General features: G+C 60.7%; 357 protein-coding genes, 7 tRNA genes, 2 pseudogenes and 1 riboswitch. Of the genes and pseudogenes, 179 read left to right on the forward strand and 187 right to left on the reverse strand.

Features of this window, described 5'->3' with window-relative positions; genetic code table 11:
• Positions 1 to 395 precede the first annotated feature (395 nt).
• Together rhtA and PQT43_RS05510 are read left to right on the forward strand one after the other, a co-directional pair.
• Positions 396 to 1,283: a threonine/homoserine exporter RhtA gene (rhtA, locus tag PQT43_RS05505; protein WP_253085274.1), complete on the forward strand. Its 888-nt coding sequence runs from the start codon at positions 396 to 398 to the stop codon at positions 1,281 to 1,283.
• 158 nt (positions 1,284 to 1,441) lie between these two features.
• Positions 1,442 to 1,723, forward strand: a complete 282-nt coding sequence (locus PQT43_RS05510) for a hypothetical protein (protein ID WP_102880366.1) — start codon at positions 1,442 to 1,444, stop codon at positions 1,721 to 1,723.
• Positions 1,724 to 1,732: 9 nt separating this feature from the next.
• Here PQT43_RS05510 and PQT43_RS05515 read toward each other — a convergent pair whose 3' ends face one another.
• Positions 1,733 to 2,302, reverse strand: coding sequence for a TetR/AcrR family transcriptional regulator (locus PQT43_RS05515; protein WP_272753590.1), 570 nt, complete (start codon positions 2,300 to 2,302; stop codon positions 1,733 to 1,735).
• A 92-nt stretch (positions 2,303 to 2,394) separates the two neighbouring features.
• Between PQT43_RS05515 and PQT43_RS05520 the strand changes: the two genes are divergently transcribed.
• The gene (locus PQT43_RS05520; RefSeq protein WP_102860983.1) at positions 2,395 to 3,135 is read left to right on the forward strand and encodes an SDR family oxidoreductase; all 741 of its coding nucleotides are present in this window, start codon (positions 2,395 to 2,397) and stop codon (positions 3,133 to 3,135) included.
• A 35-nt stretch (positions 3,136 to 3,170) separates the two neighbouring features.
• Positions 3,171 to 3,764, forward strand: a complete 594-nt coding sequence (locus PQT43_RS05525; RefSeq protein WP_102860982.1) for a 2-hydroxychromene-2-carboxylate isomerase — start codon at positions 3,171 to 3,173, stop codon at positions 3,762 to 3,764.
• 71 nt (positions 3,765 to 3,835) lie between these two features.
• Here PQT43_RS05525 and PQT43_RS05530 read toward each other — a convergent pair whose 3' ends face one another.
• The 4 genes from PQT43_RS05530 to PQT43_RS05545 all read right to left on the reverse strand — a co-directional run bounded on the left by PQT43_RS05530 (position 3,836) and on the right by PQT43_RS05545 (position 8,058).
• A complete protein-coding gene (locus PQT43_RS05530) occupies positions 3,836 to 5,644 on the reverse strand; it encodes an aminopeptidase P family protein (RefSeq protein WP_267268673.1) in 1,809 nt (602 codons plus the stop codon).
• A 55-nt stretch (positions 5,645 to 5,699) separates the two neighbouring features.
• The gene (locus tag PQT43_RS05535; protein ID WP_272753592.1) at positions 5,700 to 6,869 is read right to left on the reverse strand and encodes a cysteine desulfurase family protein; all 1,170 of its coding nucleotides are present in this window, start codon (positions 6,867 to 6,869) and stop codon (positions 5,700 to 5,702) included.
• Between the two features lie 210 nt (positions 6,870 to 7,079).
• Positions 7,080 to 7,694, reverse strand: a complete 615-nt coding sequence (locus PQT43_RS05540) for a LysE family translocator (protein ID WP_110597229.1) — start codon at positions 7,692 to 7,694, stop codon at positions 7,080 to 7,082.
• A gap of 103 nt (positions 7,695 to 7,797) precedes the next feature.
• Positions 7,798 to 8,058, reverse strand: a complete 261-nt coding sequence (locus tag PQT43_RS05545) for a hypothetical protein (protein ID WP_102880371.1) — start codon at positions 8,056 to 8,058, stop codon at positions 7,798 to 7,800.
• 399 nt (positions 8,059 to 8,457) lie between these two features.
• Here PQT43_RS05545 and msuE point away from each other — a divergent pair, with 399 nt between their 5' ends.
• The 4 genes from msuE to PQT43_RS05565 all read left to right on the forward strand — a co-directional run bounded on the left by msuE (position 8,458) and on the right by PQT43_RS05565 (position 12,617).
• Complete coding sequence (gene msuE, locus PQT43_RS05550; protein WP_102860977.1) at positions 8,458 to 9,021, forward strand: FMN reductase; 564 nt, start codon at positions 8,458 to 8,460, stop codon at positions 9,019 to 9,021.
• Positions 9,022 to 9,030: 9 nt separating this feature from the next.
• Complete coding sequence (ssuD, locus tag PQT43_RS05555; protein WP_272753593.1) at positions 9,031 to 10,170, forward strand: FMNH2-dependent alkanesulfonate monooxygenase; 1,140 nt, start codon at positions 9,031 to 9,033, stop codon at positions 10,168 to 10,170.
• 134 nt (positions 10,171 to 10,304) lie between these two features.
• Positions 10,305 to 11,492, forward strand: a complete 1,188-nt coding sequence (locus PQT43_RS05560) for an acyl-CoA dehydrogenase family protein (protein ID WP_110597227.1) — start codon at positions 10,305 to 10,307, stop codon at positions 11,490 to 11,492.
• A 24-nt stretch (positions 11,493 to 11,516) separates the two neighbouring features.
• Positions 11,517 to 12,617 carry a sigma-54 interaction domain-containing protein gene (locus PQT43_RS05565; protein WP_102880375.1) on the forward strand — a complete coding sequence of 367 codons (1,101 nt, stop codon included), beginning with the start codon at positions 11,517 to 11,519 and terminating at the stop codon, positions 12,615 to 12,617.
• Here the strand turns inward: PQT43_RS05565 and PQT43_RS05570 are convergent.
• Complete coding sequence (locus PQT43_RS05570) at positions 12,614 to 12,976, reverse strand: antibiotic biosynthesis monooxygenase (protein ID WP_265073529.1); 363 nt, start codon at positions 12,974 to 12,976, stop codon at positions 12,614 to 12,616. The genes PQT43_RS05565 and PQT43_RS05570 overlap by 4 nt on opposite strands.
• Positions 12,977 to 13,084: 108 nt before the next feature.
• Here PQT43_RS05570 and soxR point away from each other — a divergent pair, with 108 nt between their 5' ends.
• From soxR to PQT43_RS05620, 10 genes are all read left to right on the forward strand, one after another.
• A complete protein-coding gene (soxR, locus tag PQT43_RS05575) occupies positions 13,085 to 13,552 on the forward strand; it encodes a redox-sensitive transcriptional activator SoxR (protein WP_102880377.1) in 468 nt (155 codons plus the stop codon).
• Positions 13,553 to 13,860: 308 nt separating this feature from the next.
• Complete coding sequence (locus tag PQT43_RS05580; RefSeq protein ID WP_102880383.1) at positions 13,861 to 15,084, forward strand: PepSY-associated TM helix domain-containing protein; 1,224 nt, start codon at positions 13,861 to 13,863, stop codon at positions 15,082 to 15,084.
• A complete protein-coding gene (locus PQT43_RS05585; RefSeq protein WP_102880384.1) occupies positions 15,081 to 15,620 on the forward strand; it encodes a thiamine pyrophosphate-binding protein in 540 nt (179 codons plus the stop codon). The genes PQT43_RS05580 and PQT43_RS05585 overlap by 4 nt, the downstream gene beginning before the upstream one ends.
• Positions 15,620 to 15,958: a hypothetical protein gene (locus PQT43_RS05590; protein WP_102860965.1), complete on the forward strand. Its 339-nt coding sequence runs from the start codon at positions 15,620 to 15,622 to the stop codon at positions 15,956 to 15,958. The genes PQT43_RS05585 and PQT43_RS05590 overlap by 1 nt, the downstream gene beginning before the upstream one ends.
• On the forward strand, positions 15,955 to 16,527 hold the full coding sequence (locus tag PQT43_RS05595) for a DUF6162 family protein (RefSeq protein ID WP_102880386.1): 573 nt from the start codon (positions 15,955 to 15,957) through the stop codon (positions 16,525 to 16,527). Before PQT43_RS05590 ends, PQT43_RS05595 begins: the two co-directional genes overlap by 4 nt.
• Before the next feature lie 35 nt (positions 16,528 to 16,562).
• Positions 16,563 to 17,492: a metal ABC transporter substrate-binding protein gene (locus PQT43_RS05600; RefSeq protein ID WP_102880387.1), complete on the forward strand. Its 930-nt coding sequence runs from the start codon at positions 16,563 to 16,565 to the stop codon at positions 17,490 to 17,492.
• A complete protein-coding gene (locus PQT43_RS05605) occupies positions 17,489 to 18,232 on the forward strand; it encodes a metal ABC transporter ATP-binding protein (protein ID WP_170002709.1) in 744 nt (247 codons plus the stop codon). Before PQT43_RS05600 ends, PQT43_RS05605 begins: the two co-directional genes overlap by 4 nt.
• A complete protein-coding gene (locus PQT43_RS05610) occupies positions 18,232 to 19,131 on the forward strand; it encodes a metal ABC transporter permease (protein ID WP_011062450.1) in 900 nt (299 codons plus the stop codon). The genes PQT43_RS05605 and PQT43_RS05610 overlap by 1 nt, the downstream gene beginning before the upstream one ends.
• Complete coding sequence (locus tag PQT43_RS05615; protein ID WP_272753594.1) at positions 19,132 to 20,115, forward strand: metal ABC transporter solute-binding protein, Zn/Mn family; 984 nt, start codon at positions 19,132 to 19,134, stop codon at positions 20,113 to 20,115.
• Positions 20,116 to 20,503: 388 nt separating this feature from the next.
• Positions 20,504 to 21,331, forward strand: coding sequence for a class I SAM-dependent methyltransferase (locus PQT43_RS05620; RefSeq protein WP_272753595.1), 828 nt, complete (start codon positions 20,504 to 20,506; stop codon positions 21,329 to 21,331).
• A 156-nt stretch (positions 21,332 to 21,487) separates the two neighbouring features.
• Here PQT43_RS05620 and PQT43_RS05625 read toward each other — a convergent pair whose 3' ends face one another.
• The 4 genes from PQT43_RS05625 to PQT43_RS05640 form a co-directional block, all read right to left on the reverse strand.
• Positions 21,488 to 21,712: an MbtH family protein gene (locus tag PQT43_RS05625; RefSeq protein ID WP_016965112.1), complete on the reverse strand. Its 225-nt coding sequence runs from the start codon at positions 21,710 to 21,712 to the stop codon at positions 21,488 to 21,490.
• 82 nt (positions 21,713 to 21,794) lie between these two features.
• Complete coding sequence (locus tag PQT43_RS05630) at positions 21,795 to 23,207, reverse strand: aspartate aminotransferase family protein (protein WP_102880391.1); 1,413 nt, start codon at positions 23,205 to 23,207, stop codon at positions 21,795 to 21,797.
• 327 nt (positions 23,208 to 23,534) lie between these two features.
• Positions 23,535 to 24,860 carry an ATP-binding protein gene (locus PQT43_RS05635; protein WP_102880392.1) on the reverse strand — a complete coding sequence of 442 codons (1,326 nt, stop codon included), beginning with the start codon at positions 24,858 to 24,860 and terminating at the stop codon, positions 23,535 to 23,537.
• Complete coding sequence (locus tag PQT43_RS05640; protein ID WP_102880393.1) at positions 24,861 to 25,538, reverse strand: response regulator; 678 nt, start codon at positions 25,536 to 25,538, stop codon at positions 24,861 to 24,863.
• A gap of 154 nt (positions 25,539 to 25,692) precedes the next feature.
• Here PQT43_RS05640 and dsbD point away from each other — a divergent pair, with 154 nt between their 5' ends.
• The 3 genes from dsbD to dsbG are packed head-to-tail and all read left to right on the forward strand — an operon-like array spanning position 25,693 to position 29,050.
• Positions 25,693 to 27,444: a protein-disulfide reductase DsbD gene (gene dsbD, locus PQT43_RS05645; RefSeq protein ID WP_272753596.1), complete on the forward strand. Its 1,752-nt coding sequence runs from the start codon at positions 25,693 to 25,695 to the stop codon at positions 27,442 to 27,444.
• Positions 27,444 to 28,307 (forward strand): TlpA disulfide reductase family protein, encoded by an 864-nt coding sequence (locus PQT43_RS05650; RefSeq protein ID WP_102880395.1) that lies wholly within the window; start codon positions 27,444 to 27,446, stop codon positions 28,305 to 28,307. The genes dsbD and PQT43_RS05650 overlap by 1 nt, the downstream gene beginning before the upstream one ends.
• Positions 28,283 to 29,050 carry a thiol:disulfide interchange protein DsbG gene (dsbG, locus tag PQT43_RS05655; RefSeq protein ID WP_253085267.1) on the forward strand — a complete coding sequence of 256 codons (768 nt, stop codon included), beginning with the start codon at positions 28,283 to 28,285 and terminating at the stop codon, positions 29,048 to 29,050. Before PQT43_RS05650 ends, dsbG begins: the two co-directional genes overlap by 25 nt.
• Positions 29,051 to 29,258: 208 nt before the next feature.
• On the opposite strand, the gene PQT43_RS05660 is transcribed toward dsbG, so the two are convergent.
• The 8 genes from PQT43_RS05660 to PQT43_RS05695 all read right to left on the reverse strand — a co-directional run bounded on the left by PQT43_RS05660 (position 29,259) and on the right by PQT43_RS05695 (position 50,409).
• Positions 29,259 to 30,071, reverse strand: a complete 813-nt coding sequence (locus PQT43_RS05660; RefSeq protein WP_253085266.1) for an alpha/beta fold hydrolase — start codon at positions 30,069 to 30,071, stop codon at positions 29,259 to 29,261.
• Between the two features lie 108 nt (positions 30,072 to 30,179).
• A complete protein-coding gene (locus tag PQT43_RS05665) occupies positions 30,180 to 30,536 on the reverse strand; it encodes a DUF6124 family protein (protein ID WP_253085265.1) in 357 nt (118 codons plus the stop codon).
• 405 nt (positions 30,537 to 30,941) lie between these two features.
• The gene (locus PQT43_RS05670) at positions 30,942 to 33,383 is read right to left on the reverse strand and encodes a TonB-dependent siderophore receptor (RefSeq protein ID WP_253085264.1); all 2,442 of its coding nucleotides are present in this window, start codon (positions 33,381 to 33,383) and stop codon (positions 30,942 to 30,944) included.
• A gap of 87 nt (positions 33,384 to 33,470) precedes the next feature.
• Positions 33,471 to 34,430 carry a FecR family protein gene (locus PQT43_RS05675; protein WP_102880399.1) on the reverse strand — a complete coding sequence of 320 codons (960 nt, stop codon included), beginning with the start codon at positions 34,428 to 34,430 and terminating at the stop codon, positions 33,471 to 33,473.
• Complete coding sequence (locus PQT43_RS05680; protein WP_267268683.1) at positions 34,427 to 34,933, reverse strand: sigma-70 family RNA polymerase sigma factor; 507 nt, start codon at positions 34,931 to 34,933, stop codon at positions 34,427 to 34,429. The genes PQT43_RS05675 and PQT43_RS05680 overlap by 4 nt, the downstream gene beginning before the upstream one ends.
• Positions 34,934 to 35,044: 111 nt before the next feature.
• Complete coding sequence (locus tag PQT43_RS05685; protein WP_102880400.1) at positions 35,045 to 36,094, reverse strand: hypothetical protein; 1,050 nt, start codon at positions 36,092 to 36,094, stop codon at positions 35,045 to 35,047.
• A 119-nt stretch (positions 36,095 to 36,213) separates the two neighbouring features.
• Positions 36,214 to 37,251, reverse strand: a complete 1,038-nt coding sequence (locus PQT43_RS05690; RefSeq protein ID WP_272753597.1) for a hypothetical protein — start codon at positions 37,249 to 37,251, stop codon at positions 36,214 to 36,216.
• A 141-nt stretch (positions 37,252 to 37,392) separates the two neighbouring features.
• Entirely contained in the window at positions 37,393 to 50,409 is a 13,017-nt protein-coding gene (locus PQT43_RS05695) for a non-ribosomal peptide synthetase (protein WP_272753598.1), read from the reverse strand.
• 374 nt (positions 50,410 to 50,783) lie between these two features.
• Here PQT43_RS05695 and PQT43_RS05700 point away from each other — a divergent pair, with 374 nt between their 5' ends.
• Entirely contained in the window at positions 50,784 to 51,332 is a 549-nt protein-coding gene (locus PQT43_RS05700) for an RNA polymerase factor sigma-70 (RefSeq protein WP_011062465.1), read from the forward strand.
• Positions 51,333 to 51,372: 40 nt separating this feature from the next.
• Here the strand turns inward: PQT43_RS05700 and PQT43_RS05705 are convergent, their stop codons facing one another.
• The 3 genes from PQT43_RS05705 to PQT43_RS05715 form a co-directional block, all read right to left on the reverse strand.
• Positions 51,373 to 51,726 carry a hypothetical protein gene (locus PQT43_RS05705; RefSeq protein WP_253085259.1) on the reverse strand — a complete coding sequence of 118 codons (354 nt, stop codon included), beginning with the start codon at positions 51,724 to 51,726 and terminating at the stop codon, positions 51,373 to 51,375.
• Positions 51,727 to 51,821: 95 nt separating this feature from the next.
• The gene (locus PQT43_RS05710) at positions 51,822 to 52,616 is read right to left on the reverse strand and encodes a substrate-binding periplasmic protein (RefSeq protein ID WP_123394207.1); all 795 of its coding nucleotides are present in this window, start codon (positions 52,614 to 52,616) and stop codon (positions 51,822 to 51,824) included.
• A gap of 96 nt (positions 52,617 to 52,712) precedes the next feature.
• The gene (locus PQT43_RS05715) at positions 52,713 to 53,336 is read right to left on the reverse strand and encodes a TetR/AcrR family transcriptional regulator (RefSeq protein ID WP_102880406.1); all 624 of its coding nucleotides are present in this window, start codon (positions 53,334 to 53,336) and stop codon (positions 52,713 to 52,715) included.
• A gap of 178 nt (positions 53,337 to 53,514) precedes the next feature.
• On the opposite strand from PQT43_RS05715, the gene PQT43_RS05720 reads away from it, so the two are divergent.
• The 8 genes from PQT43_RS05720 (at position 53,515) to ppnP (ending at position 62,802) form a co-directional block, all read left to right on the forward strand.
• Positions 53,515 to 55,305: an acyclic terpene utilization AtuA family protein gene (locus PQT43_RS05720; RefSeq protein ID WP_272753599.1), complete on the forward strand. Its 1,791-nt coding sequence runs from the start codon at positions 53,515 to 53,517 to the stop codon at positions 55,303 to 55,305.
• 10 nt (positions 55,306 to 55,315) lie between these two features.
• Positions 55,316 to 56,185: an SDR family oxidoreductase gene (locus tag PQT43_RS05725; protein ID WP_272753736.1), complete on the forward strand. Its 870-nt coding sequence runs from the start codon at positions 55,316 to 55,318 to the stop codon at positions 56,183 to 56,185.
• A gap of 3 nt (positions 56,186 to 56,188) precedes the next feature.
• Positions 56,189 to 57,805: a geranyl-CoA carboxylase subunit beta gene (atuC, locus tag PQT43_RS05730; RefSeq protein WP_253085256.1), complete on the forward strand. Its 1,617-nt coding sequence runs from the start codon at positions 56,189 to 56,191 to the stop codon at positions 57,803 to 57,805.
• Between the two features lie 41 nt (positions 57,806 to 57,846).
• Positions 57,847 to 59,004 (forward strand): citronellyl-CoA dehydrogenase, encoded by a 1,158-nt coding sequence (gene atuD / locus PQT43_RS05735; protein WP_110594536.1) that lies wholly within the window; start codon positions 57,847 to 57,849, stop codon positions 59,002 to 59,004.
• Complete coding sequence (locus PQT43_RS05740) at positions 59,001 to 59,798, forward strand: enoyl-CoA hydratase/isomerase family protein (RefSeq protein WP_272753600.1); 798 nt, start codon at positions 59,001 to 59,003, stop codon at positions 59,796 to 59,798. Before atuD ends, PQT43_RS05740 begins: the two co-directional genes overlap by 4 nt.
• A 57-nt stretch (positions 59,799 to 59,855) precedes the next feature.
• Entirely contained in the window at positions 59,856 to 61,841 is a 1,986-nt protein-coding gene (locus tag PQT43_RS05745; RefSeq protein ID WP_272753601.1) for an acetyl/propionyl/methylcrotonyl-CoA carboxylase subunit alpha, read from the forward strand.
• A 62-nt stretch (positions 61,842 to 61,903) separates the two neighbouring features.
• Positions 61,904 to 62,443, forward strand: coding sequence for an exonuclease domain-containing protein (locus PQT43_RS05750; RefSeq protein WP_102860940.1), 540 nt, complete (start codon positions 61,904 to 61,906; stop codon positions 62,441 to 62,443).
• Between the two features lie 74 nt (positions 62,444 to 62,517).
• Complete coding sequence (ppnP, locus tag PQT43_RS05755) at positions 62,518 to 62,802, forward strand: pyrimidine/purine nucleoside phosphorylase (RefSeq protein WP_102860939.1); 285 nt, start codon at positions 62,518 to 62,520, stop codon at positions 62,800 to 62,802.
• A gap of 81 nt (positions 62,803 to 62,883) precedes the next feature.
• Here ppnP and PQT43_RS05760 read toward each other — a convergent pair whose 3' ends face one another.
• A complete protein-coding gene (locus PQT43_RS05760) occupies positions 62,884 to 63,687 on the reverse strand; it encodes an MOSC domain-containing protein (protein WP_102880413.1) in 804 nt (267 codons plus the stop codon).
• A gap of 94 nt (positions 63,688 to 63,781) precedes the next feature.
• Positions 63,782 to 64,717, reverse strand: a complete 936-nt coding sequence (locus tag PQT43_RS05765) for a chemotaxis protein CheV (RefSeq protein WP_102860937.1) — start codon at positions 64,715 to 64,717, stop codon at positions 63,782 to 63,784.
• Between the two features lie 563 nt (positions 64,718 to 65,280).
• Here PQT43_RS05765 and PQT43_RS05770 point away from each other — a divergent pair.
• The 3 genes from PQT43_RS05770 to PQT43_RS05780 all read left to right on the forward strand — a co-directional run bounded on the left by PQT43_RS05770 (position 65,281) and on the right by PQT43_RS05780 (position 67,802).
• Positions 65,281 to 65,718 (forward strand): hypothetical protein, encoded by a 438-nt coding sequence (locus PQT43_RS05770; protein ID WP_102860936.1) that lies wholly within the window; start codon positions 65,281 to 65,283, stop codon positions 65,716 to 65,718.
• 534 nt (positions 65,719 to 66,252) lie between these two features.
• Positions 66,253 to 67,146, forward strand: coding sequence for a sensor histidine kinase (locus PQT43_RS05775; protein ID WP_102880414.1), 894 nt, complete (start codon positions 66,253 to 66,255; stop codon positions 67,144 to 67,146).
• Complete coding sequence (locus PQT43_RS05780) at positions 67,143 to 67,802, forward strand: response regulator (protein WP_102880415.1); 660 nt, start codon at positions 67,143 to 67,145, stop codon at positions 67,800 to 67,802. Before PQT43_RS05775 ends, PQT43_RS05780 begins: the two co-directional genes overlap by 4 nt.
• Position 67,803: 1 nt before the next feature.
• On the opposite strand, the gene yegS is transcribed toward PQT43_RS05780, so the two are convergent.
• Positions 67,804 to 68,703, reverse strand: coding sequence for a lipid kinase YegS (yegS, locus tag PQT43_RS05785; RefSeq protein WP_253085251.1), 900 nt, complete (start codon positions 68,701 to 68,703; stop codon positions 67,804 to 67,806).
• A 207-nt stretch (positions 68,704 to 68,910) separates the two neighbouring features.
• Here yegS and PQT43_RS05790 point away from each other — a divergent pair, with 207 nt between their 5' ends.
• The 3 genes from PQT43_RS05790 (at position 68,911) to PQT43_RS05800 (ending at position 71,053) form a co-directional block, all read left to right on the forward strand.
• Positions 68,911 to 69,096 carry a sugar transferase gene (locus PQT43_RS05790; RefSeq protein ID WP_410897066.1) on the forward strand — a complete coding sequence of 62 codons (186 nt, stop codon included), beginning with the start codon at positions 68,911 to 68,913 and terminating at the stop codon, positions 69,094 to 69,096.
• A complete protein-coding gene (locus PQT43_RS05795) occupies positions 69,097 to 70,554 on the forward strand; it encodes a mannose-1-phosphate guanylyltransferase/mannose-6-phosphate isomerase (RefSeq protein WP_253085250.1) in 1,458 nt (485 codons plus the stop codon). It begins immediately after the preceding gene.
• Between the two features lie 244 nt (positions 70,555 to 70,798).
• Entirely contained in the window at positions 70,799 to 71,053 is a 255-nt protein-coding gene (locus PQT43_RS05800) for a hypothetical protein (protein ID WP_102880416.1), read from the forward strand.
• A gap of 54 nt (positions 71,054 to 71,107) precedes the next feature.
• Here PQT43_RS05800 and PQT43_RS05805 read toward each other — a convergent pair whose 3' ends face one another.
• Together PQT43_RS05805 and moaB are read right to left on the reverse strand one after the other, a co-directional pair.
• Positions 71,108 to 72,334, reverse strand: coding sequence for a molybdopterin molybdotransferase MoeA (locus PQT43_RS05805; protein ID WP_253085249.1), 1,227 nt, complete (start codon positions 72,332 to 72,334; stop codon positions 71,108 to 71,110).
• Positions 72,318 to 72,857 carry a molybdenum cofactor biosynthesis protein B gene (gene moaB, locus PQT43_RS05810; RefSeq protein ID WP_213665756.1) on the reverse strand — a complete coding sequence of 180 codons (540 nt, stop codon included), beginning with the start codon at positions 72,855 to 72,857 and terminating at the stop codon, positions 72,318 to 72,320. Before moaB ends, PQT43_RS05805 begins: the two co-directional genes overlap by 17 nt.
• A 284-nt stretch (positions 72,858 to 73,141) precedes the next feature.
• On the opposite strand from moaB, the gene PQT43_RS05815 reads away from it, so the two are divergent.
• The gene (locus tag PQT43_RS05815) at positions 73,142 to 73,363 is read left to right on the forward strand and encodes a YgdI/YgdR family lipoprotein (RefSeq protein WP_102880419.1); all 222 of its coding nucleotides are present in this window, start codon (positions 73,142 to 73,144) and stop codon (positions 73,361 to 73,363) included.
• A gap of 72 nt (positions 73,364 to 73,435) precedes the next feature.
• Here the strand turns inward: PQT43_RS05815 and PQT43_RS05820 are convergent, their stop codons facing one another.
• The 4 genes from PQT43_RS05820 to PQT43_RS05835 all read right to left on the reverse strand — a co-directional run bounded on the left by PQT43_RS05820 (position 73,436) and on the right by PQT43_RS05835 (position 75,560).
• Positions 73,436 to 74,326, reverse strand: coding sequence for a pseudouridine synthase (locus PQT43_RS05820; protein ID WP_253085248.1), 891 nt, complete (start codon positions 74,324 to 74,326; stop codon positions 73,436 to 73,438).
• A 78-nt stretch (positions 74,327 to 74,404) separates the two neighbouring features.
• Positions 74,405 to 74,725, reverse strand: coding sequence for a transcriptional regulator (locus PQT43_RS05825; RefSeq protein ID WP_102860926.1), 321 nt, complete (start codon positions 74,723 to 74,725; stop codon positions 74,405 to 74,407).
• 40 nt (positions 74,726 to 74,765) lie between these two features.
• Complete coding sequence (locus tag PQT43_RS05830; protein WP_253085247.1) at positions 74,766 to 75,212, reverse strand: S24 family peptidase; 447 nt, start codon at positions 75,210 to 75,212, stop codon at positions 74,766 to 74,768.
• Between the two features lie 111 nt (positions 75,213 to 75,323).
• Positions 75,324 to 75,560, reverse strand: a complete 237-nt coding sequence (locus PQT43_RS05835; protein WP_102860924.1) for a glutaredoxin family protein — start codon at positions 75,558 to 75,560, stop codon at positions 75,324 to 75,326.
• Between the two features lie 300 nt (positions 75,561 to 75,860).
• On the opposite strand from PQT43_RS05835, the gene PQT43_RS05840 reads away from it, so the two are divergent.
• Positions 75,861 to 77,816 carry a monovalent cation:proton antiporter family protein gene (locus tag PQT43_RS05840; RefSeq protein WP_253085246.1) on the forward strand — a complete coding sequence of 652 codons (1,956 nt, stop codon included), beginning with the start codon at positions 75,861 to 75,863 and terminating at the stop codon, positions 77,814 to 77,816.
• Positions 77,817 to 77,866: 50 nt separating this feature from the next.
• Here the strand turns inward: PQT43_RS05840 and PQT43_RS05845 are convergent, their stop codons facing one another.
• Complete coding sequence (locus tag PQT43_RS05845; protein ID WP_102880985.1) at positions 77,867 to 79,075, reverse strand: ammonium transporter; 1,209 nt, start codon at positions 79,073 to 79,075, stop codon at positions 77,867 to 77,869.
• Positions 79,076 to 79,408: 333 nt separating this feature from the next.
• On the opposite strand from PQT43_RS05845, the gene PQT43_RS05850 reads away from it, so the two are divergent.
• The 10 genes from PQT43_RS05850 (at position 79,409) to PQT43_RS05895 (ending at position 96,735) form a co-directional block, all read left to right on the forward strand.
• On the forward strand, positions 79,409 to 79,723 hold the full coding sequence (locus tag PQT43_RS05850) for a DUF883 family protein (RefSeq protein WP_011062506.1): 315 nt from the start codon (positions 79,409 to 79,411) through the stop codon (positions 79,721 to 79,723).
• Position 79,724: 1 nt separating this feature from the next.
• A complete protein-coding gene (locus PQT43_RS05855; protein WP_102860922.1) occupies positions 79,725 to 80,114 on the forward strand; it encodes a phage holin family protein in 390 nt (129 codons plus the stop codon).
• The gene (locus PQT43_RS05860) at positions 80,111 to 80,452 is read left to right on the forward strand and encodes a hypothetical protein (RefSeq protein ID WP_102860921.1); all 342 of its coding nucleotides are present in this window, start codon (positions 80,111 to 80,113) and stop codon (positions 80,450 to 80,452) included. The genes PQT43_RS05855 and PQT43_RS05860 overlap by 4 nt, the downstream gene beginning before the upstream one ends.
• A 211-nt stretch (positions 80,453 to 80,663) precedes the next feature.
• Positions 80,664 to 81,827 (forward strand): EAL domain-containing protein, encoded by a 1,164-nt coding sequence (locus tag PQT43_RS05865; protein ID WP_102880423.1) that lies wholly within the window; start codon positions 80,664 to 80,666, stop codon positions 81,825 to 81,827.
• A gap of 247 nt (positions 81,828 to 82,074) precedes the next feature.
• A complete protein-coding gene (locus PQT43_RS05870) occupies positions 82,075 to 83,406 on the forward strand; it encodes a deoxyguanosinetriphosphate triphosphohydrolase (protein WP_102860919.1) in 1,332 nt (443 codons plus the stop codon).
• Positions 83,407 to 84,171: 765 nt separating this feature from the next.
• Positions 84,172 to 85,896, forward strand: coding sequence for a ShlB/FhaC/HecB family hemolysin secretion/activation protein (locus PQT43_RS05875; RefSeq protein WP_442962464.1), 1,725 nt, complete (start codon positions 84,172 to 84,174; stop codon positions 85,894 to 85,896).
• A 101-nt stretch (positions 85,897 to 85,997) separates the two neighbouring features.
• Positions 85,998 to 90,956 carry a hemagglutinin repeat-containing protein gene (locus PQT43_RS05880; RefSeq protein ID WP_272753602.1) on the forward strand — a complete coding sequence of 1,653 codons (4,959 nt, stop codon included), beginning with the start codon at positions 85,998 to 86,000 and terminating at the stop codon, positions 90,954 to 90,956.
• 250 nt (positions 90,957 to 91,206) lie between these two features.
• The gene (locus PQT43_RS05885) at positions 91,207 to 91,833 is read left to right on the forward strand and encodes a response regulator transcription factor (protein ID WP_102860916.1); all 627 of its coding nucleotides are present in this window, start codon (positions 91,207 to 91,209) and stop codon (positions 91,831 to 91,833) included.
• Positions 91,834 to 91,876: 43 nt separating this feature from the next.
• Positions 91,877 to 93,601 (forward strand): response regulator, encoded by a 1,725-nt coding sequence (locus tag PQT43_RS05890; protein ID WP_272753603.1) that lies wholly within the window; start codon positions 91,877 to 91,879, stop codon positions 93,599 to 93,601.
• A 185-nt stretch (positions 93,602 to 93,786) separates the two neighbouring features.
• Positions 93,787 to 96,735, forward strand: a complete 2,949-nt coding sequence (locus PQT43_RS05895; protein WP_272753604.1) for an HD domain-containing phosphohydrolase — start codon at positions 93,787 to 93,789, stop codon at positions 96,733 to 96,735.
• A 6-nt stretch (positions 96,736 to 96,741) separates the two neighbouring features.
• Here the strand turns inward: PQT43_RS05895 and PQT43_RS05900 are convergent, their stop codons facing one another.
• Positions 96,742 to 97,224: a GAF domain-containing protein gene (locus tag PQT43_RS05900; RefSeq protein ID WP_272753605.1), complete on the reverse strand. Its 483-nt coding sequence runs from the start codon at positions 97,222 to 97,224 to the stop codon at positions 96,742 to 96,744.
• Complete coding sequence (locus tag PQT43_RS05905) at positions 97,221 to 98,111, reverse strand: ATP-binding protein (RefSeq protein WP_213665763.1); 891 nt, start codon at positions 98,109 to 98,111, stop codon at positions 97,221 to 97,223. Before PQT43_RS05905 ends, PQT43_RS05900 begins: the two co-directional genes overlap by 4 nt.
• A gap of 165 nt (positions 98,112 to 98,276) precedes the next feature.
• On the opposite strand from PQT43_RS05905, the gene PQT43_RS05910 reads away from it, so the two are divergent.
• Positions 98,277 to 100,598, forward strand: a complete 2,322-nt coding sequence (locus PQT43_RS05910; RefSeq protein ID WP_272753606.1) for a hybrid sensor histidine kinase/response regulator — start codon at positions 98,277 to 98,279, stop codon at positions 100,596 to 100,598.
• On the opposite strand, the gene PQT43_RS05915 is transcribed toward PQT43_RS05910, so the two are convergent.
• The 3 genes from PQT43_RS05915 to msrB all read right to left on the reverse strand — a co-directional run bounded on the left by PQT43_RS05915 (position 100,582) and on the right by msrB (position 102,021).
• Entirely contained in the window at positions 100,582 to 101,043 is a 462-nt protein-coding gene (locus PQT43_RS05915; RefSeq protein WP_102860911.1) for a MarR family winged helix-turn-helix transcriptional regulator, read from the reverse strand. The genes PQT43_RS05910 and PQT43_RS05915 overlap by 17 nt on opposite strands.
• Entirely contained in the window at positions 101,040 to 101,525 is a 486-nt protein-coding gene (locus tag PQT43_RS05920) for a glutathione peroxidase (protein ID WP_272753607.1), read from the reverse strand. The genes PQT43_RS05915 and PQT43_RS05920 overlap by 4 nt, the downstream gene beginning before the upstream one ends.
• 103 nt (positions 101,526 to 101,628) lie before the next feature.
• On the reverse strand, positions 101,629 to 102,021 hold the full coding sequence (msrB, locus tag PQT43_RS05925) for a peptide-methionine (R)-S-oxide reductase MsrB (protein WP_102880431.1): 393 nt from the start codon (positions 102,019 to 102,021) through the stop codon (positions 101,629 to 101,631).
• Between the two features lie 223 nt (positions 102,022 to 102,244).
• Here msrB and PQT43_RS05930 point away from each other — a divergent pair, with 223 nt between their 5' ends.
• On the forward strand, positions 102,245 to 103,456 hold the full coding sequence (locus tag PQT43_RS05930) for a pyridoxal phosphate-dependent aminotransferase (protein WP_016965070.1): 1,212 nt from the start codon (positions 102,245 to 102,247) through the stop codon (positions 103,454 to 103,456).
• Between the two features lie 304 nt (positions 103,457 to 103,760).
• Entirely contained in the window at positions 103,761 to 104,648 is an 888-nt protein-coding gene (gene htpX / locus PQT43_RS05935; protein WP_102880432.1) for a protease HtpX, read from the forward strand.
• Positions 104,649 to 104,716: 68 nt separating this feature from the next.
• Here htpX and PQT43_RS05940 read toward each other — a convergent pair whose 3' ends face one another.
• A complete protein-coding gene (locus PQT43_RS05940; protein WP_170002748.1) occupies positions 104,717 to 105,382 on the reverse strand; it encodes a thiopurine S-methyltransferase in 666 nt (221 codons plus the stop codon).
• Between the two features lie 101 nt (positions 105,383 to 105,483).
• Between PQT43_RS05940 and PQT43_RS05945 the strand changes: the two genes are divergently transcribed.
• Positions 105,484 to 106,251 carry a DODA-type extradiol aromatic ring-opening family dioxygenase gene (locus tag PQT43_RS05945; RefSeq protein WP_253085240.1) on the forward strand — a complete coding sequence of 256 codons (768 nt, stop codon included), beginning with the start codon at positions 105,484 to 105,486 and terminating at the stop codon, positions 106,249 to 106,251.
• A 138-nt stretch (positions 106,252 to 106,389) separates the two neighbouring features.
• Here PQT43_RS05945 and PQT43_RS05950 read toward each other — a convergent pair.
• Positions 106,390 to 108,097, reverse strand: a pseudogene (locus tag PQT43_RS05950) (DEAD/DEAH box helicase).
• A gap of 76 nt (positions 108,098 to 108,173) precedes the next feature.
• Here PQT43_RS05950 and PQT43_RS05955 point away from each other — a divergent pair.
• Positions 108,174 to 108,389 carry a hypothetical protein gene (locus PQT43_RS05955; RefSeq protein WP_162884077.1) on the forward strand — a complete coding sequence of 72 codons (216 nt, stop codon included), beginning with the start codon at positions 108,174 to 108,176 and terminating at the stop codon, positions 108,387 to 108,389.
• A gap of 96 nt (positions 108,390 to 108,485) precedes the next feature.
• Positions 108,486 to 109,277: a crotonase/enoyl-CoA hydratase family protein gene (locus PQT43_RS05960; RefSeq protein ID WP_267268694.1), complete on the forward strand. Its 792-nt coding sequence runs from the start codon at positions 108,486 to 108,488 to the stop codon at positions 109,275 to 109,277.
• Positions 109,278 to 109,329: 52 nt separating this feature from the next.
• Here PQT43_RS05960 and PQT43_RS05965 read toward each other — a convergent pair whose 3' ends face one another.
• Positions 109,330 to 110,085 (reverse strand): spermidine synthase, encoded by a 756-nt coding sequence (locus tag PQT43_RS05965; RefSeq protein WP_102860905.1) that lies wholly within the window; start codon positions 110,083 to 110,085, stop codon positions 109,330 to 109,332.
• A gap of 160 nt (positions 110,086 to 110,245) precedes the next feature.
• Between PQT43_RS05965 and PQT43_RS05970 the strand changes: the two genes are divergently transcribed.
• Complete coding sequence (locus tag PQT43_RS05970; RefSeq protein WP_102860904.1) at positions 110,246 to 111,592, forward strand: class II 3-deoxy-7-phosphoheptulonate synthase; 1,347 nt, start codon at positions 110,246 to 110,248, stop codon at positions 111,590 to 111,592.
• Positions 111,593 to 111,659: 67 nt separating this feature from the next.
• On the opposite strand, the gene PQT43_RS05975 is transcribed toward PQT43_RS05970, so the two are convergent.
• Together PQT43_RS05975 and PQT43_RS05980 are read right to left on the reverse strand one after the other, a co-directional pair.
• Positions 111,660 to 112,874, reverse strand: coding sequence for a winged helix-turn-helix domain-containing protein (locus PQT43_RS05975; protein ID WP_253085238.1), 1,215 nt, complete (start codon positions 112,872 to 112,874; stop codon positions 111,660 to 111,662).
• 65 nt (positions 112,875 to 112,939) lie between these two features.
• Positions 112,940 to 113,161: a DUF1127 domain-containing protein gene (locus tag PQT43_RS05980; protein ID WP_102861006.1), complete on the reverse strand. Its 222-nt coding sequence runs from the start codon at positions 113,159 to 113,161 to the stop codon at positions 112,940 to 112,942.
• Between the two features lie 97 nt (positions 113,162 to 113,258).
• Here PQT43_RS05980 and PQT43_RS05985 point away from each other — a divergent pair, with 97 nt between their 5' ends.
• Positions 113,259 to 114,113 (forward strand): LysR substrate-binding domain-containing protein, encoded by an 855-nt coding sequence (locus PQT43_RS05985; RefSeq protein WP_267268695.1) that lies wholly within the window; start codon positions 113,259 to 113,261, stop codon positions 114,111 to 114,113.
• Here PQT43_RS05985 and PQT43_RS05990 read toward each other — a convergent pair.
• Positions 114,103 to 114,852, reverse strand: a complete 750-nt coding sequence (locus tag PQT43_RS05990) for a sulfite exporter TauE/SafE family protein (protein WP_170002752.1) — start codon at positions 114,850 to 114,852, stop codon at positions 114,103 to 114,105. The genes PQT43_RS05985 and PQT43_RS05990 overlap by 11 nt on opposite strands.
• Before the next feature lie 105 nt (positions 114,853 to 114,957).
• Between PQT43_RS05990 and PQT43_RS05995 the strand changes: the two genes are divergently transcribed.
• The 3 genes from PQT43_RS05995 to PQT43_RS06005 all read left to right on the forward strand — a co-directional run bounded on the left by PQT43_RS05995 (position 114,958) and on the right by PQT43_RS06005 (position 117,085).
• Positions 114,958 to 115,908, forward strand: a complete 951-nt coding sequence (locus tag PQT43_RS05995; RefSeq protein ID WP_213665767.1) for a LysR family transcriptional regulator — start codon at positions 114,958 to 114,960, stop codon at positions 115,906 to 115,908.
• A 75-nt stretch (positions 115,909 to 115,983) separates the two neighbouring features.
• Positions 115,984 to 116,445: a MarR family winged helix-turn-helix transcriptional regulator gene (locus tag PQT43_RS06000; protein WP_110594570.1), complete on the forward strand. Its 462-nt coding sequence runs from the start codon at positions 115,984 to 115,986 to the stop codon at positions 116,443 to 116,445.
• Between the two features lie 220 nt (positions 116,446 to 116,665).
• On the forward strand, positions 116,666 to 117,085 hold the full coding sequence (locus tag PQT43_RS06005; RefSeq protein WP_253085236.1) for an organic hydroperoxide resistance protein: 420 nt from the start codon (positions 116,666 to 116,668) through the stop codon (positions 117,083 to 117,085).
• Between the two features lie 71 nt (positions 117,086 to 117,156).
• Here the strand turns inward: PQT43_RS06005 and PQT43_RS06010 are convergent, their stop codons facing one another.
• Together PQT43_RS06010 and earP are read right to left on the reverse strand one after the other, a co-directional pair.
• Positions 117,157 to 117,729 (reverse strand): elongation factor P, encoded by a 573-nt coding sequence (locus PQT43_RS06010; RefSeq protein ID WP_007931398.1) that lies wholly within the window; start codon positions 117,727 to 117,729, stop codon positions 117,157 to 117,159.
• Between the two features lie 48 nt (positions 117,730 to 117,777).
• Positions 117,778 to 118,911, reverse strand: a complete 1,134-nt coding sequence (gene earP, locus PQT43_RS06015; protein ID WP_272753608.1) for an elongation factor P maturation arginine rhamnosyltransferase EarP — start codon at positions 118,909 to 118,911, stop codon at positions 117,778 to 117,780.
• Between the two features lie 124 nt (positions 118,912 to 119,035).
• Between earP and PQT43_RS06020 the strand changes: the two genes are divergently transcribed.
• Positions 119,036 to 119,431: a hypothetical protein gene (locus tag PQT43_RS06020; RefSeq protein WP_272753609.1), complete on the forward strand. Its 396-nt coding sequence runs from the start codon at positions 119,036 to 119,038 to the stop codon at positions 119,429 to 119,431.
• Between the two features lie 2 nt (positions 119,432 to 119,433).
• Positions 119,434 to 119,916 carry a GreA/GreB family elongation factor gene (locus PQT43_RS06025; protein ID WP_102860895.1) on the forward strand — a complete coding sequence of 161 codons (483 nt, stop codon included), beginning with the start codon at positions 119,434 to 119,436 and terminating at the stop codon, positions 119,914 to 119,916.
• Positions 119,917 to 119,922: 6 nt separating this feature from the next.
• Here the strand turns inward: PQT43_RS06025 and cysB are convergent, their stop codons facing one another.
• The 5 genes from cysB to PQT43_RS06050 all read right to left on the reverse strand — a co-directional run bounded on the left by cysB (position 119,923) and on the right by PQT43_RS06050 (position 123,878).
• Positions 119,923 to 120,897, reverse strand: coding sequence for an HTH-type transcriptional regulator CysB (gene cysB / locus PQT43_RS06030; RefSeq protein WP_102860894.1), 975 nt, complete (start codon positions 120,895 to 120,897; stop codon positions 119,923 to 119,925).
• A gap of 111 nt (positions 120,898 to 121,008) precedes the next feature.
• On the reverse strand, positions 121,009 to 121,509 hold the full coding sequence (locus tag PQT43_RS06035) for a universal stress protein (protein WP_267268698.1): 501 nt from the start codon (positions 121,507 to 121,509) through the stop codon (positions 121,009 to 121,011).
• Between the two features lie 95 nt (positions 121,510 to 121,604).
• Entirely contained in the window at positions 121,605 to 122,510 is a 906-nt protein-coding gene (locus tag PQT43_RS06040) for a 5'-nucleotidase (protein ID WP_102860892.1), read from the reverse strand.
• Between the two features lie 25 nt (positions 122,511 to 122,535).
• A complete protein-coding gene (locus tag PQT43_RS06045) occupies positions 122,536 to 123,492 on the reverse strand; it encodes a putative 2-dehydropantoate 2-reductase (RefSeq protein ID WP_253085233.1) in 957 nt (318 codons plus the stop codon).
• Positions 123,492 to 123,878, reverse strand: a complete 387-nt coding sequence (locus PQT43_RS06050) for a thioredoxin (RefSeq protein WP_102880446.1) — start codon at positions 123,876 to 123,878, stop codon at positions 123,492 to 123,494. The genes PQT43_RS06045 and PQT43_RS06050 overlap by 1 nt, the downstream gene beginning before the upstream one ends.
• Between PQT43_RS06050 and PQT43_RS06055 the strand changes: the two genes are divergently transcribed.
• Both PQT43_RS06055 and PQT43_RS06060 read left to right on the forward strand, forming a co-directional pair.
• Positions 123,877 to 124,311, forward strand: coding sequence for a PilZ domain-containing protein (locus PQT43_RS06055; protein ID WP_102860889.1), 435 nt, complete (start codon positions 123,877 to 123,879; stop codon positions 124,309 to 124,311). The genes PQT43_RS06050 and PQT43_RS06055 overlap by 2 nt on opposite strands.
• Positions 124,312 to 124,451: 140 nt before the next feature.
• Positions 124,452 to 125,528 carry a 3-deoxy-7-phosphoheptulonate synthase gene (locus PQT43_RS06060; protein ID WP_016967428.1) on the forward strand — a complete coding sequence of 359 codons (1,077 nt, stop codon included), beginning with the start codon at positions 124,452 to 124,454 and terminating at the stop codon, positions 125,526 to 125,528.
• A gap of 60 nt (positions 125,529 to 125,588) precedes the next feature.
• Here PQT43_RS06060 and PQT43_RS06065 read toward each other — a convergent pair whose 3' ends face one another.
• Positions 125,589 to 125,870: a GNAT family N-acetyltransferase gene (locus tag PQT43_RS06065; protein ID WP_011062548.1), complete on the reverse strand. Its 282-nt coding sequence runs from the start codon at positions 125,868 to 125,870 to the stop codon at positions 125,589 to 125,591.
• A gap of 634 nt (positions 125,871 to 126,504) precedes the next feature.
• Between PQT43_RS06065 and oprI the strand changes: the two genes are divergently transcribed.
• Complete coding sequence (gene oprI, locus PQT43_RS06070) at positions 126,505 to 126,756, forward strand: outer membrane lipoprotei OprI (RefSeq protein WP_003448337.1); 252 nt, start codon at positions 126,505 to 126,507, stop codon at positions 126,754 to 126,756.
• A gap of 127 nt (positions 126,757 to 126,883) precedes the next feature.
• Here oprI and PQT43_RS06075 read toward each other — a convergent pair whose 3' ends face one another.
• The 3 genes from PQT43_RS06075 to PQT43_RS06085 form a co-directional block, all read right to left on the reverse strand.
• On the reverse strand, positions 126,884 to 127,858 hold the full coding sequence (locus PQT43_RS06075; RefSeq protein ID WP_253085232.1) for a L,D-transpeptidase family protein: 975 nt from the start codon (positions 127,856 to 127,858) through the stop codon (positions 126,884 to 126,886).
• 134 nt (positions 127,859 to 127,992) lie between these two features.
• A complete protein-coding gene (locus PQT43_RS06080; RefSeq protein WP_007931378.1) occupies positions 127,993 to 128,286 on the reverse strand; it encodes a hypothetical protein in 294 nt (97 codons plus the stop codon).
• 56 nt (positions 128,287 to 128,342) lie between these two features.
• Positions 128,343 to 128,948, reverse strand: a complete 606-nt coding sequence (locus PQT43_RS06085; protein ID WP_102860887.1) for an arylesterase — start codon at positions 128,946 to 128,948, stop codon at positions 128,343 to 128,345.
• 10 nt (positions 128,949 to 128,958) lie between these two features.
• Between PQT43_RS06085 and PQT43_RS06090 the strand changes: the two genes are divergently transcribed.
• On the forward strand, positions 128,959 to 129,642 hold the full coding sequence (locus PQT43_RS06090) for an ABC transporter ATP-binding protein (protein WP_102860886.1): 684 nt from the start codon (positions 128,959 to 128,961) through the stop codon (positions 129,640 to 129,642).
• On the forward strand, positions 129,642 to 132,146 hold the full coding sequence (locus tag PQT43_RS06095; RefSeq protein ID WP_253085231.1) for an ABC transporter permease: 2,505 nt from the start codon (positions 129,642 to 129,644) through the stop codon (positions 132,144 to 132,146). Before PQT43_RS06090 ends, PQT43_RS06095 begins: the two co-directional genes overlap by 1 nt.
• 33 nt (positions 132,147 to 132,179) lie before the next feature.
• Here the strand turns inward: PQT43_RS06095 and greB are convergent, their stop codons facing one another.
• Positions 132,180 to 132,653, reverse strand: coding sequence for a transcription elongation factor GreB (greB, locus tag PQT43_RS06100; protein ID WP_102860884.1), 474 nt, complete (start codon positions 132,651 to 132,653; stop codon positions 132,180 to 132,182).
• 301 nt (positions 132,654 to 132,954) lie between these two features.
• On the opposite strand from greB, the gene PQT43_RS06105 reads away from it, so the two are divergent.
• The gene (locus tag PQT43_RS06105; protein WP_102860883.1) at positions 132,955 to 133,584 is read left to right on the forward strand and encodes a response regulator transcription factor; all 630 of its coding nucleotides are present in this window, start codon (positions 132,955 to 132,957) and stop codon (positions 133,582 to 133,584) included.
• 144 nt (positions 133,585 to 133,728) lie between these two features.
• Here the strand turns inward: PQT43_RS06105 and PQT43_RS06110 are convergent, their stop codons facing one another.
• The 3 genes from PQT43_RS06110 to PQT43_RS06120 form a co-directional block, all read right to left on the reverse strand.
• On the reverse strand, positions 133,729 to 134,037 hold the full coding sequence (locus PQT43_RS06110; protein ID WP_102860882.1) for a hypothetical protein: 309 nt from the start codon (positions 134,035 to 134,037) through the stop codon (positions 133,729 to 133,731).
• 298 nt (positions 134,038 to 134,335) lie between these two features.
• Entirely contained in the window at positions 134,336 to 134,770 is a 435-nt protein-coding gene (locus PQT43_RS06115) for a DoxX family protein (RefSeq protein WP_102860881.1), read from the reverse strand.
• A 102-nt stretch (positions 134,771 to 134,872) separates the two neighbouring features.
• Positions 134,873 to 136,294, reverse strand: coding sequence for a transglycosylase SLT domain-containing protein (locus tag PQT43_RS06120; RefSeq protein ID WP_123394190.1), 1,422 nt, complete (start codon positions 136,292 to 136,294; stop codon positions 134,873 to 134,875).
• 235 nt (positions 136,295 to 136,529) lie between these two features.
• On the opposite strand from PQT43_RS06120, the gene PQT43_RS06125 reads away from it, so the two are divergent.
• The 3 genes from PQT43_RS06125 to PQT43_RS06135 all read left to right on the forward strand — a co-directional run bounded on the left by PQT43_RS06125 (position 136,530) and on the right by PQT43_RS06135 (position 139,410).
• Positions 136,530 to 137,336, forward strand: coding sequence for a TatD family hydrolase (locus PQT43_RS06125; protein ID WP_253085230.1), 807 nt, complete (start codon positions 136,530 to 136,532; stop codon positions 137,334 to 137,336).
• A gap of 85 nt (positions 137,337 to 137,421) precedes the next feature.
• Complete coding sequence (locus PQT43_RS06130; RefSeq protein WP_102880451.1) at positions 137,422 to 138,903, forward strand: methyl-accepting chemotaxis protein; 1,482 nt, start codon at positions 137,422 to 137,424, stop codon at positions 138,901 to 138,903.
• Positions 138,904 to 139,047: 144 nt separating this feature from the next.
• Positions 139,048 to 139,410: a terminase gene (locus PQT43_RS06135; protein ID WP_102861005.1), complete on the forward strand. Its 363-nt coding sequence runs from the start codon at positions 139,048 to 139,050 to the stop codon at positions 139,408 to 139,410.
• Between the two features lie 4 nt (positions 139,411 to 139,414).
• Here PQT43_RS06135 and PQT43_RS06140 read toward each other — a convergent pair whose 3' ends face one another.
• From PQT43_RS06140 to PQT43_RS06150, 3 genes are all read right to left on the reverse strand, one after another.
• Positions 139,415 to 140,212 (reverse strand): acyl-CoA thioesterase, encoded by a 798-nt coding sequence (locus tag PQT43_RS06140; RefSeq protein ID WP_110653122.1) that lies wholly within the window; start codon positions 140,210 to 140,212, stop codon positions 139,415 to 139,417.
• 109 nt (positions 140,213 to 140,321) lie between these two features.
• On the reverse strand, positions 140,322 to 141,089 hold the full coding sequence (locus PQT43_RS06145) for a CHAD domain-containing protein (RefSeq protein WP_253085228.1): 768 nt from the start codon (positions 141,087 to 141,089) through the stop codon (positions 140,322 to 140,324).
• A gap of 143 nt (positions 141,090 to 141,232) precedes the next feature.
• Complete coding sequence (locus PQT43_RS06150) at positions 141,233 to 141,511, reverse strand: hypothetical protein (RefSeq protein ID WP_102860875.1); 279 nt, start codon at positions 141,509 to 141,511, stop codon at positions 141,233 to 141,235.
• A 221-nt stretch (positions 141,512 to 141,732) separates the two neighbouring features.
• On the opposite strand from PQT43_RS06150, the gene PQT43_RS06155 reads away from it, so the two are divergent.
• Positions 141,733 to 142,767, forward strand: a complete 1,035-nt coding sequence (locus tag PQT43_RS06155; protein WP_102880454.1) for a patatin-like phospholipase family protein — start codon at positions 141,733 to 141,735, stop codon at positions 142,765 to 142,767.
• 29 nt (positions 142,768 to 142,796) lie between these two features.
• Here the strand turns inward: PQT43_RS06155 and PQT43_RS06160 are convergent, their stop codons facing one another.
• The 6 genes from PQT43_RS06160 to kdpF form a co-directional block, all read right to left on the reverse strand.
• The gene (locus PQT43_RS06160) at positions 142,797 to 143,492 is read right to left on the reverse strand and encodes a response regulator (RefSeq protein ID WP_102860873.1); all 696 of its coding nucleotides are present in this window, start codon (positions 143,490 to 143,492) and stop codon (positions 142,797 to 142,799) included.
• A 103-nt stretch (positions 143,493 to 143,595) separates the two neighbouring features.
• A complete protein-coding gene (locus tag PQT43_RS06165) occupies positions 143,596 to 146,247 on the reverse strand; it encodes a sensor histidine kinase (RefSeq protein ID WP_102880455.1) in 2,652 nt (883 codons plus the stop codon).
• A 74-nt stretch (positions 146,248 to 146,321) separates the two neighbouring features.
• Complete coding sequence (kdpC, locus tag PQT43_RS06170) at positions 146,322 to 146,867, reverse strand: potassium-transporting ATPase subunit KdpC (protein ID WP_102880456.1); 546 nt, start codon at positions 146,865 to 146,867, stop codon at positions 146,322 to 146,324.
• A gap of 36 nt (positions 146,868 to 146,903) precedes the next feature.
• Positions 146,904 to 148,988: a potassium-transporting ATPase subunit KdpB gene (kdpB, locus tag PQT43_RS06175; RefSeq protein WP_272753610.1), complete on the reverse strand. Its 2,085-nt coding sequence runs from the start codon at positions 148,986 to 148,988 to the stop codon at positions 146,904 to 146,906.
• 10 nt (positions 148,989 to 148,998) lie between these two features.
• Positions 148,999 to 150,693 carry a potassium-transporting ATPase subunit KdpA gene (gene kdpA / locus PQT43_RS06180; protein WP_102880458.1) on the reverse strand — a complete coding sequence of 565 codons (1,695 nt, stop codon included), beginning with the start codon at positions 150,691 to 150,693 and terminating at the stop codon, positions 148,999 to 149,001.
• Between the two features lie 11 nt (positions 150,694 to 150,704).
• Positions 150,705 to 150,794 carry a K(+)-transporting ATPase subunit F gene (gene kdpF, locus PQT43_RS06185; RefSeq protein ID WP_016964080.1) on the reverse strand — a complete coding sequence of 30 codons (90 nt, stop codon included), beginning with the start codon at positions 150,792 to 150,794 and terminating at the stop codon, positions 150,705 to 150,707.
• A gap of 343 nt (positions 150,795 to 151,137) precedes the next feature.
• Between kdpF and eat the strand changes: the two genes are divergently transcribed.
• Both eat and PQT43_RS06195 read left to right on the forward strand, forming a co-directional pair.
• Positions 151,138 to 152,502: an ethanolamine permease gene (eat, locus tag PQT43_RS06190; protein WP_102880459.1), complete on the forward strand. Its 1,365-nt coding sequence runs from the start codon at positions 151,138 to 151,140 to the stop codon at positions 152,500 to 152,502.
• A 132-nt stretch (positions 152,503 to 152,634) separates the two neighbouring features.
• Positions 152,635 to 152,802, forward strand: a complete 168-nt coding sequence (locus PQT43_RS06195) for a DUF2897 family protein (RefSeq protein ID WP_110594593.1) — start codon at positions 152,635 to 152,637, stop codon at positions 152,800 to 152,802.
• Positions 152,803 to 152,847: 45 nt separating this feature from the next.
• Here the strand turns inward: PQT43_RS06195 and PQT43_RS06200 are convergent, their stop codons facing one another.
• Positions 152,848 to 153,699, reverse strand: a complete 852-nt coding sequence (locus PQT43_RS06200) for an urea carboxylase-associated family protein (RefSeq protein ID WP_102880460.1) — start codon at positions 153,697 to 153,699, stop codon at positions 152,848 to 152,850.
• Positions 153,700 to 153,714: 15 nt separating this feature from the next.
• Entirely contained in the window at positions 153,715 to 154,368 is a 654-nt protein-coding gene (locus PQT43_RS06205; RefSeq protein ID WP_265073560.1) for a GntR family transcriptional regulator, read from the reverse strand.
• A 192-nt stretch (positions 154,369 to 154,560) separates the two neighbouring features.
• Between PQT43_RS06205 and PQT43_RS06210 the strand changes: the two genes are divergently transcribed.
• Entirely contained in the window at positions 154,561 to 155,121 is a 561-nt protein-coding gene (locus tag PQT43_RS06210) for a TetR/AcrR family transcriptional regulator (protein WP_102880462.1), read from the forward strand.
• Between the two features lie 23 nt (positions 155,122 to 155,144).
• Here the strand turns inward: PQT43_RS06210 and PQT43_RS06215 are convergent.
• The 15 genes and pseudogenes from PQT43_RS06215 to mtnA form a co-directional block, all read right to left on the reverse strand.
• A pseudogene (locus tag PQT43_RS06215) lies at positions 155,145 to 155,585 on the reverse strand (SDR family NAD(P)-dependent oxidoreductase); the annotation flags it as partial.
• 172 nt (positions 155,586 to 155,757) lie between these two features.
• Positions 155,758 to 156,087, reverse strand: coding sequence for a ComEA family DNA-binding protein (locus PQT43_RS06220; RefSeq protein WP_102860865.1), 330 nt, complete (start codon positions 156,085 to 156,087; stop codon positions 155,758 to 155,760).
• A 111-nt stretch (positions 156,088 to 156,198) separates the two neighbouring features.
• Entirely contained in the window at positions 156,199 to 158,193 is a 1,995-nt protein-coding gene (locus tag PQT43_RS06225) for a polysaccharide biosynthesis protein (protein ID WP_110653116.1), read from the reverse strand.
• A 91-nt stretch (positions 158,194 to 158,284) separates the two neighbouring features.
• A complete protein-coding gene (locus PQT43_RS06230; protein WP_110594600.1) occupies positions 158,285 to 159,304 on the reverse strand; it encodes an MraY family glycosyltransferase in 1,020 nt (339 codons plus the stop codon).
• Positions 159,305 to 159,408: 104 nt separating this feature from the next.
• The gene (locus tag PQT43_RS06235) at positions 159,409 to 160,371 is read right to left on the reverse strand and encodes a UDP-glucose 4-epimerase family protein (protein WP_253085219.1); all 963 of its coding nucleotides are present in this window, start codon (positions 160,369 to 160,371) and stop codon (positions 159,409 to 159,411) included.
• 333 nt (positions 160,372 to 160,704) lie between these two features.
• On the reverse strand, positions 160,705 to 161,001 hold the full coding sequence (ihfB, locus tag PQT43_RS06240) for an integration host factor subunit beta (RefSeq protein WP_072442827.1): 297 nt from the start codon (positions 160,999 to 161,001) through the stop codon (positions 160,705 to 160,707).
• A gap of 146 nt (positions 161,002 to 161,147) precedes the next feature.
• Positions 161,148 to 161,429 (reverse strand): hypothetical protein, encoded by a 282-nt coding sequence (locus tag PQT43_RS06245; protein WP_253085218.1) that lies wholly within the window; start codon positions 161,427 to 161,429, stop codon positions 161,148 to 161,150.
• Between the two features lie 198 nt (positions 161,430 to 161,627).
• Positions 161,628 to 163,322 carry a 30S ribosomal protein S1 gene (gene rpsA, locus PQT43_RS06250; RefSeq protein ID WP_007931318.1) on the reverse strand — a complete coding sequence of 565 codons (1,695 nt, stop codon included), beginning with the start codon at positions 163,320 to 163,322 and terminating at the stop codon, positions 161,628 to 161,630.
• A gap of 121 nt (positions 163,323 to 163,443) precedes the next feature.
• A complete protein-coding gene (gene cmk, locus PQT43_RS06255; protein ID WP_011062580.1) occupies positions 163,444 to 164,133 on the reverse strand; it encodes a (d)CMP kinase in 690 nt (229 codons plus the stop codon).
• Positions 164,130 to 166,337 (reverse strand): bifunctional prephenate dehydrogenase/3-phosphoshikimate 1-carboxyvinyltransferase, encoded by a 2,208-nt coding sequence (locus PQT43_RS06260; RefSeq protein ID WP_102880475.1) that lies wholly within the window; start codon positions 166,335 to 166,337, stop codon positions 164,130 to 164,132. The genes cmk and PQT43_RS06260 overlap by 4 nt, the downstream gene beginning before the upstream one ends.
• Before the next feature lie 28 nt (positions 166,338 to 166,365).
• Positions 166,366 to 167,478, reverse strand: coding sequence for a histidinol-phosphate transaminase (gene hisC, locus PQT43_RS06265; protein ID WP_253085217.1), 1,113 nt, complete (start codon positions 167,476 to 167,478; stop codon positions 166,366 to 166,368).
• A gap of 10 nt (positions 167,479 to 167,488) precedes the next feature.
• Complete coding sequence (gene pheA / locus PQT43_RS06270) at positions 167,489 to 168,583, reverse strand: prephenate dehydratase (protein ID WP_016964092.1); 1,095 nt, start codon at positions 168,581 to 168,583, stop codon at positions 167,489 to 167,491.
• A complete protein-coding gene (serC, locus tag PQT43_RS06275; protein WP_267268702.1) occupies positions 168,583 to 169,668 on the reverse strand; it encodes a 3-phosphoserine/phosphohydroxythreonine transaminase in 1,086 nt (361 codons plus the stop codon). The genes pheA and serC overlap by 1 nt, the downstream gene beginning before the upstream one ends.
• A 64-nt stretch (positions 169,669 to 169,732) precedes the next feature.
• Entirely contained in the window at positions 169,733 to 172,402 is a 2,670-nt protein-coding gene (gyrA, locus tag PQT43_RS06280) for a DNA gyrase subunit A (RefSeq protein WP_102860848.1), read from the reverse strand.
• A gap of 353 nt (positions 172,403 to 172,755) precedes the next feature.
• Positions 172,756 to 173,832 (reverse strand): S-methyl-5-thioribose-1-phosphate isomerase, encoded by a 1,077-nt coding sequence (gene mtnA, locus PQT43_RS06285; protein ID WP_272753611.1) that lies wholly within the window; start codon positions 173,830 to 173,832, stop codon positions 172,756 to 172,758.
• 108 nt (positions 173,833 to 173,940) lie between these two features.
• On the opposite strand from mtnA, the gene PQT43_RS06290 reads away from it, so the two are divergent.
• The 5 genes from PQT43_RS06290 to PQT43_RS06310 all read left to right on the forward strand — a co-directional run bounded on the left by PQT43_RS06290 (position 173,941) and on the right by PQT43_RS06310 (position 178,801).
• The gene (locus tag PQT43_RS06290) at positions 173,941 to 175,272 is read left to right on the forward strand and encodes a TRZ/ATZ family hydrolase (protein ID WP_110594609.1); all 1,332 of its coding nucleotides are present in this window, start codon (positions 173,941 to 173,943) and stop codon (positions 175,270 to 175,272) included.
• Between the two features lie 62 nt (positions 175,273 to 175,334).
• Positions 175,335 to 176,033 carry a bifunctional 2-polyprenyl-6-hydroxyphenol methylase/3-demethylubiquinol 3-O-methyltransferase UbiG gene (gene ubiG / locus PQT43_RS06295; protein ID WP_016964097.1) on the forward strand — a complete coding sequence of 233 codons (699 nt, stop codon included), beginning with the start codon at positions 175,335 to 175,337 and terminating at the stop codon, positions 176,031 to 176,033.
• Positions 176,034 to 176,036: 3 nt separating this feature from the next.
• Positions 176,037 to 176,708 (forward strand): N-acetylmuramic acid 6-phosphate phosphatase MupP, encoded by a 672-nt coding sequence (gene mupP / locus PQT43_RS06300; protein ID WP_102880479.1) that lies wholly within the window; start codon positions 176,037 to 176,039, stop codon positions 176,706 to 176,708.
• A 57-nt stretch (positions 176,709 to 176,765) separates the two neighbouring features.
• Positions 176,766 to 177,506: a YciK family oxidoreductase gene (locus PQT43_RS06305; RefSeq protein WP_102880480.1), complete on the forward strand. Its 741-nt coding sequence runs from the start codon at positions 176,766 to 176,768 to the stop codon at positions 177,504 to 177,506.
• Between the two features lie 368 nt (positions 177,507 to 177,874).
• Positions 177,875 to 178,801: a GGDEF domain-containing protein gene (locus PQT43_RS06310; RefSeq protein WP_102860843.1), complete on the forward strand. Its 927-nt coding sequence runs from the start codon at positions 177,875 to 177,877 to the stop codon at positions 178,799 to 178,801.
• 100 nt (positions 178,802 to 178,901) lie between these two features.
• Here the strand turns inward: PQT43_RS06310 and PQT43_RS06315 are convergent, their stop codons facing one another.
• The 7 genes from PQT43_RS06315 to PQT43_RS06345 all read right to left on the reverse strand — a co-directional run bounded on the left by PQT43_RS06315 (position 178,902) and on the right by PQT43_RS06345 (position 186,724).
• The gene (locus tag PQT43_RS06315) at positions 178,902 to 179,654 is read right to left on the reverse strand and encodes a TenA family transcriptional regulator (protein WP_222933806.1); all 753 of its coding nucleotides are present in this window, start codon (positions 179,652 to 179,654) and stop codon (positions 178,902 to 178,904) included.
• Between the two features lie 77 nt (positions 179,655 to 179,731).
• The gene (locus PQT43_RS06320; RefSeq protein ID WP_102860841.1) at positions 179,732 to 182,191 is read right to left on the reverse strand and encodes an EAL domain-containing protein; all 2,460 of its coding nucleotides are present in this window, start codon (positions 182,189 to 182,191) and stop codon (positions 179,732 to 179,734) included.
• Between the two features lie 207 nt (positions 182,192 to 182,398).
• The gene (locus PQT43_RS06325) at positions 182,399 to 184,219 is read right to left on the reverse strand and encodes an ABC transporter ATP-binding protein (RefSeq protein WP_110594611.1); all 1,821 of its coding nucleotides are present in this window, start codon (positions 184,217 to 184,219) and stop codon (positions 182,399 to 182,401) included.
• Positions 184,212 to 184,814, reverse strand: coding sequence for a DsbA family protein (locus PQT43_RS06330; protein WP_267270063.1), 603 nt, complete (start codon positions 184,812 to 184,814; stop codon positions 184,212 to 184,214). The genes PQT43_RS06325 and PQT43_RS06330 overlap by 8 nt, the downstream gene beginning before the upstream one ends.
• A gap of 36 nt (positions 184,815 to 184,850) precedes the next feature.
• Complete coding sequence (gene trhO, locus PQT43_RS06335; RefSeq protein WP_102880484.1) at positions 184,851 to 185,792, reverse strand: oxygen-dependent tRNA uridine(34) hydroxylase TrhO; 942 nt, start codon at positions 185,790 to 185,792, stop codon at positions 184,851 to 184,853.
• A 104-nt stretch (positions 185,793 to 185,896) separates the two neighbouring features.
• Positions 185,897 to 186,196 carry a BolA family protein gene (locus PQT43_RS06340; RefSeq protein WP_102860837.1) on the reverse strand — a complete coding sequence of 100 codons (300 nt, stop codon included), beginning with the start codon at positions 186,194 to 186,196 and terminating at the stop codon, positions 185,897 to 185,899.
• A gap of 12 nt (positions 186,197 to 186,208) precedes the next feature.
• Complete coding sequence (locus PQT43_RS06345; protein ID WP_102860836.1) at positions 186,209 to 186,724, reverse strand: DUF2059 domain-containing protein; 516 nt, start codon at positions 186,722 to 186,724, stop codon at positions 186,209 to 186,211.
• Between the two features lie 193 nt (positions 186,725 to 186,917).
• Between PQT43_RS06345 and PQT43_RS06350 the strand changes: the two genes are divergently transcribed.
• Entirely contained in the window at positions 186,918 to 188,312 is a 1,395-nt protein-coding gene (locus PQT43_RS06350; RefSeq protein ID WP_102860835.1) for a class II fumarate hydratase, read from the forward strand.
• 72 nt (positions 188,313 to 188,384) lie between these two features.
• Here the strand turns inward: PQT43_RS06350 and PQT43_RS06355 are convergent, their stop codons facing one another.
• The 3 genes from PQT43_RS06355 to pap form a co-directional block, all read right to left on the reverse strand.
• The gene (locus PQT43_RS06355) at positions 188,385 to 189,344 is read right to left on the reverse strand and encodes a DMT family transporter (protein WP_102860834.1); all 960 of its coding nucleotides are present in this window, start codon (positions 189,342 to 189,344) and stop codon (positions 188,385 to 188,387) included.
• A 162-nt stretch (positions 189,345 to 189,506) separates the two neighbouring features.
• Positions 189,507 to 190,691: a thiolase family protein gene (locus PQT43_RS06360; RefSeq protein ID WP_102860833.1), complete on the reverse strand. Its 1,185-nt coding sequence runs from the start codon at positions 190,689 to 190,691 to the stop codon at positions 189,507 to 189,509.
• 103 nt (positions 190,692 to 190,794) lie between these two features.
• Positions 190,795 to 192,318, reverse strand: coding sequence for a polyphosphate:AMP phosphotransferase (pap, locus tag PQT43_RS06365; RefSeq protein WP_102880486.1), 1,524 nt, complete (start codon positions 192,316 to 192,318; stop codon positions 190,795 to 190,797).
• Between the two features lie 148 nt (positions 192,319 to 192,466).
• On the opposite strand from pap, the gene mnmC reads away from it, so the two are divergent.
• The 5 genes from mnmC to PQT43_RS06390 all read left to right on the forward strand — a co-directional run bounded on the left by mnmC (position 192,467) and on the right by PQT43_RS06390 (position 199,791).
• Positions 192,467 to 194,443: a bifunctional tRNA (5-methylaminomethyl-2-thiouridine)(34)-methyltransferase MnmD/FAD-dependent 5-carboxymethylaminomethyl-2-thiouridine(34) oxidoreductase MnmC gene (gene mnmC, locus PQT43_RS06370; protein ID WP_267268704.1), complete on the forward strand. Its 1,977-nt coding sequence runs from the start codon at positions 192,467 to 192,469 to the stop codon at positions 194,441 to 194,443.
• Positions 194,444 to 194,646: 203 nt separating this feature from the next.
• Positions 194,647 to 196,419: an N-acetylglutaminylglutamine amidotransferase gene (locus PQT43_RS06375; protein WP_267268705.1), complete on the forward strand. Its 1,773-nt coding sequence runs from the start codon at positions 194,647 to 194,649 to the stop codon at positions 196,417 to 196,419.
• A gap of 3 nt (positions 196,420 to 196,422) precedes the next feature.
• The gene (ngg, locus tag PQT43_RS06380) at positions 196,423 to 198,168 is read left to right on the forward strand and encodes an N-acetylglutaminylglutamine synthetase (protein WP_267268706.1); all 1,746 of its coding nucleotides are present in this window, start codon (positions 196,423 to 196,425) and stop codon (positions 198,166 to 198,168) included.
• Positions 198,169 to 198,292: 124 nt separating this feature from the next.
• The gene (locus PQT43_RS06385; RefSeq protein ID WP_253085209.1) at positions 198,293 to 199,477 is read left to right on the forward strand and encodes an osmoprotectant NAGGN system M42 family peptidase; all 1,185 of its coding nucleotides are present in this window, start codon (positions 198,293 to 198,295) and stop codon (positions 199,475 to 199,477) included.
• An 86-nt stretch (positions 199,478 to 199,563) separates the two neighbouring features.
• Entirely contained in the window at positions 199,564 to 199,791 is a 228-nt protein-coding gene (locus tag PQT43_RS06390) for a YheU family protein (RefSeq protein WP_025127101.1), read from the forward strand.
• 35 nt (positions 199,792 to 199,826) lie between these two features.
• Here the strand turns inward: PQT43_RS06390 and PQT43_RS06395 are convergent, their stop codons facing one another.
• The gene (locus PQT43_RS06395) at positions 199,827 to 200,159 is read right to left on the reverse strand and encodes a YnfA family protein (protein WP_016964115.1); all 333 of its coding nucleotides are present in this window, start codon (positions 200,157 to 200,159) and stop codon (positions 199,827 to 199,829) included.
• 64 nt (positions 200,160 to 200,223) lie between these two features.
• Positions 200,224 to 201,039, reverse strand: coding sequence for an SDR family oxidoreductase (locus PQT43_RS06400; protein WP_102880491.1), 816 nt, complete (start codon positions 201,037 to 201,039; stop codon positions 200,224 to 200,226).
• Between the two features lie 307 nt (positions 201,040 to 201,346).
• Here PQT43_RS06400 and PQT43_RS06405 point away from each other — a divergent pair, with 307 nt between their 5' ends.
• A complete protein-coding gene (locus tag PQT43_RS06405) occupies positions 201,347 to 201,499 on the forward strand; it encodes a DUF3309 family protein (RefSeq protein WP_007945780.1) in 153 nt (50 codons plus the stop codon).
• Positions 201,500 to 201,585: 86 nt separating this feature from the next.
• Here the strand turns inward: PQT43_RS06405 and PQT43_RS06410 are convergent, their stop codons facing one another.
• The 9 genes from PQT43_RS06410 to PQT43_RS06450 all read right to left on the reverse strand — a co-directional run bounded on the left by PQT43_RS06410 (position 201,586) and on the right by PQT43_RS06450 (position 212,755).
• On the reverse strand, positions 201,586 to 202,545 hold the full coding sequence (locus PQT43_RS06410; RefSeq protein WP_272753612.1) for a fimbrial protein: 960 nt from the start codon (positions 202,543 to 202,545) through the stop codon (positions 201,586 to 201,588).
• Positions 202,546 to 202,552: 7 nt separating this feature from the next.
• Positions 202,553 to 205,045, reverse strand: coding sequence for a fimbria/pilus outer membrane usher protein (locus PQT43_RS06415; protein WP_253085207.1), 2,493 nt, complete (start codon positions 205,043 to 205,045; stop codon positions 202,553 to 202,555).
• Between the two features lie 233 nt (positions 205,046 to 205,278).
• Positions 205,279 to 206,016 carry a fimbria/pilus periplasmic chaperone gene (locus tag PQT43_RS06420; RefSeq protein WP_272753613.1) on the reverse strand — a complete coding sequence of 246 codons (738 nt, stop codon included), beginning with the start codon at positions 206,014 to 206,016 and terminating at the stop codon, positions 205,279 to 205,281.
• Between the two features lie 55 nt (positions 206,017 to 206,071).
• Positions 206,072 to 206,596, reverse strand: coding sequence for a fimbrial protein (locus PQT43_RS06425; RefSeq protein ID WP_272753614.1), 525 nt, complete (start codon positions 206,594 to 206,596; stop codon positions 206,072 to 206,074).
• A gap of 355 nt (positions 206,597 to 206,951) precedes the next feature.
• Positions 206,952 to 209,039: an LTA synthase family protein gene (locus tag PQT43_RS06430; RefSeq protein ID WP_267268711.1), complete on the reverse strand. Its 2,088-nt coding sequence runs from the start codon at positions 209,037 to 209,039 to the stop codon at positions 206,952 to 206,954.
• A gap of 339 nt (positions 209,040 to 209,378) precedes the next feature.
• On the reverse strand, positions 209,379 to 209,570 hold the full coding sequence (locus PQT43_RS06435) for a PLDc N-terminal domain-containing protein (protein WP_102860821.1): 192 nt from the start codon (positions 209,568 to 209,570) through the stop codon (positions 209,379 to 209,381).
• An 84-nt stretch (positions 209,571 to 209,654) separates the two neighbouring features.
• The gene (locus PQT43_RS06440; protein WP_102860820.1) at positions 209,655 to 210,185 is read right to left on the reverse strand and encodes a hypothetical protein; all 531 of its coding nucleotides are present in this window, start codon (positions 210,183 to 210,185) and stop codon (positions 209,655 to 209,657) included.
• A 115-nt stretch (positions 210,186 to 210,300) separates the two neighbouring features.
• Entirely contained in the window at positions 210,301 to 210,819 is a 519-nt protein-coding gene (locus PQT43_RS06445) for an ankyrin repeat domain-containing protein (RefSeq protein WP_102880496.1), read from the reverse strand.
• 97 nt (positions 210,820 to 210,916) lie between these two features.
• The gene (locus tag PQT43_RS06450; protein WP_267268712.1) at positions 210,917 to 212,755 is read right to left on the reverse strand and encodes a long-chain-acyl-CoA synthetase; all 1,839 of its coding nucleotides are present in this window, start codon (positions 212,753 to 212,755) and stop codon (positions 210,917 to 210,919) included.
• 678 nt (positions 212,756 to 213,433) lie between these two features.
• On the opposite strand from PQT43_RS06450, the gene PQT43_RS31210 reads away from it, so the two are divergent.
• The gene (locus PQT43_RS31210) at positions 213,434 to 213,712 is read left to right on the forward strand and encodes a DUF3509 domain-containing protein (protein WP_019093389.1); all 279 of its coding nucleotides are present in this window, start codon (positions 213,434 to 213,436) and stop codon (positions 213,710 to 213,712) included.
• Positions 213,713 to 213,783: 71 nt separating this feature from the next.
• On the opposite strand, the gene PQT43_RS06460 is transcribed toward PQT43_RS31210, so the two are convergent.
• The 3 genes from PQT43_RS06460 to aroC are packed head-to-tail and all read right to left on the reverse strand — an operon-like array spanning position 213,784 to position 216,603.
• Entirely contained in the window at positions 213,784 to 214,329 is a 546-nt protein-coding gene (locus PQT43_RS06460) for a 1,2-dihydroxy-3-keto-5-methylthiopentene dioxygenase (RefSeq protein WP_170001881.1), read from the reverse strand.
• Complete coding sequence (locus PQT43_RS06465; RefSeq protein WP_162884078.1) at positions 214,326 to 215,483, reverse strand: MFS transporter; 1,158 nt, start codon at positions 215,481 to 215,483, stop codon at positions 214,326 to 214,328. Before PQT43_RS06465 ends, PQT43_RS06460 begins: the two co-directional genes overlap by 4 nt.
• A 28-nt stretch (positions 215,484 to 215,511) precedes the next feature.
• Complete coding sequence (gene aroC, locus PQT43_RS06470) at positions 215,512 to 216,603, reverse strand: chorismate synthase (RefSeq protein ID WP_102880499.1); 1,092 nt, start codon at positions 216,601 to 216,603, stop codon at positions 215,512 to 215,514.
• A 142-nt stretch (positions 216,604 to 216,745) separates the two neighbouring features.
• Here aroC and PQT43_RS06475 point away from each other — a divergent pair, with 142 nt between their 5' ends.
• Positions 216,746 to 217,699, forward strand: coding sequence for an alpha/beta hydrolase (locus tag PQT43_RS06475; protein ID WP_102860815.1), 954 nt, complete (start codon positions 216,746 to 216,748; stop codon positions 217,697 to 217,699).
• Positions 217,700 to 217,797: 98 nt separating this feature from the next.
• A complete protein-coding gene (locus PQT43_RS06480) occupies positions 217,798 to 218,589 on the forward strand; it encodes a hypothetical protein (protein ID WP_170001885.1) in 792 nt (263 codons plus the stop codon).
• Between the two features lie 52 nt (positions 218,590 to 218,641).
• On the opposite strand, the gene prmB is transcribed toward PQT43_RS06480, so the two are convergent.
• A complete protein-coding gene (gene prmB / locus PQT43_RS06485) occupies positions 218,642 to 219,550 on the reverse strand; it encodes a 50S ribosomal protein L3 N(5)-glutamine methyltransferase (RefSeq protein WP_102860813.1) in 909 nt (302 codons plus the stop codon).
• A 240-nt stretch (positions 219,551 to 219,790) separates the two neighbouring features.
• Between prmB and PQT43_RS06490 the strand changes: the two genes are divergently transcribed.
• The 5 genes from PQT43_RS06490 (at position 219,791) to PQT43_RS06510 (ending at position 222,559) form a co-directional block, all read left to right on the forward strand.
• Positions 219,791 to 220,381, forward strand: coding sequence for a cysteine hydrolase family protein (locus PQT43_RS06490; RefSeq protein WP_016962781.1), 591 nt, complete (start codon positions 219,791 to 219,793; stop codon positions 220,379 to 220,381).
• A 129-nt stretch (positions 220,382 to 220,510) separates the two neighbouring features.
• Positions 220,511 to 220,831 (forward strand): hypothetical protein, encoded by a 321-nt coding sequence (locus PQT43_RS06495; RefSeq protein ID WP_102860812.1) that lies wholly within the window; start codon positions 220,511 to 220,513, stop codon positions 220,829 to 220,831.
• A 74-nt stretch (positions 220,832 to 220,905) separates the two neighbouring features.
• Entirely contained in the window at positions 220,906 to 221,463 is a 558-nt protein-coding gene (locus PQT43_RS06500; RefSeq protein ID WP_060840489.1) for a Smr/MutS family protein, read from the forward strand.
• A gap of 77 nt (positions 221,464 to 221,540) precedes the next feature.
• A complete protein-coding gene (gene folE, locus PQT43_RS06505; RefSeq protein WP_011062625.1) occupies positions 221,541 to 222,086 on the forward strand; it encodes a GTP cyclohydrolase I FolE in 546 nt (181 codons plus the stop codon).
• A gap of 101 nt (positions 222,087 to 222,187) precedes the next feature.
• Complete coding sequence (locus PQT43_RS06510; RefSeq protein WP_102860811.1) at positions 222,188 to 222,559, forward strand: glutathione S-transferase N-terminal domain-containing protein; 372 nt, start codon at positions 222,188 to 222,190, stop codon at positions 222,557 to 222,559.
• A 55-nt stretch (positions 222,560 to 222,614) separates the two neighbouring features.
• On the opposite strand, the gene PQT43_RS06515 is transcribed toward PQT43_RS06510, so the two are convergent.
• Positions 222,615 to 223,217, reverse strand: a complete 603-nt coding sequence (locus tag PQT43_RS06515) for a glutathione S-transferase family protein (RefSeq protein ID WP_102860810.1) — start codon at positions 223,215 to 223,217, stop codon at positions 222,615 to 222,617.
• A gap of 10 nt (positions 223,218 to 223,227) precedes the next feature.
• Positions 223,228 to 224,394, reverse strand: coding sequence for an aminotransferase-like domain-containing protein (locus tag PQT43_RS06520; protein WP_253084726.1), 1,167 nt, complete (start codon positions 224,392 to 224,394; stop codon positions 223,228 to 223,230).
• A gap of 82 nt (positions 224,395 to 224,476) precedes the next feature.
• Here PQT43_RS06520 and PQT43_RS06525 point away from each other — a divergent pair, with 82 nt between their 5' ends.
• The 3 genes from PQT43_RS06525 (at position 224,477) to PQT43_RS06535 (ending at position 227,252) form a co-directional block, all read left to right on the forward strand.
• Positions 224,477 to 224,920, forward strand: a complete 444-nt coding sequence (locus PQT43_RS06525; protein WP_102860808.1) for a MarR family transcriptional regulator — start codon at positions 224,477 to 224,479, stop codon at positions 224,918 to 224,920.
• A gap of 292 nt (positions 224,921 to 225,212) precedes the next feature.
• Positions 225,213 to 226,562, forward strand: a complete 1,350-nt coding sequence (locus PQT43_RS06530; RefSeq protein ID WP_253084725.1) for an NCS2 family permease — start codon at positions 225,213 to 225,215, stop codon at positions 226,560 to 226,562.
• Positions 226,563 to 226,625: 63 nt separating this feature from the next.
• Positions 226,626 to 227,252 (forward strand): LysE family translocator, encoded by a 627-nt coding sequence (locus PQT43_RS06535; protein WP_123394162.1) that lies wholly within the window; start codon positions 226,626 to 226,628, stop codon positions 227,250 to 227,252.
• Between the two features lie 146 nt (positions 227,253 to 227,398).
• On the opposite strand, the gene uraH is transcribed toward PQT43_RS06535, so the two are convergent.
• Positions 227,399 to 227,752, reverse strand: coding sequence for a hydroxyisourate hydrolase (gene uraH, locus PQT43_RS06540; RefSeq protein WP_110594648.1), 354 nt, complete (start codon positions 227,750 to 227,752; stop codon positions 227,399 to 227,401).
• Positions 227,753 to 228,177: 425 nt separating this feature from the next.
• On the opposite strand from uraH, the gene puuE reads away from it, so the two are divergent.
• The 7 genes from puuE to PQT43_RS06575 all read left to right on the forward strand — a co-directional run bounded on the left by puuE (position 228,178) and on the right by PQT43_RS06575 (position 235,630).
• Positions 228,178 to 229,104, forward strand: a complete 927-nt coding sequence (gene puuE, locus PQT43_RS06545; protein ID WP_272753615.1) for an allantoinase PuuE — start codon at positions 228,178 to 228,180, stop codon at positions 229,102 to 229,104.
• Complete coding sequence (gene uraD, locus PQT43_RS06550) at positions 229,101 to 229,616, forward strand: 2-oxo-4-hydroxy-4-carboxy-5-ureidoimidazoline decarboxylase (protein ID WP_102860803.1); 516 nt, start codon at positions 229,101 to 229,103, stop codon at positions 229,614 to 229,616. Before puuE ends, uraD begins: the two co-directional genes overlap by 4 nt.
• A gap of 100 nt (positions 229,617 to 229,716) precedes the next feature.
• Positions 229,717 to 230,712 (forward strand): allantoicase, encoded by a 996-nt coding sequence (gene alc, locus PQT43_RS06555; RefSeq protein WP_102880510.1) that lies wholly within the window; start codon positions 229,717 to 229,719, stop codon positions 230,710 to 230,712.
• 97 nt (positions 230,713 to 230,809) lie between these two features.
• The gene (locus PQT43_RS06560) at positions 230,810 to 231,313 is read left to right on the forward strand and encodes an ureidoglycolate lyase (protein WP_102880511.1); all 504 of its coding nucleotides are present in this window, start codon (positions 230,810 to 230,812) and stop codon (positions 231,311 to 231,313) included.
• 51 nt (positions 231,314 to 231,364) lie between these two features.
• Positions 231,365 to 232,678 carry a urate hydroxylase PuuD gene (locus PQT43_RS06565; protein WP_170001889.1) on the forward strand — a complete coding sequence of 438 codons (1,314 nt, stop codon included), beginning with the start codon at positions 231,365 to 231,367 and terminating at the stop codon, positions 232,676 to 232,678.
• A gap of 172 nt (positions 232,679 to 232,850) precedes the next feature.
• Complete coding sequence (locus tag PQT43_RS06570) at positions 232,851 to 234,209, forward strand: nucleobase:cation symporter-2 family protein (RefSeq protein ID WP_102860799.1); 1,359 nt, start codon at positions 232,851 to 232,853, stop codon at positions 234,207 to 234,209.
• A gap of 635 nt (positions 234,210 to 234,844) precedes the next feature.
• Positions 234,845 to 235,630 (forward strand): outer membrane protein OmpK, encoded by a 786-nt coding sequence (locus tag PQT43_RS06575; RefSeq protein WP_102880513.1) that lies wholly within the window; start codon positions 234,845 to 234,847, stop codon positions 235,628 to 235,630.
• A gap of 78 nt (positions 235,631 to 235,708) precedes the next feature.
• On the opposite strand, the gene PQT43_RS06580 is transcribed toward PQT43_RS06575, so the two are convergent.
• Positions 235,709 to 236,488, reverse strand: coding sequence for a FadR/GntR family transcriptional regulator (locus tag PQT43_RS06580; protein WP_272753616.1), 780 nt, complete (start codon positions 236,486 to 236,488; stop codon positions 235,709 to 235,711).
• Positions 236,489 to 236,655: 167 nt separating this feature from the next.
• Here PQT43_RS06580 and PQT43_RS06585 point away from each other — a divergent pair, with 167 nt between their 5' ends.
• Both PQT43_RS06585 and denD read left to right on the forward strand, forming a co-directional pair.
• On the forward strand, positions 236,656 to 237,966 hold the full coding sequence (locus PQT43_RS06585) for an MFS transporter (protein ID WP_102860797.1): 1,311 nt from the start codon (positions 236,656 to 236,658) through the stop codon (positions 237,964 to 237,966).
• A gap of 16 nt (positions 237,967 to 237,982) precedes the next feature.
• Positions 237,983 to 238,957: a D-erythronate dehydrogenase gene (gene denD, locus PQT43_RS06590; protein ID WP_272753617.1), complete on the forward strand. Its 975-nt coding sequence runs from the start codon at positions 237,983 to 237,985 to the stop codon at positions 238,955 to 238,957.
• A 44-nt stretch (positions 238,958 to 239,001) separates the two neighbouring features.
• Here denD and PQT43_RS06595 read toward each other — a convergent pair whose 3' ends face one another.
• Together PQT43_RS06595 and PQT43_RS06600 are read right to left on the reverse strand one after the other, a co-directional pair.
• Positions 239,002 to 240,159, reverse strand: coding sequence for a patatin-like phospholipase family protein (locus PQT43_RS06595; RefSeq protein WP_102880515.1), 1,158 nt, complete (start codon positions 240,157 to 240,159; stop codon positions 239,002 to 239,004).
• A 50-nt stretch (positions 240,160 to 240,209) separates the two neighbouring features.
• Positions 240,210 to 241,142: a lipid A biosynthesis lauroyl acyltransferase gene (locus PQT43_RS06600; RefSeq protein WP_102880516.1), complete on the reverse strand. Its 933-nt coding sequence runs from the start codon at positions 241,140 to 241,142 to the stop codon at positions 240,210 to 240,212.
• Positions 241,143 to 241,264: 122 nt separating this feature from the next.
• Between PQT43_RS06600 and minC the strand changes: the two genes are divergently transcribed.
• The 7 genes from minC to PQT43_RS06635 all read left to right on the forward strand — a co-directional run bounded on the left by minC (position 241,265) and on the right by PQT43_RS06635 (position 247,953).
• Positions 241,265 to 242,002: a septum site-determining protein MinC gene (gene minC, locus PQT43_RS06605; protein ID WP_102860793.1), complete on the forward strand. Its 738-nt coding sequence runs from the start codon at positions 241,265 to 241,267 to the stop codon at positions 242,000 to 242,002.
• A 200-nt stretch (positions 242,003 to 242,202) separates the two neighbouring features.
• Positions 242,203 to 243,015, forward strand: coding sequence for a septum site-determining protein MinD (gene minD, locus PQT43_RS06610; protein ID WP_011062650.1), 813 nt, complete (start codon positions 242,203 to 242,205; stop codon positions 243,013 to 243,015).
• A complete protein-coding gene (gene minE / locus PQT43_RS06615) occupies positions 243,015 to 243,269 on the forward strand; it encodes a cell division topological specificity factor MinE (RefSeq protein ID WP_007898843.1) in 255 nt (84 codons plus the stop codon). Before minD ends, minE begins: the two co-directional genes overlap by 1 nt.
• Positions 243,270 to 243,361: 92 nt before the next feature.
• The gene (locus tag PQT43_RS06620; RefSeq protein ID WP_272753618.1) at positions 243,362 to 243,997 is read left to right on the forward strand and encodes an RluA family pseudouridine synthase; all 636 of its coding nucleotides are present in this window, start codon (positions 243,362 to 243,364) and stop codon (positions 243,995 to 243,997) included.
• Positions 243,998 to 244,137: 140 nt separating this feature from the next.
• Entirely contained in the window at positions 244,138 to 245,427 is a 1,290-nt protein-coding gene (locus PQT43_RS06625; RefSeq protein ID WP_272753619.1) for a M18 family aminopeptidase, read from the forward strand.
• 83 nt (positions 245,428 to 245,510) lie between these two features.
• A complete protein-coding gene (locus PQT43_RS06630; RefSeq protein WP_253084743.1) occupies positions 245,511 to 245,717 on the forward strand; it encodes a hypothetical protein in 207 nt (68 codons plus the stop codon).
• Between the two features lie 79 nt (positions 245,718 to 245,796).
• Positions 245,797 to 247,953 (forward strand): mechanosensitive ion channel family protein, encoded by a 2,157-nt coding sequence (locus PQT43_RS06635; protein WP_253084720.1) that lies wholly within the window; start codon positions 245,797 to 245,799, stop codon positions 247,951 to 247,953.
• 39 nt (positions 247,954 to 247,992) lie between these two features.
• On the opposite strand, the gene PQT43_RS06640 is transcribed toward PQT43_RS06635, so the two are convergent.
• Positions 247,993 to 248,706 (reverse strand): UTRA domain-containing protein, encoded by a 714-nt coding sequence (locus PQT43_RS06640; RefSeq protein ID WP_102860788.1) that lies wholly within the window; start codon positions 248,704 to 248,706, stop codon positions 247,993 to 247,995.
• A 363-nt stretch (positions 248,707 to 249,069) separates the two neighbouring features.
• Between PQT43_RS06640 and PQT43_RS06645 the strand changes: the two genes are divergently transcribed.
• The 6 genes from PQT43_RS06645 (at position 249,070) to PQT43_RS06670 (ending at position 254,389) form a co-directional block, all read left to right on the forward strand.
• Positions 249,070 to 250,137, forward strand: a complete 1,068-nt coding sequence (locus tag PQT43_RS06645) for an ABC transporter substrate-binding protein (protein WP_265073575.1) — start codon at positions 249,070 to 249,072, stop codon at positions 250,135 to 250,137.
• 136 nt (positions 250,138 to 250,273) lie between these two features.
• Complete coding sequence (locus tag PQT43_RS06650) at positions 250,274 to 251,080, forward strand: alkaline phosphatase family protein (protein ID WP_272753620.1); 807 nt, start codon at positions 250,274 to 250,276, stop codon at positions 251,078 to 251,080.
• On the forward strand, positions 251,077 to 251,922 hold the full coding sequence (locus PQT43_RS06655; RefSeq protein WP_110594666.1) for an ABC transporter permease: 846 nt from the start codon (positions 251,077 to 251,079) through the stop codon (positions 251,920 to 251,922). Before PQT43_RS06650 ends, PQT43_RS06655 begins: the two co-directional genes overlap by 4 nt.
• On the forward strand, positions 251,909 to 252,709 hold the full coding sequence (locus PQT43_RS06660; protein WP_102880522.1) for an ABC transporter permease: 801 nt from the start codon (positions 251,909 to 251,911) through the stop codon (positions 252,707 to 252,709). The genes PQT43_RS06655 and PQT43_RS06660 overlap by 14 nt, the downstream gene beginning before the upstream one ends.
• Entirely contained in the window at positions 252,706 to 253,695 is a 990-nt protein-coding gene (locus PQT43_RS06665; RefSeq protein WP_272753621.1) for an ABC transporter ATP-binding protein, read from the forward strand. Before PQT43_RS06660 ends, PQT43_RS06665 begins: the two co-directional genes overlap by 4 nt.
• 40 nt (positions 253,696 to 253,735) lie before the next feature.
• Positions 253,736 to 254,389: an HAD family hydrolase gene (locus tag PQT43_RS06670; protein ID WP_253084718.1), complete on the forward strand. Its 654-nt coding sequence runs from the start codon at positions 253,736 to 253,738 to the stop codon at positions 254,387 to 254,389.
• Between the two features lie 65 nt (positions 254,390 to 254,454).
• On the opposite strand, the gene PQT43_RS06675 is transcribed toward PQT43_RS06670, so the two are convergent.
• Complete coding sequence (locus tag PQT43_RS06675) at positions 254,455 to 255,417, reverse strand: zinc-binding dehydrogenase (RefSeq protein WP_267268717.1); 963 nt, start codon at positions 255,415 to 255,417, stop codon at positions 254,455 to 254,457.
• A 138-nt stretch (positions 255,418 to 255,555) separates the two neighbouring features.
• Here PQT43_RS06675 and PQT43_RS06680 point away from each other — a divergent pair, with 138 nt between their 5' ends.
• Both PQT43_RS06680 and PQT43_RS06685 read left to right on the forward strand, forming a co-directional pair.
• A complete protein-coding gene (locus PQT43_RS06680; protein ID WP_267268718.1) occupies positions 255,556 to 257,640 on the forward strand; it encodes a carboxy terminal-processing peptidase in 2,085 nt (694 codons plus the stop codon).
• A 135-nt stretch (positions 257,641 to 257,775) separates the two neighbouring features.
• Positions 257,776 to 259,608, forward strand: coding sequence for a bifunctional diguanylate cyclase/phosphodiesterase (locus tag PQT43_RS06685; protein ID WP_267268719.1), 1,833 nt, complete (start codon positions 257,776 to 257,778; stop codon positions 259,606 to 259,608).
• Here PQT43_RS06685 and PQT43_RS06690 read toward each other — a convergent pair.
• From PQT43_RS06690 to PQT43_RS06710, 5 genes are all read right to left on the reverse strand, one after another.
• Complete coding sequence (locus tag PQT43_RS06690; RefSeq protein WP_213665803.1) at positions 259,553 to 259,975, reverse strand: sel1 repeat family protein; 423 nt, start codon at positions 259,973 to 259,975, stop codon at positions 259,553 to 259,555. The genes PQT43_RS06685 and PQT43_RS06690 overlap by 56 nt on opposite strands.
• Positions 259,976 to 260,347 carry a hypothetical protein gene (locus PQT43_RS06695; protein WP_003179080.1) on the reverse strand — a complete coding sequence of 124 codons (372 nt, stop codon included), beginning with the start codon at positions 260,345 to 260,347 and terminating at the stop codon, positions 259,976 to 259,978.
• Positions 260,344 to 260,685 (reverse strand): helix-turn-helix domain-containing protein, encoded by a 342-nt coding sequence (locus tag PQT43_RS06700; RefSeq protein ID WP_102860777.1) that lies wholly within the window; start codon positions 260,683 to 260,685, stop codon positions 260,344 to 260,346. The genes PQT43_RS06695 and PQT43_RS06700 overlap by 4 nt, the downstream gene beginning before the upstream one ends.
• Positions 260,686 to 260,799: 114 nt before the next feature.
• Positions 260,800 to 261,255, reverse strand: coding sequence for a YkvA family protein (locus PQT43_RS06705; protein WP_102880528.1), 456 nt, complete (start codon positions 261,253 to 261,255; stop codon positions 260,800 to 260,802).
• Positions 261,256 to 261,546: 291 nt separating this feature from the next.
• Positions 261,547 to 262,260, reverse strand: coding sequence for an FKBP-type peptidyl-prolyl cis-trans isomerase (locus tag PQT43_RS06710; RefSeq protein WP_102860775.1), 714 nt, complete (start codon positions 262,258 to 262,260; stop codon positions 261,547 to 261,549).
• A gap of 267 nt (positions 262,261 to 262,527) precedes the next feature.
• On the opposite strand from PQT43_RS06710, the gene PQT43_RS06715 reads away from it, so the two are divergent.
• Positions 262,528 to 264,336 carry a di-heme-cytochrome C peroxidase gene (locus tag PQT43_RS06715; protein WP_272753623.1) on the forward strand — a complete coding sequence of 603 codons (1,809 nt, stop codon included), beginning with the start codon at positions 262,528 to 262,530 and terminating at the stop codon, positions 264,334 to 264,336.
• Positions 264,333 to 265,502, forward strand: a complete 1,170-nt coding sequence (locus tag PQT43_RS06720) for a catalase family protein (RefSeq protein ID WP_253084714.1) — start codon at positions 264,333 to 264,335, stop codon at positions 265,500 to 265,502. The genes PQT43_RS06715 and PQT43_RS06720 overlap by 4 nt, the downstream gene beginning before the upstream one ends.
• Positions 265,503 to 265,642: 140 nt before the next feature.
• Here PQT43_RS06720 and PQT43_RS06725 read toward each other — a convergent pair.
• The 4 genes from PQT43_RS06725 to PQT43_RS06740 all read right to left on the reverse strand — a co-directional run bounded on the left by PQT43_RS06725 (position 265,643) and on the right by PQT43_RS06740 (position 266,173).
• A tRNA-Asp gene (locus tag PQT43_RS06725) sits at positions 265,643 to 265,719 on the reverse strand.
• 19 nt (positions 265,720 to 265,738) lie between these two features.
• Positions 265,739 to 265,814, reverse strand: a tRNA-Val gene (locus PQT43_RS06730).
• A 187-nt stretch (positions 265,815 to 266,001) separates the two neighbouring features.
• Positions 266,002 to 266,078, reverse strand: a tRNA-Asp gene (locus PQT43_RS06735).
• Positions 266,079 to 266,097: 19 nt separating this feature from the next.
• Positions 266,098 to 266,173, reverse strand: a tRNA-Val gene (locus tag PQT43_RS06740).
• Between the two features lie 160 nt (positions 266,174 to 266,333).
• On the opposite strand from PQT43_RS06740, the gene rdgC reads away from it, so the two are divergent.
• The 3 genes from rdgC (at position 266,334) to sugE (ending at position 268,731) form a co-directional block, all read left to right on the forward strand.
• Positions 266,334 to 267,254 (forward strand): recombination-associated protein RdgC, encoded by a 921-nt coding sequence (gene rdgC, locus PQT43_RS06745; protein ID WP_016967448.1) that lies wholly within the window; start codon positions 266,334 to 266,336, stop codon positions 267,252 to 267,254.
• 75 nt (positions 267,255 to 267,329) lie between these two features.
• Positions 267,330 to 268,307 carry a bile acid:sodium symporter family protein gene (locus tag PQT43_RS06750; RefSeq protein ID WP_110651486.1) on the forward strand — a complete coding sequence of 326 codons (978 nt, stop codon included), beginning with the start codon at positions 267,330 to 267,332 and terminating at the stop codon, positions 268,305 to 268,307.
• A 106-nt stretch (positions 268,308 to 268,413) separates the two neighbouring features.
• The gene (sugE, locus tag PQT43_RS06755; protein ID WP_016967450.1) at positions 268,414 to 268,731 is read left to right on the forward strand and encodes a quaternary ammonium compound efflux SMR transporter SugE; all 318 of its coding nucleotides are present in this window, start codon (positions 268,414 to 268,416) and stop codon (positions 268,729 to 268,731) included.
• Positions 268,732 to 268,794: 63 nt separating this feature from the next.
• Here sugE and PQT43_RS06760 read toward each other — a convergent pair whose 3' ends face one another.
• From PQT43_RS06760 to PQT43_RS06770, 3 genes are all read right to left on the reverse strand, one after another.
• Positions 268,795 to 270,669, reverse strand: a complete 1,875-nt coding sequence (locus PQT43_RS06760; protein ID WP_253084713.1) for an MFS transporter — start codon at positions 270,667 to 270,669, stop codon at positions 268,795 to 268,797.
• Between the two features lie 83 nt (positions 270,670 to 270,752).
• Complete coding sequence (locus tag PQT43_RS06765; protein WP_253084712.1) at positions 270,753 to 271,904, reverse strand: TDT family transporter; 1,152 nt, start codon at positions 271,902 to 271,904, stop codon at positions 270,753 to 270,755.
• Between the two features lie 174 nt (positions 271,905 to 272,078).
• Complete coding sequence (locus tag PQT43_RS06770; RefSeq protein ID WP_272753624.1) at positions 272,079 to 273,284, reverse strand: MFS transporter; 1,206 nt, start codon at positions 273,282 to 273,284, stop codon at positions 272,079 to 272,081.
• 91 nt (positions 273,285 to 273,375) lie between these two features.
• Between PQT43_RS06770 and PQT43_RS06775 the strand changes: the two genes are divergently transcribed.
• A complete protein-coding gene (locus tag PQT43_RS06775) occupies positions 273,376 to 273,921 on the forward strand; it encodes a TetR/AcrR family transcriptional regulator (protein ID WP_253084710.1) in 546 nt (181 codons plus the stop codon).
• Between the two features lie 133 nt (positions 273,922 to 274,054).
• The gene (locus PQT43_RS06780) at positions 274,055 to 277,528 is read left to right on the forward strand and encodes a hybrid sensor histidine kinase/response regulator (RefSeq protein ID WP_267268721.1); all 3,474 of its coding nucleotides are present in this window, start codon (positions 274,055 to 274,057) and stop codon (positions 277,526 to 277,528) included.
• A 12-nt stretch (positions 277,529 to 277,540) separates the two neighbouring features.
• Here the strand turns inward: PQT43_RS06780 and rmuC are convergent, their stop codons facing one another.
• Together rmuC and PQT43_RS06790 are read right to left on the reverse strand one after the other, a co-directional pair.
• Complete coding sequence (gene rmuC, locus PQT43_RS06785) at positions 277,541 to 278,908, reverse strand: DNA recombination protein RmuC (protein ID WP_170001972.1); 1,368 nt, start codon at positions 278,906 to 278,908, stop codon at positions 277,541 to 277,543.
• A gap of 176 nt (positions 278,909 to 279,084) precedes the next feature.
• Positions 279,085 to 279,408, reverse strand: coding sequence for a sel1 repeat family protein (locus tag PQT43_RS06790; RefSeq protein WP_102880537.1), 324 nt, complete (start codon positions 279,406 to 279,408; stop codon positions 279,085 to 279,087).
• Between the two features lie 880 nt (positions 279,409 to 280,288).
• Here PQT43_RS06790 and PQT43_RS06795 point away from each other — a divergent pair.
• From PQT43_RS06795 to PQT43_RS06805, 3 genes are all read left to right on the forward strand, one after another.
• Positions 280,289 to 280,513 (forward strand): hypothetical protein, encoded by a 225-nt coding sequence (locus PQT43_RS06795; protein ID WP_025127035.1) that lies wholly within the window; start codon positions 280,289 to 280,291, stop codon positions 280,511 to 280,513.
• A gap of 270 nt (positions 280,514 to 280,783) precedes the next feature.
• On the forward strand, positions 280,784 to 281,266 hold the full coding sequence (locus tag PQT43_RS06800; RefSeq protein WP_102860764.1) for a hypothetical protein: 483 nt from the start codon (positions 280,784 to 280,786) through the stop codon (positions 281,264 to 281,266).
• Positions 281,267 to 281,410: 144 nt separating this feature from the next.
• Positions 281,411 to 282,697, forward strand: a complete 1,287-nt coding sequence (locus PQT43_RS06805; protein ID WP_102880539.1) for an OmpP1/FadL family transporter — start codon at positions 281,411 to 281,413, stop codon at positions 282,695 to 282,697.
• 88 nt (positions 282,698 to 282,785) lie between these two features.
• Here PQT43_RS06805 and PQT43_RS06810 read toward each other — a convergent pair whose 3' ends face one another.
• The 14 genes from PQT43_RS06810 to cobO all read right to left on the reverse strand — a co-directional run bounded on the left by PQT43_RS06810 (position 282,786) and on the right by cobO (position 294,081).
• Positions 282,786 to 283,337 carry a glutathione peroxidase gene (locus PQT43_RS06810; RefSeq protein ID WP_267268722.1) on the reverse strand — a complete coding sequence of 184 codons (552 nt, stop codon included), beginning with the start codon at positions 283,335 to 283,337 and terminating at the stop codon, positions 282,786 to 282,788.
• 55 nt (positions 283,338 to 283,392) lie between these two features.
• Positions 283,393 to 283,515: a hypothetical protein gene (locus PQT43_RS06815; protein ID WP_267268723.1), complete on the reverse strand. Its 123-nt coding sequence runs from the start codon at positions 283,513 to 283,515 to the stop codon at positions 283,393 to 283,395.
• Positions 283,512 to 284,714, reverse strand: a complete 1,203-nt coding sequence (locus PQT43_RS06820) for an MFS transporter (RefSeq protein ID WP_110594684.1) — start codon at positions 284,712 to 284,714, stop codon at positions 283,512 to 283,514. Before PQT43_RS06820 ends, PQT43_RS06815 begins: the two co-directional genes overlap by 4 nt.
• Positions 284,715 to 284,766: 52 nt before the next feature.
• Positions 284,767 to 285,171 carry a MarR family winged helix-turn-helix transcriptional regulator gene (locus PQT43_RS06825; protein ID WP_267268724.1) on the reverse strand — a complete coding sequence of 135 codons (405 nt, stop codon included), beginning with the start codon at positions 285,169 to 285,171 and terminating at the stop codon, positions 284,767 to 284,769.
• A 70-nt stretch (positions 285,172 to 285,241) separates the two neighbouring features.
• Positions 285,242 to 285,973, reverse strand: coding sequence for an adenosylcobinamide-GDP ribazoletransferase (locus tag PQT43_RS06830; protein WP_102880543.1), 732 nt, complete (start codon positions 285,971 to 285,973; stop codon positions 285,242 to 285,244).
• 1 nt (position 285,974) lies between these two features.
• Positions 285,975 to 286,550 carry a histidine phosphatase family protein gene (locus PQT43_RS06835; RefSeq protein WP_267268725.1) on the reverse strand — a complete coding sequence of 192 codons (576 nt, stop codon included), beginning with the start codon at positions 286,548 to 286,550 and terminating at the stop codon, positions 285,975 to 285,977.
• Positions 286,547 to 287,602 carry a nicotinate-nucleotide--dimethylbenzimidazole phosphoribosyltransferase gene (gene cobT / locus PQT43_RS06840; RefSeq protein ID WP_267268726.1) on the reverse strand — a complete coding sequence of 352 codons (1,056 nt, stop codon included), beginning with the start codon at positions 287,600 to 287,602 and terminating at the stop codon, positions 286,547 to 286,549. The genes PQT43_RS06835 and cobT overlap by 4 nt, the downstream gene beginning before the upstream one ends.
• Positions 287,599 to 288,120 (reverse strand): bifunctional adenosylcobinamide kinase/adenosylcobinamide-phosphate guanylyltransferase, encoded by a 522-nt coding sequence (gene cobU, locus PQT43_RS06845; RefSeq protein ID WP_102880546.1) that lies wholly within the window; start codon positions 288,118 to 288,120, stop codon positions 287,599 to 287,601. The genes cobT and cobU overlap by 4 nt, the downstream gene beginning before the upstream one ends.
• Before the next feature lie 35 nt (positions 288,121 to 288,155).
• The gene (locus PQT43_RS06850; protein WP_267268727.1) at positions 288,156 to 289,607 is read right to left on the reverse strand and encodes a cobyric acid synthase; all 1,452 of its coding nucleotides are present in this window, start codon (positions 289,605 to 289,607) and stop codon (positions 288,156 to 288,158) included.
• Positions 289,604 to 290,596 carry a threonine-phosphate decarboxylase CobD gene (gene cobD, locus PQT43_RS06855; RefSeq protein ID WP_102880548.1) on the reverse strand — a complete coding sequence of 331 codons (993 nt, stop codon included), beginning with the start codon at positions 290,594 to 290,596 and terminating at the stop codon, positions 289,604 to 289,606. The genes PQT43_RS06850 and cobD overlap by 4 nt, the downstream gene beginning before the upstream one ends.
• On the reverse strand, positions 290,589 to 291,497 hold the full coding sequence (gene cbiB, locus PQT43_RS06860) for an adenosylcobinamide-phosphate synthase CbiB (protein WP_123394146.1): 909 nt from the start codon (positions 291,495 to 291,497) through the stop codon (positions 290,589 to 290,591). The genes cobD and cbiB overlap by 8 nt, the downstream gene beginning before the upstream one ends.
• Positions 291,494 to 292,144, reverse strand: a complete 651-nt coding sequence (bluB, locus tag PQT43_RS06865) for a 5,6-dimethylbenzimidazole synthase (RefSeq protein WP_102880550.1) — start codon at positions 292,142 to 292,144, stop codon at positions 291,494 to 291,496. The genes cbiB and bluB overlap by 4 nt, the downstream gene beginning before the upstream one ends.
• On the reverse strand, positions 292,137 to 293,459 hold the full coding sequence (locus PQT43_RS06870) for a cobyrinate a,c-diamide synthase (RefSeq protein ID WP_267268728.1): 1,323 nt from the start codon (positions 293,457 to 293,459) through the stop codon (positions 292,137 to 292,139). The genes bluB and PQT43_RS06870 overlap by 8 nt, the downstream gene beginning before the upstream one ends.
• 10 nt (positions 293,460 to 293,469) lie before the next feature.
• On the reverse strand, positions 293,470 to 294,081 hold the full coding sequence (cobO, locus tag PQT43_RS06875) for a cob(I)yrinic acid a,c-diamide adenosyltransferase (RefSeq protein WP_102860750.1): 612 nt from the start codon (positions 294,079 to 294,081) through the stop codon (positions 293,470 to 293,472).
• 80 nt (positions 294,082 to 294,161) lie between these two features.
• Positions 294,162 to 294,394: riboswitch (cobalamin riboswitch) on the reverse strand.
• A gap of 170 nt (positions 294,395 to 294,564) precedes the next feature.
• Between cobO and PQT43_RS06880 the strand changes: the two genes are divergently transcribed.
• A complete protein-coding gene (locus tag PQT43_RS06880; RefSeq protein WP_102880553.1) occupies positions 294,565 to 295,146 on the forward strand; it encodes a hypothetical protein in 582 nt (193 codons plus the stop codon).
• A 70-nt stretch (positions 295,147 to 295,216) separates the two neighbouring features.
• A complete protein-coding gene (locus tag PQT43_RS06885) occupies positions 295,217 to 296,536 on the forward strand; it encodes a PQQ-dependent sugar dehydrogenase (protein ID WP_272753625.1) in 1,320 nt (439 codons plus the stop codon).
• A gap of 2 nt (positions 296,537 to 296,538) precedes the next feature.
• On the opposite strand, the gene PQT43_RS06890 is transcribed toward PQT43_RS06885, so the two are convergent.
• The 6 genes from PQT43_RS06890 to PQT43_RS06915 all read right to left on the reverse strand — a co-directional run bounded on the left by PQT43_RS06890 (position 296,539) and on the right by PQT43_RS06915 (position 301,861).
• Positions 296,539 to 297,201: a class I SAM-dependent methyltransferase gene (locus PQT43_RS06890; RefSeq protein ID WP_110594701.1), complete on the reverse strand. Its 663-nt coding sequence runs from the start codon at positions 297,199 to 297,201 to the stop codon at positions 296,539 to 296,541.
• A 22-nt stretch (positions 297,202 to 297,223) separates the two neighbouring features.
• On the reverse strand, positions 297,224 to 297,757 hold the full coding sequence (locus PQT43_RS06895; protein WP_092311761.1) for a C40 family peptidase: 534 nt from the start codon (positions 297,755 to 297,757) through the stop codon (positions 297,224 to 297,226).
• Positions 297,758 to 297,921: 164 nt separating this feature from the next.
• A complete protein-coding gene (locus PQT43_RS06900; RefSeq protein ID WP_102860746.1) occupies positions 297,922 to 298,542 on the reverse strand; it encodes a C40 family peptidase in 621 nt (206 codons plus the stop codon).
• 224 nt (positions 298,543 to 298,766) lie between these two features.
• Positions 298,767 to 299,471, reverse strand: a complete 705-nt coding sequence (hda, locus tag PQT43_RS06905; RefSeq protein ID WP_007898944.1) for a DnaA regulatory inactivator Hda — start codon at positions 299,469 to 299,471, stop codon at positions 298,767 to 298,769.
• A gap of 228 nt (positions 299,472 to 299,699) precedes the next feature.
• Positions 299,700 to 300,773 carry an AI-2E family transporter gene (locus PQT43_RS06910; protein WP_102860745.1) on the reverse strand — a complete coding sequence of 358 codons (1,074 nt, stop codon included), beginning with the start codon at positions 300,771 to 300,773 and terminating at the stop codon, positions 299,700 to 299,702.
• A 38-nt stretch (positions 300,774 to 300,811) separates the two neighbouring features.
• Positions 300,812 to 301,861, reverse strand: coding sequence for a DUF2066 domain-containing protein (locus PQT43_RS06915; RefSeq protein ID WP_110594703.1), 1,050 nt, complete (start codon positions 301,859 to 301,861; stop codon positions 300,812 to 300,814).
• Between the two features lie 371 nt (positions 301,862 to 302,232).
• Here PQT43_RS06915 and purM point away from each other — a divergent pair, with 371 nt between their 5' ends.
• From purM to PQT43_RS06935, 4 genes are all read left to right on the forward strand, one after another.
• Positions 302,233 to 303,291, forward strand: coding sequence for a phosphoribosylformylglycinamidine cyclo-ligase (gene purM / locus PQT43_RS06920; RefSeq protein WP_102860743.1), 1,059 nt, complete (start codon positions 302,233 to 302,235; stop codon positions 303,289 to 303,291).
• An 11-nt stretch (positions 303,292 to 303,302) separates the two neighbouring features.
• Positions 303,303 to 303,953: a phosphoribosylglycinamide formyltransferase gene (gene purN, locus PQT43_RS06925; protein ID WP_272753738.1), complete on the forward strand. Its 651-nt coding sequence runs from the start codon at positions 303,303 to 303,305 to the stop codon at positions 303,951 to 303,953.
• A gap of 8 nt (positions 303,954 to 303,961) precedes the next feature.
• Positions 303,962 to 304,675 (forward strand): DUF3108 domain-containing protein, encoded by a 714-nt coding sequence (locus tag PQT43_RS06930; RefSeq protein ID WP_102860742.1) that lies wholly within the window; start codon positions 303,962 to 303,964, stop codon positions 304,673 to 304,675.
• Positions 304,676 to 304,959: 284 nt separating this feature from the next.
• On the forward strand, positions 304,960 to 305,148 hold the full coding sequence (locus tag PQT43_RS06935; RefSeq protein ID WP_011062706.1) for a hypothetical protein: 189 nt from the start codon (positions 304,960 to 304,962) through the stop codon (positions 305,146 to 305,148).
• 104 nt (positions 305,149 to 305,252) lie between these two features.
• Here PQT43_RS06935 and PQT43_RS06940 read toward each other — a convergent pair whose 3' ends face one another.
• The 7 genes from PQT43_RS06940 to PQT43_RS06970 form a co-directional block, all read right to left on the reverse strand.
• Positions 305,253 to 305,792, reverse strand: coding sequence for a DUF2058 domain-containing protein (locus PQT43_RS06940; RefSeq protein ID WP_060840548.1), 540 nt, complete (start codon positions 305,790 to 305,792; stop codon positions 305,253 to 305,255).
• A 26-nt stretch (positions 305,793 to 305,818) separates the two neighbouring features.
• A complete protein-coding gene (gene mazG / locus PQT43_RS06945; RefSeq protein WP_102880990.1) occupies positions 305,819 to 306,652 on the reverse strand; it encodes a nucleoside triphosphate pyrophosphohydrolase in 834 nt (277 codons plus the stop codon).
• Between the two features lie 24 nt (positions 306,653 to 306,676).
• Positions 306,677 to 308,920, reverse strand: coding sequence for a GTP diphosphokinase (gene relA, locus PQT43_RS06950; RefSeq protein ID WP_102880557.1), 2,244 nt, complete (start codon positions 308,918 to 308,920; stop codon positions 306,677 to 306,679).
• A 122-nt stretch (positions 308,921 to 309,042) separates the two neighbouring features.
• Positions 309,043 to 310,395 carry a 23S rRNA (uracil(1939)-C(5))-methyltransferase RlmD gene (gene rlmD / locus PQT43_RS06955; protein ID WP_272753626.1) on the reverse strand — a complete coding sequence of 451 codons (1,353 nt, stop codon included), beginning with the start codon at positions 310,393 to 310,395 and terminating at the stop codon, positions 309,043 to 309,045.
• The gene (gene cysM / locus PQT43_RS06960) at positions 310,395 to 311,297 is read right to left on the reverse strand and encodes a cysteine synthase CysM (protein ID WP_102880559.1); all 903 of its coding nucleotides are present in this window, start codon (positions 311,295 to 311,297) and stop codon (positions 310,395 to 310,397) included. The genes rlmD and cysM overlap by 1 nt, the downstream gene beginning before the upstream one ends.
• Before the next feature lie 116 nt (positions 311,298 to 311,413).
• Positions 311,414 to 312,769, reverse strand: a complete 1,356-nt coding sequence (locus PQT43_RS06965) for a sensor histidine kinase (protein ID WP_272753627.1) — start codon at positions 312,767 to 312,769, stop codon at positions 311,414 to 311,416.
• Positions 312,756 to 313,478, reverse strand: a complete 723-nt coding sequence (locus tag PQT43_RS06970; protein ID WP_102880561.1) for a response regulator transcription factor — start codon at positions 313,476 to 313,478, stop codon at positions 312,756 to 312,758. Before PQT43_RS06970 ends, PQT43_RS06965 begins: the two co-directional genes overlap by 14 nt.
• 218 nt (positions 313,479 to 313,696) lie before the next feature.
• Between PQT43_RS06970 and PQT43_RS06975 the strand changes: the two genes are divergently transcribed.
• From PQT43_RS06975 to PQT43_RS06990, 4 genes are all read left to right on the forward strand, one after another.
• Positions 313,697 to 316,450, forward strand: a complete 2,754-nt coding sequence (locus tag PQT43_RS06975; protein WP_272753628.1) for a response regulator — start codon at positions 313,697 to 313,699, stop codon at positions 316,448 to 316,450.
• A 63-nt stretch (positions 316,451 to 316,513) separates the two neighbouring features.
• Positions 316,514 to 317,503, forward strand: a complete 990-nt coding sequence (locus PQT43_RS06980; protein WP_272753629.1) for a 2-hydroxyacid dehydrogenase — start codon at positions 316,514 to 316,516, stop codon at positions 317,501 to 317,503.
• A gap of 90 nt (positions 317,504 to 317,593) precedes the next feature.
• The gene (locus PQT43_RS06985; RefSeq protein WP_102860734.1) at positions 317,594 to 318,031 is read left to right on the forward strand and encodes a hypothetical protein; all 438 of its coding nucleotides are present in this window, start codon (positions 317,594 to 317,596) and stop codon (positions 318,029 to 318,031) included.
• Complete coding sequence (locus PQT43_RS06990) at positions 318,028 to 318,432, forward strand: META domain-containing protein (RefSeq protein WP_272753630.1); 405 nt, start codon at positions 318,028 to 318,030, stop codon at positions 318,430 to 318,432. The genes PQT43_RS06985 and PQT43_RS06990 overlap by 4 nt, the downstream gene beginning before the upstream one ends.
• A gap of 72 nt (positions 318,433 to 318,504) precedes the next feature.
• Here the strand turns inward: PQT43_RS06990 and PQT43_RS06995 are convergent, their stop codons facing one another.
• Positions 318,505 to 318,969: a TlpA disulfide reductase family protein gene (locus tag PQT43_RS06995; RefSeq protein WP_102880564.1), complete on the reverse strand. Its 465-nt coding sequence runs from the start codon at positions 318,967 to 318,969 to the stop codon at positions 318,505 to 318,507.
• A gap of 139 nt (positions 318,970 to 319,108) precedes the next feature.
• Between PQT43_RS06995 and arsC the strand changes: the two genes are divergently transcribed.
• The 7 genes from arsC (at position 319,109) to PQT43_RS07030 (ending at position 326,008) form a co-directional block, all read left to right on the forward strand.
• Complete coding sequence (gene arsC, locus PQT43_RS07000) at positions 319,109 to 319,462, forward strand: arsenate reductase (glutaredoxin) (RefSeq protein ID WP_102880565.1); 354 nt, start codon at positions 319,109 to 319,111, stop codon at positions 319,460 to 319,462.
• A complete protein-coding gene (wrbA, locus tag PQT43_RS07005) occupies positions 319,459 to 320,064 on the forward strand; it encodes an NAD(P)H:quinone oxidoreductase (protein ID WP_102860730.1) in 606 nt (201 codons plus the stop codon). Before arsC ends, wrbA begins: the two co-directional genes overlap by 4 nt.
• Positions 320,057 to 320,479 carry a DUF2069 domain-containing protein gene (locus tag PQT43_RS07010; protein ID WP_110594719.1) on the forward strand — a complete coding sequence of 141 codons (423 nt, stop codon included), beginning with the start codon at positions 320,057 to 320,059 and terminating at the stop codon, positions 320,477 to 320,479. Before wrbA ends, PQT43_RS07010 begins: the two co-directional genes overlap by 8 nt.
• A gap of 125 nt (positions 320,480 to 320,604) precedes the next feature.
• The gene (locus PQT43_RS07015; protein WP_102880567.1) at positions 320,605 to 321,276 is read left to right on the forward strand and encodes a DNA-3-methyladenine glycosylase I; all 672 of its coding nucleotides are present in this window, start codon (positions 320,605 to 320,607) and stop codon (positions 321,274 to 321,276) included.
• A 433-nt stretch (positions 321,277 to 321,709) separates the two neighbouring features.
• Entirely contained in the window at positions 321,710 to 322,375 is a 666-nt protein-coding gene (locus PQT43_RS07020) for a histidine phosphatase family protein (protein WP_272753631.1), read from the forward strand.
• Positions 322,376 to 322,617: 242 nt separating this feature from the next.
• Positions 322,618 to 324,369, forward strand: a complete 1,752-nt coding sequence (gene arnT, locus PQT43_RS07025) for a lipid IV(A) 4-amino-4-deoxy-L-arabinosyltransferase (RefSeq protein WP_272753632.1) — start codon at positions 322,618 to 322,620, stop codon at positions 324,367 to 324,369.
• A gap of 103 nt (positions 324,370 to 324,472) precedes the next feature.
• The gene (locus tag PQT43_RS07030; protein ID WP_272753633.1) at positions 324,473 to 326,008 is read left to right on the forward strand and encodes an ArnT family glycosyltransferase; all 1,536 of its coding nucleotides are present in this window, start codon (positions 324,473 to 324,475) and stop codon (positions 326,006 to 326,008) included.
• Positions 326,009 to 326,067: 59 nt separating this feature from the next.
• Here the strand turns inward: PQT43_RS07030 and ttcA are convergent, their stop codons facing one another.
• Entirely contained in the window at positions 326,068 to 326,892 is an 825-nt protein-coding gene (ttcA, locus tag PQT43_RS07035) for a tRNA 2-thiocytidine(32) synthetase TtcA (RefSeq protein ID WP_102880571.1), read from the reverse strand.
• A 293-nt stretch (positions 326,893 to 327,185) separates the two neighbouring features.
• On the opposite strand from ttcA, the gene PQT43_RS07040 reads away from it, so the two are divergent.
• Entirely contained in the window at positions 327,186 to 327,788 is a 603-nt protein-coding gene (locus tag PQT43_RS07040; protein WP_267268736.1) for a Yip1 family protein, read from the forward strand.
• A gap of 149 nt (positions 327,789 to 327,937) precedes the next feature.
• A complete protein-coding gene (locus tag PQT43_RS07045) occupies positions 327,938 to 328,432 on the forward strand; it encodes a SprT family zinc-dependent metalloprotease (RefSeq protein ID WP_267268737.1) in 495 nt (164 codons plus the stop codon).
• Between the two features lie 33 nt (positions 328,433 to 328,465).
• Here PQT43_RS07045 and PQT43_RS07050 read toward each other — a convergent pair whose 3' ends face one another.
• Together PQT43_RS07050 and PQT43_RS07055 are read right to left on the reverse strand one after the other, a co-directional pair.
• On the reverse strand, positions 328,466 to 329,647 hold the full coding sequence (locus PQT43_RS07050) for a CaiB/BaiF CoA transferase family protein (protein ID WP_213665817.1): 1,182 nt from the start codon (positions 329,645 to 329,647) through the stop codon (positions 328,466 to 328,468).
• 147 nt (positions 329,648 to 329,794) lie between these two features.
• A complete protein-coding gene (locus tag PQT43_RS07055; RefSeq protein ID WP_102880574.1) occupies positions 329,795 to 331,126 on the reverse strand; it encodes a dicarboxylate/amino acid:cation symporter in 1,332 nt (443 codons plus the stop codon).
• Positions 331,127 to 331,459: 333 nt separating this feature from the next.
• Between PQT43_RS07055 and PQT43_RS07060 the strand changes: the two genes are divergently transcribed.
• The gene (locus PQT43_RS07060; RefSeq protein WP_272753634.1) at positions 331,460 to 332,458 is read left to right on the forward strand and encodes an AraC family transcriptional regulator; all 999 of its coding nucleotides are present in this window, start codon (positions 331,460 to 331,462) and stop codon (positions 332,456 to 332,458) included.
• Positions 332,459 to 332,470: 12 nt separating this feature from the next.
• Here the strand turns inward: PQT43_RS07060 and PQT43_RS07065 are convergent, their stop codons facing one another.
• From PQT43_RS07065 to PQT43_RS07075, 3 genes are all read right to left on the reverse strand, one after another.
• A complete protein-coding gene (locus tag PQT43_RS07065; protein ID WP_102880576.1) occupies positions 332,471 to 333,817 on the reverse strand; it encodes an ATP-binding protein in 1,347 nt (448 codons plus the stop codon).
• Complete coding sequence (locus PQT43_RS07070; protein ID WP_102880577.1) at positions 333,814 to 334,491, reverse strand: response regulator; 678 nt, start codon at positions 334,489 to 334,491, stop codon at positions 333,814 to 333,816. The genes PQT43_RS07065 and PQT43_RS07070 overlap by 4 nt, the downstream gene beginning before the upstream one ends.
• A 119-nt stretch (positions 334,492 to 334,610) precedes the next feature.
• Positions 334,611 to 335,213, reverse strand: coding sequence for a hypothetical protein (locus PQT43_RS07075; protein ID WP_102860716.1), 603 nt, complete (start codon positions 335,211 to 335,213; stop codon positions 334,611 to 334,613).
• Positions 335,214 to 335,434: 221 nt separating this feature from the next.
• Here PQT43_RS07075 and PQT43_RS07080 point away from each other — a divergent pair, with 221 nt between their 5' ends.
• Positions 335,435 to 336,205 (forward strand): 4'-phosphopantetheinyl transferase family protein, encoded by a 771-nt coding sequence (locus tag PQT43_RS07080; protein WP_272753635.1) that lies wholly within the window; start codon positions 335,435 to 335,437, stop codon positions 336,203 to 336,205.
• On the opposite strand, the gene PQT43_RS07085 is transcribed toward PQT43_RS07080, so the two are convergent.
• Together PQT43_RS07085 and PQT43_RS07090 are read right to left on the reverse strand one after the other, a co-directional pair.
• The gene (locus PQT43_RS07085) at positions 336,174 to 337,784 is read right to left on the reverse strand and encodes an ATP-binding protein (RefSeq protein WP_102880579.1); all 1,611 of its coding nucleotides are present in this window, start codon (positions 337,782 to 337,784) and stop codon (positions 336,174 to 336,176) included. The genes PQT43_RS07080 and PQT43_RS07085 overlap by 32 nt on opposite strands.
• On the reverse strand, positions 337,781 to 338,503 hold the full coding sequence (locus tag PQT43_RS07090; protein WP_102880580.1) for a response regulator: 723 nt from the start codon (positions 338,501 to 338,503) through the stop codon (positions 337,781 to 337,783). Before PQT43_RS07090 ends, PQT43_RS07085 begins: the two co-directional genes overlap by 4 nt.
• 757 nt (positions 338,504 to 339,260) lie before the next feature.
• Between PQT43_RS07090 and PQT43_RS07095 the strand changes: the two genes are divergently transcribed.
• Entirely contained in the window at positions 339,261 to 342,155 is a 2,895-nt protein-coding gene (locus tag PQT43_RS07095; RefSeq protein ID WP_102860712.1) for a ribonucleoside-diphosphate reductase subunit alpha, read from the forward strand.
• 336 nt (positions 342,156 to 342,491) lie between these two features.
• On the opposite strand, the gene flgE is transcribed toward PQT43_RS07095, so the two are convergent.
• The 6 genes from flgE to PQT43_RS07125 form a co-directional block, all read right to left on the reverse strand.
• On the reverse strand, positions 342,492 to 343,835 hold the full coding sequence (gene flgE, locus PQT43_RS07100; protein WP_253084691.1) for a flagellar hook protein FlgE: 1,344 nt from the start codon (positions 343,833 to 343,835) through the stop codon (positions 342,492 to 342,494).
• Positions 343,836 to 343,864: 29 nt separating this feature from the next.
• Positions 343,865 to 344,596 (reverse strand): flagellar hook assembly protein FlgD, encoded by a 732-nt coding sequence (gene flgD / locus PQT43_RS07105; protein ID WP_102860710.1) that lies wholly within the window; start codon positions 344,594 to 344,596, stop codon positions 343,865 to 343,867.
• Between the two features lie 15 nt (positions 344,597 to 344,611).
• Positions 344,612 to 345,055, reverse strand: coding sequence for a flagellar basal body rod protein FlgC (gene flgC, locus PQT43_RS07110; RefSeq protein ID WP_102860709.1), 444 nt, complete (start codon positions 345,053 to 345,055; stop codon positions 344,612 to 344,614).
• A 3-nt stretch (positions 345,056 to 345,058) separates the two neighbouring features.
• The gene (gene flgB / locus PQT43_RS07115; protein WP_102860708.1) at positions 345,059 to 345,466 is read right to left on the reverse strand and encodes a flagellar basal body rod protein FlgB; all 408 of its coding nucleotides are present in this window, start codon (positions 345,464 to 345,466) and stop codon (positions 345,059 to 345,061) included.
• 253 nt (positions 345,467 to 345,719) lie between these two features.
• Positions 345,720 to 346,547: a protein-glutamate O-methyltransferase CheR gene (cheR, locus tag PQT43_RS07120; protein ID WP_011062744.1), complete on the reverse strand. Its 828-nt coding sequence runs from the start codon at positions 346,545 to 346,547 to the stop codon at positions 345,720 to 345,722.
• 44 nt (positions 346,548 to 346,591) lie between these two features.
• Positions 346,592 to 347,524, reverse strand: a complete 933-nt coding sequence (locus PQT43_RS07125) for a chemotaxis protein CheV (protein WP_102860707.1) — start codon at positions 347,522 to 347,524, stop codon at positions 346,592 to 346,594.
• 75 nt (positions 347,525 to 347,599) lie between these two features.
• Between PQT43_RS07125 and flgA the strand changes: the two genes are divergently transcribed.
• The 4 genes from flgA (at position 347,600) to PQT43_RS07145 (ending at position 350,189) form a co-directional block, all read left to right on the forward strand.
• Positions 347,600 to 348,361, forward strand: coding sequence for a flagellar basal body P-ring formation chaperone FlgA (gene flgA, locus PQT43_RS07130; protein ID WP_110651462.1), 762 nt, complete (start codon positions 347,600 to 347,602; stop codon positions 348,359 to 348,361).
• A 151-nt stretch (positions 348,362 to 348,512) separates the two neighbouring features.
• A complete protein-coding gene (gene flgM / locus PQT43_RS07135) occupies positions 348,513 to 348,830 on the forward strand; it encodes a flagellar biosynthesis anti-sigma factor FlgM (RefSeq protein WP_102880583.1) in 318 nt (105 codons plus the stop codon).
• Between the two features lie 48 nt (positions 348,831 to 348,878).
• A complete protein-coding gene (locus PQT43_RS07140) occupies positions 348,879 to 349,346 on the forward strand; it encodes a flagella synthesis protein FlgN (RefSeq protein ID WP_102860704.1) in 468 nt (155 codons plus the stop codon).
• A 96-nt stretch (positions 349,347 to 349,442) separates the two neighbouring features.
• Positions 349,443 to 350,189 carry a flagellar brake protein gene (locus PQT43_RS07145; protein WP_102860703.1) on the forward strand — a complete coding sequence of 249 codons (747 nt, stop codon included), beginning with the start codon at positions 349,443 to 349,445 and terminating at the stop codon, positions 350,187 to 350,189.
• Between the two features lie 57 nt (positions 350,190 to 350,246).
• Here PQT43_RS07145 and PQT43_RS07150 read toward each other — a convergent pair whose 3' ends face one another.
• The 4 genes from PQT43_RS07150 to PQT43_RS07165 form a co-directional block, all read right to left on the reverse strand.
• Positions 350,247 to 351,617, reverse strand: coding sequence for an MFS transporter (locus tag PQT43_RS07150; RefSeq protein ID WP_110594742.1), 1,371 nt, complete (start codon positions 351,615 to 351,617; stop codon positions 350,247 to 350,249).
• Positions 351,618 to 351,690: 73 nt separating this feature from the next.
• Positions 351,691 to 352,932 (reverse strand): glutamine synthetase family protein, encoded by a 1,242-nt coding sequence (locus PQT43_RS07155; RefSeq protein ID WP_180988437.1) that lies wholly within the window; start codon positions 352,930 to 352,932, stop codon positions 351,691 to 351,693.
• 344 nt (positions 352,933 to 353,276) lie between these two features.
• Positions 353,277 to 353,966, reverse strand: coding sequence for a sensor histidine kinase (locus tag PQT43_RS07160; protein WP_267268739.1), 690 nt, complete (start codon positions 353,964 to 353,966; stop codon positions 353,277 to 353,279).
• Positions 353,963 to 355,567, reverse strand: coding sequence for a tetratricopeptide repeat-containing response regulator (locus tag PQT43_RS07165; protein ID WP_102860699.1), 1,605 nt, complete (start codon positions 355,565 to 355,567; stop codon positions 353,963 to 353,965). The genes PQT43_RS07160 and PQT43_RS07165 overlap by 4 nt, the downstream gene beginning before the upstream one ends.
• 527 nt (positions 355,568 to 356,094) lie before the next feature.
• Between PQT43_RS07165 and PQT43_RS07170 the strand changes: the two genes are divergently transcribed.
• From PQT43_RS07170 to PQT43_RS07185, 4 genes are all read left to right on the forward strand, one after another.
• Complete coding sequence (locus PQT43_RS07170; RefSeq protein ID WP_272753636.1) at positions 356,095 to 358,422, forward strand: hypothetical protein; 2,328 nt, start codon at positions 356,095 to 356,097, stop codon at positions 358,420 to 358,422.
• Positions 358,413 to 359,654 (forward strand): hypothetical protein, encoded by a 1,242-nt coding sequence (locus PQT43_RS07175; protein WP_267268740.1) that lies wholly within the window; start codon positions 358,413 to 358,415, stop codon positions 359,652 to 359,654. The genes PQT43_RS07170 and PQT43_RS07175 overlap by 10 nt, the downstream gene beginning before the upstream one ends.
• 7 nt (positions 359,655 to 359,661) lie before the next feature.
• Positions 359,662 to 360,321 carry a DUF1266 domain-containing protein gene (locus PQT43_RS07180; RefSeq protein WP_110594752.1) on the forward strand — a complete coding sequence of 220 codons (660 nt, stop codon included), beginning with the start codon at positions 359,662 to 359,664 and terminating at the stop codon, positions 360,319 to 360,321.
• A gap of 182 nt (positions 360,322 to 360,503) precedes the next feature.
• Positions 360,504 to 361,715: a site-specific integrase gene (locus PQT43_RS07185; protein ID WP_272753637.1), complete on the forward strand. Its 1,212-nt coding sequence runs from the start codon at positions 360,504 to 360,506 to the stop codon at positions 361,713 to 361,715.
• Here the strand turns inward: PQT43_RS07185 and PQT43_RS07190 are convergent.
• Complete coding sequence (locus PQT43_RS07190) at positions 361,712 to 362,197, reverse strand: hypothetical protein (protein WP_272753638.1); 486 nt, start codon at positions 362,195 to 362,197, stop codon at positions 361,712 to 361,714. The genes PQT43_RS07185 and PQT43_RS07190 overlap by 4 nt on opposite strands.
• A 187-nt stretch (positions 362,198 to 362,384) precedes the next feature.
• Here PQT43_RS07190 and PQT43_RS07195 point away from each other — a divergent pair, with 187 nt between their 5' ends.
• The 3 genes from PQT43_RS07195 to PQT43_RS07205 all read left to right on the forward strand — a co-directional run bounded on the left by PQT43_RS07195 (position 362,385) and on the right by PQT43_RS07205 (position 363,844).
• The gene (locus PQT43_RS07195) at positions 362,385 to 362,588 is read left to right on the forward strand and encodes a helix-turn-helix domain-containing protein (RefSeq protein WP_272753639.1); all 204 of its coding nucleotides are present in this window, start codon (positions 362,385 to 362,387) and stop codon (positions 362,586 to 362,588) included.
• 118 nt (positions 362,589 to 362,706) lie between these two features.
• Positions 362,707 to 362,943, forward strand: coding sequence for a helix-turn-helix domain-containing protein (locus tag PQT43_RS07200; RefSeq protein ID WP_272753640.1), 237 nt, complete (start codon positions 362,707 to 362,709; stop codon positions 362,941 to 362,943).
• Between the two features lie 100 nt (positions 362,944 to 363,043).
• A complete protein-coding gene (locus PQT43_RS07205) occupies positions 363,044 to 363,844 on the forward strand; it encodes a hypothetical protein (protein WP_272753641.1) in 801 nt (266 codons plus the stop codon).
• A gap of 98 nt (positions 363,845 to 363,942) precedes the next feature.
• Here PQT43_RS07205 and PQT43_RS07210 read toward each other — a convergent pair whose 3' ends face one another.
• The 4 genes from PQT43_RS07210 to PQT43_RS07225 form a co-directional block, all read right to left on the reverse strand.
• Entirely contained in the window at positions 363,943 to 364,269 is a 327-nt protein-coding gene (locus PQT43_RS07210) for a hypothetical protein (protein ID WP_272753642.1), read from the reverse strand.
• Positions 364,266 to 364,514, reverse strand: coding sequence for a hypothetical protein (locus PQT43_RS07215; RefSeq protein ID WP_272753643.1), 249 nt, complete (start codon positions 364,512 to 364,514; stop codon positions 364,266 to 364,268). Before PQT43_RS07215 ends, PQT43_RS07210 begins: the two co-directional genes overlap by 4 nt.
• Positions 364,511 to 364,738 carry a hypothetical protein gene (locus PQT43_RS07220; RefSeq protein WP_272753644.1) on the reverse strand — a complete coding sequence of 76 codons (228 nt, stop codon included), beginning with the start codon at positions 364,736 to 364,738 and terminating at the stop codon, positions 364,511 to 364,513. Before PQT43_RS07220 ends, PQT43_RS07215 begins: the two co-directional genes overlap by 4 nt.
• Before the next feature lie 93 nt (positions 364,739 to 364,831).
• A complete protein-coding gene (locus tag PQT43_RS07225) occupies positions 364,832 to 365,059 on the reverse strand; it encodes a hypothetical protein (RefSeq protein WP_272753645.1) in 228 nt (75 codons plus the stop codon).
• A 299-nt stretch (positions 365,060 to 365,358) separates the two neighbouring features.
• Between PQT43_RS07225 and PQT43_RS07230 the strand changes: the two genes are divergently transcribed.
• The 10 genes from PQT43_RS07230 (at position 365,359) to PQT43_RS07275 (ending at position 373,592) form a co-directional block, all read left to right on the forward strand.
• The gene (locus PQT43_RS07230) at positions 365,359 to 367,263 is read left to right on the forward strand and encodes a DUF3696 domain-containing protein (RefSeq protein ID WP_272753646.1); all 1,905 of its coding nucleotides are present in this window, start codon (positions 365,359 to 365,361) and stop codon (positions 367,261 to 367,263) included.
• Positions 367,263 to 368,276, forward strand: a complete 1,014-nt coding sequence (locus PQT43_RS07235) for a hypothetical protein (protein ID WP_272753647.1) — start codon at positions 367,263 to 367,265, stop codon at positions 368,274 to 368,276. Before PQT43_RS07230 ends, PQT43_RS07235 begins: the two co-directional genes overlap by 1 nt.
• Before the next feature lie 703 nt (positions 368,277 to 368,979).
• Positions 368,980 to 369,900: a hypothetical protein gene (locus tag PQT43_RS07240; protein WP_272753648.1), complete on the forward strand. Its 921-nt coding sequence runs from the start codon at positions 368,980 to 368,982 to the stop codon at positions 369,898 to 369,900.
• A gap of 595 nt (positions 369,901 to 370,495) precedes the next feature.
• Positions 370,496 to 370,681 (forward strand): hypothetical protein, encoded by a 186-nt coding sequence (locus PQT43_RS07245; protein ID WP_108545388.1) that lies wholly within the window; start codon positions 370,496 to 370,498, stop codon positions 370,679 to 370,681.
• Positions 370,665 to 371,102 (forward strand): DUF5681 domain-containing protein, encoded by a 438-nt coding sequence (locus tag PQT43_RS07250; protein ID WP_219737507.1) that lies wholly within the window; start codon positions 370,665 to 370,667, stop codon positions 371,100 to 371,102. The genes PQT43_RS07245 and PQT43_RS07250 overlap by 17 nt, the downstream gene beginning before the upstream one ends.
• Positions 371,099 to 371,530 (forward strand): hypothetical protein, encoded by a 432-nt coding sequence (locus tag PQT43_RS07255; RefSeq protein WP_207239714.1) that lies wholly within the window; start codon positions 371,099 to 371,101, stop codon positions 371,528 to 371,530. Before PQT43_RS07250 ends, PQT43_RS07255 begins: the two co-directional genes overlap by 4 nt.
• A complete protein-coding gene (locus tag PQT43_RS07260) occupies positions 371,517 to 371,735 on the forward strand; it encodes a hypothetical protein (RefSeq protein WP_108545385.1) in 219 nt (72 codons plus the stop codon). Before PQT43_RS07255 ends, PQT43_RS07260 begins: the two co-directional genes overlap by 14 nt.
• Positions 371,732 to 372,619, forward strand: a complete 888-nt coding sequence (locus PQT43_RS07265; RefSeq protein ID WP_272753649.1) for a hypothetical protein — start codon at positions 371,732 to 371,734, stop codon at positions 372,617 to 372,619. Before PQT43_RS07260 ends, PQT43_RS07265 begins: the two co-directional genes overlap by 4 nt.
• An 80-nt stretch (positions 372,620 to 372,699) precedes the next feature.
• A complete protein-coding gene (locus tag PQT43_RS07270) occupies positions 372,700 to 373,020 on the forward strand; it encodes a hypothetical protein (protein ID WP_207239712.1) in 321 nt (106 codons plus the stop codon).
• Positions 373,017 to 373,592 carry a tail assembly protein gene (locus PQT43_RS07275; RefSeq protein ID WP_272753650.1) on the forward strand — a complete coding sequence of 192 codons (576 nt, stop codon included), beginning with the start codon at positions 373,017 to 373,019 and terminating at the stop codon, positions 373,590 to 373,592. Before PQT43_RS07270 ends, PQT43_RS07275 begins: the two co-directional genes overlap by 4 nt.
• Before the next feature lie 330 nt (positions 373,593 to 373,922).
• On the opposite strand, the gene PQT43_RS07280 is transcribed toward PQT43_RS07275, so the two are convergent.
• Positions 373,923 to 375,128: a hypothetical protein gene (locus tag PQT43_RS07280; RefSeq protein ID WP_272753651.1), complete on the reverse strand. Its 1,206-nt coding sequence runs from the start codon at positions 375,126 to 375,128 to the stop codon at positions 373,923 to 373,925.
• Positions 375,129 to 375,328: 200 nt separating this feature from the next.
• On the opposite strand from PQT43_RS07280, the gene PQT43_RS07285 reads away from it, so the two are divergent.
• Complete coding sequence (locus PQT43_RS07285; protein WP_272753652.1) at positions 375,329 to 375,952, forward strand: recombinase family protein; 624 nt, start codon at positions 375,329 to 375,331, stop codon at positions 375,950 to 375,952.
• A gap of 60 nt (positions 375,953 to 376,012) precedes the next feature.
• The gene (locus tag PQT43_RS07290; protein ID WP_235759763.1) at positions 376,013 to 376,681 is read left to right on the forward strand and encodes a hypothetical protein; all 669 of its coding nucleotides are present in this window, start codon (positions 376,013 to 376,015) and stop codon (positions 376,679 to 376,681) included.
• A 107-nt stretch (positions 376,682 to 376,788) separates the two neighbouring features.
• Here the strand turns inward: PQT43_RS07290 and PQT43_RS07295 are convergent.
• A tRNA-Arg gene (locus tag PQT43_RS07295) sits at positions 376,789 to 376,865 on the reverse strand.
• 295 nt (positions 376,866 to 377,160) lie between these two features.
• Here PQT43_RS07295 and PQT43_RS07300 point away from each other — a divergent pair.
• Both PQT43_RS07300 and PQT43_RS07305 read left to right on the forward strand, forming a co-directional pair.
• Positions 377,161 to 377,400 (forward strand): hypothetical protein, encoded by a 240-nt coding sequence (locus PQT43_RS07300; protein ID WP_110651456.1) that lies wholly within the window; start codon positions 377,161 to 377,163, stop codon positions 377,398 to 377,400.
• Between the two features lie 23 nt (positions 377,401 to 377,423).
• Positions 377,424 to 377,603, forward strand: coding sequence for a PA3371 family protein (locus tag PQT43_RS07305; RefSeq protein ID WP_102860694.1), 180 nt, complete (start codon positions 377,424 to 377,426; stop codon positions 377,601 to 377,603).
• Here the strand turns inward: PQT43_RS07305 and phnN are convergent.
• Positions 377,578 to 378,159 carry a phosphonate metabolism protein/1,5-bisphosphokinase (PRPP-forming) PhnN gene (gene phnN / locus PQT43_RS07310; RefSeq protein ID WP_267268754.1) on the reverse strand — a complete coding sequence of 194 codons (582 nt, stop codon included), beginning with the start codon at positions 378,157 to 378,159 and terminating at the stop codon, positions 377,578 to 377,580. The genes PQT43_RS07305 and phnN overlap by 26 nt on opposite strands.
• 378 nt (positions 378,160 to 378,537) lie before the next feature.
• On the opposite strand from phnN, the gene PQT43_RS07315 reads away from it, so the two are divergent.
• Positions 378,538 to 378,864: an Arc family DNA-binding protein gene (locus PQT43_RS07315; RefSeq protein WP_016968184.1), complete on the forward strand. Its 327-nt coding sequence runs from the start codon at positions 378,538 to 378,540 to the stop codon at positions 378,862 to 378,864.
• Between the two features lie 111 nt (positions 378,865 to 378,975).
• Here the strand turns inward: PQT43_RS07315 and mgtE are convergent, their stop codons facing one another.
• The 3 genes from mgtE to PQT43_RS07330 all read right to left on the reverse strand — a co-directional run bounded on the left by mgtE (position 378,976) and on the right by PQT43_RS07330 (position 381,050).
• Complete coding sequence (mgtE, locus tag PQT43_RS07320) at positions 378,976 to 380,418, reverse strand: magnesium transporter (RefSeq protein ID WP_102860692.1); 1,443 nt, start codon at positions 380,416 to 380,418, stop codon at positions 378,976 to 378,978.
• Between the two features lie 406 nt (positions 380,419 to 380,824).
• Positions 380,825 to 380,901 (reverse strand) — tRNA-Arg (locus PQT43_RS07325).
• Between the two features lie 72 nt (positions 380,902 to 380,973).
• Positions 380,974 to 381,050 (reverse strand) — tRNA-Arg (locus PQT43_RS07330).
• Between the last annotated feature and the right edge of the window lie 2 nt (positions 381,051 to 381,052).

Below are 381,052 nucleotides of genomic sequence, written 5' to 3' on the forward strand. Positions count from 1 at the left end.
GGCGAATTCTACAGCGTTACACGCTGCTGTCAACACCTCTTTTTAACCGCTTTCGACCGAGAGGATCGAATCGTTAATAAGGCGAAAACACACTGCCTTACCAACTGCTTCTGGCTTCGATGAACTGAAGCGTAACCGCTGCCGAAAACCGCGTAACTCGTTGAATCTCAAGGAGTTTTCCGTTTCGACTGCGCCGGAAGTGGGGCGAATTATAGACCTGTAGAATCTGCCGTCAACACTTAATTTGCATTTTCTATGATTCAACGCAAAAAGCCCTACCGACAGCGTCTATATAGAGGCGCAAAAAAGACTTTGCGCACTATATTGCTCATCGAGCATTAGTTAAGCATCATGACCCACGTGCTCCTCCCCTCAGACTCTGGATGACTCCCCGCATGAACGACCAACCGCGCAGCCTTGCCTCGACCTTGTTTCCGGTGGGGTTACTGCTCATTGCCATGGCCTCGATTCAATCAGGCGCCTCCCTGGCCAAGAGCATGTTCCCCGTCGTTGGCGCCCAAGGCACGACCACCCTGCGCCTGATCTTCGCCAGCATCATCATGCTGCTTCTATTAAGACCCTGGCGCGCCAAGTTCACCGCCAATACCCTGCGCACCGTGATTGTCTACGGCATGGCCCTGGGCGGGATGAACTTCCTCTTCTATATGTCCCTGAGAAGCGTGCCCCTGGGAATCGCTGTCGCTCTGGAGTTCACCGGCCCATTGGCGGTGGCCATCTACGCCTCACGCAAGGCTATCGACTTCCTGTGGATCGCCCTGGCCATCGTCGGACTGCTACTGCTGATTCCCACTGGAGCTACCGAAACCGCCATCGACCTAGTGGGCGCAGGCTACGCACTCGGGGCTGGAGTCTGCTGGGCACTGTACATCCTGTTCGGGCAAAAGGCCGGGGCCGAAAACGGTATCCAAACCGCAGCCCTGGGAGTCATGATCGCAGCACTCTTCGTCGCCCCTATTGGCATCGTCCACGCCGGCGCCGCACTACTCACACCTTCCTTGATCCCCGTAGCCCTGGGCGTGGCCATCTTGTCTACCGCGCTTCCCTATAGTCTGGAGATGGTCGCCCTGACTCGCATGCCCGCGCGCACCTTTGGCACCCTGATGAGTATCGAACCCGCTTTCGGTGCACTTTCCGGCCTGCTGTTCCTGCACGAATACCTTTCCCTCGCGCAATGGATGGCCATCGCCTGCATCATCCTTGCTTCCGTAGGGGCAACCCTGACCATGCGCCGCGAATCCAAACCATTAGTTGCGGCTGATTGAGATTCAACTCTGGTAATTGCCGTTCAATTAGGCCATGTTTAGTCGGCTACTCAACGTCAGCCATGGAGTTGTCAGACAGGGATATCGCAAACGCAAAAGACCATAGCTAATGCAGTCACACTCGGGCGTTAGATCCGGGGCTAGCGATAAGGACGGGGATGAAACGATTTTTGATAATGTTGGCCGTACTTGCCATTGCAGGCTGCGCTGCGACCGCGAAAACTGAAGTCAAACGGGGTAAGAAAGGACTCCACATCAACTGCTCGGGTTTGTCTTCTTCCTGGGACAAGTGCTACACCAAGGCCACCCAGTCCTGCGGCCCCAAAGGCTACAAGGTGATCGCCAAATCTGGTGATGCCGTGGAGGACCCGGGGGATTACCCCTTCGGCCTGAACCCAGCCGGTTACACCAGCCGCAGCATGATCATCATCTGCAAATAGTGGCACCGTTCAATCTTCGGGCAGCCCTTCCAGCTGCCCAATGATCTGTTCATGGCTCGACGCCAGCACCTGCTGCTGGATACTCGGGCTCACCAGCATTCGCGCCACCACCAACGCGCCGACACACTGCGACAGAATCGACCAGGCCAGGCTTTCGCTACCTAAAGTCTGCGCCCAAGCCTGATGCAAACGGCAGATCCAGTCTTGCGCCTCCTGTCGGACTTCGACACTGCCCCGAGCAATCTCCGCACCCAACGCTGGCAACGCACAGCCCGCTCCCGGCTGCTGCAGATGCGCCACACTCAAATACTGCTTCAGACAGCGCCGCAGCTTTGCCTGATTCTGCCGCCCCTCCCCGCCCAGGCGCTCCAGGCTCTGGCTCAACTCGCGCTCGACAATGGAACCGAACAACTCGTCCTTGGACGTGAAGTGCGTATAAAAAGCCCCGCCACTGAGGCCGATGGCCTTCATCAACGCATCCACACCGACAGTAGAAAAACCGTTGTTCTTGGCCTGGGTGGCACTGCTCTGCAGCAGGCGTTCACGGGTTTCCTGCTTATGGCCGACTGGATAACGCATTCCTGATGGACTCCCCTGCTCGCTTGACGACAGAAAAATCATAGCATAACGTTCGTTTAGTTAACGATCGTTTACCCAATAGCGAGCCTCCCATGACTACAGCCTCGAACAAGAACAAAGTCGTACTGGTGGTCGGTGCCGGTGATGCCACCGGTGGTGCCATTGCCAAGCGTTTCGCCGCAGAAGGCTTTACTGCCTGCGTGACCCGACGCAGCGCGGACAAACTGCAGCCGCTGGTGGAGGCCATCCAGCAAACCGGTAGCCAAGCCCATGGCTTTGCCTGCGATGCGCGCAAAGAAGAAGACGTGGTGGCACTGATCGAACAGATCGAAACCCAGATCGGTCCGATCGAAGCCTTCGTCTTCAACATCGGCGCCAACGTGCCCTGCAGCATCCTTGAGGAAACCGCACGCAAATACTTCAAGATCTGGGAGATGGCCTGTTTTTCGGGCTTCCTCAATGCCCGCGAGGTGGCCAAGCGCATGGTTACCCGCAAGCGCGGCACCATCCTGTTCACCGGCGCTACCGCCGGGGTCCGCGGCGCCGCAGGCTTTGCCGCCTTTGCCGGCGCCAAGCACGGTATCCGCGCCCTGGCCCAGAGCATGGCCCGGGAGCTGGGGCCCTTGAACATCCATGTCGGCCACATCATCGTCGACGGCGCCATCGACACCGACTTCATCCGCACCAGCTTTCCCGAGAAATATGCCCTCAAGGATCAGGACGGCATCCTCAACCCCGAGCATATCGCCGAGAACTACTGGTACCTGCACAGCCAGCCCCGTGATGCCTGGACCTTCGAACTGGACCTGCGCCCCTGGAACGAACGCTGGTAATCCCCTTCCATAACAACAATCAGGGAATCTGCATCATGAATAAAAAGGTGGAGTTCTTCTTCGACCTGGGCAGCCCGACTTCATACCTGGCTTACACCCAACTGCCGAAGATCTGTGCCCAGACCGGCAGTCAACTGGTCTACCAACCCATGCTGCTGGGCGGCGTCTTCAAGACCACCGGCAACGCGTCCCCCATCAGCGTCCCCGCCAAAGGCCGCTACATGCTGCAGGACTTGGCGCGCTTCGCCCAGCGCTACCAGGTGGAGCTCAATTTCAACCCGCACTTCCCCATCAACACCCTGCTGCTGATGCGCGCCACGACCGGAGTGCAGATGCATTTGCCGGAACGCTTCATCGATTTCATCGACTGCCTGTTCCGCGCACTCTGGGTCGACAAACGCAACCTCAACGACGCCGCCAGCGTCGCCCAGGTCCTGGAACAAGGCGGTTTCGACCCACAGCAGATCCTCGATTTGAGCAATGCCGAGGACGTCAAGACCGCTCTCAGGAACAACACCGAACAGGCGTTGCAGCGGGGAGTATTCGGTGCTCCCAGCATGTTCGTGGGTGAGGAATTGTTTTTCGGTCAGGATCGGCTCGACTTCGTCCGGGAAGCCTTGAGCAAGTGACCACCAGCATCTGCGGCGACGCTTGAGTCGCCGCAGCCACCTCACCCGCGTTGCGCGGGTGAGGCCTTGCGTCAGATCGCTGCGGTGCGCGCCTGCAACCACTCCAGCGCCGCCCCTTCCAACAGTGGACTAAGGCGCCGGCGAACATCACCGTGATAAGCGTTGAGCCACTCGCGCTCATCCTGAGTCAGCAACGACGGTTCCAGGCAACGGCTGTCGATCGGGCACAACGTCAGGGTTTCAAACTTCAGGAACTCACCAAACTCGCTCGTACCTGCCTCACGGTTCAACACCAGATTCTCGATCCGCACCCCCCAACGCCCGGGACGATAGGTCCCCGGTTCGATGGAGGTAATCATCCCCGGCTGCATCGCGGTTTGCGGCGCTGGTGCGGCCTGATAGGCAATCACCTGCGGCCCCTCATGCACATTCAGGAAGTAGCCGACACCATGCCCGGTGCCATGTCCGTAATCCACGCCTTCGGCCCAGATCGGCGCACGGGCGATGGCATCCAGCAGCGGCGAAAGAATGCCCCGAGGGAACTGCGCCCGGGACAAGGCGATAACGCCCTTGAGCACTCGGGTGCAATCGCGCTTCTGCTCGGCACTTGGTGTACCGATCGGCACCATGCGGGTGATATCGGTGGTGCCGCCCAGGTACTGGCCGCCGGAGTCGATCAGCAACAGGCCATCGCCCTCGATCACCGCGTGCTCTTCAGGCGTGGCGTGGTAATGAGGCATCGCCCCATTGGCATTGAATGCGGCAATGGTATTGAAGCTCAGGGAGACATAACCCGGACGCCGCTCACGGGCGGCGGTCAGGTGTTCATCAATGGTCAGCTCGGTAACTCGTTCACGTCCCAGGGCACTCTCCAACCAGGCGAAGAATTCACAGAGGGCCGCGCCGTCTTGCTCCATGGCCTGACGAATGTGCTCGGCGTCCGCCAGGCTCTTGCGCGACTTGGCCAAGGTAGTGGGATTGAGCCCTTCCAGCAGCTTCACCCCAGGAAGCAGATTGTCCAGCAGGCCGCTGGTGACCCGTGCCGGATCAATCTGCAAGGTCGCGTCTTCAGGCACTGCGCGCAGCGCCGCCGCCACTTCCGAATAGTCCCGCAGGCTCACGCCATCCGCCTCCAGCACCCCACGCAGGTGGTCATCGACCTTGCTCAAGGCCACGAACAAAGTGGCCTGCTGCTGGCTGATCAGGGCGAAGGACACAAACACCGGGTTGAACGAAACGTCCGCCCCCCGCAGGTTGAACAGCCAGGCGATATCGTCGAGGGTGGCGATGAAATGCCAATCCGCGCCACGCTCCTTGAGGGTTTCCCGCAGCTTGCCGAGCTTCTCCACCCGGCTCTGCGTCGCCTGTGGCGGCAAGTGTTGATAGACCGGCTGATCCGGCAACGCGGGACGATCACTCCACACTTCCTGGAGCAGATCGATGTCGGTCCGCAGACGGGCTCCGCGCTCCTGCAACTTGGCGCTCAAGGTGCGGGCCGAGGCCACAGCCATCACCGCGCCATCTACCGCCACCACCGCCCCTTGCGGAGTCTGCTCCGCCAGCCAGTCCAGGGGGCCAGGCTGGCCCGGCTGCAACTTCACCAGTTCGATACCACTGCCCTTGAGCTCCTTGCTGGCCTGTTCCCAGTAACGGCTGTCAGCCCAGACTCCGGCAAAATCCGCGGTCACGATCAGCGTGCCCACCGAGCCATGGAAGCCCGACAGCCACTGGCGCCCCTGCCAGTAACCCGGCAGGTATTCCGACAGATGCGGGTCGGCCGACGGCACCAACAAGGCATGAATGCCCTCGCGGCTCATCAACTGACGGACGTGCGCCAAGCGCTGGGGGACCACTCCCTGGGTCGAAGGCTGGGTACTCATTGTGTCTCCTTAACCGGCTTATTCATTGTTATGGAAGATCGAGATCACTCGACCCTCAAGACTGGGCTCCGGCCCAGAACGCCGGAGCAGTGGCGCATGACGCCTTGATCAATTGTGCGGCGCGATCCACATCCTCCTCGGTGGTAAAACGCCCGAGGCTCAAGCGAATGGTACGACTGGCCTGCAGTGCATCGTGCCCCAGGGCCAGCAGCACATGGGAAGGCGCATTGCTCGCCGAATTGCAGGCCGAGGTCGCGGAAAACGCCAGGGACGCACTCAGAGCTGCCGAGTCGAAGCCCCCCTCGCTGAAAGTCAGGCTCAAGGTATGGGGAATGCGCTGGCTGACACTGCCATTCAAGCGCAGGCCGGCAATGCCCGCCAGTTGCTCCAGCAGTCGCTGGCGCAAGCGGACGATGGCCGCGGTTTCTTCCTCGAACAGCTCACCCGCCAGGGCAAAGGCCGCGCCCATGGCGGCGATCTGATGGGTGGCCAGGGTCCCGGAACGCAATCCGCCTTCATGACCGCCACCATGAATCTGTGCCAGCAGCCGCTGCTGCGCCCGCGGCCCGACATACAGCGCGCCGATGCCCTTGGGGCCATACAATTTGTGCGCGGAAAACGACATCAGGTCCACCGGCCAGTGCCCAAGATCAATCGCCACCTTGCCGGCACCCTGGGCCGCATCCACATGCAGCAGCGCACCTCGCTCACGCACCACCCGGCCAATCGCCGGGATGTCGTTGAGGGTGCCCAGTTCGTTGTTGACCAGCATCAACGACACCAGAAAAGTGTCGTCGCACAAGGCTTCACTGACCGCCTGGGCGGTGATCAACCCGTCGGCGTCCGGCACCAGATAGGTCACCGCCACGCCGGCTTCCTGCAACTGGCGGGCGGTGTCGAGCACCGCCTTGTGTTCGATCTGGCTGGTGATGATGTGCCCACCGCTCAGGCCCCGAGCCTGCATCACGCCCTTGAGCGCCAGGTTGTTGGATTCGGTGGCGCCGGAAGTCCAGACGATCTGCTCAGGCTGCGCGCCCACGCACTGTGCGACTTGCTGCCGGGCGCGCTCGACACTGCGCCGCGCCTCCTGGCCAAAAGCATGGGAACTGGACGCCGGGTTGCCGAAATTGGCGTTGAAACCCAGACATTCCAGCATGACCTGGATGACCCGCTCATCCACCGGCGTGGTGGCGGCGTAGTCGAAATAAAGAGGACGTTTGTTCATGACTGAAGACCCGCAGAGCTTGTTCCAGGATCGGCATTGGCTCAGAGAAGATGATGCACAAGCGCGCCGTACAAGAACGGCGCGTCAACAGCGGGCACTGAGCAATACGCGATCGGATGCGTTTAAAGAAGAACACCTTCGTTTAAAAGTGCGTAGGAACGCTCCTGGGACGCAGCTTAACAGGCTCGGGGCAACGCGTTGAAGCGCCGCTTAACTGATGTTCTCCAGCAACAAGGGCGCCAGGGAAATCACCAGCAATCCGGCCATTCCCAGATTGAACAGGCGCAGCCAGCGAGGGTTGCGCAGCACATTGCGCAACAGGCTGCCGCACGCGGCCCAGAGGCTGACCGTAGGGGCGTTGATCAAAGCGAACACCGCCGCGATCACCAGCACATTGGTGAAATAACCCTGTAACGGGGTGTAAGTGCTGATGGCCCCCACCGCCATCACCCAGGCCTTGGGATTGACCCACTGAAACGCCGCAGCCCCCCAATACCCCAAAGGTTGCCCCTGGCCCTGTTGCTCCTCGGACATGGGCCCGGAACGGGCGATCTTCCAAGCCAGGTACAGCAGGTACGCCGCTCCGACATATCGCAGCACGCTGTACAGCAACGGATAAGCCTCGAACACCGCCCCCAGACCCAGGCCAACCGCCAGCACCAGAACGAAAAAACCGCAGCTGATGCCCAGGATATGAGGAATGGAACGGTTGAAGCCGAAGTTCACCCCCGAGGCCAGCAACAGGGTGTTGTTAGGGCCGGGCGTGATGGAAGTGACCAGGGCAAACAGGGCGAACGCCAACAGCAGGTCAACGGAAAGGGTCATGAATGCAAGGTCCTGGGCAAGGGCGATCAGGCCTCGACCCTAACTCAGGGCCTGCCTGAAACCCACGGACAGTTACGCAAAACTTCGACCCGTACAGTTCTCTTCAACTGGCCGGATGGTGTCGACTGATATTGCGCTGGGCGCTCATCTCGCCCTGGCGGTCGAACGCCGCAGGACGGCCAAGCAACTCGGCCTTTTTCTGCTGGTACTCATCGAATGACAAGCCGCGGCGATTCAAGGCTTCCAGCGCCAGTTCGCGGGTTTCCTCGGCCGTGTAGGGACGCAGCTCAGGAGTGCCCGGGCTGGCACAGCCGGCCAGCACACTAAAAACCAACATCGACAGAACAACGGAGGAAGCCTTCATGGCGAGCACCTGGAGCGGGTTGCGAACATTGAACAAAGGCTACTCGCGCACCGGCACTGGCAAAAATCATCCCGCTCGATAGTCGCTATTGACCGTTCCAAGGCCTTGGCAGTCGCTCCTTATATTCCATAAAGACCTATAAATATGGAAACAAGCTCTTTTGAGGAATAACAGCAAGCCTTTATAACAGTTGCATTGCGTTGCCCAACTGTTGCCCTGGCAACTGTTCGTCCGGCAACAGTCGATCAACAAAACAGTGCCTGCGCAACAGCAGCCAATACGCACCGGATCGCCGGAAAGCCCCGTAATACAAGGCTTTAACGGGTTGGTACAGCTCTTGCTCCCGATCCAGGACACCTGCCATTGCTCGTAGAGCCACTGTTTAAAAAGGAACCGATCATGTCCCGTCCCTTGAACGTCGTTGCCCTCTCCGGTGGAACCTGGCGCCCGTCCCGGACCCTGGTGCTGACCCAGGCCCTGCTGGACGAACTGTCCGGGCACCTGCCGATCAACAGCCACCTCATCGAACTGGGCGATATTGCCCGTCCGCTAGGCGCAGCACTGTCGCGCCAGGAACTGCCGGCCGAGGTCGAGGCCGAGCTCCAGGCCATCGAAAACGCCGACCTGTTGATCGTTGCCGCCCCGGTCTATCGCGGCTCCTACCCCGGCCTGCTCAAGCACCTGTTCGACCTCATCGACCTGAACGCCCTGATTGATACCCCGGTGCTGCTGGCCGCCACCGGAGGCAGCGAACGCCACGCCCTGGTGCTGGATCACCAGTTGCGTCCGCTGTTCAGTTTCTTCCAGGCCCTGACCCTGCCGATTGGCGTGTACGCCACCGAAGCCGACTTCAGCCACTACCAGATCACCAGCGAACTGTTGAAAGCCCGCATCCAGCTGGCCGCCGAACGGGCCGCGCCGCTGTTTGGCGCTCACCCGAAAAACCTGCTGAAAATCGCTTAAGGACCTGTCATGGATGTGTTCTGGTTTCTTCCGACCCACGGCGACGGCCACTTCCTGGGCACTGCCCAGGGCGCCCGCCCGGTCACCCTCAACTACCTCAAGCAAGTCGCCCAGGCTGCAGACAGCCTGGGCTACCACGGCGTGCTGATTCCCACCGGACGCTCCTGCGAAGACTCCTGGGTCATCGCCTCGGCCCTGGTGCCGCTGACCGAGCGCCTGCGCTATCTGGTGGCGATTCGCCCGGGGATCATCTCCCCCACTGTTTCCGCGCGCATGGCCGCCAGCCTGGACCGGCTGTCCAACGGCCGCCTGCTGATCAATGTGGTCACCGGTGGCGACCCGGACGAAAACCGTGGCGACGGCAGCTTCCTCAGCCACAGCGAACGCTACGAAGTGACTGACGAATTCCTGCAGATCTGGCGCCGGGTGCTGCAAGGCGAAGCCGTGGACTTCGAGGGCAAGCACCTGCATGTGCAGAACGCCAAGGCCCTGTATCCACCGGTGCAGAAACCCTACCCCCCGCTGTACTTCGGCGGTTCCTCCGAGGCCGCCCACGAATTGGCCGCCGATCAGGTGGATGTCTACCTGACCTGGGGCGAGCCTCCGGCGGCGGTGGCCCAAAAGCTGGCCGACGTGCGCGAACGCGCCGCGCGCAAGGGCCGCACGGTGAAGTTCGGCATTCGCCTGCACGTGATCGTCCGCGAAACCGAGGACGAAGCCTGGAAAGCCGCGGACAAACTGATCGAACACATCAGTGACGACACCATCGCCGCCGCCCAGCAATCCTTCGCGCGCTTCGACTCCGAAGGTCAGCGGCGCATGGCCGCCTTGCACGGCGGTCGCCGCGATCAGTTGCAGATTGCGCCCAACCTCTGGGCCGGGGTCGGCCTGGTGCGTGGTGGCGCCGGCACCGCCCTGGTGGGCAACCCGCAACAAGTGGTCGAGCGCATCAAGGAATACGCCGACCTGGGGATCGAGAGCTTCATCTTCTCTGGCTACCCGCATCTGGAAGAGGCCTACCGCTTCGCCGAACTGGTGTTCCCACTGCTGCCGGAACCCTATGCCAGCCTGGCCGGCCGCGGTGTGACCAACCTCACCGGGCCGTTCGGCGAAATGATCGCCAATGACGTGTTGCCCAACAGCCGCTGAAATCCCCAAAGCTGTTGTAGGAGCCGGCTTGCCGGCGAAGGCGATCTTCCGGCCCTCTTCGCTGGCAAGCCAGCTCCTACAGCTCGCAGCACCTTTTCCCGGCCGCCGCAACGGCCACGAACGAGGAACACCGCGTGACTGCCAAACCGCAAAGCGCCCTGTTGTCCCCCTTGCAGACCGCCCGCCAACTGGCCGCCGAGTTTGCCCTCACCGCCGTCGAACGCGATGAACGTGGCGGCACCCCCAAAGCCGAGCGTGATGCCCTGCGCCACAGTGGCCTGCTGGCCCTGAGCATCCCCACCCAGTTCGGCGGGCTCGGCGCGCCCTGGAGCGAAACCCTGAACATCGTCCGCGAGTTCGCTCGGGTCGACAGCTCCATCGCCCACGTCTTCGGCTTCCATCACCTGATGCTGGCCACCGTGCGCCTGTTCGCCAAGCCCGAACAATGGCAACCCTGGTTCGAACAGACCGCGCGCAAGAACTGGTTCTGGGGCAACGCCCTCAACCCGTTGGACACCCGCACCCTGGTCAAGAACCTCGGCGGCTGGCGCGAGTTCTCCGGCAAGAAGAGCTTCTGCTCCGGGGCCAGCGATTCGGAAATGCTCATCGCCTCGGCGGTGGATGAGAGCAACGGCGGCAAATTGCTGATCGCCGCCATCCCCAGTGGTCGCAGCGGCATCACCCTGCACAACGACTGGAACAACATGGGCCAGCGCCAGACCGACAGCGGCAGCGCCACCTTTGAACGGGTCAGGGTGGAAGAGTCGGAACTGCTGCTGGACCCGGGCCCGCTGAGCACCCCGTTCGCCTGCCTGCGCCCGCTGATCGCCCAGCTGACCTTTACCCACATGTTCCTCGGCATTGCCGAAGGCGCCTTTGAGGAAGCCCGGCAATACACCCTGAGCGAAACCCGGGTCTGGCATAAGTCCAGCGCCCAGGATGTGCGCCAGGACCCTTACATCCTCAGCCACTACGGCGAATTCTGGGTGGCCCTGGAAGGCATCCGCCTGCTGGTGGAACGGGCCGCCGGGCTGCTGGACCAGGCCTGGGCCAAAGGCCCGAACCTCAGTGCCGAGGAGCGCGGGCACCTGGCCACGGCGATCGCCACCGCCAAGGTTGCCGCCAGCCGCCAGGGCCTGGACCTGTGCAGCCGGCTGTTCGAAGTCACCGGCGCACGCTCGACCCACGCCTCCCTGCGCCTGGACCGCCATTGGCGCAACCTGCGCACCCAGACCCTGCACGACCCGCTGGATTACAAGCTCCACGAACTGGGTGACTGGGCACTGAACCAGTCCCTGCCGACCCCGACTTTCTACTCCTAGCCTTATTGTTCACGGAGAGTGCCGATGCAGCTGCTGACCCTACCCCCTTCGCCTGCCCTGGCGACCTCGATCCGCGCCACCGCCCAGGTGTTCGAGGACCCGAAATCCCAGGCCCTGCTGGCGCACCTGCAACAGGTGGCACCCAGTGAAGCCAGCGTGCTGATCATCGGTGAAACCGGGACCGGCAAGGAACTGGTGGCACGCCATATCCACAACCTCAGCGCCCGGCGCAACCGGCCGTTCGTGGCGGTGAACTGCGGCGCCTTCTCCGAATCCCTGGTGGAGGCCGAACTGTTCGGCCATGAAAAAGGCGCTTTCACCGGCGCCCTCAGCGCCAAGGCCGGCTGGTTCGAAGAGGCCGACGGCGGCACCCTGTTCCTCGACGAGATCGGCGATTTGCCCATGGCCATCCAGGTCAAGCTGCTGCGGGTGCTGCAGGAGCGCGAAGTGGTGCGCCTGGGCTCGCGCAAAAGCATTCCCATCGATGTGCGGGTCCTGGCCGCCACCAACGTCCAGCTGGAAAAGGCCATCAATGCCGGGCACTTTCGCGAGGACCTGTATTACCGCCTGGACGTGGTCAGCCTGGAACTGAGCCCGCTGCGCGAACGCCCCGGCGACATCCTGCCCCTGACCCGGCACTTCATCGAGGCCTACAGCCAGCGCCTGGGCTACGGCAGCATCAGCATCAGCAAAGAGGCCGAACACAAACTCAAGAGCTACAGCTGGCCGGGCAACATCCGCGAACTGGAAAACGTCATCCACCACACCCTGTTGATCTGCCGCAACGGCGTAATCGAGCGCGATGACCTGCGCCTGTCGAACATGCGCATCGAGCGTGCCGACGACAGCCATCCCAGCCACGACGACTCCGCCGAAGCGCTGCTGGACCGGGCCTTCCAGAAACTCTTCGCCGAGCAGGCCGGCGCCTTGCATGAAAAGGTCGAGGACGCCCTGCTGCGGGCGGCCTATCGCTTCAGCCACTACAACCAGGTGCACACCGCCAACCTGTTGGGCCTGAGCCGCAACGTCACCCGCACCCGGCTGATCAAGATCGGCGAACTGGCGGTCAACAAGCGGCGCCCGGTGGACGCCCACAGCGAACGCACCCTGCAGCTGTCGATCTAGAGCAGGTTGCAGTGCAAGGCATTGTCCTGGCTGCGGGCAATACTGCTCAGCACCTGGAACGAACCGAAGGTCACGGTCTTGGCCTGATGGGTCAGGATCAACTGCCAGAAATCCTGCTCGCCGCTCTCGAAACGCTCGAAGGCCGCCTCGCCGGCTTCCCGGGATTGCCATTGCAGGTAATTGAGCACCCGCCGACCGTCGTCGCTGGCCTGCACACTGGCACTGAGAAAGCCGCCATAGCCTTGGGCCAGGCGCTCGGTCTGCGCGGACAAGGCCGACACCAGAGCCTCCTGCTGGTGCGGTTCGATCTCGAACTCGATCAACTGGGTGAAACTGCGGTTTCTCTCAAATGCGGTCATGAACGGCTCCTTACAGCGGTCGGACAGAATCTTGCGATTGAATGCGCTGCAGGGTAAAACCTCTAGTTAAGTCAAGGTCAAGCCTGTTTTTCATCCTGGTGCCCTTTAATGATCGAACCCGACGCCCTCCACAAAGAACTGACGGTGGGCCAGCTCTCGGCCCGCAGCGGCGTGGCCGTGACCGCGCTGCACTTCTACGAAAGCAAAGGACTGATCAAGAGCAACCGCAACGCCGGCAACCAACGGCGCTATCCGCGCTCGGTGCTGCGTCGCGTGTCCTTGATCAAAGTGGCCCAGCGCCTGGGCATTCCCCTGGCGGAGATTGGCCAGGCCCTGGCGACCCTGCCCGCCGACCGCGCGCCCACTGCCGCGGACTGGCAGCGCCTGTCGGAACAGTGGAGCCGCGAACTGGACGAACGCATCCGCCAACTGAGCCTGCTGCGCGAGCGGCTGAACCAGTGCATTGGTTGCGGCTGCCTGTCCATGGAAGGGTGTCCGTTGCGCAACCATGGGGATGCCCTGGGAGACGCCGGCCCGGGCGCCCGCCTGCTGGAGCCCGACGCCACCACCCCGTAGCCGGCTTCCCTCGTAGGAGCCGGCTTGCCGGCGAAGGCGATCTCACGGTCCCCTTCGCTGGCAAGCCAGCTCCTACACCGGTCAGCCGCCCCTGATGCACAAATCGAACGACCAGGAATCCCCGTTTCACGGGGCTTTCCTGGCTTCGTAACATTTACTTTCATATCGCCTTTCAGGATTTACGATTCTCATTCGTCTTAATTAGATGCAGCAGGCCGCGTTGGCCAAGGCTATGCCCGGCACCTTTGCGCCGAGCTCGGCCCAGGGTTCCAGTGCCGCTCCATTCCTCGAATCAAGACGCCCACTCCATGTCGAAGAAGTCCCGTTCAAAAATCTGGTTTCTGGTGCACAGCTGGCTGGCCCTACCCATCTGGTTCTTCGTGCTGATCGTCTGTGTCACCGGCACCCTGGCGGTGGTCAGCCAGGAGATCGTATGGCTGGCCAATCCGGATATCCGAGCCAGTAAACCCAGCGATGATGCCCAGCCGCTCAATTACGACCAGATCGTGGCGGCCATCAAGCAGGCCGACCCCAGCACCCGCATCGATACCATCGTGACCCCGGACGAAAGCCATTTCGCCCTGAGTGTCAGCGTCAGCTACCCGGACGGCCGTTCCCCAACGCTGTACGTCAACCCCTACACCGGGGCGATCCAGGGCACCAGCCCAGTGTTCGACTTCCAGGGCTTCACCCGGGCCCTGCATGGCTGGTGGCTGGTGCCCTTCACCAACGGCTACAGCTGGGGTTGGTACCTGGTGTCGTTCCTCGGCCTGCCGCTGCTGATTTCGTTGATCACCGGACTGGTGGTCTACAAGAAGTTCTGGAAGGGCTTTCTCAAGCCGACCCTGCGCCTGCGCCATGGGGCACGGATCTTCTGGGGCGACTTCCACCGCCTGAGCGGCATCTGGTCCATCTGGTTTATCACGGTGATCTCGATCACCGGTATCTGGTTCCTGATCGAGGCCGTGCTCGCCGACAACCACATCAGCATTTCCAGCCAACCCATTGTTCCGGTCATCGCCCGGGAGCAGGTGCCGACCACCACCGACGGCAGCCCCGCGCCGATGATCGGCCTGGACCAGGCCATCGGCATCGCCACCCAGAAGATCCCCGGTTTCGACATCAGCTTCGTCAGCCTGCCAAGCAATGCCTACAGCCACCTGTACGTAGGCGGTCGTGGCTGGTACCCGCTGATGTACCAGACCGCCAACATCAACCCCTACACCGGCTCCCTGGACACCTCTCACCTGCTGGGGGACCGCAGCACCCTGGAGTTCGTCACCGAGTCCATGCGCCCGCTGCACACCGGTGATTTTGGCGGGATCTGGGTCAAGCTGATCTGGTTCTTCTTCGGTCTGGTGCTGAGCATGATGGTCCTCAGCGGGCTGTTGATCTGGACCAAGCGCACCGCCCTGGCCACCGCCAACGCCCTCAAGCGTGAGGAGAAGGCCGCCCGGGCGCGTCCCGCGAGCAAACCCGTGCCGACGCCCACCCCGGCCATGAGCATCGAAACTTCGGAGAGCCACTCGTGAGCCAGACCCACAGCGCAACCGCGCCTTCGCAGCTGAGCCGGCTTTGGCATAAATGGCGCTTTCACCTGAACATCCTGCTGTTGCTGATCCCCCTGGGCTTCATGCCCAAGTACCTCGCCGATGCCTCGTTGTTTCGCGGCGACAGCGGCCTGGGGGAACGGGAGATCGGTGAAATCCAGGTCGGCCCCTGGAGCCTGCGCCTGGCCGAGATGCGCAACGAAGCGCCCCGCAGCGATGGCCCCGCCGGCTACCTGAAAAGCTTCAACGCCGCCCTGTGCCAGGCCTGCATCGAACCGGTCAAGGCGACCTACCTGCGCATCGGCAAACCCCGCAGCCTGCGGGCCGCCGGGGTGATCTTCTTCGGCAGCCCGTACCGCATGGGGGCCAGCCTGCCGATTCCGCAAAAGACCAAAGCCGACGCTGAGCTGTGGATCACCCTGGAAGGCTGGGACGGCAGCATGCACCAGGCATCCATTCCCCTGAGCCAGGCGTCCCCCGCCACCGTGGCCTGGCTCGAAAAACAAGGAGGCAAATGATGATTCGCGCAGTATCTACCCGGCGCCTCGGCGCCGCTGCCCTGTTGCTGCTGGGTGCCGCCTTCAGCCACAGCGCCCTGGCCCACAACCCGATGTGCGAGTGCAAGGCCATCGACGCCGAGCAGATCCGCTGCACCGGCGGTTTTTCCGATGGCAGCGGCGCTCCGGGGGTGACCCTGGACGTGATCGGCTACGACGAAACCATCCTCGTACCGGGCAAGCTCGGCAGCGATTCGACCCTGACCTTCAAGAAACCCTCCAGCGAGTTCTACGTGCTGTTCGATGCCGGCCCCGGTCACGTGGTCGAGATCGACCAAGCGGATATCGAGACCCCATGACTCCTGCCACCACCCAGGTCGTGCGCCCCGCCGGCGCCGGTCACGAAACCCTCTACGTCCTGTTGCTGTGCCTGCTGATTCTGTGTGTCGCCGGCAGCGTGGTGCTGTGGCGCGGCGAAACAGTCGAAACCGCCAGCGTCGCCAGCCACCAGCTCGACGCCCGCCGCGATCTGAGCGCCGGCGAACAAGGCATCTACGCCGACCTGCGAGTGACCCTCGACGAGATCCATCTGCTGCAGGCCGAAAGCCAGACGCTGCCGAGCCCGGAGCAACTGGCCGAGGAAGGCTTCGCCCCCTTTGCCCAGGACGCCAGCTCGGTGAGCCGTGGTGGCCATGCCTGGCAATTGCAGGACCAGGCCTACCTGGGCCTGAGCCAGAACCCGCAAGTGGCCGGCTCCTTCCTGATGCGCCTGGACACCGAAGATCAGGCCAAGGTGGACATCTGGCTCAACCGCGCCCCGTCCGTCGCCGTGCCGGTCGATCTCAGCGACGCGACGCTGGCCGCCGCCGGCTGGCAACAGGTGGTCGCGCAATTCGATGCCGGGGTGACTCGCCAGCATCGTCACTGATCTTTTTGCATTCACCCGAGAGAAGAACGCTAGCCATGCCCATTTCATCGCAACGCCGCCCATTCCTGCGGGTGCTGCTGGTCAGCCTGCTGGCCCTGGTGCTCAGCCCCCTGGTCAGCGCCGACCCGGCCAAGCGCCTGCGCATCGGTATCACCCTGCACCCTTATTACAGCTACGTGGCGAACATTGTCGGCGACAAGGCCGAGGTGGTGCCGCTGATTCCCGCCGGCTTCAACCCCCACGCCTACGAGCCCCGGGCCGAAGACATCAAGCGCATCGGCAGCCTGGACGTGATCGTGCTCAACGGCGTGGGCCACGATGACTTCGCCGACCGCATGATCGCCGCCAGCGAGCGCCCGGACATCCCGGTGATCGAAGCCAACGAGAACGTGCCGCTGCTGGCCGCCACCGGCGTCGCCGCCCGGGGCGCCGGCAAAGTGGTCAACCCGCACACCTTCCTATCCATCAGCGCCTCCATCGCCCAGGTCAACAACATCGCCCGGGAGCTGGGCAAGATGGACCCGACCAACGCCAAGACCTACACCCAGAACGCCCGGGCCTACGGCAAGCGCCTGCGGCAGATGCGCGCCGACGCCCTGGCCAAGCTGACCCAGGCGCCCAACGCCGACCTGCGGGTGGCCACGGTACACGCGGCCTACGACTACCTGCTGCGCGAGTTCGGCCTGCAAGTCACCGCGGTGGTGGAACCGGCCCACGGCATCGAGCCCAGCCCCAGCCAGTTGAAGAAGACCATCGACCAACTGCGAGAACTGGACGTCAAGGTGATCTTCTCGGAGATGGACTTCCCCTCCACCTACGTCGAGACCATCCAGCGCGAATCCGGGGTCAAGCTCTACCCGCTGTCGCACATCTCCTACGGCGACTACAGCGCCGAGAAATACGAGAAGGAAATGAAAGGCAACCTCGACACCGTGGTCCGGGCCATCCAGGAGGCCGGGGCATGACCGCCATCGAGACCCTGCTGCGGGGCCCGGCCATCGAGTTCGACCAGGTCAGCCTGACCCTGGGCCGCACCACCATCCTCGACCGCGTGACCTTCCAGGTGCAGCCCGGCAGCGTGCACGCACTGGTGGGGCCCAACGGTGGCGGCAAGAGTTCGCTGATCAAGACCCTGCTGGGGCAGATGCCGCACCAGGGCCAACTGCGCCTGCAATGGCCCGGCGCGGCCGGCACCATCGGCTACGTGCCCCAGGCCCTGGAGTTCGACCGTGGCCTGCCGATGACCGTGGACGATTTCATGGCTGCCATGTGCCAGCGCCGCCCGGCCTTCCTTGGCCTGAGCCGGCATTACGCCCAGGCGATTGGCGAGGCCCTGGAACGGGTCGGCATGCAAGACAAGCGCAAACGGCGCATGGGCGCCCTGTCCGGGGGCGAACGCCAGCGCGTGCTGCTGGCCCAGGGCCTGATCCCGGCCCCGCAACTGCTGGTGCTGGACGAACCGATGTCGGCCCTGGACGAAGCCGGGATCCAGGTCTTCGAACGCCTGCTCCACGATTGGCGCCAGAGCGGCATCACCCTGCTGTGGATCGAGCACGACCTTGAGGCGGTGGGCCGCCTGGCGGACCGGGTCACCGGCCTCAACCGCCGGGTGCTGTTCGACGGTCCGGCGCAACAAACCCTGACTCCGGAGCGCCTGCTCAGTCTGTTCTCCACCCATCCACGAACCGCCGGGAGCGCTGCATGATGACCTATGAAGCATTTCGCCTGATGGTCCAGGGTTGGGCCTCGGCCGGCTACCTGCCCGAAGCCCTGGCCTATGGCTTTGTGGTCAATGCGTTGCTGGCCGGCCTGCTGATCGGACCGGTCCTGGGCGGCCTGGGCACACTTGTCGTAGTCAAGCGCTTCGCCTTCTTCTCCGAAGCCGTGGGCCATGCGGCGCTGACCGGTGTGGCCATCGGCATTCTCTTGGGCGAGCCCTACACCGGTCCCTACGGCAGCCTGTTCGGCTATTGCCTGCTGTTCGGCATCCTCCTCAACTACCTGCGCAACCGCACCGGCCTGGCTCCGGACACCCTGATCGGGGTGTTCCTCTCGGTGTCTCTGGCCCTGGGCGCCAGCCTGCTGCTGATCCTGGCCGGCAAGATCAACGTGCACATCCTGGAAAACGTGCTGTTCGGCTCGGTGCTCACGGTCAACGGCAACGATCTGCTGGTGCTGTTGATCGTCGGCGCCCTGGTGCTGGGCCTGAGCCTGCCGCTGTACAACCGCATCATGCTGGCCAGCTTCAACCCGCAGCTGGCGGCCGTGCGCGGAGTGGCGGTGAAGACCCTGGACTACCTGTTCGTGATCCTGGTGACCCTGATCACCGTGGCCGCGGTGAAGGTCATCGGCGCGATCCTGGTGGGCGCGCTGCTGGTGATTCCGGCCGCAGCGGCCCGCCTGCTCAGCCAGTCGCTCAAGGGCTTTTTCTGGATCTCGGTGAGCATCGCCACCGTCAGCACCCTGTGCGGCATCCTGCTGCCCATCGTCTTCGACCTGCCGGTGCCTTCCGGCGCGGCCATCATCCTGGTAGCCGGCGTGGCCTTCGCCCTGGCCGCCATCGCCCGCGGCACCGTCCCCAGCCTGAAAGGGAATATCGGATAAATGCACAGTTCACTGCGTCACTTGTCATTGCCTCAACTGAGCCTGGCCCTGATCCTCGGCGGCCTGATCAGCAGCCCGGCCCTGGCCGAGCGCGACCACTTCGAACCGATGCGCGTGGTCGCCAGCCACGGCATGGGCAATACCGCGCTGCACAGCGCCACCGCGCAGAAACCGCTGACGGTGCTGGCCTCGCTGCCGGTGACCTTCGGCCTGGGGCAGGTCCTGCTGCAGGGCACCCACGTCAAGCTGGAACGGGCGGCCCCGGCCAACCTGCCGGGCTCGCGGCAGACCGCCTATTTCACCGGGCGCGGCGCTGCGGCCCTGAGCAAGCTGGCGCTGGATGCCGACGCGGTGATCGGCCTGCGCTCGATCTGGCCGGACGACCCGCTGTACCCCAATGCCCGGCGCAGCAATATTCGTATCGTCGAGATCGATGCCGCGCGCCCGGTGGATGGCGCCCTGGCCGGGGTGGCCCTGCAACCGGGCCAGAGCGACGGGCTCAATGCCCAGCCCTGGCTGTCCAGCAACAACCTGGGACGCATGGCCGACGTGCTCGCGGCCGACCTGGTACGCCTGGCGCCCGAAGCCAAGCCGCAGATCGAGCGCAACCTGGCGGGAATCAAGCAACGCCTGCTCAAACTCAGCGCCGACAGCGAAGCGCGCCTGGCCGAGGCCGACAACCTCAGCGTGCTGAGCCTCTCCGAGCACTTTGGCTATCTGGTCAGTGGCCTGAACCTGGAACTGGTGGGAGTCGACGCCCGCGCCGACAACGAATGGACGCCCGAAGCGCTGCAGAAGCTGCAAGCCCGGCTCAAGGACAACGACGTGGCCCTGGTCCTGCACCACCGCCAGCCGTCCGAGGCACTGAAAGCCGCCATCAGCGCCGGTGGCAGCCAGTTGCTGGTCCTTGAAACTGACGGCGCCGACCCGCTCAGCGAACTGGAAGGCAACCTGCAAAAAGTCACCCAGGCCCTGGCCCTGTAGCCGCTGCCGCAGGCTGCGAACGGCCTGGGCGGCACTCCGGCGCAGAGACGCGGCGCTCGACAGACAATCGCCAGGCAAGGTCCTGCGGACCTTTGCGCAGCTTCGCCATGGCTCAGCAGCGGCTACAGCACCCATCTCGATCCGGGCTTTTGTAGCCGCTGCCGCAGGCTGCGAACGGTCTGGGCGGTGCTCCGGCGCAGGAACGCGGTGCTCGACAGACAATCGCCAGGCAAGGTCCTGCGGACCTTTGCGCAGCTTCGCCATGGCTCAGCAGCGGCTACAGTCGGGGTCAGGGGACCGGGGCCGCTTACATATTTGCTCAAGATCGCGGTCATTTCCCGGTGCTAGTCTGCGCGTCGCAACAATGCCCAGACAGGAAGACCAGGCCATGAGCGAATACCTGACACTCAACAAGACCAATTGGGACGAACGCGCGCCCTTGCACACGGCCTCGGCGGATTACGCGGTGCAGCGCTTTGTCGACGACCCGCAGTTTCTCTCCAACGTGGTGCAGTTCGACCGCCCTCTGCTGGGCGACATCCAGGGCCTGCGCGGCGTGCATCTGCAATGCCATATCGGCACCGACACCTTGTCCCTGGCGCGCCTGGGCGCGCGGATGAGCGGGTTGGATTTTTCCTCGGCCTCCCTGGCTGAAGCCCGGACCCTGGCCCAACGCTGCAATACGCCTATCGACTACCACGAGTCGGACGTGTTCGCGGCCACCGACGTACTGCCCCGCGGCGAATTCGATCTGGTCTACACCGGCATCGGCGCGCTGTGCTGGCTGCCGAGCATCGAGCGCTGGGCACAGACCGTCGGCGCCCTGCTCAAGCCCGGTGGCCGGCTGTTTATCCGCGAGGGGCATCCAATGCTCTGGGCCCTGGATGAAGAACAGCGCGATTCGCTGCAAGTGGCGTTTCCCTACTTCGAACGCAGCGAGCCGCTGGTCTGGGACGAGGACACCACCTACGTGGAAACCGAGAGCAGCCTCAAGGCCACGGTGACCCACGAGTGGAATCACGGCCTGGGGGAAATCATCAGCGCCTTGCTGGCCCAAGGCCTGGAAATCACCGGACTGGTGGAACACCAGAGCATTCCCTGGGAGGCCCTGCCCGGGCAAATGGTGGTGGATGAACGCGGCGAATGGCGACTCAAGGAAGCGCCATGGCGCCTGCCGCTGAGCTACACCCTGCAAGCCGTCAAGCGCCTGGCCTGATCGCCGGGCATGAAAAACCCGCCAAGCTCAAGACGCCAGCGCCTTTGTAGCCGCTGCCGCAGGCTGCGAACGACTCCGCAGGAGGCGCTGCTCTTGAGAACGCTGAAGGGCCTGCGGCCCTTTGCGCAGCCTCGCAGGCTCGGCAGCGGCTACAGATCAGCCGGCCACGGCCTGCTGGTCCATCTTCTGGCGCAGGCTCAGGGGCCGCATGTCGGTCCAGACTTCTTCGATGTAGGCCAGGCACTCTTTCTTGAAGCCGCTCTTGCCCACGGTGCGCCAGCCCTGGGGCACGGCCTTGTAGTCGGGCCAGATCGAGTATTGCTCTTCGTGGTTGACCACCACCTGGAACAGGATGTCCTCACGGTCGAATACTGAAGTCATTGCTTGTCTCCGTCGTTAATAAGGTGTGCCGCGCCCCAGGCGTGGCAGTTGTGTAGAAGGAACGAACCAGGGCCGCGAAAAATTAGAGGCTGGCCACCGCGGCGGCCACTGCCTTGCTGAAGATGTCCGCCACCTGATCAATCTGCGCCGCGCTGATGATCAGCGGCGGCAGGAAGCGCACCACGCTGCCATGGCGCCCGCCCAGTTCGAGGATCAGGCCGCGCTTGAGGCATTCACGCTGCACCAGCGGCGCCAGGCGCAAATGTTGCGGCGGATGGCCCTGGGCATCCGGGGCGCCGGCAGGGTCCACCAGCTCGACGCCAAGCATCAGGCCACGGCCACGGACATCCCCCAGTTGCGGGAAGTCCCGCTGCAGGATCAGCAGGTGCTCGCGCAAGCGCTCGCCCATCGCCGCCGCATGCTCGGGCAGCCGGTGCTGCTTGAGGTAGCGCATCACCGCGGAACCGGTGGCCATGGCCATTTGATTGCCACGGAAGGTCCCGGCGTGTGCCCCCGGCTGCCAGGTGTCGAGCCAGTCGCGATAGACCATCACCGCCAGCGGCAGGCTGCCGCCGATGGCCTTGGACATCACCACCACATCGGGAATGATCCCGGCGTGCTCGAAGGCGAACATCTTGCCGGTGCGACCGAAGCCGCTCTGGATTTCATCGACGATCAGCGCCACCCCGGCCTGCTCGGTGATGCGCCGCAACCCTCGCAGCCAGTCCAGGTCCGCCGGAATCACCCCGCCCTCGCCCTGCACCGCCTCGACGATGACCGCCGCCGGCAGGGCCACGCCCGCTTCAGGATCGCTCAGCAGGTTTTCCAGGTAATGCAGGTTGACCTTGACCCCCTCGGCGCCCCCCAGCCCGAACGGGCAGCGGTAGTCATAGGGAAAGGGCAGGAACTGCACACCATTGTTCAAGAGTCCCGCCAACGCACGCTTGGGCCCCAGGCTGCCCATCAGGCTCAGGGCGCCCTGGCTCATGCCGTGGTAACCGCCCTGGAACGACAGCACGGTGCTGCGTCCAGTGGCGGTACGTACCAGCTTCAGCGCGGCTTCCACAGCATCAGTGCCGGTGGGGCCGCAGAACTGGATCTTGGCTTCGGCGGCCAGGGCCTCGGGCAACAGGCCGAACAGGTCCTGGACGAACTGATCCTTGACCGGGGTGGTCAGGTCCAGGGTCAACAGCGGCAGTTCATCGGCCAGCACCTGCTGGATCGCGGCGATCACCACCGGGTGGTTGTGGCCCAGGGCCAGGGTCCCGGCCCCGGCCAGGCAATCGATGAAACGCCGGCCTTCGACATCCTCGACATGAATGCCACTGGCCCGCTTCAGGGCCAGGGGAATGCGCCGCGGATAGCTGCGGGCATTGGATTCCTGACGGCTCTGACGGGCCAGCAGGGGCGACTCCTCGAACTGGTAAAGCGCCTCGGCCGGGGCGGGAGCAAGGCCCACCGGCTGATCGTCCATAAGGCTGGTAACGGCTGACATGTCTCGAACCCTCGCGCTGCAATTTGAGCAAAACGACCACCGGCCGGATGCGCAGCCCAAGCGCGGGTGCGCACTGACAGGTTTTCCTGTTCTAAAAACGCATCAGCGCGGTCGGGATTTACACCCCAGGACGAGGAAATTGCACATACCGCCCCGTAGGAGCCAACTTGCTGACGAAGGCGATCTCAAGAGCCTCTTCGCTGGAAAGCCAGCTCCTGCGGCGGGCAGGCGGAACGTACAAGAGCCCGTAGGAGCCAGCTTGCTGGCGAAGGCGGCCTCAAGGGCCTCTTCGCTGGCAAGCCAGCGCCTACAGGGGACGGTGATGGGTCAGGCGCGGTGGGCAGGCAGGGTCAGCTCGACCCGTAGGCCATCAGGAAGGCTGTCGAAGTGCAGCTCGCAAGCGCAACGCTGGACAATGGCCTGGACAATCGCCAGGCCCAGACCGCACCCGGTGCTCTGGCTGTTGCGCCAGAAACGCTGGGTCAGGTGTTGCAGGTCTTCCTGGGCAATCCCCGGGCCATGGTCACGCACCTGGAAACGCAGGCGACCGGCCACCAGTTCCAGGTTCAACTCCACCGGGCAGTCTTGCGGGGTATGGCGCAGGGCGTTGTCCAGCAGGTTGCGCAAGGCGGCAATCGCCAGGGTCGAGGGCATGGCCACCGGGGCCTCGGCGGTGTGCTCTCCCAGGTGCACCTTGACCCGCTGCCGGGCGCCCACGGCGGCATCCTGGATTGCCAGGCGAACCACTTGCTCGGCATTGCAGTGCACGCCGTCATCAAACGACAGGCTGCCCTCGACCCGAGCCAGCAACAGCAGTTGCTCCAGGGTCCGGTGCAGGCGGTCGGCGCCCTCCTCCGCCCGGGCCAGGGATTGATCCCGGGCCGCACCGTCGGTCATGCGCGCCACCTGCAGGTGGGTCTTGATCGCAGTCAGCGGGCTGCGCAATTCATGGGCGGCATCGCCAGTCAGGCGACGTTCGCGTTCGATGGTCTTGGCGATGCGCTGGAACAGCTGGTTCTGGGTGTCCACCAGCGGCCGCAATTCGCTGGGCATGGGCCGGATCTGCAACGGCTCCAGGGAGTCGGCGCTGCGGCGCATCAGCGCGTCGCGAATCCGGTTCAGCGGCGCCAGGCTCTGGCCGATGCCCAGCCACAACAGCCACAGACAGCCCAGCAAGGCCACCCCCACCGGCACCGAGGCAGCCAGCAGAACCGACATGTTCAGCGCCTCGCGTTCCACCTGGCGGTCAGCGGTGGTGATGCGCAGATCACCGCGCACCAGGGTGAAGGTGCGCCAGGGCGCGCCGTCGATCATCTGGTCATGAAAGCCCAGTTTCTCGGCTTCCAGGGTGTGTTCCGGGGTGCTGTGGCTGCGGGCCAGGACCTGCCCGCGCAGGGAACTGACCTGACAGGCCATGCCCCCGGGAATGGTCAAGGCCGCGCTGGCAATCGGATGGGCATGGGTGTCGGAGGGCAGCGCCGGCATCTGTTCCAGTAGACCGGCCACCATGCGCGCCGAAGCCACCAGCCGCTGATCCAGGGAAAACATCATCTGATTGCGCAGATCGCTGAGCATCCAGGCCGCGGCCAGGGTCCAGATCAGAATGAAGGCGGCGCCCAGGGTCACGCTCAGGCGCAGGCGCAGGCTCCTCACTTAGGACTGCTCCTGGCCATCGGCCGGCCCCAGGCGATAACCCAGGCCGCGCACCGTCTCGACGATGCCGTTGCCCAGTTTGCGCCGCAGGTGGTGGATGTGCACGTTGAGGGCGTTGCTTTCCAGTTCGTCGTTGAACCCATAGACGCTGTCCTTGAGCTGTTCGCTGGACAGCACCCGGCCGCGGTTGTGCAGCAGGGCCTGAAGCAGCGCCTGCTCGCGCCGGGACAGATCCACCGGCTCGCCGCCCAGGCGGGTTTCCCGGGTGCTGGGGTCGTAGGTCAGGCGTCCGTGCTCGATCAGGTTGACGCTGCGCCCCGCCACCCGGCGCAACAGGGTATGCAGACGCGCCGCCAACTCCCGCAGGTCGAACGGCTTGAGCAGGTAATCGTCGGCCCCGGCCTGCAGGCCGTCGACCCGATCGGTCACCGAATCGCGGGCGGTGAGGATCAGCACCGGAATCTCCAGGCCCTGCTGGCGCTGTTGCTTGAGCAACTTCAAACCATCTTCATCCGGCAGGCCCAAGTCCAGTACCATCACGTCGAAATCGGCCACGCCGAGCATGGCCCGCGCCGCCGAGGCGGAGGCCACATGCTCGACCGTCAGGCCCTGGGCCGTGAGGCCGGCGACTATTCCGCTGGCAATCAGCTCATCATCTTCACAGACAAGTACGTGCATGGTCGGTCCTGTAACAAAGGCGTTGATTAGACAGGCGGCGGATTAAGCGGACATTATGCCCGCCACCGCCGTGCAACAACCCAAGTATGGTTAATCATCGGTTAATCAGGACCCGCCATTGTGCATCCCACTTGCACCGGTTTAAGGCTTGACCATGCGTCGATTGCTCATTTTGCTGTTTATGCTGTTCACCACCCTGGCAGAAGCCAGCAACAATCCGTTCGAGGTCAAGCCCGACTTCCTGCCGGTGGACAAGGCTTTCACCTTCACCTCCGAGCGCCTGCCTTCCGGAGAAACCCAGCTGTTCTGGCAGATTGCCGACGGCTACTACCTGTACCAGAAACGCCTGAAGTTCGATGGCCTGGCCCAGGAGCATCAGCCGACGCTGCCGGACGGCGAACACCACAGCGACGAATTCTTCGGCGAGCAGACCGTGTATCGCCAGGGCCTGGAAGTGAAGCTGCCGCCCGCAGCCAGCGGCAAGGTCAAGCTGGGCTGGCAGGGCTGCGCCGACGCCGGCCTGTGCTACCCGCCGCAAACCCTGGAACTCGACCTGGGTGGTGCGCCCGCCGTCGCCGCCAGCAGCCCGGTCGCCGCCGGCCCTGGCACGGCCCAGGACCAACTGCTGGCCAACGATCTGCAACAAAAATCCTGGGGCCTGGGCCTGCTGGCCTTCTTCGGTTTCGGCCTGCTGCTGGCCTTCGCCCCTTGCTCACTGCCGATGCTGCCGATCCTCGCGGGGATCGTTGTCGGCAGCGGCGCCAGCCCGCGCCGGGGCTTGGCCCTGGCCTCCAGCTACGTGCTGTGCATGGCCCTGGTGTATGCCGGCATGGGGGTGATCGCCGCCCTGCTGGGCAGCAACCTGCAGGCCTGGTTGCAACAGCCCTGGGTGCTGGGCAGCTTTGCCGCGTTGTTCGTGCTGCTGGCGCTGCCGATGTTCGGCTTCTTTGAATTGCAAATGCCCGCGTTTCTGCGCGACCGCCTGGAAGGCGCCAGCCGCCAGCGCCAGGGCGGCAGCCTGATCGGCTGTGGCGCTCTCGGCGCGCTGTCGGCGCTGTTGGTAGGTCCGTGCATGACCGCGCCCCTGGCCGGTGGCCTGCTGTACATCGCCCAGACCGGCAATGCCCTGTTTGGCGGCCTGGCGCTGTTCGCCCTGGGCCTGGGCATTGGCCTGCCGCTGCTGTTGCTGGTGACCGTGGGCAACCGCTTCCTGCCCAAGCCGGGGCCGTGGATGAACCTGCTCAAGGGCGTGTTCGGCTTCCTGTTCCTGGGCACCGCCGTCTATATGTTGCGCCCGGTGCTCGACACCAGCCTGTGGATCGGTCTGTGGGGCGCCCTGGCCCTGGTACTGGCCTATTGCGCCTGGCAGCAACGCGCCATCGCCGGGCGCCTGCTGCACCTGTTTGGCGCCGCAGCCGTGCTGTTTGGCCTGTGGGGCAGCGTGCTGCTGGTGGGCGCCGCTGGTGGCAGCGATGACCTGTGGCGACCGCTGAAGGTCTACAGCGGTGGCAGCGTGGCCAGCAGCGCCACGGCCCACGATGCCTTCACCACCGTCAAGTCGCCCGCGGAACTGCAACGTGCCCTGGACAGCGCCCAGGCCCAGGGCCAATGGGTGCTGCTGGACTACTACGCCGACTGGTGCGTGTCCTGCAAGATCATGGAGAAAACCGTGTTCGGCCAGCCGCAAGTCCTCGACGCCCTGAAGGACGTGCGCCTGCTGCGCCTGGACGTCACCCATGACAACGCCGACAGCCGCGAACTGCTCAGCCGCTACAAAGTGCCCGGCCCACCCAGCTTCCTGTGGATCGGCCCGGACGGCAGCGAACGTCGCGGCCAGCGCATCACCGGTGAAGTCGATGCCACGGCCTTCCTGCAACGCTGGACTCAGACCCGGGAAGCCCGTTGATGCTGACTTTTACCATCGGCACCTTCGCCATCGCCCTCAACCACCTGCTGCTGATCAGTGCCCTGGCCCTGGCCACCCTGGTGGGCTGGCGGGTGGCCAAGCGCGGCGGCGACAACCCGGAATCGGTGCTGTTCATGCTGTTCCTGCTGGGCATGCTCGCGGCGCGGATCTGCTTCGTCATCGCTTACTGGAAGCACTACCAGCACAACCTGTGGCTGATCATCGACCTGCGCGACGGCGGCTTCCTGGCCTGGCCGGGGGTCATCATCATGCTTCTGGCAGCCCTGGCCTGGGGCTGGAAACGCCCACCGCTGCGCCGCCCGCTGGGCGCCGGTATCGCCAGCGGCCTGGCCTTCTGGCTGCTGGCCAGCCTGTCCCTGACGCTCTACGACCAGGGCACCCGCCTGCCGGAAATGCCCCTGCGCAATGCCACCGGCGACACCGTGCAGCTCACCGACTATCAGGGTGGGCCACTGGTGATCAACCTCTGGGCCACCTGGTGCCCGCCGTGCCGGCGAGAAATGCCGGTCCTGGAGCGCGCCCAGCAGCAACGTCCGGACCTGACCTTCCTGTTCGTCAACCAGGGCGAAAGCATGCAAAGCGTGGCCACCTTCCTCGCCACCCAGGAACTGAACCTGAACAACGTGCTGTTCGACAGCGGCGGCCGCCTGGGCCAGGCCGTGGGCTCCATGGCCCTGCCCACTACACTGTTCTACAGCGCCGACGGCCGTCTGCTGAGCAGTCACCTGGGTGAACTCTCGGAAGCCAGCCTGGCCCGTGCCCTGGAAAACTTCGACGACGCCCATCCGACCCCGGTCGCCCCTGCAAGGAAACTGCCATGCCCTTCATCCGCCACCTGCTGAGCCTGTCCTTGGGCGCAGCCCTGCTCAGCGCGCCGCTGCTGCACGCCGAAGAACTGCCCGCACCGATCCGCAAGATCGAAGAAAAAGGCGCCAAGATCCTCGGCAGCTTCGATGCCCCGGATGGCCTCAAGGGCTACGCCGCGCAGTACCAGAACCGAGGCATGGCCCTGTACCTGACCCCGGACGGCAAGCACGTGCTGCTGGGCAACCTGTACGACGCCGACGGCAAGGACCTCAGCGCCGAGCCGCTGCAGAAACTGGTCTACGCACCGATGGCCAAGGAAGTCTGGAACAACCTGGACAAGAGCAACTGGATCGCCGACGGCAAGGCCGATGCGCCACGCATCGTCTACCTGTTCAGCGACCCCAACTGCCCCTACTGCAACATGTTCTGGCAACAGGCGCGGCCCTGGGTGAACGCCGGCAAGGTGCAACTGCGGCACATCATGGTGGGCATCATCCGCGAAGACAGCCCGGGCAAATCCGCCGCCCTGCTGGCCGCCAAGGACCCGCAACAGGCCCTGCAGGACCACGAGAAAGCCGGCAAGACCAGCGCCCTGAAACCCCTGGCGAGCATTCCAGCGGCGGTGCAGGCCAAGCTCGACGCCAACATGAAACTGATGGAAGAGCTGGAGCTGTCGGCGACCCCGGCGATCTTCTACCTCGACGACAAGGGCGAACTGCAACAACAGCAAGGCGCCCCGGCCCCGGGCAAGCTGACGCAGATTCTCGGCCCGAAATAACCCCGCCCCCGTAGGAGCCGGCTTGCCGGCGAAAGCGTCTGTCAGGTTGGCGCCCGGCTTGCGGGTCTCTTCGCTGGCAAGCCAGCTCCTACAACGCGTATCCCCACCCGTAGAAGCCAGCTTGCCGGCGAAAGCGTCCGTCAGGCTGGCGTCCGGCTTGCGGGTCTCTTCGCTGGCAAGCCAGCTCCTGCAACGGAAGAATCGGGCTTCAACCGTGGCGCTGTAAAAACGCCAACAAGGCCCGGGTCACGAACGCCGGGTTCTCACGGCTGGAGATATGCCCGGCCTCGGGCACCAGCTGATAAGGGCAGCCGATGCGCTCGGCCATCTCGATGGTTTCCGCAGGCGGCCGCGGCTGGTCCTGATCACCACACAGCAGCAAGGTATTGCGCCCATCCAGGCGTTCCAGCTGATCCAGCACATCCGCCCGACTGAAGGTGATGCGCCCAATGGGGATCACGCTCGCGCGCAGGCGCTCGGTCGGCAGCGCCGCGAGGCTGGAACGAAAGTCCTGGAACAGCGCCGACTGCCGGTCGATGCCCGGACGGAAGAAGATCGGCACCACGATGTCCAGCAGCGGCTCGGCGATCAGGCCGCTGTCCTCGATCTGCTGGAACAGCGAGAAATAGTACTGCCGGGTCGGCTCAGGCTCGGCGCCCAGGTAAGTGTCCATCAGCACCAGACCGTCGATGCGCTGCGGCGCCGCCAGGGCCATACGGGCGCCCCACATGCCGCCCACCGACAAGCCCACCAACGTCACCCGCTCAATCTGCAAATGGTCGAGCAAGGCCAGCATCTGCCGCGCCACATCGTCCAGCGACGCGGTGCCTTGCGGCAACGGCCCGGACTGGCCATGGCCCCACAGGTCCACCGCAATCACCCGGTACTGCGCCGACAACGCCTCGATCTGCGGCGCCCACATGCTGGTGTCCCACAAATAACTGCCGGCCAGGAACACCACCGGCCCCTGGCCATGGTCAAGGTAGTGCAACGGTTGTCCATCGAGGGTGGCGAATGCCATCGGCTAGCTCCTGTAGGGAATGACGAAAAAGGTCCGACAGACTGTGCCGTGAAAAAGGCTCAGTCAATCGGACCGGGGCGACAAAAACGTATCAGCAGATGCCCGGATTCAGGGCTCGCGCTGGCCGTCGAGCAAGGCCTCCACCACCGCGCGAGCCATCTCCACCGAATGCACCATGGACCAGATCAGCCCGCGCTCCAGGCCGCTGCCCTGCTGGGTGATTTCATCGCAGACCTCTTCGGCGCATTTGAGCAGCAGCGCCACATGCACTAGGGCTTCTTCGGCGCTAACGCCTTCGCGCACGCTGAACAGCGAGTCGGGGGAAACGGGGTTGGCTTGGGTCGTGAGCTGGAACAGCGCGGGGTCCAGCGGTTGCCGGGCCAGGGCCACGCGTAGGGTGGCGTTGGCTTCCTTGAGGGCGGGATCGCGATAGGACGTGGGGGGATCGGGGACGAGCTTTTTCATGGTCAAACTCCTGGTAATGACAAGGAGCTGACACCGTTCGCTTGCACACGAATAAGGTGGCAGCCGTACGCGGGTGTGCAAGACCGAGTTACCAGAACCCCGGCAGATCCGAAGATCTCCCGCGCACGGCCGCCATAACACGGCGAACATGAAATCGCTCAGGCATGACTGAGCGCTTATGCGTCTGGTAACAGTCGGACTTGCACATCCGAGCCATCGATTGGGCGATGGCTCCGGAACCCTAGCCCGCCCACCAGGCGCATTCAAGCGGCCCGCAGTTTCTCGGATTTGCCTTACAAAAGAAAGCGAACCGCCTGACTATCAGACGTTGTTCCTCGACATTCGGAGCCACTGCGTTCCAGGGCAGCAGGCGCGTTCACGGCCACCTGCTCCCCTGGCCCTGCGTTACCAGTCGTAGCTCATTTCCACCGAAGCCACCCGCTCCTGGCCGTAGTAGCAGCCGAAGTTGTAGTTGCAGTCGGAGACGTATTCCCGGTCAAACAGGTTCTGCACGTTGAGGCTGCTTTTCAGCCCGCGCAGGCTCGGGTCGAGCTTGCCCAGGTCATAGCTGATGGTGGTGTCGTACACCACATAGGCTGGTGTGCTGAAGGTGCTGCCCGAGTCCCCCGGCTTCCTGCCGGTGTAGCGCGCGCCCACGCCAAAGGTCAGGCCGTTGAGCGCCGCCTGGGTGAAGTGGTAGTCGACCCAGGCACTGGCCGAGACCGGCGCCTGGGCTTCATTACGGTTGCCCTTGGTGGAGTCATTGGCCTTGGTATAGAAGGAATCGATGTAGGTGGCGGCAGCCATCACATCGATGTTGTCCAGGCTGGACTTGATTTCCAGCTCGATGCCCCGGGAACGAATCTCGCCCTGCTGCGCGTTGTATTCGGGGTAGTCGATGTCGTTGGTCAGGGCGTTCTTCTGCTTCACCTGAAACACCGACGCGGTCATCAGCGTCTTGTCCAGGGGCTGGTACTTCACCCCCACTTCATACTGCTCGCCCTCGGTCGGTTTGAAAGCCTTGGCACCGCGCTCCGGGGCGCTGGTGCCCACGGTCGGCAGGAAGGACTGGGAGTAACTGACATAGGGCGCCAGACCGAAATCGGTCACGTAGGTCAGGCCCACCCGACCGGTGAATTTGTGGTCCCGCTGTTCAACAATGCTGCGGGCCAGCAGGTCCTTGTTTTCCACTTCGGCCCAGTCCTGGCGGCCGCCGAGGGTCAGTATCCATTGGTCAAGCTTGATCTGGTCCTGGACGTAGACGCCGGTCTGGCTGACGGTGTTGTCCCAGCGCGTGGTCAGTTCGGGGGTGACGCTGCTGGTGTCGTAGTTGTTCTTGCCGTACAGGTCTACCGGCAAGACCCCGTAGGCGTTGTAGCCGGTGTACTTGCGATTGAAATGGCGATAGTCCACGCCCGCCAGGGTGGTGTGCTCCAGGGCGCCGGTGTTGAAGCGGTACTCCAGGTTGTTGTCCAGGGTGTAGGCCGTGTTGTGCTGCTGCCAGTCGAGCTTGGTGCGGGTGGCCCGAGTGTAGTCGGTCACACCGCCGGCATCGGTGACGAAGCCACGCAGGAAGAAGCCCTTATAGCGGTCGCGCACGTCGATGTAGCGCGCGGTGGAACGGAATGTCAGGTCGTCGTTGAGGGCCTGGCTCAACTCGTAGCCAAGGATGTACTGGTCGCGCTTGTAGTCGTTGTAGCGCGAATCGCCATTGAAGAAATCGCGGTCGATCTTGCGCCCATCGGGGCCGCGTTCGAGGGTGCCGATTTTCGGCAACGCCTGGTAGTCGGCCAGCCCGTCGTCGCGCTGGATCTGCGCAAACAGCGTCAGGCGCGTGGCGTCGCTTGGGCTCCAGGTCAGGCTCGGCGCCAGCAGGGTGCGCTGGCTGTTGGTGTGGGCCACCTGTTCGTTGCCCTTTTTCGCCACGCCGATCAGGCGATAGGAGAACTCTCCCTGATCATCCAGCGGGCCGCTGCTGTCCAGGGCGCCATTGACCCGGTTGTAGCTGCCCAGGCCGAACTTGACCTGATGTTGCGGCGTACTGCTGGGGCGTTTGGACACTAGATTGACCAGGCCACCGGGCTGGTTCTGCCCATAGAGCACAGACGACGGCCCCTTGAGTACCTCGACGCGCTCCAGGGTGTAGGGATCGATTTGCGGCGCCCCGCCCAGGCTGCCGGCATAAGGCAGGTAGGCGCCGTCCAGGTACAGCGGGGTCGGGGCGAAACCGCGGCTGGTGATCTCGTCGGCAATGGTGTTGCGGTCGGTGTAGCCGTTGACGCTCAGTCCCGGCGTGTAGCGCAGGACCTGGGTCAGGTTGCGCGCGCCCTGGGTCTGCACCTGATCGGCAGTGACCACGTTGATGGTCTGAGGAATTTCCAGGATCGGCGTATCGGTCTTGGTCGCGGTGGCGCTGCGAGTAGCCACGTAGCCATCCACGGGCCCCCAGGCCTGCTCCTGATCCTGGCCCTGAATATGGGTCGGCTGCAGTTGCAACGCCGACCCCGTGGGCAACAGGTACAGGCTCCAGGTGCCGCTGGGGGTGGTGGTCAGGCCCAGGCCGCTGCCCACCAGGGCCTGCTGCACGGCCTGCTCGGGAGTCAGTTGGCCACTGACCCGACTGGCGCGCTTGCCGCTGAGCAACTGCGGGGCCACCGACAGCACCCGGCCGCTGTCCCTGGCGATGCGGCTCAAGGTCTCACCCAGGTCACCGGCGGGCAGATCGAACGCTCGGGTGGCCTGGGCCTGCTGCGGCTCGGTCGCGGCATGGGCGACAGTGGGCAGAGCGGCGTAACTCAGAACGACAGCCATCGCCAGCAAGCTGGGACGGAAAATAATCTGGGACATGGAAAGGGCTCGTTATTAGGTTGGCTTTCCATAACCAGGACACGGGAAAAACCGAACCCCCTCACTGTTCCTGGCTTTTTTTAACAATCAGCGCAGCTCGATACGGGTCAGCCAGAAGCCATAGCGGGTCACCTGGATCGGCAGGGTTTCGCCGAGGGAGCGCAGCACCTGATCGCTGTCATCCAAGGGGAACACCCCATAGACCCGGACCCGCGCCGCTTCCGGGCTGATGCGCAACAGGCCGCTGCGGTAGGGCCGCAGCAGTTCGATCAGTTCGCCCAGGGGCTCGTTGCGCACATCGATGCGGCCGTCGAGCCAGTCCACCCGGGTACGCAACGACGGTGCCTGACGCTCGATGCCTTGAGCGCCGAAAGCAAAGGCTTCACCGGCCTCGACCCGCTGCTGGCGACCCTGGGCGGTGGTCAGCAGCACGCTGTGTTGCTGCACGGAAACCAGACTGCCGAGATCGTTGCGGCTGACCATGAAACGGGTGCCCAGGGCCTGCACCCGCCCCTCGCGGCTTTCGACGATAAACGGCCGCGCCGGGTCGGCAGCGACATCGATTTGCACCGTGCCTTCACGCAGGACAATGCGCCGCTGTCCGGCATCGAAGCGGATATCCACGGCGCTGCGGGCGTTCAGGTGGAGCCGACTGCCATCGGCCAGGGTCATGGACTGGCGCTGGCCGGTGGCGGTATCCAGGTCGGCCAGCACCTGACCCAAGGGCAACACGCGGTTAACCAGCCCGGCAGCACCGCCTCCCAGCACCAGCAACGCCAGCCCGCCTCCCAGCACTTTGCGCCGCGCTGGCGAAGGCAGCGATCGCAAGGCCCGGCTGGCCGCCTGCAGTTGCTCGCTGCTCTGCAGTTGCTGCAAGGGCTGGCTGAGCACGGCGTTGACCCGCTGCCAGGCAGCGGCGTGTTCGCCGCTCTGCGCCAGCCAGTGGGCAAAGGCTTGCTGCACGGCATCTCCCTGGCTGCTGGATTCCAGCTTCAGCAACCAGTCCACGGCAGCGCGATTGGCCTGGTCGCTGGCGGTACGGCTCATGCGGCGCGCTCGCTGAGGCAATGCAGGAAGGCTCGCCGCAGGTCGCGCTCGACGGTCGCCAGGGAAACCCCCAGGCGCTCGGCGATCTGCGGCTGCGCCAGGCCTTCAAGGCGATGCAGGATAAAAGCATGGCGCACCCGTTGCGGCAGACCTTCGAGCAGCCGGTCGATCAGTTCCAGCGCTTCGCGCACCAGCGCCAGCTCCTCTTCGCAGGGGCTGAAGGCCTGCGGCATCCGGGCCAGTTCCAGCAGGTACTGCTGCTCCAGGGCACGGCGCCGGAACAGGTTGCTCAACAAGCGCCTGGCCACCGTGGCGAGAAAGGCCCGCGGTTCGTTGAGATCGGCCAGTTGGCCGGCGGTCAGCGTGCGCACGAAGGTGTCCTGAGTCAGATCCGCGGCATCCTGCGGGCACTGCAATCGGCGATACAGCCAGGCACGCAACCAGCGGTAATTCTCGCTATAGAGGTTGGCAACTATGGCTTTGGTGTCTACGGGACTGTGCATCGAGACCGGCACGCTAATGGTAATTGTTATCATTATCCAGTTTGCCGGTCATGAAAATCAATGTTCGTCGTTGCAAATCCCCCAGTGCCGCGGCAAATCCGGGGGTGGCGGTCAGCGGTATTCTTCCGGCGCCTCGCGTTCGAGGATTTCCTCCAGGTCGCTCAGGTCACCGCGCTCCTTGAGAATGCCGCTGACCTGATCGATCCACACCTGCTCTGAAGCAATCCCCGCCCAGGACTGGCTGCCAAAGCCGTGATACGGCCGGTCGTCGAAGGTGCTGATCAGCAACTGGTTGAAGCGCCCGGTGTCCAGTTTTTTGCGCTGGATTTGCACTTGCAGCGCCCCCAGCACCTTCTGCTGCTCTTGCGGGTTGGGGCGATAGCGGTAGAGCCGCGGCGAGCTGAGCACCAGAAACTCCGGCGGCAGGTTTTCATCGATGGCCGCCTGCAGGCGGTAATGGCCATCGAGAATCAGATAGCAGCTCAGACCGGTGACGTACCACAGCAGGATCGGCGGCAAACTGCCTTCGCGGGCTTTTTTGCGCCACCACTTCAAGCGCCCGGAATGCGGGTCCACGGCATGCAGGCCGACTACTGCGCCACCGTACTCCCCCAACCCGACCCAGCGCGCCGTACCGGCCTGTTGGTTGTCGAGGATGTTGCGGCCATAGATCGCCCACTGCGGCATATGGCTCAGGGCATCTTCACCGCCCTTGAAGTACCAGGCTTCGGTGCCACTGAGCAGCGGCCGCAGCGGCTTCTGCGATGCCGGGCGCAGGGCCCGCACCAGCCAGTAGCCGGGGTAGAAGAAGTCCGGCTGGTGCTGCATCAGTTGCTCGACGAAGAAGCGGCTCCAAGCCTTGAGGCGCAGCGCCGGGTCGAGGCGCGCCTGTTGTTCCACCTGAGGCGAGTCGATGGGGCCCACCAGGGTTTGCGGCAGTTGCTCCGGCAGGTGATTGCGCACCAGCCATACGCCATACAGGCAGCGGGACATGGTGCCCCAGAGCAGGGTCTGGTCGCCCAGCACCAACTGCATACGGCAGTTGTTGCCACTGAGCAGGCACAGGTTGGGCTTGCCGTTGGCCGGGCGTTTGACGTCCACGCCGAGGCCGTTCCAGTGGCCGGCCAAATCCTCGATGTCACGCCAGAAAATCTGTTCCACGATTGTCCCTAATCCTTGATCAATGACCGGCCCAGCGGCAGGCGGGCGCGACTATAGCAGAGGGCTGGAGGGCGCATTCGCCTGTAGGAGCTGGCTTGCCAGCGAAGGCGGCCGGCGCTTTACCCATGGCGCGCAATGACCGCGTCCACTTCGTCTGCCAACCCTTGCCCGCCCAGGCACTGACGCACCTCGTCGCACCACTGCGACTCCGGTTCATTGCCGGCCCAGGCCGGGGTAGCGCTGCGGTACTGCGGCCGGTCATCGAACGCCTGGATCAGCACCCGGTTGAGGTTGTCGGTGCTCAGGGCCGGGTTGCGCGGCACCGCGTCGCCGCGCTTGCGCAGTGAATCCATGACCCGTTGCTGATGCTCCAGGCTCGGTGCGAAGCCGCGCTCGCGGGTGGCGCTGAGGACGATGAATGATGGCGCGAGGTTTTCCGCGATGGCCGCCTGCAAACGGTAATGGCCGTCGATCACCACATAGGACGCCAGCCCGCCGACATACCACAGCAGCACCGGCGGCAGGCTGCCTTCGCGGGCCTTCTTACGCCACCACTTCAAGCGCCCAGCCTCGGGGTCGACACGGTGCAGGCCGATGAGCTTGCCGCCGCCGTGCCACCAGTCGATCCATTCCAGGGTCTGGGGTTGCAGGTTGTCGAGAAAATCCTCGCCGTACAGCCGCCAGTTGGGCACGTGGGTCAGGGCATCTTCGCGGGAGCTGAAGCGCCAGTTGTCCAGGCCGCGCGCGGTGCTGGAGGGCTCCGGCAGCAGGCCCTGGGCCAGCCAGAAACCGGGGGTGAGAAAGTGCCGGGCGCTTTCACTGAGATGGCTGACGAAATAGCGGCTCCAGGCCTTGATCCGCCGCTCGGGCGCCAGCGCCGCGTGCTGCTCCACCGTGGGTGAGTCGATGGGTGCCAGCAACCGGCATTCGGCGCCGTCCGCCAGCGGGTTGCGCACCAGCCAGACGCCGCCGTGGTCGCGGGCCAGGGTGGCCCAGAACAACGGCATGTCGTGGTGCATCAGCTTGATCCGGGCATTGGCGCCGGTGCGCAGGTACAGCGGCGGTTTGTCCGTGGCACCCGGCTGCACTTCGACACCCAGGCCACTCCAGTTGCCCAACGTATCTTCGATGTCGTGCCAGTAAAGCGGCTCTGCCATGGTTCCGGTCCTTGAATGAAAACGCCCGGCACAGGTGCTTGGACCTGGGCCGGGCGCGATCATAACAGAGGGTCCAAGGGCCTATGTACCGTCAACCCGACTCCTGTAGGAGCTGGCTTGCCAGCGAAGCTGACACCTGGGTTACAAGCCCTCCAACTCGGCCATCAGATCACTCAGCCGGTCGACCTTCTCCTCGCTGATCTCGCTCCCGGCCAAGCCGTCGATGTACGCGGCCAACTCCTGCACCGTGCTGCATTCGAACATGGCCCGCAGCGGTACGTTGCGTTGCAGGGTTTTCTGCACCCGCGAGGCAATCTGCGTGGCCAGCAAGGAATGCCCGCCCAATTCGAAGAAGTTGTCGCGCACGCCCACCCGTTCGACCTTGAGCACCTCGGCCCAGATATCGGCCAGGGTTTGCTCCAGCTCACTGCTCGGGGCTTGATAGTCCTGGCTCTGCAACTGGCCGATCTCCAGGGCCGGCAGGGCCTTGCGATCAAGCTTGCCGTTGGCATTGAGGGGCAAGCGCTGCAGCCACAGCCAGTGCAGCGGCACCATGTATTCCGGCAGCTCGGCGCGCAGGCGCGGTTTGATCCGCTCCAGGCATTCGCTCGGGCTCAGGCTTGAGTCACTGGCCACCAGATAGCCCACCAGATGCTTGCCGTTGACCCCTTCCTGCACCCCCACGGCGGCATCGCGCAGTTCCGGCTGTTCGTGCAGGCGCGCTTCGATCTCGCCCAGTTCGATACGGTAGCCACGGATCTTCACCTGATGGTCGATCCGGCCGACGTATTCCAGTACGCCGTCGCTGCGCCGGCGTGCCAGGTCGCCGGTGCGGTACAGGCGTTCGCCCGCCGCACCGAACGGATGGGGCACGAAGGCCAGCGCGGTACGCAACGGGTCGCTGACGTAGCCACGGCCGACCCCGGTGCCGGCCACGCACAGCTCGCCGACGGCGCCCAGGGGCACCAGCTCCAGGGCTTCGTCCATCAGGTACAGCTGGTTGTTGTCGGTGGGCGTACCGATGGGCAGGTAGGCGCCCCGGGTCGAAGCCAGGTCCACCCGGAAGAAGGCCACGTCATCGGAACATTCCGCCGGACCGTAGGCGTTGACCAAACCGATCTGTGGATAACGCAGCAGCCATTGGTGCGCCAACTCCGGTGGCATGGCCTCGCCGGTGGGCAGCATCCAGCGCAGGCCATCCAGGGCAATAGCGTCCTGGGCGAGCATGCCCTGGATCAGCGACGGCACGCTCTCCAGCACGGTGATGCCCTGCTCCTGGACGTGAGCCAACAGGCCCTGGGGATCGTGGGCGATGGCGTTGGGCACGATGTCGACCCGGGCGCCGAACAGCGGTGCGGCAAGGAACTGCCAGACCGAAATGTCGAAGCTCTGGGACGCGGTCTGGGCGATCACGTCGGATTCGCTTAAGTGCAGGTACGGCACCTTGCTCAACTGGTTGTTGAGCATGCCGCGCTGCTCCACCATCACGCCCTTGGGCAGGCCGGTGGAACCGGAGGTGTAGATCACGTAGGCCAGGTTGTCCGGCGCGCTGTAGCGGCCCGGATTGTGCTCGGCATGCCCGGCGCCTTGCAGCTCTTCCCAGACCAGCAACCGTGGCCGCCCGGCACAGGCGAACTCGTCCAGCAGGGCCTGGGCCTGTTCGCGGCACGCCGCGGTGCAGACCAGGATCGGCGTGCGGCTGAGCTCGATAATGCGCCCCAGGCGCTGGCTTGGCAGGCCCGGGTCCAGGGGCAGGTAGCCAGCCCCGGCCTTGAAGCTGCCGATGATCATGCCCAAGAGTTCCAGACCGCGCTCGGCCAGCAGCGCCACCGGTTGGTCAAAGCCCACGCCGTTGGCAATCAAGGCATGGCCCAGGCGGTTGCTGCAGCGGTTCAACTCGGCATAGCTGTAGCGCTGGTCCAGGCAACTGGCGGCCACGCGCTGCGGGTGCGCCGCCACCTGGGCCTCGAACAGCTCCACGTAGCTGCGCTGCAGCGGGTACTCATGCTGGCTCTGGTTGCAGCCGGCCAGCAGGAAGTCCTGCTCCTCTTCACCCAGCAGCGGCAGTTCGGCCATGTCACCGTGGAACCCCTGCATCAGGGCCAGCAGCAGGCGCTTGAACTCGCCGAGCAGGCGCTCGATGGTCGCCTGTTCGAAGTAGCGCTGGTCGTAGGACAGGTGCAGGCCCAGGTCATCCCCCGGGTAGCACACGGCGGTGATCGGGAAGTTGGTGTGGGTACGGCCGGAATCCGAACTGGCGTTCAAACTCTGGGCGCGGTCCAGCACCGAGACTTCCACCGGGGCGTTTTCGAACACGAACAGGCTGTCGAACAGCGGTTGGCCCTTGGGCAGCTCGCTGCACTCCTGAATCGCCACCAGCGGCAGGTACTCGTATTCACGCAGCTGCATGTTGCTGTCGAGCAAGCCGCTGAGCCACTGGCGCACGCTGCAGCGCTCCCCCTCCTCGGGCAGCTTGACCCGCAGGGCGATGCTGTTAATGAACAGGCCGACGGTGCGTTGCATCTCCGGCATTTCCACCGGGCGCCCGGCCACGGTGACGCCGAACAATACATCGCGATCGCCGCTCATGCGCCGCAGCACCAGGGCCCAGGCCGCCTGGGCGAAGGTGTTGACGGTCAGCTGATGCTGCTGCGCCAGCTCGCGCAGTTGCGCGCCGTCCCGAGCATCCAGGCGGGTGTAGCAGTCGCCGACGATCATGCCGCCGCTGTCACCGGCGTGTTCGCGCAGGAACGGCCGGTCGCTGGGGATCGGCGTGGTGCGTTCGAAGCCTTCAAGGTTCTGCCGCCACCACTGCCGCGCTTCGGACAGGCTCTGGTGTTGCAACCAGCCGATGTAGTCGCGGTAACGCGGTGGCACCGCCAGCTGTGCCTCGCGGCCTTCACCGAGGGCGGTGTAGATCTCGAAGAAGTCGTTCATCAGCAGCGAGCGGCACCAGGCATCGATGAGGATGTGGTGGTTGCTCATCATGAACCAGTAACGGGCCGCGCCGACGCGGATCAGCCGCAGATGGAACGGCGCCTGATTGAGCAGATCGAAACCGGCCTCGCGCTCCTGTTTATGCAGGGCTTGCAGCTTGGGTTCCTGCTCGGCCTCGGGCACCGCGCTCCAGTCGAGAAACTCGATCGGGGTGCGGCCCGGCTTGTGGATAACCTGCAGCATGTCTTCGCCGACGTTCCAGCAGAAAGACGCGCGCAAGGCTTCGTGGCGCGCCACCACCGCCTGCCAGGCCTGAGCGAAACGCTCGGGGTCCAGCTCGCTGTTGATGCGGTAGCGATCCTGCATGTAATACAAGCCGGTGCCCGGCTCCAGCAGGGTGTGCAGCAGCATGCCTTCCTGCATCGGGGTCAGCGGGTAGACGTCTTCGATCTGCACAGCCGCCACCGGCAGGCCATCGAGCTGGGCCTGGGTCAGGCGCGCCAGGGGGAAGTCCGACGGCGTCAGGCCACCGGCATCGTCGCGCAGGCAATGGGCAATCAGACTCTGCAGCTCGCCCAGGTAGGCGTCCGCCAGTTCGCCGATCAGCTCGGCGTCGAAACGTTCGCCGCTGTAAGTCCAGCGCAGCACCAGCTCGCCGCCATAGACCTGGCTGTCGATGCTCAGCTCGTTGGGCAACGGTGCTTCAGGTGCATGGGTCGAACCGACGGATTCATCCAGCGGACGCAGCAATGCGTCGACGCCGAAGCTCTGGTCGAACTGACCCAGGTAGTTGAAGGTCACCGGCGCCAGCGGCAGCGCCGCCAAAGCCTCGCGGCAGGCGTCATCGGCCAGGTAGCGCAGCACGCCATAACCCAGGCCCTTATGCGGCACCGCTCGCAGTTGTTCCTTGATGGCCTTGATCGAGGCGCCCTGCCCGGCCGCTTCTTCCACTTGCAACGGGGTCAGGCGCAGCGGATAGGCGCTGGTGAACCAGCCGACGCTGCGGGTCAGGTCGATTTCGTCGAACAGCGCCTCGCGGCCGTGGCCTTCCAGTTGCACCAGGGCCGAAGGCTGCCCGCTCCAGCGGCACAGCACCCGAGCCAGGGCGGTCAGCAGCAGGTCGTTGACCTGGGTGCGGTAGGCCGCCGGGGCCTGTTGCAGCAGCTGGCGGGTGCGTTCGGCATCCAGGGTCACACTGTGGCTGCGGGCCTGCTGATGCTGCTGGCGGCCAGTGGCGTTGAGCCCCGGCAGTTGCGCCGCTGGGCCGGCCAATTGCTGTTGCCACCAGCCGAGTTCTTCACGCAGGGATTCGCTGCCGGCATAGGCCTGCAGGCGACTCGACCAGTCCCGCAGGGCGCTGGTCTTGGCCGGCAGGTTCAGAGCCTGCCCGGCTTCCAGCTGACGATAGGCGTTCTGCAGATCCTCCAGCAGCACACGCCAGGACACACCGTCCACCACCAGGTGGTGGATGGCCAACAACAAGCGTTGCTCGCCTTCCGGCCCGTCCACCAACACCGCCCGCAGCAGCGGCCCGTGTTCTAAGTCGAGGCTGCGTTGAGCGTCGGCGAACAGCGCCTCGCAGGTGGCCATGGACGGCACCCGCACTTGCCACAGCACAGGCGCGTCGGACAGCGGCAGGTACTCGGCGCGCCACTGCCCGTCCGCTTGAGAGAAACGCAGGCGCAGGGCGTCGTGCTGCTCCAGCACCGCCAGCAGCGCTTGCTCCAGCAGCTGTGCATCGAGCACGCCCAGCGGCTCCAGCAGCAGCGCCTGGTTCCAGTGCTGCGGCTGGGGAATGCGGCTGTCGAAGAACCAGTGCTGGATCGGCGTCAGCGGCGCTTCGCCACTGAGCTGGCCCTGCTCGGCGCTGACGCGCTGAGTGTGGCTGGCGACCCGGGCCAGGGTCTGCACGGTCTGGTGCTGGAACAGGTCCCGCGGGGTGAAGTGAATCCCCAACTGGCGGGCACGGCTGACCACCTGGATCGACAGGATCGAGTCGCCCCCCAGTTCGAAGAAATTGTCGTTGAGGCCCACGCGCTGCACGTTCAGCACTTCGCCCCAGACCCTGGCCAAGGTCTGCTCCAGATCATTGCTCGGCGCCACGTACTGCTGGCGATTGAGCTCTGGGTCCGGCATCGGCAAGGCCCGGCGGTCGAGCTTGCCGTTGGCGGTCAAGGGCATGCTCTCCAGCAGGATCAGGTGGGTCGGCACCATGTAGTCCGGCAGCTGGGTTTTCAGCTGCTGCTTGAGGGCTTCACGCAGGTTGGCCTGCTGCACCTCGTTGTGCTCGGCAACTTCGCTGACCAAATAGCCGGCCAGCTGTTTGCCGGCCGGAGTGTCCAGGGCCAGCACCACCGCTTCACGCACCGCCGGATGATCCAGCAGACGGGTTTCGATCTCTCCCAGCTCGATGCGGAAACCGCGAATCTTCACCTGATGGTCGACCCGGCCGATGTACTCCAACTGGCCATCGGCGCACTGGCGCACCAGATCGCCGGTGCGGTACAGGCGCCCGCCATCGCCGGAGAACGGATCGGCCACGAAACGCTCGGCGCTCATCCCCGGACGACGGTGATAACCCTGGGCCAGACCGGCGCCGCCGACATACAGCTCACCGGTGGCTCCGGGCGGCACCAGCGCCAGATCGGCATCGAGAATGTAAGCCACCCGCGCCCCGACAATGCGGCCGATGGGCACACTGGCCACGCCTTCGGCCAAGTGTTCCGGCGCCAGGCTGGCCAAAGGCATGACCACGGTTTCGGTAGGGCCGTAGGCGTTGAAGAACAGGCTCGGCTGGAACGCCGCGCGAATGCGCTGCAGGTGTTCGCCGGTCAGGGCCTCGCCGCCAGTGATGCACATGCGCACCGGTAGAGTCTGCTGCTGGGTGGCCAGATGCTGGGCCAACTGGCTGCCGTAGCTCGGGGTGAAACCGAGGATGCTGATGCGATGCTGACGGATCAGTTGGCAGATTTCCTCGGCGTCCCACTGGCCCTGGGCCCGCAGTACCACCTGGGCGCCGCTGAGCAGCGGCACCAGCAGGCGCTCGGTGGCAGCGTCGAAGTTGATGGAATAGAAGTGCAGCTCGCAATCGTCCGCGCGCATGCCGAAACGACGGATCACCGCCTGGCAGTGCATGGCGATTTCCCCGTGGGACACCACCACGCCCTTGGGCTGGCCGGTGGAGCCGGAGGTGTAGATCAGGTACGCCTGATGCTGGGGCAGGCTGATCAAGGGCAGCTCGCTGGCCGGGTAGTCGGCCAGCAACGCGCCGTCCTCCTCCAGGCACCAACGACCGACACTCGCCGGCAACTCACCCAGGGCGGCGAACATCCGCGCATCGCTGAGCAGCAGGCCGAGGCCGCTGTCTTCGATCATGTAGTGCAGGCGGTCCAAGGGGTATTCCGGGTCCAGGGGCACGTAGGCGCCACCGGCCTTGAGGATCGCCAGCAGGCCGACGACCATGTCCAGGGAACGCTCCAGGGCCAGGCCGACCCGCACTTGCGGGCCTACGCCACGCTCGCGCAGCATCCAGGCCAGACGGTTGGCGCGGCTGTCCAGTTCGCTGTAGCTCAGGGTCTGCCCGGCGAAGGTCAGGGCCGGGGCGTCGCGACGGGCCAGGGCCTGCTCGCTGAACAGGTGGTGGATGCACTGGTCCAGACGGTGCTCACCGGGCTCGACGCTCAGGCTGTCCAGCAGTTGCTGCTGTTCCTCGGCGTGCAGCAGCGGCAGTTCGCACAAGCGTCGTTGCGGATCGTCAATCAGGGCCTGCAGCAGGTTGCGCCAATGGGCGGCCATGCGCGCAATGCGCGGTTCATCGAACAGGTCGGTGCTGTAGGTCAGGCAGCAACCCAGACGCTGATCCAGGTCGGTGACTTCCAGGTTGAGGTCGAACTTGGTGGCCCGGGCATCGTTGACCAGGTAGTCCACGGTCATGCCCGCCAGTTGCCGGCTTTGCTGGAACTCCCAGCGCTGGACGTTGCACATCACCTGGAACAGCGGGTTGTAGGCGGTGCTGCGCGGCGGTTGCAAGGCTTCCACCAGCTGGTCGAAGGGCAGGTCCTGGTGGGACTGGCCCTCGATCACGGTGTGGCGCACCTGCTCCAGCAACTGGCCGACGCTCATCTGCCCGTCGAGCTGGCAACGCAGCACCTGGGTGTTGAGGAAGGCGCCGATCAGCCCTTCGCTTTCCGGGCGGATGCGGTTGGCCACCGGCGCGCCGATGCGCAGGTCGGTCTGGCCGCTGTAGCGATAGAGCAGCAGCGACAACGCGGCGGTCATGGTCATGAACAGGGTCAGGCCGTGCTCGGCATTGAAAGCCCGCACCCGGGCCGCCAGTTCGTCGCTCAAATCGAAGCGGTAGAGCTCGCCCTGGTGGCTTTGCACCGCCGGCCGTGGCCGGTCGCTGGGCAGCTCCAGCAGCGGGTGTTCGCGGCCCAGTTGCCCGGTCCAGTAGTCCAGCTGGCGCTGGCGCTCGCCGGATTCCAGCCACTGGCGCTGCCACACGCTGTAGTCCAGGTACTGCACCGGCAGCGGTTCCAGGGGAGATTCGCGGTCGTCGAGGAAGGCTTCGTACAGCGCGCCCAGCTCGCGGGCGAAGATGTCCATGGCCCAGCCTTCGGTGACGATGTGGTGCAGGGTCAGGACGAAGTAGTGCTCCTGCTCGCCGGCCTTGACCAGGCAGGCGCGCAGCAAGGGGCCGGTCTCCAGGTCGAAGGGCTGGTGCGCTTCGCTGTCCGCCAGTTGTTGCAGGCGTTGTTGCCGGGCATCCGGAGCCAGGGCCGAGAAGTCCTTCCAGGCCATGCGCAGGCCGGTGTCGGCATGCACCTGCTGGTGGGCCACGCCATTAACGCTGGGGAAGGTGGTGCGCAGGGTTTCGTGGCGCAGGATCAACGCCTGCAACGCGGCCTCGAAGCGGCCCACGTCCAGCACCCCGGACAGCCGCGCCATGCCGCCGACGTTGTAGGCCGGGCTGTCGGGCTCCATCTGCCAGAGGAACCACATGCGCTGCTGGGAATAGGACAGCGGCACCGGCTGGCTGCGGTCGACCCGGGCAATCGGCGGCTGCTGGTTGCGCGCGCCGGACTGCTGGATCAGCAGCACCTGTTCGGCAAAGTCTCCCAGCTCGCTGGCTTCGAACAGCGCCCGCAGCGGCAGCTCGACATCACAGGCCTGGCGGGTGCGGGAAATGATCTGGGTGGCCAGCAGGGAATGCCCGCCCAGGGCGAAGAAGTCGTCCTTGAGGCCGATCCGTGGCTGACCCAGCACTTCGCGCCAGATCTGGGCGATCTGCCGTTCCAGATCGGTGCTCGGTTCAACGTGTTCGCGTACCTGCCATTGCGGTTCCGGCAGGGCCCGGCGATCCAGCTTGCCGCTGGGGCTCAGGGGCATGGCCTCCAGGCGCAGCAGTTGCGCCGGCACCATGTACTCCGGCAGTTCGGCGGCCAGGGCGGTGGTCAGCCGAGCGCGTTGCTCGGTTTCATCTTCGTCGCTGGCCTGGGCGGTGTAGTAGCCGATCAACTGCGGGCCGGCGACGGTGTCGCGCACCAGCACCGCGGCCTGGGCCACGCCATCCTGGGCCAGCAGCCGCGCTTCGATTTCCTGCGGCTCGACCCGAAAGCCCCGCAGCTTGACCTGCTGATCGAGACGGCCGAGGTATTCCAGCACGCCGTCGGCGCACCAGCGCACCCGATCGCCGGTGCGGTACAGGCGCGCGCCCTCCCCACTCAGTGGGTCGACCACAAAGCGTTCGGCGGTCAGCGCCGGGCGTCCCAGGTAACCCCGGGCCAGGCCCTGGCCGCTGATGCACAGCTCGCCGGGCACCCCGGCGGGCAGCAGGTTGAGCTCGGCATCCAGCACCCGGCACAGCACATTGCCCAGCGGCCGGCCAATGGGCGAGCGCTCGCCGTCATCCACCGAACACTGCCAGTGGGTGACGTTGATCGCGGTTTCGGTAGGGCCGTAGCGGTTGTGCAGTTGCGCGTTCGGCAACTGCTCCAACAGCCGGTTGCGCAGTTCAGCGGGCAAGGCTTCGCCACCGGAGAACACCCGGCGCAGGCTCTGGCATTCGGCGCTCAGCGGCTCATCGACAAACAACTGCAACAGCGGCGGCACGAAGTGCAGCGTGGTCACGCCGTACTCCTGAACCAGCTGGGCGATGCGATGCGGGTCGCGGTGCTCGCCAGGGGCGGCGAGCAGCAGGCGGCAACCGCTGATCAGCGGCCAGAAGCACTCCCACACCGACACGTCGAAGCTGATGGGAGCCTTCTGCATCAGCACATCGTCGGCCTGCAATTGATAGCTGTCCTGCATCCATTGCAGGCGCTCCATCAAGGCGCGATGGGTGTTGCCCACGCCCTTGGGCTGGCCGGTGGAGCCGGAGGTGTAGATCACATAGGCCAGGTGCTCGCCGTCCAAGTGCAGGCCCGGGGCCTGGCTCGGCCAGCTGTCGAGCTTGAGGCTGTCCATGGCGATGGTGCTGACGCCTGGGGCCTCGGGCATCTGGCCGAGCAAATGGGTTTGGGTCAGCAGCAATTGCACGCCGCTGTCTTCGAGCATGTAGGCCAGGCGCTCGGCGGGGTAATCCGGGTCCAGGGGCACGTAGGCGCCGCCGGCCTTGATGATCGCCAACAGGCCGATCAGCAGTTGCGGCGAACGCTCGGCAGCGATGGCCACGCACACGTCCGGGCCGACGCCCTTGTCCCGCAGGTAATGGGCCAGGCGGTTGGCCTGGGCATGGAGTTCGGCAAAGCTCAGTTGGCCGCCGTTCCAGATCAGCGCGGTGCGCTCCGGGGTCTGCTGCAGTTGTTCATGCAGGCGTTCCGGCAGCCAGCGTTCGGCGCTCGCGCAAGGCGCCACGCTCCATTGTTGCAGTTGCGCCGCTTCGACCTTGCCGAGCAACGGCAAGTCGCCCAGGGCGCTGTCCGGCTGCTGGCAGGCATGCTCCAGCAGGCTGATGAAGTGCCCGGCCAGACGCTCGATGGTCGTCGCGTCGAACAGCTCGTCGGCGTAGTCGAAGGCCAGGCTCAGGCGGCCGTTGCGGTCTTCCTCGGTGTGCAGTTGCAGGTCGAACTTGGCTTCGCGGCTGTGCCACGGCAGCTCTTCGGCCAGCAACCCCGGCAGGCGGCGCAAGGCGCTGAGGTCGCGCTGCTGATGGTTGAACATGACCTGGAACAGGCCTTGCTCGCGGGCGTCGGGGAAGGCTTCGAGCAACTGTTCGAAGGGCAGGTCCTGATGCGCCTGGGCTTCAAGGGCGATGCGGCGGGTCTGTTGCAGCAGCTCGGCGAAGGTCTGGCGCGCATCCAGCTGGCCGCGCAGTACCTGGGTGTTGATGAAGAAGCCCAGCAGGCCCTGGGTTTCCAGGCGTGGACGGTTGGCGTTGGGCACGCCGATGCGGATGTCGGTCTGCCCGCTGTAGCGGTGCAGCAGGGTCTGGAAGGTGGCCAGCAACAGCATGAACGGCGTCACTTGCTGGGCCTGGGCAGTCTGGCGGATCGCCTCACTGAGGGTCACGCTCAAGCGCTGGCTGTGGCGCGCGGCGCTGTGGCGGACCTGGGCCGAACGCGGGTGGTCGGTGGCCAGGCTGAGCACCGGGGCTTCGTCGGCCAGTTGCTGCTTCCAGTAGTCCAGCTGGCGCTGGCCTTCGCCCTGGGCCAGCCATTGGCGCTGCCAGCTGCCGTAGTCGGCGTACTGCAAGCTCAGGGGCGCCAGCTCCAGGCTCTGGCCCTGGGCCGCCGCGGCGTAGAGCCGGGAGAACTCGTCGATCAGCACATTCAGCGACCAGCCGTCGGCGATGATGTGGTGCAGGGTCAGCAGCAACTGGTGCTCTTCATCATCCAGGCGGATCAGGGTCGCCCAGTACAGCGGGCCTTGCTCCAGGTCGAACTGGGTGCGGGCTTCATCCTCACGGATCTGCTGCGCCCGGGCTTCGCGCTCGGCCACAGGCAGATCGCTGATGTCGATCACCTGCAGGTTGAATTCACCGGCGGCGTCCACCTGTTGCAGGGCCTGGCCGTCGCGCTCGAAGAACCGCGTGCGCAGCGCTTCGTGACGCTGGAGCAGGTGCTGGAAGCTGGTGCGCAGGGCGTCTTCGTCCAGTTCGCCACGCAGGCGCAGGCCGCCAGGAATGTTGTAGGCGCTGCTGTGCGGGTCCAGTTGCCAGGTGATCCATAGGCGGTTCTGCGCCAGGGATTGGGGCAGCGGCTGCTGGCGCGACAGGGCCTGGATGCTGCCCTGGGCCACGCCGCCATCCTGTTGCAGGCGCGCCACGGCGGCACTGAACTCACCCAGGGTCGGCGCTTCGAACAACAGGCGCAGGCTCAACTCCAGGCCCAGTTCCTGCCCCAGACGGGCCATGACCTGGGTGGCCGCGATGGAGTTGCCCCCCAGGAGGAAGAAGTGATCGTCGGCGGCCACTGCCGCGCATTGCAGTTGCTCCTGCCAGATTCGCCCGATCAGTTTTTGCAGTTCATCGTCAGAACCTTCACCGACGCGGGCGGGTTCGCTGCCGGCCTGCGGGAACAGCGCGTAGTAATCCAGGCTGCCATCGGCCAACCGTGTGCGACAGGCGGAGCGCTGCAACTTGCCGCTGGAGGTTTTCGGCAGGGCCCCGGGGTTGAGCAATACCACCACGCTGGGCGCTTCCTGACAGGCTTCGGCCACGGCCTGGCGGATGGCCTTGATCAGCGCTTCGGGGGGCAGGATCTTCTGCACGCTGCGGCTGATTTCCGCAGCGATGCCGATGCCTTCCTGGCCCTGGTCGCTGACCGCAAACGCCGCCACCCGCCCCTTGCGCACCACTTCCACTTCGCGCTCGATGGTTTTTTCGATGTCCTGGGGGTACAGGTTGTGCCCGCGTACGATCAGCAGGTCTTTCAGGCGCCCGGTGATGAACAGCTCGCCGTCACGCATAAAACCCAGGTCGCCGGTGCGCAGCCAAGTGCGGCCGGCATGCTGGACGAAGATCTTGGCGCTGGCTTCGGGATTGCGCCAGTAGCCGTGGGCAATGCTCGGCCCGGCGGCCCAGACTTCGCCGATGCGGTTGTCAGGCAGTTCGCTGAGCTGTTGCGGGTCCATCACCAGCACGGCGTGCTCCGGCTGGCTGAAGCCGCAACTCATCATGGCGCTGCCCTGCCCCGGCTCGGCACGGTTCTGCGCCAGGGCCTGGTCGTCCAGACGCAAGGCCGGGATGCCGCGGCCGCGCACGCCGCCGGCGACGAACAGGGTGGCTTCGGCCAGGCCGTAGGAAGCCAGGAAGCTGTCGCGACAAAAACCGCTGGCGCTGAACTTTTCGGCAAAGCCTTCCAGGGTGTCGAGGCGGATCGGCTCGGAACCGGAATAGGCCACGCGCCAGCGGCTGAGGTCGAGGCGCTCCAGGGCCGATTCACTGACTCGCTCGCTGCACAGGCGGTAGGCGAAATCCGGGCCGCCGCTGATGGTGCCGCCGTATTCGCTGATCGCTTCCAGCCAGCGTACGGGGCGGGCCAGGAAGTAGGCCGGCGACATCAGCACACAGGGCACGCCGCTGAAAATCGGTTGCAGCAGGCCACCGATCAGGCCCATGTCGTGGTACAGCGGCAGCCAGCTGACGATCACGTCGTCCGGGTTGAGATCGATACCAAAGCCGCGCCGGATCAACAGCTCGTTGGCCACCAGGTTGCCGTGGCTGACCTGCACGCCCTTGGGCAGCGCGGTGGAACCGGAGGTGTATTGCAGGAAGGCGATGTCGTGGTCCTCAAGCTCAACCGCCTGCCAGTCTTCGGCCAGCCCGGCGTCCAGGGTGTCCACGCACAGCAGTTGCGGCGCGCCGGCGGCCTTGAGTTCGTCCATCTGCAACAGCGCATCGCGCAGCCCGGCGCTGGTCAGCAGCAGCCGTGGCTCGGCGTCGGCGAGGATCGAGATCAGGCGCTCCTGGTGATGACGACGGGTCGATTCCGGCGGGTAGGCCGGCACCGCGATCACCCCGGCATACAGGCAACCGAAAAATGCCGCGACGTAGTCCGGACCACTGGGGAACAGCAGGACCGCCCGATCCCCCTGCCGGGCATTGGCTTGCAGGGCGGCCGCAATGGTCCGCGCGCGAAGGTCCAGATCCCGATAACTGAGGACCACGCTCTGCGCCTGCTCTTCGGCGAGGAAACGCAACGCCACTTGATCAGGTGCCAGGACTGCCCGGCGTTGAAGGGCTTGGGCCAGGGTACTGGGGAGTTCGAACGCGTCCGTCATGGGGTTTCCTGCCAGGATTATGCTTGCAATGGAGATCGGGCCCTGCTCTGCCATAACCTAAAAAACTATCTATAAATCAAATAGTTATAAGTAAATCATGGGCATCCGGAAGGCGCCGTGGCCGGGCTTGCTGCCCGGAATCTTTCTCCAATGAGAACGGATGACGTCTTGAAATAATTAGTCTGCATGCTGCCCCTCAAGGCCCTGATCCACCCCATGAACGAGCAGCCGTTCTCAATCTTCACCGGCAGAGAGCATTAGTTCTTTTTCTCAATTGACAATCATTATCATTCAGCCTAATTTGTCGCTCGATGTGTAGGACAGGTCGGATTTTTCTGACGTCCCACTTACCTCTTTGCAACAAGGTGATTTCCATGACGGAACAAGTATCCACAAGCAGGTGCGATTCACCGTTACTCCAGGCTTTTGTCGACAACCGTCTGATCCTGGTCAAGATCGCAGCCCGTATTACCGGCTGCCGATCCCGGGCTGAAGATGTGGTCCAGGATGCCTTTTTCCGCCTGCAGTCGGCGCCGCAAATCACCTCCTCGTTCAAGGCCCAGCTCAGCTACCTGTTCCAGATCGTGCGCAACCTGGCCATCGATCACTACCGCAAGCAGGCCTTGGAGCAGAAGTATTCAGGCACTGAAGAGGAAGGCTTGAATGTGGTCATTCATGGCGCTTCACCTGAAACCTCCCACATGAACTTTTCCACCCTGGAAAACATCGCCGAAGCCCTGACCGAACTGCCCAGCCGCACGCGCTACGCCTTCGAGATGTACCGCCTGCATGGCGTTCCGCAAAAGGACATCGCCAAGGAACTGGGGGTCTCGCCGACCCTGGTGAACTTCATGATTCGCGATGCCCTGGTGCATTGCCGCAAAGTCTCGGGCAACCGACCCGACACCTTCGCCCGCCGCTGACCTGCGACCGGCACCCTGCAGCACCTGGCTTGAACCGTGTTCACACCTCAAGCAGGCCACTCTGGCCAAGCACCAGCAATGCCGCACGTTTGTGCAACAGATCGAACTCCTGCTGGCAGTACCGACAACGGTTATGCCCGGCACAGGCGGGGGCGTGGGCGAATGCCGGGGGCGCTTGCGTGCCCGGCGGGTCCAGGTACAACGCGTGCACCTGTGCCGACAGCCAGAATGCCAGCCGGTCCTGCCGGGCCGCTTCGACGGACTGGGCATCGGTGGGCGCCGCCCCTCGGGCACAGATCCATTCGAACAGCCGCTGCCGGCCGGCAACCTCATCGATCACCGGCACCCTGCCTGCGGACACAGCCTCGACACTCAGCGGATTCACAAGGGACATGGCAAGGCTCACCGTCAATGGGCATTCAACCAAGTGACGTGGGCCGCCGGGAGAAATTTAGCCGCGCGCCCCGCAGAAGCGGGAAAATCCGGGCCTCAGGCGTGGGGCACGGGCATCACGACGATGCGGTAGGGATCGAAGATTTTGCGCATCTGGCCGTTGTCCCGCAGTTTTTGCAGGAACCCGGCAAAGTCTTCGGCGCTGATGGGCGCCTTGGGTCGGATCAGGGTGTAGTGGTGGTAGATCTGATCGATGCGCTGGGACACCAGCAACTGGCCGTCGCTCTGGGCATTGCGGGCCAGGAAGTCGCTGAGGTAGGAGCGGGTCACCAGGGCGATGTCCGCCCTGCCCCGCAGCACCATCAGCAGGTTGCTGTCATGGGAATAGGTGAGCGTGGCGTTGTAGTTGTCGGTCAGGTACTTGGGGTCGGCATTGAACTGGGCGAAGGCGTAGTGATAGCCGCTGAACAGCGCCAGGCGCTTGCCCTTGAGCTCGGCAAAATACTCCTGGCCGCGACCCGGCTCGCGCTGAGCAACGAAAATCTCCGCATCTTCCAGGCCCATGTCGACACTGGTATGGGCAATGTTCTGCCAGTCCCAGGCCGGATTCTCGAAGATCGCCAGGTCCACTCGACCTTGTTCGAAGTCTCGGAAGCGCCGGGGAATCGACGTGGGCACCAGGACGAACTGGTAGTCGTTCTGGGACTGGTTGAGCGCTTCTACCAACTGCGGCAGCAAACCGGTATCGGCACCGGTTTCAGGACGGACGGTATAGGGCGGAAAATGCGCCGCCGCGACCCGCACCAGCTGCGCCGAGAAGGCCGGACAGACCCAAAGTGTTGCCAGCGCCAGCAAGAGCATTCGCAAGGCTGACCGCAGCGGCAAGGACATCAAGGCAACACACCTCGGAGAAAAGAAAAGGAATGCCGTAAAGCTAGGCGTTTTCAGGCGCTTCGACAATCTCGCGGCAGAGAATAAATCAGCGCCTCAATGATCCTTGAGCACCAACAGCAAGGCTTCCTGGGCCAATTGCTCCAGCGTCATGCTGCCCTGGGCGCGGAACCAGGTAGTGGTCCAGGACAAGGCGCCGGTGAGGAAGCGCCGGGTAATGAACACATCGCCCTTGATGAATCCGGCGTCCTTGGCCTCGCCCAGCACCTGCAGCCAGATCTGTTCGTAGATGTCCCGCAATGCCAGGACCGCGGCCTGACCTTCCGGGGACAGCGAACGCCACTCATAGACCAGCACCGCCATGGCTTCGCCGCTGCCGCCCATGATCGATTGCAGTTCGCAGCGGATCAGCGCCAGCACTCGCTCGCGCACGCTGCCGGCCTCGGCCAGTTCGGCGCGCATCAAGGCGGTGTTGTAGTGAATGGTTTCCTGCATCACCGCGCGCAGGATGTCGTCCTTGCTCTTGAAGTGGTGGAAGATGCTGCCGGATTGAATGCCCACCGCGCCGGCCAGATCGCGCACCGTGGTGCGTTCGTAACCCTTGTTGCGAAACAGGTGCGCGGCAGTCTGCAACAGCTTGCCCCGGGCGCTCTCGGGATCGGTCACTTGTCCGCTGGCGATCAGCTCGCGCACTACCTGCAAGGCTTTTTGCTCATCCACCGGTGTTCTCCTACCGTCACTTCGTCAAAAGCTCAGCCGGAAACCGGCTGTAGCGCGCGCAATTTAAGCCCCTCACTGCTACCAAGCAAGCGCTTGGGTCGAAGAATCCACTCGCCCATTTACAAACCAAGCGCTTGCTTGGTAGCCTCCTCGCAGTTCTTTTCTCGAGAGCCCTGCCATGACCAAGACCGTACGAATCGGCTGCGCCAGCGCCTTCTGGGGCGATACCAGCAGCGCCGCCGCGCAACTGGTGGAAGGTGGACGCCTGGATTACCTGGTGTTCGATTACCTGGCGGAGATCACCCTGTCGATCATGGCCGGGGCCCGCATGAAAGACCCGGACACGGGTTACGCCACGGATTTTGTCGAGGTGCTCAAGCCGCTGCTGGCGTCGATCCACGAACAGCAGATCCGCGTGATCAGCAATGCCGGCGGGGTCAATCCCCACGCCTGCGCCAGTGCCTTGCGCAGCGCCTGCGAGCAGGCCGGGGTGCCACTGAAGATCGCCGTGCTGCTGGGGGACGACCTGCAACCGCAGTTCAAGCAACTGGCCGGCGCCGGAATCAAGGAAATGTTCAGTGACGCCCCCTTGCCACCGATGTGCGTCTCCACCAATGCCTACCTCGGCGCCCCGGGCATCGTCGAGGCCCTGCGCCTGGGAGCGGATATCGTGATCACCGGTCGCGGCGTCGACAGCGCGGTGGTCAGCGGCGCCCTGGTCCACGAATTCGCCTGGTCCTGGCGGGACTACGACCGCCTGGCCCAGGCGGCCCTCGCCGGACACATCATCGAGTGTGGCGCCCAGTGCAGTGGCGGCAACTTCACCGATTGGCGCGAGGTGCCGGACTACGAGCACATCGGCTTTCCCATCGTCGAGGTCGACGCCGACGGCGGGTTCGTGGTCAGCAAGGCTCCGGGTACCGGTGGGCTCATCAGTCCGCTGACAGTCGGCGAGCAGTTGCTGTACGAAATCGGCAATCCACGGGCTTATCTGCTTCCCGATGTGGTGTGCGATTTCTCCCAGGTGCAGGTGCAGCAGTCGGCACCGAATGAAGTCCGGGTCCAGGGTGCCAAGGGGCTGCCCCCGAGCCACCAGTACAAGGTCAGCGCCACCTACCCGGACGGCTTCCGTTGCACCGCCAGTTGCCTGATGGCCGGGATCGACGCGGTGGCCAAGGCACGCCGGGTCAGCCAGGCGATCATCGACAAGACCCGCGAAATGTTCAGCCAGCGCGGCTGGCCGGACTACAGCGAAGTCAACATCGAACTGTTGGGCAGCGAAGCCACCTACGGCCCCCATGGCCGTCGCCAGGACAGCCGCGAAGTGGTGATCAAGCTGGCGGTGCGCCATCCGCAAAAGGCAGCGCTGGTGCTGTTCTCCAGGGAGATTGCCCAGGCCGCCACCGGCATGGCTCCAGGGCTGACCGGCATCGTCGGTGGACGACCCACGGTGTATCCGGTGATCCGGCTGTTTTCTTTCCTGCTGGACAAGAACGCCTGCCACCTGGAAATCGACCTCGCCGGCCAGCGTCATCCTTGCGCCCTGCCCGAAGTCGACCGCCTGGACGCCAGCACCCTGCCCGCCCCGCATTCACTGCCCAAGCCCCAAGGTCGTCCCGATGCCAGCGTACCCCTGGTCAAGTTGGCGGTGGCGCGCTCAGGCGACAAGGGCAACCACAGCAACATCGGTGTGCTGGCGCGCCATCCCGACTACCTACCATGGATCGCCGAAGCCCTGACCCCCGAAGTGCTGGTGGACTGGATGGGGCATGTGCTGGACCCGGTCCACGGCCGAGTCCAGCGCTGGTACCTGCCGGGCATTCATGGCCTCAACTTCCTGCTGGAAAACGCCCTGGGCGGCGGCGGTGTCGCCAGCCTGCGCATCGACCCGCAAGGCAAGGCCTTCGCCCAGCAGTTGCTGGAAATCCAGATCCCGGTGCCGCAGAGCATTGCCGATGCCGTCAATTAAAGGAGCTGCCGTGGTGTACGACTCGATTTTCAAAGCGCAACTGTTTGCCGGCCAGACCATCATCGTCACCGGCGGTGGCAGCGGCATTGGTCGTTGCACGGCCCATGAGTTGGCGGCCCTGGGGGCCCGGGTGCTGCTGGTGGGGCGCAAGGCGGAGAAACTGCAGAAGGTTGCCGGGGAGATTGCCGAGGACGGCGGCCAGGCCCACTGGCAGGCCTGCGACATTCGCGACGAAGAAGCAGTCAAGGCCCTGGTAGGGCAGTTGGTCGAGCGCTTTGGTCCGATCCACGGCCTGGTCAACAATGCCGGCGGCCAATATCCGGCGCCCCTGGCTTCGATCAACCAGAAAGGTTTCGAAACCGTGCTGCGCACCAATCTGGTGGGCGGCTTCCTGATGGCCCGGGAAGTGTTCAACCAATCCATGAGCCGCCACGGCGGCAGCATCGTCAACATGCTCGCCGACATGTGGGGCGGCATGCCCGGCATGGGCCACTCCGGCGCGGCCCGCTCGGGGATGGACAACTTCACCAAGACCGCCGCCTACGAATGGGGCCACGCCGGGGTCCGGGTCAACGCCGTGGCACCGGGCTGGATCGCCTCCAGTGGCATGGACACCTACGAAGGCGCGTTCAAGGCAATCATTCCCACCCTGCGCGAGCACGTGCCGCTCAAACGCATCGGTACGGAATCGGAAGTCAGCGCGGCCATCGTCTTTCTGCTCAGCCCCGGTGCGGCCTTTGTCAGCGGCAGCACCTTGCGCATCGACGGCGCCGCCAGCCTCGGCAGCCGCGCCTGGCCGTTGGCCAAGGCGCGCAACAGTGAGTCGTACAACGGTTTTCATCGGGCCTACCTGCCCGATGTGCTCAAAGGCGAGGACTGAGCCATGCCGGTGATCCAATCCCAGCTCGATCCCCACAGCCCGCAGTTCGCGCAGAACCGCGAGGCGATGCTGGCGGGCCTGCAACAGTTGCAGGCCCTGCAGCAAAACCTGCTGAACAAAGCGGCCGAGGCCAAGGCCAAATTCGACCAGCGCGGCCAGCTGCTGCCCCGGGAACGCCTCAACCTGCTGCTGGACCCCGGCGCGCCCTTTCTTGAACTGGCCAGCCTCGCCGGCTACAAGCTGCACGATGACAAGGACGGCAGCCAGGCCGGCGGCGGCCTGATCGCCGGCATTGGCTATGTGTGCGGGGTGCGCATGCTGGTGGTGGCCAACAACAGCGCGATCAAGGGCGGGACCATTTCCCCCAGCGGCCTGAAGAAGTCCTTGCGCCTGCAACAGATCGCCATGGAGAACAAACTGCCGGTGGTGACCCTGGCGGAAAGCGGAGGCGCCAACCTCAACTACGCGGCGGAGATCTTCGTCGAGGGCGCGCGCAGTTTCGCCAATCAGGCGCGGATGTCGGCCATGGGCCTGCCACAGATCACCGTGGTCCACGGCTCGGCCACCGCCGGTGGCGCCTACCAGCCCGGGCTCTCGGATTACGTGGTGGTGGTACGCGGCAAGGCCAAGCTGTTTCTCGCCGGGCCACCACTGCTCAAGGCCGCCACCGGCGAGGTGTCCACCGATGAACAACTGGGCGGCGCTGAGATGCACGCCCAGGTCGCCGGTACCGCCGAGTACCTGGCGCAGAACGACGCCGATGGCATCCGCATCGTCCGCGAGATCGTCAGCCTGTTGCCGTGGAACGCTCAACTGCCGGTACAGCCCGCCAGAACCTGGAGCGAGCCGCTGTATCCCATCGACGAACTGCTCGGACTGATTCCCTCTGATCCGAAAAAGCCCTATGACGCCCGGGAAATCATCGCCCGCCTGGCGGACGGCTCGCAGTTCCTGGAATTCAAGGGCGAGTTCGATGCCCAGACCCTGTGCGGCCACCTGCAGATCCAGGGCCGGCCCTGCGGTTTTATCGGCAACAACGGCCCGATCACGCCCCAGGGCGCGAGCAAGGCGGCGCAGTTTATCCAGCTCTGCGATCAGAGCCGCACGCCGCTGCTGTTTTTCCACAACACCACCGGCTTCATGGTGGGCACCGAATCTGAGCAGCAAGGGGTGATCAAGCATGGGGCGAAGATGATCCAGGCGGTGGCCAATGCCCGGGTGCCGAAGCTGACCATCGTCGTCGGCGGTTCCTACGGCGCCGGCAACTATGCGATGTGTGGCCGTGGCCTGGACCCGCGCTTCATCTTCGCCTGGCCCAACAGCCGTACCGCGGTGATGGGCGGCGCCCAGGCCGGCAAGGTGCTGCGCATCGTCACCGAGGCCAAGCATGCGAAGAACGGCCAGGAAGCCGACCCGAAGATGCTCGACATGCTGGAGCAGGTCACCGCGCAGAAGCTCGACAGCCAGTCCACGGCCTTGTACGGCAGCGCCAACCTGTGGGACGACGGCCTGATCGACCCCCGGGATACCCGCACGCTGCTGGGCTACCTGCTGGACATCTGCCATGAGGCCGAGGCCCGGGTGTTGCAGCCCAACAGTTTCGGTGTGGCACGGTTTTGATAGGGCATTTCGCGGTCTGACCCCACTTGAGGAGAACAACAATGATCTTCACCCAGGAACACGAAGAACTGCGGCGCACGGTGCGCCAATTTGTCGACCGCGAAATCAACCCCCATGTGGAGGAATGGGAGAAGGCCGGGCGCTTTCCCATCCACGAGATTTTCCGCAAGGCCGGCGAGCTGGGGCTGCTGGGCATCTCCAAACCGGAAAAATTCGGCGGCATGGGCCTGGACTACAGCTATTCCATCGTCGCCGCCGAAGAGTTCGGCACCATCCATTGCGGCGGTATTCCCATGTCCATCGGCGTACAGACCGACATGTGCACCCCGGCCCTGGCGCGCTTCGGTTCCGATGAGCTGCGCGACGAGTTTCTGCGCCCGGCCATCACGGGCGAGCAGGTGGGCTGCATCGGCGTCTCCGAAGTCGGCGCCGGTTCCGATGTGGCCGGGCTCAAGACCCACGCCCGCAAGGACGGCGACGACTACGTGATCAACGGCAGCAAGATGTGGATCACCAACTCCCCCAGCGCCGACTTCATCTGTCTGCTGGCCAATACCTCGGACGACAAGCCACACATCAACAAGTCGCTGATCATGGTGCCGATGAACACCCCGGGCATCAGCCTCAGTTCGCATCTGGACAAGCTCGGCATGCGCAGTTCGGAAACCGCCCAGGTGTTCTTCGACGATGTGCGGGTGCCCCAGCGCAATCGAATCGGTCATGAAGGCGCCGGTTTCATGATGCAGATGCTGCAGTTCCAGGAAGAGCGGCTGTTCGGCGCAGCGAACATGATCAAGGGCCTGGAGTACTGCGTCGACAGCACCATCGAGTACTGCAAGGAACGCCGCACCTTCGGCAGCCCGCTGATCGACAATCAGGTGATCCACTTCCGCCTGGCCGAACTGTCCACCGAGATCGAGTGCCTGCGGGCCCTGGTCTACCAGGCCACCGAGCAGTATGTGCGCGGCCAGGACGTGACTCGCCTGGCCTCCATGGCCAAGCTCAAGGCCGGGCGCCTGGGTCGCGAAGTCAGCGACAGCTGCCTGCAGTACTGGGGCGGCATGGGCTTCATGTGGGACAACCCGGTGGCCCGCGCCTATCGCGATGTGCGCCTGGTTTCCATTGGCGGCGGCGCCGACGAGATCATGCTGGGGATCATCTGCAAACTCATGGGCATCCTGCCGGGGAAAAAGAAATGAGCCCGCTCCCGACCTGCCAGACCCTGCTGCTGGAACCGCGCAATGGTGTGCTGTTCATCACCCTCAACCGCCCCGAGAGCCGCAACGCCATGAGCCTGCAGATGGTGGCGGAACTGCGCACCGTGCTCGCCGCCGTGCGAGATCGGCGGAGCATCCGCGCCTTGGTCCTGCGCGGCGCCGGTGGCCATTTCTGTGCCGGTGGCGACCTCAAGGACATGGCCGGCGCCCGCACACGAGGCAGCGCTGCCTACCGTGAACTGAACCGGGCCTTCGGTGCGCTGCTGGAAGAAGCCCAGCAGACGCCCCAGGTGCTGGTCTGCGTGCTGCAAGGAGCGGTGCTGGGCGGCGGATTCGGCCTGGCGTGTGTCAGCGATATCGCCATCGCCGAACACAGTGCGCAGTTCGGCATGCCGGAAACCGGCCTCGGCCTGCTGCCGGCGCAGATCGCCCCTTTCGTGGTGCAGCGCATCGGCCTGACCCAGGCCCGACGCCTGACCCTGACCGCCGCCCGCTTCGACGGCGCCGAGGCCCTGCACCTGGGCCTGGTGCATTTTGTCGAGGCTGATCCCCGGGCCCTGGAAGAACGCCTTGAACAGCAGTTGTCGCAGGTCCTGCGCTGCGCGCCCGGGGCCAACGCTGCGACCAAGGCCCTGCTCCTGGCCAGCGTCGAACAGCCTCTGGGGCCCCTGCTGGATCAGGCCGCCGAAGACTTCGCCCAGGCTGTCACCGGAGCGGAAGGCCTCGAAGGCACCCTGGCCTTTGTGCAGAAACGCAAACCGACCTGGGCCAGCTGAGCCCTTGTAGGAGCCGGCTTGCCGGCGAACGCCCCCCACCGATTCCCGGGAGCCTGTATGCCCACCTTCAACAAGATCCTGATCGCCAACCGTGGCGAAATCGCCTGCCGCATCCAGCGCACCGCCCAGGCCCTGGGCTATCGCACCGTGGCCGTGTTCAGCGACGCCGACGCCGACGCCCTGCATGTGCACATGGCCGACGAAGCCATCCACATCGGCCCGTCCCCGGTGCAGCAGTCCTACCTCAACAGCGAGGCGATCCTCGACGCTGCCCGGCGCAGCGGTGCCGACGCCATTCATCCGGGCTACGGCTTCCTCTCGGAAAACCCCGAGTTCGCCGCGGCCTGTGCCGCCGCCGGTATCACCTTCATCGGCCCCAGTGCCGCCGCCATCGAACTGATGGGCAGCAAGCGCCGCTCGAAGATCGCCATACTCGAAGCCGGCGTGCCTTGTATCCAGGGCTACCAGGGCGAGGAGCAGGATGACGCCACCTTGCAGCGCGAGGCCCAGCGCATCGGCTATCCGCTGATGATCAAGGCCAGCGCCGGCGGTGGCGGACGCGGCATGCGCCTGGTGCAGCAGCACGAAGACCTGCTGGAGCAGATCCGTACCGCGCGCTCGGAAGCCCTGCATGCCTTCGGCAGCGACGAGCTGATTCTGGAGCAGGCGCTGATCGAGCCCCGGCACGTGGAAATGCAGGTCTTCGGCGACCAGCACGGTCACTTGATCTATCTGGGTGAACGGGACTGCTCGATTCAGCGCCGCCATCAGAAGGTCATTGAGGAGGCGCCCTGCCCGGTGATGACCGAGGAACTGCGTCGGGCCATGGGCGAAGCGGCGCTCAAGGCCGGGCGCGCGGTGAACTATGTCGGCGCCGGCACTGTGGAGTTCCTGTTGGACGCCCGCGGTCAGTTCTACTTCCTGGAAATGAACACCCGTCTGCAGGTGGAGCATCCCGTCACGGAACTGGTCACCGGCCTGGATCTGGTGGCCCTGCAATTGCAAGTCGCTGCCGGCGAGCCCCTGCCGTTGACCCAGGAGCAGGTGCAGCTCAACGGCCATGCCATCGAAGTTCGCCTGTACGCCGAGGACCCGGCGCAGAACTTTCTGCCCCAGACCGGCCAGGTCCTGCGTTGGCAGCCGGCGCCGGGGATACGCACCGACCACGGCTTGCAGGAAGGCCAATGGGTCAGCCCCTTCTACGACCCGATGCTGGGCAAGCTGATCGCCCACGGTGCCACCCGCGAGGAAGCCCGGCGCAAGCTGTTGCGCGGGGTCGAGGACTGTGTGCTGCTGGGGCTTGAAAGCAATCGCCGGCTGCTGGCCGGTCTGCTCAGGCACCCGGTATTTGCCAGTGGTCGGTTCAGCACCGCGTTCATCGCCGAACATTTTGCCGAGGACCTAAGCCTGCAACCGCAGTGCCCCAGCCTTGAGGAACTAGCCATCGCCGCTGCGCTCTTCTATCACCACAGCGCCAGCGCACACCGCTCAAACCTGAGTGCCTGGCGCAATAACGCCAGTGTGCCCCTGGGCTACCGCATCGGTCTGGATGACCGTCAATGGTCGCTGGAGCTGAGCCCTTCGGCATCGGGCCTGTTGCACGTACAGCAGGGGGATGACGTGTGGGCAATCAAGGTGATGGCCGCCGATGGCCGTCGGGCCACGCTGGAGGTCGCTGGCATTCGCCGGCACTACGCCTATCAGTTGCAAGACGGCGAACTCTGGCTGAGCAGCCGCCAGGGCAGCCTGCATCTGCAAGACCGCACCCATGCGCCGCTACAGAGTCAACTGAGCACCGATTCCGGCACCCTCAAGGCGCCCATGGACGGGGCCATAGTCGACGTACTGGTCAGCGAGGGCATGAGTGTCAGCAAGGGCCAACTGCTGCTGGTGCTGGAGGCAATGAAGATGGAGCACCCGCTCAAGGCCGGGATCGACGGAGTGATCACCCGGGTCCAGGTCAACCTCGGGGACCAGGTGAAGAACCGGCAGATTCTGCTGGAGGTGGAACAAGTCGGCCCCGCCGCGGAAATGGAGCACTAGGCGGATGCCTCAGCTTTGGCTACGCTCAAGCCTCATCAGGAGCTTGAAGGCTGGAATTAGCGATGCCCCACTGGCTGGTAATAGATCTGGAAGCCACAACGGATGAAGGGGGCTGGCCGGTAAGCGAGATGGAAATCATCGAAATCGGAGCCACCCTGGTCAACCGCCAGGGTCGGGAACAGGACCATTTCCAGCGTTTCGTCCGCCCCTTGCGACGCCCTCGGCTGACGCCGTTCTGTCGCGAACTGACCCATATCACCCAGGCCAATATCGACAGCGCCGCACCGTTGGGCGAAGTCTGGACCCTGTTCGAACGCTGGCTGGGCCAGCATCAGTCGCGCCTGGAGGGCTGGGCCAGTTGGGGCGACTATGACCGCAAGCAACTGCAACTGGAGTGGCACAACCAGCAACTGCACAGCCTGTTGAATGACGTCCCCCACATGAACCTCAAGCAGCGCTTTGCCAAGGCCCGGCGTCTGGAGCGCCCCCTGGGCCTGAATGCAGCCTTGCAGCTGGCCGGCATGCAGTTCAACGGCCAGCAGCATCGAGCCCTGGAAGATGCACGCAATACAGCGCGCTTATTGCCGCTGATTCTTCCATGATGGCGGCAGGTGACGGCCTTTGAGGCCTTGTGCATACTGGCCGACCTTTTTGACCCTTTCTTGAGGAATCGCCCATGTTTAAAGTCAACGAGTACTTCGACGGCACCGTCAAGTCGATTGCCTTCGGCACGGCCGAAGGTCCAGCCACCATTGGCGTCATGGCCCCGGGCGAATACGAGTTCGGTACGGCGCAACGGGAAATCATGCACGTGGTGTCCGGCGCCCTGACCGTGCGCCTGCCCGACAGCGCCGACTGGGAAACCTTTCCTGCCGGCAGCCAGTTCAACGTACCGGCCAACAGCAAGTTCCAACTGAAAGTCGCTGTGGAAACCGCCTACCTGTGCGAATACCGCGGTTGATTCACCTGTCACGGCTGTCGCGCTGACAAAAAAATGCCCGTCTCCTAAAGAGACGGGCATTTTTCATGGAGCCAAGAAACGCTATTCGAGGACGGTCACTGGCATCCCCACCTGCAAGCGACCATTGCCGTCGTTGACCAGATTCTGCCCGAACATCGCCCCGTCAGCCTGGGCGCGATATTTCTGCAAAGTGGCCAGGGGTTCGCGGTCGGCGCTGCGTTCGCCAGTCTGTGGGTCAATGGTGGTCAGGATGCAGCGCGAGCACGGCTTGACCACACGAAACTCGACATCGCCAATCCGTATGCGCCGCCACTGGTCCTCGGCAAAGGGCTCGCTGCCTTCGATCACCAGGTTGGGTCGAAAACGCAGCATCTCCAGAGGCCGCCCGACGCGACCGGCCAGGTCCTCCAGGGACGCCTGGCCAATCAACAAGAGTGGAAAACCATCGGCGAACGCCACTTGATCATCGTCCCTGCCATAACCGGCGGCGGTGCTTCGCGCCCGTTCCGCGGGCACCTGCACCAGGCGGGTGGGCTTGCCGATGAACTCACTGACCCAGGCGCCCGCTTCGTCACCGGCATCAGGCACCCGCAGGCTGTCATGCCAGATGGTCACGCCGCGCAGTGCAGCATCGGCCGCTGGCAGGGGCACATCAAGGGTGGAAAACCCGGGAGCGCTGAGGGTCAGGCCACCCTGGTCATTGCACAGCGCCGAGAGCTGACTCATGCGGCCCACGGCACGCTGGGTGAGGAAGCGCCCGCTGGCCTCGTCCACCAGCATCCAGCGGCGATCCCCCTCCAGGCCGAGCTTGTCCAGGCCGATCTGTTGCAGGGTTTCGCCCTTTGCGGATTTCAACGGGTATCGATAAAGCGCGCTAAGACGCATGTCCAGCTCCCTGTGTGGGCAAAAAGCCTCACCCTATACCAGCGCCTCGACGAAACAAAGGTGCAAGGGAAAAGCAGCCGGACATCCTCATGAATCAGACGCTGACTTCATCCAGCATCAAACGCTGACGGACCACGTCCACCAGTTTGTCCGGCTGAAACTTGGAGAGGAAGTTGTCGCAACCGACCTTCTTCACCATCGATTCGTTGAAACTGCCGGACAAGGATGTGTGCAGGACCACATAGAGCCCACGCAGGCGCGGGTCGTTGCGGATCTCGGTAGTCAGGCGATAGCCGTCCATCTCAGGCATTTCCGCATCGGTGAATACCATCAACAACTTGTCGGTCATGTCGACCCCGGTGTCGGCCCAGGCCTTGAGCATGTTCAGAGCCTTGAGGCCATCGCTGGCGATGTGCATCTTCACCCCCAACTGGCCGAGGGTGTCGCGCAGTTGCGAAAGCGCCACGTTGGAGTCATCCACCAGCAGCACTTCACGGCCGCGAGCACGTTCGAGCACAGGATCTTCCAGCTTGTCCCGGGAAACCTTGGCGTTGTAGGGCACGATTTCCGCCAGGACCTTCTCGACGTCGATGATTTCCACCAGTTGCTCGTCAACCTTGCTGATGGCCGTCAGGTAATGCTGGCGCCCGGCACTGGTGGGCGGCGGCATGATGGCTTCCCAGTTCATGTTGACGATGCGGTCCACGCCGCCCACCAGGAACGCCTGCACCGAACGGTTGTACTCGGTGACGATGATGGTGCTGTTGGGCCCCGGAACCAGCGGGCGCATGCCGATGGCCTGGGACAGGTCGATGACCGGCAAGGTCTGGCCACGCAGGTTGACCACACCGCAAACGAACGGGTGGCGCTGCGGCATCAGGGTCAGCTTGGGCAGTTGCAGGACTTCCTGGACCTTGAAGACGTTGATCGCGAACAGCTGCCGACCGGCCAGGCGGAACATGAGGATTTCCAGGCGATTCTCACCCACCAGCTGCGTGCGTTGATCTACCGTGTCGAGAATGCCGGCCATTAATGACTCCTGGGCTTGTTCTGATGAATTCACTAAAGACAGATATCGGCGGGATCCGCCGGATCTTGACTCGCATGCAAATTGCCACATGAAAGCCATTGATGTCACATTAACATCATGCTTTACTGAGCCGGTCAATTCATCAGCACGACTCTGCGACGGCGCGACCCTCTTCGCGACGTGAAGTTCCCGCGCCTAAGGGTTTCCCTTAGCAACAATCAGGACCATCCTGATATTCGCAATATCCAATAGCCATTAATGTGACGCCATTCTCATTGCATGAACGGAGTCAGGCTTTTGTTTGTGATCGCAGAAAGGTGGCCCAGCACCCTTTCAAGCCTCAGCACCCACGCCCATCAAGCCCCAGCGCAAGTGCGCCGCATTGCTGTGGCCGGCATTCGGGCTGCTTGCAAAAGCGACGAACAACCACTCTCACAGCCGCTCGCGCCACCTGAAAAAAAATCAGATTTATCTGATATACAAACGCAAAAAACACGCCATACCTTAAAACCGTTCAGCCAAGGCCCTATCCCGCCATCGGACTCGAAGTCATGGAGATAAGCATGCTAAAGGACGGCCATGAGTGCGCTCCCCCCCTGCCTGAGTTCCTGCTCGAAGCTCAGGCTCTACTGGCTAAATCGGAAGATTGCCTGAGCCATCTGCACTTGATCAGAAATGACGAAGAAGCGATCAACTGCCTGCTCGCCAGCCTGCTGTGCCTGGCCCAGACGGCAGCACGCCATTCCATCAGCCCGCTGGCCGAATTCGCCTTGCACATTCATGGCGTGTTGAAACGTACAGCACATCCAGTGGACCTCAACGATCCGATCCTCGACGCCTTGAAAAGCTGCCTGACCCTGATGGCCTGGCAACTGGAATTGATCGACCCGCACAACGGCCAACTCAATCTGGATGACAGCGAACAGGCCCTGCTGATCAACGAACTGACCGATCAAGTGGCGCAAAACTGTACCTGCGCTTATCCATCCTGCACCCATTGAAGTTGCACTTGTGCCGCTGGCTGGCAGATAAAACCCGCAGTTACAATAGCCAACCCGAAATATCAGTAGAACTTCAGGCTCAGGGTCAACTATCTGGTCGTTATTGAGTATTTCATACCCAAGAGCGACATTATCGATTCAACAACTCCAACTAGCGCCAGCCCCGGGACTTACTGTTCAGAGCCCTGTATGGGCCCGCAACATCGCCCACATCCCGCGCTTTCATTACCCCTCCCGAAGTCCATGGAGGAAATGGAACAAACGTGCAGCAGATCCATATTCCTGACTTTCAGGACATATATAACTGTGCGTATAAACGCGACCAACGGTATCTTCGGTGGTATTATGTCGCCCATAAACGGACACAGTAATGGCACTTTGATTCCAATGTCGGCAGTCACTACTCGGCTTGTACAAGACAAACAGACAACGTTGATTGAAACCCAGTATTCAAATAACACCGTTTCTCAAACAAGCCTCGTCATCCACTTCTGACAAGGCTCTCGCAGCGAACATTCATTGGCTCCATCCGCTATGTACGCCAGCCTCAAGTCACTCTTCTCTTGGCCCCTCTCTCTAGATCATCTGCGCTGGCTCAGCCTGTTGCTGTGTTCCTGCTCGACCTTGGGCAACGCACTGATCTATTGCCTGGACCGGCCCTTGCCGCTGATCTTGCTGCTGCTCAATATCGCGGCCCTGACCTGTATCTGGGTGCAATACGGCTATTCGCGAAAGTCCATCCGTTTCCAGCCCCAGGAGCTCGCCGAACGCCTGCTAGAGGTCAAGGAAAATGAGCGACACCGCCTCAGCCGTGAACTGCACGATGACATCGGCCAGTTGCTGACAGCGGCAAAACTGCAGACCGATTGGCTCAAGCGTCGCCTGCCGGACGACCTGCAGGACTCCTGCGCGGTGCTCGGCACCACTCTGGAAGAGACCCTGGCCAAAGTGCGTGACGTGTCCGCAATCCTCAATCCCCGGCAGTTGGCCAGCCTGGGACTGGAGGCCAGCCTGCGCGCCCACCTGCTCAAGACCCTGGAAAACACCTCGGTGCACTGGAGCCTGGAATGCCGCCAGCGCCTGTCGGGAATCCCGGAAGAGATGGCCGTCGCAGCGTTCCGCATCACCCAGGAAGCGGTCACCAACATGCTGCGCCACGCCCAGGCGAAAAACCTGTTGGTACGAATACAGCGACTGCCGGAAGGTCTTTCGCTGTTCATCAGCGATGATGGCCAGGGGTTCGCCCCGGCCAGCGATCCCGGCGCCCTGGGCCAGCGCGGCATGGCCGGGATGCAGGAACGAATCAGCCAGTTGGGTGGCCTGTTGCAGGTCACCAGCGAGCTCGACCAAGGCACCCAGATCGAAGCACTCTTTCCCTGGGCCCCTCGCACCCTGGAGCGGGCCAGCACGAATAAGGTTTCACATTGACCTGTAATTTACTCTTGGTGGATGACCACTCGCTTATCAGGGCTGGCGTGCGTGCCCTGGTCATGGACATTCCCGGATACGCGGTGATCGGTGAAGCCGATGACGGCGCGCAACTGCTGGAAATGGTCGAGAAACTGCATCCGGACATCGTCCTGCTGGACCTGTCGATGAAACGCATCGGCGGCCTGGACGCCCTGCGCCGGCTCAAGGCAATGCGGCCCCAGAGCAAAGTCCTGATTCTGTCGATGCATACCGATCCCTCCCTGATCATGCAGGCCCTGGAATCCGGCGCCCACGGCTATTTGCTCAAGGACACCACCGCCACCGAACTCGAACACGCCCTGGAAGCGTTGCGCAACAACGAACGCTACCTGAGTCCGGCCATTGCTCACACCGTGATCAACCAGGCGCTGACCCGAGCCCAGAAGCACCAGCCCCAGCCTGCGGAAAACCACAACCTGACGGCTCGCCAGCTGGAAATACTGCGGCTGATCGTGCGGGGCAAGTCCACCCGGGAGATCGCTCTGGGCCTGGGTTTGAGCATCAAGACCGTGGAAACCCATCGCTCGCAGATCATGAAACGCCTGCAGATCTTCGACGTCGCCGGGCTGGTGCTGTTCGCCGTACGCGAGCGCATCATCAGCCTCGACGACTGACTCAGCGAGCGGCGCCGAGCAACGGCGAATCCGCCGGCAAATGCACCTGCAAGGCCGCAGGACGGGCGGTAAACCGCAAAGTGTCGCCCTGCAGCGGTTCGCCATCAAGATTGATGTCCAGGCCTCTTGAGGCCTTGATCTCGACCCAGGGCAGACGCGCGCGGACAAACATATTGTCGATCCCCAGGCCACCGGCCAGCAGACTCTTCAGAGTGCCCACCAGCTCCTGAGGCGCCGGCAGAATGCTGATATCCAGCAAGCCGTCGTCGGCCATGGCTCCCGGGCAAAGCTCGTGCCCGCCTCCCGCCTGCCGGCCGTTGCCGATGCCCAGGGCCAGCAACTCACCACGCCAATGGAAATCCGGCCCCTGCAATTCGCCGTAGGCCGCACTCAACTCGGCAAAGCGCGACAGCCCGGTGAACAGATAAGCGGCACCGCCAAGGACTTTCTTCAAGTCTTCAGAGGTGTTGGCAGTGACCTGGCTGCCAAAGCCGCCGGTGGCCATATTGAGGAAAATCTGCCCGCCAACCTCCCCCAGGTCGATCGTCCGGGCCGGGACGTCCAGCAGCTCCAGGGCCGCCGCCGGGTCAAGGGGAACACCGGCAGCCCGGGCAAAGTCATTGGCCGTGCCCAATGGCAGCAGCGCCAGACTGGCCTGGGTCGACGCGTTGGCCAGGGTCTCGGCGATATCGCGCAGCGTACCGTCGCCGCCTCCGGCGATCAGCCGGGTATGCCCGGCGTCCAGGGCCTCGCTCACCAGACGCTGGGCATCTCCCGCCTCCCAGGTCAGACGCACCGAAACCTCCCAGCCGGCAGCACGCTTGGCCTCAACCGCAGCGCGCACCTCATCGTTGAGGGCCTGCTTGCCATGCAGTATCAAAAGTGCCTTGCGCTCATTCATCAACCATGACTCCGGTTATGGGTTCCTTGAGGGATGTTGACCTCGGGCACAGCGAAATAAGTCTGTCCCATCGATTATTTTTTTGCCCAAGCCAGCCTAGCTCGTACCTCCCACTCATGACCCAGATTAGCCGCCAACGAGGAAAATCTTTCATAGCTAGTACGCCGAATCGCTCTTCGACAACCGGCTGCGCTTGCAACTGATCCTGTGCAATCTGCCGCTGCCGGGCTGGCGCCGGTCAATAACTACCGTGACGAGCCTCCTACCCTGGAAAAAATCGAAAAACGTGTCGAATTCGACCTGGAATACATCGAAAATTGGTCAGCCTGGCTTGAACTGCACATCCTGCTCCGCACCATTGCGTCCGTCATCATGATCCACGAGGCCTTCTAAATGAGCCCGCTCATTCCCTGCATCATTGCTGGCGGCGCCGGCACCCGCCTGTGGCCGGTGTCCCGCGAGGCGATGCCCAAACCCTTCATGCGCCTGCCGGACGGCGAGAGCCTGCTGCAGAAGACCTTCGTGCGCGCCACGACCCTGAAAGACGTCGGCCGGTTGCTGACGGTGACCAACCGTGAAGTGCTCTTTCGCACCCTGGATGACTACCGCCCGCTGAACAAGACTCAGCTTGAGCTGGATTTCATCCTCGAACCCTTCGGCCGCAATACCGCGCCGGCCATTGCCGCCGCCGCGCTGCACGTCAACCAGCACTACGGCGCTGACGCACAACTGCTGGTGCTGCCCGCCGACCATCTGATCAATGACCTCCACGCATTCGCCGCCGCGGTGGCGCGCGCCCGGCAGTTGGCCGAGCAAGGCTGGCTGGTGACCTTCGGTATCGAGCCAAGCCATGCCGAAACCGGTTTCGGCTATATCGAGAAAGGCCTGGGCTTGCACGGTGAAAGCTTCCAGGTCAGCCGTTTCGTCGAAAAGCCCGATGCTGCCACTGCCCAGTGTTACGTCGACGGCGGCCAACACCTGTGGAACGCCGGCATGTTCTGCATGCGCGCTGATGTGATCCTCCGTGAGTTGCGCAAATTCGCGCCGCAGGTGGTCACTGCCGTCGAGCGCTGCCTGGAACAGAGCCACCACAGGCAAGGCCAACGCGAAGTGCAAGTGGAGCTGGACCGCGACAGCTTCGCCCTGGCGCCGGACATCTCCATCGACTACGCGGTGATGGAGCGCTCGAAGGAGGTCGCCGTGGTGCCCTGCCAGCTCGGCTGGAGTGATATCGGCTCCTGGCAGGCAGTGCGCGAGCTGAGCCCGGCGGACGTACACGGCAACCAGTGCAACGGCGAGACCGTGCTGCATGATGTTCGCAACTGCTACATCGATTCACGCCAGCGCCTGGTGGGCGGTATCGGCCTGGACAACCTGATCATCATCGACACCCCGGACGCCCTGCTGATCGCCGACGGCAAGCGCAGCCAGGAGGTCAAACTGATCGCCCAGGAGCTCAAGCGCCTGGGCCACGACGCCTACCGCCTGCACCGCACCGTGAACCGCCCCTGGGGCACCTATACCGTGCTTGAGGAAGGACCACGCTTCAAGATCAAGCGTATCGAGGTCAAACCCGGCGCCTCGCTGTCGCTGCAAAGGCACCACCACCGCAGTGAGCACTGGATCGTGGTCAGCGGCATGGCCCGGGTGACCAACGGAGAAGACGAGTTTCTGCTCGACACCAATGAGTCGACCTTTATCAAGCCCGGTCGCCCTCATCGACTGTGCAATCCCGGGGTGATCGACCTGGTAATAATCGAAGTGCAAAGCGGGGAATACCTGGGCGAAGACGACATCGTGCGCTTCAACGACATTTATGGCCGAGCTCCCGCCACCCCCGGTAACACCTGAAACAGCGTTGGCCCCTGAATCTGCCACAACGGCAAGTGACGACGCTGCTCGTCAGGCAACTCGCCCGATAAATAAACCCAGGCCCGCGGGGCGAGCAGCCTCAGTGCAGGCGCCTGAAAAGAGACGTAGGACTCAAAGTGAATTTTCTGACCGAAGAATGAGATTTGCCTGAATTGACCCTGCGGAGCCAATCAGTGACTGTGCATGCCAGGCGCTGACGCCTCATACAAGGAAGTGCACCGTCATGAACGACAAGGGGTTTTATCCACAAGGGCATTCAACGCTCAATCGCATCAACGACAGCTCCTGGCTGGCGGCTCCTCCACTTCGGGAGTTCGATCTGCCACTCTCGTCCGAAGCACATCCGCCTCATTCCAGGCCGCTATCGATAATCAAGCGCCTGGCCTGGTTGACATTTGCGGCCTCGATAATGGCAGGGCTGGTGACCTGGGGTTTCCACAGCCGTTTCGGACTGCTGCTGTTATTGCTGCTGCGCTGAAGCAAGGCACGGACCCGGCGCCGAACCGGGCCCGTGGCCGATCAATCCAGCACTTCACTCCAGCACTTCACTCAAAGGAATGAAATTGACCACGTCACCTTCCTCCAGGGTCCGACCTTCCAGCACCTCTACCAGACCTTCCGCCCAGGCAGCGCTGCGCAGTACGCCAGAGCTCTGATTGCGATAGATGATCGCTCGCCCATTCTCCAGGCGGCCGCGCAAGTATTCGCGACGATTGCCGGGCCGGGGCCAGACAAAGCCCGCCGGCACCTGGAAGCTCAATGGTTGCACCTGCTGCACGCCCTGGCGCCGCAGTAGATAAGGCCGCGCCAGCAGGGCGAAAGTCACCAGGGTCGATGCCGGATTGCCCGGCAGGCCAATCACCGGTACCCCACGAAAATGTCCGAAGGTCAGGGGTTTGCCAGGCTTGATCGCCAGTTTCCACAGGGCCAGCTCACCGGCTTCCCGCAGGGCGATGCCGAGAAAGTCCGCCTCCCCCACCGAGACACCACCGGTGGAAAGAATCAGGTCCACATCCCCCAGCGCCGCCAGGCGCTGACGGGTCGCGGGAAGATCGTCGGGAAGGATTCCCGCATCCAGCACCTCACAACCCAGGCGCTTCAACCAACTGCACAGCAGCACTCGATTGCTGTTGTAGATCTGCCCCGGACCAAGAGGCCGACCAGGCTCCACCAGTTCGTCGCCGGTGGACAACAACGCCACACGGACTCGACGCAGCACCTCAAGCTCGGCACATCCCAAGGACGCTGCTAGGCCCTGCTCGATGGGCCCCAAGCGCGTACCGGCAGCCAAGACCTGCTCGCCTATGGTGGTTTCCTGACCCTGGGGACGGATGTTCTGGCCGACCTTCAATGGATCGGTAAAACGTACGCGCTGATCATCCTGAACCTGGGTGTTTTCCTGCATCTCGACGCAATCCGCACCCGCCGGCACCGGAGCGCCAGTGAAGATCCGCGCACAGGTTCCCGGCTGCAAGGGCTCGGGGGACTGCCCGGCGAAAATCCGCTGGCTGACCGGCAAGGGCTCGCCCTTCCAGTCCTCCACGCGCAAGGCGTATCCATCCATGGCGCTGTTGGGCCAAGGCGGCAGATCCAGGCTGGATACCAGCGCCTCAGCCAGGACCCGGCCCTCAGTGGCTGCCAATGGCAGCCGTTCACGCTCGACAATGGGCGCTGCCTCGGCCATGGCCAACAGGCGCGCCAATGCCTGCTCCACCGGCATCAAGGCCCCCTGCTTGCCCGGCTTACCCACGGGATTCACAAGGTGCCGCCTGTTTCAGGTGAGGGACGAAGTTGCACGGCCGATGCCGCGAATCCAACTGCTCGGCCAGTATTGCGTCCCAGCCGGTACGTACCGCATTGGTGGAGCCCGGCAGGCAGCACACCAGGGTGCCATTGGCCAGCCCGGCCAAGGCACGGGACTGCACAGTGGAAGTACCTATATCCGCCACCGATATCTGCCGGAACAGCTCGCCAAAACCATCGACCTGCTTGTCCAGCAGGCAGGCCACAGCTTCCGGAGTACTGTCGCGACCAGTAAAACCGGTGCCGCCGGTGATCAACACCACCTGCACCACGTCATCGGCGATCCAGGTAGCGACCTGGGCGCGGATCTTGTACAGATCGTCCTTGAGCAACACCCGCGCTGCCAGACGATGGCCCGCGGCGCCCAGGCGCTCGACGAAGACCTGGCCGGAGGTATCGGTTTCCAGGGTGCGGGTGTCACTGACGGTCAGCACCGCAATATTCAGGGGAGAAAAAGGTACATCAGCCTTGGCTTTCATAGGCTCGATCCAGAGGTAGGAGACACAGCCCGGTGTTATATCACAGCGCTTTGATCCGGCGCCGCTGCGGGGCCGGCCTTCACCTTGCCCCGGACTGCCAGCACAAGCAGTCCAGCCGTCGAGAAAGCCAGACCGCGGACAAACAGGCGCTGTGAGCTAAGCTGCAGCCGCCAACGCCTGCGATCCGCCCGGCAACGTGACAGAATGTCCCTGGCCAAGGAACTTGCAGACGTTGTATACGTCTGAAGACCAGCACTCAAAAGTACTCATTTCGGAGACACACAATGACTCAACGGACCCTCGCCACTCTCATGCTCGCACTGGGCCTGGCCACTCTCGCCGGTTGCGCTTCGCCGACAGTGATCACCCTGAATGACGGTCGCGAAATCCAGGCCGTCGATACCCCTGAATACGACAAGGATTCCGGCTTCTACGAGTTTGAACAGCTGGACGGCAAACAGACTCGCATCAACAAGGATCAGGTTCGTACCGTCAAGGAGCTGTAAGTCCGACGGTGGTTGCTCTGATGTAATAAAACCCGCCTGTTGCGGGTTTTATTGTTTCTGCGAGACGGTTTTTCACCACTGCAGGCTGATACGGCTTTCGAACTCGCGCTCCTGCCCAGTCAGCGGATCGATGAAGCGCAGGCCCTGAGCCAGCAGCTTCAGTGGATTGTCATAGTCATCCTCGGCGTCCTTGAGCACCTCGGGGTAGAACGGGTCATTGCAGATCGCGGCTCCAAGGGCACTCATGTGTACCCGCAACTGATGCTTCTTGCCGGTCACCGGGTACAAGGCATAGCGCCACAGATCGCAGTGCCTTTCCCTGACGTCGATGGCGGTTTCGGTATTGCTCGCCCCCTCGCCTTCCTGCATGCGGAAGAAGGGCTCCCCGTCCACCAATCGGCTTTTGTGCACCAGGGGAAAATTCAGGTGTGGCAAGGCACCGGCAATGGCTTCATAGCGTTTCTCGATCTGCCGGGTAGGGAACAACGCTTGATAGGCCGAGCGGCTGCCGGGATTGGCAGAAAACAGCACCAGCCCTGCCGTATGCCGGTCAATGCGATGCAGGGGCACCAGATTCGGGTTGTCCAGGCGGCGGATAAGGCGACGCAGCAAAGTCTGCTCGACGTACTCGCCCGCAGGGGTGACCGGCAGAAAATGCGGTTTGTCCGCCACCACCAGATGCTCGTCGGCATAGAGGATGGTCTCCTGCACCGGGATCAGCTTCTCATCCGGCACCTCACGAAAATAATGAATCCGCAAGCCTTCGCGATAGGCCATGTCCAGACTGATGGGCTGGCCCTGCCCGTCCAGCACTCGGCCGCGGGCGATACGATCCAGCCATTGTTCACGACTGATGGCCTTGAAGTGATCACACAGGCAATCCAGCACCGTCGGCCAGGAGCCAGGGGGCAGATACAAGGTACTGGCCTGATGCTGTGCAGCGGAAAAGCTCGCGGTGGACATACAAAAGCTCGAAAGATCAATGCAAGGCGGCATTATCCAACAGCGCCCCTCAGGAACCTAGAAGCAGTTTGCCCGACCTCAGGCACACGAGTGCTTGGCCTGGGCCGCTGCCTCGGTGAACTCCTTGAGCCAGCGCAGCACATCCACAGCCTCCCAGCGACCCGGATCATAGAGGGCATAGAGCAGCCCTTGATAACCCACCACATCCAGCTGCCGGTGGTAACCCGCTCGCTGGAACAGGGCTTCGATCTCGGCAAAGCAGGTATTGAAGTGCAGCTTGTTGAAGGGTGTCTTGCCCTCGGTGACCAACCCATCCAGGCGTAACTCAAGCACCGCCTCACGGAGCACATCGGTGGACATGCTGTTCACGCTGTTTTTCAGTTGTTCGACATTGACCATCATTTATTCCTTTAACCGTTTGAAGCGTCCGCCATATCCATCAGGGCTGCTTGCGTCCCACATAACTAACCACCCACAACACCACGCCCCAGATCTCGATCAAGCCCAGGTCATCCAGCACCAAGGAAGGGATTGAAGGGCGCGCCGCCTTGAGCAAAAGACCGCCACGAGGATCGGGAGCCAGCAGGCGCAGCGAGTATTCATGGGCGCCTTGGGGACGTACCACTAGGTACTGATCCACCACCGGATTGGCTGAGCGATCGACGATCAGCCGGTCCCCGGGGTAGATGCCGAACCCCAGCAGGTTGTCGTCGTCCACCAACAGGCCGTGGATCTGGGGAGACCCCAGACCCAGGGTCCGATCCAGGGAAAAGCCGCTACCGGTGGGCTCATTGGCAACGGCAGCGCAGCCGCTGTCACCCAGTTCCAGAAAACAGGTTGGCAACGGCTGTGAGCGTTCGGTACCGGTCAGGAAAGTGAGAGACATGGCGAGATTCCTTGATAGCTGTATATGCATACAGTAAACCAATCGACAGATCTCGCCAATGAATTCCGACCATGGGCGACAGGCGGAAGCTCGGATGTTGCAAGCCAAGTGTCAGCGCAGGAACGCCACCACCTGCTCGGCGTCGAAGGGCCAGCCGAGCTCGGCGCCATTGTCCACCCGGCGCAACACCGGGATACGCAGGCCATAGCTTTCGAACAGTTCCTGACTTTCGGCGATGTCCACCAGCTCGACCATCAGGCCGTGCTCCACTAGCGGCATCAACTCGGCCTCGGCCAGTTCGCACAGGTGGCAACCAAGGGTGCCGAACAATTGGCATTCAGGGGGCATGACAGGGCAACCGTGTGAAGAACGGGTGCTTATTTTAGGCCCGAGCGCGAAAGCCGTCGACCCGCGCCTGTCCAGATATGCCGAGGCCCCATGCCCCTCTGCGGCCCTGCAAAGAGAATGCTCCGACAGGCGTACAGCACCTCGATAGACACCTTCTGAGCCTGGCCAAAGCTTGCGAATATGCGAAATTCTCAACAAAAAATGACGTGAGTCAGAATTATTAACCGCCAACCGGGCGATCCTCGCGGCCTTTTTGCCTCTAGGCTTTGCCCTGCCCGCCCCCTTGTCCGGAGATGCCCGTTGTTTGCCAATCTGCTGATCATTCTCGCTTCATCACTGGTGGTCATTGCGCTGTTCCGCCGCCTGAGCCTGCCACCGGTCCTGGGTTATCTGTCGGTGGGGCTGATGGTCGGGCCCACCGCCCTGGACTGGGTCAATGACAGCGAGGACCTGCCGGACCTGGCGGAACTGGGGGTGGTCTTCCTGCTGTTTTCCCTGGGCCTGGAATTCTCCCTGTCGAAAATGCTCGCCCTGCGCCGCGTGGTGTTTGGCCTGGGCAGTCTGCAAGTGCTGTGCAGTGGCCTGATCCTCGGCGGGCTCCTGGCCTTGTTCGGCATGCCCCTGACCTCGGCGCTGATGCTCGGCACCGGCCTGGCCCTGTCGTCCACCGCCATCGTCAGCAAGGAGCTGACCAGCCTCGGCGAGATCTTCAGCAGCCACGGACAGAATGCCATCGGCGTGCTGCTGTTCCAGGACGTGGTGGCAGTGCTGTTGCTGACCCTGGTGCCGGTCTTCGCCGGCAACAGCGACCAGGCCTGGTACTGGGCCCTGCCTGTCACCCTGGGCAAGACCCTGGTGCTGTTCTTCGGCCTGCTGCTGGCCAGCCGCTGGCTGCTGCCCCGGCTGTTCCACGAAGTCGCCGCCTCCCACTCTGCCGAGCTGTTCGTACTGCTGGCCCTGGTGATTGTGCTGCTGACCGCCTGGCTCACCCACTTGCTGGGCCTGTCGCCGGCCCTGGGGGCCTTCCTTGCCGGCATGCTGCTGGGAGAAAGCCACTACCGGCACCAGATCGAAGCCGATATCCGTCCGTTCCGCGACATTCTCCTGGGGCTGTTCTTCGTCAGCATCGGCATGCTCATCGACCTGCAACTGTTCATCGACCACAGCCTGTTGATCCTCGGCCTGACCCTGGCCCTGCTACTGATCAAGGGCAGCGTGGTGGCGATCCTGCTCAAGCTGCGCGGCAGCGACGGCGAGACGGCCTGGCGCAGCGGCCTGGCCCTGGCCCAGGGCGGCGAGTTCTGCTTCGCCCTGATGGCGCAGATGCAACTGACCCAGATGATCCCGTCACACTTGAGTGGCCTGCTGCTGGCCGCCACCTTCAGCTCCATGCTGCTGACCCCACTGTTGCTGCGCGCCGCGCCGGTGATCACCGCGCGTCTGCACCGCAAGCCCAACCAAACCGCGCAATTGGAGGAAATCAGCGCGCAGAACGCCGAACTGCAGGACCATGTGGTGATCTGCGGCTATGGCCGGGTCGGCCAGTCCATCGGCCGCTTCCTGCGTCACGAGCAACTGCGATTCATCGCCCTGGACGATGATCCGGTGCGGGTCCAGGAGGCCTCGGCGGCAGAGAGCTGCGTGCATTACGGCGATTGCCGCCGTGGCGACCTGCTGGCCGCCGTGGGCCTGGAGCGGGCCCGCCTGCTGGTGATTGCCGTGGACAAGACCGACATTGCCCTGACGGTGCTCAAGGCCGCGCGGCGCCTGGATCGCAACGTGCCGATCCTGGTGCGGACCCGGGACGACAGCCAGCTGGCCGAACTCAAGGCCGCCGGTGCCAACGAAGTGGTACCCGAACTGCTGGAGTCGAGCCTGATGCTGGCTTCCCACGCCCTGATCATGCTTGGCCTGCCGGAGCAACGGGTACAACGCACCGTGGACGAGGTGCGTCACAGCCGCTATCGCCTGCTGCACGGCTTCTACCATGGGGCGCAAAGCAGCACCCAGGACAATCACGAGCCACCCGCGGTGCAGATGCACGCGGTCAACCTCGACGCCGACGCCCACGCCTGCAACCGACTGCTGCAAGAGCTGGGACTGGAAGCACTGGGCGTGGATGTGCAAGGCGTGCAACGCAATGGCAGCGAGCTGCCGCTCAATCCGGCCCCGCGCCTGCGAGCCGGAGACCGGATACTGGTGTCCGGCTCGCAGGCCGCGATCGAGGCCTGCGAAGCACGCCTGCAGGGCGGTTGAGGCCGTCCCGCCCCGGCCCTGAGCAGTTCGCTGCCTGGGCCGGTGGCCCCTCAGTCCTGACTCACCGCACCGATCTTGTGCAGCGACAGGTCGGCGCCGTAATACTCCTGCTCCTGGGTCAGGCGCAGCCCGCAGACGGCCTTGATCACGCCATACACGGCGAATCCGCCCAGCAGCGCCACCAGTACCCCAAGGCCGGTGCCAATCAACTGGCTGGCCAGGCTGACACCGCCCAACCCACCCAATGCACTCTGGCCGAAGATCCCGCAGGCAATCCCGCCCCACACACCGCACAGGCCATGCAGCGGCCAGACTCCGAGCACATCGTCGATCTTCCAGCGGCTCTGGGCGGCCATGAAGCACCAGACGAACAAGGCCCCGGCCATCGCCCCGGTGACCAAGGCGCCCACCGGATGCATCAGGTCGGAGCCGGCGCAGATCGCCACCAACCCGGCCAGCGGCCCGTTGTGCAGGAAGCCCGGGTCGTTGCGCCCGACGATCAACGCCGCCACGGTGCCGCCGACCATGGCCATCAGCGAGTTCACCGCCACCAGCCCGCTCACCCCTTGCAGGGTCTGGGCGCTCATCACGTTGAAGCCGAACCAGCCGACAATCAGGATCCACGAGCCCAACGCCAGGAAGGGAATGCTCGACGGCGCGAACGCCACCAGCTTGCCGTCGCGGTAACGGCCGTTGCGCGGCCCCAGCAACAGCACCGCCGCCAGCGCCAGCCAGCCGCCCATGGCATGCACCACCACCGACCCGGCAAAATCATGGAAGCCGGCGCCAAAACGCTGCTGCAACCAGGCTTGCACCCCAAAGTTGCCGTTCCACACCAGCCCCTCGAAGAACGGATAGACAAACGCCACGATCAGCACCGTGGCGCACAATTGCGGTACAAAACGCGCACGCTCGGCGATGCCGCCGGAGATAATCGCCGGAATCGCTGCGGCGAAGGTCAGCAGGAAAAAGAACTTCACCAGACCGTAGCCGTGGTCGGCACTGATCACTGCCGCCGGTTGCAGGAAGCTCACGCCATAGGAGATCCAATAGCCTATAAAGAAATAGGCCAGGGTCGAGACGGCGAAGTCGCTGAGGATTTTCGACAGGGCATTGACCTGATTCTTCTGCCGGACTGTGCCCACTTCGAGGAAGGCAAAACCGGCGTGCATGGCCAGGACCATGACCGCCCCGATCAGAATGAACAGGGTGTTGGAACCGTGGACCAGGGTGTCCACAGCGCTTTGCAGATTTTCCATGGAGTAGACAGATCCGAAATCGGCCATCATCTCCCCGGCTTCACGGCCGGCCTTGCACCAAATTGGCTCCGGGACACGCCATCACGCGTAATCGGTGAACCGTTTTGGCGCGCCAGGGGCCGCACGCGAAACCACGGGAAGGAGATTGACCTGAGGTTGTGATTTTTTTGGCCAGGGTTTACGCGGGCTGCAGCGCCACCCTTGCTCGTTTTCGGCGCAAGCCTCACGCCTTGCGCACCAGGACAAAGCAAAAGCTGTACCAGACAATTACAGTGAACCTTCACTCGGGGCTCACACTCATAGCTCACACACGCAATCAACGGAGAAACAACCATGGCCAGCAAAACGGCGAAGACGGCTCAAGAAGTACTGATGGCGGATTTTCAGGCACTGGTCAGTGACACAGAGCGTCTGCTGGAACACACCGCGACCCTGGCCGGCGACCAGGCCGATGAACTGCGCGAGCAGATCCACGACAGCCTGCTCAAGGCCCGGGAAACCCTGCAACTGACCGAGGACTCCCTGCGCCAGCGTGGCCAGGCTGCAGTCACGGCTGCTGAAGACTATGTACAGAGCAACCCTTGGCAGTCCGTCGGGATTGCTGCCGGCGTCGGCTTTCTCATCGGCCTGCTGGCGACGCGGCGCTGATATGGCTATCGGCGAATCCACTTCGTCCGGCAGCGGTCCAAGCGCGTCCTCGCGGCGCCTGGGAGCCGCTGTCCTGGGCCTGTTGCACAGCCACGTCGAATTGTTCGGCATCGAGTTACAGGAACAGAAAGCGCGCACCGTCAGCCTGCTGTTGTTCGCCGGCCTGGCCCTGGTGTTTGCCCTGCTGTTGCTGGTGGGGTTGTCGGCGCTGGTGCTGATCCTGCTGTGGGACAGCTATCGCCTGGCCGGGATCATCGGCCTGTGCGTGTTCTATACCCTGGCGGCAGTGTTCTGCGGCCTGCGCCTGAAGTCGGCGATCTTTGATGAATCTTCGCCCTTCCACGCCACGCTCGAAGAGCTGGCCAATGATCGGGAGCGCCTGCTGCCATGAAGTTGCCGGACATTCCGCAGAACACCTCACGCCGGGAAATGCGCAAGGTACTGATCCGCCTGCGCATGGAAATGCACCGCCAGGAAATCCGTCACGAGTCCCAGCAATTGCTACAACCCCTGCAACGGGTTCGCGGCCTTGGGCAAAGCTGGCAGGAAGGCTTTGGCATCAAGCACGCCCCACTCTGGGGCGTGGCGGCGGTGACCCTGCTGGGGTTCATCACCGGCAAGGGTGCCAAGAGCGGCGGCACCAGCAGCCTCACCCGCCTGATACGCCTGGGCACCAGCCTGTTGCCACTGATCAGACTGGCGCTGCAAGGCGCCTCGCGCAAACCCTGAGCGAGCATCGGCAAGCGCCTGCAACAGGCAACGGCTGATCTGGCTGCATTCTTGCTAAGCAACCCGGATCGGCCCCTTTACCAAGGGGTCGACCCAGGGTGGGTGAAAACGCCGTATTGCTGAACGCGGCAATGTTCACCCAGCCTGGACGCCTGTCTGTCTACCCGACAGCCACAGCCCCCCTACCAACAAGACTCTATAAGGAGGCCCTGTGATCGACGGGCAACCGCTCGCCTGCTTCCAGCCATTCATCGATACCGCTACCGGGCGCATTGCCGGAGTCGAAGCTCTGGGCCGCCTGCGCCAGGGCAATGGGCAACTGGCGTCGGTGGGGCCGCTGTTCGCCGATCCCCGCACCCCTTCCAGCGCCTTGCGGCGTCTTGATCGCCTGGTCCGCGACGATGCCTTGCGCCGCCTGCACGAAGCCCCGGCGGACTGGTTCCTGAGCCTGAACATTTCCCCACGCTGGATCAGTCGATTGCGGCCAGGACAGCCGCTGCCCAGCCTCAAGCAGTTGCAGCAAAACGAGGTCGATCCGCGGCGCATCGTCTTCGAGATCACCGAGCTGGGGGGCAACAGCCAGCGCCTGACCGAGGTGGTGGCGCGCTATCGCCAGGCGGGGGCGCGAATCGCCATCGACGATTTCGGCGCCGGCTACTCGCAACTGGACCGGGTGCTGGCGCTGCAACCGGACATCCTCAAGCTCGACATGCGCCTGTTCCAGGCCGCAGCCCGGGGCGGGCCCAGCAGCGATGTGGTCAAGGCCCTGGCACAAATGGCGGAAAAAACCGGCTGTTGGATCATCGCCGAAGGGGTGGAAACCGAGGCCGAACTGGATTTCGCCCTGGAGTGCGGCTCGCGTTACGTACAGGGCTTCCTGTTTGCCCGGGCCGAGGAACAGCTGTTCGCCAGCGATGCCTTCGTCCAGCCCTTCGCCCGCCTGCGCGAGCGCTATGTGCGGCACAAGCTGGCCGAACGCAACCGCCTGATGCGCATGCGCCTGCAACTGGCAGAGCTGATGAACCTGTTGCAGGCCTGGGCCCAGGCTCAGGCTCCCATCAGCCAGCTGCCCGCCGTGGAGGCCTTTCCCTGGCTGCTGCGTTTCTACCAGTGCGACCGCCACGGCACCCAACTGACGCCCAATCTGGAATGGCGCCATAACCGCTGGCAGGCCGACAGCAGCTATGTGGGCCACAACTGGTCCTGGCGCCCGTACTTCTATCACCTGCTGGCCGAAGGCTGGGAGGAGCGCCGCCTGACCCTGTCCAACACCTACCGCGACGCCACCAGCAACCAGTACTGCCTGACTGCCGGCCAGTTCTTCGACAACGGCCAGCGCCTGCTGCTGATCGATATCGACGCCGCCGGCCTGTAGCCCCGTCCCGTTTGCCGGCGAGCGCAGCGAGCGCGGCGACACGATGGGTGCACGGGCTGCGGGCCCTTTCGCCGGCAAGCCGGCTCCTACAGGTGGGGCGCAGGCCACGCCATTTCCGCGTAGGAGCTGGCTTGCCAGCGAAGGCGTCGGCCCCATAGATGCACCAGCACAGGCCATGCGCCTCTTGCGGCCACGCCCAGGAACCCGGAAGCTCTGCCCTTCAGTTTTTTTTCGGAGAGACCCCGCCTTGGATTGGCAGACCCTGCTCAACCGCGAACGCCTCGGAAAGCCAGTGCACAGCCCGGAAGAACTCGGCCGTAGCCCTTTCCATAAAGACCATGACCGCATCATCTTCTCCGGCGCCTTCCGCCGCCTGGGGCGCAAGACCCAGGTGCACCCGGTGTCCAGCAACGACCATATCCACACTCGCCTGACCCACTCCCTGGAAGTCAGTTGCGTCGGTCGCTCCCTGGGCATGCGCGTTGGCGAGACCCTGCGCGGCGCCCTGCCCGACTGGTGCGACCCCAGCGACCTGGGGATGATCGTGCAGTCGGCCTGCCTGGCTCACGACATCGGCAACCCGCCCTTCGGCCATTCTGGCGAAGACGCCATCCGCCACTGGTTCCAGCAGGCCGCCGGGCGTGGCTGGCTGGACGCGATGAGCGAGGCCGAACGCCAGGACTTCCTCAATTTCGAAGGCAATGCCCAGGGTTTCCGGGTCCTGACCCAGCTTGAATATCACCAGTTCGATGGCGGCACCCGGCTGACCTACGCCACACTCGGCACCTACCTCAAGTACCCCTGGACCGCGCGCCACGCCGATTCCCTGGGCTACAAGAAGCACAAGTTCGGCTGCTACCAGAGCGAATTGCCGCTGCTGGAACAGATCGCCCACAAGCTGGGCCTGCCGCAGTTGGAGGAACAGCGCTGGGCCCGGCATCCGCTGGTGTATCTGATGGAAGCGGCGGACGACATCTGCTACGCCCTGATCGACCTGGAAGACGGCCTGGAGATGGACCTTTTGGAGTACGCCGAAGTCGAGTCCCTGCTGTTGGGGCTGGTGGGCGACGACCTGCCGGAAACCTATCGCCAGCTGGGCCCGGGGGATTCGCGCCGGCGCCGCCTGGCGATCCTGCGGGGCAAGGCCATTGAGCACCTGACCAACGCCGCCGCCCGGGCCTTTGTCGAACAGCAGGACGCACTGCTGGCCGGCACCCTGCACGGCGATCTGGTGGAGCACATGCATGGCCCGGCCAAGCGTTGCGTGCTCAATGCCAAGGACGTGGCGCGGCGCAAGATCTTCCAGGACAAGCGCAAGACCCTGCACGAGATCGGCGCCTACACCACCCTGGAAATTCTCCTGAACTCGTTTTGCGGCGCGGCATTGGAGCAGCACGGCGGCAAGACCCCGTCGTTCAAGAACCGGCGGATTCTCGATCTGCTGGGCAATAACGCGCCGGACCCGAACTGGCCGCTGCATACCTCGTTCCTGCGCATGATCGATTTCATCGCCGGCATGACCGACAGCTACGCCAGTGAAATGGCCCGGGAAATGACCGGACGCTCAAGTCCGCAATGACCCTCGCTCATCAAGTGCCTGGCCGCTGCGCCAGGCACTTGATATGACCTGCAACATCCAATCGACAACTAAGGGATTCCCCTAGCCCGGCCGCCGCAACAGCAGCCGACAAACTCCGGATATACGCCAGTACAAGGGGAAAAATACTCGGCGCTACGGGCATTTCATTCAAGAGTCCGACTCTAAGGCATTCCCCGACCAACATGAATTCAATTAACGAACAACACGACTAGAGCAACTACTCAGGTAGAAAGAGCAACTAGCCGTAAACACTCGGTGTGCGGGGCGCAGATATTGCGCTGCTTTCACAAATTCGAACACCTGTTCTTGATTCAACCAAACATCCTACCTTTGCAGATTCTCACGAATTCCCTGAACCCCTTGCCAATCAAGGCCGCCAGGAATTTTTGTTAGCCTTCTATGCATTTACAATTTACGTACAAATCGAGTTTTTAGTTTCGGATAGTCTCGATTTCAACAAGATATTTCCCCGCTGACCGCCCTCGGAAAAATTAATTTCACACTGCGCTGTAACGTTTGCACTGCAACTCACTCAACCCTTTTGTCATACCTGATTTTAGATTGAAGCACCCGGCTCTCACTCAGGAATTGTCACTCGCGAGCACTTGAACATAGGCCCCCGATATAGCAATCGACGGCACCTCATATTCACCGTGCAGAACTTAAAGCGACGTCACTAGTTGAGCCTCAACGATCGGCTTTTCTGTTGTTCGTCACTTGGTCTTTTTACAGTAAGGATGCCAAGTGCCCTATTCATCACGCACCGACCGCTCCCTTCTTGCCCACTCCGGCAGCTGGTGCCTGGGACTGGTACTGGGTCTGAGTTGCCTGGCCCCGGCCTTGGCCGACGATCTGCAACCGGGTCAGGAAGCCCTGCGCCTGCAGCAGCAACAGCAACGGGACCTGCTCCAGTTGCAACTGGAGCAGCGCCAGCGGCAGATGCAGCGCGGCAGCTTCAGCAGCACCCCGGCCACGCCCAACCTGCCGGAGCAGACCGCCAGCGACAGCCGCTGCTGGCCCTTAAGCGGCACCCGCATCGGCGGCGTCAGCCTGTTCAGCAAGACCCGGCTCAATGACGCCATCAAGCCGTACGTGGCTCCGTGCATGGGGGTCAACCAGATCAACCAGCTGCTGGCCGCCATCACCCGTCTCTACGTCGAGGCCGGCTACATTGCCAGCCGCCCCTACCTGGCCAGCACCCCGGCAGCCGGCCACAGCCTGGATATCCTGGTGGAAGAAGGCTACGTCGAAGCCATCGAATTGGCCGACCAGAGCCTGCCAGTGTCCTTGGGCGGTGCTTTCCCGGGCATGCTCGGCAAGCCCCTGAACCTGCGGGACCTGGAGCAGGGCCTGGATCAACTGAACCGCCTGCGCTCCCTGGACCTGACCGCCGATATCGCCCCGGGCAGTCAGCCCGGGGCCTCGCGGATCATCCTGCGTTCGCGCAGCAGCGCCGCGCGCTGGGGCCTCGGCCTGGGTGTGGATAACCTCGGCAGCGCCGGCACCGGCCGCGACCGGCAGTCGATCAACCTCAATCTGGACAGCCCGTTGCAGATCAACGACGCGCTGAACCTGAACTACAGCGACACCCTCAACCACGGCCCGCGCTACAGCCGCAGCAGCAGCCTGTTCTACTCGGTGCCCTACGGTTACTGGACCTACAGCCTGTTCGCCAGCCACGCCGAATACCGCGCCCCGCTCAAGCTGGCCCGCACCACCCTGTACAACAGCGGCCGCACCGACATGGTCAGCGGCCGCGCCGACCGGGTGCTGTGGCGCGATCAGAGCCACCAGCTCAGCGCCAACCTGCAACTGGCCTACAAGGACGTGGACAGCTACCTGCAAAAAGCCCACCTGCAGATCCAGAGCCCGACCCTGACCGTGGCCGAGGCAGGACTCAACCTGTTCTGGCTCAACAGCGCGGTATGGAACCTGGATGTCAATTACGCCCAGGGCCTGACCTGGTTCGGCGCCGACCGTGACTCGCAGCAGGTGCAACGCAACCTGCCCCAGGCGCAGTTCCGCAAGTACCGCGCCGGCCTCAGCCAGTGGCGCAACGGCCAGTGGGGCAACCAGCGCTGGCAGTGGCAGAGCCAACTCTCGGCCCAATACAGCCCGGACCCGCTGCCGGCCATCGAACAACTGCTGGGCACCGATGACTCGGCGGTACGCGGCTACCGCGTCAACAGTGCCTCCGGCGCCATCGGCGCGGTGTGGCGCAACACGCTGCGTCTGCCGCTCAACAGCGACCTGCCGGTCAAGATCACCCCACGCCTGGGCCTGGACAACGGCTGGATCAAGGCCGAGCACGGCGCCCAGAGCCGCCATCTCGGCGGTGCCAGCCTGGGCCTCAACCTGGCCTGGAAAAACCTCCAGGTCGACCTGGATTACCAACGCAGCCTCAGCAACCCAGAGGGCTTTCGCACGGAACCGGAAGTCTGGCTGGCCAGGTTCAGCCTGCAGATTTGATCAACCGCCGATTAGCCTGAAACACCCGATGAACCTGAGCACAACGCGCCGTTGCACCCAAGAAAGCAACGCCCGGCTCACCCACTCAGCACGAGGTTCTCATGCCTGACAACACTCATAGATTCAACCTTTCACCCCAGGGCACATTGCGCTGGACCATCGCCGGCCTGCTGCTGGTGTCCCATCTACCCCTGGCCCTGGCCGGCGGAATCACCGTGGTCGAAGGCCCCGGCGGCACCCCGCAACTGCAAAACCAGGGCGGCGTGCCCATCGTCAACATCGTCGCGCCCAATGCCGGTGGCCTGTCCCATAACCAGTTCCTGGACTACAACGTCGGGCAACAAGGCGTGGTCTTGAACAACGCCCTGCAGGCCGGGCAATCGCAACTGGCCGGGCAACTGGCAGCCAACGCGCAGCTCCAGGGCCAGGCGGCCAGCGTGATCCTCAACGAAGTGATCAGTCGCAACGCCTCGCAACTCAATGGCGCCCAGGAAATCTTCGGCCGCGCCGCCGATTTCGTGCTGGCCAACCCCAATGGCATCTCGGTCAATGGCGGCAGCTTCATCAACACCCCCAACGCCAGCCTGGTGGTGGGTCGCCCGGAACTCCAGGACGGCAAGCTGCAGGGGCTCAACACCCAGGACGCTCGGGGCCAGTTGGATATCCACGGCGGCGGTCTGCGCAATGCCGAAGGCTCGATCAACCTGATCGCCCCACGCATCGACAGCAAAGGCAGCCTCGCCGCCCGGGACCAGTTGAACGTGACCGTGGGCCGCAATCAGCTCGACTACCCCAGCGGCAAGGTGCTGAAGGTCGACCCGACCAGCCACACCCAGGACCAGCGCATCGATGCCAGCCTGTTCGGCGCCATGCAGGCCGGGCGGATCAACATCGTCAGCACCGCTGAAGGTGCCGGAGTCCGGGTGGGCGCCGTCCAGGTGGATGGCCGCGACGGAGTCAAGCTGAGCTCCGCCGGTGATCTGGACATCCGCGGCGAGGCCGTGGCCAACAGCCTCGACGCCACGCGCGCCGGTGTTCGCAGCCAGGGTGATATCGAACTCCACGGTGCCAAGGACCTGACCCTGGCCGCCACCGACGTCAGCGGCCGCAACGTCAAGCTCGATGCCGGGCGCAACCTGACCCTGAGCAGTATCGAAAGCCGCAAGCTCCAGGAAAAACGCCAGCAGTGGGACAAGAGCACCATCGGCATCACCTGGGAGACCTACGACGCTACCCAGACCGATAGCGAAACACGCCAGCACGGTAACAAGGTGCTGGCCCAGCATGACGCCGAGCTGAAATCCGGCGCCAATACCCAGATCCAGGGCAGCAGCGTCGAAGCCGGCAATCGCCTGAGTGCCCGCAGCGGCGGCGACCTGCAACTGACTGCCGCCACCGAAACCCAGACCCAGCGCGACCAGGGCAAGCACCGCAAGCACCTGTGGAAGGAAAACTGGGACAACGCCAGCAGCCAGCAGCGCAGCGTCACCAGCCAGCTCAAGAGCGGCAAGCAACTGCAACTCGACAGCCAGCAGAATCTGCGCCTTGAGGGCGCCGAACTACGCAGCCAGGGCGACATCCAACTGGCTGCCAAGGACGTCGACATCAACAGCGCCAGCCGCCGGCAAAGCCAGAGCAACCAGCATTACTCCGGTGACCTGGTGGGCGGTGGTTTCTTCGGCAAGAACGCCGACGGCGACCAGGGCAAGACCGAGAACCAGGGCAGTAAGGTCATCGCCGACGGCAAGCTGATCGTGCGCGCCGACAGCGTACGCATCAGCGGCAGCCAGGCCCGGGGCGGCACCCAGGCCAGCGTTATCAGCGACAAGGGTTCATTGACCATCGACGGCGTGCAGGACACCTCCCACCGCAACAGCCACAGCAAGGACAGCAAGTTCTTCGGCATCACCAAGGATGAGAGCCGTCAGCAGCACAAGGACAGCACCACCGTCAGCAGCCAGGTGCGCTCGGACAGCAACCTCAAGTTGCAAAGTGCCGAGGACCTGACCATCAGCGGTTCCCAGGTGGCCGCTGCGGGAGCACTGGACGCCAGCGCCAAGGGCACCGTTAAGGTCGCGGCCGCCGCAAACACCCAGCACGACAGCAGCAGCACCCAGAAGCGCGGCTTCGACGCCTACGCCAAGGAAAACGCCCCGGGCACCGGCCAGTACCGGGCTGGAGTGCGCTACCAGGATGAGCAGCGCAACGACAGCAGCGACAGCACCCGGCAACAGGCCTCCAGCCTCACTGGCGGCACCCTGGCGGTCACTGCCGGCGAGGACCTCAAGGTGCAAGGCAGCGACCTTGCGGCCACGGCCGGCGATGCCAGCCTGAGCGGCAAGAATGTGCAGTTGCTGGCTGCGGACAACCAAACCCAGAAGCACAGCGACAGCACCACCACCGGTGGCGGCTTCTACTACACCGGTGGCCTGGACCGCGCCGGCAATGGCCTGGAAGTGGCCCACACCAGCAGCCAGGACAGCAGCAGCAAGAGCACTGCCCAGACCAGCAACATCGCTGCCAGCGGCAACCTGACCATCAATGCCGGCAACCGCCTCACCACCGAAGGCGCCCAGGTCAAGGCCGGCGGTGCATTGCAGGTCAATGCAGCCGAGATCGACAACCAGGCCGCGCACAACCGCGAAAGCAGCAGCCACAAGGAGAACAACTGGGCGGTGGATGTCGGCGCCAACGTCGAATACAAGGGCGTCACCCGCCCCATCGAAAAAGCCATCCAGGGCGTGGCCCAGCGCAAGTTCCACCAGCCTGGGGTACTCGATGCCCTGGAACAGCCCAATGTCGGGCTCGATGTGGATGTCAGCCACCAGAACCGCCAACGCAGCGAAAACGCCAGCACCGCCGTGGTCAGCCAGCTGAGCGGCGCCCAGGTCGCGGTCAAGGCCGATGGGCAACTCAAGGACCAGGGCACCCAGTACCGCGCCACCGACGGCGCCGTGCAGATCAGCGCCGGCAGCCTGGTGGCCAGTGCCGCCAGCGATACCCACAGCAGCAGCGAACAGGCCGTGGACGCCAAGGCCGGCGTACGGGTCTACACCAACACCGGTGAAGACCTGAACATCCGTGGCAGCGGTGCCGGTGGCAGCAGCAACGTCACCAGCAGCTCCGAGAAGGCCCAGGTCGGCAGCTACGCCGGCAGCCAGGGCGTGGACATCAAGGTCGGTGGCGATGCCAGCTTCGAAGGCAGCCAGTTCAATGGCGGCCTGGGCGGCGTCAACATCAAGACCGACGGCAAGCTGGCACTCAATCAGGCCAATGATCGCCAGAGCAGCAGCAACTCCAGCCTGCGTGGCGATGCCTCCCTGACCCTGGGCACCACTCCGGGTAGCAGCGGCACCAACCTCAACGTCGGCGCCGGATTGCAACTGGATCACAAGAGCCTCGAGCAGCAGGACAGCCAGGCGCGGGTTGCCAGCATCCAGGGCCAGGGGCCGGTCAACCTCAAGAGTGCAAGCGACCTGACGCTGCAAGGCACACAGATCGGCAACGCCGCGCGGCCGGCCGGCGATATCACCCTGGACGCCGGCGGCAAGCTCGACCTGCAAGCAGCGGTGGACACCCACCACAGCCAGGGCAGCAACCTCGGTGGCGGCCTCACGGCCGGTGGCAGCAAGACCAGCAGCGAGCAAAGCAGCGGCAAGAGCGTCAACCTCAGCGCCAACTTCAACATCGGCCGGGTCAATGAAAACGACCAGAGCCAGCGCGGCGCCCAGCTCTACAGCCAGGGCCAGGTGCGACTGGGCAGCGCAGCCGAGGGCGACAGCGCCATTCACCTGCAGGGCACGCGCATCGACGCCGCCAAGGTGGTGCTGGATGCGGCCCAGGGCGGCATCTACCAGGAGTCGGCGCAATCCACCCAGGCCCACAACAACTGGGGCCTGACTCTGGGCGCCGGTGGCAGCATGGGCAAGACCACCCTGGCCGACGCCAGTGAGCACGACACGCCGAAAGTCGATCGCGGGATCAATGCCCGGGTCAAGATCGACGTCGATCAGCGCCAGAACACGACTCAGCACAACAGCCTGATCAAGGCCGATCAGGTGACCCTCAACAGTGCCGGTAACGTGCATCTGGCCGGCGCCAACATCGACGCGCAACGGCTCGACGGGGCCATAGGTGGCGACCTCAACATCGAAAGCCGTCAGGACCGGCTGCGTAACACCCAGGTCAATATCGACGCCAAGCTGGAAGTGGCGAAGAACCAGCCAGGGCTGGTGGACAAGCTGGCCAAGCCGGCCGGTCCGCTCAAGGACGACCTGAAGGCCAAGGCCGAGAAAGGTTTCGACAAACACCGCGAGAAGCTGGAAAACGCCGTCGACAAAGGGGTGGAAAAGGTCAGCTCGGCCAAGGACAGCGTGGTCGCCAAGGCCAGCGAAGCCAAGGAACGCCTGGGGGAGAAACTCAGCCGCAGCGGCAGCTACGACGTCAACCCTGAACCACGCGGCGCCATTGGCAACGGCGTGGACAAGGCCAAGAACTACCTGGCCGACAAGGCCGACGCCGTGGGCAATCGTCTCTCCAGCCTGAAAGAGCGCTTCTGGCCAAAAACCAGCGACAGCTATTCGGTCAGCGAGAAGAACACCGCCGGCAGCAAAGTGGCCAATACCGCTGAAGGCGTGCTGTTTGGCGACAAGAGCGGTAAGACCTCCTATACCCCGACCTTGAACCTGAACGTCAGCCACGAGAGCAAGAACCGCGTGGAACAGGCCTCGGGGATCAGTACCCAGCAGGGCGTCAACCTGCGGGTCGGCGGTGAAACCAATCTTACCGGTGCGCGCATCAGGGCCAGCGAGGGCCGCGTCGAGCTGGGTGGATCCAAGGTCAACAGAACCGACCTGGCCGGCTCGGAACTGCGCGTGGACGTCGGCGCCAACCTGTCCAAGTCACCGGTCAACATTGCCACCGGCAGCGTGGCCGAATTGACCCGCAAACAGGATGACGCCACCCAGAAGGACCAGTTGTTCAACCTCGGCCCGCTGCGTGTCGGCGCCCACAGTGACAGCCAGCTGCTGCAAGCCGGTATCGATAAGAAAACACCATGAGGCTCAGGCCGCCCTCCTCCCGGGGGGCGGCCTGCGATGGCATTCGCCAGCCGACTTTTTACCGCTGTACCCGGCAGCCCGATGCAGGTCAATCCCGCTTTAACTTCCCTTCTATGCCAACTGGCTGTAATACCTCCCCTTATTCGCTGTAGGACCCGTCTTAGATTGGGTTTTTCCACACTTTCACAGCTACTTCCATTCCATCAGCTGGGCTACTGTTCGAACTTCCACTTATCGGTAGGAGACCAGTATGGGCACAGTACTTATCGTTGATGACCACCCTGTCATACGCATGGCCATTCGTATTCTGCTGGAACACGAGGGTTATAGAGTCTTCGGGGAAACCGATAATGGAGTCGATGCCTTGCAAATGGTTCGTGAAGGCGAACCGGACCTGGTCATACTCGATATCTGCATCCCAAAACTCGACGGACTGGAGCTGCTGGAGCGCTTGAGCAACATGCCCAGGCCCTTGCGAATCCTGGTCCTCACCGCCCAGTCGGCGGCCTTGTTCGCCAATCGCTGCATGCGCGCCGGGGCCAGCGGCTATGTCTGCAAACAGGAAGACCTGAGTGAATTGCTCAGCGCCATCAAGGCCATCTGCAGTGGCTACAACTACTTTCCCAGCCAGGCGCTGCAAGTTGATCGAAGTGCGCTTGGTGAAACTTTGGAGTTGGCGCAATTCAACTCGCTGAATGATCGGGAGTTAATGGTTCTGAAGCTTTTTGCAATGGGCCAAACCAATAAGGAAATTGCCACGGGCATGTTTCTCAGCAACAAGACTGTCAGTACTTACAAGAAGCGCATCATGCAAAAACTCGCCACCACCTCCATGAATGAACTGGTGGACATGGCCAAGCGCAATGAACTGATATGAAGCGCCAGCTCCTCATGCCCTGGCCCCGTCGAGCGCCGCGGCGATGATCGAGGCCCTGCTCTCGCCATCCGGCGTTATCACGCTGCTGGTCCTGCTGCTGGCGTCATGGCTGAACCAGGCCCGACTCTACCGACAACGGCACAGTCTTCGGCAGCAATCCGGGAGGCTGGAACAGTCAGTGGCAGCACTGGAAACCGGCAAGCGCCAAGCCGAAGAAGCCAACCGGTGCAAAATCCAGTTCCTGGGCTGCATGAGCCATGAAATCCGTACTCCGCTGAACGCCTTCATCGGCCTGCTGGAACTGATCCTGCAACGAACCAGGGACCATCCACAAAACCACGCCTCCCTGGAACTGGCCCTGGGCGCCGCCAGGGATTTGCGCGAGTTGCTCGGAGACCTGCTGGACATCAGCCGGCTTGAATCCGGCCACCTGCAACTGAACCCGACTTGGAGCAGCCTGCGGGGCAGCGTCGATGGGGTGATGGGGGTGTTCCAGGCGTTGGCCCGGCAGAAGAACCTGGACCTCAGCCTTGAGTTCAAGGCCCCTGAGCCAGAGCCCCTGGTGCTGATCGACACCCTGCGTTTCAAGCAGGTGCTGGCAAATCTGCTGAGCAATGCAATCAAGTTCACCCACCAGGGTGCGGTCCTGGTCAGATTGCAACTGCAACTTACGATGCATAAGGGGCACTACAAGCTGCTACTGCAGGTGCTGGACACCGGCATAGGCATTCCCCGGGAGGAGCGGCAACGGCTGCTGCAACCCTTTGCCCAGGTTGACCCGCACAGCCAGTCGCCACGGGACAGTACCGGGCTCGGGCTGCCCATCAGCCATCAGCTGTGCCAGCAGATGGGGGGCAAGCTGAGCCTGCACGGGCGCCGCGGCCCCGGCAGCGAAGTCCGGGTGGAGTTGCCACTGGCCGGGCGGGAGGGGGCAGCCCGGGCCAGTCCGGCCCCTGTACCCCAGGCCAACCGCCTGCCTCTGGACATCCTGCTGGCGGACGACCACCACGCCAGCCTGACACTGCTGCAGGAACAACTGGAGTACCTCGGGCACCGGGTCACCTGCGTGGGGGATGGAGTGCAGGCCTACGAGCAATGGCAAGAAGGCGATTTCGACTTGCTGATCGTCGATTGCAACATGCCCTTGATGAACGGCTATCAACTGGCCGAGACCATCCGCCGACATGAAGCGCTGCAGCAACGGCCGCCGGTGACACTCCTCGGTTGCAGCGCCAGCGACGATACCCAGACGATCCAGCGCTGCATGAATGCCGGCATGCACGACTGCCTGCTCAAACCCCTGGATCTGAACCTGCTGAGCCAGACACTGGAGACACTCAAGGCGCTGCCCAGGGCGGACAGTTTCAGCATATCGACCCTGCGCACCCTGACCCGCAACCAGCCACTGCTTGCCCTGCGCATGCTCAAGGCGCTCCTGCAGTGCTGTCGCGAGGACCGCCTCGCCCTGGGACTGATTCCGGCCGGCGACTCCCAAGCGTTGGCAGCCTTGGCACACAAGATCAAGGGCTCGGCGAAAATGCTCGGCGCTACCTCTTTGCTGGCCTGTTGCGAAGCCCTGGAGCGGGTCTGCCAGGACAATGCCGGGATCGAGGCCTGTAGCGCCGCAAGCAACGCCCTGGACCGGGCCCTGCTGCGCTTTACCCAATCCCTGCTGCAGCATCTGGACCAGCACCGGCAACGGACGCCGGCTGCCACCTGCCCCGCCGTGGCCCCGGAGGCTTCTTGGAACCTTGCTGATCACCGATGATCAAGCCTCTTGCCAGGCATATATCAAAAGGCCAGTATTTCAGCGCAGTAGTCCAACTCTATGGGGTCCGCGCCCATGGACTTCCCGACATCCTCAATCCCCAGGCAAAGCCAAGGCAGAAAATACCGGCCTTAACTATGCTTAGTTCCTGAGCTATGCCTGATGTGCCCTTGGAGAGAATTGGAATGCCGAGCACGCCACAACCTACACAACGCCGCTTTCCTCTCCATATCCATATCAGCGTGATGTTCACCCTGCTGCTGCTCCTGACTGGCGTGGTGCTGGGCATCTACAACTACCAACAGACCACCCGCATCATCCTGGGCAGCAGTGAAAAACTCTTCCAGCGCATCGAACAGGATGTGCGCAGCGACCTGAAATCCACCTATGACCCCATACGCCACCTGCTCAGCCTGCTGGCGGACAACCCGGCGGCCCAGGCTTCAAACCTGGAACAGCGTCTGGCGCTGCTCAAGCCGTTCAGCCAGTCGTTGCAGGACAACCCGAACCTGGCCTCGCTGTACCTGGGATATGCCAATGGCGACTTCTTCATGGTGCGTCCGCTGCGCAACGCCGAGATCAAGGACAAGCGCCATGCCCCGCCGGACAGCGCCTACGAAATCTGGAGCATCGAGCGCAATGCCAGCAGCGGCCAGGTTCACTCACAGTCGCTGTTCTATGACGCCGGGTTGTCCCTGATCGAGCGTCGGCACAACGCCGACGAGCGCTACGACCCGAGAACCCGTGACTGGTTCTCCAGCGCCCGGGGCGATGCCGACCAGATCACCACCAGGCCCTATGTGTTTTATTCCACCCTCAACGTCGGCACCACCCTGGCCCGGCGCAGCGGCAGAATGGCAGTGATCGGTGCCGATCTGACCCTCGAACAACTGTCATCGACCCTGGCCAAGAACCGGGTCACACCGGCCACCGAGGTGGCGCTGCTGGATGACCAGGGCAATGTCGTGGCCTACCCCGACAGCCACAAGCTGCTCCTGGAACAGCGCAGCGCGCGCCTGATCAAGGGCAATGACCTGAACCCGATGCTCGACGCCCTGTTGCAGGGGCAGACCGTTGACGGTCATTTGCAGGCCCTGGGACGCGACTGGATAGTCGCCAGCAGCCATATCGCCGAAGGCGGGCCCGGCGGACTGCGACTGGCATTGCTGGTGCCCGAGGACGAACTGCTGGTCGATGCCTACCGCCTGCGCTGGCAAGGGGCCTTGATCACGCTGACCACCCTGCTGCTGTGTCTGCCCCTGGGCTGGCTGATCTCGCGCATTCTGGTGCGGCCACTGCACGCTCTGGTGCAGGAAGCGGACGCCATCCGCAGCTTCAATTTCGACTACCCGGTGTCGCGGCGCTCACCTGTGCTGGAGGTGGACCAACTGAGCCTGTCCATGGCCCGGATGAAAGATACCTTGGCCAGTTTTTTCGAGATCAACGCCAGTCTGTCCGCCGAAACCCGCTTCGATCCCCTGCTGCAACGGGTGCTGTTCGAGACCGTGAAGATCGCCCAGGCCCAGGCCGGGCTGATCTACCTCACGGAAAGCAAGGGTTCGCGCCTGCAACCCTATGGCCTGATCATCGATGGACAACTCCAGGACCTGCAGCGCTTCGATATCGCCACCAAAGACCTGACGGACCCGAGGCTCCCGGACTGGCTGCATCAATTGACCGACAACGACAACGTGGTCACTACCCTGGGCTTCGAACAGGCCGGCAGCCTGCAAAGCGTGCTGCTGGCCCTGGACAGTCCCAGCTCCCATCTGGTGGGCATCCGCTTGCGCAATCGGCACAACGAAACGGTGGGCATGCTCCTACTGTTTCTGGTGGACAGCGGCACCGAGGCAGACCTGGAAAAACTCAGCCCGGACCGTATCGCCTTTATCCAGGCGGTGTCCGCCACCGCCGCGCTGTGCATCGAGAGCCAGCGCCTGCAGAACAAGCAAAAGCATCTGCTGGACGCCTTTATCCAGTTGCTGGCCGGGGCCATCGATGCCAAGAGTCCCTACACCGGCGGCCACTGCCAGCGCGTGCCGGCCCTGACCCTGATGCTGGCCGAAGCCGCTGCCGCCAGCCAGGACCCGAGGTTCGCCGCCTATCAACCCAGCGACGACGAGTGGGAAGCTTTGCATATTGCCGCCTGGCTGCATGACTGCGGTAAGGTCACGACCCCGGAATACGTGGTGGACAAAGCCACCAAGCTGGAAACCCTGAATGACCGGATTCATGAAATCCGCACCCGCTTCGAAGTGCTCAAGCGCGATGCCTGGATCGACTACTGGCGGGCCGTGGCCGAAGGGGCCGAGGCCACCGCCCAGGCCGCCGAGCGCGACGAGCGCCTGCGGGCCCTGGACGAGGATTTCGCTTTTGTCGCGCACTGCAATCTGGGGGCCGAGTTCATGGCCGAGGCCGACCAGCAGCGCCTGCAGATCATCGCCCAGCGCACCTGGAGCCGGACCCTGGACGATCGCCTGGGGGTTTCCTGGGAAGAGCTGCAGCGTCAGAACCGCACCCCGGCGCCCAGCCTGCCGGTACAGGAGCATCTGCTGGCGGACAAGCCGGAACACCTGCTGGAACGCAGCGCCGTGGAGATCATGACCGCGGACAATCCCTGGGGCTTCAAGCTCCAGGTGCCAGCCCACAAGTACAACCGTGGCGAGCTGTACAACCTGAGCATCCCCCGAGGCACGCTGACCGCCGAGGAGCGCTATGTGATCAATCACCACATCGTGCAGACCATCATCATGCTCAACCACCTGCCCTTTCCCAGCCACTTGCAGAACGTGGCGGAGATCGCCGGCGGCCATCACGAGAAAATGGACGGCAGCGGCTACCCCAAACAGCTCAAGCGTGAACAGATGAGCCTGCCGGCGCGGATGATGGCGATTGCCGATATCTTCGAGGCACTGACCGCGGCAGACCGCCCCTACAAGAAGGGCAAGACCCTCAGCGAAGCGCTGAACATCATGGCCATGATGTGCCGCGACGCCCACATCGATCCCGAATTGTTCGAGCTGTTTCTTCAGGAGCAGATCTATCAGCGCTACGCCGAGCGCTTCCTGGTGCCACAGCAGATCGATGCCGTGGATCGTGACGCTCTGTTGAAAAAGGCAGGGTTGACCGCCTGATGGCGGTCAGCAGTCACTCAGGCGCAGGAAGATCGCCGCCAGTTGTTCGATCCCGGCCTGGTCCGCCGGGCTGAAGCGGGCCAGTTTCGGGCTGTCCAGGTCGAGCACGCCGATCAACCGGCCGTCCTTGACCAGAGGCACCACCAGCTCGCTGTTGGACGCGCTGTCACAGGCGATGTGTCCGGCAAAGGCATGCACATCCTCTACCCGTTGAGTCAGCAGGGTGGCCGCGGCAGTGCCGCAAACGCCACGACCGAAGGGTATCCGCACGCAGGCGATCTGGCCCTGGAACGGGCCGAGCACCAATTCCTGGTTGCGATTGAGGTAGAAGCCGGCCCAGTTCAGGTCATCGAGCTGGCTGAACAGGAACGCCGAGAACTGCGCGGCGTTGGCGATGAAGTCACGCTCATCGGCCAACAGCGACTCCAGCTGGGCACACAGCAGCCCGTAGCCATCCAGGCCTTGGCCGGCACTTTGTAAATCGATCATGCTTTTTGCTCCAACAACTGCAAGCCCACCCAATAGCGGGCAAATTGATAGGCACATCGGCCGTTGCGGTTGCCCCGGCCCGTGGCCCAGCGTACCGCCAGAATGTCCAGCTCTTCAGTGCGCTGCCAGCTCAAGCCGGCCTTGCGCGCCAGTTCGCCGATCCAGTGTTCCACCACATTGAGAAAGTGTTCCTGAGTGAAGGGATAGAACGAGAGCCACAGGCCGAAGCGGTCCGACAGGGCGATCTTGTCTTCCACCGCTTCGCTGGGGTGCAGTTCGCCGTCGACGCGCTTCCAGTTCTCGTTGTCACTTTCCTTTTCCGGCACCAGGTGCCGGCGGTTCGAGGTGGCGTACAACAGCACGTTTTCCGGAGCCTGCTCCAGGGAACCGTCGAGTACGCTCTTGAGCACCCGGTAGTCGCCCTCGCCGGCCTCGAACGACAGGTCGTCGCAGAACAGCACGAAACGCTGGGGCAGCTTGACCAGTTGCTCCACCACCCGTGGCAGGTCCGCCAGGTGATCACGCTCGATCTCGATCAACCGCAGGCCGCCCTTGGCGTGCTCGGCCAACAAGGCTCGCACCAGGGAGGATTTACCGGTGCCACGCGAGCCCCAGAGCAAGGCATGGTTGGCCGGCAGGCCGTCAAGAAACTGCTGGGTATTGCGCGCCAACTGCTCGCGCTGTTTGTCGACCCCGATCAGATCGCTCAGGCGCATATCCAGGCTGACTTCCAGGGGCAGCAGGAAGCCACTGCGGCCTTCACGCTGCCAGCGGGCTGCCAGGCAGTGATTCCAGTCAATGCTCTGACGCAAGGCAGGTAGCAGCGGTTCGATTCGGGCCAGAACGGCATCGGCACGTTCAAGAAATGCATTCAATCGGGCATCCACGACTTTTCCTCAGGCACGTTCAAGGTAATGATGCGTCACACAGACCAAACGCCGTCCTGATCAAAGGGTCTATTGCCTTATCAGCTGCTGCCAGGCCAGGCCGGCAACCAAAGATGATCAGCTATGCTTACGCAGCGAAGGGAAACGAAAGTGGTTCAGCCCCCCATGGATATCAAGTTCACCAATCGCCTGTCCTATAAACAGGCCCGGCTCACCGTGCTGGTGGGTTTCATTCTGGGGACCGCGCTCAGTCTGCTGCAAATCGGCATCGATTATGCCAGCGAAGATGCCTCCATCAATCGTGAAATTCAGTCACTGCTGGAAATCAGTCACAACCCGGCCTCACGCATTGCCTACAACATCGACTCCGAACTGGCCCAGGAACTGACCCTGGGTCTGCTGCGTTCCCCGGCGATCATTCGTGCGCAGCTCATCGACAACAACAATACCTTGCTGGCCAACGTCGAACGGCCCGCGCAACAGAGCCCCTACCGGGCCCTCAGCGACTTCCTGTTCGGTGCCGACCGGCAGTTCGAAAATCGCCTGTACCTCAGCCACCTGCCCGAGGAGTCCCTCGGCACCCTGCATCTGGACGTCGACACCTATGCCTTCGGCAGCCGCTTCCTGCGCCGCGCCGAGGTCACCCTGATCAACGGCTTCGCCCGTAGCCTGATCCTCACCGGGATTCTCCTGGCACTGTTCTACGTCATGCTGACCAAGCCTCTGGTGGGGGTGATCCGCGAGCTCAGCAGCCGTGACCCGCGCAGCCCGCAACAGACCAAACTGGAGTTTCCCCACGGCCACGAGAACGATGAAGTCGGGGTATTGGTCAAGGTGGCCAACCAGCAATTCGAGATCATGGCCACCGAGATCCAGCAACGACGCAATGCCGAGAACCGCCTGACCGAATACCTCGGGCAGCTGGAAAACATGGTCTCGGCACGCACCACCGAGCTCAAGGCCAGCAACGCCCGGCTCAGCCAGTCCAACGAGGAGCTGGAGATCGCCCGGCGCACTGCCCTGGACATGGCCCAGGCCCGCGCCGCATTCCTGGCCAACATGAGCCACGAGATCCGCACCCCGCTCAACGGCCTGCTGGGGATGATCGCCCTGTCCCTGGACAGCCCGCTGACCCCCGAACAGCGCCAGCAACTGTCTATCGCCCACGACTCCGGCAAAGTCCTGGTGGAGCTGCTCAACGATATTCTCGACATGTCCAAGTTCGACGCCGGGCAGTTGGAGCTGGAGCGCATCCCCTTCGACCTCGGGGTGCTGGTGGAAGACACCGCCAACCTGTTGTCGCAGAACGCGGCAGCCAGCGTGGAACTGGCCTGCCTGATCGCCCCGGACTTTCCGGCCCTGGTGCTGGGGGACCCGATGCGGGTACGACAGATCGTCAGCAACCTGCTGTCCAATGCCCTCAAGTTCACCCGCTTCGGCCGCGTCGATGTACGCCTGAGCACCCAGGGCGACGGGGTGCGTATCGAAATCTGCGACACCGGGATCGGCATCGCCCAGGAAGCCCAGGTGCGGATCTTCCAGCCCTACACCCAGGCGGGCGCCGGTATCACCCGCCAATACGGCGGCACGGGGCTGGGCCTAGCCCTGACCTACAACCTCTGCGAGGCCATGAACGGGCGCTTGAGCATCAGCTCGGAAGTGGGCTTCGGCAGTCAGTTCTGCGCCGATCTGCCGCTGCCCTGCCACACCCCGGCCATTGCGCCGCCGGCGCTGTCCGGCAAGATCATCGCCATCACCGACGCCGGCAGCGGCCTGGCTGAACTGCTGGGTTCCCTGCTGCCGACCTGGGGGCTCGACTACCAGCGTTACGACATCGAGGACTCGCTGGCCGGGCGTGACCCCGACCTGCTGATCACGGATTGCCCGGAATGCCTGTTCGGCCTGCGCCCGGCCATTGCCGCGCCGATCCTGCTGGTGACCGCCTATGGCAGCTTCCTGCCCAGCGAAGAGGCCAGCGCCCTGGCGCCGCTGCAGCAACAGGCTCGCCCCTTGGCGCGCAATGCCTTGTATCAGACCCTGCGCCGCTCGTTGCTGGCGGAAACCATTACCCTCAATGACGCCCAGCTGGAAATGCCGGCGCAGATCCGCCGGGCAGACATTCTGCTGGTGGAAGACAACCCGGTGAATCAACTGGTGGCCAAAGGCATGCTCAGCAAGCTCGGGTGTGCCGTGACCGTGGCCGTCCATGGCGCCGAGGCCCTCAACCAGCTGGAGCACAACCGCTTCGACCTGGTGCTGATGGACTGCAACATGCCGGTCATGGACGGTTATGAAGCCAGCCGACAGATCCGCCGCAGCGGGCGCTGGCCGGACTTGCCGATCATTGCCCTGACCGCCAACGCCATGCCCGAGGAGCGCGAACGCTGCCGAGCGGCGGGCATGAGTGACTACCTGGCCAAGCCATTTCGCCGCGAGGAACTGATCGCCCTGCTGGATCTGTGGGTGCCCACTACGACAAGGCTCTGATCTGCTGCAGCAGGTGATCGAGGCCGTCGCGCAACTGGTCCAGGCTGTTGAGGTCAACGCCGCTCTCGCACAATAGCGCCGCCTTGAGTGGCGGCACCTGATCGCGCAGCGCCAGACCCGTTTCACTCAAGCTCAGGTGCACTTCCCGCTCATCACGTCCTGAGCGTTGGCGCTGCACCAGTTGCAGTTGTTCAAGACGCTTGAGCAATGGGGTCAGGGTGCCGGAATCCAGGGATAGACGCTCCCCCAGCGCCTTCACCGTCGGCTGCGGCACAGGCACCGCCTGCCACTCCCACAGCACCAGCATCACCAGGTACTGCGGATAGGTCAGGCCCAGGCGGTCGAGCATCGGCTTGTAGCCACGAACCACCGCCCGCGAGGCAGCGTACAGCTTGAAACACAGCTGGGAATCGAGTTTCAGTGAATCCGCCGACAGGTCGTTCATTTGAGCAGGGCTTCAATCTCGCGGCCGAGATACTGGGGCTTGGTCGTCGGCGCGAAACGCTTGACCAGCTTGCCGTCCTGACCAATCAGGAACTTGGTGAAATTCCATTTGATGCCCTGGGAACCCAGGACCCCAGGCGCACGCTTCTTCAACTGGACGAACAGCGGGTGAGCGGCGGCGCCATTGACTTCGATCTTCTTGAACAGCGGGAAGCTGACACCGTAGTTCAGCTCGCAGAACTCGGAAATCGCCCCTTCGTCACCCGGTTCCTGCTGGCCGAACTGGTTGCACGGAAACCCCAGTACCACCAGGCCCTGGTCCTTGTAGGTCTGCCACAACTCCTCCAGTCCCTTGTACTGGGGCGTGAAGCCACATTTGCTGGCGGTGTTGACCACCAGCACAGCCTTGCCGGAGAAGTCCGCCAGGGTCTTCTGTTCACCCTTGATGGTGGTGCAGGGAATAGTCAGCAGCGAATCGGTCATGGCAGCAATTCCATTCAAGATAAGAGGCAGTAAAAATAGCGATCAATTAAATTGCACGCAATTTAATTAACCGAAAGGCGACTCCGAAGAATCGCCCTGCTATTCAACGCGGAACCAGATCCAGGCAAACCGAATTGATGCAATAACGCAAGCCGGTGGGCGGCGGACCGTCCGGGAAAACATGGCCCAAGTGGGCATCGCATTTGGCACAGACCACTTCGGTCCGGATCATGCCGTGGCTCACGTCACGAATCTCGACCATGGCACTGTCGGCGATGGGTTCAAAGAAACTCGGCCAACCGCACCCCGAGTCGAATTTGGCCTTGGAGTCGAACAACGGTTCATTGCAGCAGATGCAATGATAGACCCCATCGGTCTTGGTGCCGTTGTACTTGCCCGAGAAGGGCCGTTCGGTGCCTTTGAGCCGGCAGACGTTGTACTGCTCCGGATCGAGCATCGCCCGCCACTCTTCCAGGGTTTTTTCCAGCTTTTCCATGGTCCTTCCTCTGCAACGGAAAAAGCCCGATCTGTGTCTTTTCCACGGATCGGGCGGCACGTATGATTGCGCCTCGTCAGACGCCAGTCTGGCAGCCGCGTTACACCCATTCAAACGGATTTTGCCGCGCCGGTGCGGGCTACAGGCCGGTGTGACACGGCAGGATTCCCAGTACGGTAGTTCATCCTCCGCCTGGATCGTTCATTTTCGGGAACACATCGCCATGCAGGTCAGCAAATCGAACAAGCTCGCCAACGTCTGTTATGACATTCGCGGCCCAGTGCTCAAGCACGCCAAGCGTCTGGAAGAGGAAGGCCATCGCATCCTCAAGCTGAACATCGGCAACCCGGCGCCCTTTGGTTTCGAGGCGCCGGACGAGATTCTCCAGGACGTGATCCGCAACCTGCCCACCGCCCAGGGCTACAGCGATTCCAAGGGCCTGTTCAGTGCGCGCAAGGCGGTGATGCAGTACTACCAGCAGAAGCAGGTGGAAGGCATCGGCATTGAAGACATCTACCTGGGCAACGGTGTTTCCGAACTGATCGTGATGGCCATGCAGGCCCTGCTCAACAATGGCGACGAAGTGCTGGTACCGGCGCCGGACTACCCGCTGTGGACCGCCGCGGTGAGCCTGGCCGGCGGCAACCCGGTGCACTACCTGTGCGACGAGCAGGCCAACTGGTGGCCGGACCTGGCCGACATCAAGGCCAAGATCACCCCGAATACCAAGGCTCTGGTGATCATCAACCCGAACAACCCCACCGGCGCCGTGTACCCCAAGGAGGTGCTGCTGGGCATGCTGGAACTGGCCCGCCAGCACAACCTGGTGGTGTTCTCGGACGAGATCTACGACAAGATCCTCTACGATGACGCCGTGCACATCTGCACCGCTTCCCTGGCGCCGGACCTGCTGTGCCTGACCTTCAACGGCCTGTCCAAGTCCTATCGGGTGGCGGGCTTCCGTTCCGGCTGGGTAGCCATTTCCGGTCCCAAGCAGCATGCCCTGAGCTATATCGAAGGCATCGACATGCTGGCCAACATGCGCCTGTGCGCCAACGTGCCCAGCCAGCACGCGATCCAGACCGCCCTGGGCGGCTACCAGAGCATCAATGACCTGGTGCTGCCGCCCGGCCGCCTGCTGGAACAGCGCAACCGTACCTGGGAGCTGCTCAACGACATTCCCGGGGTCAGCTGCGTGAAACCCATGGGCGCGCTGTATGCCTTCCCCCGGATCGACCCGAAAGTCTGCCCGATCCATAACGATGAGAAGTTCGTTCTCGACCTGCTGCTTTCGGAAAAACTCCTAGTGGTCCAGGGCACCGCCTTCAACTGGCCTTGGCCGGATCACTTCCGCGTGGTCACCCTGCCGCGGGTCGATGACCTGGAACAGGCCATTGGGCGGATCGGAAGTTTCCTCAAGTCCTACCGCCAGTAATCCGAATCACGCAGTGCGATCCTTACCCGGTCGCACTGCGATTAATTCAGCAACACATCTTCGCTGCCCTGCACCACGCCCCTTCTATAAGCTTGCACTTTCCGTCCGGCCCATTGTCACAAATCCTGCACCGCAGCCGGTTGATTGCCCCATCCGACAATTGCCCGCGCCGCGTCCATGCAAGCGTCTAACCCCGGGGCTAGACGACACAGTTTGAAATAGAAGCCGTATTGAATAGGCCGTTGCCGCACCTTATATACCCCGCAGTACGCTACATCTTTAGCTTGAGGAGATTTCTACAACCATGATGCGAATCCTGCTGTTTTTGGCCACTAACCTTGCGGTCGTGCTGATTGCCAGCATCACCCTGAGCCTTTTCGGCTTCAACGGGTTCATGGCGGCCAATGGGGTTGATCTCAACCTCAATCAGCTGCTGATTTTCTGTGCCGTCTTTGGTTTTGCCGGTTCGCTGTTCTCGCTGTTCATCTCCAAGTGGATGGCGAAGATGAGCACCAGCACGCAGATCATCACTCAACCGCGCACCCGCCATGAGCAATGGTTGTTGCAAACCGTTGAGCAACTGTCCCGCGAAGCCGGGATCAAGATGCCCGAAGTGGGTATTTTCCCGGCCTACGAGGCCAACGCCTTCGCCACCGGCTGGAACAAGAACGACGCTCTGGTGGCGGTCAGCCAGGGCCTGCTGGAGCGCTTCTCGCCCGATGAAGTGAAAGCCGTACTGGCCCACGAGATCGGTCACGTTGCCAACGGCGACATGGTAACCCTGGCGCTGATCCAGGGCGTGGTGAACACCTTCGTGATGTTCTTCGCGCGGATCATCGGCAACTTCGTCGACAAGGTGATCTTCAAGAACGAAGAAGGCCAGGGCGTTGCCTACTACGTGGCGACCATCTTCGCCGAGCTGGTCCTGGGCTTTCTCGCCAGCGCCATCGTCATGTGGTTCTCGCGCAAGCGTGAATACCGTGCCGACGAAGCCGGTGCCCGCCTGGCCGGCACCAACGCCATGATCGGTGCGCTGCAGCGCCTGCGTTCGGAACAGGGCCTGCCGGTGCATATGCCCGACACCCTGAACGCCTTCGGCATCAATGGCGGCATCAAACAGGGTCTGGCTCGCATGTTCATGAGCCACCCGCCGCTGGAAGAGCGTATCGACGCCCTGCGTCGTCGCGGCTGATCAGCCAACCGGAAACACCCAAAAGGGCGACGCAAGTCGCCCTTTTGCATGCTGCGGGAAAACACCTGTCAGCGTCCGCCCTGCTTTTCCAGACGATAGACTCGCTCCACCAGCCGCGTGACTCCATTCTGGAGAAACTTCCAGCTCTCCCCCAGAATGTCACGCTCAACCTCTACCTCCAGCTGCCAGGCACTCCCCAGTCGCTCACGGACTTCATCGTCGAGCACCGCAAATGGCGGACCGTCCAGCTGAGACTGATCGTAATCCATGGCAATCAACAGTCCCTTACTGCCCGCGGGCAACAGACTATTGAGGTGCGCGGCGTAGCGCTGACGCATTTCGGGGGGCAAGGCGATCATCGCGGCACGGTCGTACAGTGCAGTACAACCCGCAACGTCCTCGACAGTCAGGGCAAAGAAGTCACCGCACCAGAGCTGGATCGGACCATGGGCATAGACCTTGAAGCCACCTCGCTGGCTGAGCTGCGGTTCTAGATTGTGCTCGCGAAAGAAGTCTTCAACGGCCTTCTCCGCCAACTCGATGCCCAGAACCTGAAAACCCTGGTTGGCAAGCCAGATCAAGTCCAGGCTCTTGCCGCACAGAGGCACTAGCACCCGCGCGTCCGTGGGCAAGCCCAAACCCGGCCAGTACCGTTGCAGGTAGGGGTTGACCTCTGCCAGGTGAAAACCGATCTGATCCTGCTCCCAGCGTTTTTGCCAAAAGTCCGCGTGCATGAGAAGTCCTTAAAATTCGATCAAATAGCCCTAAAACTTATATTAGATTTAGATCAATGATCTGATTGAAGATGGCGCATCTTAACCTTCAGGACCTTCTCATGCTCCCCAGCCTGTTTATCTCCCACGGTTCTCCCATGCTGGCCCTGGAGCCCGGTGCCAGCGGTCCTGCCCTGGCCAACCTGGCGGCACAGCTGCCACGCCCCAAGGCGATCCTGGTGGTTTCAGCCCATTGGGAAAGCCAGGATCTGCGGGTCAGCTCCCACCCTCATCCGGAAACCTGGCATGACTTCGGCGGCTTTCCTGCCGCACTGTTTGCCGTGCAATACCCGGCTCCCGGCGATCCTGAACTGGCAGCGCAAGTGATGGAGTTGCTCAAGGCCGACGGCCTGCCGGCGCAGTTGGACAACCAGCGGCCTTTCGACCACGGCGCCTGGGTGCCACTGTCGCTGATGTATCCACAAGCAGACATTCCGGTGATCCAGTTGTCACTGCCCAGTCGCCAGGGCCCCGCCCTGCAGACCCGCATCGGTCATGCCTTGGCGAACCTGAGGAAACAAGGCGTGCTGCTGATCGGTTCCGGCAGCATTACCCACAACCTGCGGGAACTGGACTGGCACGCCGGGCCGGAAAGCGTCGAGCCCTGGGCCAAGGCCTTTCGTGACTGGATGATCGAAAAACTGGCGACCGACGACGAAGCAGCCCTACATGACTATCGGCAGCAAGCACCGAATGCCGTGCGCAGCCATCCCAGCGATGAACACCTGCTACCGCTGTACTTCGCCCGAGGCGCCGGTGGCGAATTCAGCGTGGCCCACCAGGGCTTCACCCTGGGCGCCCTGGGCATGGACATCTACCGCTTTGGCTGACGCCTCAACGGCAAGACTGCTACACAACCCCGCAGGAACCGGCTTGCCGGCGAACAGTCCCGACCCAAACTCCAGGCAAAAAAAATCCCCGAACCAGTCGGGGATTTTTTATGCCTGATCAATCAGCCCGAGGGCGGATCAATCTTCGCGGTAGCGACGCAGCTTCAGCTGCTTGCCGGCAACGCGAGTGTCCTTGAGCTTGGTCAGCAGACGGTCGAGACCGTCTTCCGGCAGCTCGACCAGACTGAAGCTGTCACGCACCTGGATGCGACCGATGGCTTCACGGGCCAGGCCGCCTTCGTTGAGGATCGCGCCCAAGAGGTTCTTGGCAGCGATACCGTCACGGGCACCCAGCGCGGTACGGCAGCGAGCACGGCCTTCGCCCAGAGGCATTGGCGCGCGACGCTCACGGTCACCACGATCAGGACGATCGCCGGAACGCTCAGGACGATCACCACGTGGCGCGCTGTTGGGCACCAGTGGACGCTCTTTCTCGATGGCTGCCAGGTTCAGCGCTTGACCGTTGGTGGCCTTGCGCAGCAGGGCCGCGGCCAGGGCGCGCGGGCTGCAACCGATATCGGCAGTCAGGCGATCCAGCAGCTCACCGTGGGTGGCTTCAGCATCAGCTACCAGCGGCGACAGGCTGTTGGTCAGTTTCTTGATGCGCGCATCAAGAACAGCTTGGGCGTCCGGCAGGCGAACTTCGGCAACTTTCTGACCGGTCACACGCTCGATCACTTGCAGCATGCGGCGCTCACGCGGAGTCACCAGCAGCAGCGCGCGGCCTTCGCGACCGGCACGGCCGGTACGGCCGATACGGTGCACGTAGGATTCCGGATCGTACGGCATGTCCACGTTGAATACGTGGGTGATACGCGGTACGTCCAGACCACGAGCGGCGACGTCGGTGGCCACAACGATGTCCAGACGGCCATCCTTGAGGGAGTCGATCACGCGCTCACGCTGGTTCTGGGCGATGTCACCGTTCAGCGCAGCGGCTTTGTAGCCTTTGGCTTCCAGGGCACTGGCCAGGTCCAGGGTCGCTTGCTTGGTGCGCACGAACATGATCAGGGCGTCGAAATCTTCAACTTCCAGCAGGCTCAGAACAGCAGAGGTCTTCTGGTCAGCGTGAACCAGCAGGTGAGCCTGCTCGATCGCGGTGACGGTCTGGGTCTTGCTCTGGATCTTGACGTGTTTCGGGTCCTTCAGGTGGCGCTCGGCAATGGCCCGGATCGACTGCGGCAGGGTAGCCGAGAACAGCACGGTCTGGCGGGACTCAGGCATGGCCTTGAAGATGACTTCCAGGTCATCCATGAAGCCCAGCTTGAGCATTTCGTCGGCTTCGTCGAGAACCAGGTGGTTCACGGTGGCCAACACTTTTTCGTCGCGACGCAGGTGGTCGCACAGACGGCCCGGAGTGGCGACAACGATCTGTGCGCCATTACGGATTGCTTTCAGTTGTGGGCCCATCGGCGCACCGCCGTAGACGGCCACAACAGTCACGCCCGGCATTTGCTTGGCGTAGGTTTCGAAAGCGGTTGCAACTTGCAGCGCCAACTCACGGGTTGGGGCCAGGATCAGAGCTTGCGGCTCGCGCTTGGACGGATCAATGCGGTGCAGGATAGGCAGGGCAAAGGCAGCGGTTTTACCGGTACCGGTTTGCGCCTGACCAATCATATCGTGACCGGCAAGGATGATCGGGATCGACTGCTGCTGAATAGCCGAAGGCTCTTCATAGCCGGTAGCGACTACTGCAGCGACAATATTGGGATGAAGTTCAAGAGCGGCGAAGCCGCCGATTTCCTGGGTCATGGGTCTGCCTCTAAGTGCATCCGCAAAGACCCATGCTCCAAAGCTGCGCATGCCGTGTAAGACTCAAGAGTCACCCTGGCAGCTTTGTCGGCGGGGATTTGCGAAAACGATTGGATGAATGGATCGTCAAGGATAGTCCGCGCAGCGGACAAGCAGCCGAAGCTGACTTCGGGGAATTGCATTACCTAAACGTGGCCCGGCTAAAGGCCGGCGCGCACTATACCGGAATTACTCAAAAAAGGGAGTTTTTTTTATCGGAAAAATCCGCTGAACGCCCGATGGTCACGGGCTTTGCGCAGACTCGAAGGGCGCGCTATTTTGCTTGAGCCCGCCGTTGTTGGTCGCCACCGCTAAAACGATTCACCCTGGTGCTTGAAAGCCGTCTTGCCCATTCCCTCTTCCCCCCCTTGAGGATCGCGCCCATGAATCAGCCCAGTGCCAGCCGTGTCAGCCGCGAACTGCGCGATCATCTATTCCTGATCGGCCTGGACCGGGTCGCCAAGCGCAATGCCTTCGATCTGGAGCTGCTCAACCAGCTGAGCCTGGCCTATGGCGAGTTCGAAGCCAGCAGCCAAGCGCGGATCGCCGTGGTGTTCGGCCACGGCGAACACTTTACCGCAGGGCTGGACCTGGCCAATGTCGGCGCTGCCCTGGCTCAGGGCTGGCAGGCACCGCCCGGCGGCTGCGACCCCTGGGGCGTGTTCGCCGGACCACGGGTAAGCAAGCCCGTGATAGTCGCTGTACAGGGTTACTGCCTGACCATCGGCATCGAGTTGATGCTGGCGGCGGACATCAACCTCTGCGCCAGCAATACGCGCTTTGCCCAGATGGAAGTGCAGCGCGGCATCTTTCCCTTCGGCGGCGCAACCCTGCGCTTGCATCAACTGGCCGGCTGGGGCAATGCCATGCGCTGGTTACTGACCGGTGACGAGTTCGATGCCCATGAAGCCCTGCGCCTGGGGCTGGTCCAGGAAGTGATGGCCAGTGAGGACCTGCTGCCCCGGGCCATTGAACTGGCCGAGCGGATTGCCCGACAGGCGCCGCTGGGGGTGCAGGCGACGCTGATGTCGGCGCGCCAGGCCAGGCTAGAAGGCGAGACGCTGGCCGCTCAGGGCTTGCCACCGCTGATACACAAACTGATGAACAGTGAGGACGCCAAGGAAGGCGTGCGGGCGATGATCGAGAGGCGACCGGGGGTGTTCAAGGGTTGCTGATCCAGGAGGCCGGCAGATCGTCCTCGCCGATAAACCGGCTCCTGCGCAAGTATCAGGTGGCGGGACGAATGGCCTTGATCAGCGACTGCAGGGAATAGCCCAGGCGCGGGGCCAGGGCTTCAGCCCGGGCGGTCAGGCTCGGCAGATCCAGGTCCTGCTCCAGGTCGGATGGCACGATCAGAATCACATTGCCCTCCTTCACCGGCAGCTCCCAGTAGTGGCGGTGATAAAGGCCACGCAACAAGGCTGCGCCCAGAGGCTTGCCGTCATCGGTAGCCCACTGGTTGATCACCAGCCAACCTCCGGGATTGAGGCGCTTCTGGCAGTTTTCCAGGAAGCCCCAGGCCAGATGACCGACGCCCGGGCCGACATCGGTGTACAGGTCGACGAAGATCAGGTCAGCGGATTCGGCACTGTCCAGCAACTCCAGGGCGTCACCCACTCTTATATAAAGACGCGGATCATCGTCCAGGCCCAGGTACTCGATGGCCAGGCGTGGAACATCCGGGCGCAGTTCGATGGCTTCGACGTCTTCCAGGGGCAGGAACTTCAGGCAGGCCTGGGTCAGGGTCCCGGCGCCCAGGCCGAGAAACAGTGCGCTCTCCGGCGCCTCATGACACAGGGCACCGATCAGCATGGCCCGGGTGTAGTCGTACTCCAGCCAGCTGGGGTCGGCGGTGAACACGCAGCTTTGCTCGATGGCGTCGCCAAATTCGAGGAAGCGGTAGTCCGCCACTTCCAATACCCGAATCATGCCGAACTGGTCATGAACCTCGGCGAGCACACGCTCGACGCGCTCCTCAGTCATTTCATCTCCTAGTCGCGGGGCTCGCAATCGGGCCGGCGCGATAAACCAACCGCTCGGCAGCGAGCGGGAAAGGCGCGATTGTCGGCCAAGCGAGAGGAGCAGGTCACGCACTAATTTGCTGCTAACATGCCCCTCCCACCGTAACGCACTCGAGTCCGCGATGAGCCAACCCTGGAGCCCCGACAGCTGGCGCGCCTTGCCGATCCAGCAACAACCCCAGTACCCCGACGCTGCGCATCTGCTGCAGGTCGAGCAAACCCTGGCCAGTTATCCACCGCTGGTGTTTGCCGGTGAAGCCCGGGAGTTGCGCCGCCAGTTTGCCGAAGTGACCCAGGGCCGCGCCTTCCTGCTGCAGGGCGGCGACTGTGCCGAAAGCTTCGCTGAGTTCTCCGCCGCGAAGATCCGCGACACCTTCAAGGTGCTGCTGCAGATGGCCATTGTCATGACTTTTGCCGCCGGCTGCCCGGTGGTCAAGGTCGGACGCATGGCCGGTCAGTTCGCCAAGCCGCGCTCGGCCAACGACGAAACCATCAATGGCGTGACCTTGCCGGCCTATCGCGGCGACATCGTCAACGGCATCGGCTTTGATGCAAAAAGCCGGATACCGGACCCGGACCGCCTGCTGCAGTCCTACCACCAGGCCACAGCCACCCTGAACCTGTTGCGGGCCTTCGCCCAGGGCGGCTTTGCCGACCTGCACCAGGTGCACAAGTGGAACCTGGACTTCATCGCCAACTCGGCTCTGGCCGAGAAATACAGCCAGCTCGCGGACCGCATCGATGAAACCCTGGCCTTCATGCGTGCCTGCGGCATGGACAGCTCGCCGCAACTGCGCGAGACCAGCTTCTTCACCGCCCACGAAGCGCTGCTGCTCAATTACGAAGAGGCCTTTGTCCGCCGCGACAGCCTGACCAACGACTATTACGATTGCTCGGCGCACATGCTGTGGATCGGCGACCGCACTCGCCAACTCGACGGTGCCCACGTGGAGTTCCTGCGGGGCGTGAACAACCCGATCGGGGTCAAGGTCGGCCCGAGCATGAACACCGAGGAACTGATCCGCTTGATCGACATCCTCAACCCGGACAACGATCCCGGGCGCCTCAACCTGATCGTGCGCATGGGCGCCCACAAGGTCGGCGACCATCTGCCGCAACTGATCCGTGCGGTAGAAAGCGAAGGCAAGCAGGTGCTCTGGAGTTCGGACCCGATGCACGGCAACACCATCAAGGCCAGCAGCGGCTACAAGACTCGGGATTTCGCGCAGATCCTCACCGAGGTCAAGGAGTTCTTCCAGGTGCACCAGGCCGAAGGCAGCTATGCCGGCGGCATTCATATCGAGATGACCGGTCAGAACGTCACCGAGTGCATCGGCGGCGCACGGCCCATTACCGAAGACGGCCTATCGGATCGCTATCACACCCATTGCGATCCACGAATGAATGCCGATCAGTCGCTGGAACTGGCCTTCCTGATTGCCGAGACCTTGAAGCAGGTCAAACGCTAAAAGCGCTGTCGCGGACAAACCCGCTCCTGCAAGGCCACTGTAGGAACGGGCTTGCCCGCGAAGCGCTTCACTCCAGCACCTCACGCAGATGTCGCGCAGCATCACGCTGGCAATTGAGCTGAATCTGCTCCAATCCCAGCCAATCGGCCATCTTGCGCAATTGCACGGCCAATGCCCGGATGCCCTCTTCGTCCAGACCGGGCTGCTCTTCATGCACCCCATGCACCGCCAAACGCCCCTGAGCTCGCTCCGCCCGCAAATCGACCCGAGCGACGATCCGCTCGTTGTGCAAGAACGGCAGCACGTAATAGCCATAGACCCGCTTGTGCCGGGGCGTATAGATCTCCAGCCGATAGCGGAAATCGAACAGTCGCTCAGTGCGGCTGCGCTCCCAGATCAGTGAATCGAACGGTGACAACAGCGCACTGGCCTCGACCTTGCGCGGCACCTTGACCTGCGGCAGGCAATAGGCCGGCTGACGCCAACCCTGAACCTCGCAGGCCAGCAACTCGCCGGACTCCACCAGCTCGGCGAGTCGTGCACGGCTGTCGCCTGGATCGAGACGAAAATAATCCCGAAGGTCCTTTTCCGTGGCCACACCCAGAGCGGTTGCGCCATGCAGCATCAGGCGACGCTGGGCCTGAGCCTCATCCAGCAGCGGTTGCCGAAGGATCTGCGGCGCGATCACCCGCTCCGGCAAATCGTACAGGCGCTCGAAGCCGCGGCGCCCCGCCACCGTTACCTCACCGGCCGCGAACAGCCATTCCAACGCATGCTTTTCTTCGCTCCAATCCCACCAGGGCCCGGCACGCTCCTCACGGGTGGACAGGCTGCCGGCGCCTAGCGCGCCCTGCTCTTCAACTGCGGCCATTACCCGACGGACAGTGGCCTGGCGCTCCTGACCAAAGCGCGTCAACTGGGAGTAGATACCCTGCCCTTGTTTTGCCCGCTGCATCCGCCAGCGCATCAGCGGGTACATGGACATGGGTAGCAACGACGCCTCATGCCCCCAGTATTCAAACAACGTGCGTTGCCGGCCCTGACTCCAGGCGGCCTGATCGAGCAACGCCTGTGGATAACTGCCCAGGCGGGAAAACAGCGGCAGGTAATGGGCCCGCACCAAGGCGTTGACCGAATCGATCTGCAACAGGCCCAGGCGTTCTATCTGCTGATTGAGGCGTGCGGCCTTGATCGTTGCCGACGGCTGGCGCCCGCCGAAACCCTGGGCGGCCAGCGCCAGACGTCGAGCCTGCTTGAGAGAGAAAGAGCATTGTGCGGGCATGGGAGTTCTCCTTGTCTGCCCGCACGCTAGCGCACCGGGAAGCGGCTTGTGTAGCACTCTTGCCGCTATTTATGCATCGGGTCGTCCCAGAACGGGCGGACCCGCTCATGCTCGACATCGGCCCGCGTCAGGCCCAGGTCCTTCAACGCCTCATCGCTCAGCCCGGCGAGCATCCGGCGCTCACGCCCAAGCTCATACCAGCGCATGACCCTGCGCCATAAGCCGCTCAATGACAGCGCCTGAAACGACAGCTTGTGGACCAGCACATAACCCTTTTGACCTTTCATCATCTTGCCCTCCAGTGGGGATGACGCCAGTCTCTGCTTAGGATTAAGATCAATCCAACGAATGTTTCTTATGCCATTCATCTCAGGATTTGATGGAATGTCCCAGTTCCCCAGCATCGACACCGAAGTCCTGCGCACCTTTGTCGCCATCGCCGATGAAGGCGGTTTTACCCGGGCCGGCGAACGGGTCAATCGCACCCAGTCGGCGGTGAGCATGCAGATGAAACGCCTGGAAGAAGATGTGCTGCAACGCCAGTTGTTCCAGCGCGACGGGCGCCAGGTCAAGCTCACCGCCGAAGGCCAGGTGCTGCTGGGCTACGCCCGACGCATCCTGAAACTGCACAGTGAAGTGTTCAATACCTTGCGCGAACCGCACATGGTGGGCCTGGTTCGCATCGGCACTCCGGATGATTATGTGATGCGCTTTCTACCGGGAATCCTGTCGCGCTTTGCCCAAAGCTACCCGCTGATCCAGATCGAGGTGCATTGCGAATCCAGCAAACAGTTGCTGCAACGCCAGGATCTGGATCTGTCCATCGTCACCCGCGAGCCGGGCAGCGAGATCGGCCAACTGCTGCGCAAGGAGCGCTTCGTCTGGGCCGTGGCCCAGGGCTTCAATCCCCACGAGCAATCGCCATTGCCCCTGGCGATGTTCAACAGCGACTGCTTTTGCAGACTCTGGGCCTGCAACGCCCTGGACGCCGCCGGACTCGACTACCGGATTGCCTACAACAGCTCGAGCCTGGCGGCGTTGATGGCCGTGGTCAGTGCCGGGCTGGCAATCACCGCGCAACTGGAAAGCCTGATCACACCGGACCTGCGCATTCTCGGCGAGGCTGAGGGGCTGCCCCAATTGCCGGAGGCGAGCATCATGCTGCTGCGCAACCTCAATACGCCCTCGCCCATCACCGAGTGCCTGGCGGAGCACATTGTCGAAGGCTTCAAACTTTAAAGGCCAGCATCACCGCGCACACCACCAGGAAACCGCAGAACAGCGCCCGCAGCAGGCGCTCGGGCAAAGCATGAGCCACCTTCACTCCCCAGCTGATGCTCAACAGGCCGCCGACCGCCAACGGCAGACCGATCATCCAGTCCACTTGATGATGGACACCGTAGGTCACCAGGGTCACGCCGGTGCTCGGCAACGCCAGGGCCAGGGACAGCCCTTGTGCCACCACCTGGGTGGTACCAAAGACGCTGGTCAATACTGGCGTGGCCACTACCGCTCCGCCTACGCCGAACAACCCGCCCATGGCCCCGGAAGCGGCGCCCAGAACCCCCAGCCAAGGCCAGGAATAACGCATCCGCGTGCTGGCCGGCGCGCTGCTCATGAACATGCGCAGCAGGTTATAGGCCGACAGCACCAGGAGAAAGACGACAAAGCCGATACGCATCTTCTGCGCGTCGATGCCCACCGCCCAGATCGAGCCGAGCCAGGCGAAACTAAAGCCCATCACTGCCAGGGGCAAGGCATGGCGCAATTCAATCCGGTTGCGCTGGTGATAGCGCCACAGCGCCAGCATCACATTGGGCACCACCATCACCAGTGCAGTGCCCTGGGCAATCTGCTGATCCAGGCCGAACAACACCCCCAGCACGGGAATCGCGATCAAGCCGCCGCCGATACCGAACAAACCACCCACAGTGCCCAGGGCCGCGCCCAACAGCAGATACATCACTAACTCGATCACAGCCGCTCTCCTCACCTGAGAGCTGCATGCTACGCAGTCGGCCCTGGCACGGAAACGCACAGCAACGCACAATGGCTGTGCCGTTTTCGCATAAGCGCTCTGACCATGAATCCCAATACCCTCACCGAACAACTGGGGCTGTTTCTCGATGTGCTGGAAGCCGGCAGCTTTTCCGCCGCGGCTCGCCGCTATCCACTGACGCCCTCTGCCGTGGCCCGGCGTATCGACAGCCTGGAAAGTGCCGTGGGCACCACGTTGTTCATGCGCACCACCCATGCCGTGGTTGCCACAGCCGCTGGCCTGGCCTTCGCCGAACGGGCCCGGCGCATTGTCGCTGAACTGCAACTGGCCCGGGCCGAGGCGGTGTCCCTGAGCCATGCGCCGGAAGGCCTGATCCGCATCGATGCCCCGGCCGCCTTCGGCCGCCGTCATCTGGCACCGGCGATCGCCGACTTCCTGGTGCTCTATCCCGGCCTGGATGTACAACTGCACCTGATCGACAGCTTCGTCGACATGCAGGGCTCGCACCTGGGCAAAGTGGACCTGGTACTGCGGGCCGGGCAACAGGTGGATACCCGGATGGTGGCCACCTCCCTGGCCAGCATCGTACGCATTGCCTGCGCCAGTCCGTCCTACCTGAAGAGCCGTGGCACCCCGACTCAACCCGCTGAGCTCAGCCAGCACGACGGCCTCGACTGGGATGGCCTGGCACCCTTGTTCGCCTGGCGCTTTGAACGGGACGGACAGCTGCACAGTCATCGCCCACAACGCATCCGCCTCAGTGCCAACAATGCCGAAGCCCTGCTTTCGGGAGCCTTGGCTGGGCTGGGAATTGCTCACTTGCCCACCTGGCTGGTGAGTGAGTACCTGTTGCGCGGAGAACTGGTGCCGTTGTTCTGTGATAACGGTCTGCCCAAGCCGGAAACCGCCGGTATCTATGCCTTGCGCATGGAGCAGCATCCCAATGCCCGTAGCCGCCTGCTGTTGGAGTACCTGAAAAGTCGCTTCAGTCCGGTTCCGCCATGGGACCTGGCACTGCAGAGTGCAATGAACTGACGTCGAAGAAATTTATCTGGTGCATTAAAGACTCGCCCGCTAGATTCAGGACCATTAACGACCAAGGCCCCCGAGATGACCACCGACCGCTCTACCCCGGATACCTGCGAACAGCTGCTGCTGGACAACCAAGTGTGTTTCGCACTGCACTCCACATCGCTGCTACTGACCAAGGTCTATAAACCGTTGCTGCAGCAACTGGGGCTGACCTATCCGCAGTACCTGGCAATGCTGGTGCTCTGGGAGCGGGATGGCCTGACCGTCGGCGAAATCAGCCAGCGCCTGCTGACCGACCCCGGCTCGCTGACTCCCTTGCTCAAGCGCCTGGAAGCCGAGGGTCTGCTGAGCCGCACTCGCAGCCGGGAAGATGAGCGAGTGGTCATTGTCGAGCTGACGGAACAGGGCCGAGCGATGCGCGAACAAGCCCGGAACATCCCACAGTGCATCCTCGGCGCCAGCGGTCGGACAGTGGAGCAGTTGCGGCAGCTGCAGGAAGATTTGCAGGTGCTGCGGGGGCATTTGCAGGACAGTCTCTAAGGCTTCGCCGACAAGCCAGCGCCTATGGCTGGGGCTAGGGCTGGTTTTGAGAAAAAAATATATTGTTAAAAAACAATGAGTTGAGCCAGAAAAAGGGCTTCGGGCAATAGTTTGCATAAAATTTATCTTGTGCACTAAATATTTGAGCGATACATTTATTTCGAACTTACTTAGCGCGCAAATAATTAGCGCAAAAACAACCCAGCACGAGGCTTTCACCATGCAAACTCTCTACACCGCAGTTGCAACCGCCACCGGTGGCCGTGATGGCCGCGCTGTTTCCAGTGACAACATCCTCGACGTCAAACTGGCCACCCCCAAGGAACTCGGCGGGGCCGGTGGGCAGGCGACCAACCCGGAACAGCTGTTCGCCGCCGGCTATTCGGCCTGCTTTATCGGTGCCCTGAAGTTCGTTGCCAGCCAGAGCAAGCGCAAGATCCCGGACAACGCCTCGATCACCGCCCATGTCGGTATCGGTCAGATCCCTGGCGGCTTTGGCTTGGATATCGATCTGCATGTGAGCCTGCCCGGCCTGGCTCAGGTAGAGGCGCAAAGCCTGGTGGATGCCGCACATCAGGTCTGCCCCTACTCCAACGCCACCCGTGGCAATGTTGATGTACGCCTGCACGTGAACGTCTGAAACAGTAAACGCCAGGCATAAAAAAGCCCGACTCAAGGTCGGGCTTTTTCATCGACAAGATCGAACCAGGATTAAACCTTGGCGCGGCCCTTGTAGGAACCGCCTTCGCGGGTATCGATCTCGATCATGTCGCCGATTTCGATGAAGTCCGCAACGCTCAGCTCGGTACCGTTTTTCAGTTTGGCAGGCTTCATCACCTTGCCCGAAGTGTCGCCGCGAGCGGAACCTTCGGTGTAGTCAACCTGACGCACGATGGTGGTCGGCAGGTCAACGGAAACCAGACGGTCTTCGAAGAACACGGCTTCGCAAACGTCGGTCATGCCTTCTTCGATGAACGGCAGAACGGCCTCGATGTCTTCGGCGTTCAGCTCGTACATGGTGTAGTCGGTGGTGTCCATGAAGGTGTAGGTGTCACCGCTGATGAACGACAGAGTCGCTTCTTTGCGATCCAGGATCACGTCGTCCAGTTTGTCGTCCGCACCGTAAACGGTTTCGGTCTTGTAACCGGTCAGCAGGTTCTTCAGCTTGGTCTTCATGATCGCGCTGTTACGACCGGACTTGGTGAATTCAGCTTTCTGAACCAGCCAAGGATCGTTGTCGATACGGATCACGGTACCGGGTTTGAGTTCTTTACCAGTTTTCATTGCGAATATCCGAATTTGGATGGGATTTACAAAAATCTAGGCCGCGTATCATATCCAATTTAGGTAAAACTGCACCAGCGCCGCAGCAAGATCGGCTTGCAAGCCTTGTTCCAGACACCATTGTTCGGCGTGCGCGGCAACTTCGGGCCAGTGTTGCAGCAGGTTTTTCCAGGCGTCGGTCATCGCCGCCTCGGTATTCCAGGCCTGCCACAGGGCCCGCACCGCCGCTTGGGCGTCAGGTGAAAGAGCCCGGGTGTACAAGGCGAGAAAGGCCTCGAGCTTGTCCAGGTGAATGTCTTCGTCCTGACGGTAGATATGCCAGAGCATCGGCCGACCGGCCCATTGCGCCCGAACAAAGGAGTCCTCTCCACGCACCGCGTTGAAATCGCAGCACCACAACAGACGGTCGTAATCTTCCTGGCGAACAAAAGGCAGGACCTGGACCGTCAGGGACTGGCGGATCTGCAGGCTGCCCACACTCAACGACGCGTCTCCCAGCCAGCGCTGCACATCTCCCAGGATGCGCCCTTCGGGCACCAGCAAATGGGTCTGTTGCGTATCGAGGGCCAAGGCATCCAGCCAACCACCAAGACTGGCGTTCTCATAGGCAAACAGTGACATCAAGCGGCTACCGGCGGCGGGAGTGACTCCCAGTCCTTGAAGAAACTCCAGCTGGACCTGGCGATCAGCCTGAAATTGCCGGCGGCGCTCGAGCAATCCGGCTTCGCGCAGCAAGCCGCCCGTGCCAGCCTGGAATCCGGGGAAGAAAAAGTACTTCTGTACGCCGCGAAACTTCACTGATGGCAGGCCGTGGCAGCCGCTGACCCAGTCCTCGGCGCTCAGGTAATCCAGATTCAGCCACAAGGGTGCACGCTGGCGCTCGGCCATGGCCTCCATATAGGCATGGGGCAATTGACAGGCAAACGCAGCGATCACCACATCGGCTGCAGCTTCAGGTTGCCACTGGGCCGGCCAGTGGCGCACCTCGACCCCATCCTGATACTGGCTGAGTCGCTGGAAGTCGATCTCTGGACAGATCTTTTCAAAGGCCCGCAGATCATCGACCCACAAACGCACCGTGCATTGATGCTCGGCCACCAACTGTCGGGCCAGGCGCCAGGTCACGCCGATGTCGCCGTAGTTGTCGACCACGCTGCAAAAAATATCCCAGGAGGCTTTCATTCCAGTCCCCGATTGGCAAAGGCGCCGATTGTCCGCATAAATGCTCCTGCGCAGAAGAGCCAACCTCGATTAATCTTCATGCGACAATCAGCCCTCGCCCACTATCGCCCGCCAGGAGGCAACCATGTCTTATCGCCCGCCCGCTCGTCGCTCCTTGCGCATCAGCTTCAGTGCCCTGGCGCTCAGCAGCAGCATTGCCCTGGGCCTGTGGCTGGGTTTTCTGGCGATTGCCCTGACCTGCTGGCTAGCCTCGCACTTTCTCTTCAGCCAGCAACTGGCTCCTGTAGCGCAAGCCGTGCAGCAATTGGCGAAGCCGCCGGTGGTTGCACCGGAGCCACCCAATCGGCTGTTCGAGCAGTATCAGGAAAACCTGCGCAAGAACGAAGAGTTGCAATCCCTGGATAACGCCCGCACCGACCCGCGCAACCTGTCCAATCCCAAATGCCAGTTCTGGTTGCAACAAGACCAGACAGCGCCCAGCGAAAAGAGCCGGGCCAACGTCCTGCAGTTCTGTAATTGATCATGAATAAACAGTCTGTCTGCCAACTGATTCTGCAACAGCTCCGAGAGGATCTGGAAGTCGCGGTGCGCGCTGCGCAAACCGCCTACGAAACCGCCACTCACGAAGAGAATATCGCCGAGAACAAGTACGACACCCTGGGGCTGGAAGCCTCCTACCTGGCGGCCGGCCAGGCTCGGCGGGTCGAGGAAATCCGTCAGGCATTGAGTCTCTGGCAGAACCTGAGTTTGCGATCCTACGACCCACAGGCCGGAATCCAGGTCGGTGCGTTGCTGGGGCTGGAGGATGAAAACGGCCACGAACAATGGCTGTTTCTTGGCCCCGACGGGGCAGGCTTGAAGGTTTATGTGGTGGGGCAACTGGTGACCGTCATCACCCCGCGGTCACCGCTGGGCAAGAGCCTGATGGGCAAGTTCGAGGACGACGAGGTGGAGATCGTGGTGGCGGGGACCCGGCAACAGTTCACTGTCACCGAGGTCCGCTAGCTGAAATCAGTGAACCGGCAGTTCGACGCCGTCGAACAGTTCTTCCAGTTCCTGCTTGTTATGGCATTGAATCGCCTTGGCCATGACTTCGCGCGTCAGGTGCGGGGCGAACTTCTCGATGAAGTCGCACATGAAGCCGCGCAGGAATGTACCGCGACGGAAACCGATCTTGGTGATGCTCGACTCGAACAGCTCGCTGGCGTCCAGTACCACCAGGTCATTGTCGAGCTTGGTGTCGACCGCCATCTTGGCGACGATACCCACTCCCAACCCCAGGCGCACATAGGTCTTGATCACGTCGGCATCAGCCGCAGTGAACACCACTTTTGGCGTCAGGCCACGATGGCTGAAGGCTTCATCGAGCTTGGAACGGCCAGTGAAACCAAACACGTAGGTAACGATGGGGTATTCGGCCAGGGTTTCCAGGGTCAGCTTCGGCAGCTTGGTCAGCGGGTGGCCCTGAGGCACAACCACGCAACGGTTCCAGCGATAGCACGGCATCATCACCAGATCACCGAACAGCTCCAGCGCCTCGGTGGCGATGGCGAAATCCACAGTGCCGTCAGCGGCCATCTCAGCGATCTGCATCGGCGAGCCCTGGTGCATGTGCAGGGCCACATCGGGGTACTGCTTGATGAAGCTACTGATCACCGGTGGCAGGGCGTAGCGTGCCTGGGTATGGGTGGTGGCGATGGACAGGGTGCCCTTCTTCTCGTTGGAGAACTCCTGGGCGATCTGCTTGATGCTTTCGACCTTGCGCAGGATCTCACCGGCGGTGGTGATGATTCGCTCACCGGCCGGGGTCACACGGGTCAGATGCTTGCCGCTGCGAGCGAAGACCTCGACCCCAAGCTCGTCTTCGAGCAGACGGATCTGCTTGCTGATACCCGGTTGTGAGGTGTAAAGGCTTTGGGCGGTAGCGGAGACGTTGAGGTCGTGGTGCGCCACTTCCCAGATGTAGCGCAATTGTTGAAGCTTCATATCAATCCCTCAAAGCAGGTAGACGCCACGGGTATCAGCGACGGTATATAACTATATTAATGGTCAGGAGAATAAATCTAGAACTTTTATTCAGAATTTTCCATTCCGCCCTCAGACATCCCCCTGACGCCGACGCTGCACCAGAGGCACCAGATAAACCGGCACTTTGGCCAGCTGTAAAACCCGTGCGGCCGTACGCCCCAAAGGGGTTTGTGCACCGCCCCCGTGGCTGTGACTTCCTACGATCAGCAAATCCACCGAGAGTTTCGCCGCCTGATCCAGAATCACCTGGGATGGGTCCCCTTGAAGCACCCGCACCGACTGGATCAAGGTCAGGTCCTGCATGCCCGCACCCAACTCCTCGCGAAAACTGTCCAGCACCCGCTGCTCGATATTGGCCATTACCGTGCTCAAGCCCTGGCGGTGAAACTCGTTCAAGGATTGCTCATCCAGATAGCTCTGCAATACCGATTCGGCAAATAGCCCCATGGGTTCCACTGCGTGCACTACATGTAAGTCGGCATTGAACGTTCGAGCCAGCTCCAAGGCATGCTGCATGACAAAGGGCGCATACAGACCGAGGTCGGTGGCATACAGCATCGAACGAATCATATGACCTCCTCAACTGCCAAGATGGCGGAGATTGATTCAGCTTAGCAGTGCCTGGAACTGTGGGAGGTTCGACGCCAAGCCTGGGATTTTAGGGCTCAATCCCTGGCTTCGTTGCTGATGCCATGGGGCACGTGGCCGGTGGCGACCACCTCGCGGGCCAACTCGCAGTGACCGGCCTGATCATCAAAAAAAACATCGGCGGCGAAGGCTTCAAGAAAGGCGGCTTTCTCCAGGCCGCCCAGAAACAAGGACTCGTCCAGACGAATGTCCCACTCGCGCAAGGTGCGGATCACCCGTTCATGGGCCGGCGCCGAACGGGCCGTGACCAAGGCCGTGCGAATCGGGCAGGCATCGTTGGGAAACTCGCCCTGAAGCAGATTGAGTGCCGCCAGAAAGCCCTTGAACGGTCCGCCCGGCAATGGCTCCCGGGCCGACTGCTGCTCACTGGCCTGAAAGGCCTCCAGGCCACCGGTTTGATAGACCCGTTCCGAGTCATCGGAAAACAGCACGGCGTCCCCGTCGAAGGCGATGCGCAACTCGCCATTGGCGGCGCGCCGGGCGCCGCCGGAAAGGATGGTCGCGGCGGCAAACCCGGCCTCCAGAGCACTGCGCACATCGTCGGCATGGGTAGAGAGAAACAGATCGCTGCCAAAGGCCGCCAGATAGGGATAGGGACTGCGACCGCCGACGAAGGCCGCACGGGAAATACCCAGGCCGTAATGCTGGATCGAGTTGAACACCCGCAGGCCAGTGTCGGCACTGTTGCGTGAAACCAGCACCACCTCGACCCGCGCACGCCCCAGGCTGGCATTGAGACTGAGCAGTTTCTTCACCAATGGGAAGGCATCGCCCGGTTCGAGGATCTCCTCTTCGTGTTCGATCTGATACTGCCTATAAGCCTCGACACCCTGGGCCAGATAGACCTTATGGCTGTCGCTCAGATCGAATAACGCCCGCGACGAAATCGCCACCACCAGCTTGCCATCCAGGCCATTTGCCATGTTCCGTCCCCTTCAGGTAATCAGCTCAAGCGTGATGCCGGTCGATGAAACTCAAAGCCTGGTAAAGCGCCTGGATTTTCGGCAGCTCACAGCCAGCGGCCCTGGCTGCCGCCAAAGGTGCGGCATAGATGGCTGCCAACTCCAGAGGACGCTGATGCAGGAAATCATGGTACATGCTCGGCCAATAGTCGGGCATGTGCTCGGTGGACTTGAACAGTTGCTGTGCGTAGGCATCTGGAATGACATGACCACAAGCCGCGGCCCCCAGAAGCACCTCCTGCATGAGGTTCTGAATCAACTCGCGGCTGTACGGATCGGCCATCAACGGCGTGGTGCTGGCCTTGAGCAGCACCGACAGACCGTTGTAAGGCACATTCCACACCAGCTTCTGCCAACGCGCCTGCTGCAGGTTGCCCATGACCTTGGAATCAAGCCCGGCCTCACGAAACAACGCCGCCCCTTCTTCGACAATAGCCTGGCTCAACACCGGATCAGCGCTTGCCGGACCGCTGTGGTAACCCAGATTGACTGCACCAAGAGCCTGGTGCTCGATCTGGCCGGGACCCGCACGATGGACACAGATAAAGCACAAGCCACCCAATAGGTGCAGCGACTCAGGAAGCACGGCGCGCAGGCCATCTTCAACGTCCAGGCCGTTCTGCAGCAACAGAACCTTGGCATCAGGCGCCGCCGCCTGAATGATCGCCGGCGCCAACTGGAGGTTGCTGGTGGTCTTGGCTCCCACCAGCAGCCAGTCACAAAGCGGCATCTCCTCAGCGCTGGCGTATGCCTGCACCGGTTTCAGGCTCAACGCCCCGTACTGAGCGCTGTTGACCTGCAGCCCCTGCTCCACCACCGTCGAGAACTCGCTACGCAATAGAAAGTGCACGTCGAAACCGGCGCGCGCCAGCATCACCCCGTAAAAACCTCCGATCGCTCCGGTCCCGATAATGCCCACACGCGGTTTACGACCTGCATCCATCAAGGCAACTCCTCTGGAATTCGATTGAGCGCCTGACGCAAGCCCTCAGTGAGCTCCTTGTACGTCAGCCGCGACTGCAACGCCCCATAAAACTCACCGTCGCTCACCACAAACAGGGCCGGCAAGTGAAACACCTGATAGCGCTCCACGGCGCCTCCGTTGTCAGCGGCATCGACCCAGCACAACCGCTCGACCGGCAAGCCCAGCCCCGGCAGTTGCGCCCGCGCCCAACGGCAACTGGAACAGCCAACGCTGGTGAAAACCACCAGGGAAACACCATCCAGGCCCAGCAATTGCTGGTCGATATCGAAGTCTGTCAGTTCCAATTCGACCACTATACTGGGGGAAACAATGTCAAATGGACGACACTCGGAGTCTGCGGTCATGGGACGTTTTTTGCCTCATCCTGATGATGTTCCGGTTGAACTGACCCTGCGTAAATACGCCTGCATTTCGCGTCAGCGGTTGCACACTATCAGCCTCGGTGGCATGGCGTGCAATTACCACCGCGCCTGGCGCCACGGCACCGCACTAGAGGTGTATATGCCGACGCTGGGGGAAAATGCGCGCTACAACGGCTATGTCGCCTGGTGCCTGAAACGCAAGCGCGGCTACCTGGTGGGGATCGCTTTCGTCGATGAACAAACGCTGTTCGGCGCCCGCATGGGCGAACAGGTGTGTCAGATCGCCCGATACTGCCGCCTGCATGAACCTCAGAGCGAACAACAATGCATCGAGGCCCTGGCCCTGAATTGGGTCGAGCAGCACGCAGAGGACTATTCCGAGGACCGCGTACACCAGGCTTTTGTGCAGCCTTAGCCCAATAAAACCGCCGCCTGCCCATTGTAGAGTCACCGGGTAACGCGCTAAGGTTCCGCTCCCCGACGCGCTCAAATCCGCTGTGCTCCGCCGCGCGGGGATCGCTGGCGGCCGGCACCCGTGACCTGACGAGTAACACGATGGCTGATTTACCGATCAACGACCTTAACGTCGCCTCCAACGAGACCCTGATCACCCCTGATCAACTCAAGCGAGACATCCCCCTTAGCGACACCGCCTTGCGCACCGTGACCAAAGGTCGCGAAGTGATCCGCAACATCCTCGACGGCACTGATCACCGTCTGTTTATCGTCATTGGGCCCTGCTCGATCCACGACATCAAGGCAGCGCACGAGTACGCTGAACGTCTCAAGGCACTGGCGGCGGAAGTCTCTGACACTCTCTATCTGGTAATGCGGGTGTACTTCGAGAAACCCCGTACTACCGTTGGCTGGAAAGGCCTGATCAACGACCCTTACCTGGATGACTCGTTCAAGATTCAGGACGGTTTGCATATCGGGCGGCAGTTGTTGCTGGACCTGGCTGAAATGGGCCTGCCTACCGCCACTGAAGCCCTTGACCCGATCTCCCCGCAATATCTGCAGGACCTGATCAGTTGGTCGGCCATCGGTGCACGCACCACTGAATCCCAGACCCATCGGGAAATGGCTTCCGGCCTGTCGTCGGCCGTGGGCTTCAAGAATGGCACCGACGGTGGCCTCACCGTGGCGATCAATGCGCTGCAATCGGTATCCAGCCCGCATCGCTTCCTGGGGATCAACCCACAAGGTGGCGTATCGATCGTAACCACCAAAGGCAACGCCTACGGCCACGTGGTGCTGCGTGGCGGCAACGGTAAGCCGAACTACGACTCGGTGAGCGTCGCTGTCTGCGAACAAGCCCTGAGCAAGGCCAAGATCAAGCCGAACATCATGATCGACTGCAGCCATGCCAACTCCAACAAGGATCCGGCGCTGCAACCTCTAGTCATGGAAAACGTTGCCAACCAAATCCTGGAAGGCAACCAGTCGATCATCGGTCTGATGGTGGAAAGTCATCTGAACTGGGGTTGCCAGGCGATTCCGAAGGACCTGTCAGACCTGCAGTACGGCGTATCGATTACCGACGCCTGCATCGACTGGGAAAGCACCGAGAAAACCCTGCGCAGCATGCACGCCAAGCTCAAGGACGTATTGCCGAAACGTGATCGCAGCTGATCCTTTTCGCCAGACACAAAAACGCCGGGCCAAGCCCGGCGTTTTTTATGGTCGCCCCGATCAGAGCTTTGCTGCGTGACGCTGATGGCGTTCCATATAGCGTTCTACATAAGAACAGGATGGAATCACTGTGTAACCCATACGCTCGGCGTACTCCAGCGCCTGCTCGGTCAACGCCGCGGCAATGCCGCGCCCACGTAATGCGTTGGGCACGAAGGTGCGGTAGATATCCAGAGTCTGCTTACCCAGGTCCATATAGGTCAGGTAGGCACGATGACCGTCCACATTGGTCTCGAACTGATGACCAGCCTGGTCATGGTGGATGGACAACGCCTCGCTCATCACTACTCCTTGCGGGTCTGGAATGCTGACCCATACCTTACCGATGTTTTTCCGGCGAAGGAACAACTTACGCCACCTCGTGCCTGTCGGACACCACCGTAGAAGGCATCCCCCTTACATCGCGAGCACGTTACAAAATAGTAGGCGCCCTGGGCATAAATGCTCAAGCCACACTCGTCACAGATCAACGTAAAACGCCCTCAGCAAGCCTTGCAGAAAGCACCGTCAGGCCCAGTGTAAAAATGCGTTGAGGCTATACATCGCCGGATGCTGAAACTTAAGACGAGCACCGTTTCTTAAAGTCACCGGCAAGATGGATAAAGATAGGCCAAGGCTGGGCAGATTCTGAAGAAAAGTGCCATCGACAGAATATAGGCCCACTTTAGCCTAGACTCTGAAACAGCGCCTGGAGAATGCTGGCAAACAACCAGCACCCTCTGACAGAGCCTTGCCGCTGAATGTTTTTTATACAATCGCTTAAAAAGTTGCTCGAAAAAGAATCACCGCCTAGAATTTTTTTTGCTTCTTGCGCTACGTCAGTTTACTTACTACAAGTAATGGGTAGTATGTACGCCGGCTATTTCCTCACTCTGAGGTGATAGCTACTAATAGAAAGTCCTTGAAGGGGAACACGATGAACAACGTTCTGAAATTCTCTGCTCTGGCTCTGGCCGCAGTTCTGGCTACCGGTTGCAGCAGCGTATCCAAAGAAACCGAAGCTCGTCTGACTGCTACTGAAGATGCAGCAGCTCGTGCTCAGGCTCGTGCAGACGAAGCCTATCGTAAAGCTGATGAAGCTCTGGCTGCTGCTCAAAAAGCACAACAGACTGCTGACGAAGCTAACGAGCGCGCTCTGCGTATGCTGGAAAAAGCTAGCCGCAAGTAATAGTCCCTCGGGATTGTTATCAAGCCGATCCATTTTTTGGATCGGCTTTTTTATTGCCTGGGATTTTCCACTGACAATAAAAAACCCGTCGACACCGGCAGGTCTCGACGGGTTGTTGTTCTAACCCTTACTGCTGCAGATCGAACGGAGCACTGGACAACGATGTTGCAGGCGCCGTGGTCGGTATTGCGATCTCCACTGGCAAGCCATCTTCGGCCGCCACTACATCCCTGACCACATCCCAGTTCATGCGCAGGTTGTTGGCCAGATCTTCGCGCTTGAGCAAAGCATTGATCACCGCAGTGTGCTTGTCGACCACTGAAGGATTACCCTTGTCATCCAAAGGTGTATGCGCTTCCAGATAGACTTTGCCACCGCTGATACCGAACTTGTACGGCTCGTTGATGATACGCACGGAAGTTCCTACCGGAACCATCCCGGCCATTTCCAGCACGTTATTGTTGAGCATACGGAAACAGCCATGGCTAGTACGCATGCCGATGCCGAACTTTTTGTTCGAACCGTGGATCAGGTAACCAGGCGTGCCCAAGGTGAACTTGAACGGCCCCAGCGGGTTATTCGGACCTGCCGGCACCACGCTCGGCAGCGGATCACCATCGGCAGCATGTTCGGCCCGGATCGACGCCGGTGGAGTCCAGGTTGGATTCGGGGTTTTCGCAGTAATGCTGGTATGAGCGATCGGCGAACCCCAACCCTCGCGTCCAATGCCCAGCGGGAAGGTGTAAACCACATTCCGCCCCTTGGGGAAGTAGTAAAGACGATACTCCGCCAGGTTAATCACGATGCCCTCACGGGGCCCGGGAGGCAGGATGAAACGGGTGGGCAAGATGACCTCGGCCCCCGCCCCCGGCAACCAGGGGTCGACTCCCGGATTGGCCGCCACCATCTCCAGATACCCCAGGTCATGAGCAGTGCCCAGGTCGGCGAAGGTGTCTTCGTACTTGGCCTTGATCACCTGCACCTGACCGACAATATCTTCACCGGGCGGCGGTAGAGGCAATTCCAATGCTGCAACGGGACCGGCCACACACAATGCGGCAAGTGTCAGGCAGCGGGTGACGACGGGGAGACGCGGCAACATCCGGATAATCCTTCGCATGAAAAACGAGTGATAGAAACGCGATTGTACACCCCGCCCCCTGGCTGCGGGAGCCAAGCGGGAGACACAAGCGCAGGCACATGAAATCCCTGTCGAAACGGTTCGCTATCGACCGCCTACAGCTCGAAGCGCAACTCCGGCCAGATCGGCGGGGTGCCGCGCTTTTGCGACTCCAGGATTGCCCGGCACAAAGGGCAGAGTCGTTGATCCTGGAAAATCGTCCGATCCACACTCGACCAGCGCGGCTGCGCGGGCAACAAAGTGCCACACAAGGTCCGATCGGCAGAACCACCCAACTCCAGCTGACGCGTCACCAGATGCACTCGAACTTCCTGGCAGGCGAACAGGTCAAGCTGTTCATCAGGCTCGATCAGTTGATAGGCAAACAGGGACCAGGCGGGACGCGGCATCGGGGGCTCCAAATCGGGGGCGCCACATTAGCCGAAACACTGCCACTAGAAAAGCGTCAAAGCAGCGGTTTTAGCGTCGGCCAGACATTTTCCAGCAACTTGTCCTGAGCCGCTGCTGCAGGGTGCAGACCGTCTGCCTGCATCAGTTCGGGATGACCACCGACCCCATCAAGAAAAAACGGTACCAGCGCCACCTTTTTGTCACTGGCCAACTGGCCATAAACCTGAGCGAACGCCTGGGTGTAGCGCACACCATAGTTGGGCGGCAACTGCATGCCCAACAGCAGCACCTTGGCACCACTGGCCTGGGCACTGTCGATCATCGACGCAAGATTTTGTTGCAATTGCTGAGGCGGCTGGCCGCGCAGGCCATCGTTGCCGCCCAACTCGAGGATCACCACCTCAGGCTTATGCTCTGCAAGCAGCGGCGGCAGCCGCGCCAGGCCACCGGCACTGGTGTCGCCACTGACCGAGGCGTTGATCACTTTGTCGGTGAAACCCTGGTCCTTGAGCCGCTTCTCCAACAGAGCCACCCACCCCTCACGGGTATCCAGGCCGAAAGCCGCACTGATACTATCGCCCACGATCAGGACCGTACCCGCCGCTGCGTTCTGGGCCATGCACATCAAGGCCAGGCCGGCACTCAAAAACCATACACGCATCGGATTCTCCATGGGCGCAAGCATTCTCACTGCGCGGAACCTTAGCAAAGTGGTTCCCAGCGCGGAAGGTGAACTGACCATCCTTCATGAACTCAGCCTGGAGCTGAACCAGGGCGACAGCCTGGCCATAGTCGGCGCCTCGGGTTCCGGAAAATCCACACTGCTCGGTTTGCTGGCAGGACTCGACCTGCCCAGCAGCGGTGAGGTCACCCTCGCCGGCCAGGCCTTGAGTCGCCTGGATGAAGATCAGCGAGCACGGGTCAGGGCCGAGCACGTTGGGTTCGTGTTTCAATCCTTCCAGTTGCTCGACAGCCTCAACGCCCTGGAAAACGTCATGCTGCCCCTGGAGCTGGATGGCCGCCGCGACGCCCGTGAGCGCGCCACCGAGCTGCTGCGACGGGTCGGCCTCGGCCAGCGCCTGAGCCACTCGCCTCGCCAGCTTTCCGGCGGTGAGCAACAACGAGTAGCCATCGCCCGGGCCTTTGCCGCCGAACCCGACGTACTGTTTGCCGACGAACCTACCGGCAACCTCGACAGCCACACCGGTGAACGCATCAGCGACCTGCTGTTCGAACTCAACAAGGAGAGCGGCACGACTCTGGTGCTGGTGACCCATGATGAACGCCTGGCCCATCGTTGCCGGCGCCTGATCCGTCTTGAAGCGGGCTTGCTGGTCGCCCCTCTGGAGCCTTGATGGCACGTCTGCCGCTGTTGCGTCTGCTCAGCCTCGCCCTGCGCCAGCTGTTGCGCGATGCCCGCGCCGGGGAGTTACGGGTGCTGTTCTTTGCCTTGCTGGTGGCTGTGGCGGCGAGCACCGCCATTGGTTATTTCGGCGCCCGCCTGAACGGCGCCATGCTGCTGCGGGCCACCGAGTTTCTCGGGGCTGATCTGCTTCTGGAGGGCAGCTCACCGGCACGCCCGGAGCAGGTCGACAGCGGGCAGGCACTGGGACTCGATCATGCGCGCATAGTCGAATTCTCCAGCGTTATCGCCACCGACACTGGCATCCAGCTGTCGAGTATCAAGGCAGTGGACAATGCCTACCCACTACGCGGCCAACTCAAGAGCGCGGCAGCGCCCTACGGCGTTGAAGAGCCCGGTGGCGGTCCAAAGGCCGGTGAAGCCTGGGTCGAATCACGCCTGCTGACCGCGCTGAATCTGAAGATCGGCGACAGCATCGATGTCGGCACGCAACCCCTGCGGCTGGCTCGGGTCCTGACCTATGAGCCCGACCGAGCCGGCAACTTCTATAGCCTGACGCCTCGAGTGCTGATCAGCCTGGACGACCTGAAAGCCACCGGCGTCGTCCAGCCGGGCAGCCGGGTCAGCTACAAGGAGCTCTGGCGCGGCACGGCCCCGGCCCTAGAGAGCTATCGCCAACTGATCAAGCCGGGGCTGGCGCCCAACCAGCGACTGCAGGATGCCCGCGATGGCAACCAGCAGATTGGCGGCGCCCTGGGCAAGGCCGAGCGTTACCTGAACATGGCCAGTCTGGTAGCCGTGTTGCTATCCGGGGTCGCCGTCGCCTTATCGGCCAATCGTTTCGCAACCCGGCGCTTCGATGCCAGCGCCTTGCTACGCTGCCTCGGTCTGTCGCGACGGGAAACCATGTTGCTGTTCAGCGTGCAATTGGGACTTCTGGGGCTCCTGGCCAGCATCAGCGGCGCACTGCTGGGGTGGTTGGCCCAACTTGGCCTGTTCTATCTGCTGCATGACCTGCTGCCCAGCGATGTGCCTCCAGGTGGCCTGCTCCCGGCCATTGCCGGTATTGGCACCGGGTTGGTGGCCCTGGCAGGGTTTGCCCTACCGCCCCTGGCTGCCTTGGGGCGGGTCCCGCCACTTCGCGTGTTACGTCGTGACCTGCTGCCAATTCCTTCCAGTACCTGGATGATCTACGGCGCTGCCCTGTTTGCCCTGGGCCTGATCATGTGGCGCCTGAGTCTGGATCTGATCCTGACCTTTGCACTGCTCGGCGGTGGGCTGATAGCGGCACTGGTACTGGGTGGGTTACTGCTTCTGGTACTGCAAAGCCTGCGTCGTCTGCTGGCCCGCTCCTCCCTGCCCTGGCGCCTGGGACTGGGCCAGTTGCTGCGGCATCCCCTGGCGGCAGCCGGACAGTCCCTGGCCTTTGGTCTGATTCTGCTGTCCATGGCACTGATCGCCCTGCTGCGGGGCGAACTGCTCGATACCTGGCAGAACCAGTTGCCGAAAAATGCCCCCAATTACTTTGCACTGAATATCCTACCCGCCGAAAAACAGGCTTTTAGCGAACGCCTGGTACAACTTTCGGCCCCTTCGGCGCCGCTGTATCCAGTGGTTCCCGGACGCCTGGTGAGCATCAACGGCGAGCCTGTAAGGGAGATAGTCAGCAAGGACTCCAGTGGCGACCGCGCGGTACAGCGCGACCTGAGCCTGACCTGGGCCGCCGACCTGCCGGCCGGCAACCGCATCACCGAAGGCAACTGGTGGTCAGCGCAGCCCGCCGACGCTGTGCCCGGCGTATCGGTGGAGGCCAAGGTTGCACAAAGCTTGAAACTGAAACTGGGCGACCAACTGACCTTCACGGTCGCGGGCGTTAATCGGGAAGCCCGGGTTACCAGCCTGCGCAGCATCAACTGGGACAACTTCCAACCGAACTTCTTCATGATCTTCCAGCCAGGCACCCTGAAAGATCTGCCTGCCACCTACCTGACCAGCTTTTATCTGAGCCCGGGACACGACCAGCAGGTCATCGAGCTATCCAGGGCCTTTCCAGCGGTGACTATTCTTCAAGTGGAGGCCTTGCTGGAGCAACTGCGCAGCATCCTGGCCCAGGTCACTCTGGCAGTGGAGTATGTATTGCTGTTTGTCCTGGCGGCGGGAATGGCAGTGCTGTTTTCCGGCCTGCAGGCCACGTTGGACGAGCGCATTCGCCAAGGCGCCCTATTACGCGCGCTCGGTGCCGAGAGGCGGTTGCTGGTCAAGGCTCGGCGGATCGAGTTCGGTCTTCTCGGCGCCGTCAGCGGCCTGCTGGCGGCCCTGGGTAGCGAACTGGTCAGCCTGGTGCTTTACCAGTTCGCCTTCGACCTACCCTGGCACCCACATCCCTGGCTGTTGCTGCTGCCGCTGATAGGCGCCCTGTTGGTGGGTGGGGCCGGGGTTTTCGGCACCCGCCGGGCATTGAACGCCAGCCCGTTGAGCGTCCTGCGCGAAGGGTGAAGAGCAACAGCTCGCCAGCACAGGCTGGTGAGCCTACTTCTCATAGTCGATCTGATTGATCCACCAGCAGGTTTCGCCAGCCGGCGTATGAACAATGGCCTCGTCGCCCACTTCCTTCTTCAGCAGCGCCCTGGCCATGGGCGAGTCGATGGAAATGTAGTCCTTGCGCAGATAGATCTCGTCGTATCCAACGATACGAAAGCGCTTGATCTCGGCAGCCTCGTTTTCCACTTCTACCCAGGCGCCAAAGAACACTCGCCCTTCCTGCTCTGGTGCGTAGGAAACCACCTTCATGTCTTCCAGACGCTTGCGTATGTAACGCACCCGGCGATCAATTTCCCGCAAGAGTTTTTTGTTGTACTGATAGTCCGCGTTCTCACTGCGGTCACCCAATGACGCGGCCCAAGTGACCTTCTGGGTAATATCCGGGCGCTTCTCCCGCCACAGATAATCCAACTCCTGCTTCAGAGCGTCGTAACCATCCTGTGTGATGAGCTTAGTACTCAATTGGCTTGTCACCTTCCAGCCTTGTACATGCTGTTCTGTTGTTTGAATGAGCTGATGCACTCGGCCCGTCATGGGAGGGTTGTTGCTCCCCCTCACCCAGCCAGGCAGCACTATCAGATTTGTCCGATTTAGATTTCAGAGAGGTCAGCCAATCATAGAGCCAAACAGCTGAGGCTTACGGCACAAGACACACCTTAAGTAACAGTGTTTTCACCCAGCCTGAGGCACAACTTGAAACCTACTTATCCAAAGCACCCGCCAATACTGACCAACACCTCTAAAAACAAAGGGAACGCACTAAATGGGCAACATCATTATCGTCGATGACCATCCTCTGATTCGACTGGCCATTAGGTCGGTGCTGGAACCCCACCATCACACCATCGTTGCCGAAGCCGACAACGGTGCGGACGCGGTGCAACTGGTGCGAAAGCACATGCCGGACCTGTTGATCCTCGACCTGGGTATTCCCAACCTGGACGGTTTTTCGGTCATCGCCCATATCAAGTCTGCGGACCTGCTTGTAAAAACCCTAGTCCTGACTTCCAGTGACTCGAAGAACTTCGCTCTACGATGCCTGCAAGCGGGAGCCGCGGGATTTCTGTGCAAGACTGAAAACCTTCACGAACTGGCCAATGCGGTTAAAGCCATTCTGTCCGGGTACAGCTACTTCCCGGAAGACACCATCAATATCCTGCAGCAAAACACCAATGCCGCCAGTCAGGAGAGCGTGTTGATCTCGCGCCTGACCGATCGCGAGATCACGGTGCTGAAGCTCCTGGCAAGCGGCCTCAACAACCAGCAGATTGCCGACGCTCTGTTGATCAGCCACAAGACCGTCAGTACCTACAAGGTTCGCTTACTCAAGCGCTTCAACATTTCCAACCTCGTGGCGCTGGCCGATCTGGCAAAACGTAACGCCGTAGTTTGAACATTAACCCGTTGTCGCTTCACTCATGACCAGCAGTAACTGCAACCGGGACTATCCCAATCAGTGCTTGTTAGGTGGGGTCACAATCTGAATACGGCGCAGTTCAGCAACAAACTGTACAGCGCCGCCGAAACCTCTATGCAACTAGCGGCGAATGATCAGGCCTTGGCGAGCGACGCGGGTCAGTTGCTTGATGACTTCAGCAGCATCCGCTGCACTGGGGGCCGGAATGACCGCCAGATCAAAGCTATCGCTGGCAAAACGTGCCAGAGACTCGCCCTCTTCAACAAACTGAATCAAAAAGGCAGCCGGGCCCGGGGAACGCCGTGGCCAGCCGTCGAGGTAACGCAACAAGGTGGGTTGATGTTTGCCGCCAAGAAGGATTTTCGGGTTGCGCTGGGAAAGACTCGCCGTGATCGGCGCAAGACGTACAAGGGGGCGTGGTGCATTCATCGTATTGTGTCTCTGCCTCAAGTTTCTGCCGGGCAGGTGAGAGGCAACACCGAACCAGCGCTTTAGCGGTATTTCGAAGCCAGAATATAGCTTCTAACAGTGATCTTTCGACTCACTTGGCGCCCCGCAAGTAGCTGTTTAAATCGGCGCATGAGCAGCATCCTAGAGAAGCCAACAGGTCAGTGTCAAGATTTCCCAACAACGAAAAAGGCCTGCATTGGCAGGCCTTGGAAATTTTCCTGGCAGTTGATCCAGAGCCGCCGAAGACCAACTTGACGGATGAATCGAGCTCGTCAAATCACTTGGTTATTGCTGCATCCACAGACAACTTGCCAGCACCTTCGAACAGGACCGCGACAGTACCGCCCAGCAGAGCCAGGGCGAACTCATAGCCGTTATTGGCCATGAACAAACCATTGCCGATATGCACCGAGAAGATCGCCACCAACAAGGTAAAGGACAAGCCCAGAGCTGCCGGACGCGCCAGCAAGCCGATGACCAGCGCCAAACCAGCGAAGAACTCGGTACCACCTGCCAACAATGCCATCAGATACCCAGGAGCCAGACCAATGCTCTCCATCCACTGAGCCGTTCCCGCCAAACCGCCTCCCCCGAACCACCCGAAGAGTTTCTGCGAACCGTGGGCCGCAAAGATGATGCCGACGAAGATCCGCAAAACGCTCAAGCCGTAACCGGCGCGAGTACTCAGTAGGTTTTTGATCAATGTGCTCATGCTCTGTAGTCCTGTGTATGGTGGGGAAGTTGGTCGCCATATTAATCAATTTTTATCATGCTAAAAGCGCAAAAAACCCAAGATAAAAATCAGTTTTTTCGATTATTTGCGAGACGCAACTTTTCGCTCCTGAGGCTCCAGAGAGCCTCGCTCGCGGTCAAAGGCCAGATAGTATTTATTGACGCTATTAACATAGCTGACCGCACCCATGCCCACCTGCTCCATGGCAATACGCTCAACCTGGAAAAACCATTGATTGGGATTCAGTCCACGGCGCCGGGCCTCGCTGCGCATTCCTTGTACCCGTTCCGGGCCCATGTTGTAGGCCGCCAGGACGAACGCCATGCGCTCGCGTTCGTTAAGCTTGGGGCTGGAGAAGAACTTGCGGCGGATCATCGCCAGGTACTTGGCACCGGCCTGAACATTGCTGTCCAGAGACTGGATATTGTTGACCCCGACCCTTTGCGCCGCCGAAGGCGTGATCTGCATCAGCCCGGTTGGACCGCTGCCGCTCCTGGCGCTGGGCTGCAAGGCCGACTCCTTGAAAGCCAGGGCCGCCAGATTCAGCCAGTCCATACCCTGCTCCCCCGCATGCTTCTGCAACACCGGCCGCAGTTTTTCCAGGCGCTGACGATCGGCCCTAGCCAGGGGGTAATGCACCTGGTACTGGCGACGATAGATGCGCAAGAAGGCTACATCCTGGTCCGCCGGAGTCTTATAGGTCTTGAGGAAACGATCGATACTTGCCCGCAACATCGAGGCATCGCGCCGGACAAACCAGTGCTCCTCTCCCGGCTCACTGATCTTCAATTGCCTGTCAAAACGCAACTTGGGCAGGATCTTGCTCCAACGCTCGGCAATCGGCTGCTCGACAATGGTCAGGTGGAAGATCCCGCCCTGGACCATTTCCAGCACATCTTCCACCGCCAGACTGGGGTCCACCCACTCGACCTTGATCGGCGCCAGCTTGTGCAACGCAAGTTTCTGATTGATCTGACTCACCGCATCCCCTGCGGCGCTACCGGTGGTCAGGGTCAGGGTCTTGCCGGACAGCTGTTCGATACGCGTATAACGACGCTCGCCCTTGATCCCCACCAGCAGTAAGGGAACATTGCTGACGATCGGATCGCTGGAGCTGACCGCATGCCCTGGCTGAGCCTCCAACAACTCACCGGGAGCCACCAGATCCCCTTCTCCTCGCTGCAAGGCGCCAAGCAGTTGATCCTTGGCTTTGGGAATGATCTTGAGGCTGATTTCCTGACCGTCACGGGCATGGCCGTTGAGATACTGCTCGAACGAGCGCAAACGATGGTACTCGACGCCAATGGCCTGGCCCTGGACTTCACCGGAACTATTGCGGCTCTGGTTGACCAGTACCCGCAGAACCCGACTGCTGCGGATCTCCGCCAGGTCGCGGACCTTTCCCGCAGCCTGGGTTTCCGACGGCCCCGCCAAGCGCGCCATGGCCGGCAATGGCAGTAGCAACGTCAGGCACAGCGCGAGCAATATCGAGGGTCGGGTCATCCGTTCTCCGCAAAGAATACTGTTTAACCCTTCGTCGTTTTTTGAAGAATTGATCGACAGAAACAGAGCGCCATGAGCACTGGCAAGGTGCGAAAGACAAGCGCAATGACAGTAACAAGCCTGAGCATTACGTTCTTCCGTCAGCAAAAGACAGCGTTAACTCGTTGTAGTTCTTGGTTTTTCTTATAAATCTACAGCTCTGATATGCTTTCCGGCCGCAGGCGGAGATAGCACCATGCAACTCATCGATATCGGCGTCAACCTGACCAATCCCTGTTTTGCCGAAAAACACCAAGCCGTTCTCGATCGTGCTTATGAGGCCGGGATCTGCCAATTGGTCCTGACCGGAACCAGCGTCGAAGGTAGCGAACAGGCCCTGGAACTGTGCCAGCAACTGGACAGCAACGGGCAGCGACTGTTCGCCACCGCGGGCCTGCACCCTCACGCTGCCAGTGACTGGAATGCCGACAGCTCGCGGCGTCTGCGTGCACTGCTCAGCGAGCCACGGGTACGTGCAGTGGGCGAATGCGGACTGGACTTCAATCGCGACTTCTCCCCCCGCCCACAACAGGAAAAAGTCCTGGAAGAACACTTGGCCCTGGCGGCCGAGCTGCAACTGCCGGTGTTCCTCCACGAGCGCGACGCCAATCAGCGTCTGCTGGATATCCTGCGGGACTTTCGTGACCGTTTGCCAGCAGCCGTCGTGCATTGCTTCACCGGTGAACAACAGGCGCTGTTCAGTTACCTTGATCTTGACCTGCACATCGGCATTACCGGCTGGATCTGCGACGAACGCCGGGGCACCCACCTGCACCCACTGGTACGCAACATTCCCCGCGGGCGTCTGATGCTGGAAAGCGATGCTCCCTATCTGCTGCCGCGCAGTCTGCGACCAAAACCGAAGAACGGCCGTAACGAACCGGCCTATCTGACCGAGGTCTTGAGGGAAGTGGCACTGCACCGGGAAGAGACCCCGAAAGACCTGGCCAACCACAGCACCGCCTGCTCCAGAGCTTTCTTCCGCTTGCCAGAGATTGCTTGACTCATATCAAGATTTTTCCGAGATCATGACGGCACAATAATGGCACCTTGCCAATACTGTTCCGCTCAATCAGAGAAAACCTTCTATGGGTGCCTGGCTTAGCAATATCTCGTTGAAATACAAATTCTGGGCGGTCAATGCGGTCGCCTTTGTCACCACCTTGCTATTGGTGCTGTACGCCGTGCAACTGGAGCAGCAGGCACGTAGCCAGACCGCCCAGGCCGCCGCCCATAGCCAGGCCCTGCTGCTCAATGCCTGGCCTGCAGGACAGCCCCTGCCCACCGATGAACACCTACTGACTTTCTCCCAGGGACAGACGCCCAGTTTCAACGACCAGGCGTTGCCCGAGCTGAACGGCGCCAACGGCTGGATCGAGATCAACCACATGCCGCTGTTCGGTACCAACCCGTTGCTGGGCGCCGAAGTCGTCCATCGCGCCGACGGCCAGCAGGTCGCAGTCCTGGCCCACGCTCCAAGCCTGGCCCAGGTCTTCAGTGACCGCTTCACCAACTATGCGGCGGCCGTATTCATCCTGATGTTCGCCATGCTCTGCGCCTCGCAGTTGCTGATTCGCTTTCTCCTCAGCCAACTCAATACCCTCAAGGACGTCATGCTGCATGTTGAGAAGACCGGCGATCTGTCTGCCCGCGTACCGCTCTCCTGTAAGGACGAGGTGGGCCAGATGGCCAGCGCGTTCAACGCCATGCAGGCCGGCTACCAACGGGTGGTGAATACCGTGGCCAATACCGCTCGCCAATTGGATCAGGGCGCCGCGCGCCTAGCTTCAAGCATGAATGATGTACGCCACGGCATGCTCGGCCAGCAGAGCGAAACCGATCAGGCCGCCACCGCCATCAACGAAATGTCCGCCACCGTCTACCACATTGCCCAGCATGCAGGTGCCACTCGTGACCTGTCGCAAACTGCCGACACCCTGGCCGGCACTGGCCATGAAGTGGTCGGCCGAGTGCAGAAATCCATCGCTGGGCTGTCCAGTGGCGTGCAACAAACTGCCGAGATGATTCAGAAACTCGCCGAGGACAGCCAGAAAATCAACGGCGTGGTCAACGTCATCCACAGCATCGCCGAGCAAACCAATCTGCTGGCGCTCAACGCCGCCATTGAGGCCGCACGGGCCGGCGAAATGGGTCGCGGCTTTGCCGTGGTGGCAGATGAAGTACGCAACCTGGCCAAACGCGTACAGGCCTCGACCGACGAAATCACCGGCATGGTGTCCGCCCTGCAAGCCGGTACCCGCGATGCGGTGGACTTCATGCAGGAAAGCTCGTTCAAAGCCGACGACTGCGTGCAACAGGCACAGGAAGCCGGGGCGGCACTGGCGGAAATCACCGGCGCAGTGGCACAGATGCGCGAAAGCAACACTCAGATCGCCGTCGCCGCGGAACAGCAGAGCCAGGTGGCCGAAGAAATGAATAGAGCGGTGGTCAGCATTCGCGATGTTACCGAAAACACCGTGCAGCAGACCGTTGCTTCCGCCACGACCAGCAGTGAACTGGCGACCCTGGCCGGCGAATTGAGCAAGGCCATCGGCCAGTTGAAGCTCTGATCCGCCAGCATGAGCCGCTGCCCCATAGCAACCACCTGCCCTCACCCCACTGGCTATCGAACCGATAGCCAGCCTTGATTCGCCGCCAAACCGACTGCGCCCTATTCTTGGTCCATGAGTTTTCAAGCACTAAGGATGATCATCATGGGCAAACGTCACCCCAACCTCCCCGCCTGGCAATGGCGCGTCTACCCGCACAGCCACCAACATCCGACCAACCTGGTTTTGCACCTGATCGCCGTCCCGCTGTTCATTGTCGGTTTTCTGCTGATTGCTTCGGGAGTGTTCTCCCTGAGTTTCCTGAGCCTGGCCATTGGCGTGCTCGGAGTGCTGGCTGCCCTCGGTTTGCAGCGTCACGGCCATAGCCTGGAGGCACAAGCCGGCGAACCATTCAGCGATCGCAAAGATGCAGTGCAACGCCTGCTAATGGAGCAGTTCGTGACCTTTCCACGCTTTGTCCTCAGCGGTGCCTGGTGGCGTGCCTGGCGGCAACGCCACCGTCACTGACGGATCAGGCGAAGATGGTTACCGTCTGCCGACTCAGGGCAATCAGTTGCCCCTCAGGACTCCACAACGCGGCGGCAGCGTGCCCGTAGCCATCGCGGGCATGCTCGATTTCCACCCGGTACTTGCACCAGTCCAGGGTGCTGATTGACAACAACGGCTGGACGAATTCGATGGTCCAGGTCAGGGTGCTGCCCGCCGCAGGCTTGTTCAAATGCGGCAACAGGGCCGGCGGCCAGGCATCCACCAGCGCCAGGATATGCGCCTCGGTCACAGGCTCCTCTTTGACATCCCCGCGCAGGCGCACCCAGCCCCCCATGTCCCGGGAACGGTTGCCAGTGAAGGGCATGCCGCCGATGCTCCAACGCATTGCCAAATGACGCATGAATTCCGGAGTCACGCCCTTGATGTAGGGCAGTTCCTGGCACTCCTCCCAATGCTTCATCTCAGGGGCCGGAAGGGCGCCGACACTGACCACAGACTCGCGGGAAGCGCCAAAGCTGCCCTGCACCAGGGTCACCACTTGGCCGTCCTGCATGACGCGTCCCAGCACCTGGCTGACAGCCTTGCCTTCGCGCAGCACATCCACTTCAAAGCTGACAGGCACATCCGGTGACACTGGGCCGACAAAGGTGACCGCCAAGGAACGTACCGGCCGGTCCAGCGGGACCTTGGCCCGCATCGCTTCGTACTGCAAGGCAACCACCAGGCCACCAAAACTGGCACGCCCCTGAGCCCACTCGGCCGGAATGGTCAACGCCTGGGGCTGGCCGCGTACGGCCTCAAGCAAATCGTAAAAACGCATGAAAACCTCAAGGGGCAAAAAATAGACTCAAGGATCTTAACCAGCGTCGCAGAGCCGCACAGCCACTATTCCGGCCAAAGCAGCGGACAGATAAGCCGCACAACGGTAGTCAGTTCCTGAAGCAATCGCCATGAAGCTTGTCCAGTACTTGGTCGGCATGTGCCTGGGACTTGTGCATGGTTTTACGCCAGGTGGCGACACAGGGCAGCAAGTCCATCTGCTGTTCGGCCTGGGCCAGCCATTGCCAGCAATCATGCCAATCCCCCAATGCCCCTTGGGCTGCCTTGAGGCGTTTCATGGCTTGGGGTGGCAAACGATCCAGTTCGGGGTATGCATCGGCGGCGTAGCGCACACGCTTGATCAACAGTCGCAGGCGATGCCGGTCGTGGGCTGGATCACGCAACGCCTCACCCAGGGCTTTCCACTGCTTGGACAAGCGTTTTTCAATCTTTCCTCGTAAACCACGCAGCAGCCCCTGACGCTCGGAGGCCCGGAGAAACCGCGGAAACGCATCCAGTACCAGAAACAACTGCGCCAACGGCGGCCCGGCGGCGATCGCCGAATACTCCCCTTGCAACTGAGCGGTACGACGCTCGGCGGCAGCGTGCAGGCCATGCTGATACAGATAAGCGGCCAACACTTCGCGGTCACGAATCGGCGTCGTCAGCTGTCCGACCTCACTGGCTGCAGCCTCCAACTGCTCGACACCAGGCAAACCGCGCAATGGACGCAACAAGCTGCGCAAGCGGCGCACAGTGATACGCAAGTCATGCAGTGCCTCGGCATCAGTGGCGGCAGCCAGTCGCGCCTGACAAGCCAGCAAGCTCACTTCCAGGCTCAGGATCTGAACCACCAATCGATCAACCAAGGCAGACATCAGGCTTTCCCCAATACGGCTCACAAGCCCTACATGGGCTTATCCGACTCAAGAATGACACCCCAGGCCCAAGAACGGCGTTGCGCCATATCATTGGGGTCCAGGGTGGAGATTCACCGCTTCAGCGTAGCGGCTGGCGCGGCTCAGCGCCCGGCGCGGGACTCACGAATATAGAAGCGCGCCTTCTCGGCTTTCTTGGTGCACCCTTCAAAGGCTTCGAATTGCTGCTGAGTCTTGGCCCCGGTCAGCAACGACAAGGCCTTGGAATAACTCACAGTGCCGGCGAAACCTTCAGCCTTGGCCAGGTCCAGCTCGCGCCAGGCGGCGTCCAGCTGAGTGCCACAGCTGTCGCGGTAGGCGGTCTTGCCTGCGCAACCGGTCAGTACCAATGCCATCAGGGGCAAGCAGATCCAGGCTTTCATCAATGACACCTCAAGAAAAGAAAACAGTCGTACAGGTTAAGACGATGGCAGCGTAAAAAAGTGCCTGACGCAACCCTTGGAAAATATAGCCGCAGGAGCATAGCCGCGCGGCCCGAGCCCCCCAAGGAAAAAACACCGGACAGGTCCGGCCTTACATCAGCAATTGAACCCCAGGCCGCTATGGGTGCATTGTTGCAACCTGTTTGGCGAAGGGACGAATCATGAACAAACGTGTCGCATTGGTCCTCGGCTCGGGAGGCGCTCGCGGGTACGCCCATATCGGGGTCATCGAGGAGATCGAAAGACGCGGGTATGACATCGCCTGCATCGCCGGTTGCTCCATGGGCGCCGTGGTGGGCGGCATCTATGCCGCAGGCAAGCTCGCCGAGTATCGGGAGTGGATCGAAAGCCTGGATTACCTTGATGTACTGCGCCTGGTGGACGTGAGTTTCCGCCTGGGGGCGATTCGCGGCGAGAAAGTCTTCGGCCAGATCCGCAAGATCGTCGGTGAAGTGAATATCGAAGAGCTGCGCATTCCCTACACCGCGGTAGCCACTGACCTGACCAATCAACAGGAAATCTGGTTCCAGGAAGGCTGCCTGCATCAAGCCATGCGCGCTTCCGCAGCCATCCCCAGCCTGTTCACCCCGGTGATGCAGGGTAACCGCATGCTGGTGGACGGCGGTCTGCTCAACCCACTGCCGATCGTGCCAGTGGTCTCCAGCCATTGCGACCTGATCATCGCGGTCAACCTCAACTCCACCAACCAGCGCCATTATCAGTTACCGGTGATCCAGCGCCCCCCGGCGTTCAAAAGCCGCTTTGACAGCCTGATCAACTCTCTGGGCTCGCACCTGCCGTTCCGGCGTAAACAGGCCGAACAACTATTGCTGCTGGAACAAGAGGCCTTCAAGAGCCAAGCCGCCGAGATCAATCCCTGGGTCGAAGGTGCCGAACCGGAATCCCAGCAACCGGCTGCTGCGCCAGAAACCGACGGCGCGCCCAAGTCCGCCAGCGGTTCGTTCATCATCGACAACGTCGGTCCGGCCTCGCTACTGGACCTGGTGAACCAGAGCTTCGAGGTCATGCAGACGTCCCTGGCCCAATACAAGATCGCCGGCTATCCACCGGACATATTGATCAACGTGCCCAAGCGCGTGTGCCGGTTCTTCGAGTTCTACAAGGCCCCGGAACTGATCGCCCTGGGTCGTGAAATCGCCAGCGATACCCTGGACCGCTACGAACAGGAACAATAGCAAGCCCCGACATTCCAGCCCTCTAAGGCTCAGGGCTCGCTCCCCAAGAGACGGTAGCCAACCCCCGCCTCGGTGACGATGAACCGTGGTTGGGTCGGATCATCCGCCAGTTTCTGGCGTAAATGCCCGACCACGATCCGCAGGTAATGACTGTCCTCGGTGTGGGTCGGCCCCCAGATGTCCTTGAGCAGCTGCTGCTGGGTGATCACCCGACCGGGGTGTCGTGCCAGTTGCGCCAGCACAGCGTACTCCTTGCGCGTCAGGGCCACTTCCTGGCCATCGAGCAGTACCCGACGGTAGGCCAGGTCCACCGTCAGCGGCCCAACTTGCAACGCCGCTTCCTGCACCTCCCCCACCGGCGCCTGGCGCAACAGGGCGCGGATGCGTGCCAGGAACTCCTGGATGCCGAAAGGCTTGGTCACGTAATCGTTGGCGCCACCGTCCAGGGCTTCGACCTTCTGCACCTCGCTGGCACGCACCGAAAGCACCAGCACGGGCACCGTCGACCACTCACGAAACTCGCGCAGTACCTGCTGGCCATCCATGTCCGGCAGCCCCAGGTCGAGCACCAGCAGATCCGGCTTGTTCAGTGCCGCCTGGGCCAGGCCCTCGGTACCGGTACCGGCTTCAATCACTTTGTATCCTTGGGACGCCAAGCTGATGCGCAGGAACTTGCGGATCTGCGGTTCGTCGTCGATGACCAGGATGGTCGCGGTCTGGCTCATGGGTTCAATTCAAGACAAATAAGAGGCAAAAGAGTAGCGCAAGGCTGCTCGGGTAATCCCGGTAGCGCTTGCGTTGCGAGGTATGACTGCGTTCTACAGGTATTCACAGATCCTGCTCAAGCTCCGGCTGGGTTTGCAATGGCAAGTGCAAGGTGATGCAGGTGCCATGGCCGTCAATGCCATCGGCGACACTGATATGCCCGCCGTGGGCACCAACCATGCCCTGGCAAATCGCCAGGCCCAGCCCCGTTCCCTGCCCTCCCCGATCGCCACGGGCAGCGGTATAGAACATGTCGAAGATCTTCGCCCGCTCCTCTTCGGGAATCCCCGGGCCCTCATCGCTGACGGCAAAGCTCAATTCATGCTCATCGGCACTGACCTTGAGTTGCAGGCGACCCTGGTTTGGCGAAAAGCGTGCGGCGTTCTCCAGGACATTGACCAGTGCCTGCTCGATCAGGGCGGCATGCACATGGAGCAACGGCAGGTCCGCTGGCAATTCGGTGCTCACCTGCAGCGGCGCCAGCACCGCACGCAGGCGGTTCAGGGCGCTGCCGACTATGTCCCCCGGCGCGACCCAGTCGCGAGCCAGTTTCAACGCACCATGGCCGAGCCGGGTCATGTCCAAGAGGTTCTGGATGTAGCGATCCAGGCGCTCGGCCTCATCCCGCGTGCCTTCCAGGAGTTCACGCCGGTCTTCCAGGGGAATCGCCTCCCCCAGCGCCAACAGGCTGTCGATGCTGCCGCGCATCGAGGTCAGCGGTGTGCGCAGATCGTGGGACACCGAGGCCAGTAAGGCACTGCGTAACTGTTCGGTTTCACCGCGCAGTCGCGCCGCCTCCAAATCCTCCGCCAGACGCGCCCGAGCCAGCGCCTGGGCCAGGGGCTGGCTGAGGGCGGTGAGCAGGCGGCGACGCTGGCCACTGAACTCTTCGCCTTCCCTGGGACAGACACCCAACAAACCCAAGGGGCCGTCATCCACCGACAATGGCCACCACCACCAGCGCCCGAAGGGCAAGGTCCCGGTCCCCAGCCCCGCAGGCTGATCGTGCTGCCAGGCCCAATCGGCCGCCGCACGCTCAGCCTCGGAGAACTGCGGCGAGCCACCGGTTTCGACTTTCCAGCCCCCCTGCCCGTCGCGATTGAGCAGGCAGATACGCAACTCATCACGCCCATGCAGGTGCTGGGCTGCGGCACTGATCACCGCTTGCCGGTCAGTGGCAGCGGTGAGCTTGCGCGACAGGTCCAACAGTTCACCGGTTTCCTCCTGGGTCTCGCGCAGGGCCTGCAACTGCCGCCGCTGGCGCGCCGCCAGGTTGCCGGTGAGCGCAGCCATGAGCAGGAAAAACAGCAGAGTCAGCACATCCTCTTCACGCTGGATGGCAAAAGAGAAACTCGGCGGGATAAACAGAAAGTCATAGCTCAAGAACGACAGCGCCGCGCAGGCCAGGGCCGGCCCCAGGCTGCTGCGCACGGCCACCAGCAACACTGCGGCAAGAAACACCAGGGAAATGTTCGGCAACGGCAGCACACTGGCCACCCCCCAGGCCAGGGCACTGGCCAACACGGTCGCCAACAGCGCCAGGGCATAGTCGAACCACAACAGCGAATGCTTGGCTCGCAAACCCGGCTGATGGGGTTGTGGCTCGCTGTCCAGGACGTTGATTTCCAGGCCGTCGGCATTACGCAGGAGGCGCGCCGCCAGGCCACCACCAAACCAGCGCCGACGCCAGCGGCGGCTGGATTGCCCCACCAGCAACAGACTGGCGCGGCGTTCGCTGGCGTGCTGGATCAGGGTCTTGGCCACCTCGCCAGCCCGCAGCAGGACCACCTCCCCGCCCAGGCGCTCAGCCAATTGCTGCGCCGCCTGCAAGCGCAGGCGCGACTGCTCGTCCCGCAGCCGGCCGTTGTCCACATGCACCAGGCTCCAGGGCAAATGCCGACGCTGGGCCACACGACTGGCATGGCGTACCAGACGCTCGGCCTGGGCATCGCCATCAATGCCCACCAGCAAACGCCCACGCACCGCCGGAGCCGCCTGCCCCAACTGGCGATAGCCCAGGGCCAGGTCGTTATCCACCTGGGCCGCAGCAGTCTGCATCGCCAACTCCCGCAGCGCGGTGAGGTTGGTCTGGGTGAAAAAGGCATCGATGGCCGCCCGCGCCTGCTCCGGTACATAGACCTTGCCGTCCCGCAGGCGCTCCAGGAGCTCCCGCGGCGGCAGGTCCACCAGCAGCAATTCATAGGCCTCCTGCAGCACCCAGTCGGGCAGCGTCTCGCGGACCTGGACCCCAGTGATGCCGCGCACCTGATCGTTGAGGCTCTCCAGGTGCTGGACGTTGACCGTGGTGAACACGTCGATACCCGCCGCCAGCAGTTCCTGGATATCCTGCCAACGCTTGGCATGCCGGCTGCCCGGCGCATTGCTGTGGGCCAGTTCGTCCACCAGCACCAGCTTGGGCCGGGCCTTCAACAGGCCATCCAGATCCATCTCTTCGAGCACCACCCCACGGTATTCCGAGCGCACCAGGGGCTGCTGCGGCAAGCCGCTCAGCAGCGCTTCGGTCTCGGCACGACCGTGGGTTTCCACTACCCCGGCAAGCACCTTGACCCCTTGGCGCATTTGCGTGTGGGCGGCCTGAAGCATGGCGTAGGTCTTGCCGACGCCGGGAGCGGCGCCAAGAAAGACCTTGAGCCGGCCGCGGCCATCCCGGGGCAGATCAGCTAGCAGCGCGTCGGCGCGGCCGGAATCACTCATGGGTTATCTCTCTGCAACAAAACAATCAGTTCAATCCGCACTCTAGACGCTGTCACCCGCACGAACGGCAGCGGTTACAGATTCTCCAGGGCCTGGTTCAGGGCCAGTACATTGACCACCGGCGGCCCCACCAGCGGCCGCTCGATATGTGCCTGTACTAGCGCCTGTAGCTTAGCCGCCGGCAGATTGCGCGCCGCCGCGACCCGCGCTAGTTGATAGTCAATCGCCTCGGGTGGCAAGTGCGGATCAAGGCCGCTGCCGGAGGTGGTGAGCAAGGCCAGCGGCACCGGCCCTTGACCTGGCACCTGGAGCTTTTGGGCATCGTCGATCACCCGCGTGGCCAGGGCCGGGTTGCTCGGCGCCAAGTTGCTGGCACCACTGGACACCGTGGCAAAGGCTCCTGCCGATGGGCGTGGATGAAACCAGGCATCACCGACAAAATCCTGGGCAATCAGGGCCGAACCACGCACCTTGCCCTGGGCATCACGCACCAAGCTGCCATTGGCCTGATCCGGGAACGCCACCTGGGCCACACCGGTCACCACCAATGGATAGGCCACGCCAGTAATCAGACTCATCAACACAATCAGGCTCAAGGCCGGACGCAATACGCTAGTCATTTCTCAATCCTCGATTCAGTCAATGCCGCAGGCGAGTTACACCAGGCGCAAGGCGGTCAGCAGCATGTCGATCAGCTTGATCCCGACAAAGGGCACCACGATCCCACCCACACCGTAGATCAGCAGGTTGCGCCGCAGCAGGTGGGCGGCACTGGCGGCCTGGACCCTGACCCCGCGCAACGCCAGAGGGATCAGCACCACGATGATCAGGGCGTTGAATACGATTGCCGAGAGAATCGCGCTCTGCGGGCTGGTCAGGTGCATGATGTTGAGCACGCCCAGCTGTGGATAAATCGCTGCGAACAGCGCCGGCAGAATGGCGAAGTACTTGGCGACATCGTTGGCGATGGAAAAGGTGGTCAGGGCGCCCCGGGTCACCAGCAGCTCCTTGCCGATCTGCACCACGTCCAGCAGCTTGGTCGGATCACTGTCCAGGTCGACCATGTTGGCCGCCTCGCGGGCCGCCTGAGTGCCGTCGTTCATCGCCATGCCGACATCGGCTTGGGCCAGTGCCGGGGCGTCGTTGGCACCGTCGCCGCACATCGCCACCAGGCGTCCGTCGTTCTGCTCGTGACGGATGCGCGCCAGTTTCTTCTCCGGCGTGGCTTCGGCCAGTACGTCGTCGACCCCGGCTTCAGCGGCGATGGCGGCAGCGGTCAGCGGGTTGTCGCCGGTCACCATGACAGTGCGAATCCCCAGCTTGCGCAACTCGGCGAAACGCTCGCGGATACCCGGCTTGACCACATCCTTGAGGTGAATGGCCCCGAGCATCCGGCCTTCGCCGCACACCAGCAGTGGAGTACCACCGCTCTGGGCGATCTTGTCGATTTCCCGGGACAGAGCCGGCGCCAGGTCGCTGCGCTTGAGGCCGACAAAGTTCAGCACCGAATCCACCGCCCCCTTGCGATAGATCCGGCCCTGGTAATCGACGCCGGACAGGCGGGTTTCCGCACTGAATGGCACGGCGGTCAAGACTTCAGGAGCCGGTTCAGGTTGTGGATAAAGCTCCCGCAAGTACTCGACGATGGATTTGCCTTCGGCAGTGTCATCCGCCAGTGAAGCCAGCAATGCTGCTTCGGCCAGCTCACGAGCGTTCACGCCGGGAGCCGGATGAATGGCGCTGCAACGACGGTTGCCGAAGGTGATGGTGCCGGTCTTGTCCAGCAACAACACGTGCACATCCCCCGCGGCCTCCACCGCACGCCCGGATTTGGCGATCACATTGAGGCGTACCAGACGATCCATCCCGGCAATGCCGATGGCCGACAGCAGGCCGCCGATGGTGGTGGGAATCAGGGTGACCAATAACGCCACCAGGAACACCAGCGGCAGGCTGCCATTGGCAAAGTGGGCGAAGGGCTGCAGGGTCACCACCACCAGCAGGAAGATCAGGGTCAGGCCGATCAGCAGGATATCCAGGGCCACTTCGTTGGGCGTCTTCTGCCGCTTGGCACCTTCCACCAGGGCGATCATGCGATCCAGGGTCGACTCGCCGGGATTGCTGGTGATGCGCACCAGCAGCCAGTCGGAAACCAGCCGGGTGTTGCCGGTCACCGCTGAGCGATCGCCACCGGACTCGCGGATCACTGGCGCCGACTCACCGGTAATCGCCGCCTCGTTGACCGCGGCAATGCCCTCGATCACCTCGCCGTCCCCCGGGATCATTTCCCCGGCTTCAACCCGCACCACATCGCCTTTGCGCAGGTTGATCGCCGGCACCACCTGATAGGTGCCCTCGCTGGTGCGACGGCGAGCACTCAAGCCTTCGCTGCCGGCCTTGAGGCTGTCGGCCCGGGCCTTGCCACGGCCCTCTGCCAGGGCTTCGGCAAAGTTGGCGAAAAGCACGGTGAACCACAGCCAGAGGGCTATCTGTGCCGCGACGAACGTCGATACCGAGGTATCCGGCACGAAACACAGCACAGTGGTCAGGATTGCCGTCAACTCCACCACCAACATCACCGGCGAACGTTGCAACTGGCGAGGGTCGAGCTTGACGAAGGCCTGAATCAGCGCCGGGCGCCACAGAGCAGAGATCGCGGTGCTCGAAGATTCGGCCTGGGTACGCTTGGCCTTGGCGGCCGAGTCAACAGCCTTGTTCGAGGCAGGAACATGCATATTCATCATCAGGTCCTCAGAAGCCCATGCTCAAGTGTTCAGCGATTGGGCCCAACGCCAGGGTCGGCAGGAAAGTCAGGCCGCCCACCAGCAAAATGGTCACGGTCAACAAGGCCACGAACAACGGGCCGTGAGTGGGAAAGCTGTTCTGGCCGATGGGGGCGGGCTTCTTCAGCCCCAGGCTGCCAGCCAGGGCCAGCACCGGCAGGATGTAGCCGAAACGTCCAATCAGCATGCCCAGGCCCAGCATCAGGTTATGGAAGGGGGTGTTGGCACTGAAGCCACCAAAGGCCGAGCCGTTGTTGGCGCTGGCTGAGGTGTAGGCATACAGCAACTGGCTGAAACCGTGAGGCCCTGGATTGCTGATGGCTCCGGCCGGGCCAGGCAGGCTGGCGGCCAGGGCACCGAGGACGAGGACGCCAATGGGCATGACCATCAGGGTCACTACCAGCAATTGCACTTCCTTGGCCTGAAGCTTCTTGCCCAGGTATTCCGGGGTGCGACCGATCATCAACCCGGCAAGAAATACCGCGATCAGTACGTTCAACAGCATGCCGTAGAGACCCGCGCCGACACCGCCGAAGATCACTTCCCCCACCATCATGTTGATCAGCGCCACCATGCCGCTCAGAGGATTCAGGCTGTCATGCATGCCGTTCACCGAGCCATTGGACGCGGCCGTGGTGGTCACCGACCAGAGCACCGTGGCAGTGGTGCCGAAGCGCGCTTCCTTGCCTTCCAGAGGTGCCGCCTGCTCCACCGCAGCATTCTGCAACGCCGGATTGGGCTGGTACTCCGCCCACAACGAGGTGGCGCCGCCAATCAGGAACAGGGCAAACATGCAGGCAATGATCGCGCGGCTCTGGCGCAGATCCTTGACGTAGTGGCCGAAAGTGAATACCAGGGCCACGGGAATCAGGATGATCGACACCAACTCGAACAGGTTGCTCCAGGCACTGGGATTCTCGAACGGGTGAGCCGAGTTGACACCGAAGAAGCCACCACCATTGGTGCCCAACTGTTTGATGGCGATCTGGCTCGCCGCCGGGCCCAGGGGAATCACCTGGTCGTTACCTTGCAAGGTAAGGGCATCCACGTAGTGGGCAAAGGTCTGGGGCACGCCCTGCCAGACCAGGAACAACGCCAGCAACAGACTCAGCGGCAGCAAGCCATAGAGAGTCGCGCGGGTCATGTCGACCCAGAAGTTGCCCAGGGTGCGCACCGAACGCCGGCCAATGCCGCGGCACAAGGCAACCAGCACCGTCAGCCCGGTAGCAGCGCTGACGAAGTTCTGCACGGTCAGGCCGACCATCTGGCTGAGGTAGCTCAGGGAGGCCTCACCACTGTAGGACTGCCAGTTGGTATTGGTCATGAAACTGACGGCGGTGTTGAACGCCTGGGTCCATTCCTGTCCCGGAAGATTCTGCGGGTTGAGTGGCAGATACCCCTGGAACAGCAGGATGGCAAACAGCAGGACAAAACCCGCCAGGTTGAAGGCCAGCAAGGCCAGGGTGTATTTCTGCCAACTCTGCTCGTCTTGTGGATCGACCCCGGAAATCCGGTAGCACGCACGCTCCACCGGCCCCAGCACCGGGGTCAGCCAGGTGCGCTGGCCTTCCATGACCTTGTAGTAGAAACGTCCCAGCCAGGGCGCGGGCAGCAGCACCAGGGCAAAGAAGGCGAGGAGCAGCCAATAGTCATAACTGTGCATAACCGCAGCTCCTAGTTCCGATCCGCGCGCAGCAGCGCAACCAGTAGATAAACGAACAGGCCCACTGCCAGTAGCAATGACACCGCGTCCAGAATGTTCATGGAATGTCTCCGAGGTACGGCGATTGCCGCGAATGCAGCCATTGTCCGCAGGGTGCCTGTAAAGGAACGAGATCGACGGGGTGGGAGGCCCATAAAGAAAGCGTAAAGACTGGCTTTATGCGGCGTTTATCTGGGCAGTTGGAAGACGACAGCGGCAGCCCCCATGCTCCTCTGCCCCAATCGAAGGCACCGGGATGCACCAGACTGATATCGATCGACGATAAAAACCTGGAAAACATCCTCGATACGACCGCTTTCCTGGCTTTACGACGGTCGCCACGAGACTGGCATGGGCGCTGCACAGGCCAGTCCCGAGCACTTCCAACCGTTCAGGGAGCAACTGATGAACACACAACTCAAGCCCACTCTGGGCACGCTGCATTTATGGGGTATCGCGGTCGGTCTGGTGATTTCCGGGGAATACTTCGGCTGGAGCTATGGCTGGGGCGTGGCCGGAACCCTTGGTTTCCTCGTGACCTCTTTACTGGTCGCCACCATGTATACCTGCTTTATATTCAGTTTCACCGAGCTGACCACGGCCATTCCCCATGCAGGAGGCCCCTTTGCCTACAGCCGGCGCGCCTTTGGTGAGAAAGGCGGCTTGATTGCCGGGTTGGCCACTTTGATCGAATTCGTCTTTGCGCCACCGGCGATTGCCCTGGCCATTGGCGCCTACCTGAATGTGCAGTTTCCGGCGTTGGACCCCAAGCATGCCGCCGTGGGGGCCTACCTCGTCTTCATGGGCCTGAACATCCTCGGGGTAAAACTGGCGGCTACCTTCGAACTGGTGGTGTGCGTACTGGCGGTGGCAGAGCTACTGGTATTCATGGGCGTGGTAGCACCGGCCTTCAGCTTCAGCAATTTCGCCCTCAATGGCTGGGCCGGAGCCGACACCTTCGGTGCCCCGGCAATTGCCGGAATGTTCGCCGCCATCCCCTTCGCCATCTGGTTCTTCCTAGCCATCGAGGGTGCGGCCATGGCCGCCGAAGAAGCCAAGGACCCCAAACGCACCATTCCCAAGGCCTACATCAGCGGCATTCTGACCCTGGTACTGCTGGCCATGGGGGTGATGTTCTTCGCTGGCGGAGTGGGTGACTGGCGCACCCTGGCCAATATCAACGACCCGTTGCCCCAGGCGATGAAAGCCGTGGTGGGCGACAGTTCCGGCTGGCTGCACATGCTGGTGTGGATCGGCCTGTTTGGCCTCGTGGCCAGCTTCCACGGGATCATCCTCGGCTATTCGCGGCAGTTCTTTGCCCTCGCCCGTGCCGGCTATCTGCCAGCATCCCTGGCCAGGCTGTCACGTTTCCAGACGCCACACCGGGCGATCATCGCCGGCGGCCTGATCGGTATCGCCGCGATCTACAGCGATGGCCTGATCAACCTGGGCGGCATGACCCTGACCGCCGCAATGATCACCATGGCGGTATTCGGCGCCATCGTGATGTACATCATGAGCATGCTCAGCCTGTTCAAACTGCGCCGGACCGAACCGGACCTGCCACGCAGCTTCCGCGCCCCGGGCTACCCGCTGGTACCCGCCATCGCACTGGTACTGGCGCTGGTGTGCCTGGTGGCCATGGCCTGGTTCAACGCGCTGATTGGCCTGATCTTCCTCGGCTTCATGGTGCTGGGTTTCATTTACTTTCAGCTCACCGCACAACTGCGGGCCGATGCCCCGGCGGATGCCATGCTCACCGGTTTGTAAGCATCGGGCACTACTGGCCAGAACAATCAGGCATACAATGGAACCAGTGCGAAACGCTTTAACTCAAAGCATTACAGGCAGTCCAGAGGGCGAACCTTCGTCCTCGGGAAACTGCCGTTCAAGGAGAGCCCTATGCCCTGGTATGCCTGGTTGATTCTGGTGGTTGCTATCGGTTCGATCGTCGGCGGCTTAATGATGCTGCGCGACACCGCCCACAAGGTGGAACTGACTGATGAGCAACGTAAACGCATAGCCGAACGCAACGCGGAAATGGATGCCAAAGAAGCGCAGGATCGTTAATCCCGTCAGCCCCTTCGTCCTGCATTGAAGGGACTGCTCAAGGCCCTACTTTTCCCATTCGGCCTTGGCGATGTGCAAACCGTGCAGACCTTTGTAGGCCGCCCGCTCCGGCTGGCTCCAGCCTTCAAGCAGTGACTCTTCGAGACGATAGATCTCCACTCCCAGTGGCCGGCAAACACTCAAGGGGTCCTGAGCCTCGGGGCCCCACATCGGCAAGGACAGATCGCCCCCCGGGCAGGTCGACAGTGCACACAGCAGGTCGATTTCGGCAAAAAACTCCAGATAGTCGCCCTTTTGCGCCGGACAGGCCTTCATGAAATACATGTCGTCATGATTAAGGCCAGTGCACTGAAAGATATTCAATACGTCATGCACGTCGAATTCGGTGAGGCCATGGGGCAGAACCGCCCGTGTCAGATTGGAGTGACAGTGATGATGAAAATCCTCGCCTGTGAGCATTCGGTTCACATAGGGATCGCACCGGGTACCCAATAAATCGTGCAGGCGCCCGCCATGCTCGTCGATACCATAATTCGCCAGGCTGTCATCGGTGATCGTGACCAGCGGCCGCAAAAAAGGCAGGTTCGACCAGAGCCGGTCATGGGTGCTGACATGGGCTCCCTGCAACTGCCGGGTACGTGCGGCCCATAGGCGTTCTCGCGGGTCATTGGCATTCCAGACGTTGAAGTCCCCCACTTGCGGGCCTACCGGCGTGGTCACTCGAAACACATGACCGGCAGGCACCTTCCAGGCCCGGCCCGTACGAATCGGCACCTCGAACTGCTCGATCAGCGTACGTTGTGCCCGGTTATCACGGATACGTTCATAAAAGGTTGTATCCACCTGCAGCGCCGAGCCTTTACTGACCTGATAAGCCGCTGGATAGTCTTTGTACATGGGTATCGCCCTCACTCAGTGACGCAAGGATTGGCTGAACATGTTCAGCAGCAGGCGCTCGGAGTCGTCCAGGTATGCCTCCATTGCCTCGCCGGCGCGGGCTTTGTCACCCTCCACCAGCCATTGGTGAATCTGCCGGTCACGAACCAGCCAGGGCGCCTGGAACAACGCTTCATCCGGCGCGGCGCAAAACACCAGACGCAATTGCGCCACTACATTGGTGAAAAATTCATCGAACAAGGGGGAATCCAGTAGCCTTACCACCTGCTGATGAAAGCGCAAACCATGGGTCCCGACAGCACGCCAGTCCTCGCGATCTCGGGCCAATTGGGCCGCCTCGATGGCGTCGAGCATACGATCAGCCTGGCACTCGCTCAGCGGCCTTGCACTGGCGATCGCCTGCAACTCCAGAGTCCGACGTACTCGGAACAGATCCTTTACCTCATCGCTGCTCAGGCGTCTGACCACCACGCCTTTATAACGGACATAGTGGGTCAACCCCTCCTGGCCCAAGCCGTGCAACGCTTCACGTATGGTGTTGCGCGAAGCGTTGTAGGTGTTGACCAGATCGCTCTCTACCAACGGCATGCCAGGCAAAAGGCGACCACCGATAATGTCGGCACGCAGTTCCACCCTAATCTGGTCCGCAAGGGATAAACCGTTGCTCATGGCAACACCTCGAGATTGTTCAACAATTCATGATCAAACTTTAATCACTTATCGTGCCAATTCCTGAGCGCCCAGCAAACACTCGCCCTACCTGTCGGAACGCTGTAAATACGCAAAACACCCACTGATAAGTAGGGGCGTGATCTGATGATCCTTGGTTAAAATAACGCTCTAGTTGTGGAGGTTTCTCAAATGCGTTATTCAGCAGACCATAAAGCCCAGACACATCAACGCATTATCAAAGAAGCTTCGGAACGTTTTCGTCGTGATGGAATAGGGGGAACGGGATTACAACCACTGATGAAGGCACTGGGCCTGACCCATGGCGGTTTCTACTCCCACTTCAAGTCCAAGGATGAGCTGGTAGAAGAAGCCCTTTGCGCAGCTGCGCAAGACCTGGATGCCCACTGCGCAACCCTGTTCACACAAGAACAGCCCTTGCAGGCATTTATCGACAACTACCTTTCCGAGTGGCATCGCAGCTCACCCCATCAAGGTTGCCCACTACCAACAATGAGTTCGGAACTCGGCCAGCGCGGCCAACCCAGCCCCACCACCGATGCAGTGCTCAATGCCAGACTTGCCCAAGTGGAAGCGACTCTGGAAGGTGAAAATAAGGCGCAACGCAGCCTGATGATCATGTCGACCCTGGTGGGAGCGTTGATGCTCTCGCGCAGCGTGGAAAGTCCTGAACTGGCGGTACAGATACTGGAAGTCGTCAGTGAGGGCCTGAAGAAACAGGAGCAGGAATAATACAACCCGCTCCATGGGCCGCCTTACTTGGAACGCGCGGCGGCACTGTTCCTGGAAAGATTGGCCCCCAAGGCCAGGCGTGCGGCGACCAGTGCCTGCAAGTCCGCCGGAGCGGGAAACGAAGGCAGCGTGATCAACTCTCTCTGGTCGAAACCACTCAATGCCGCGTCCACCATCTCAGTCGCCTCCATCACCATTTCTAGGGAGATGGCCTTAGCCTCCAAGCCTGAACGCCCCCAGATCTCGGTACAAGTAACGTCAGGCAAGCTCCCCTGAGCCTGAACGTCATTGCCTTTCAACTCAGCCTGCAGTGACTGAGTCAGGCTTAGCACGTAAGCCTTGGCGGCACTGTAAGTCGCATTGAAACGCTCCGGGATTAACGCAACCACCGAGACAATATTGATGATGGCCCTGCGCCCGGCCGCGAAAAAACTCGTCGCGGCTGCTCCTGACAATCTTGAAAGTAATGGACGCCTCCGATTGGAACATCCGGAGAGCGAAAAATATTACATACACAATACTCTTGCAGCACCATGAAAAAAATGCCCGTTGATAGAGATTCATGGCTAGGCACCAAATCCGCCCGAAATACAGAAGGCCGGTCACTGACCGACCTTCGATTGCTACTTGATCAAGTCAGTTGACGACGAGCTTGTCTCGATTGCGCTCCAGGATAGTCTTGCCGATACCCTTGACCTCAAGCAGTTCATCCACCGAAGCAAAGGGACCATTCTCTTCACGATAAGCGACAATCGCCTTGGCCTTGGCCTCGCCAATTCCAAATAGCTCGCGCTGCAGGACAGCCATATCGGCGGTATTGAGGTTGATTTTGCTGACTTGAGGCGTTGCCTGCTCCACTGCCTCAGGAGCAACAGTCTGCGCCTTGACAGCAGGCGCTGCTTGAGCTGCAAGCGAAAGGCTGGCTAGAACGGCAAAGATCAGCGAGGAAAGATAAGAGTTACGCATAGTGACGCTCCATGACATCGAGTAAGGAAAGCAGCTTTTCCGAAGCTGCCTTCCAAACCTAGGTGATGCCGCAGGCAAGTCAAAAGCAGGAGGGTTACCGGTTGTGTAGATTCAAGGTTTGAGACGCCGCTGTTGATAAACCCAGTCGACGATTTCACCGTCCGGGGTATAACCACTCACCGTCTCACGAAGCAGTTGTCGAACTCTTGCATAATCATCTAACTCAAGCGCTGCAAGGAGTTCGCTGAGCTTGGCCTTAAGCAAATCCCAAGACAGATGATCCTCATTGGCGCTCATGATCATTGGGTGTTGAGTCGCCACTACGTTGTCGCCAATCAGCAACTCTTCGTAAAGCTTTTCACCAGGACGAAGGCCGGTAAACTCGATAGCGATATCGCCATGAGGATTTTTTTCCGAGCGGATGCTCAGCCCGGAGAGATGAATCATCTTTTCCGCCAACTCGACGATTTTCACCGGCTCACCCATATCCAGCACAAAAACATCACCGCCCTGCCCCATCGATCCAGCCTGGATAACCAGCTGAGCAGCTTCCGGAATAGTCATGAAATAGCGCGTAATCTTCGGATGAGTGACCGTCAGCGGACCACCTGATTTGATCTGTTTGTGAAACAGTGGAATGACCGAGCCTGAAGAGCCCAATACATTACCGAAACGCACCATGGTGAAACGGGTTTTATTTACCCTCGAAATATTTGAAGAGTCATTGAACAACACTGGCGCCACTTCTTTGCTCAACGCCTGCAGAGTAAGTTCCGCTAAACGCTTCGTGCTGCCCATTACGTTAGTTGGGCGAACAGCCTTATCAGTAGAAATCAGTACAAAATTAGCCACACCGGATTGCAAAGCGGCCTGCGCCGTGTTGAGCGTACCCATCACATTATTAAGTACACCTTCAGCAATATTATGCTCTACCATCGGTACATGCTTATAAGCAGCAGCATGATAAACCGTCTCGACACTCCAGGTTTTCATGACAGACAACAGCTTTTCGTAGTTACGCACAGAGCCTAGTATAGGGAGCAATTTTACAATACGAGCCTCTCGCGCCACACGCTGTTCAAGCTCAGACAAAATACTGTAGAGATTGAACTCGCTATGATCGAGCAGAATCAGAGCGGTGGGGCCCAAGGACAAAATCTGTCGACAAAGCTCAGATCCAATAGATCCGCCGGCACCTGTCACCAGAATAGTTTTCCCTTTTATACAGTGCGCCAACAAATCGCCTTGAGCAGGCACAGAGTCACGCCCAAGCAAGTCCGCAATGTCTACTTCTTGAATGTCATCAACCTTCACTCGCCCACTGGCCAAATCCATAAAGCCAGGAACACTTCGAACATGAAGGGGAAAACCTTCCAGATAACCCAGAATCTCTCTTCGGCGACTACGAGTGGACGAAGGGATAGCAAGAAGTATCTCTTCTGCATCTGTTTCGTCAATCATCTGTTGTAAATGCTTGGGTTTGTATACTTGTAGTCCGGCGATCATCCGGTCAGCGATACTGCTGTCATCATCAATAAATGCCACCGGCCGCATCAGTCGCCCCAATCGCAACGCTGCAACCAGTTGATTACCTGCCGCCCCCGCGCCATAAATGGCTACCTTGGGTAAACCATCATCCCTATTGGTGAAGGGCACATGCTGGGCTGCAGTGAACCAATCCCCCAGAAAGTACTGGCGCATAGCGAGCCTGAGCCCACCGATCATCACCATACTCAACCACCAATAGTTGAACACAATTGAGCGTGGCACTACTGTTTGATGATTGCTATACAGATAAACGACCAAGGCAAGAACCAAGGCAGACAAAGTCACAGCCTTAACTATTGCTATGAGGGCATCGTTACCAAAATAGCGCATGACTGCACGATACATCCCGAACCGTACAAACAAAGGTATGGCAACGATGGGTGCGCTAGCAAAGAGCCAGAAATGCACGACAAAGGGATTGTTTAGGTCATCAAAACCCAGCCTGACGACAAACGCCATCCACAACGCAGCCCACACTAACAAAATATCGGTGATGACTTGCAGGACTCGCTTCTGTCGGCGTGGAAGCTTTAACAGACATGTTCGTATTGTATCCATAATCGCTTTTTCGAATCCCGGCCCCTAGCCTCGATCTATCTTACACACTAATGTGGAGCATTCATTTGCCTACTCCTAACATCAAGCCCTGTCAGCCGGCTTTCTCCAGCTCTCCCGCATGAAACCTTATAGCAAGGAGCACCAAAGGCACATAAGCCAATACCATGCCCATACTACCATCCAAGTCGAATAGCCCCACGCACATAGCAATTGGCAGCAGCCAAAATACGTTAATCACCATAACCGCCAGAGTCACCGGCAGATGTCGACCAAATTGGCGGGAGGCAAATTGATAAGCATGGCTGCGATGAGCTTCATAAACTTTATCTCCACGTAACAATCTACGAGCCAGAGTAAAAGTCGAATCGACAATGAATACTCCAAGAAGAATCAACCAAACCCAAAGAAAGCGTGAAGAGGTCCAAGCAGCCTGTAATGAAAACAAACCCAAAATAAGCCCGAGAAAACCACTGCCCGCATCACCCATAAAAATTCGTGCTGGGGGGAAATTCCAATAAAGAAACCCAAGTACTGCCACAGCTAATAGTAGCGGCATCCAGATCAAAGATACGTCTCCGGACAACCAATAGATAACGCATGCACCAAGACATGCGCTCACTGCCTGCACACTGGCTATTCCATCAATACCATCCATGAAGTTATATAGATTAAGCATCCAGACCAAATAGAAAACAGCGAAAAAATGTCCAATCCATGAAAGGTTGAAGTCCACTCCTAGCAATTTTACAGGGGGCAAGCCACCCAGCCACGCTAACGCCCAAATCGAGGCAGAAAAATGAGCAAGTAGCCTCCAACGTGCAGCTATATGTCCGTGATCATCCAGAAAGCCAATAACCGCAATAAGCGCACCAGCTCCCCATAGAGCCCAAATATACGGCCAAGGCACATCAACAAAAAAAGTCAGAAAAGGGCTGGCCACAAGAAAGCTCAAAACAATTGCAACGCCCCCCCCTCTTGGGGTAGGTACCGAGTGAGAACTACGGTTATTGGGAATATCCATCAGGCTGCGGGCAAGCGCATAACGACGTAGCACCCAAGTTAACAAAAGCGAAATGCCGAGCACCGCCAACATCAACCACCAGATTGCCATGTATATTTTTCCCTAATTCCAAACTAGAGAGCAAGCACAACTAGAACTGCTCAACCTAAAAAATGAAAGCCTCTTGAAAAAACACTCCTGATAAGCATGAGGATTCAGGAATGACTATCAATAAAATGCTTGGCAGTAAGACCAATCGCGACATCTACAGTTATAGGCGGACTCCACCCCAGTAACTCGCGATTCTTCTCTATATCAACTTGAAGCGAGCCGCACAATCGTTGAGACAACGATTTTTTTCCCAACATAGCAGCACCAAACTTCAAAACGCCACTCGGCACAGGTAACAAGCGAGCACTTTTCCCCAATGCTGCGCCCATTTTCTCGAGCAATACAGTTGTTGATAGATCATCACCATCGCTAACCAGAAATGTTTGATTTGCGGCTTTGGGATGATCAATACAAGTAACAATCAAATCTACCAAGTTACCCAACGCAACTAAACTGCGGCGATTGTATATAGCACCAAAAGGCAAAGGAATTCCTTTATACAACCATTGCATCATACTCAAGAAATTCGCCTTAACCCCGGGGCCATAAACAAGCGTAGGCCGAATGATCACAACCTCCATTCCAGTTTGTGATGCTATGGTCATAAGCCCCTTTTCCGCTTCCATCTTGGAAATTCCGTAGGGATCCACCGGAGCCGGCTCAATATCTGCAGTGTAGGGTTCATCAAGTGACGTTTCCTCACCGTTGACTTTTATGGAACTAATGAATATGAACCGATGCACCCCTCTTTGCGCAGCTTGTCGCGCAAGATTCAGCGTTCCGTCAACATTAACTTTTCGAAACTCAGCGAGTGGATCAAGGGAGGAATCATGCATTACATGGACACGAGCAGCCGCGTGTATTACGACATCACAATCCAACAGGGCCTGAGCCCAGTCCGTAAAGCCATCAATCTGATCAATCTGAGCAGTGATCGTAGAGGATATCAACCCTTGCACTGGCTTACGTATTGCCAAGGTTAGCTTCTGAGTTGAGATTTTAGACAGGCATTCATGAACAGCTCCTCCCACAAAACCGGATGCTCCTGTCAAAAGGATCCTGTTCATTTCCTACTGTACCTTCTTGAACTGGCGCTACAGGGTAGTATCTGAAGCACTCGAAAAACGACATTATGCACTTATAGAGCCCTGATGAACCATAATCCAATATCAAAAAAGCCCGCAATTTATAATTGCTAATGCCACAACCTCACAAAAATACAAGCCCAAAAAAACCACCAACTATAAAACTCATAAAAAACAATCTAGCAACACAAAAAAACACTTTATAAACACTAAAAACTATATAAAAATTTTTCGCCAACAAGTGCTCAGCAAGATAAACCAAAGAAACTCTTCTTTAGTAAAATTAGAAAAACGGTGAATCCTTAGTTTACAGGCTTAGAGCCCATCTCCTTCCTCTTCATTTACCCGATCGCGAAGCTCCTTACCCGGTTTAAAATGGGGCACAAACTTTCCATCCAGGCTAACTGACTGACCAGTTTTTGGGTTACGACCTACCCGAGGAGCACGATAGTGAAGCGAGAAGCTGCCAAATCCTCGAATTTCAATCCGATCCCCAGTAGCCAGACACTGAGACATTTGCTCAAGCATAGTCTTGATAGCCAACTCGACATCCTTGGATGACAGCAGCCCTTGATGGGTGACAATTCGTTCGATCAACTCCGACTTCGTCATATTTTTCCCTTCTTTTTCAAGCAGCTAGGTCAGTGCTCAAAAGGTTTTAGCATGCTCTGAAGGTTTTGAACAGCCCAAGAACTGCGTAGCTAGCACAAACTCCTTTTGCCAGTGATAGAGACGCAGAGATGTAAACTCAGGCCTTTCTATCGACACATCACGAGCATCGTACGCGTGAGGTACCCCGCCGGATTCCAGCCGAAGGGATAATCTCCCTCCTCGTCCCTGGCGTCACTCGACTTAGTGATGATTTTGTAACCACTAGCCTTACATTCGCTCGCAGCGCGCCTGTAGCACTGCCCCCAATCAGCTCCCAAACCTGAACAATCGATTTCAATACCACTGACCCCACGAACAGCATGAGTCTTTACATTGGTCGCACAACCAACCAACAAAAGAACCAAAACAATCATAACCAGCCTGCTCATGCTCTTCCTTATAGCAGCCCCTGCTGCTCGAATGATGCACATCCAAGGCAAAGCCTAGCTCCGAATATGCAGCCGGCCACCTAAGAAAGAGACAGCTCACGGTACGTATTGGTTTCCCTTGCGGAGAACTCTCAAACTAACGATTTTGGAGCAAAAAAAAGAGCGACCGAAGTCGCCCTTTTTATGGTCTGACAGAACTTAGTTCTGCTTTTCCATCTGTGCACGCAGCAGGTCACCCAGAGTGGTAGGACCAGCAGCGATATCCGAAGCAGCTGGCTTGTCGCGCAGGCTCTGGATAGCTTCTTTCTCGTCTTCAACGTCTTTCGACTTGATCGAGAGCTGGATTACACGGCTCTTACGGTCAACGCTGATGATCTTGGCTTCAACTTCTTCGCCTTCTTTCAGAACGTTACGCGCATCTTCGATGCGGTCGCGGCTGATTTCGGAGGCTTTCAGAGTAGCTTCGATATCGTTAGCCAGGGTGATGATGGCGCCTTTGGCGTCAACTTCTTTTACAACACCCTTAACGATTGCGCCTTTGTCGTTCTCTTGAACGTACTCGGAGAACGGATCGCTTTCCAGTTGCTTGATACCCAGGGAGATACGCTCGCGCTCTGGGTCAACCGACAGGATAACGGTGTCCAGCTCGTCGCCCTTCTTGAAGCGGCGTACGGCTTCTTCGCCCACTTCGTTCCAGGAGATGTCGGACAGGTGAACCAGACCGTCGATGCCGCCGTCCAGACCAATGAAGATACCGAAATCGGTGATCGACTTGATGGTGCCGGAGATCTTATCGCCCTTGTTGAACTGGCCAGAGAAGTCTTCCCATGGGTTGGACTTGCACTGCTTGATGCCGAGGGAGATACGACGACGCTCTTCGTCGATGTCCAGAACCATAACTTCCACTTCGTCGCCGACTTGTACGACTTTCGAAGGGTGGATGTTCTTGTTGGTCCAGTCCATTTCCGAAACGTGCACCAGGCCTTCCACGCCCTCTTCCAGCTCAGCGAAGCAGCCGTAGTCGGTCAGGTTGGTTACACGAGCGGTAACGCGGGTGCTTTCTGGGTAACGAGCCTTGATAGCAACCCATGGATCTTCGCCCAGTTGCTTCAGGCCCAGGGAAACACGATTGCGCTCGCGATCGTACTTCAGAACCTTGACATCGATCTCGTCGCCAACGTTGACGATTTCGGAAGGATGCTTGATACGCTTCCAAGCCATGTCAGTGATGTGCAGCAGGCCATCGACGCCGCCCAGATCAACGAATGCACCGTAGTCGGTGAGGTTCTTGACGATACCTTTGACTTGCTGACCTTCCTGCAGGGACTCCAACAGAGCTTCACGCTCGGCGGAGTTCTCGGCTTCGAGGACGCTACGACGGGAAACGACAACGTTGTTGCGTTTCTGGTCGAGTTTGATGACTTTAAACTCGAGCTCTTTGCCTTCCAGGTGCGTGGTGTCGCGCACTGGACGGACGTCAACCAGAGAACCTGGCAGGAACGCACGGATGCCGTTAACGTCGACTGTGAAGCCGCCTTTAACCTTACCGTTGATAACGCCCTTGACCACTTCTTCGGCTGCGAAGGCTGCCTCCAGAACGATCCAGCATTCAGCGCGCTTGGCTTTTTCACGGGAGAGCTTGGTTTCACCGAAACCGTCTTCAACCGAATCCAGAGCAACGTGAACTTCATCACCAACATTGATGGACAGTTCGCCAGCATCGTTGTAGAACTGCTCAAGCGGGATCAGTGCCTCAGACTTCAGACCAGCGTGAACGGTTACCCAACGCGCTTGGTAGTCGATGTCGACGATAACACCGGTGATGATGGAGCCTGCCTGAAGGTTCAGGGTTTTTAGGCTTTCTTCAAAGAGTTCCGCAAAGCTTTCGCTCATTTTAATTCCTGTTGATAAGGGCGAAGAATACGCCCATCTGCCACATCCCAGACAATGTGGGTTACGTTCATATAAAAGAAAGATCGCAGGACTATGACTGGTCCCCCGCGACCCTCCTTGTTCACCCGGCGATATCGCGGATGGCGATCTCACTCAAGATGCGTTGCAACACCTGATCGATGGACAACTCCGTGGAATCCAGCTGTATGGCGTCGGCCGCCGGCTTGAGCGGGGCTACCGCTCGCTGGGTGTCGCGCTCGTCGCGCGCACGTATCTCATCTAGCAGACTCGACAGACTAACACCATCGACTTTTCCCTTCAACTGCAAGTAGCGCCGACGAGCACGCTCCTCGGCACTGGCAGTCAGGAAAATCTTCAATGGCGCATCAGGAAACACCACGGTGCCCATGTCGCGACCATCCGCAACCAGGCCCGGCGGCTCTTGGAATGCACGCTGACGCTGTAACAAGGCATCACGCACAGCCGGCAGCGCTGCCACTTGAGACGCCCAAGCTCCAACCTGCTCATTGCGCAGGTCGTCGGTCACATCATCGCCCTCGAGGATGATCCGCTGTGGATGATTTTCAGTGGCACCGAGAAACTGCACATCCAGATGAGCCGCCAACAACTTCAGCGACTCTTCGTTAGTCAGGTCAACGCCATGATTGCGTGCGGCGAAAGCCAGCAGCCGGTAAAGAGCCCCGGAGTCCAGCAGGCACCAACCCAGATGCTTGGCCAGCTTGCCAGCAATGGTGCCTTTACCTGAACCACTTGGCCCATCAATGGTGATCACGGGCGCCTTGATATTCACGACTGAGCCTCTTGCGCGACACGAATCCCCACCTGCGCGCACAACGCAAGAAAGTTCGGGAACGAGGTAGCAACGTTCGCACAGTCGTGGATACGAATCGGCGCATTGGCACGCAACGAAGCAACGCTGAATGCCATGGCGATACGGTGATCACCATGACCATGCACTTCACCGCCCCCAATCTGGCCACCCTCAATAATGATGCCGTCAGGAGTCGGCTCACACTTAACTCCCAAGGTCAGCAAGCCATCAGCCATTACCTGGATACGATCGGACTCCTTGACCCGCAGCTCTTCCGCGCCACGCAGCACAGTACGCCCTTCGGCGCAGGCGGCAGCCACGAATAGCACAGGGAATTCGTCGATCGCCAATGGCACCAACTCTTCAGGAATCTCGATCCCCTTGAGCTTGGCGGCACGCACATGCAAATCGGCAACCGGCTCACCGCCGACTTCGCGCTGGTTTTCCAGACGAATATCAGCGCCCATGAGGCGCAGGATATCTATCACGCCAGTACGGGTCGGGTTGATTCCCACATGCTCCAGCACCAACTCAGAGCCTTCGGCGATGGAAGCAGCTACCAGAAAGAACGCCGCAGAAGAAATGTCTGCAGGGACTTCGATATGAGTTGCCTTGAGCTTACCGCCCGACTCAACCGATGCAGTTGCACCGTCAACACTCACAGGGTAGCCAAAACCACGCAGCATACGTTCAGTATGGTCGCGGGTCGGTGCTGGCTCTGTGACTGTGGTCTTCCCCTCAGCATACAAGCCAGCCAACAGCAGACAGGACTTAACCTGGGCACTGGCCATTGGCAAGGTGTAGGTCAGCCCTTTGAGCTTGTGACCACCACGAATCACCATTGGCGGGCGACCTTCGGCCGCTGTCTCGATCACCGCACCCATTTCCCGCAGCGGGTTGGCCACGCGATTCATCGGACGCTTGGACAGCGAGGGGTCCCCCGTGAGGGTGCTGTCGAAGCTCTGCGCAGCCAGCAGACCGGAGAGCAGGCGCATCGAAGTGCCGGAGTTACCCAGATAGATCGGGCCCGGAGCCGGCTTCAAGCCATGCAAACCAACACCATGAATAGTCACACGCCCATGGTGTGGACCTTCGATGACCACCCCCATATCGCGGAAGGCCTGCAGCGTCGCCAGAGCATCCTCACCCTCGAGGAACCCCTCAACTTCGGTGGTGCCTTCAGCCAAGGAGCCAAGCATGATCGAACGGTGGGAAATCGATTTGTCGCCCGGTACACGAATCCGCCCAGACAGGCGGCCACCAGGATTTGCCAGGAAAATCAGATCGTTGGAGTTCATAGCGTCCACATAGGCCCGGCGGGCCAGGATTTTACCGAAATGCTCGCGGGCAACCCGGGCGCGAGTGAATACGCCCAACAACTGATGCCCGTCCCCTGCATTGACCGCGTCGCGCAAGGCGTCGAGATCGTTGCGAAATGTATCGAGTGTGCGCAGAACTGCTTCGCGGTTGGCGAGGAAGATGTCGTGCCACATGACCGGGTCGCTGCCGGCGATTCTCGTGAAATCGCGGAACCCGCCCGCAGCGTAACGGAAGATGTCGAGATTTTCACTGCGCTTGGCCAGGGAGTCGACCAGACCAAATGCCAGTAAGTGCGGCAGGTGACTGGTCGCTGCCAGAACTTCGTCGTGGCGCTCGACCTGCATGTGCTCGACATCAGCCCCCAACTCACGCCAAAGCTTGTCGACCAGATCCAGCGCGGCAGGATCGGTTTGCTCCAGAGGCGTCAGGATCACCTTGTGACGACGGAACAACTGCGCATTGGAGGCTTCGACGCCGCTCTGCTCGGAGCCGGCAATAGGATGCCCCGGGACGAACCGAGCTGGCATACCCGCAAAGGCCGCCTGCGCCGCACGCACCACATTACCCTTGGCACTGCCAACATCGGTCAGCACCGCCGACCCCAGATCCATGCCGGCCAACAGTGCCAGCAGTTTTTCCATGGCCAGGATCGGTACCGCGAGCTGAATCACATCGGCCCCCTGGCAAGCCAGAGCCAAGTCCTCCTCACAGCGATCCACCACCCCCAGCTCAACCGCCAACTGGCGGGACTGCGGGTCCAGATCGACACCGACCACTTCGCGACATACACCACTTTCGCGCAACCCCTTGGCAAAGGAGCCACCAATCAACCCCAGGCCGATCACCACCAGGCGACCGATCATAGGCACAGCAGATTGCATTGGAATGACATCAACCACGGGCCATAACCTTGGCCAAAGCCTCAAGGAAGCGAGTGTTTTCCGCAGGCAAGCCAATGGTGACGCGCAAATGGTTCGGCATGCCGTAGTTAGCCACCGGACGCACAATCACACCTTCACGCAACAACCCCTGGAACACTGGCGCAGCTTCACGCCCCAGATCCACGGCGATGAAATTGCCCTTGGAAGGGATCCAGCTCAACCCCAGATCGCGGAAACCCGCCTCCAGCTGCTGCATGCCCGACTCATTCAATCGACGGCTCTCAGCCAGGTAATCCTCGTCCTGCAAGGCGGCACAGGACGCCGCCAAAGCCAGGCTGTTGACATTGAATGGCTGACGCACCCGATTCAGCACATCCGCCACCACCGGGGTCGAGAGACCATAACCAACCCGCAAGGCCGCCAGACCATAGGCCTTGGAAAAGGTCCGTGACACCAGCAGGTTCGGGTAGGCTGCCAGAAAGTCCAGACCGTCCGGCAGGTCGCTGCCTTCGGCATACTCGATATAGGCCTCATCCAGCACTACCAAGACATGGGCAGGCACGTCCTGAAGAAACTCATCCAGCGCCTCGGCACTGAACCAGGTCCCGGTCGGGTTGTTCGGATTAGCAATGAACACCACACGGGTCTGCTCATCGATCGCCTGGAGCATCGCCGGCAAATCGTGCCCCCAGTTGTTGGCGGGAATTACTTTTGCCTGGGCACCGACCGCCTGGGTCACGATGGGGTAGACGGCAAACGCGTGTTCGCTGAACACGGCATTCAGGCCTGGCGCCAGATAGGCGCGAGCCACCAACTCCAGAATGTCGTTGGAGCCGTTACCCAGGGTTACCTGCTGGATCTCCACACCACAGCGCTCGGCCAACAGGGACTTGAGAGCAAAGCCGTTGCCATCAGGGTAACGGGTCAGCTCCGCCAGCTCGTCGCGAATCGCTGCCAGCGCCTTGGGGCTGGCGCCCAACGGATTTTCATTGCTTGCCAGCTTGACGATAGTGGCCGGATCGATGTCCAGCTCACGAGCCAATTCGTCCACGGGCTTGCCCGGAACGTAAGGCGAAAGTTGTTGCACGCCTGGTTGTGCCAGTGCGAGGAAGTCGCCACTCATTGTTAAAGCCTCAGAGAACCGCTTTCGGGTAGGAACCCAGCACCTTGAGTGCCACTGCTTCCTGACTGATCTTCTCCAGCACATCCTTGATCAACGGATCACGGTGGTGGCCAACGAAGTCGATGAAGAACACATAGGTCCATTTGCCGCTGCGCGAGGGTCGGGTCTCGATGCGCGTCAGGTCGATGCCGTTGTCGTGGAACGGCACCAGCAGCTCGTGCAACGCACCGGGCTTGTTGCTCATGGAGACAATGATCGAGGTCTTGTCGTCGCCAGTCGGCGGCACTTCCTGATTACCGATCATCAAGAAGCGCGTGGAGTTGTCCGGACGATCCTCGATTTTCTCTGCCAGTCGCGTCAGGCCATACAGACCCGCTGCCATATCCCCAGCGATGGCCGCCGAATTCCATTCGCCCTTGACCCGTTTGGCCGCCTCAGCGTTGCTGGACACCGCCACGCGCTCGACATTCGGATAATGGGCGTCCAGCCACTTGCGGCACTGGGCCAGGGACTGGGCATGGGAATAGATACGGCTGATGCTGTCGGTCTTGGTGTTCTCGCCCACCAGCAGATGGTGGTGGATACGCAGCTCGACTTCGCCGCAGATCACCATATCGTGTTCGAGGAAGCTGTCGAGGGTATGGTTGACCGCGCCCTCGGTGGAGTTTTCCACCGGCACCACGCCGAAATTAACCGCACCGGCCGCTACTTCGCGGAACACTTCGTCGATCGCCGCCATCGGCTTGCTGATCACCGCATGACCGAAATGCTTCATGGCCGCAGCCTGGGTGAAGGTGCCTTCGGGACCGAGATAAGCCACCTTCAGCGGCTGCTCCAGCGCCAGGCACGAAGACATGATTTCGCGGAACAAACGCGCCATCTCTTCATTGCCCAGCGGCCCCTGATTGCGCTCCATCACCCGCTTGAGCACCTGAGCCTCGCGCTCGGGACGATAGAACACCGGCACTTCGCCTTCTGCCAGGGAAGCCATCTTGACCCGGGCAACTTCCTGAGCACAGCGCGCACGCTCACTGATCAACTCCAGGACCTTCTCGTCCAGAGCATCAATGCGCAGGCGCAGGGCCTTGAGTTCTTGCTCAGACATCAGCCGTGTTCCTTCTCGAACTCTGCCATGTAAGCCACCAGCGCATTGACGGCGTTGATGTCCACGGCGTTATAGATGGAGGCGCGCATGCCGCCCACCGAGCGGTGTCCCTTGAGGTTGAGCAGGCCACGAGCCTCGGCGCCAGCCAGGAACGGCTTGTCCAGGCGATCGTCGGCCAGACGGAACGGCACGTTCATCCAAGAGCGGTCGGACTTGTTGATCGGGTTGCTATACAGGCCGCTGGCATCGATGAAGCCATACAGGGTGCGCTGCTTGACTTCGTTGAGCTTGGCGATGGCTTCCACCCCGCCCTGTTCCTTGAGCCATTCGAACACCAAGCCGGACAGGTACCAGGCCAGGGTCGGCGGGGTGTTGTACATCGAGCAGTTATCCGCCGCGACCTTGTAGTCGAGCATGGTCGGGCACAGGGAACGGGCACGACCCAGCAGATCCTCGCGAATGATGTTCACCAGGATGCCGCTGGGGCCAATGTTCTTCTGCGCACCGGCGTAGATCATGCCGAAACGGGAAATATCCACGGGGCGCGAGAGGATGTCGGAAGACATGTCAGCCACCAGGGGAACGTCGCCGGTTTCTGGAATCCAGCTGAACTCCAGGCCACCAATGGTTTCGTTCGGCGCGTAATGTACGTAGGCCGCGTCCTTCGACAGCTGCCATTCGTTCTGGCCGGGAATTGCAAAGTAGTCATAAGGCTTGGCAGTGGCCGCGACATTGACCTGACCATAACGAGAGGCCTCTTCAATGGCTTTCTGCGACCAGATACCAGTGTCGATATAGTCGGCCTTACCGCCTTCAGGCAGCAGATTCAGTGGAATCTGGGCAAATTGCTGGCTGGCGCCGCCTTGCAGGAACAGCACTTTATAGTTCGAGGGGATATTCAGCAGATCACGCAGATCCTGCTCGGCCTTGGTGGCGATGGAGACGAACTCATCGCTGCGATGACTCATCTCCATGACCGACAGGCCCTTGCCATGCCAATCCAACAATTCGGCCTGGGCACGCAACAGGACAGCTTCAGGTAGCGCAGCGGGACCTGCGCAGAAGTTATAGGCTCGTTTGCTCACATCCACTCTCGCTATGCATTCACGGTAGCGGACAGAGCAAACACTCTGCCCTGCTACGATTAATTTAGTCTTTCGACTCTTCTTCGCCTGCGGCGTCTGCCTGTTGGCCATCGGTTGCATCATCCGGCTCGGCCACCGTATCCAGCACGGTACCCTCGAATTCAGCGCCCTCTTCACCTTCGTACTCTTCGCCTTCGATCTCCGATGGCTCCTGCACCCGCTCCAGGCCTACCAGGGTTTCATCGCTGGCCAGCTTGATCAGGGTCACGCCCTGAGTGTTACGGCCCAGGCTCGACACTTCGTCGACACGGGTACGAACCAGGGTGCCCTGATCGGAAATCAGCATGATCTCCTCTCCGTCCAGCACCTGGACCGCGCCTACCAGGCGACCGTTACGCTCGTTGCTGACCATGGCAATAACGCCCTGACCGCCACGCTTGTACTCTGGGAACTCGCTGATGGCCGTGCGCTTGCCGAAACCACGCTCGGAGGCGGTGAGAATCTGGCTGCCCTCTTCCGGAATCAGCATGGAGATCAGCTTCTGGCCTTCGGCCAGACGCATACCGCGTACACCACGTGCGGTACGGCCCATGGCACGCACGTCGGACTCCTTGAAGCGAGTCACTTTGCCACCATCGGAGAACAGCATGACTTCACGCTCGCCATCGGTAATCGCAGCGCTGATCAGCACATCGCCTTCGTCCAGCTCCAGGGCGATCAAACCGACGCTACGCTGACGGCTGAAGGATTCCAGCGGGGTCTTCTTAACGGTGCCGTTGGCGGTGGCCATGAAGATGTAGTGACCTTCGGTGTATTCCTCTACCGGCAGCATGGTGGTGATGTACTCGCCATCGTCCAGCGGCAGCAGGTTCACCAGCGGACGGCCACGAGCAGCGCGGGATGCTTCAGGAATTTCGTAAGTCTTGAGCCAGTACACCTTGCCCTTGCTGGAGAACAGCAGCAGCGTGGTGTGACTGTTGGCTACCAGCAGGTGAGCGATGTAGTCCTCATCCTTGACGCCAGTAGCGGATTTACCTTTACCGCCACGACGCTGAGCCTGGTACGCAGCCAGGGGCTGGGTCTTGGCATAGCCGCCGTGGGAAATGGTCACCACGCGCTCTTCTTCCGGAATCATGTCGCCCAGGGTCAGATCGAGACGTGCATCGAGGATCTCGGTACGACGCACATCGCCGTATTCGGCACGAATCACTTCCAGCTCTTCGCGGATCACTTCCATCAGGCGCGTGGCGCTGTTGAGGATGCGGATCAGCTCGCCGATCTGGTTGAGGATCTCCTGGTACTCGGCCAGCAGTTTTTCGTGCTCAAGACCGGTCAGGCGGTGCAGACGCAGCTCCAGAATGGCTTGCGCCTGCTCCGGGGACAGGAAGTACTTGCCATCGCGCAGACCGTATTGCGGATCAAGGTTTTCCGGACGGCAGGAGTCCGCGCCGGCACGCTCGACCATGGTCATCACCGCGCTGGATTCCCATGGAGTGCTGATCAGCGCTTCCTTGGCTTCCGACGGTGTTGGCGAGGCCTTGATCAGGGCAATGACCGGGTCGATGTTGGACAGGGCAACAGCCTGGCCTTCAAGGATGTGACCGCGCTCACGCGCCTTGCGCAGCTCGAACACGGTACGACGGGTCACCACTTCGCGACGGTGACGAACGAAGGCTTCCAGCAGATCCTTGAGGTTGAGGATCCGCGGACGGCCGTCGATCAGCGCCACGATGTTGATGCCGAACACGGCTTGCAACTGGGTCTGGGCGTAGAGGTTGTTGAGGATCACCTCGGGCACTTCGCCGCGACGCAGCTCGATGACCACGCGCATACCGTCCTTGTCGGACTCATCGCGCAGTTCGGTGATGCCTTCGAGTTTCTTCTCTTTCACCAGCTCGGCGATCTTCTCGATCAGGCGGGCCTTGTTCAGCTGGTAAGGCAGCTCGGTGATGACGATCTGCTGGCGGCCACCCACCTTGTCGATGTCTTCGATGATCGAGCGGGCACGCATGTAGATGCGGCCACGGCCGGTGCGATAGGCCTCGATGATGCCTTCGCGACCGTTGATGATCGCTGCGGTCGGAAAGTCCGGGCCGGGGATGTACTGCATCAGCTCGTCGACAGTCAGCTCGGGATTGTCGATCAGCGCCAGGCAACCGTCGATGACTTCACCGAGGTTGTGCGGCGGAATGTTGGTCGCCATGCCCACGGCAATACCGCTGGAACCGTTGACCAGCAGGTTGGGGATCTTGGTCGGCATGACCGCCGGGATCATCTCGGTGCCGTCGTAGTTCGGCACCCAGTCCACGGTTTCCTTGTGCAGGTCGGCCAGCAGCTCGTGCGCCAGCTTGGTCATGCGCACTTCGGTGTATCGCATGGCCGCCGCGTTGTCGCCGTCGACCGAACCGAAGTTACCCTGGCCGTCTACCAGCAGGTAGCGCAGGGAGAATGGCTGGGCCATACGAACGATGGTGTCGTACACCGCGGTATCACCGTGCGGGTGATACTTACCGATCACGTCACCGACAACACGGGCAGATTTCTTGTACGGCTTGTTCCAGTCGTTACCGAGCTCGCTCATCGCGTACAGCACACGCCGGTGCACGGGCTTCAAGCCATCGCGCGCATCAGGCAGTGCCCGCCCGACGATTACGCTCATCGCGTAGTCGAGGTAGGACTGTTTCAGCTCGTCTTCGATATTGACCGGGAGGATTTCTTTGGCCAGTTCGCCCATGAGAAGCCTGATTCCTTTTTCTGGTGAAACTTCGTCACATCCATATGGGACGAACGAAGCTCGCCGCTGCAGGCCTAGTGCCATGCACCGACTTACGACAAATCAACAAGTTATGCCATGGATTTGCGCAGTGAAGGCAGTCGCATCGGACCGCCTTGGAAACCGCCGGATGTTATCACAATCGCCGCCACGCACCTATCCCCCTGACGCGCATGGAGCATAGTTAGTTGACCGGTGACAGCCTGATAAGAGACGAGAGAGGCTCAGAGGCCAAATTCGCACACATTTATGTGTTTTTTCCGACTCGGCGGCCCACCTCGGAAGTCATAGACAGCAACCTTCGAGGCCAAACATCAATGCAAGCGCTTACGGCACATCAATTGCGCCATCTTTGCTGCATCCGGACGTTCGACGACACCCTTTTCGGTGACGATGGCGTCGATCAGGTCCGCAGGCGTCACATCGAACACCGGATTGAAGACCTCCACATCCGCCCCCACCCTCTTGCCAGCGAGTTCCAGCAACTCTGCGGCGTCGCGCTCCTCGATGGGAATGTCGTCCCCACTGGCCAGATTCATGTCGATGGTCGAACTGGAGGCCACCACCATGAAGCGCACTCCGTGATGCATAGCATTGACCGCCAGCTGATAGGTGCCGATCTTGTTCGCCACATCGCCATTGGCGGCGATTCGGTCAGCACCGACAACGACCCAGGTCACACCTTTGGTCTTCATGATGTGGGCGGCGGCAGCGTCGGCGTTCAAGGTCACAGGAATACCATCACTGGCCAACTCCCAGGCTGTCAGGCGCGACCCTTGGAGCCAGGGCCGGGTTTCATCGACATGAACTCGCTCCACCATGCCTTCCAGCCAAGCCGCACGAATCACCCCCAGAGCCGTGCCGAAGCCGCCGGTCGCAAGAGCGCCTGTATTGCAATGAGTCAACAAGGCCTGTGGATTGCCTTGGTACCGACGAATCAAATCCACGCCCAGCTGAGCCATGGTCAGGTTGGCCTCACGATCACTCTCATGGATCGACATGGCCTCCGCTTCCAGTGCCGCCAACGGCTCAGCCAGGTCCTTGACCCGATCCAGGCGCTCGCGCATGCGATTCAAGGCCCAGAACAGATTGCCACCGGTCGGGCGGGACTCCGCCAGCAGGGCAAAATCCGCCTCCAGAGCGGCCAACCAATCGCCGCCTGCGGCAAAGCGCGCACGAGCCGCCAGGACCAGACCATAAGCTGCGCTGATGCCAATGGCTGGAGCGCCGCGCACCACCATTGAACGAATCGCTTCGGCGGCCCTGGCCGCGCTGTCGCAGGCAACCCAGGTCTCCTCGAAGGGCAGGTTCCGCTGATCGAGCAGGTACAGAGTGTTATCCCGCCAATCAATGGCCTTGACCTTCTCCGCAGCCAACAGACGATCGCGCATCCCTCACCCCGTACTCATGAACAAAAGCCGCGGATTATAGCGATCCCCCCGCCAAGACGCTCGGGTATACTTCGCCATCCTTTATATGAAGCCCTGGACCGATATTCGATGCCGAACCGTGAGACTGCGCTCGATCTGCTGCTGTTACCGACCTGGTTGGTGCCAGTGGAGCCAGCCGGCGTCGTCCTTAAGGAACACGGCCTGGGCATCCGCGACGGACGCATTCTGTTCATCGGCCCGCGAGCCGAGGCGTTGAAGTTTCGCGCCACCGAAGTTCGCGAACTGCCCGGCATGCTGCTCAGCCCGGGACTGGTCAATGCCCACGGGCACGCAGCCATGACGCTGTTTCGCGGCCTGGCCGACGACTTGCCACTGATGACTTGGCTGGAAAAGCATATCTGGCCCGCCGAAGCCAAGTGGGTGGATGAAGCCTTCGTCCGTGACGGTACCGACCTGGCCATCGCCGAGCAGATCAAAGGCGGTATCACCTGTTTCTCTGACATGTACTTCTTTCCGAAGGTTGCCAGCGAGCGCGTTCACAACAGCGGCATACGCGCCCAACTCGCCATACCAATCCTCGACTTCCCCATTCCTGGAGCCCACGACGCCGACGAAGCCATTCGTCAGGGCGTCGAACTGTTTGGTGATCTCAAGCACCACCCAAGGATCAAGATCACCTTCGGGCCCCATGCGCCCTACACCGTAGGCGATGAGAATCTGGAAAAGATCCGGGTGATCGCCGAAGAACTCGACGCCTCGATCCACATGCATGTGCATGAAACCGCGTTCGAAGTGCAGCAATCCCTGGAGCAGCGTGGCGAGCGCCCACTGGCGCGCCTGGCTCGACTGGGCCTACTGGGGCCGCGCTTCCAGGCGGTTCATATGACCCAAATCAGCGATGACGACCTGGCTTTACTGGTAGAAACCAACACCAGTGTCATTCATTGCCCGGAATCCAACTTGAAACTGGCCAGCGGCTTCTGCCCGGTAGAGCGCCTGTGGCAGGCCGGGGTCAACGTCGCGGTAGGCACCGACGGTGCGGCCAGCAACAACGATCTGGACCTGCTGGGGGAAACTCGTACCGCCGCACTACTGGCCAAGGCCGTGGCTGGTTCGGCAACCGCCCTGGATGCCCATCGCGCCCTGCGCATGGCCACCCTTAATGGCGCCAGAGCCATGGGACTGGAAAGCGAAGTGGGCTCTCTGGAAATCGGCAAGGCCGCAGACATGGTGGCCTTCGACCTGTCCGGCCTGGCCCAGCAACCGATTTACGACCCTGTGTCGCAACTGATCTACGCCACTGGCCGGGACTGCGTGAAACACCTGTGGGTCGCCGGCAAGCAACTGCTGGATGACCGGCGCCTGACTCGCCAGGACGAACAACAGCTGAGCGCCACCGCCCGCAGCTGGGGCCAGCGCATCAGCGGCCACGCCCAATAACCCGGACCTTGAGCGGACGCTCGAGGCCCAACAGAGAATTTCTTAGCTTTGGAGTATCACCCATGAGCAACGTCGACCACGCTGAAATCGCCAAATTCGAAGCCCTGGCCCATCGCTGGTGGGACCGCGAAAGCGAATTCAAGCCCCTGCACGACATCAACCCGCTTCGGGTCAACTGGATCGACGAACGGGTCGGACTGGCCGGCAAGAAGGTACTCGACGTCGGCTGTGGCGGCGGCATCCTCAGCGAGGCCATGGCTCAGCGCGGCGCCACCGTGACCGGGATCGACATGGGTGAGGCACCTCTGGCGGTCGCCCAGTTGCACCAGCTGGAATCCGGCGTAAATGTCGAGTACCGGCAGATCACCGCCGAAGCCCTGGCCGAGGAGATGCCTGAGCAGTTCGACGTGGTTACCTGCCTGGAGATGCTTGAGCACGTCCCTGACCCTTCATCGGTGATTCGCGCCTGCTTCCGCATGGTCAAGCCCGGCGGCCAAGTGTTCTTCTCCACCATCAACCGCAACCCCAAGGCTTATCTGTTCGCCATCATCGGTGCGGAATACATCATGAAACTGCTGCCTCGCGGCACCCACGATTTCAAGAAGTTCATCCGTCCTTCGGAACTCGGCGCCTGGAGCCGCTCTGCCGGCCTGACCGTCAAGGACATCATTGGCCTGACCTACAACCCCCTGACCAAGCACTACAAACTGGCAGCGGACGTTGACGTCAACTACATGATCCAGACCCTGCGAGAGGAGTGAGACATGGCCATCAGAGCCGTTCTTTTCGATATGGATGGCACCCTGCTCGACACCGCGCCCGACTTCATCGCAGTCTGCCAGGGCATGCGCCGTGATCGCGGCCTGCCGCCGATTGCCGACCAACATATCCGCGACGAAGTTTCGGGCGGCGCCAAGGCCATGGTAGCCGTGACGTTTTCCATGGACCCGGAATCCCCGGGATTCGAGGCGTTACGCCTGGAATTCCTCGAGCGCTACCTCAAGCATTGCGCCGTGCACAGCAAGCTCTTCGACGGCATGGCGGAGCTACTGGCCGATATCGAAAAAGCCAATCTGATCTGGGGGGTGGTGACCAACAAGCCACTGCGCTTCGCCGAGCCGATCATGCAGCAACTGGGGCTGGCCGAACGCTCGGCACTGCTGATCTGTCCCGACCATGTGAAGAACAGCAAGCCCGACCCCGAGCCGCTGATTCTGGCATGCAAGATGCTCGAGCTGGACCCGTCCACCGTACTGTTCGTCGGCGACGATCTGCGGGATATCGAATCCGGCCGCGACGCCGGCACCAAGACCGCCGCCGTGACCTATGGCTACATCCATCCGGACGATAATCCCCGGCACTGGGGCGCCGACGTGGTGGTCAACCATCCGCTGGAGCTGCGCCAGGTTCTGGATAACGCATTGTGCAGCTGCTAAGCGGCAGCAATTCCCGGCTAAGCGCCGGAGACGATCGAATTTCTGTTGAGGCCTTTTATGTTTGATTATTCCGCTCGCCCCGAACTGCTCAAGGACCGGGTCATTCTGGTCACCGGCGCCGGGCGTGGCATCGGCGCCGCCGCCGCCAAGACCTTTGCCGCCCACGGCGCCACTGTACTTTTGCTGGGCAAGACCGAAGCCAACCTGACCGAGGTCTACGACGCCATCGAAGCGGCTGGCCATCCCCAGCCAGTAGTGATTCCGTTCAACCTGGAAACCGCCCTGCCGCACCAGTACGACGAACTGGCAGCGATGATCGAGACCGAGTTCGGCCACCTCGACGGCCTGCTGCACAATGCCTCGATCATTGGCCCTCGCACGCCGCTGGAGCAGCTGTCGGGGGAAAACTTCATGCGAGTGATGCAAGTCAACGTCAACGCCATGTTCATGCTGACCAGCACCCTGCTGCCCCTGCTCAAACTGTCCCAGGATGCTTCGGTGGTGTTCACCTCCAGCAGCGTCGGCCGCAAGGGTCGGGCCTATTGGGGCGCCTACGGCGTGTCCAAGTTCGCCACTGAGGGTCTGATGCAAACCCTGGCCGATGAGCTGGACACTGTGGCGCCGGTCCGTGCCAACAGCATCAACCCGGGCGCCACCCGTACCAGCATGCGTGCCCAGGCTTATCCGGGCGAGAACCCCAGCAACAACCCGACACCGGAAGAGATCATGCCGGTCTACCTGTATCTGATGGGCCCGGACAGCACCGGAATCAACGGCCAGGCTTTCAACGCACAGTAACCCTCTCCGTTCGTCGCGACAGAATACTGTCGCGACGCCTTGGCAAGCCCCATCCCCCACGGGTTTCAAGCCAAACAAATGTCGGCCAAGGTAAGTCGTGCTCCCGCACACTCACCAAGCATTTGAATTCAAACAAGTTTTATTCGTATGAACCGAATGGCACGAGTTTCGCTCTAACAACACTCAACCCACGGTGCATTGACGCTGCGGGAAACGGCTTGTGCCGAGGGCTTTATAGCCAAAGGCGAAGCGGCCTAAAATATGCGCGATTGTCCTACGGGACTGAAGGAACAGTATGACGCGCAGCTCAGAGCCGCTCTCACCTAGGCAGAAACACCGTAAATAGTGCTCAGGGGGCTCAAGCTCAAATGAAAACACCGACCCAGACCAACGCAATTGACTTCGATAGCGCCAAATTGCAACGCCTGGGCTTTGGCCAACAGACACCGCTGATCAAACAGCCCGTCAGCCTCGGACAATTGCGCCAACAACTGGGACTGCAACTGCAAACCAGCCTTGAGCCGCAACGCATCCTCGGCCTGTTCTTTCGCGAAGTGCAACGCCTGGTCCCCCTCGACGCCCTCCATTACCAGCACCCCCTCAGCGATCTGCGCCTGGAGTTCGGCCAGCGCGGTCACCACTCCATCAGCTACAACCTGAGCCACGAAGGCGAGTCCATGGGCGAGCTGGTGTTCCGCCGCAGCCAACGCTTCAGCGAGACCGAACAGGGTTACCTGGAGTCGTTGCTCTCAACCCTGCTGTACCCGATGCGCAACGCTTTGCTGTATCGCGCCGCAACCCGCAGCGCCCTGCGCGATCCGTTGACCGATACCGGCAACCGGATTGCCATGGACCAAACCCTGCAACGGGAAATCGAGATGGCTCGCCGCCACTCACTCCCACTGTCACTGCTGATGCTGGACATCGACCACTTCAAGCGCATCAACGACAGCTACGGCCACAGCACTGGCGACGAAGTGCTCAAGGCCGTTGCCGCCTCGATCAAGGGGCAACTGCGCAATGTGGACATGGTCTTTCGCTTTGGCGGGGAAGAATTCCTGATCCTGCTCTCCAACACCGGGCGCGACGCAGCGGCGATGGTGGGCGAACGGCTGAGAAATGCCGCCCAAGCCCAGGAATACCAGGCTGACGGCAAACTGATCGAACTCACCGTCAGCCTGGGCTGTTCGACCCTGTTGCCGGGTGAGTCCGCAGAGAGCCTGTTGCGCCGCGCCGATAGCGCGCTGTACGTGGCCAAGCGGGAAGGACGCAATCGGCTGGCAATGGCGGGCTAGGTAGCAGGCCTCGCACTTGTATATCAATCACGGGCAACTCCACTGCCTCAGGCAACCCTTGCCCATGACAATCGACCTGCCCGTAAAGCCCCCGCCCGACTTACCCTTCAGCCAGCGCTAGGCGCTCGCGAGTCACTGTGGTTTTTTCCTGCTGCATGCAGCGCTCCAGGAACAGGTACATATAGTCATAGCTCTTGCAGATGGCCTGGCGCAGCTCAACTTGCAGGGCCTTGCTCGGATTCAAACCTGCCAGCGTGACGATAATTTCCAGGGCTTCCCAGGGATGAGCATCATCGTACTGGGCATGCATCTTCAGCCACTTCATGGCGCGCTTGCGGTCTTCTTCCGGGAACGCAGCGGCATAGACGCCGCTGGAACAGACCAGGGCCGACCATTCGCCCGTCGCCCCTTCAATGGCGTAGTTGGTTGCAGCGATCGCCACGATCAGCGAATCCGCCGAACTGGTGTGCCAGCACCAGTGACTCAAGGCATGCAGCTCCGGTGGCACTTGCTGGGCTTGCAAATCCTCCAGGGTCACACCATGGGCCCGGCTCCAATGCACCCAGTAATCGGCATGATTGAGTTCGACCCGAATGTTGCGCATCAGCCAACGACGCGCCATGTCTTCGCCAGGGTGACGGGCAAAACGGGTCTTGGTCAGGTTCTGCGCCATATACAGGGCGAACTGTTCAACCACAGGCCAGCCGCCGATCAGGTACTGACGCATGACTTTGGCACTGAGTTTGTTGTCACGCATGCGCTGATACAGCTCATGCTCCACCACACGGCGCTTGCTCTCGCTGCAGTCCCGGATCAATTGCTGAGTCCAGGCGGGGTAGCTGGCAGCTTCCATGAGCGGGCCGGTTCGGTTGAATGTGTCGATCACTGTCGGGCTCCTTTTGATTGTGATATGCGGATCCAAAAGAGGTTTCAACGGAACGTGCCGGGCGCCTTGAACAACAGCGGCTGTGGCCGCACGGGTCGACACTGCAAGCTGTCACAGGTGAACAATTGCGGACGTTCAACAATGTAGCCTTGAGCATAATCCACGCCGATCTCAAGCAGGGCCTGCTCGATCTGCGGTGTTTCAACAAACTCGGCAATCGTGCGCTTACCCATGACATGCCCGATGTGGTTGATCACCTCGACCATGGCGCGGTTAATCGGGTCGTCCAGCATATCCTTTACGAAACTTCCATCGATCTTGAGGAAGTCTACAGGCAAATGTTTGAGATAAGCGAACGACGACATTCCCGCACAAAAGTCATCCAGGGAAAAATGGCAACCCAAACCCTTGAGTTCATTTATAAAACGGATCGCACTGCCCAAATTGGCAATTGCACTGGTTTCAGTAATTTCAAAACAGATCATCTTCGGCGGTACGCCATAGACCACGAACTGCTCTCGCAGGAAGTCGAGAAACTCGTCGTCGCCAATGGTGGTACCCGACAGATTGATCGCACACATCGCCATTGGTCCTTCCCGGCCCTCGGCAATGCACTGGGCGATGATCTTGAATACGTTCTGTACCACCCAGCGGTCCAGGGAGGTCATCAGGCCGTAACGCTCCGCCGCCGGAATGAAGCTGTCCGGCAGGATCATCCGGCCAGCCTCGTCGTGCAGGCGCAGAAGAATCTCGATGTGCCCACCATCATGCTCGGTACGACCTAGGGCGGTGATTTCCTGGGAATAGAGGCAGAAGCGGTTTTCCTCGAGGGCCATGTGCAGCCGCTGAACCCAGGCCATCTCGCCAAATCGCAGGGACAGTTCTGAATCGTCGGCATGATAGACCTGCACCCGATTGCGACCTTTCTCCTTTGCCATGTAACAGGCCATATCCGCTGCCCGCAACGACGCCTCAAGCGTGGTGGGAGTCTGAGCGATATGCACCAGCCCAATGCTCACGGTGGTCACGAATGGCCGGCCCTTCCAGACAAAATGCAAGTTCTGCACAGTCTGACGCAGCCCTTCGGCAATCTTCTCCGCCGCCTCCGGCGAGCAGTTCTCCAGAAGAATCCCGAACTCGTCCCCGCCCAATCGCGCCAGGGTGTCACCTTCGCGCAGCCCCGACTGCAGCAACGCGCAGATGTGCCGCAGCAACTCATCCCCAGCCGCATGGCCACAGGTGTCGTTGACCAGCTTGAACTGGTCCAGGTCCAGAAACATCAGCGCATGCCTGGCGGGCTGGCGGATCAAGCCGTGCAACGCCTGCTCCAGGCGGAATTCGAACTCCCGGCGATTGGCCAGGCCGGTCAAGGCATCGTGGGTCGCCTGCCAGGACAGATTGGCGATGTACTGCCGCTCCTGGGTCATATCGTGCAACACCAGTACCGTGCCACTGACCTTCCCGGCATTGCGGATCGGCGCGCCCACCAGGGTCACCGACACCGTACTGCCATCCAGGCGCTGGATCAGCTTGGAATGCTCGCTGCCGCCACTGAGCTGGCCACTGAGGATGTGTTCGATCAGAGTGAAGCCGTCGGCCTGGGCGTTTTCGTCCAAGAGATTGAACAACGCCGCCAGGGGCAAGCCCACCGCTTGCTCGGCCTTCCAGCGAGTCAGTTCTTCCGCCGCCGGGTTCATATAGGCAATAGCGCCCTCGACATCCGTGGTGATCACCCCGTCACCAATGGACTGCAAGGTGATCTGCGCGCGCTCCTTCTCCAGTTGCAACGCGTCGGCAAAGGCATGCCGCTGGGCCAGCAGCTTGTGGGTACGCAGCAAGGCCAGGGCAATCAGGATCAGCGCTGTGGCCAGGTTGGTCACCAGCAAGAGGCGCAGGATCACCCGCGAGCCTTCCCCCAAGGCATCGCTGAAGGCCTTGGCCGCCGGCGTGACTCCATCGTTGATGGCAAAGATCTGACTCTTCCAACGTTGCACGTCGGCTTCGCTGGCACTGTTGCTGCCGATCCCCTTGTGCATCTCTCGGGCTACCGTATCGAGCTGCAGCAGGTAGCCGTCGCCCACGGTCCACAAATCGATGGCCTTTTCCAGATAGCTGAAATGGCGGAAGTTGAGGTACAGCCAGATCAGGCTAGGAACGTCATCCGGGTGATTGCCGCCCTTGAGAATCCCCAGGCGCGCCGCCTCAAGATCCGGCGGCTGGCTATCCAGGGCCACCCGCAGCTCATGCCCGCCCTGGGGTACGGCTATGGCGTTCTGGTACTTGAGGAAAGTGCCTTCGTCGCGGCTGTCGGCGTACAGATTGAGGTAGTAGATGGCGTCTTTCTGGCCTTTGGACCACAAGCTCTCACCGGCAACATAGCCACGCACTGCCGACAGGACATACAGGCTGAGGCCGCCCAACAGCGCTTGAAATAACACCACGGCGATAAAGGGCCAGACGATGCCCAACAACCGCGGCGTTGCGAAAGTCCGCTTTTGCTTCATGAGGGTCCTTGCTTGCGCACTGCCAAATGAACACCCAGTAGTCCCGACTCAGACAGCACAGATTAGGCGAATTTCCATAGCTCCGACGCAGGCTGGGCAGCGTCCGGGGCGAACCTTCACGGGGAAACGGCCGCTCTCTCAAGCCGAAGCGGTTATTCCACCAGGAAATTCAAGCACTAAACACAGAAACCCGGACAAAACTCAAGACTATCGAACCTGCTGCAAATGCCCGTATAGCTTGGCATAAAGGCCGCCATCAGCAATCAGCTGCTGATGGTCGCCATCTTCGGCGATCTGCCCGCCATCGAACACCAAAACCCGGTCAGCCTGTTTAACCGCCGACAGGCGATGAGCAATGATCAGCGTAGTCCGCCCACGCAGAAAACGCGTCAAGGCTTGATGCAGGTTGTACTCGGTGGCTGCGTCCAGAGCGGACGTGGCTTCATCAAGAATCACCACCTTGGGTTCGGCCAGTACCATCCGCGCAATAGCCAGGCGCTGGCGTTGCCCACCGGAAAGACGCACACCTGAGCGCCCGACCACACTGTCCAGGCCCTGGGGCAGCGCCCTGACGGTGGGTTCGAGCTGTGCAATTTCCAGGGCCTGCCAGCAAGCGCTATCACTGCGCTCACGACCCATGGTCAGGTTGGCGCGAATCGTATCGTTGAACAAGGCAGGATGCTGCAGCACCACGGCGACGTGATCCCGTACCGTTTCCAGGCCGATTTCCTGCTGAGTGGCACCGCCAAAGCGGATCACCCCGGTCTGCGGCGTATACAGCCCCAGCAACAGCTGCACCAGGGTGCTCTTGCCCCCACCACTGGCACCGACAATGGCCACCTTCTCACCAGGCGCGATCGACAGATTCATGTTGTCCAGCACCCGCTCATCGCCGTAGCCGAAGCTCAGGCCGCGGACCTCGATGCCGACGGTTTCGCGCCCCTGGAACGGATCCACGCCACCGCTGTACTGCGGTTCATCGGCCCGCGCCAGCAACTCGTTGATCCGAGTCAGGGCCCCGCCGGCGGCGTAATAGGCGTATTGCAGATTCAGCAACTGCTCCACCGGGCCGATCATGAACCACAGGTAGCTGAACACCGCCAGCATCTGGCCGATGGACAGGTCGGAGAACAGCACTGTGAGCATCGCCGCCGCGCGAAAAATGTCGATACCGAACTGGAACAGCAAACCACTGGCCCGGCCCGAGGCGTCGCTTTTCCACTGCGAGGCCACGGCGTAGTCCCGAACCTCCTCGGCACGCTGGCCCAGGCGTCCAAGAAAGTAGCCCTGGCGGTTGCTGGCGCGGATCTCCTGGATCGCCTCCAGGGTCTCGGTCAGGGCCTGGGTGAAACGCGAAGTGCTGTCATTTTCCAGCTTCTTCAGGTGCTTGACCCGCTTGCCCAGTTGCACCGTGGCAAAAATCACCAACGGGTTGAACAGCAGAATCAGCAGCGCCAGCTTCCAGTGCATCCACATCAGAATGCCGGCCGTGCCCACCAGGGTCAGCATGGCCACCAGGAATCGGCTCAGGGTTTCACCGACAAACTTGTCCACCGTGTCCAGGTCGGTGACCAGATGCGTAGTGACCGTGCCTCCCCCCAGGCTTTCGTACTCCCCCAGGGAAATGCGCTTGAGCCGTTCGATCAGGCGCACACGGATCCGGTAGACGATGTCCTTGGCCAAACCGGCAAACAGCCGCGCCTGGACCACGTTGAACACCAGGGCGGAGCAACGCAGGATCAGGGTGATCAACAGCATCAACCCGATATAGCCCGCCGCAGTTTGCCAGCCATCGGGCAATAGGCGGTTCATCACTTGCAATGCGCCATCGCCATGGCCCAGCAGCACCTCGTCCACCAGCAACGGCAGCAACAGTGGAATCGGCACACTGCACAGGGTCGCCAGCACGGCCACCCCATTGGCGATCCACAGCGACTTTCTATGTTGCAAGGCCAGGCGACGGATTTCCCCCCAGCTCAAACGATCTACGGTTTTACCGGTGGTGCTTGAATCGACTGAATCAGGCACAGGCGGCGCGCTCCAACCAGCGTCCCAGCAACGGCGACAACTCGCTCAGCGGCTGATAGCCGTTGGTCAGCAAGGCCAACTGGCCGTTGCGTTCCGCCAGCAAGGTGGGAAATCCGGCAATCCCCAGGTCCTGGACCCAAGTGAAATCCGCCGCCGTGGCGGCATGCTGCTCGGCGCGATCGAAGGCTTCGGCGAACTCGATCCGCGGAACCCCGGCCTGCTCCGCCAACTCCACCAGCACACTGGCCAGGGTGACATCGCGGCCTTCGACATAGAACGCCCGCTGGATCAACCCCAACAGTTTCCAGGCACAGTCCGGAGCCAGGCTGCGAGCAGTGACGATGGCGCGACAAGCCGGCTCGGTGTCATAGACAAAGCCATCGGGCAATGCACCCTCGAAGGTGAACGGCTGGCCGGTGGCCTGATGCACCGCCTGCCAGTGTTCAAGGATGTAGCGCCGGGTATTGGGCTCCAGTGCCGCCCCGCTGCCGGTGCGCAAGCCGCCCACCACCAGATGCAACTCGACTCCGGCGGCCTGGGCCTGCTCCGCCAGGGCCTGGGCCACGAGCGCAAAGCCCCAGCACCATGAACACATCGGGTCCATCACATAGAGCAGGCGGGCAGACATGGCTCAAGCCTCGGAAGGTGATTGCTTGTAGTTGTAACCAATCGGGTGCGGCAGGTTGCGGGCCTTGGCCAACTCAATCTGTTTCTGCCGATCGATGGCGCTGCGGCGAGTCTTCTCGCTCAGCTTGTCCCAGCAATGAGGGCAACTGATGCCCGGCACATAGTGCTCGGAAGCCCGATCCTCGACGCTCACCGGAGTACGGCAGGCATGACATTGATCGTAGTCGCCTTCGCTCAGGTCGTGGCGCACAGTGACCCGGTTATCGAATACAAAGCAGTCGCCCTGCCATTTGCTCTCTTGCTGCGGTACCTCTTCGAGGTACTTGAGGATCCCGCCCTTGAGGTGGAACACCTCGTCGAAGCCTTCACTGAGCATGTAGCTCGACGCCTTCTCGCAACGGATGCCACCGGTGCAGAACATCGCTACTTTCTTGTGCTTGCTCGGGTCGAAGTGGGCTTTGATGTAGTCCGGAAACTCGCGGAAGCTGGTGGTCTTGGGGTCGATGGCGCCTTCGAAGGTGCCGATGGACACTTCGTAGTCGTTACGGGTGTCGATCAGCAGCACTTCGGGATCACTGATCAGGGCGTTCCAGTCCTGAGGCTCGACGTAAGTCCCGACCTTCTTGTTGGGGTCCACGCCGGGCACACCCAGGGTGACGATCTCTTTCTTGAGCTTGACCTTGGTGCGATAGAACGGCTGCTCGTCGCAATACGACTCTTTGTGATCGATATCCACCATGCGTGGATCGTTCTTCAGCCAGGCCAGCAGCCCGTCGATGCCTTCACGACTGCCAGATACCGTGCCATTGATGCCTTCTTCGGCGATCAGCAGGGTGCCCTTGATGCCGTTGTCGAGCATGGCCTGCAGCAGGGGCTCGCGCAGGCTGACGTAATCTTCGAGGGTGACGAACTTGTACAGTGCCGCCACGACAATGGGTTGTGTCATGGGAAATCTCTCCAGGTGGCTACCCTCGTAAAGGGTGAACCGGATGCAAAAAAAAACGCGCCGGCAGAAGCGGCGCGTTGCGGATTCTATCAAAAAAACCGCGATTAATGCTTACTGCCTCCGGCGCAGGTCGGCGAAGCCGGAGCCACACCGATCTTCGACCATTCCTCGGGTGTGTACGTGTGCAGCGCCAACGCATGGAACTGGCCCATCAGCTCACCCAGGGTGGCGTAGACCTTCTGATGACGCTTGACGCTGTTGAGGCCGGCGAACTGCTCGCTGACCAGTACCGCCTTGAAGTGAGTTTCCAGGCCACGGCTGTGCATGTGGCTTTCATCCAGCACTTGCAGGTGCTCGGGCTGCAAGGCCCCGAGCGCCGTTTCGATACGTTGTTGCATGGTCATTGCAGGCTCCGCTTACTTCTTCTTCGCCGGAGCAGCCTTAGGCTCGAGCTCGGCGGTCATGTCGGCCAGCAGCTTGTTCACCACCGGTACCGCGCTTTCCAGCTTGGCCTGGGTCATCTGCGCCGATTGCTGAGTCAGCTGAGGCATTTTTTCCAGGACTTTCTTGCCCAGTGGCGACCGGTAGAACGCTACCAGCTCCTTGAGCTCGGACTCGCTGAAATTGCTGGTGTAGAGCTTGACCATGTCCGGCTTCAGCTTGTTCCAGCCAATGGCCTGGTCCAGGGCCGCGTTGGCCTTGGCCTGGTAGGTTTCCAGCAGGGCGCGTTTGGATTCCGGGGCTTTGGTCTGCTCAAAACGCTGGGCAAACATTTGCTGGACTTGCATGTACACCGGCGTACCGAGCTTATCCGCATGGGCCAGGGTCAGGAAGGCCTCGGCACTGGCGTTGTGGCTGGCGGTATCGGCAAGAACCTGGCCGCTGGCACACACCAGAACAACCGCGGTACAGATGGCACGAAAACGGGTCATCGAGTTTCCTTTATCTAGCAAGCGAGGTAGAACCCCAAGGGCGCCCATTCTGCGCCTATTAATCCGCGTCCCTCAACCCCACCCCCTGGCGCCCCCTGGTTTTGCCCGAGCGGCGGGCGGAAAACCCCTTCCACGGAACCCGAGCCGCAGATCAGGGCCTAAACTGGCCAGTCAGACTTGGAGGAATGCCACGATGAATCGAATCGAAACCGACAGCCTGGGCCAGGTTGAAGTCCCGGAACAAGCCTATTGGGGCGCACAGACCCAACGTTCGCTGGTCAATTTCGCCATCGGCAACGAGCGCATGCCTCTATCAGTGCTGCATGCCCTGGCCCTGATCAAGAAAGCCGCCGCCCGAGTCAACAATCGCAACGGCGACCTGCCCGCCGACATTGCCCGGCTGATCGAACAGGCCGCCGACGAAGTGCTGGCCGGCGAGCATGACGACCAGTTTCCCCTGGTGGTGTGGCAGACCGGCAGCGGCACCCAGAGCAACATGAACGTCAATGAGGTGCTGGCCGGCCGGGCCAACGAACTGGCGGGCAACCCGCGCGGCGGCAAGTCCCCGGTACACCCCAACGATCACGTCAACCGCTCGCAAAGCTCCAACGACTGCTTCCCGACCGCCATGCACATCGCAGCAGCCCAGGCCGTGCAGTTCCAGTTGCTGCCAGCGATCAGCGAACTGTCCGGTGGCCTGGCCGAGCTGTCGGCCCGGCACATGAAGCTGGTGAAAACCGGCCGCACCCACATGATGGATGCCACCCCGATCACCTTTGGCCAGGAAATCTCTGCCTTTATCGCCCAACTCGGATACGCCGAACGAGCCATCCGCAGCGCCTTGCCTGCGGTGTGCGAGCTGGCCCAGGGCGGTACCGCCGTGGGCACCGGACTGAACTCGCCCCACGGTTTTGGTGAAGCCATTGCCGCCGAACTGGCCGCCCTTTCCGGCCTGCCCTTCGTCACCGCCCCCAACAAATTCGCCGCCCTGGCCGGCCACGAGCCGCTGACCACGCTGTCCGGCGCGCTGAAAACCCTCGCCGTGTGCCTGATGAAAATCGCCAACGACCTGCGCCTGCTGGGCTCTGGCCCGCGGGCGGGACTGGCGGAGGTCAAGCTGCCGGCCAACGAACCGGGCAGCTCGATCATGCCCGGCAAGGTCAACCCAACCCAATGCGAAGCCCTATCGATGCTGGCTTGCCAGGTGATGGGCAACGACGTGGCAATCGGCTTTGCCGCCAGCCAGGGCCATCTGCAACTGAACGTATTCAAGCCGGTGATCATTCACAACCTGCTGCAATCGATCCGCCTGCTGGCCGATGGCTGCAGTAACTTCCAGCAGCACTGCATCGCCGGTCTGGAGCCCGATCCCCAGCAGATGGCCGAGCACCTGGAACGAGGCCTGATGCTGGTGACCGCGCTCAATCCCCACATCGGCTACGACAAGTCCGCCGAAATCGCCAAGAAGGCCTATGCCGAGAACCTGACCCTCAGGGAAGCGGCGTTGGCCTTGGGGTACCTGACGGATGAGCAGTTCGATGCCTGGGTGCGACCGGAAAACATGCTGGAGGCTGGTAAACAGGGTTAGCGCAGCGTCTTTTTCGCTGGCAAGCCAGCTCCTACCGCCACACTTCTGTAGGAGCTGGCTTGCCAGCGAAACTCACCCCGCAGCGATCCGCTGCCGTCGGGCGCGCAACCCCGCCATCAGCGACGGCCCCAACGCCGTCAAGGCCGACCCCAGTACCACCAGCAGCGCCCCGCCATAACCCAGGCCATTGATCTGTTCGGCGTGTACATACTCTGGCCAGAGCCAGGCCGCCCAGGCCACCGCGGCAAAGGTCACCAGGGGCGTGATCGCCAGGGTCGCACTGACCCGCGACGCCTCCCAATGGGCCAGGGCTTCGGCAAAGGCGCCATAGGCGATCAGGGTATTCAGGCAACAGGCCAACAACAGCCAGCCCTGCAACGGGCTCAGTTCCAAGGCTTCCAGCGGATGCGCCCAAGGCGTCAGAAGCAAAGCACAGAACAGGTAGATCACCATCATCACCTGCAAGGAATTCCACACGCTCAACAATTGCTTCTGGCCCAGGGCATAAAAAGTCCAGACCGCCGAAGCCGCGAGAATGGTCAGAACTCCAGCGGTGTAGTCACTCAGGGAGGTCAGCAGCTCGGTCAGGCGCTGATTGAAGAACAGCCCGAAACCGAGCAACAGCACCAGCAGTCCCAGGCCCTGCCCCAGACTGAAGCGCTCCTTGAACACAAAGACACTGGCGATCAGCAACAGGATCGGGCCCATCTGCACCACCAGTTGCGCCGTGCCCGGGCTCAGCAGGTTCAGGCCCATCAGGTACAACACATAGTTGCCCACCAGCCCCAAGACCGAAATCGGCACCAGCCAAACACCCTTGGGACCGAGCGCGCGCCAGCGCGGCAAACGCCCCACCGCCGCCAGATAGAAAAACAGACAGCCGCCGGACACCAGCAGGCGAAACCAGGTCACGGTCACCGGGTCCATCACCAGCAGCACTTGCTTGAGCTTGATGGGCAGGATGCCCCACAACAACGCGGTCAATAAGGCGAGGAACAAGCCATAAACCCAACGACCGGACGAGACATGCATGCGAACCCCACAAAGCCTGACGAGCAAGGTCCACATTCTAGGCCCGGGCCAGAGGCCGACACAGAGACAGTTGGCAGCAAAGCGCAAACACGATTGTGCCGGTCGCAAACAGCACAAGCCGTCCCCCATAGGGGCCGGCTTGGTCGGTGATGCACTACAAACCTAACGGACTGCCTCAAACAACCCGGTGGCGCCCATGCCGCCCCCCACGCACATGGTGACGATGCCATACCGCAGGTTGCGCCGCTGCAACTCACGCACCAGATGCCCCACCTGACGGGAACCGGTCATGCCAAACGGATGGCCGATGGCAATCGAGCCACCATTGACGTTGTACTTGGCGTTATCGATCTCCAGCCGGTCGCGGGCATACAGGCACTGGGACGCAAAGGCTTCATTGAGTTCCCACAGGTCGATGTCATCCACCGTCAGGCCCTTGGCCTTGAGCAGCTTGGGCACCGAGAACACCGGGCCGATACCCATTTCATCAGGCTCGCAGCCGGCCACGGTAAAGCCGCGGAAGAACGCCTTGGGCTTGAGACCCAGGGCCAGGGCCCGCTCCAGGCTCATCACCAGGGTCATCGAGGCACCATCGGACAGCTGCGAAGAGTTGCCCGCGGTGACCGAACCATCCTCGGCAAACACCGGCTTGAGCGCCGCGAGATTCTCCAGAGTGGTGTCGGGGCGGTTGCAGTCGTCACGATCCACCACGCCGTCAACCATCTGCACCTGTCCGGTGTTCTTGTCCTCGACCTTGTACTTGACCGTCATCGGCACGATCTCGTCGCTGAACAGGCCATCAGCCTGGGCCTGGGCGGTACGTTGCTGGCTTTGCAGGGAGTAGAGGTCCTGGGCCTCGCGGCTGACGTTGTAGCGCCGGGCGACCACTTCGGCGGTCTGGCCCATGGGGAAGTAGATACCCGGCACCTGCTCCTTGAGCAGCGGGTTGATCAGGTTGTCGGTATTGACGCTCTTCATGGTCAGGCTGATGGACTCGACGCCACCGGCGACGATGATGTCGCTGCAGCCGGAGGCGATCTGGTTGGCGGCGATGGCGATCGCCTGCAGGCCTGAAGAACAGAACCGGTTGAGGGTCATGCCCGCGGTGCCAGTGCCCAGAGCCGAGAGCACGGCAACGTTGCGACCGATATTGAAACCCTGGGCGCCTTCATTGGAGCCGGCGCCGACGATGCAGTCCTCGACACTGGCCGGGTCGATGCCGTTGCGAGCGAGCAGCGCATTGACGCAGTGAGCGGCCATGTCATCCGGACGGGTCTGGTTGAACTTGCCGCGAAAGGACTTGGCCAGGCCAGTCCGTACGCTGTCGACGATCACCACTTCACGCATGACGCACCTCACTGTTGTTGGCGGCAGGAAAGAGCATCGAGCATAGATCCCCCTCCTCGCCCACCGCGACAATCATTCACTGGGCGTATGCGCGACCATCGGTCTACTTCTTGTCCTTCTTCTGTTTCTTGTCGTGCTTGTCGGAACGCTCGAACGCGGTCTCCAGGGCCCGATTGATGGTGCGCAGGACCTTGACCCGTGCCCAGCGCTTGTCGTTGGCCTCCACCAGCGTCCAGGGCGCCACTTCGGTGCTGGTCCGGTCCACCATGTCGCCGACAGCGGCGCGATAGTCACCCCACTTGTCGCGGTTGCGCCAATCGTCCTCGGTGATCTTGAAGCGCTTGAAGGGAATCGCCTCCCGTGCCTGGAAGCGCTCCAGCTGGGTGTCCTTGTCGATGGCCAGCCAGAACTTCACCACGATCACCCGGGCATCGGCCAACTGCTCTTCGAAGTCGTTGATCTCGCTGTAGGCCCGCAGCCAGTCAGTGGGCTGACAGAAGCCCTCGACCCGCTCCACCAGCACCCGGCCGTACCAGGAACGGTCGAAGATGGTGAACTTGCCGCGCGCCGGAATATGCCGCCAGAAACGCCAGAGGTAAGGCTGCGCCCGCTCATCTTCAGTGGGCGCGGCAATCGGCACGATGCTGTACTGGCGCGGGTCGAGCGCCGCCGCGACGCGGCGAATGGCGCCGCCCTTGCCGGCCGCGTCGTTGCCTTCGAACACTGCCACCAGGGCATGCTTGCGCATGCGTTTGTCCCGCAGCAAACCGGCCAGACGCGCCTGCTCGGTAATCAACTGTTCCTCGTAGTCGTCCTTGTCCAGGTGCTGGGTCATGTCCAGGCTGTCCAGCAGACTCAGTTGATCCACCGCTGTCGGCAACGGCGCGGCGTTGACCTGGGTCGACTTCAATGGCTGACGGCTCAAGGCATTCTGCAATCCTTCCAACAGAATCCGGCCCACAGTGAGGCTGCGGTAATGCGGATCGACGCCCTCGATCACATGCCAGGGCGCGTAGTCACGACTGGTGCGGCGCAACACCCGCTCGCCGTACTTGACGAACTTGTCGTAGGTTTGCGACTGCTGCCAGTCCAGCGGGCTGATGCGCCAGCTGTGCAACGGGTCATCCTGCAAGGACTTGAGGCGGTCCTTCATCTGTTTCTTAGACAGGTGAAACCAGAACTTGAAGATCAGCGCGCCTTCATCGCAGAGCATCTTTTCCAGGCGTTCGGCGCCATTGATTGCCTGGTCCAGGCGCGGGTCCTTGATCTCGCCATGCACCCGGCCCTGGAGCATCTGGCTGTACCAGTTGCCGAAAAACACCCCCATGCGCCCCTTGGCCGGAAGCATCCGCCAGTAACGCCAGGCCGGTGGCCGGGACAGTTCCTCGTCGGTCTGCTGGTCGAAGGTGCGCACCTCGATCAGCCGCGGGTCCATCCATTCGTTGAGCAGCTTGACCGTCTCGCCCTTGCCCGCGCCCTCGACACCATTGATCAGCACTATCACTGGAAACTTGGCCTTCTGGCGTAGCTCGAACTGGGCTTCGAGCAAGGCCTCGCGCAGGGCCGGCACCTCGGCATCGTAGGTTTCTTTGTCGATGGCGTGACCGATTTCAGCGGATTCGAACATGGGTGGCTCCCTTCCAAGAATTGTCCAAGACTAGCGGATGGACCTGCGCCAAGGAAAACAAATCCCTGAACCCGCCGCGGCTTGCCGTGGATCAGGCACCGGGTCGGTGATCGGCTAGAATGGCCGCCTTGCGCCAAACGAGCCGAACATGACACCTGAACTGCCCCACGCCCAGCTCGACTGGGACGACCAAGGACGCCCGCGCTCGCGGGTCTTCGATGATGTGTACTTCTCCAGCGACTCGGGCCTGGATGAAACCCGCCATGTGTTCATCGAACAGAACCGCCTGCGGGAGCGCTTTGCCGCGCTCGAGGCAGGCGAAAAATTTGTCATCGGTGAAACCGGCTTCGGCACCGGGCTGAATTTTCTCTGCGCCTGGCAGTTGTTCCAGGAGCAGGCGCCGGCCACTGCCCGGCTGCATTTTGTCAGCGTGGAAAAGTACCCCCTGAGTCCGGCCGACCTGCAACGGGCCCTGGCCCTGTGGCCGGAACTGGCGGACCTGAGCCAACCGCTGCTCAAGTACTACGTCGCCGTGCACGCTGGCTTCCAGCGCATCGTGCTGGACGATGGCCGGGTCACCCTGACCCTGCTGATCGGCGACGCCCTGGAGCAGTTGCCGCAACTGGACGCGCAGATCGACGCCTGGTTTCTCGACGGCTTCGCCCCGGCAAAGAACCCCGACATGTGGACCCCGGAACTGTTCGCCGAACTGGCGCGCCTGGCGGCGCCGGGCTCCACCCTCAGCACCTTCACCAGCACCGGCTGGGTACGTCGCCTATTGAACGCGGCGGGCTTCAAGATGAAGCGCACTCCGGGCATCGGTCGCAAATGGGAAGTGCTGCGCGGCGACTTCCTCGGCTGGCCGGAAGACACGCCGCCGCCAGCCCGAACCAAGCCTTGGTTCGCCCGCCCGCCGGTCCAGGCCAAAACCGCGCTGGTGATCGGCGGCGGGCTGGCCGGTTGCGCCAGCGCCGCCAGCCTCGCTGCCCGCGGTTGGCAGGTGCAATTACTGGAACGCCATGAACAGCTGGCCCAGGAAGCCTCGGGCAATCCGCAAGGGGTGCTTTACCTCAAGCTTTCAGCCCACGGCACGGCACTGTCGCAGATGATCCTCAGTGGCTTCGGCTACACCCGACGCCAGCTGGAACACCTGCAACGCGGCCAGGACTGGGACGCTTGCGGGGTGCTGCAACTGGCGTTCAATCCCAAGGAGGCCGAACGCCAGGCGCAGTTGGCCGCGGCCTTCCCCACCGACCTGCTGCGGCTGCTGGATCAGCCAGAGGCCCAGGCCCTGGCCGGCATCGGCCTGGACCACGGCGGCCTGTTCTATCCCGAAGGTGGCTGGGTGCATCCGCCGGCCCTGTGCCAGTGGCAGGCCAAGCATCCGCAGATCCGGGTCCTGACTCATCAGGACGTGCTGGAGTTACGCCGGGTCGACCAGCAATGGCAAGCCTGGGACGGCGAACGGATGCTGGCCAGCGCAGCGGTGGTGATCCTTGCCGGTGCCGCCGAAATCAAACGCTTCCCGGCTAGCGCCGAATTGCCCCTCAAACGTATTCGCGGGCAGATCACCCGCCTGCCGCAGACCGCGCAAAGCCAGAGCCTGGCCACTGTGGTCTGCGCCGAGGGTTACGTCGCTCCGCCGCGACTGGGCGAGCACACCCTGGGCGCCAGCTTCGACTTCAAGAGCCAGGACCTGACGCCGACCACTGCCGAACATGCCGGTAACCTTGCGATGCTGCGGGAAATTTCCAGCGACCTGCTGCAACGCCTGAACGCCGAACAGTTGCCCCTGGACCGCCTGCAAGGCCGCGCAGCCTTCCGCTGTACCAGCCCGGACTACCTGCCCATCGTCGGTCCTCTGGCGGACCCGGAAGCGTTCGCCGACACCTACGCCGCCCTGGGCAAGGACGCGCGCCAGGTGCCGGACCTGCCCTGCCCCTGGCTCGACGGCCTGTACATCAACAGCGGTCATGGTTCTCGCGGGCTGATCACCGCGCCGCTGTCCGGCGAACTGCTGGCCGCCTGGCTGGAAAACGAGCCGCTGCCACTGCCCAGGAGCGTAGCCGAGGCCTGCCATCCCAATCGCTTCGCCCTGCGTCGCCTGATTCGCGGCCAGGCCTGAAGCAGAGCGGCGGCGCTGATTTTTCAGCGCCGCCCATGACCGCTAGCCAGCACGACCGACTCCATCCAACAGCCCGCCCCCGCTCAACTGCTTATAACCGATCGATCTAAAACTCCCGAGTTATGCACAGGTCAGTTTCCAGGTAGCCGCCCTTTTGGCGACTGCGGATTGACTCTCCCCAACGGAAAAACCGGTAAGGACTTATGTGCGGATTAGCTGGCGAATTACGCTTTGATCATCAACCTGCCGACCTGGCAGCGGTTGAACGAATCACTCATCACCTGGCCCCTCGTGGCCCCGACGCCTGGGGCTTTCACAGCCAGGGCCCGATCGCCCTCGGCCATCGGCGGCTGAAAATCATGGACCTGTCGGACGGCTCGGCGCAGCCCATGATCGACAACCAGCTGGGGCTGTCCCTGGCCTTCAACGGCGCGATCTACAACTTCCCCGAATTGCGCGCCGAACTGGAAGCCCAGGGCTACGCCTTCCATTCCGGCGGTGACACCGAAGTGCTGCTCAAGGGCTACCACGCCTGGGGCGCCGACCTGCTGCCCAAGCTCAACGGCATGTTCGCCTTCGCTATCTGGGAGCGCGATACCCAGCGCCTGTTCATCGCCCGCGACCGCCTCGGGGTCAAGCCTTTGTACCTGTCGCGCAGCGGCCAGCGGCTGCGCTTCGCCTCGGCCCTGCCGGCCTTGCTCAAGGGCGGCGATATCAAGCCGATCCTCGACCCGGTGGCGCTCAACCACTACCTGAACTTCCACGCCGTGGTCCCGGCGCCGCGCACCTTGCTGGCGGGCATCGAAAAACTGCCACCGGCCACCTGGATGCGCATCGAGGCCGACGGCCGCAGCGAACAGCAGACCTGGTGGTCCCTGCCCTACGGCCCCCGTGCCGACGAAGCCCAGCTGACGCTGGAAGACTGGACTGACCGGGTGCTCGATAGCACCCGCGAGGCGGTGGCCATCCGGCAACGGGCGGCGGTGGATGTCGGCGTGCTGCTGTCCGGCGGTGTCGATTCCAGCCTGCTGGTAGGCCTGCTGCGGGAAGTCGGGGTAGACGACCTGTCGACCTTCTCCATCGGCTTCGAGGATGCTGGCGGCGAACGCGGCGACGAGTTCCAGTACTCGGACCTGATTGCCCGCCACTACGGCACCCGGCATCACCAGTTGCGCATCGACGAGCGCGAGATCATCGAACAGTTGCCGGCGGCGTTCCGCGCCATGAGCGAGCCGATGGTCAGCCACGATTGCATCGCCTTCTATTTGTTGTCCCGAGAAGTGGCCAAGCACTGCAAGGTGGTGCAAAGCGGCCAGGGCGCCGACGAACTGTTCGCCGGCTACCACTGGTACCCACAAGTGGACGGCGCCAGCGACCCGTATGCCGCCTACCGCGCGGCCTTCTTCGACCGCAGCTACGACGACTACGCGGCCACCGTGCAGCCGCAATGGCTGACCGCACACGACGCCGCCGGTGAATTCGTCCGCGAGCATTTCGCCCAGCCTGGCGCCGATGCGCCTGTGGATAAGGCCCTGCGCCTGGACAGCACAGTGATGCTGGTGGATGACCCGGTCAAGCGTGTGGATAACATGACCATGGCCTGGGGCCTGGAGGCACGGACGCCGTTCCTCGACTACCGCCTGGTGGAGCTGTCGGCCCGGGTGCCGGCGCGTTTCAAGCTGCCGGACGGCGGCAAGCAGGTGCTCAAGGAAGCAGCGCGGCGGGTGATCCCCAGCGAGGTGATCGACCGCAAGAAAGGCTACTTCCCGGTGCCGGGCCTCAAGCACCTGCAGGGCGACACCCTGAACTGGGTGCGTGAACTGCTGCTGGACCCGAGCCAGGATCGCGGCCTGTTCAACCCGGCCATGCTTGATCGCCTGCTGACCGATCCCCAGGGCCAACTGACGCCCCTGCGCGGCTCCAAGCTGTGGCAACTGGCGGCCTTGAACCTGTGGCTCAGCGAACAAGGAATCTGATCGATGAAAGCTCACGCCACGGCTTACAGCCAACGCCTGCTGCGCGGCCAGGCGCCGTCCTATGAACGTCTGCAAGCGCGCTTTGCCGAAGACGGCAGCGAACCCGGCAATGAACCCATCGCCGTGCATTGCGGCTGGGGCCGACTGCTGATCGGCCATACCTTCCCCAACCCCACCCGCCTCGCCGAGGAGTTGCTCAACGAGCGTCCCGGCGAACGCGACATCGCTCTGTATGTGGCGGCGCCGCAACAGGTGCTCGGGCTGGAACCGGCGCAACTGTTCCTTGACCCTTCCGACACCCTGCGTCTGTGGTTCAGCGACTATCGCCAGGCCACCCGGGTGTTTCGCGGCTTCCGTATCCGTCGGGCCCAGAGCGAATCGGACTGGCAGGCCATCAATCAGCTGTATCAGGCCCGGGCGATGCTGCACATTGATCCGAAGCTGCTGACTCCGCGCCATCAGGGCGGTCCGGTGTACTGGCTGGCCGAGGACGAAGACAGCGGCGCGGTGATCGGTAGCGTCATGGGCCTGAACCACCACAAGGCCTACCAGGACCCGGAACACGGCAGCAGCCTCTGGTGCCTGGCGGTGGACCCCGATTGCAGCCGTCCGGGTGTGGGCGAAGTGCTGGTGCGGCACCTGATCGAACACTTCATGAGCCGCGGCCTGAGCTACCTCGACCTGTCGGTGCTGCACGACAACCGCCAGGCCAAGAACCTCTACGCCAAGCTGGGCTTTCGCACCCTGTCGACCTTCGCCATCAAGCGCAAGAACGGCATCAACCAGCCGCTGTTCCTCGGCCCCGGCCCCCAGGCGGACTTCAATCCTTATGCGCGGATCATCGTCGAGGAGGCCCACCGCCGCGGCATCGATGTGCAAGTGGACGACGCCGACGCCGGGCTGTTCACCCTGAGCCACGGCGGCCGCCGGGTGCGTTGCCGGGAATCCCTGAGCGACCTGACCAGCGCCATCAGCATGAGCCTGTGCCAGGACAAGAGCCTGACTCACAAGGTGCTCAAGGGTGCCGGCCTGAACCTGCCCGCCCAGCAATTGGCAGGCAACGCCGACGACAACCTGGAGTTTCTCGACGAGCACCAGCGGGTGGTGGTCAAGCCGTTGGACGGAGAACAGGGACAAGGCGTGGCCGTGGACCTGAGCACGATTGAAGAGGTGCAGTGCGCCATCGACCAGGCCCGCCGCTTTGACAGCCGAGTGTTGCTGGAAAGCTTCCACGAAGGGCTGGACCTGCGCATCCTGGTGATCGGCTTTGAAGTGGTGGCCGCGGCCATCCGCCGTCCCGCCGAGATCATCGGCGACGGTCGGCATTCCATTGGCGCCTTGATCGAGGCCCGCAGCCGCCGACGCCAGGCGGCCACCGGCGGCGAAAGCAAGATCCCCCTGGACGCGGAAACCCAGCGCACCCTGCATGCCGCCGGTTACGACTACAACAGCGTGCTGCCGGCCGGCGAGCGGCTGTTCGTCCGGCGCACCGCCAACCTGCACACCGGCGGCACCCTGGAAGACGTCACCGGCCTTCTCCATCCGACCCTGGCCGACGCCGCCATCCGCGCGGCCCGGGCCCTGGACATTCCGGTGGTCGGCCTGGACCTGTTGGTGCCGGCAGCAGACCAGCCGGACTACGTGTTCATCGAAGCCAACGAACGCGCCGGGTTGGCCAACCACGAACCGCAGCCCACCGCCGAGCGTTTTATCGATCTGCTGTTTCCCCACAGCCAACCGGCGCCTTGATCCTTCGCCGGCCAGCCGGCTCCTGCCCCATTGGTAGGAGCTGGCTCGTCAGCGAAGGCGCCCCAGGCCCTCCATCCATGCCCTCATCGAAACCATCGATGGCCTTTTTTCATCAGGAGTTTCCATGACCCGCCCGATTCCCCAACCGGACCTCGCCTACCTGCAGAAAGTCCTCCTGGAAATGCTCGCTATTCCCAGCCCCACCGGCTTTACCGACACCATCGTGCGCTACGTCGCCGAACGCCTGGAAGAACTGGGCATCCCCTTCGAACTGACCCGGCGCGGCACCATCCGCGCCACCCTCAAGGGCCAGAAGAACAGCCCCGACCGGGCCGTCTCGGCGCACCTGGACACCATCGGCGCCAGCGTCCGTGCAGTGAAGGACAACGGCCGCCTGACCCTGGCCCCGGTGGGCTGCTGGTCCAGCCGCTTTGCCGAAGGCAGCCGGGTCAGCCTGTTCACCGACAACGGCGTGCTGCGCGGCAGCGTGCTGCCGCTGATGGCCTCCGGCCACGCCTTCAACACCGCGGTGGACGAGTTGCCCATCAGTTGGGACCACATCGAACTGCGCCTGGACGCCTACTGCACCACCCGCGCCGACTGCGAATCCTTAGGCATAGGCGTGGGCGACTTTGTCGCCTTCGACCCGTTGCCGGAGTTCACCGAAAGCGGCCACATCAGCGCCCGGCACCTGGATGACAAGGCCGGCGTCGCCGCCTTGCTGGCGGCGCTCAAGGCCATTGTCGACAGCGGTGAAAGCTTGATGATCGACTGCCACCCGCTGTTCACCATCACCGAGGAAACCGGCAGCGGTGCGGCGGCGGCCCTGCCCTGGGATGTCAGTGAATTCGTCGGCATCGACATTGCTCCGGTCGCACCGGGCCAGCACTCCAGCGAGCATGCGGTGAGCGTGGCCATGCAGGACTCCGGCGGCCCTTACGACTATCACTTGTCCCGGCACCTGCTGCGTCTGGCCGCCGAGCACGAACTGCCGGTGCGCCGCGACCTGTTCCGCTACTACTTCAGCGACGCCCACTCGGCAGTCACCGCCGGCCATGACATCCGCACCGCCTTGCTGGCCTTCGGTTGCGACGCCACCCACGGCTACGAGCGCACCCATATCGACAGCCTGGCGGCGCTCAGCCGCTTGCTCAGCGCCTATATCCTCAGCCCGCCGGTGTTCGCCAGCGATGCACAGCCAGCCCAGGGCTCCCTGGACCGCTTCAGTCATCAGCTGGAACACGACACACAGATGGAAAGCGACACTCGGGTGCCCTCGGTGGACAGCCTGCTGGGCAACAAGTCCTGAACCGCGACCCGGGGTTTGTGCGCGCTATAACTGGCGGCACACCCCCGGGCGCAGTAGCATCCGGGATTGTTTTTCGGAGGCCCCCCATGCTGATTCCCCACGACCAACTTGAAGTCGACACCCTGACCCGTCTGATCGAAGACTTCGTCACCCGCGAGGGCACCGACAACGGCGATGAGACGCCTCTGGAAACCCGCGTGCTGCGGGTTCGTCAGGCCCTGAGCAAGGGCCAGGCGGTGATCGTTTTCGATCCGGACAGCGAACAGTGCCAGTTGATGCTCAAGCACGACGTGCCCAAGGAGCTGTTCGACTGATGCCTGGACCGGCCCAAGCCCTTGGGCCGGGATGCTCAACCGTTGGAAAAGCGCGGGCCGAACAGAATCACACTGGCCCCGATCACACACAGTGCCAGCCCCAGCCAGTCCGAGCCCAGGGGCCGCACCCGCTCCACCACCGCCAGCCAGCCAATGGACGCAACAATGTAGATGCCACCGTAGGCGGCGTAGGCGCGCCCGGCATAAGTGGCTTCGACTTTGGTCAGCAACAGGGCGAACAGGGTCAGGCTGATCAGGGCGGGAATCACCCACAAGGCGCTCTTGCCCTGGCGCAGCCACATCCAGAAGGCATAGCAGCCGGCGATTTCAAACAGCGCGGCGAGGAAGAACCACAGGTAATTGAGCATGCAAGGTCTCGTCAGGATTGCCAGGTGCCGGCAACCCTAACGAGGCCGTGGTGGTGGAGCAAGCTCAGTGGGCCCCTTGTTTGGCCTTGGCGCGCATCTTGTCCGCCATCAGGGTCATTTCGTCGTACAGCGCCTGAGGGTTTTTCTGCTTCAGGGCCCAGGCCATTCGCCCCTGCTCGTGGGGCAGGATCATGAACTGGCCGGCGTTGACCTGGGTGTGGATGTAATCAGCAATCTGGGCGGCGGTAATCGGCGAGCTTTCCAGCAATTTGCCCACCTGGGCCTTCATCGCCGGGGTCGGACCACGGAAGGAGTCCAGCAGGTTGGTCTGAAAAAATGACGGGCAGACCACGTGCACGCCGATTTCCTGCTGCGCCAGCTCGACCAGCAGGCTCTCGGACAGCGCCACCACTCCGGCCTTGGCCACGTTGTAGTTGCTCATGGCCGGGCCCTGCATCAAGGCGGCCATGGAGGCGATGTTGATGATCTTGCCCTTGCTCTGTTCCAGCAGCGGCAGAAAGGCCTTGCAGCCCTTGACCACGCCCATCAGGTTGATCGCGATCTGCCAGTCCCAATCCTCCAGGGACAGCTCGCTGAAGAACCCGCCGGACGCCACGCCAGCGTTGTTGACGATGATGTCGATGCCGCCGAACTTCACTTCGCAAGCCTGGGCGAAGGCGGTCAACTGGCTGTAATCACGCACATCGCAACGCTGCACGAAACCGTCGCCACCGGCGGCGCGTACCTGCTTCAGGGTTTCCTGCAGGCCCGCCTCGCTGACATCGGACAAGGCCAGCCGCCAGCCATCGCGGGCCCAGCGCAAAGCGATTTCGCGACCCAGGCCGGAGCCGGCGCCAGTGATCATCATGCGATTTTGCATAAGAGTTGCCTTGTTGTTCCGGGGAAGATGGGCCGCAGTGTAGCGAAGGCCCCTGCGCCACCCACGCACCATCAGGGTGCTGAATGCCCCGGGCAAACCGCTGGCCGGGTGAATGCTGGCGCGCCAGCGCAGCGCAACCCGTGACAGACGTAAAGGAAATAACCCTGGCGGCGCAGTGCATTAAAAAGTTTGGAATTTTCTCGATAGGCGCAGAGTCGGATTTATTAAGCGCCTGGCTTTATTCATGAAGCCAAGTTGTCTTTGAACAACCGCGTTGTTCAACACTCTTCAATTTAAGGAAACCACCATGGGCACCATTCTGATCGTTATTCTGATTTTGCTGCTGATTGGCGGCCTGCCGGTATTCCCCCACTCCAGAAGTTGGGGTTATGGCCCTTCGGGAATCATCGGTGTCGTGCTGGTGGTGCTCTTGGTGTTACTGCTGCTGGGCAGGATTTGAATCAGCCAAGAGTTAAATCGTGTGCCAAACAGCGCCCTGCCTGAGAGGGCGCTTGCACAGTTCACATGCAAATAGAAAGCGCCTATCTATTCATACATGAAGGTGACCGTGGCGTTGATTGCTACATAACCAGCAGTCGGCGTAAGGTAATTTACATAAAAGGCGGTGAACGGGATGCTCAGGGCTTCATCATCAACACTGGTTGGCGTGGTCTTGAACTCTGTCCGGGTCGCGAGCTCTTGTATGAGCTTGCTGCTCGCATCGCCTCGGGCAAGGACCACCCCCACGCCCCTGGCCATGCCTGGCCCCTCGCTATTCCTCAGAATGCTCCCGATGCTGATGGCGTCCATGCGATAGGCCACCTTCACGCCTTTGTCACACTTGAGATCGATCGAGAACGTCGTCTGGCCTGCTAGGCCTTCAATGGCATAGAGTTTACTCAGCGGGATGGTAGGCAAAGTGACCGTTTGCACCGGGCGGGCGACCGCACAGCCACTGCGTTGAGCGTTGTACGTCACGCCATTGAACAAAATCTCATTGCTCAACTGGTTGTGGTAATAATTCCTGATCTTGTGATCGAGGAACGTTCCCGAGCTGATGGGGCCAGTCTTGACCAGTTCCAACTTGAACTTGTGCGGTGGTGAATAGGTACCGGGGTTTAGACGACGCTCAAACCTGGGCCACTCCATGTACACATCACCCTCGTGGTACCAGAGAATCCGCATGCCAATACCCGGTACTCCGGTCTCATAGACATGCTCGTAGGCGGTCTTGGTCGCCCCCCCGACAAAGCCATAGTCAAACCAAAGCCCATTGCCACTACAGGTCATGGTTGTTATGCCCTGGTTTATTTCCTTCACCAGAATGGTGCTGCCCACCGGAATGTCGCGAGGAGGCTTGAGCATGGCGAAGTCGGCACTGGTAAAGTGTGTCGACAGTGGATTTCCGGTGCATGTGTTGGCCCACACCTGATTGCCGTGCAGAGCCGTCAACAGAAACCACGCGACCAAGGACCATCGGTTGTTTAGCAGGACGTTGATGTTCATCCATTACCTACCTGTTTGAGATTCGGCTGCCCGTATGGCAGGGCAACTCCAATTGCTGGTAGTACTCGTCGTTCGGGGAGGGATCGCTGGGCATGCGATACGACGCAAGGCAGCTCTGCCCTGCTCCCCACTGAATCAACAACTGGCCCTGACCTTCCAGCCCGCGGACAAAGGCTCGGCCGCCCTGTCCGACCTGAGTCAACACTTCACCCGCAGGCCCCAGGACTTGCGCCCCCAGGGGGATCATCTCGCCATCGTCGCGCACCAGCTTGAGCAGCATCGCCCGCCCCACCACGGTCGGATAACGCAACATGACCACGGCTCCCGCGCGCGGAGCGACCTGCTGCGAGGTCATCTCCAGCTCGACATCCCGGGACGTGCCTTTGGGGTCCAGGGCCATGTCGTTGCGTCGATAAGGCGTCAACCCCGTCACCACCGCATACCCGTTATCAGCGATTCGAGTAGTCGCGTTACTGAGCACCTGAGCGCCCTTGGCCCCGGCGGCTTCGAGCACGGCCATGGTTTCGCCCTGACCCGAAGTTGCGTTAATACCTCCCGGGTGCGCGACCAGAGTGCCTTGCATGGCAAAGTTGGCTTGCTGATAGTTCTCTCCGCGGCTGGCGCCCAGGCTGTAATTGGCATGGGCCGCGTCATAACGCAGGTTGCCGCCATAGTTGCTGTTGCCCTGCCCCTCGTAACGGTCACGTGAACCGTAGAGGCTGTAACCGACCTGGCCGCTGTCGCCGAGATTGCCACTCAAGGAGGTATTGACGCCGTGATTGCCCCTGCCGTCGTAACTGATGGACGAGTTCAGATAGGGTGAGTAGCGGCTGCGTCCCAGGGGCAAGCTGATACTCAGCAGATACTGATTGTCCATGCTGCCGCCACCGTTGCGGGTGCGGCTGGCGCTGAAACTGAAGCTGCCCCAGTTGAAGCTGTTGGAGTAACCCACCTGATAGCTCAGATCCCGTCCTTGATCGCGATTCCAGTAGTTTTGCGCCAAACCGGAAAAGTTCAGTTGCCCCAGGCGTTCGCCTATCGGCTGGCTCAGGCTCAACTGCAGCCGACTGCGTTGCTTGAACGACAGGTTTTGCGACGGGCTGTCCTGCAAGCGAGCGTAATCGTCGAAGTTCAGATAGCCCTCACTGGAAAAACGGTAGGCCGCCACGCTGAAGTTGGTGGAGGTGGTTTCAATCAATTTGTTGTAGGACAAGCGCAGGCTGCGGCCGCTCAATTGCGCGCGGCCACCGGCAGGCGCATCGCTCAAGCCTGAAGCCTGGGAATGGGTCAAGTCCATCGCCACCGCCCCCAATGAAGTGCTCAAGGCCGCCCCTCCCTGCCAGGCTTGATAGTCCTGAGCCAGGAGACTGCCGCCATAAGCGGTCCACAGGTTGGACAAGCCGTGCTGATAGGTTCCCTGGACAAAACCGGGCAGCCTATCAAGGCTGTCATCGCGGTAGCGTCCGGCGCTCAAGCTGAAGCGCGAACTGCCGGGACGCAGCAGCTGGGCCATCGAGGCATAAGGCACCACAAAACTTCTGGTCCGCCCATCGGCCTCGGTGATGGTGACATTGAGGTCACCGGCGTAACCGGCGCTGTTCAGATCGTCAATGGCAAATGGCCCAGGAGACACCGTGGTTTCATACAACAGATTCTGCCCCTGGCGCACGCTGACCTTGGCGGTGGTATCGGCGACGCCACGCACCACAGGCGCAAACCCACGCATCGAATCAGGCAACATGCGCTCATCGCTGCGTAGTTGTATGCCGGTAAAGGAAAAACTGTCGAACAGATTGCCGGGGGTATAGAACTCCCCCAGGGTCAGCTGGGCCTGGGCCGCAGTGATATCGCGCTGCACATAGCTACTCAAGGCGTTGTACTGACTGCTCCGACCGGAACTTGCCTGGCCATCGTAGCGATAGGAGCCATTGTGTCGCAGGCGCCACTGGCCGAGGTTCAGCCCCGTGTTCAGGCCGCTATAGAACTGACGACTGCGTTGTCCGTTGCTACGGTTCTCGGACAGGTTGTTGCTGTAGCCGAGAAAGCCTGCATTGACCCCCGCATCCCACTCTTTGGGAGAGACATAACCGCGCTTGGTCCGGCTCAGGTACAGCTGAGGGATGGAAAGATCGGCGCGCAAGTCGGCCATGTCCACTTCCAGACGCCCCTGAGGCACGATTTCATCGGGCCCCAGGCACTCGGCCGCCCGAGCTCGGGCGGCCTGATCCTCGGGCAGTCGGGTGAAATCAACGCCAAGTTGCTCCAGCAAATCCGGCGCCAGACAAGGCTCGACCTTCGAGCCATCGGCCGAGGTCCTGAGGAGGATTTCTTCAGTCCCAACGCGGTTCTGGTTGAGATACAGATCAAGGCGATAGGTACCGGGCGTCAGCGGATTGCCTTGTTCATAAGTGGACAGGTCCAGCGTTTCTCCACGGCTGTTGCCAAAAAATGCCGGATTGAAACGAATAGGCTCGTCAGCCGCGCTGATGTCAATGACCATCCATGATCCGATCAGCATCATGCTTCCCAGAATAAAACCATCACGCACAACCAAACACTTTCTAGAGCAAGCAAGTACGCAAATTACAACTAACAAAAAAAATTTTGACAAAGCACTCATCTAACCTGCCCGAACAGTCAGTACGATGGGTCAGTGACGAAAATACCAAGACAAATGCCTCAGTACGAAAATTAAGCAAGAGATAAAACCAAGAACTTTTCTGGAGTACTTTATTATTGCAGTTTGGCCTCAGCGCGCATATTTGCTCCAAAATCGTTGATCCATTCGTACATCACACTCACGTCGAAATCCGAGGTGTTTGGTGATTGTTCAAAAACAAAATCAGCAGAAGATTTTGGCGCAACCATATGACTTTTCACTGTTAAAACACGACCATTTTTAAGCTTTAACTCAACCGAGTTAAAAGACACATGAAAGGCTCCATCATTGTGCACCTGCAAGACAGTGTTCTTACCAGACCTGGATAAATTCCAGCGCAGTTTTTCCGCGCTTTCAGCGGCGCTTCCCGGAAGATTCGCAGGACGGAAAAACAGCTTCAGACGCGTACGAAACGCCAGTTGCATGTGATTGCCGACCTGCGCACTCGCCAGTGGTGGCACATCCAACACATTGAGCCAGAACACCGACTCACGATCCTTGGGCAAATTAGTTGATGGTACGAAGGCAATCCGCAGCGACTGCCCCTTATCGGGATCAATCCGCACCATCGGCGGCATTACTATGAAAGGTGTATCGACCTCATCCGGTTTGGCATCGACGCGGCCATCGTCGATCCAGGTCTGCACCAAAGCTGCTTGTTGCCCCTTATTGCTCAGCCTGAGAGAAACCTCACGTTCCTTGGCCGGATAAACAATTCGCGTGGCATCAACCACCACGCTGGCCTGGACGGATAGAGAGCACAACAAAATGGCGACACCGGTAATCAGACGTGAAACGAAACAACAAAACATGGGCTCTATCGCTCACAGGATTAAGCCTTGAAGCTCAGGCTTCAAGGCTTTGATTTCACTCGTAAACAAGGTCAAAGGTTAGTTCGGCTTTAACATCCCCTGCTGTCACCGGGACATCACCTGCCAAGTACCGAGCAGCTAATACGAATTGCGCAGCAGTTTCATTTACAGACACAGGCTCAAAAGCGGGCTTAGTAATAGACATCTTCATTAGATCAATAGGATTACTTTGATAATCAAGCAGTTGGATCATAGCCGTGGAACCACCGGGAACACTATTTTTAAGGGCGCCTGTTATATGGTGCACTTGGGAAAAATCAGGACTAAGCATTCCTTTCAACTTAGTGCCATCACACCCCGACACGTTAATAAGAATAACTTTTTCACCTGCGTAACTACCAGGTTCTTTAAGAGCCTCGGTACTAACGGGATTCATTGCAACTTCATTAAGCCCGTCCACTTGACATGTTGTGGGTACGACCTTCCCCTCAAACTTCAACAGCACATCATATGCAAAAGCACTGTTTGCCGCGAAGAATAGAGCTGATACAACACCCGCCGCCAAACGAAACTTTTTCATTTAACTCTCCCTTTAACCATCATCATGGCGTACTACCCATAACATCATTTAATAATCAATGCTGCGTGCCAGATCTGGAGTGCTGTACGTATCCGTCCGGGCCGAAGCGGATGCGATCATCACCGTTTGTTGTATTGGCTAACATCAGATGAATCCTAAAACCCGAGAAAGCTCCCATTACCAGGCAAGAAACAGACTATTCGCCAAGCAACTTTTCCTAAGAAAACCAGGAAATACCTCAAGAAGGCGCAATGGATTGACCTATCGACAGGCAAAAAAAAACACCCCATCAGGGGTGTTTTCCTTGTGACTCAGATCCTGCCAGCCCTCTGCAAGGGGCCGGCAAGTGCAACTGTCAATCCGGCTTGCCGTTGACCACGCCGGCCGTGTTGTCGATCAGACTCTTGGTCGCAGTCTGCAGGAACGACTCCAGTTTCTGCTTGAGTTGCGCCTCATCGGCGGCTCCGGAAATCAGCTCGCCGCCAGGGGTTGCACCCAGCTCGTACTTGTACAGTCTGGGCGGCATTTCCTTGGGCAACACCAGCACCCGATCCGCCGTCAGCAGCGCCACGGTCTGATCGCTACCCGACGGTTTGACCACGCCAAAACCCTTGTCGCCTTCGGGCAGGTTGAGCAGGTCACGCCCCCAGCACTGGTGCAACACATCACCACCGAGGCGGCCCATGATGGTGGGCACGATATCGATCTGCGTGCCCACGGTGTGGTCGCGCTGGCCGAACTTCTCCTGGATGCCGGGTGCAATCATCAGCATCGGCACGTTGAAACGACCCAGGTCCATTTCGGTAATCTGTTGCTCGTTGCCGAAACCGTGATCGCCGACCACAACGAACAACGTCTCCTTGAAGTACGGCTCCTTGCTCGCCTTCTCGAAGAACTGGCCCAACGCCCAGTCGGAGTAGCGCATGGCGGTCAAGTGCTCATTGAGGCTACCGCGGTCGGTGACCTTCTCCACTGGCAATGGCGTCGGCAATGCGTACGGGGTGTGGTTGGACAGGGTCTGCAGCAGGGCGTAGAACGGCCCCTTGCCTTCACGGGCCTTCAACTCTTCCAAGCCACGGTTGAACATGTCCTGGTCGGACACGCCCCAGGTCGGGTCGGAGAACACCGGATTGACGAAGTCATTGCGACCAATGAAGTTGGTCATGCCCTGGTTGCTGAAGAACCCCGACTGGTTGTCCCAGGCAAAATCACCGTTGTAGACATACACATCGTCATACTGGCGGGCGCTCAGCAGCTGCGGCAGGCCAGACAGTTTGTGGCTGCCTTCCGGGGTCTGCATCAGGTATTCAAAGCCTGGCAGGTTGGGGAAGCAGGCCATGGTGGCGAACATGCCCTGGTGGGTATGGGTGCCATTGGAGAAGAAGCGGTCGAACAGCAGGCCTTGTTTCGACAGTTTGTCGAAGTAGGGAGTGATCTCCCCAGGACGTCCCAGCGCGCCCACCGAATGCCCGGCGAAGCTTTCCATCAGGATCACCACGACGTTCTTGATCGGCAGGGTCTTGTCCGCATCCGGCGTGTAATTACGGCGCACGGCGGCGATGTCCCCATCCACCAGTTTGTCGTTCGGCACCAGCAGCATGTCGCGTACGGTCTGTTGAGCCAACGGCTGAGGCAAGCTCGCCTTCCAGATATTGGTGCGGTCTTCGGAGAAGCGATCCTTGGCTGCCGCCATCAACTGCAGGGTGCCGTTGAGGCCCAGCTGGTTGGCGAAGTTCGATTCGGTGGTGTAGACATCCCCCCAACGCATCGGCGGACCCTGGCGCAGGGTGCCACGAGCCGCCACCACACAGATCAGCAGACAGACCACGAATACCGCAATACGTGCATACCAGGGCGCAACCTGGCGTGCGCCGACATTGCCACCGCTGAACGGACCGCGAGGCCGAGTGGCACGGTCGGCCCACTTGAACGCCAGGCTGAGGATCCAGGCTCCCACGACCCAGGCCAGCAGGTAGCGAACCACAGGGAAACCGTACCAGAGCATGCTCATCACGGTTTTCGGGTCCTCCTTCACATACTGGAAGACCAGACCGTTGAGACGCTGGTGGAACTCACGGTAGAAATCCATCTCCATCAGGCCAAGGAACAAGGCAATGCTGGAGGTCACCGTCAGCCACAAGCGCAGCAGCCCGCGAGCCGCCATGGCCCGGGCACTGAGCATGGCCAGCACCAGCGGTACGCTGAGGTAGACCACCAGCCGCAGGTCAAAACGCAGCCCATTGGCAAACGCTTCGAGGAAGGTCGAAGCCGGGGTGTCGAGAATCATCTCGCGGTTGTAGATCAACAGCGCGACGCGCAACAAAGAAAACATCACCATCATGACCAGCGCGCACAGCAGCGTGTAGGCCAGATGGGATTTGACGGTCGGTTGCAGCAGGCGATTCGAGGATCGCTGCTGACTCAGGGCATCCGAGTTTGCCATGTGGTTTTAGGACCCATTGGAAGTTTAAGTTGCAGAGAAAAAGTGGCGTTCTGCCCTCTTTTTGTCGCCAGGGCGACGGGGATTACGCGGTGCGCAGATGTTGCACGATCACTGAAGGCATTGCCATTGATTAGTGGGCGCTCCCCACAAGCCCAGCTCCTACGGCTCTGGAACAACAGATTGCCGGGCTTCGCACCAGGGGAAAAACGCCGGCGAATTGTCTTTGAGGCCTTGTGAAAATTTCGTTCAACGCATGTTTAGTCACACAAAAAAGGGCCTGGCGGCCCTTTTTTTCCATCGCCGGCCATCATGCAGGGGCTGTTCGTCACGTGTCCTGGTTCAGAGCCTGACATTACCTCGGGGACCGGCAATGGCCCAGATGATCAACCCAAGTACGGGAAGGAAGATGATCAACAACACCCAGACAATCTTCATCCCGGTTTCAGCGCTGCTTTTCAGCACGTTGATGATGGCCCAGATATCCAGGGCCAGAATGATCAGGCCAACCAGGCCATTGAAGGTGGAACCCATGGTGTCGCTCCCAAATGAAGGTGTGCCTCTTTAGGATAGTCGCACTGAATCAGGGTTCCGTTTTATTCCACCGCTATGGCGGATTCAGACGTGCACGGCAATCTTCAGCGCTTCCAGGGCCGGCGCTGCGGCGATACCGACTTCGGCACACAGCTCCAGCACTCGCGGCAGGTCATTGCCGTAGACCAGCACCATCTGCAGTTCGTCATCCAGCAACTGGCTGAAATTCATCAGCACATAGCCGCCGTTTTCCGGGTTCATGCTGCCCATCTGGATCTGGATGCGGTTCAAGGCCGTCAAGGCTTCGATCTTCGCCAGCTGCTTGGGCTTGATGTTGAAAGGCACGTCCTTGCCGAAAGACGCGACGATCTGTGCGAACAGATCGACATAAGTGTCGGCCTGAAACAGCACAGTCTCCGGCAGGCTGCCGACCACCACCCACTCGCCCAGGGGAATGGGGAAGCTGTCGTCGTAGTTGATGTCCGGATTGGCCGCCAGGAACGCCTGGGGATCGGCGTAGGCCTGGGCCGCTTCGTCGGCGATCTGCTGGATCTCGGCATCGCCCATGCACCCGGAGCTGATTTTGCTGATGAGTTCGATAAGGGCGGTTTTCATGGGGACATCCTGAAGACAAGGAAATTCGAGGGCGCGAAGGATAGCCTAAAGTGCGCCCCCAGACCTACGCCTGTGACGCGGGCCTGGCGCCCTCGCCCCCTCGGACCTTGACGGCTCAGGCCAGGAGTTTTTCCAGCTGTGCGGCAGTGTCCTGCGCGCCCATGGTCTTGGCGGCTTCCAGGGCACTGACACCATTGCTGTCGCGAGCCTTGGGATCGGCGCCCTGGCTGATCAGGTAGGTGACGATTTCCGTGCGGTTGAACATCGCTGCCATCATCAGCGCGGTACGCCCGTCAAAGGACGAACCTTCCACTTGAGCTCCGCCTTCCACCAGGGCCTTGACCACCGCCAGGTCGCCCTTGAAGGCGGCGCCGGCGATCGGGCTCTGGCCATTGTCGTTGCGGATCTCGGGATCGGCCTGGTGCTTGAGCAGCACTTGCACGGCGTCCACATGCCCGTGATAGGCGGCCAGCATCAGCAAGGTGTCACCCTTGTGGTTGCGCAGGTTGACCGGCAGGCCACTGGCCGCCAGCTTGTCGAGCATCTGTGCGTCACCCTGACGGGCCACGTTGAATACCTGTTCGACAAACTGGGCGGCCTCTTCTTCAGTCATCTGGCGGCTTTTGTCGGTCATCGGAAACTCCAGGTTCGGCAAATCGGAAAGGCGCTAGTTTCCCCAAGCCGGCCGCAGCCTGTCATCCCTTTTTTCCCAAGAGAGACCATAGGCAGAATCAATAACGCAGACGCCCGCCCTGGATATCGGCAAAAATCTGCGGGGTCAGTTGCACATAGGTATCCGACCCGGGAAGCCAGGCATAGACCGGATCGTCGCCGACCCGTTCGAGGTCGAACGCCTGCTCCTTGAGTCGGCTCTTCTGATATTTGAAGGTGCCAGTGGTGTCCATTTTCACCTTGATCCGCAGAAACAGCGGCACCGCGTAAGCCGGAAGCTGCTGTCTGGCATATTGCAGCAACTCACTGAAATCCAGGGTCGCCAGCGACTCCGCCGGGGTAATGGCCACCATCCCGGCACGGCCGTTGGTGTTGTGGATTTCGACGCCATAGGCCACCACCTCGGCCACTTGCGGGTGCCCCAGGAGAATGTTCTCCACCTCGGTGGTGGAGACGTTCTCGCCCTTCCAACGATAGGTGTCCCCCAGCCGATCAACGAACTGCACATGGCCAAAACCGATGTCGCGCAGCAAGTCACCGGTGTTGAAGTAGCAATCGCCCTTCTCGAACACATCCTTGAGGATCACCTTGAGGTTCTTTTCCGGATCGGTGTAGCCATCCAGCGGCGCCTTGTCGTCGATCTTCGCCAACAGCAGGCCCTGACCGCCCTTGGCGACCTTCTGCATGAAACCCTGGCTGTTGCGCAATGGCGCCCCGGTGTCGTGGGCGTACTCCACCAATGCCCAGGGGATCAGGGAAAAACCCACGGTGTTGTCGAAGTTGAGGATATTGCTGAAGCCGATATTGCCGTCGCTGGCCGCGTACAGCTCACAGACATGACCGACGCCGAAACGCTGCTTGAACTCGCTCCAGACTCCCGGACGCAGGCCATTGCCGATCATCTTCAACACGCCATGCTCGGTATCCCGGGCAGTGCTGGGCTGATCGATCAGGTAGCGACACAATTCACCGACATAGCCCACGGTCGTCGCCTTGAACCGACGCGCATCGTCCCAGAACTGACTGGCGCTGAACTTGCGGCGAATGGCGAACCCCGAGGCGCCGGTGATGGCCGAGCCCCAGCAGACGCACAGCCCGGTGGCGTGGTACAGCGGCAAGGTGCAATACACCACGTCGCCGGGCTGCATATCCAGGGCGATGGTGCCGAAGCCGGCAGAGGTGCGCATCCAGCGCCCATGCTTGAAAATCCCCGCCTTGGGCAGGCCCGTGGTGCCGGACGTATAGATGTAGAAGCAAGGGTCGTTGAAGAAGATGCGCTGGGTCTGCAGCAGATTGTCCGCTGGATAACCGGCGCTCTCGGCCATCAGGTTGACCAGGCCGTCCGGAGTCGGTCCAGGGTCAACGAAGGCGTCCTGATCGGCCACGAACCAGGTGCGAGCCGGATCGATACCCACTTGATCGCGCACTGCGGAAAAAGCCGCCAGCAACTCACCACCAACCATGATGCCCACCGGCTTCACCAGTTCCAGGCTGTGTGCCAGCACGCTTTGGGTCTGCGCGGTATTGAGCATCGCGCAGATCCCGCCAAGCTTGGCCACCGCCAGCACCGTGACCAGCAGCTCAGGGCGATTCTCGATGAAAATCGCCAGTACATCGCCCTTGCCGATGCCCTGCTCCCGCAGGTAAGCAGCGATGCGGTTGGCCCATTGGTTGACCTGGGAGTAACTGAGTACCCGATCGCCATACAACAGGGCCGGCCCCTGGGGATTGCGCAGGGTGGCCTGCTCGAAACTCCAGCCCAGCCCACAGGGTTGGTCAGGGTTGTCGATGTTCCCTGCCCTCATGCCTCGCACCACCCGAGGTAGCGCCTTGGCAATGGACGGCACCTTTCGCAGCATCATGCCCCAGGTGATCATGTCGCTCTTGTACTTGTTCATGGTTGCTCCGGTTCGACAGCAAAGGACTGTGCCCGGGCCAGGCCGGGCGTTGGCAACAGCCAGCGCAAGGCTCAACCGGGGTTGGCGACCCAGGGTTCGGCAACCGGCAAGCGAAGACTGCGGGGATCACCCGCAAAGGGATAAAGGCAGGGCAAGTGCAGCGCTGCTGACAGCACCGGCAATAATGCAGTGGGACCGTTCATGGAGGGCGTCCTGTTTCTTATTATTCGTCGGGCAGGATCGCTGGATCGCGCCGCAACACATTCCATGTCGCAGAAACACCTTTCAAACCTGTTCGGCCGGGTCGCCGAGGCAGCATTGAAACGGCGTGACAGGCTGGAAAATACGTCAGCCGTCGCGGGCCTGTACACGGAGTTTTTGCAAACTTTTGTATCTCCCCGCCGGCTATCTCCAGGGCCCTCCAGCCCCGTCCATAAACGATTGAATTTTCTCTCAGGGCCAGCGGTCATAACGCTGAAGCCACGCCCACGGCTAATCGCCGCCAACCTGCAAAATGCAGGATGCACGATGGCCATTCATGCAATTTGCACGAGATTGAAATTTCCTAGAAATTATAAGTTATTGATTTACAAGGATTTTATAAAAAAACAATACTGGCACAATCGCTGCACCTATCACTCCACGCTTGCCCTTCAAGAGCTAACGGAGCTGATAGACATGAGCCTGATCCAAGAAAAGTTTTCTTCCCTGTTCTCCAACTTCGAAGTGACCACTCAACCCCGTCCTGACGGTGGCATCCTGCTCACCCTGCGTAACAGCGAAGGCAAACAGTTCAAGCGTTCGATTTCCTACGCGCAGCTGCATGCCGCCGACCAGCTGTCCTGGGTCATTAGTGCAATTCGTCGTGACTTGGCCGAACAGGCCAGTGAGCTACCACAGATTTCCATGCTGCAAAGCCAGAACCGCTTTGCCTTGCCGACTTACCACTCCGCGTAAGCCACCTTCGGTTTCCTGCTCGGGCCGGCCCACCTTGCGTGGGACCGGCCCGTTGACGTTGATCTTGCCGCTCAATCGTCCAGGCGTGGGAACTGGCTGGCGATAGCGTCGCCGGTCAGGCTGGCCGACCAGCCTTGGGGATTGCTGAACAGGCGGATGGCTACCAGGTGCGGCTCCTCCCCCATATCGAACCAATGGGCAGTGCCCGCTGGCAGCGAAATCAGGTCGTTTCTTTCGCAAAGAACGGCATAGACGTAGTCGTCGATGTGCAGATTTAGCAGTCCACGTCCGGCGACGAATAACCGCACTTCATCCTCGTCATGGCGATGCTCGTCGAGAAAGCTGGCACGCAGCTCGGCTCTTTGTGGATGGTCACGGTTGAGGCTGATCACATCCACGCTGACATCACCCTGCTCGGTCGTCAGCCGATCGATCTGCTCCTGATAGGCCGCAATCACCTCTTCCTGGCTGGCCCCCGGCTCGATCCGCGTCGAGGCTGGCCAACGCTCAAAGCCAATCCCCTGTTCGGCCAAGGTCGCAGCGATATCGTCAAAGTGGGTCAGAACCTTGTTCGGCAGGTCCGGGCTGGATACGTGGTAGACGGACAGGCTGCTCATGACGGCAACTCCTCTTGCATGCGGGTGGCAATGATAACGGCTGCGGCCAGGGCGGCGACGCTAGCAATACTAAAGGTCAATGTGGCGCCCAGGGCGTTCCAGCTGTAGCCGGAATACAGGGCGCCCAAGGCACCTCCGGTTCCCGCCAGGGCGGCGTACAACGCCTGGCCCTGGCCCTGCTGGCGAGCACCAAAACTGCGTTGGACAAAATGGATGGCCGCGGCGTGAAAGCTGCCGAAGGTTGCCGCATGCAGCACCTGCGCCAACAACAGTGCCCCGAGATGCTCCGCCAGGCTGCCCAGCAGCACCCAGCGTAAAGCCGCCAAGAGAAAACTCGCCAGCAACACCCGGCGCACGGAAAATCGCGCCAGAATCCGGCTCATGGCCAGGAACATCAGCACCTCAGCCACCACACCCAGAGCCCAGAGCATGCCGATCAGGCCACGGGTATAGCCCAGGTGCTCCAGGTGCAGGGTCAGGAAGGTGTAGTAAGGACCGTGGCTCATCTGCATCAGGGCCACACACAGGTAGAAGGCCAGCACCCCGGGGCCACGCAACTGCTTGATAAAGCCCTCCCCGGCCAACCGCGGCCCCTGCACCACAGGCTGGGCGTTGGGCACCCACAGGCTGCTGAGCACAATGCCGCCCATGATCGCCACCAGTGCCGCCGGATAGATATCCAGGCTCAGCCACTCGAACAGGCGTCCCAAAGCCACCACGGTAAGAATGAAACCGATGGACCCCCAAAGACGGATCTGGCTGTAGCGTGAGGTCTGCCCCTGCAAGTGCGCCAGGGTGATCACCTCAAACTGCGGCAGGACTGCGTGCCAGAAAAACGCGTGCAGAGCCATGACCATCGCCAGCCAGGCGTAGCTCTTGCTGACGAAGATCAGCGAGAAACAGATCAGGGTGCAGATGGCGCCACAACGCACGATCGCCAGGCGCCGACCAGTGTAGTCCCCCAGCCAGCCCCAAAGATTGGGCGCCACGCAGCGCATGAGCATGGGGATCGCCACCAACTCGCCGATCCGCGCACTGGAAAACCCCAGGTGATCGAAATACAGCGCCAGAAACGGTGCAGTCGACCCCAGCAGGGCGAAATAGAACAGGTAGAAACTGGAAAGCCGCCAGTACGGCAGCGCCGCCACGGTCATCAGACCGTAGCGACTGGCAGAATCGCCATTACAGCTGGCCCAGTACCGGCGTGCTGACGCGCACGTCGGCATTCTGGCCGCGGTGACGCAGCAGGTGATCCAGCAGCACGATGGCCATCATGGCTTCGGCAATTGGGGTGGCGCGAATGCCCACGCAAGGGTCGTGACGGCCCTTGGTGATCACGTCCATAGGATTGCCATCAACGTCGATGGAGCGACCTGGCGTGGTGATGCTGGACGTCGGCTTGAGGGCCAGGTGGGCAACGATCGGCTGCCCCGAGGAGATCCCGCCAAGAATGCCGCCGGCGTTATTGCTGAGGAAACCTTGCGGGGTCAGTTCGTCACGGTGTTCGGTGCCGCGCTGGGCGACGCTGGCGAAACCGGCGCCGATTTCCACGCCCTTGACCGCATTGATGCTCATCAACGCATGAGCCAGTTCGGCATCCAGCCGGTCGAAGATCGGCTCGCCCAGGCCCGGCATCACGCCTTCGGCGACCACGGTGATCTTCGCTCCCACGGAATCCTGATCCCGGCGCAATTGGTCCATGTAGGCTTCAAGCTCCGGAACCTTATCCGGATCGGGGCTGAAGAATGCGTTGTCCTCCACCGAGTCCCAGGTCTTGAAAGGAATCTCGATCGGGCCCAGCTGACTCATGTAACCGCGCACCACGATGCCCTGGCTGGCCAGGTATTTCTTGGCGATGGCCCCGGCCGCCACGCGCATGGCAGTTTCCCGCGCCGAGCTGCGACCGCCGCCACGGTAATCACGAATGCCGTACTTGTGGTGGTAGGTGTAATCGGCGTGAGCCGGACGGAATAGATCCTTGATCGCCGAGTAGTCCTTGGACTTCTGGTCGGTATTGCGGATCAACAGGCCAATGGAACAGCCCGTGGTCTTGCCCTCGAACACCCCGGAAAGGATCTCGACTTCATCGGGTTCCTGGCGCTGGGTGGTGTGACGGCTGGTGCCGGGCTTGCGCCGGTCCAGGTCACGCTGCAGGTCTTCCAGGGACAGCTCGAGGCCCGGCGGGCAGCCGTCGACAATGGCGACCAACGCCGGACCATGGCTTTCGCCCGCGGTGGTGACAGTGAACAGCTTGCCGTAGGTATTGCCGGACATGCGGGGAGCTCCGTGAAATCAGCCGAAATAACTCAATCAGGATTACTGAAGGGCGCAAGTATACGCAGGCTACCCAACTAGTTCATCCTCGAACCTTCTGCCCCCGCCCGAGTCCAACCGGCACCTTATCCATGATGGCGTGATGATGCTGCGAGTCCTTCTCTTGAGCCTTTCCCTGTTCACCGGCCTGGTCAACGCGGCCGTCCTGCAACGCCCCGTAAGCCTGGACACCGGCCACGGCGAGCTGTATGGCTCGATGCTGCTGCCCAAATCTGCGCAGCCGGTGCCGGTGGTGCTAATCATCTCAGGCTCCGGCCCCACCGACCGCGACGGCAACAACCCCGACGGCGGGCGCAACGATAGCCTCAAGCGCCTGGCCTGGGTGCTGGCCAAGCACAACATCGCCAGCGTGCGCTACGACAAGCGCGGTGTAGCGGCCAGCCTCGCGGCGACCCCGGATGAACGCAACCTGACCCTCGACGCCTATGTGGCCGACGCCGTGGCCTGGGGCAAGCAGCTCAAGGCCGACCCGCGCCTGGGCCAACTGATCGTGCTGGGCCATAGCGAGGGTGCGCTGATCGCCAGCCTAGCCGCCGCCCAACTGGACGCCGCCGGTGTGATTTCCATCTCCGGCACCGCCCGCCCCGTGGATCAGGTGCTGCGCCAGCAACTGAGTTATCGCCTGCCGCCGGCGCTGATGGTGCGCAGCAATGAACTGCTGGACAGCCTCAAGGCCGGTCAGGTTGACAACGATGTGCCACCAGCCCTGCAAGTGATCTTCCGCCCCAGCGTGCAACCCTATCTGATCACCCTGTTCCGCGAGGACCCGGCCGCCGCTTTCGCCCGCCTGAAAATGCCGGCGCTGATCATTCAGGGCAGCAATGATATCCAGGTCAGCGTCGACGACGCCCGGGTGCTCAAGGCGGCAAAACCGGATGCTCAACTGACCTTGATCGACGGCATGAACCATGTTCTGCGTATCGTACCCAACGATCTCAAGCGCCAATTGGCGTCCTACAAGGACCCGCAATTGCCCCTGGCGGCGGAACTGGGCCGATCCATCATCAGTTTTATTGACGGACTTCACACCCGTTAGGCTGTTTTTACCCTCCAGTCCTGAAAAAAACGGCCGATAAGCCTTTGCCGGCCGTTCGATTGCTGTCGGCGCGCAGCGATTGGACAGGACTTGCCGTTATGACTGATACCTCGAATTCACCCGCCACCGAGCAGGAAGCCGCCGTACCGGAAGCGGCGCCGTTGCCGTGGGCGGACGTCCAGGCTGAACATCACAAGATGCTGCGCCTGGCGCCCCTGCAGACCGATCGCGTCACCGGCGGGCGCCCTTTGCGTTTTGTCGAGTTCGGTTATGCCGAACGCAACAACAAAGAGCACAGCCTGCTGCGCATGACCATCAGCCTGCCCGGCCAGCGGGTGCGCAAGGAACAGAATCACCTGGATGTCTGGGTCGAGCACGACACCCACCGGGTGCACTTCGAGCCCGAAGGCGGGCTGCAGATCGAACCACTGAACCGTGGCATCGGACGCTTCCTGCTGGCCCAGGCCGCGCAGTGGGCGCAGAAGAAGTGGCCGCACTACCGGGTCGACGGCTTCGAGCTCGCTAACAAGGACGCCCTCAATGAGGACACTCGCCTGCGCCGCGATCATGTGCTGCGTACCCAGGGCTTCGACGTGGTGTATGCCGATGCCCAGCATCTCAAGGGCAGCGTCAAGGATGTTCAAGTGGGCGAGCTGCTGAGCCAGTGGAACACCGAGAAACTGCAGTTCGTGGAGATACTGGAAGCCGCACAGATGCTCCAGCAGGCCGAGCAGAACCTGGAGGAGCTGGAAGTCAAACTGCGCAAGCAGGAAGAGAAAGTCACCAAATACAAACGTGAAGACACCGGTCTGCGCTTCACCATCACCTGCCTGGTGGCCTTCGCGGTCTTCCAGGCGGGGCTGCTGATCTGGATTGCGACTCACCGCTGAGTCGCGACCTCTTCAGGGATCAAGGCCCGCCTTGCGCGGGCCGGCACATGGCTCAGGCGCGGGCGGCGAACAGCGCCTGATGCTCGCGGCACTGCTCCGCAGTGAGCATGAATACACCGTGACCGCCGCGTTCGAAGTCCAGCCAGGCGAAGTCGACTTCGGGGTACAGCGCCTCGACGTGCACCTGGCTATTGCCCACTTCGACAATCAGCAAGCCTTTCTCGGTCAGGTGATCAGCGGCCTGGGCCAGCATGCGCCGCACCAGATTCAGACCATCATCACCACAGGCCAGGCCCAGCTCGGGCTCATGCTGGTACTCGTCCGGCATGTCGGCAAAATCTTCGGCATCGACATAAGGCGGGTTGGAAACGATCAGGTCGAAGCGCTGCCCCGGCAAGCCATCGAAACCATCGCCCTGCACGGTGAACACCCGCTCGTCGACACCGTGGCGCTCAATGTTCTGGTTGGCCACTTCCAGGGCTTCGAAGGACAGGTCGGCCAGCACCACTTCGGCCTCGCGGAACTCATAGGCACAGGCGATGCCGATGCAACCGGAGCCGGTGCACAGATCGAGAATCCGCGCAGGCTCAGTGCCCAGCCAGGGTTCGAAGCGTTTCTCGATCAACTCGCCGATGGGCGAGCGGGGAATCAGCACACGCTCGTCAACGATGAACGACATGCCGCAGAACCAGGCCTCGCCCAACAGATAGGCTGTGGGCACGCGTTCTTCGATTCGGCGCTTGAGCAAGTGCTGAAGGTGGACCAACTCGTCGTCTTCCAACGCGCAGTCCAGGTAGCTGTCGGCGATTTCCCAGGGCAGATGCAAGGCTCCGAGCACCAATTGGCGGGCCTCGTCCCAGGCGTTGTCGGTACCATGGCCGAAGAACAGATCCTCCCCATGAAAGCGGCTGACAGCCCAGCGGATATGGTCACGCAAGGTGCGAAGGCGGGAAGTGATCACGGGACAGACTCCTGAAAAAACGACCGGCAATTCTAACAGCCAAAGCGCCTGCCGACGACGAATGAAAAACCACCGCCGTACAATCGCCCGACCGACCGCTTTTTGCCCGGCAAGCCAAATACCTTGCCCCTCTTGACAAGGCTGCAGGCCAACAACGGCGCACCTTACGTTAGTAGCGATTCACAGAAGCGCTCCGCCAGAGGACAATGTCGCAAAAGCCCCACTCACAGGAGCCCCAGAATGTCCGTTCCAAAGACGATGTTTCAACTCAGCGGTCGTGGTTATGCAGCGGCCAATTTGAGCCACGCGACCCTTGTGATCATCGACGCCCAGAAAGAGTACCTCAGCGGCCCCCTGGCCCTGTCCGGCATGGACAAGGCAGTGGCCAACATCGGCCAACTGCTGGCCGCAGCCCGGGCTGCCGGCCGGCCCATTGTGCATGTGCGCCATCTTGGCACTGTCGGCGGCCTGTTCGACCCTCAGGGCGAGCGCGGCGAATTCATCCCCGGCCTTGAGCCCCAAGGCGACGAGACCATCATCGGCAAGCTGCTGCCCAGTGCCTTCCACGGCACCGAACTGGAAAAGCGCCTGCAGGATCTGGGCTCCCTGGACCTGATCGTCGCCGGTTTCATGAGCCACTCCAGCGTCAGCACCACCGTGCGAGCAGCGAAGAACCTTGGATTCCGTTGCACCCTGGTGGAGGACGCCTGTGCCACCCGTGACCTGCCCTACAAGGGCGGCATTCTCAGCGCCGAGCATGTTCAGCAGACTGAAATGGCGATCATGGCCGACAACTTTGCCACTCTCGCCCAGACCGCAAGCCTGATCTGACCAGCCTTGGTGAGCGGCTGGCGGGCCGCTCATCCATAAACGCCTCGCATTTGCAGCAATTGCCTTAGCCTCAGGAACCACCCGGTCAACTCCCGGTCGAAGGGCCGATACCCATTGAGGAAGGTCGGAATGAAGATATCCGATGGTTTTGACGCACGCCGATTGCGGCCCAAAAGCCCGCGAAACTGGCGCCTGCGCCTAGGGGCTGGATTCTCTGCATTGCTGGCGACCTTCGGCGTGCTGCTGGCCCTGGCCGGGACCGCAAGCCTGCTGGGACGCGCTCCGGCGCTAGGAGAACTCAACGCCAGCCCACTGGGCTCGGCGCTGATCCTGCTGATCGGCCTGCTACTGCTGTACATCGGTGTGCGCCTGTGGCGGCGTTGCCGGCGCCGAATGCGCCAGCCCCTGGCACTGAACATGGCGCCACACCTGATGAAAAAACACGACTGACGACCCTGGGCGCGATTTGCGCGCCTTAAGGTGTTCCGAGTTGGGTAAACTAGCCGCCCTTCGCGGAGGCTGACATGCAAGACGACGATTTTTCCCTGTTCAAAAACGAGATCCGCGGCGTCAAGCCGATCAAGCACGATCGGGCCGACACAGGCAAACCCAAGGCCGACCGCGCACAGATCGCCAAGCTGCGCCAGGCTGCCACAGTGCGTAGCGAGACCACGACGGTGGACGGGCTGTCCGATCAGTTCGTCATCGATGTGGGACCTGAAGATGAGCTGATGTGGGCCCGCGACGGGGTTCAGGAAAGCCAGATGCGCAAGCTGAAAATCGGCCAGATTCCCTTTGAAGGCAGCCTCGACCTGCATGGCATGACCGTGGAAAAGGCCCGCGAAACCCTCTGGGCGTTTCTCGCCGAAGCTACCCGATTCGAGATCCGCTGTGTACGCGTCACCCACGGCAAGGCCGTGCGCCTGGACGGCAAGCGCCCCATGATCAAAAGCCACGTCAACACCTGGCTGCGCCAGCATCCACAAGTGCTGGGCTTCACCTCCTGCCAGGCTAAACATGGCGGCACTGGCGCGCTGTACGTCATGCTCAAACGCACCATGATGGAAGGCCGCGACGAATAAAGCCGCTGCACTAAGCTTGCAGCGCCGTGTCTGCCACCGTACCCTTGCCCTTTGCGTAAAATCCCACAGGTAGTTTCATGTCCCTGGAACAGAATTACACCGCGATCCTCGGCCAACTGGGCGAGGACGTCTCCCGCGAGGGCCTGCTCGATACGCCCAAGCGTGCCGCCAAAGCCATGCAGTACCTTTGCCGCGGTTATGCCCAAACCCTGGAAGAAGTCACCAACGGTGCCTTGTTCAGCTCTGACAACAGCGAAATGGTGCTGGTCAAGGACATCGAGCTCTACTCGCTGTGCGAACACCATCTGCTGCCATTCATCGGCAAAGCTCACGTTGCCTACATTCCCAGCGGCAAGGTCCTGGGGCTGTCAAAAGTCGCGCGCATCGTCGACATGTATGCCCGTCGCCTGCAGATCCAGGAAAACCTCAGCCGGCAAATCGCCGACGCCGTTCAGCAAGTGACCGGCGCTCTGGGGGTTGCAGTGGTGATCGAGGCCAAGCACATGTGCATGATGATGCGCGGTGTGGAAAAGCAGAATTCGTCGATGATCACTTCGGTGATGCTGGGCGAGTTCCGCGAAAATGCCGCGACTCGCAGCGAGTTCCTCAGCCTGATCAAGTAACAGGCCCTGAGTGAAAAAACCGGCGTTGATCGCCGGTTTTTTTCGTCCGGCAAAAATCAGGTAAGCTGCCGCCCCTTCATTCATGGGCAAGAGGCAATACCGTGATCGTCAAAGCGCTGCGAGTCGGCCTGGGCCAACTCATCATTTTCATCGACTTCATCACCCGCCCGCGCAAGCAGAAGCGCGCTGCCGCCGCTCAAGCGCAAGTCGAGCAGGCCGCCAAGGGCCTGACCCTGTATCAGTTCCACGCCTGCCCGTTCTGCGTGAAGACCCGCCGTACCCTGCACCGCCTGAACGTACCGGTGGCCCTGCGCGACGCCAAGAACAACGAGCAGGATCGCCAGACCCTGCTGGAGCAGGGCGGCAAGATCAAGGTGCCATGCCTGCGTATCGAAGAGAACGGCCAGACCACCTGGATGTATGAATCCAAGGTGATCATCGATTACCTGAACCAGCGCTTCTCGGCGGCCTGAAGCCTCTCCCCGGGACGATGCTGTCCCGGGTCAGTTGCCCCCTCGGAAAATCCGCTCAATCGAACATCCCGACATGCCGCGGATGGCTCTGTACGCGCTGGACCCAGGCCTGGATACCCGGATAGCGGGTCAGATCGAAACCGCCTTCATGGGCCACATGGGTGTAGGCATACAGCGCAATATCGGCAATGGAATAGTGCTCGCCCACCAGATACGGCGTGCGGCTCAATTGTTTTTCCATCACATCCAGCGCCTTGTAGCCACGCTTGTGCAGCTTCAGGTATTCGTCCCGGCGCTCTTCGGGCAAGCCCTCGTACTGTTCAATGAAGCGCGCCACCGCGATGTAAGGCTCGTGGCTGTACTGCTCGAAGAACTGCCATTGCAGGACCTGGGTGCGCAGGCGCGGTTCGCTGGGCAGGAATTCGCTGCCGTCGGCCAGAAAGTTGAGAATCGCGTTGGACTCCCACAGGCAGGTGCCGTCTTCCAGCTCCAGCACCGGTATCTTGCCGTTGGGATTCTTTGCCAGGAAGGCTTCGGTCTGGGTATCGCCTCCGAGAATGTCCACCGCCTGCCACTCATAAGGCAGCCCCAGAAGACTGAGCATCAGCTTGATCTTGTAGCAGTTGCCCGAACGGTAATCGCCATAAACCTTGTACATGGCCCTCCCCTTAGGCTGCCTGTGCAGCCTGTGCTTGACGTATCACGGTGGCCAGCCGCTTGAGGCCTTCGTCCAGCCGTGCCGGATCGATATGGCTAAAATTCAACCGCAGATGCCCATGATTGCGCTCCGGTTCAGAGAAGAACGGTTCGCCGGGCATGAAAGTCACGTCTTGTTCCAACGCGGACTTGAGCAAAGTGCGGGTATCCAGGGGTTGTTTCAAGCTCAACCAGAAAAACAGACCGCCCTGGGGCACCTGCCAGTCCGCCAGATCGGCGAAATGAGTCTGAAGCGCGACCTGAAAGGCATCACGGCGCAGGCGGTAGAAACTGCGCAGTTCACCCAGGTGCTGCTGGAACTGATCGCTGCCGATCCACTGCATGGCCTGCCACTGGCCGACGCGATTGGTGTGCAGGTCCGCGGACTGTTTCAGGCGCAGCAGATGAGGGAAAAGGTCCGGGCTGGCGATCAGGTAGCCAACCCGCAATCCCGGGAGCAGGGTCTTCGACACGGTGCCGGTGTAGATCCAACTGGCCTTTTTCAGGCGGCTGACAATGGGGGTCGCGCTGCCACCGTCGAAGGTCAGCTCGCGATAGGGCTCGTCCTCGATCAGGGTCACGCCGAACTCGTCCAGCAGGGCCGCCACCGCCTCGCGCTTGGCTTCGCTGTAGCGCACCGCCGAAGGATTCTGGAAGGTCGGAATCAGGTAGACGAAGGCTGGACGATGCTGTTCCAGGCGAGCGCGCATCTGCGCTAGATCCGGACCGTCCGACTCCAATGGCACCGTCAGGCAGTCGGCACCGAACAACTGGAAGATCTGCAGGGCAGCCAGATAGGTCGGAGCCTCCAACAGGATCTGGGTGCCCTTGTCGATGTACAGCTTGGCCGCCAGATCAAGGGTCTGCTGGGAGCCACTGACCACCAGGACCTGGCTCGCCTCGCAAGGCACGCCGAGCTTGCGCGCCTCGGCAGCCAGGGCTTCACGCAACGACGGCTCGCCTTCACTCATGCCGTATTGCCCCATGGACAAGGGCATGTCTTGCCACTGCACCTTGGGCAGCATCACCTCGGCCGGCAGCCCTCCAGCGAACGACATCACTTCCGGGCGCTGGGCCGCGGCAAGGATTTCACGGATCAAGGAGCTTTTGAGGCGCGATACACGTTCGGAGAAGGCCATGGAGGTCACCGCTAGCAAAGGTCGGAGGAAATACGTCAAACTGCTTGACCGAAATTACGCCGACTCTTGCAGATACGTCAATATGCTTGACCTTAAAAACCAGACCTCGCAACAAGCCGCCATGGAAGCCTTCTTCTTTGGCTATCAGGCCTTTACCGCCAAGGCCGACGAAATGCTCGAACGCCGAGGCTTGAGTCGCGTGCACCAGCGCATCGTGTTTTTCATTGCCCGCTACCCCGGCCTGAGTGTGAAAGAACTGCTCACGCTGCTGGGGGTAAGCAAGCAAGCGCTGAATACGCCTTTGCGCCAACTCATGGAAATGCACCTGGTAGACAGCATCGCCCCAGCCAGCGACAAACGAAAACGCCTGTTGCAACTGACCGACGATGGCGCGCGCTTTGAACACTCCCTGCGTCGCGAACAGGTAAAACTGCTGCAACGGGCCTTCGCCGAAGCCGGAGAAAGTGCGGTCAATGGCTGGCTGGCAGTAAACCAGGCCCTGGCGGGAAAACCTGCAGACGACTGATAGCCCCTTCCTCTCGGCGCGCCCTCCCAGGCCGCCGAACAGACTCTGACCTACCCTCCGCACTGCCCGGCATAAAGGGCGATGGTGATATAGCCAAGTCCTCAGATTTTTCGCACACAAAACCAAAAACATTATTTGCTTTCTTTGTATACAAAAGCATAATTCGCCACGTGTGAGTTCTTGACCCAAAGGTCAACAAACCCCACAAGCCCTGCCTGCCTCAAAGAGCCGCTGCCCACCCTCCCGTGCCCGGTTCTGGAAAAAACAATAAAACTCTTGAGGAGTACTCGCTGTGGAAAGCCGCAAATCCGAAGCCTCTCCGCTGGACCTCTCGCCCTCGCTGAACAGCGGCTGGCTGGAGCGCATCTTCAAACTCAGGTTGCATGGCACCACGGTGAAGACCGAGCTGATTGCCGGTGTGACAACCTTCATCACCATGGCTTACATCATCTTCGTCAATCCCAACATCATGGCCGACGCCGGCATCGACCACGGCGCCGCCTTCGTTGCCACCTGCATCGCTGCCGCCCTGGGCTGCCTGCTAATGGGCCTGTATGCCAACTGGCCAGTGGGCATGGCCCCGGGCATGGGTCTCAACGCCTTCTTCACTTACACCGTGGTCGGCACCATGGGCTACAACTGGGAAACCGCACTCGGCGCGGTATTCATCTCCGGTGTGCTGTTCATGATCCTGACCTTGTCGCGGATTCGTGAATGGCTGCTCAACAGCATTCCGGTGAGCTTGCGCTTCGCCATGGGAGCGGGTGTCGGGCTGTTTCTCGGACTGATCGGGTTGAAAACGGCGGGCATCATCGTCGACAGCCCGGCCACCCTGCTCAAGCTCGGCTCCCTGCGTGAACCGGGTCCGCTGCTGGCGGCCATCTGCTTTCTGATGATCGCGGTGCTCAGCTACCACCGAGTGTTCGGCGCAATCCTCATCAGCATCATCGCCGTGACCCTGGCCGGCTGGGGCCTGGGGCTGGTGCACTACAACGGCATCCTGTCCACCCCGCCGAGCCTGGCGCCTACCTGGATGGCCATGGATGTTGCCGGGGTGTTCAACGTCAGCATGATCAGCGTGGTACTGGCCTTCCTCTTCGTGCACATGTTCGACACTGCCGGCACCCTGATGGGCGTGGCCCAGCGTGCCGGCCTGGTGAAGGCCGACGGCAAGATCGAGAATCTCTCGCGCGCCCTCAAGGCCGACAGTGCTTCAAGCGTCTTCGGCGCAGTAGTCGGGGTGCCGCCGGTGACCAGCTACGTGGAAAGTGCCGCCGGTGTGGCCGCGGGCGGGCGGACTGGCCTTACCGCCGTCACCGTAGGTGTGCTATTTGTTGCCGCCATGTTCTTTGCGCCGCTGGCAGGCATGATCCCTGCTTACGCCACAGCAGGTGCCTTGATCTACGTTGCGATGCTGATGATGGGCGGCATGGCCCATATCAACTGGGACGAAGCCACCGACAGCATTCCGGCGATTGTCACGGCAATCATGATGCCCCTGACCTTTTCCGTCGCCGATGGCATTGCCCTGGGTTTCATCACCTATGTGGTACTAAAGGCAGGAACGGGCAAGCACAAGGAAATTTCCATCAGCCTGTATGTGCTGTGTGCGATCTTCATCGCCAAGTTCATTTTCTTGTAAGCCGCACCTGCTCTCACCCGCCCCATCCCTTCGGATGGGGTTTTTGTGTATTTGGAGAATGTAATGAGTCTGGAAACCTGGCTGCTGTTCAGTGGCGCTACCTTGGTAGTGATCCTGATTCCGGGTCCCTTGTCGTTGCTGATGATCAGCAACAGCCTGAACTATGGCCTGCGCCGCTCATACCCGGCCTTTCTCGGCGGGGTCCTGGCCTCGATCTGCCTGTTGAGCGCATCCGCGCTGGGCCTGGGCGCACTGCTGCTGGCTTCGGAGCAACTGTTCAGCGCCCTGAAGATCGTCGGCGCCCTCTATCTGTTCTACCTCGCCTGGCAGAGCTGGCAGCAATCGCGGCAGCTTTCCCACGGCGCGGTGGTACCGGAAGTCGCACTGAAACCGCGCTTTCGTGCACTGTTCGGACGCGCCTTTGTCCTGGGGGCCAGCAACCCGAAGGACATTCTGTTCTTCGCCGCGTTCCTGCCGCAGTTTCTCAATGCCCAGCAGCCCTTCCTACCGCAACTGCTGATCATGGTCGCCACCTGGACCCTGCTGGACCTGACCTGCAAGCTGGCCTACGGCCTCGGTGCCCATGGCGCCGCGCATTACTTGCGCAGCGGCAAGGGCCAAAGCTGGTTCAATCGCATCAGTGCCGGGCTGTTCACGGGAGCTGGAGCCGCATCCCTGTTGAGCCGTTGAGCGCTTCGCCGGCAAGCCGTTTCCTGCACCGCTCAGCCAGGAGCTGGCTTGCCGGCGACGACTTTACAACCGGCGAAAAAAAGCCCGCAGTGTGAGCGGGCAAGGACCAAAGAAGCTATTTGCGCAGGATTCTTGGGGGGAAAGTCCTAGCTTCCTCTGTAGGTCGAATAGCTGTACGGCGAGATCAGCAGCGGCACGTGGTAATGCTCCTGCTCGGCACTGATACCGAACCGCAGCACGACTACATCAAGGAACGCCGGCTGTGGCAGTTGTACACCCCGGGCGCGGTAGTAATCGCCAGCGTGGAAATGCAGTTGGTAAACCCCGGAACGGTAGTCATCGCCCTGCAGCAGCGGCGCATCGCAACGGCCATCGCTGTTGGTCAGGGTGCTGGCGACCAACTCCATCTGCGCCCCTTCAACCCGATACAGCTCGACCTTGATAGCGCTGCCAGGGCAGCCATGTGCGGCGTCCAAAACGTGTGTAGTCAAACGTCCCATTGATTCTGCGTGCCTGTCACAACTGGTGCGCCCAGGCCTCGCGCCTCCCGGAGTCAGTGATTGAAAGAGGGCCACAGCGTTTCGGCGGGTGAAAAGCTGCGGCGAGGCCATGATTAAGACACTTTTCAAAAAAATTGTACACAATAATAATCACAAATATTCACTCCGGTAGCGCTATACCCAGAAGCCTGTGGATTGACCTCAACACCACAGCAGCAGACGACTTGTGATCCATTAGCTGACCATATAGGCAAGTTTCTTGCAGGTGCAGGCCATAGCGACAAAAGCAGAAAAATGCAAAAAATCAGGCTTACAAAGTGAATATAAACTTGTATACAATCAGTCCATCGCAGTGACGCTCACCTGGGTTTCCGGCTTCAGGTTCCGCCACGCCACCGTTATCACGAACAAGAAGGAAGACTGCAGTGAGCGCTGACTACCCTCGCGACCTGATCGGTTATGGCTCTACCCCCCCTCATCCTCACTGGCCAGGCAATGCTCGTGTCGCCCTGTCCTTCGTGCTCAATTACGAAGAAGGCGGCGAACGCAACATCCTTCATGGCGATAAGGAATCGGAAGCTTTCCTGTCGGAAATGGTTTCGGCGCAGCCGCTGCAGGGCGAGCGCAACATGAGCATGGAATCGCTGTACGAGTATGGCAGCCGCGCCGGCGTCTGGCGGATCCTCAAGCTGTTCAAGGAATTCGACATTCCTCTGACCATCTTTGCCGTAGCCATGGCTGCTCAGCGCCATCCGGACGTGATCCGCGCCATGGTCGAGGCCGGCCATGAGATCTGCAGCCACGGCTACCGCTGGATCGACTACCAGTGCATGGACGAAGCCCAGGAACGCGAGCACATGCTCGAGGCGATCCGCATCCTTACCGAAATCACCGGTGAACGCCCACTGGGCTGGTACACCGGCCGTACCGGCCCGAACACCCGACGTCTGGTAATGGAGGAAGGCGGCTTCCTCTATGACTGCGATACCTACGACGACGACCTGCCCTACTGGGAACCCAACAACCCCACCGGCAAGGCGCATCTGGTCATCCCCTACACCCTGGATACCAACGACATGCGTTTCACTCAGGTCCAGGGCTTCAACAAGGGCGACGACTTCTTCCATTACCTCAAAGATGCCTTCGATGTGCTCTATGCCGAAGGTGCCGAAGCCCCGAAGATGCTTTCCATCGGCCTGCACTGTCGACTGATCGGTCGCCCGGCCCGCCTGGCATCCCTCAAGCGCTTCATCGAATACGTCAAAGGCCATGAACAGGTGTGGTTCACCCGTCGTGTCGATATCGCCCGCCACTGGCACCAGACCCATCCTTACCAGGGAGCGGCGAAATGACTGCTTTCCAGAGCCTCAAGCCATCGACCCTGAGCCGTGAAGCCTTCGTCGAGGCTTTCGCCGACATCTATGAACATTCGCCATGGGTGGCTGAAAGAGCCTACGACCTGGGTGTTGACGCCTCCGTCGACCAGATTGAAGGCCTACACCAGCGCATGAGCGATATCCTGCTGAGCGCCGATCACGCCAGCCAGTTGGCGCTGATCAACGCTCACCCGGATCTGGCTGGCAAAGCCGCGGTCCAGGGCCAGTTGACCGAAGCCAGCACCAACGAACAGGCTGGCGCCGGTATTCACCAATGCACAGCCGAAGAGTTCCAACGGTTCACCGAGCTGAACGATGCCTACAAGGCCAAGTTCAAGTTTCCCTTCATCATGGCGGTGAAAGGCAGCAACCGGCACCAGATTCTCGCCGCGTTCGAAACCCGCATCCATAACTCGGTGGACACTGAGTTCAAGTGCGCGCTGGCAGAGATCAACAAGATTGCATTGTTCAGATTGCTGACCCTATAGCGACCCGCTCCTGAGGATAGCCCCGAGAACCTGGATTCCCTCGCGCCACTCCCGGTTCTACGTGCATCCCAAGCCACCTATTTCAAGGCAGACAAGAAGAATGAAAGCTTACGCCGCCCCTTTCGAGAAGTTCGTCAACCTGGCCGATGCGCGCCTGGGCACCAAGATCATCTCGGTCACCGATGACTGGTTCGCTGATGCGAACCGGCTGTTCCAGCCAACCCCGGCTGTCTGGAAGGAAGGCGTGTTCGATGACAACGGCAAGTGGATGGATGGCTGGGAATCCCGTCGCAAGCGCTTCGAAGGCTACGACAGCGCAGTGATCCGCCTGGGCGTGCCGGGCTCGATCAAGGGCGTGGACATCGACACCTCGTTCTTCACCGGCAACTTCCCGCCATCGGCGTCCCTGGAAGCCTGCTTCCTCAGCGAAGGTGAACCTGGCGAAGACACCCAGTGGGTCGAAGTGCTGTCTGCTGTCGAGCTGCAAGGCAACAGCCATCACTACCACGAGATCAACAACGACCAGCCCTTCAGTCACCTGCGCTTCAATATCTATCCGGATGGCGGTGTAGCGCGCCTGCGGGTCTACGGTACGCCGTACCGCGACTGGTCGGCCATCGGTGACAACGAACAAGTCGACCTGGCTGCGGCCCTTAACGGCGGTCGTGCCCTGGCCTGTTCCGACGAACACTTCGGACGCATGGGCAACCTCCTCAACCCGGGCCGCGGCATCAACATGGGCGACGGCTGGGAAACGGCCCGCCGTCGCACTCCCGGCAATGACTGGGTGATCGTCGCCCTGGGCCACGCCGGCGAAATCGAGAAGATCATCGTCGACACCCTGCACTTCAAGGGCAACTACCCGGACAGCTGCTCGATCCAGGGCGCATTCGTCAAGGGCGGCACCGACAGCCAGATCGAAACCCAGAGCCTGTTCTGGCGTGAACTGCTACCCAGCCAGAAGCTGGAAATGCATGCCGAGCACAGCTTTGTCGAGCAGATCAAAGCCCTGGGGCCGATCACCCATATCCGCCTGAACGTGTTTCCGGACGGTGGCGTCAGCCGCTTGCGCCTCCTGGGCAAGGTCGCGAAATAGGACGTCCCCCATCGCAGGCCAGCCCGCACCTGTTGGAGCAAGCTGGCTCGCGATGACCGCAAAACAGACAAAACACACTCAAGATAAGAAGAACAGCATGCGCACATTGATGATTGAACCCCTGAGCAAAGAAGCCTTCGCCCCTTTCGGTGACGTGATCGAAACCGACGGCAGTGATCACTTCATGATCAACAATGGTTCGACCATGCGCTTCCACCGCCTGGCAACGGTTGAAACCGCCCAGCCGGAGGACCAGGCGATCATCAGCATCTTCCGCGCCGACGCGCTGGAAATGCCGTTGACCATCCGCATGCTGGAACGCCATCCGCTGGGCAGCCAGGCCTTCATTCCGCTGCTCGGCAACCCCTTTCTGATCGTGGTCGCGCCACTTGGCGATGAACCTGTATCAGGCTTGGTCCGCGCCTTCGTCAGTAATGGCAGGCAGGGCATCAATTACCATCGCGGCGTCTGGCACCACCCGGTGCTGACGATCGAAAAGCGGGATGACTTCCTGGTGGTTGATCGCAGTGGCAAAGGCAATAACTGCGATGAGCATTTCTTCAAAGAGGATGAGTGTTTGATCCTCGCCCCCCACCAATAAGAGAAGGTCTGATCACCCGACAACAAGGGTGACAGGCAAGAGGTAAAGACTGTGGAAGCACATCTGTTGGAATGGCTCAACCTGAGCGTGCGTTGGGTACATATGATCACTGGTGTGGCCTGGATCGGCGCATCGTTCTATTTCGTCTGGCTGGAGAACAACCTCAATCGCGTCAACCCCAAGGACGGCCTGTCCGGCGACCTCTGGGCGATTCACGGTGGCGGTATCTATCACCTGGAAAAATACAAACTGGCCCCGCCCTCGATGCCGGAGAACCTGCACTGGTTCAAGTGGGAAGCCTACTTCACCTGGCTGTCGGGGATTGCCCTGCTGTGCCTGGTGTTCTACTACAACCCGATGCTCTACCTAGTTGCCCCCGGCAGCGGCCTGAGCGGTCCTGAAGGCGTGGCCATCGGTATCGGCGCGTTGATTGCCGGCTGGTTCGTCTATGACTTCCTCTGCGATTCGCCATTGGGCAAGAAACCTGCCCTGCTCGGCTTCATCCTGTTCGTTCTGCTGATTGCCGCCGCTTACGGTTTCAGCAAAGTGTTCAGCGGCCGTGGCGCATACCTGCATGTGGGCGCCATCATCGGCACCATCATGGTGGGCAACGTGTTCCGCATCATCATGCCGGCCCAGCGCGCACTGGTGGCGGCGATCGCGGAAAACCGCACACCGGACCCGACCCTGCCGGCCAAGGGCCTGCTGCGTTCGCGTCACAACAACTACTTCACCCTGCCTGTGCTGTTCATCATGATCAGCAACCACTTCCCGAGCACCTACGGTAGCCAGTACAACTGGTTGATCCTGGCCGGGATCGCGGTCCTGGCGGTGCTGGTACGTCACTACTTCAACACCCGGCATGACAGCCACAAGTTCGCCTGGACCCTGCCCGTTGCTGCACTGGGCATGATCTGCCTGGCTTACGTGACGGGTCCGACGCCAGCTCCCAGCGCCCCCGAAGTAGCCAAGGCCGCCGGCCAGATCGAGTACCAGCCCCTGCCGGAAACCGCGCTGGGCGGTGGCGCCAAACCCGCGGCGCCAGCCAGCGCAGAAGCCCCGGCGGCTCCAGCGGCAAGTCCGGCACAGGCATCCAGTGCCGGGCCATCCTTCGACAAGGTGCATAACGTGATCCAGGAGCGCTGCACGGTTTGCCATTCGGCCAAGCCCACCAGCCCCCTGTTCAGCACGGCACCGGCCGGGGTGATGTTCGATACCCCGGAACAGATCCGCCTGCAAGCCGCACGTATCCAGGCCCAGTCCGTCGCCAGTCAGATCATGCCATTGGGCAACATCACGCAGATGACCCAACAGGAACGTGAACTGATCGGTGCCTGGATTGCCCAGGGCGCCCAGACCAACTGATCAGCGCCTGTCGCCGGGCCGATTCGCGAGCAAGCTCGCCCCTACAGAACCGGACTCATCTGTAGGGGCGGGCTTGATTGCCATCAGCCGCTCAAGCTTCGCCCGTTGCAGACACGCTGCGCGTAAAGACGCAGCGGTTAAATCACAAGAATAAAAAGATCCGAGGTGTTGCATGTCCGATTCATCCGAACAGTGCGTCCCCGATGCGCCCGCCATTCAGCGTCTGCCCTTCTTGCAACTGATCCTGGTCGGTCTGCAACACGTTCTGCTGATGTACGGCGGTGCAATTGCGGTGCCGCTGATCATCGGACAGGCCGCGGGCCTGAGTCGTGAAGAAATCGCCTTCCTGATCAATGCCGACCTGCTGGTAGCGGGGATCGCCACCATCGTCCAGTCGCTGGGCATCGGCCCCATGGGCATTCGCATGCCGGTGATGATGGGGGCCAGCTTCGCCGCCGTCGGCAGCATGGTGGCCATGGCCGGCATGCCCGGGATCGGCATGCAGGGGATTTTCGGTGCAACCATCGCCGCAGGGTTCTTCGGCATGCTGATTGCGCCGTTCATGTCCAAGGTGGTGCGTTTCTTCCCGCCCCTGGTCACTGGGACGGTCATCACCTCGATCGGTTTGTCACTGTTTCCAGTGGCGGTGAACTGGGCCGGCGGCGGCAGCGCTGCCGCGCAATTCGGGTCCCCCATCTACCTGGCTATCGCCGCGCTGGTGCTGGGCACTATCCTGTTGATCCATCGCTTCATGCGTGGCTTCTGGGTCAATATTTCCGTGCTGATCGGCATGGGCCTGGGCTACATCCTCTGCGGCCTGATCGGCATGGTTGACCTCAGTGGCATGGCCCAGGCGCCCTGGCTGCAGGTGGTCACGCCGCTGCACTTCGGCATGCCGCAGTTCCATCTTGCCCCCATCCTGTCCATGTGCCTGGTGGTGGTGATCATCTTCGTCGAGTCCACCGGGATGTTCCTGGCCCTGGGCAAGATCACCGGCCAGGAGGTCACCCCGCGCATGCTGCGCCGCGGCCTGCTGTGTGATGCCGGGGCGTCGTTCTTCGCCGGGTTCCTCAACACCTTCACCCACTCTTCCTTCGCCCAGAACATCGGCCTGGTGCAGATGACCGGGGTGCGCTGCCGTTCCGTGACCATCGTCGCCGGTGGCCTGCTGATCATCCTCAGCCTGCTGCCCAAGGCGGCGTTCCTGGTGGCCTCGATTCCTCCAGCGGTACTGGGCGGCGCAGCCATCGCCATGTTCGGCATGGTGGCCGCCACCGGGATCAAGATCCTCCAGGAAGCCGACATCGCTGACCGCCGCAATCAGTTGCTGGTGGCTGTGAGCATCGGAATGGGCCTGATTCCCGTGGTCCGCCCGGAGTTCTTTGCCCACCTGCCGCTGTGGATGAGCCCCATCACCCACAGCGGCATTGCCATGGCGACCTTGAGCGCCCTGGTGCTGAACCTGCTGTTCAACATCCTCGGCGGCAGCGAGCGCGCGGCCAACAGCGCCCACCACGCTCATCAGCATTGAGTCGCCCCCCGGGCGCCGGTTCGGCGCCCGGGGGCTGCTGCACCGTTCACGCTTGAATGCGGCGCCCGGCCCCCAGGACCGAGCGCTGCCCACAGACGCCGCGCCTTGACAATAAAAACAAACAGGGAGCACTTCTATGCAGCCTGCCCAGGCCCCTCTGGCGGTGGCCGCTCCATGGCCATTGGCGCCGGCCCAGCGCCCCGATGGCCAGCGATCATTGCCCGGCTACTGCCCTTCATTGCGGATACCTGCCTGATATGGCCGGCCGGCCTGCCCCAAAGTGGTTGCAAGTGCGCCGTTGCGGCGCACTTGAGCCCTGCCGTGAGAGCCAGTATTCTCCGCGGCCGCGCAAATCTGGTCTAAAAAAAAGCCCGGATGAAAAACCTGACCCAAGAGCCAACTTATCCCGGCCTGGACAGGTAACAAGGCGCCCGAAAATATCGCGAAAACACTCTCGCCCGGCTGTATCGCTACAGCTGGACGGGAGTTTTTTGCTTTTTTTCGGCCTTGGCTCAGCTCTTGCTAAAAGCAACAAAGCTGACCGATCGGATGGTTTTTTACAGCAAAGAAAAAAGGCGCCACACCAGAGCGTCAAGCCAAAAAAAACGTGGAACTACCTACTTGGGAGCAACCGAATGAAATCGATGTGCAAGAGCCTGATGTTGGCCACCAGCCTGCTGGCCGGGGGGCAGGCCGTGGCTGGCGACCTGTTGCAATGGCAGAACAACAGCCTGACTTACTTGTATGGCAAGAACTTCGAAGTCAACCCGCAGATTCAACAGACGGTCACCTTCGAACACGCCGACGCCTGGAAGTACGGGGACAACTTCTTCTTCCTCGACCGCATCTTCTACAACGGCAAGGAAGACGGCAATGTCGGCCCGGACACCTACTACGGCGAGTTCTCTCCACGCTTGTCGTTCGGCAAGATCTTCGACCAGAAACTGGAATTCGGCCCGATCAAGGACGTGCTCCTGGCGTTCACTTACGAATTCGGCGAAGGCGACAATGAGTCCTACCTGATCGGCCCGGGCTTCGACCTGGCCGTACCGGGCTTCGACTACTTCCAGCTGAACTTCTATCAGCGCCACACCGAAGGCAGCCGCGCGGGTGACAACGTCTGGCAGATCACTCCGGTGTGGTCCTACACCATTCCCGTGGGCCGCTCGGACATCCTGATCGACGGTTTCATGGACTGGGTGGTGGACAACGACCAGAACGCCAAGGGCACCTACCACGCCAACCTGCACTTCAACCCACAGATCAAATATGACTTGGGCAAGGCACTGAACTGGGGCGCCAAGCAGCTGTACGTCGGTTTCGAGTACGACTACTGGAAGAACAAATACGGCATCAAGGATTCGCGTAACTTCGAGACCAACCAGGACACCGCCAGCCTGTTGGTCAAATACCACTTCTGATACCCCCTGAGACGGCCGGCCCTCATGTTCCGATGAGCGCCGGCCACTCAGACTGATGGGCCAGCGCGACGCTGCCTATCAGGCAAGACGTGATCCGGAGTCCCGCCAGAATGCCGGATCGGCACTCTTGAGCCGTTCCACCGCATTGTGGATGTGGCTCAGCGCTGCTTGCCGCGCCCCTTCGACATCACGCGCGGCGATGGCCCCATAGACCGCGAAATGCTCATCGCGCACCGAGTGCGCCAGATCCCGGCGCCGCTCCTCATTGGAACGGGTAATGCGGATGGCCTCCTTGATGAACTGAGCAATGAACTCATGCAATGAGGGATACAGCGGATTGCCGGTGGCCTGGGAAATCGACAAGTGAAACGCCAGGTCCTGCTCCACGCCGTCCTGGCCGGCCTGCTCGGCCACATCGATGGCCAGCAATGCCTGATGGATCGCCTGCAGTTGCTCGGGGGTGTGCCGCTGCGCCGCCAGCGCCGCCGCCTCGCCCTCGATACCACGTCGCAGTTCAGTCACCCGCAGAACCGCCTCGATCGACCCGCGAACATCCAGATCGATAGTAAAGGCCTTGATATGCGCGCCCTCGCTGACCACGGTGCCGCTACCTTGGCGCACCTCCACCAGCCCGGCCGATTTCAAGCGCGAAATCGCCTCGCGGATGACCGTACGGCTGACCCCGAAACGCTCGCACATAACCGGCTCGGTGGGCAGCCGCGAACCCGGCAGGGTCTCGCCACTGGCGATATGCGCCTTGAGTGCCGCAGTCACTTGATCGGCCAGGGTGCCCTTGGCCGCATCCTTGAGCGTCGCCAGGGAATCGGCGGCGAGGGAAGAGTTGTCAGGCTTGGACATGAGTATCTCTGTATTCAAAGTGGCTAACGGTACTGCATTTCATGCACGCCGTCCCGCTCGGTATCCGGCCATTGAATTCGTATGATGTATTATGATATATAAGACGCCTCAGCAAGTCCGATAAAAACAAAATCACCCAAATACAAGAAAAAAGGATGGGTAAAGACATGACTGAATCACTGTCGCAAACTGCCGCCCGCTCCCCCACCGCCTCCTTTGAAGACCTGGCTTATCGCAAAGTCGCCTGGCGCATCCTGCCGTTGCTGCTGCTGTGCTACCTGGTGGCCTACCTGGATCGAGTCAACGTCGGCTTCGCCAAGTTGCAGATGTCCGAAGACCTGCAATTTTCCGAAGCGGTCTACGGACTGGGCGCGGGGATTTTCTTCATCGCCTACTTTCTGGTGGAAATTCCCAGCAACCTGATCCTGCATCGGGTCGGTGCGCGCCTGTGGATCGCTCGCATCATGATCAGTTGGGGCATCATTTCCTCGTGCATGGCTTTCGTCAGCACCCCTACCTCCTTCTATGTGATGCGCTTTCTGTTGGGCATCGCCGAGGCCGGGTTCTATCCGGGGGTCATCCTCTATCTGTCGTATTGGTTCCCTTCCAACCGCCGCGGCAAGATGTACGCCCTGTTCGCCACCGCGGTACCGCTTTCGGGGTTGATTGGCGCGCCGCTGTCCGGTTGGATCATGAGTGCCCTCAATGGCCACCAGGGCTTTGCAGGCTGGCAATGGATGTTTTTCCTCGAAGGCTTGCCGTCGATCCTGGTGGGCGGCCTGGTGATCTACTGCCTCAGCGACCGTATCGCCGACGCGGGCTGGCTGACCCGCCAAGAAAAAAACCTGCTGCAGGCCCGAATCGAGGCCGAGGCCGACGGCCATCAGGTTCACAGCGTCAGGCAAGTGTTTGGGCAACCCCGGATCTGGCTGCTGACCGCCATCTATTTCTGCATGATCGCCGGCTTCTACACCGTTGGCTTCTGGCTGCCCTCGCTGATTCGCCAGGCCGGCGTCAGCGACGTGTTCGAGGTCGGCATGCTCACGGCGATTCCCTATGCCGCGGCAGCGCTGACCATGGTGCTGATCTCCCGCAGCGCCGACCGGTTGCGCGAACGCCGCTGGCATTTGGCGCTGACCGCCGTGCTTGGCGGTATCGGCCTGATGATTTCCGCCACCTGGAGCGACAACTTCACGGTATCGATGATCGGCCTGACCCTGGGGGCCATGGGCGCCTTCAGCACCCTGCCGCTGTTCTGGAGCCTGCCCACGGCCTTTCTCGGCGGCACCGCGGCCGCCGCCGGCATTGCCTTGATCAACTCCTGGGGCAACCTCGCCGGCTTTGTCTCGCCCTACCTGATGGGCTTTCTCAAAGACCTGACCCAAAGCACCACCATCGGCATGTACGTCATGGCCAGCGCGTTGTTCATCGGCGCCCTGCTGGTCTTCAAGATTCCCGGAAAACTCGTCAATCGCTGAACACTTGGAGCCACTCATGAATATTCTTGTCACCGGCGCGGCCGGCTTTCTAGGACGGCGGCTGATCGAAGCCTTGCTGCAACGGGGCACACTGACCGATCGTCACGGCCAATTGCAGCCCATCAAGCGCATTACCGCATTTGACCGGGAGCCCGTGCAGGGCCTCGATGACCCACGGGTGCAGGTCAAGGAAGGAGACATTAGCGATGAACAGGTGCTGGCCAAACTGATCGACGCCGACACCGATAGCATCTTTCACCTGGCCGCCGTGGTCTCCAGCCAGGCGGAAGGCGATTTCGAACTGGGCATGCGGGTCAACTTCAGCGCTACCCAAGGTCTGCTGGAACGGGCGCGCCAGCTGGGCTCCTGCCCCACGTGGGTGATGACCAGTTCTGTGGCCGTTTTCGGTGGGCAACTGCCGGAGAACGTCGACGATGATCAGGTCTGGGCTCCGCAAAGCTCCTACGGGACCCAGAAAGCCATGAATGACCTGCTGCTCGCCGATTACAGCCGACGCGGCTTCGTCGATGGCCGCAGCCTGCGCATGCCCACCATCGTGGTGCGACCAGGCAAACCGAACCTGGCGGCGTCCAGCTTCGCCAGCGGTATCATCCGCGAACCCCTCAGCGGCCAGACCAGCGTCTGCCCGGTGCCCCTGAATACCCGACTCTGGTTGATGTCTCCGGCCCAGGCCATTGCCAACCTGATCCACGGTCATGAGTTGGCCGCAGAGCGCTTGAGTCAGGGCCGAGTGATCAACATGCCCGGTCTGTCGCTGACCGTGGCGCAGATGATCAACGCGCTACGGGAAGTGGCCGGAGACGAAGTTGCCCAGCGTATTCAGCTACGCCCGGACGCGAAGATCGAACGCATCGTCGGCTCCTGGCCGGGAGCCTTCAGTGCCAGGTATGCCAGCGAGTTGGGTTTTACCGCGGACGAGGATTTTATCGGTGTGATCCGCCAGTTCATCCAGGACTACCTGCCTCACTGACCTCAGGCTGCGAAAATCCCGGGCTCATCGGCTGAGCCCGGGCATCAACCCTTAAGGCCCAGAAACCGCGCCAACTCCTCGCCCTTGGCCAGGGCGTCACTGCGCCCCAGTTCGATCAACTCGCTGCAATACGACGCCTCGAACAGCAAATAGCTCAGGACCCCGGCACCACTGGTCCGGGTTGCCCCCGGTCCGCGCAGGAACAAGCGCAGAGCCGCTGGCAACTCCTGCCGGTGCCGCGCCGCTATTTCGTCGATCGGCTGACTCGGGGCAATCACCAGCACTTCCACCGGCGCGATACCCAAGCCGCGATCCGCCGCACTGCCAGGTAACAGCCGACTGAAATGATTGAGCCGCTCCAACAGTTCGATATCGCTTTCCAGGCTGTCAATAAAGGTGCTGTTGAGCATATGGCCACCGATCTGCGCCAGAGTCGGCTGCTGCCCGGTGTAAGAACGCTGCCGGGTGGCGTCTGGATCATTGCCCCGCGGGTTGCCACTGACCCCCACCACCAGCACGCGGCTGGCCCCCAGGTGCAACGCCGGGCTGATGGGCGCCGACTGGCGTACGGCACCGTCACCGAAATACTCCTGGTCGAGCTTCACTGGCGCGAACAGCAAGGGAATCGCCGCGCTGGCCAGCAGGTGGTCCACCGTCAGCTGAATGGGAACGCCGATGCGCCGATGACGCAACCAGGGATCGATGACCCCGCCACCTTGATAAAAAGTCACCGCCTGTCCGGATTCGTAGCCAAAGGCCGTCACCGCTACCGCATGCAGCTGGCCTTGGGAAATGGCCTGGTTGATGCCCGAAAGATGCATGTGCTGATTGAGCAGGTCGCGTAGCGGCGAGTTGTTGATCAGCGCCACCGGCACCTGAGCACCGAGCCCCAACAGGCTGTGGCCGACAAAACGACTGGCTTGGCGAATCACTCCCGGCCAATCGCTGCGCATCACCTGATCGCTGCGAAAGCTGCGCCAGAATGCCGTGAGGCGTTCGATTGCCGCGGGAAAATCCGTGGCCCCACTGGCCAGGCTGACCGCGTTGATGGCCCCGGCAGAGGTACCAACGATCACCGGAAACGGATTGCGCGCCCCAGGCCCCAACAGTTCGGCAATCGCCGCCAGCACGCCCACCTGATAGGCGGCACGGGCACCGCCGCCGGAAAGAATCAAACCTGTGATCGGTTGCGCAACACTCATCTACTCACTCCATCCGTGGCGCACAAGATCCGGCAATCAATGCCAAGCGGTCAACCGCGCTTCTTGTAAAGCTTGGGCTCGCCCGGCGGCCGGCTCTTGAAGCGTCGATGGGCCCAGAGGTACTGCTCGGGACAGGCGCGCAACGCACTTTCCACCCACTGATTGATCCGCAGGCAATCCTCTTCTTCAGTGGCACCGGGAAAATCCGTCAGGGGTGCATGAATCACCAGGCGATAGCCACTGCCATCGGCCAGGCGCTCCTGGGTGAAAGGCACAACCAGCGCCTTGCCCAGGCGGGCGAACTTGCTGGTGGCGGTCACGGTAGCCGCCTGGATGCCGAACAACGGCACGAACAGGCTCTGCTTGGCGCCATAGTCCTGGTCCGGTGCATACCAGATGGCCCGTCCGGAACGCAGCAGCTTGAGCATGCCGCGCACGTCCTCTCGCTCCACGGCCAGGGAATCCAGGTTGTGTCGCTCGCGGCCACGACGCTGAATGAAATCGAACAGCGGGTTCTTGTGCTCGCGGTACATGCCATCGATGGTGTGCTGCTGCCCCAGCAGCGCCGCGCCAATTTCCAGGGTAGTGAAGTGCAGGGCCATGAGAATCACCCCATGACCTTCGCGCTGGGCCTGCTTGAGGTGTTCCAGGCCTTCGACATGGGCCAGGCGCGCCAGACGCTGCTTGGACCACCACCAGCTCATGGCCATTTCGAAGAAGGCGATCCCGGTGGAGGCGAAGTTTTCCTTGAGCAGGCGTTTGCGCTCTGCGGCGGATTTTTCCGGGAAACACAGCTCCAGATTGCGTCGGGCGATAGACCGTCGATCGCCGGCTACTCGGTACATCAACGCCCCCAGGGCGCGACCGATTTGCAGGAGCACGGGATAAGGCAGCTGGACGATCAGCCATAACACGCCAAGTCCCAGCCACAGCGGCCAGAAACGTGGAGACAAGAATGCAGCTCGAAAACGCGGGCGATCCATTACAGATTCCGGGACAGACAACAAGGTCGCGCATTCTACATCGGTTCGACCTGGCTTGCGGGGCGCGGGCGATCTCGTTATAAGTCTCGGCACTTTTAGTGACAAGCCGCCTTCTGCAGACCATGAGCCAAACCGAATCGCTAGACCAAGATCCTGTGTTCCAGTTAAAGGGCAGCATGCTCGCCATCACGGTGCTGGAACTGGCCCGCAACGACCTTGAAGGCCTCGATCGCCAACTGGCCGCGAAGGTCGCCCAGGCGCCAAACTTCTTCAGCAACGCGCCACTGGTACTGGCGCTGGACAAGCTGCCTGCTGCCGAAGGCTCGGTGGATCTGCCCGGGCTGATGCGTGTCTGCCGCCAGCACGGTCTGCGCACCCTGGCGATCCGCGCCAGCCGGATTGAAGACATTGCAGCGGCCATTGCCGTCGATCTGCCAGTGCTGCCACCTTCCGGTGCCCGGGAGCGCCCCCTCGATCCGCCGGAAAGCGAGGTCAAGAAAGTACCGGAAAAGCCGCCTGAACCAACCGTGAAACCGACCCGCATCATCACTTCGCCAGTACGCGGCGGACAGCAGATCTACGCCCAAGGTGGCGATCTGGTCGTGGTGTCCTCGGTCAGCCCCGGCGCGGAACTTCTCGCCGATGGCAATATCCATGTATACGGCCCAATGCGTGGTCGGGCGCTGGCTGGCGTCAAAGGTGACACCAAGGCACGGATTTTCTGTCAGCAATTGAGCGCTGAACTGATCTCCATCGCCGGTCAGTACAAGGTTTCCGAAGACCTGCGGCGCGACCCTTTGTGGGGCTCTGGAGTCCAGGTCAGCCTGTCGGGTGACGTGTTGAACATCACACGTCTTTAACGGATACTGCCGCATTTTCCAAGCATCTCTAAAACGTAGCGATTACGGCTCAAACGAAGTAGGAAATTGGCAATCAGCAGAGTTTATCGACGATAAACCCTGCCGCTGACCGAGCTCCAGCCAAGGCTGTCCGACTGCAGTAGTTTTCAAGAGATGTTTTTCAGGGGCTAAAAGTCCTTTTTCCTTAGGGGTGAAACACCTTGGCCAAGATTCTCGTGGTTACATCCGGCAAGGGTGGTGTGGGTAAAACCACCACCAGCGCCGCTATCGGTACCGGCCTCGCTCTGCGCGGTCACAAAACAGTCATCGTCGACTTCGACGTCGGCCTGCGTAACCTCGACCTGATCATGGGTTGCGAGCGTCGCGTGGTGTATGACTTCGTCAACGTGGTCAATGGCGAAGCCAACCTGCAGCAAGCCCTGATCAAAGACAAGCGCCTGGAAAACCTCTACGTACTGGCCGCCAGCCAGACCCGCGACAAAGACGCGCTGACCCTGGAAGGCGTGGAAAAAGTCCTGATGGAACTCAAGGAAACTTTCGAGTTCGTGGTCTGCGACTCCCCAGCCGGTATCGAGAAAGGCGCCCACTTGGCCATGTACTTCGCCGACGAAGCGATTGTCGTGACCAACCCTGAAGTCTCTTCGGTCCGCGACTCCGACCGTATGCTCGGCCTGCTGGCCAGCAAATCCCGCCGCGCCGAAAAAGGCGAAGACGCGATCAAGGAGCACCTGCTGTTGACCCGTTACAACCCGGAGCGCGTCAGCAATGGCGAAATGCTTGGCGTTGAAGACGTCAAAGAAATTCTCGCAGTGACCCTGCTGGGCGTGATTCCGGAATCCCAGGCCGTGCTCAAGGCTTCCAACCAGGGCGTGCCGGTGATTCTCGACGACCAGAGCGATGCGGGCCAGGCCTACAGCGACGCAGTCGATCGTTTGCTGGGCAAAACCGTGGAACACCGGTTCCTTGATGTCGAGAAGAAGGGATTCTTCGAGCGCCTGTTTGGAGGTAGATAATGAATCTTTTTGACTTCTTTCGTGCCAGCAAAAAGGTCAGCACCGCGTCGGTAGCGAAAGAGCGTCTACAGATCATCGTGGCGCATGAACGCGGCCAGCGCAGCACCCCTGATTACTTGCCCGCCTTGCAGAAAGAGCTGGTGGAAGTGATCCGCAAGTACGTCAATATCGGGTCCGACGACGTGCACGTCGCTCTGGAAAACCAGGGCAGTTGCTCAATCCTGGAACTCAATATCACCCTGCCTGATCGCTGATTGATCCGACGGGAGCCACGGCGGCTCGCTGACTTCATGCATAGCATTGAGGTCGGCGAGCCGCCGTTGGCGTTTGTTACGAGGCTGTTTTAATGCCGTTGTCGAATATCCACATCCTGCATCAGGACCCCGCCGTCCTGGTGGTGAACAAACCCACCCTGCTGCTTTCAGTCCCCGGTCGCGCCGACGACAACAAGGACTGCCTGATCACTCGCCTGCAGGAAAACGGCTACCCCGAAGCCCGTATCGTCCACCGACTGGATTGGGAAACCTCAGGGATCATTCTCCTGGCCCGGGACGCGGACACCCATCGCGAACTGTCGCGACAGTTTCATGACCGCGAAACCGAAAAAGCCTACACCGCCCTGTGCTGGGGCCAGCCGGAACTGAACAGCGGCAGCATCGACCTGCCCTTGCGCTATGACCCGCCAACCAAACCCCGGCATGTGGTGGACCACGAATTCGGCAAGCACGCCCTGACCTTCTGGCGAGTGCTGGAGCGCTGCGGCGACTGGTGCCGGGTCGAGCTGACCCCCATCACCGGCCGCTCTCATCAGTTGCGGGTACACATGCTGTCCATCGGGCACCCGCTACTGGGCGATGGCCTCTACGCCCACCCGCAGGCCTTGGCCGCCTGGCCAAGGCTATGCCTGCATGCCAGCATGCTCAGCTTCACTCATCCCCAGACCGGTGAGCGCCTGCGCTTCGATTGCCCCGCGCCCTTCTGACAGCGTTCTGCAGGAGCGGGTTTTCCGGCGAAGGCCCCCTGACGACCATCCCCCAGGTCGACAACCGCTTCGCCGGCAAGCCGGCTCCTACAGTGCCCTGCTATACGTTAAACTCGCGCCACTGCTGTCTGGAGCTACTTATGCGCGAAGAGTTGAACCAAGGCCTGATCGACTTCCTCAAGGCCTCCCCTACCCCTTTCCATGCCACTGCCAGCCTTGTTCAACGTCTGGAAGCGGCAGGTTACCAGCGCCTCGACGAGCGCGAGCCGTGGACCACCGAAGCCAACGGCCGCTACTACGTCACCCGCAACGACTCCTCCATCGTCGCCTTCAAGCTGGGCCGGCATTCGCCCCTGCAAGGCGGCATCCGCCTGGTGGGCGCCCACACCGACAGCCCCTGCCTGCGGGTCAAGCCTCAGCCTGAACTGCAGCGCCAGGGTTTCTGGCAACTGGGTGTGGAAGTCTATGGCGGCGCACTGCTGGCTCCCTGGTTCGACCGTGACTTATCACTGGCCGGCCGCGTAACCTTCCGCCGCGATGGCAAGGTGGAAAGCCAACTGATCGACTTCAAAGCCCCCATCGCGATCATTCCCAACCTGGCCATCCACCTCAACCGTGAGGCCAATCAGGGCTGGGCGATCAACGTGCAGAACGAATTGCCGCCGATCCTTGCCCAGTTCGCCGGCGATGAGCGGGTGGATTTCCGCGCGGTCCTGACCGACCAACTGGCCCGCGAACACGGTCTGAACGCCGATGTGGTGCTGGACTACGAGTTGAGTTTCTACGACACCCAGAGCGCCGCGGTGATCGGCCTGCACGGTGACTTCATTGCCGGCGCACGCCTGGACAACCTGCTGTCCTGCTACGCCGGGCTGCAGGCACTGTTGACAGCCGACAGCGAGGAAACCTGCGTACTGGTGTGCAACGACCATGAAGAAGTCGGCTCCTGCTCGGCTTGCGGCGCCGATGGCCCGATGCTCGAACAGACCCTGCGCCGCCTGCTGCCCGAAGGCGACGAGTTCGTCCGCACCATCCAGAAATCGCTGCTGATTTCCGCAGACAACGCCCACGGCGTGCACCCCAACTACGCTGACAAGCACGACGCCAATCACGGCCCGAAACTCAATGCCGGCCCGGTGATCAAGGTCAACAGCAACCAGCGCTACGCCACCAACAGCGAAACCGCCGGTTTCTTCCGCCATCTGTGCATGGCCGAGGAAGTCCCGGTGCAGAGCTTCGTGGTGCGCAGCGACATGGGTTGCGGCTCGACCATCGGCCCGATCACCGCCAGCCACCTGGGCGTGCGCACTGTCGACATCGGCTTGCCGACCTTCGCCATGCACTCGATCCGTGAACTCTGTGGCAGCCATGACCTGGCCCACCTGGTAAAGGTGCTGAGCGCGTTCTACGCCAGCCACGAACTGCCCTGAGTTGTCACCGCGGGCGCCCCTCAGGGGGCCCTGCCGGTTTCTGATACACATCAACCCGGGGCGCGGCAAAGCGACCTAGACTTATGAGTATTCTTCCTGACAAGGCCGTCGCCATGATCTCGATGTCTGCGTTCCACTCCATGCTCATCCCGATTCTCATGGGCATGATTCTCCTGGCCATCGGCTTCAACTTCCGGGACAAGAACCTCGGTGTGTTCAGCATGTGGATCGGCATGCTGCTGATTCTCGGCACTGTGGTTTACAAAATCCTCGCCAAACTGGCGGAATAAATGCCGCGCTCGCCCTCGCATTGAATTTGGCGGCCTCGTACACTCGGTCGATCCGATTTTCTCCGAGGTTGACCGCCCAGTGTTCGCTCGTCTTTTCGCCCTGCCCTGCTTTGTGCTTGTCTGCCTGCTGACCTTCCTGCCCCTGAGCAGTGCGCAGGCGGTTGGCCTGCCGGGCCTGCTGGGCAACCAGAGCAAACCGCAACCACAGGCCGAAGAGCCCCTGGGGCAGTCTTTGGACGAGGTGATCAAATCCCTGGAAAACGACCAGCAACGCGCCAAGCTGCTGGCTGATCTGAAAAAGCTCCGGGACGCCACGAAAAAAGCCCAGCCCGCCACTGAAGAAGGCGTGCTAGGCCTGATCGGCGGCACGCTGTCGAGCCTGGAGAAACAGTTCTCCGGCGCTGATAGCCCCTTGAACCGCTGGACCGACGAGTTCGATCAAGCCCAGGAAGAACTGTCGGCGTTGATGCTGCCAGCCAGCCAATGGCTACCGATCATTTTTGCCTTTGCCCTGATTCTCATGGTCTGGAGTCTGCTGGCGGCGGCGCTGATCTGGCTCAGCCACCGGGTGCGCCTGCGTTTCGGTCTCACCGAAGAACTGCCCCAGCACCCCAAGACCTGGGACTTGCTGCGCTTCGCCCTGCGCAAGCTCGGCCCCTGGCTGATCGCTCTGCTGATCACCGTCTACATGACCTACTCCCTGCCCTCGTCATTGGGCAAAGACCTGGCCATGGTCCTGGCTTACGCCCTGGTGGTGGGCACCTGTTTTTCGGCGATCTGTGTGGTGGCGTTTTCCGTCCTCGATGGTCCGCATCGTCATCGTGCCCTGTATATCCTGCGCCGCCAGGCGTTCCGACCGCTGTGGTGGATCGGCAGCTTCGCCGCGTTCGGCGAGGCCCTGAGCGACCCTCGGATGGTGGCCAGCCTCGGCCAGCACCTGGCCCATACCGCAGCGACTTTCGCCAATGTCATGGCGGCGCTGTCCACCGGGGTATTCATCCTGCGCTTTCGCCGGCCGATCGCGCACCTGATCCGCAACCAGCCGCTGGCGCGACGCCTGACCCGCCGCGCCTTGAGCGACACCATCGAAATCATCGGCACCTTCTGGTACCTCCCCGCCCTGGTGCTGGTGGGCATTTCGCTGTTCGCCACCTTCGTTTCCGCCGGCGACACCAGCACGGCCCTGCGCCAGTCACTGTTGTGCACGGTACTGCTGGTGCTGTGCATGGTGATCAACGGCCTGGTGCGGCGCCACGCCCTCAAGCCCCAGCGTGGGCACAAGCGCCATGCGCTGTATTCCGAACGACTGAAAAGCTTCTTCTATACCCTGGCCCATCTGGCGGTGTGGCTGGCGTTCATCGAACTGGGCCTGCGGGTCTGGGGCATGTCACTGATCCGCTTCACCGAAGGCGACGGCCATGAAGTCAGCGTCAAGCTGTTCAGCCTCGCAGGCACCCTGATCTTCGCCTGGCTGATCTGGATCTTGAGCGACACCGCGGTGCATCACGCGCTGACCCGCTCGCGCAAGGGCCTGGCCAACGCCCGCGCACAGACCATGATGCCGTTGATCCGTAACGTGCTGTTCGTGGCGATTTTCATCATCGCCACCATCGTCGCCCTGGCCAACATGGGCATGAACGTCACGCCGCTGCTGGCCGGTGCCGGTGTCATCGGTCTGGCCATCGGTTTCGGCGCCCAGTCGCTGGTAGCAGACTTGATCACCGGTCTGTTCATCATCATCGAAGACTCCCTGGCCATCGACGATTACGTGGATGTCGGCGGTCACCTGGGCACCGTCGAGGGCCTGACCATCCGCACCGTGCGCCTGCGGGACATCGACGGCATCGTGCACACCATCCCGTTCAGCGAAATCAAGAGCATCAAGAACTACTCCCGGGAGTTCGGCTACGCGATCTTTCGCGTGGCGATTCCCTACAACATGGAGATCGACGACGCGATCAAGCTGATGCGCGACGTGGGCCAGAAGATGCGTACCGACCCCTTGCAGCGACGCAACATCTGGTCGCCCCTGGAGATCCAGGGAGTGGAGAGTTTCGAGTCCGGCAGCGCCATCCTACGGGCCCGTTTCAAGACCGCGCCGATCAAGCAATGGGAAGTGTCCCGGGCGTTCAACCTGTCCCTCAAGCGTCACCTGGACGAAGCCGGACTGGACCTGGCCACCCCGCGCATGAGCATCCAGGTGATCACCCCCGGCAGCGCCCCGGAAAAGCAATGACCCCTTAGGCGCCGTCTTGCCGGCCAACGGTACGGGCGTCTAAAGAACGTCAACGCCAACGTGAATTGCGTCATGCCGCCAGAACTCCAGATCACAGTCGATCAGCCGCTCATGCTGGTCATAGTTGACCCGGGCGATGCGCAGCCCGGGGCTGCCCACCGACACCTTCAAGGCCGCCGCCGCTTCCGGCTGCAATGAGGTGGGCACGATCTCGAAGCGCACCCGCCCGTAATGCAGGTCGTAATGCCGGGCATAGAGCTCGGTGATCGACTGGTTCAAATCCAGGTCGAGAATGTGTGGAAAGTACTTGGGGTTCAGGTAGTGCTCCACATACAGCACCAGCCGGTCATCGATGCGCCGCGCTCGACAGATCTGGATCACGCTGGACAGTGCCGGTAATTGCAGCCAGGCGCAGACCGCCGCCGACGCCGGTTGCAGGCGCGCCGAGATCACCTCAGTGGAAGGCACTCGCCCCTGGGCGCTGACCATGGCGTGGAAGTGGCTGCGCTGCATCAGGTTGTAGGCCAGCCGCGGCGGCGAAACGAACCAGCCCCGACGCTCCTCGCGGTAGATCTGCCCCTGGGCCTCCAATTGCAGCAGGGCCTCGCGCACGGTGATGCGGGTGGTGGCGAACAACTCGCTGAGCTTGCGCTCGGCCGGCAGTTTGCTGCCGGGCGCCAACAGACCATGGGCGATCTGCTCCTGCAGGACCTGGCCGATGGCTGTCACCGCTTTGGTTGCATCAATACGCATCAACGTTACCTATCTGGACTAGACCAGCACTGTTTCAGGGCAGCGCAAGGGCCGGGGCAGTGCTCTGCATCTGTGTCGAAAGCCTAGGCAATGCATATGACTGATAGATGACAACGCCGCTGAGCGAGCCTTTGGTGAACCTGCAAATTGCCCGCCAGAACCTTGCAGAACGGGTGTTTGGGCATGGTCTACGCTTATTTCGCAGCGCCGAACCTGCGCCCGAATCCATGCGCCGACCATTGGCACCGACATCAAAGTGTCATCCAACACGCCTAAATTGGCTCAGGTATTGCTGACCTAGACCAACCCACCGCAAGACCGTCGATAACAACGCAGCGTTGAACACGCCCAAAGGAGCTTCGGATGAAACAGCTTTTCCTGGCATCACTGTTAGGTTCGACCATTGCCCTGTGCACCGCCGCCATGGCTGCTGACAACGATTTGAAAACCCTGGAAGCCGCTGCGAAAGCAGAAGGCGCGGTGAACAGTGTCGGCATGCCCGACGACTGGGCCAACTGGAAAGGCACCTGGGAGGACCTGGCGAAAATCTACGGCCTCAAGCACATCGACACCGACATGAGTTCGGCCCAGGAGATCGCCAAGTTCGCCGCGGAAAAAGACAACGCCAGCGCCGACATCGGCGACGTCGGCGCCGCCTTCGGCCCCATCGCAGTCAAGCAGGGTGTGACCCAACCCTACAAACCCAGCACCTGGGCCCAGGTCCCGGACTGGGCCAAGGACAAAGACGGCAACTGGGCGCTGGCCTATACCGGCACCATCGCCTTCATCATCAATAAAAAGCTGCTGCACGGGTCTGAGGCGCCGAAGAGCTGGGCAGATCTGGAGAAAGGCAAGTACAAAGTCTCCATCGGTGACGTGAGCACCGCAGCCCAAGCCGCCAACGGCGTGCTGGCCGCGGCCATTGCCAAAGGCGGCGACGAAAAGAACATCCAGCCGGCGCTGCTGATGTTCGCCGAGATCGCCAAGCAGGGTCGCCTGTCCCTGGCCAACCCGACCATCGCCACCATGGAGAAAGGTGAAGTGGAAGTGGGCGTGGTCTGGGATTTCAACGGCCTGAGCTACCGCAACAAGATGGTCAACAAGGATGACTACGAAGTGCTGATCCCATCCGACGGCTCGGTCATCTCCGGCTACACCACCATCATCAACAAATACGCCAAGCATCCCAACGCCGCCAAGCTGACCCGCGAGTACATCTTCAGCGATGCCGGCCAGACCAACCTGGCTCGCGGCAATGCGCGCCCGATCCGTGCCGAGCATCTGACTCTGCCGGCGGACGTCCAGGCCAACCTGCTGCCCAACGAGCAATACAAGCACGTAACCCCGATCAAGGACGCCGACGCCTGGGAGAAAACCTCCAAGTCCCTGCCGCAGAAGTGGCAGGAAGAAGTGATCATCAACATGCCGTAATACTGCATCAGTCGTAGCAGCCGGCTTGCCGGCGAAGGCCTGTACGAGCGTGCAGGCACCTTCGCCGGCAAGGGCATTGCCGTCCGGCCGCTACTACAGGTTCCATGCGTTGCCTGATCCCGGAGTTCCCCCGTTCATGAAGCACAACGTCATCCTTGTGGTGCTCGACGGCCTCAACCACGAAGTTGCCCGACACGCCATGGGCCACCTGCAAGCCTACGTCGGCGCAGGCCGCGCCGCCCTGTACAAGCTGCAATGCGAATTGCCGGCCCTGTCCCGACCGCTGTACGAGTGCCTCCTCACCGGTGTCGCGCCGATCGACAGCGGTATCGTCCACAACCAGGTCTCGCGCCTGTCCAACCAGCGCAGTATTTTCCACTATGCCCGCGAGGCCGGCCGCTCCACTGCCGCCGCGGCCTATCATTGGGTCAGCGAGCTGTACAACCGCAGTCCCTTCAATGCACCACGGGACCGGCACACCGCCAATCCCGAGCTGCCGATCCAGTACGGCCATTTCTATTGGAACGATCACTACCCCGACTCCCATCTCTTCGCCGATGCGGAGAGCCTGCGCCTGCGGCACCAACCGGATTTTCTCCTGGTGCACCCGATGAACATCGATGACGCCGGCCACAAGCACGGCCTCGACAGCACCCAGTACCGCAACAGCGCGCGTTCGGCAGACATCATCCTCGCCGACTATCTGCAAGGCTGGCTCGATGCTGGCTACCAGGTGTTGGTGACCGCCGACCACGGCATGAACAACGACCGCTCCCACAACGGTCTCTTGGCCGAGGAGCGGGAGGTTCCGTTGTTCGTTCTCGGCAATGCCTTCAGTCTCGACCCAGGTGCCACGCCAAAGCAGACCGAACTGTGCGGCAGCATCTGCCAACTACTGGGCGTGGCCCATGACAAACCTTTCTGCCGGGAGCTGTTGCAGTGAATTCAGTCACCCGCGGCAAATGGCTGGCGGCACTCTGTCTGGTGCCTTTTGCCCTGTTCTTCATCGTGTTCCAGATCGCCCCGCTGGTGTGGGTGCTGATCAACAGCCTGCAGTCGGAAGAGTTCGGCTGGGGCCTGGCCAACTTCAGCAAGATCTTCAGCTCGAAGTTCTACCTGCAGGCCATCCAGCACAGCCTGGAGATCAGTTTCTGGTCCAGCGTGTTCGGCATCATCATTGCGGTGCTGGGCAGTTACTCCTTGCGCAGGGTGGACTCCAAACTGCGCAACTTCGTCAACGCCTTCGCCAACATGACCAGCAATTTCTCCGGCGTGCCCCTGGCCTTTGCCTTCATCATTCTCCTGGGCTTCAACGGCACCATCACCATCATGCTCAAGCAGTCGGGGATCATTCAGGACTTCAACCTGTATTCCAAGACCGGGCTGATCATTCTCTACACCTACTTCCAGATTCCCCTGGGGGTGCTGTTGCTGTACCCGGCCTTCGACGCCCTGCGCGAAGACTGGCGTGAATCCGCCGCGCTGCTGGGGGCCAACGGCTGGCAGTTCTGGCGCCACATCGGGCTGCCCGTGCTGACCCCGGCATTGCTGGGCACCTTCGTCATCCTGCTGGCCAATGCCCTGGGCGCCTATGCCACGGTCTACGCCCTGACCACCGGCAACTTCAACGTGCTGCCGATCCGCATTGCCGCCATGGTTTCCGGGGACATCTCCCTGGACCCGAACATGGCCAGCGCCCTGGCGGTGGTGCTGGTGGCCCTGATGACCCTGGTCACCATCGTCCATCAGTTGCTGTTGAAGAGGAGCTACCATGTCTCGCGCTGAACCCGGCTCCGCCACCCTGTACCACCGGGTGGTGGTCTACCTGCTGTTCGCCATCCTGTTGCTGCCGTTGCTGGGGACCCTTGTCTACTCCATCGCCAGCAGTTGGTCGGCCACCATCCTGCCCAGCGGTTTCACCTTCAAGTGGTACCTGCAGCTGTGGAGCGACCCGCGCTTCCTCAATGCCTTCGGCCAGTCGCTGCTGGTCTGCGTCGGCGCGCTGGTGCTGTCGGTGGTGCTGATCCTGCCGCTGCTGTTTGTGGTGCACTACCACTTTCCCAAGCTCGACGCCTTGATGAACATCCTGATCCTGCTGCCCTTCGCGGTGCCGCCAGTGGTGTCATCGGTGGGCCTGCTGCAACTCTATGGCTCAGGGCCCTTCGCCATGGTTGGCACGCCCTGGATCCTCATCGGCTGCTACTTCACCGTGGCGCTGCCGTTCATGTACCGGGCCATCACCAACAACCTGCAAGCGATCAACCTGCGCGACCTGATGGACGCCGCCCAACTGCTCGGCGCCAGCACCTGGCAGGCAGCCTTCCTGGTGGTCCTGCCCAACCTGCGCAAGGGCCTGATGGTGGCGCTGCTGCTGTCCTTCTCGTTCCTGTTCGGCGAGTTCGTGTTCGCCAACATCCTGGTGGGCACCCGCTATGAAACCCTGCAGGTCTACCTGAACAACATGCGCAACAGCAGCGGCCACTTCACCAGCGCTCTGGTGATCTCCTACTTCTTCTTTGTGCTGGTTCTGACCTGGGCCGCCAACATCTTGAACAAGGACAAAAGCCAATGAGCTTCGTCAGCGTCCAACACCTGCAAAAGAACTACGCAGGCACCACGGTGTTCAGCGATATCAATTGCGAAATCCAGAAAGGCGAGTTCGTCACCCTGCTGGGCCCGTCCGGCTGCGGCAAGTCCACCCTGCTGCGCTGCATCGCCGGGCTGACCCCGGTGGACGGCGGCAAGATCCTTCTCGATGGCCAGGACATCGTGCCCTTGAGCCCGCAGAAGCGTGGGATCGGCATGGTGTTCCAGAGCTATGCGTTGTTCCCCAACATGACCGTGGAACAGAACGTCGCCTTCGGCCTGCGTATGCAGAAGGTCAACGCCGACGACAGCCGCAAGCGGGTCCTTGAAGCCTTGCAACTGGTGGAGCTCAATGACTTTGCCAGTCGTTATCCACACCAACTGTCCGGCGGCCAGTGCCAGCGGGTGGCTCTGGCCCGCTCCCTGGTGACCCGGCCGCGCTTGCTGTTGCTGGACGAGCCGTTGTCGGCCCTGGATGCACGTATCCGCAAGCACCTGCGTGAACAGATCCGCAACATCCAGCGGGAACTGGGCCTGACCACCATCTTCGTCACCCACGACCAGGAAGAAGCGCTGACCATGTCCGACCGGATCTTCCTGATGAACCAGGGCAGTATCGTCCAGAGCGGCGATGCCGAAACGCTCTACACCGCACCGGTGGATGTATTCGCGGCGGGTTTTATCGGCAACTACAACCTGCTGGACGCCGAAAGCGCCAGCAAGCTGCTGCAACGCCCGGTCAGCGGGCGTATCGCCATTCGCCCGGAAGCCATCGAACTCGGCAGGGAGGGCCAGCTTGATGCGCTGGTCCGCAGCCACAGCCTGCTGGGCAATGTGATTCGCTACCGGGTCGAGGCTCGCGGCGTGGAGCTGGTGGTGGATGTTCTCAACCGTTCGGCCGATGACCTGCACGCTGACGGCCAACGTCTGGCGCTGACCATCGATCCTGCCGCCCTGTGTGAGGTAGCCTGATGGCTTTCACGCAATTGATCCTGAAGAGAGAGCTGTACTGATGGCCTTGGCAATTTTTGATCTGGACGAAACCCTGATCCACGGCGACTGCGCTACCCTCTGGAGCGCACAGATGGGCCGCCTTGGCTGGGTCGACAGCGAGTCGTTCATGCGTCGCAACAACGAACTGATGGACGCTTACAGTCACGGCAAGCTGGCCATGGAAGAGTTCATGAGCTTCAGCCTGGAACCCATGGCGGGACGTACTCCGGAGGAGGTGACGCACCTGGTGGAGCCTTGGGTGGAAGAGGTGATCGAGCCGATCATTTTCAGCGACGCCTGCAAGACTATCGCCGCTCACCGCCAGGCCGGCGACCGGATCCTGGTGATTTCAGCCTCGGGCACCCATCTGGTGAAGCCGATTGCCGCCCGCCTGGGCATCGACGAAGTGCTGGGCATTGAGCTGGAAGTACTGCACGGCGTATATAGCGGCAATACCCTTGGCACTCTGACCTACCGCGAAGGCAAGATCACCCGCCTGCTGGAATGGCTGGACGCCGAGGAAGAAAACCTGGAAGGCGCGACGTTCTACTCCGACTCGCGCAATGACCTGCCGCTGCTACTGCGGGTAGACCATCCCCAGGTGGTGAACCCGGACCCGGTCCTGCGCGAACATGCAGAGAAGTCCGGTTGGCCGATCCACCACTGGAAGTAACCCTTGGCCCTGAAATGCCCGGACAGCCAGCTTCTATAGAAGCTGGCTGGTGTAGGAGCCGACAATCACGTCAGGCTGGAATCGATCACCAGCACAAGCTTGCCCGAGACCTGATTGCTCGCCAGCTCGGCAAAAGCCGCTTCGGCGTCCCTGATCGCAAAGGTTTTGGCCAACTGTGGGCTCAGGCGTCCTTCAGCGAACAGCGGCCAGACGTTCTGCCCGAGGTCACGGAAAAGGTCAGCCTTGAACTGTTCGTCGCGGCTACGCAGGGTCGAGCCCAACAGCTGGATACGCTTGGCCAGCACCTGAGCCAGGTCCAGTTGCGCTTCACGCCCGCCCATCAGACCAATGAGCACCCAGCGCCCATCAACGGCCAGCAGCTTGAGGTTGCTGACCGCGTAATTGGCCCCTACAGGATCGAGGATCACGTCAAATGGACCGAAGTCCCGCAGCGCTTCCAGCCCCTCAGTCCGCACCACACCGCCTTGGGCGCCGAGACTTTCGCAATAGGCCAGGCGATCGGCGGAGCCGACACTCACCCAGCATGGATTGCCAAACGCCTTGCACAGCTGGATCGCGGCCGAACCGACACCACTGGCCCCCGCGTGCAACAGCACCTTCTCGCCAGGCTTGAGCGCCGCCAGTTGGAACAGATTGAGCCAGGCCGTGCTGTAGACCTCGGGCAACGCCGCGGCTTCGGCCAGGGACAACCCCTCGGGCACCGGCAGCACATGACGAGCATCAACCACCACTTCCTCGGCCATGCCGCCACCGGCCAGCAGCGCGCACACCCGGTCACCGATCTGCCAGGAAGAACCCGGCCCCACTTCGCTGATAATCCCGGAACACTCCAGGCCCAGGATCGGGCTGGCTCCCGGAGGTGGCGGATAGAGCCCTGCACGCTGTAACAGGTCGGCCCGATTGAGACCCGCAGCCGCCACCCGAATGCGAACCTGCCCTACATCACAGGCAGGACTTGGCTCTTCAACCCACTCCACATGACCTTCAACGCCTTGCAATGCTTTCACAGTGCCTCCATAGTGAGTCCGGACTGAGCCCGGAGCGGTAGCACCGGGCTTTTTGCATTATGCGACCGGTCCTTATGGAACCGGCGACTTCAAAGACGGCCTAATATGCGTTATCAATTGCCCCCGCGTCGAATCAGCATGAAGCATTTGTTCCCCAGCACCGCCCTCGCCCTTTTCATTGGTTTCGGCTTTCTGCCGATGTCGACCAATACGTTCGCAGCCAATAGCTGGGATCAACTTCAGCCCGATCGCGATGAGGTAATTGCCAGCCTCAATGTTGTAGAACTGCTCAAACGCCACCACTACAGCAAACCGCCGCTGGATGATGCGCGCTCGGTGATCATCTATGACAGCTACCTGAAGCTGTTGGACCCATCGCGCAGCTACTTCATGGCCAGCGACATCGCGGAATTCGACAAATGGAAAACCCAGTTTGACGACTTCCTCAAGAGCGGCGACCTGAATGCCGGCTTCACCATCTACAAGCGTTATCTGGACCGGGTCAAAGCGCGTCTGGACTTCGCCTTGGCGGAGCTCAATAAAGGCGTCGACAAGATCGACTTCAACGCCAAGGAGACCTTGCTGATCGACCGCAAGGACGCCCCTTGGCTCAAGACCACCGCAGAGCTTGACGACCTGTGGCGCAAACGCGTCAAGGACGAAGTGCTGCGCATGAAGATCGCTGGCAAGGAGCCTAAGCAGATTCAGGAGACGCTGACCAAGCGCTACAAGAATCAGCTGGCGCGCCTGGACCAGACCCGGGCCGAAGACATCTTCCAGGCCTACATCAACACCTTCGCCATGTCTTACGACCCGCACACCAATTATCTGTCGCCGGATAACGCGGAAAACTTCGACATCAACATGAGCCTGTCGCTGGAAGGCATCGGCGCCGTGTTGCAGAGCGACAACGACCAGGTCAAGGTCGTGCGCCTGGTGCCGGCAGGCCCGGCAGACAAGACCAAGCAGATAGCTCCCGCAGACAAGATCATCGGTGTCGCCCAAGGCAACAAGGAAATGGTCGACGTAGTGGGCTGGCGCCTGGACGAAGTGGTCAAGCTGATCCGTGGTCCGAAAGGCACCCTGGTACGCCTGGAAGTGATCCCGGCCAGCAATGCGCCAAACGACCAGACCAGCAAGATCGTGCCTATCACCCGCGAAGCGGTGAAGCTCGAAGACCAGGCAGTGAAGAAGTCGATCCTCAACCTCAAGCAGGATGGTAAGGACTACAAGCTCGGAGTGATCGAGATCCCGGCCTTCTACCTCGACTTCAAGGCGTTCCGCGCTGGTGATCCGGACTACAAGAGCACCACCCGCGATGTGAAAAAACTGCTGACCGAGTTGCAGAAAGACAAGGTCGATGGCGTGGTCATCGACCTGCGCAACAACGGCGGTGGCTCCCTCCAGGAAGCCACCGAACTGACCAGCCTGTTCATCGACAAAGGGCCGACAGTACTGGTACGCAACGCCGACGGTCGTGTGGATGTGCTGGAGGATGAAAACCCCGGCGCCTTCTATAAAGGCCCGATGGCACTGCTGGTAAACCGTCTCTCCGCCTCGGCCTCGGAGATTTTCGCTGGTGCCATGCAGGACTACCACCGAGCGCTGATCATCGGTGGACAGACCTTCGGCAAAGGTACGGTGCAAACCATTCAGCCACTGAACCATGGCGAGCTGAAACTGACCCTGGCCAAGTTCTATCGGGTTTCCGGCCAGAGCACCCAGCATCAGGGCGTTCTTCCGGACATCGGTTACCCGTCGATCATCGACACCAAGGAAATCGGTGAAAGCGCTCTGCCTGAAGCCATGCCATGGGACACCATTCGCCCGGCCATCAAACCGGCGGTGGATCCGTTCAAGCCATTCCTGGCCCAGCTCAAGGCCGAACATGAAAGCCGTTCAGCGAAAGATGCGGAGTTCGTGTTCATCCGCGACAAGTTGGCCCTGGCACAGAAACTGATGGCGGAAAAAACCGTCAGCCTCAACGAAGCGGATCGTCGGGCACAGCATGCCGACATCGAAGCCAAGCAATTGGCTCTGGAAAATGCTCGTCGCAAGGCCAAGGGTGAAGAGCCGCTCAAAGAGCTGAAGAAAGAAGACGAAGATGCACTGGCAGCTGCCGAGCCAGACAAGACCAAGCCGGAAGACGACGCCTACCTGAGCGAAACAGGGCGCATTCTGCTGGACTATCTGAAGCTCAACACCTCGGTAGCCAAGCACTGAACATGATGGCAATTTAATTCGATCGCTCCTCGGATCGTCATTAAACAGTCATCATTCTGTCGTGAAATAAAGGACCGGGCGCCGCTCTTGAATCAGGAGCGGCGCCCGGTCCTTTTTTTATCGATAGAGATCGCCATGACCACGACCGAACAGCTGAGTGCATTGAGTTCAATCCTGGCTCAAAGCGGTTTGCACAGCCTGTTCCAGCCGATCATTTCTCTCTCGCAGCGACGTATCCTCGGATACGAAGCCTTGAGCCGCGGCCCTTCCAACAGCCCCCTGCACTCCCCGGTCGCCCTGTTCGCGGTGGCCCGCCAGGCCGGGCGCCTGAGCGAACTGGAGTTCGCTTGCCGCCACAGCGCCTGCAAACGCTTCAGCGAGCAGCAATTACCCGGCAAACTGTTCCTCAACGTATCGCCGGAATCCCTGCTGGAAGCGACCCATCAACCAGGCCGGACCCTGCAACTGCTACAGGACGTCGGCATTCCTCCAAGCCAGGTGGTGATCGAACTCACCGAACAGACCCCCATCGACGACTTTCAGCTGTTGCACAACGCCCTGCATCACTACCGGGACATGGGATTTTCCATCGCCCTGGATGACCTAGGCGCCGGTTACTCCAGCCTGCGCCTGTGGTCCGAGCTGCGGCCGGACTATGTAAAGATCGACCGGCACTTTATCGATGGCATCCATCAGGACGCCCTAAAGCGCGAATTCGTCGGTTCAATTCTGCAGATCGCCAAGGCGTCCCGCGCCCAGGTGATAGCCGAAGGGATCGAGATGCTCGAGGAACTGGTGGTGCTCAGCGAAATGGGGGTGGATCTGGTCCAGGGCTACTTGCTGTGCCGGCCGCAGGAACAGCCGCCTCGGGATGCCCGGGCAATGATGCCCAAGCATGACCAAACCAGCGTGGCACTCAACGATGAAGGCAGTGACCTCAGCGCGCTGCTCAACGAACAGCCCGCCGTGGCCCGCAATACCCCGACAGCCAACGTGCTGGAAGCCTTTCGCCGGCAAGCCAACCTCAACTCTCTGGCGGTCCTCGACGAACAGGGCCACCCCTGCGGGATCGTCCACCGGCATTCGCTTTCAGATGCCCTGCTCAAGCCCTTTGCTACCGATCTTTTTGCCCGCAAACCCATCAGCCGCCTGATGAATGACGACTTCCTTGCCGTCGAACTCAGCCAGTCCCTGCAACAGGTGAGCCGCCTGATCACCAGTCGCGCCCGGCAACGCATCGAGGAAGACTTCATCATCACCCTCAACGGTCACTACCTGGGACTGGGACGGGTAATAGATGTGCTCAAGCTGATCACCGAACTGAAAATCCAGCAGGCGCGCTATGCCAATCCCCTGACCCTGTTACCGGGCAACGTACCCATCCAGCAATGCCTGACCCGCCTGCTGCAACAAGGGCGAGAGTCAGTGATCTGTTACGTGGACATCGACAGCTTCAAGCCCTTCAACGATATCTACGGCTATGGCCGTGGCGATGAAGTGCTGCTGTGCCTGGCCCAATGCCTGAATGATCGGGTCGACCCGAGTCGTGACTTCGTCGGGCATATTGGCGGGGATGATTTCTTGCTGGTGCTCGGACCTGAAGACTGGCAAAGGCGCCTGAACCAGTTGCTGGACGACTTTCACAGTCAGTGCCGACGCTTCTACCGCAGCGAACACCTGGAGGCCGGTTGCTTTGTCGCCCCCAACCGTCAAGGAGTGCGTCAGGAGTTCCCCTTGCTGTCACTGTCCATCGGCGTCGTGCACTTGTATCCACAGGCTTGTGGACTACTGGATTCCAGCCAATTGGCAGAGCTGGCATCCCAGGCCAAGCATCATGCCAAGAATGTTCAGGGCTACAGCATCCACGTAATCGACAGTTTGGACGCTGCAGCCCGCATGGGAAGCCAGGCGCTCAACGAACCGATGCGGGATCGGAATCCGCCGCCTGATTCAGCTGCATCAGCTTGAGCTCCGCCAGGGGATGCCCGGCCTTGGCCGAGAGCGTCCACCAACGGCTTGCCTCGTCAGCATCAGGAGCCTTGCTGGCGGAGCCGGCGAGGCTGATCACCCCCAATTGATAGGCGGCTTTACCGTCACCGGCCAGAGCCGCCAGACGCAGCAGGCGAATGCCCTCCTCCCGCGCCCCAAGCCCATGCCCACGAAAAGTCAGGATGTGTCCGTAAAAACTTTGCGCGTCGACATCCCCCAGATTGGCCATGCGTGCGAATTGCCCCTCCATCCACCGCCAACTGCGAGGTTCACGGATAAACCACGGCCAATGAAACAACCGGCGCGCCAGCCAATAGCTGAGTCGTGCCTTGAGTCGCCAGAACATTCAAGCCTCCGCTGATTCGGGGTATTCATACTCGAACACGCGCACCACTTCCGATGCGTGCCATGAAGCAGCGGCCACGCCATCGGATGGCCCGGAAAAACGCCCCAAGCGCTCCACACACTCAAAGAACCCGGTACGAGGCAAACGACTAGCGCCTTGGCTGATCACCAATGAACTGCGCAATGGCTGTTCGGCCCGAGCATCCAGGGCCGCCAGATGCTCCAGCGCGGCCGTCAGGGTTTGCATGGCTGGGCTAGGCAGCTGCAATCGCTCCAGCAATGCCCGGTAGGTTAAAAGATGGCGTTGGCGACGGGCTTGATCCAATTCGCCCAACAGCCCATCCCAGTGCTGACGACTGATCCTTACACTCACGATTGCTCCCTCCACCCCGGCACCGTCAACTCCCAGGCCAGGCTGCGGCGAATCGCAGCGTCGGGTTGACGCTCGCCACTTTCAATCAGGGCCAGGTAAGACGGACTAATACCTACTTTGCGGGCCAGCGCCTCGATGGCGATGCCCTTCCCTTCGCGCAAATTGCGTAGTTGATCCAGGCCCGGAAGACTCTGGGCTGGTGGTGCCGCCTGAGAGGTTGCAGCGGCGTGTGGTTGTTGTTTGGTGAGGCCTGCGGCTGTCAATAAAGCTTGATACTGAGCCCACGGCAGAACCGCATATTCGGGCTCGCCATCGCGTTCAATAATCTGAATATCCATTACTACCCCGTAGGACAACGACTCTTACCGAGTCGGACTTTTCCCTTGAAGTGTAATCCTAACAGCGGCGGCGGTCGCGGGGAGCATGATTGTTGAGAGAGCGAGTCAATCGCTTCAGTTTTTCCGCGGCCCCTCCAGCTGCAGTTGTTCCGGTGTATCCGGCAGGCGTTCAACCACTGCCAGTTTTTCCGGCATCTGGCGGTTGCGCCAGGCGCGGAAGGCACCAAGTTCGTCATCCAGGGTCTTCATCAACCACGCCAGCACGGCGATGTCGTCGAGCATGCCGAATACCGGGAGAAAATCGGGGATCGCGTCCACCGGGCTGAGGAAGTACATCAATCCTGCCACTACCGATAGCAAAGCCTTGGGGCTGACAGCGCGATACTCACCTCGCCAGTAAGCCAGACACAGTGCCTGGAGCAGGCGCAGATCCTCCTTGACCTTGCCCAGACGGCCACCCTGGCTGGCCCCCTTGCTGGCCACGGCAAACAGCAGCGTCGGTAAACGACCGCGGCTCAGCAACCGACCAGCCAGGGGCAGGAAGCGAGCAAAACTCCAAGGTGCTTTCATCATCACTCCACTGAAATGTTATCCACACAAATTGTGGATAACCTTGTGAACAGAGCTATTTTTCACAGCTGAAAGCCCCGTTTCATAAGGGCTTAGCTCAGATCGGGCGTTTTTTACTCACATAAAAAAACCCATAATTTCATTGACTTGGCGGCCTTCACAGACTACCCACCGCCGATACCCAGTTCTGACCACCTACGATGGCGCCGGTTCGGAATATTTACCAGCAGTGGCCCGCAGAAACGACAACGCCCCGTAAAAACGGGGCGTTGCTTCAGGCGCAGAGACAGGTTACTTGGCGGCGTCCTGCTTGGCTGGATCCTTGATACCCAGCAGCTCCAGTTCGAACACCAGAACCGAGTTGGCCGGGATCGACGGGCTTGGGCTTTGTGCGCCGTAGGCCAGATCGCTAGGGATGTACAACTTGTACTTCTCACCCACGTGCATCAGTTGCAGACCTTCAACCCAACCCGGGATGACGCCGCTGACAGGCAGATCGATCGGGCTGCCACGCTCTACCGAGCTGTCGAATACAGTGCCGTTGGTCAAAGTACCGGTGTAGTGAACCGTGACCACGTCAGTCGACTTGGGCTGAGGACCATCAGCCTTCTTCAGCACTTCGTACTGCAGGCCGGAAGCAGTGGTAGTCACGCCGGTTTTCTTACCGTTTTCCTCGAGGAACTTCTTGCCGGCAGCAGCCGACTCTTCACTCATCTTGGCCATGCGCTCTTCGGCACGCTTTTGCAGCGCGGCAAAGGCTTCAACCAGTTCCTCATCCTTCAGCTTCTGTTCTTTCTTGCCAACGGCATCTTCGATGCCCTGGGCTACCGCTTTGGAATCCAGGTCATCCATGCCTTCTTGGGCGAGGCTCTTGCCCATGTTCAGGCCGATACCGTAGGAAGCTTTTTGCGCCGGGGTTTTCAGCTCTACGCTGGTCTGCGAGTCACACCCCGCAAGTACCAGGCTAACCAGGGCCACCGCCGCCGCCAACCGATGCTGTTTCATGCTATTTCCTTGTTCATGCGCCTAAAGGGCAATCGAATAAAGCCGCGAGCTTATCAGGCGACCACGACCAATGGCTACCGGCGTAAGAGTAGTAAATGTCCGATAAGTTCACGTCTTTAAACACGTTTTATGCTTTGGGGAACGCCCGCTCAGGCGGCTCGGTGAGGCGCTGGAACGAGCGCGAATAACCATAGCGCAAGTAATGGCTACTTGCCGCGTCAGAGACGCTCAGGCATAAGGAAAGCAAATTCGACAAGGACGTACATCTTGCGCCTCATCTACCGTGTATTGCTGTTGATTGCCGTGTTGATCGGCATAGCCCTGGCCGTGGTTGTGTACTACATCGCCAACCCCAAGCTTCCAGACTATGTGCCCGTCGAGCAGGTGCACTATCTGGACCAGTGGGACGCCGCCGACCGCCAGACGTACTATTTCACCCCCCAAGGCACTCAGGTCAAAGGCCTGCGCTATGAATGGTTCACCGCCCTGGAGCTGCCCTTCTCCAAGCAGTCCTTTGCAGCGCCGGAGTACCTGGCACGCTTCGGATTCCTGGTTCAGCCCGGACAGAAAGCCACCGCGCAGAATCCCGGCAACCTGCCAGTAGGGTTCGCCCGACACCAGAACCCAGGCAGCCCGGAACAGTACCTGGACATCACCTGCGCCGCCTGCCACACCGGGGAACTGCGCTTCAACCATCAGGCATTGCGAATCGATGGCGGATCGGCGCAACACGTGTTGCCCTCCAGCGTGCCAACCCTGCGCGGCGGCAGCTTCGGCCAGGCGCTGGTAGCCAGTCTGGCCACCACCTACTACAACCCATGGAAATTCGAGCGTTTCGCCCGCAAAGTGCTGGGCGCAGACTATGACGCGCAACATGAACAACTGCGCAAGGACTTCAAGGCCTCGCTGGACACCTTCCTCCGAGTCGCCTGGAACGACACCCATCGTGGCCTCTATCCCACCGAGGAAGGCCCGGGCCGTACCGATGCCTTCGGCCGCATCGCCAACACCAGTTTCGGCGATGCCATTTCTGCGCAGAACTATCGGATCGCCAACGCCCCGGTGGATTACCCACAACTGTGGGACATCTGGACCTTCGATTGGGTGCAGTGGAATGGTTCCGCACAGCAACCCATGGCCCGCAACATAGGCGAGGCCCTGGGGGTCGGTGCCACCCTCAATCTGTTCGACAGCAACGGCCAGCCCCTCACCGGCGATGCCCGCTACCCGTCCAGTGTTCGGGTTCGCGACCTCAACCATATAGAAGAAACCTTGCAGCGCCTGAAGCCTCCCACATGGCCTGAGGCACTGCTGGGCACTGTCGACAAACCTCTGGCTGCCAAGGGCCGCGACCTGTTCGCCAGCCACTGCGCCGGCTGTCACCTACCGACAGTGAGCGAGAGCAACGGCCGCCCAGTGCAGCAACTGAAGATGCTCCCGGTTTCGGTGATTGGTACCGACCCGAACTCCGCCAGCAACATCGCCGACTTGCGCTATGACCTGAGTGCCCTGCAATGGGACACCGCCGAACTGGCCAAGTCCAACGTCGAACTGCACCCGACGCCCACTGAACCACTTGACCTGAGCCAACTCTCGGCCGCGAAGGGCCTGGCCTATATCACCGCCTTCGTCGAGGAACGTGCCTACCGCGATGCCAAGGTCACTCCCGAGGAACGGCCACGGCTGGATGGCTATGGCCTGCCGATCGGCGTACGGGAGTTGCGTGCCTACAAGGCCCGGCCACTGGCTGGGGTCTGGGCGACACCGCCTTACCTGCACAACGGCTCGGTGCCCAACCTGTATCAACTGCTTTCGCCGCAATCCGAACGCTCCACCACCTTCTATCGAGGCACCTTCGAATACGATCCCAAGCACCTGGGCTATCGCCCGGAAGCCTTCAAGAATGGCTTTGAATTCGATACCCGCATCAGCGGCAACCACAACAGCGGCCACGAATTCCGTGCCGGCCAGCGTGGCAACGGCGTCATCGGCCCTCTGCTGCAACCCGAAGAGCGCTGGGCGCTGCTGGAATACTTGAAAGTGCTAGGCGGACCGCTGGAGTCACAACTGCCATGAAACTCGATCTCGCAAGAAAACGACCGTCACTGCTGGCCAGGCTCTGGCTAAGCCTCGGTGCATTGCTGGGCAAGACTCTGTTGTTGCTGGCCGGCATCGGCCTGCTGGGTTGGGCCCTGGGCAGCGCCTGGTTCGCCTGGCAGCACCGTGGTCCGGTGGCAGTGCAGGAGCAGATTCCCGCCGATGAAGCCGCACGCACCCAGGACATCATCCAGACCGCCGTACGCATCGTCGACCAGCATCGTGAAGGCACGCGCTACCTGCGCGATGCCCACGCCAAGGCTCATGGCTGCGTGAAAGCCGAGGTCCAGGTGCTCAAGGACCTGAATTCGGAACTGCGCCAGGGTGTATTCGCCAACCCCGGCCAGACCTGGCAAGCGACCGTGCGTTTGTCCAACGGCAATGCCTATCCGCAGTTCGACAGCATTCGCGATGCCCGCGGCATGGCGATCAAACTGCTGGATGTTCCTGGGCAACAGCTGATCCCCGCGGAATCGGCGCGACGCGAGCAGGACTTCGTGATGTTCAATCATCCGAACTTCTTCGTCAGCGATGTGGCGGAGTATCAACAAAACATTGCCGCCCAGGCGGATGGCAAGAAAGTCGGCGCCTTCTTCCCTGGCTGGGACCCTCGCAGCTGGCAGATCCGCCATCTGTTCATCGCCTTGGCCACGTTGTCACCAGCACCATCCAGCCCGACCCAGACGACCTACTTTTCGGTCTCGCCCTACAAGTTCGGTAACGCCAACGCCAAGTTCCGGGTCATGCCGGACCCGGACAGCTGCCCGGCCTACAACTTGCCAGCGCAGAACCAGGACCTGCCCAACTTCTTGCGCAGCGCACTGACCCAGCAGCTCTCCACCGATCGGATGCCAGCCTGCTTCGTGCTGCAGATCCAACGCCAGGATCCGAGCCGGTTCATGCCGATCGAAGACACCAGCATCGAGTGGAAAGAAAGCGACGCACTGTTTGAAACCGTGGCCCGATTGACGATCCCCGCCCAGGACTTCGACACTCCTGCGCAAAACCTCGCCTGCGACAATCAATCCTTCAATCCCTGGTTCGGCATTGAGGCCCATCGCCCTATCGGTGGTATCAACCGCTTGCGCAAAGCGGTCTACGAAGCAGTCAGTGACTACCGGCACAGCCGTAACGCCGAGCAGTAAGCCTAGAAACAAGAAAAGCGGCCTGCGGGCCGCTTTTTGGGGTGCCGGATTTGCCTAAAGCCAAACCCCAGATAGCAAAAAGCCCGCGTTAGCGGGCTTTCCGTGATGACCTGGCGTTCAGTGTTCCAGGTTATCGAATATGGCGCAGCGGACGGGACTCGAACCCGCGACCCCCGGCGTGACAGGCCGGTATTCTAACCGACTGAACTACCGCTGCGCGTAGCGTTGAAAGTAAGTGGTGGGTGATGACGGGATCGAACCGCCGACATTCTGCTTGTAAGGCAGACGCTCTCCCAGCTGAGCTAATCACCCTTTACCTTCGTTGCGGGGCGCATTATGCCACAGAAATTCTTAAAGTGTTGATTTAGTTGATAATTTTATCAAAAAAATCTGAATTCCCATGAAATGCCGCACTACCCACAAACTCTTTACAGCAAAAAGCCCGCGCTAGCGGGCTTTCTGTGGTGACCTGGCGTTCAGTGTTCCAGATTACCGAATATGGCGCAGCGGACGGGACTCGAACCCGCGACCCCCGGCGTGACAGGCCGGTATTCTAACCGACTGAACTACCGCTGCGCGTAACACTGAATGCGAATGGTGGGTGATGACGGGATCGAACCGCCGACATTCTGCTTGTAAGGCAGACGCTCTCCCAGCTGAGCTAATCACCCTTCACGTTCGGTGTGGCGCGCATTCTACGGAGCAGCCCCCACTCTGGCAAGCACTTTTTATAATAATTTTTTCAGGCCTTCCAAAGGCTTAGCGAAGGGTTGGCCTGAGCAGCAGCGAAGAGAATAATGCCCTCCTTTGTATAAAGGAGAGATTCACCCCATGTGGTTCAAAAACCTGCTGATCTATCGCCTGACCCAAGATCTGCCTTTTGATGCTGAGGCGCTGGAAACTGCACTGGCGACCAAACTGGCGCGCCCCTGTGCAAGCCAGGAGTTGACCACTTACGGTTTCGTCGCCCCTTTCGGCAAAGGTGAAGACGCCCCGCTGGTGCACGTCAGCCAGGACTTCATGCTGGTGGCAGCGCGCAAAGAAGAACGTATCCTGCCTGGCAGCGTGGTGCGCGACGCGGTGAAGGAAAAGGTCGAAGAGATCGAAGCCGAGCAGATGCGCAAGGTCTATAAGAAGGAGCGCGACCAGATCAAGGATGAAATCATCCAGGCGTTCCTGCCCCGGGCCTTTATCCGCCGCTCCTCGACCTTCGCCGCCATCGCCCCAAAACAAGGGCTGATTCTGGTCAACTCCGCCAGCCCCAAGCGCGCCGAAGACCTGCTCTCCACTCTGCGTGAAGTCCTCGGCACCCTGCCAGTACGTCCACTGACCGTGAAGATTGCTCCGAGCGCGATCATGACCGACTGGGTCAAGACCCAGAAAGCCGCCGACGATTTCTTCGTCCTTGATGAGTGCGAACTGCGCGATACCCATGAAGACGGCGGCATCGTGCGCTGCAAGCGCCAGGACCTGACCGGCGAGGAAATCCAGCTGCACCTGAGCACCGGCAAGGTGGTCACCCAACTGTCCCTGGCCTGGCAGGACAAACTGTCCTTCATGCTCGACGACAAGATGGTGGTCAAGCGCCTGAAGTTCGAAGACCTGCTGCAGGATCAGGCGGAACAAGACGGCGGCGATGAAGCCCTCGGCCAGCAGGACGCCAGCTTCACCCTGATGATGCTGACTTTCGGCGACTTCCTACCGGCGCTGTTCGAGGCCCTGGGTGGCGAGGAGATTCCGCAAGGCATCTGACGCCTTGCTCCAATAGCCGCCCCGCTATAGACGCCACCGCCTTCGGTGGCGTTTTCACATAATAAGGAACAGGTCATGCGAGCACTGGCTGCACTGAGCCGCTTTGTCGGCAACACCTTCGCCTACTGGGTACTGATCTTCGCCGTCCTGGCATTCTTCCAACCCGGTTGGTTCATCGGCCTCAAGGGCGCCATCGTGCCGCTGCTGGGCCTGGTGATGTTCGGCATGGGCCTGACCCTGAAACTCGAAGACTTCGCCGAAGTGGCCCGTCATCCTTGGCGCGTAGCACTGGGAGTGGTCGCGCACTTCGTGATCATGCCCGGGGTGGCCTGGCTACTCTGCCAGGCCTTCCATCTGCCGCCGGAAATTGCCGTCGGCGTGATTCTCGTGGGTTGCTGCCCCAGCGGCACCTCGTCCAACGTCATGACCTGGCTGGCCCGGGGCGACCTCGCCCTGTCGGTGGCCATTGCTGCAGTCACCACCCTGCTCGCGCCACTCTTGACCCCTGCGCTGATCTGGCTGCTGGCTTCGGCCTGGCTGCCGGTGTCCTTCATGGAACTGTTCTGGTCGATCCTGCAAGTAGTGCTGCTGCCGATCGTGCTGGGCGTGCTGGCCCAGCGCGTGCTGGGCCATCGAGTACAACATGCAGTGGAGGTACTGCCGCTGGTTTCGGTGGTGAGCATCGTCATCATCGTCACCGCCGTGGTGGCGGCCAGCCAGGCAAAAATCGCCGAGTCCGGACTGCTGATCATGGCGGTGGTGATGCTGCACAACAGCTTCGGCTACCTGTTGGGCTATTTCACTGGCCGACTCTTCAAGCTGCCACTGGCACAACGCAAATCCCTGGCCCTGGAAGTCGGCATGCAGAATTCCGGCCTGGGGGCCGCCCTGGCCAGCGCCCACTTCTCTCCACTGGCGGCAGTACCCAGCGCCCTGTTCAGCGTCTGGCATAACATCTCCGGGGCCTTGCTCTCGACCTACTTCCGCGGCATGAGGGACAAAAGCGAGCAAAAACTGGAAACACAACGAGTCGGCAACCGAGCTGAAAACTGATCGACCGAGCCGCATTGAGCAGTATACTGCGCAGCGCGAGGACGACCTCGCGACTCAATCGAGTGACTTATTTGTGGGGACGACCCCATCAACCGATGAGGTCAGCATGTCCTGGATCATTTTGTTGTTTGCCGGTTTGTTTGAAGTGGGCTGGGCTGTCGGCCTGAAGTACACCGACGGTTTCAGCCGTCCGCTGCCCACCGCCCTGACCATCCTCGCCATGGCCATCAGCCTGGGCCTGCTCGGTCTGGCCATGAAGGAGCTGCCCCTAGGCACGGCCTACGCCATCTGGACCGGGGTCGGTGCCATTGGCACGGTGATCGCAGGGATCATCCTGTTCGGCGAATCCATGGCCCTGGTGCGCCTGGCCAGCGTGGCGCTGATCATCGCCGGCCTGGTGGGCTTGAAAGTCAGCGCCAGCTGAGCGCCGCCGCACAGTAATGAAAACGCCCGCAATGCTGCGGGCGTTTTTGTATTCACTGCAATCCTAGCGACGACTGCCGCGCAACTGCCCCACCAGCGCCTGCAACTGCGCGGGTTCGGTGGCCTCCACGCTTACGACTGGCCCGGCCACCAAAGTCACTCGTGACCAGAAGCGATGGAAGAACCCTTTGTTCGGGTCGCGACTGAAGAAGCTGCCCCACAAGCCCTGCAGTGCCAGGGGAATCACCGGCACCGGGGTCTCTTCGAGAATCCGTGTCAGGCCGCCCTTGAACTCGTTAATCTCACCATCGGCAGTCAGCTTGCCCTCGGGAAAAATGCACACCAACTCACCGTCACGCAGATACTGGGCAATACGTTTAAAGGCCTTTTCGTAGATTTCCAGATCTTCATGCCGTGCAGCGATAGGAATGGTACCGGCGGTGCGGAAGATAAAGTTCAGCACTGGCAGATTGTAGATCTTGTAGTACATCACGAAGCGAATCGGCCGGCGCACCGCGCCGCCAATCAACAAGGCATCGACGAACGACACGTGGTTGCACACCAGCAACGCCGCCCCTTCATCGGGGATCTGCTCCAGATTGCGATGCTCGACGCGGTACATGGAATGGCTGAGCAGCCAGATCATGAACCGCATGCTGAACTCGGGCACCACTTTGAAGATATAGACGTTGACCGCGATGTTGAGCAGCGACACCACCAGGAACAGGTGGGGAATGGTCAGCTTGACCATGCTCAGCATGACGATGGAAACAATCGCCGACACCACCATGAACAGCGCATTGAGAATATTGTTGGCAGCAATTACCCGGGCCCGTTCATTCTCCGGAGTACGCGACTGGATCAGCGCATACAGCGGCACTATATAGAAGCCACCGAATACCCCCAGCCCCAGCACGTCGAACAACACCCACCAGGCATGCCCGAAGCCCAGCACTTCAAGCCAGCCATGACCATTGACACTCTCCGGGATACCACCGGAATGCCACCACAGCAGCAGGCCGAATACCGTCAGGCCAAAGGAGCCAAACGGTACCAGGCCGATCTCTACCTTGCGCCCCGAAAGCTTCTCGCACAGCATCGAGCCCACCGCGATACCCACCGAAAACACAGTGAGGATCAGGGTCACCACCGTCTCGTCGCCGTGCATCCACTCCTTGGCATAGGCGGGAATCTGAGTCAGGTAGATTGCCCCGACAAACCAGAACCAGGAGTTGCCGACAATCGACCGCGACACCGCCGGTGTCTGCCCCAAGCCCAGACGCAAGGTGGCCCAGGACTGACTGAAGATGTTCCAGTTCAGGCGCATGTCCGGGGTTGCAGCAGCCGCCCGTGGAATGGCCCGACTTGCCAGGTACCCCGACACCGCGACGCCCAGGATGGCAACCGAGACAATAGAGGCGTAATGAGCCGAGGACATCATGATCCCCGCGCCGATGGTCCCGGCCAGAATCGCCAGGAAAGTCCCCATTTCCACCAGGCCATTGCCGCCCACCAGTTCCTCTTCACGCAGGGCCTGGGGCAGGATCGAATATTTCACCGGGCCGAACAGCGCCGAATGGGTACCCATGGCAAATAGCGCCAACAGCATCAGCCAGAGATGGTCGAAGACGAAGCCCACCGCTCCCACGGCCATGATCGCGATCTCCCCCAGCTTGATCAGGCGAATCAGCGCATCCTTGGCGAACTTCTCACCGAACTGCCCGGCCAGGGCCGAGAACAGAAAGAACGGCAGGATGAACAGCAAGGCACAGAGGTTGACCCAGATCGAGCGATCACCCTCGATGCTCAGCTTGTAGAGAATGGCCAGGATCAACGACTGCTTGAAGATGTTGTCGTTGAAGGCGCCGAGGGATTGCGTGATGAAGAACGGCAGGAACCGCCGCTTGCGGAGCAAAGTGAACTGCGAAGGGTGACTCATCTTCCATGTCCCTGAGTGGCGTGGATACTGTTATTGGAATGTCGAATATCGATCCAGGCCACAACCTTACCTATCTTTGGCGATTATTTCCGTAAGCCCGCAATGCACGGCGAAACAAACAGCTCTCCTTTATAGGCCCCCTGGACCGTACGCCTGGCCACGATCAGCCACATCAACGCCAGGGCCGCTACCAACACCGCACCAAATACGCTGAAGAATCCCAGGTGCAAAGTGCTACCCAGCTTCAAGGTGGCCAGCGAATACACACCCAGCGGGAAGGTAAAGCCCCACCAGCCGAGGTTGAAGGGAATGCCCTCGCGCAAGTAACGCCGGGTGATCAGCACCGCCATCAACATCCACCACAGGCCGAAGCCCCATAGGGTCAGGCCCGCTACCAGCCCCAGGCCGGCGGCAATCTCGCCGACGCCGGACAGGCCATTGGCGGCAAAGATCGCCGGTGCATCGCCCCCCAGCACCAGCATGCCCAGGGCGCCGGTACCGATCGGGCCCAGGGCCAGCCAGCTCGAGGCCGCCATGCTTTCGTGGGGCAATTTGTGCAAGGCCATGCGCAGCAGCAGGATAGTCAGGATGCTGAAAGCCACCGGCAGCGAAAAAGCCCACAACACATAGCTGGTACTGAGCATCACCAGTTGGGCGTGAGCATCCGCCAGATGCGGCGCCAGCAAGCCGCCGCTGGCCGCCGCCACTTCAGCCGCCACCACCGGCAGCAACCAGACGGCGGTCATCTGATCGATGCTGTGCTCCTGCCGGGTGAACATCATGTAGGGGATCAACACCCCGCAAGCCAGGGACATGGCCACGTCCAGCCACCACAACACTTGTGCCAGATGCACCACCGCCTCGCCCCAGCGCGGAATGCCGAACAGCAGTAAGCCGTTGATGATGGTCGCCAGCCCCATGGGAATGGTGCCGAAAAACATCGAGACAGTTGAATGACCGAAGATTCGCCGCGCCTCATCGAAGAACAGCACCCAACGGGCGGCATACATCACCGTGAAGAGCACGAACAGGGCAATGGTCAGCCACCAGAATCCTTCGGCTACCTGATGCAGGCCTGGAACCTGGGTCGGCCACTGGGCCAGCGCCAGGGCCAGAACCCCAGTGCCCATGGTGGCGGCAAACCAGTTGGGGGTGAATTGGCGAATGGCTTCACGGGGGTGTTGCAGATGACTCAAGGGCCGGCGGCCGGCTTTGACGCTGTGGGTGCATGGCATGACGTGTCTCCTGTCCTCTGATGAGGTGGAGCCCATGGTAGAACCTAATCGAATATCTATATAACGGGTAATTTCTCTATCTGTTATCTACTGGATAGATATTAAGTCCGAGGCGCTGCCTTCAAACTCGATCATCAGTACCCAGGATGTTCTTTCAGTGGATGAGCCACACGCTCAATTCCCAGGTGCTGTGCAACATGGCGGCACCGGGCGACGCAGCAGTACCAGAAGAGCACCGAGGGATAGCAGGATCAGTACAACCCCATAGCCATCGGTAGTCGCAATCAGGCCGAAGCTGCGGGTCAGGTTGCCCGCCAGCAATGCCGGCAGGCAGAACGCCAGATAACTCAGGACATAAAACGCCGACATCAGGCCCGCGCGCTCATGGGGCAAGGCCAGGGGCATTACGCTGCGCAGCGCGCCAAGAAATCCGCCGCCGAAACCGCTGCCCAGCACCAGGGTGCCAAGGAAGAACAGCATCAGGCTGGCACTGTGCACTGCGCCGAGGATCAGCATCACCCCCACCGCCAACAACCCGGCCCCCAGGCGCAGGACCTTGTCCGCCGGTCGCTGGCGCAGAGAAAAGATCATCACTGCACCACTGAGGGTCAGCACCGCCACCAGAGCGCCACCGGTCAAGTTCGAGGTTGACCCGGTAGCGGCGCGCACCAGTGACGGGGCCAAGGACAGATAAAAGCCGCCCACAGCCCATACCGCCACATCCACCGGCAACGCCAGCCATAACGCTCGCCGCGCTTGCAGCGGTACATGCAATGTGGGCCGCAACGAGGCCCAGGCGCCAGGTTGCGGACTGACACTTTCCGGCAAGCGCCAGACATACAGGGCCTGGACCACGAACACCCCCAACAGCAACCAGTAACTGAGCTGTAGCGGCAACGGCGCGAACTCCACCAGCAAGCTGGCGCCCATGGCGCCGCACGCCATGCCCAGAAGGGGCGCAACACTATTGACCAATGGGCCTTGCTGGCGATCGGTATCCAGCAACGCGGCGCCGAGTACGCTGGTAGCCATGCCAGTGGCAAAGCCCTGCATCCCCCGTGCAGCAATCAGCCACTGCACCCCGCTTTCATTGATAAACAGCAGCATCGCCAGGACATTGAGGAGCAAGGCGGCAAAGATCACCGGCCGCCGCCCCAGGTAGTCCGACAGAGACCCCACCGTCAGCAGGGCGGCCAGCAGACTCAGGGCATAGACCCCGAATACCAAGGTCAGCATCGCCGGAGAAAAATGCAGGGTTTCCTGGTAAAGGTGATAAAGCGGTGTCGGCACGCTGGAGGCCGCCAGAAAACTGAGCAAGGTAATGGCCAGAAACACCAAACTGCGACGGTTGGACACACAGGTGTCGATAGCACCGGACATAGCACGCTCCACTAAAGCTAATATTTTGCTTTTGCGCAGTGTGCTACCGCCCCGGGCTTAAAGCAAATTCTTTGTGTTAAGGTTCGTTCCCATGGCTATTAAAGAAGCTTTACGCCCAGGCGGCCGTAGCGCCCGGGTTCAGGAATCCATCCATACGGCAGTCCGCCAGCTCCTTGAGGAGCAGGAACGCTCGTCCTTGACCGTGCCGCAGATCGCCACTCGCGCCGGCGTCACCCCCTCGACCATCTACCGACGCTGGGGCGACCTGTCAGCCCTGCTGGCCGATGTTGCACTGGCACGCATGCGTCCGGACAGCGAACCGGCCAACACCGGCAGCCTGCGGGGCGACCTGCGAGCCTGGGCCGAGCAGTACCTGGATGAAATGAGTTCGGAGCCAGGACGCAACATGATGCGCGACGTGCAATGCAGCGCGACTCCAGGCTATTGCGTGACTATCCTCAGCGCTCAATTGCAGACCCTCCTCGAACGCTATCAGGACAGTGAAGAACGCCTGCCGGACGTCGATCGCCTGCTGAACCTGATCGTGGCGCCGACCGTGTTTCGCATCCTCTTCTCCGCCACGCCGCTACCGGTGTCGGAACTCCATGAAATGATCGAGCTCGCGCTGCAACCCTAGATCGCCCGAACGACCGTCAGGCCCTGCGACATCAGGCCGCGCTGATACCTTGGTCGACACTGACGCCAACTCAACATCGTGCCAGACTGTCTGGCCGGGCTGACGTGCCCGGCGTCTTTGCTTCGGAGTTTCCATGTCGTTGTCCAGCGGGCTGATCGCCGCCGTTGCCCTGGCCTATATGGCCATCATGTTTGCCATCGCCTTCTACGGCGACCGTCGCAGCGCGCCCCTTCCGCCGCGGGTGCGGGCCTGGGTGTACAGCCTGTCGCTGGCCGTCTATTGCACCAGCTGGACCTTCTTTGGCGCCGTGGGCCAGGCGGCCGAACAACTCTGGGCTTTCCTGCCGATCTATCTGGGCCCCATCCTGCTGCTGGTGTTCGCCCCCTGGGTGCTGCAGAAGATGGTGATGATCAGCAAGCAGGAGAACATCACCTCCATTGCCGACTTCATTGCCGCCCGCTACGGCAAGTCCCAATCCCTGGCGGTGGTCGTAGCCCTGATCTGCCTGGTGGGAGTGCTGCCCTACATCGCCCTGCAACTCAAGGGCATCGTGCTCGGTGTGAACCTGCTGATCGGCGCCGGAGCCGACGCCATGGGTACCCGCGCCCAGGACACGGCACTGATCGTGTCGCTGATCCTGGCGCTATTCACCATTGTCTTCGGCACCCGCAACCTCGACGCCACCGAGCACCACCGGGGCATGGTGCTGGCGATTGCCTTCGAATCCCTGGTCAAGCTGTTTGCCTTCCTGGCCGTCGGCGCCTTCGTCACGTTCGGCCTCTATGACGGTTTCGACGATCTGTTCAACCAGGCCATGCTCGCGCCCCGTTTGGAGCAGTACTGGAAGGAAACCATCAACTGGCCGTCGATGGTGGTGCAGACCGGGGTGGCGATGATGGCGATCATCTGCCTGCCGCGGCAATTCCACGTCACCGTGGTCGAGAACATCGAGCCCCAGGACCTGCGCCTGGCCAAATGGGTGTTCCCCGCCTACCTGGCCCTGGCTGCGCTATTCGTGGTGCCCATCGCACTGGCCGGGCAGATGCTCCTGCCCAGCAGCGTGCTGCCGGACTCCTTCGTCATCAGCCTGCCCCTGGCCCAGGCCCATCCCGCCCTGGCCCTGCTGGCATTCATCGGCGGCGCTTCGGCCGCCACCGGCATGGTGATCGTGGCCAGCGTGGCACTGTCGACCATGGTCTCCAACGACATGTTGCTGCCCTGGTTGCTGCGACATAAAAACGCCGAACGCCCCTTCGAAGTGTTCCGTCACTGGATGCTTTCGGTGCGCCGCGTCAGCATCGTGGTCATCCTGTTGCTGGCCTATGTCAGCTATCGCCTGCTGGGCTCCACCGCCAGCCTGGCCACCATCGGCCAGATTGCATTCGCCGCCGTGACTCAACTGGCGCCGGCCATGCTTGGCGCGCTGTACTGGAAACAGGCCAACCGTCGAGGGGTGTTTGCCGGACTCGCCGCCGGCACCTTTATCTGGTTTTACACCCTGGTCCTGCCCATCGCTGCCCACAGCCTGGGCTGGTCCCTGAGCAGCTTCCCCGGCCTGGCCTGGCTGCACGGCAATCCGCTGGACCTGCCCATCACACCACTGACCCAGGGCGTGGTGCTGTCACTGGCCGGCAACTTCACCCTGTTCGCCTGGGTCTCGGTGCTGTCGCGCACCCGGGTTTCCGAACACTGGCAGGCCGGACGCTTCATCGGCCAGGAAATCAGCGGTCGCCTCAGCTCACGTTCGATGCTGGCAGTGCAGATCGACGACCTGCTGAAACTGGCCGCGCGCTTTGTCGGTGAAGAGCGTGCCCGCCAGAGTTTCATCCGCTTCGCCTATCGTCAGGGCAAAGGCTTCAACCCGAATCAGAACGCCGACGGCGAATGGATCGCCCATACCGAACGCCTGCTCGCCGGTGTCCTTGGCGCCTCCTCGACCCGCGCCGTGGTCAAGGCCGCCATCGAAGGCCGGGAGATGCAACTCGAAGACGTGGTGCGCATCGCTGACGAAGCCTCTGAAGTGCTGCAGTTCAACCGCGCACTGCTGCAAGGCGCAATCGAAAACATCACCCAGGGCATCAGTGTGGTGGACCAGTCGTTGAAACTGGTGGCCTGGAACCGTCGTTATCTGGAGCTGTTCAATTACCCCGAAGGCCTGATCAGCGTTGGCCGACCGATTGCCGACATCATTCGCCACAACGCCGAGCGCGGCCTGTGCGGCCCCGGCGAAGCGGAGGTCCACGTCGCCCGACGCCTGCACTGGATGCGCCAGGGACGAGCCCATACTTCCGAGCGGCTGTTCCCCAACGGCCGGGTCATCGAACTGATCGGCAACCCGATGCCCGGTGGCGGCTTCGTCATGAGCTTCACCGACATCACCCCGTTCCGCGAAGCCGAGCAGGCCCTGACCGAGGCCAACGAGGGCCTGGAACAACGGGTGGCGGAACGCACCCATGAACTGTCGCAACTCAATGCTGCGCTGACCGAAGCCAAGGGCACGGCGGAAGCGGCCAACCAATCCAAGACGCGCTTTCTAGCGGCCGTCAGTCACGACCTGATGCAACCCCTGAACGCTGCACGGCTGTTCTCCGCCGCCCTTTCACACCAGAATGACGGACTCTCTGTCGAAGCCCAGCAGCTGGTGCAGCACTTGGACAGCTCACTGCGCTCTGCCGAAGACCTGATCAGCGACCTGCTGGATATCTCGCGCCTGGAAAACGGCAAGATCACCCCCGATCGCAAACCCTTTGCCCTCAACGAGCTATTCGACACCCTGGGGGCGGAATTCAAGGCCCTGGCCCATGAGCAGGGCCTGCAATTCCGGGTGCGCGGTAGCCGTCTGCGGGTCGACAGTGACAGCAAGTTACTGCGGCGGGTGCTGCAGAATTTCCTGACTAACGCCTTCCGCTATGCCAAGGGCCCGGTCTTGCTGGGAGTGCGTCGTCGGGGCGAATCATTGAGCCTTGAAGTCTGGGATCGGGGACCGGGTATCCCCCGGGATAAGCAGCAGGTGATCTTCGAAGAGTTCAAGCGCCTGGACAGCCACCAGACCCGCGCCGAAAAAGGCCTGGGACTGGGCCTGGCCATCGCCGACGGCCTGTGCCGGGTCCTCGGCCATCCGTTGCAGGTACGCTCCTGGCCCGGCAAGGGCAGCGTTTTCAGTGTCAACGTCCCCTTGGCCCGCAGTAGCGTGGTCGCGCCGGGCAAAGCGGTGGAACTCAACGGGCAGTCCCTCAACGGCGGGCAGGTGCTCTGTGTGGACAATGAAGACAGCATCCTGATCGGCATGAACAGCCTGCTGACACGCTGGGGTTGCCAAGTCTGGACTGCCCGGAACCGCGAAGAGTGCGCGGCGCTGCTCAAGGAAGGCATCCGCCCGCAATTGGCGCTGGTGGACTACCACCTGGACGATGGCGAAACCGGCACCGACGTCATGGCCTGGCTACGCACTCAGTTGGGGGAGCCGGTGCCTGGCGTGGTGATCAGTGCTGATGGGCGTCCGGAGATGATCGCCCAGGTGCACGCGGCGGGGTTGGACTATCTGGCCAAGCCTGTAAAACCGGCAGCCTTGCGCGCCCTATTGAGTCGTCATCTGCCTCTGGGCTGAGCCAGTGCCGGGCTACTCCGGCAACTCCAACTCTCGCCCGTCGGCATCGGTCATGGCCCGCTCCAGCAAATCTGCCGGCAAACTCTTGCTGGCCCGGGCCCCCAGCAACTTGAGCTGCTCACTGCGGCTGACCAGATTGCCCCGACCTTCGGTGAGCTTGTTGCGCGCGGCAGCATATGCCTTGTCCAGTTGCTGCAGGCGGTTGCCGACTTCATCCAGATCCTGGATAAACAGCACGAACTTGTCATAGAGCCAGCCCGCCCGTTCGGCGATTTCACGGGCATTCTGACTCTGGCGCTCCTGCTTCCACAGGCTGTCGATTACCCGCAAAGTAGCGAGCAAGGTGGTTGGGCTGACAATGACGATATGCCGGTCGAACGCTTCCTGAAACAGGTTGGGCTCGGCTTGCAGGGCTGCCGAGAATGCAGCTTCGATGGGCACGAACAGCAGTACGAAGTCGAGGCTGTGCAAGCCTTCCAGACGTTTGTAATCCTTGCCGGCCAAGCCTTTGACGTGATTGCGCAGGGACAGCACATGTTGCTTCAGGGCCGCTTGGGCAATCTGTGGATCGTCGCTGCCGACATACTGCTGGTAGGCCGTGAGGCTGACCTTGGAGTCCACCACCACCTGCTTGTCACCCGGCAGCATGATCAGAACATCGGGCTGGAAGCGCTCACCGTCCGGCCCTTTGAGGCTGACCTGGGTCTGGTATTCGCGTCCCTTCTCCAGGCCTGCGTGCTCCAGCACCCGCTCAAGAATCAGCTCCCCCCAATTGCCCTGGGTCTTCTGCCCCTTGAGGGCGCGGGTCAGGTTAGTGGCTTCATCACTCAAGCGCAGATTCAGTTGCTGCAAACGCTCCAGCTCCTTGGCCAGGGAAAAACGCTCGCGGGCCTCGGCCTGATAACTCTCTTCGACCCTTTTTTCGAACGACTGGATGCGTTCCTTGAGCGGGTCCAGCAACTGCCCAAGTCGCTGCTGGCTGGTCTCGGCGAAACGCTGTTCGCGCTCATCGAAGATCTTGCCCGCCAGCTCGGCGAACTGGGCCCGAAGCTCGTCCCTGGACCCTTGCAGATCGGTAAGGCGCTGCTGGTGGCTTTCCTGCTGCTCTCGTAGCTCAGCCTGTAACGAGGCAGCCTGGGCATCCAGACGTCGCAACTCGTTCTCTTTGGCAGCACGCTCCAGGTTCCAGGCGTGAGCAGCGTCACGGGCGTTGTCCCGTTCAATCTGCAGCAACTCGACCTCTCGACGCACAGCCGCCAGGTCCGCCTGCTTCAAAGCATTGGCCTGACTCAGGTCACTGACTTCATCACGACTGGCATCCAGCTGTGCCATGAGTCCTTCCTGGGCCAATAGGGCCGTAGCCAGACGCTCTTCCAGCAGTGATAGCTCGGACTGGTTGGAACTGGCGCGACGCTGCAGTTGCCAGGCCAGCACCAGTAACGGCAGCGCCGCTCCCGCCAGGCCGAGCAGCAGGCTGGTCAAGTCCATAGCCATAGCAATTCCTGTCAGCGAAATAAGGAACGAAGGTTAACCAAGCCACCGGGCGTTGGACAGCCTCAGTCTTCGATACGGCCCAGCTCCAGTTGAGCACGACGGTCACCGGCGCGGGCTGCCTGGCGCAACAGGTCGTGACCGATACGGCGGTCCCGGGCGTTGCCACACTCGCGGCACATCAACTGACCCAGGCGACTTTGCGCCGCGACCACGCCTTCCCGGGCCGGCTGCTTGAGTAAACGTCCGGCAAAGTGCTTGACGTTAGGGTTGTGTCCCAGGCGCGGGCTGTCCAGCAACCACAGAGCCACACGCAAGGAGAAACGCTTGGGTTCGGTAACACTGTCAGGGAGGGCGGTAACAGAAGGTGATACTGAGCGAAACTTCATAAAGCACTGTGGGGCAGATCGGAAGGCGCGCCACTCTACTCCTTTTTTCGCTCGGGTAAAGTCAAAAAAGAGCCAGCACGCCCGTCCTAGAGCAAGCGCTTGGGACAATCCACAGAAGCTGTGGATAAGTCAGTGGACAACCCCTCTACAACCCTCTCAAAGCCCCATGAGACGGGCTCTTCAGTCAAACTGACGATTTTTTCACCAGTAAAAAAAGACGATGTTTATCATTGACTTAAATTCTCGAGACAGGCTATGGAGCAAGCCTTGGGGAAGGTGACAACCCGGTGACATGTGGCACAACAAGTGTGCACAACTGGACGGAAATTGACGTCGGCAATGCACCACTTTCGTACACCCCGCCGTGTCGGAGGTGACACAATCGTCACCCCGTGACGTCGTTGCCCAAGGAACATTTTTCCTAGCACACTTGCATTCCCACCTTCAACCCGATAGACTCCGCCCCGTTAGTACCAAGCTGAAAGTCAATTCTGGTCGAACAAGTCCCGCCGACACCTCTCCTAACGAGAACAACGTCGAACATCAAGGACCGACCACCTCGCTGGTTTCCAGGTAATTCTCAAACTGACACAGCCCTTGAAACGAAATCAAAGGCCGTGCCCAAGTTACTTACTCTGACCGAACCAACCTGCAAATTGATCAGGATCTCCACCCTGGGCCCAGAACCTTTGCCCTTGCTGTGTTGCCTGCCCTCCTAAGTACCTACCTGCCAGCCCCTAGCGCAACCTTATTAAAGCGCTGCAACTGGCTGCTTTGTTCCAGTCGGGTTCTTCGTCTGACCAATAGTGGTCGACGTTACTGGAACGTTTTAACGTTGCACGGTTCTTAACCGTGTCATTTGTAGGAACACCTAATAATTATGTCTACTCAAATCCAGACTCAGGATGCCATTCGCACCCTAACCCACGCTTTTGCGCCGTTGAACTGCCTGATCATGGCCACTCGCAAAGGCTGCTTCAGCTTCACCCTGGTCAATGAACACGGCATCGCCCGTCACAGCGAACGCCTGTATCCCGATCAATACTCCAGCGCCGAACCGCTGCAGGCAGTGATCGAGCGTACACGCCAGGCCTTGGTGGCCTGATACGCCAGAGTGCTGAAAACCCAAGAGCCTCGCCTGATCGCGGGGCTTTTTATTGCCTGTGATTTACCAATCCACTCCTCCAACCAAAGTACCAATAGGTATAAGGCTTATAACAAGAGCTCGGAAATGTTTTAAAAACAGGCCTTTACAACATAGATATGACACTACACTTCAAGTCAGGCGGCCCGCGCCGCTTCCGGCAAACCTGATCCTTTCATTGCTGCCAAGCACCTTCGGGTTTCGCCGGCCACCTCCCCCCTCGAGGGCATTATGGGTATCGCCGCCAGCGAGTTGTGCCGCTATGTCATTCGCCCGACGCTGATGTACCTGGGCAGTCATAGCAAAACCGCTGAAGCCTTGTTGCTGGGCATTGCCGCCAGTCAGTCGGCGCTGGGCTCGGCGCTGCACGATCGCCGCGGCCACGGCCTGTACCGCATCACTGAAGTGCGCCACCAGGACCTCTGGGATCACTACCTGGCGCTGGACCCGGAACGGGCCAGCCTGGTGAGAGGACTGGCCAGCCAACATGCGTTCCTCGCCGGACCGCACCTGGAACTGACCGTCAATCTGCGTTATGCCACCGCCATCGCCTGGTTGCTGGTGGAACAACAGCACACTCCACTCCCCGCAGCCGACGATCTGCTCGGCATGGCCCGTATCTGGAGGAAGACCTTTCAACCACAAGGACGTTTGAGAGATTTCGCCTGCGCCTGGCAAACCTGCGTTTCACCGTTGAGCCAGCTCGCCTGCTGACACCGACCTTCACAAAATCGGAGAAAAACCCCGATTCTGGTCGGATTGTCCTACAAAACCGCTCTAAATCAACTGTTACAGCCTATAGCGCCGTAGCCGAAATGTTGGTAGTTTTCGCCTCGGTGATCACCAGGAGTTCTAATAATGAAAAAATTCATGCTCAAATCCACCATCAGTCTCGCGGTTGCACTTGCCTCTACCCAACTCTTCGCCAGCGGTTTTGCTCTTAACGAACAAAGCATCAGCGGCATGGGTACTGGCTTTGCTGGCCGCTCTTCCGCTGCCGATGATGCAAGTACTGTATTTGGTAACCCTGCCGGTATGTCGCGCCTGAAACGCCAGCAAGTCACTGGCGGTATGGCGGCTATCGATGCGTCCACCGACCTCAGGAACACCAGTGGCAGCCGCCAGGGCACCAACAAGGGCGATATGGTGCCCTTAACTGCCGTGCCTATGGGCTTCTACGTCAAACCAATCGATGACCAATGGGCGTTCGGCCTGGGGGTCTATGCTCCATTTGGTTTGGTCACCGACTATGAAAGCAGCTTCCAGGGACGTAACTTCGGCAGCAAAAGCGAAGTCAAGGTCGTAACGTTCCAGCCAACCGTAAGCTACGCCTTCAACGATAAGGTTTCGATCGGTTTTGGCCCGACCATCAACCGTATTTCCGGTGTATTGGAATCAGCCTTGACTACCCCTTTTTCGCCCAATGACGGCAAAGTCAAAATCAAGGGTGACGACGTTGGTTATGGCTACAACATCGGCGTGCTGGTCCAGGCTACCGACACCACCCGCGTGGGCCTGACCTACCACTCGAAAGTGAAATACAAACTGGAAGGCCACACTGATGTCACCGCCGGTGCCGGCACCAACCCAGGCATCCTGAAAAGCAACCGCTACGACGCCTCCCTGAAAATCGACACTCCAGAGTCCTACGACCTCTCGGTCACCCAGGAACTGAACGATGCCTGGAAACTCTATGCCGGTGCCACCTGGACCCGCTGGAGCCGCCTGAAAGACATCACCGTCAACAACGAGGGTGTCACTGCTGCAACAGGTGGCGCACTGGCCCCGACGCTGAAACTGGGCAGCATCCAGGAAGAGCAGAACTGGCATGACACCTGGGCTTACGCCATCGGTACGTCCTACCAGTTGAACAAACAGTGGGTCTTGCGTACTGGCCTGACCTTTGACCAGGCGCCAACCAACAACACTGACCGTTCACCACGCATTCCTACCGGCGACCGGACCATCTTCAGCCTGGGTGCCGGCTGGAGCCCAACCGAAGACCTGACCATCGATGTTGCCTACTCCTACCTCAAGGAAGAGAAAGTCAACGTCAACCGCAGCAATGCCCTTGGCCAGACTTACAACGCCCAGTACGACAACAGCGCGAACGGTTTCGGCGTAGGTGCAACCTACCGCTTCTAAATCGTTAAGAGGCCTGTGCCTCTAGAACCGAAAGAAAAAGCCCCGCCTCTCAAGAGGCGGGGCTTTTTCATGTGCTGATCCGCAAAACTCAGGATTTGGACGCCAACGCCTTCTCCACCGCCTCAATGAATTCCGGGTTATCCGGCTTGGTCAGGCTGGAAAAGCTGGCAATCACATTGCCCTGGCGATCCACCACGTACTTGTAGAAATTCCACTTCGGCGCATTGCTCTGCTGCGCCAGGACCTTGAACAGATGCACCGCATCTGCCCCTCGAACCTTTTGCGGCTCGGTCATGGTGAACGTCACGCCGTAGTTGACGTAACAGACCTTGGCGGTTTCAGCGCCATCCTTGGACTCCTGCTTGAAGTCATTGGACGGAACACCCACTACTTCCAACCCCTGATCCTTGTAACGCTGATACAGCGCCTCTAGGCCTTTGAATTGAGGGGCAAACCCGCAAAAACTCGCGGTATTGACCACCACTAGCGGCTTGCCGGCAAAGCGCTGGCACAGATCGATGGATTCCTTGGCGTGCAACTTGGGGACAGAACCCTGCAACAGCTCCGGGCACTCTGCAGCCCAAGCCGAACCTGCGAAGGTTGCGAGTAATGCCGGAACAACAAACCAGCCCTTAGCCATGTCCAGTGTCCTTGAATAGTTGTCAGACACCGACGTTACTCGCCCCCTCGCCCGCCTAGCAAGCACCCATGCCCAACTGCATCAGCGCCAGCCCGCCACGATGCCAACCCCACCAGGCCAGCAGCAACAACAGGCTGCCGACTCCCAGGCCAATCCCCCAACCCAACCATGGTTTCATGCTGCACTCGCCTGCAAGCGCGCCACCGGCCGCTCGCGTACCGGCCAGTTGAGGGCCGCAGCCAGCAAGCTGAGAAGAATCGCCACCTGCCAGATCAAGTCGTAACTCCCGGTACGGTCATACACCACTCCCCCCAGCCAACCGCCAAGAAAGGACCCCAACTGGTGGAACAGGAACACAATGCCGCCGAGCATGGACAGGTTCCTGACCCCGAACAAGGTAGCCACTGTGCCATTGGTCAAAGGCACGGTGGACAACCAGAGAAAGCCCATCGCCATGCCGAACAGGTAGGCGCTGGTCTGCGTCACGGGCAACCACAGGAATAGACCAATCACCACCGCCCTCAACAAATACAAGCCAGTAAGCAGACGTGGCTTGGACATCCGCCCGCCCAACCAGCCCGCTGTGTAAGTGCCAAAGATGTTGAATAAGCCGATCAGCGCCAGCACCGTGGTTCCAACTGTCGCCGGTAGATGCTGATCCACCAGATAGGCCGGCAGATGCACGCCGATGAACACCACCTGGAAACCACAGACAAAGAAGCCGAACGCCAGCAACCAGAACCCCGAGTGAGAACAGGCTTCACGCAGGGCCTCGCCCAGGCTCTGTTCATGCCCCAGCACCGGCAGCGGCTTGTCCTTGAGCATGCTGACCAGCGGCACGATCAGCGCCACCAGCAGGCCCAGCACCAGCAATGCCGTCGACCAGCCCAGCCAGCCGATCAGCCCCAAGGTTCCCGGGAGCATGGCGAATTGGCCGAAGGAGCCTGCGGCACTGGCGATCCCCATGCCCATGCTGCGCTTTTCCGGCGGCAAGGCACGACCGACCACCCCGAGAATCACCGAGAAGGAAGTTCCGGACAAACCGATGCCAATCAGCAACCCGGCACTCAGGGACAGGCTCAGCGCCGAATCCGACAGCCCCATGCACACCAGTCCCACGGCATACAACACGCCACCGACCAGCACCACCTTGGCCGCACCAAAACGGTCGGCCAGGGCCCCGGTAAACGGCTGTGCCAGGCCCCAGATCAGGTTCTGCAAGGCAATGGCAAAGGCGAAGACTTCACGGCCCCAGCCGAACTGCGCGCTCATGGGTGGCAGAAACAGGCCGAAACCATGCCTAACCCCCAGCGACAGCGCCAGGATCAATGCGCTGCCGAGAAGTACCCAGCCGCAGGTGCGCCACATCGATGACATTTTTATTCTCCAATTGCGGGTATATACCCGCTTGTAGTCGAACGAAGCGCCTTCAGGCGAGTTCGCTCAGCAAGGCCAACAAGGTTTCACGCTTCTCCACCCCAAGCCGATCGATCAGCCGCTGCTGGGCTGCTTCCCAGGCCGGCAAGGCTGCCACCAAGCGCTCATGCCCCGCCTCGGTCAGTTGCACCAGGCGGTTGCGCTGGTCGTCACCTTCCATCAACCGGACCAGGCCCGCAGCCTCCAGGACCCGCACATTACGCCCCAGCGTACTGCGGTCCAGGCCCATGGCGTCCGCCAGGCTGGAAATGCTCGGCTGATCGAGACGCAGCAGATTGTTCAGCAAAGAATACTGGGCAACGTTAATCCCGAAGCCGTCGAGGGCGCCGTCGTAATACCTGCTGACGCCACGAGCGGCACGACGCAGGTTGGTGCACAAACATTGAGAGGGAAGCATGATGCGTGTATATACCCGCTATTAATCCAAGGCAAGAAATTTCAGAAAAAGCAGCTACTGCAGACCTTGCTCAAATAAGCACCATCACCAGCAATACCGCCGTCTCCAGCAACTCCAGCAGAGCCCCCGCCGTATCGCCGGTAGTGCCGCCCAAGCGCCGAATCATCAACTGGCGCAACCAGAAGAACAGCAACACCGCCAGCAGCACCACCCAGAGTCCGCTGTAGCCTCCCAGCAGCAAACAGACCAGGACACTCAAGCCCAGCACCTGTCGCCCTGCCAGTGGTGGCAGATGATCGGCCAGCGCCTGACCCAGGCCACCCGCACGCACATATGGCGTGCAAAGGAACAATCCCAGCAATGAGGCACGCCCAATCAGAGGTGCCAGCAACAAGGCAACGCCCTGCTGCTGTTCGATCAGCGCTACCAGTGCAGCGAACTTGAGCAACAGCACCAGCACCAACGTCACCACAGCGATGGGCCCGCTCCGGGGGTCTTTCATGATGCTCAAGGTGCGCTCTCGATCACCGAAGCCCCCCAGCCAGGCATCGGCACTGTCTGCCAAACCATCCAGGTGCAATCCCCCGCTGAGCAAGACCCAGGCGCTCAGCAGCAACGCCGCGTGTAGCAGCAAGGGGGTGCCCGCTAGCACGGCGTCCAGCAACCACAACAGCACACCGAACAACAGCCCCACCAGCGGATAGAACAGCAATGAGCGCCCCAGCTCTTCAGGCTGAGGCATGCCCGGCAGGCGAATGGGCAGGCTGCTGAGAAACTGCAGGGCAATCCAGAATGGCAGCATCTCAGCCCTCCTCACTCAATTGCCCCGTAGCGGCGACTTTCAAGCTGAACAACGCACCGTGGCTGACTTCCACATTCAGCAACTGCTCCCGAGGCAGCCCCCGCGCCCGGGCCAGCAACAGGCGCATCACCCCACCATGACTGATCAACAGCACCCGCTGCCCGGCACAGTCCCGGTACAAGCCCTCGATCGCCCCCAGCACCCGCTGGGAAAAGTCCGCCACGGGCTCTCCCTGGGGCGGAGTAAAGCTATAGGGATCGGCCCAGAATCGGCCCAGATCATCGGCATTGGTTTCCATCAGCGCCGCTGCGCTCTGCCCCTCCCAGGCCCCAAAATGCAACTCCTGCACATCAGGCTGCAGCAGCAGGGGCAACTGCAACTGCGCAGCCAGTTGCTCGGCAAAACGCGAGCACCGCTGCAAGGGTGAACTGACGATCAGATCCCAACGCCCGCGCCCCTGAACCCCGTCACGCATCTGTTGCCAGCCCCGCTCTGTCAGGGCGTCGTCCAGACTGCCACGCAAACCACCGCCCAGTTCGGTTTCACCGTGGCGCAACAGGTCCAGATACAGGGTCATGCCGGGCGGTCCGCCACGGCCGCCTCGGCGAAGGTCGCCATCTGCCCGTGCAGATCACAGGCCAGGCGCAGCAATGGCACCGCCAGCGCGGCACCGCTAGCCTCCCCCAGACGCAAGCCCAGATCCAGCAACGGGTCGGCTTGCAGAGCGCCCAGCACATGCCGGTGCCCGGGCTCGGCCCCTTGATGCGCAAACAACAACCATGGACGGCACGCCGGATTCAGGCGCACCGCCACCAGGGCCGCGACACTGCAGATAAACCCATCAACCAGCACTGCGATTCCTTCCTGAGCGCAGGCCAGATAGGCCCCCACCAACGCAGCCACTTCAAAACCACCGAGATTGAACAGCGTCTGCAAGGCATCGTCGCGGGACCGAGCATGCAGGGCCAAGGCCCGCTCGATGACCTGGGCCTTGTGATTGACCCCTTCTGCATTCAAGCCGGTGCCCGGTCCGGCCAACTGCGCCACCGGAATGTCCAGCAAGGCACAGGCAATGGCACTGGCGGCAGTGGTGTTGCCAATGCCCATCTCACCGCCGATAAACAGTTGGGCACCCTCGGCTCGGGCGCGCAACGCACTGTCGCGGCCTGCTTGCAGGGCCAGCTCACCCTGAGCCGGGGTCATGGCCGGCCCCTGGACAAAGTTCTGCGTACCGGCCCCCAGGTTAAGGTGGCGCACACCCGGCAGGCTCAATCCGGATGACACTGTCCCCAGGTCCACCACCTCCAGTTGTGCCCCCAGTTGCCGTGCCAGCACGCTGATAGCTGCGCCGCCGCTGACAAAGTTCAGCAGCATCTGCCCAGTCACTTCCTGCGGGTAGGCGGATACGCCCTCGGCGACCACCCCGTGATCCCCGGCGAAAATCGAAATCCATAACCGCTCAAGGCCTGGCTTGAGCTGTCCTTGCAGACCGGCTAGACGTACCGCCAAGGGCTCCAGTTGGCCAAGTGACCCAGCCGGCTTGGTCAATTGCTGTTGACGCGCCAGGGCTTGCTCGACCATCCGCGCATCGACCGCCTTGCACGGGTTCAGCCACCAGGAGTTACTCATAACGCAGTTCCTTTCAAAGTCAGGGGCAGGCCGGCCACCGTCAGCACCACACGCTGACAACGTTCGGCCAGGGCTTGATGCAGCCAACCGGCTTCATCCACGTAGCGGCGAGTCAATTCGCCCAGGGGCACGACACCCATTCCAGTTTCGTTGCTGACAAAGATGATCTCCCCCGGCAGCGTCGCCACACACTGCAACAAGGCCTCACGCTCGAGCACCAGGCGCTGCTCGTCCTCAAGCATCAGCAGATTGGTCAACCACAGGGTCAGGCAATCCACCAGCAGACAACGCCCGGTGCCAGCGGCCTGCTGCAGCACCCGGGCAAGCTCCAGCGGTTCTTCGATCAACCCCCAATGGGACGGGCGGCGCTGACGATGATGGGCAATACGTTGATTCATCTCGCCATCCAGTGGCTGGCTGGTGGCGATGTAGGTCACCTCAAGGGCGCTGTCGGTGGCCAGTTTTTCCGCCAGGCGACTCTTGCCGGAACGGGCACCGCCGAGAATCAGTTGCAGCATGCTTGAGCACCTTTGAAAAGTGAGTCCACCGCGGCTTACAGGCCACAGAGCTTGAGCAGCGCGGCGGTATCCAGATGACGCTCCACCAGATCCGCCAGACGCTCGATATCGCGTTCGCGCAAGGCGTGATAATCCACCTCCTGCACATCCTGCAGCCCCGCCCAGCGCAACAGCGCACCACAGGCTGCCGGAGTCTCGAACAGACCATGCAGATAGGTGCCGAGGATCTGCCCATCGACACTGCAAGCACCATCGCTGCGCCCGTCCTCCAACTGCACCGCAGGCTGCTCCAGGGCTGGGCCGCGAGTGACGCCGGCGTGAATTTCATAGCCACTGACCGGCGCATTCTCCAGGGTCAGGTTGCCGCTGACGTTACGCAGCTGCTTCTCTGCTTCGAGCACGGTCTCAAAATCCAGCAAGCCCAGGCCCGGGCTGGAGCCCGCCGCGCCCTCCAGACCCAGTGGGTCGTGCAACTGCTTGCCGAGCATCTGCAGACCACCACAGATACCCAGCAGCTTGCCGCCATAACGCAGGTGCCGGTCGATGGCCCGATCCCAGCCGTTGGCTCGCAGATAGGCCAGATCGCCGCGTACGCTTTTCGAGCCGGGAAGAATGATCAGGTCGGCGGCGGGAATCACCTGCCCGGGGCCGATGAACTGCAAGTCCACCTGAGGATGCAGGCGCAACGGATCGAAATCCGTGTGATTGCTGATGCGCGGCAGCACCGGCACCACCACCCTCAGCACTTGCTCGACCTTGCCGGCCTGGCGCTGGTCGATGCCGTCCTCCGACTCCAGATGCAGGTCCATGACATAGGGCAGCACACCAATCACCGGCTTGCCGGTACGGGCCTCCAGCCAGTCCAGGCCCGGCTGCAAAAGCGCCAGGTCACCGCGGAAACGATTGATGATGAAGCCCTTGACCCGCGCCTGCTCGCTGGGCGAAAGCAGCTCCAGAGTCCCCACCAGATGGGCGAACACCCCGCCACGATTGATATCAGCAATCAGCAGCACCGGACAGTCCACCGCTTCGGCAAACCCCATGTTGGCGATGTCGCCAGCCCGCAGATTGATCTCTGCCGGAGAGCCGGCCCCTTCCACCATCACCACGTCATAAGCGCCTCGCAGACGCTCATGAGAAGCCAGAACCGCCTGCATGGCGATGGCCTTGTAGTCGTGATAGGCCACGGCATTCATGGTGGTGACGGCCCGTCCGTGAATGATCACCTGGGAGCCGGTGTCGCTGTTGGGCTTGAGCAGCACCGGGTTCATATCGGTGTGGGGTGCCAGGTTGGCCGCCTGGGCCTGGACCGCCTGGGCCCGGCCGATCTCGCCACCGTCGGCGGTCACCGCACTGTTGAGCGCCATGTTCTGCGGCTTGAACGGCACCACGCTGACGCCCCGGCGCAGCAACCAGCGACACAGCGCGGTCACCAGCGTGCTCTTGCCGGCATCCGAGGTGGTGCCCTGTACCATTAGCGTGCTCATGGATAGTCCTTGCGATAAGCCTGCAGCGCCTGTTCCAGGCGCGCCCAATCGGCCTCGTCGGCGGGCAGGCCGAAGCGCAGACTGCTGTTGTGGGCGAACAGCCGCAGGAGAATGCCGCGCCGCGCCATGAATTGATAAAGCCGCTCGGCCTCGGCGGTGATCAGCCATTGAAACAGCGCACAGCCGCCCTGAGGCTTGAAGCCGTAGCGCGCAAGAATTTCACTCAAGCGCTCGCTGGCCTCTTCACTGCGCAGACGTTGCCGGGCATGCCCCTCGACATCCCGCAGGCAAGCCTGCCCCAGCACCCGGGTCGGCCCGCTGACCGCCCAAGGGCCAACCTGCTCCGCCAACAGCCTGAGCAACCGGCGCTCAGCCAGGACAAAACCCAGGCGTACGCCAGCCAGCCCGAAGAACTTGCCGAATGAACGCAGGACAATCAGCCCCACCTGATGGGCATGCCGGGCCAGACTCAGTTGCGGGGTGTTATCCATGAAAGCTTCATCCACCACCAACCAACCACCGCGCTGGGCCAAGCGGGCATGCCAATCCAGCAGGCGCTCGGGCGTGAGGCTCAAACCAGTGGGGTTGTTGGGGTTGACCACCACCAGCACATCGAGGCTGTCGAGAAAGAAATCCACTTCCTGCTCCAGCACCTCACGCACCCGGTAGCCACTGCGCCGCCAAGCCTCGGCGTGTTCGGCATAACAGGGTGACAAGACCCCGACCTTGCCAGCCCGCCGCAGCCGCGGCAGCAATTGGATCGCCGCCTGGGAACCGGCCACCGGCAGCACCTCAGTCGCGCCGTAGTAGGCGCAGGCCGCCTGTTCCAGGCCATCATCGGTTTCCGGCAGACGTGCCCAGGCACGCAGGGGAATGGTCGGCAAGGGAAATGGCCAGGGCGCCAATCCGCTGGACAGATCCAGCCAGGCCTCTTCGCCGATTCCGTGTTCCTGGGCCGCCTTGCGCAACCTTCCGCCGTGCTCAAGCATAGAATTCAGCCCCCAGGCACAAAATCAACAACCACAGCCAGACACCCCGCTGCACCAACTGCCAACCGCGATCGATGGAGTCGGCACTCGCCGGCTCGCCTTCGCCCAGTTGCGGACGCTGGTGCAACTCACCGTGATAAATCGCTGCGCCGCCCAACTCGACCCCCAGGGCGCCCGCTCCAGCCGCCATCACCGGACCGGCATTGGGGCTGTCCCAGGTCGGCCCCTGGCGCCACCAGCATTTGAGCGCCAGGCGGGTCTTGCCCAGCAAGGCATAGGTCAGGGCCACCAGGCGCGCAGGAATATAGTTGAGCAGGTCGTCGATTCGCGCCGCCGCCCAGCCGAAACGCTCAAAACGCTCGTTGCGATAGCCCCACATTGCATCCAGGGTGTTGCTCAGACGATAGAGCACCACCCCCGGCGCACCGGCCACGGCAAACCAGAACAAGGCGGCGAACACGGCATCGCTGCCGTTTTCCAGCACCGACTCAGTGGCTGCCCGCGCCACTTCGGTGGCGTCCAGTTCACTGGTCTGACGGCTCACCAGAAAACCGACCCGACGCCGGGCTTCATCCAGGTCTTCACTGCGCAAAGCCTGAGCCACCGGCTCAACGTGCTCGCCGAGGCTGCGCAGGCCCAGGGCGCAATACAGTGCAATGATCTCCACCACCCAACCAATGTAGGGCAGCCAGGACAGGGCCGTGGCCAACAGGGTCAAGGGCAGCACCGCCAGTACCCAGGCGGTGACCCCATGACTGCGCCAGCCTCGGCCGGCGGCGTTGAAACGTTGCTCGATACGATCCGCCATACGGCCAAAGGCCACCAGCGGATGCCTGCGCTTGGGTTCGCCCAGCAGCGCATCCAGCGCCACCCCGGCGACACTCAGCAACGCCACACTCATTGACTCACTCCCCAGTAATTCTCATACAGCAACTCACTCAATGGCCGGGGTTGCGCCCAACCCTGCAGCGCCAGCATCGGCGCCGGATAGAACTCGGTAACCGGGCCCAGGCACAACACGGCCAAGGGTTTGGCACCGGCGGGCAATCCCAGCAGGTCGGCCAGGGCCTGGGGCTCGAACAGCGAAACCCAGCCCATGCCCAGGCCTTCGCTGCGCGCCGCCAGCCAGAGGTTCTGAATGGCACAGGACAGCGAAGCCAGGTCCATTTCCGGCAGAGTGCGCCGACCAAAGACATGCCGCTCACGCCCATCCATCAACGCCGCCACCAGCACCTCGGCACAGTCATTGATGCCTTCAACCTTGAGTTTCATGAACTCGTCGGAACGCTCTCCCAAGGCCTCGGCAGTGCGCACCCGCTCCTCCTCCACCAACTGCTGGATTCGTCCACGTAACGGGCGATCGCTGATACGAATAAAACGCCAGGGTTGCATCAACCCCACGCTGGGTGCCTGATGCGCCGCCTCCAGCAAACGCCGCAGCAGCTCGGGCGCGACACTGCCACCGGCGAAGTGACGCATATCCCGGCGCTCGGCAATGGCGCGATAAACCGCCTCACGCTCCGCCGTAGAAAAATCCTGCTCACTCACCTACCGCATCCTCTATAGGAGCTGGCACGAACAAAGCCGCCACCGCCGCCGGGTTGGACGGAAAATAAAAGTGCACATAGGAGGCAGTCATCCGCCCATCGCGATACACCGCTTCCGCACCACGGCCACCATTGGGGCTGATGCCGCGGGCAATCGGCTCGAGTTGCGTGCTGGTCAGGGAATGATGATAAGTGTGACCACGCAAGCTGCCTTCCGGTAACTCCACCGCTTGCAAGGCCAGGGCCGCGAGGCGCTTTTGCATCACGGCATCACCGGGCAGCAGCCCCAAGAGATTGGCACGCTGCCCTTCGACGTCGGTCAGGGAGTCCAGCAAGTACAACATGCCGCCACACTCCGCGAGCAACGGCTTGCCCGCACCATGATGGGCACGAATGGCACCCAGCATCGCGGTGTTTTGCGCCAGTGCCTGGTGGTGCAATTCAGGGTATCCACCGGGTAGATACAGACTGTCCGCCTCCGGCAGCTCAGTGTCATGAATCGGCGAGAAGAAGCTCAACTGCGCGCCCATGGCCCGCAACAGATCCAGGCTGGCACCGTAGGTAAAGGCAAACGCCTCATCCCGCGCCACAGCGATTCGCACACCCGCAAGCAAAGGCTCGCAGGGTACCGGCGTTGGTGCGGCAAAGCTCACTGCCGGCGGCAGTGCCACTTGGCAACTGCTGGCCAGGGCTTCAGCGGCAGCATCAAGACGCAGGTCCAGATCATTCAGCTCGCTGGCCTGTACCAGCCCCAAGTGGCGGCTAGGCAACTCGATGTCAGTCTCCCGGGACAAGGCACCGTACCAGCGCACCCCCTCGGTGAGGCTTCCTTCGAGCAACTGCGCGTGACGCAAGGTGCCTACCCGATTGGCCAGCACCCCGGCGAACGGCAGGTCCGGCTGATAGCGGGCCAGTCCCAGGGCCAGCGCACCAAAGGTCTGGGCCATGGCGGTACCATCGATCACCCCCAGCACCGGGACGCCGAAATGCCGCGCCAGATCGGCACTGGAGGGCGTGCCATCGAACAGCCCCATGACCCCTTCGATCAGGATCAGGTCTGCTTCGCCCGCAGCCTCCCACAGCAAGCGACGGCTTTCCTGCTCCCCGACCATCCACATGTCCAGCTGGTACACCGGAGCACCGCTGGCACGCTCAAGAATCATTGGGTCGAGAAAATCCGGACCGCACTTGAATACCCGCACCTTGCGCCCCTGGTTGCGGTGCAGGCGGGCCAGTGCCGCGGTCACGGTGGTCTTGCCCTGGCCGGAAGCCGGTGCGGCGATCAATACCGCCGGGCAATGACGAACATCGGTCATGAATTCACACTCACAGCTCAACACCTTTCTGCGCCTTGATACCGGCCTGGAACGCATGCTTGACCATGCCCATTTCAGTGACGGTATCTGCCAGCTCGATCATCTCCGGCTTGGCGCCGCGGCCGGTCACCACCACATGCTGCATGGGTGGCCGAGCCTGCAGATCACTGAGCACCTGGTCCAGATCCAGGTAGCCGTGCTTGAGCGCGATGTTCAACTCGTCGAGTACTACAAGACCAATCTCCGGGTCGCTCAACAGCTCCCTGGATACGGCCCAGGCCGCTTCGGCCGCAGCAATGTCGCGCTGGCGATCCTGGGTCTCCCAGGTGAAGCCCTCACCCATCACGTGAAACCGCACCTGCTCTGGAAAACGCCGGAAGAACAACTCTTCCCCGGTGCTGTTACGGCCCTTGATGAACTGCACCACACCACACTGCATACCGTGGCCCATGGACCGCGCCAGCATGCCGAAGGCCGAACTGCTCTTGCCCTTGCCATTGCCAGTCAGCACCAGCAACAGACCACATTCGTTGGGCGAGTTGGCGATGCGCTCGTCGATCACGGCTTTCTTGCGCAACATGCGCGCCAGATGGCGCTCGTCACGATCGGGGGATTCACTCATGGGGCAGCTCTCCGTTGGGGCTGGGGAACGGCGGGCAGGAAAAGAAAGAGACGGCGCTAGCCTGGCATCGCCCACCGTGATGCCGTTGGATGGATCAGGCCGGTCTCCGGGCTCATGAGGGGCATCGCTGCCGGGCTGCGCGCCTTCCCATGTCATCGACACAGTGGCATGTGGCACAGCCTTGACTCATCTACCGTTGCGGGGGCAGCGCCGGAATCGTTGCCGTGTCCATCGCTGGAACAGGCCCTGACCGGCTTCCCTGTTTCACTCTGTCGACCGTGGGCCACAGAGCACCTGAAACAAGTCGCGAAGGTTAGAGGGTTGGGGGTGGAGCGTCAATTAAAGCCAGCCGTCGCACACCACACAAAACTGCACCGCATCAACAAACTGACGCCAATCTTGTGCCACACTCAGAGCGGTGATATCAAAAAGCCATAATTCAGGACCCAAGGTCCTGCCGCACAACAATAAGGAGTGAGCTCGATGCAAGGCATGATCATCAGCAATCCAAAGCTGGAATTCCTGCGCCCGATGCTGGAACGCTGGTTCGATTGCATTGACCGCTACAACGCAGTCCGCGGCGATAGCGAAACCCCGTACTGGTTCGATGAAAAGGCCAACCTGGGATTACTTTCCGCGGCTGCCTGGATGGCGGAGATGATCAGCCTGGAACACAGCCCCAGCAAGAAGCAACAGGAAGACGGCGCCCGCAACGCTCGTACCGACCTGTACCTGGCCACCAAGGACGAACGCGCCTATATCCAGACCACCCAGCGCTGGCCGCGGGTCAACAGCCTGCACCTGACCCAGCCATTGCTGGACATTGCCAGTGACGCCAGAAAGATCAGCTACCCCAGCGACCTGAGGCTTGGCTGCCTGTTTGTCGCCCCGCAAAAAGCCCAGCACAGCGCCTCTCCCGAAGAACTTCAGGACATGCTGGACGAACTGCAAAAGGAGCACTGCTGCGCCGTAGCCTGGTACTTCCCCTACGCCTACCGCAAGCTGCATAACGAAAGCGGCCACTACCATCCTGGGATTGCCGTACTGTTCAAGGAGGCCCGCTGATCAGGCGGAACCATCGACTGGCTATGCTCCTCTATGACTACGACGTTCGTGCACTCATAGGGAAATCAGCATGCTCAAGCTTCAACACACCTTGCTTATCGCTATCGCCGCCGGCCTCACCGCCTGCGGCGAAACCTCAAGCCTGCAAGTCTCGGACGGCACCGGACCGAACCCCAAACTGCCGCAGCCCAATCCCACGCTGATCCCCACGGTCAATATTGCCCCCGCCATCGGCTGGCCACAGGGCGCAAAACCAACAGCAGCAGCCGGCACACAGGTTGCCGCCTTCGCCGAAAACCTCGACCACCCACGCTGGCTGTATGTATTACCCAATGGCGATGTATTGGTAGCTGAAACCAATGCACCGCCCAAGCCGGATGACAGCCAGGGCCTTCGCGGCTGGATCGCCGGAAAAGTGATGGGCCGTGCCGGCGCAACCGTCCCCAGCGCCAACCGCATTACCCTGTTGCGGGACCAGGATCACGACGGCGTGGCGGAAACCCGCAGCCTGTTCCTGGAGAACCTCAACTCCCCCTTCGGCATGACTCTGGTGGGCAATGATCTGTATGTAGCGGACACCGACAAGCTGCTGCGCTTCCCCTATCAGGCCGGTGACACCCACATCAGCGCAGCCCCCACCAAGGTGCTTGACCTCCCCGGCGGCACACTCAACCACCACTGGACCAAGAACGTCATCGCCAGCAAGGACGCAAGCAAGCTGTATGTCACCGTCGGCTCGAACAGTAACGTTGGGGAAAATGGCCTGGATAAAGAAGAGGGCCGTGCAGCCATCTGGGAAGTGGATCGAGCCAGCGGCAAGCATCGCCTGTTCGCCACCGGCCTGCGCAACCCCAACGGCCTGGCCTGGGAGCCGGTCAGTGGAGCGCTATGGACCGCTGTCAATGAGCGCGACGAGATTGGCAGCGATCTGGTTCCGGACTACATCACCTCGGTCAAGGACGGGGCTTTTTATGGCTGGCCCTTCAGTTACTACGGGCAACACGTGGACGTGCGGGTCAAGCCACAAAACCTCGAACAGGTGAGCAAGGCAATCGCCCCGGATTATGCCGTGGGCCCACATACGGCTTCACTGGGCCTGACCTTCGCCGAAGGCAGCAAACTTCCCGCGCCCTTTACCGAAGGTGCCTTCATCGGCCAGCACGGCTCCTGGAACCGCAAGCCCCACAGCGGCTACAAGGTGATATTCGTGCCTTTCCGTGCAGGCAAACCCCAAGGACAACCGATCGACGTACTCAGCGGCTTTCTCAATGCCGATGAAAAAGCCCTGGGACGCCCGGTCGGGGTAGTCATCGATCAGCAAGGGGGGCTATTGGTCGCCGATGACGTCGGCAACAAGATCTGGCGGGTATCCGCCGCCAAAGCACCCTGAGTTCAGCGCTTGCGGCACAGGGTCAGGCCATCCCCCAGGGGCAGCAGTGACAAATCGATGCGCGAGTCATCCTTCAAAGCGCGATTGAGCGCCTGGATGGCTCGGGTATCCTCACTGGCGGCATTCGCCTCCAGCACTCGCCCGCTCCATAGCGTGTTGTCGAACAGCACCAGGCCCCCGACTCGCAGTAAACGCAGGGCAAACTCCAGATAGGCCGGATAATTGGCCTTGTCCGCATCGATAAAGATCAGATCGAAAGACTCAAGCTGGCCCGCCTGCTCCAGGCCAGCCAGGGTCTGCAGCGCGGGCGCCAGGCGCAGGTCAATACGCTGGTCGACTCCCGCATCCTTCCAGTAACGACAGGCGGTGGCATTGTAATCGCCGGGAATATCACAACAGATCAACAAACCATCGTCGGGCAGCGCCTGGGCCATGCACAAGGCGCTATAGCCGGTGAAGGTCCCGACCTCGAGGATGCGGCGAGCACCGATCAGCTTGATCAGCAGCGCAAGGAACTGCCCCTGCTCCGGCGCCACCTGCCAGCGCGCATTGGGCAGCGCCTGGGTTTCGTCACGCAAACGACGCAATAAGGGCGTCTCACGCAGTGAAACGTCCAGCAGGTACTGATAAAGGGCATCGTCGAGGTTGAGGGTACGAGCAGTCACGAGCACCTCGACCGGAGAAGTGTTATGGGTTGTGCGCCAGATGTTCCGGCTGCAGTACACGCTTGGCGCTCAGGTAGGCCTTCTGCCAATAGGCTTTGGACAGACTGTCGAGCTTCACGGTGCCACCTGTGGCCGGGGCGTGCACGAAACGCCCTTCGCCAACATAGATCCCGGCATGGCTGACCTGAGAACCGCCATTGGTGGCGAAGAAGATCAGGTCACCGGTCTGCAAGGCATTCTTGCCCACATCCGGCGCCTGCATGCCGATCATTTCCCGAGTCGAGCGCGGCAAGGAAATACCCGCCGCATCACGGTAGACATAACCAATCAAACCGCTGCAATCGAATCCGGAGTCCGGTGTATTGCCACCCCAGCGATAGGGCGTGCCTACCAGACCCAAGGCGCGAAACAGCACGTCTTCGGCAACCGGAGAAAAGGCCTGGGAGGAATTGAATACCGGAGCACGTACCACAGGCGCCGGAGGCGGTGTACGACTGGCGCAAGCACTGAGCAGTGCAGCGAGGGCAATAAGCGCGAAACGGGCCGAGGTCGACATAAGCTGAACAATCCTGATCGGGATGCGGCTTTCTCTGCCGTGGTACTGAAAACAAAACCGCGTAAGCAGGGCTTACGCGGTTAGTTTCAACAATAGATCAGGATTCTAGCGCCTACACGCCAAACTTCAAGTAAGACTTTAACTTCGCCCTACAAACAGTCAGCTTATTTACGTGCAGTGACCACAGTCGGTGCCATGGCGAGGGCTCGCTTGGCTTCGATGAAGGTCTTGCTCCAATAGCTGTCACCCAGACTGTCTACTCGCACGCCGCCACTGCGACGGCTGCTGGAGTGGATGAACTGATCATCCCCCAGATAGATACCGGCGTGACTGACGCGCCCGCGACCGTTGGTGCTGAAGAACAGCAGATCGCCCGGCTTGAGGTTGTTACGCGCTACCAGAGGAGCTTTGACGTTGATCATTTCGCGAGTGGAGCGCGGCAGGTTCATGCCCGCCTCTTCGCGAAACAGATAACCAATGAAACCGCTGCAATCGAAGCCGGCTTCCGAGGTACCGCCGAAACGGTAACGGGTACCGATCAGGGACATGCCGCGCTCAAGGATGCTGTCAGCCAGAACTGGCAACTGGTAAGGCTTGCTATCAGAGAACTCTGCCAGTTCCTTTTCAGTTGCCAGCTCTTCCTGGTAAACAGCGGAAGACTGGTTTTTTGCGGAGACTTGAGCCTGTTGCACGGGTTGCTGCTGAGACACAGGGGTGTGAGAAGCGCAACCAAACAACAGGGTAACGAGTGCGAGAGGCACGAGGGGTGCGAAGCGATTTAGCATGGGCACGACCGTGGCTTGAAATATAAAGAAGACGCGACTATGCCTTCTATCGCCCTCATTTGCAAATTCAATCGATCAGAATGTGACTTATGAGTTTCTTCCGTACATCTAAGGCTTTAAGCCCATTTTAAGTCCGCCCGCCTCTGGAAACCCTTCCAAAGGTGCGTTTTCTGACGCCTGAAATATGCCGAACGCCTTCCAGAGAAGCGCTGCAGGCCTTGGTTTTACCAGCCCAGAGTCTCTTTCAGGAAAGGAATGGTCAGCTTGCGCTGAGCTTGCAATGAGGCCTGATCAAGACGCTCGAGCAACTCGAAAAGTGCACTCATGCTGCGAGTCCCGCGAGTCAGAATAAAATGCCCGACTTCATCGGTCAGATGCAGCCCACGACGGGACGCACGCAGTTGCAGGGCACGCAATTTATCTTCATCAGAGAGCGGACGCATCTGAAATATCAGCGCCAGGGTCAGACGGGACTTCAAGTCCGCCAGTTTCACCGGCAACTCTCGAGGTGAGGTCGAGGCCGCGATCAGCAAGCGTCGACCACTGTCACGCAAGCGATTGAACAGATGGAACAGTGCTTCTTCCCAATCGGCCTTGCCGGCCACCGCCTGCAGATCATCCAGGCAAACCAATTCGTACTGCTCAAGATTGTCGAGAATCTCGATACCACGATCCAGCAACTCTGCCAGCGGCAGGTAAACCGCAGGCTCCCCCAACTGCTCGAAACGCAAACACGCCGCCTGCAGCAAGTGCGTACGGCCTACGCCGTCCTTGCCCCAGAGGTAGATCAGGCTTTCGGTCCAACCGGCGTCGGCTTCGCATAGGCGCTCGACGTAGCCGAGTGCAGCGGCATTGGCGCCTGGGTAGTAGTTGATGAAGGTGGCGTCATCACGCAGACGCACACCTAGGGGCAGCTGAATCGGTTTCATGCTGACTGAACAGTTCCAAAGGAACCGTTAGTGGCCTCTGTGTAAAGTTTGCAAAGTTTATACCCGTGACGCCGAGCGCACAATGCAGCAGACCACAAGCAAAATCAAAGGTTTGCGTCAGCCGAAACGGGGCAAAGGGGATTCTTTGACAACCCGGACAGCAGCAGATGGACAGTCATGGATGGGCGCCCACCCGGAGCGCCCCTGCTCGCCGAGCCTTTTGCCCGCCTACAGTTCGGGGTCTTCAGCACCACTGTAGATGTCCGAGTCCTTGTACAGGTCATGCACATGGCGTACGAGCACCATGATCACCGCCGCCACCGGCAGCGCCAGCAGCACCCCGGTAAACCCGAACAGCTCACCACCCGCAAGAATGGCAAAGATTACCGCCACCGGATGCAGACCAATGCGATCACCTACCAGCAACGGCGTCAGCACCATCCCCTCCAGCGCCTGCCCGACCATGAATACCGCAACGATGCCGAGCATCGGGTACAGGTCGCCACCAAACTGGAACAGACCAGCAATCAGCGCAGCTCCAATGCCTATGACAAAGCCCATGTACGGCACGATCGCTGCCAAACCGGCAATCAGGCCGATCAACAGGCCCAGCTCGAGCCCTACCAACATCAGCCCTGCCGCATAGATCACCCCCAGAGCCAGCATCACCAGCAATTGCCCGCGGACAAATGCCCCCAGCACCTCATGACACTCACCCGCCAGGGACATCACCCGCTCCTCGCGATTGCGCGGCAACAGGCTACGGATCTTGGCCATCATCAGATCCCAGTCCCGCAGCAGGTAGAAGCTGACCACCGGGATCAGCACCAGGTTGGCCAACCAGCCGATCAGCGCCAACCCCGAAGCAGTCGCCTGGCTCAGCACCACACCCACGATGTCCGTGGTCTGCCCCATATGCTCGCTGATGGCAGCCTTGACCTTGTCGAACTTCCAGAAGCCATCCGCCAGCCCCAGCCGGGACTGCACCCAGGGCATTGCCGAGTGCTGCATCCAGTCGAGCATTTGCGGCGCCAATTCATACAATCGCAGCAACTGCTTGGCCAGCATCGGCACCAATACCAGCAGCAGCGTCATCACGATCAGGGTGAACAGCGCAAACACAGCCACCACACCCCAGGTACGGGACAGCCCCCATTTTTCCAGGCGATCCACCAAGGGGTCGAACAGATAGGCCAGCAACAGCGCCACCAGGAACGGACTCAGGATCGGGTGCAGCAGGTAAACCAACCCACAAACCAGAAGCACTCCACCCAACCAGACCCAACGACGCGTATCAGCCATAAACCACTCCTGCTTCTATATAGAAGGAAATCAACCTGCTACCAACGAAAACGCAACTGTGCCGGTGTCGCAGGCGCTGCGACCGGCGCGGTGCCTTGCCCGCCTTGCACAGACACCTGGGGAGCCGGCACCTCATCAGCCGGGATCTCTTGCAGCTTGGCCAGGGACAACTGCGCCCGCAGTTGCTCCGCGCTGCCATTGACCCGATAGACGACCCGGTCACCGTCGATACTCTGCAACTGCGCACCGAAAGGCTCCAAAAGGTGCCCCAAGGCGGCATAGTGCTCCAGGGTCATGCCCTGCACTTCCAGCAACTGCTCGCTGGAAACACCGGGACGGGTAACGAAACGCGGCGCCAGACGCTGACTCACCGCAAGCAATACGCCATCTGCCAGGGCGGCGGTATCAGCCCCCTGAACAGTGCCCTGCTCTTTCTGATCGCCAAGCCACAACCGCCACTTGGCCTGCCATTGGCCACCCTCTTCACGAGCATGTACCGCCAACAGCGCATCTGCGCCATAGCGCTCAGAAGCTTCACGCAGCGGAGCTGGATCGGCGCCTTCGAGATTCGGCGCCGTCGCGACGATCTGCTCATCCAGGTCGCCAAGAGGCAAACGCAAAGGCAAGCCACGATGCTGAGCGGCTCGCCGCAGGGGCGCGGCACTGGCCTGGCCATCCCCGACCAGGCTCGAGCCTTCGGTTGAGTCACTCAGCCACCAACCGAGGATCGACGGCCGGTTGCTTCCCCACAACGGCAGCCCCGCCTGACGCAGGGCGCGATCGGTACTGACCGGATCAAAGTCCACCTGCAAGCTTTCCGGAGGCCCGGCGTCATAACCGTACTGGCTGATGATCTGCTGCGGATCCTTGCGGATCGCTGCCAGACCGGGCCCCTGCGCAGCCTTGGCGTCACCAGTGAGACGCAGCACCAGGGTTTCCAGTGCTCGCTGGGTGGCCTGGTTGCGCTCTTCGGGCGACTGGCTGCTCACCGGCTCACGCACCTGATACAAGCCATTGAGGGTTTCGGCATGACTCGCCAGGCTGACCAATGACAAACAGCCCACAAATAGAAATTTACCCAGACGCATGGAAGATTCCCGACGACAAAAAACGATTGAAACAGTACCCATGAACCGCTGCGAGCAAGGCTGTGACCACAAGCCCCGGCAAAACATTCACCCGTCGCCCGATTGTTTTCGCACTGTCATAACGATAGCCACTTGAGCGCTATACCTTATACAGGCATGGGCAGGGGCACCAACACGGCCAATCGCAGTTTTTTTTAACCGGATATGCCTCTACCCGTCGGCCCGAGGATGGCCGCTGCCCCTCAAGCCTGATAAAATCGCGCGCCTTCGCAGACCGGCATCAGCTGGGCACCCTGAAACCCTTTTGCAGTGTTTCAGCAGGCTCTCTGGTTCGGTCGATACCCCCTGAATCCCCCCTAAAGGCCTGGATCATGAGCAAGCAACCCTCCCTGAGCTACAAAGACGCCGGTGTAGACATCGACGCCGGTGAAGCATTGGTCGAACGCATCAAGAGCGTCGCCAAGCGCACTGCGCGCCCGGAAGTCATGGGCGGCCTGGGCGGTTTCGGCGCCCTCTGCGAAATCCCGGCCGGCTACAAGCAGCCTGTACTGGTTTCCGGTACTGACGGCGTCGGCACCAAGCTGCGCCTGGCCCTGAACCTGAACAAGCACGACAGCATCGGCATCGACCTGGTGGCCATGTGTGTCAACGATCTGGTGGTCTGCGGCGCCGAACCGCTGTTCTTCCTCGACTACTACGCCACCGGCAAGCTCAACGTCGACACCGCAGCCCAGGTAGTGACCGGCATCGGCGCCGGCTGCGAACTGTCCGGCTGCTCCCTGGTAGGCGGCGAAACCGCTGAAATGCCAGGCATGTACGAGGGCGAAGACTACGACCTGGCCGGTTTCTGCGTCGGCGTGGTGGAAAAAGCCGAAATCATCGACGGCTCGAAAGTCGCCGCCGGTGACGCCCTGCTGGCCCTGCCTTCTTCCGGCCCGCACTCCAACGGCTATTCGCTGATCCGCAAGATCATCGAAGTATCCGGTGCCGACATCGAAAGCATCCAGCTGGACGGCAAGCCACTGACCGACCTGCTGATGGCCCCGACCCGCATCTACGTGAAGCCGCTGCTCAAGCTGATCAAGGACACCGGCGCGGTCAAGGCCATGGCCCACATTACCGGCGGCGGCCTGCTGGACAACATCCCGCGCGTACTGCCAAAAGGCGCCCAGGCGGTGGTCGATGTGGCGAGCTGGAAACGTCCGGCGGTCTTCGACTGGCTGCAAGAGCAAGGCAACGTCGACGAACACGAAATGCACCGCGTACTGAACTGTGGCGTGGGCATGGTCATCTGCGTCGCCCAGGACCAGGTCGAAAACGCCCTGAACGTTCTGCGTGAAGCTGGCGAGCAGCCTTGGGTCATTGGCCAAATCGCCACCGCAGCCGAAGGCGCGGCCCAGGTTGAGCTGAAGAACCTCAAGGCCCACTGATGCAAGAGCGGATGTCGCCGACCTGTGATGTTGTGGTGCTGCTGTCCGGCACCGGCAGTAACCTGCAAGCCCTGATCGACAACGCGCGGACCGACGACAGTCCGTTTCGCATCGCTGCCGTGATCTCCAACCGCGCTGACGCCTATGGCCTGCAGCGCGCCAAGGAAGCGGGTATCGCTACCCGCTTCCTTGATCACACCACCTTCGAAGGCCGCGAGGCCTTCGACCAGGGGTTGATCGAGCTGATCGATACCTTCCAACCAAAACTGGTGGTACTGGCCGGGTTCATGCGCATTCTCAGCGCTGGATTCGTCCGCCACTACCAGGGCCGCCTGTTGAATATCCACCCCTCGCTGCTACCCAAATATAAAGGGTTACACACTCATCAGCGGGCGCTGGAGGCCGGAGATACCGAGCACGGTTGCAGTGCGCACTTCGTCACCGAGGAACTCGATGGCGGGCCTCTGGTCGTACAGGCTGTGATCCCGGTAGAGTTGCACGACTCGCCGCAAAGCCTGGCGCAGCGAGTGCACGTCCAGGAACACCGGATTTACCCCATGGCCGTACGCTGGTTTGCCGAAGGTCGGCTGACGCTCGGCGATCAGGGTGCTTTACTGGATGGTCAATTACTGGCCGCCAGCGGCTATTTGATTCGAACCTAGGAGATTTTATGCGTCGCGCCCTGCTCTTCGCTTGTGCTCTGTTCGCCCTGCCGGTTGTGCAGGCGGCAGACCTTCAACCGTTCTCCGCCAGCTATACCGCCGACTGGAAGCAGTTGCCCATGAGCGGCACAGCTGAACGCAGCCTGGAAAAAACCGCCAACGGCACGTGGAAACTCAGCTTCAAGGCATCGATGATGATCGCCAGCCTGAGTGAAGAAAGCACCCTGACCCTGGACAAGGACACCCTGGTGCCCCAGTCCTATCACTTCGAACGCGGTGGTCTGGGCAAGGCCAAGAAAGCCGACCTGGACTTCGACTGGAGCGCGAAGATGGTCACCGGCACCGACCGCGGCGATGCGGTCAAGCTGCCTCTGAATACCGGCATGGTGGACAAATCCACCTACCAGCTGGCCCTGCAGCATGACGTAGCCGCCGGCAAGAAGACCATGAGCTATCAAGTGGTCGATGGCGGTGAAGTCGACACCTATGACTTCCGCGTCCTGGGCTCGGAGAAGGTCGACACCAAGGCCGGCCAGATCGATGCGATCAAGGTCGAGCGCGTGCGCGACCCGACACAGAGCAAACGCATCACCGTGATGTGGTTCGCCAAAGACTGGGATTACCTGCTGGTACGCCTGCAACAGGTGGAAACCGACGGCAAGGAGTACAACATCATGCTCCTCAACGGCACCGTCAACGGCAAGACAGTCAAAGGCAGTTAAGCCGCAGCACGATCAAAGCCTCGCGAAAGCGGGGCTTTTTTTTGCGTGAAATGTCACTCCATGTCCGCCTGCCAGACGCAGGGGCAAGCCCTCCAAGATGAAACTTTTGTCATGAAACTTCGCCGACTGCGGCGAAATGTCACGGTTTTCGCGGGCTGCGGGATTGTCGCCGATCCTGCAAAGGTCTGTTGCAGATCCAGACAATTTACTTAGCAAGCTAACAAAATATATAAAAGAGCCCTGCACACGCCTTGCTGCAGATCAACCGAGATTGGAGCTAGCAGATGACTGTAAAAGTAACTGAACGCGACGATTCACATATGTCCCATGAAGGCGTAGCCGCGGGTGTACGGATCTGGGATGTACATCAACAAGACATGCTGGTGGGCATGTTCCATTCCGAGAGCGACGCCCACAGCTACAAGGCTGAACTGGAAAAACTCGAGCAGAACCGCGCGCCTCAGAGTTCCTGACTCAACGTCAGCGCAGGAGCGCCGGAATCTCCACGCGGATTCCCACCCGCCCCCCCCATAAACGACCAACCCCGCCATGAGCGGGGTTGGTCGTTACAAGATGCTTACCACATCAGATCATCAGGGATCTGATAGGCCGCGTATGGATCATCCTCATCCGGCGCCTCGGTGGGAGTATTGAGCTGTACGATACGCCGCGGATCGCGCTCCTGAATCTTAAGCGCCGCCTCCCGCGGAATCACCTCGTAACCACCACCGTGATGAACGATGGCCAGGGAGCCACTGCTGAGCTTGTTGCGCATCAGGGTGTTCACCGACAGACGCTTGACCTTCTTGTCGTCGACGAAGTTGTAGTAATCCTCGGTGTTCAGCTTGGGCAGACGCGAGACTTCGATCAGCTGCTTGATCTGCGCTGCACGGGCCTTCTGCTCGGCCTTCTCCTGCTGCTGACGATTGAGCTCCTGGTCACGCTTGACCTTCTCGGCCATGGCTTCCTGGGCTGCGCGCTGCTGGGAGTCATCGAGTTCGATCTGGCCTTTATGGGCCAGGCGCTGCTGCTTCTGCTTGTCTTTGCTGACCTGCTTGGCCTGCTTTTGGTTGACCAGCCCTGCTTTGAGCAACTGGTCGCGAAGGGAAAGGCTCATGGTGCTTACTCACTTAGGCAACGGCCTCAGCCACAGCTGGGCAAATTCTTTTCCTGACGCTTGGCTTCACCCCACAGGGCATCCAAGTCTTCGAGGGTGCAATCTTCCACGGGACGACCGGTGTCGCGCAATGCCTGCTCGATAAATCGGAAGCGCCGATCGAACTTGGCATTGGCACCGCGCAAGGCGGTTTCCGGGTCGACCTTCAGGTGCCTGGCCAGGTTGACCACGACAAACAGCAAGTCACCGATTTCATCGGTGATGGCCGCCGGGTCGTTGTCGGCCATGGCCTCCAGCACCTCGTCCAGTTCTTCACGAACCTTGTCCACCACGGGCAGGGCGTCCGGCCAGTCGAAGCCGACCTGCGCCGCGCGCTTTTGCAACTTGGCCGCGCGGGACAGGGCCGGCAGGGCCACCGGCACATCATCGAGCAGGGACAACTGCTGCGGAGCGTCGGACTTCTCTGCCCGCTCCTCGGCCTTGATCTGCTCCCAGCGTTCCTTGACCTGCTCCTCATCGAGCCGCGGGATATCCAGCGGCGCGTACAAGTCGCCAGTAGGGAATACATGGGGATGCCGGCGAATCAGCTTGCGGGTGATGCTGTCCACCACCCCATCGAATTCGAAGCGCCCCTCCTCCCGGGCCAGCTGGCTGTAATACACCACCTGGAACAGCAGATCGCCCAGCTCACCCTGCAAGTGGTCGAAGTCGCCGCGCTCGATGGCGTCGGCGACCTCATAGGCCTCCTCCAAGGTATGGGGAACGATGCTGGCGTAGTTCTGCTTGATGTCCCACGGGCAACCGTATTGCGGGTCCCGCAGGCGCGCCATCAGGTGGAGCAGGTCTTCAAGGCTGTACATCAGTTCATCCATTTCATGCGGGCATCACGGGGTTCGATTGCGCCGGGTCTCGATAATGTTCGGCAGCTGGGAGATGCGCCCCAGCAAACGTCCCAATGCATCCAGGCCCGGAATTTCGATGGTCAAGGACATCAACGCCGTGTTGTCCTCCTTGTTCGAGCGCGTATTGACTGCCAGTACGTTGATCCGCTCGTTGAGCAGCACCTGGGACACGTCACGCAGCAGGCCGGAACGGTCGTAGGCGCGAATGATGATGTCCACCGGATAGGTGAGCACCGGCACCGGCCCCCAGCTGACCTGGATGATCCGCTCCGGCTCGCGACCGGCCAGTTGCAGCACCGAGGCACAGTCCTGGCGGTGAATGCTCACGCCACGACCCTGGGTGATGTAACCGACGATCGCATCCCCCGGCAGCGGCTGGCAGCAACCCGCCATCTGGGTCATCAGGTTGCCCACGCCCTGGATCTGGATGTCGCCACGCTTGCCCGGCTTGTAGCCGGCGGCCTTGCGCGGGATCAGTTCCAGCTGTTCATTGCCGCGCTCGGGCTCCACCAGTTGCTGGGCCAGGTTGACCAGTTGCGCCAGGCGCAAATCGCCCGCACCCAGAGCCGCGAACATGTCCTCGGCAGTCTTCATGTTGGCCTTGTCGGCCAACTTGTCGAAGTCCACCTGAGGCAGGTCGAGACGATTCAGCTCGCGTTCCAGCAGGGTCTTGCCGGCGGCGACGTTCTGATCGCGAGCCTGCAGCTTGAACCAGTGGACGATCTTCGCCCGCGCCCGGGAAGTGGTGACGTAACCCAGGTTCGGGTTCAGCCAATCGCGACTCGGGGTGCCGTGCTTGCTGGTGATGATCTCCACCTGCTCGCCAGTCTGCAGGCTGTAGTTGAGCGGCACGATGCGCCCGTTGATCTTGGCGCCACGGCAGTTGTGGCCGATCTCGGTGTGCACCCGATAAGCGAAGTCCAGCGGCGTGGCGCCCTTGGGCAGGTCGATGGCGTGGCCGTCGGGGGTGAAGATGTACACCCGATCCGGCTCGATATCCACCCGCAGCTGTTCGGCCAGGCCACCGATGTCCCCCAGCTCCTCGTGCCATTCCAGCACCTGACGCAGCCAGGAGATCTTCTCTTCGTAATGGTTGGAGCCGGACTTGACGTCGGTACCCTTGTACTTCCAGTGGGCGCACACCCCCAGCTCCGCTTCCTCGTGCATCGCGTGGGTGCGGATCTGCACTTCCAGCACCTTGCCCTCAGGGCCGATCACCGCGGTGTGTAGCGAGCGATAGCCGTTTTCCTTGGGGTTGGCGATGTAGTCGTCGAATTCCTTGGGGATATGCCGCCACAAGGTATGCACGATGCCCAGTGCGGTGTAGCAGTCGCGCATTTCCGGCACCAGCACCCGCACGGCGCGCACATCGTAGATCTGGCTGAACTCCAGACCCTTGCGCTGCATTTTGCGCCAGATGGAGTAGATGTGTTTGGCCCGCCCGCTGATGTCGGCGTTGACCCCAGTGGCCTTCAGTTCGTTCTGCAGCTGGTTCATCACGTCGCTGATGAAGCGCTCGCGATCCAGGCGCCGCTCATGCAGGAGCTTGGCGATCTGCTTGTATTGCTCGGGCTCCAGGTACCGGAAGGACAGGTCCTCCAGCTCCCACTTGATATGGCCGATCCCCAGGCGATGAGCCAGGGGCGCGTAGATGTCGAAGACTTCCCGGGCCACTCGATTGCGCTTCTCTTCGTCGGCGCTTTTCACCGCACGAATGGCACAGGTCCGCTCCGCCAGCTTGATCAGCGCCACCCGCACGTCATCGACCATGGCCACCAGCATCTTGCGCAGGTTCTCAACCTGGGCCTGAGTGCCGAGTACCAGGGACTGGCGAGGACTGAGACTGGCGGTGATGGCAGCCATGCGCAGCACACCATCGATCAGCTTGGCCACCACCGGACCAAAACGCTGGCTGACCGCTGGCAACTGGATCTGGCCCTCGCGGACGCCGCGGTACAGTACCGCGGCGACCAGGGAATCCTGGTCCAGCTTGAGATCAGCAAGGATCTCGGCAATCTCCAGGCCCGTGCTGAAACTCGACACGTCCTCGGAGCTCAGGCCTTTGGCGGCAATGTGTTGTAGCTCGGCCTCACGAGCGAACTCGCAGGCCTCTTTCAAGGCTTCACGGTCCAGTACCATGTCGACGCTGACCGTATGATCAAGCCATGCCTCGAGATTGATACTGCCGTCGGTGTTGATCGGCTGGTGCGCTCTCACCTGAACCATCTTGCTTTACCTTCCCTACGACGCACATTCAATGCGTCAAATCGCTGATCTTCAACGCTCGGGCACAGCTCGCAGGGCCAGCGAACCACACCAGAAAGATCAGTCGGATTAGACAAGCCATCCTAGCTCGCTTCGAATAACGCCATGGCCTCGACATGCGCCGTCTGAGGAAACATATCGAGGATCCCGGCACGTTTTAACCTATAGCCCTGCTTTATCAGTTCGACCGTGTCACGAGCCAAAGTTGCCGGATTGCATGACACGTACACCAACCGCTTGGCACCCAGGCTCGCCAAGTGGCGGACCACCTCGAAAGCACCGTCGCGGGGTGGGTCCAAGAGTACCGCAGAAAAGCCTTCATCAGCCCACTCGGCAGCACTCAGAGGTTGGGATAAATCGGCTTGAAAAAAGCGCGTGTTATGCAAATTGTTGCTGGCAGCATTTTCAGCGGCCCGCGCCACCATGGTCGCCACGCCTTCCACTGCCACCACTTCCCGCACCTGCCGAGCCAGCGGCAAGGCGAAGTTGCCCAGGCCACAGAACAGATCCAGCACCCGCTCCTGAGCTTGCGGCGCGAGCCACTCCAGAGCCTGGGCCACCATCGCTTCATTGACCCCCGCATTGACCTGGACGAAGTCACCCGGCCGATACGCCAGGTGCAGATCCCAGGTCTCCAGGCGATAACCCAGTGACTGCGATGGATCAAAGGGGTGCGGCTCGCCTTCACCGTGCAGCCACAATTGCGCCTGATGGAAATCGCAGAAGTCCTTGAGGATCGCCAGGTCGCTCTCGGACAACGGCGCCATATGGCGCAACAGCACCGCTAGCGCCGAACCACTGAACAACTCCACATGCCCCAGTGCCTGAGGCTTGCTCAAGCGCCGCAGCATAGCGGGCAAACGGTTCATGACAGGTTGCAAAGCCTGTACCAGCACCGGGCAATCGTCGATGGCGACAATGTCCTGGCTACCGGCAGCACGGAAACCCACCTCAAGTTGCTTGCCCTTGGCGTCCCAGCGCACCGCCACCCGGGCGCGACGCCGATAGCCGAACTCGGGACCGCTCAAGGGAGCGGCCCAGGCCTCGGGCTCGACACCCGCGACCTTGGACAACTGCTCGGCGAGCATGCGCTGTTTCAGGGCAAGCTGTTCGGCATGGGGCAGGTGCTGGACACTGCAACCGCCGCAACGCCCGGCGTGGGCGCAGGCCGCCGGGCGACGCAGATCACTGGCGTTGAAGATGCGCTCGGCACGGGCCTCCACCACTTTGCCATGGCTGCCCAACACCCGAGCTTCGACTTCTTCACCGGCCAGGGCACCGCTGACGAACCAGGTACGCCCTTCGACAAAGGCAATGCCACGGCCGTCATTGGCCAGACGCTGGATAGTCAACCGCTGCTTCTTGCCCACCGGAATCTGTGGGGCCCGGCTACCGCCCGCAGGCTGGAAGCGCAGGCCTCTCTCGTGCTTAGCCATCAGTTGGGCGCATCGAAAATGCCGGTCGACAGGTAACGATCGCCACGGTCACAGATGATCGCGACCATGACCGCGTTTTCCACTTCCCGGGACAGGCGCAGCATCGCCGCCACCGCACCACCGGAAGACACGCCGCAGAAGATGCCCTCTTCCCGAGCCAGGCGCCGGGTCACGTCTTCAGCTTCGCTCTGGGCCATATCGACGATGCGATCGACCCGGCTGGCCTGATAGATCTTCGGCAGGTACTCCTCGGGCCAGCGGCGAATGCCGGGAATCGCCGAACCTTCCATCGGCTGCAGCCCCACGATCTGCACCTGGGGATTCTGTTCTTTGAGATAGCGCGAAGTGCCCATGATGGTGCCGGTGGTGCCCATCGAGCTGATGAAGTGGGTGATGCTGCCCTGGGTCTGGCGCCAGATTTCGGGACCGGTGCCAGTGTAGTGGGCCTCCGGGTTGTCGCCGTTGGCGAACTGATCGAGCACCTTGCCACGGCCTTCGGCCTGCATCCGCTCGGCCAGGTCACGGGCGCCTTCCATGCCCTCTTCCTGGCTCACCAGGATCAGCTCGGCACCATAGGCGGTCATTGCCGCCTTACGCTCGGCGCTGGAGTTGTCGGGCATGATCAGGATCATCTTGTAACCCTTGATCGCGGCAGCCATGGCCAGGGCGATCCCGGTGTTGCCCGACGTCGCTTCGATCAGGGTATCCCCGGCCTGGATCTGCCCACGCAACTCGGCGCGGGTGATCATCGACAGTGCCGGGCGGTCCTTGACCGAACCCGCCGGGTTATTGCCCTCGAGCTTGAGCAGCAGGGTATTGCTGGTGGCGCCAGGCAGGCGCTGCAAACGAACCAGCGGGGTGTTGCCGACGCAATCGGCGATGGTTGGGTACTGCAAGGTCATGGCGTATTCGCAATCCAGACTGCGGGGGCGCCTATCATACCGGCAAACGCCCAAGCGCCATATCACGCAAAGTGCGGGGCTTATGGCTTATTGATATAAGGCGGCACAGGGCCGTCTCAAGCCGCCAGCAAGCGCATGTGAACACGCAAGCCATGGGCCGTGTTCTGCGCCCACAAACGACCTCCCTGGCGCTCCACCGCATTGCGCGCAATGCTCAGGCCGAGGCCGAAACCTCCATCTCCCGGCCGTGAACCGTCCAGACGGATGAACGGATCGAACATCCGTTCCAACGCCTCTTCCGCTACCCCCGGCCCTTGATCGTCCAGCCACAGATGCCAATATTCAGCGTCACGTCGACCATCGAGGATGACCAGAGCCCCGGGTGGCGAATGCCGGATGGCATTGCGCAGGATGTTTTCCAGAGCCTGGGCCAGGGTATTGAGATGCCCGCGCACCCAGCAATCCGCCGGCAGATCACAGCGCAACTGCGCTGGGGACCAGCCGCTCTCGAAGCAGGCGTTCTCGCTGAGCATTTCCCACAAGGCCTGGACCTGAATCTGCTCCTCTGGCAGCGGTGCCCGCTCGGTGTCCAGCCAGGCCAGTTGCAGGCTGTCCTCCACCAGGCGCTGCATAGCGTCGACTTCCCGGGACAAGCGCTCACGCAATGCCCCCAGGCTCTGCTCGCTGTCGCAAGCCACCCGCAGACGACTCAAGGGAGTGCGTAACTCGTGGGACAGGTCCCGCAGCAACTGCTGCTGCACAGCCACGGTGCTTTGCAGCCGCTCGGACATCTGATCGAACGCTCGCCCCAACTCCCCCAACTCGTCCTTGCGCTGAGTGGTCTCGGTGCACAGCCGCACATTCAACTGCTCCGCACGCCAGGCATTGGCCTGCTCCCGCAACTGATTGAGCGGCACCACCAACAAGCGGTACAGGCCCACGCACAGCAGCAGCGTGAACAGTCCGGGGATCACGCCGTTGGTGATCACGCGCCAGAACACCCGGTATCGCCCGGGCATGAAACGCTGCGGCAGCTCGATGACCAGACTGCCGAGAGACGGATCATCGGGGAACGGAATTTTCAGCCAGGGCAACCCACGGCTGTGCCGGCTCACCGGCCAATCCGCCCCCCGCAGGAACGTCAGGCGCTGAGCCTCGGCCGCTGTCAGCGGGTAGCTACTCAGGGCTTGCAGATCACTGCCGATGACGCCGACCCAGGTGCTCTCACGACCGGCCATCTCCTGGATCCAGACATCCACGCCGGCATGCTGGCCGGTCTTCCAGGCCTGTTCCGCTTCCTGCGCGTAACTGCGCAAGGTAGCCCGGGCTTCATCGGCGAGGTACAGGTTCTTCTGCTCCACATAGCGCCCCCAGGACCAGCTCAACCAGATCATCAACAGACAGAACGCCACCAGCAGGCATGCCAGCTTCCAGAACAGCGAGTGCCGGCCCGGCAGATCAGACCAGTTCATCGAAGGCACTCAGCACATAGCCCTTGCCCCAAACCGTACGCACTTCACGTTCGCTGTAGCCCAGCGCCTTGAGCTTGCGACGTATCTGACTGACATGCATGTCCAGACTGCGATCGTGGGCCGCATACCCTCGTTGCAGGACATGCTGATAAAGGAAGGCCTTGCTCAGCACCTCATCGACGTTGCGGTGCAGGGTTTCCAGCAGGCGGTATTCGCTACGGGTAAGGCCGGCCGGGCGCTCGGCAAAGAACACGTCACACAGCTCGTCATCAAAACGCAGGCTCTGCACGCTGCTGCTGAGTTTCGGTGGTGTCGGCCGCCGGTCCAAGGCCACTCGCCGCAGGATGGCTTCGATGCGTACCCGCAGCTCGGCCATGCTGAAGGGCTTGGGCAAGTAGTCGTCGGCGCCCAGGCGGAATCCACTGATGCGATCGGCCTCTGCTCCCAGGGCCGACATCAGCAGCACCGGCGTGGAGTGACTCTGGCGAAAGTGGGTCAGCACCTCCAGGCCGTCCATGCCCGGTAACAGGATGTCCATCAACACCACATCGAAGGCTTGCCGACGCGCGATACCCAGACCTTCCTGGCCATTCTGGCACCAGGTCACGGCAAAGCCGCAGCGCCCCAGCTGCTCATGCACATAGGCACCGAGCACCGGGTCGTCTTCAATTGCCAGGATACGGGGAGGCTCAACAGCTACGGGAGTCATTAGCTTCTGCAAGTCATTCTCAGTTGGGCGATTATTCAAGATTGCCCGGATGGCGGCAACCAGCGCCTTGGTCGTAGCCCCCTATCCGCCCTCCGGCTGTCGGCTAACGGTCTGCAATTTGCCAAGATCAGCCCCTGGCAAATCGTTACACTGCGCAGGTGGCGCATCACGGACGTGCCCGTCGACCTTTCAAAACAGCGTGGAAGCAGGAGAGTTGCGTGCTCAAGAAACTGGGAATCAAAGGCCGCGTACTGTTGCTGACCTTACTGCCCACCAGCCTGATGGCTTTGGTACTGGGCGGCTACTTCACCTGGATGCAGCTCTCCGACCTGCAGACCCAACTGCTGCAGCGCGGCGAAATGATCGCCGAACAACTGGCCTCCCTGGTGGCGCCGGCGATGGGCAACCGCAACTCGCCAATGCTCGAACGCATCGCCACCCAAGCCCTGGAACAGCAGGACGTACGCGCGGTGTCATTCCTTGCCCCCGATCGCACGCTCATGGCCCACGCCGGCCCCAGCATGCTCAATCCACCGCCCAGCGATAACAGCACCCACATCATGCAACGCAGTGGTAATGACGCGACCCGCTACCAACTGCCGGTCTTCGGCCGCCACCGCAATCTGGCCGGTGATCTGATCCCCGATGAATCAGACCGTTTGCTGGGCTGGGTGGAACTGGAGCTGTCCCACAGCGGCATGCTGTTGCGCGGTTACCGCAGCCTGTTCGCCAGTCTGCTGTTGATTGCCGCCGGCCTGGCCGGTGCAGCCCTGCTGGCAGTGCGCATGGGGCGGACCATCAACAACCCGCTGACCCAGATCAAGCAGGCCGTGGCGCAACTCAAGGACGGCAACCTGGAAACCCGCTTGCCGCCCTTGGGGAGCCACGAACTGGATGAACTGGCCTCGGGCATCAATCGCATGGCCAGCACCCTGCAAAATGCCCAGGAAGAATTGCAACACAGCATCGATCAGGCCACCGAAGACGTGCGCCAGAACCTGGAAACCATCGAGATCCAGAACATCGAGCTGGATCTGGCACGCAAGGAGGCCCTGGAGGCCAGCCGCATCAAGTCGGAATTCCTGGCCAACATGAGCCATGAAATCCGTACACCCCTCAATGGCATTCTCGGCTTCACCCACCTGCTGCAGAAAAGCGAGCTGACGCCGCGCCAGCTGGACTACCTGGGCACCATCGAAAAGTCCGCCGACAGCCTGTTGGGGATCATCAACGAGATCCTCGACTTCTCGAAAATCGAAGGCGGCAAGCTGGTGCTCGACAGCATTCCCTTCAACCTGCGGGACTTGCTGCAGGACACCCTGACCATCCTCGCCCCGGCAGCCCACGCCAAGCAGCTGGAACTGGTGAGCCTGGTCTATCGGGATACGCCTTTGTCCCTGGTGGGCGATCCACTGCGGCTCAAGCAGATCCTCACCAATCTAGTGAGCAACGCCATCAAGTTCACCCGCGAAGGCACCATCGTCGCCCGGGCGATGCTGGAAGAAGAACACGAAGACAGCGTGCAACTGCGCATCAGCATTCAAGACACCGGCATCGGCCTGTCCAACCAGGATGTTCGCGCTCTGTTCCAGGCCTTCAGCCAGGCCGACAACTCGCTGTCGCGGCAACCCGGCGGCACCGGGCTGGGGCTGGTGATCTCCAAGCGCCTGATCGAACAGATGGGTGGCGAAATCGGAGTCGACAGCACCCCGGGCGAAGGCTCGGAATTCTGGATCAGCCTGAACCTGCCGAAAACCCGCGATGACGCCGAGGACCTGCCGGGTCCGCCATTGCTGGGGCGACGCGTAGCGGTGCTGGAGAATCACGAACTGGCCCGTCAGGCCCTGCAGCATCAACTGGAAGACTGCGGCCTGGAAGTGACCCCGTTCAACACCCTGGACGCCCTGACCAATGGCATTACTGGCGTACACCAAAGCGACCAGGCCATTGACCTGGCGGTGCTCGGCATCACCACCAACGACATGTCTCCCGAACGCCTGAGCCAGCACATCTGGGACCTGGAACACCTGGGCTGCAAAGTCCTGGTGCTGTGCCCGACCACCGAACAGACGCTGTTCCACCTGTCGGTCCCCAACCCCCACAGCCAGTTGCAGGCCAAGCCGGCCTGCACCCGCAAACTGCGTCGCGCCCTGTCTGACCTGGTCACCCCGCGCCGGGCCCGCAGCGAGCCGGAGGAAAGCCTCTCCAGCCGTGCGCCACGGGTCCTGTGTGTCGACGACAACCCGGCCAACCTGCTGCTGATCCAGACCTTGCTGGAGGACATGGGCGCCAAGGTGCTGGCGGTGGACAACGGTTACGCTGCCCTGAACGCGATCCAGAACGAACCTTTCGACCTGGTGATGATGGACGTGCAAATGCCGGGCATGGACGGCCGACAAAGTACCGAGGCGATCCGCCAATGGGAAAGCGAGCGCCATGGCACGCCACTGCCCATCGTGGCGCTGACCGCCCATGCCATGGCCAACGAAAAACGCGCCCTGCTGCAAAGCGGCATGGACGATTACCTGACCAAGCCCATCAGTGAACGGCAGCTGGCCCAGGTGGTACTGAAATGGACCGGGCTGGCCTTGCGCAATCAGGGCCCGGAGCGAGCCAATGAACGCTCGGAACTGAACCTGGAGCTGCAAGTGCTGGATCAGGACGAAGGCCTGCGCCTGGCGGCCGGCAAGGCTGATCTGGCGGCGGACATGCTGGCCATGTTGCTGGCCTCACTGGAGGCCGATCGCGAGGCGATCAACGCCGCTCGTGCAGCCAACGACCACAGCGCCCTGATCGAACGGGTCCACCGCCTGCACGGAGCCACCCGATATTGCGGAGTGCCGCAGTTGCGCGCCGCCTGCCAGCGCAGCGAAACCCTGCTCAAGCAGGAAGACGTCAAAGCCTTTGCCGCTCTGGATGAGCTGGACCACGCCATCAGCCGTCTCGCCGCCGAAGCGCGGATCAACGCCTGATCCAGGACAAGACCTGCCCGGCGCCCGGCCTGCATGCTGGGTGCACCGACCAAGGATGCAAGCATGCGTACGATTCTTTTCAGCAGCCAGACCTACGACCGTGAAAGTTTTCTCGGCGCCCGCCTGCCCACGGGTATCGAACTGCAATTCCAGGCCGCCCGCCTGAGCCTGGACACCGCGGCCCTGGCCAAGCGCCATGAAGTGGTCTGCGCCTTTATCAACGACGACCTGAGCGCTCCGGTGCTGGAGCAACTGGCCGCCGGCGGTACCCGGCTGATCGCCCTGCGTTCAGCCGGCTACAACCATGTCGACCTGCCCGCCGCCAAGCGCCTGGGCCTGGATGTGGTCCGGGTCCCGGCCTACTCGCCCCATGCCGTGGCGGAACATGCGGTAGCCCTGATCCTGGCGCTGAACCGACGCCTGCATCGAGCCTACAATCGCACCCGTGAAGGCGACTTCACCCTTCACGGCCTGACCGGCTTCGATCTGGTGGGCAAGACCGTGGGCATTGTCGGCACCGGGCAGATCGGCGCCACCTTCGCTCGTATCATGGCCGGCTTCGGCTGCCAATTGCTGGCTTACGACCCCTTCCCCAACCCTGCCGTCGAGGCCCTGGGGGCCCGCTACCTGAGCCTGCCGGAGCTACTGGCCCAGGCGCAGATCATCAGCCTGCACTGCCCACTCACCAACGACAGTCGCTACCTGATCAACCAGGACAGCCTGGCGCACATGCAGCCCGGGGCCATGCTGATCAATACCGGGCGTGGCGGCCTGGTGGATACACCAGCGCTGATCGACGCGCTCAAGAGCGGCCAACTGGGTTACCTGGGGCTGGACGTCTATGAAGAGGAAGCCCAGCTGTTCTTCGAGGACCGTTCCGACCTGCCCCTGCAGGATGACGTGCTGGCCCGACTGCTGACCTTCCCCAATGTGATAGTCACCGCGCACCAGGCCTTCCTGACCCATGAGGCCCTGGCGGCCATCGCCGACACCACGTTGCACAACATCGCCAGCTGGGCTGCGGGCCAGCCGCAAAATCAGGTCCGTGGCTGAAATCCCGGTCACGGCCTGATCGAAGGTCGCCTGCCCGCAACCTGCGGCGCAGGGGCCCGTGCTAGCATACGCGGCAGATTTGGAGGACCCATGGTCGAACACGATTTCCGCTACAACCTGATGAACCCGCAACACACCCTGATCGAATGCCGCGCCCTGGTACCGGGTCGTTATCAAGTCACCGGCAACGGTGGTTCGATCCGTACCGACGACGTGCTGCTGGTCACACTCAAGGGCAGCAAGGACCTGTCCATGCGCCTGACAGTCGACACCGTCCGCCACCTGATCAATCCGGTCGGCCAATGGGTCGCCGTGGCCCGTGGCCCGGTATTCGGCGAACTGGCGATTCATCAATGGCAAGTCAACTGCGACAGCTGCACAGCAGAGCTGAACTTCGAGTTCGCAGTGGACGCCAAGCTCGGCACCAAGGCCCAGAAACCTGCCGCCAGCGCACGAATTGCCGAGCTGGGCTGGGCCAGTGAGGGTGAACGCCACCTCTGCCCGAAATGCCAGCAGGCCGGCCAATGAGACGCCTGGCGCTGACTGCGGCACTGGGGGCCGGCCTGATGGGCTGCGCCGCCGAGCCGCTGAAGCTGCAGCAGGATCGCAGTTACGTCCTGGAATGGATCGGCGAACGGCCACTGATCGATTACAGCCACCTGACCATTACCTTGGGTGAAGACGGTCGCGCCTATGGCAATGGCGGCTGCAACCACTGGTTCGCGCCTTACACTCTGGACGGCGAAAAGCTCCGTTTCGGCAAGGTAGGCAGCACCCGCAAACTCTGTGCTCCAGTCTTGATGGAGCAGGAACGGCGCTTCCTCCAGGCCCTGGAAAGCGTGGAGCGCTGGGATGTTTCGCCGATCGAGCAAGTGCGCTTCTGGCCTGCCGAAGGCAAGCCGCTGCGCTGGTGGCTGGAAGAAGGCTGATCCGAACCGGGGGCAGGTTGACCCCAACGCCTGCGGCCGCCGACGCTATCAGCGGCTGCAGGCAGTCACCCATCAATGACCGCGCAGGGCCTGCAATTTTGCCAGTACACCCGCGGCGGTCTGCTCGCCCAGCAGTTGCTCACGCACCTTGCCCTTGTCGTCAATGATGTAGGTCACCGGCAGCGCCTCGCTGCGTGGCAAATCGAAGAGTTGCTCGGGATTCTGCGCCAGCACCGTGAACTTGATCCCCAGCTTCTCACTGGCGCTCTTGAGCTCCTCGCCCTGCACATTGTCAAAATTGACCCCCAGCACGGTGGCCGACTGCCCTTTGAGCTGCTCGTTCAGGGCATTCAATTCCGGCACTTCTGTGCGGCAAGGCCCGCACCACTCCGCCCAGTAGTTGAGCACCAGCCATTGCTTGTCGAGGCGCTCGGCGGCGACTTTCTGGCCGTATTGGTCGACCCCGTAGTCATTCCCGCAGCCGCCCAGCAATAGGGTGGTGAATATCGCCAATGCTGCTGCCAATTGCCTTGCCATGCCGTGCTTCCTGTGTTGAAGGGTGCCTTGAAAAATGATCGATGACCGATAATCGCTGCGACCTATCGACTCCCAAGGTTCAGGAGAGTCCGTCGCGCGGTTAGAATAGCCGCCACCTTACGCAAGATGCGACCCGCACATGACCGATCTGACGCTTTATCACAACCCGCGCTGCTCGAAATCCCGCGGTGCGCTGGAACTCCTGGAACAACGCGGCCTGGCGCCGACCGTGGTCCGCTACCTGGAAACCCCACTGGACGCCACCCAGTTGCACCGCCTGCTGGGCAAGCTCGGCCTCAGTGCGCGCCAACTGTTGCGCACCGGCGAGGATGAGTACAAAGAGCTCAACCTGGCGGACACCCACCTCAGCGAAGAACAACTGATCGCTGCTATCGCCCAACACCCGAAACTCATGGAGCGGCCGATTCTCGAAACCGCCGACAAGGCCATCATCGGGCGCCCACCGGAAAATGTGCTGGAGATCCTGCCGTGAGCGCGCCGTACATCCTGATCCTCTACTACAGCCGCAACGGTTCGACCAACGAGATGGCCCGGCAGATCGCCCGAGGCGTCGAACAGGCCGGCCTGGAAGCGCGCCTGCGCACCGTGCCGGGAGTTTCCACCGAGTGCGAAGCCGTGGCACCGAGCATTCCCGAAAGCGGCGCGCTGTACGCCAGCCTCGACGACCTGAAGCACTGCTCGGGCCTGGCCCTGGGCAGCCCGACTCGCTTCGGCAACATGGCAGCCCCGCTGAAGTACTTTCTCGACGGCACCAGCAACCTCTGGCTGACCGGCGCCCTGGTGGGCAAGCCCGCCGGCGTTTTCACCTCCACCGCCAGCCTGCATGGCGGCCAGGAAGCCACCCTGCTGTCGATGATGCTGCCGCTGTTGCATCACGGCATGCTGATCACCGGCCTGCCCTACAGTGAGTCGGCGTTGCTGGAAACCCGTGGCGGTGGTACGCCTTATGGCGCAAGCCATCATGCCGGGGCGGACGGCAAGAGCCCGCTGGACGAACATGAAATCGCCCTGTGCCGGGCCTTGGGCCTGCGCCTGGCGAAAACCGCTCAGCAATTGGAGAACGGCCGTGGCTAAAAAGCCGAAGATCCTGCCCGCGGTGGAATGGCTGGAACCTCGGGTCCGGATAGCCCGAATCCTCAGCCTGATCTGTTTTTTCGGCCTGATAGGCCTGCTCTGCGTTTACTACCTGCTGCTAGCCGACCTCCACGGCGCCCGGCCCTGGGTGATCCTGCTGATCGAACTGGTGCCCCTGCTGTTGATGGCACCGGGCATGCTCAGCGGCAGTGCTCGCGGACACGCGTGGATGTGCTTTGTGGTCAACCTGTACTTCATCAAGGGGGCTCTGGCGGCCTACGACCCGAATCGCCAACTGTTCGGCCTGCTGGAAATGTTCGCCAGCCTGGCGGTATTCACCTCGGCACTGCTCTACGTACGCTGGCGCTTCCAGCTCAATCGCCGGCTCGCCGGCGAAGGTGCCAACCCGGCCTGACGCCCCGCAACCCTCTGGTTCCCCCGGGCATGACATCGCCCGGGAACCTTGCATCGCCGTTTCGGCGCCCCCACCTTGGTCAGCAGACTTCTTGACCCATACTCCCGAACCAACCCGGAGCAGGCATGCACGATTACAAATGGTTGAACGAATACTGTCTTAATCGCTTCGGTTCCGCCGCAGCCCTGGAAGCCCAGTTGCCGACGCCAGCGAACAACGACTACCTGCGTTCATTGAGCGCTGATCGCTACTTGTCGACCCTGGCGTTGCGGGTTTTTCGCGCCGGGTTGAAACACAGCCTGGTGGACGCCAAATGGCCGGCGTTCGAACAAGTGTTCTTTGGCTTCGATCCAGACAAAGTGGTGCTCATGGGCGCCGAGCATCTGGAGCGACTGATGCAGGACACACGGATCATTCGCCATCTGGGCAAGCTCAAGAGTGTGCCGCGCAATGCCCAGATGATCCTTGATGTCGAAAAGCAGCACGGCAGTTTCGGCGCCTTCATTGCCGACTGGCCGGTCCAGGACATCACTGGGCTCTGGCAATACCTGGCCAAGCACGGCAACCAGATGGGGGGGCTTTCCGCCCCACGTTTCCTGCGCATGGTGGGCAAGGACACGTTCATCCCCACGTGGGACGTCGTGGCGGCACTCAATGCCCAGAACATCATCGACAAGGTGCCCAGCAGCAAGCGTGACCAGGCCCTGGTTCAGGAAGTATTCAACCAGTGGCAGCAAGAAAGTGGTCGACCACTGTGCCAGCTGTCGGCGATGTTGGCCTACACCGTCAATCACTGATCCCCCGTCACCAACATGGCTCTCTGCCCGGCACAACGGGCAGGGAAACATCCGTTCTCAAACTCCTCCTCCAGCTCAAGCTGACAATAAGCTGAACTAAACGTGGTTTTTTTCTTCCGCTGTTTATTATCGGATAAAGTTCACTTCGCACTTGCCGCAACGATAAGAGCGATAGATAGACAGTTAACTGCAGCCACATTCTGCGGGCCAATAGATTAATAAGGCCTGACAACAAAGCACTGATCAGGCCAACAACCTGAACCCAGGCTGTCAGGTTTAAAAGAACTGTCGCCATTCATTCGTTTTTTTCACATTGCTTTCACTCTCCGCCCACTTGGCCCGACCTAAATTGGCCCCAGTTGCGGCGAGGGCAGCGGTGAGCGTATGCCGTTCTTTTCAGAACTCTTGGCAAAAACCTAATCAGGTAAACGACGTGGTCAATACTGCTGAATCCGGTACTGGCGGCAAGACAATCCGCAGCGTGCGCATCCTGGCTGGCGTCTGTGGGGCAGCCCTGGCGATCCTCGTCTGCGGCTTTGTCCTGTGGCCAGCCACACCACTGGACCTGGGTGTCGACAACCAGATGCAGCAAGCCGGCTTCTATCGCCACTGGCAAGACGGCGAGGTGATTGCCCTGGTGCGACATGCCGAGCGCTGCGACCGCTCCGCCAATCCCTGCCTGGGGCCTGCCGATGGCATCACCCTGCCTGGAAGCCGCATAGCAAGCGACGTGGGCCAGGCATTCCGCACTCTGGGCATGGCCTCCACCGACGTCATCAGCAGCCCGGCAACCCGTACCCGGCAAACCTCGGAATTCATGTTCAAGCGGCCGGTGCAGACCCAGGACTGGCTGAGCAACTGCGGCAAACACTTCGAAGACCAGATCAAGACGCACAAGTTGTTCAAGCGCAACCTGATCCTGGTTACCCACAGCGATTGCATCAGTGACCTGGAAAGCCAGCTGGGCTTTGAACATGCACTGGCCAGTCATTACGCCAGTTCGCTATTTGTCACCCTGAACGTAAACGGAACCATGGAAGTACTGGGCATTATCAATGCTGAAAGCTGGCGACAAACTCTTAAGGGCCCTTTCGAGTAACTTTCAACTATTTTTAACAACTTCCCAACAGACTTCACTCGAAAAGCAGACACACTCACTCGCCAACTAATTGAGCTTATAAACCCTTGAACCAAGAGAGCGCCCCTCTCACTTACAACAAGGTCTATCAAACAGGCGAAGCCAAGTATATTTTTTAAACCTTGAGAACCCCGGGCACTCGACAACATTTTACAGTTCATCACTCATACCTGATGAATGTAGCGAAGCACCGTTTTCAACACATGACTCAGAGGACACAAATGCAGCGCACTTTACCGCCGCAGGCTAATGGAACAAGCATCACGCCTTCCGGCTATACCGTGGGCGGGAGTACAACCAGCGGCATCCAACGCTGGGCACTAGCCTCCTTGCTGCTGGCCTTCGCCCTGTTCTACCTGCTGCCGCTGACCAGCCACGGCCTGTGGATTCCGGATGAAACCCGCTATGCACAGATCAGCCAGGAGATGCTGCTTCGCGGGGATTGGGTGTCCCCACACTTCATGGGCATCCGTTACTTCGAAAAACCCATTGCCGGCTACTGGATGATCGCCATCGGCCAGGCACTGTTCGGTGACAACCTGTTCGGCGTGCGTGTTGCCTCGGCCCTGAGCACCGGCCTGAGCGTACTGCTGGCTTACCTGATCACTCGCCGGATCTGGAACGACCCGCGCAAGAGTTTTGCCGCCGCCCTGCTTTACATGAGCTTCGGTCTGATCGCCGGGCAAGCCGGGTACTCCAATCTCGATCCCCAATTCACCTTATGGGTCAACCTCAGTCTGGTGGCGCTCTGGTTCGCCCTGGACAGCCAGACACCAGGCGGCCGCTTGCTGGCCTGGGGCACCTTGGGCGCCGCCTGCGGTATGGGTTTCATGACCAAGGGCTTCCTGGCCTGGCTGCTGCCGGTACTGATCGCCCTGCCCTACATGCTCTGGCAACGACGTTTCGGCGAGTTGCTGCGCTTTGGCCTGGTGGCCGTGCTGGTGGCGATTGCCATCAGCCTGCCCTGGGTCTTGAGCATTCATGCCCATGAACCCGATTTCTGGCGGTTTTTCTTCTGGCATGAACATATCCGCCGCTTTGCCGCCGACAATGCGCAACACACTCGCCCCTGGTGGTTCTACCTGCCGCTGCTGGTGGTTTCGAGCCTGCCCTGGGCGGCCTTGCTGCCAGGGACCCTGATTCAGGCCTGGAAGGACAAGCACCAGGCGGCCACCGGTTACCTGCTGTTGTGGTTGCTGCTGCCGCTGGCGTTCTTCAGCCTGAGCCGCGGCAAGCTGCCGACCTACATCATGCCCTGCCTGCTGCCCTTGGCCGTGCTCATGGGCCATGCACTGATCCAGTGGATCAGCGCAGGCAAGACCCGAACTGTTCGCCTCAACAGTCTGCTCAACCTACTGATCGGCGTCGCTGCATTAGTGGCACTGGTGGTGATCCAGATCACCCGCCCGGTGTACGACCACGACGAAATGCTCAGCCTGTCCCTGGTGTTCATCATGCTCATGGGCTGGATCATCGCCAACCTGCTGCCGGCCTCCAGGCCGCTCAACTACTGGGCAGCACCGGCCCTGGGCATCTGGCTGCTGGTAGCGCTGCTGCCTGCGGGAATGCCCGGCTTGATCGTGCACAACAAGATGCCGGACCAGTTCATCAAGGAACACCTTGCGCAACTCCAGCAGACCGGCAGCCTGCTGAGCAACGACCTGGGGGCGGCCTCAGCACTGGCCTGGCGCCTGCAACGCCCGGACGTGGCGCTGTACAACACCGAGGGCGAACTGAAATACGGCCTGGCCTACCCTGAATCGACCCAGCGCAAGGTCAGCATGGCCGACGTTGGCCAATGGATCAGCGACGCGCGCAAACAGGGATCGGTGGGTGTGGTGATGCGGGTCAAGGACGTACTGGAGAACGAAGAAGTCGCCCTGCTGCCGCCGGGCGGCAAGCGCTACGAGCAAGGCAACATGCTGATCCTGATCCTGCCGGCCACTCAACCCTGACCAAGCTGCCCAAACGCCTGCCTGAGAGCGTCAGCATCGACCACCATCGGCGCTGGCATTCCTGGTCCTTTCCTTCCACCACCCGGCCTGCGCAAACCCACCCATGAAAATCTGCAATAGCGAACGCAAGGATCTGATCCTGCTTCTGGGCGTCAGCGCCCTGATCCTGCTCTTCGGCCTGGGCTCCCGTGAGCTGTGGGGGGCGGAAACCCGCTGGGCCAACATTGCCTTGCAGATGCTGCAGAGTGGCGACTACTTCGACCCCTACCTCAAGGGCGCTCCCTATTACGACAAACCCCTGCCGTCCTACTGGTTGATCACCGCCAGCGCCTGGCTGACCGGGGGCCTGGGACACTGGTCGCTGCGGCTGTCCTCGGTGCTCGCCGGGTGGCTGAGCATCTGGCTGGTATACCTGCTTGGCGAGCAGCTGTTTCACAAGGGCACCGGGCTGATCGCCGGCTGGATGCTGGCCACCACCTTCTACTTTGCATTCTGGGCCCGGGTGGCCACCGCGGACATTCTCACCGTGTGCGGGGTCTTGGCAGCAGTGTGGTGGTACTGGCGAGGGCCAGAAGACACTCGCTTGAGTCGCTATTGCCTGTTCTTCCTGCTGTTGGCGGCGACTTCGCTGCTCAAGGGACTGATCGGTTTCGTCCTGCCGGGGCTGATCCTGCTGCCACACCTGCTGAGCCAGGGACGCTGGAAGCGTCACCTCAATCCGCGCCTGTGCCTGGCGTTGCTGATGGCTGCCCTGCTGTACATGGTGCCGTTCGTGCTCTCACACCTGTATGGCGCCCCGACCTACGCTGAAAGCGGGCTGAGCCTGGTATTCCGGGAGAATGTGCAACGCTTCTTCGATCCTTTCGACCATATCGGACCGATCTATACCTACCTGATCTACCTGCCGGCCTACACCTTGCCCTGGGCGCCCTGCTGGGTACTCGGCCTCTGGGTAGCGGCGCGTCACTGGCGCCAGCTACAACCCAATGAGCGCTGGCTGGTCTGGGCCCTGGGTTTGTTGTTCCTGTTCTTCACTGCCAGTGGCAGTCGGCGCAGCTATTACGTCCTGCCTCTGGTGCCGTTCGCCCAGCTGTTAGGGGCCTGGTGGCTGAACCGCCACCTGCTCCAACGACGCGCCAGCGGCAAGCCCAGCGAACGCGGCTGGGCCATAGGCTTTGCCAGCGCAGCGGTGGTTCTGCTGCTGGTGCTGGGGGTGGCCTACCCCTGGAGCAACGGCGGAGGCGGTGTCATCCAGTTCGGCACGCAGGTCAGGGCCGAAGCAAGCCGGATTGCCCCCTGGCATCAATGGCGGATGGTGATGGTCGAGGTGGATAACAAAGTGCCGCTGTACCTGCAGAATCAGGGAGCGCCCTTCTACTACGTCGCCGAAACCCAGGACTTCCCGCGCTCTGGCACCAGCGCAGACTTCATGGCCTGGCTGGACAGGACCAGCGGCCAGCATTGGGACCCCCAGCGCACGCTGATCCTGGTGCAACAGCGTGAGAATGAACCGTTGATGCTCGGCTACCTGGGCAAGGATCATCAACTGGTGCGCACACTGCCGACCAACGGTGAACGGCTGGCGAAAAGAAAAGCCGAGGGCAGTGTTGCTTTCATTCCTCAGGCTCTCGGGGACTGAAGCCCCCTCGCCACGCCGGATAGCAACCGGCATGACGATAAAGACTCAGCGAGTGCGGATCAGAGATTGACCACGTTGACGAAACGCGGCGTGGCGCTGTCGTCAATGCGCAGGCTGGTGAAGTCGAACAGATTGCGATCCGCCAGTTGCGAAGGGATCACGTTCTGCAGGCCGCGGAAAATGCTCTCAGTACGCCCCGGGCTCTTGCGCTCCCAGTCCTGGAGCATCTCCTTGACCACTTGACGCTGCAGGTTCTCCTGGGAACCGCAGAGGTTGCAGGGAATGATCGGGAATTGCTTGAGATCGGAGTAGGCCTGAATGTCCTTCTCGCTGCAGTAGGCCAGCGGGCGGATCACCACATTGCGCCCGTCATCGGCCAGCAGCTTGGGCGGCATGGCCTTGAGCGAACCGTTGTAGAACATGTTGAGGAAGAAGGTCTCGACGATGTCGTCACGATGGTGACCGAGGGCCATCTTGGTGGCGCCGATCTCGTCGGCGAAGGTGTACAGGGTGCCACGACGCAGGCGCGAGCACAGCGAGCAGGTGGTCTTGCCTTCCGGGATCAGCTCCTTGACCACCGAGTAAGTGTCCTTCTCGACGATGTGGTACTCGATCCCCAATTCCTTGAGGTAGGCCGGCAGTACATGCTCGGGAAAACCGGGTTGCTTCTGGTCCATGTTCACCGCGACGATCTCGAACTTGATCGGCGCCACCTTCTGCAGGTGCAACAGCACGTCGAGCATGGTGTAGCTGTCCTTGCCGCCGGACAGGCAGACCATGACCTTGTCGCCCTCTTCGATCATGTTGAAATCGGCGACCGCTTCGCCCGCCAGTCGGCGAAGGCGTTTCTGCAGTTTGTTCTGGTTGACCGTAAGAGTGCCCATGGCGCTTGGAATCCGCGAGGTATGTGACGAAAAGCCGGATATTTTACGCAAAAACCCCGTCCCCTTGAAAGCGTCGAAACGTAGCGCCCCCCGGGGCCGCGCTGACAGACAGGACAGCGATTACCCTGGGGTTTTACAGCGCGATTTGCTCTAAAGGTGCGCACATCTGACGAAAACTCCTCCCTATACTGCGACATAAGGTCGCATGCATATATAGACCTATACTGACTGTGCCACTTGGCTGTAAGCGCTCCGTTGGGGGGCGATGGCAACAATGAAAGGAGTGACTGACCATGATTCATCATGTCGTAGGACTCTTCACCCACCCCGATCAGGAATGGCGAGAAATCCGTGGCGATGCAGAAGAAAGCATCAGCCACATGTACCTGACCCACACGCTGATTCTGGCGGCGATCCCCGCTATCTCAGCCTTTATCGGCACCACCCAGGTCGGCTGGGTCATTGGCAACCGCGCGCCGGTGATGCTGACCATGGAAAGCGCCCTGTGGATGACCATCATGTCGTACCTGGCCATGCTTGGCGGCGTGGCGGTGATGGGTGCTTTCATCCACTGGATGGCCCGGACCTATGACGCCAACCCGAGCCTGGCGCGCTGCGTCGCCTTTGCCACCTACACCGCGACACCGCTGTTCGTCGGCGGCCTGGCGGCGCTGTATCCGCATATGTGGCTGGGGATGATCGTCGGCACGGCGGCGATCTGCTACACGGTGTACCTGCTCTACGTCGGGCTACCGACCTTCATGAACATCCCATCGGACGAAGGATTCCTGTTTTCCAGCTCGGTCCTGGCGGTAGGACTGGTGGTGCTGGTAGCGATCATGGCCTTCACCGTGATTGTCTGGGGCCTGGGCGTCGGCCCCGTGTACACCAGCTGACGCCGCACCAATAATAATCCTCCATCTGCCAACACAGGCCGCCGCAAGGCGGCCTTCTTAATGGGCGCTCCTGCGACCATTCGGCGCCTGGGCGATTCGGATTAGCCGCTCTTTACGGCATACTCAGCCGCTCTGGAGAGCCGTTAAGCATGCCCGAGCAACTCAATACCCGCGTCGAAGACTGTTTCCTACTCGCTGAATCCTTTTTCAAACGTCCTTTCAAACGCCCGGCGGTCAGCCTCAAATTACGAGGCCAGAAAGCCGGCGTTGCCCACTTGCACGAAAACCTGCTGCGCTTCAATCCCCAGCTGTACCGGGAAAACAGCGAAGACTTTCTCAAGCAGACCGTGGCCCACGAAGTCGCGCACCTGATCGCTCATCAGTTGTTTGGCGAACGCATTCAGCCCCACGGCGAGGAGTGGCAACTGATCATGCGCGGGGTGTATGAACTGCCGCCCAATCGTTGCCACACTTATGAAGTCAAACGCCGCAGCGTGACCCGCTACATCTACCGCTGCCCCTGCGCCGAAAGCGATTTTCCGTTTTCGGCGCAACGCCACAAGCTGGTGGCCCAGGGACATCGCTACCTGTGCCGACGCTGTCGGCACACCCTGGTGTACAGCGGCGAAACCCGGGTCGAGTGATGGCATCAACGCGCTTCGCCGGCAAGCCGACGCCTAGGCAATGACCTGGCTGCGTCGCAGTTCCTCGATACGTTCAGCGCTGTAGCCAAGCTCCGCCAGCACCTGATCGGAATGGGCGCCCAGCCTGGCGCCGATATGCCGCGGTTCGGGCAAACCGTCGGAGAATTTCAGCGGACATGCCATCTGGGTCTGGAGGCTACCGTCTTCCCGGGGGACCTGGCTCAGCAGTTGCCGAGCCTGCAATTGGGGGTGCTCCACCGCCTCGGCCAGGCTGAGCACTGGTTCGACACAAGCGTCGAGCCCGGCGAACAACTGGCACAGCTCGGCAAAGTCATGTTTCTCGAACTCGATCTGCAAGGCCTGCTTGAGGGCCCTTTGCTGCTCGGGCATGGGAGACAAGCCCTGGACCGCCAGTTCCGGCCGCCCCAGGGCCTGACACAACTGCTGCATGAACACCGGCTCCAGGCTGCCCACCGATAGCCAACGACCATCCCGGCTGCGGTAGTAGTCGTAGAAGCTGCCACCATTGAGCACCTGCTGCTCCATTCCCGGCTCAACCCCGCAAGCCAGGTAACCGGCTCCGGCCATGGCGTTCAGGCTGAACACGCAATCGGTCATGCTGATATCCAGGTGCTGGCCCTGGCCGCTATGCTGCCGGGCGATCACTGCCGCCAGCAGGCCGATCACGCCGTGCAGCGAGCCCCCGGCAATATCCGCCGCCTGGATGCCCAGAGGCAACGGGCCCTGGTCGCGACGCCCGGTCTGGCTGGCGAGCCCGGCCAGGGCCAGGTAGTTGATGTCGTGCCCGGCGCGGTCCTTGTAGGGTCCGGTCTGGCCATAACCGGTAATGGAGACGTAGATCAGCCGCGGGTTGATCGCCTTCAAGGCCTCGTACCCCAACCCCAGGCGCTCCATCACGCCCGGGCGAAACTGTTCGAGAACGATGTCGTGGTCCTGCAGCAGTTGCCGGATCACCTCCAGCGCCTCGGGCCGCTTGAGGTCCAGGGCCAGGCTGCGCTTGTTGCGGTTGAGATAGGCGTGACTGGCGGATACACCGTGGTCGTGGGGCGGCAGCACCCGCAGCAGGTCCATACGGGTTGGCGACTCGATGCGCAGTACCTCGGCCCCCATGTCAGCCAGCAGCAGCGAGGCGAACGGCCCCGGCAACAGGGTGGAGAAATCCAGTACCTTGAGTGACGCCAACGGCCCTTGCATGTGCCCTCTCCTCTTGATCGATTGCTTCAGAGTAGGCAGCCGCGAGCAGCGCAACAATTACCACAACGGTCAGCCGGACTGACCGTTGTGCTCAATTTCCAGGCAATAAAAAACCCGCCGTAGCGGGTTTCTTATATTCAGCAAGACTTACTTGATGCTCGGTGCCGGGCCTTCAGCCACACCCAGATCGTCGGTTTCACGGGTGTCGATGATCGCACGACCACCAGACGCCAGCTCGACCTGCAGTTTGTCTTCGTCCAGTTCCTTGACCCACTTGGCAACGACCAGGGTAGCCACGGCGTTGCCCACCAGGTTGGTCAGGGCACGGGCTTCGGACATGAAGCGGTCGATACCCAGAATCAGCGCCAGACCGGCCACCGGCAGGTGACCCACAGCCGACAGGGTGGCGGCCAGAACGATGAAGCCACTGCCAGTCACACCAGCAGCACCTTTGGAGGACAGCAGCAGCACCAGCAGCAGGGTGATCTGGTGAGTGATGTCCATGTGGGTGTCAGTTGCCTGGGCAATGAACACCGCCGCCATGGTCAGGTAGATCGAGGTGCCGTCCAGGTTGAAGGAGTAACCGGTAGGAATCACCAGGCCGACCACCGACTTCTTGGCACCCAGGCGCTCCATCTTGATCAGCATGCGTGGCAGGGCCGATTCCGAGGACGAGGTACCCAGCACGATCAGCAGCTCTTCGCGGATGTAGCGGATCAGCTTGATCACGCTGAAGCCGTGGGCGCGGCAGATGCCCCCCAGGATCACCAGCACGAATACCACGCAAGTGATGTAGAAGCAGATCATCAACTGGCCCAGTTGCACCAGGGAGCCGACGCCGTAGGCACCGATGGTGAAGGCCATGGCACCCAGCGCACCCAGGGGCGCCAGCTTCATGATCATGTTGATGATATTGAACATCACGTGGGCGAAGCGGTCGATGAAGTCCAGCACCGGCTTGCCGTAGGCACCCAGGCGATGCAGGGCGAAACCGAAGATCACCGAGAACATCAGCACTTGCAGGATGTCGCCGTTGGCGAAGGCACCCACGATGGTCGACGGGATCACGTTGAGGATAAAGCCGACAATGCTCTGGTCATTGCCCGCAGTCACATAGGCAGCGACTTTTGAAGCATCCAGGGTCGAGGCGTCGATGTGCATGCCAGCACCCGGCTGCACCACATTGACCACGATCAGGCCGATCAGCAGGGCAATGGTGGAGACGATTTCGAAGTACAGCAGCGCGTAGCCGCCAGTCTTGCCCACCGATTTCATGTTCTGCATGCCGGCGATACCACTCACCACGGTGCAGAAAATGATCGGCGCAATGACCATCTTGATCAGTTTGATGAACCCATCACCCAGGGGCTTGAGGGCCACGCCGGTCTGAGGATAGAAGTGACCGAGCAGGATGCCGATGGCGATGGCAACGATCACCTGGAAATACAGGGATTTGTACAGTGGCTGACGAGTCGTCATTGCAAAGTTCCTCAAGAGCCCCGGCATACAGCTTCCGTCGATGCATGCGGTGCCTAAAGTGCGAACCCTCCTGCGCTGGAGGGATTTGTTGTGTCGAACTGCGTGCTGGCAGATCTTCCGGCTCTATCGCAAAGCCCGTGCCACCTTGTAAAAAAGCCCTACAGGCCTTTAGACATCAGGGGGACAGGCCGATCTTGGCTTCCACTGCACCCGGCGCCGCTGGCGGATTTCCGCCCATTCACCGAGTCTCGTCCTACAGTTTGGCGGATATCCGCCTTGTTCCCTCATAGGGGGCTGGCTAACATCCGCCACTCAATGGACGGACCAGCCTTCATGCGCGAACGCACCATCGCCAGCCACTTTGCCCGTGCCGCCTTAGGCGGTGCACGTCGTCGCGGCTACGATTACGGGCCGCTTCTGCAGCAGCTGGGCATCAGTCCAGAGCTGCTGAGCCAGCCCAAGGCACGCATCGCCCCCGAACAATTCACCAGTCTGCTGCAGCAACTGTGGCTTGCGTTGGACGACGAGTACCTGGGTTTCGGCCATGGCCCCAGCAAACGCGGAACCTTCGCCATGATGTGCCACGCGCTGATCCACTGCCGCACCTTGGAAAAAGCGCTCAATCGCGGCTTGTTGTTTTACAGCCTGTTTGCGCAAGCACCGCGCCTTCGTCTGACGCACGAAGGAGAAATGGCCCGCCTGAGCCTGGATGATTCTGAGTTATGGGACCCGGAGCACTTTCTTAGCGAAAGCCTGCTGGTGATCTGGCATCGCCTGGGCAGTTGGCTGATCGGCCAGCGCATACGCCTTGAACAAGCCTGCTTCAGCTACCCGAAACCCGAACACGGCGCAGAATACGATTTGCTGTTCCCCTGCCCACTGCTGTTCAGCCAGGAGCACAGCAGCCTGTTGTTCCACAGTCGCTACCTGGGCATGCCGCTGCTACAGGATGAACGTACCCTCAAGCACTTCCTCGAGCGCTCCCCCGCCGATCTGCTGTCACGCCCGGACCAGGGCGACAGCCTCAGCAGCCAGTTGCGGCGTCTGCTCAGCCGAGACCAGGAGCGCTGGCCCGACCTGGAAAGCGTTGCCCAGCACCTGCACGTCAGCCCGCAGACATTGCGTCGCCATTTGCGCGAAGAAGGTTCGAGCTTTCAGGCACTCAAGGATGAACTGCGCCGTGACATCGCCATCTACCACCTGGGGCGGGCTGACCTGTCATTGCAACAGATCGCCGAGCAATTGGGCTTTTCCGAACCCTCGGCCTTTCATCGGGCATTCAAGAAATGGACTGGCCTGACCCCTGGCGCCTATCGCGCCCGGGAGCAGTAGCCAAAGCGCCCTTTACAGGGCCGGGAAGTGAATCCTAAAGGCCGCACCGCCCAAGGCTGAATCCCCCAGGGTCAACTGCGCGCCATAACTCTCGATGATGTCCTTGACCACCGCCAGGCCTATGCCCTGCCCTGGGTGCTGGCGATCAAGACGTTCCCCACGCTGGAGAATCCGGGCCCGCTGATCAGGTGGCACACCAGGGCCGTCGTCCTCCACACACAGCTCTGAACCATCCAGAGTCTCGCGCACACTGATGCGTACCGAGCTCAGGCACAGGCGGTAGGCGTTCTCCAGCAGGTTGCCAAGCAACTCCAGCAAGGCCCCGTGCTCGATCGGCACATAGCAGCGCTCGGGCAAATCGAAGGACACGCGCACCTGCTTGTCGCGATAGACCTTGTCCAGGGTGTCGCACAGGCTTTGCAGCACCGGCCGCAGACGTACCTGATGGCGCACCAGGCCACTCTTGCGCAGGCTGGCACGCTGCAACTGGTAGCTGATCTGCTGGCTCATGCGCTCGATCTGCGTCTGCAGGACCCAGGCCTGCTCCCGATCCTGAGGCCGTTGCGCCATGTCCTCGCTGACCCCTTGCAACACCGTCAACGGGGTTTTCAGGCTGTGGGCCAGGTCATCCAGGGAGTCCCGGTAGCGGCTACGCTGCTCGCGCTCGCTTTGCAGCAGGCGGTTCAAGGAGCCGGTCAGGCGCAACAGCTCCCGCGGATGCTCCTCACTGAGGCTTTGGCGGGTACCGCTCTCGATCTGGTCCAATTCCTGGCTCAAGCGTCGCAGGGCCTGCAAACCCCAGGTCAACCCCAGCCAGAGCAATGCCAGCAGCACCAGCAACGCCGCACCAAAGCCCAGATAGAGGTTTTCCCTGACCCCTTCCAGAGTCTGCTGGTACTCACGCACCGGTTGCAGTGCAACGATACTGAAAGCCGCGTTCTTGCCCCCCAACAACTTGATCTCGACGTCGTAGACGAAGAACTCCTGGCCATTGGCTTCACGGATTCTGGCGAACTCGTTACCGCGCCCGTCGTACCGCGGCCGGTAATTGATGTTCTCTTCCTGGGTGGCCCGGGAGCGCCAGACCAGGTGCCCCTCTCGGTCATAGATGTAGCCCAGCAAGCGACTGTCGGCGAGATTGAAGCGCTCGTCCGGCAGTTGTGCGGGCATCTGCAGGCGGTTGTTTTCAATCCGCGCCGCCGAAATCAGGGTGGTGACGTCGGAAGCCAGGCGCTGCTCGATGGAGTCCTGCAGCGCCAGGCTGAAGGCCCCCTGCATGGCCGGCAGCAACGCCAGCATGAACAGCACCGCCAGGGTGGTCGCCGCCAGCATCAGCCGCAGCCGCAGCGATCGAATCATCGGCAGCGCTCGTTGAACAGGTAGCCCAGGCCGCGCACCGTATCAATCGGCTTGAAGCCCGACGGCCCCTCCAGCTTGCGCCGCAACCGCCCCACCAGCACCTCGATGACGTTCGGATCACGCTCGTCATCGTCCGGGTACAACTGCTCCATCAGCCGGTCCTTGGCCACCACCTGCTGGTGATGGCGCATCAGGTACTCGAGGATCCGGTATTCGTAGGCGGTCAGCGCCAGGGGTTGATCATCCATGGACGCCTGCTTGCGATTCAGGTCCAGCAGCAAAGGGCCGGCAATAATGGTGGACTGGGTAAAACCGCTGGAACGCCGCAGCAACGCATTGAGCCGTGCATCCAGCTCTTCGAACTGAAACGGCTTGACCACATAGTCGTCGGCACCGGCGGCCAGGCCTTCGACCTTGTCCTGCCAATTGCCGCGGGCGGTGAGGATGAGGATCGGAAACGTCTTGCCACGGGCACGTAACTGACGGATCAGATCCAGTCCGCCCATGCCAGGCAACCCCAGGTCGATCACCGCCAGGTCGTGATTGAACTGCTCGGTCTGGTACAACGCCTCCTCGGCGTTCGCCACGGACTCGACCACATGGCCACTGTCGGTGAGGCGGGTTTGCAGGTGATGGCGCAACAGCGCCTCATCTTCGACGACCAGCAACTTCATAACGCTCTCCCAGGCAAAATTCGACATCTCCAAGGGCGCCCCTGCGCCCTGACGATCAATGCGCCAGCGCCGGACCGTGCCCAAGGCACAGTCCGGCGCGGTTCAGGCCAGGCCGCTTATCAGAAAGCGTAGTTGGCCGACAGATAAGTCTGGGCACTGCTGGTAAGGCTCAAGGAACCTTGCTTGCTGCCGCCCCGCTCGCTCATCTCGGTCCCGGCATTGCTGCGCAGGTAACGGTAGCCGAGCTCCACCGACGTGTTTTGTGAAACCTGCTGCAGGACACCCGCCTGCACTCCCACCGCGTAACCGATGTCGCTATCGCGGCTGAAGCCCGGGGATTCCTGGGTCAGCTTGGTCAAGCCGGCGGTAGCACCGCCAAACAGCTTGGTGCTGCTGGTCACCGGCAGGAACATATCGTAACTGCCCAGCAGATTTTGCTGACGCAGTTTAATGCCATTGTGAGAGCCGGAAACGTAATCGTAAGTGGCGTAGTAACGGCCCTGGTCATTCTGTTGACCGAAACGCACACCCCAGGTGTTGTCCTTGCCGATCACACCATCGGCGTTCGGATGCCCGAGATTGCTGTTGAGCTGGCTGGATTTTTTAACCTTGTCGCTGGTCTGGCCGTAGGTCAGGCTGGCGAAGTTACTGTCAGCGGCTTGGACGGCGGCGCTGGCGCCGAGAACGGTAAAGGCCAGGATCAGTTTTTTCAATGAAGTCATAGGAAGTTTCCTTTGCGCTATTGGCTTTTTGGGTACGGGGCTAGAGTAAACAGCCCGCCCTGAACTCCCCCTGAACACACTCTTAACCTCGCCTGAACCAGATCCATCTAGCTGTCTTGAGGCATTTCAACCTGCACAACGCTCTCGCCCAGCTTTCTGAGTCCCCTCTCTGCACCACACACCGCTACCCTCGAACTCTTCAACCCGGCAAACTAGCGGCCATGAATGCACTCCCCCCTCTCCCCGCTTGCTGTACCTCTCTGGATGCCTCCTGGCCCCTGCCGGAGGCCTTGCCCCATACCCTTTGGCTGAGCACTCGGTTCGATCCCGGGCAATTGGCTGCGGATGATTTCCAGCGCAGCGGCATTGAAGCGCCGCCCAGCATCCAGCGCTCGGTGGCCAAGCGCCAGGCCGAGTTCCTGGCCGGACGCCTGTGTGCCCGGGCCGCCCTGTGGCAACTGCAGAATGTGGATTGGGTTCCTCCGATCGGTGCCGACCGGGCGCCGATCTGGCCCGACCATATCTGCGGCTCCATTACCCACGGCACCGGCCGCGCCGCCGCCATCGTCGCCGACAAACAGCACTGGCGAGCCTTGGGAATAGACCTGGAAAAGCTGCTGAGCAATGAGCGAGCGGCCAATCTGGCTGAGCAGATCCTCACGCCGGCGGAACTGCAACGTCGGGACCTATTGCCCCCCGCGTTGCACGCCCTGGCGGTGACCCTGACCTTCTCGATCAAGGAAAGCCTGTACAAGACCCTGTATCCATTGGTGCACAAAAACTTCTACTTCGAACACGCCGAAGTACTGGAGTGGTCTGTAGAGGGCCAGGTCCGAGTGCGCCTACTGACGGACCTGAGCGATGAATGGCACCACGGCAGTGAGCTACAGGGGCAGTTCGTGGTCGAGGGCAACCAGTTGCTCAGTCTGATCGCCATCAAGGCCGCCCCGCCGACAATCCTCAGCGGGGCTCCTGCTGTCGGGGCCAGCTGAGGCTGAAGCAGGCCCCCCCGAGGCTCTTGCTCTGGCTGATCAGGGCCCGACCGTCGTGCCAGTGGATGATTCGCCGCACGATCGACAGCCCCAGCCCATGACCGCCGGAAGCCCGGGTACGACTGTCATCCAGGCGCAGAAAAGGCGTGAAGATCTTTTCCCAGGCACTTTCCGGCACGCCGGGACCGTCATCCTCCACATCCACCCGACAGCGCAACTGGCCCACCTGATAACTGACAGTGACCTGGGATTCCGCATGGCGCATGGCATTGCTCACCAGATTCTGCAGCGCCCGGTGCAGATAGCGCGGCTCGGCCTCGACCCAGGCCCCGTCGCACTCGGCGTCGGACAGGCACAGCCCACGCTGGACCTTGAGGTTGGCCCGCAAGGGTGCCAGTTCGCTGATCACTTGGTTAATCAGGGCATCCAGGTCGATACGCTGGAAGTTCAAGGCCGGCGAGCCCTGTTCCAGGCGGGCATAGGTGAGCATCTCGTCCACCAGACGATCCAGGTCCTGAATATCGTGATCCATACCATCCAGGTACTTCTGTCGCGCCTGATCGGTATTTGCCGAGGCAATCATCTCCAGACCAAAACGCAACCGAGCCACTGGTGTACGCAACTCATGAGAGACCGCCCGCACCAGTTCGCGCTGGATCGCCAACAAGCGTTGCAAATGCTCGGCCATGCCGTTGAATGCAGCCGCCAGGCGCCCCACCGAATCCACACCACGAGCCGGCACGCGAGTTTCCAGGCTGCCCTTGGCAATTTTCGTGGCTGCCGATTCCAGGCCGCTGAGACGTCGCTCCAGTTGGCGTACCAATAAATAGACGATCAGGCCGATCAAGCTCAGGCCGAGCACGGCAATCAGCACCAGCCATTGCGGCGGATAAGGGTTCATCTGATACAGAGGGCCGATTTCCAGTACCCAGGGCGTCCCCACCAACCCCGCAAATACCCGGATCGAATCACCGCCCTTGCCCAGGGCCATCACCGTATCGCCCTCGGCCACCCGTCGGCGCTGGTCCTCATCCATATCGGCGGCATCCAGGGTGGACAGGTGCATATCGAAACCAAACCCCTTGGCCTTTTTCAATGCCGCCAGACGCTCAGGCTGCTCCGCCACCGGATACCGTACCAACTCGTCCGCCAGCAGATAGATGGTTGCCCGGGCCAGTTGCTCGCTGATCTGTTGCACTTCGGCACTGAGCAGCAACTGCTCCTTCTCGCTGACCAGGCGATAGACCCGGGCGGCAAAGGGCCCGATCTGCTCCACCAGCGCCTGCCCGCGCAGCACCCGGCCACGCTGGCTGCTGTCCAGGTCGGTCTGATTGAAGGTCTTCAGGCTCAGGGGAATTCCCAACAGCCGCTCCCACACGGCCAGGGCGCGGCGACGCTCGATCTCGCTCATGGGCTTGAGGTTATCCGCCATCAGCGAGAAGGTGCCGTGGGCCAGTCGTTCGCGGTACTGCTCGCTGCGCACCTCGTTGAGCAGGTGCAGGGCCAGCACCCCCAGCAGCGCCACCAGGATCAGCGCGGCGCACATGCCGCCATAGATCCGCAGGAAGATGGAGTTCACGAGGGCAAGTCGGCGGCGGCTTCAGGAACGAACAGATAGCCCTTGCTGCGAATGGTCTTGATCAGTCGCGGGTGCTCCGGGTCGTCGCCGATCTTGGGCCGGATGCGCGAGATGCGCACATCGATGGAACGGTCCTGGCCGTCATAACCTATGCCGCGCAGAGCGGTGAAGATCTCCTCACGGGACAGTATCCGCCCCGCATTCACCACCAGCAGCCACAACAGATCGAACTCGGCGCTGGTCAGCTCGATGCCGACATCGCTCAGCCATGCTTCACGCAGGGCGTTGTCCACCACCAGAGGACCAAATTGCAGGCGCCGGGTTTTCTCCTGGGCAGGCTCCGCTGCTTCGCTGCGCCGCAGCAAGGCCTGGATCCGCGCCAGCAACAACCGTGGGCGTACCGGCTTGCAGACGTAGTCATCGGCCCCCAGGTCCAGGCCCATGACCTGATCCATGTCATCGGTACGGGCGGTGAGCATGAGGATTGGCCCGTCATAGCGAGCCCGAACCTTGCGACAGATACTCAGGCCGTCTTCACCGGGCAGCATCAGGTCGAGAATCACCAGGTCTGGCTGCTCGGCAATGATCCTGGCGGCAGCCCGAGCGCCGTTGCCCTCGATGGCCACCTGCAGGCCGTTGCTCTCGAGATATTCACGGGTCAACTCAGCCAGACGCTGGTCATCCTCGACAATCAGTACCTGCCAGGCTTCTTGCTCCACGCTCGACCTCTTTTTTATTGCCAGCATTCACTGGAAAGAAAGCACCCGTCTTTTTGTCATGAAAAAGACGGATAACCGGCCATGGAAAACGTCGCCAGCAACTCATGGACCGCGACGGATTGTAGCAACCGGGATCGGCCCACATACAAGCGACTAAAACGACTCGGTCAGGGGGATTTTTTGTGATAGGGTTCGCGCCCGCAAAAATCCGCCCAAGGCAATTTCAGGCGGTAAAAAACAGTGACAAATGGTTCCATGCACTAGGACTGCGGCCTGCGCGAGTTTTACCCAGCCCATACACAATTTACGCACAACCTTATCCACAGGCAGCACGTTGCAATCAGCCCCCAAAACGCATTATCTTGTAGCCCGCCGGCCAAAAACACCTATATCTAGGGTTTTACCCAAAAAACCAAACACACTTCAGACAAGAAACTCAAGCCCTTTTCTTGCCCCGTTTGGTGGAACCAATCGCTGTTTCAGAAGACCAAGACCGCGCGTGCGGATGGCATCGTTTTCCACCCTGTCCAGGAGAAAGCGGTACGGGTGTTGCAGCAACAAGACTGTCACCCACCAGGAATAAGGTGCCGAGCCCAGGCTCGACACCATGACTTCGGCATGGAAGCGGCGCCAATAGCCCCCTTCCTGAACTGTCCCGAAGTCGTTATGCCCGGCCTCTGCCGGCTGTAGTGCTTCAGGACGGAACGGTGGGCACCTCAATGGTGCCCAAACAAACATAGAGAACGTGGAGACACCCATGCAAACCGACACAACTCGCGAGAACCCGCAGGCCAATGCGCCGCAGGCCGCCGATTCCAACCTGGATCTGTCTGCTACCGCCCCTGGCCAATTGCGCGTGATCAAGCGAAACGGCACTGTCGTTGCTTACACCGATGACAAGATCACCGTCGCTATCACCAAAGCGTTCCTCGCAGTTGAAGGCGGCACTGCCGCTGCCTCGTCGCGAATCCACGACACCGTGGCGCGCCTGACCGAACAGGTCACCGCGACCTTCAAGCGTCGCATGCCTTCGGGCGGCACCATCCACATCGAAGAGATCCAGGACCAGGTCGAACTGGCCCTGATGCGCGCCGGCGAGCAGAAAGTTGCCCGCGACTACGTGATCTACCGTGACTCCCGCGCCAAGGAACGTGCCACTCGCTCCAGCGGCGAAGAGACGGTACAAGCCCACCCTTCGATCCGCATCACCCGCGCCGATGGCAGCTTCGCTCCTCTGGACATGGGCCGCCTGAACACCATCGTCAGCGAAGCCTGCGAAGGCCTGGAAGAAGTCGATGGCGACCTGATCCAGCGCGAAACCCTGAAGAACCTCTACGACGGCGTGGCCCTGAAAGACGTCAACACCGCCCTGGTGATGACCGCCCGCACCCTGGTCGAGCGCGAGCCGAACTACTCGTTCGTCACCGCCCGCCTGCTGATGGACACCCTGCGCGCCGAAGGCCTGGGTTTCCTCGAGGTCGCCGAGAGCGCCACCCATCACGAAATGGCCGACCTGTACGCCAAGGCACTGCCGGCCTACGTCGCCAAGGGTATCGAGTTCGAATTGCTGAACCCGGTGCTGGCTGAGTTCGACCTGGAGAAACTCGGCAAGGCGATCAACCACGAGCGCGACCAGCAGTTCACCTACCTGGGCCTGCAAACCCTGTACGACCGTTACTTCATCCACAAGGATGGCGTGCGTTTCGAACTGCCGCAGATCTTCTTCATGCGCGTGGCCATGGGCCTGGCAATCGAAGAGAAGCAACGCGAAGACCGTGCCATCGAGTTCTACAACCTGCTGTCGTCCTTCGACTACATGGCCTCGACCCCGACCCTGTTCAACGCCGGTACCCTGCGTCCACAGCTGTCGAGCTGCTACCTGACCACCGTCCCGGACGACCTGTCGGGCATCTACGGCGCCATCCACGACAACGCCATGCTGTCGAAATTCGCCGGCGGCCTGGGCAACGACTGGACTCCGGTACGTGCACTGGGTTCCTACATCAAGGGCACCAACGGCAAGTCCCAGGGCGTCGTCCCCTTCCTGAAAGTGGTCAACGACACCGCAGTAGCCGTGAACCAGGGTGGCAAGCGCAAGGGCGCTGTCTGTGCCTACCTGGAAACCTGGCACATGGACATCGAAGAGTTCATCGAGCTGCGTAAAAACACCGGTGATGATCGTCGTCGTACCCACGACATGAACACCGCCAACTGGATCCCGGACCTGTTCATGAAGCGCGTCTTCGATGACGGCAAGTGGACCCTGTTCTCGCCGTCCGAAGTACCGGACCTGCACGACCTGACCGGCAAGGCCTTCGAAGAGCGCTACGAGTACTACGAAGCCCTGACCGAGTACCCTGGCAAGATCAAGCTGTTCAAGACCATCCAGGCCAAAGACCTGTGGCGCAAGATGCTCTCCATGCTGTTTGAAACCGGCCACCCATGGCTGACTTTCAAAGACCCGTGCAACCTGCGCAGCCCGCAGCAGCACGTGGGCGTGGTCCACAGCTCGAACCTGTGCACCGAGATCACCCTGAACACTAACAAGGACGAGATCGCCGTCTGCAACCTGGGCTCGATCAACCTGCCGAACCACATCGTCAACGGCAAGCTGGACACCGCCAAGCTGGAACGCACCGTGAACACCGCCGTGCGCATGCTCGATAACGTGATCGACATCAACTACTACTCGGTGCCGCAAGCGAAGAACTCCAACTTCAAGCACCGTCCAGTGGGCCTGGGCATCATGGGCTTCCAGGACGCTTTGTACCTGCAGCACATCGCCTACGGTTCCGACGCTGCGGTCGAGTTCGCCGACAAGTCCATGGAAGCGGTCAGCTACTACGCGATCCAGGCTTCCTGCGACCTGGCCGACGAGCGCGGCGCCTACGAGACGTTCCAGGGCTCGCTGTGGTCCAAAGGCATCCTGCCGCTGGACTCGCAACAGATCCTGATCGAGGCTCGCGGCCAGAAGTACATCGATGTGGACCTCAACGAAACCCTGGACTGGGCACCGGTTCGTGCCCGTGTACAGAAAGGCATTCGTAACTCCAACATCATGGCCATCGCACCGACCGCGACCATCGCCAACATCACCGGCGTATCGCAGTCGATCGAACCGACCTACCAGAACCTCTACGTGAAATCGAACCTGTCGGGCGAATTCACCGTGATCAACCCGTACCTGGTTCGCGACCTCAAGGCTCGCGGTCTGTGGGACTCGGTGATGATCAACGACCTGAAGTACTACGACGGTTCGGTGCAACAGATCGAGCGCATCCCGCAAGAACTCAAAGAGCTCTACGCGACCGCCTTCGAAGTGGAAACCAAGTGGATCGTCGACGCTGCCAGCCGTCGCCAGAAGTGGATCGACCAGGCTCAGTCGCTGAACCTGTACATCGCCGGCGCCTCGGGCAAGAAGCTGGACGTGACCTACCGCATGGCTTGGTACCGTGGCCTGAAAACCACTTACTACCTCCGCGCCCTGGCCGCTACCAGCACCGAGAAGTCGACCATCAACACCGGCAAGCTGAACGCTGTCTCCAGCGGCGGCAACCACGGTGACGACTCGGTCCTGGCAGCGCCTGCCGGCCCTGCTCCAGTGCCGAAGGCTTGCGCCATCGACGAGCCAGATTGCGAAGCTTGCCAATAAGCTGAGCTGACAGGCGCCCATGGCGCCTGCGCCAACCCCCGATAGGCCTGCGGCTTATCGGGGGTTTTCTTTTGCCCGCAACAAAGCTGTAGAAGCCGGCTTAGCAATGAACAAGCCTCACCATCCAAGCGTGCGCAAGCCTCGAGGACGCCTTCACTGGCAAGCCAGCCCCGACAACAAGCCAGCCACCTGCGATACAAGCTTGCACGCCTGCAAAGCCCCCCACCAGCGCACGCCTACGAACCCAACACCAATAAAGGAACCGGATGGCAGCAAACAGGCATGAAAAAGCCCCTCATCGAGGGGCTTTTTGTGTAGCGCTCAAGCGAACCGGTATCAGGTCATCTGGATGATGGTCTGCATGATGGTGCTCTGAGTGGAGATGGTCTTGGCGTTCGCCTGATAGTTGCTCTGCGCCTTGATCAGGTTCACCAACTCGTTGGTCAGGTTGACGTTGGACTCTTCCAGGGAGTTGGATTGGATCGCTCCCAGGGTGCCAGTCTTCGGTGCGTCATAACCTGGAATACCGGACGAGTAGGTCTCTTTCCACTGAGTGCCGCCTACCGGCTGCAGACCTTGCTCGTTGGTGAAGCTGGCCAGAGAAATCTGACCGATCGCCTTGGTCTGCTCGTTGCTGAAGTTGGCCAGCATCACACCAGTGCCATCGATGGTCAGGCTGCTGATCTGACCGGTGGAGTAGCCGTTCTGCGCGATGACCGAGCGGGTGCTTTCGCCGAACACCGAACCGGTTTTGGTCATATCGATGCTGACGCCATTCGCCGCAGGCTTGGCACCGTTAGGGGCGAATACGCCATTGGTGACGGTACCCGGAGTCCAGGCGGCAGCCGACATGACAATTTTGTTGCCGGCTATGGTGTACGGCGTAGTCCCTGGCGCAGCTGGCGGGGTAATGGTGCTGAGCTTGCCCGACGAATCGAACGTCATGGTGATCGGCGACTGGTTGGCCATGCTGAATGCAGTACCGTCCGGGTTGCGACCATCAATCAGCGTGTAGGTTTGCCACTCATTAGGGTTCGGCGTCTTGATCATGTACTGATCCATGACGTGCTTGTTGCCCTGAGAGTCATACACCGGGGTACTGAACGACTTGGTGTAGGTGGTGTTGTCGGCCGGATTGAACACATAGGCCGGAGCGGTCGAGGCCACATCGATCGGAGTCGAATCGGAGTTCAGGTTGATCGTCGAGGAGATCGAGTCGGTTGGCTTGGGCGCCAGGTTCGAGGTATCGATCCGCAGGTCGGTCAGTACACCGTTGATGATCTTGCCGTTGGCGTCTACGGCATAACCTTGCAGGCGCGCAGTGCCATCACTGTTGGTGATGAAGCCTTCCTTGTCGGTCTTGAAGGTACCGGCACGGGTATAGGTCAGCGAGCCATTGGTGCTGAGCACGAAGAAGCCCTGCCCCTGAATGCCCATGTCCAGCACGTTGCCGGTGTTGTTGATATCACCGTTAGTGAACTGCTGAGAAACGTTGGACAGGCGTACGCCGTTACCAATCACCTGAGTACCGCTGCCCAGCTTGGTGGCCGAGTAGACGTCGGAGAATTCGGCGCGGGAAGACTTGAAACCGGTGGTTGCGACGTTGGCGATGTTGTTACCGGTGACGTCCAGCTGTTTGTTGGCAGCGTAGAGACCGCTAAGGCCGATATTGAAAGACATATTCCACTCCTTGTGCCGGTTAGTCGGCTCTAGATACCAATGGTTTGTACTTTGGACAGGGCAATCGGGCTGCTCATCCCTGCCAGGTTCAGCATCAACTCTCCGCCGGTCTGGCTGATGGTGACGCTGTTGACCGTCGCCGGCAGGTAGGTGATCAGGTCAGTGCCCTTGCCATCAATGGTGGTGCTGGCCTTGAAGGTGTAGTTACCCGGCGCCGCCTTGGTGCCATCGGTCATGGTGCCATCCCAGACAAAACTGGCGTTGCCGGCCTTCTGGCTGCCCATGTCGATGGTCTTGACGGTGTTGCCATCCTTGTCGGTGATGGTCACCTTGACCGAGCTGACGCTGGACGGAACGGTCACAGAACCGGTCATGCTCTTGCTGGTGTCAACCTGTGTGGTGCCGGACTGGACGATCACCGAGCGACCTACCAGGGACGAAGCCTGCAGAGCCTGAGAGGATTTGTAATTGCCAGTGATGGAGTTCACCGAGGTATTGAGGGTCGTGATCCCTTCCAGGGTGGAGAACTGCGCCAACTGGGCAACGAACGCACTGTTGTCCTGTGGATCCAGCGGGTTCTGGTTGTTCAGCTGGGTCACCAGCAACTTGAGGAACGCGTCCTTGCCCAGGGCCTGCTTGCCGGTGGCGCTGTTCGTCGCTGCCGCCAGGCCATCGGCGCTGGTGGTGTTCGCGGTCTTCTTCGACGAGTTGGCCAGTACATCCTTGAGGGACGGACCGCTGGTGGTATCAGTAACGCTCATTGGCTTCGCCCCTTATCACTGACCCAGGGTCAGGACCTTCTGCATCATGGTTTTGGCGGTATTCATCATTTCAGCGTTGGTCTGGAACGAGCGACTGGCGGAAATCATGTCGGCCATTTCTTCCACCACGTTGACATTGGGGTAGAAGACGTAGCCCTTGGCATCTGCAGCCGGATGATTCGGTTCGTAGCGAGCTTCCAGATTGCTCTGGTCTTCCACCACGCCCAGCACCTGAACACCTTGGCCTGCAGCATCCTGGTTCTGGAACAGCGAATCGCTGCCACCGCTCTGGGCGCCCTGGAACATGGTGGCAAACACCGGATGACGAGCGCGGTAAGTCTGGTCGATGCTCGACGACACGCTCTCGGCGTTGGCGATGTTACTGGCGACGGTGTTCAGACGAGTGGTCTGAGCGCTCATGCCACTACCGGCAATATTGAAAACACTGGCAAGGGACATGGATTACTCTCCGCGCAGGGCTGCAACCAGCCCTTTGAATTTGCTGTTGAGCAGCGTGAAGCTGGCTTGGAAGTCCACCGAGTTCTGTGCGTAGCTCGACTGCTCCAACTGGGCATCAACGGTGTTCTGGTCGATCGAGGGTTGCATCGGCGTGCGATACAGCAGCGATTCGGCGCCACTGCTCAGGCCCTGGGCTTCGATATGCCGGGTGTTGGTCATGTTCAACGCGAATGTGCCGCTCTTGACCTTTTCGTTCTGCTCGGCGAGCACAGCGGAGAAATCCAGATCCCGAGCCTTGTAGTTCGGGGTGTCGGCGTTGGCGATGTTGTTGGCCAGCACTTCGGCACGCTTGGCGCGAAAGCCAAGAGCTTGTTCGTGAATACCGAGCGCTTTATCGAAGCTGATGCTCATGTCGGAAACCTTTGGGTGACCTGATTTTTCGTAAGCTTGACCTAGCAAGCTACGTGCCAAGTCAAAGCCCCCCATAAATCAAGGGTTCTACGGCAGCGGCAAGGCGGCAATGCCAGAAAAGCGGCAATGGATTTCCGCGAAACGCCGGCAAAGCGGCAATCGACCTGCCGCTTTTCGCCCGGCCACCCGATAAAATGGCACCCACAAAAAAAGGAGGCCCTGAGGCCTCCTTTTCTATTGCTGCAACCGCCCATCATTTCGCCTGGTAGATGATTCCAGGGCTGCATTGCACCATCTGATAATGATCCGGCAGACCATTGAGCGCTTCGGAAGCGCCCAGGAACAGGTAACCACCAGGCTTCAGCGTGCTGTGAATGCGCATCAGGATGTCCTTCTTGACCTCAGCCGAGAAGTAGATCAGCACATTGCGACAGAACACGATGTCGAACTTGCCAAGGCTGGCGTAACTGTCCAGCAGGTTGAACGAGCGAAACTCCACCCGGCTCTTGATCGGCGCCTTGACCACCCAGCGCCCCGGCCCTTTAGGGTCAAAGTAGCGCTGCAGGCGCTCGGCCGACAAACCACGGCCGATGGCCAAGCTGTCGTATTCGCCGGTCTTGCAGTTATTGAGCATGGTCCCGGACAGATCGGTAGCAACAATCTGCACCCCCATCTTCAACTGGCCCATGTTGCTGCGCTCGAACTCATCGATGGACATCGACAAGGAATAGGGCTCCTGCCCCGACGAGCATGCCGCCGACCAGATCCGCAAGCGCTGATTGGGGCTGGCCTTGATGGCTTCGGGAAGCACCTTGTTCTTCAATACTTCGAAGGGATAGGTGTCACGAAACCACAAGGTTTCGTTGGTCGTCATCGCATCCACCACCATCTCGCGCAATCCGCTGCGCGGCTGGGTCTGAATCCGCTGAACCAGCTCACCCAAGGTTTTGATGCCTTGCTGTTCCATCAGTTTGTTGAGACGGCTCGAGACAAGATATTGCTTGTTTTCCCCGAGCAAAATACCACAGGCTTTTTCCAGGAAGACCCGGAACTGTTCAAAATCCAAATTACCCGTAGACAATGCTGCCGCCTCTTAAATCTTATGTTCGCCGGGGGCTGATGCCCTCAGCTGTGGTCTGCTGCTTTGATCCGGTCTACTACCCGGGATGCCAGGTCGTCAGGACGGAACTTGGCAAGGAAGTCATCGGCACCGACCTTCTTCACCATCGCCTGATTGAACACCCCTGACAACGAAGTATGCAGGATGATATGCAGCTTTTGCATGCGTGGATCGCTACGTATCTCGGCCGTGAGGGTGTAACCGTCCATTTCGGGCATCTCGATGTCGGAAATCATCATGAGGAATTCCTCTTCCGGCTTCTTGCCCTCATCCACCAGCTTGCGCAGGTAGTCCAGCGCCTGCCGGCCATCGTTCAGCGCCACCACCTCGACACCCACAGTCTGCAGGCAGCGAGTAACCTGCTTGCGCGCCACTGACGAGTCGTCAACGGTCAACACCCGCAAGGAAACAGCCTTGTGCTGAGTCTCGACGTCAACCACGCCCACCGAAATAGACTCGGAGGTGGGGGCGACTTCCGCCAGAACCTTTTCAACGTCGATGATCTCGACCAACTGGTTGTCCACCCGAGTCACCGCCGTCAGGTAGTGATCGCGCCCCGTGCCCTTGGGCGGCGGATGGATCTCTTCCCAGTTCATATTGACGATACGCTCCACCGAGCGCACCAAAAACCCCTGAGTCTTGGTGTTGTACTCAGTGATAATGACGAACGGATTGCTCTGATCCTGCAACCCCCCCGAACCTGTGGCCATTGCCAGATCCAGGATCGGAATGGTCGCCCCTCGAATATTCGCGACACCGCACACCACAGGGTTGGATTTGGGCATCAGGGTCAACTTGGGGCATTGCAGCACCTCGCGAACCTTGAATACGTTGATCCCGTAGAGTTGCTCACCGTCCAGACGGAACAGCAGCAACTCCAGGCGATTCTGCCCAACCAATTGCGTGCGCTGGTTTACCGAATCCATTACACCAGCCATGCCCAGACTCCCCAAAGCTTTAAGATCCGACGCACGCTCATCACTAAACGGCACGGCGCTTGCTTTTTAACTGTTATGAACGCCAAAACGACATTTTTCCGACGCCTGACATCCCCCTACCGCGCATTGCTCTGCGGGATGTCGGCGCTATGTATCCTAAACCCTGGCGGCCCTGCCGTTGCTGATTCGGTCACCCTGCCTGATCTACTTATCGGCGTCACTCAAGGGTTTCTTGAATTCACGGTAGAAGACTACCTGGCTACCAGTCAAACGGAAGGACGCTACGAAATCCAAGTCAACCAGCTGGATCCCCGTATGCGCATGCCTGCTTGCGACAAGGAATTGACAGCGAGCCTGGAAAGTCCAGCACAGCCACTGGGGCGGGTAACGGTCAAGGTCCGCTGCGAGGGAGGCTCACCCTGGACGGTGTTCGTGCCAGCCCAGGTCAAACTGTTTCGCGAAGTGGTCACCACTTCGCGCCCACTCAAACGCACCGGGATCATCGAGCCAGAAGACGTGGTATTGCGCGAGAGAGATATCAGCCTGAACAATCAGGGCTACCTGACTTCCGTGGACCAGGCCATTGGTCAGAAACTTGTCCGACCAATGGTCGCCGACCAGCTTGTTACTCTGGGTCACCTGGAACAGGCTGAAGTAGTACGCAAGGGCGATCAGGTAGTGATTTCGGCACGTAGCGGCACCCTGAACGTGCGGATGCCGGGGGAGGCACTGTCCAACGGCGGCCTGAGCGAGCAGATCAGGGTCAAGAACCTGAACTCGCAACGCGTGATCAAGGCTCGCGTCACCGCGCCGGGGCAGGTGGAAGTGGCCATGTAGATAACTGGCGCTCGACTCGCTCGTTCCCTAAACTGTGGCCGATAACGGGTCGCAGATACCTGCGCTGGCTCGTCGACAATCGAGCCTAAAGTTTTTCAGGGTATGGCCGAAAACATGGCAAGCGTCCAAATACCCAGAGGTTTTCTTCATCATGGTCATCGACTTCAGCCGTTTAAACAGCTCCCCCTCACTGACAGGCAGTACGCGTACCAGCGCCAGCAAGGAAACCGGCGATGCCGGCAAATCCGCTGCGCTGACGACTGCAGCCGAGACCAGCAAAAGCGGGGAATCGGTACACCTCAGCAATGAGGCTCAACAGTTGCAGAAAATCACCGACAAGCTGCGCGATCAGCCTGCTGTCGACAAGGCCCGCGTGGCCGAGTTGAAGCAAGCCATTGCCGATGGCAGCTATAAGGTCGACAGCAACCGTGTAGCCAGCAAACTGCTCAACTTCGAAGCCCAGCGCTAGCCACAGGCTTGCGCCAGGCTTTTGGACGCTTAATCCCCAAGGCCAGCCATGCACGACATCAATCTACTGCAACTGATCAATGACGACCTTGCTCCAGCTCAACAACTGCTGGAGCTGCTCAGAGCCGAATCCATTGCCCTGCACGGCCGCGACATGCCGCTGCTGGAGGATATCCTGGCGCAGAAGCAGGCCCTGGTCATATTGCTGGAACAGCATGGCCGTAAGCGCACAGAGATCCTTGCCAGCCTGAACCTGCCGAGCAATCGTGCAGGCCTCGAACAACTGGCCAGTCACTCCAGCCTGGGCGATCAACTGCTCGAGCAGGGCAACCTGCTGACCCAATTGCTCGCCGACTGCCAGGCCACCAACGAACTCAACGGCCGCTCGATCCAGATTCAACAGGCCACCACCGCCAACCAGCTGAAAATCCTCAACGGCGGCGAACCCCCAGCTCTTTATGACGCCCGCGGCTCTACCTCTATGCTTGCGAAGCCCCGCCCACTCAGTCAGGCTTAAGCCCCAAAAATGAGCGCGCGCTATCAAGCCGTGAAACATACTGGCAAAATGCCAGACCCTGCGTGTAGTTGTATTTTGTCTGGAGATTGATGAACCGTGTTCAACGCCTCAAACGCGGAAGATGCTCCGCAGCCACCCAAGGTGTTCACCACTGCGTTGGAAATTTCCTCCAACCTGCGGTTGCTGCAAGAGAGCCACGACCCGCTGATCATCACTTTCCATGAGCGCAGCCAGCGCTTCCAGAGCTATCTGGTGGAAGTGGACCGCGACAGCAACATGATTGCCCTCGATGAAATGATCCCCCGCGACGGTGAGCGATTCATGCTGGCGGGCGAGCCATTTCGTGTTGAAGGCTTTCATGAAGGCGTGCGCATCGCCTGGGAAAGCAACGGCCTGCCGACCCTCGACGAGTCCAATGGCGGTCGCTGCTACCGAGCCACCCTGCCGGACGAAGTGGTTTACCACCAGCGCCGCAACGCCTTCCGCGCCGCACTCAAGCTGGCGCAACTGGTCGACATCGAACTCAGCGGCGAAAAACTCAAGTCCCCTCTGACCGGCAAACTGCTGGATATTTCCGCTACCGGCTGCAAGTTGCGCTTCGACGGCGATATCTCTTCGCGCCTGCAACTGGGCCAGGTGTACGAGCGCTTTATTGCCGCCCTGCCCTTCGGCAGCATGACCGCCCCGGTCGAACTGCGTTACCTGCATCACGAGGAACGTATCGACACCACCTTTGCCGGCGTACGCTTTCACAACATGAGCGGCCTGGTGCAGCGTCAGGTAGAGCGCTTCGTCTATCAGTTACAGCGTGAAGCGCGGCGCTTCGACAAAGACGATCTCTGAGCCCCACGCACCAATGAAAACGGGCAGTGCCTTGCGGCAACTGCCCGTTTTTCGTTTCTAGGGCCGAGCCCCGCTTAAATGATCCCGAGCGCATTCATCGGGCGGCGCCTCATCCGACGCTTGCGGCGTCTCAGGCTCCGCGGCAGGCGCGGCGTCCGGCGCGGGCGCGGTCTGCATCTGATCCTGCACCACCTGCTCATCCACTCGTGGATCGAGGGCCGCCACCAGAGGTGAGCTGGACATGCTGTCCGGCATGGCGACGTGATGCAACGGCGCATCATCCACCTGATGCAGATTGGTCACCGCCTTCGGCCGGATCCTCCAGACCAGGACCAGGGCAAAGAAGCTGAAGAAGGCATACAGCATCTGACTGCCGAACAACTTCATCAGCACCCCAGCCGCCAACGGACCGATGCTCGCCCCCACGCCATAGGTCACCAGCAGCATCGCCGTCAGCGACACCCGACGATCACTTTCCACGTGGTCATTGGAGAAAGCCACCGCCAACGGATAGAGACAGAACTGCACCAGGGAACAAAGGAACCCGAGGACAAACAGCATCTCCAGGGGGACCGACGGCAGGATCGCCAGAGGCAGGGCGACCACCGCCAGGAACAGCGCGAAGCAGCGAATCAACAACGCCCGATCATAGCGATCGGACAACCAGCCCAATGGCCACTGCACCACCAGACCGGCAAAAATGCAGCTCCCCATGAACAGACCGACCTGCTCGGTACTCAAGCCCTGCTGCGACGCATAGAGCGGCGCAAGGCCATAGAAGGAACCCACGATCAACCCCGATCCCAGCACGGTACTCAGGGACTGGGGAACTCGCTTGATAAAGAAGCGCGGCTCCATCGGCGCCGGATGCAGAGGCGCCGGGTGAATACGCCGGGTCATGGCCACCGGCACCAGGCACAGGGCAAAGCACAGGGCCACCAGCATCAACAGTTCCAGCCCCAAAGCGGGATGCATGACCAGAATCAACTGACCCAGAACCAGCCCCAGGTAAGAGGCAATCATGTAGCCGCTGAACACCAGCCCGCGCTGATTGGCGTCGGCCTGCTCGTTGAGCCAGCTTTCGATGACCATGTACTGGCACATCATCCCCAGGCCGACGATCATCCGCAGCACCAGCCAGGCCGGCAGCCAGTCCACCAATCCGTGCCCGAGCACCGCCGCCCCGACGATCCCGGCACAGGTAGCGTAGGCGCGGATATGCCCGACCCGGGCAATCAACCGGTGCCCCAGCTTGCCCCCCAATACCAGGCCGAAATAGTTGGCCGCCATCAAGGCACCCACCCACAGGCCATCGACATGGTCGGCGGCCAGGCGAAGAGCCAGATAAGTGCTGAGCAGACCCGAGCCGATCAACATCATCAGCGAGGCGAAATAAAGCGCTCGAAAGGATTTCCAGATTTGGCGCATCGGCGTTCCGAGCGGCTCCTTGAATGAGGTGTCGGACCCTTGGCAAATCAGGGCCCGACCAGCGACGGTTCGGTTATGCCTGGGCCGCTAGCACACGCCGCTCCCAGGGAGTGATTTCATCAAAGAAGCTGGTCAACTCCATGGTCTTCGAAGCGATGTAGCCTTCGATGAACTCAGTGCCGAACAGTTCCCTTGCCAACTGACTACGCTTCAGACGCTCCAGCGCCGCATGCAAGGTACAAGGCAGCGACAGATTGTCCGGAACCTCGAACTCGCCCTGGATCGCCGCCGTGGGTTCCAGCTCATTCTCGATCCCGTGCAAGCCCGCTGCCAGGCTCGCGGCAATCGCCAGGTACGGATTGGCGTCCGCGCCCGGCAGGCGATTCTCTACCCGTCGCGCCACTGGCGAACTGGCCGGAATACGCAGCCCCGCAGCCCGATTGTCATGGGACCAGCAGGCATTGTTCGGCGACGCGTAAGGATGGCACAAGCGCTGATAGGAGTTCACGTTGGGCGCGAACAAAGCGGTGAAGTCCGCCAGCCCGGCCTGCAGCCCGCCGATGAAATGGCGGAACATCGCCGTCGGCTGCCCGGCATCGTCACTGAAGACATTACGCCCGCTGCCGATCTCCACCAGGCTCTGGTGAATATGCATCGAACTGCCCGGTGTATGCGCCAGAGGTTTGGCCATGCAAACCACGATCAGTCCGTGCTTGAGGGCCACTTCCTTGAGCAGGTGCTTGAACAGGAAGGTCTGGTCTGCCAGCAACAGCGGATCGCCGTGCAGCAGATTGATCTCGAACTGGCTGACACCCATTTCATGCATGAAGGTATCGCGAGGCAGGCCCAGGGCCGCCATGCACTCGTAGACTTCCTTGAAGAACGGCCGCAGGCCGTTATTGGAGCTGACACTGAATGCCGAGTAGCCCTCCTCTCGTCGACCGTCCAGGCCTACCGGTGGCCGAAAAGCCTGTGCCGGATCGTCATTGGCGGCGAACACGAAAAACTCCAGTTCCGTAGCCACCACCGGCGCCAGCCCCAGGGCCGCATAGCGTGCGATCACCTGCTTGAGTTGACCGCGGGTGGAGAGTCGCGAACTTTCGCCACTGAGCTCATCCGCGTCACAAATGGCCAGCGCCCGCGGCGTCTGGCTCCAGGGCAGACGATGAATCTGCCGAGGGTCGGCATTGAGCGCCAGGTCGCCGTCGTCGCTGCCGTAAAACCGTGCCGGCGGATACCCGCCCATGATGCATTGCAGCAGCACCCCGCGAGCCATCTGCAAACGCCGCCCTTCGAGGAAGCCCTCGGCTGTCATCACCTTGCCCCGCGGCACGCCATTGAGATCCGCAGTGACGCATTCAATCTCATCAATGCCCGTCAATCGCTCGGCGAGTGAACTGTGGCCATCGGTTGTCATGACTCAATCCTTGTTGTTATACGAGCCGCGAACGGCGACCCGTACAAAATACGCATCACCCGTTCAGGATTTCAAGCAGGCAAGAATAAAATCCCGGGAAGGCGCGAACTCCCGGTGAGCAACCCACACGTCACGGCCAGCACCGACTCTGAAAAAGAAGAAGGGAATAGCCCCTGATAGGGCACGGCCAGCCTGATAACACCTGGCCGCCGCAGCCTTCTGCGAGCACGCCGATCAGACACTCAAGGCAAGTACAGCTTGAACAGCCCGCCGCCTAATGGACCGCCGTTGCTGATGCGGGTGTGTCCGCATACGCCATTGCGCTGATGCAACTCGGCAATGCGCCCGGCGAAATACAGCCCCAGCCCGGTGCTGCCGCTGCTCTGATTGATGCCCTGCACATAATCGGCCTGACGCTCGATCATCGCTTGCGGATAGCCGTCGCCGTCATCGTTGATGGACAGCACCACCTGCCCCTCTTCATCACTGACCGTGATCAACAGCGCATGGCGGGCATAACGCAGCGCATTGTTGATGCAGTTGGCCAACACCGAAGCAATCAGCTCTCGATCGAAGAAGCCCAGGGGACTCAAGGGATCGACCTCATAGGTGGCAGAGATTCCACGACTCTTGAACACATCCTGATGGCTCACCAGTTGGGCTTCGATGAAATCATCCAACTCGTGGTAAGCCGGTTGCAGCGGCAACTGGTTGACCCCCAGCTTGTACAGCCCCAAGAGCTGCACCAGCATGCCGTTGAGGTGAGCGAAGTGGTAATCGATCACCCCCTGTTCCGGCGCCAGTTGCGGCTCGGGCTGACGGGCCTGCCACTGGGCATGGGCCTGCATCAGCATGGCCAGGGAATTTTTCATGTCATGGACGGTGGAGGCAATCACCGTGGAGAAATCGAGCGCCTGTTGCTCTTCGTTCATTCGCCAAACGCCTTGCTTCGCAGCTTCTGGTAGCGCGCATAACGCGCATCGGTATCGGGCATCATGCCCACCATTTTCAGGCACGCCTGGCATTCTTCCAGGAGCGCCGCGTCTGTCTTGGGGTCTGTGCCGTGCAACAGCGACTGCGCCATGTTCAGGGCAATACTGATGTTCTTCGGCTGCATGGCCAAAGCCTTGCGGAACAGCTCCCGAGCCTCGCTCAGATTACCCGCCTTGTAGCTGCGCACCCCCTGGCGGTTGATGTCGGCCGCCGCATTGGACGAACTGAGAATAGTCGGATCATCGGTGAGCTTGGCGATGTTCTGCATGACCTTCGGATCGTCGCCGTAGATTTCCGCACAGTTTTTCAACATCGACGCACCGGCACTGGCCTGCCCCAACATCTGCAGCTGCTTGGCCACCAGCAATGCCGCTTCGGGACTCATGAACTGCTCCATGCCGTCCAGGCGCATCAACGCCTGCTCGGTGAGCTTCTCTGCGGTTTCCGCATCATTGAGCAGCAGGCTGGTGGCCTTCATCAAGCGCGCACGAATCTGCAGTCCGGGGTCGGTGGGGTTTTCCTTGGCCACGGCACTCAGGGTCTGGTTGATCTCCAGGCGGGTGCGGGTGTCCAGGCCCTTTTCACTGCCCTTGCTGATCAAGGCATGGGCCAGGCCAAGATTGCTTTCCGGGTCCTTGAAGCGCGACTGCGCGCCCTGAGATACAGCCTGCCGATAAGCCCTGGAAGCGCTGTCGAAGTCTTCGTTGGCCATGGCCAGCTTGCCCAGCAGCGCCTGACGACGCACCGCCAGCGGTGACAGGCGCACTGCCTCTTCCAGCACATGCTGGGCACGCTTGGTGTCACCTTCGGCCACCAGCACATCCGCCAGTCCGTCGTAGAGCCCGGGCATCATCGGGAAAGCCTTGAGGGCCTTTTCATAGACGGCCTTGGCTTCGCCGACCTGCCCGCGCTTGAACAGCAGGCGCCCCAGGCCGACGTAGGCCCAGGGCAAAGGCCGATCCGCGAGAATACTGTTATACAGGCGCTCCAAAGGCTCGTTCTGATGCATGTCGCGCAGGGCATCCGCCCGATAGCGCAGGCACAACGGCGCGTAACGCGGGTCCTGCTTGCACAGGGCGATGCAGGCGTTGAGCACTTCCACCGGCTTGCCCCGATCAAGGGCTTGAAGAATCGGCTTGAGCAGGGTCTTGCGCTGCTGCAGCCGCTCCAGGCGCTGGGCCAGACCGGAACGGTTGAAGGGCTTGGTCAGATAGGCATCGGGCTCGTGCTCCAGAGCACTGAGTACCATGGCCTGACTGCTCTCGGCAGTGACCATGAGGAACACGCTCTCATGACTGATGAGCTTTTCCAGCATCAGGTCTTCCAGCACCTGCTGGCCGTTTTTCTTGCCGTCGCCCAGATGATAGTCCTGGAGGATGAAGTCATAGCGCTTCTGCGCGCACATGCGCAGGGCCTGTTCGCCAGTGTCGGCGGTGTCCACGTCCTTGACGCCCAGCTCACGCAACATCGAACGCACCGAACTGCGGAAGTCCGAGAAATCATCGACGATCAAAAAGCTCTTTTGGTGGTACGCCAGCATCGAAGATTCCAGGCAAGTAAGAAGATCAATCCAGGGACAGCAGGACCCGCCCGGCTTCGCAGCCTGTTTTTGGCGCGCAAATAATAGCTGCTGGCCACGGGCTATCAAGCACTTTCAAGTCGACCTGTGATGCAGATCGCCACTTGGGAACACAATTGTCCACTGAAGGTATCGGCCGGATTCGCCATTCCCTTATAGAGGCCAGACAGCATTTGCCGCCTGATGAAAAAAGTCCTGGCCCTTCGCTGAAAAACACTTAGGCGGCGTGCTCAAACCTTGGATTCTGAAACATCACCTGATAGCGTGCAGCGCCTCAAAGCCTCGATCGTTTTTGCTCCGCAATGCTGGTCCTGCATGCAGGATCGGCCAGCCGGCAAAGGTTCCATCAGTCGCAAGTCCCACAGGCTTGCAATCCGGGTGTCGAAGGATCGGCATGACGCCCGACGGCGGTATCATCGACGAGCAAATGCCGGTCTGCCAGGCAGTGCATCAAGGGATGCGCAGGTCATTATCAAATGGAGTTAACGATGGCGCATGACAGCAGTGCGATAACCGGGATTGAACTGGAACAGTTCATGGACCGCCTTGAGGCGCAACAGCAGGACCAGGAAACCGATACCCTGCTGGCCCAGTTGCAAGCACAGCCGCTGCGGGCCGACTCCCTGGCCTCGATCGACCGCCTGCACACGCTATGGATGCAGGCCGGTGATTCAGCCGCGGCCCGCGCCGTTATCGCAGAGGATGGCCATACCCTGCTGCAAGCCGTGCATGAGCCTGCCCGTGCTGAGTTGATGATGAACCTGGCCATCCTGCGTTTGCGCATCGCCAGTTATCTGGACGACGACGCAACCTTGCTTGAGGTGCTCGAACAGCTCAACCAGATGGCCACGCAAACCCTGGACTTCAATGTCGAGCACTATCGTCGCTACCGAATCTTCGACGAGCTGGAACAGGGTCGCCTCGAAGTTGCGCTGAAAACCATCGAAGTGCGCTACGCCCTGACCTTGAGCAATCCTGCCCGTGCGGCGCTGCGTGCCTGGGACGCCGCCGACCAGTATCAACGCCGCGCCCGCGTCCTGGCCTTCCACGACCGCGACGAAGAAGCCCGGAGCGCCGCGTTGGAAGCCGTCAACGCCTTACGCACTGCCGGCCCCGACCAGGACATCGATGAAGGCGACTGGCTGTGGCTGGGCAACTCCCTGATCGAGATCATCCCGTTACGCCTGGCGCTGTTCGAACAACCCATCGCCCAGCTGACTGCTGGCCGCTCGCTGCCCCAGCGTCGCGAATGGGAAGTGCGCACCGCACGCCTGGCCGCCCGCGCCCTGCACGCCCAGGGTGATCTGGCCGGAGCGTTGAAAGTCTGCAATGCCGCAGCCCTAAGCCTGGACTCTGACGGCGGCAACAATTTCATCGAGTACGAACTGCCTTGGCTGATGGAAGCCGGGCGTATCGACGAAGCGGGGTTTCGAGCCTTCATCGACGTTTATGACAGGCAAACCGAGCTCTGGCCGGCCACCGCCCGCCTGGTTCTCGACCGCCTGCAAGATCCCCAAGAGCACAGTGCCTGGTGGCCGATCTGCGTGATGCGCGCCTGTATCACCGAAGAAGCACTGCAGAGTTTTCTCGAAGCGCTGCCGAACATCGAAACCAGCGAGCCCGATACCACCCCACTCCTGGCCGCCCTGTACCAGGCCATGGAAGATCTGGAGACACGCGACTCCCTGTTTGCCCAAGCCCGCGCCGAAGCCCTGCGGCGTGCCCCCGAGCAGCCCTGGATCACCCGCCTGACCGCGGTGCATGACGCAGAGCGCGGCCTGATCGACGCGGCCACCGAAGCCAGCCTGCTGCAGAACGCCATCCAGGCAGGTCGCATGCAGGACAATCGCAGTGCGTTCTCGCTGTTTGCCGCTCGGGTCAACAGTCTGGGAGTGATCGAAGCACTGAAAGCACCGAAGCCGGTGCTGTCCTGCGGCAAATACGCCTACAACTACGCACTGAGCATCGAAGATCTGGCAGAGACCGAAGCCGACAAGTTGCCCAGAGACGCCCGAGACCAAGCCTATTCGTTGCTGCGCGAAGCGCAGAAAGACGCCTACGAGCAGGGCCAGGCCCACATGGAGCGCTATTTCGCCAGCGGCAGCGGACATCCCTACGATGCCTGCGCGCACCTGTACTCCATGCTCTGCAACAACCTGGCGATCAACTATCGCTACTACAACCAGATCCGCTACGAAGACGCCATCGAGTTGCACGCGCGCGGCATCGCCGCCAGCCCGTTCGCCGAGCACTACAACGGCCTGCTCAGTGCGCGTATCTGCCTGGAAGATCTACCTGGCATCATCGATGCCGCAGAACAGCTTTGGCATTACTCGGCGGAGTTCGGCTATAGCCGCCACGACCCGAATGAGTACGTCGCCTCGGTGGCGTACGCCCTGTACAAGCTCGATCGCGACAATGAAATCCTCATCTGGCTTGAACGCTTGCTCAAGTGGCAGGAAGAGCAAGGCGTCAGCGATCAGCAATTGGACAGCTCCGCACTGTTCGCCCGGATTCAGGTCGCGCGCTACCTGGCCCATGCCCATCCCGACAACGCCGACAGCCTCTGGCAACGTTACGAGCCAGCAGTGCTGTCCTTGAACGAAGTCTCGGTCATGTCCAGCTCGGTGGACTTCCTCAAGGCCCGCGGCCGCACCGCCGAAGCCATTGACTACTGTGCACGAACCCTGGCCCTGTGCGCCCCGGACGATGACTACGACATCAGGTGCCGCGCCCGGATCGAAGAAATCCTGAGCGAGCTGCAAGCCCCGACTCAACCGACCGCCAAGAAAAACTGGTGGCAGATATGGAAGTAAGCGCCGACAAGCGCAGCCCCAGCTACGCCCCGCGCAACCTGCTGAATGCCGATGAACTCAAACGCGGCATCACTCAGCGCAGCCAAGGGCGCGGAGACGAGGACGCGGTACAGGGTTGGTTGCTGAATCACTTCTATCGACACCTGGTGGGCAACTTCGAACCCGCACGGCGCATCCAGACCCTGGAGGACGCCTGTGCAGCGCTGGGTACCGATACGCCGCCGGCCTGGGTGAGCGGGTACTTCGACAGCGCTGCCAAGGCACAGCCCGAAGACGCCGCAAAGGCCGTGGCGACGCTGGTATGGGTCGACCCGCAGGAGCCATTGCTGTTGCAGCAGGAACTGCAACTGGTGGAGTTCCTGACCTCGCGCAAAGGCACGGCACTGGAGGGCAAACTGGAGCGCATCACTTGCCCGCAGGCCCTGGCGCTATGGGAAAAAGAGCACGCACAGATGGCCGCACGGGTCGATCAGGGCTGGCGCCAGAGCTCTCCCGACGCCCTCAATGTGACGGTCTCCTGCGCCGAACACACCTGGGTCGAACTGCGCCCGGAAAGCCCGATGCTACGGGCTGAAATGGCCTTCGAAAGCTATGTGATGCGTCACTGTCTGGGGCAATTCGCCAACCGCCGGGCCTTGACCGGCGGCTACGGTGAACGCTATGCCGAAGCCGTGGAGCAACAGGGCATGCGCGTGTTCAGTCTGCGTGATGCCCAGGGCCAGCCCCACATCACCGTCAGCCTGATCATCCAGGACGACGGCGCACTGACCGTGGAGCAAGTCAAAGGCAAGCAGAACCGCCCGCCCATCGAGCGCTACTTCCAGGACCTGCTGCGCCTCCTCAACACCCTGGGCACCGACCTGCAGACGCCAGCCGACTGCATTGCCATCGGCATCGTCCGCACCGATGCCGGCTGGTTGCGTATCGAGGAAGTCAGCGACGCGCAAGCCCAGACCCGCCTGGTGGCTCGCTACCCGCAACTGTTCTACCGACTGGACGCACCATCGGCCATGGTCGAATGGCTGGTGGCGGCCCGTCAGTCCGACTTGCTGCTAGAGGTTGCCCCCCAGGCGCCATCGGTCAAGTACGCCACCCGCCATATCTTCAAGAAAAGCCCCCGGCCACAATGCCACCCCGACGACCCGCTGTATCGGACCGAAGGCGTGCCCTGGACGGACATGTCTGCGCCCCAGGCCGAGGAAATCGTGGCCTGGCAGGCCAGGAACCGGTGAAACGCACATGATGACGATAATTGCCGTAGCCTTCGGCGCCTGGCTGGTATGGCGCTACTTTCGCCGCCAGTCGCCCACCTCTCTGGTGGTGTTCACGCCGCGCAAACGCTGGGCACTGAGCCTGGCCCAACCCATGGTGGATGCCACAGGGATGACCGGCTTCTTCGATCCCGAGACAACTCATTTCATGGATCAGGCGAAAGCCTCCCTCAGGGCCCCGCTGCTGCACCAGATCGGCTTTCGCAGCAACGCCACGGACGACGAAGTCCGCGAACACTTGAACAGCACCCTGGAACGCCAGTGGTTCCGGGTTGACCTGCACAGCCTGAACGCCAGCGACGACCCGCGAGCAGCAATGGCCTTCGCCTGCGTGCGCAGCGCCTTCTTTGTCCGCTGCGCAATGTTGATGGGCTGGATCGACACCGAGAGCGGATGGCGGATCATGCTCCTCAATGCCCAACGCGCTCAGGATTGCTTCAGCGACTGGGAGGACTTCGGCAGAGCCTTCATGCTCGGGCGCAGCCAATGGATCGCAGCGTTCAGGGCCGACTCTCTGGGTGAGGTGTTCAATGAAACAAGCCTGAACCGACTGCTGATGCCCGGTAGCGGCATCTGGGCTGGGGTTGCCTGGCAGGGGCTGCCGGCGTTGTTGCCTGTAGCGGATTGAGACCGCGAAGGGATGGTGTCCCAGGGCAGGTTCGAACTGCCAACCTTCCCCTTAGGAGGGTCATTAGAGCCGCCAGTCCGCTTGGCCAAACCCAGTGTTTATTGGGCTTCGCGTCCGGTTGTGTCCGTAAAAACGACGCCGTATAGTTCTTTTTGCACCCACCATGCACCCATGGGAACAAATTGAAAGAGAAGCTAACGGCAAAACTGCTTACCTCGCTGCAGGTCACTGGCAGCGAATATGAGGTTCACGACACCACCGTCACGGGCCTATTCGTTCGGGTGACTGCGGCCGGCGCGAAATCGTATGTCGTGTCCTGGGCCCGCGGCCGCAAGAAGACATTGGGGCGAGTTGGCATTCTCACCCTAGACCAAGCCAGGACCGAGGCTACTCAGTATCTAGCAGAGGCTCGAGCGCTTGGCGAACCGCTTGCCGTTACCCAAAAGCGCAGGGGAACCGCCCTACCCTCGCTACGTGAGTTCATCGAAGACACCTATATGCCGTGGTTCAAGACGCACCACAAAGGCCACGAGAAGACCCAGCACACCCTGAGCTGCAACTTCGAAGCGATCATGTCACAGCGCCTCGACGCAATCACCGGCCGCGACCTGGACCAGATCCGTACAGGATGGATGCAGTCGGGCAACAAGCCGTCGACGGTCAATCGCAAAATGGGCTCCATCAGTGGCGTCTTCAGCAGAGCCGTTGAATGGGAGTACATCGACGCCCACCCGATGGATCGACTCAAAGCCCTCAAGGTCGATTCGATGGGATTGGTCCGCTATCTGGACAGCGATGAGACAAAGCGCCTACGGGAAGCACTGGACGCCCGCCAAGACGAAGCACGGGCTGAGCGTGAGAGTGCGAACAAATGGCGAGCTGACCGCGGCAAGGAGTTGATGCCGAGCTTGCTGCACATCCCTTTCACCGACCACCTAAAGCCCTTGGTTCTGGTGTCACTAAATACCGGCATGAGACGCGGCGAACTGTTCGACCTCAAATGGTCAGCGGTGAACTTCCAAACGAAGACGATCACCGTCGCAGGCGCCACCACCAAAACCAGCGACACACGACATATCCCGATGAACAAGGAAACGGTCGCTGTGCTGGAAGGCTGGAAGAAGCAGGCCGACAAATCTCGCTACGTGTTTCCGAGTCAGGAAGGCGGCCGCCTAGAAGACGTCAAAAGCGCCTGGCTCAAGCTACTGGAGAGAGCCAAAATCGAGGGGTTTCGCTGGCACGATATGCGCCACGACTTCGCGTCACGCCTGGTAATGGCCGGCGTACCGCTCAACACGGTGCGGGATCTGCTGGGGCACGCCGACATCAAGATGACTCTGCGGTATGCCCACTTGGCGCCTGGGACGAAAGCCGCAGCGGTAGAGTTGATCTAGAAGGAAATCAACTCGTTGTCAGTGATAGGAACAATGGTCGGGCTAGATTTGTGCAGATTCACATGATCTAAGAGCTTGTCCCAATTATCTGTTACGAGAACCATTTCCAACCTATCCGGGTCAGTGGAGAAAGTCATATCCGGATAGTGCCGCCAAAAGTAACCACTAGCCTTAATGGTCTCCCAGATACGAAGCTCATCGTACGTGAGCGCTTCCGGCAGATAGACAGCAAGGTTGACCAGGCGCACAGACTCATCGGTCGACCAGACTTTATCAATCACGCTGGCAAGACTTTTCCCATCAAAGTCCCCATGAGCTTGGTTCATCGCCTGAGCGATCGCCCATTCGATAACCGCCGTCAATGATCGCTTCTGTACCCTTCCCATTATGTCGAGAGCGAATTTTATCTTCGGGTCAATTCTGATACCGACACTAACGGTCGTACTCGTCTCGCCAGTCCGCTTACTTGTCTTCGTCGCCATACCAATCCACATGCTCTTTGAAGGTCAGTTTAACTGACCTAATGGGCACAGCTTGCTAGACACGCAAACCAGTGTCAATCCGTGCGAATACGAGACCGTTTAGCAATTGCTTGCATGAATAGAATTTTGCGTTGTAACCTAGCAATATCCGACATCTGCTTCGGCGTCGGAATTTAGGGAGATAACCATGGAACAAGCTCAGCAACAAATCGCACCGCTATCGGTAAGTGTCGAAGAGTCTGCCCGAATTCTGGGCATATCACGGTCTGCCACCTACGAGCTGATCGCTCAGGGCGAAATCAAGACTTTCAAGATCGGCCGGCGACGCTTGGCACTGGCATCCGAACTGAAGGCATTCATCGAGCGCGCAGCAAAGGCCGGCGTACGGTGAAGGACGGAAAGAAAAAGGGGCAGAAATTACGCAGGGCTGCGCAGAAGATTGCTAAGGCGGTGTTGGAGCACCGCCTTAGCGAAAACACACTGGATAGCACCAACGTGAAGGGCAAACTATGACACGCCATTCTTCAACTGAGCAAGATCGCAAAATGATGGAGGCCCTGCGAAACGGGCCGATATCGACCATCGAAGCCGCCAAGGAGCTGGATATCGTCCAGCCGCCTAACACCATCCGCCGCCTCAGGAAAAAGGGGCACGAGATCCGAACCTACTGGACGCATCAGTCCACTGAGCCTGGCCGCCCGCCTCACCGCGTCGCCAAGTACATCCTCATGCGCGAAGCGTCGTAAACCAGAAAAGCGGGGGTGTCCTCAATTTTGAGGACACCCCCGCGCCTGCCTGTGAACTACTGGTTTGGTTACCCAGCCGGATTACGCTGAGGTCGATTCAGTGGAATGCCTAGCCACAAAACTACTTAGCCGCGGCGACACGGTTAGCATCGAGCTTGGGCAGCTCGCCATTCAACCGGCGAGCGGCAAGCCCGTACCGCCTGAGTGGATGGATCAAAAAGCACTGGAGATTTGCCGATCGGTACTGGCGGCAATTGGAGTCGATGCATTCAGGTATGAAGGCTATAGCACGGGCCGGTACGGAGAGCACAAATCGGCCGGTGTGACCCTTCGCTTCACATCGGTACTGACTGGCGAAACTGCCTACGCCATTTTCAATGTGGACCTGACCCGCAAACGCACAACGGTAGGAGGCAAAGCTGGCGCACCTCTTCCAGCCGGTGAGTTCCGTGTCGGCAAGCGAAGCCAGTTTTGCAAGTTCTGGCAGGGCACTGGTCTACCACTGCCTGAGCGGATGCAGCGGTTCCACAAGTGCATGGGAAAGCTGTCCAGCATCTTGCTGGCTGGCGAGGTGAGAAAGGACCGGCTTAATGTGCAGTCGCTCCAACCTGTGACCATCACCGCAGACCAAGCGCGCCTAGCAATTCTAGGGCACAACTTGGGCACAACTGAGGCACAACTAGGGCACAAGGAGGGCACAACGTCAGGGCACAAGGAAACAGCGCAAACCCATGCACTGCGCGGGTTACAGCCGATTCGAACTACGTGTGTTTCAAACTACGAAAACAAGTTAACAAGAAGGGACGATAACAAGACAGCCTTCATAACTGATTTACCTACCCCTAAGCCACCCCAGGATCAGAGTGTTGATGAGTGGTTGGAGGCGTACAGCTCCACCTGATCTACTTTGCCGAGATGGCACCAACCGCCCGCCAATGAAAAAGGGCACCACCCTGTTTCGGGGTAGTGCCCTTGATACTGCGAAGGTTTCGTAGTTTGTCAGTCCCGATCTGCGGGCTCGAACTGCTCGGTACCGCCCCGTAGACCTCGCAGCCCCGTCACCGCGGCTCGTGCAACACGATCAACGAATCCGACCTCAAGATTCGTATACCAGCCGCCCATACCGAGTAGCGCGAACCGGATGGCGTCAAATGCCTCAGTTTCATCATGCCCCGCCAGCTCGCAAACCTCGCAGTCAAAGAAGGCAGCCCCCTTTCGCCAGTCCTCAGCCGCGCCGGGGTTGTTCCGCGGCCAATTGATAAGGCGCCCCTGATCGTCCCGCCTGGTGAAGCTCATGTCCTCTCGGGTCTGGATCGCCGGGCTCATTGGTCTACCTCCAACGAGTCAAGCTTCTCTTGCAGCTCTGCGGTCTGGCAGTCGAGGTAATTGGCCCAGTCGTCTCCGATGTACTGCCCGAGGCCGGTCAGGGCCTGCACGTTGTGCCCCTTACCGTGGATGACGTCCGCACGTACGGCATTGAGCAGTGCAGTAAGCCAGGTCACGTGCTCGCGGGTTGAGTGGATCAAGTCGATAGCGTCGCTGGCCACATTGGCGTGGGTCTGCAGTTTCATTGCACACCCCCTTCCAGGCCGGGATTGAAACACTGGCGAGCCACGGTGCTGACCTGAGCCTCATCGGCGCCTATCAACTCGGAGAGCTCCTGGTCGTCATTGGAGCGCATTGCGACCTTGAGCATGCATACGCAGTACTCCGAGCTCAGTTCTCTGCTCAGACCGCCCTGGAGGGCCTTTCCTTGGTCTTTCGGGGTGTTGCTGGTATTTTGATTCAGTTGCATGACGTGTTCCTTCAAGAGTCGTCGTGTAATCGCCAAGCCGCTGTTAGCGCAGCGGCTTGGCACCTCTTCTAGATCGGCGAAATATTCCGCCGATTACTGCTTACCCTTCTCGCTTATCCAACCTACCGCCCAGCTCAAGGGGTCCTTCGATTCCATCGGCTCAAGTGGCTGCCCTGCCCGTGCAGCCCTGATCCCCTCCTTTGCCGTCTCTTCGTGAATCCACACCGTAGTATGCTTATACCCCTCGGCGATCCTGCGCGCCTTGAGATCCCTCTGGCGCTCGTTGCTTGTCTTCGCTGTCGGCTTTCTCTCTTCGGTCATCAGGCACCTCGTTTGTACTAACGCGGACAGCATACTCACACAACGTCAGTACTAACGCAAGAAAAAAAGCTTTACTCTTTGGACTTGGCTCAGCCGACAGAACTCATTTGCCCCTTCGTCTATTGAAGGTAATTAAGCCGGTAACACGAGCAAAAAACATTCCAGTCATAATATCCAATTGACATCACAACAGATTAGGTATAGAGATACTGTATTTTTTGTAACAAATCAGATTAAAAAATAAACACTTAATAAATTAATACAGTATAGAAATAGCAACTCTACGGAGTCAGGGAAAGATGCTACGGTCGCTAAGTTTAAAACATTTCAAATCAATAACTAATAACACACCAATAAACTTTGAAAATTTTTCAATTTTATGTGGCTCAAACAGTTCAGGCAAAAGCTCGCTAATTCAAGCGATGCTTATGCTAAGCCAAACCTTTTCGTCACGATACTTCAAAAGCTCTATATCACTGAATGGCCACCTGGTGAGACTAGGATCCTTCTCTGACATAATTGATCACACATCAGACTCTAAAGAAATAAATATAAAAATGGACATGGAGTTCACCAAAGATCAACTATGGATATCCGGCGTTAGATCAGTATCACTTGATTATACATTTGGCCCACGAGATGACCATCACAAAGGTTATGAAAGTCAATTCCACCCAAATATAATTAAAGGAACAGCGACAGTCTGCAATCAAGAAGGACATGCAGAAACTATAACATTCGAGCATAGTGACTCTGCAAAATTCAACAACGAAGAACTATTTTACGTTTCAAACTTATCATCAAAAGAAGTTGAAACATTAAACAAGGACTACCCTGACTTTAGAATCGAAGGCTGCGGAAAACTTGAAATCATTCCAAGCTCGCTAAAAATAAATTATGACCATACAAAAAAAATTAGCTTACAGCTTATCCCCTTTTTGATTGGTACACCAAACTATTTAAGACAGGTTAGACACACAGAAGCCTCTGAGTTAGACAATATAATAATACCGAAAGCTTTTTTAGACAAAGCAAGAGCTCTAATAAACGCAGAATACAAAGACCGAATGAAAAACTTTGTTATTCCCGACGTAATTCTAAATATGGTTGAAGAAGATAAGGCGAAAGATCTCGACCTTGAACAAATACGCGTACACTTGGCTCGCCAATCGCTGGTACTTACATCGGATGTTATTCCCGAATCATTGCGAAACGTAGAAGACGGAATTGATATCGGCACTTGGCGAACAATTGTCAACAGCCTGGACGAAAAAGCTGCTAAAGCTTTCAATGACTTCTTAATTCGAAATCGCGAAACACTACAGGGAGTTTGGTATGCAAATACCAAAAGAGTAAGACGCCGTACAAACTTTCATTTAACCTCCTTCCAAGAGTTAGATCATTACCTAAACTTTGTCTTTGGCCGAAGCGTCAAGTATCTCGGCCCATTGAGAAATGAGCCACAGGCTATGTACCAGGCTTTTGACTTATCAGAGCCGACAAACGTTGGATTGAAAGGCGAGTATACCGCGGCAGTCTTACACATCAACAAAGGCGTGAAAATTGGTTACCCTTCCATAACAAGTAACGAAAACAATAGCATTAACATTGAAAAAAAATACAAAACGCTCGAAGAGGCTTGCACTGACTGGCTCACATATCTAGGAGTCGTTACATCTGTTAAAACAACGGATAAGGGTAAGCTGGGGTACGAGCTTCTGGTGAAAACCGAAGCTAAGGACAACTGGCAAGACTTGACCCATGTGGGCGTTGGTGTGAGCCAGATATTGCCTATCGTGGTGATGGCTCTGCTTGCCTCCGACGATGACATTTTGATTTTTGAACAGCCCGAACTACATCTCCATCCAAAAGTACAATCCAGACTCTGCGATTTCTTCATTGCGATTTCACAAGGCGCAACACAGTGCATTATTGAAACTCACAGTGAATACATGATAAATCGACTGAGGCTGAGAATAGCCCAAAGCCGGACAAGCAATATTAGTGATCGCTCATCAATCCTCTTCATTGAAAAGACAAATGGAAAATCTTCTTTCCGGCCAGTGGACATTACCAAGTTTGGATCAATAATTGATTGGCCAAAAGACTTTTTTGACCAGACGGATACTGAAGTAGAAAATATCCTTTTAGAGGCCGCCAAGAAAAAGAGAGAACTGACAAAATCGCAGGGGGTTCTCAAATAATGCAACTTCTTGTTAGCTGCGACTATTTAATCTCCCCTGCCAACTGCTCTCATAGCGACTTAGCCTCGTGCATAGAGAGTTTAATCTTTATAAAGCGCGATCTTGAAAGCGGAAGCCCACAGGTAATAATCGAGGACAACTCCTTAACCAAGCTCGACAACATGGGCTGCTTCCCATGCGCGTCAATATTCAACTACAACCTGCAAGGATTTGAAGAGTTTGAGTTCTCCGGTAGAGATATCGCCAGAACAGTTAACAATATACTGTCTATGGAGCCTATGGAGCAAAATCGTTTACCAGAATGCGTAGCCGAGTGGAAAGATAGGTCTGTAACTCCATTGCTAATGGGAAGTACAGAAGAGCGAACAGGTGTAATATGCTCATTACTGGAAGAAATCTCCTTAGCAAAAAGATTCTTTGAAAAAAATTATTCAATTCTGCATCACCCGGTAGATTCCACACAACACCAAATTGCTATCAAAGGTGCAATCGAATCTTTCCTTCCAGAAACAGCCGATAACTTCCCTTTAGACCTTCATGAAACCTTTAGCATTTATACCGCATATAAAACATTCGCATCAAATCTCGATGGATTTTCACTATATCAAAAAGCAAATACTGAATACGAATACAAAAGCGCTTTTTTTGTTGGAACCATGGTAATTCTTTGCAATAGGGGAATGGAACTAAGCAGTTTAAAATGGGAAAATTTTTCCCTAGGCAATCACTTTTTAAAATCATTATCAGAAAATCAGTGCATTTCCGATCACAACTTCTCACACGTATGTTTCGACGTGATTTGCCACATGCTAGCGGGGGTACCAAAGTACGATTGTGATCCTTTCTACACAGGAACAAATCGTACTGAGCAACGTACTAAAGACGGGAAACTGGCGTGGAGGACCCATATAACAAAAGGTAACCCGGCGCTTCGCCTAATGTATTGGACCGAAAAGAGCGGTGAAATTGAGCTTGCTAATGTAGGGAAGAAAAACGATCTGTTGATATGTTAGTTTCACTAACTGCCTGACCTAAATAAGGGCGCGGCACTACGGACATCTGCCGGCATCTCGGTACTTTCGCAAGATGATCGCAAAAGGCTGAGAGGTTTACACCATCGGAGGAAACCTCAATGTTTCCCACCGATGGTGCAATACCTCGACTTCCACCAATGGTGGGAGTTTCAGCCGTGTCTGCCGGATCGCCTGGCGCGGATCGCCGCTGGCGGCAATCGCTGAGGTGGTCGGGCTCCGGGAGATGTCCCTAAATCTGAGGACATCTCCGAAACTAGGCAAATTCCCTGCAAAATCTAGATTTCACGGTGAAATCTCTCGTATTGTGACGTATAGGTCTCACTCCGAGCCGCCTTAGCCTGACGTTGCACGAAGGTAGCAGGCACCGATCGCGTCCTTACCCTGGGCTCGCGCCGCCGAGACAAGGCGCACCAGTGTCCGATTGCAGTCAGCCTCGGAAGCCTTTTGCTCAGTCATGATCGGCCGGCCGCCGATGAACATCACGAAAATCCAGTGTGTGAGCACTTTCGTCTCCTTCCTGATTGGACAAAATAGGTCTCAGCCTGCCGGCTGCGGCTCGCAGCAATCAGCCGGCAAAGCCGAGGTAGCCCCGTTAAACTAAAGTAGCATCTGCCGTCTTCTGACTTGATTTGGCTTGCTCGGTGTGGCTATTTGCGATCACTCCCACATGGATGAATGATCGATGGCGAACAAACGGAAAATTGCTTATGCACACCACCTACCAGGGTGGAAGTTTGAGGGCGGAAATCGAGAGGTCTTGAAGGCAAGCAGACGAGTGGCACCGGATGAGTATGAGGAGGAAATGAGAGGCGCCTTGTACTGCCCCGGATGCTTCACCAATGTCGAGCGCACCCCCAAAGAGAAAGACCTGTTCACGAATCAGCGTGACCCTTTCTACCGGCATCTTCAGCGATGGAGTCATGTCGGATGCGTGCTGAGGGCCAAGAAGCCTATCGGTAAGCGCTACGACACATGGGAAGAGGCGAAAAGAGCGATCGAGCACGAACACCTGGCTATCGTAAAAGAGTTCCTTAAGGAGCGACCTGAAATCGACCTCGGGCCGAGCGATGAATACGACGAGACCCCCGTAGAGGATCTGGACGGTCCAGTATCGGATGTCCCTATCGGGAGGCACCAAGGCGAGTCTTTTCCGCTTCCTAGCAAAATTACGACTGTCGCAGGTATGTGTCGCAACTTCGAAAAAAACAAGGACAAATACTTTTTTCTACCTGAAGCTTCGCACGCAGTGAAATTAGCTGAGCTTCTCAAGAATGTGGCGGATGTTGATTACGATATTCTCGATACCCCACAAACTTCGCGCCTCTACTTCGGAAAGATCATCGCCAGCCGCAATGCGGGCAGCCATGACCTATCAACCCGCATGACCAAACTGGTTTGCAATGGATCGGTGAAAGATTTCTACCTGAAGCTTCCAAATGGCTTCTGCCGTGACAAAGGCATTACTGACAATTCGCAGGGGCGCATTGTCATGTTCTTTGGGAAAATCACGCAGAGTGGAATTGGCTTAGCAGCAACGAATCTCGCTTGGGGCGAAGTCGCCTTGGTTCCAGCTAAATACAATGAACTTTTGATGCCAGAGTGAGCGAAACGTAGATACTCCTGACAGCAGGCCGGAGCAGGTCTATTTAATTGTGATCCTGGGTCACCTTTGAACCTCCAGACCGAAGTGATTTTCCCTCACTTCGCTTTGCGATGACGCGCCGAGGACTTCTCGGTAGTTCGAGCCCCCTCAAATCCGAGGTATTCCCCCACTGGGGGAAGACGCGTCCAATCTCGATGTATCAAGTACGCGACACGTTTTCAGATAGCGCAAAACGTGTCGCGACACCTGCCCTACCGGAATGGGAGGCCAGGTTCCGCCCCCAATGGGGGTTGGATCGCTTAACTTCCACCATTGGTGAGAGTTCCTCAAATTGAGGAAGTCAAAAGCCACCTCGGATAATTCTCCAACTCGCACCCCAGGATGAATTGGCTGGGCTGAAATCTCAGCCGTGTATCACTTTGCCTTCCCCCGACTTACTGCTACAAAAAATCCCTCTTCCGATCCGCCAAAACTAACTATTTCAGTCCCGTTTAATCCGGTTTCGTGTACCACCTTAGGTGCACCCTAAAAGCACTGGATAAACGTTCATATCAGACCTAATGTGTCCTCAAATGGGCTCTACCGAGGACCAACCATGACCACCACAGCCAAGCCACGCGGCCCGCAATCGAAGCCAACCAAGGCAGAGATCTCCGCAGCCTGGGCACGCCTTCGCGCAGCCGCACAACAAGGCAATGTCGAGGCGAACGCATTACTGATTGCCCTGGCAGAAAACAAACCCGCAATCACGATGGGGGCAGGACTTGCACGCGCCGGATAAGCCGCCAGTGGAGCGGGCAGACAAGGGCCAGTTCAAGAAGGGCCACTCCGGCAACCCTGGTGGGCGCTCTGGGCAGACTCAGGCCATCCGGGCAAAGCTTTCTGAAGGGGCCGATGCGGTAACCAAGAAGGTGCTGGCAGCAGCCAAGAAGGGAGATATGCAGGCTTGTCGCCTGATCCTCGAGCGCCTGGTCCCACCGATCAAACCAACTGCCGAGACGGTGCGCTTTGAGTTGGACGATTCCGACCTGCCTAGCGCAGCCAAATCGATCCTTCGCGCTGTTGCAGCGGGCGAGCTTCCACCAGACCAGGGCAAAGCCCTGATCGAGGGGTTAGGTGCCGTCGCACGAGTGATCGAAGTTGCCGAGCTGCAAAAGGCAGTCGAAGAACTCCGCGAAAAAATGGAGGGAATGCAGCAATGAGCATCAAGTCATTAAAAGCGGAACTGCAGCGCATCGCTCAGAAGATCGGCGCAGCAGATGAGACGGTGGTGCTGATCGTGCTGGCGGTCATTCGAGCAAACGTTAGCGAGCTGAAGACAGAAGCGGACTTTCCGAAAACCGCAGGGCATCACGTGGACTACCGGATTCAAGGGCGGAATGTCTCCCTGTTCTTCCCCTTCGCAGAGATGGATAGCGACCAGTGCGAGCAAATGGCCAAGGCCATCATCGTCCACACACGCCAGGTTGAACGCGCCGGCCGGAACCCTCAGGTCGGCATTCTGGAAATGCGGGTATCTCCCGTTGAGGGAGCCTGGATCGTCACTTGGCCACCTGAAGGCGTAACGGTTGAACAACACGCCGCCGAGCAATACCGCCTGATCGTTGAAGCACGCAATGAACATCCGTAGCCAGGTCGAAAAACTGCGCCGGCAGACCGCGAAAAACCCGTTCAACGAGGACGTGAAGCAAATCAGCGATCTGATCGACGAATTGAGCGCGAATGCTGCCGGCTCCGAGTTACCCCACAGAAATCAAACACTGCAAGACATTCTGGACGAATACCAGTCCTCAACCGCGGTCGAGCCCGGCCGCCACCTGAAGGAATCATCATGAAAATTGGAAAGCGCAACAATCTCAAGGTCGGTTCGGCAAGCGTCCACTACACCGAGTACGACCATATCTCCGTGGAGTCGCGCACCTTCTCGATTCTCAACCAAAGCGGGGCCAAGGCTACCTGGCAGGCTGGCTCCCTTTTCCGTCCGCTCCGCGAGCTGCAAACCCTGGCTTTGGAATGCTTCAAGGATGTTGGAAATGACATCGTGAAGATTCGTGCGAATACGGACTACAACCCCTCTGCCATCGAGCGCCTGAGCAAGGAAAAAATTGATCAGGTTACTGAGGCGCTGGTGCCGGCAATCAAGTCAGTTACTCAGAATATGCTCACCCTTTCAGAGACTGTGAAGCGCGGATTCGCACCTGTTTCCCCGCGCAGCAATACGGATGTCGTTGGCTTCCTGGCTGACCAGGAGCTACGCACGATGGTGCGTGGTTTGCCTCCGGAGGATCGACGCTCTTTGGTGGCGGCGTCTCGCCAGGGAGCTCACCCAGAAATTGTCGAGGCGATTCTCCGTGCACACCCAATGCTCTCCGGGCTCAGCTCAGAGTCGGCCAGCAGCCTAGAGCGAGCGGGCATCGCCGCTTCTCGTGCCGAAGATCTGGAAGCCCTGCGGCAAATGTTGAAGCTGTATGACGACGTGATGACCACCACGGCCCAGGCATGCATAGGACTGTGCGGAATGGTGGATAACACCAATGGTTACAAGCTGCGATTTGAGAAGTGGCGCCAGGGCTGCGACGGCTCTGAGCTGCTGCGCGATTGGCTCGGCAACCTTCCCTCTCGTGCTCACTCCACGAAAAAAGAATCAGCCAAACCTGGGGATGATGAGCCGGCAGATGCAGACGACGAAGATTCCGCCAACAACGACAAGGCAGCCTAGAAACAACTAGCGCTCGACCTTTTTAAATTCAGAACATCTAGAGGCTCACTTATGAGCCTCGCAGCACCGAGGGCCACCTGATGACAGTGTCAGACCAATTTGCAGAAGCCTGCAAAACGACAAATCTCGAGCGAGTGGGCAAGCCAGATCGGCATATTGCCTACTCGGTACGCATTGTCAGTCTTGGCCAAGCTCACGAAGTGGACGGCCCATTCTTCACTGAAGCTGAGGCAGCAATCGTCGCGGGTTATCTGAAAAGCTCGTGCCGAAGCGCGAAGGTTGAATCCTGCGGCTACCAGGACCACCCCACCATAACCCCGAAATTGATCTTGGATTGCCAGGCCAGCCGTGCTCGGCTGGCACAACAACTAGTAGACAATCAAAAGGCTAAAGCTAAATGAGCGCTCATGCTGAAAAGATGCAGACCGTTTTGGTTTATGGCCAGCTCGCAAAAATCACAGGACGGCGTGAGCATCAAGTGGCCACCAGCGCCGGTTGGCGGGACATCATGGGTTACTTCAAACAGTTTGCGGGCTTTGAGCAATTCATGATCGAGAGTGCCAGCAAAGGGCTGACATTCGCGGTCTTCAACGGCAAGGAAAACATAAGCCAAGACGACTTGCTGAAGCCCACTGGCAAAGGAGTGATTCGCATATCACCGGTCATTGCGGGCTCTAAACGAGCTGGCTTGCTGCAAACTATTGTCGGCGCAGTGCTCGTCGTCGTAGGGCTTGTTTACCAGCCTCTGCTGCCCGTAGGTCTTGCCATGCTAGCCGGCGGCGTTATTCAGATGCTCAGCCCTCAAGCCAAGGGGCTGGGCACCCAGGACGCACCCAACAACCGGCCCAGCTACAGCTTCAACGGCGCCGTGAACACCAGCGTCCAGGGCAACCCTGTCCCGCTTCTATACGGCCGGATGATTGTCGGCAGCTCGGTGATCAGCGCCGGGATCTACTCAGAGGATCAGATGTAGTAACCGGCGATGCAAAGCCGCAGTTCAAATCTGAAGATGAACCACTTGCACCGGATTTACTAGCCACCGCGAACATCACTCTTAGCACAAGCTGCTCAAGCTCGCAGTAGAGCCAAGCTTCGGGACGCGGGTATGGCCGATCGGTTCTATTGCATCGGCGGTGACGAGAATGGCTGCGATCTGTACTGGCCAGAGAGACGGCAATCATAGTATTCGCTGGCGAGATGCAGAAATATCGGATATCCAGCCCCGGAGCGGTACAAACATCCGCCCCGGCGCCATCTGACACGCCGGAAGGTTGCTAACTACTTAGTGTATCAATCCCACTTCTCAAGCCGGCTTTACAGCTTTCAACGCGTCTATCAGCGCTTTCAAATGTTCAGGATCAAAAGGACTACTGACTGTATGCGCTTCAGTTGTCCGGCCAAAATAACTTGATGTGAGCCCAGTGCGGATCGCCACCTTGCTCTCCTCTGGCAGGAGTTCAATAAATGGACCGATCGACGCAAGCTCTAGCTCTGTCTGCCTGGCTCTATCGGCATTGGAACGATGCCGGGCTGATTCTCGAGCGGTATATATCGCTGGTGAGGTTATAGCAATTGCGTAGAACAAACGGATTAGCACCGAAATTGCTGTGTCCTGCGAAAAAGGCTCATGCCAAAACTTTATAAACGTAGCAATCGCAATACCGATACCTGCCCCAAAAATCAACACGGTCGCCCATCGCCAGAAATTTGCGCTCTTCGCTTCAGCGGTTGCAATCCGCTGATAATTGCCCGTCACGCCGATATTGCCGACCACTTGCACAATCCTAGCTGCGTCATCTCGCAACACGCCAATCTCCGCGAGAGTTTTTAAGGCAACATCTGCCTCAAGCTCCATTTCCTTTTTGTGCGATTTCTGCTGTTCTGCAAGCGCTGTTTCGAAAGCGAGTTGACGAGCACCTTCCGTCTGAGCGAATGATTGTTCGAGCCTCGCTACTGCAGCAGCACTCTCGGCCCGCTCGCGCGCCGCAGTCTCATTTGCATCATCAAGCTTTTGTACAAGAACGTTACTTTGCTCAATTGCCTCTTCAAACTTTTTCGCAAGCAGATCTCGTTGTTCGGATAGCTGTTGAATAGTCGCCTGTGAGAAGTCAGTTATGGATTTTAAAAGGGTTGGAAATACTGTTCTTCCGACAGGGACTAAAGGTGGCGTCAACGCCCAGAAGTAAGGCATCACGTTCTGCTCAATTTGTGATGCTGCGTTTATCAGGTGCTGAGCATTACCGTTACCGACGAAATGCGTCATCTCTGAAAAAGGCGCCTTGAGGTTCGCGTTGATTGAGGCTAAGCCTGCAACGCTGGCAAGCTCTGCTGGCGTCGTTTCCAAGAGACCCTCCAGGGTTTGAAGGACTGCGAATATCTTGTCCCGAGCAAAGGTGAACGATTCATTCCCTGAGACGGCCTCGGCCGAAAACTCCTTTCTTTTTTGCATATCCAGCATTTGCTGCAAGGTCGCTCGAAGTGGATTCTCTTGAAAGGCGGAGGCCGTCATGGTGTCACAATCCTTGTTGTTACAAATGGAAGTGCTTTCTCCCTTGAAGCTACTGTTTCGCCATCACACTGTCTATATCCCAAATGGGTATGCCTAGGCTGATACAGGCTGATTCCACCTTTCCCAGCCTTTTTACTTGATATGTGACACCCAAAATGCAACATTATTAGGACAACACCCTAACTGATACAGGTTGCATTATGTTCATCCGCGCTTACCTTCGAGCCTCAACCGACGAGCAAGATGCTGGACGCGCTCGCACAGCTCTCGAGAAGTTTGCCAGCGACCAGAACAAAGTCATTGCCTGCGAGTACCTGGAGAACGCCAGCGGAGCGACCGCAGATCGGCCTGAGCTGCTGCGCCTGCTCAAGGATGCCCGCAAGGGTGATGTGTTGCTGGTGGAATCAATAGACCGCCTCTCACGCCTTCCTGTGGAGGATTGGCAGAAGCTCAAGACTGCTATCGACTCCAAAGGGCTGCGCATCGTCGCGCTCGATCTGCCGACCAGTCACCAGGGGATGCAGGACACCAAGGGTGACGAGTTCACAGGGCGAATGCTGGGCGCTATCAACTCTATGCTGGTGGAAATGATGGCCGCCATTGCCCGTAAAGATTACGAGCAGCGACGTGAACGCCAGGCCCAAGGAATCGAGAAGGCCAAGGCCGCCGGCAAGTATCAGGGACGCCCCGTCAACGCCGATCTACATAAGCGTGTCACCGAACTACTCGGAGCCGGCCTCGGCATTCGGGCAACAGCCCGGCACGCCAACTGTTCGACCACCACCGTGCTCCGCATTAGAGATATGACCGCAATTGCAAAGTAGTGGCCAAGCCGCTTAACGTATCTTTCGGCACTCTCCGCCGAAACGAAAAGGGAATTCCAATTGGCCGACTACATCGACAAAAGCATAATTTGCCAAGCATATCTCCATATTGATCCGGTTCCAGAAAACCTTGACGAGGCAGCACTGAAAACGCAGCTGGAATCATTTCTGGGCGTGAGAGCGGAGTTTTTTCTCTACAAAGAAGTCGGTACAGACGTTGAGCTCAAGGAGGGGTCGCTCAAAATCTATCTGACCATTTTAGGAACCCTTTTTGCCGGCATATCCCAGTACCCTTCATTTAGACAGGGTGTGGAAATGCTTGCCGTAGACTCGAAGCGGGTATCCGAATATGCGATATCCGAGAGTTTGTTCCTCACAAAATCTCGCCACGATTGCGTGCTGCGTACGGAAGCCAGAACCGGCGTATGCGGGACGTTGAAAAAAATTGCCGACGAAATCGACTATATCAAGCGAGAGTCTGGGAAGGCTGATCCCAGTCGATTGATAGCCCGGATGGAAGAGCTGAAGAAAGACATTTTCATATTTAAGGACAATGTGACCGATCCAGCGGACAAGGCCTGGGTCTTCCCTCAGCTAAAACAGTATGCAGATGAGCAACTGCCGAAGCGTGCTGTGCCCAAGAAGGATGAACTGGTGAGCCCGGAAATAGCGGCTGCTTACACGCGAGAAAGGGGCCTGCTGATGCGGTCAATGAATTTGGAAAACTAGATAGCTCGGGGCAGCTAAAGTGGCCGAATCCACGCCCCAATGCACCCACCCTGCACCCATGGGAATATTGTAGTAAGGAGCTAAATCGCTGGAGGCATTGAATTATATGGTGTCCCAGGGCAGGTTCGAACTGCCAACCTTCCCCTTAGGAGGGGGATGCTCTATCCAATTGAGCTACTGAGACAAAACGGCAAGCGCCTGATATTTCATGGCGCGTGGGACGGCGTGCATGTTAACGGCCAAGGCCGCATTTGTCATGTTATCCATAGGGCTTTTTGCACGAGCCGTCAGGAGCGCTCCGCTCGCTCATGGCCTCGTCGTGCACATTGCATCACTGCAAAAAGCCATCATTGCAAAATGCAATTCAACAATCCCCAGAATCCATCTCAAGTTATTGTTTTTAAAGAGTTTATCTGCAGTTAAACTCTTGGCACGCAGGCTGCTTTATCAGTGGGTAAAACACTGCGGAGATGACGCCCATGAACAGTGCCCTGTTTCTCTTGAATGCGATCGCCATTGCCGTACTAGTGGCCTTTCACTTTCAACCTGTAGACAACGCTGACCCTACCGGACTGTCTACCGCTCGTTACAACCAGCACCCGGTACCGCAGCTGGCAGTCATGAACACCCAGGTCGAGCCTCGCAGAGTGGCTCGGGTCACCCAGGAAAAGAGCCCGCAGCAACTCGCCGCCACGCCAACCGAACGCTGGATTTTTTAAGACCAAGACTTCAGGAGTCTCCGATGTCCACCGCAGCCAAAAGCCTGCTTATTCTGACGTTAATCAGCGCTATCGCCGCCTTGCTGCTGCCTGAAGCCCCCTTGGGCAAAGCTGCTCTGATCATCTGCGGCTCAATGTTCAGCCTATTCCTTTTGGCGCTGCTGGCCGGGCGCAAGATCAAGTTCGACCCGATACTGCGCTGATCCCGTGCTCGCTCAGTATGGCCAGCAGATGTTCCAGGGTTGTCGTCAACTCACAGGAATTGTCTAGGCGCACAACCTGCTCGTCATCCAGCCAGGCAGAGGAGGCAAACTGTTCGTTGCGCTGTAGGCGACGCTCTATCTCCGGCAGGTTTTCCCTGCCTCTACGCAGCAGGCGACGGCGCAATACCTCGGTATCGACCATCAGAACTATCGGAACTAAATCAGGATAACGTTCCCGTGCCTGTGGCAAATGGCCTCTAGAGCCGTTGATCAATACATTCCGCCCCTGCGCCAACCAAGTATCGATTTGCACGGGAATGCCATAACCCAGACCATTAGCTCGCCAAAACAAGGCAAAATCGCCCCGGGCCACCCGCCGCTCGAACTCCTCGACAGTGACCTCTTGCGCCTCCTCACCCACCGACTCGGCCGAGCGCGTGATCACCCTTCTTACAACCTCACATCCCAATGCACTTAAAGGCTGCCTGGCCGCATCAATCAGGCTATCCTTGCCGGCCCCTGAAGGCCCCATCAAATAAATCAGTCTACCCGGCATGGGCTGCCGCTCCGGACAGCACAACTAGTAAATCGGCCATTTGCCACTATCCTCTAACAGGTAGGGATTACGCTTTCATCCGCATAGCATGCACCTTCACAAGTGCACTGACACTCCCGTCGGATGGGAGAATGCGGCCAACAACGCGGGCCCGGTGATCTTTTCAAACCAGTCCGCATTTCTGATAATTGGTGCTGGCATAACGCCTTTATCCAGTTCAATATTTGTCACAGAATTGACGCCAAGGATCTGGCAATTTTGAGGCATGATGCGGGCCTCTTAACAATTCAGGTTGAACATTTGGCAATCAGGCTTGTCCTAAAAGACAGCTCGCGGCCAATTCCGAGAACCGCTCCCCTGAACTAACCGGTTAAATATATGCGCCCATTGAAACAGGCAATTTATTCCAGCCGTACGGCTGACAAGTTCGTCGTACGTCTACCCGACGGGATGCGTGAACGCATTGCCGAGGTGGCTCGCAATCATCACCGCAGCATGAACTCCGAAATCATCGCGCGCCTGGAGCAGAGTCTTATTCAGGAAGGTGCCTTGGGTGAAGAGTTGAGCATGCGTCTGGACAGCCCTGAGCTGTCCTTGCATGAACGCGAACTGCTTCAACGCTTCCGCCAACTTTCACATCGCCAGCAGAACGCTTTGGTTTCGCTGATCGCCCATGACGCCGAAATGGCCGCAGACGCCAACTGATTTCACCCTGAAAGCTCAAGCCAGCCTAGTTGCTGGCTTTTTTTTGCCTGCGATAAAAGCAACGAAGCGCCATAAAGGCGCTTCGCGAATAAACCGATGTGCAAGGCTGGCTCAGAGCAGGAAGATCGTCGCCAAACCAAGGAAGATGAAGAAGCCGCCGCTGTCGGTCATGGCAGTAATCATTACGCTGGCGCCCATTGCCGGGTCACGCCCCAAGCGCGCCAGTGTCATGGGGATCAGGACCCCCATCAGGGCTGCCAACAGCAGGTTCAAGGTCATCGCGGCGGTCATCACCACTCCCAACGACCAACTTCCGTAAAGCATGTAAGCGACAACTCCGATCACTCCTCCCCAGACCAGACCATTGATCAGGGCTACAGCCAGCTCCTTGCGCATCAGGCGTGAAGTATTGCCGGTACTCACCTGGTCCAGGGCCATGGCCCGGACAATCATGGTGATGGTCTGATTACCCGAATTGCCGCCGATACCGGCAACAATCGGCATCAAGGCCGCCAGGGCTACCAGCTTTTCGATAGAGCCTTCGAACAGGCCAATCACTCGGGATGCGACGAACGCCGTGATCAGATTGATTGCCAGCCAGGCCCAACGGTTACGAAGGGACTTCCAGACCGAGGCGAAGATATCCTCCTCTTCCCGCAGACCGGCCATATTGAGGACTTCGGTCTCGCTTTCCTCACGAATCAGGTCGACCATTTCGTCAATGGTCAAACGGCCAATCAGCTTGTCGTTCTTGTCGACCACCGGAGCCGAGATCAAGTCATAACGCTCAAATGCCTGAGCCGCATCGTAGGCATCTTCATCCGGATGAAAGCTCACCGGGTCGCTGGCCATGACTTCCGCGACCTGCTTGTCTGGATCATTGACCAGCAGGCGCTTGATCGGCAGCACCCCCTTGAGCACGCCGTCGTAATCCACCACAAACAGCTTGTCGGTATGGCCCGGCAGCTCCTTGAGACGACGCAGGTAGCGCAGAACCACTTCAAGACTGACGTCCTCTCGAATCGTCACCATCTCGAAGTCCATCAGCGCACCGACCTGCTCCTCGTCATAGGACAACGCGGAGCGAACGCGTTCACGCTGCTGGCCGTCAAGGGCCTCCATCAACTCATGGACTACGTCTCGCGGCAGCTCGGGAGCCAAGTCAGCAAGTTCGTCGGCGTCCATCTCCTTGGCAGCAGCCAGGAGCTCGTGATCGTCCATGTCGGCGATCAGGGTTTCACGCACGGAGTCGGATACTTCGAGAAGAATGTCGCCGTCACGCTCGGCCTTGACCAACTGCCAGACGGTCAGGCGCTCTTCCAGAGGCAAGGCTTCAAGGATATAGGCAACGTCGGCAGAGTGCAGATCATCGAGCTTGCGCTGCAATTCGACGAGGTTTTGCCGATGGACCAGGTTCTCGACCCGATCGTGATGGTGACCTTCCTGACGGTGTGTCAGGTCTTCAACCACCCGCTGGCGCTGCAGCAGCTCAACGACTTGAGCGAGGCGGTCTTGCAGGCTTTCCTGCGTTTTCTTTACTTCTACTTCGGTCATAGGCGAACTCCACTCCCAGCAGAGGAGCACGCCGGAAGGATCAATCAGTCAGTTCATGATTGTGAAAACGGGATACTGAGTAACTACTGGGTAAGTCCATGGAGGTATTCCACAAGCCCCGGCGGGGCTGACGGGCACAATGATACACCGCTTGGCAGTTTTAAATGTTAAAAAATCGCGGCAAGAACAAGCGCTTGCGGCATAAACCTGAGTAGCGTCCGAATCTATGAGATTGCGACGCCCCGGCAGAAAAAGAAAACACACACGCAGAGAAAAAAGTTCGGCGACAGACAGGGCATTCGACTTCCGAAGATCAAAGCTGTTCCAGCCGGACGAGCAAAAAGAGCGACAAATAAAACGCAGAAAGCAAAAAGCCCGCATCTTTCGATGCGGGCTTTCTGATGTATGGTGCACTCGACAGGATTCGAACCTGTGACCGCTCGGTTCGTAGCCGAGTACTCTATCCAGCTGAGCTACGAGTGCATTTTGTGTTTTTAGACCAGACCACAACTGGTTGAAGCCAAGTTAACTACATTACTGCAACTAACTCTTAAATGGTGCACTCGACAGGATTCGAACCTGTGACCGCTCGGTTCGTAGCCGAGTACTCTATCCAGCTGAGCTACGAGTGCAT

It is taken from the genome of Pseudomonas sp. BLCC-B112 (assembly GCF_028550695.1).
Classification (GTDB): Bacteria; Pseudomonadota; Gammaproteobacteria; order Pseudomonadales; family Pseudomonadaceae; genus Aquipseudomonas; species Aquipseudomonas danubii.

Bases quoted from the DNA above. Each gene is read 5' to 3' on its own strand.
- rhtA (WP_253085274.1), top strand. From the start codon at position 396: ATGAACGACCAACCGCGCAGCCTTGCCTCGACCTTGTTTCCGGTGGGG.
- PQT43_RS05510 (WP_102880366.1), top strand. From the start codon at position 1,442: ATGAAACGATTTTTGATAATGTTGGCCGTACTTGCCATTGCAGGCTGC.
- PQT43_RS05515 (WP_272753590.1), bottom strand. From the start codon at position 2,302: ATGCGTTATCCAGTCGGCCATAAGCAGGAAACCCGTGAACGCCTGCTG.
- PQT43_RS05520 (WP_102860983.1), top strand. From the start codon at position 2,395: ATGACTACAGCCTCGAACAAGAACAAAGTCGTACTGGTGGTCGGTGCC.
- PQT43_RS05525 (WP_102860982.1), top strand. From the start codon at position 3,171: ATGAATAAAAAGGTGGAGTTCTTCTTCGACCTGGGCAGCCCGACTTCA.
- PQT43_RS05530 (WP_267268673.1), bottom strand. From the start codon at position 5,644: ATGAGTACCCAGCCTTCGACCCAGGGAGTGGTCCCCCAGCGCTTGGCG.
- PQT43_RS05535 (WP_272753592.1), bottom strand. From the start codon at position 6,869: ATGAACAAACGTCCTCTTTATTTCGACTACGCCGCCACCACGCCGGTG.
- PQT43_RS05540 (WP_110597229.1), bottom strand. From the start codon at position 7,694: ATGACCCTTTCCGTTGACCTGCTGTTGGCGTTCGCCCTGTTTGCCCTG.
- PQT43_RS05545 (WP_102880371.1), bottom strand. From the start codon at position 8,058: ATGAAGGCTTCCTCCGTTGTTCTGTCGATGTTGGTTTTTAGTGTGCTG.
- msuE (WP_102860977.1), top strand. From the start codon at position 8,458: ATGTCCCGTCCCTTGAACGTCGTTGCCCTCTCCGGTGGAACCTGGCGC.
- ssuD (WP_272753593.1), top strand. From the start codon at position 9,031: ATGGATGTGTTCTGGTTTCTTCCGACCCACGGCGACGGCCACTTCCTG.
- PQT43_RS05565 (WP_102880375.1), top strand. From the start codon at position 11,517: ATGCAGCTGCTGACCCTACCCCCTTCGCCTGCCCTGGCGACCTCGATC.
- PQT43_RS05570 (WP_265073529.1), bottom strand. From the start codon at position 12,976: ATGACCGCATTTGAGAGAAACCGCAGTTTCACCCAGTTGATCGAGTTC.
- soxR (WP_102880377.1), top strand. From the start codon at position 13,085: ATGATCGAACCCGACGCCCTCCACAAAGAACTGACGGTGGGCCAGCTC.
- PQT43_RS05580 (WP_102880383.1), top strand. From the start codon at position 13,861: ATGTCGAAGAAGTCCCGTTCAAAAATCTGGTTTCTGGTGCACAGCTGG.
- PQT43_RS05590 (WP_102860965.1), top strand. From the start codon at position 15,620: ATGATTCGCGCAGTATCTACCCGGCGCCTCGGCGCCGCTGCCCTGTTG.
- PQT43_RS05595 (WP_102880386.1), top strand. From the start codon at position 15,955: ATGACTCCTGCCACCACCCAGGTCGTGCGCCCCGCCGGCGCCGGTCAC.
- PQT43_RS05600 (WP_102880387.1), top strand. From the start codon at position 16,563: ATGCCCATTTCATCGCAACGCCGCCCATTCCTGCGGGTGCTGCTGGTC.
- PQT43_RS05605 (WP_170002709.1), top strand. From the start codon at position 17,489: ATGACCGCCATCGAGACCCTGCTGCGGGGCCCGGCCATCGAGTTCGAC.
- PQT43_RS05610 (WP_011062450.1), top strand. From the start codon at position 18,232: ATGACCTATGAAGCATTTCGCCTGATGGTCCAGGGTTGGGCCTCGGCC.
- PQT43_RS05615 (WP_272753594.1), top strand. From the start codon at position 19,132: ATGCACAGTTCACTGCGTCACTTGTCATTGCCTCAACTGAGCCTGGCC.
- PQT43_RS05620 (WP_272753595.1), top strand. From the start codon at position 20,504: ATGAGCGAATACCTGACACTCAACAAGACCAATTGGGACGAACGCGCG.
- PQT43_RS05625 (WP_016965112.1), bottom strand. From the start codon at position 21,712: ATGACTTCAGTATTCGACCGTGAGGACATCCTGTTCCAGGTGGTGGTC.
- PQT43_RS05630 (WP_102880391.1), bottom strand. From the start codon at position 23,207: ATGTCAGCCGTTACCAGCCTTATGGACGATCAGCCGGTGGGCCTTGCT.
- PQT43_RS05640 (WP_102880393.1), bottom strand. From the start codon at position 25,538: ATGCACGTACTTGTCTGTGAAGATGATGAGCTGATTGCCAGCGGAATA.
- dsbD (WP_272753596.1), top strand. From the start codon at position 25,693: ATGCGTCGATTGCTCATTTTGCTGTTTATGCTGTTCACCACCCTGGCA.
- PQT43_RS05650 (WP_102880395.1), top strand. From the start codon at position 27,444: ATGCTGACTTTTACCATCGGCACCTTCGCCATCGCCCTCAACCACCTG.
- dsbG (WP_253085267.1), top strand. From the start codon at position 28,283: ATGCCCTTCATCCGCCACCTGCTGAGCCTGTCCTTGGGCGCAGCCCTG.
- PQT43_RS05660 (WP_253085266.1), bottom strand. From the start codon at position 30,071: ATGGCATTCGCCACCCTCGATGGACAACCGTTGCACTACCTTGACCAT.
- PQT43_RS05665 (WP_253085265.1), bottom strand. From the start codon at position 30,536: ATGAAAAAGCTCGTCCCCGATCCCCCCACGTCCTATCGCGATCCCGCC.
- PQT43_RS05670 (WP_253085264.1), bottom strand. From the start codon at position 33,383: ATGTCCCAGATTATTTTCCGTCCCAGCTTGCTGGCGATGGCTGTCGTT.
- PQT43_RS05675 (WP_102880399.1), bottom strand. From the start codon at position 34,430: ATGAGCCGTACCGCCAGCGACCAGGCCAATCGCGCTGCCGTGGACTGG.
- PQT43_RS05680 (WP_267268683.1), bottom strand. From the start codon at position 34,933: ATGCACAGTCCCGTAGACACCAAAGCCATAGTTGCCAACCTCTATAGC.
- PQT43_RS05690 (WP_272753597.1), bottom strand. From the start codon at position 37,251: ATGGCAGAGCCGCTTTACTGGCACGACATCGAAGATACGTTGGGCAAC.
- PQT43_RS05695 (WP_272753598.1), bottom strand. From the start codon at position 50,409: ATGACGGACGCGTTCGAACTCCCCAGTACCCTGGCCCAAGCCCTTCAA.
- PQT43_RS05700 (WP_011062465.1), top strand. From the start codon at position 50,784: ATGACGGAACAAGTATCCACAAGCAGGTGCGATTCACCGTTACTCCAG.
- PQT43_RS05705 (WP_253085259.1), bottom strand. From the start codon at position 51,726: ATGTCCCTTGTGAATCCGCTGAGTGTCGAGGCTGTGTCCGCAGGCAGG.
- PQT43_RS05710 (WP_123394207.1), bottom strand. From the start codon at position 52,616: ATGTCCTTGCCGCTGCGGTCAGCCTTGCGAATGCTCTTGCTGGCGCTG.
- PQT43_RS05720 (WP_272753599.1), top strand. From the start codon at position 53,515: ATGACCAAGACCGTACGAATCGGCTGCGCCAGCGCCTTCTGGGGCGAT.
- atuC (WP_253085256.1), top strand. From the start codon at position 56,189: ATGCCGGTGATCCAATCCCAGCTCGATCCCCACAGCCCGCAGTTCGCG.
- atuD (WP_110594536.1), top strand. From the start codon at position 57,847: ATGATCTTCACCCAGGAACACGAAGAACTGCGGCGCACGGTGCGCCAA.
- PQT43_RS05740 (WP_272753600.1), top strand. From the start codon at position 59,001: ATGAGCCCGCTCCCGACCTGCCAGACCCTGCTGCTGGAACCGCGCAAT.
- PQT43_RS05745 (WP_272753601.1), top strand. From the start codon at position 59,856: ATGCCCACCTTCAACAAGATCCTGATCGCCAACCGTGGCGAAATCGCC.
- PQT43_RS05750 (WP_102860940.1), top strand. From the start codon at position 61,904: ATGCCCCACTGGCTGGTAATAGATCTGGAAGCCACAACGGATGAAGGG.
- ppnP (WP_102860939.1), top strand. From the start codon at position 62,518: ATGTTTAAAGTCAACGAGTACTTCGACGGCACCGTCAAGTCGATTGCC.
- PQT43_RS05760 (WP_102880413.1), bottom strand. From the start codon at position 63,687: ATGCGTCTTAGCGCGCTTTATCGATACCCGTTGAAATCCGCAAAGGGC.
- PQT43_RS05765 (WP_102860937.1), bottom strand. From the start codon at position 64,717: ATGGCCGGCATTCTCGACACGGTAGATCAACGCACGCAGCTGGTGGGT.
- PQT43_RS05770 (WP_102860936.1), top strand. From the start codon at position 65,281: ATGCTAAAGGACGGCCATGAGTGCGCTCCCCCCCTGCCTGAGTTCCTG.
- PQT43_RS05775 (WP_102880414.1), top strand. From the start codon at position 66,253: ATGTACGCCAGCCTCAAGTCACTCTTCTCTTGGCCCCTCTCTCTAGAT.
- yegS (WP_253085251.1), bottom strand. From the start codon at position 68,703: ATGAATGAGCGCAAGGCACTTTTGATACTGCATGGCAAGCAGGCCCTC.
- PQT43_RS05795 (WP_253085250.1), top strand. From the start codon at position 69,097: ATGAGCCCGCTCATTCCCTGCATCATTGCTGGCGGCGCCGGCACCCGC.
- PQT43_RS05800 (WP_102880416.1), top strand. From the start codon at position 70,799: ATGAACGACAAGGGGTTTTATCCACAAGGGCATTCAACGCTCAATCGC.
- moaB (WP_213665756.1), bottom strand. From the start codon at position 72,857: ATGAAAGCCAAGGCTGATGTACCTTTTTCTCCCCTGAATATTGCGGTG.
- PQT43_RS05815 (WP_102880419.1), top strand. From the start codon at position 73,142: ATGACTCAACGGACCCTCGCCACTCTCATGCTCGCACTGGGCCTGGCC.
- PQT43_RS05820 (WP_253085248.1), bottom strand. From the start codon at position 74,326: ATGTCCACCGCGAGCTTTTCCGCTGCACAGCATCAGGCCAGTACCTTG.
- PQT43_RS05825 (WP_102860926.1), bottom strand. From the start codon at position 74,725: ATGGTCAATGTCGAACAACTGAAAAACAGCGTGAACAGCATGTCCACC.
- PQT43_RS05830 (WP_253085247.1), bottom strand. From the start codon at position 75,212: ATGTCTCTCACTTTCCTGACCGGTACCGAACGCTCACAGCCGTTGCCA.
- PQT43_RS05835 (WP_102860924.1), bottom strand. From the start codon at position 75,560: ATGCCCCCTGAATGCCAATTGTTCGGCACCCTTGGTTGCCACCTGTGC.
- PQT43_RS05845 (WP_102880985.1), bottom strand. From the start codon at position 79,075: ATGGAAAATCTGCAAAGCGCTGTGGACACCCTGGTCCACGGTTCCAAC.
- PQT43_RS05850 (WP_011062506.1), top strand. From the start codon at position 79,409: ATGGCCAGCAAAACGGCGAAGACGGCTCAAGAAGTACTGATGGCGGAT.
- PQT43_RS05855 (WP_102860922.1), top strand. From the start codon at position 79,725: ATGGCTATCGGCGAATCCACTTCGTCCGGCAGCGGTCCAAGCGCGTCC.
- PQT43_RS05860 (WP_102860921.1), top strand. From the start codon at position 80,111: ATGAAGTTGCCGGACATTCCGCAGAACACCTCACGCCGGGAAATGCGC.
- PQT43_RS05880 (WP_272753602.1), top strand. From the start codon at position 85,998: ATGCCTGACAACACTCATAGATTCAACCTTTCACCCCAGGGCACATTG.
- PQT43_RS05885 (WP_102860916.1), top strand. From the start codon at position 91,207: ATGGGCACAGTACTTATCGTTGATGACCACCCTGTCATACGCATGGCC.
- PQT43_RS05890 (WP_272753603.1), top strand. From the start codon at position 91,877: ATGATCGAGGCCCTGCTCTCGCCATCCGGCGTTATCACGCTGCTGGTC.
- PQT43_RS05895 (WP_272753604.1), top strand. From the start codon at position 93,787: ATGCCGAGCACGCCACAACCTACACAACGCCGCTTTCCTCTCCATATC.
- PQT43_RS05900 (WP_272753605.1), bottom strand. From the start codon at position 97,224: ATGATCGATTTACAAAGTGCCGGCCAAGGCCTGGATGGCTACGGGCTG.
- PQT43_RS05910 (WP_272753606.1), top strand. From the start codon at position 98,277: ATGGATATCAAGTTCACCAATCGCCTGTCCTATAAACAGGCCCGGCTC.
- PQT43_RS05915 (WP_102860911.1), bottom strand. From the start codon at position 101,043: ATGAACGACCTGTCGGCGGATTCACTGAAACTCGATTCCCAGCTGTGT.
- PQT43_RS05920 (WP_272753607.1), bottom strand. From the start codon at position 101,525: ATGACCGATTCGCTGCTGACTATTCCCTGCACCACCATCAAGGGTGAA.
- msrB (WP_102880431.1), bottom strand. From the start codon at position 102,021: ATGGAAAAGCTGGAAAAAACCCTGGAAGAGTGGCGGGCGATGCTCGAT.
- PQT43_RS05930 (WP_016965070.1), top strand. From the start codon at position 102,245: ATGCAGGTCAGCAAATCGAACAAGCTCGCCAACGTCTGTTATGACATT.
- htpX (WP_102880432.1), top strand. From the start codon at position 103,761: ATGATGCGAATCCTGCTGTTTTTGGCCACTAACCTTGCGGTCGTGCTG.
- PQT43_RS05940 (WP_170002748.1), bottom strand. From the start codon at position 105,382: ATGCACGCGGACTTTTGGCAAAAACGCTGGGAGCAGGATCAGATCGGT.
- PQT43_RS05945 (WP_253085240.1), top strand. From the start codon at position 105,484: ATGCTCCCCAGCCTGTTTATCTCCCACGGTTCTCCCATGCTGGCCCTG.
- PQT43_RS05960 (WP_267268694.1), top strand. From the start codon at position 108,486: ATGAATCAGCCCAGTGCCAGCCGTGTCAGCCGCGAACTGCGCGATCAT.
- PQT43_RS05965 (WP_102860905.1), bottom strand. From the start codon at position 110,085: ATGACTGAGGAGCGCGTCGAGCGTGTGCTCGCCGAGGTTCATGACCAG.
- PQT43_RS05970 (WP_102860904.1), top strand. From the start codon at position 110,246: ATGAGCCAACCCTGGAGCCCCGACAGCTGGCGCGCCTTGCCGATCCAG.
- PQT43_RS05975 (WP_253085238.1), bottom strand. From the start codon at position 112,874: ATGCCCGCACAATGCTCTTTCTCTCTCAAGCAGGCTCGACGTCTGGCG.
- PQT43_RS05980 (WP_102861006.1), bottom strand. From the start codon at position 113,161: ATGAAAGGTCAAAAGGGTTATGTGCTGGTCCACAAGCTGTCGTTTCAG.
- PQT43_RS05985 (WP_267268695.1), top strand. From the start codon at position 113,259: ATGTCCCAGTTCCCCAGCATCGACACCGAAGTCCTGCGCACCTTTGTC.
- PQT43_RS05995 (WP_213665767.1), top strand. From the start codon at position 114,958: ATGAATCCCAATACCCTCACCGAACAACTGGGGCTGTTTCTCGATGTG.
- PQT43_RS06000 (WP_110594570.1), top strand. From the start codon at position 115,984: ATGACCACCGACCGCTCTACCCCGGATACCTGCGAACAGCTGCTGCTG.
- PQT43_RS06005 (WP_253085236.1), top strand. From the start codon at position 116,666: ATGCAAACTCTCTACACCGCAGTTGCAACCGCCACCGGTGGCCGTGAT.
- PQT43_RS06010 (WP_007931398.1), bottom strand. From the start codon at position 117,729: ATGAAAACTGGTAAAGAACTCAAACCCGGTACCGTGATCCGTATCGAC.
- earP (WP_272753608.1), bottom strand. From the start codon at position 118,911: ATGAAAGCCTCCTGGGATATTTTTTGCAGCGTGGTCGACAACTACGGC.
- PQT43_RS06020 (WP_272753609.1), top strand. From the start codon at position 119,036: ATGTCTTATCGCCCGCCCGCTCGTCGCTCCTTGCGCATCAGCTTCAGT.
- PQT43_RS06025 (WP_102860895.1), top strand. From the start codon at position 119,434: ATGAATAAACAGTCTGTCTGCCAACTGATTCTGCAACAGCTCCGAGAG.
- cysB (WP_102860894.1), bottom strand. From the start codon at position 120,897: ATGAAGCTTCAACAATTGCGCTACATCTGGGAAGTGGCGCACCACGAC.
- PQT43_RS06035 (WP_267268698.1), bottom strand. From the start codon at position 121,509: ATGATTCGTTCGATGCTGTATGCCACCGACCTCGGTCTGTATGCGCCC.
- PQT43_RS06040 (WP_102860892.1), bottom strand. From the start codon at position 122,510: ATGGCAAATGGCCTGGATGGCAAGCTGGTGGTGGCGATTTCGTCGCGG.
- PQT43_RS06045 (WP_253085233.1), bottom strand. From the start codon at position 123,492: ATGGATGCAGGTCGTAAACCGCGTGTGGGCATTATCGGGACCGGAGCG.
- PQT43_RS06055 (WP_102860889.1), top strand. From the start codon at position 123,877: ATGGGACGTTTTTTGCCTCATCCTGATGATGTTCCGGTTGAACTGACC.
- PQT43_RS06050 (WP_102880446.1), bottom strand. From the start codon at position 123,878: ATGACCGCAGACTCCGAGTGTCGTCCATTTGACATTGTTTCCCCCAGT.
- PQT43_RS06060 (WP_016967428.1), top strand. From the start codon at position 124,452: ATGGCTGATTTACCGATCAACGACCTTAACGTCGCCTCCAACGAGACC.
- PQT43_RS06065 (WP_011062548.1), bottom strand. From the start codon at position 125,870: ATGAGCGAGGCGTTGTCCATCCACCATGACCAGGCTGGTCATCAGTTC.
- oprI (WP_003448337.1), top strand. From the start codon at position 126,505: ATGAACAACGTTCTGAAATTCTCTGCTCTGGCTCTGGCCGCAGTTCTG.
- PQT43_RS06075 (WP_253085232.1), bottom strand. From the start codon at position 127,858: ATGTTGCCGCGTCTCCCCGTCGTCACCCGCTGCCTGACACTTGCCGCA.
- PQT43_RS06080 (WP_007931378.1), bottom strand. From the start codon at position 128,286: ATGCCGCGTCCCGCCTGGTCCCTGTTTGCCTATCAACTGATCGAGCCT.
- PQT43_RS06085 (WP_102860887.1), bottom strand. From the start codon at position 128,948: ATGCGTGTATGGTTTTTGAGTGCCGGCCTGGCCTTGATGTGCATGGCC.
- PQT43_RS06090 (WP_102860886.1), top strand. From the start codon at position 128,959: ATGGGCGCAAGCATTCTCACTGCGCGGAACCTTAGCAAAGTGGTTCCC.
- PQT43_RS06095 (WP_253085231.1), top strand. From the start codon at position 129,642: ATGGCACGTCTGCCGCTGTTGCGTCTGCTCAGCCTCGCCCTGCGCCAG.
- PQT43_RS06105 (WP_102860883.1), top strand. From the start codon at position 132,955: ATGGGCAACATCATTATCGTCGATGACCATCCTCTGATTCGACTGGCC.
- PQT43_RS06110 (WP_102860882.1), bottom strand. From the start codon at position 134,037: ATGAATGCACCACGCCCCCTTGTACGTCTTGCGCCGATCACGGCGAGT.
- PQT43_RS06115 (WP_102860881.1), bottom strand. From the start codon at position 134,770: ATGAGCACATTGATCAAAAACCTACTGAGTACTCGCGCCGGTTACGGC.
- PQT43_RS06120 (WP_123394190.1), bottom strand. From the start codon at position 136,294: ATGACCCGACCCTCGATATTGCTCGCGCTGTGCCTGACGTTGCTACTG.
- PQT43_RS06125 (WP_253085230.1), top strand. From the start codon at position 136,530: ATGCAACTCATCGATATCGGCGTCAACCTGACCAATCCCTGTTTTGCC.
- PQT43_RS06130 (WP_102880451.1), top strand. From the start codon at position 137,422: ATGGGTGCCTGGCTTAGCAATATCTCGTTGAAATACAAATTCTGGGCG.
- PQT43_RS06135 (WP_102861005.1), top strand. From the start codon at position 139,048: ATGGGCAAACGTCACCCCAACCTCCCCGCCTGGCAATGGCGCGTCTAC.
- PQT43_RS06140 (WP_110653122.1), bottom strand. From the start codon at position 140,212: ATGCGTTTTTACGATTTGCTTGAGGCCGTACGCGGCCAGCCCCAGGCG.
- PQT43_RS06145 (WP_253085228.1), bottom strand. From the start codon at position 141,089: ATGTCTGCCTTGGTTGATCGATTGGTGGTTCAGATCCTGAGCCTGGAA.
- PQT43_RS06150 (WP_102860875.1), bottom strand. From the start codon at position 141,511: ATGAAAGCCTGGATCTGCTTGCCCCTGATGGCATTGGTACTGACCGGT.
- PQT43_RS06155 (WP_102880454.1), top strand. From the start codon at position 141,733: ATGAACAAACGTGTCGCATTGGTCCTCGGCTCGGGAGGCGCTCGCGGG.
- PQT43_RS06160 (WP_102860873.1), bottom strand. From the start codon at position 143,492: ATGAGCCAGACCGCGACCATCCTGGTCATCGACGACGAACCGCAGATC.
- PQT43_RS06165 (WP_102880455.1), bottom strand. From the start codon at position 146,247: ATGAGTGATTCCGGCCGCGCCGACGCGCTGCTAGCTGATCTGCCCCGG.
- kdpC (WP_102880456.1), bottom strand. From the start codon at position 146,867: ATGACTAGCGTATTGCGTCCGGCCTTGAGCCTGATTGTGTTGATGAGT.
- kdpB (WP_272753610.1), bottom strand. From the start codon at position 148,988: ATGAATATGCATGTTCCTGCCTCGAACAAGGCTGTTGACTCGGCCGCC.
- kdpA (WP_102880458.1), bottom strand. From the start codon at position 150,693: ATGCACAGTTATGACTATTGGCTGCTCCTCGCCTTCTTTGCCCTGGTG.
- kdpF (WP_016964080.1), bottom strand. From the start codon at position 150,794: ATGAACATTCTGGACGCGGTGTCATTGCTACTGGCAGTGGGCCTGTTC.
- eat (WP_102880459.1), top strand. From the start codon at position 151,138: ATGAACACACAACTCAAGCCCACTCTGGGCACGCTGCATTTATGGGGT.
- PQT43_RS06195 (WP_110594593.1), top strand. From the start codon at position 152,635: ATGCCCTGGTATGCCTGGTTGATTCTGGTGGTTGCTATCGGTTCGATC.
- PQT43_RS06200 (WP_102880460.1), bottom strand. From the start codon at position 153,699: ATGTACAAAGACTATCCAGCGGCTTATCAGGTCAGTAAAGGCTCGGCG.
- PQT43_RS06205 (WP_265073560.1), bottom strand. From the start codon at position 154,368: ATGAGCAACGGTTTATCCCTTGCGGACCAGATTAGGGTGGAACTGCGT.
- PQT43_RS06210 (WP_102880462.1), top strand. From the start codon at position 154,561: ATGCGTTATTCAGCAGACCATAAAGCCCAGACACATCAACGCATTATC.
- PQT43_RS06220 (WP_102860865.1), bottom strand. From the start codon at position 156,087: ATGCGTAACTCTTATCTTTCCTCGCTGATCTTTGCCGTTCTAGCCAGC.
- PQT43_RS06225 (WP_110653116.1), bottom strand. From the start codon at position 158,193: ATGGATACAATACGAACATGTCTGTTAAAGCTTCCACGCCGACAGAAG.
- PQT43_RS06230 (WP_110594600.1), bottom strand. From the start codon at position 159,304: ATGGCAATCTGGTGGTTGATGTTGGCGGTGCTCGGCATTTCGCTTTTG.
- PQT43_RS06235 (WP_253085219.1), bottom strand. From the start codon at position 160,371: ATGAACAGGATCCTTTTGACAGGAGCATCCGGTTTTGTGGGAGGAGCT.
- ihfB (WP_072442827.1), bottom strand. From the start codon at position 161,001: ATGACGAAGTCGGAGTTGATCGAACGAATTGTCACCCATCAAGGGCTG.
- PQT43_RS06245 (WP_253085218.1), bottom strand. From the start codon at position 161,429: ATGAGCAGGCTGGTTATGATTGTTTTGGTTCTTTTGTTGGTTGGTTGT.
- rpsA (WP_007931318.1), bottom strand. From the start codon at position 163,322: ATGAGCGAAAGCTTTGCGGAACTCTTTGAAGAAAGCCTAAAAACCCTG.
- PQT43_RS06260 (WP_102880475.1), bottom strand. From the start codon at position 166,337: ATGATCGGTCGCCTGGTGGTGATCGGCCTGGGGTTGATTGGTGGCTCC.
- hisC (WP_253085217.1), bottom strand. From the start codon at position 167,478: ATGAGTGGCGACTTCCTCGCACTGGCACAACCAGGCGTGCAACAACTT.
- pheA (WP_016964092.1), bottom strand. From the start codon at position 168,583: ATGTCTGAGCAAGAACTCAAGGCCCTGCGCCTGCGCATTGATGCTCTG.
- gyrA (WP_102860848.1), bottom strand. From the start codon at position 172,402: ATGGGCGAACTGGCCAAAGAAATCCTCCCGGTCAATATCGAAGACGAG.
- mtnA (WP_272753611.1), bottom strand. From the start codon at position 173,832: ATGCGCGATCGTCTGTTGGCTGCGGAGAAGGTCAAGGCCATTGATTGG.
- PQT43_RS06290 (WP_110594609.1), top strand. From the start codon at position 173,941: ATGCCGAACCGTGAGACTGCGCTCGATCTGCTGCTGTTACCGACCTGG.
- ubiG (WP_016964097.1), top strand. From the start codon at position 175,335: ATGAGCAACGTCGACCACGCTGAAATCGCCAAATTCGAAGCCCTGGCC.
- mupP (WP_102880479.1), top strand. From the start codon at position 176,037: ATGGCCATCAGAGCCGTTCTTTTCGATATGGATGGCACCCTGCTCGAC.
- PQT43_RS06305 (WP_102880480.1), top strand. From the start codon at position 176,766: ATGTTTGATTATTCCGCTCGCCCCGAACTGCTCAAGGACCGGGTCATT.
- PQT43_RS06310 (WP_102860843.1), top strand. From the start codon at position 177,875: ATGAAAACACCGACCCAGACCAACGCAATTGACTTCGATAGCGCCAAA.
- PQT43_RS06315 (WP_222933806.1), bottom strand. From the start codon at position 179,654: ATGGAAGCTGCCAGCTACCCCGCCTGGACTCAGCAATTGATCCGGGAC.
- PQT43_RS06320 (WP_102860841.1), bottom strand. From the start codon at position 182,191: ATGAAGCAAAAGCGGACTTTCGCAACGCCGCGGTTGTTGGGCATCGTC.
- PQT43_RS06330 (WP_267270063.1), bottom strand. From the start codon at position 184,814: ATGTGTTCATGGTGCTGGGGCTTTGCGCTCGTGGCCCAGGCCCTGGCG.
- trhO (WP_102880484.1), bottom strand. From the start codon at position 185,792: ATGACACAACCCATTGTCGTGGCGGCACTGTACAAGTTCGTCACCCTC.
- PQT43_RS06340 (WP_102860837.1), bottom strand. From the start codon at position 186,196: ATGACCATGCAACAACGTATCGAAACGGCGCTCGGGGCCTTGCAGCCC.
- PQT43_RS06345 (WP_102860836.1), bottom strand. From the start codon at position 186,724: ATGACCCGTTTTCGTGCCATCTGTACCGCGGTTGTTCTGGTGTGTGCC.
- PQT43_RS06350 (WP_102860835.1), top strand. From the start codon at position 186,918: ATGAATCGAATCGAAACCGACAGCCTGGGCCAGGTTGAAGTCCCGGAA.
- PQT43_RS06355 (WP_102860834.1), bottom strand. From the start codon at position 189,344: ATGCATGTCTCGTCCGGTCGTTGGGTTTATGGCTTGTTCCTCGCCTTA.
- PQT43_RS06360 (WP_102860833.1), bottom strand. From the start codon at position 190,691: ATGCGTGAAGTGGTGATCGTCGACAGCGTACGGACTGGCCTGGCCAAG.
- pap (WP_102880486.1), bottom strand. From the start codon at position 192,318: ATGTTCGAATCCGCTGAAATCGGTCACGCCATCGACAAAGAAACCTAC.
- mnmC (WP_267268704.1), top strand. From the start codon at position 192,467: ATGACACCTGAACTGCCCCACGCCCAGCTCGACTGGGACGACCAAGGA.
- PQT43_RS06375 (WP_267268705.1), top strand. From the start codon at position 194,647: ATGTGCGGATTAGCTGGCGAATTACGCTTTGATCATCAACCTGCCGAC.
- ngg (WP_267268706.1), top strand. From the start codon at position 196,423: ATGAAAGCTCACGCCACGGCTTACAGCCAACGCCTGCTGCGCGGCCAG.
- PQT43_RS06385 (WP_253085209.1), top strand. From the start codon at position 198,293: ATGACCCGCCCGATTCCCCAACCGGACCTCGCCTACCTGCAGAAAGTC.
- PQT43_RS06390 (WP_025127101.1), top strand. From the start codon at position 199,564: ATGCTGATTCCCCACGACCAACTTGAAGTCGACACCCTGACCCGTCTG.
- PQT43_RS06395 (WP_016964115.1), bottom strand. From the start codon at position 200,159: ATGCTCAATTACCTGTGGTTCTTCCTCGCCGCGCTGTTTGAAATCGCC.
- PQT43_RS06400 (WP_102880491.1), bottom strand. From the start codon at position 201,039: ATGCAAAATCGCATGATGATCACTGGCGCCGGCTCCGGCCTGGGTCGC.
- PQT43_RS06405 (WP_007945780.1), top strand. From the start codon at position 201,347: ATGGGCACCATTCTGATCGTTATTCTGATTTTGCTGCTGATTGGCGGC.
- PQT43_RS06410 (WP_272753612.1), bottom strand. From the start codon at position 202,545: ATGAACATCAACGTCCTGCTAAACAACCGATGGTCCTTGGTCGCGTGG.
- PQT43_RS06415 (WP_253085207.1), bottom strand. From the start codon at position 205,045: ATGGTCATTGACATCAGCGCGGCTGACGAGCCTATTCGTTTCAATCCG.
- PQT43_RS06420 (WP_272753613.1), bottom strand. From the start codon at position 206,016: ATGTTTTGTTGTTTCGTTTCACGTCTGATTACCGGTGTCGCCATTTTG.
- PQT43_RS06425 (WP_272753614.1), bottom strand. From the start codon at position 206,596: ATGAAAAAGTTTCGTTTGGCGGCGGGTGTTGTATCAGCTCTATTCTTC.
- PQT43_RS06430 (WP_267268711.1), bottom strand. From the start codon at position 209,039: ATGGCAAACTCGGATGCCCTGAGTCAGCAGCGATCCTCGAATCGCCTG.
- PQT43_RS06435 (WP_102860821.1), bottom strand. From the start codon at position 209,570: ATGGGTTCCACCTTCAATGGCCTGGTTGGCCTGATCATTCTGGCCCTG.
- PQT43_RS06440 (WP_102860820.1), bottom strand. From the start codon at position 210,185: ATGAAAACCGCCCTTATCGAACTCATCAGCAAAATCAGCTCCGGGTGC.
- PQT43_RS06445 (WP_102880496.1), bottom strand. From the start codon at position 210,819: ATGACCGACAAAAGCCGCCAGATGACTGAAGAAGAGGCCGCCCAGTTT.
- PQT43_RS06450 (WP_267268712.1), bottom strand. From the start codon at position 212,755: ATGAACAAGTACAAGAGCGACATGATCACCTGGGGCATGATGCTGCGA.
- PQT43_RS31210 (WP_019093389.1), top strand. From the start codon at position 213,434: ATGAGCCTGATCCAAGAAAAGTTTTCTTCCCTGTTCTCCAACTTCGAA.
- PQT43_RS06460 (WP_170001881.1), bottom strand. From the start codon at position 214,329: ATGAGCAGCCTGTCCGTCTACCACGTATCCAGCCCGGACCTGCCGAAC.
- PQT43_RS06465 (WP_162884078.1), bottom strand. From the start codon at position 215,483: ATGACCGTGGCGGCGCTGCCGTACTGGCGGCTTTCCAGTTTCTACCTG.
- aroC (WP_102880499.1), bottom strand. From the start codon at position 216,603: ATGTCCGGCAATACCTACGGCAAGCTGTTCACTGTCACCACCGCGGGC.
- PQT43_RS06475 (WP_102860815.1), top strand. From the start codon at position 216,746: ATGATGCTGCGAGTCCTTCTCTTGAGCCTTTCCCTGTTCACCGGCCTG.
- PQT43_RS06480 (WP_170001885.1), top strand. From the start codon at position 217,798: ATGACTGATACCTCGAATTCACCCGCCACCGAGCAGGAAGCCGCCGTA.
- PQT43_RS06490 (WP_016962781.1), top strand. From the start codon at position 219,791: ATGTCCGTTCCAAAGACGATGTTTCAACTCAGCGGTCGTGGTTATGCA.
- PQT43_RS06495 (WP_102860812.1), top strand. From the start codon at position 220,511: ATGAAGATATCCGATGGTTTTGACGCACGCCGATTGCGGCCCAAAAGC.
- PQT43_RS06500 (WP_060840489.1), top strand. From the start codon at position 220,906: ATGCAAGACGACGATTTTTCCCTGTTCAAAAACGAGATCCGCGGCGTC.
- folE (WP_011062625.1), top strand. From the start codon at position 221,541: ATGTCCCTGGAACAGAATTACACCGCGATCCTCGGCCAACTGGGCGAG.
- PQT43_RS06515 (WP_102860810.1), bottom strand. From the start codon at position 223,217: ATGTACAAGGTTTATGGCGATTACCGTTCGGGCAACTGCTACAAGATC.
- PQT43_RS06520 (WP_253084726.1), bottom strand. From the start codon at position 224,394: ATGGCCTTCTCCGAACGTGTATCGCGCCTCAAAAGCTCCTTGATCCGT.
- PQT43_RS06525 (WP_102860808.1), top strand. From the start codon at position 224,477: ATGCTTGACCTTAAAAACCAGACCTCGCAACAAGCCGCCATGGAAGCC.
- PQT43_RS06535 (WP_123394162.1), top strand. From the start codon at position 226,626: ATGAGTCTGGAAACCTGGCTGCTGTTCAGTGGCGCTACCTTGGTAGTG.
- uraH (WP_110594648.1), bottom strand. From the start codon at position 227,752: ATGGGACGTTTGACTACACACGTTTTGGACGCCGCACATGGCTGCCCT.
- uraD (WP_102860803.1), top strand. From the start codon at position 229,101: ATGACTGCTTTCCAGAGCCTCAAGCCATCGACCCTGAGCCGTGAAGCC.
- alc (WP_102880510.1), top strand. From the start codon at position 229,717: ATGAAAGCTTACGCCGCCCCTTTCGAGAAGTTCGTCAACCTGGCCGAT.
- PQT43_RS06560 (WP_102880511.1), top strand. From the start codon at position 230,810: ATGCGCACATTGATGATTGAACCCCTGAGCAAAGAAGCCTTCGCCCCT.
- PQT43_RS06570 (WP_102860799.1), top strand. From the start codon at position 232,851: ATGTCCGATTCATCCGAACAGTGCGTCCCCGATGCGCCCGCCATTCAG.
- PQT43_RS06575 (WP_102880513.1), top strand. From the start codon at position 234,845: ATGAAATCGATGTGCAAGAGCCTGATGTTGGCCACCAGCCTGCTGGCC.
- PQT43_RS06580 (WP_272753616.1), bottom strand. From the start codon at position 236,488: ATGTCCAAGCCTGACAACTCTTCCCTCGCCGCCGATTCCCTGGCGACG.
- PQT43_RS06585 (WP_102860797.1), top strand. From the start codon at position 236,656: ATGACTGAATCACTGTCGCAAACTGCCGCCCGCTCCCCCACCGCCTCC.
- denD (WP_272753617.1), top strand. From the start codon at position 237,983: ATGAATATTCTTGTCACCGGCGCGGCCGGCTTTCTAGGACGGCGGCTG.
- PQT43_RS06595 (WP_102880515.1), bottom strand. From the start codon at position 240,159: ATGAGTGTTGCGCAACCGATCACAGGTTTGATTCTTTCCGGCGGCGGT.
- PQT43_RS06600 (WP_102880516.1), bottom strand. From the start codon at position 241,142: ATGGATCGCCCGCGTTTTCGAGCTGCATTCTTGTCTCCACGTTTCTGG.
- minC (WP_102860793.1), top strand. From the start codon at position 241,265: ATGAGCCAAACCGAATCGCTAGACCAAGATCCTGTGTTCCAGTTAAAG.
- minE (WP_007898843.1), top strand. From the start codon at position 243,015: ATGAATCTTTTTGACTTCTTTCGTGCCAGCAAAAAGGTCAGCACCGCG.
- PQT43_RS06620 (WP_272753618.1), top strand. From the start codon at position 243,362: ATGCCGTTGTCGAATATCCACATCCTGCATCAGGACCCCGCCGTCCTG.
- PQT43_RS06625 (WP_272753619.1), top strand. From the start codon at position 244,138: ATGCGCGAAGAGTTGAACCAAGGCCTGATCGACTTCCTCAAGGCCTCC.
- PQT43_RS06630 (WP_253084743.1), top strand. From the start codon at position 245,511: ATGAGTATTCTTCCTGACAAGGCCGTCGCCATGATCTCGATGTCTGCG.
- PQT43_RS06640 (WP_102860788.1), bottom strand. From the start codon at position 248,706: ATGCGTATTGATGCAACCAAAGCGGTGACAGCCATCGGCCAGGTCCTG.
- PQT43_RS06645 (WP_265073575.1), top strand. From the start codon at position 249,070: ATGAAACAGCTTTTCCTGGCATCACTGTTAGGTTCGACCATTGCCCTG.
- PQT43_RS06650 (WP_272753620.1), top strand. From the start codon at position 250,274: ATGAAGCACAACGTCATCCTTGTGGTGCTCGACGGCCTCAACCACGAA.
- PQT43_RS06660 (WP_102880522.1), top strand. From the start codon at position 251,909: ATGTCTCGCGCTGAACCCGGCTCCGCCACCCTGTACCACCGGGTGGTG.
- PQT43_RS06665 (WP_272753621.1), top strand. From the start codon at position 252,706: ATGAGCTTCGTCAGCGTCCAACACCTGCAAAAGAACTACGCAGGCACC.
- PQT43_RS06670 (WP_253084718.1), top strand. From the start codon at position 253,736: ATGGCCTTGGCAATTTTTGATCTGGACGAAACCCTGATCCACGGCGAC.
- PQT43_RS06680 (WP_267268718.1), top strand. From the start codon at position 255,556: ATGAAGCATTTGTTCCCCAGCACCGCCCTCGCCCTTTTCATTGGTTTC.
- PQT43_RS06685 (WP_267268719.1), top strand. From the start codon at position 257,776: ATGACCACGACCGAACAGCTGAGTGCATTGAGTTCAATCCTGGCTCAA.
- PQT43_RS06690 (WP_213665803.1), bottom strand. From the start codon at position 259,975: ATGTTCTGGCGACTCAAGGCACGACTCAGCTATTGGCTGGCGCGCCGG.
- PQT43_RS06700 (WP_102860777.1), bottom strand. From the start codon at position 260,685: ATGGATATTCAGATTATTGAACGCGATGGCGAGCCCGAATATGCGGTT.
- PQT43_RS06705 (WP_102880528.1), bottom strand. From the start codon at position 261,255: ATGAAAGCACCTTGGAGTTTTGCTCGCTTCCTGCCCCTGGCTGGTCGG.
- PQT43_RS06710 (WP_102860775.1), bottom strand. From the start codon at position 262,260: ATGAAACAGCATCGGTTGGCGGCGGCGGTGGCCCTGGTTAGCCTGGTA.
- PQT43_RS06720 (WP_253084714.1), top strand. From the start codon at position 264,333: ATGAAACTCGATCTCGCAAGAAAACGACCGTCACTGCTGGCCAGGCTC.
- rdgC (WP_016967448.1), top strand. From the start codon at position 266,334: ATGTGGTTCAAAAACCTGCTGATCTATCGCCTGACCCAAGATCTGCCT.
- PQT43_RS06750 (WP_110651486.1), top strand. From the start codon at position 267,330: ATGCGAGCACTGGCTGCACTGAGCCGCTTTGTCGGCAACACCTTCGCC.
- sugE (WP_016967450.1), top strand. From the start codon at position 268,414: ATGTCCTGGATCATTTTGTTGTTTGCCGGTTTGTTTGAAGTGGGCTGG.
- PQT43_RS06760 (WP_253084713.1), bottom strand. From the start codon at position 270,669: ATGAGTCACCCTTCGCAGTTCACTTTGCTCCGCAAGCGGCGGTTCCTG.
- PQT43_RS06765 (WP_253084712.1), bottom strand. From the start codon at position 271,904: ATGCCATGCACCCACAGCGTCAAAGCCGGCCGCCGGCCCTTGAGTCAT.
- PQT43_RS06770 (WP_272753624.1), bottom strand. From the start codon at position 273,284: ATGTCCGGTGCTATCGACACCTGTGTGTCCAACCGTCGCAGTTTGGTG.
- PQT43_RS06775 (WP_253084710.1), top strand. From the start codon at position 273,376: ATGGCTATTAAAGAAGCTTTACGCCCAGGCGGCCGTAGCGCCCGGGTT.
- PQT43_RS06780 (WP_267268721.1), top strand. From the start codon at position 274,055: ATGTCGTTGTCCAGCGGGCTGATCGCCGCCGTTGCCCTGGCCTATATG.
- PQT43_RS06790 (WP_102880537.1), bottom strand. From the start codon at position 279,408: ATGAAGTTTCGCTCAGTATCACCTTCTGTTACCGCCCTCCCTGACAGT.
- PQT43_RS06795 (WP_025127035.1), top strand. From the start codon at position 280,289: ATGTCTACTCAAATCCAGACTCAGGATGCCATTCGCACCCTAACCCAC.
- PQT43_RS06800 (WP_102860764.1), top strand. From the start codon at position 280,784: ATGGGTATCGCCGCCAGCGAGTTGTGCCGCTATGTCATTCGCCCGACG.
- PQT43_RS06805 (WP_102880539.1), top strand. From the start codon at position 281,411: ATGAAAAAATTCATGCTCAAATCCACCATCAGTCTCGCGGTTGCACTT.
- PQT43_RS06810 (WP_267268722.1), bottom strand. From the start codon at position 283,337: ATGGCTAAGGGCTGGTTTGTTGTTCCGGCATTACTCGCAACCTTCGCA.
- PQT43_RS06815 (WP_267268723.1), bottom strand. From the start codon at position 283,515: ATGAAACCATGGTTGGGTTGGGGGATTGGCCTGGGAGTCGGCAGCCTG.
- PQT43_RS06820 (WP_110594684.1), bottom strand. From the start codon at position 284,714: ATGTCATCGATGTGGCGCACCTGCGGCTGGGTACTTCTCGGCAGCGCA.
- PQT43_RS06825 (WP_267268724.1), bottom strand. From the start codon at position 285,171: ATGCTTCCCTCTCAATGTTTGTGCACCAACCTGCGTCGTGCCGCTCGT.
- PQT43_RS06830 (WP_102880543.1), bottom strand. From the start codon at position 285,973: ATGCTGCCATTCTGGATTGCCCTGCAGTTTCTCAGCAGCCTGCCCATT.
- PQT43_RS06835 (WP_267268725.1), bottom strand. From the start codon at position 286,550: ATGACCCTGTATCTGGACCTGTTGCGCCACGGTGAAACCGAACTGGGC.
- cobT (WP_267268726.1), bottom strand. From the start codon at position 287,602: ATGAGTAACTCCTGGTGGCTGAACCCGTGCAAGGCGGTCGATGCGCGG.
- cobU (WP_102880546.1), bottom strand. From the start codon at position 288,120: ATGCTGCAACTGATTCTCGGCGGTGCCCGTTCCGGCAAGAGTCGCCTG.
- PQT43_RS06850 (WP_267268727.1), bottom strand. From the start codon at position 289,607: ATGAGCACGCTAATGGTACAGGGCACCACCTCGGATGCCGGCAAGAGC.
- cobD (WP_102880548.1), bottom strand. From the start codon at position 290,596: ATGCTTGAGCACGGCGGAAGGTTGCGCAAGGCGGCCCAGGAACACGGA.
- cbiB (WP_123394146.1), bottom strand. From the start codon at position 291,497: ATGAGTGTGGCGTTGCTGAGTGTCGCCGGGGTGGCGCTGGATGCGCTG.
- PQT43_RS06870 (WP_267268728.1), bottom strand. From the start codon at position 293,459: ATGACCGATGTTCGTCATTGCCCGGCGGTATTGATCGCCGCACCGGCT.
- cobO (WP_102860750.1), bottom strand. From the start codon at position 294,081: ATGAGTGAATCCCCCGATCGTGACGAGCGCCATCTGGCGCGCATGTTG.
- PQT43_RS06880 (WP_102880553.1), top strand. From the start codon at position 294,565: ATGCAAGGCATGATCATCAGCAATCCAAAGCTGGAATTCCTGCGCCCG.
- PQT43_RS06885 (WP_272753625.1), top strand. From the start codon at position 295,217: ATGCTCAAGCTTCAACACACCTTGCTTATCGCTATCGCCGCCGGCCTC.
- PQT43_RS06895 (WP_092311761.1), bottom strand. From the start codon at position 297,757: ATGTCGACCTCGGCCCGTTTCGCGCTTATTGCCCTCGCTGCACTGCTC.
- PQT43_RS06900 (WP_102860746.1), bottom strand. From the start codon at position 298,542: ATGCTAAATCGCTTCGCACCCCTCGTGCCTCTCGCACTCGTTACCCTG.
- hda (WP_007898944.1), bottom strand. From the start codon at position 299,471: ATGAAACCGATTCAGCTGCCCCTAGGTGTGCGTCTGCGTGATGACGCC.
- PQT43_RS06910 (WP_102860745.1), bottom strand. From the start codon at position 300,773: ATGGCTGATACGCGTCGTTGGGTCTGGTTGGGTGGAGTGCTTCTGGTT.
- PQT43_RS06915 (WP_110594703.1), bottom strand. From the start codon at position 301,861: ATGCGTCTGGGTAAATTTCTATTTGTGGGCTGTTTGTCATTGGTCAGC.
- purM (WP_102860743.1), top strand. From the start codon at position 302,233: ATGAGCAAGCAACCCTCCCTGAGCTACAAAGACGCCGGTGTAGACATC.
- purN (WP_272753738.1), top strand. From the start codon at position 303,303: ATGTCGCCGACCTGTGATGTTGTGGTGCTGCTGTCCGGCACCGGCAGT.
- PQT43_RS06930 (WP_102860742.1), top strand. From the start codon at position 303,962: ATGCGTCGCGCCCTGCTCTTCGCTTGTGCTCTGTTCGCCCTGCCGGTT.
- PQT43_RS06935 (WP_011062706.1), top strand. From the start codon at position 304,960: ATGACTGTAAAAGTAACTGAACGCGACGATTCACATATGTCCCATGAA.
- PQT43_RS06940 (WP_060840548.1), bottom strand. From the start codon at position 305,792: ATGAGCCTTTCCCTTCGCGACCAGTTGCTCAAAGCAGGGCTGGTCAAC.
- mazG (WP_102880990.1), bottom strand. From the start codon at position 306,652: ATGTACAGCCTTGAAGACCTGCTCCACCTGATGGCGCGCCTGCGGGAC.
- relA (WP_102880557.1), bottom strand. From the start codon at position 308,920: ATGGTTCAGGTGAGAGCGCACCAGCCGATCAACACCGACGGCAGTATC.
- rlmD (WP_272753626.1), bottom strand. From the start codon at position 310,395: ATGGCTAAGCACGAGAGAGGCCTGCGCTTCCAGCCTGCGGGCGGTAGC.
- cysM (WP_102880559.1), bottom strand. From the start codon at position 311,297: ATGACCTTGCAGTACCCAACCATCGCCGATTGCGTCGGCAACACCCCG.
- PQT43_RS06965 (WP_272753627.1), bottom strand. From the start codon at position 312,769: ATGAACTGGTCTGATCTGCCGGGCCGGCACTCGCTGTTCTGGAAGCTG.
- PQT43_RS06970 (WP_102880561.1), bottom strand. From the start codon at position 313,478: ATGACTCCCGTAGCTGTTGAGCCTCCCCGTATCCTGGCAATTGAAGAC.
- PQT43_RS06980 (WP_272753629.1), top strand. From the start codon at position 316,514: ATGCGTACGATTCTTTTCAGCAGCCAGACCTACGACCGTGAAAGTTTT.
- PQT43_RS06985 (WP_102860734.1), top strand. From the start codon at position 317,594: ATGGTCGAACACGATTTCCGCTACAACCTGATGAACCCGCAACACACC.
- PQT43_RS06990 (WP_272753630.1), top strand. From the start codon at position 318,028: ATGAGACGCCTGGCGCTGACTGCGGCACTGGGGGCCGGCCTGATGGGC.
- PQT43_RS06995 (WP_102880564.1), bottom strand. From the start codon at position 318,969: ATGGCAAGGCAATTGGCAGCAGCATTGGCGATATTCACCACCCTATTG.
- arsC (WP_102880565.1), top strand. From the start codon at position 319,109: ATGACCGATCTGACGCTTTATCACAACCCGCGCTGCTCGAAATCCCGC.
- PQT43_RS07015 (WP_102880567.1), top strand. From the start codon at position 320,605: ATGCACGATTACAAATGGTTGAACGAATACTGTCTTAATCGCTTCGGT.
- arnT (WP_272753632.1), top strand. From the start codon at position 322,618: ATGACTCAGAGGACACAAATGCAGCGCACTTTACCGCCGCAGGCTAAT.
- PQT43_RS07030 (WP_272753633.1), top strand. From the start codon at position 324,473: ATGAAAATCTGCAATAGCGAACGCAAGGATCTGATCCTGCTTCTGGGC.
- ttcA (WP_102880571.1), bottom strand. From the start codon at position 326,892: ATGGGCACTCTTACGGTCAACCAGAACAAACTGCAGAAACGCCTTCGC.
- PQT43_RS07040 (WP_267268736.1), top strand. From the start codon at position 327,186: ATGATTCATCATGTCGTAGGACTCTTCACCCACCCCGATCAGGAATGG.
- PQT43_RS07045 (WP_267268737.1), top strand. From the start codon at position 327,938: ATGCCCGAGCAACTCAATACCCGCGTCGAAGACTGTTTCCTACTCGCT.
- PQT43_RS07050 (WP_213665817.1), bottom strand. From the start codon at position 329,647: ATGCAAGGGCCGTTGGCGTCACTCAAGGTACTGGATTTCTCCACCCTG.
- PQT43_RS07055 (WP_102880574.1), bottom strand. From the start codon at position 331,126: ATGACGACTCGTCAGCCACTGTACAAATCCCTGTATTTCCAGGTGATC.
- PQT43_RS07060 (WP_272753634.1), top strand. From the start codon at position 331,460: ATGCGCGAACGCACCATCGCCAGCCACTTTGCCCGTGCCGCCTTAGGC.
- PQT43_RS07065 (WP_102880576.1), bottom strand. From the start codon at position 333,817: ATGATTCGATCGCTGCGGCTGCGGCTGATGCTGGCGGCGACCACCCTG.
- PQT43_RS07070 (WP_102880577.1), bottom strand. From the start codon at position 334,491: ATGAAGTTGCTGGTCGTCGAAGATGAGGCGCTGTTGCGCCATCACCTG.
- PQT43_RS07075 (WP_102860716.1), bottom strand. From the start codon at position 335,213: ATGACTTCATTGAAAAAACTGATCCTGGCCTTTACCGTTCTCGGCGCC.
- PQT43_RS07080 (WP_272753635.1), top strand. From the start codon at position 335,435: ATGAATGCACTCCCCCCTCTCCCCGCTTGCTGTACCTCTCTGGATGCC.
- PQT43_RS07095 (WP_102860712.1), top strand. From the start codon at position 339,261: ATGCAAACCGACACAACTCGCGAGAACCCGCAGGCCAATGCGCCGCAG.
- flgE (WP_253084691.1), bottom strand. From the start codon at position 343,835: ATGTCTTTCAATATCGGCCTTAGCGGTCTCTACGCTGCCAACAAACAG.
- flgD (WP_102860710.1), bottom strand. From the start codon at position 344,596: ATGAGCGTTACTGATACCACCAGCGGTCCGTCCCTCAAGGATGTACTG.
- flgC (WP_102860709.1), bottom strand. From the start codon at position 345,055: ATGTCCCTTGCCAGTGTTTTCAATATTGCCGGTAGTGGCATGAGCGCT.
- flgB (WP_102860708.1), bottom strand. From the start codon at position 345,466: ATGAGCATCAGCTTCGATAAAGCGCTCGGTATTCACGAACAAGCTCTT.
- PQT43_RS07125 (WP_102860707.1), bottom strand. From the start codon at position 347,524: ATGGCTGGTGTAATGGATTCGGTAAACCAGCGCACGCAATTGGTTGGG.
- flgA (WP_110651462.1), top strand. From the start codon at position 347,600: ATGAACGCCAAAACGACATTTTTCCGACGCCTGACATCCCCCTACCGC.
- flgM (WP_102880583.1), top strand. From the start codon at position 348,513: ATGGTCATCGACTTCAGCCGTTTAAACAGCTCCCCCTCACTGACAGGC.
- PQT43_RS07140 (WP_102860704.1), top strand. From the start codon at position 348,879: ATGCACGACATCAATCTACTGCAACTGATCAATGACGACCTTGCTCCA.
- PQT43_RS07150 (WP_110594742.1), bottom strand. From the start codon at position 351,617: ATGCGCCAAATCTGGAAATCCTTTCGAGCGCTTTATTTCGCCTCGCTG.
- PQT43_RS07155 (WP_180988437.1), bottom strand. From the start codon at position 352,932: ATGACAGCCGAGGGCTTCCTCGAAGGGCGGCGTTTGCAGATGGCTCGC.
- PQT43_RS07160 (WP_267268739.1), bottom strand. From the start codon at position 353,966: ATGAACGAAGAGCAACAGGCGCTCGATTTCTCCACGGTGATTGCCTCC.
- PQT43_RS07165 (WP_102860699.1), bottom strand. From the start codon at position 355,567: ATGCTGGCGTACCACCAAAAGAGCTTTTTGATCGTCGATGATTTCTCG.
- PQT43_RS07170 (WP_272753636.1), top strand. From the start codon at position 356,095: ATGGCGCATGACAGCAGTGCGATAACCGGGATTGAACTGGAACAGTTC.
- PQT43_RS07175 (WP_267268740.1), top strand. From the start codon at position 358,413: ATGGAAGTAAGCGCCGACAAGCGCAGCCCCAGCTACGCCCCGCGCAAC.
- PQT43_RS07180 (WP_110594752.1), top strand. From the start codon at position 359,662: ATGATGACGATAATTGCCGTAGCCTTCGGCGCCTGGCTGGTATGGCGC.
- PQT43_RS07190 (WP_272753638.1), bottom strand. From the start codon at position 362,197: ATGGCGACGAAGACAAGTAAGCGGACTGGCGAGACGAGTACGACCGTT.
- PQT43_RS07195 (WP_272753639.1), top strand. From the start codon at position 362,385: ATGGAACAAGCTCAGCAACAAATCGCACCGCTATCGGTAAGTGTCGAA.
- PQT43_RS07200 (WP_272753640.1), top strand. From the start codon at position 362,707: ATGACACGCCATTCTTCAACTGAGCAAGATCGCAAAATGATGGAGGCC.
- PQT43_RS07210 (WP_272753642.1), bottom strand. From the start codon at position 364,269: ATGAGCCCGGCGATCCAGACCCGAGAGGACATGAGCTTCACCAGGCGG.
- PQT43_RS07215 (WP_272753643.1), bottom strand. From the start codon at position 364,514: ATGAAACTGCAGACCCACGCCAATGTGGCCAGCGACGCTATCGACTTG.
- PQT43_RS07220 (WP_272753644.1), bottom strand. From the start codon at position 364,738: ATGCAACTGAATCAAAATACCAGCAACACCCCGAAAGACCAAGGAAAG.
- PQT43_RS07225 (WP_272753645.1), bottom strand. From the start codon at position 365,059: ATGACCGAAGAGAGAAAGCCGACAGCGAAGACAAGCAACGAGCGCCAG.
- PQT43_RS07230 (WP_272753646.1), top strand. From the start codon at position 365,359: ATGCTACGGTCGCTAAGTTTAAAACATTTCAAATCAATAACTAATAAC.
- PQT43_RS07235 (WP_272753647.1), top strand. From the start codon at position 367,263: ATGCAACTTCTTGTTAGCTGCGACTATTTAATCTCCCCTGCCAACTGC.
- PQT43_RS07240 (WP_272753648.1), top strand. From the start codon at position 368,980: ATGGCGAACAAACGGAAAATTGCTTATGCACACCACCTACCAGGGTGG.
- PQT43_RS07245 (WP_108545388.1), top strand. From the start codon at position 370,496: ATGACCACCACAGCCAAGCCACGCGGCCCGCAATCGAAGCCAACCAAG.
- PQT43_RS07255 (WP_207239714.1), top strand. From the start codon at position 371,099: ATGAGCATCAAGTCATTAAAAGCGGAACTGCAGCGCATCGCTCAGAAG.
- PQT43_RS07260 (WP_108545385.1), top strand. From the start codon at position 371,517: ATGAACATCCGTAGCCAGGTCGAAAAACTGCGCCGGCAGACCGCGAAA.
- PQT43_RS07265 (WP_272753649.1), top strand. From the start codon at position 371,732: ATGAAAATTGGAAAGCGCAACAATCTCAAGGTCGGTTCGGCAAGCGTC.
- PQT43_RS07270 (WP_207239712.1), top strand. From the start codon at position 372,700: ATGACAGTGTCAGACCAATTTGCAGAAGCCTGCAAAACGACAAATCTC.
- PQT43_RS07275 (WP_272753650.1), top strand. From the start codon at position 373,017: ATGAGCGCTCATGCTGAAAAGATGCAGACCGTTTTGGTTTATGGCCAG.
- PQT43_RS07280 (WP_272753651.1), bottom strand. From the start codon at position 375,128: ATGACGGCCTCCGCCTTTCAAGAGAATCCACTTCGAGCGACCTTGCAG.
- PQT43_RS07285 (WP_272753652.1), top strand. From the start codon at position 375,329: ATGTTCATCCGCGCTTACCTTCGAGCCTCAACCGACGAGCAAGATGCT.
- PQT43_RS07300 (WP_110651456.1), top strand. From the start codon at position 377,161: ATGAACAGTGCCCTGTTTCTCTTGAATGCGATCGCCATTGCCGTACTA.
- PQT43_RS07305 (WP_102860694.1), top strand. From the start codon at position 377,424: ATGTCCACCGCAGCCAAAAGCCTGCTTATTCTGACGTTAATCAGCGCT.
- phnN (WP_267268754.1), bottom strand. From the start codon at position 378,159: ATGCCGGGTAGACTGATTTATTTGATGGGGCCTTCAGGGGCCGGCAAG.
- PQT43_RS07315 (WP_016968184.1), top strand. From the start codon at position 378,538: ATGCGCCCATTGAAACAGGCAATTTATTCCAGCCGTACGGCTGACAAG.
- mgtE (WP_102860692.1), bottom strand. From the start codon at position 380,418: ATGACCGAAGTAGAAGTAAAGAAAACGCAGGAAAGCCTGCAAGACCGC.